The sequence below is a fragment of the Shinella kummerowiae genome, from assembly GCF_009827055.1.
GTDB lineage: Bacteria > Pseudomonadota > Alphaproteobacteria > Rhizobiales > Rhizobiaceae > Shinella > Shinella kummerowiae.
Genome location: NZ_WUMK01000005.1, coordinates 1 through 461373 on the forward strand (window position 1 = coordinate 1; position 461373 = coordinate 461373).

The 461373-nt window shown below is 63.2% G+C and carries 399 protein-coding genes, 6 pseudogenes and 1 riboswitch (1 of these 406 only partly in view); of the genes and pseudogenes, 255 read left to right on the forward strand and 150 right to left on the reverse strand.

Features of this window, described 5'->3' with window-relative positions; genetic code table 11:
- Window positions 1-123: 123 nt before the first annotated feature.
- A complete protein-coding gene (gene pdxR, locus GR138_RS13770) occupies window positions 124-1611 on the reverse strand; it encodes a MocR-like pyridoxine biosynthesis transcription factor PdxR (protein WP_160859824.1) in 1488 nt (495 codons plus the stop codon).
- 139 nt (window positions 1612-1750) lie between these two features.
- On the opposite strand from pdxR, the gene tauA (GR138_RS13775) reads away from it, so the two are divergent.
- The 9 genes from tauA (GR138_RS13775) to mcpU all read left to right on the forward strand — a co-directional run bounded on the left by tauA (GR138_RS13775) (window position 1751) and on the right by mcpU (window position 12619).
- Complete coding sequence (tauA, locus tag GR138_RS13775) at window positions 1751-2770, forward strand: taurine ABC transporter substrate-binding protein (RefSeq protein WP_160859825.1); 1020 nt, start codon at window positions 1751-1753, stop codon at window positions 2768-2770.
- Window positions 2771-2860: 90 nt separating this feature from the next.
- Window positions 2861-3673, forward strand: a complete 813-nt coding sequence (locus GR138_RS13780) for a taurine ABC transporter ATP-binding protein (RefSeq protein ID WP_160859826.1) — start codon at window positions 2861-2863, stop codon at window positions 3671-3673.
- Entirely contained in the window at window positions 3666-4493 is an 828-nt protein-coding gene (locus GR138_RS13785; protein ID WP_160859827.1) for an ABC transporter permease subunit, read from the forward strand. Before GR138_RS13780 ends, GR138_RS13785 begins: the two co-directional genes overlap by 8 nt.
- A gap of 113 nt (window positions 4494-4606) precedes the next feature.
- Window positions 4607-4987 carry a nuclear transport factor 2 family protein gene (locus tag GR138_RS13790; protein WP_202402668.1) on the forward strand — a complete coding sequence of 127 codons (381 nt, stop codon included), beginning with the start codon at window positions 4607-4609 and terminating at the stop codon, window positions 4985-4987.
- A gap of 15 nt (window positions 4988-5002) precedes the next feature.
- The gene (locus GR138_RS13795; RefSeq protein ID WP_160859829.1) at window positions 5003-6403 is read left to right on the forward strand and encodes an NAD(P)/FAD-dependent oxidoreductase; all 1401 of its coding nucleotides are present in this window, start codon (window positions 5003-5005) and stop codon (window positions 6401-6403) included.
- Between the two features lie 44 nt (window positions 6404-6447).
- Complete coding sequence (gene xsc, locus GR138_RS13800; protein ID WP_160859830.1) at window positions 6448-8223, forward strand: sulfoacetaldehyde acetyltransferase; 1776 nt, start codon at window positions 6448-6450, stop codon at window positions 8221-8223.
- Between the two features lie 76 nt (window positions 8224-8299).
- The gene (locus tag GR138_RS13805) at window positions 8300-9337 is read left to right on the forward strand and encodes a YeiH family protein (protein ID WP_160859831.1); all 1038 of its coding nucleotides are present in this window, start codon (window positions 8300-8302) and stop codon (window positions 9335-9337) included.
- Entirely contained in the window at window positions 9337-10335 is a 999-nt protein-coding gene (gene pta / locus GR138_RS13810) for a phosphate acetyltransferase (protein WP_160859832.1), read from the forward strand. Before GR138_RS13805 ends, pta begins: the two co-directional genes overlap by 1 nt.
- Before the next feature lie 184 nt (window positions 10336-10519).
- Window positions 10520-12619: a methyl-accepting chemotaxis protein McpU gene (gene mcpU, locus GR138_RS13815; RefSeq protein ID WP_276508789.1), complete on the forward strand. Its 2100-nt coding sequence runs from the start codon at window positions 10520-10522 to the stop codon at window positions 12617-12619.
- 118 nt (window positions 12620-12737) lie between these two features.
- On the opposite strand, the gene rfbA is transcribed toward mcpU, so the two are convergent.
- Genes rfbA through rfbC form a run of 4 tightly spaced genes read right to left on the reverse strand, consistent with a single transcriptional unit; the run spans window position 12738 to window position 16169 of the window.
- The gene (gene rfbA / locus GR138_RS13820; protein ID WP_160859833.1) at window positions 12738-13601 is read right to left on the reverse strand and encodes a glucose-1-phosphate thymidylyltransferase RfbA; all 864 of its coding nucleotides are present in this window, start codon (window positions 13599-13601) and stop codon (window positions 12738-12740) included.
- The gene (rfbD, locus tag GR138_RS13825) at window positions 13598-14521 is read right to left on the reverse strand and encodes a dTDP-4-dehydrorhamnose reductase (RefSeq protein WP_160860254.1); all 924 of its coding nucleotides are present in this window, start codon (window positions 14519-14521) and stop codon (window positions 13598-13600) included. Before rfbD ends, rfbA begins: the two co-directional genes overlap by 4 nt.
- 5 nt (window positions 14522-14526) lie before the next feature.
- Window positions 14527-15585: a dTDP-glucose 4,6-dehydratase gene (gene rfbB, locus GR138_RS13830; protein ID WP_160859834.1), complete on the reverse strand. Its 1059-nt coding sequence runs from the start codon at window positions 15583-15585 to the stop codon at window positions 14527-14529.
- Between the two features lie 2 nt (window positions 15586-15587).
- Complete coding sequence (gene rfbC / locus GR138_RS13835; protein WP_160859835.1) at window positions 15588-16169, reverse strand: dTDP-4-dehydrorhamnose 3,5-epimerase; 582 nt, start codon at window positions 16167-16169, stop codon at window positions 15588-15590.
- A gap of 1020 nt (window positions 16170-17189) precedes the next feature.
- Here rfbC and GR138_RS13840 point away from each other — a divergent pair.
- Window positions 17190-17948, forward strand: a complete 759-nt coding sequence (locus GR138_RS13840; RefSeq protein ID WP_160859836.1) for a helix-turn-helix transcriptional regulator — start codon at window positions 17190-17192, stop codon at window positions 17946-17948.
- Between the two features lie 95 nt (window positions 17949-18043).
- Here the strand turns inward: GR138_RS13840 and GR138_RS13845 are convergent, their stop codons facing one another.
- Window positions 18044-18712, reverse strand: a complete 669-nt coding sequence (locus GR138_RS13845; protein WP_246200460.1) for a sugar transferase — start codon at window positions 18710-18712, stop codon at window positions 18044-18046.
- A gap of 189 nt (window positions 18713-18901) precedes the next feature.
- The gene (locus GR138_RS13850; RefSeq protein WP_338091091.1) at window positions 18902-19867 is read right to left on the reverse strand and encodes a glycosyltransferase family 2 protein; all 966 of its coding nucleotides are present in this window, start codon (window positions 19865-19867) and stop codon (window positions 18902-18904) included.
- Window positions 19868-20279: 412 nt separating this feature from the next.
- On the opposite strand from GR138_RS13850, the gene GR138_RS13855 reads away from it, so the two are divergent.
- Genes GR138_RS13855 through wecB form a run of 3 tightly spaced genes read left to right on the forward strand, consistent with a single transcriptional unit; the run spans window position 20280 to window position 23914 of the window.
- Window positions 20280-21800, forward strand: coding sequence for a GumC family protein (locus GR138_RS13855; protein WP_160859837.1), 1521 nt, complete (start codon window positions 20280-20282; stop codon window positions 21798-21800).
- On the forward strand, window positions 21767-22600 hold the full coding sequence (locus GR138_RS13860) for a CpsD/CapB family tyrosine-protein kinase (protein WP_160859838.1): 834 nt from the start codon (window positions 21767-21769) through the stop codon (window positions 22598-22600). The genes GR138_RS13855 and GR138_RS13860 overlap by 34 nt, the downstream gene beginning before the upstream one ends.
- Before the next feature lie 30 nt (window positions 22601-22630).
- Window positions 22631-23914 carry a non-hydrolyzing UDP-N-acetylglucosamine 2-epimerase gene (gene wecB / locus GR138_RS13865; protein WP_276508790.1) on the forward strand — a complete coding sequence of 428 codons (1284 nt, stop codon included), beginning with the start codon at window positions 22631-22633 and terminating at the stop codon, window positions 23912-23914.
- A 183-nt stretch (window positions 23915-24097) separates the two neighbouring features.
- On the opposite strand, the gene wecC is transcribed toward wecB, so the two are convergent.
- From wecC to GR138_RS13880, 3 genes are read right to left on the reverse strand one after another with little or no spacing between them, the layout of a single operon-like run.
- Window positions 24098-25354: a UDP-N-acetyl-D-mannosamine dehydrogenase gene (gene wecC, locus GR138_RS13870; RefSeq protein WP_160859839.1), complete on the reverse strand. Its 1257-nt coding sequence runs from the start codon at window positions 25352-25354 to the stop codon at window positions 24098-24100.
- Window positions 25347-26171 carry a WecB/TagA/CpsF family glycosyltransferase gene (locus tag GR138_RS13875; RefSeq protein ID WP_160859840.1) on the reverse strand — a complete coding sequence of 275 codons (825 nt, stop codon included), beginning with the start codon at window positions 26169-26171 and terminating at the stop codon, window positions 25347-25349. The genes wecC and GR138_RS13875 overlap by 8 nt, the downstream gene beginning before the upstream one ends.
- 17 nt (window positions 26172-26188) lie before the next feature.
- On the reverse strand, window positions 26189-27457 hold the full coding sequence (locus GR138_RS13880; protein ID WP_246200462.1) for a hypothetical protein: 1269 nt from the start codon (window positions 27455-27457) through the stop codon (window positions 26189-26191).
- Between the two features lie 361 nt (window positions 27458-27818).
- Here GR138_RS13880 and GR138_RS13885 point away from each other — a divergent pair, with 361 nt between their 5' ends.
- The gene (locus GR138_RS13885; RefSeq protein WP_246200463.1) at window positions 27819-28751 is read left to right on the forward strand and encodes a glycosyltransferase; all 933 of its coding nucleotides are present in this window, start codon (window positions 27819-27821) and stop codon (window positions 28749-28751) included.
- Here the strand turns inward: GR138_RS13885 and GR138_RS13890 are convergent.
- Window positions 28742-29947, reverse strand: a complete 1206-nt coding sequence (locus GR138_RS13890) for a glycosyltransferase family 4 protein (protein ID WP_160859841.1) — start codon at window positions 29945-29947, stop codon at window positions 28742-28744. The genes GR138_RS13885 and GR138_RS13890 overlap by 10 nt on opposite strands.
- Window positions 29948-30201: 254 nt before the next feature.
- Here GR138_RS13890 and GR138_RS13895 point away from each other — a divergent pair, with 254 nt between their 5' ends.
- From GR138_RS13895 to GR138_RS13905, 3 genes are all read left to right on the forward strand, one after another.
- Complete coding sequence (locus GR138_RS13895; RefSeq protein ID WP_160859842.1) at window positions 30202-31140, forward strand: glycosyltransferase family 2 protein; 939 nt, start codon at window positions 30202-30204, stop codon at window positions 31138-31140.
- 1 nt (window position 31141) lies between these two features.
- Window positions 31142-31924, forward strand: coding sequence for a right-handed parallel beta-helix repeat-containing protein (locus GR138_RS13900; RefSeq protein ID WP_160859843.1), 783 nt, complete (start codon window positions 31142-31144; stop codon window positions 31922-31924).
- A 127-nt stretch (window positions 31925-32051) separates the two neighbouring features.
- Window positions 32052-33503: an O-antigen ligase family protein gene (locus GR138_RS13905; RefSeq protein WP_160859844.1), complete on the forward strand. Its 1452-nt coding sequence runs from the start codon at window positions 32052-32054 to the stop codon at window positions 33501-33503.
- Here GR138_RS13905 and GR138_RS13910 read toward each other — a convergent pair.
- Window positions 33441-34700, reverse strand: coding sequence for a glycosyltransferase family 4 protein (locus tag GR138_RS13910; RefSeq protein WP_160859845.1), 1260 nt, complete (start codon window positions 34698-34700; stop codon window positions 33441-33443). The genes GR138_RS13905 and GR138_RS13910 overlap by 63 nt on opposite strands.
- 289 nt (window positions 34701-34989) lie before the next feature.
- Between GR138_RS13910 and GR138_RS13915 the strand changes: the two genes are divergently transcribed.
- The 6 genes from GR138_RS13915 to GR138_RS13940 are packed head-to-tail and all read left to right on the forward strand — an operon-like array spanning window position 34990 to window position 40499.
- Window positions 34990-35496, forward strand: coding sequence for an acyltransferase (locus tag GR138_RS13915; RefSeq protein ID WP_160859846.1), 507 nt, complete (start codon window positions 34990-34992; stop codon window positions 35494-35496).
- On the forward strand, window positions 35493-36530 hold the full coding sequence (locus GR138_RS13920) for a Gfo/Idh/MocA family oxidoreductase (protein ID WP_160859847.1): 1038 nt from the start codon (window positions 35493-35495) through the stop codon (window positions 36528-36530). The genes GR138_RS13915 and GR138_RS13920 overlap by 4 nt, the downstream gene beginning before the upstream one ends.
- Window positions 36527-37633, forward strand: coding sequence for a DegT/DnrJ/EryC1/StrS family aminotransferase (locus GR138_RS13925; RefSeq protein ID WP_160859848.1), 1107 nt, complete (start codon window positions 36527-36529; stop codon window positions 37631-37633). The genes GR138_RS13920 and GR138_RS13925 overlap by 4 nt, the downstream gene beginning before the upstream one ends.
- A complete protein-coding gene (locus GR138_RS13930) occupies window positions 37623-38333 on the forward strand; it encodes an acyltransferase (RefSeq protein ID WP_160859849.1) in 711 nt (236 codons plus the stop codon). The genes GR138_RS13925 and GR138_RS13930 overlap by 11 nt, the downstream gene beginning before the upstream one ends.
- A 1-nt stretch (window position 38334) precedes the next feature.
- On the forward strand, window positions 38335-39306 hold the full coding sequence (locus GR138_RS13935; protein ID WP_160859850.1) for an NAD-dependent epimerase/dehydratase family protein: 972 nt from the start codon (window positions 38335-38337) through the stop codon (window positions 39304-39306).
- Window positions 39303-40499, forward strand: coding sequence for a DegT/DnrJ/EryC1/StrS family aminotransferase (locus GR138_RS13940; protein WP_160859851.1), 1197 nt, complete (start codon window positions 39303-39305; stop codon window positions 40497-40499). Before GR138_RS13935 ends, GR138_RS13940 begins: the two co-directional genes overlap by 4 nt.
- A 22-nt stretch (window positions 40500-40521) precedes the next feature.
- Here the strand turns inward: GR138_RS13940 and GR138_RS13945 are convergent, their stop codons facing one another.
- Both GR138_RS13945 and GR138_RS13950 read right to left on the reverse strand, forming a co-directional pair.
- Window positions 40522-42036: an O-antigen translocase gene (locus GR138_RS13945; protein ID WP_160859852.1), complete on the reverse strand. Its 1515-nt coding sequence runs from the start codon at window positions 42034-42036 to the stop codon at window positions 40522-40524.
- The gene (locus GR138_RS13950; protein ID WP_160859853.1) at window positions 42033-43334 is read right to left on the reverse strand and encodes a polysaccharide biosynthesis/export family protein; all 1302 of its coding nucleotides are present in this window, start codon (window positions 43332-43334) and stop codon (window positions 42033-42035) included. Before GR138_RS13950 ends, GR138_RS13945 begins: the two co-directional genes overlap by 4 nt.
- Window positions 43335-43682: 348 nt before the next feature.
- On the opposite strand from GR138_RS13950, the gene GR138_RS13955 reads away from it, so the two are divergent.
- A complete protein-coding gene (locus tag GR138_RS13955) occupies window positions 43683-44408 on the forward strand; it encodes a response regulator transcription factor (protein ID WP_160859854.1) in 726 nt (241 codons plus the stop codon).
- A gap of 38 nt (window positions 44409-44446) precedes the next feature.
- Here GR138_RS13955 and GR138_RS13960 read toward each other — a convergent pair whose 3' ends face one another.
- A complete protein-coding gene (locus tag GR138_RS13960) occupies window positions 44447-46774 on the reverse strand; it encodes a calcium-binding protein (protein ID WP_160859855.1) in 2328 nt (775 codons plus the stop codon).
- A gap of 680 nt (window positions 46775-47454) precedes the next feature.
- Here GR138_RS13960 and GR138_RS30285 point away from each other — a divergent pair.
- Window positions 47455-47622: a hypothetical protein gene (locus tag GR138_RS30285; RefSeq protein ID WP_202402650.1), complete on the forward strand. Its 168-nt coding sequence runs from the start codon at window positions 47455-47457 to the stop codon at window positions 47620-47622.
- A 56-nt stretch (window positions 47623-47678) separates the two neighbouring features.
- A complete protein-coding gene (locus tag GR138_RS13965) occupies window positions 47679-48119 on the forward strand; it encodes a PPC domain-containing DNA-binding protein (RefSeq protein ID WP_160859856.1) in 441 nt (146 codons plus the stop codon).
- On the opposite strand, the gene GR138_RS13970 is transcribed toward GR138_RS13965, so the two are convergent.
- Window positions 48116-48631 (reverse strand): cupin domain-containing protein, encoded by a 516-nt coding sequence (locus GR138_RS13970; RefSeq protein WP_160859857.1) that lies wholly within the window; start codon window positions 48629-48631, stop codon window positions 48116-48118. The two genes, GR138_RS13965 and GR138_RS13970, sit on opposite strands and share 4 nt — an antisense overlap.
- 166 nt (window positions 48632-48797) lie before the next feature.
- On the opposite strand from GR138_RS13970, the gene GR138_RS13975 reads away from it, so the two are divergent.
- The gene (locus tag GR138_RS13975) at window positions 48798-49019 is read left to right on the forward strand and encodes a hypothetical protein (protein ID WP_246200465.1); all 222 of its coding nucleotides are present in this window, start codon (window positions 48798-48800) and stop codon (window positions 49017-49019) included.
- Window positions 49019-49816: a non-homologous end joining protein Ku gene (gene ku / locus GR138_RS13980; RefSeq protein ID WP_160859858.1), complete on the forward strand. Its 798-nt coding sequence runs from the start codon at window positions 49019-49021 to the stop codon at window positions 49814-49816. Before GR138_RS13975 ends, ku (GR138_RS13980) begins: the two co-directional genes overlap by 1 nt.
- A 4-nt stretch (window positions 49817-49820) precedes the next feature.
- Here the strand turns inward: ku (GR138_RS13980) and ligD are convergent, their stop codons facing one another.
- Window positions 49821-52376 carry a DNA ligase D gene (gene ligD, locus GR138_RS13985; RefSeq protein WP_160859859.1) on the reverse strand — a complete coding sequence of 852 codons (2556 nt, stop codon included), beginning with the start codon at window positions 52374-52376 and terminating at the stop codon, window positions 49821-49823.
- Between the two features lies 1 nt (window position 52377).
- The gene (ku, locus tag GR138_RS13990; RefSeq protein WP_160859860.1) at window positions 52378-53232 is read right to left on the reverse strand and encodes a non-homologous end joining protein Ku; all 855 of its coding nucleotides are present in this window, start codon (window positions 53230-53232) and stop codon (window positions 52378-52380) included.
- Window positions 53233-53445: 213 nt separating this feature from the next.
- Here ku (GR138_RS13990) and GR138_RS13995 point away from each other — a divergent pair, with 213 nt between their 5' ends.
- Window positions 53446-54114, forward strand: coding sequence for a helix-turn-helix domain-containing protein (locus GR138_RS13995; protein WP_246200467.1), 669 nt, complete (start codon window positions 53446-53448; stop codon window positions 54112-54114).
- A 37-nt stretch (window positions 54115-54151) separates the two neighbouring features.
- Here GR138_RS13995 and GR138_RS14000 read toward each other — a convergent pair whose 3' ends face one another.
- The 4 genes from GR138_RS14000 to GR138_RS14015 are packed head-to-tail and all read right to left on the reverse strand — an operon-like array spanning window position 54152 to window position 59203.
- Window positions 54152-54724: a sarcosine oxidase subunit gamma family protein gene (locus tag GR138_RS14000; RefSeq protein ID WP_160859862.1), complete on the reverse strand. Its 573-nt coding sequence runs from the start codon at window positions 54722-54724 to the stop codon at window positions 54152-54154.
- A complete protein-coding gene (locus GR138_RS14005; RefSeq protein WP_160859863.1) occupies window positions 54717-57674 on the reverse strand; it encodes a sarcosine oxidase subunit alpha in 2958 nt (985 codons plus the stop codon). The genes GR138_RS14000 and GR138_RS14005 overlap by 8 nt, the downstream gene beginning before the upstream one ends.
- Window positions 57671-57943 (reverse strand): sarcosine oxidase subunit delta, encoded by a 273-nt coding sequence (locus GR138_RS14010; protein WP_160859864.1) that lies wholly within the window; start codon window positions 57941-57943, stop codon window positions 57671-57673. The genes GR138_RS14005 and GR138_RS14010 overlap by 4 nt, the downstream gene beginning before the upstream one ends.
- Before the next feature lie 9 nt (window positions 57944-57952).
- On the reverse strand, window positions 57953-59203 hold the full coding sequence (locus GR138_RS14015; protein WP_160859865.1) for a sarcosine oxidase subunit beta family protein: 1251 nt from the start codon (window positions 59201-59203) through the stop codon (window positions 57953-57955).
- Between the two features lie 89 nt (window positions 59204-59292).
- On the opposite strand from GR138_RS14015, the gene GR138_RS14020 reads away from it, so the two are divergent.
- The 13 genes from GR138_RS14020 to GR138_RS30805 all read left to right on the forward strand — a co-directional run bounded on the left by GR138_RS14020 (window position 59293) and on the right by GR138_RS30805 (window position 72578).
- On the forward strand, window positions 59293-60282 hold the full coding sequence (locus GR138_RS14020) for a GlxA family transcriptional regulator (RefSeq protein ID WP_160859866.1): 990 nt from the start codon (window positions 59293-59295) through the stop codon (window positions 60280-60282).
- Window positions 60283-60364: 82 nt separating this feature from the next.
- Window positions 60365-61270 (forward strand): class II glutamine amidotransferase, encoded by a 906-nt coding sequence (locus GR138_RS14025; protein WP_160859867.1) that lies wholly within the window; start codon window positions 60365-60367, stop codon window positions 61268-61270.
- Between the two features lie 38 nt (window positions 61271-61308).
- Entirely contained in the window at window positions 61309-61995 is a 687-nt protein-coding gene (locus tag GR138_RS14030) for a GltB/FmdC/FwdC-like GXGXG domain-containing protein (protein ID WP_160859868.1), read from the forward strand.
- Between the two features lie 15 nt (window positions 61996-62010).
- On the forward strand, window positions 62011-63339 hold the full coding sequence (locus tag GR138_RS14035) for an FMN-binding glutamate synthase family protein (protein WP_160859869.1): 1329 nt from the start codon (window positions 62011-62013) through the stop codon (window positions 63337-63339).
- 88 nt (window positions 63340-63427) lie between these two features.
- On the forward strand, window positions 63428-64735 hold the full coding sequence (gene glnT / locus GR138_RS14040; RefSeq protein ID WP_160859870.1) for a type III glutamate--ammonia ligase: 1308 nt from the start codon (window positions 63428-63430) through the stop codon (window positions 64733-64735).
- Between the two features lie 58 nt (window positions 64736-64793).
- On the forward strand, window positions 64794-65678 hold the full coding sequence (gene purU, locus GR138_RS14045) for a formyltetrahydrofolate deformylase (RefSeq protein ID WP_160859871.1): 885 nt from the start codon (window positions 64794-64796) through the stop codon (window positions 65676-65678).
- 3 nt (window positions 65679-65681) lie between these two features.
- Entirely contained in the window at window positions 65682-66587 is a 906-nt protein-coding gene (gene folD, locus GR138_RS14050) for a bifunctional methylenetetrahydrofolate dehydrogenase/methenyltetrahydrofolate cyclohydrolase FolD (protein WP_160859872.1), read from the forward strand.
- Window positions 66588-66696: 109 nt separating this feature from the next.
- On the forward strand, window positions 66697-67830 hold the full coding sequence (locus tag GR138_RS14055; RefSeq protein WP_160859873.1) for an aminomethyl transferase family protein: 1134 nt from the start codon (window positions 66697-66699) through the stop codon (window positions 67828-67830).
- Between the two features lie 10 nt (window positions 67831-67840).
- Window positions 67841-68446, forward strand: a complete 606-nt coding sequence (locus tag GR138_RS14060) for a dimethylamine monooxygenase subunit DmmA family protein (RefSeq protein WP_160859874.1) — start codon at window positions 67841-67843, stop codon at window positions 68444-68446.
- 14 nt (window positions 68447-68460) lie between these two features.
- Window positions 68461-69408, forward strand: coding sequence for a PDR/VanB family oxidoreductase (locus tag GR138_RS14065; protein WP_202402675.1), 948 nt, complete (start codon window positions 68461-68463; stop codon window positions 69406-69408).
- Between the two features lie 18 nt (window positions 69409-69426).
- Window positions 69427-70467, forward strand: a complete 1041-nt coding sequence (locus tag GR138_RS14070) for a heme-dependent oxidative N-demethylase family protein (RefSeq protein ID WP_160859876.1) — start codon at window positions 69427-69429, stop codon at window positions 70465-70467.
- A gap of 45 nt (window positions 70468-70512) precedes the next feature.
- A complete protein-coding gene (locus GR138_RS14075) occupies window positions 70513-71850 on the forward strand; it encodes an NAD(P)-binding domain-containing protein (protein WP_160859877.1) in 1338 nt (445 codons plus the stop codon).
- A gap of 128 nt (window positions 71851-71978) precedes the next feature.
- Window positions 71979-72578: a PAS domain-containing protein gene (locus GR138_RS30805; protein ID WP_160859878.1), complete on the forward strand. Its 600-nt coding sequence runs from the start codon at window positions 71979-71981 to the stop codon at window positions 72576-72578.
- 27 nt (window positions 72579-72605) lie between these two features.
- Here the strand turns inward: GR138_RS30805 and GR138_RS14085 are convergent, their stop codons facing one another.
- Window positions 72606-74975 (reverse strand): trimethylamine N-oxide demethylase, encoded by a 2370-nt coding sequence (locus GR138_RS14085; protein ID WP_160859879.1) that lies wholly within the window; start codon window positions 74973-74975, stop codon window positions 72606-72608.
- A gap of 291 nt (window positions 74976-75266) precedes the next feature.
- On the opposite strand from GR138_RS14085, the gene GR138_RS14090 reads away from it, so the two are divergent.
- Together GR138_RS14090 and gdhA are read left to right on the forward strand one after the other, a co-directional pair.
- Complete coding sequence (locus GR138_RS14090; protein WP_160859880.1) at window positions 75267-77051, forward strand: trimethylamine N-oxide permease; 1785 nt, start codon at window positions 75267-75269, stop codon at window positions 77049-77051.
- A gap of 158 nt (window positions 77052-77209) precedes the next feature.
- Window positions 77210-78559 (forward strand): NADP-specific glutamate dehydrogenase, encoded by a 1350-nt coding sequence (gdhA, locus tag GR138_RS14095; protein WP_160860261.1) that lies wholly within the window; start codon window positions 77210-77212, stop codon window positions 78557-78559.
- A gap of 178 nt (window positions 78560-78737) precedes the next feature.
- On the opposite strand, the gene GR138_RS14100 is transcribed toward gdhA, so the two are convergent.
- Together GR138_RS14100 and GR138_RS14105 are read right to left on the reverse strand one after the other, a co-directional pair.
- The gene (locus tag GR138_RS14100) at window positions 78738-79091 is read right to left on the reverse strand and encodes a DUF2200 domain-containing protein (RefSeq protein WP_160859881.1); all 354 of its coding nucleotides are present in this window, start codon (window positions 79089-79091) and stop codon (window positions 78738-78740) included.
- 107 nt (window positions 79092-79198) lie between these two features.
- A complete protein-coding gene (locus GR138_RS14105; protein WP_160860262.1) occupies window positions 79199-80206 on the reverse strand; it encodes an AraC family transcriptional regulator in 1008 nt (335 codons plus the stop codon).
- A 196-nt stretch (window positions 80207-80402) separates the two neighbouring features.
- Between GR138_RS14105 and GR138_RS14110 the strand changes: the two genes are divergently transcribed.
- From GR138_RS14110 to mmsB, 9 genes are all read left to right on the forward strand, one after another.
- Window positions 80403-81170, forward strand: coding sequence for a 3-hydroxyacyl-CoA dehydrogenase (locus GR138_RS14110; protein WP_160859882.1), 768 nt, complete (start codon window positions 80403-80405; stop codon window positions 81168-81170).
- A gap of 23 nt (window positions 81171-81193) precedes the next feature.
- Window positions 81194-82381 carry an acetyl-CoA C-acyltransferase gene (locus GR138_RS14115; RefSeq protein WP_160859883.1) on the forward strand — a complete coding sequence of 396 codons (1188 nt, stop codon included), beginning with the start codon at window positions 81194-81196 and terminating at the stop codon, window positions 82379-82381.
- A gap of 25 nt (window positions 82382-82406) precedes the next feature.
- Window positions 82407-83534 carry an acyl-CoA dehydrogenase family protein gene (locus tag GR138_RS14120; RefSeq protein WP_160859884.1) on the forward strand — a complete coding sequence of 376 codons (1128 nt, stop codon included), beginning with the start codon at window positions 82407-82409 and terminating at the stop codon, window positions 83532-83534.
- Window positions 83535-83597: 63 nt separating this feature from the next.
- Window positions 83598-84830: a 3-methyl-2-oxobutanoate dehydrogenase (2-methylpropanoyl-transferring) subunit alpha gene (locus GR138_RS14125; RefSeq protein WP_160859885.1), complete on the forward strand. Its 1233-nt coding sequence runs from the start codon at window positions 83598-83600 to the stop codon at window positions 84828-84830.
- Window position 84831: 1 nt separating this feature from the next.
- The gene (locus tag GR138_RS14130) at window positions 84832-85845 is read left to right on the forward strand and encodes an alpha-ketoacid dehydrogenase subunit beta (protein ID WP_160859886.1); all 1014 of its coding nucleotides are present in this window, start codon (window positions 84832-84834) and stop codon (window positions 85843-85845) included.
- A gap of 2 nt (window positions 85846-85847) precedes the next feature.
- Complete coding sequence (locus GR138_RS14135; RefSeq protein WP_160859887.1) at window positions 85848-87125, forward strand: dihydrolipoamide acetyltransferase family protein; 1278 nt, start codon at window positions 85848-85850, stop codon at window positions 87123-87125.
- Window positions 87126-87129: 4 nt separating this feature from the next.
- Window positions 87130-88518: a dihydrolipoyl dehydrogenase gene (gene lpdA / locus GR138_RS14140; protein WP_160859888.1), complete on the forward strand. Its 1389-nt coding sequence runs from the start codon at window positions 87130-87132 to the stop codon at window positions 88516-88518.
- Entirely contained in the window at window positions 88502-89620 is a 1119-nt protein-coding gene (locus tag GR138_RS14145; protein ID WP_160859889.1) for an enoyl-CoA hydratase/isomerase family protein, read from the forward strand. Before lpdA (GR138_RS14140) ends, GR138_RS14145 begins: the two co-directional genes overlap by 17 nt.
- Complete coding sequence (mmsB, locus tag GR138_RS14150; protein WP_160859890.1) at window positions 89617-90513, forward strand: 3-hydroxyisobutyrate dehydrogenase; 897 nt, start codon at window positions 89617-89619, stop codon at window positions 90511-90513. Before GR138_RS14145 ends, mmsB begins: the two co-directional genes overlap by 4 nt.
- Window positions 90514-90584: 71 nt before the next feature.
- Here mmsB and GR138_RS14155 read toward each other — a convergent pair whose 3' ends face one another.
- Window positions 90585-90965, reverse strand: a complete 381-nt coding sequence (locus tag GR138_RS14155; protein ID WP_160859891.1) for a hypothetical protein — start codon at window positions 90963-90965, stop codon at window positions 90585-90587.
- 90 nt (window positions 90966-91055) lie between these two features.
- Between GR138_RS14155 and GR138_RS14160 the strand changes: the two genes are divergently transcribed.
- The 6 genes from GR138_RS14160 (at window position 91056) to GR138_RS14185 (ending at window position 96203) form a co-directional block, all read left to right on the forward strand.
- Window positions 91056-91316, forward strand: a complete 261-nt coding sequence (locus GR138_RS14160) for a hypothetical protein (protein WP_160859892.1) — start codon at window positions 91056-91058, stop codon at window positions 91314-91316.
- Window positions 91317-91554: 238 nt separating this feature from the next.
- A complete protein-coding gene (locus tag GR138_RS14165; protein ID WP_160859893.1) occupies window positions 91555-91947 on the forward strand; it encodes a RidA family protein in 393 nt (130 codons plus the stop codon).
- A 133-nt stretch (window positions 91948-92080) separates the two neighbouring features.
- On the forward strand, window positions 92081-93079 hold the full coding sequence (locus GR138_RS14170; RefSeq protein ID WP_160859894.1) for a TRAP transporter substrate-binding protein: 999 nt from the start codon (window positions 92081-92083) through the stop codon (window positions 93077-93079).
- 89 nt (window positions 93080-93168) lie between these two features.
- A complete protein-coding gene (locus GR138_RS14175; RefSeq protein WP_160859895.1) occupies window positions 93169-93645 on the forward strand; it encodes a TRAP transporter small permease in 477 nt (158 codons plus the stop codon).
- Window positions 93642-94922 carry a TRAP transporter large permease gene (locus tag GR138_RS14180; RefSeq protein WP_160859896.1) on the forward strand — a complete coding sequence of 427 codons (1281 nt, stop codon included), beginning with the start codon at window positions 93642-93644 and terminating at the stop codon, window positions 94920-94922. Before GR138_RS14175 ends, GR138_RS14180 begins: the two co-directional genes overlap by 4 nt.
- Before the next feature lie 36 nt (window positions 94923-94958).
- Window positions 94959-96203: a Zn-dependent hydrolase gene (locus GR138_RS14185; protein WP_160859897.1), complete on the forward strand. Its 1245-nt coding sequence runs from the start codon at window positions 94959-94961 to the stop codon at window positions 96201-96203.
- A 27-nt stretch (window positions 96204-96230) separates the two neighbouring features.
- Here the strand turns inward: GR138_RS14185 and GR138_RS14190 are convergent, their stop codons facing one another.
- Window positions 96231-97151, reverse strand: a complete 921-nt coding sequence (locus GR138_RS14190) for a LysR family transcriptional regulator (protein WP_160859898.1) — start codon at window positions 97149-97151, stop codon at window positions 96231-96233.
- A 377-nt stretch (window positions 97152-97528) separates the two neighbouring features.
- Here GR138_RS14190 and GR138_RS14195 point away from each other — a divergent pair, with 377 nt between their 5' ends.
- The 7 genes from GR138_RS14195 (at window position 97529) to GR138_RS14225 (ending at window position 104556) form a co-directional block, all read left to right on the forward strand.
- Window positions 97529-97984 (forward strand): DUF2721 domain-containing protein, encoded by a 456-nt coding sequence (locus tag GR138_RS14195; protein WP_160859899.1) that lies wholly within the window; start codon window positions 97529-97531, stop codon window positions 97982-97984.
- 211 nt (window positions 97985-98195) lie between these two features.
- A complete protein-coding gene (mctS, locus tag GR138_RS14200; RefSeq protein WP_160859900.1) occupies window positions 98196-99587 on the forward strand; it encodes a two-component system sensor histidine kinase MctS in 1392 nt (463 codons plus the stop codon).
- Window positions 99584-100228, forward strand: coding sequence for a two-component system response regulator MctR (gene mctR / locus GR138_RS14205; RefSeq protein ID WP_160859901.1), 645 nt, complete (start codon window positions 99584-99586; stop codon window positions 100226-100228). The genes mctS and mctR overlap by 4 nt, the downstream gene beginning before the upstream one ends.
- A gap of 130 nt (window positions 100229-100358) precedes the next feature.
- Entirely contained in the window at window positions 100359-100907 is a 549-nt protein-coding gene (locus GR138_RS14210; RefSeq protein WP_160859902.1) for a TRAP transporter small permease subunit, read from the forward strand.
- Between the two features lie 18 nt (window positions 100908-100925).
- The gene (locus tag GR138_RS14215; RefSeq protein WP_160859903.1) at window positions 100926-102497 is read left to right on the forward strand and encodes a TRAP transporter large permease; all 1572 of its coding nucleotides are present in this window, start codon (window positions 100926-100928) and stop codon (window positions 102495-102497) included.
- Between the two features lie 66 nt (window positions 102498-102563).
- Complete coding sequence (locus GR138_RS14220) at window positions 102564-103679, forward strand: TRAP transporter substrate-binding protein (RefSeq protein WP_160859904.1); 1116 nt, start codon at window positions 102564-102566, stop codon at window positions 103677-103679.
- Between the two features lie 202 nt (window positions 103680-103881).
- On the forward strand, window positions 103882-104556 hold the full coding sequence (locus tag GR138_RS14225; protein ID WP_160859905.1) for a spermine/spermidine synthase domain-containing protein: 675 nt from the start codon (window positions 103882-103884) through the stop codon (window positions 104554-104556).
- An 83-nt stretch (window positions 104557-104639) separates the two neighbouring features.
- Here GR138_RS14225 and GR138_RS14230 read toward each other — a convergent pair whose 3' ends face one another.
- The 4 genes from GR138_RS14230 to GR138_RS14245 form a co-directional block, all read right to left on the reverse strand.
- Window positions 104640-105521 (reverse strand): aldose 1-epimerase, encoded by an 882-nt coding sequence (locus GR138_RS14230; RefSeq protein WP_160859906.1) that lies wholly within the window; start codon window positions 105519-105521, stop codon window positions 104640-104642.
- A 4-nt stretch (window positions 105522-105525) separates the two neighbouring features.
- Window positions 105526-106476 carry an L-arabinose ABC transporter permease AraH gene (araH, locus tag GR138_RS14235; RefSeq protein WP_160859907.1) on the reverse strand — a complete coding sequence of 317 codons (951 nt, stop codon included), beginning with the start codon at window positions 106474-106476 and terminating at the stop codon, window positions 105526-105528.
- Complete coding sequence (gene araG, locus GR138_RS14240; RefSeq protein ID WP_160859908.1) at window positions 106473-108005, reverse strand: L-arabinose ABC transporter ATP-binding protein AraG; 1533 nt, start codon at window positions 108003-108005, stop codon at window positions 106473-106475. The genes araH and araG overlap by 4 nt, the downstream gene beginning before the upstream one ends.
- Before the next feature lie 66 nt (window positions 108006-108071).
- Entirely contained in the window at window positions 108072-109055 is a 984-nt protein-coding gene (locus GR138_RS14245) for an arabinose ABC transporter substrate-binding protein (RefSeq protein ID WP_160859909.1), read from the reverse strand.
- A gap of 184 nt (window positions 109056-109239) precedes the next feature.
- Between GR138_RS14245 and GR138_RS14250 the strand changes: the two genes are divergently transcribed.
- From GR138_RS14250 to GR138_RS14270, 5 genes are all read left to right on the forward strand, one after another.
- Window positions 109240-110010, forward strand: a complete 771-nt coding sequence (locus GR138_RS14250; protein WP_160859910.1) for a FadR/GntR family transcriptional regulator — start codon at window positions 109240-109242, stop codon at window positions 110008-110010.
- Window positions 110011-110021: 11 nt separating this feature from the next.
- The gene (locus GR138_RS14255; RefSeq protein ID WP_160859911.1) at window positions 110022-110798 is read left to right on the forward strand and encodes an SDR family oxidoreductase; all 777 of its coding nucleotides are present in this window, start codon (window positions 110022-110024) and stop codon (window positions 110796-110798) included.
- A gap of 164 nt (window positions 110799-110962) precedes the next feature.
- Entirely contained in the window at window positions 110963-112678 is a 1716-nt protein-coding gene (gene araD, locus GR138_RS14260; protein ID WP_160859912.1) for an L-arabinonate dehydratase, read from the forward strand.
- A 10-nt stretch (window positions 112679-112688) separates the two neighbouring features.
- Entirely contained in the window at window positions 112689-113594 is a 906-nt protein-coding gene (locus GR138_RS14265) for a dihydrodipicolinate synthase family protein (RefSeq protein WP_160859913.1), read from the forward strand.
- A gap of 41 nt (window positions 113595-113635) precedes the next feature.
- Window positions 113636-114334 (forward strand): FadR/GntR family transcriptional regulator, encoded by a 699-nt coding sequence (locus GR138_RS14270; protein WP_160859914.1) that lies wholly within the window; start codon window positions 113636-113638, stop codon window positions 114332-114334.
- A 27-nt stretch (window positions 114335-114361) separates the two neighbouring features.
- On the opposite strand, the gene GR138_RS14275 is transcribed toward GR138_RS14270, so the two are convergent.
- Window positions 114362-115243: a LysR substrate-binding domain-containing protein gene (locus tag GR138_RS14275; RefSeq protein ID WP_160859915.1), complete on the reverse strand. Its 882-nt coding sequence runs from the start codon at window positions 115241-115243 to the stop codon at window positions 114362-114364.
- A 115-nt stretch (window positions 115244-115358) separates the two neighbouring features.
- Here GR138_RS14275 and GR138_RS14280 point away from each other — a divergent pair, with 115 nt between their 5' ends.
- The 8 genes from GR138_RS14280 to GR138_RS14315 all read left to right on the forward strand — a co-directional run bounded on the left by GR138_RS14280 (window position 115359) and on the right by GR138_RS14315 (window position 126621).
- Entirely contained in the window at window positions 115359-117011 is a 1653-nt protein-coding gene (locus tag GR138_RS14280) for a Na/Pi cotransporter family protein (protein ID WP_160859916.1), read from the forward strand.
- A gap of 102 nt (window positions 117012-117113) precedes the next feature.
- Window positions 117114-118316 (forward strand): 2-aminoethylphosphonate--pyruvate transaminase, encoded by a 1203-nt coding sequence (locus GR138_RS14285; RefSeq protein WP_160859917.1) that lies wholly within the window; start codon window positions 117114-117116, stop codon window positions 118314-118316.
- A gap of 18 nt (window positions 118317-118334) precedes the next feature.
- Window positions 118335-119597 (forward strand): phosphonoacetate hydrolase, encoded by a 1263-nt coding sequence (gene phnA, locus GR138_RS14290; protein WP_160859918.1) that lies wholly within the window; start codon window positions 118335-118337, stop codon window positions 119595-119597.
- A gap of 10 nt (window positions 119598-119607) precedes the next feature.
- Complete coding sequence (gene phnY / locus GR138_RS14295; protein ID WP_160859919.1) at window positions 119608-121062, forward strand: phosphonoacetaldehyde dehydrogenase; 1455 nt, start codon at window positions 119608-119610, stop codon at window positions 121060-121062.
- A 296-nt stretch (window positions 121063-121358) separates the two neighbouring features.
- Entirely contained in the window at window positions 121359-122381 is a 1023-nt protein-coding gene (locus tag GR138_RS14300; RefSeq protein WP_160859920.1) for a putative 2-aminoethylphosphonate ABC transporter substrate-binding protein, read from the forward strand.
- Between the two features lie 82 nt (window positions 122382-122463).
- Window positions 122464-123636, forward strand: coding sequence for a putative 2-aminoethylphosphonate ABC transporter ATP-binding protein (locus GR138_RS14305; RefSeq protein WP_160859921.1), 1173 nt, complete (start codon window positions 122464-122466; stop codon window positions 123634-123636).
- A 2-nt stretch (window positions 123637-123638) separates the two neighbouring features.
- On the forward strand, window positions 123639-125654 hold the full coding sequence (locus GR138_RS14310) for a putative 2-aminoethylphosphonate ABC transporter permease subunit (protein ID WP_160859922.1): 2016 nt from the start codon (window positions 123639-123641) through the stop codon (window positions 125652-125654).
- 100 nt (window positions 125655-125754) lie between these two features.
- Complete coding sequence (locus tag GR138_RS14315; RefSeq protein ID WP_160859923.1) at window positions 125755-126621, forward strand: LysR substrate-binding domain-containing protein; 867 nt, start codon at window positions 125755-125757, stop codon at window positions 126619-126621.
- A gap of 1 nt (window position 126622) precedes the next feature.
- Here the strand turns inward: GR138_RS14315 and GR138_RS14320 are convergent, their stop codons facing one another.
- On the reverse strand, window positions 126623-127507 hold the full coding sequence (locus tag GR138_RS14320) for a LysR substrate-binding domain-containing protein (RefSeq protein ID WP_160859924.1): 885 nt from the start codon (window positions 127505-127507) through the stop codon (window positions 126623-126625).
- A 121-nt stretch (window positions 127508-127628) separates the two neighbouring features.
- Between GR138_RS14320 and pbfA the strand changes: the two genes are divergently transcribed.
- Window positions 127629-128990: a (R)-1-hydroxy-2-aminoethylphosphonate ammonia-lyase gene (pbfA, locus tag GR138_RS14325; RefSeq protein ID WP_160859925.1), complete on the forward strand. Its 1362-nt coding sequence runs from the start codon at window positions 127629-127631 to the stop codon at window positions 128988-128990.
- A 34-nt stretch (window positions 128991-129024) separates the two neighbouring features.
- Window positions 129025-130035, forward strand: a complete 1011-nt coding sequence (locus tag GR138_RS14330; RefSeq protein WP_160859926.1) for a 2-hydroxyacid dehydrogenase — start codon at window positions 129025-129027, stop codon at window positions 130033-130035.
- A gap of 16 nt (window positions 130036-130051) precedes the next feature.
- Here GR138_RS14330 and GR138_RS14335 read toward each other — a convergent pair whose 3' ends face one another.
- Complete coding sequence (locus tag GR138_RS14335; protein ID WP_160859927.1) at window positions 130052-131104, reverse strand: GlxA family transcriptional regulator; 1053 nt, start codon at window positions 131102-131104, stop codon at window positions 130052-130054.
- 190 nt (window positions 131105-131294) lie between these two features.
- Between GR138_RS14335 and GR138_RS14340 the strand changes: the two genes are divergently transcribed.
- On the forward strand, window positions 131295-132077 hold the full coding sequence (locus GR138_RS14340; RefSeq protein WP_160859928.1) for a DeoR/GlpR family DNA-binding transcription regulator: 783 nt from the start codon (window positions 131295-131297) through the stop codon (window positions 132075-132077).
- An 87-nt stretch (window positions 132078-132164) separates the two neighbouring features.
- A complete protein-coding gene (locus GR138_RS14345; protein WP_160859929.1) occupies window positions 132165-134615 on the forward strand; it encodes a GcvT family protein in 2451 nt (816 codons plus the stop codon).
- Window positions 134616-134720: 105 nt separating this feature from the next.
- Here the strand turns inward: GR138_RS14345 and GR138_RS14350 are convergent, their stop codons facing one another.
- The 5 genes from GR138_RS14350 to GR138_RS14370 form a co-directional block, all read right to left on the reverse strand.
- Complete coding sequence (locus GR138_RS14350) at window positions 134721-137144, reverse strand: GcvT family protein (RefSeq protein WP_160859930.1); 2424 nt, start codon at window positions 137142-137144, stop codon at window positions 134721-134723.
- 144 nt (window positions 137145-137288) lie between these two features.
- Window positions 137289-138482, reverse strand: a complete 1194-nt coding sequence (locus GR138_RS14355) for an aromatic ring-hydroxylating oxygenase subunit alpha (protein WP_160859931.1) — start codon at window positions 138480-138482, stop codon at window positions 137289-137291.
- 189 nt (window positions 138483-138671) lie between these two features.
- Window positions 138672-140183 carry a multicopper oxidase family protein gene (locus tag GR138_RS14360; protein WP_160859932.1) on the reverse strand — a complete coding sequence of 504 codons (1512 nt, stop codon included), beginning with the start codon at window positions 140181-140183 and terminating at the stop codon, window positions 138672-138674.
- Between the two features lie 67 nt (window positions 140184-140250).
- Window positions 140251-140643: a CopM family metallochaperone gene (copM, locus tag GR138_RS14365; RefSeq protein ID WP_160859933.1), complete on the reverse strand. Its 393-nt coding sequence runs from the start codon at window positions 140641-140643 to the stop codon at window positions 140251-140253.
- A gap of 14 nt (window positions 140644-140657) precedes the next feature.
- On the reverse strand, window positions 140658-140852 hold the full coding sequence (locus GR138_RS14370) for a heavy-metal-associated domain-containing protein (protein ID WP_160859934.1): 195 nt from the start codon (window positions 140850-140852) through the stop codon (window positions 140658-140660).
- 163 nt (window positions 140853-141015) lie between these two features.
- On the opposite strand from GR138_RS14370, the gene GR138_RS14375 reads away from it, so the two are divergent.
- A complete protein-coding gene (locus GR138_RS14375) occupies window positions 141016-143520 on the forward strand; it encodes a heavy metal translocating P-type ATPase (protein WP_160859935.1) in 2505 nt (834 codons plus the stop codon).
- A 61-nt stretch (window positions 143521-143581) separates the two neighbouring features.
- Complete coding sequence (cueR, locus tag GR138_RS14380) at window positions 143582-144031, forward strand: Cu(I)-responsive transcriptional regulator (protein WP_160859936.1); 450 nt, start codon at window positions 143582-143584, stop codon at window positions 144029-144031.
- Between the two features lie 42 nt (window positions 144032-144073).
- Here the strand turns inward: cueR and GR138_RS14385 are convergent, their stop codons facing one another.
- A complete protein-coding gene (locus GR138_RS14385) occupies window positions 144074-144952 on the reverse strand; it encodes a GntR family transcriptional regulator (protein ID WP_160859937.1) in 879 nt (292 codons plus the stop codon).
- Window positions 144953-145116: 164 nt separating this feature from the next.
- Here GR138_RS14385 and GR138_RS14390 point away from each other — a divergent pair, with 164 nt between their 5' ends.
- The 13 genes from GR138_RS14390 (at window position 145117) to GR138_RS14450 (ending at window position 157110) form a co-directional block, all read left to right on the forward strand.
- A complete protein-coding gene (locus GR138_RS14390) occupies window positions 145117-146196 on the forward strand; it encodes an isocitrate/isopropylmalate family dehydrogenase (RefSeq protein ID WP_160859938.1) in 1080 nt (359 codons plus the stop codon).
- 55 nt (window positions 146197-146251) lie between these two features.
- Window positions 146252-147172: a GntR family transcriptional regulator gene (locus GR138_RS14395; RefSeq protein WP_160859939.1), complete on the forward strand. Its 921-nt coding sequence runs from the start codon at window positions 146252-146254 to the stop codon at window positions 147170-147172.
- Window positions 147169-148527: an acyclic terpene utilization AtuA family protein gene (locus GR138_RS14400; RefSeq protein ID WP_160859940.1), complete on the forward strand. Its 1359-nt coding sequence runs from the start codon at window positions 147169-147171 to the stop codon at window positions 148525-148527. Before GR138_RS14395 ends, GR138_RS14400 begins: the two co-directional genes overlap by 4 nt.
- Window positions 148520-148822 (forward strand): DUF4387 family protein, encoded by a 303-nt coding sequence (locus GR138_RS14405; protein ID WP_160859941.1) that lies wholly within the window; start codon window positions 148520-148522, stop codon window positions 148820-148822. Before GR138_RS14400 ends, GR138_RS14405 begins: the two co-directional genes overlap by 8 nt.
- 215 nt (window positions 148823-149037) lie before the next feature.
- Window positions 149038-149991 carry a tripartite tricarboxylate transporter substrate binding protein gene (locus GR138_RS14410; protein WP_160859942.1) on the forward strand — a complete coding sequence of 318 codons (954 nt, stop codon included), beginning with the start codon at window positions 149038-149040 and terminating at the stop codon, window positions 149989-149991.
- 30 nt (window positions 149992-150021) lie between these two features.
- Entirely contained in the window at window positions 150022-150495 is a 474-nt protein-coding gene (locus GR138_RS14415; RefSeq protein ID WP_160859943.1) for a tripartite tricarboxylate transporter TctB family protein, read from the forward strand.
- Between the two features lies 1 nt (window position 150496).
- On the forward strand, window positions 150497-152014 hold the full coding sequence (locus GR138_RS14420) for a tripartite tricarboxylate transporter permease (RefSeq protein ID WP_160859944.1): 1518 nt from the start codon (window positions 150497-150499) through the stop codon (window positions 152012-152014).
- Window positions 152015-152094: 80 nt separating this feature from the next.
- A complete protein-coding gene (locus GR138_RS14425; RefSeq protein WP_160859945.1) occupies window positions 152095-153174 on the forward strand; it encodes an Ldh family oxidoreductase in 1080 nt (359 codons plus the stop codon).
- Window positions 153174-153959, forward strand: a complete 786-nt coding sequence (locus tag GR138_RS14430; RefSeq protein ID WP_160859946.1) for a hydroxypyruvate isomerase family protein — start codon at window positions 153174-153176, stop codon at window positions 153957-153959. The genes GR138_RS14425 and GR138_RS14430 overlap by 1 nt, the downstream gene beginning before the upstream one ends.
- Entirely contained in the window at window positions 153956-155332 is a 1377-nt protein-coding gene (locus GR138_RS14435) for an NAD-dependent succinate-semialdehyde dehydrogenase (protein ID WP_160859947.1), read from the forward strand. Before GR138_RS14430 ends, GR138_RS14435 begins: the two co-directional genes overlap by 4 nt.
- 8 nt (window positions 155333-155340) lie before the next feature.
- Window positions 155341-155748, forward strand: coding sequence for a cupin domain-containing protein (locus GR138_RS14440; RefSeq protein ID WP_160859948.1), 408 nt, complete (start codon window positions 155341-155343; stop codon window positions 155746-155748).
- Between the two features lie 11 nt (window positions 155749-155759).
- A complete protein-coding gene (locus tag GR138_RS14445) occupies window positions 155760-156053 on the forward strand; it encodes an antibiotic biosynthesis monooxygenase family protein (protein ID WP_160859949.1) in 294 nt (97 codons plus the stop codon).
- Between the two features lie 10 nt (window positions 156054-156063).
- Window positions 156064-157110, forward strand: a complete 1047-nt coding sequence (locus GR138_RS14450) for an AbrB family transcriptional regulator (protein ID WP_160859950.1) — start codon at window positions 156064-156066, stop codon at window positions 157108-157110.
- Here the strand turns inward: GR138_RS14450 and GR138_RS14455 are convergent.
- Window positions 157095-158165, reverse strand: a complete 1071-nt coding sequence (locus GR138_RS14455; protein WP_246200470.1) for a threonine aldolase family protein — start codon at window positions 158163-158165, stop codon at window positions 157095-157097. The two genes, GR138_RS14450 and GR138_RS14455, sit on opposite strands and share 16 nt — an antisense overlap.
- Before the next feature lie 217 nt (window positions 158166-158382).
- Between GR138_RS14455 and GR138_RS30810 the strand changes: the two genes are divergently transcribed.
- From GR138_RS30810 to GR138_RS14470, 3 genes are all read left to right on the forward strand, one after another.
- A complete protein-coding gene (locus GR138_RS30810; RefSeq protein WP_160859952.1) occupies window positions 158383-158616 on the forward strand; it encodes a tautomerase family protein in 234 nt (77 codons plus the stop codon).
- 79 nt (window positions 158617-158695) lie between these two features.
- On the forward strand, window positions 158696-160510 hold the full coding sequence (locus GR138_RS14465) for a diguanylate cyclase (RefSeq protein WP_160859953.1): 1815 nt from the start codon (window positions 158696-158698) through the stop codon (window positions 160508-160510).
- Between the two features lie 243 nt (window positions 160511-160753).
- Window positions 160754-161410: a pentapeptide repeat-containing protein gene (locus GR138_RS14470; RefSeq protein ID WP_202402679.1), complete on the forward strand. Its 657-nt coding sequence runs from the start codon at window positions 160754-160756 to the stop codon at window positions 161408-161410.
- A gap of 10 nt (window positions 161411-161420) precedes the next feature.
- Here GR138_RS14470 and GR138_RS14475 read toward each other — a convergent pair whose 3' ends face one another.
- From GR138_RS14475 to GR138_RS14490, 4 genes are all read right to left on the reverse strand, one after another.
- Window positions 161421-162701 (reverse strand): ArgE/DapE family deacylase, encoded by a 1281-nt coding sequence (locus tag GR138_RS14475; protein WP_160859954.1) that lies wholly within the window; start codon window positions 162699-162701, stop codon window positions 161421-161423.
- A 73-nt stretch (window positions 162702-162774) separates the two neighbouring features.
- Entirely contained in the window at window positions 162775-164148 is a 1374-nt protein-coding gene (locus GR138_RS14480) for an aspartate aminotransferase family protein (RefSeq protein ID WP_160859955.1), read from the reverse strand.
- Window positions 164149-164182: 34 nt separating this feature from the next.
- Window positions 164183-165679, reverse strand: coding sequence for an NAD-dependent succinate-semialdehyde dehydrogenase (locus GR138_RS14485; protein WP_160859956.1), 1497 nt, complete (start codon window positions 165677-165679; stop codon window positions 164183-164185).
- A gap of 128 nt (window positions 165680-165807) precedes the next feature.
- Window positions 165808-166290 (reverse strand): Lrp/AsnC family transcriptional regulator, encoded by a 483-nt coding sequence (locus GR138_RS14490; protein WP_160859957.1) that lies wholly within the window; start codon window positions 166288-166290, stop codon window positions 165808-165810.
- Window positions 166291-166392: 102 nt separating this feature from the next.
- On the opposite strand from GR138_RS14490, the gene ehuR reads away from it, so the two are divergent.
- The 10 genes from ehuR (at window position 166393) to doeB (ending at window position 176138) form a co-directional block, all read left to right on the forward strand.
- Window positions 166393-167778, forward strand: coding sequence for a MocR-like ectoine utilization transcription factor EhuR (gene ehuR / locus GR138_RS14495; RefSeq protein ID WP_160859958.1), 1386 nt, complete (start codon window positions 166393-166395; stop codon window positions 167776-167778).
- Between the two features lie 122 nt (window positions 167779-167900).
- Complete coding sequence (gene ehuA, locus GR138_RS14500) at window positions 167901-168686, forward strand: ectoine/hydroxyectoine ABC transporter ATP-binding protein EhuA (RefSeq protein ID WP_160859959.1); 786 nt, start codon at window positions 167901-167903, stop codon at window positions 168684-168686.
- Window positions 168687-168749: 63 nt separating this feature from the next.
- The gene (ehuB, locus tag GR138_RS14505; protein WP_160859960.1) at window positions 168750-169601 is read left to right on the forward strand and encodes an ectoine/hydroxyectoine ABC transporter substrate-binding protein EhuB; all 852 of its coding nucleotides are present in this window, start codon (window positions 168750-168752) and stop codon (window positions 169599-169601) included.
- A gap of 209 nt (window positions 169602-169810) precedes the next feature.
- Complete coding sequence (gene ehuC / locus GR138_RS14510; protein ID WP_160859961.1) at window positions 169811-170470, forward strand: ectoine/hydroxyectoine ABC transporter permease subunit EhuC; 660 nt, start codon at window positions 169811-169813, stop codon at window positions 170468-170470.
- A 2-nt stretch (window positions 170471-170472) separates the two neighbouring features.
- Window positions 170473-171135 (forward strand): ectoine/hydroxyectoine ABC transporter permease subunit EhuD, encoded by a 663-nt coding sequence (gene ehuD / locus GR138_RS14515; RefSeq protein ID WP_160859962.1) that lies wholly within the window; start codon window positions 170473-170475, stop codon window positions 171133-171135.
- Window positions 171135-171911, forward strand: coding sequence for an ectoine utilization protein EutA (gene eutA, locus GR138_RS14520; RefSeq protein ID WP_420853648.1), 777 nt, complete (start codon window positions 171135-171137; stop codon window positions 171909-171911). Before ehuD ends, eutA begins: the two co-directional genes overlap by 1 nt.
- A gap of 3 nt (window positions 171912-171914) precedes the next feature.
- Window positions 171915-172922 (forward strand): hydroxyectoine utilization dehydratase EutB, encoded by a 1008-nt coding sequence (gene eutB, locus GR138_RS14525; RefSeq protein ID WP_160859963.1) that lies wholly within the window; start codon window positions 171915-171917, stop codon window positions 172920-172922.
- On the forward strand, window positions 172919-173911 hold the full coding sequence (gene eutC / locus GR138_RS14530; protein WP_160859964.1) for an ectoine utilization protein EutC: 993 nt from the start codon (window positions 172919-172921) through the stop codon (window positions 173909-173911). The genes eutB and eutC overlap by 4 nt, the downstream gene beginning before the upstream one ends.
- A 34-nt stretch (window positions 173912-173945) precedes the next feature.
- The gene (doeA, locus tag GR138_RS14535; protein ID WP_160859965.1) at window positions 173946-175127 is read left to right on the forward strand and encodes an ectoine hydrolase DoeA; all 1182 of its coding nucleotides are present in this window, start codon (window positions 173946-173948) and stop codon (window positions 175125-175127) included.
- Between the two features lie 3 nt (window positions 175128-175130).
- On the forward strand, window positions 175131-176138 hold the full coding sequence (gene doeB / locus GR138_RS14540; protein ID WP_160859966.1) for a N(2)-acetyl-L-2,4-diaminobutanoate deacetylase DoeB: 1008 nt from the start codon (window positions 175131-175133) through the stop codon (window positions 176136-176138).
- A 98-nt stretch (window positions 176139-176236) separates the two neighbouring features.
- Here doeB and GR138_RS14545 read toward each other — a convergent pair whose 3' ends face one another.
- Window positions 176237-177712, reverse strand: a complete 1476-nt coding sequence (locus tag GR138_RS14545; RefSeq protein ID WP_160859967.1) for an MFS transporter — start codon at window positions 177710-177712, stop codon at window positions 176237-176239.
- 101 nt (window positions 177713-177813) lie between these two features.
- Here GR138_RS14545 and GR138_RS14550 point away from each other — a divergent pair, with 101 nt between their 5' ends.
- On the forward strand, window positions 177814-178377 hold the full coding sequence (locus GR138_RS14550; protein ID WP_160859968.1) for a TetR/AcrR family transcriptional regulator: 564 nt from the start codon (window positions 177814-177816) through the stop codon (window positions 178375-178377).
- A gap of 12 nt (window positions 178378-178389) precedes the next feature.
- On the opposite strand, the gene GR138_RS14555 is transcribed toward GR138_RS14550, so the two are convergent.
- On the reverse strand, window positions 178390-179307 hold the full coding sequence (locus GR138_RS14555) for a GntR family transcriptional regulator (RefSeq protein ID WP_160859969.1): 918 nt from the start codon (window positions 179305-179307) through the stop codon (window positions 178390-178392).
- A gap of 133 nt (window positions 179308-179440) precedes the next feature.
- Here GR138_RS14555 and GR138_RS14560 point away from each other — a divergent pair, with 133 nt between their 5' ends.
- From GR138_RS14560 to GR138_RS14595, 8 genes are all read left to right on the forward strand, one after another.
- Window positions 179441-180625, forward strand: a complete 1185-nt coding sequence (locus GR138_RS14560) for a C45 family autoproteolytic acyltransferase/hydrolase (RefSeq protein WP_160859970.1) — start codon at window positions 179441-179443, stop codon at window positions 180623-180625.
- Window positions 180607-181548 carry an ABC transporter permease gene (locus GR138_RS14565; RefSeq protein ID WP_160859971.1) on the forward strand — a complete coding sequence of 314 codons (942 nt, stop codon included), beginning with the start codon at window positions 180607-180609 and terminating at the stop codon, window positions 181546-181548. Before GR138_RS14560 ends, GR138_RS14565 begins: the two co-directional genes overlap by 19 nt.
- Window positions 181545-182378 carry an ABC transporter permease gene (locus tag GR138_RS14570; RefSeq protein ID WP_160859972.1) on the forward strand — a complete coding sequence of 278 codons (834 nt, stop codon included), beginning with the start codon at window positions 181545-181547 and terminating at the stop codon, window positions 182376-182378. Before GR138_RS14565 ends, GR138_RS14570 begins: the two co-directional genes overlap by 4 nt.
- 4 nt (window positions 182379-182382) lie before the next feature.
- A complete protein-coding gene (locus GR138_RS14575) occupies window positions 182383-184065 on the forward strand; it encodes an ABC transporter ATP-binding protein (protein WP_160859973.1) in 1683 nt (560 codons plus the stop codon).
- A gap of 22 nt (window positions 184066-184087) precedes the next feature.
- Window positions 184088-184939 (forward strand): alpha/beta hydrolase, encoded by an 852-nt coding sequence (locus GR138_RS14580; RefSeq protein ID WP_160859974.1) that lies wholly within the window; start codon window positions 184088-184090, stop codon window positions 184937-184939.
- Between the two features lie 33 nt (window positions 184940-184972).
- Complete coding sequence (locus GR138_RS14585) at window positions 184973-186517, forward strand: ABC transporter substrate-binding protein (RefSeq protein ID WP_160859975.1); 1545 nt, start codon at window positions 184973-184975, stop codon at window positions 186515-186517.
- Between the two features lie 126 nt (window positions 186518-186643).
- Window positions 186644-187879: a cysteine desulfurase-like protein gene (locus GR138_RS14590; RefSeq protein WP_160859976.1), complete on the forward strand. Its 1236-nt coding sequence runs from the start codon at window positions 186644-186646 to the stop codon at window positions 187877-187879.
- Window positions 187880-188001: 122 nt separating this feature from the next.
- Window positions 188002-188823, forward strand: coding sequence for a helix-turn-helix transcriptional regulator (locus GR138_RS14595; protein ID WP_160859977.1), 822 nt, complete (start codon window positions 188002-188004; stop codon window positions 188821-188823).
- Between the two features lie 35 nt (window positions 188824-188858).
- On the opposite strand, the gene GR138_RS14600 is transcribed toward GR138_RS14595, so the two are convergent.
- Entirely contained in the window at window positions 188859-189971 is a 1113-nt protein-coding gene (locus tag GR138_RS14600; RefSeq protein ID WP_160859978.1) for an aminotransferase class I/II-fold pyridoxal phosphate-dependent enzyme, read from the reverse strand.
- Window positions 189972-190156: 185 nt separating this feature from the next.
- Between GR138_RS14600 and GR138_RS14605 the strand changes: the two genes are divergently transcribed.
- From GR138_RS14605 to GR138_RS14625, 5 genes are all read left to right on the forward strand, one after another.
- Window positions 190157-190969 (forward strand): transporter substrate-binding domain-containing protein, encoded by an 813-nt coding sequence (locus GR138_RS14605; protein WP_160859979.1) that lies wholly within the window; start codon window positions 190157-190159, stop codon window positions 190967-190969.
- A gap of 65 nt (window positions 190970-191034) precedes the next feature.
- Window positions 191035-191730: an ABC transporter permease gene (locus GR138_RS14610; protein ID WP_160859980.1), complete on the forward strand. Its 696-nt coding sequence runs from the start codon at window positions 191035-191037 to the stop codon at window positions 191728-191730.
- On the forward strand, window positions 191727-192419 hold the full coding sequence (locus GR138_RS14615) for an ABC transporter permease (protein ID WP_160859981.1): 693 nt from the start codon (window positions 191727-191729) through the stop codon (window positions 192417-192419). The genes GR138_RS14610 and GR138_RS14615 overlap by 4 nt, the downstream gene beginning before the upstream one ends.
- Window positions 192419-193156 (forward strand): amino acid ABC transporter ATP-binding protein, encoded by a 738-nt coding sequence (locus GR138_RS14620; protein ID WP_160859982.1) that lies wholly within the window; start codon window positions 192419-192421, stop codon window positions 193154-193156. Before GR138_RS14615 ends, GR138_RS14620 begins: the two co-directional genes overlap by 1 nt.
- Before the next feature lie 8 nt (window positions 193157-193164).
- Window positions 193165-193953, forward strand: coding sequence for an inositol monophosphatase family protein (locus GR138_RS14625; RefSeq protein ID WP_160859983.1), 789 nt, complete (start codon window positions 193165-193167; stop codon window positions 193951-193953).
- Between the two features lie 28 nt (window positions 193954-193981).
- Here GR138_RS14625 and GR138_RS14630 read toward each other — a convergent pair whose 3' ends face one another.
- The 4 genes from GR138_RS14630 to GR138_RS14645 all read right to left on the reverse strand — a co-directional run bounded on the left by GR138_RS14630 (window position 193982) and on the right by GR138_RS14645 (window position 198477).
- The gene (locus GR138_RS14630) at window positions 193982-195034 is read right to left on the reverse strand and encodes an SIS domain-containing protein (protein WP_160859984.1); all 1053 of its coding nucleotides are present in this window, start codon (window positions 195032-195034) and stop codon (window positions 193982-193984) included.
- Window positions 195035-195044: 10 nt separating this feature from the next.
- Window positions 195045-196013: an ROK family protein gene (locus GR138_RS14635; protein ID WP_160859985.1), complete on the reverse strand. Its 969-nt coding sequence runs from the start codon at window positions 196011-196013 to the stop codon at window positions 195045-195047.
- An 11-nt stretch (window positions 196014-196024) separates the two neighbouring features.
- Window positions 196025-196783, reverse strand: coding sequence for a GntR family transcriptional regulator (locus tag GR138_RS14640; RefSeq protein WP_160859986.1), 759 nt, complete (start codon window positions 196781-196783; stop codon window positions 196025-196027).
- 95 nt (window positions 196784-196878) lie between these two features.
- Window positions 196879-198477: a GMC family oxidoreductase gene (locus GR138_RS14645; protein ID WP_160859987.1), complete on the reverse strand. Its 1599-nt coding sequence runs from the start codon at window positions 198475-198477 to the stop codon at window positions 196879-196881.
- Between the two features lie 210 nt (window positions 198478-198687).
- Here GR138_RS14645 and GR138_RS14650 point away from each other — a divergent pair, with 210 nt between their 5' ends.
- From GR138_RS14650 to GR138_RS14665, 4 genes are all read left to right on the forward strand, one after another.
- A complete protein-coding gene (locus tag GR138_RS14650; RefSeq protein WP_160859988.1) occupies window positions 198688-200019 on the forward strand; it encodes an ABC transporter substrate-binding protein in 1332 nt (443 codons plus the stop codon).
- A gap of 61 nt (window positions 200020-200080) precedes the next feature.
- Window positions 200081-200944: a carbohydrate ABC transporter permease gene (locus tag GR138_RS14655; protein ID WP_160859989.1), complete on the forward strand. Its 864-nt coding sequence runs from the start codon at window positions 200081-200083 to the stop codon at window positions 200942-200944.
- Window positions 200941-201768, forward strand: a complete 828-nt coding sequence (locus GR138_RS14660; RefSeq protein ID WP_160859990.1) for a carbohydrate ABC transporter permease — start codon at window positions 200941-200943, stop codon at window positions 201766-201768. The genes GR138_RS14655 and GR138_RS14660 overlap by 4 nt, the downstream gene beginning before the upstream one ends.
- A gap of 35 nt (window positions 201769-201803) precedes the next feature.
- Window positions 201804-202880 (forward strand): ABC transporter ATP-binding protein, encoded by a 1077-nt coding sequence (locus GR138_RS14665; RefSeq protein WP_160859991.1) that lies wholly within the window; start codon window positions 201804-201806, stop codon window positions 202878-202880.
- Between the two features lie 4 nt (window positions 202881-202884).
- Here GR138_RS14665 and GR138_RS14670 read toward each other — a convergent pair whose 3' ends face one another.
- Together GR138_RS14670 and GR138_RS14675 are read right to left on the reverse strand one after the other, a co-directional pair.
- Window positions 202885-203769 (reverse strand): sugar phosphate isomerase/epimerase family protein, encoded by an 885-nt coding sequence (locus GR138_RS14670; protein ID WP_160859992.1) that lies wholly within the window; start codon window positions 203767-203769, stop codon window positions 202885-202887.
- Between the two features lie 30 nt (window positions 203770-203799).
- The gene (locus GR138_RS14675) at window positions 203800-204798 is read right to left on the reverse strand and encodes a Gfo/Idh/MocA family protein (RefSeq protein WP_338091094.1); all 999 of its coding nucleotides are present in this window, start codon (window positions 204796-204798) and stop codon (window positions 203800-203802) included.
- 130 nt (window positions 204799-204928) lie between these two features.
- Between GR138_RS14675 and GR138_RS14680 the strand changes: the two genes are divergently transcribed.
- Window positions 204929-205753 (forward strand): helix-turn-helix domain-containing protein, encoded by an 825-nt coding sequence (locus GR138_RS14680; protein WP_160859993.1) that lies wholly within the window; start codon window positions 204929-204931, stop codon window positions 205751-205753.
- 31 nt (window positions 205754-205784) lie between these two features.
- On the opposite strand, the gene GR138_RS14685 is transcribed toward GR138_RS14680, so the two are convergent.
- Entirely contained in the window at window positions 205785-206474 is a 690-nt protein-coding gene (locus GR138_RS14685) for a hypothetical protein (RefSeq protein WP_160859994.1), read from the reverse strand.
- A 401-nt stretch (window positions 206475-206875) separates the two neighbouring features.
- Here GR138_RS14685 and GR138_RS14690 point away from each other — a divergent pair, with 401 nt between their 5' ends.
- The 12 genes from GR138_RS14690 (at window position 206876) to GR138_RS14745 (ending at window position 221297) form a co-directional block, all read left to right on the forward strand.
- Window positions 206876-208678 (forward strand): thiamine pyrophosphate-binding protein, encoded by a 1803-nt coding sequence (locus GR138_RS14690; protein WP_160859995.1) that lies wholly within the window; start codon window positions 206876-206878, stop codon window positions 208676-208678.
- Window positions 208679-208771: 93 nt separating this feature from the next.
- Entirely contained in the window at window positions 208772-210085 is a 1314-nt protein-coding gene (gene hisD, locus GR138_RS14695; protein ID WP_160859996.1) for a histidinol dehydrogenase, read from the forward strand.
- Between the two features lie 63 nt (window positions 210086-210148).
- Window positions 210149-211396, forward strand: coding sequence for an ABC transporter substrate-binding protein (locus GR138_RS14700; RefSeq protein WP_160859997.1), 1248 nt, complete (start codon window positions 210149-210151; stop codon window positions 211394-211396).
- A 69-nt stretch (window positions 211397-211465) separates the two neighbouring features.
- The gene (locus GR138_RS14705; protein ID WP_160859998.1) at window positions 211466-212359 is read left to right on the forward strand and encodes a carbohydrate ABC transporter permease; all 894 of its coding nucleotides are present in this window, start codon (window positions 211466-211468) and stop codon (window positions 212357-212359) included.
- Window positions 212352-213227, forward strand: a complete 876-nt coding sequence (locus GR138_RS14710; protein ID WP_160859999.1) for a carbohydrate ABC transporter permease — start codon at window positions 212352-212354, stop codon at window positions 213225-213227. Before GR138_RS14705 ends, GR138_RS14710 begins: the two co-directional genes overlap by 8 nt.
- Window positions 213228-213231: 4 nt before the next feature.
- Entirely contained in the window at window positions 213232-214332 is a 1101-nt protein-coding gene (locus GR138_RS14715) for an ABC transporter ATP-binding protein (protein WP_160860000.1), read from the forward strand.
- 8 nt (window positions 214333-214340) lie between these two features.
- Complete coding sequence (locus GR138_RS14720; RefSeq protein ID WP_160860001.1) at window positions 214341-215840, forward strand: GMC oxidoreductase; 1500 nt, start codon at window positions 214341-214343, stop codon at window positions 215838-215840.
- A gap of 17 nt (window positions 215841-215857) precedes the next feature.
- A complete protein-coding gene (locus GR138_RS14725) occupies window positions 215858-217489 on the forward strand; it encodes a GMC family oxidoreductase (protein ID WP_476749641.1) in 1632 nt (543 codons plus the stop codon).
- Between the two features lie 108 nt (window positions 217490-217597).
- Window positions 217598-218227: an HAD family hydrolase gene (locus GR138_RS14730; protein WP_160860002.1), complete on the forward strand. Its 630-nt coding sequence runs from the start codon at window positions 217598-217600 to the stop codon at window positions 218225-218227.
- Window positions 218224-219006 (forward strand): DeoR/GlpR family DNA-binding transcription regulator, encoded by a 783-nt coding sequence (locus tag GR138_RS14735; protein ID WP_160860003.1) that lies wholly within the window; start codon window positions 218224-218226, stop codon window positions 219004-219006. Before GR138_RS14730 ends, GR138_RS14735 begins: the two co-directional genes overlap by 4 nt.
- A gap of 98 nt (window positions 219007-219104) precedes the next feature.
- Entirely contained in the window at window positions 219105-220043 is a 939-nt protein-coding gene (locus tag GR138_RS14740) for a glycoside hydrolase family 3 N-terminal domain-containing protein (protein WP_246200475.1), read from the forward strand.
- A 42-nt stretch (window positions 220044-220085) separates the two neighbouring features.
- Entirely contained in the window at window positions 220086-221297 is a 1212-nt protein-coding gene (locus GR138_RS14745; protein WP_160860005.1) for an MFS transporter, read from the forward strand.
- A gap of 25 nt (window positions 221298-221322) precedes the next feature.
- On the opposite strand, the gene GR138_RS14750 is transcribed toward GR138_RS14745, so the two are convergent.
- Together GR138_RS14750 and GR138_RS14755 are read right to left on the reverse strand one after the other, a co-directional pair.
- Window positions 221323-222384, reverse strand: a complete 1062-nt coding sequence (locus tag GR138_RS14750) for an aldo/keto reductase (protein ID WP_160860006.1) — start codon at window positions 222382-222384, stop codon at window positions 221323-221325.
- Between the two features lie 82 nt (window positions 222385-222466).
- Window positions 222467-223552: a LacI family DNA-binding transcriptional regulator gene (locus GR138_RS14755; RefSeq protein ID WP_160860007.1), complete on the reverse strand. Its 1086-nt coding sequence runs from the start codon at window positions 223550-223552 to the stop codon at window positions 222467-222469.
- Between the two features lie 195 nt (window positions 223553-223747).
- Between GR138_RS14755 and GR138_RS14760 the strand changes: the two genes are divergently transcribed.
- The 6 genes from GR138_RS14760 (at window position 223748) to GR138_RS14785 (ending at window position 230162) form a co-directional block, all read left to right on the forward strand.
- Window positions 223748-224770: an ABC transporter permease gene (locus tag GR138_RS14760; RefSeq protein WP_160860008.1), complete on the forward strand. Its 1023-nt coding sequence runs from the start codon at window positions 223748-223750 to the stop codon at window positions 224768-224770.
- A 30-nt stretch (window positions 224771-224800) separates the two neighbouring features.
- Complete coding sequence (locus tag GR138_RS14765; protein WP_160860009.1) at window positions 224801-225811, forward strand: substrate-binding domain-containing protein; 1011 nt, start codon at window positions 224801-224803, stop codon at window positions 225809-225811.
- Window positions 225812-225885: 74 nt separating this feature from the next.
- Window positions 225886-227454 (forward strand): sugar ABC transporter ATP-binding protein, encoded by a 1569-nt coding sequence (locus GR138_RS14770; protein WP_160860010.1) that lies wholly within the window; start codon window positions 225886-225888, stop codon window positions 227452-227454.
- Window positions 227451-228512, forward strand: a complete 1062-nt coding sequence (locus tag GR138_RS14775; protein ID WP_160860011.1) for an ABC transporter permease — start codon at window positions 227451-227453, stop codon at window positions 228510-228512. Before GR138_RS14770 ends, GR138_RS14775 begins: the two co-directional genes overlap by 4 nt.
- Complete coding sequence (locus tag GR138_RS14780; RefSeq protein ID WP_160860012.1) at window positions 228509-229510, forward strand: dihydroxyacetone kinase subunit DhaK; 1002 nt, start codon at window positions 228509-228511, stop codon at window positions 229508-229510. Before GR138_RS14775 ends, GR138_RS14780 begins: the two co-directional genes overlap by 4 nt.
- 4 nt (window positions 229511-229514) lie before the next feature.
- A complete protein-coding gene (locus GR138_RS14785; RefSeq protein WP_160860013.1) occupies window positions 229515-230162 on the forward strand; it encodes a dihydroxyacetone kinase family protein in 648 nt (215 codons plus the stop codon).
- Window positions 230163-230219: 57 nt separating this feature from the next.
- Here the strand turns inward: GR138_RS14785 and GR138_RS14790 are convergent, their stop codons facing one another.
- The gene (locus tag GR138_RS14790) at window positions 230220-231284 is read right to left on the reverse strand and encodes a GlxA family transcriptional regulator (RefSeq protein ID WP_160860014.1); all 1065 of its coding nucleotides are present in this window, start codon (window positions 231282-231284) and stop codon (window positions 230220-230222) included.
- A 172-nt stretch (window positions 231285-231456) separates the two neighbouring features.
- Here GR138_RS14790 and GR138_RS14795 point away from each other — a divergent pair, with 172 nt between their 5' ends.
- The 7 genes from GR138_RS14795 to GR138_RS14825 all read left to right on the forward strand — a co-directional run bounded on the left by GR138_RS14795 (window position 231457) and on the right by GR138_RS14825 (window position 237367).
- Window positions 231457-232338, forward strand: coding sequence for an ABC transporter substrate-binding protein (locus GR138_RS14795; protein WP_160860015.1), 882 nt, complete (start codon window positions 231457-231459; stop codon window positions 232336-232338).
- A gap of 66 nt (window positions 232339-232404) precedes the next feature.
- Window positions 232405-233157, forward strand: a complete 753-nt coding sequence (locus GR138_RS14800) for an amino acid ABC transporter ATP-binding protein (protein WP_160860016.1) — start codon at window positions 232405-232407, stop codon at window positions 233155-233157.
- Window positions 233158-233167: 10 nt separating this feature from the next.
- Window positions 233168-233827 carry an amino acid ABC transporter permease gene (locus GR138_RS14805; RefSeq protein ID WP_160860017.1) on the forward strand — a complete coding sequence of 220 codons (660 nt, stop codon included), beginning with the start codon at window positions 233168-233170 and terminating at the stop codon, window positions 233825-233827.
- Entirely contained in the window at window positions 233824-234486 is a 663-nt protein-coding gene (locus GR138_RS14810; RefSeq protein WP_160860018.1) for an amino acid ABC transporter permease, read from the forward strand. The genes GR138_RS14805 and GR138_RS14810 overlap by 4 nt, the downstream gene beginning before the upstream one ends.
- Window positions 234487-234507: 21 nt before the next feature.
- Window positions 234508-235707 (forward strand): Atu1372/SO_1960 family protein, encoded by a 1200-nt coding sequence (locus GR138_RS14815; protein ID WP_160860019.1) that lies wholly within the window; start codon window positions 234508-234510, stop codon window positions 235705-235707.
- A gap of 4 nt (window positions 235708-235711) precedes the next feature.
- Complete coding sequence (locus GR138_RS14820) at window positions 235712-236920, forward strand: FAD-dependent oxidoreductase (RefSeq protein WP_160860020.1); 1209 nt, start codon at window positions 235712-235714, stop codon at window positions 236918-236920.
- Window positions 236921-237079: 159 nt separating this feature from the next.
- Window positions 237080-237367 (forward strand): putative quinol monooxygenase, encoded by a 288-nt coding sequence (locus tag GR138_RS14825; protein WP_160860021.1) that lies wholly within the window; start codon window positions 237080-237082, stop codon window positions 237365-237367.
- A gap of 13 nt (window positions 237368-237380) precedes the next feature.
- On the opposite strand, the gene recX is transcribed toward GR138_RS14825, so the two are convergent.
- On the reverse strand, window positions 237381-237935 hold the full coding sequence (gene recX / locus GR138_RS14830; protein WP_160860267.1) for a recombination regulator RecX: 555 nt from the start codon (window positions 237933-237935) through the stop codon (window positions 237381-237383).
- 227 nt (window positions 237936-238162) lie between these two features.
- Here recX and GR138_RS14835 point away from each other — a divergent pair, with 227 nt between their 5' ends.
- On the forward strand, window positions 238163-239053 hold the full coding sequence (locus GR138_RS14835; protein WP_160860022.1) for a dihydrodipicolinate synthase family protein: 891 nt from the start codon (window positions 238163-238165) through the stop codon (window positions 239051-239053).
- Window positions 239054-239441: 388 nt separating this feature from the next.
- Window positions 239442-241460, forward strand: coding sequence for a methyl-accepting chemotaxis protein (locus GR138_RS14840; RefSeq protein WP_246200477.1), 2019 nt, complete (start codon window positions 239442-239444; stop codon window positions 241458-241460).
- 101 nt (window positions 241461-241561) lie between these two features.
- Here GR138_RS14840 and GR138_RS14845 read toward each other — a convergent pair whose 3' ends face one another.
- Window positions 241562-242467, reverse strand: coding sequence for a LysR family transcriptional regulator (locus tag GR138_RS14845; protein WP_160860023.1), 906 nt, complete (start codon window positions 242465-242467; stop codon window positions 241562-241564).
- Window positions 242468-242575: 108 nt separating this feature from the next.
- On the opposite strand from GR138_RS14845, the gene GR138_RS14850 reads away from it, so the two are divergent.
- Both GR138_RS14850 and GR138_RS14855 read left to right on the forward strand, forming a co-directional pair.
- On the forward strand, window positions 242576-243325 hold the full coding sequence (locus GR138_RS14850; RefSeq protein WP_160860024.1) for an SDR family oxidoreductase: 750 nt from the start codon (window positions 242576-242578) through the stop codon (window positions 243323-243325).
- Window positions 243326-243586: 261 nt separating this feature from the next.
- Complete coding sequence (locus tag GR138_RS14855) at window positions 243587-245905, forward strand: mechanosensitive ion channel family protein (RefSeq protein ID WP_160860025.1); 2319 nt, start codon at window positions 243587-243589, stop codon at window positions 245903-245905.
- Window positions 245906-246035: 130 nt separating this feature from the next.
- On the opposite strand, the gene GR138_RS14860 is transcribed toward GR138_RS14855, so the two are convergent.
- The 4 genes from GR138_RS14860 to GR138_RS14875 form a co-directional block, all read right to left on the reverse strand.
- Window positions 246036-246317 (reverse strand): amphi-Trp domain-containing protein, encoded by a 282-nt coding sequence (locus GR138_RS14860; protein ID WP_160860026.1) that lies wholly within the window; start codon window positions 246315-246317, stop codon window positions 246036-246038.
- Between the two features lie 129 nt (window positions 246318-246446).
- Window positions 246447-247619 carry a patatin-like phospholipase family protein gene (locus GR138_RS14865; RefSeq protein WP_160860027.1) on the reverse strand — a complete coding sequence of 391 codons (1173 nt, stop codon included), beginning with the start codon at window positions 247617-247619 and terminating at the stop codon, window positions 246447-246449.
- An 11-nt stretch (window positions 247620-247630) separates the two neighbouring features.
- Window positions 247631-248374, reverse strand: coding sequence for an acetoacetate decarboxylase (locus GR138_RS14870; protein ID WP_160860028.1), 744 nt, complete (start codon window positions 248372-248374; stop codon window positions 247631-247633).
- A 40-nt stretch (window positions 248375-248414) separates the two neighbouring features.
- Window positions 248415-249221: a 3-hydroxybutyrate dehydrogenase gene (locus GR138_RS14875; RefSeq protein ID WP_160860029.1), complete on the reverse strand. Its 807-nt coding sequence runs from the start codon at window positions 249219-249221 to the stop codon at window positions 248415-248417.
- A gap of 271 nt (window positions 249222-249492) precedes the next feature.
- Here GR138_RS14875 and pstS point away from each other — a divergent pair, with 271 nt between their 5' ends.
- The 4 genes from pstS (at window position 249493) to GR138_RS14895 (ending at window position 254913) form a co-directional block, all read left to right on the forward strand.
- The gene (pstS, locus tag GR138_RS14880) at window positions 249493-250569 is read left to right on the forward strand and encodes a phosphate ABC transporter substrate-binding protein PstS (protein WP_210253452.1); all 1077 of its coding nucleotides are present in this window, start codon (window positions 249493-249495) and stop codon (window positions 250567-250569) included.
- A 43-nt stretch (window positions 250570-250612) separates the two neighbouring features.
- On the forward strand, window positions 250613-252343 hold the full coding sequence (locus tag GR138_RS14885; protein ID WP_160860030.1) for a Na/Pi cotransporter family protein: 1731 nt from the start codon (window positions 250613-250615) through the stop codon (window positions 252341-252343).
- Between the two features lie 120 nt (window positions 252344-252463).
- Entirely contained in the window at window positions 252464-253921 is a 1458-nt protein-coding gene (locus GR138_RS14890) for a CYTH and CHAD domain-containing protein (RefSeq protein ID WP_160860031.1), read from the forward strand.
- Between the two features lie 26 nt (window positions 253922-253947).
- The gene (locus GR138_RS14895; RefSeq protein ID WP_160860032.1) at window positions 253948-254913 is read left to right on the forward strand and encodes a magnesium and cobalt transport protein CorA; all 966 of its coding nucleotides are present in this window, start codon (window positions 253948-253950) and stop codon (window positions 254911-254913) included.
- 12 nt (window positions 254914-254925) lie between these two features.
- On the opposite strand, the gene GR138_RS14900 is transcribed toward GR138_RS14895, so the two are convergent.
- The 13 genes and pseudogenes from GR138_RS14900 to GR138_RS14960 all read right to left on the reverse strand — a co-directional run bounded on the left by GR138_RS14900 (window position 254926) and on the right by GR138_RS14960 (window position 270037).
- Window positions 254926-256206 carry an ABC transporter permease gene (locus tag GR138_RS14900; protein WP_160860033.1) on the reverse strand — a complete coding sequence of 427 codons (1281 nt, stop codon included), beginning with the start codon at window positions 256204-256206 and terminating at the stop codon, window positions 254926-254928.
- Window positions 256203-256889 carry an ABC transporter ATP-binding protein gene (locus GR138_RS14905; protein WP_160860034.1) on the reverse strand — a complete coding sequence of 229 codons (687 nt, stop codon included), beginning with the start codon at window positions 256887-256889 and terminating at the stop codon, window positions 256203-256205. The genes GR138_RS14900 and GR138_RS14905 overlap by 4 nt, the downstream gene beginning before the upstream one ends.
- A 2-nt stretch (window positions 256890-256891) precedes the next feature.
- On the reverse strand, window positions 256892-257317 hold the full coding sequence (locus GR138_RS14910; protein WP_160860270.1) for a hypothetical protein: 426 nt from the start codon (window positions 257315-257317) through the stop codon (window positions 256892-256894).
- A 111-nt stretch (window positions 257318-257428) separates the two neighbouring features.
- Window positions 257429-259183, reverse strand: a complete 1755-nt coding sequence (locus GR138_RS14915) for an alkaline phosphatase (RefSeq protein WP_160860035.1) — start codon at window positions 259181-259183, stop codon at window positions 257429-257431.
- Between the two features lie 87 nt (window positions 259184-259270).
- Window positions 259271-260853: pseudogene (locus GR138_RS14920) on the reverse strand (Na+/H+ antiporter).
- Between the two features lie 121 nt (window positions 260854-260974).
- Entirely contained in the window at window positions 260975-261610 is a 636-nt protein-coding gene (dhaL, locus tag GR138_RS14925) for a dihydroxyacetone kinase subunit DhaL (RefSeq protein WP_160860036.1), read from the reverse strand.
- A gap of 28 nt (window positions 261611-261638) precedes the next feature.
- Window positions 261639-263756 carry a bifunctional sugar-binding transcriptional regulator/dihydroxyacetone kinase subunit DhaK gene (locus tag GR138_RS14930; RefSeq protein WP_160860037.1) on the reverse strand — a complete coding sequence of 706 codons (2118 nt, stop codon included), beginning with the start codon at window positions 263754-263756 and terminating at the stop codon, window positions 261639-261641.
- 150 nt (window positions 263757-263906) lie between these two features.
- Window positions 263907-264548 carry a dihydroxyacetone kinase subunit DhaL gene (gene dhaL / locus GR138_RS14935; RefSeq protein WP_160860038.1) on the reverse strand — a complete coding sequence of 214 codons (642 nt, stop codon included), beginning with the start codon at window positions 264546-264548 and terminating at the stop codon, window positions 263907-263909.
- Window positions 264549-264563: 15 nt separating this feature from the next.
- On the reverse strand, window positions 264564-265556 hold the full coding sequence (locus GR138_RS14940; RefSeq protein WP_160860039.1) for a dihydroxyacetone kinase subunit DhaK: 993 nt from the start codon (window positions 265554-265556) through the stop codon (window positions 264564-264566).
- A 35-nt stretch (window positions 265557-265591) separates the two neighbouring features.
- Window positions 265592-266365: an SDR family oxidoreductase gene (locus GR138_RS14945; protein ID WP_160860040.1), complete on the reverse strand. Its 774-nt coding sequence runs from the start codon at window positions 266363-266365 to the stop codon at window positions 265592-265594.
- A gap of 63 nt (window positions 266366-266428) precedes the next feature.
- A complete protein-coding gene (locus GR138_RS14950; protein ID WP_160860041.1) occupies window positions 266429-267415 on the reverse strand; it encodes a substrate-binding domain-containing protein in 987 nt (328 codons plus the stop codon).
- 82 nt (window positions 267416-267497) lie between these two features.
- Window positions 267498-268502: an ABC transporter permease subunit gene (locus tag GR138_RS14955; RefSeq protein WP_160860042.1), complete on the reverse strand. Its 1005-nt coding sequence runs from the start codon at window positions 268500-268502 to the stop codon at window positions 267498-267500.
- A 56-nt stretch (window positions 268503-268558) separates the two neighbouring features.
- Complete coding sequence (locus tag GR138_RS14960) at window positions 268559-270037, reverse strand: sugar ABC transporter ATP-binding protein (protein WP_160860043.1); 1479 nt, start codon at window positions 270035-270037, stop codon at window positions 268559-268561.
- A 359-nt stretch (window positions 270038-270396) separates the two neighbouring features.
- Here GR138_RS14960 and GR138_RS14965 point away from each other — a divergent pair, with 359 nt between their 5' ends.
- Window positions 270397-270957: a LysE family translocator gene (locus tag GR138_RS14965; protein ID WP_160860044.1), complete on the forward strand. Its 561-nt coding sequence runs from the start codon at window positions 270397-270399 to the stop codon at window positions 270955-270957.
- A 76-nt stretch (window positions 270958-271033) separates the two neighbouring features.
- Here GR138_RS14965 and GR138_RS14970 read toward each other — a convergent pair whose 3' ends face one another.
- Both GR138_RS14970 and GR138_RS14975 read right to left on the reverse strand, forming a co-directional pair.
- A complete protein-coding gene (locus GR138_RS14970) occupies window positions 271034-272227 on the reverse strand; it encodes an amidohydrolase (RefSeq protein ID WP_160860045.1) in 1194 nt (397 codons plus the stop codon).
- Entirely contained in the window at window positions 272224-273609 is a 1386-nt protein-coding gene (locus tag GR138_RS14975; RefSeq protein WP_160860046.1) for an amidohydrolase family protein, read from the reverse strand. The genes GR138_RS14970 and GR138_RS14975 overlap by 4 nt, the downstream gene beginning before the upstream one ends.
- Before the next feature lie 158 nt (window positions 273610-273767).
- Between GR138_RS14975 and GR138_RS14980 the strand changes: the two genes are divergently transcribed.
- The 5 genes from GR138_RS14980 to GR138_RS15000 all read left to right on the forward strand — a co-directional run bounded on the left by GR138_RS14980 (window position 273768) and on the right by GR138_RS15000 (window position 280622).
- Window positions 273768-275342, forward strand: coding sequence for an ABC transporter substrate-binding protein (locus GR138_RS14980; RefSeq protein ID WP_160860047.1), 1575 nt, complete (start codon window positions 273768-273770; stop codon window positions 275340-275342).
- A 233-nt stretch (window positions 275343-275575) separates the two neighbouring features.
- Complete coding sequence (locus GR138_RS14985; RefSeq protein ID WP_160860048.1) at window positions 275576-276541, forward strand: ABC transporter permease; 966 nt, start codon at window positions 275576-275578, stop codon at window positions 276539-276541.
- Window positions 276541-277437 (forward strand): ABC transporter permease, encoded by an 897-nt coding sequence (locus tag GR138_RS14990; protein WP_160860049.1) that lies wholly within the window; start codon window positions 276541-276543, stop codon window positions 277435-277437. The genes GR138_RS14985 and GR138_RS14990 overlap by 1 nt, the downstream gene beginning before the upstream one ends.
- A gap of 1 nt (window position 277438) precedes the next feature.
- Entirely contained in the window at window positions 277439-279157 is a 1719-nt protein-coding gene (locus GR138_RS14995; protein ID WP_160860050.1) for a dipeptide ABC transporter ATP-binding protein, read from the forward strand.
- A gap of 22 nt (window positions 279158-279179) precedes the next feature.
- Window positions 279180-280622 (forward strand): amidohydrolase family protein, encoded by a 1443-nt coding sequence (locus GR138_RS15000; protein WP_160860051.1) that lies wholly within the window; start codon window positions 279180-279182, stop codon window positions 280620-280622.
- An 18-nt stretch (window positions 280623-280640) separates the two neighbouring features.
- Here GR138_RS15000 and GR138_RS15005 read toward each other — a convergent pair whose 3' ends face one another.
- The 9 genes from GR138_RS15005 to GR138_RS15045 form a co-directional block, all read right to left on the reverse strand.
- Window positions 280641-282995 (reverse strand): polysaccharide biosynthesis tyrosine autokinase, encoded by a 2355-nt coding sequence (locus GR138_RS15005; RefSeq protein ID WP_160860052.1) that lies wholly within the window; start codon window positions 282993-282995, stop codon window positions 280641-280643.
- An 87-nt stretch (window positions 282996-283082) separates the two neighbouring features.
- A complete protein-coding gene (locus GR138_RS15010) occupies window positions 283083-283988 on the reverse strand; it encodes a UTP--glucose-1-phosphate uridylyltransferase (protein ID WP_160860053.1) in 906 nt (301 codons plus the stop codon).
- A 4-nt stretch (window positions 283989-283992) separates the two neighbouring features.
- The gene (locus tag GR138_RS15015) at window positions 283993-285012 is read right to left on the reverse strand and encodes a glycosyltransferase family 2 protein (RefSeq protein WP_160860054.1); all 1020 of its coding nucleotides are present in this window, start codon (window positions 285010-285012) and stop codon (window positions 283993-283995) included.
- Window positions 285009-285929, reverse strand: a complete 921-nt coding sequence (locus tag GR138_RS15020) for a glycosyltransferase family 2 protein (RefSeq protein ID WP_160860055.1) — start codon at window positions 285927-285929, stop codon at window positions 285009-285011. Before GR138_RS15020 ends, GR138_RS15015 begins: the two co-directional genes overlap by 4 nt.
- Window positions 285926-286924, reverse strand: coding sequence for a glycosyltransferase family 2 protein (locus tag GR138_RS15025; protein WP_160860056.1), 999 nt, complete (start codon window positions 286922-286924; stop codon window positions 285926-285928). Before GR138_RS15025 ends, GR138_RS15020 begins: the two co-directional genes overlap by 4 nt.
- Window positions 286914-288122: a glycosyltransferase family protein gene (locus tag GR138_RS15030; RefSeq protein ID WP_160860057.1), complete on the reverse strand. Its 1209-nt coding sequence runs from the start codon at window positions 288120-288122 to the stop codon at window positions 286914-286916. The genes GR138_RS15025 and GR138_RS15030 overlap by 11 nt, the downstream gene beginning before the upstream one ends.
- 19 nt (window positions 288123-288141) lie before the next feature.
- Window positions 288142-288936 carry an endo-1,3-1,4-beta-glycanase ExoK gene (exoK, locus tag GR138_RS15035; RefSeq protein ID WP_420853651.1) on the reverse strand — a complete coding sequence of 265 codons (795 nt, stop codon included), beginning with the start codon at window positions 288934-288936 and terminating at the stop codon, window positions 288142-288144.
- The gene (locus GR138_RS15040; RefSeq protein WP_338091096.1) at window positions 288933-290075 is read right to left on the reverse strand and encodes an acyltransferase family protein; all 1143 of its coding nucleotides are present in this window, start codon (window positions 290073-290075) and stop codon (window positions 288933-288935) included. The genes exoK and GR138_RS15040 overlap by 4 nt, the downstream gene beginning before the upstream one ends.
- A 353-nt stretch (window positions 290076-290428) precedes the next feature.
- Complete coding sequence (locus tag GR138_RS15045; RefSeq protein ID WP_160860059.1) at window positions 290429-291907, reverse strand: lipopolysaccharide biosynthesis protein; 1479 nt, start codon at window positions 291905-291907, stop codon at window positions 290429-290431.
- A 121-nt stretch (window positions 291908-292028) separates the two neighbouring features.
- Between GR138_RS15045 and GR138_RS15050 the strand changes: the two genes are divergently transcribed.
- Both GR138_RS15050 and GR138_RS15055 read left to right on the forward strand, forming a co-directional pair.
- Window positions 292029-292988 (forward strand): glycosyltransferase family 2 protein, encoded by a 960-nt coding sequence (locus GR138_RS15050; RefSeq protein ID WP_160860060.1) that lies wholly within the window; start codon window positions 292029-292031, stop codon window positions 292986-292988.
- A 60-nt stretch (window positions 292989-293048) separates the two neighbouring features.
- Entirely contained in the window at window positions 293049-293999 is a 951-nt protein-coding gene (locus GR138_RS15055) for a polysaccharide pyruvyl transferase family protein (RefSeq protein ID WP_160860061.1), read from the forward strand.
- Here GR138_RS15055 and GR138_RS15060 read toward each other — a convergent pair.
- From GR138_RS15060 to GR138_RS30290, 3 genes are all read right to left on the reverse strand, one after another.
- Window positions 293996-295000 (reverse strand): glycosyltransferase, encoded by a 1005-nt coding sequence (locus GR138_RS15060; RefSeq protein WP_160860062.1) that lies wholly within the window; start codon window positions 294998-295000, stop codon window positions 293996-293998. The two genes, GR138_RS15055 and GR138_RS15060, sit on opposite strands and share 4 nt — an antisense overlap.
- A gap of 110 nt (window positions 295001-295110) precedes the next feature.
- Window positions 295111-295434: an exopolysaccharide production repressor protein gene (locus GR138_RS15065; protein WP_160860063.1), complete on the reverse strand. Its 324-nt coding sequence runs from the start codon at window positions 295432-295434 to the stop codon at window positions 295111-295113.
- Between the two features lie 575 nt (window positions 295435-296009).
- Window positions 296010-296195, reverse strand: a complete 186-nt coding sequence (locus tag GR138_RS30290; RefSeq protein WP_202402693.1) for a hypothetical protein — start codon at window positions 296193-296195, stop codon at window positions 296010-296012.
- Between GR138_RS30290 and GR138_RS15070 the strand changes: the two genes are divergently transcribed.
- The 4 genes from GR138_RS15070 (at window position 296146) to GR138_RS15085 (ending at window position 300442) form a co-directional block, all read left to right on the forward strand.
- Complete coding sequence (locus GR138_RS15070; RefSeq protein ID WP_160860064.1) at window positions 296146-296823, forward strand: sugar transferase; 678 nt, start codon at window positions 296146-296148, stop codon at window positions 296821-296823. The two genes, GR138_RS30290 and GR138_RS15070, sit on opposite strands and share 50 nt — an antisense overlap.
- A 103-nt stretch (window positions 296824-296926) precedes the next feature.
- Window positions 296927-298144: a polysaccharide biosynthesis/export family protein gene (locus GR138_RS15075; RefSeq protein ID WP_276508794.1), complete on the forward strand. Its 1218-nt coding sequence runs from the start codon at window positions 296927-296929 to the stop codon at window positions 298142-298144.
- 7 nt (window positions 298145-298151) lie between these two features.
- Window positions 298152-299420, forward strand: coding sequence for an O-antigen ligase family protein (locus GR138_RS15080; protein ID WP_160860066.1), 1269 nt, complete (start codon window positions 298152-298154; stop codon window positions 299418-299420).
- The gene (locus GR138_RS15085) at window positions 299417-300442 is read left to right on the forward strand and encodes an acyltransferase family protein (RefSeq protein WP_160860067.1); all 1026 of its coding nucleotides are present in this window, start codon (window positions 299417-299419) and stop codon (window positions 300440-300442) included. The genes GR138_RS15080 and GR138_RS15085 overlap by 4 nt, the downstream gene beginning before the upstream one ends.
- Window positions 300443-300472: 30 nt before the next feature.
- Here GR138_RS15085 and lpdA (GR138_RS15090) read toward each other — a convergent pair.
- The 3 genes and pseudogenes from lpdA (GR138_RS15090) to GR138_RS15100 form a co-directional block, all read right to left on the reverse strand.
- Window positions 300473-301875: pseudogene (gene lpdA / locus GR138_RS15090) on the reverse strand (dihydrolipoyl dehydrogenase).
- A complete protein-coding gene (locus GR138_RS15095) occupies window positions 301872-303083 on the reverse strand; it encodes a dihydrolipoamide acetyltransferase family protein (protein WP_160860068.1) in 1212 nt (403 codons plus the stop codon). Before GR138_RS15095 ends, lpdA (GR138_RS15090) begins: the two are co-directional and overlap by 4 nt.
- Before the next feature lie 3 nt (window positions 303084-303086).
- Window positions 303087-305165, reverse strand: a complete 2079-nt coding sequence (locus GR138_RS15100; protein WP_160860069.1) for a transketolase C-terminal domain-containing protein — start codon at window positions 305163-305165, stop codon at window positions 303087-303089.
- Window positions 305166-305285: 120 nt separating this feature from the next.
- Here GR138_RS15100 and GR138_RS15105 point away from each other — a divergent pair, with 120 nt between their 5' ends.
- A complete protein-coding gene (locus GR138_RS15105; protein ID WP_160860070.1) occupies window positions 305286-305753 on the forward strand; it encodes an Lrp/AsnC family transcriptional regulator in 468 nt (155 codons plus the stop codon).
- Between the two features lie 6 nt (window positions 305754-305759).
- On the opposite strand, the gene GR138_RS15110 is transcribed toward GR138_RS15105, so the two are convergent.
- The 3 genes from GR138_RS15110 to GR138_RS15120 form a co-directional block, all read right to left on the reverse strand.
- Window positions 305760-306758 (reverse strand): DUF3616 domain-containing protein, encoded by a 999-nt coding sequence (locus tag GR138_RS15110; RefSeq protein WP_160860071.1) that lies wholly within the window; start codon window positions 306756-306758, stop codon window positions 305760-305762.
- 176 nt (window positions 306759-306934) lie between these two features.
- Window positions 306935-308527 carry an ABC transporter substrate-binding protein gene (locus tag GR138_RS15115; RefSeq protein ID WP_160860072.1) on the reverse strand — a complete coding sequence of 531 codons (1593 nt, stop codon included), beginning with the start codon at window positions 308525-308527 and terminating at the stop codon, window positions 306935-306937.
- On the reverse strand, window positions 308524-309387 hold the full coding sequence (locus GR138_RS15120) for a helix-turn-helix domain-containing protein (RefSeq protein WP_338091097.1): 864 nt from the start codon (window positions 309385-309387) through the stop codon (window positions 308524-308526). The genes GR138_RS15115 and GR138_RS15120 overlap by 4 nt, the downstream gene beginning before the upstream one ends.
- On the opposite strand from GR138_RS15120, the gene GR138_RS15125 reads away from it, so the two are divergent.
- From GR138_RS15125 to GR138_RS15150, 6 genes are all read left to right on the forward strand, one after another.
- Complete coding sequence (locus GR138_RS15125) at window positions 309386-310399, forward strand: ABC transporter permease (protein WP_202402660.1); 1014 nt, start codon at window positions 309386-309388, stop codon at window positions 310397-310399. The two genes, GR138_RS15120 and GR138_RS15125, sit on opposite strands and share 2 nt — an antisense overlap.
- 9 nt (window positions 310400-310408) lie before the next feature.
- Window positions 310409-311314: an ABC transporter permease gene (locus tag GR138_RS15130; RefSeq protein WP_160860075.1), complete on the forward strand. Its 906-nt coding sequence runs from the start codon at window positions 310409-310411 to the stop codon at window positions 311312-311314.
- The gene (locus tag GR138_RS15135; RefSeq protein WP_160860076.1) at window positions 311311-312144 is read left to right on the forward strand and encodes an ABC transporter ATP-binding protein; all 834 of its coding nucleotides are present in this window, start codon (window positions 311311-311313) and stop codon (window positions 312142-312144) included. The genes GR138_RS15130 and GR138_RS15135 overlap by 4 nt, the downstream gene beginning before the upstream one ends.
- A complete protein-coding gene (locus GR138_RS15140; protein ID WP_160860077.1) occupies window positions 312141-312890 on the forward strand; it encodes an ABC transporter ATP-binding protein in 750 nt (249 codons plus the stop codon). The genes GR138_RS15135 and GR138_RS15140 overlap by 4 nt, the downstream gene beginning before the upstream one ends.
- Window positions 312891-312914: 24 nt before the next feature.
- Window positions 312915-313412 (forward strand): GAF domain-containing protein, encoded by a 498-nt coding sequence (locus tag GR138_RS15145; RefSeq protein ID WP_160860078.1) that lies wholly within the window; start codon window positions 312915-312917, stop codon window positions 313410-313412.
- A gap of 207 nt (window positions 313413-313619) precedes the next feature.
- The gene (locus GR138_RS15150) at window positions 313620-315365 is read left to right on the forward strand and encodes a peptidoglycan D,D-transpeptidase FtsI family protein (RefSeq protein WP_160860079.1); all 1746 of its coding nucleotides are present in this window, start codon (window positions 313620-313622) and stop codon (window positions 315363-315365) included.
- A gap of 98 nt (window positions 315366-315463) precedes the next feature.
- On the opposite strand, the gene GR138_RS15155 is transcribed toward GR138_RS15150, so the two are convergent.
- Entirely contained in the window at window positions 315464-315988 is a 525-nt protein-coding gene (locus GR138_RS15155; protein ID WP_160860080.1) for a dihydrofolate reductase family protein, read from the reverse strand.
- 45 nt (window positions 315989-316033) lie between these two features.
- Here GR138_RS15155 and GR138_RS15160 point away from each other — a divergent pair, with 45 nt between their 5' ends.
- A complete protein-coding gene (locus tag GR138_RS15160; protein WP_160860081.1) occupies window positions 316034-316612 on the forward strand; it encodes a TetR/AcrR family transcriptional regulator in 579 nt (192 codons plus the stop codon).
- Between the two features lie 133 nt (window positions 316613-316745).
- Here GR138_RS15160 and ssuD read toward each other — a convergent pair whose 3' ends face one another.
- From ssuD to GR138_RS15185, 5 genes are all read right to left on the reverse strand, one after another.
- A complete protein-coding gene (gene ssuD / locus GR138_RS15165) occupies window positions 316746-317915 on the reverse strand; it encodes an FMNH2-dependent alkanesulfonate monooxygenase (RefSeq protein WP_160860082.1) in 1170 nt (389 codons plus the stop codon).
- Window positions 317916-318078: 163 nt separating this feature from the next.
- Window positions 318079-319128: an amino acid ABC transporter permease gene (locus GR138_RS15170; RefSeq protein ID WP_160860083.1), complete on the reverse strand. Its 1050-nt coding sequence runs from the start codon at window positions 319126-319128 to the stop codon at window positions 318079-318081.
- Window positions 319125-320309 (reverse strand): amino acid ABC transporter permease, encoded by a 1185-nt coding sequence (locus GR138_RS15175; protein WP_338091098.1) that lies wholly within the window; start codon window positions 320307-320309, stop codon window positions 319125-319127. Before GR138_RS15175 ends, GR138_RS15170 begins: the two co-directional genes overlap by 4 nt.
- A 14-nt stretch (window positions 320310-320323) precedes the next feature.
- Entirely contained in the window at window positions 320324-321286 is a 963-nt protein-coding gene (locus GR138_RS15180; protein WP_246200514.1) for an amino acid ABC transporter substrate-binding protein, read from the reverse strand.
- A gap of 434 nt (window positions 321287-321720) precedes the next feature.
- The gene (locus tag GR138_RS15185; RefSeq protein WP_160860086.1) at window positions 321721-322023 is read right to left on the reverse strand and encodes an XRE family transcriptional regulator; all 303 of its coding nucleotides are present in this window, start codon (window positions 322021-322023) and stop codon (window positions 321721-321723) included.
- Between the two features lie 252 nt (window positions 322024-322275).
- Here GR138_RS15185 and GR138_RS15190 point away from each other — a divergent pair, with 252 nt between their 5' ends.
- The 9 genes and pseudogenes from GR138_RS15190 to GR138_RS15230 all read left to right on the forward strand — a co-directional run bounded on the left by GR138_RS15190 (window position 322276) and on the right by GR138_RS15230 (window position 332540).
- On the forward strand, window positions 322276-323310 hold the full coding sequence (locus GR138_RS15190; RefSeq protein ID WP_160860087.1) for an ABC transporter substrate-binding protein: 1035 nt from the start codon (window positions 322276-322278) through the stop codon (window positions 323308-323310).
- Between the two features lie 4 nt (window positions 323311-323314).
- Window positions 323315-324316, forward strand: a complete 1002-nt coding sequence (locus GR138_RS15195; RefSeq protein ID WP_160860088.1) for an ABC transporter permease — start codon at window positions 323315-323317, stop codon at window positions 324314-324316.
- The gene (locus GR138_RS15200) at window positions 324317-325105 is read left to right on the forward strand and encodes an ABC transporter ATP-binding protein (protein ID WP_160860089.1); all 789 of its coding nucleotides are present in this window, start codon (window positions 324317-324319) and stop codon (window positions 325103-325105) included.
- Complete coding sequence (locus GR138_RS15205; protein ID WP_160860090.1) at window positions 325095-325394, forward strand: hypothetical protein; 300 nt, start codon at window positions 325095-325097, stop codon at window positions 325392-325394. Before GR138_RS15200 ends, GR138_RS15205 begins: the two co-directional genes overlap by 11 nt.
- A gap of 26 nt (window positions 325395-325420) precedes the next feature.
- Window positions 325421-326782 carry an O-acetylhomoserine aminocarboxypropyltransferase/cysteine synthase family protein gene (locus tag GR138_RS15210; protein WP_160860091.1) on the forward strand — a complete coding sequence of 454 codons (1362 nt, stop codon included), beginning with the start codon at window positions 325421-325423 and terminating at the stop codon, window positions 326780-326782.
- A 304-nt stretch (window positions 326783-327086) separates the two neighbouring features.
- Window positions 327087-328126 (forward strand): annotated as a pseudogene (locus GR138_RS15215) (isopenicillin N synthase family dioxygenase).
- A 22-nt stretch (window positions 328127-328148) separates the two neighbouring features.
- Window positions 328149-329363 (forward strand): SfnB family sulfur acquisition oxidoreductase, encoded by a 1215-nt coding sequence (locus tag GR138_RS15220; RefSeq protein ID WP_160860092.1) that lies wholly within the window; start codon window positions 328149-328151, stop codon window positions 329361-329363.
- 242 nt (window positions 329364-329605) lie between these two features.
- Entirely contained in the window at window positions 329606-331021 is a 1416-nt protein-coding gene (locus GR138_RS15225; RefSeq protein WP_160860272.1) for an LLM class flavin-dependent oxidoreductase, read from the forward strand.
- A gap of 25 nt (window positions 331022-331046) precedes the next feature.
- The gene (locus GR138_RS15230) at window positions 331047-332540 is read left to right on the forward strand and encodes an FAD/NAD(P)-binding protein (protein ID WP_246200479.1); all 1494 of its coding nucleotides are present in this window, start codon (window positions 331047-331049) and stop codon (window positions 332538-332540) included.
- On the opposite strand, the gene GR138_RS15235 is transcribed toward GR138_RS15230, so the two are convergent.
- Window positions 332537-333619, reverse strand: a complete 1083-nt coding sequence (locus tag GR138_RS15235) for an ROK family protein (RefSeq protein ID WP_160860093.1) — start codon at window positions 333617-333619, stop codon at window positions 332537-332539. The genes GR138_RS15230 and GR138_RS15235 overlap by 4 nt on opposite strands.
- A 105-nt stretch (window positions 333620-333724) precedes the next feature.
- Here GR138_RS15235 and otsB point away from each other — a divergent pair, with 105 nt between their 5' ends.
- The 5 genes and pseudogenes from otsB (at window position 333725) to GR138_RS15260 (ending at window position 340008) form a co-directional block, all read left to right on the forward strand.
- A complete protein-coding gene (otsB, locus tag GR138_RS15240; protein WP_160860094.1) occupies window positions 333725-334540 on the forward strand; it encodes a trehalose-phosphatase in 816 nt (271 codons plus the stop codon).
- Between the two features lie 98 nt (window positions 334541-334638).
- The gene (locus GR138_RS15245) at window positions 334639-335616 is read left to right on the forward strand and encodes an ABC transporter substrate-binding protein (protein WP_160860095.1); all 978 of its coding nucleotides are present in this window, start codon (window positions 334639-334641) and stop codon (window positions 335614-335616) included.
- Window positions 335617-335635: 19 nt separating this feature from the next.
- Window positions 335636-337322, forward strand: a pseudogene (locus GR138_RS15250) (ABC transporter permease).
- Window positions 337310-338341 carry an ATP-binding cassette domain-containing protein gene (locus tag GR138_RS15255; protein WP_160860096.1) on the forward strand — a complete coding sequence of 344 codons (1032 nt, stop codon included), beginning with the start codon at window positions 337310-337312 and terminating at the stop codon, window positions 338339-338341. Before GR138_RS15250 ends, GR138_RS15255 begins: the two are co-directional and overlap by 13 nt.
- Before the next feature lie 176 nt (window positions 338342-338517).
- Window positions 338518-340008, forward strand: a complete 1491-nt coding sequence (locus tag GR138_RS15260) for a phospholipase D-like domain-containing protein (protein ID WP_338091102.1) — start codon at window positions 338518-338520, stop codon at window positions 340006-340008.
- On the opposite strand, the gene GR138_RS15265 is transcribed toward GR138_RS15260, so the two are convergent.
- Window positions 339906-340838, reverse strand: coding sequence for a lysylphosphatidylglycerol synthase domain-containing protein (locus GR138_RS15265; RefSeq protein ID WP_160860097.1), 933 nt, complete (start codon window positions 340836-340838; stop codon window positions 339906-339908). The genes GR138_RS15260 and GR138_RS15265 overlap by 103 nt on opposite strands.
- A gap of 87 nt (window positions 340839-340925) precedes the next feature.
- Between GR138_RS15265 and GR138_RS15270 the strand changes: the two genes are divergently transcribed.
- From GR138_RS15270 to GR138_RS15280, 3 genes are all read left to right on the forward strand, one after another.
- Entirely contained in the window at window positions 340926-341651 is a 726-nt protein-coding gene (locus GR138_RS15270) for an endonuclease/exonuclease/phosphatase family protein (RefSeq protein WP_160860098.1), read from the forward strand.
- Between the two features lie 74 nt (window positions 341652-341725).
- On the forward strand, window positions 341726-341935 hold the full coding sequence (locus GR138_RS15275) for a hypothetical protein (protein ID WP_160860099.1): 210 nt from the start codon (window positions 341726-341728) through the stop codon (window positions 341933-341935).
- 50 nt (window positions 341936-341985) lie between these two features.
- Window positions 341986-342177 (forward strand): DUF3008 family protein, encoded by a 192-nt coding sequence (locus GR138_RS15280; protein WP_160860100.1) that lies wholly within the window; start codon window positions 341986-341988, stop codon window positions 342175-342177.
- A gap of 68 nt (window positions 342178-342245) precedes the next feature.
- Here GR138_RS15280 and GR138_RS15285 read toward each other — a convergent pair whose 3' ends face one another.
- The 5 genes from GR138_RS15285 to GR138_RS15305 form a co-directional block, all read right to left on the reverse strand.
- Entirely contained in the window at window positions 342246-343700 is a 1455-nt protein-coding gene (locus GR138_RS15285) for an NAD-dependent succinate-semialdehyde dehydrogenase (protein ID WP_160860275.1), read from the reverse strand.
- A 153-nt stretch (window positions 343701-343853) separates the two neighbouring features.
- Complete coding sequence (locus tag GR138_RS15290; protein ID WP_160860101.1) at window positions 343854-345143, reverse strand: tetratricopeptide repeat protein; 1290 nt, start codon at window positions 345141-345143, stop codon at window positions 343854-343856.
- 156 nt (window positions 345144-345299) lie between these two features.
- Window positions 345300-346970, reverse strand: coding sequence for a metallophosphoesterase family protein (locus GR138_RS15295; protein WP_160860102.1), 1671 nt, complete (start codon window positions 346968-346970; stop codon window positions 345300-345302).
- A gap of 5 nt (window positions 346971-346975) precedes the next feature.
- Window positions 346976-347461, reverse strand: coding sequence for a class I SAM-dependent methyltransferase (locus GR138_RS15300; RefSeq protein ID WP_160860103.1), 486 nt, complete (start codon window positions 347459-347461; stop codon window positions 346976-346978).
- A gap of 2 nt (window positions 347462-347463) precedes the next feature.
- Window positions 347464-348807, reverse strand: coding sequence for a nucleotide sugar dehydrogenase (locus tag GR138_RS15305; RefSeq protein ID WP_160860104.1), 1344 nt, complete (start codon window positions 348805-348807; stop codon window positions 347464-347466).
- 168 nt (window positions 348808-348975) lie between these two features.
- Between GR138_RS15305 and GR138_RS15310 the strand changes: the two genes are divergently transcribed.
- From GR138_RS15310 to GR138_RS15320, 3 genes are all read left to right on the forward strand, one after another.
- Complete coding sequence (locus tag GR138_RS15310; RefSeq protein ID WP_160860105.1) at window positions 348976-350076, forward strand: glycosyltransferase family 4 protein; 1101 nt, start codon at window positions 348976-348978, stop codon at window positions 350074-350076.
- A complete protein-coding gene (locus GR138_RS15315) occupies window positions 350073-350810 on the forward strand; it encodes a polysaccharide deacetylase family protein (protein WP_160860106.1) in 738 nt (245 codons plus the stop codon). The genes GR138_RS15310 and GR138_RS15315 overlap by 4 nt, the downstream gene beginning before the upstream one ends.
- 262 nt (window positions 350811-351072) lie before the next feature.
- Window positions 351073-353082, forward strand: a complete 2010-nt coding sequence (locus tag GR138_RS15320; protein ID WP_160860107.1) for a putative bifunctional diguanylate cyclase/phosphodiesterase — start codon at window positions 351073-351075, stop codon at window positions 353080-353082.
- Window positions 353083-353115: 33 nt separating this feature from the next.
- Here the strand turns inward: GR138_RS15320 and GR138_RS15325 are convergent, their stop codons facing one another.
- Window positions 353116-353778 (reverse strand): GntR family transcriptional regulator, encoded by a 663-nt coding sequence (locus GR138_RS15325; RefSeq protein WP_160860108.1) that lies wholly within the window; start codon window positions 353776-353778, stop codon window positions 353116-353118.
- A 245-nt stretch (window positions 353779-354023) separates the two neighbouring features.
- Between GR138_RS15325 and GR138_RS15330 the strand changes: the two genes are divergently transcribed.
- The 7 genes from GR138_RS15330 to GR138_RS15360 all read left to right on the forward strand — a co-directional run bounded on the left by GR138_RS15330 (window position 354024) and on the right by GR138_RS15360 (window position 362531).
- Window positions 354024-355289, forward strand: coding sequence for an NRAMP family divalent metal transporter (locus tag GR138_RS15330; protein ID WP_160860109.1), 1266 nt, complete (start codon window positions 354024-354026; stop codon window positions 355287-355289).
- A 17-nt stretch (window positions 355290-355306) separates the two neighbouring features.
- Window positions 355307-356074 carry a LamB/YcsF family protein gene (locus tag GR138_RS15335; protein ID WP_160860110.1) on the forward strand — a complete coding sequence of 256 codons (768 nt, stop codon included), beginning with the start codon at window positions 355307-355309 and terminating at the stop codon, window positions 356072-356074.
- A gap of 11 nt (window positions 356075-356085) precedes the next feature.
- Entirely contained in the window at window positions 356086-356892 is an 807-nt protein-coding gene (locus tag GR138_RS15340; protein WP_160860111.1) for a putative hydro-lyase, read from the forward strand.
- A 7-nt stretch (window positions 356893-356899) separates the two neighbouring features.
- A complete protein-coding gene (locus tag GR138_RS15345; RefSeq protein ID WP_160860112.1) occupies window positions 356900-358492 on the forward strand; it encodes a 5-oxoprolinase subunit B/C family protein in 1593 nt (530 codons plus the stop codon).
- Window positions 358493-358502: 10 nt separating this feature from the next.
- On the forward strand, window positions 358503-360227 hold the full coding sequence (locus tag GR138_RS15350; protein ID WP_160860113.1) for an acetyl/propionyl/methylcrotonyl-CoA carboxylase subunit alpha: 1725 nt from the start codon (window positions 358503-358505) through the stop codon (window positions 360225-360227).
- Between the two features lie 88 nt (window positions 360228-360315).
- Window positions 360316-361428 carry an agmatine deiminase gene (gene aguA / locus GR138_RS15355; protein WP_160860114.1) on the forward strand — a complete coding sequence of 371 codons (1113 nt, stop codon included), beginning with the start codon at window positions 360316-360318 and terminating at the stop codon, window positions 361426-361428.
- Between the two features lie 11 nt (window positions 361429-361439).
- Window positions 361440-362531 carry a polyamine ABC transporter substrate-binding protein gene (locus tag GR138_RS15360; protein ID WP_160860115.1) on the forward strand — a complete coding sequence of 364 codons (1092 nt, stop codon included), beginning with the start codon at window positions 361440-361442 and terminating at the stop codon, window positions 362529-362531.
- Here the strand turns inward: GR138_RS15360 and GR138_RS15365 are convergent.
- A complete protein-coding gene (locus tag GR138_RS15365; protein WP_160860116.1) occupies window positions 362520-363281 on the reverse strand; it encodes a helix-turn-helix transcriptional regulator in 762 nt (253 codons plus the stop codon). The genes GR138_RS15360 and GR138_RS15365 overlap by 12 nt on opposite strands.
- 263 nt (window positions 363282-363544) lie before the next feature.
- Between GR138_RS15365 and GR138_RS15370 the strand changes: the two genes are divergently transcribed.
- The 10 genes from GR138_RS15370 (at window position 363545) to hisN (ending at window position 375009) form a co-directional block, all read left to right on the forward strand.
- Window positions 363545-365014 (forward strand): amidase family protein, encoded by a 1470-nt coding sequence (locus tag GR138_RS15370; protein WP_202402661.1) that lies wholly within the window; start codon window positions 363545-363547, stop codon window positions 365012-365014.
- Window positions 364987-366552 (forward strand): ABC transporter substrate-binding protein, encoded by a 1566-nt coding sequence (locus tag GR138_RS15375; protein WP_160860118.1) that lies wholly within the window; start codon window positions 364987-364989, stop codon window positions 366550-366552. Before GR138_RS15370 ends, GR138_RS15375 begins: the two co-directional genes overlap by 28 nt.
- A gap of 64 nt (window positions 366553-366616) precedes the next feature.
- Window positions 366617-367597: an ABC transporter permease gene (locus GR138_RS15380; protein WP_160860119.1), complete on the forward strand. Its 981-nt coding sequence runs from the start codon at window positions 366617-366619 to the stop codon at window positions 367595-367597.
- 1 nt (window position 367598) lies between these two features.
- Complete coding sequence (locus GR138_RS15385) at window positions 367599-368516, forward strand: ABC transporter permease (RefSeq protein ID WP_160860120.1); 918 nt, start codon at window positions 367599-367601, stop codon at window positions 368514-368516.
- The gene (locus GR138_RS15390; protein ID WP_420853653.1) at window positions 368513-370339 is read left to right on the forward strand and encodes a dipeptide ABC transporter ATP-binding protein; all 1827 of its coding nucleotides are present in this window, start codon (window positions 368513-368515) and stop codon (window positions 370337-370339) included. The genes GR138_RS15385 and GR138_RS15390 overlap by 4 nt, the downstream gene beginning before the upstream one ends.
- On the forward strand, window positions 370329-371087 hold the full coding sequence (locus tag GR138_RS15395) for a DeoR/GlpR family DNA-binding transcription regulator (protein ID WP_160860122.1): 759 nt from the start codon (window positions 370329-370331) through the stop codon (window positions 371085-371087). The genes GR138_RS15390 and GR138_RS15395 overlap by 11 nt, the downstream gene beginning before the upstream one ends.
- Entirely contained in the window at window positions 371080-372345 is a 1266-nt protein-coding gene (locus GR138_RS15400) for a Zn-dependent hydrolase (protein WP_160860123.1), read from the forward strand. The genes GR138_RS15395 and GR138_RS15400 overlap by 8 nt, the downstream gene beginning before the upstream one ends.
- Complete coding sequence (locus GR138_RS15405; RefSeq protein ID WP_160860124.1) at window positions 372335-373264, forward strand: phosphotransferase; 930 nt, start codon at window positions 372335-372337, stop codon at window positions 373262-373264. The genes GR138_RS15400 and GR138_RS15405 overlap by 11 nt, the downstream gene beginning before the upstream one ends.
- 11 nt (window positions 373265-373275) lie before the next feature.
- Window positions 373276-374214 (forward strand): choline/ethanolamine kinase family protein, encoded by a 939-nt coding sequence (locus GR138_RS15410; protein WP_160860125.1) that lies wholly within the window; start codon window positions 373276-373278, stop codon window positions 374212-374214.
- Between the two features lie 18 nt (window positions 374215-374232).
- On the forward strand, window positions 374233-375009 hold the full coding sequence (gene hisN, locus GR138_RS15415) for a histidinol-phosphatase (RefSeq protein ID WP_160860126.1): 777 nt from the start codon (window positions 374233-374235) through the stop codon (window positions 375007-375009).
- A 41-nt stretch (window positions 375010-375050) separates the two neighbouring features.
- Here the strand turns inward: hisN and GR138_RS15420 are convergent, their stop codons facing one another.
- The 8 genes from GR138_RS15420 to GR138_RS15460 form a co-directional block, all read right to left on the reverse strand.
- Window positions 375051-376154, reverse strand: coding sequence for a M24 family metallopeptidase (locus GR138_RS15420; protein ID WP_160860127.1), 1104 nt, complete (start codon window positions 376152-376154; stop codon window positions 375051-375053).
- A gap of 301 nt (window positions 376155-376455) precedes the next feature.
- Window positions 376456-383178, reverse strand: a complete 6723-nt coding sequence (locus GR138_RS15430; protein WP_160860128.1) for a hypothetical protein — start codon at window positions 383176-383178, stop codon at window positions 376456-376458.
- Window positions 383179-383630: 452 nt separating this feature from the next.
- Window positions 383631-384353 (reverse strand): aspartate/glutamate racemase family protein, encoded by a 723-nt coding sequence (locus GR138_RS15435; protein WP_160860129.1) that lies wholly within the window; start codon window positions 384351-384353, stop codon window positions 383631-383633.
- 1 nt (window position 384354) lies between these two features.
- Window positions 384355-385077: an ABC transporter ATP-binding protein gene (locus GR138_RS15440; protein ID WP_160860130.1), complete on the reverse strand. Its 723-nt coding sequence runs from the start codon at window positions 385075-385077 to the stop codon at window positions 384355-384357.
- 3 nt (window positions 385078-385080) lie between these two features.
- Window positions 385081-385863: an ABC transporter ATP-binding protein gene (locus tag GR138_RS15445; protein ID WP_160860131.1), complete on the reverse strand. Its 783-nt coding sequence runs from the start codon at window positions 385861-385863 to the stop codon at window positions 385081-385083.
- Window positions 385860-386831 (reverse strand): branched-chain amino acid ABC transporter permease, encoded by a 972-nt coding sequence (locus tag GR138_RS15450; RefSeq protein ID WP_160860132.1) that lies wholly within the window; start codon window positions 386829-386831, stop codon window positions 385860-385862. The genes GR138_RS15445 and GR138_RS15450 overlap by 4 nt, the downstream gene beginning before the upstream one ends.
- A gap of 4 nt (window positions 386832-386835) precedes the next feature.
- Complete coding sequence (locus GR138_RS15455; RefSeq protein ID WP_160860133.1) at window positions 386836-387705, reverse strand: branched-chain amino acid ABC transporter permease; 870 nt, start codon at window positions 387703-387705, stop codon at window positions 386836-386838.
- 150 nt (window positions 387706-387855) lie between these two features.
- Window positions 387856-389043, reverse strand: coding sequence for an ABC transporter substrate-binding protein (locus GR138_RS15460; protein ID WP_160860134.1), 1188 nt, complete (start codon window positions 389041-389043; stop codon window positions 387856-387858).
- A gap of 224 nt (window positions 389044-389267) precedes the next feature.
- Between GR138_RS15460 and GR138_RS15465 the strand changes: the two genes are divergently transcribed.
- Window positions 389268-389972 carry an FCD domain-containing protein gene (locus GR138_RS15465; RefSeq protein WP_160860135.1) on the forward strand — a complete coding sequence of 235 codons (705 nt, stop codon included), beginning with the start codon at window positions 389268-389270 and terminating at the stop codon, window positions 389970-389972.
- A gap of 22 nt (window positions 389973-389994) precedes the next feature.
- Here the strand turns inward: GR138_RS15465 and nadE are convergent, their stop codons facing one another.
- The 6 genes from nadE to GR138_RS15495 all read right to left on the reverse strand — a co-directional run bounded on the left by nadE (window position 389995) and on the right by GR138_RS15495 (window position 396825).
- Window positions 389995-390978 (reverse strand): NAD(+) synthase, encoded by a 984-nt coding sequence (gene nadE / locus GR138_RS15470; protein ID WP_420853656.1) that lies wholly within the window; start codon window positions 390976-390978, stop codon window positions 389995-389997.
- A gap of 2 nt (window positions 390979-390980) precedes the next feature.
- Window positions 390981-392501 carry a class I adenylate-forming enzyme family protein gene (locus GR138_RS15475; RefSeq protein WP_160860137.1) on the reverse strand — a complete coding sequence of 507 codons (1521 nt, stop codon included), beginning with the start codon at window positions 392499-392501 and terminating at the stop codon, window positions 390981-390983.
- A gap of 14 nt (window positions 392502-392515) precedes the next feature.
- A complete protein-coding gene (locus tag GR138_RS15480; RefSeq protein WP_160860138.1) occupies window positions 392516-392770 on the reverse strand; it encodes an acyl carrier protein in 255 nt (84 codons plus the stop codon).
- Entirely contained in the window at window positions 392767-394728 is a 1962-nt protein-coding gene (gene asnB, locus GR138_RS15485; RefSeq protein ID WP_160860139.1) for an asparagine synthase (glutamine-hydrolyzing), read from the reverse strand. The genes GR138_RS15480 and asnB overlap by 4 nt, the downstream gene beginning before the upstream one ends.
- A gap of 7 nt (window positions 394729-394735) precedes the next feature.
- Complete coding sequence (locus GR138_RS15490) at window positions 394736-395845, reverse strand: hypothetical protein (RefSeq protein ID WP_160860140.1); 1110 nt, start codon at window positions 395843-395845, stop codon at window positions 394736-394738.
- 194 nt (window positions 395846-396039) lie between these two features.
- Entirely contained in the window at window positions 396040-396825 is a 786-nt protein-coding gene (locus GR138_RS15495; protein ID WP_160860141.1) for a MauE/DoxX family redox-associated membrane protein, read from the reverse strand.
- A 51-nt stretch (window positions 396826-396876) separates the two neighbouring features.
- On the opposite strand from GR138_RS15495, the gene GR138_RS15500 reads away from it, so the two are divergent.
- Window positions 396877-397281 (forward strand): MerR family transcriptional regulator, encoded by a 405-nt coding sequence (locus tag GR138_RS15500; RefSeq protein ID WP_160860142.1) that lies wholly within the window; start codon window positions 396877-396879, stop codon window positions 397279-397281.
- A 30-nt stretch (window positions 397282-397311) separates the two neighbouring features.
- Here GR138_RS15500 and GR138_RS15505 read toward each other — a convergent pair whose 3' ends face one another.
- From GR138_RS15505 to GR138_RS15550, 10 genes are all read right to left on the reverse strand, one after another.
- Window positions 397312-398403: a DUF2793 domain-containing protein gene (locus tag GR138_RS15505; RefSeq protein WP_160860143.1), complete on the reverse strand. Its 1092-nt coding sequence runs from the start codon at window positions 398401-398403 to the stop codon at window positions 397312-397314.
- Window positions 398404-398819: 416 nt separating this feature from the next.
- A complete protein-coding gene (locus tag GR138_RS15510; RefSeq protein ID WP_160860144.1) occupies window positions 398820-399239 on the reverse strand; it encodes a cyclic nucleotide-binding domain-containing protein in 420 nt (139 codons plus the stop codon).
- A 46-nt stretch (window positions 399240-399285) separates the two neighbouring features.
- Entirely contained in the window at window positions 399286-401997 is a 2712-nt protein-coding gene (locus tag GR138_RS15515) for an ABC transporter ATP-binding protein (RefSeq protein WP_160860145.1), read from the reverse strand.
- A gap of 72 nt (window positions 401998-402069) precedes the next feature.
- Complete coding sequence (locus GR138_RS15520; protein ID WP_160860146.1) at window positions 402070-403245, reverse strand: glycosyltransferase family protein; 1176 nt, start codon at window positions 403243-403245, stop codon at window positions 402070-402072.
- A complete protein-coding gene (locus GR138_RS15525) occupies window positions 403242-404492 on the reverse strand; it encodes a glycosyltransferase family 4 protein (protein WP_160860147.1) in 1251 nt (416 codons plus the stop codon). Before GR138_RS15525 ends, GR138_RS15520 begins: the two co-directional genes overlap by 4 nt.
- Window positions 404493-404509: 17 nt before the next feature.
- Window positions 404510-405709: a glycosyltransferase family protein gene (locus GR138_RS15530; RefSeq protein WP_160860148.1), complete on the reverse strand. Its 1200-nt coding sequence runs from the start codon at window positions 405707-405709 to the stop codon at window positions 404510-404512.
- Between the two features lie 73 nt (window positions 405710-405782).
- Window positions 405783-406958 carry an ABC transporter permease subunit gene (locus GR138_RS15535; RefSeq protein ID WP_160860149.1) on the reverse strand — a complete coding sequence of 392 codons (1176 nt, stop codon included), beginning with the start codon at window positions 406956-406958 and terminating at the stop codon, window positions 405783-405785.
- Complete coding sequence (locus GR138_RS15540) at window positions 406955-407953, reverse strand: ABC transporter permease (RefSeq protein WP_160860150.1); 999 nt, start codon at window positions 407951-407953, stop codon at window positions 406955-406957. The genes GR138_RS15535 and GR138_RS15540 overlap by 4 nt, the downstream gene beginning before the upstream one ends.
- Window positions 407953-409854 (reverse strand): ABC transporter substrate-binding protein, encoded by a 1902-nt coding sequence (locus GR138_RS15545; protein WP_160860151.1) that lies wholly within the window; start codon window positions 409852-409854, stop codon window positions 407953-407955. The genes GR138_RS15540 and GR138_RS15545 overlap by 1 nt, the downstream gene beginning before the upstream one ends.
- Window positions 409851-411761, reverse strand: a complete 1911-nt coding sequence (locus GR138_RS15550; protein ID WP_160860152.1) for a dipeptide ABC transporter ATP-binding protein — start codon at window positions 411759-411761, stop codon at window positions 409851-409853. The genes GR138_RS15545 and GR138_RS15550 overlap by 4 nt, the downstream gene beginning before the upstream one ends.
- 191 nt (window positions 411762-411952) lie before the next feature.
- Between GR138_RS15550 and GR138_RS15555 the strand changes: the two genes are divergently transcribed.
- The 4 genes from GR138_RS15555 to GR138_RS15570 all read left to right on the forward strand — a co-directional run bounded on the left by GR138_RS15555 (window position 411953) and on the right by GR138_RS15570 (window position 416245).
- On the forward strand, window positions 411953-412915 hold the full coding sequence (locus GR138_RS15555) for a glycosyltransferase family 32 protein (protein WP_160860153.1): 963 nt from the start codon (window positions 411953-411955) through the stop codon (window positions 412913-412915).
- A gap of 159 nt (window positions 412916-413074) precedes the next feature.
- Entirely contained in the window at window positions 413075-414418 is a 1344-nt protein-coding gene (locus GR138_RS15560; protein WP_160860154.1) for a UDP-glucose dehydrogenase family protein, read from the forward strand.
- The gene (locus GR138_RS15565) at window positions 414415-415458 is read left to right on the forward strand and encodes an NAD-dependent epimerase (RefSeq protein ID WP_160860155.1); all 1044 of its coding nucleotides are present in this window, start codon (window positions 414415-414417) and stop codon (window positions 415456-415458) included. The genes GR138_RS15560 and GR138_RS15565 overlap by 4 nt, the downstream gene beginning before the upstream one ends.
- A gap of 151 nt (window positions 415459-415609) precedes the next feature.
- Complete coding sequence (locus GR138_RS15570) at window positions 415610-416245, forward strand: RBBP9/YdeN family alpha/beta hydrolase (protein WP_160860156.1); 636 nt, start codon at window positions 415610-415612, stop codon at window positions 416243-416245.
- A 14-nt stretch (window positions 416246-416259) separates the two neighbouring features.
- Here the strand turns inward: GR138_RS15570 and GR138_RS15575 are convergent, their stop codons facing one another.
- The 3 genes from GR138_RS15575 to tauA (GR138_RS15585) form a co-directional block, all read right to left on the reverse strand.
- On the reverse strand, window positions 416260-417102 hold the full coding sequence (locus GR138_RS15575; protein WP_160860157.1) for an ABC transporter permease subunit: 843 nt from the start codon (window positions 417100-417102) through the stop codon (window positions 416260-416262).
- Window positions 417099-417905: a taurine ABC transporter ATP-binding protein gene (locus tag GR138_RS15580; protein ID WP_160860158.1), complete on the reverse strand. Its 807-nt coding sequence runs from the start codon at window positions 417903-417905 to the stop codon at window positions 417099-417101. Before GR138_RS15580 ends, GR138_RS15575 begins: the two co-directional genes overlap by 4 nt.
- 94 nt (window positions 417906-417999) lie before the next feature.
- Window positions 418000-419004, reverse strand: a complete 1005-nt coding sequence (gene tauA, locus GR138_RS15585; RefSeq protein WP_160860159.1) for a taurine ABC transporter substrate-binding protein — start codon at window positions 419002-419004, stop codon at window positions 418000-418002.
- Window positions 419005-419520: 516 nt separating this feature from the next.
- Between tauA (GR138_RS15585) and GR138_RS15590 the strand changes: the two genes are divergently transcribed.
- Window positions 419521-419985 (forward strand): RrF2 family transcriptional regulator, encoded by a 465-nt coding sequence (locus GR138_RS15590; protein WP_069062935.1) that lies wholly within the window; start codon window positions 419521-419523, stop codon window positions 419983-419985.
- 41 nt (window positions 419986-420026) lie between these two features.
- Here the strand turns inward: GR138_RS15590 and GR138_RS15595 are convergent, their stop codons facing one another.
- Window positions 420027-420632, reverse strand: coding sequence for a helix-turn-helix domain-containing protein (locus tag GR138_RS15595; RefSeq protein ID WP_160860160.1), 606 nt, complete (start codon window positions 420630-420632; stop codon window positions 420027-420029).
- Window positions 420633-420798: 166 nt separating this feature from the next.
- Between GR138_RS15595 and GR138_RS15600 the strand changes: the two genes are divergently transcribed.
- Window positions 420799-422757, forward strand: a complete 1959-nt coding sequence (locus GR138_RS15600) for an oxidoreductase (protein ID WP_160860161.1) — start codon at window positions 420799-420801, stop codon at window positions 422755-422757.
- A gap of 35 nt (window positions 422758-422792) precedes the next feature.
- Here the strand turns inward: GR138_RS15600 and GR138_RS15605 are convergent, their stop codons facing one another.
- Both GR138_RS15605 and GR138_RS15610 read right to left on the reverse strand, forming a co-directional pair.
- Complete coding sequence (locus GR138_RS15605) at window positions 422793-424109, reverse strand: aspartate aminotransferase family protein (protein ID WP_160860162.1); 1317 nt, start codon at window positions 424107-424109, stop codon at window positions 422793-422795.
- 2 nt (window positions 424110-424111) lie between these two features.
- Window positions 424112-425161: a phosphotransferase gene (locus tag GR138_RS15610; RefSeq protein ID WP_160860163.1), complete on the reverse strand. Its 1050-nt coding sequence runs from the start codon at window positions 425159-425161 to the stop codon at window positions 424112-424114.
- A 184-nt stretch (window positions 425162-425345) separates the two neighbouring features.
- Between GR138_RS15610 and GR138_RS15615 the strand changes: the two genes are divergently transcribed.
- The 6 genes from GR138_RS15615 (at window position 425346) to GR138_RS15640 (ending at window position 431238) form a co-directional block, all read left to right on the forward strand.
- Window positions 425346-426026 (forward strand): GntR family transcriptional regulator, encoded by a 681-nt coding sequence (locus GR138_RS15615; RefSeq protein WP_160860164.1) that lies wholly within the window; start codon window positions 425346-425348, stop codon window positions 426024-426026.
- A gap of 76 nt (window positions 426027-426102) precedes the next feature.
- Window positions 426103-426843 carry an SDR family NAD(P)-dependent oxidoreductase gene (locus GR138_RS15620; protein ID WP_160860165.1) on the forward strand — a complete coding sequence of 247 codons (741 nt, stop codon included), beginning with the start codon at window positions 426103-426105 and terminating at the stop codon, window positions 426841-426843.
- Between the two features lie 214 nt (window positions 426844-427057).
- Window positions 427058-428098, forward strand: coding sequence for an ABC transporter substrate-binding protein (locus GR138_RS15625; RefSeq protein WP_246200518.1), 1041 nt, complete (start codon window positions 427058-427060; stop codon window positions 428096-428098).
- Window positions 428099-428198: 100 nt separating this feature from the next.
- Window positions 428199-429278, forward strand: a complete 1080-nt coding sequence (locus tag GR138_RS15630; RefSeq protein WP_160860167.1) for an ABC transporter ATP-binding protein — start codon at window positions 428199-428201, stop codon at window positions 429276-429278.
- Window positions 429275-430453: an ABC transporter permease gene (locus tag GR138_RS15635; protein ID WP_160860168.1), complete on the forward strand. Its 1179-nt coding sequence runs from the start codon at window positions 429275-429277 to the stop codon at window positions 430451-430453. The genes GR138_RS15630 and GR138_RS15635 overlap by 4 nt, the downstream gene beginning before the upstream one ends.
- Before the next feature lie 2 nt (window positions 430454-430455).
- Window positions 430456-431238 (forward strand): ABC transporter permease, encoded by a 783-nt coding sequence (locus GR138_RS15640; RefSeq protein WP_160860169.1) that lies wholly within the window; start codon window positions 430456-430458, stop codon window positions 431236-431238.
- Here the strand turns inward: GR138_RS15640 and GR138_RS15645 are convergent.
- Complete coding sequence (locus GR138_RS15645; protein ID WP_246200481.1) at window positions 431235-432638, reverse strand: aminotransferase-like domain-containing protein; 1404 nt, start codon at window positions 432636-432638, stop codon at window positions 431235-431237. The genes GR138_RS15640 and GR138_RS15645 overlap by 4 nt on opposite strands.
- 114 nt (window positions 432639-432752) lie before the next feature.
- Here GR138_RS15645 and GR138_RS15650 point away from each other — a divergent pair, with 114 nt between their 5' ends.
- The 4 genes from GR138_RS15650 (at window position 432753) to GR138_RS15665 (ending at window position 436174) form a co-directional block, all read left to right on the forward strand.
- On the forward strand, window positions 432753-433616 hold the full coding sequence (locus GR138_RS15650; protein WP_160860170.1) for a DMT family transporter: 864 nt from the start codon (window positions 432753-432755) through the stop codon (window positions 433614-433616).
- Window positions 433617-433680: 64 nt separating this feature from the next.
- Window positions 433681-434583, forward strand: coding sequence for an SMP-30/gluconolactonase/LRE family protein (locus tag GR138_RS15655; RefSeq protein WP_160860171.1), 903 nt, complete (start codon window positions 433681-433683; stop codon window positions 434581-434583).
- A 112-nt stretch (window positions 434584-434695) separates the two neighbouring features.
- A complete protein-coding gene (locus tag GR138_RS15660; RefSeq protein ID WP_246200484.1) occupies window positions 434696-435715 on the forward strand; it encodes a GlxA family transcriptional regulator in 1020 nt (339 codons plus the stop codon).
- 135 nt (window positions 435716-435850) lie between these two features.
- Window positions 435851-436174 carry a hypothetical protein gene (locus GR138_RS15665; protein ID WP_160860172.1) on the forward strand — a complete coding sequence of 108 codons (324 nt, stop codon included), beginning with the start codon at window positions 435851-435853 and terminating at the stop codon, window positions 436172-436174.
- 72 nt (window positions 436175-436246) lie between these two features.
- Here GR138_RS15665 and GR138_RS15670 read toward each other — a convergent pair whose 3' ends face one another.
- Window positions 436247-436552, reverse strand: coding sequence for a hypothetical protein (locus GR138_RS15670; RefSeq protein WP_160860173.1), 306 nt, complete (start codon window positions 436550-436552; stop codon window positions 436247-436249).
- 174 nt (window positions 436553-436726) lie between these two features.
- Between GR138_RS15670 and GR138_RS15675 the strand changes: the two genes are divergently transcribed.
- Genes GR138_RS15675 through GR138_RS15685 form a run of 3 tightly spaced genes read left to right on the forward strand, consistent with a single transcriptional unit; the run spans window position 436727 to window position 442204 of the window.
- A complete protein-coding gene (locus tag GR138_RS15675) occupies window positions 436727-437488 on the forward strand; it encodes an ImuA family protein (RefSeq protein ID WP_160860174.1) in 762 nt (253 codons plus the stop codon).
- Window positions 437403-438926 carry a DUF6504 family protein gene (locus GR138_RS15680; protein WP_160860175.1) on the forward strand — a complete coding sequence of 508 codons (1524 nt, stop codon included), beginning with the start codon at window positions 437403-437405 and terminating at the stop codon, window positions 438924-438926. Before GR138_RS15675 ends, GR138_RS15680 begins: the two co-directional genes overlap by 86 nt.
- On the forward strand, window positions 438923-442204 hold the full coding sequence (locus tag GR138_RS15685) for an error-prone DNA polymerase (protein ID WP_160860176.1): 3282 nt from the start codon (window positions 438923-438925) through the stop codon (window positions 442202-442204). The genes GR138_RS15680 and GR138_RS15685 overlap by 4 nt, the downstream gene beginning before the upstream one ends.
- A 1-nt stretch (window position 442205) precedes the next feature.
- Here the strand turns inward: GR138_RS15685 and GR138_RS15690 are convergent, their stop codons facing one another.
- Window positions 442206-444206 carry a CocE/NonD family hydrolase gene (locus GR138_RS15690; protein ID WP_160860177.1) on the reverse strand — a complete coding sequence of 667 codons (2001 nt, stop codon included), beginning with the start codon at window positions 444204-444206 and terminating at the stop codon, window positions 442206-442208.
- A gap of 193 nt (window positions 444207-444399) precedes the next feature.
- Between GR138_RS15690 and GR138_RS15695 the strand changes: the two are divergent.
- A pseudogene (locus GR138_RS15695) lies at window positions 444400-445812 on the forward strand (NAD(P)-dependent oxidoreductase); the annotation flags it as partial.
- A gap of 63 nt (window positions 445813-445875) precedes the next feature.
- Window positions 445876-446247, forward strand: coding sequence for a hypothetical protein (locus tag GR138_RS15700; RefSeq protein ID WP_160860179.1), 372 nt, complete (start codon window positions 445876-445878; stop codon window positions 446245-446247).
- Between the two features lie 30 nt (window positions 446248-446277).
- On the opposite strand, the gene GR138_RS15705 is transcribed toward GR138_RS15700, so the two are convergent.
- From GR138_RS15705 to GR138_RS15720, 4 genes are read right to left on the reverse strand one after another with little or no spacing between them, the layout of a single operon-like run.
- Window positions 446278-447396 (reverse strand): DmpA family aminopeptidase, encoded by a 1119-nt coding sequence (locus tag GR138_RS15705; protein WP_420853655.1) that lies wholly within the window; start codon window positions 447394-447396, stop codon window positions 446278-446280.
- 2 nt (window positions 447397-447398) lie between these two features.
- Entirely contained in the window at window positions 447399-448229 is an 831-nt protein-coding gene (locus GR138_RS15710) for an ABC transporter permease (RefSeq protein ID WP_160860181.1), read from the reverse strand.
- Window positions 448230-448242: 13 nt separating this feature from the next.
- The gene (locus GR138_RS15715; protein WP_160860182.1) at window positions 448243-449145 is read right to left on the reverse strand and encodes an ABC transporter permease; all 903 of its coding nucleotides are present in this window, start codon (window positions 449143-449145) and stop codon (window positions 448243-448245) included.
- 1 nt (window position 449146) lies between these two features.
- A complete protein-coding gene (locus tag GR138_RS15720) occupies window positions 449147-450229 on the reverse strand; it encodes an ABC transporter ATP-binding protein (RefSeq protein ID WP_160860183.1) in 1083 nt (360 codons plus the stop codon).
- A 163-nt stretch (window positions 450230-450392) separates the two neighbouring features.
- On the opposite strand from GR138_RS15720, the gene GR138_RS15725 reads away from it, so the two are divergent.
- The 7 genes and pseudogenes from GR138_RS15725 to GR138_RS15755 all read left to right on the forward strand — a co-directional run bounded on the left by GR138_RS15725 (window position 450393) and on the right by GR138_RS15755 (window position 456922).
- Window positions 450393-451463, forward strand: a complete 1071-nt coding sequence (locus GR138_RS15725) for a polyamine ABC transporter substrate-binding protein (RefSeq protein WP_160860184.1) — start codon at window positions 450393-450395, stop codon at window positions 451461-451463.
- A 50-nt stretch (window positions 451464-451513) separates the two neighbouring features.
- Window positions 451514-452368, forward strand: a complete 855-nt coding sequence (locus GR138_RS15730) for a MurR/RpiR family transcriptional regulator (protein WP_160860185.1) — start codon at window positions 451514-451516, stop codon at window positions 452366-452368.
- A gap of 34 nt (window positions 452369-452402) precedes the next feature.
- Window positions 452403-452636: riboswitch (cobalamin riboswitch) on the forward strand.
- 279 nt (window positions 452637-452915) lie between these two features.
- A pseudogene (locus GR138_RS15735) lies at window positions 452916-453866 on the forward strand (ABC transporter substrate-binding protein); the annotation flags it as partial.
- The gene (locus tag GR138_RS15740) at window positions 453863-454891 is read left to right on the forward strand and encodes an iron chelate uptake ABC transporter family permease subunit (RefSeq protein ID WP_160860187.1); all 1029 of its coding nucleotides are present in this window, start codon (window positions 453863-453865) and stop codon (window positions 454889-454891) included. The pseudogene GR138_RS15735 and the gene GR138_RS15740, both read left to right, overlap by 4 nt.
- The gene (locus GR138_RS15745; RefSeq protein ID WP_160860188.1) at window positions 454888-455691 is read left to right on the forward strand and encodes an ABC transporter ATP-binding protein; all 804 of its coding nucleotides are present in this window, start codon (window positions 454888-454890) and stop codon (window positions 455689-455691) included. The genes GR138_RS15740 and GR138_RS15745 overlap by 4 nt, the downstream gene beginning before the upstream one ends.
- A complete protein-coding gene (locus GR138_RS15750) occupies window positions 455688-456140 on the forward strand; it encodes a pseudoazurin (protein ID WP_160860189.1) in 453 nt (150 codons plus the stop codon). The genes GR138_RS15745 and GR138_RS15750 overlap by 4 nt, the downstream gene beginning before the upstream one ends.
- Window positions 456140-456922 carry a class I SAM-dependent methyltransferase gene (locus GR138_RS15755; RefSeq protein WP_160860278.1) on the forward strand — a complete coding sequence of 261 codons (783 nt, stop codon included), beginning with the start codon at window positions 456140-456142 and terminating at the stop codon, window positions 456920-456922. The genes GR138_RS15750 and GR138_RS15755 overlap by 1 nt, the downstream gene beginning before the upstream one ends.
- Here the strand turns inward: GR138_RS15755 and phnF are convergent.
- The gene (gene phnF / locus GR138_RS15760; protein WP_160860190.1) at window positions 456919-457647 is read right to left on the reverse strand and encodes a phosphonate metabolism transcriptional regulator PhnF; all 729 of its coding nucleotides are present in this window, start codon (window positions 457645-457647) and stop codon (window positions 456919-456921) included. The genes GR138_RS15755 and phnF overlap by 4 nt on opposite strands.
- A gap of 106 nt (window positions 457648-457753) precedes the next feature.
- Here phnF and phnG point away from each other — a divergent pair, with 106 nt between their 5' ends.
- The 5 genes in view from phnG to phnK are tightly spaced (at most 3 nt apart) and all read left to right on the forward strand, a layout consistent with a single transcriptional unit that may run on beyond the window.
- Complete coding sequence (gene phnG / locus GR138_RS15765) at window positions 457754-458233, forward strand: phosphonate C-P lyase system protein PhnG (RefSeq protein WP_160860191.1); 480 nt, start codon at window positions 457754-457756, stop codon at window positions 458231-458233.
- Entirely contained in the window at window positions 458233-458841 is a 609-nt protein-coding gene (gene phnH, locus GR138_RS15770) for a phosphonate C-P lyase system protein PhnH (RefSeq protein ID WP_160860192.1), read from the forward strand. Before phnG ends, phnH begins: the two co-directional genes overlap by 1 nt.
- A 3-nt stretch (window positions 458842-458844) precedes the next feature.
- The gene (locus GR138_RS15775) at window positions 458845-459951 is read left to right on the forward strand and encodes a carbon-phosphorus lyase complex subunit (protein ID WP_160860193.1); all 1107 of its coding nucleotides are present in this window, start codon (window positions 458845-458847) and stop codon (window positions 459949-459951) included.
- Complete coding sequence (locus GR138_RS15780; RefSeq protein ID WP_160860194.1) at window positions 459948-460832, forward strand: alpha-D-ribose 1-methylphosphonate 5-phosphate C-P-lyase PhnJ; 885 nt, start codon at window positions 459948-459950, stop codon at window positions 460830-460832. The genes GR138_RS15775 and GR138_RS15780 overlap by 4 nt, the downstream gene beginning before the upstream one ends.
- Window positions 460829-461373: the 5' portion of a phosphonate C-P lyase system protein PhnK gene (gene phnK / locus GR138_RS15785; RefSeq protein WP_160860195.1), read on the forward strand. Its footprint extends 232 nt past the window's final position; the window shows 545 of its 777 coding nt (coding positions 1-545); its start codon is at window positions 460829-460831; the stop codon falls past the right edge of the window. Before GR138_RS15780 ends, phnK begins: the two co-directional genes overlap by 4 nt.

Sequence of the window (461373 nt, forward strand, 5' to 3'; positions counted from 1 at the left end):
CAAGGGCAAAAGTGCCCTGATCACCGGAGCAGCGCGCGGTATCGGACGCGCCTTCGGCTAAACAAGACGCAAGCGCCGTCGCTGCCGGAAATATAGGTTTTCCGAACATGGAGAGCCGAGGGCTCACTCCGTACGCGGCCGAAAATGCGCATCGATCGCGGCGCGTACGCGTGCCACGCCGGCCGCGATGTTGTCGCTCGGTATGGATGAATAGCCCATGCGAAAGAAGCGGCACGGGGCATCGCTGCGCGGGAAGAAGGGCGATCCGGATTCGACGAGCACGCCGTCCTGACGCAAATCCTGCACCAGCCGGTCGGCATCGAGACCCTGCGGCCCTTCCATCCAGAACGAGGTGCCGCCGAACGCCGACGCGCCGGCGACGGTGAGGCCCTCGCGCTGCAGGCTCTCGGCCATCAGCACGTGGCGCTTGTGGTATTCCGTGCGCATGCGGTGCAGCACGGCGTCGTAATGGCCGAGCGCCAGGAAATAGGCGACGGTGCGTTGCAGGTGGCCGGGTGGGTGGCGCAGCATCAGCGAGCGCAACGCGCGCGCCTCGCGGATGAACGGCGCGGGAGCCACGAGATAACCAAGGCGCAGGCCCGGAAACAGCGACTTCGAGAAACTGCCGATATAGAGCACGCGCCCGGTGGAATCGAAGGCCTTCAGGGCCGGCGAGGGTGGGGCGAGATAGCTGATTTCGAATTCGTAGTCGTCCTCGACGATGATGAAATCCTTTTCCGCCGCCGCCTGTAACAGCCGTGCGCGCCGGTCGATCGGCATGGTCGCGCCGGTCGGCGAGTGGTGGCTGGGCGTGACGAAGACGGCATCCGTATCGTCCGGCAACCCATCCGGCGGCAGGCCCTCGCCATCGACATCGACCGTCGTGACCCTGGCGCCGCTCAAAAGCAGCGAGGCGCTGGTATCGGGATGGCAGGGGTTTTCACACACGGCGCTGGAACCCTTGTCGAGGATCAACCGCGTGACCATCCACAGCGCATTCTGCGCGCCGACGGTGATAAGCACCTCGTCCGGGTTCGCATGAATGCCGCGCCGGGGCAGGGTGCGTGAGCAGATGTAATTGACCAGCCGGACATCATCGGCCGCCGCGAAGTCGCTCGCCATGAGGATGAAGTCCTCGCGCGCCAGCGCCCGGCGCGCGCAATCGCGCCAGGCATTGAGGTCGAAGAGCGAGGGATCCATCTGGCCATAGAGGAAAGGATAGGGATAACGTCGCCAGTCGAGCGGTTTCGAAACCTGGCGCACGACTTCGAAGCGCATCTTCATCTTGCCCGACCAGTCGACGGGATTGGAACCGGAGGCAGGGCGGTCGTTTTCGAGGCCCCGTCCGGGCGGATTGCTGGCGATGCGGTAGGAACTGCGGTTGGACGCTTCCAGATACCCCTGCGATACCAGTTCCTGATAGGCGAGCGTTGCCGTGATGCGGGAAATATTGAGATATTCCGCGAGCTTCCGGGTTGAGGGCAGGTGCGCGCCCGGCTGGACGCGGCCTGCCAGCACGGCCGACACGACCGTTTCCCGCAACTGGGCCTGCAAGCCCAATCCGCTCTCCCAGTCGATGAAGAAGATCGTCTCGGAAATGTTGGTCCGCATGCAATCTGTCCAGCGTGTCGCCAATCTGGATTTATTCAACTTCCAAACTGGATATAACGCAAGCGAGACGTGGCATTTATCACTTTCATCAAGAAGACCGGGACAATCCGGCTCGAACGATCATCAATGAGGAGGAACGATGATGCTTTTCAGACATTTCAATCGCATGGCAGCCACTGCCAGCATTCTGGCCGGCCTTTTTGCGTCCGGCGCGGCCTATGCGGAAACCAATCTCGTTGTCGGCTATCAGCAGATCGTCGGCCCGTTCGTGGCGGCGATTGCCGATGGCCGTTTCGACGCGGCTGCCAAGGAGGTCGGGTACACGATCGACTGGCGCCAGTTCTCGTCGGCCGGCGACATCACGACGGCGCTCGCCTCGGGCGACGTGCCGATCGGCGTGCTTGGCTCGACCGGCACGGCCGCGGCTGCGACGCGCGGCGTGGAAATGGAACTTTTCTGGATTCTTGACAATATCGGCAAGTCCGAGGCCTTGGTCGCCCGCGATGGTTCGGGCATCGAGACGCCTGCGGATCTCAAGGGCAAGAAGGTCGCCGTGCCCTTCGTCTCGACGTCGCATTTCCACCTTCTGGTCGGCATGAGCAAGGTGTGGAATGTCGATCCGCGCGAGGTCGAAATCCTCAACCTGAAGCCGCCGCAGATCGTTGCCGCCTGGCAGCGTGGCGATATCGACGCGGCCTATGTCTGGCCGCCGGCGCTGTCGGAAATCCTGAAGTCGGGCAAGGTGATCTCCGATTCCGAAGTCATCGGTGCGGCCAGCGTCCCCACCTTCGACGGTTTGGTCGTCGACAAGGCCTGGGCGGCGGAAAACCCGAAACTCATGGAGGCTTTCACCAAGGTTCTGGCCCAATCCTATGCCGACTATAATGCCAACAAGGCTGCGTGGACGGTGGATTCGCCGCAGGTGCAGGGCATCGTCAAGCTCATCGGCGGCGACGGTCCGAGCACCGTCGAGGCCCTGGGGCTGCTCTCCTTCCCGAATGCGGACGAGCAGGCATCCGATACCTGGCTTGGCGGCGGGGCGATCCGCGCCCTCAGTGAAAGCGCAAAATTCCTCGTGGAGCAGAAGCAGATCGGCAAGTCGCTCGACGACTATGCGCCGTTCGTGAATTCGAGCTTCGCCGGTGCGGCTGCCAAGTAGGGCCGCCGTCGATTGCGCACCGGCCGGTGGAGCGGTCGGTGCAGCCATCATCGTTTACCTACGTGACCGAGGTGCAGGGAGGCATTTCTCATGGAAACACTCAGCGTCAGGAATATCAGCCTGACCTATCCGGGCTTGTACTCGGATCAGGCGGTGATTGCCCTGAAGGGCGTCAACCTCACCATCAAGAGCGGAGACTTCGTCGTCGCCCTCGGTGCTTCGGGCTGCGGAAAGACGACGTTGCTCAACCTGATGGCAGGTTTCATGGCACCGTCGGAAGGCGACATCTCGCTTGGCAACCACCGGGTCAACGGGCCGGGCGCCGAACGCGGCGTGGTCTTCCAGAAACACGCGCTTCTGCCGTGGCTCAACGTGATTGAGAACACCGAATTCGGTCTGAAATTGCGGGGCGTCGACAAGGCGGCGCGGCGGGAAATCGCGACGAAAAACCTCGCCCTTGTCGGCCTGCAGGATTTTCACCGCCACATGATCTATCATCTTTCCGGCGGCATGCAGCAGCGCGTCGGCATTGCAAGAGCGTTAACCTGTGACCCAGCCATGCTGCTGATGGACGAGCCGATGGCGGCGCTCGATGCGCTGACGCGTGAGACCATCCAGGAACTGCTGCTGGAGGTCTGGCAGCTCACCAACAAGATGTTCTTCTTCATCACGCACAGCGTGGAAGAGGCGCTGTTCCTTGGCTCGCGGCTGATCGTCATGTCGCCGCGCCCCGGCCGCATCACCCACACCTACGAACTCGACTTCAACCGGCAATTCCTCGCCGAGGGCAATGCCCGCGCGATCAAGTCGAGCCCGGAATTCATCCGCATGCGCGAGGAAGTGCTCGGCATCATCTATGGCGACGAACGTGCGTCCGGCAACCCGGAGATGGCCCATGCTTGACAGAGTGACACGGGCCAAGCCCGCCAAGGTCGGCAAGATCTTCGGGGCTCCGGGTGACGGAAACAGCGCCCTCATCAGCTTCATGACCGCAGCCGTGCTCATCGCGCTCTGGTTCCTCGTGACCGAGTCCGGCTGGGTCAAGCCGCTCTTCCTGCCCTCACCGCTGGCCGTCTGGGACAAGTTCTGGCTGGCGATGACGGAGGGTGTTTCGAACTCGACACTGATGCAGCACACGCTGTCCAGTATCGGCCGCGTGTTCGGCGCCTTCCTGCTGGCGATGGTGACGGCGGTACCGATCGGTATTTTGATGGGCGTCAACCGCTTCGTGCGCGGCCTGTTCGATCCGATCATCGAATTCTACCGCCCGCTGCCGCCGCTCGCCTATCTGCCGCTGGTCATCATCTGGCTCGGTATCGGCGAATTCCCGAAGGTGTTCCTGATCTATCTGGCGATTTTCGCGCCGATGGCGATTGCCGCAAGGGCAGGCGTGCGCTCGGTTTCGACGGAGCAGATCCACGCGGCCTATGCGATGGGCGCTACCCGGGGCCAGGTCATCAGCCAGGTCATCATGAAGGCGGCGCTGCCGGAAATCTTCACCGGCATGCGCATCGGCATCGGCGTCGGCTGGACGACGCTCGTGGCAGCGGAAATGGTCGCCGCCAACCGTGGCCTCGGCTTCATGGTCCTCAACGCGGCCGAAAATCTCGAAAGCGACACCGTGATCATGGGTATCTTCGTCATCGGCATCTTCGCTTTCGCCTTCGACCTTCTGATCCGCTACCTCGAAAAGACACTGATCCCCTGGAAGGGCCGCGTCTAACCGGCGGACAACTTCGACACTCCATCTACCCGGCCGTGGCGGCCTTTGAAGACGGCGTTTCCCGTCTCCGGCGAAGCCATGCCCTGCGACAGCCAAAGGACAGGACGATGTCACTGACTGCAACCGATCTCAAAAGCGTGTTCGATGCCTTCAACCGACATGACATCGATGGGGTGATGCGCTTCTTTTCCGAGGACTGTGTGTTCAACGCGGTCGGTGGCCCGGAGGTCTACGGCACCCGCTTTGTCGGCACCGCGGCGATCGCAGACGCCTTCAGCGGTGTCTGGAAGGCGATGCCGGATGCCGAATGGGGCAACCACAGCCATTTCGTTGACGGGGATCGCGGCGTTTCCGAATGGACCTTCTCCGGCACGGCCGCCGATGGCAGCCGCATCGAGGCCGAGGGGTGCGATCTCTTCACCTTCAAGGGCGGCAAGATCGCCCGCAAGCAGGCGTTCCGCAAGAACCGCCCTGTCCTCCAGCCTCGCTACTAGCGCCGGAGCAAGGCCATGCAACAGCACACCAATCCCCAGAAGGCCGGCAGGACGCCATTCGATCCCGCCTATGACCCGGAACATGCCCCGAACCCGGGCATCGGCAAGGACTATGCGCCGACCTACTGGATCGGCACGGCCGGCCCCGAGCCGGAAGACGACGGCCCGATCACGCGCGACATCGATGTTGACGTCGCCATCATCGGTTCCGGCTATACCGGCCTCTCCTGCGCCATCCACCTGGCCCGCGAGCACGGCATCAAGGCGACGGTGCTTGAAGCCAATGGCGTTGCCTGGGGATGCAGCACCCGTAATGGCGGGCAGGCGCAGATTTCTGCCGGCCGCCTCAAGCGCTCGCAATGGATCGCCCGCTGGGGTGTCGATGTCGCAAGACGCATGCATGCGGAGATCACCGAGGGCTTCGACCTGTTTCGCGCGCTGGTGCGGGAACCGGAAATCGACTGCGATCCGCAGGACGGCGGGCATCTCTATATCGCGCATCGCGACAAGGTTCTTCCCGCGCTCGAAAGCGAGACCCGCGTTCTCAACGATGTCTTCGGCTACCGCGCCCGCATGGTTTCGCGCGAGGAGATCCACAGTGATTTCGTCAATGACGCGGAAGCGCGCGGCGCCATGTACGAGCCGGATGGCATGGGCATCCACGCTGCCAAGCTCGCCTTCGGTTATCTCCGGCTGGCACGGCGTCTTGGGGCGACGGTGCACACGTCGAGCCCCGTGCTCGACTGCACCGCCAAGGGCGGCGTGCATTACCTCCGCACGCCGGGCGGCACGGTGCGGGCCCGCGCCGTCTGCATCGCCACCGCTGGCTATACCTCGCCCGGCATGAATGCGCTGACGAAGCACCGCCTGATGCCGATCCTGTCGAACTCCATCGTCACGCGACCGCTGACGGCGGACGAGCAGCAGGCGCTGAACTTCAAGGCGCGCATTCCGCTGACCGATACGCGCACGCTGCGCCACTATTACCGCATGCTGCCGGATGGCCGGGTGCAGATCGGCAGCCGCAGCGCCATCACCGGGCGCGACGCCACCAACCCGAAACATCTCGCCCTGCTGCTCGAGGGGCTCCACCGCAAGTTCCCGATCCTGCGCGGCATCGAGATCGACTATTCCTGGTGGGGATGGGTGGATGTCAGCCATGACATGATGCCGCGCATCTTCCAACCGGATGCCAGCCAAAGGCTGTTCTACGCCATGGGCTATGGCGGCAACGGCGTCATGTATTCGGCCCAGGCCGGTCGCCGCATGGCGCAGATGGTCGCCGGCAAGGGCGCCGGCCTCGACCTTCCGATCTTCACCTCGCCACTGCCGAGCCACGGCCTTCTTACCCCGTTCCGCCGGCTCGGCCAGTGGGGAATGTACCGCTGGTACGCCCTGCGCGACGAAATCCTCTAACCGCCAGACATCTCGATCAATTCCGTCAGGGAAAGGACCCCGCCATGAAAATGACCACCGAAGAAGCCTTCGTCAAAGTTCTCCAGATGCATGGCCTCGAACATGCCTTCGGCATCATCGGCTCGGCCATGATGCCGGTGTCGGACCTGTTTCCCAAGGCCGGCATCCGCTTCTGGGACTGCGCGCACGAAACCAATGCCGGCATGATGGCGGACGGCTTTAGCCGCGCGACCGGCACGATGGCGATCGCCATCGGCCAGAACGGCCCGGGCGTCACCGGCTTCATCACCGCGATGAAGACCGCCTACTGGAACCACACGCCGCTCCTCATGGTCACGCCCCAGGCGGCCAACAAGACCATCGGCCAGGGCGGCTTCCAGGAAGTCGACCAGATGGCGATGTTCGAGGAAATGGTCTGCTACCAGGAAGAGGTGCGTGATCCCTCGCGCATTCCCGAAGTGCTCAACCGCGTCATCGAGAAGGCGATCCGCGGCTGCGCCCCGGCGCAGATCAACATCCCGCGCGACTACTGGACCCAGGTGATCGACGTCGACCTGCCCGCCATCGTGCGCTTCGAACGTCCGGCCGGCGGCCCGCAGGCGATCGCCGAGGCGGCAAGGCTGCTGTCGGAAGCAAAATTCCCGGTCATCCTCAACGGTGCCGGCGTCGTCATCGGCGGTGCGATCGGCGCGTCCATGAAGCTTGCCGAGCGGCTCGACGCCCCGGTCTGCTGCGGTTACCAGCACAATGATGCCTTTCCCGGCAGCCATCGCCTGTCGGTCGGCCCGCTCGGCTATAACGGCTCGAAGGCGGCGATGGAGCTGATCTCCAAGGCCGACGTCGTGCTGGCGCTTGGCACGCGGCTCAATCCGTTCTCGACCCTGCCGGGCTACGGCATCGACTACTGGCCGAAGAATGCCGCGATCATCCAGGTCGACATCAATGCCGATCGCATCGGCCTCACCAAGAAGGTTTCCGTCGGCATCTGCGGCGACGCCAGGCAGGTGGCGGGCCAGATCCTCGAGCAACTCTCGCCGTCCGCCGGAAATGCCGGCCGCGAGGAGCGCAAGGCAACCATCCACCAGACCCGCTCGGCCTGGCAGCAGCAGCTCTCCTCGATGGACCATGAGGATGACGATGTCGGCACGGAATGGAACGAAAGCGCGCGCAATCGCGAGCCGAACCGCATGTCGCCGCGCCAGGCCTGGCGAGCGATCCAGGCCGCTTTGCCGAAGGAAGCGATCATCTCGACCGACATTGGCAATAACTGCGCGATCGGCAACGCCTATCCGACGTTCGAGCAGGGCCGGAAATATCTTGCGCCCGGCATGTTCGGTCCCTGCGGTTACGGCTTCCCGTCGATCGTCGGCGCAAAGATCGGTTGCCCGGATGTACCGGTGGTCGGTTTTGCCGGCGACGGGGCCTTCGGCATCTCGATGAACGAGATGGGCGCCATCGGCCGCGAGGGCTGGCCGGCGATCACCATGGTGATCTTCCGCAACTATCAGTGGGGCGCGGAAAAGCGCAACACGACGCTCTGGTATGACAACAACTTCGTCGGCACCGAACTCAATCCCAATCTCAGCTACGCCAAGGTGGCCGAGGGTTGCGGGCTGAAGGGTGTTTCCGTCGATACGACGGCGGCCCTCACCGAGGCATTGTCGAACGCGATTGCCGACCAGGCGCGTGGCGTGACGACCTTCGTCGAGGTCATCCTCAACCAGGAACTCGGCGAACCCTTCCGCCGCGACGCGATGAAGAAGCCGGTGCCGATTGCCGGCATCGACCGCGCCGACATGCGCCCGCAGCCGCGGGCCTGATTGCACGCGCACGATCCATGTCCCGCCCGGTGCGTCCGGGCGGGCAAGCTTTCCCGCAAGCGACTGGACCGACATCATGACTTTCGCCGCCTCCGTCCAAGACCGTTTCCGGGGCATGCCCTCCGGATTTGCAGCCTACTGGCCGGGCTTTGCCGTCGCCGCCGCCGTGGCCGTCGCAGCCCAGTTCCTGTCCGATCATTATGGTGCGCCGGCCATGCTGATGGCCCTGCTGCTTGGCATTGCCTTCCACTTCCTGTCGGAAGAGGGACGCTGCGTGGCGGGCATCGATTTCTGTGCCAAGCATGTGCTCAGGATCGGTGTGGCGCTGCTCGGCATGCGCATCAGCGTCGATCTTCTGATCGGCCTCGGTGCCAGCACCATCCTGCTGCTCGTGTCGGCACTGGTCGCCACGATCGGCTTCGGCCTGCTCACGGCAAAACTGCTTGGCCGCGGTTGGCGGCTGGCACTGCTCACCAGCGGCTCTGTCGCGATCTGCGGCGCTTCTGCGGCGATGGCGATCGCCGCGGTGCTGCCGAAGAACGAGTTTTCCGAGCGCAACCTGATCTTTACCGTGCTCTCGGTCACGGTACTCTCGACGCTCGCCATGATCGCCTATCCGATCATTGCCCAGACCATGGGGCTGGACGCGCGTGCAACAGGCATCTTCTTCGGCGGCACCATCCACGACGTGGCGCAGGTCGTCGGCGCCGGCTTCTCCGTCTCTCCGGAAGCGGGAGAAACGGCGACGCTCGTCAAGCTGATCCGCGTCACCATGCTGGCACCGGTCGTGCTGATCTATTCGCTCTCGTTGCGCAACGTGCCGCAGCGGGAAGGCGAGACCGGCAAGCGCCCGCCGCTCATGCCCGGCTTCGTTATCGCCTTCCTGATCTTCGCCGCGCTCAACTCCTTCGGTCTGGTGCCGGAACTGGTGGCGAATGCCGGCATGGAAACCTCGCGCTGGGCGCTGCTTGCCGGCATCGTTGCCGTCGGCATGCGAACCTCGCTGCGCCGCGTGCTCGACGTCGGTGGCGACGCCGTCGCCCTCATCGTCGCCGAGACCGTCTTCATCGCTCTCTTCATTCTCGTCGGCATTCACTATCTGGGACACGCCTGATGAAACCGCTCGACCGCATTCTCGAAGCTGCGAAATCCGCGCCACGGCATATCGTGCTCGCCGAAGGGGAAGACCCGCGTATTGTCGAGGGGGCGGTGCAGGCTGTCCGCGCGGGCGTGGCCAGCATCACCCTCGTCGGTCGCCGAACAATCGTCGAAGAGCGACTTGCCGCGGTCGGCGCCGGGGCGGGCGAAATCCGCATCGAGGATCCGGCCTCGTCTCTCCTTACACCACGTCTGACCGCTGCCTATTACGCGCTTCGCAAGGCCAAGGGCATCGACGAGGCTGCGGCCGACGCGGCGGTCCGCTCGCCGCTCGTCTTTGCCGCCATGATGGTGCGCGCGGGCGAGGCGGACGGCACGGTGGGTGGGGCTGTGGCGACCACGGCCGACACGGTGCGCGCCGCGCTCCAGACCATCGGCCGCGCGCCCGGCGTCGGCCTGGTGTCGAGCTTCTTCCTGATGATGCTGTGCGAGGCGCATCATGTGAAGAAGGGCGCCTTCGTCTTTGCCGATTGCGGGCTGGTGGTTGATCCGGACGCGGCGGGGCTTGCCGATATCGCCGTGATGTCGGCGCGCTCCTTCGAGGCACTGGCCGGCAAGCCGGCAAAGGTGGCGATGCTGTCCTTCTCGACCGCCGGCAGCGCCGCGCACGAGCGGGTCTCAAAGGTGGTGGAGGCGACGCGGTTGGCGCATGCCGCGGAACCCTGCCTTGTCATCGATGGCGAGTTGCAGTTCGACACCGCCTTTGTCGAGGCCGTCAGCGCCGCCAAGGCGCCGCAGTCGGCACTGCATGGCGAGGCCAATGTCTTCGTTTTCCCCAATCTCGATGCCGCCAATATCGGCTACAAGATCGCCCAGCGCATCGGCGGCGCCACCGCCATCGGTCCTATCCTGCAGGGCCTCGCCAGGCCCGCCAATGATCTGTCTCGTGGCTGCAACGCCGCCGACGTCTTCCACATGATCGCCGTCACCGTGGTCCAGGCCGGCAATCGTTGAGGGATCCGAAAACCCAAACAAATCCAAACGGATATTAGGCGGGTTTTAACGATCTATATCAATTCTGCACTTCCGGGCGAGTTCGCTCGACGCTGCCATGACGGCAAGATTTCCCGCACATCATACGATCAGAAATCCTGCTTGTGCGCGGGCACGGCCGGGCATTGGAATTCGGGAGGCTTCCTTGAAAATACGTCTCAACCTCATGGCCAAGATCCTCTTGGCAGCGTCGCTGGCCGTCATCGCGGCCTTTTCCGGTTTTTCGGTCTATATCGACACGCTGCAACGCGGTACGGTCGCCAAGGGCGTGGCGGCGGAGATCGAATCGTCCGGCCAACTGGCCGCGACCGGCATTTCCAACTGGCTGAGCGCCCGCGTGATGCTGACCGAGCTGGTCGCCGATATCGCCGGGAAGTCGACCGGCAGAGAGGATATGCTCCAGCGTTTCGGTAATCCGCTTCTGTCGCGCGAATTTGCCATGGTCTATTACGGCAACGGGGCCGATGGCGCCTTTACGCGCCTCCCGCCCGCCGAGATGCCCAAGGATTTCGATCCGCGCAAACGCGCCTGGTACAAGGATGCCGTCAAGCTTGACGGACCACTCTTAACGGATCCCTATAACGACGCCGCCAGCAATGCGCTGGTGATCAGCGCCGTCGTTCCGGTCAAGCGCGACGGTGAACTCATTGGCGTCGCCGGTACCGATTTCCCGCTTGAAGGTCTCGTCGGTATGATCGGCAAGGTCGATCTCGGCGGCATGGGTTCGGCCTTCCTCGTCAACGGCGACGGCACGGTGCTGGTCCACCCGGACCCCGCTTTGGTCTCCAAATCCCTTGCCGACATGTTCCCGCAGGCGACCCCCGTCATCGACAGCAAGGGTCTCATGCAGACCGAACTTGGTGGCAAGCAGGTCTTGGTCAGCTTCCTGCCAATCGCTGGCCTGCCGGTCGGCAACTGGTATCTCGGCCTGATCGTCGATCGGGATATCGCCAATGCCAGCATCGGCGAGTTCCGCCTGGCCGCGTCGATCGGCACCGTCGTCGGTGTCGTTGCCATGATAGGGGTGCTGGCCCTGCTTCTGTCCCGCCTGGTCGTAAAACCCGTGGTCCGCATGACCGGCATGATGAGCCGGCTGGCGCGTGGCGACGTTTCAGAGGAAATTCCGGCGGCGGACCGCACGGACGAGATCGGCCGCATGGCGGCGGCCGTCGCCGTGTTCCGCGACAATGCCATCGAGCGCACCCGCCTCGAAAACGCCGCCGAGGAGGGCCGCGTGCTGTCCGAAGGCGAACGCCGCGAGCGTGAGGCGCTCAAGGCCCGCGAGGCGGCCGAAATCCACCACGCCGTCGAGGCGTTGGCGGATGGCCTCGGGCGGCTTGCCGAGGGGGACCTCGCCCACCGCATCGACACCCCCTTCGCCGGCCATCTCGATCGCCTGCGCACCGACTTCAACCACTCCGTCACCAAGTTGCACACGGCGATGACGACGGTCGGCCAGAACGCCCGCGCCATCGATGCCGGCGCCATGGAAATCCGCACGGCCGCCGACGACCTCGCCCGCCGCACGGAGCAGCAGGCCGCCTCCGTCGAGGAGACCGCCGCAGCACTTGAGGAGATCACGACGACCGTGAAGGACTCGACGCGTCGGGCGGAGGAGGTCGGCTCGCTGGTCTCGCGCACCCGCAGCGGTGCGGAAAAGTCGGGCGAGGTGGTGCGCCGCGCCGTCTCGGCCATGCAGGGCATCGAAAAGTCCTCGAGCGAGATCACCAACATCATCGGCGTGATCGACGACATCGCCTTCCAGACCAACCTGCTGGCGCTGAATGCGGGCGTCGAGGCGGCGCGTGCCGGTGAGGCTGGCAAGGGCTTTGCGGTCGTCGCCCAGGAGGTGCGCGAGCTTGCCCAGCGCTCGGCCAATGCGGCCAAGGAGATCAAGGCGCTGATCACCACCTCGGGCGAACAGGTGCGCTCCGGCGTGTCGCTGGTCGACGAGACGGGTGCGGCGCTGGAAGCGATCGTGCGCGAGGTGCAGGAGATCAACGGCCACGTCAACGCCATCGTCACCGCCGCCCGCGAGCAGTCGACGGGGCTGCAGGAGATCAACACCGCCGTCAACACGATGGACCAGGGTACACAGCAGAACGCCGCCATGGTTGAGGAACAGACCGCCGCCAGCCACGGCCTTGCGGCCGAAGCCGCAGCGCTCAACGCCTTGCTGGCGCAGTTCCGGCTCGGGCAGGGGGCTGCAACCTACGAGGCCCGCCCGGCGCGGCGCGCGGCCTGAGCGGCCTCTGGTTAAACGGGATTGGAGGTTGCTGCCTTACGGTTGCAGCCTCCAGTTCTGGTTCTGTCGCGATGCTCGCCGTATCCGGTGCTGTCTTCGTCCCGCTCTTGCGCCCTTCCTACTGAAGCAATCGTCTCAGATAGTTGCCGTAGTCGCTCTTGCCGTATCGCTCGGCCTGTTTCTCGAACTCGGTGCATGAAATGAAGCCCTGGCCGAGCGCGACTTCTTCCGGGCAGGCGATCTTGAAGCCCTGACGTTTTTCGAGTGTGCGCACGAAATCGCCCGCTTCGAGCAGGCTCTCCGGCGTGCCGGTGTCGAGCCAGGCATAGCCGCGTCCCATGATCGATACTCTGAGCGTGCCGCGTTCCAGATAGTGGCGGTTGACATCCGTGATCTCATATTCACCACGGTCCGAAGGCTTCAGGGTGGCCGCGACCTCCACCACGGAGGGGTCATAGAAATAGAGACCCGCGACAGCCCAGTTGGATTTCGGCGCCTTCGGTTTTTCCTCGATGGAGACCGCTTTCATTTCCCTGTCGAACTCGACCACGCCATAGCGCTCCGGATCGACGACATGATAGGCGAAGACCGTGCCACCCGCCGTGTTTGCGCTTGCATCCGCCAGGAGCTTGGGCAGGCCATGCCCGAAGAAGATGTTGTCGCCGAGGATAAGGCAGCAATTCGAGTGACCGATGAAATCGGCGCCGATCACAAAGGCCTGCGCAAGGCCCTCCGGCCTCGGCTGGATGGCATAGGAAAGCTGCAAGCCCCATTGCGCGCCGTCGCCCAGAAGCTTTTGGAAGTGCGGCATGTCGTGTGGTGTGGAAATGACCAGGATGTCGCGAATACCCGCCAGCATCAGGGTCGTCAGCGGATAATAGATCATCGGCTTGTCATAGATCGGCAGGATCTGCTTGCTGATCGCCATGGTCATCGGATGCAACCGCGTGCCGTTGCCGCCGGCCAGAATGATGCCTTTCATTGCCGTTCCCCAGAATGAGCGCTTCTTGCCTGCGTGAGCTTTCCACCGAGAAGCGTCTCAACAACCTTGCGGGTCGACGTCCGCCAGTCCGGCAGTGTGATGCCGTAGATGTGTGTGAGCTTGTCGCTCGAAAGTCTGGAATTTGCCGGCCGCTTGACCGGTGACGGATATTGGTCGGAGGCGATCGGGACGACCTCGACAGGGTTGCGCTCGTAGGCCTCCGCCGCGCAAAAGATCTCGTGCGCGAACTCCGCCCAGCTGGCTTCGCCGGCGCCGGTCAGGTGAAAGATACCGCGATACCGACCATCGCGGTCATCGACCATCCGCCGCGCCGCCAGGATCAGGGCGCGGGCGATATCCTCGGCCGAGGTTGGACAGCCCTGCTGGTCGGCGACGACGGGGAGCTTGTCGCGCGTTTCTCCGAGCCTGAGCATGATCTTGAGAAAGTTGACGCCATAGGGCGAATAGACCCAGGCCGTGCGAAAGATCGCGAGGTTGCTGGCGGCCGCCACTGCGCGGTGCTCGCCGTCCAGTTTCGACGCGCCATAGACGCAAATCGGCCCAACCGGATCAGTCTCGACATAGCGACCTGGTTTGCGGCCGTTGAACACATAGTCCGTGGACAGGTGGAGCAGCGGCACGTCGAGCCGGGCAGCCGCCTCGGCCACGGCGCCGGCGCCGAGGCCATTGACGGCAAAGGCGAGATCCCGCTCTGTCTCCGCTTTGTCGACCATGGTATAGGCGGCGGCCGAGACGATTGCATCCGGGCGTACCGCCGAGAGCGCAGACATGATGCTGGCCGGAACCGCGAGGTCCAGTTCCGGCCGGCCGGCCGTCACGATCTCGACATCCATGTGCGGGCCGAGGGCCGCGAGTGACCGCGCGATCTGACCTTCCTTGCCGGTGACGACGATCCGCATCGAACTCACGCCCGCCTTTCCAGCAGGCCGAGGCGCTCGCCGGGATAGACGGTTTTGCGCAACGGTCGCCACCACCACTCGTTCTCGAGAAACCAGGCAACGGTCTTCTCGATACCGCTCTCGAATTTCTCCTGCGCTTTCCAGCCGAGTTCGGTCTCCAGCCGTGTCGCATCGATGGCATAGCGCGCGTCGTGGCCTGGCCGGTCATCGACATAGGTGATCAGGTGTTCATGCGGGCCGTCTTTCGGCCGCATCGCATCCATGATCTGGCAGATGCGCCTGACCACATCGATGTTGCGCTGTTCGTTGCGGCCGCCGACATTGTACTTCTCGCCCGGCCGGCCCCTTTCGGCGATGAGGTGCAGCGCGCGGGCGTGATCCTCGACATAGAGCCAGTCCCGGATATTCGCGCCCTTGCCATAAACCGGCAGCGGCTTTCCCTCGAGGGCATTGAGAATAACGAGAGGGATGAGTTTTTCCGGAAAATGGTAAGGCCCGTAATTGTTCGAGCAGTTCGACACGATCACCGGAAGCCCGTAAGTCCGCTGCCAGGCGATGGCCAGATGGTCGCTTGCCGCCTTCGAAGCCGAGTAAGGCGAGGAGGGATCGTAGGGCGTGTCTTCATGGAAAAGGTCCTGATCGCCCAGAGAGCCGTAGACCTCGTCGGTCGAGACATGCACGAAGCGGAAATGTACCCGTGCGGAAGCGGACAGGCCGTTCCAGTACGCCCGCGCGGCCTCGAGCAGGGTGAACGTGCCCACCACATTGGTTTCGATGAAGGTGCCGGCTGCGTTGATCGAGCGGTCGACATGGCTTTCGGCGGCGAGATGCATCACGCGATCAGGCCGGAAGCTGTCGAATATATCGGTCATGATCGGTTTAGCGCAGATATCCGCCTTGAAGAAACGGTAGTTCGGCGCGTTTTCGACATCCTTCAGCGAGGCGAGGTTGCCGGCATAGGTCAGCTTGTCGACATTGAGCACCTCGACGCCGACCTCGCGCACCAGGTAACGGATGAGGGCCGAGCCGATGAAACCCGCGCCGCCGGTGACAAGAATACGCATTGTCAGGCCCTCTCCAGAAACGGGGAAAATGTGAAGGACGGCGGAAGATCTGCCAGCGACGGCTGTGCCGCGTCCTTTTCCGACAAAACGACCTCTGCCGCCTCGGCCGGCCATGCGATACCGATAGCGGGGTCGTTCCAGCGCAGACCACGGTCGTGCTGCGCGCTGTAGGGTGCCGTGACCTTGTAATGAACGATGGTGTGCGGCTCGAGCGTCAAGAAGCCGTGCGCGAAGCCGGTCGGGATCCAGAGTTGGGCGCCGTTCCCGCCGGAGAGTTCGGCGCCTGCCCATTGGCCGAAGGTCGGCGATCCCGCGCGTATATCGACGGCGACGTCGAAAACCGAGCCTCTGATGCACTGGATGAGCTTGCCCTGGGCGAAAGGGTCGAGCTGGAAGTGGAGCCCCCGTATCGTTCCCTTCGCTGCGGAGAGCGACTGGTTGTCCTGCACGAAGGTGACATCCGCGACATGTTCCCGGAACCAGGCGTCCTTGAACACCTCCGAGAAATAGCCCCTGTCGTCACCGTGCCGGGTCGGCACGATCTTCACAATGTCTGCAATGGCAAGCCGTTCAAGTTGTGTCATAGGCCCCCCGCGATGTTTTTATCACCGGAAAGGGCCGCAACTCATTCGAGACTAATGTTCACGGTTTTACAAATATTGCCGATACAAACCTCCAGACCAAGTACAAAAGGCGTAGTTATCGACGTTTCTACATAACGCTTGTACGTCCGAAGCCGTGAGAAAAACGCGCCCGGCTTTGGCGTCGCGTGCGATGGCCGTCTTTCGGCTCTTTTGGGGGCGGTGTTGCGGTGGTCCAAAGGTCGGCCAGCCGGATATACAAGGCTACCAATCGCTTTTTGACGCGGACGACGCGGCTGGCCGCCGCGCGCTCGGTCGAATCCTATGCAGCCCGCCCTCTGGTCACCATCGTGGTTGAACGCCGCGGGCCGTTTCACTGGCGTCAACACGGCTGCCAAGCCGCCATCGCCGCGTATCTATGCGGTCTAAGAGGGTTGAATTCTCACGAGAAAGATCGCGCCAAAGGCGTGGGAAGAGCCTGTGCGATCGTTAATTTCAAGCGCAAACTGCAATTATTTTGGACAAATTCGGAACAGAAAATTGTCCGGCATACTTATCTACAATATAGCTATCGTAACCTGCTAAATTTCATTTTCCTAAAATTAGGAAATATACACACAATTTCCAATTATTCTCTTGTTTAACTGCGAGAACTTTCAAGAACTTTTGGATTGTTTTTCGAGATGCATGGCGCGGATAAAAGAATTATGCGGTTCTTCGGAGGGATTTTTTTGGTGATTTATTTAATCGTAAGCTATGGAAACTAACTAAAAAACGCTACGGCGATTGGCTATTATCCTTTGCAATTAAGCATCGACATAGAGTCGTACAAAATAGCTATGCAGGTTGAAATATTTACGATATATTAGTCATACATTATTGGGCGACATCCTTAAAGATGCAGGTTATTTCGCTGCCAGGTTCGGCTGGGGGATCTCTGGGTGCGCACCAGTGAGATAAAAAAATCGTCGTTTTAGAGGTCAAAAGAGAAGACTAACCGTCTTGACATGGAGTATTGTGGTCATGGCATCGACACAGACGTACATGGGGGGAAAGGAATTTCCCGCTTCTAGCTTTGCAGATTTCTCGGATTCTAATGGACGGCAAATCTCGGTTGGCCCATCCGGCCGAGAAAAGACGATAATGGTACTGGATCGAAGGTCGCTGGATGGGCAATGTCTGGCAAAATGCCTCGGATCGCACAAGAGCGGATTGGAGTTTATCGCCGTCACTTCGGCGGAACACTGGAACTCGTTGAGGGACGAGGTTCCGCCGCTCGCTGCAATCCTCTTCAATATCGGCGGGGATAACGCCGACAATCCGGCCGTGGCCGAAAGTGTCAGGGCCCTTGCCGAGGAATTCCGGGTGCCGGTCATCCTTCTTGCGGATTCGGCGGACCTCCTGCAGATCATGAAGGCGCTCGAATTCGGCGCGAAGAGTTATATTCCATCATCCGTAACAATCGATGTTTGCCTGGAGGCCATCGCCTTGTCCTTGGCCGGCGGCGTTTTCCTGCCCGCAAGCAGCGTGCTCGCCGCGCGTCAAATGCTGGAGGCCGAGGCGCCACCAGCGCGGCTGCTCGACAGCATGTTCACGGCCCGGCAGATCGAGGTGGCAAATGCCGTGCGTCGCGGCAAGGCCAACAAAATCATCGCCTATGAGCTCAATCTTCGTGAGAGCACCGTCAAGGTGCATATACGCAACATCATGAAGAAGATGAACGCGACCAATCGCACCGAGGTTGCCTACAAGCTCAACGAACTGTTTCCGCTGGAAGCTTGAGTTAAACAGACGCGACAAAAAGACGGCCCGTTTTGCAACGGGCCGTCTCGCGTGTGAAGGAGCGTCAGTGCCTGAGCTTTTGGGGCAGGGGGCGATCAGACACCGGTACCCTTCAACACGACGATGGGGGTTTTAGAGAGAATCCGGATGTCCGTGAAAAGCGACATCCTGTTAAAATACTCGGTGTCTATGACCGCGCGCTCCGCAAACGTCGCTTCGTTGCGCTTGCCGATCTGCCAAAGACCTGTCAGGCCCGGGCGCAGCCGATAATAAGCCGTTCCATCATAGAGTTGGCGTTGTTCCGGCAGTATCGGCCTCGGGCCGACAAGGCTCATGTCGCCGAGCAAGACATTCAGCAATTGCGGGAGTTCGTCGAGCGAATATTTGCGCAGGTAGCGGCCTATGGCGGTGACCCTGGGATCGTCCCGCAGCTTCTGGCTCTGGTTCCACGCCAATCGAGCCTGCGGGTGAGCGGCCAGGTAGCTTTCCAGCTTGCGTTCTGCTTGTGGCACCATGGTCCGCAGCTTCCACAGCATGAATGTCCTGCCGCCCATGCCGATACGCGGCTGGCGATAGAATGCGCTGCTTCCGTCCAGACGGACAAGCAGGGCCAGAATGCCTATCGCAAGCAAGGCGGCTGGCGCGATCATCAGCACGGCTGAAAGATCGAATGCCCTCTTTATAAAGATATAGAGGCGGTGTTTCTCCCGATTTTTGGATAGTTCCGGCTCTCTATCAGAGCTGTATAGAAGTATGTTCGCCAATTTACGCCTCCAGCATCTCACGACGCGACTAATCAAAGTCGCGTGAAGCGAAAACTTACTTTCGGTTTTTGGATTTCGTATCTCGTTTATTCTTAATTAATTTCTTATATATTCTTGGTTTTTATTTTATATAGATAATTTGATCTATTATTATTTAGATATATACATGGCTGGCTGGGCCGTCTGCGATCATAAGCCTTCGCGGTTCCAGCTTTCCAAAAGCGCTGCCGCCTGATCGCGGCGGGCGACGTCAAACATGCGTCTGGCGCGGTACAGACGAACCCGGGTGAGGCAGGCGAGGGCAAGCAGGCGGTTTCGCAGGCCCGAGACCCTCTCGCTTGCGAAAATGCGAAAAGCCTCCAGCAGAGGGGAGCCTGCGACTGCCAGGCAGACCGCAAACCACCGCAACCGCGTAGACTGGCCGCGCCGCCAATCATCGAACTGGTGTGCCACATGACGATCCCACCGGCGTACAAGCTCGCCGAAAGACCTGCACGACGGCGTCAGCACCTTTGCTTGCGGCAGGAAAACGGTCTTGAAGGCCAATGCCGTCGCCCGCTGCCCCCACGCGGTGTCCTCCATCGTGGCGATCCCGCCGAAGGGGCCAACGTGCCGGAAGACCGAGGCCCGCACGGCCATGTTGCCGGTGGCGGCATATCCGTGCCGTTCGACATAGAGCCGCACCCGATAGCTGTAGATGCTCTCATAGGCCTCGATTGCGGTCGGGTGGGCGGGATCGGTCATGAGGATTCCGATGTCGCCACCGATGACATCGACCTCCGGGTGGCTGTTCATCGTGTGGACGATCGTCTGGGCCCAGCCCGGCTCGACCACACAATCGGCATCGACGAAGGCAAGCAGATCGGACTTAGCCAGCATAGCGCCGCGATTGCGGGCGGGGCCTGGGCCCGGCGTCGTCTCCCGTTCGAGAAGGACATCGGGAAAGTCGGCGCATGCCGCGGACGGAAGCTCCACGGAGCCGTTGTCGACAACGATGATCTGCAGCCTGAGATGAGGGGCGTTCTGGGCGTCCAACGCAAGAAGGCAGCGCCGGAGGTTGCCTTCCGGCTCGTTGAGATGCGGGATTATGACTGTGAGCTGCGGCTGCATCTGGGTCCCCATTCCTCGCGCCGCGGACGCGTTGACCGTCCGCACCACTCGTTCACGCGTTGCAGCATGCCGCCGCGTATCTGTGAGGGAAAGACATGCAAGGGGCTGAGTCTGGAACCAACGGGCAAGCGGCGCTCAGCGGAAAGGGGAGGGGCCGCCGGTGGCGGCGTATTGTCTCCGTCCGCCGATTTGACACCATCTGATTATCCGGTGTCGATTTTCGCCACGCGGGTTTAGTGCCGTGCCGTCCTTGAGCACCCGAAAGTGCATGCCATCGGTGCCTCGAACCATCCCTCGGGCGTAGGCTATGAGTTTACGCCCGTCGCATCGCTCACCGAAATCATGATGGAAGATCGTAAGCGGCAAAGTCGCAACGTCGAACGGCCATCTATCCCGCAAACAGCCGCCACTCGAAGATGCCATCAAACTCGCTTGGGTCATGGATAGGTTGTCTTCAATGCATAACCTGGATTTCGGCTTCTATTTCTCGATCATCAGGCGCAGATTGCCTCTCGTGCTGGTGGTCACCATCGTCGCTCTCGTGGCGGCGGTTATGGTCGTTCGGTTCAAGACGCCGGTTTACACCGCATCGGCCAAGCTGCTTGTCGAGGCGCCGCAGATCCCGACGGATCTTGCGAAATCCACGGTGCCGATGGGCGCAACCGCCCAACTCCTGATCCTGCAGCAGGAGATGACGACGCATGACGCGCTCGTCGCCCTTGCCTCCAGGCTCGACATCTACGCCGCGAGCCCGCAAACCCCGTCGGACGAAGACATCGTGGCCGACATGCGATCGCGGATCGATTTCCGGCAAGTACAGCTGGATGCTCAGGATCCGGCTCAGCGCGTGGCGATCTACGCCATCTCCTTCGACGCGGAAAACCCTCTTCTCGCGGCGAAAGTCACCAACGAACTCGTCGGGCTGGTGCTATCGAAGAACCAGCGGGAAAGAACCATCCGTGCGAGCAGCACGCTGGAATTCTTCGATCAGAAGGCGGTGGCGCTTGACCACACGCTCAAGCAACTCGAAGCCGAAATCCTTCAATTCAAGAACGACAACAGGGAATCGCTGCCCGAAAGCCTCGACTTCTATCGAAGCGAATTGCTGAGCCAGCAGGAACGCCAGGCGTCACTGGAACGCGAGGCATCCGAGCTGCGAAGCAAGCGTGGCGCCCTTGTTGCCGCCTATACCAGCACCGACCAGTTGCCTGGCATCGAGCAGCGCCTGACCCCTGACCAGCAATTGCTCGTTGATCTGAACAAGGCGATATCCGAGCAGCTCACCATGTTCAGTGATGACAGCCCGATCATCGTTGCCATGCGCACCCGCATCGCCGAACTCGAGAAGCGTATCCGGCTGGTGCGCAAGCCGGTTGTGGCTGATGGCAAGGCTCAGAACGTAAAAAGCGCACCCTTCGGGCTCGATCTGCAACTGTCGGAAATAGACCTGCGGCTGGAGACGATAGCCGGGGAGAAAGCGACGATCGACAAACGTATTGCCGCACTCCGCTTGTCGGTCGCGCAGGCGCCGATCAGCGAGGCGGGCTTGACGGCGCTTCTGCGAAATCGCGACAACGTGCAGAAGCAATATAATGCCGCAATCGCGCAAAAAGCCGAGGCATCGACCGGCGAGCAGCTTGAAATCCGTTCGGATAGCGAGCGCTTTTCGCTCCTCGAAGCCGCGATCGCGCCGACAAAGGCCGCCGGGCCCAAGCGCCGCCTGCTCGTGGCCGGCGGTGGCGCGGCCGGCATGGGACTTGGGATTGGGCTCGCCATTCTCCTGGAACTGCTCAACAGAACCGTGCGCAGGCCGCAAGACATTACCAACCTGCTTCAGGTCGAGCCGCTGGTCACAATTCCGGTCATCAGCATGTCAGCCGGCAAAAAGCGAAACAAACCGTCGATAGCATCGTCCACATGGCGCGCCGGCACCTGGCGCGAGAGTTGGCGGACGTATCTCACCATGCGGGGGATTTAGCCATGAGCATCGGGATTCGACCTGCCTTCCTGCATGAAGCCCTGGAAATCCGCAATTCGGATCGGGGCAGGGAGCAAGCGCCTGACGCGCGCCCCAGTTTTGCGAAAGACAATGCCTGGCCGTCCCTCAAGGAATTCCGGCTGTCGCCGCAGACACGGGCCGCCCATGGGATCGTCGCCGGGAACAAGTCCGATCCAGCCTGCGCGGCATTCGATCTGCTCAGGACGAAGCTCATGCAGACGCTGAAGCAGAACGGCTGGCGATCGGTGGCCATTACGTCTCCGATGCCGCGCTGCGGCAAATCCCTGGTGGCCGTGAACCTGGCGCTGAGCCTTGCCGAACTGGAAGACACGCGAACGGTCCTTCTCGATCTGGACCTCCGGAACCCCGGCCTGGCGACACTGCTCGAAATGGATGCGTCGCCATCGATGGAATTCTTTTTGCGGGGCGAATACGACGTTGCCGACGCGCTGCGTCTCTGCGGCAAGAATCTCGCCATCGGTGCGAACCTTTGGCCAGCGCGCCTCGCCTCTGAGATCCTGCAGGGCGAAGCGGCGGCGAAAGCGCTCAAGACAATGGTTCAGGACCTGAGTGCCGATGTGGTGCTCTACGACATGACGTCGATGCTGACCCACGACGACGTGCTGGCTTTCCTGCCCAATGTGGACTGCGTCATCCTCGTCGCGGCCGCCGAACAGAGCACCTTTGCAGAGATTGATGCCTGCGAGCGCATGCTCGCCGAAAGGACCAATGTCCTCGGCGTCGTGCTCAACAAATGTCGCCATGGCCCGGCCTATTGACGGCGACAACGGCCTTGCCCTGCGGGGATCATGATCAACACCATCGATGACGGGGAAATGCGCATGCTCAAAATACTGGTTGTGTATGGCACCCGCCCTGAAGCGGTGAAAATGGCCCCGTTGATCGATGCGTTGCGGCAGTCGCGATGCTGCCGGCCGGTGATCGCGGTGACCGGCCAGCATCGGGAGATGCTTGATCAGGTCAACCATCTGTTCGGGATAGAACCGGATTTCGACCTCAACATCATCACGCAGTCGCAGACGCTCGAGACCATCACGTCCCGCGTCCTGGCGGGGGTCTCCGCGGTGATCGAGCGGGAGAGCCCGGATGCGCTTGTGGTGCAGGGCGACACCACCACCTGCTTTGCTGCGGGGCTCGCGGCTTTCTATCACAAGGTTCCCCTCATTCATCTGGAGGCCGGCCTGCGAACCGGCAATCGCGACAATCCATTCCCCGAAGAGCTCAATCGCCGGCTGACGAGCCAACTCGCCATGCTGCATCTGGCGCCGACATCGACCGCCAAGGCCAACCTGCTGAGGGACGGCATCGCCGAAAGCGATATCGTCGTCACCGGCAACACCGTTATCGATGCGCTGTTGCATGTATCCGGGCGCAACAGCGTGTCGGACAATCCGGAACTCAACGGGGTTTTCGACAGGCCGACAGTGCTGATCACCGCGCACCGCCGGGAATCCTGGGGTGAGCCGATGGCGCGAACGGCGCGGGCCATCGCTCGGCTGGCGCGGGATTTCCCGCACATGAACTTCCTTCTTCCCGCCCATCTCAATCCGGCGGTGAGGGACGTGCTTCTGCCGCCGCTTGCAGGCCTTGAAAACGTCAGGATAACCCGGCCTCTTGATTACCGGGATTTCGTGAGCGCGATGCGGGATTGTATGCTGGTCCTGACCGACAGCGGCGGCGTGCAGGAGGAGGCGCCGACATTCGGCAAACCCGTGCTGGTGCTGCGCGAGACGACCGAGCGGCCCGAAGCGGTGACCGCGGGCACGGCGCGGCTGATCGGCACCGACGAGGATGCCGTCGTGAACGCCGTCACGGAACTGCTCCGCGATGGCGATGCCTATCGTCGAATGGCCCGCGCCGTGAACCCCTATGGCGACGGGCTGGCCGCGCGGCGGTCAACGCAGGCGATCGAGCACTTCTTTGGCCTTGCCGATCGTCCGGACGAGTTCACCGGCCTGGCGCCGGCCGCGCCGCTGCCGATCGTCCTCGATGTCAGATCCGTTCCCCAGACCGCCCATCCGGGCGCGTTTGTCCGCAACGGCAGCGCTCTCGACACCGCACATGTCGGATGAACGTGTCTAAGCCTGGGGGTGTCGCACAGGCACCTCTCCTCCGCCCGCCGGCATCGCTTCCGAAGGCCGGGCGGACCAGAGCCTGAATCTAGCAAATTGTTGACGTTGAGGGTGTTGCCGTACCTTGCGGGACGGGCAGAGCCTGCGGCCCTTTGCGATACACCCGGTTCTTCAGCGGCAAGATTACCGCCAGACACCGCGCGTATCATAGACGATCTTGCCGCCCAGCCGGGTGTGGCGGATCGCGCGGAAGGGGTCGTGCTCGACGAGCAGCACGACGATGTCGGCACGCTCGACGGCGTCATAGGCCTGTTCGAGCCGGATGTTGCCGTATTCGGCAAGCTGCCTCGGCATCTTCTCCACATAGGGATCGACCGCGAGCACCTCCACATCCGGCAGCGCACGGGCAATGAGGCCGACGACGTCGATCGCCGGGCTCTCGCGCACGTCGTCCACGTTCGCCTTGAACGTCAGGCCGAGGCAGGCGATCGTCGGGGCGTGGAAGCGCTTGGCCTTCATCACCACCTGTTCGGCGACATGGTGCGGCCGTCGGTCGTTGACCTCGCGCGCCGTCCTGATCAGTTTGGCAAGGCCGGGTGCAGCGGAGACGATGAACCATGGGTCGACCGGAATGCAATGCCCGCCCACGCCAGGGCCCGGGCTCAATATACTGACGCGCGGATGCCGGTTGGCGAGCCGGATGACCTCCCACACGTCGATATGCAGCGCCTCGCTGATCAGTGAAAGCTCGTTGGCAAAGGCAATGTTGACGTCGCGATAGGCGTTCTCGACCAGCTTGGCCAACTCCGCGCTCGCCGCGTCGGTGAGCAGGATTTCGCCCTGGGCGAAAAGACGGTAGATCGACGCGGCCTTCTCGGCGCATAGCGGCGTCAATCCGCCGACGACGCGGTCGTTGGTAATGATCTCGATCATGATCCGCCCGGGCAGGACGCGCTCGGGGCAATGGGCCACATAGATGTCCGCGCCGTTCTCCCCGTCCCGCGGCATCTTGAGATCGGGTCGCACGGCGGCGATCCAGCTACTGACCATCTCCGTCGTTCCGGGCGGTGACGTCGATTCGAGCACCACGATGTTGCCCGGTTTCAGGCGCGGTGCGATCTGCTCGGCGGCTGCCTTGACGTAGGACAGGTCCGCTGTGTGGTCTTCATTGAAGGGTGTCGGCACCGCGATGATGAAGGCGTCGGCCTCCGGCACCTCGCTCGTGGCGACCAACCGTCCCATCGCCACCGCGCCGCTGACGCCGACGGCCAGGTCAGGCTCGACGAATGGTACCTCGCCGCGGCAGATCGCGGCGACGATAGCAGGGTTGATGTCCACGCCGGTAACGTCAATGCCCCGCGTCGCGATCGCTACGGCCGTCGGAAGGCCAATGTACCCCAGGCCGAGAATTGCCAGCCTGCCCTTGAAGATCTCAGTCATGCACGACGCTCCCTGGCATCGTTTCCCGCCGTTCGAATTTCACCACGATCTGCCCGTCCTCGTGTTCGAACGCACGGGTCGGGCTGAGCATTTCCCGCGCGAGCAGGTGAAGAAAGCTGCTGTTGGTGGACAGGTAGCGCCACCACAGGCGGCGCGGCTCTTGCATGACCCGGTAGGCCCATTCCATCCCGAATTTTTGCCAGAGCGGCGGCGCGCGCCGCGTCAACCCCGCAAGGATGTCGAAGGAGCCTCCGACACCGTGCAGGACGGGAACGCCGAGCGACGGACCGTGCGTCGCGAGGAAGATCTCCTTTTTCGGGGAGACCATGCCGAGGAACAGCATGTCCGCGCCACAGTCACGGATGCGGGACGCGATGCCTTCCGCCTCTTCCGGCTTGAAGTAACCGTGATGGCTATAGGCAATCGTGAGATTGGGATAGCGCGCGCGGATCGCCGTCTCCATGGCCGCGAGGACGTCCGGCCGGGCGCCAAGGAGGGCCACGGAGCGGCGCTCGGCATTTGCAAGCGCAAGCAGCCGTACGAAGAGATCGATGCCGGCGATGCGTTCGGGAAGCGGTCGCCCGAGCAGCTTGCTCGCCCAGACGACGGCCTGGCCGTCGGCGATGATCATGTCGCATTCGATCAGGGAATTCCTCAACATGGAATTGCGCCGGAGATTGACGATCTTGGCGGCATTCAGCACGCCGACGAGCATGCGCTGGCGCGTTCCGATTGCCGTCCTGCACCGTTCGACGGCCTCTTCCATGCGTAAGGGATCCATATACATCCCGAACAGCAGTTGGCGCTCGCTTGTCATCCGAACCTCCCCCTCAATCAAAGGCGCGTCGTATTCGCGTCCCTGTTGTCCCCGAGCTTTGTCACCGTTCCGCCGCTGAGCCACGCGTAAAGCATCAGGCCGAATTCATACGGCCTGCATTCGCGGTCGATGCGCCGGGGCGGGAACAGGACGTTCGCGGCGGGCAGCTTGAAACTGGACCACAGCGCGGTTCCCGCCGCCGCTGCCTTGCGAACGAACTTGTTCGGCTCGCGCCGGGCGACCTTTCGCCAGACAACGCCCTTGTCCGGTACGATCAGCACGTCCCGTGTTTCCGGATGGTCGTCGAGCCAGCGAAGCCCGTTGGTGATGCAATTGAAAAAGTCCCGCCCGCCCGCTTCGCGTAGTTCCAGAAGCGCCATGGGCGCCATGGCATGCTGGTGGACGCTGTAGACCGGATACCCTTCGGCAACCGTGCCGTGGCGCACGTCGTAGTGCCACCACCATTGGCCGCTGCTGCCCTGCAGCGCGCAGATTCGTTCGGCACAGACTTCAGCCGCTGTGAGCGCCTCGACATCGCCGAGGCTGGCATGAAGGCGCGAGAGGGCCTGGATCGGATAGACCTGGTCGGCAAAACAACCGATATGGGAGCGCAGCCGACCACTCGCCGAAGCGGGTACCCAATGCCCGAACAGCGGTGAGCCGAGGCGCGCTGAGAAGAGGCCGGCCCGTGCGGCCTCAATCAGGCGCGAGGTGTCGGCAAGTCCGCGAGCCGCGAGGGCGGCGCTCAGGCACCAGGCGCATTCCACCGTGGAGATCGGTGTGCCCGATGCCAGGTGGCGGGACAGGGCCGTATAGAGCGGGGCGGCAAAGACGCCCGTCACTTCGGCGATCGCCCAGGCCGTCAAGGCGATCGCACCGATATCGGCGGATTGTTCGGCGGATGCGGCCGCCCGTTGCAGCAGCTCGGCAATCGTGCCGCCTTCCAGAGCGTGCATCTGTGTCGCCGTGTCGGTATGCGCCAGGCCAAGGGCGGTCATGGCGGTGTAACGAAGGCTGACGCCCTCGCGCCGCTCCGTCCAGCCGTCTTTCGTCTCGACCGCCCGCAGCGTATGGGCAAAGAGGTCGCCGTCATACATGCGTGGCAGGCCGTGCCCGGCAACCAGCAGCAACCTGTCGACCAGGGAGCGCGAAGACGGGGACACGGCGGCGAGCAGGGCAAGCCGATCCTTTGAGAGGGGCGCCGGCCCTTCAACCGACCGGGACGAGGTGGCGGCTTCGAAGGCCGCGCGAATCTGCAATTGCGATTTGGCGATGTCGATCGACATGGAGGCTTCCATCACCGGTGAAGGCACCGGCTTGCCGAGGTTCCTGATCGACGGAGGGCTCCACGCGATTGAAACGCGATGCCGATCTCCGTCCCGCTTGTCACCTAGGCTACGAACTCCAGGCGTTTAATCTACCGCTCTCAAAGGTTGACGCGCGATCGTTGGAGGGCAGGAAGCACGCCACGGACTATCCGAAGGGCTTAGGGCGGGGAGGCGGTGGCGTAATGCAATCCGACTAGGTGTCCGACGGCATCTCCTGCGCCTTACGTCTCTCGGCAGTCTTTCGGTGTGGTAGTATTCAGACAATTCTGGGCTCGATGAAACGAGCGGGCGCAGCGCAATGGATATGTCGTCGAAAGCCATGAAAGACAACACGCTGGCAAGCCTGCACGACGGGACACGCCTCGCGGTCGTGGTGGTCACCTACAACAGCGCCGACGTGATCGGCGGGCTGCTCGATTCCCTGCCCTCGGGGCTGGCGGGACTGGCCGATACGGAGATCGTCATCGTCGACAACAAGTCCAGGGATGCCTCGGTCGACATCGCTGCGTCCCATCCCGTCAATGTGCGCGTCATTCAGACAGGCAGAAATGCCGGCTATGCGGCGGCGATCAATGCCGCCGCCGCCTCAATCGACGATGAAAGGCACCTCCTCATCCTCAACCCCGATATTCGTCTCCAACCGGGCTGTGCGCGTACGCTTGTCAGCCGGCTGCACGATCCTTCGATCGGTCTGGTGGTGCCACAGTTGCTCCACGAGGATGGGAGCATCACGCATTCGCTGCGCAGGGAGCCGTCGCTGATCACGGCATGGTCGGACTCGCTGCTCGGAACCAGCTTCGCCGGCCGGCTGGGTCTTGGCGAGATCGTGAAGGACGAGAGACTGTACCGCGCGGGCGGCACGGTCGACTGGGCCAGCGGCGCGGCGCTGGCGATATCGGCCCGCACGCGCAAGGCGGTTGGCGCATGGGACGAAACGTTCTTCCTCTATAGCGAGGAGGTCGATTACATGGAGCGAGTCCGCCGCTGCGGCCTGAAAGTCGCTTACGAACCGGCCGCCCGCGCCGTTCACATCGGCGGCGAGTATCATGAAAATGTCGGCCTTTCCGCGCTGATGACGTCAAATCGTATCCACTACTACGGACGTCACCATGGTGCGGCAGCGACATTCCTGTTTCGCCTCGGCATCATCACCGGAGAGGTGATGCGGTTCGGGTTGGGGCCGGGCCATCGTGCCGCACTGTCGGCAGCCCTTCGTCCCTACAGCGAATATCGAGCGGCTCTTCAGCGTTGACCTGCCAGGTCGGCATAGATCGTGTCCACCCTGTCAAGTTTCGCGGACCAGAGGGCGGTTTTGCCGACATGGTCATAGGCGGCACGCCCCATGCGGTCGCGCAAACCGGCATCTGCCGCAAGCGTTGCGATGGCCGCGGCGAGATCGCTCGCCAGCTTTTCGGGTGTCGATACGGAGAGCTTCATCGCGCAGAGATCCGACGTCGCACTGCCCGGCCCGCCGCGATCGACGACGATCAGGGGGAGTGAATATCCCATCGCCTCCAGCGCCACATTGCCGCCGGGTTCCCGGTAGCTTGGAAACGTGAAGATATCGGCCGCGCGATAGAACGCGCCAACCTTCTCTTTCGATTGCCAACCATGCATGCGGACACGCGCCTCGAGACCGAGGGACGCAACCAGCGCTTCACATGGCGCACGCTCGGGGCCTTCGCCGACAATATCGAGTTCGACGGGCAGATCGCTGACAAGCGGCAGGGCGCGGATCAGGTCGCGCACGCCTTTGGTCCGCACAAGGCGCCCGACGAACAGCAGCCTCACAGGCCCCTGCCGGCCGGACCTGTCGATCCTCTCCGGGAGGGCGTCGAGACCGGTTTCGCTCATGACCTGGAAGTCCTTCAAGGGAACGCCCGCGAGGATTTCCTTCACGTAGTCGGCAATGCCAAGCACGCAATCCGCATTTCTGAAGGACGCCCGCAGCCACGGATCCCAGGTCAGGCGGTGACGATCCAGCGCTCGCAACCGCGTGAACCAAGGGCTCGACGTGTCGTCCGTCGTGAAGCCTTCCGGGGACGGGAGGCTTCCGCCGACGGGGCCGATCAACAAAGGCAGGGCGAAGCCGGCTGCCGGGGAGGGATAGCGCATCGCGACTGGCACGGGCTGATGCACCAGATCGAACCGCTCGCCGCGCGCCAGCGCCTGCCTGATCCATCGGCGTGCATGCAGATAGAACGGCAGGTATGCCGGCTTCATGAGGCTGTTGAGGCGTTCTGCCCGGCCGAGCAGCGGCGGCTCGCACCACTCGATCACCCGCATGGCTGGAAGCTGCTCGGCGGCGGGGCGTGCTCCGCGCTTGTGGTAGGTCAGCAAGGTGACGTCGTGCCGCTCGGCAAGACGGCGCGCCCATTGGAACGCCACCCACGCCTCGCCGACATCCTCGCCATTGCAGGTCGGTGCGATCAACAAGACCCTGGCCAAATCCAAACGCTCCAAAAACCTGTCGCGGTCCCCTTGCCCGCTCGGGGATTATCCCGGACCTGGATATCGCGGCAATGCCGCCTTTGGGTGGTGAGCGGCGGCGGGCATGGGGCGGATACAGGACGCCAGCCTCCCGCGAATAGGCCGGGCCTATCCAAAAGGATGGCCGCATACCCCGTTTTACCGGTCTTTCCTCCTTCGGAGCGATCTGCATAGATGAGAGGCAACAGGTGGCACGCCTCGCGGAGGCCTCGATGAACCCCGATATTTCAGTCATCCTACCGACCTATAACAGAACAAAGCCCCTCGTCGCCGCCATGGAGAGCGTGCTCGCCCAGTCCTACGGGGACCTGGAACTCATCGTCGTCGACGATGCCTCGAGCGACGACGTCGCAAGCGTGGTCAAAGGCTTTGCCGATGCGCGGGTGCGGTACATACGCCGCGGCAAGAACGGTGGTGCTGGTGCTGCCCGCAACACTGGGCTTGCGGCTGCCCGGGGGCGGCTCATCGCATTCCAGGACAGTGACGACCTCTGGCTACCCGGAAAGCTCGAAAGGCAGGTTGCCTTCTTCGATACGCTTTCCGACGACGTGCGCGTCGTCATCGGCGGCAAGATCGTCTACGGACGCGATCCGCAGTTCCGTTACGGGGCAGGCAAGGTCGCGCATGCTCCCCCGCCCAACAGCAGGCTGCGGCTCGACGAGGACCAGCTCGGCCACCTTCTGGCCGAAAACCGGATCAGCGTGCAGAATGCCCTGTTCCGGCGCGACTGCATGCCGGATCTCGGCTGGTTCGACGAATGCCTGCGGGCAAACGAGGACTGGGAATTCGCGGTACGGCTGGTCCAGCAGACGCGGGTTTTCGAAGACATCGAGCCGGTCGTTCTGGGGTTCATCTCGGCCGATAGCATATCGACCAATCGACGGCGGCAGTTGATGGGTGAATTCCGGATATTGCGCAAGAACGGTCGGGTGCTCGCCGCACGGCGGCTGGATCGGTCCCGGTTGCGCATCGGGATTGCGATCGGCCTCTATAATTCCGGCAAGAAACGGTCGGCAATGCGCTTCCTGCTCGCAGGACTGAGGGACCGCCCGGCCAATGTTGCCGCGGTCGTTCGCTCGCTCGCCCGGCGGCTCGCTCGCGTGCTCGTCAACGCCACCCTCGCCGCGCCCCAACCCCATTCAGAACGATAAGATGAGATACATCCGGGCACTGACGGTCCTTGGCCTCGTCCCGCTCTGCCTGACGACAGCAGCGATCACGCCGTCGCGCGCAGACCATTGGAACCTTGAAAGAACGGGACTGTCCGCCCCCTCGAGGCTCGTCAAATTCCGCGGCACCTACTATGCGACGGTCGAGAATGCGACGGTGCGCGACCTGGAGATCCACGGCAACGTCGTCATAGAGGCCAGCAACGTGACGATGGCAAATGTCAGGCTGGTCTCCGAAGCGCCCTGGCATGCGCTGCGCGTAATGGAGAGTGCGACGGGTTTCACGTTGCAGGAGAGCGAAATCGACGGTGCCGGCGGGACGGTCAACGGTGTCTATGGTTTCGGGACCTTTCTGCGAAACGACATCCACGGCGTCGACAATGGCATCAACGTCATCGCGCCGTCGACAATCCGCGACAACTACATCCACGATTTCCGCACCAGCACCGACGGTCACTACGACGGCATCGAGATCAATGGCGGCCATGACATTCAGATCGTTCACAACCTCATCGTCAACGAACACGACCAGACCTCGGCGGTGATGATGAACAACGAGTTCAGCGGATTGTCGAACATTTCCATCGAGAACAACCGCCTCGTCGGTGGCGGCTATACGATATATCTCGATGGCCGCAAGGGTGGTGGTGCCGTCGACGACGCCTCGATCCGCATCATCGGCAACGAGATCGGTGGTGGGCGGTGGGGAAATTTCGCGTTCTACGACAGCCAGCCGGTGGTGGAGGGCAACAACGCGCGCAAGTGATGCGCCTAATCCCTTGGGTGTATCCGCACGACGTCGACTGATCCGATTGATAAGTTATCTACCGCCACGCGCAGGGATAGGGTGTCGGGACGTCGCGTCATTCCGTATCATGAGGCAGTTGTTGGCCATGCGCGCCATCCTTACCAACGACGGCCGGCTGCGGGGGCCGGTGAAGACGCGTGCGCCCCGCCCAAGTCGGCTAGCCGGACAGAATGCAGACGCACCGATCCGGGCGTCCGGTTCTCTCGCCGAAGGCCATCCGGCGCGTGGAACGCGATCCCTGCCGATCACGTTGTTCCTCCTGTCGCTTTTCCTGCCCCTGACCTTCAACGCCGGAAGTCTGGCGCTGAGCCCCTTTCGCCTGGTGCTGCTCGCCACGATCCTGCCGTGCCTGTACAAATGGGCATCGGGCGGGGCAGGGCAACTGCGGCTGGCCGACTTCACGCTGCTTTTGTATTGCCTCTGGTGTTTCATCAGCCTGTGTGCGGTGCATGGCCTCGGCCAGGGTCTGCAGTCGGGCGGCATCCAGTTCATCGAGACGATGGGGCCTTACCTTCTCGCACGGTGTTACATTCGATCCGCCGATGACTACTATCGCGTGACGCTCCTGCTGTTTCGCGTCATTCTGTTTCTGATGCCGTTCGCATTCATCGAGGCGTTGACTGGCGAGAACATCCTGCTCGATCTGGTCCGCACAGTGTTCAAGACGCACCCGAACCTGCATGACACGCGATGGGGCTTGCGCCGCGTGCAAAGCGTTGTGGAGCACCCCATCCTTTTCGGCGTGATCTGCGGAGCCTTGCTCGGGCCGGTCTATTGCGTGCTCGGTTACGCCAAGACGGCCTCGGAACGTTATGCGAAGGCTGCGGTAATCGCTGTGACGACGGTCCTGTCGATGTCGTCAGGTCCACAGAGCGGGCTTTTTGCCCAGATCGTCCTGCTTGCGTGGGACAGGGTGCTTGCGCGCTTCAAGGCGCGGTGGAAATTGTTGTGGGCAAGCCTCGGCGCTGGCTATGTGCTGGTCGCGACAATGTCCAACCAGAGCGTGTTCGAGTTCTTCATCACCCATTTTTCATTCAGCCCCGAAAACGCCTACTATCGTGTGCTGATATGGAATTTCGGGACCGGCTCGGTGATGAACCATCCCCTTTTCGGAACGACCATGATCGGTTGGGACAGGCCGGATTGGATGCCGCCCAGCATCGATATGTTCTGGCTGTATCAAGCGATAATCTACGGCATTCCCGCCGCCGCGGCGATGCTCGCCACGTTCCTGGCGGTCTTCGTCACCGTCGCCATACGGAAAATCGGCGATGCGAAACTCAACGCGTATCGACTGGGATTTCTCGCCTCCCTGACGAGCTTTTTTCTCGTCGGCTGGACCGTCCACTTCTGGAACGCCACCTATGTCCTGTTCATCTTCTCCCTGGGTGCAGGGATTTGGCTGCTGGACGCGAAGGGCCAGGACGAAACGCAAGAGCGACCGACACGACGCCCTGCCTTTGGTGCCAGGGAGCTACCCTCTCGCGCCGGTATCGAGAGTGGGCGGCCATCTGCCCGATCTGGCGGCCGACAATAAAGCGAGGGCCTGAAGCCGTTTCCGGCGCTTTGCCAGGGGATTGTGGTTGTCGAGTTCGACCGCTACGGCCCGCAGGCCGGACTTGACCGCCTCCCTGACATGTTTTTCCGAGCGCATGGCGATGACTTCGCCGTAAATCTCGAGCTGAAGCGCCAGCGCCCTTTCGAGGCTGAAGCGTTGAATGACAACTTGGCGACCATATTCGGCGAGGTTCCGCCGAAGATCGGCATCCAGCACCAACCGCTCGATCTGCGCTGCGAGCCGGCCGGCGCCGGGCGCATCGTCCGCGAGCCCGTAGAACCCCTGATTGAGAAACATCGTCAGCGTCGCGGGCTCGAAGATTTCCGAAAAGGCCTGCTCCCCCTGCACGATCAACGGTCGGCCGATGGCAAGCGTCCGCAGGGCGGAACTGCCCATCGCGACCACCAGGTCGGCGGCGGCATAGGCACCCCTCGGATCGAGCTGCTGGCCGCACAGAATGATCGCGCGCCGTCCAAGACGCTGATTGACGCCGTCGGCCCGTTCCTCCAGCGCCGCGCGAGCCGGGCCGTCGCCGACCAGCGCCAGCACGACCCTGTGCTGTCCCCCGATCATTTCCACCGCATCGATGGCCCGCACGAGTGAATCCAGTTTCAGGTCGAGGGCATGGCGAGACACGCTGACGATCAGGAAATCCTCACCCGCAATGCCATGCGCGGTTCGAAACGGCTGCCCGTCGATGGATGGGTTGTCGCGGTCGACGTCGATTGGCGGTTCGATCACCCAGACCGGGCCGGCCATCCGTGCGCGCGCCTCCCGGCCGAGATCCTCGGTGCCCATGATCAGCGGCACCGAGGGCGGCACCTGCGCGCTGACGGACATGCTCAGCACGGTACAGAGCACGGGCACGCCGAAAATCAGAAAGGCACCGTAGTAGGCATCGAGGCACGGGGGCCATTCATAGGCGTGGATCAGGTCGATCCGCTCCCGCCGCGCGATCCGTGCGAGTTCGCTGATACGCGAAGGCGCGGGGCGGTACTTTGTTGTGCTTGCTGGCAGAAAGCGCAGGCCGCGCTCGGCAATATAGCCGGTGAGAGGCCCCGGAACGCCGTAAACGATGACCTCGTGGCCTGCAGCCTGCGCACCGGCGGCCAGGTCGATCGCGTTGATCTGGCTTCCGCCGACGGCGAGATCGTGGGGATAGACGAGGATGCGCAATGGCCGCTTTCCCGGTTTGACACCGCATGTTTGTCCAGCGGTTCAAACTGCGAGGAAGGGCAAAGCCGTGCAATCGCACCTTTCGGCGGGGTGGGCAAAACGGCGGGCACGATCCCTACGCTGAGGGCATCATGAAGGCTCAATCGGCAGCCTCGGCGTACACCCTAAGGTGTAGGTCGTGAATCCTATTGTTCCCTTTACTCGAACGGCAAAAGGAAATGTCCTCTAAGCAGTTTGGAGCACGTCCCGACGCCTGTTTTTGAACAGGAATGCGCTACGGAGTATTCGAATGATTTCTCTCGACGTCGCCAGGGAAGAGGGGGTGGTGATCCACCATCCCGATCTGGTCAATCTCTACGGCTGCACAATAGGAGCCGGCTCCCGCATCGGGACGTTCGTGGAGATCCAGAAGAACGCGCAGATCGGCCGCAACTGCAAGATTTCCAGCCATAGTTTCATTTGCGAAGGCGTGACGATAGAGGACGGCGTCTTCATCGGCCATGGCGTCATGTTCACCAACGACATGTATCCCCGCGCCGTCAATGCCGACGGCAGCCTCCAGTGCGACAACGACTGGTCGTTGCTGACGACCCGCGTGAAGTGCCGCGCCGCGATCGGCAGCAATGCCACCATCCTTCCGGGCGTGACCATCGGGGAGGGCGCGCAGATCGGCGCAGGCGCCGTCGTGGTCCGGGACGTTCCCGACTTCGCCATCGTGGCCGGCGTGCCGGCGCGGGTCATCGGCCGTGTCAGAGACGACCGTTCGAAAGCTGCAATCATGGAGGCGGCATCGTGATCGGGGTAGGGGTTGTCGGCTACGGCTATTGGGGACCGAACCTGGTTCGGAACCTGGCGGATATCGTGGATGCGAGGCTCGTTTCGGTCTGCGATCTGATGACGGAACGGCTTGCACCGGTGAAGGCCCGTTACCCGACCGTCGATATCACCTCCGATTTCGACGAGATGCTGCACGATCCCCGGATCGACGCCATCGCGATCGCGACACCGGTCTCCACGCATTTTCGGCTCGCCATGATGGCTCTTATGGCCGGCAAACACGTCTTCGTGGAAAAGCCGATGGCGGCGACCACCGAGGAGGCGCGGCGCATGGTGGAAGAGGCCGCCCGGCGCGGGCTGGTGCTCGCCGTCGACCACACCTTCGTCCATACCGGGGCGGTGCGGAAGATGCGGGAGATCGCGGAACGGGATCTCGGCGAAATCTACTATTACGACTCGGTGCGTGTGAACCTCGGCCTCTTCCAGCACGATGTCAGCGTCGTCTGGGATCTTGCCGTCCATGACCTCTCGATCATGGATTACGTGCTCGATGAAAAGCCTGTGGCCGTGTCGGCAACCGGCATGAGCCATGTGCCGGGGGAGCCCGAAAACATCGCCTATCTGACGCTGTTTTACGAAAGCAAGCTGATCGCGCATGTCCATGTGAACTGGCTGGCGCCCGTGAAGGTGCGCCGGACGCTAATCGGCGGCAGCAACAAGATGATCGTCTATGACGACCTCGAACCCAGCGAGAAGGTGAAGGTCTACGACAAGGGGATCACGCTGAACGGCAATCCGCAGAAGAACGGCGAGAAGGTCTACCAGATGCTGGTCGGTTACCGCACCGGCGATATGCATGCGCCCCAATTGGACATATCCGAGGCGCTCGGTCGGGAACTCAGGGAATTCCTGCACTGCGTCGAAACGGGTGCTCAGCCGACCGCCGACGGCAATGCGGGCCTCCGCGTGGTCCGGATTCTCGAAGCAGCCACCCAGTCCCTCGCCCAGCGCGGTCGCGTCATCGAACTGGAAAAGGCGAGGCTGATCGCATGATCCCGATGCTTGATCTGAAAGCCCAGTATGCATCCCTGAAGCCGGAGATCGATGCCGCAGTGTTGCGGGTGCTGGCATCCGCCCAATATGTGCTCGGCGACGAGGTGGAGCAGTTCGAACGCGAATTCGCGGATTACTGCGGCGTCAGGCATGCGATTGCCGTCAATTCGGGCACGAGCGCCCTCCATCTCGCGCTGCTCGCGCTGGGGTGCGGCCCGGGCGACGAGATCATCACGGTGCCCTTCACCTTCGTCGCGACCGTGTCGTCGATCTGCTACACCGGCGCGCGGCCGGTCTTCGTCGATGTGGAGCATTCGACATTGACGATGGACCCCGAAAGGCTGGAGGCCGCCATCACGCCGCGCACGAAGGCGATCGTGCCCGTGCACATCTACGGCCAGATGGCGAACATGGATGCCATCCAGACGATCGCCGCACGCCATGGCCTGCCAATCGTGGAAGATGCCTGCCAGGCGCACGGCGCTGAATTCCGGGGCAGCCGGGCCGGCAGCTTCGGTGCGGCGGGGTGTTTCAGCTTCTATCCCGGCAAGAATCTCGGCGCCTGTGGCGAGGGGGGCATCGCCGTCACAAACGACGACCGGCACGCGAAAACCCTGCGCATGCTGCGTGATTGGGGACAGGAGCAGCGTTATCACCACGTCCTGAAGGGCTACAATTATCGGATGGACGGCATTCAGGGCGCAATCCTGCGCGTCAAGCTGCGTCATCTGGAAGAGTGGACCGAGGCACGACGCGCCCATGCCGCGCGCTACACGTCGCTGCTTGGCGGCATGCGCCATATCCGGCTTCCCCATGCCGATGCGCTGCGCCGCCACGTCTATCATATCTATGCGATCCGCACCGGCGATCGCGATAGCTTGCAGCGAGCACTGCTCGCCGAAGGCGTCCAGACCGGCCTGCACTATCCCATCCCCGTCCACCTTCAGCCAGCGCATGCCGATCTCGGTTATGCGGTGGGCGATTTTCCGGTGTCCGAGACAGCCGCGCGGGAGGTGCTCTCCCTGCCGATCTACCCGGAAATGACCGGCCACCAGGTGGAACAGGTCGTCCGCGCCGTGGAAAGGGAAGCCTATGTCGCTTGAGGCCCGCCACAGCCCGCGGATCGTCAAGGCCGTGCACGGTCTGCGCGGCAAGCCCGCCGATCCCGCCTATCAGCTTGGCCTCTGCGAGGACTTGAAAAGCACATACGGACCCGCGGGTCTGGTCGAACTCTACGGGCGGTTTTCGAACGGCGACGGTTTCGTCGATGCGCTGATGCGTCGGGTGATCGTTCAGGCTTTGTCGCGGCGGTGTGGTACCGGGCTGCAGGTCGGTGCGAGCGCGGTCTTCAAACACCCGGAAACGTTCGAGATCGGCGACGGTGTCTTCATCGGAGCGCAGGCGAATATCCAGGGCCGTTTCGACGGGACCTGCCGGATCGGCAACAATGTCTGGATCGGCCCGCAGGCCTTCATCGATGCGCGCGACGTGGTCATCGGCGATGATGTCGGTTGGGGTCCCGGCGCGAAGATCCTCGGATCGACCCACAGCGGCATGCCGATCGATGTGCCGATCATCCGGACGGATCTGGAGATCAGGCCGGTCCGGATCGAGGCGGAGGCCGATATCGGCACGAACGCCACCATCCTGCCGGGCGTGACCATCGGCAGAGGCGCCATCGTTGGCGCCGGCGCGGTCGTGGTCTCGGATGTCGAGCCCTATTCGATCGTCGCGGGCGTGCCGGCACAGTTCCTGCGATGGCGGGAGGATATGCCGGTTCGGGCAAAAAACGTCGAGGTGTGACATGAAGGACAAGAGGATACTGATCACCGGCGGCGCCGGCCTCATCGGATCGCATATCGCCGACCTGCTTGCCGGGGAGCGGCCGCGCGAGATCGTCGTTCTGGACAATTTCGTGCGCGGGCGGCGCGAAAACCTCATGCAGGCCGCCAGCGCCGCACCGGTCACGATCATCGAAGGCGATATCCGCGACCGCGCCTTGCTGGAGAGGACATTCAAGGGGATCGACATCGTCTTTCATCAGGCGGCGATCCGCATCACCCAGTGCGCCGAGGAGCCGCGGCTCGCCTTCGACGTTCTCGCCGGCGGGACGTTCGACGTGCTCGAGGCGGCGGTGAAGTTCGGCGTTTCGAAGGTCGTGGCCGCGTCTTCGGCGTCGGTGCTGGGGCAGGCAGAGAGCTTTCCCACGACGGAAGACCATCATCCCTACAATAACCGCACCATCTACGGCGCCGCCAAGGCCTTCAACGAAGGGCTGCTCCGAAGCTTCGCGGACATGTACGACCTGAACTACGTGGCATTGCGCTATTTCAACGTCTACGGCCCGCGCATGGATGTGCACGGCGTCTATACCGAGGTGCTCATCCGGTGGATGGAACGCATCGCGTCCGGCCTTCCGCCGATCATTCTCGGCGACGGGCTGCAGACGATGGATTTCGTTCATGTCCACGATATTGCTCGTGCCAACATTCTGGCCGCCAAGGCGCCGGTAACGGACGAAGTCTTCAATGTCGCGAGCGGCAGGGAAACCAGTCTGAACGAACTGGCGGAAATGCTCCTGGCGGTGATGGGATCGACGCTGAAACCGGAATATGGGCCGGCGCGAAAGGTCAATCCCGTTGCCCGCCGCCTCGCATCGACCGCCAAGGCGCGCGATCTCATCGGCTTCTCGGCCGAGGTGGACATGGAGGCAGGCCTTCGCGACCTCGTCGCCTGGTGGCGCCGGGAAAGGGTTATGGGAGGGCAGGCCGCGTGAGTGCTTCCCTTTCTCCCATTCCCGTCGCCAAACCCGAACTCGACGAAGAAGAGGCCGATGCCGTCCGGCGGGTCATCCTGTCGGGCTGGATCACGCAAGGCCCGGAAGTGGCCGCTTTCGAAAGCGCGTTTGCCGCCTATGTCGATGCCCCCTTCGCCACGGCGGTTTCCAACTGCACGACGGCGCTGCATCTCGCGCTCAAGGTGGTCGGGGTCGGACGTGGCGACGAAGTGATTACCGTCAGCCATTCCTTCATCGCCACGGCCAACGCCATTCGCTACTGTGACGCGACGCCGGTCTTCGTCGACATCGAGGCGGATGGCTTCAACATCGATCCTTCGCGGATCGAGGCGGCGGTCACGCCGCGCACGAAAGCCATACTGGTCGTGCATCAACTGGGCATGCCGTGTGATCTCGCGGCGGTGATGGCGATTGCCGGCCCGCGGTCGATCCCCGTCATCGAGGATGCGGCCTGTGCATCGGGAAGCGAGATTTTGCTGCAGGGTCGTTGGGAAAAGATCGGGCGTCCCTATGGCGACATAGCTTGCTTCTCCTTCCATCCCCGCAAGGTCATCACCACGGGTGACGGCGGCATGCTGACGACTGCCAACGCGGAATACGACCGTAAATTCCGGCTCTGGCGCCAGCACAGCATGAGTGTTGCCGATACCGTGCGGCATGGATCGAAGTCGGTCATCTACGAGACCTATCCCGAACTCGGCTACAATTACCGGATGACCGATCTGCAAGCCGCGCTCGGCCGGGTGCAATTGCGACGGCTGCCGAGCCTCGTAGCGCGGCGTCGGCGGCTCGCTGACCTCTACGGCAAGTTGATTGCTGGCATCGCACCGGCATTCACGGCGCCTCGGGAGCCTTCATGGGCGCGCACGAACTGGCAGAGCTATTGCGTGCGCATCCCAGACGGCGGCGATCAGCGGGCGATCATGCAGGCGCTGCTCGACGAAGGGATCTCGACGCGGCGTGGCGTCATGAACATCGCGGCCGAGCAAGCCTATGCCGCGCAGGACACGCACCGCGTGGCCGGGGGCCTGGAGCGCAGCATGGCCGCACAGGAAAACTCCATCATCCTGCCGCTCTTCGCACAGCTTTCCGAAGAGGACGTCCATCGCGTCGTCGGCGCGCTGGCAAGGGTTTCCACACGAATGGAACGTACGCTCGAAACGGCGTTGTAAGCCCTTTGCCGGAATGGCGCCGTCAGGCGAACCGCGTGATGAGGGCTTTCAGCGGCGAGGGCAGGGACGAATGCGGAACCAGCCGCACCAGCTTGCGCATGGAATAGAGGCCGGTCAGCAGCAGCACCGCCGAGCCCGTGGCCGTCGATTGCCAAAGCGGCAGCGCCTGCGTCGCCAGAAAGACGAAGGCGCAAGCGAGGATGAAGAGGGGGGCGATCCCCGCATTCTCCCTGGACCAGCGAAACCCACTCATCCGCCGGACGAGGGCGTAGATCAGAATGCCGTGCCAGACATAGAGGCCGAGGAAGGCCACTCCAGCACCAGCGGCGCCGAAATACGGAACGAGAAGGAAGGCCAGGCCGACATGGACCACTGTCGCCGCAACCTCGGTCCAGAAGAAGATTGCCTCCGCCGCCTTCGCGATTACGATGTAGCCCATCGGCCAGGCGAGGATGCGCAGCATCATGCCCAGGCATATCCAGCGAAGCAGATCTGTCGCCCCGTCGAAGGCATGTGAGTAAAGGATTTGCAGCACGAAGGGGGCGAAAGTCAGCGTGGCGACAACGCCGGGGCCGGCAAGAAGCAGGCTCATCTGCACCTGCTCGTTCACAAGGCGGTTGCATTCGGCATTGTTGCCACTGACCGCCGTCAGGCGCGGATAGAAATCCGTGCCCATGGCCTGCAATACGATGCCGGCATAGAGCCCCCCGATGGCCCAGGCTGCCTGGTAGAAGCCGGCTGACGCGATCCCTGCGGCGTGCAGGACGATCAGGCGATTTGCATAGGCCGCGCCGAATGTCAGCAGTCCGCTTGCCATGAACACCAGCCCGAGCTTGAGCAGGCGCTTGCTCTCACGCCCGAACAGCGGCGGTGGCATTCCGGTCGATGGCAGCTGGACCCGGCGGCGAAAATGCCATGACGTCAGGCCCGTGACGATTGCGACGGCAATCAGCGATGGGACAATGCCGTTTAGGCCGAAAAAATAGATCAGGGGAATGGTGATCACCGTGCCGGAAAAGGCAGCGGCGACGTTGACGATCGCGATGTCCGAAATGCGGCGCAGCCCCTGAAGCAGCGCCATTTGCCCTCCGGACACGATGCGCAGGGCAACGGCAAGCGACAGCAATGCAACTCCACCCGCCTGCTGATGGGAGCCGAATGTCAGGCCGGAAAGTGGAACAGCCAGCAGGACGAGAAGCAGGGCGCCGACCGCGCCGAGCACAAACGCCGTCCGCGACAGCACCAGAGCGGTGCGCGCGATTGTCTCGTCATCGTTCGTGCCGGCAGCCTCGGCGATCTGCCGCACGCCGCTCGATTGCACGCCCATGCCGGCAAGATTCTGGGCCATGTCGGCAAGCGCGCTGTAAAGCCCCATCAGGCCGATGCCCTCCGGCCCCAGCATGAGGGCGACCGCTTTGTTGCGGATGATCGAAAAAGCAACGCCGACAACCGAAGACGCACCGACCAGGAGCGTGGATTTCAGGATTTGCGTATGCGTGGTCTGCTCGCTGGGAGAGGCGTCGCAGGGATGGCTCATTGGCTGTTTCCGGCGACCGCATCCGTCTGTGCGTTTTGCGCAAGCGTTTCCGACGCTGTGGTGCTCGGACTGCGGGTGACGCGAAGCACGTCCCCGGGCTGCAGGACGGTATCGCTGCTTGCCGTGATTTCCCGTGTGCGGCCGCCGACCAGCCTGTCGAGCGAGAAGACCAGCACCGTGGGGTCGCCCGCATCCGACACTTTGTCCTGTTTCGACAGGATCCTCAGCATCTGGTTCTGGGCTGCCTCGCGTTTCACAAGCATCTGGTCCAGGTTTGCCTGCTCCGTTTGCAGCTCGATGTTCACCTCGGTTCGTTGCCGATCATAGAGGCCTTCGAGGTTGCGCGATGCTTCGGAGATGTTCTGCTTTGCCCGCATCGCATCCGCGGACACGTCGAGGCGCGCGGCAGAATAGCTTCGAAGCATCCGTTCGAGGTCGCCCTGTCTCGCGGGAAGGGCGATGCCCTTGTCCACCATCGTTTTGAAAAGGTTCAGCTCCTTCGCGACGGATTTGATGTCGGCCTCGGCGCTGTCGGCTTTCTTGTCGAGCGTCTCGAGTTCCACGCGAAGGAGATCACGCAGTTCCGTGAAGGACTTCGCCTGTCTCTGCAGGAGGTTGAACCGCGCTGTCATGACAGCCTTCTCCTGCTCATAGACCGCCCGGGCCTCGCGGCTTTCCATTCCGGCCGGCAGGTCGAACTTCGGTTCCTTCCCGTCCGACAGTTCAGCGTGGAAACGCGCAATCTTGATGCGGGTGCGCATAATGGCGTTTTCCAGTCCGCGCAGATTTGCGACCAACTCCGTCCTGTCGGGCAGGGCAGGTCCGTCGCTGTCCGCGTTTTTCTCGCCGCCTCCCACGGCAAGGGCCTGCAATGCCGTCAGCCCCGGTCGGAACTCATAGGTGCCCGGCAGCTTCACGTCCCCGACGACGTAAATCGGCGGATATTTGATGACCGCCACCATCGCTTCCGGTGCGCGGACAAGGCCGATCTTGTCCTTCAGTTCCTCGGCAATCCTGGCGGCAAGATCGGCTTCATCCAGGCTCCCGACCGGGAGTCGACCGATCACCGGGAGAGATAGTGTCCCGTCCTGCGCGACGATAAACTCTCCGCTCAGGGCCTCCCATCGTTCATAAAGACCCTTCGTCGGCATCCACTGGACGATGTTCAGCCGGATGGTCGTATTCGGCCAGATCCGTGGCGCATCCGCAGAGGCGGGCGACCAGCAAAGGGCGGTCAAGATGGTTGCGGCGAAGAGTGTTTTCAGCGGGCGTGGTCGATCCTGCAAAATCTGGAACATGACTATGGAACTCGCCTGTCGAAGATCGGTGAGCGACTGGTGCCGCCGTGATGAAGTTCTTCTGCATTCTGCGGAGCGAGAGCGGTTTTCAGTAGTCGATCAGTCGTCGGCAGGCTTCATCAATTAGAAGTAAGCCGCACCGCTTACGCCAACCGACGGCAGGGGCGGCGTGCGGATATTACGCCGGATAATCCTTTTGTAGTGGGAACTGGGCACTTGTTCGATCACGAGGAAACCACAGGCGCGCAGGAGTAACCCTTAGGGAGCTATCGCGAAGATACGACACCGAAGATAGAGTGTGATGCCTTGGATGGCAGCCGTGTTCGTGTGGGGAGCGAGGAGGTCGGCATGGCGCCGGAACGACAGAGCAAGTGCGATGCTTTTTCGGCAACGCCCTCTCGAACGGATGTGGTGCGCACGATTCTGGTGGTGGGACCTTCAGAATGTACGTGCGAGAGGCTGGAGGCCTTTCCCGAAGAATTTCCGCAGACCGTGGTCCTGCATGTGCCGGACATCGAAGCGGCCTGCAAGCCGTTCGCCAATCCGGTCGGGCTGATCCTCATCGATTCCGCGCTTCTTCCCGCCGCCGAGGCGGCGGCGTTCGTCTTGCGCCGCATGCATCCCGATGCACAGATCGCGCTTACCCACCCGACCGTATCGGGGATCGGAAAATTGTCGAGAGCCGATGGCGGGCCGAGGGTCTACCGTAGCCTCCTGCCAATGGATCTGGCGATCCACATCTGGCTTGCGGTGGTGCGTCTGATGCTTTCGGGTGGCGAGTATTTTCCACTTTCGCCTGCGACCCTCACGACGACGCGCCATCGCGGCGTACGGGGAAAACAAGGCTTCTACAGTGCGGACGACAACCCCATCAAGCTTACGGCCCGTGAGATGGAGATCCTGGAGAAAGCGGCTCAGGGCATGCAGAACAAGCTGATCGCCGCGGAGTTCAATCTCTCCGAAAATACCGTGAAGGTGCATCTGCACAATATCATCAGCAAACTCGGCGTTCACAATCGCACGGAGGCGGCCGCCAAATATCATCAGCTGTTGAGTGCAAACCAGGAAAGATGAAAACCATGGGCGGCCGTGCCGCCCATGGTCATGGTGCATCAGATGAGCAGGAAGTCGCTCGCTGAAAGATTGTACCCATTGTCGAAAGTGGCAACCAGGACCTTCGTCGCTGCTCCGTTGCCATCGCTGTCGTAGTAGAGGGCATCGGTCTTCGTGTCATAGATGAAACGGTCGTTGCTATCGAGAGCGGCAGTGCCAAGGCGGAAAGCGCTGGCTGCGAGGCTGCCCGTCGGCCCTGAACTGACATCGAAGACAAGAACGTCGGAAGACGTGAAGTCGGTGATGTGGTCTGCGCCGGCAGTCTTCACCTCGCTCTGGCGGAAGACGAATTTGTCGGCACCCGCCCCACCGGTCAACGTGTCGGAGCCGGCCTGCCCTTCCAAAGTGTCATTGCCGGCACCCCCGATGAGGATATCGTTGCCGCTACCACCTTTCAGGCTGTTGTTACTGGCATTGCCTGTCAGGATATTGTTGCCGGAGTTGCCTGTTCCGTTGATGGCAGCCGTTCCGGTCAGGGTCAGTCTTTCGACATTGCTTGCCAGCGTGTGGCTGACGGATGCCTTGACGGTGTCCGTTCCGGCGTTGCTGCCTTCGGTGACGACATCGCCGGCATTGTCGACGATATAGGTGTCGTTGCCGGCGGCGCCGGCCATCTTGTCCGCACCGGCACCGCCGTTGAGGATGTTGTTGCCGGCGTTACCGGCCAGGGTGTTGGCGGCAGAATTGCCGGTGCCGTTGATGGTGGCTGTTCCGGTCAGGTACAGTCTTTCGACATTGGTCGCCAGCGTGTGGCTGACGGATGCCTTGACGGTGTCCGTTCCGGCATTGCTGCCTTCGGTGACGACATCGCCAGCATTGTCGACCATATACGTGTCGTTGCCAGCGCCACCGGCCATCTTGTCCGCACCGGCACGGCCGCTGAGGACGTTGTTAGCGGCGTTGCCGACCAGAACATCGTTGTAGCTGGAACCGATCAGGTTTTCGATGCTGACGAACTTGTCGCCGGCAGCATGACCACCAGAGGCAGTCCCTGTTTGGAGGTTGATCTTGACGGCCGCCGAACCTGCATAGGTGGCCGTGTCCGTGCCAGCACCGCCGTCCAGTACATCGGCGCCAGCGCCACCCTTCAGCAAATCGTTGCCGCCAAGACCCTTGTAGGTCTCATTTCCGGCATTTGCCTTGCCGCTGAGGGGAAGCGTGTCGTTGCCCTGCGTTCCCGAATAGACGGTTCCGACCGGTTTCACCGGTGTATCAAGATCGGTGTTGCCCGACAGGACGGGCTTGTTGTCGTAGAGCGAGAAATCGCCCCAATGGCCGCCGCCGATCTGGTTGTTGGTGATCTTGATCGTGCTGTCGACGACAGTGCCGCCGTTGAAACGGTCATCGAGGTAAACAGTGTAGCCACCGCCGACCAGACGGTTGCCGTCGATATTGATGTTGGAGAGGCCGCCGAAATCATTGTTCATCATGATTGCCGACGTCTGGTCGTGGTCATTGATGATTGTGTTGTGAATGATATCGATATCGTGACCACCATTGATTTCGATACCATCGTAGTGTGCATCGCTCCCACCACGCAGATTGTGGATGTAGTTGTCCTTGATCAGCGTGGGCGCGATGACATTGATGCCGTTGTCGACATCATGCAGATTGTTGCGCAGGAACGTGCCGAAGCCATAGATGGCATTGACCGTAATGCCGCTGCCATCGATTTCGCTGTCCTGCAGGGTGAAGCCGGTCGCGTCGTCCATCACGCGCAGCGCATGCCACTCGGTGTTGGAGATCAGCTTGACGTTTTTCAGGGTGACGTTCTTGGCCTCGATGACGATATCGCCATGGACCTCAAGATTGCTGATGACAGCATTGTCTTCGGTTACGTGATACGATCCCGTGTACTTGGTCATCTTCGTGCCAGTGGGAACGCCGGTGTTGGTGGCGTCCGGGTAGCCCGAAGCAGCGGCCGCGGCGTCGGTGCTGGACGCTGCAAGTGTTGTCTGGGCAGTTGCGTCCGCGGCCTTGCTGGAGGCGGTCTGTATGGCCTCCGCCTGTTTTGTCTCGACATCTGTCGGCGAGGTCACGGAGGCGTCCTTCAGAGACGCCGCGCCGTCAACCGCCGAAACTTTCAGAGCACGATCGTTGTGGTCGTGACTGTTGTCATCCGAACGACCCGTTCTCAGTCTCAGGCTGGATGTGCCGCCAATCTCGTCGTTGATTGAATTGCCGAAATTACGGAAGTGGAAGCTGTCCCGTGCGCTGCTGTTTTCGGCATACACGCTTGAATCGAAAATTGTGTCGATCTCGCTACGAATGAGCGATGTGTCCTCCAAAAGCTTGGAGACGGATACGTCGCGAAAGTCATTTCTCATGGTCTTGTCACCTTTCTCCCAACGGCCGTCTTCAGCGTGCATGCCTAGCTGATTTGACGGGCTGGATACTACTTTATAGGTAGGTCAGCGCTGCGGGCCGGAAGGTAGTCTGGCTCGATTTGAAAGGCAATGTAGCGAAATAGTACTAGATTACGCGTTAAAATCGCCTTAATGCGGCCATATTTGCTTTGTGCTTCAACGTAATTCTGAGGTCGCATCAGATTTTATTTTGACCTTATTTGATGAGGATTTTCATTTTGTGGGATTGAGTTGAATTACTTCGTCAACTTTGAGTTAAATTTAAATACTGAATTCATTTCCAAAATTGCACTGAGATCTAGATCGCGACGAGACGCAAGCCGAGGCGCCACATTGTCGCGCGTGCGCAGTGCCGCCGGTCTGCCGTCTCAAAAGTGATTCTCCCTGAAGAATGGTCCGTGAGCCGAAGAAGGACGCCGAAATTTTGCACTGCCGTGAAATCGGCAAAGCGATTTATCGAGACGGGATGTGTTTCAGGAAGCGGAGATGGGGAACAACTGCCCATCCTGAGCGGTTCGGTTTCGTAGGAGCAAATCGTGCCTGCCGAGAGCGTGGGCTTATCGAGGCCGAACCCGTGATGCCATGCGATGGAGCGTGACGGCGCAATGGAGCGGGCTGGCCCACCACAGCAAGGAGTTACAATGGCTATCATTCCGAGCGATCCCAATCCCGGCCCGAGCCCCGTGCCGGACCTTCCCCCGATCGACGTGCCGCCGATCCAGGAGCCCGAGCCGGATCTTCTGCCGGACGAGGAGCCCAATCCCAACCCGGATGAGAACGACAATCCGGACAAACAGGCGGTCTTCTGACAGCGCGGAACAGAAGTGCGGCCTGGAGCTTTCCCTTCCATCAACGGAGGCAGATGATGAAACAAAAACTTCTGGCCAGCGACGCGGGCGAGCGCACGTTCATTCTCGTTCTCGACGAGGGAGATGAGGCTTTCAGATGCATCACCGATTTCGCCGAAAGAGAGGACGTGACAGCGGCGTCGATCACCGCGATCGGAGCCTTTCGCTCGGCGACGATCGCCTTCTTCGAGTTCGAGACGAGGAACTACTTGAAGATACAAGTGGAGGTGCAGTCTGAAGTGCTGAGCTTGCTGGGTGATGTGGCCGTGGACGACGAGGGCAAGGCGAGCCTGCATCTGCATGTCGTGCTCGGCTTTTCGGATGGAAGCACGAAGGGCGGGCATTTTCTGCAAGGTCACGTCCGGCCCACGCTGGAGGTGGTGGTGCGCGAAACGCCTGCCGATCTGCGGCGCAGGCACCGTCCCGATCTCGGGATCGCGTTGATCGACGTCGACTAACCCTTGGTGCCTTCCTTCCAGAGGGGAACGAGCGGGCCGGCGACCCCGTAGATGGGATCGCTGTGCGGTATGGGCATGGTGGCGATGACCGTGAGTTCGCCGGGGGTGGCCGCCCCTGTTTTGATGTCGGCGTACTGGCCGGGCGGGTAACCGCCGACCACCAGGAAATCGTCGCTGGCCGACTCCCGCTTGTGGCCGGTCCCGGCGGGCAGCACCAGGCAATCGCCGGTGCGAACCTGGAGGGTTTCGCCATCCGGCCCGCCGATCAGCAACTCGGCGCTTCCTCGCGCAACACCGAGCACCTCATGCGCGCCCACGTGATAGTGCTGGTAGGAAAAGACGCCGTTGCGCCAGAGGCCCTGCCACCCCGCATCGTGAAACAGCCACTCGAAGGCGCGGGCCTGATCCCTTTCGTCCGCCGCAAGAACGTCCCGGTACACGAGCACCGGCAGGAATGGGTGGTTCGGCACCCACTCGCAGGCAGAAAAGAAAAGGGTTTCCGGTTGTTTCATAGCAGTCTCTTCGAAGTCTTGCCGAGATCCTTGCGGATCGTCCTTGGTTTTTCAGGGTCTGGCGCCGATTGCATGCCCAACCCACCCGCGCGCCAAATGTTCCGGGAACAGAAGTCGTGATGCCGCATTAGGCATGCGGATGCGTGTTTGTTGGAGGCGTTCACCCATGGATAACAAGGATAGATTGATCCTGGCGCTAGCGGCATTGCTGCGCGCCGAGCGCGAAACGCGCGGGGCCTTGATAAGCGCGCTCGAAGAGGATTCCATCTCGCGCGAAACGCTGCTCGCCATGCTGTCCGATCCCATTCCCATCGTCACACAGGAAGATATCAAATTCGCCGAGCGGTTCGCACTGTCGAAACACCTGCCGCTCGAAAGGAAGGGGTGATGGCGCCGCGGTCGTTCTGGAAGGGTTATCTAAAACTCTCACTCGTTACCTGTCCGGTGGCGATGACGCCGGCGGTTTCGGAGGAGGACAAGGTTCGCTTCCGCACGCTCAACGCAAAGACCGGCAATCCCGTGGTCAGCCGCTATGTCGATGGCGTAACGGGCAAGGCGGTGGGCGAGGATGATGAGGTGAAAGGCTATCCGCGCGGCGAAGACGATTATGTTATTTTGGAGGATGACGAGATCGAGGCCGTGGCGCTGGAAAGCACCCGAACCATCGATATCGAGACTTTCGTGCCACGCGAAACAATCGAATGGATCTGGTGCGACGCGCCACATTTTCTCGTGCCGAACGATACGGTGGGTGAAGAGGCTTTTTCCGTCATTCGCGAAGCGATGGCCTCGACCGGCACGGTCGGAATTTCCCGACTGGTCCTCTATCGCCGCGAACGCGCAGTGATGCTGGAGCCGCGCGGCAAGGGTATCGTCTTGTGGACGTTGCGCTATGGCGACGAGGTGCGCGAGGAGAAGGAGTATTTCGCCGGGCTGAATGAAGCGAAACCGGATGCCAAGGCGCTGACATTGGTGAAAACGCTCATCAAGGAGCGGACGAAACCGTGGAACCCGAAAATGGCGGACGACCCGGTGCAGAGCCGTCTTCTCGAAATCATCGCTGCGAAGAAGAAAGGCCGCAAGCGCCCGGCAAAGGCGAAGACGCCGCCGCCGACCTCCGGCAATGTCATCAACATCATGGATGCGTTGCGCAAGAGCATCAAGGCCGAGGGCAAGGGCAAGTAGCGCCTCAGCTTTTCGCCTTGCTCTTTCCCGTCTCCAGCGGTTCCGCCGCAGTCTTGAACTCGGCCCACGGATCGGCATCGAGTGCCTGCAGCCGCGCCGGCGTGTTTTCGACCGTGAAATAGGCGGGGCCGATATCGGGACTGAGCTCGCTCCAGGCAAGTGGCATGGAGACGGCAGCACCGGGACGCGCGCGTGTGGAGTAGGGGGCCACCGCCGTCATGCCGCGTTGGTTGCGCAAGTAGTCGATGAGGATCTTGCCGTGGCGCTTCGACTTGGTGATGGTCGAGACGTATTTGTCCGGGCTGTCTTTTGCCATGGCATCGGCGACATCGTTGCAGAAGGCCTTGACCGCCGGCCAGCGTGCGGAGGGTTTCAGCGGTGCAACGACATGCAGACCCTTGCCACCGGACGTCTTGACGAAAGTGTTGAGCCCGGCCGCTTCCAGCCGCTTGCGTGTCTCTTCCGCCGCCTCGATGATTGCCGGCCATTCGACGCCGTCGCCGGGGTCAAGGTCCATGATGATGCGGTCTGGTCGTTCCCAATCGGCGAGTGTCGACCCCCAGGGATGGATTTCCAGGGTAGCCGACTGCACCAGACCGATCAGCCCGTCGAGATCGTTGATCGCGACATAGGGCTCGTCGTCCTTCTCCGCCGGGTCCTGCACCTCGACGATATTCGCGTTGATGCCCTTCCAGGCATGTTTCTGGAAGAAGGTCTGGCCGTCGATGCCGCTCGGTGCACGCAGGAGTGCAAGCGGCCGACCGACGATATGCGGGGCGATGTAACGCCAGACCTCGGTGTAATAGTCCGCGAGACCCTCCTTGGTGACGCCTTCGGCAGGCCAGTAGACCCGGTCGGGATGGGTGAGGCGCACGGTACGGCGCGGCGGCTTTTCGGCTTTCGGGCTTGTTTTCGCTCTGGGCACTTCGGCGACAACCTCCGTTGCTGGTTTGTCTTCCCGCAATCCGCGGAAGGAAGCATGCCGCAAATGCCCATCGGCCGTCCAGGCGCGAAACTCCACTTCCGCCACCAGCTGCGGCCGTACATACCGCGCCTGCCGTGCTTCGTCCGCGGTGAGCTGTCGCCCAAAAGGGCTTTCGTCGGTCCGCATGCGGTTGAGTCGCTTGAAGAGATCGGCGGCAACCGAGGCACTGAACCCGGTGCCGACGCGACCAACCGGCTCGAGTTTTCCGTTCTTGTAGAGGCCGAGCACGAGGGAGCCGATCGCTTGGCGCGTCACGGTGGAGGGCACGAAACCGCCCACGACGAATTCCTGTCGGGCGGAGCACTTCGACTTGATCCAGCTCTTGCTGCGCCCGGCGCGATAGGGGGCGTCCCGCAGTTTCGAGACCACGCCCTCCAGGCTCAACCGGCAGGCATGACGCAGCACGAGCGCACCATTTTCGTCGAAATGGCCGCTGTAGCGCAGGGTGCCTTCTCCTTCTGGCACCAGTTTCGCCAGCAGGGATTTTCGCACTTCGAGCGGGACGCGCGTGAGGTCGTAGCCGTCGAGATGGAGCAGGTCGAAGACATAGAAGACGAAACGGTCATCCCGCCCATCGCTGAGATCGGCCTGGAGGGCGGAAAAATCGGAAGCGCCGGACCCGGTCTCGACGACGAGTTCGCCATCGATGATCGCCGTGCCGACCGGCAGGTCGCGTAGCGCCGACGGAACGTCCTTGCCGAACTTCTTCGTCCAGTCGAGGCCGCTGCGGGTCAGAAGCCTGACCCGTCCGGCCTCGATACGCGCTTCGAGCCGATAACCGTCGAACTTGATTTCGTGCAGCCATCGCTCGCCGGCAGGCGGGGTGGCGGCGAGCGTCGCCAGCGTCGGCGGCAGGAAATCCGACAGTTTTGCCTTGCGCGCACCTTTGAGTTCGGAGGGGTCAGGCACCTCAACCGCCCTGGACGCCGGCTTTGCTTTCGCCACCTTGGCCGGCTTCGCCTTTGCGGATTTGCGGATGCGCCCGGTCTTGGACGACCAACCCGGCGCCTCGCCGGCGACATCGTCGATCTCCCGCCCGGTTTTCACGGATTCCGTTCGCCGTTCGAGAAGATCGTCCGCGCCTTCCGGCACGGAAAATTCGTCGTCGCCCTTGATCAGCAGCCAGTTCTCGCGCTTCTCGCCGGGCTTGCCCTGCATGCGCACGAGATGCCAGCGACCGTGCAGCTTCTCGCCGTCGAGCTCGAACTCCAGATGGCCCTTGGCATAGGCTTTCCTGGTGTCGCCGAGCGGCTGCCAGGTGCCGCGATCCCAGACGATCACCGTGCCGCCGCCATATTCGCCCTTGGGGATCGTGCCTTCGAAATCGCCATAGGCGAGCGGGTGGTCTTCGACATGCACGGCGAGCCGTTTTTCGCTCGCAACGAGGCTCGGGCCGCGCGTCACCGCCCAACTCTTCAGCACACCGTCCATTTCGAGGCGGAAATCGTAGTGCAGGCGTGTGGCATCGTGTTTCTGGATGACGAAGCTGTTGCCGCTCTTGCGCCCTTTCCGGCCCTTGGGTTCGGCGGTGGTTTTGAAATCCCGCTTCTGCCGATAGACATCGAGCGCCGCCATGTCAGCCTGCCTTTCGCCGGCTGGCGGCCGGCTTTCGTGTCGCTGCGGCTTTCTTCGTGCTGGGCTTCGCTGTCTTCTTATCGCCCTCACCGGCGCTCTGCCGCAGCGCCTCCATCAGGTCGATGACCTTGCCCTCGGCCTTCGGCTTGTGCGGCTTGATCTTCCGCCCTTCGATTTTCGCCTTCACCATCTCGGCCAGCGCCGCATCGTAGCGGTCGTCGAATTTTTGCGGATCGAAGCGGCCGCTCTTCGTCTTGATGATGTGCTCGGCGAGTTCGAGCATTTCACCCTTGAGCGTGATGTCGGTGATTTCGGAAAAGTGCTCCTGCGCAGAGCGGACTTCATAGTCATAGTTGAGCGTGGTCGCGATGAGGCCTTCGCCGTGTGGGCGGATCAGCACGGTGCGCACCCGGCGAAACAGCACGGTCTCGGCCAACGCCACCACCTTCCTGTTTTTCATGCCCTCGCGGATCAGGATGAAAACCTCCTGAGCCTGTTTGCCGGCCGGCGCGAGGTAGTAGGGTTTGTCGAAGTAGAGGTCGTCGATCTCCTCGCGGGCGATGAAGGCCTGGACATCCATGGTCTTGTCGCTTTCCGGCACGGCGGCGGTGACTTCGTCCGGGTCGAGCACGATGTAATCGTCCTTGCCGGTCTCGTAGCCTTTCACCTGGTCATCGCGTTCGACCGGCTTGCCGGTTTCGCTGTCGACGAATTCGCGGCGCAGCCGGTGCCCCGTCGCGCGGTTCAGCATGTGAAAGGAGATGCGTTCATTCGTCGAGGCGGCTGTATAGAGGGCAACCGGACAGACAAGTTCGGCCACCTTCAAAAAACCCTTCCAGTTCGCTCTTGGCGCCACGCTGCCACACTCCGGTTTCGACGCGGATGCAATGCCTCCGGGCCTCGTTTGTTCCGGCTTTCAGCGCATTGGGGCGTGAGGTCGCTTTTCAAAGACCTCCGGCCCGAAAGGTACAGGATCCGCGTCGTGGCTGCGTCGAATTCACTCAGCAGAAAAATTTCCTCCGAATAACGATATTTTTCCTGTAAGGAACATAATTCGTAGGAGAGAATGATGACCGAGAAGAACGAGAAGGATGGGCAGAAGCTGGCCCTGTTGTCCCAGGATCCGCACCGGATTCGCGAGCCGCGGGAAAACAACCTGGAAATGGCAATCGGGCACGAGGTTCGCACCTATCGCAAAGCGCTCGGCATCACCGTTACGGACCTCGCAGCCGCGACAGGCATTTCCGTGGGCATGCTGTCGAAGATCGAGAACGGCAACATTTCGCCCTCATTGACCACTCTGCAAGCCCTGACAAGAGCGCTCGGCGTGCCGCTCACGGCATTCTTCCGCCGCTTCGAGGAGCCGCACAATGCGACATTCGTCAAGGCCGGTGAAGGCGTGAACATCGAACGACGCGGCACGCGCGCGGGGCATCAGTACAGCCTGCTCGGTCACATCGCCAACAATACAAGTGGCGTTACGGTCGAACCCTATCTCATAACCCTGACGACCGAGTCCGATGTCTTCCCGACGTTCCAGCATGAAGGCATGGAGTTTCTCCACATGCTGGAGGGCGAAGTGGTCTACCGCCACGGCGATCAGCTCTACACCATGCATCCGGGTGACAGCCTGTTCTTCGATGCCGATTCACCGCATGGGCCGCAGGAACTGGTTCGTCTTCCGGCCCGTTACCTGTCGATCATCAGCTATCCGCAGAAGCGGAGCCAGGCCAACTGATTTTGCTTTGAGGAAAAGCTAAAGCCGGGCGACCTGCCTACCGCACCGTTCTCGCGTCCACGCCGAATTCAAGGCTCATCTGGATCAGTTCGTCCCACAAGCTTTCGGCAAAGCCGCGCAACACCAGAATCTCGAAACTCTCCGTGCCGGTCCGGGTGACCAGTGCCGAAATATGGCCGATCAGCGTCATGGCGGACTGGCCGACGGGGAATTTGGTACGATCGAGGTCGACGGCCGTGCCTTTGGCAAGGACGATCTCGACAGCCCGGCCGCTGATGCCGATCCGGACGCGGCCGTGGCCTTGGTCGGCGATGGAGGCCCGACCGTCCAGCAGCGGCGTCTTGCCGAAAATTTCCGCAGCGGACAGGGCCGCATCGCCGACGACGAACCATTGTCCGGGACCATAGGGGCGCACCGCATTGGGGGTGCCGTCGCTGACGCGCAGGATCACGTCTTGCAGGTCGCCGCTTCCACGCGCGGCGAGAACCTGCAGCACATGGCCTTCCGGCAGAGCGGTGAGGGTGATCCGCGCGCCGGTTGAAGGCGCGCCGAACGAACCGGATTTCGCATCGGCAAGGGCGGGACGGTGGAGGGGCGCAAGATCAGCCATGGAGCTTTCCGTTTTCCGGATCGAAGAAGACCGGGCTGCACAGCACGGCCTTGGTGTATTCGTTTTTCAGGTCGTTCCAGACGGTGACATGCTCGCCGTGCCGCTTCGGACCGTGCTTGACGAGAGCGAGGCCGATGGTCGAACCGAGGTTGGGTGAATAGCAACTGGAGGAGACATAGCCCTGGTCGTTTTCGAGCGACGGAACAGCGCCGTCCGACAGGATATGCGAGCCCGTCTTGAAGGTCGTCGCCGGATCGAGCGGCTTGACGCCGACCAGCGAGAGCCGGTCCTCCGCCGTCAGGCCCTCGCGCGACAGCATGGCCTTGCCGATGAAGTCCGGCTTGGTGGTGGAGACCATCTTGGCAAAACCGAGGTCCGACGGGATGACCGTGCCATTGATCTCGGAATGGGTGACATGGCCTTTCTCGATGCGCATGACGCCAAGCGCCTCGACACCATAGGGACATATGCCATGCGGCTTGCCGGCCGCCATGATCGCGTCGGCGATCGCTTCGCCATAGCCGGCCGGAACCGCCAGTTCGTAGGCCAGTTCGCCGGAAAACGAGATGCGGAACAGTCGGCCGGTCAGCGTTCCGCCGCAGAGCGACACTTCCTTGGCGCCGAGGAATGGAAAGGCCGCGTCGGAAATATCCTCGTCCACCAATGCCTGCAGGATCGTGCGCGATTTCGGCCCGGCAACGGCAATCTGTGCCCATTGGTCGGTCGAGGAGGCAAACTGCACGTCGAGGTCGGGCCAGAGCGCCTGTGCGCAGAATTCCAGATGGTTCATGACGCCGGCCGCGTAAGCTGTGGTCGTCGTCATGAAGAAATGGTTTTCGCCAAGGCGGCTCGTCGTGCCGTCGTCGTAGATCATTCCGTCTTCGCGCAGCATCAGGCCGTATCGCGCCTTGCCGATCGGCAGCTTCAGGAAGGCGTTGCAATAGACCCGGTTGAGGAATTCGGCGGCATCCGTGCCGAAGATTTCGATCTTGCCAAGGGTCGAGACGTCGCAGATGCCGGCATTCTCGCGAACGTTGAGCACTTCGCGATCGACGCTTTCGCGCCAGGTCGTTTCGCCCGCCTTCGGGAACCAGGAGGAGCGGTACCAGAGGCCCGTTTCGACGAAGACCGCGCCATTCTTCTTCGCCCAGTCATGCAGCGGGGACTTGCGCACCGGCTGGAAGTGCTTGCCCTTGGAGGCGCCAGTCAGCGCGCCGAAGGAGAGCGGTGTGTAGAACGGGCGGAACGTCGTGGTGCCGACATCGGCCAGCGATATTTTGCGCGCCTCCGCCAGGATGCCGATGGCATTGATGTTCGACAGCTTGCCTTGGTCGGTTGCCATGCCGTTGGTGGTGTAGCGCTTCGCAAGCTCGACATGGCCGTAACCCTCGCTGACGGCGAGGCCGAGATCCTTGAGATGCACGTCGTTCTGGTAGTCGACGAAGGCCTTGCCCTTCGATCCGTGCACCCGCCAGAGCGGCTTGGAGACGGTTGTCGTGTCGGCTTTTTCCGCGAAAGCGGCGACGGAATTCGAAAAACCGAGCACCTTTAGAGCGGATGCAGCTTTTCCGGCGCCGTCTGCAAGGCAGGATTCGGTGCTGCCAATGCCCGCGGCGGCGCCGGCGACGGTCAGGCCTTCCTGGTTTTCCGGTGCAAGGAACGCAGCCTTGGCATCGGACCAGACCGGCTTTGCGCCGCGATGGCATGCCAGATGGATGATCGGGCTCCAGCCCCCGGCCATGCCGAGCGCATCCGCTGAGATGGTTTCCGTGCGGCCGTTGTTGAGGATCGTAACGCCCTTGAGGCTCTTGCCGCCATTGGCATCGACAACCACGGCGCCGGACAGGATGCGCGCCTTGCCGGACCAGGTGCGCGCGGCATCCGGGCGACTGTCGACGATGGCGGCGACCTCGAGACCGGCGGCTTCCAGATCGACGGCGGTCGCGTAGCCGGACGCGTCGTTGGTGAAGATGACCGTGCTCTTTCCCGGCGCGATCGCCTGCCGGTTGAGATAGGCGCGCATGGCACCGGCCATCATCACGCCGGGAATATCGTTGCCGCCGAAAACCAGCGGGCGCTCTTCCGCGCCGGAGGCGAGGATCGCCTGTCTGGCGGCGATGCGCCAGATGCGCTCGACCGGCCGGTTCGGGTCCACCGTGGCCGTGTTTTTTTGCACGCTTTCGACGGCGCCGAAGACATTGCCGTCATACCAGCCGAAGACCGTCGTGCGGGAGAACATGCGGACATTCGGCATATCTGCCAGCTCGGCCAGCGTCTGGGCCAGCAGGTCGCTTGCGGATTTTCCACCGACGGGTGCCGTTTCGGACAGCAATGATCCGCCGGGCTCAAAACCTTCGTCGGCAAGGATGACACGGGCCCCGGCGCGGCCCGCGGTTAGCGCGGCGGCGAGACCGGTGGGGCCTGCGCCAATCACCAGCAGGTCGCAATGTGCCCAGCATTTTTCGTACGAGTCGGGATCGGGCTCGTAGGTGGCGCGGCCGAGGCCGGCCGCCTTGCGGATGATCGGCTCGTAGACCTTTTCCCAGAAGGCCGCCGGCCACATGAAGGTCTTGTAGTAAAAGCCGGCGCCGAGGAAGGGCGAGAGCAGGCTGTTGACGGCGCCGAGGTCGAAATCGACCGAAGGCCAGCGGTTCTGGCTCTTTGCTGTGAGGCCGCTGTAGAGCTCGACCAGCGTGGCGCGGGTGTTGGCCTCGGTGCGTCCGCCTTCGCCGATTGTCACCAGGGCATTGGGTTCAGCAGCACCCGCCGTCAGGATGCCGCGCGGGCGGTGGTACTTGAAGCTGCGGCCGACGAGCTGGCGGCCGTTCGCCAGAAGCGCCGAGGCCAGCGTGTCGCCGGCAAGACCCTGCATCGGCTTGCCGTCGAAGGTGAAATCGAGCGGCTTGGCGCGATCGATGCGGCCGCCCCGGGAAAGACGATAGGACGTCATGCGGTCGCTCCCTCGGTGCTGGCATCCGATACGGCATGGATTGCATGGCTCATCGTATCGCGCTCGACCACCAGCCAGCGGCGGCAGCCGGATGTGTGGTGCCAATGTTCCTTGTGGCGTCCGCGCGGATTGTCGCGCAGGTAGACATAGGCGTGCCAGGCGTCCTCACCGGCATCCGGCGCCGGGCGGACTATGCCGGCATCGCCGCGAATGGTGAATTCTTCCTTGGGGCGCGGCCCGCAATGGGGGCAGGCGATCAGGCTGGCCATATGAAGTCCTCAATGCAGATTGGGTTGCGAGCCGACGCCCTTTTCATCGATCATCCGGCCGCGGGCGAAGCGGTCGAGCCGGAAGGCGCGACCGGTTTCGTGCGGCTCGTTTTTGGCGATCAGATGGGCGTAGCAGAAGCCGGAAGCGGGTGTGGCCTTGAAGCCGCCGTAACACCAGCCGGCATTCAGATAGAGATTGTCGATGTGGGTGCGGTCGATGATCGGCGAGCCGTCCATGCTCATGTCCATCACCCCGCCCCAGGAGCGCAGCACCCGGACACGCGACAGCGCCGGGATCATTGCGACCCCGGCTTCGGCGACATGCTCGACGGTCGCAAGATTGCCGCGCTGCGCATAGGAATTGTAGCCATCGATATCGCCACCGAAGACGAGGCCGCCCTTGTCGGACTGGGAGACGTAGAAGTGGCCGGCGCCGAAGGTGACGACATTGTCGATGAACGGCTTCAGACCCTCGGAGACGAACGCCTGCAGCACATGGCTTTCGATCGGCAGCTTCAGGTCGACCATGTCGGCAACCACGGTGGAATTGCCGGCCGCAGCGAGCGCCAGCTTGCCGCAACCGATGAAGCCCTGGCTGGTCTCGACACCGGTAACGCGGCCGTTTTCTCTGCGGATGCCGGTCACCTCGCAGTTCTGGATGATATCGACACCGCGACTGTCCGCACCACGGGCATAGCCCCAGGCAACGGCATCATGGCGTACGGTGCCGCCGCGCTTCTGCATCAGCGCGCCCTGGATCGGGAAGCGGGCATTGTCGAAATCGAGGAAGGGCAGCATCTGGCGCACGGCGTTGCGGTCGAGCAGGTCGGCATCGACGCCGTGCAGCCGCATCGCGTTGCCGCGCCGCGTATAGGCATCACGCTGAGCGTCGGAATGGTAGAGGTTGAGCACGCCGCGTTGGGAGACCATAGCGTTGAAGTTGAAATCCTGCTCCAGCCCTTCCCAAAGCTTCATCGACAGTTCGTAGAACGGGTTGTTGCCCTGCAACAGGTAGTTGGAGCGGATGATCGTGGTGTTGCGGCCGACATTGCCGGAACCGATATAGCCCTTTTCCAGTACCGCCACATTGGTGACGCCGAATTCCTTGGCGAGGTAGTAGGCCGTGGCCAGACCATGCCCGCCGCCGCCGATGATGATCACGTCATAGCGGTTCTTCGGAACCGGACTGCGCCACGCCGGCGCCCAGCCCTTGTTGCCGCGCAGGGCGTTCAGGAAAACGGAAAAGGCAGAGTAGCGCATGGCAAGGACATCCCGTGGAGCGTGACGATCATGACAGCATTGTGTTTCAGCACTTGCAGGAAAGAGACTATTTGAGCCATAATTGAGCCATGGCCGCAGATGATCTGAAAAACGTCCAGAAGATCGGCTTCATCCTCATTCCGGGATTTGCGCTGATGTCCTATGCCTCGGCAACGGAGCCGCTACGTGCCGCCAATCTTCTCGCTGGCCGGGATATCTATGCATTGTCGACGCATGTCGTCGAGGGAAACGCCGGGGTGACATCATCCGGTATTCCCGTTCCTGCCGTGCCCTTGCCGGCGCGTGGCTCCGGCTTCCACACCGTCTTCGTCTGCGCGGGCGGTACGCCGGTCGACTGGAACGTGCCGGCCGTCCTGGCATGCTTGCGCCAGCTTGCCCGCGACGGCGTGCGCATTGGCGGCATTTCCGGGGGGCCCTATCTGATGGCGGCGGCGGGATTGCTGGAGGATCGCGACTTCACCATCCACTGGGAGCATGCACCGGCCCTGGTGGAGGCCTTTCCCGGCCTTGCACCTCGCCAGGCACGCTACGTCCTCGACGGCAACCGACTCACCTGCGGCGGTGGCGTCGCCCCGCTCGACATGATGCACGCGCTGATTTCGCAGCGCATGGGCTCGGATTTCGCGCGCCGGGTGAGTGACTGGTATCTTCATACCCAGGTGGAAAGCTCCGGTGCACCGCAGCGGGCATCGCTGGCAGAGCGCTACGGGGTCAATCATCCCGGTTTGCTGATGGTGCTGGAGAAGATGGAGGCAACGATCGAAGCACCGCTCGACCGGCAGGCCATGGGTAAACTGGCGGGTGTTTCGCCGCGCCACCTCGATCGTCTTTTTTCCAGCCAGATGGGGTCCTCCTTCCTTCTCGAATATCGGAAACTGCGGCTGGATCACGCCCGGCGCCTGTTGCAGCAGAGCCCGCTTTCCATCTCCGAAATTGCCTTCGCCACCGGGTTTTCCAGCGCCGGGCATTTTGCACGAACCTACCGTGCGGCATTCGGGGAGCCGCCGCGCGCGCATCGGCAGTCCACAGCGCCGACAGCACAGACGGAATTGCTTTAAAAGAAAATAACTTTCCTCATAGTTGAAATCAAAAAACGCACCTGCTATCCATCTTTCATCAACGAAACGAAGGATTGTCCCCATGTGCGGAATTGTCGGATTGTTTTTGAAGGACAGAAGTCTGGAACCGCAATTGGGTGCCATGCTGTCCGATATGCTGGTCACCATGACCGACCGCGGGCCCGATAGCGCCGGCATCGCGATTTACGGAGCGCCCTCGGATGGCCGCGCGAAAATCACCGTGCAGTCGGCCGACCCCAAGCAGGATTTTGCCGGGCTCAAAGCGCTGCTGAAGCCAGCCGATTCGAGCGTTGCCGTGGAGCTGAAAAGCACCCACGCGGTTATCGAAGCCAGTGCCGACAAGGCTCAGGCGGTCCGTGATCTGCTGGTCCAGGAGCGGCCGGAGATTCGTGTCATGGGTTCCGGCGACAGCGTTGAGATCTACAAGGAAGTCGGCCTACCGAAGGACGTGGTTTCCCGCTTCGGCATTCGCCAGATGGCCGGCACACATGGTATCGGCCATACCCGTATGGCGACGGAATCGGCCGTCACCACGCTTGGCGCCCATCCGTTCTCGACCGGCGCCGACCAGTGCCTGGTGCACAACGGTTCGCTCTCCAACCACAACAACCTGCGCCGTGAGCTGGTGCGTGAAGGCATGACCTTCGAGACGCAGAACGATACCGAAGTCGCCGCCGCCTACCTGTCGGCCGAGATGGCCAAGGGCAAGGATCTGGGGCAGGCGCTGACCAGCGCGCTCGACGATCTCGACGGCTTCTTCACCTTCGTCGTCGGTACCAAGTCCGGCTTCGGTGTGGTGCGCGATCCGATCGCCTGCAAGCCGGCCGTAATGGCCGAAACGGATCAATATATCGCCTTCGGCTCGGAATACCGCGCGCTCGTCAACCTGCCGGGCATCGAAAATGCGCGGGTCTGGGAGCCGGAGCCGGCTACTGTCTATTTCTGGGATCATGAGAAGGCGGCCTAACCGTGGATGTCAGCGTCAAACGAGAAAGTCTGGAAGCGATGCGCGTATTCGACCTTGCCAAAATGCCGCTGCGCGAACTGAACAGCGCGCTGCACGCCATCGCCCCCGGCACCAATGATACGAATTTCGAGGTCGTCAATCCGCGTGGCAGTCATGCCGTCGCCGTCGGTATCGACCAGCCCGTCACCGTCGAGGTGCGTGGCAGCGTCGGTTATTATTGCGCCGGCATGAACGATGGCGGTACCGTGACGGTGCATGGTTCGGCAGGGCCTGGTGTCGCGGAAAACATGATGTCGGGAACGGTCGTCATCGAGGGCGATGCCAGCCAGTATGCCGGCGCGACGGGCCGCGGCGGACTCCTCGTCATCAAGGGCAATGCTGCCTCGCGCTGCGGCATCTCGATGAAGGGCATCGACATCGTCGTCCAGGGCAATATCGGCCACATGTCGGCCTTCATGGGCCAGTCGGGTCACCTTGTGGTGCTTGGCAATGCCGGTGATGCGCTCGGTGACTCCCTTTACGAGGCGAAGTTGTTTGTGCGCGGCGAAGTCAAGAGCCTCGGCGCCGACTGCATCCAGAAGGAAATGAAGCCAAAACATCTGAAGCTGCTTGCCGAGCTTCTGGAAAAGGCCGGCATCACGGGTGTCGCGCCGGAAGAATTCAAGCGCTACGGCTCGGCCCGCACGCTCTACAACTTCAACATCGATAACGCTGATGCGTACTAAGGCAGGGACCCGTTCATGAGCTATCACAACCCCTATACCCCGCCGCGCAAGTCAGCGACCTTCGACGATTACACGCTCGCCGAAATCCGCCGCGCCGCGGCGACCGGCATCTATGATATCAGAGGCGCCGGCACCAAGCGGAAGGTTCCGCATTTCGACGACCTGTTGTTCCTCGGCGCCTCGATCTCGCGTTATCCGCTCGAAGGTTACCGCGAGAAATGCGACACCTCCGTCGTGCTCGGCGCGCGCCACGCCAAGAAGCCGATCGTCCTGAAGACGCCGATCACCATCGCCGGCATGAGCTTTGGCGCGCTTTCCGGCAATGCCAAGGAAGCGCTCGGCCGCGGGGCCACCATCGCCGGAACATCGACAACCACCGGTGACGGTGGCATGACGGACGAAGAGCGCGGTCATTCACAGACGTTGGTCTATCAGTATCTTCCGTCGCGCTACGGCATGAACCCGCGGGACCTGCGCCGCGCCGATGCCATCGAGATCGTTGTCGGCCAGGGGGCCAAGCCCGGCGGTGGCGGCATGCTGCTCGGCCAGAAGATTTCCGACCGCGTCGCCAACATGCGCAACCTGCCCAAGGGCATCGACCAGCGCTCGGCCTGCCGTCATCCCGACTGGACCGGCCCGGACGATCTCGAAATCAAGATCATGGAGCTGCGCGAAATCACCGACTGGGAAAAGCCCATCTATGTGAAGGTCGGCGGCGCACGGCCCTATTACGACACGGCGCTCGCCGTGAAGGCAGGCGCCGACGTCGTCGTGCTCGATGGTATGCAGGGCGGCACCGCGGCGACACAGGACGTGTTCATCGAGAATGTCGGCATGCCGACGCTGGCTTGCATCCGCCCCGCCGTCCAGGCGCTGCAGGATCTCGGCATGCATCGCAAGGTGCAGCTGATCATCTCGGGCGGCATCCGGTCCGGCGCCGACGTGGCCAAGGCGCTTGCGCTCGGGGCCGACGCGGTTGCCATCGGCACCGCAGCGCTGGTCGCCATCGGTGATAACGATCCGCACTGGGAAGAGGAATACCAGAAGCTCGGAACGACGGCCGGCGCCTATGACGACTGGCACGAAGGCAAGGACCCGGCCGGTATTACCACGCAGGATCCGGAGCTTTCCCAACGTCTCGATCCGGTCACGGCCGGTCGCCGTCTTGCCAACTATCTCAAGGTGATGACGCTCGAAGCCCAGACCATCGCGCGCGCTTGCGGCAAGAACCATCTCCACAATCTGGAGCCGGAGGACCTCGTCGCCCTGACGATCGAGGCATCTGCCATGGCGCAGGTGCCGCTTGCCGGCACAAGCTGGATCCCCGGCAAGGGAGGCTTCTGACCCGCATAAAACTTCGGCCGCGTCTGATCTCCCAAGCCAGCGCGGCCATTTCTTGAAAAAGTGTCTGATAATCCAAAAGGGGAACACAGTGACACTCGATCTTGCTACCTTTGCCAAGGACCGTGGCATCAAATATTTCATGATCAGCTATACCGACCTGTTCGGCGGCCAGCGGGCAAAGCTTGTTCCGGCCGAGGCAATCGCCGATATGCAGAAGGACGGTGCGGGCTTTGCGGGCTTTGCCACCTGGCTCGATCTGACGCCCGCCCATCCCGATCTCTTTGCCCTCCCGGATGCGTCTTCGGTCATCCAGTTGCCGTGGAAGAAGGATGTCGCCTGGGTCGCCGCCGATTGCGTGATGGACGACCAGCCGGTGGACCAGGCGCCGCGCGTCATGCTGAAGCGATTGATCGCCGAAGCTGCCAAGGAAGGTCTTCGCGTCAAGACCGGCGTCGAGCCGGAATTCTTCCTGATCGCGCCGGATGGCGGCAAGATTTCCGATGAGTTCGATACCGCCGAAAAACCCTGCTACGACCAGCAGGCCGTGATGCGCCGCTATGACGTGATCGCCGAAATCTGCGATTACATGCTGGAACTGGGGTGGAAGCCCTACCAGAACGACCACGAGGACGCGAACGGTCAGTTCGAGATGAACTGGGAATATGACGACGCGCTGCAGACGGCCGACAAACATTCCTTCTTCAAGTTCATGGTGAAGACGGTCGCCGAGAAACACGGCCTTCGCGCCACCTTCATGCCCAAGCCCTTCAAGGGCCTGACCGGCAACGGTTGCCACGCGCATATCTCCGTCTGGGATGTGGAAGGCAAGACCAATGCCTTTGCCGACAAAAACATGCCGTTTGGCCTTTCCGCCAAGGGCAAGACCTTCCTCGGCGGCATCATGAAACATGCCTCGGCGCTTGCCGCGGTGACCAATCCGACGGTCAATTCCTACAAGCGCATCAACGCACCGCGCACCATCTCCGGCGCGACCTGGGCGCCGAATACGGTGACGTGGACCGGCAACAACCGCACGCACATGGTCCGCGTTCCGGGTCCGGGGCGGTTCGAACTGCGCCTGCCGGACGGCGCCGTCAATCCGTACCTGCTGCAGGCCATCATCATCGCAGCCGGTCTCAACGGCATCCGTACGAATGCCGATCCTGGCCGCCACTACGACATCGACATGTACAAGGAAGGCCACACCGTCACCGACGCACCGCGCCTGCCCCTGAACCTGCTCGATGCGCTCAGGGAATACGACAAGGACGAGGACCTGAAGGCCACGCTCGGCAAGAGTTTCTCCAGCGCCTACCTGAAGCTCAAACATCAGGAATGGAATGCTTACGCGTCGCATTTCACGGAATGGGAGCGGCAGACGACGCTCGATATCTGAGGGTGCCGTTTCGCAAAAGAGACGCCCCTTCGGCAATCGTTTGACCGGGAAAGAACCGATGAAAAGCCACGTCCTGACAGTATCGTGCCAATCGACCCGCGGCATCGTTGCCGCGATCACCGGCTACCTCGCCGAGAAGGGGTGTTACATCTCCGACAGTTCGCAGTTCGACGACCTGGAGACCGGCCTGTTCTTCATGCGCCTCACCTTCCTCAGCCAGGAAGGCGTTTCGGAGGAGGACATCAAGCAGGGCTTCACTCCGGTCGCCAAGCCCTTCGGCATGACCTATCGCTTCAACGACAGCGACGAGCGCATGAAGGTGCTGCTGATGGTGTCGCGCTTCGGCCATTGCCTGAACGACCTGCTCTACCGCTGGAAGATCGGCGCGTTGCCGATCGACATCGTCGGCGTCGTCTCCAACCACTTCGATTACCAGAAGGTCATCGTCAACCACGACATCCCCTTCCACCACATCAAGGTGACGAAGGAGAACAAGCCGCAGGCCGAGGCGCGGCTGATGGAGGTGGTGGAGCAGTCCGGTGCCGAACTGATCGTGCTCGCCCGCTACATGCAGGTGCTGTCGGATGCGGTGTGCAAGAAGATGTCGGGTCGGATCATCAACATCCACCACTCGTTCCTGCCGTCGTTCAAGGGCGCCAACCCGTACAAGCAGGCGTTCGAGCGCGGCGTGAAGCTGATTGGTGCTACGGCGCACTATGTCACGGAGGATCTCGACGAGGGTCCGATCATCGAGCAGGACGTGGCGCGGATCACGCATGCGCAGTCGGCGGAGGACTATGTGTCGATCGGCCGTGACGTGGAGAGCCAGGTGCTTGCCCGCGCGGTGCATGCGCATATCCACCATCGCACCTTCATGAACGGCAACAAGACCATCGTCTTCCCGCCGAGCCCCGGCTCCTACGCCTCCGAGCGCATGGGTTGAACCATGGCGGGTGCAACACGCGTTGACGGGAAGAAAGTCGCGGCGTCGATGATCGAGGCTGTGAAGGCTACGACCTCGGCACTCGAGGAGGAGGCAGGCGTAAAAACCGGCCTTGCGGTCGTCATCGTCGGCGACGATCCGGCGAGCCATACCTATGTCGGCGCCAAGGGTCGGCTGGCCAAGGAATGCGGCTTCAACTCCACCCAGCACACGTTGCCGGAGGAGACCACACAAGGTGATCTCGCACGCTTGGTGGCTTCGCTGAACGCGGATCCCGCCGTGCACGGCATCCTGGTGCAGCTGCCCCTGCCAAAACATCTCGACGCGGAGGCGATCATCCAGTCGATCCGGCCGGAGAAGGACGTCGATGGCCTGCATGTCGTCAATGCCGGCAAGCTTGCGACCGGCGACCTGGCAACGGGTCTGATCTCGTGCACGCCGGCGGGCGCCATGCGTCTCGTACGCTCCATCCATGGCGAGGACCTAGCGGGCCTCGCCGCCGTCGTCATCGGTCGCTCCAACCTGTTCGGCAAGCCGATGGGGCAATTGCTGCTCCATGCCAACGCGACGGTGACGATTGCGCATTCGCGCACAAAGGATCTCGCCGGTGTCTGCCGCAACGCGGATATCCTCGTTGCCGCCGTCGGTCGCGCGGAAATGGTGAAAGCCGGCTGGGTGAAGCCGGGCGCGACCGTCATCGATGTCGGCATCAACCGCGTCGATGTGGCGGGAGGCGGCGAGGGCAAGAGCCGTCTGGTAGGCGATGTCGCTTACGACGAGGTTTCGGAAGTCGCTGGTGCCATCACTCCGGTTCCGGGCGGAGTGGGGCCGATGACCATTGCCATGCTGATGGCCAATACGGTGACAGCGGCCTATCGCGCATGCGGTCGTGAACCGCTACGGTTCTAAACAGGGCTGGAGCGCAATGGTGATTACTGAGTTTAACACCTTGCGAGTTTGATCGGCGGCGATATACTCAGGAAATAAATATTCCGCAAAAGAAAATGGGAACGAGGATATGAGTCTTAGCTGGCGTTTTTCCGCCCTTGCAGACCGGCATCGGGCACTGGGATCGAACCTCGAGGACTGGAGCGGCATGGGAACCGCCTGGACCTATGACAAGGACATCTATGAAGAGCATATCGCCGTGCGCACCAAGGCCGGCATCATGGATGTGTCGGGCCTGAAAAAGGTTCATCTCGTCGGCCCGCATGCCATCGCCATTCTCGAATACATCACCACCCGCGACATGACGAAGGTCTATCCCGGTAAGTCGGTCTATGCCTGCATGCTCAACGAGCGCGGCCATTTCACCGATGATTGCATCGTCTATCGAACCGGCCCGAATTCCTGGATGCTGGTGCATGGCTCCGGCTCCGGCTTCGAGGAAATCGTCAAGCAGGCGCAGGGCCGCAATTGCGCGGTGCTGTTCGATGACGACCTGCACGACCTGTCGCTGCAGGGGCCGCTTGCCGTCGATTATCTCGAAAAATACGTGCCCGGCATCCGCGACCTCAAATATTTCCACCACATGCAGACGACGCTGTTCGGCGCCCCGGTGATGATCTCGCGCACCGGCTATACCGGCGAGCGCGGCTACGAAATCTTCGTGCGCGGCCAGGATGCCGGCATGGTCTGGGACCGGATCGTCGACGAAGGCAGGGCGATGGGTATCATCCCCGTCTGTTTCAGCGTTCTCGACATGCTGCGCGTCGAAAGCTACCTGCTGTTCTACCCCTACGACAATTCGCAGATGTACCCCTTCGCCAACGAGCAGCCCGGCGACAGCCTGTGGGAACTCGGCCTCGATTTCACCGTCAGCCCCGGCAAGACCGGTTTTCGCGGTGCCGAGGAACATGCGCGCCTCAAGGGCAAGGAACGCTTCAAGATCTTCGGCCTGCTGGTCGAGGCCGATGGACCGACCGACCTCGGCGACGAGGTCTGGGCCGGCGACAAGAAGGTGGGTGTCATCACCTGCCCGTCCTATTCGAAGCTGACCAACCGCTCGATGGCGATCATGCGCGTCGACGTCCCCTATGCCGTGCAAGGCACCAAGCTCGAAGTGAAGGGCAAGACGGTCAACGCGCCTGCCATCGCCCATACGATCACCTTCGACGATCCGAAGAAGACGAAACGGACGGCGCAAGGCTGAGGATATCGGCATGCTCGTACAAGGGATCAAAAGCAGGCCGGAATATAAGGGGCTCGACATTGATCCCCATGCCAAACGCCACCTCTTCGTCCTTGAGGGCGAAGGGGCGCAGGCACTGATCGACGAGGTCGGGGCCAAGGGCCGCGACTTCCTGGCAAAGTCGGAAATCCTCTATCTGGCGGCGGGCGCGGCCCCCAAGGCCTATGACGTAACGCTTTCGGCGCTCTCGCCGGATGTTTTCTGGCAGGCCTCAACACTTCAACCACTTCTGTTCCGCCTGCGTGCCTGTCTTGAGCAGGCCCGCATGGGAACGCGGCTCTCCATCGCCGGCACCGAGGGCTTCATCGGCCAGATCATGCAGGTGGCGATCGAATACGGCATCGACTACCATTCGATCCACACCGAACATCGCGGCTCGATGGCGCGCCGGGTGCAATGCGTGCACTGCAAGGGCATCACCGACAATGTGACGACCAGCCCCTTTCCCTGCAGTCATTGCGGACTGCCGCTTCTGGTGCGCGACCATTACTCCAGGCGGCTTGGCGCCTTCCAGGGCGTCAATATCGATGCAGAAGAACCGGGTACAGCCCCAGAACCTGAGGAGATGTTCCCGTGAGCCTCAATACCGACATGCCTGTCCGGGTTGCGGCGGTGACGCAGGTGACCGATCTCGTCAAGCGCTTTCGCTTCGAACGCCTGGACGGTCACCCCATGCCGTTTTTTTCCGGCGGCGCCCATGTCGTCGTCTCGATGAACGACAACGGCCTGTTGCGCCGCAATCCCTATTCGCTGATGTCCAACCCCGACGACAACAGCGCCTATGAAATCAGCGTGCTCCGGGTTCCGAATTCCCGCGGCGGCTCGATCTTCATGCACGAACAGGTCCGCCCCGGCGATCAGCTGACCGTCAGCCAGCCGGTCAACCTCTTCGCGCCGGATCATCGCGGCCGCAAGCACATCCTGATTGCCGGCGGCATCGGCATCACGCCGTTCATCGCCATGATGGAACAGTTCAGCCGCGACAACATCGCCTTCGAACTGCACTACGCCATCCGCTCGCGCTCGCACGGCGCCTACTGGCAGCAACTGCTCGATCGCTATGGTCCGCGGCGCATCAAGATCTATGTCGACGAGGAAAAGACATTCATCCCCGTCGCCGAGATTGCCGACAACCAGCCGCTCGGCACGCATCTTTATGTCTGTGGGCCGGCCGGCATGATCGATGGCGTGCTGATGACGGGGCTGAAAGCCGGCTGGCCGAAGGAAAACTTGCATTCGGAGCGGTTCCTTGCGCCGCCTGCCGGCCTGCCGTTCCAGGTCTTCCTCGAAAGATCCAACATCCACATGACCGTGGGCGAGCACCAGAGCATCCTGGAAGCGGCGGAGGCCCATGGCTGCGATGCCCCTTACATGTGTCGCGGCGGTGCCTGCGGCCAGTGCGAGACGGAAGTGCTCTCCTGTGATGGCACGCTGCAGCACAACGATATCTACCTGTCGGACGAGGAAAAGGCGTCCGGCAAGAAGGTCATGATCTGCGTGTCGCGGTTCAAGGGCCAGCAACTCGTTCTTCAATTGTAGTTTAAGGGGACCGGACAGATGACCATCACGTTCAGGAGCGAAACGTTCCGCGACGACTTCACCTTCCGCAACAGCCTCTACAACATCAAACGCTTTCCCTTCCCCTTCGATCGTGACGAATACATGTATTCGGTCAACATGGAGCCGCATATCCGCGGCAAGGCGGACAGCGTTTTCGAAAACCTGATCGATGTCGACGAGCACTATGTCGCCGAGATGCAGGACCGAGCGCTGGTGCTCAAGGAGGACCCGCTGCGCTGCCAGGCGCTGCCGCATATGATGACGGCGCAATGGGACGTGCTCGAGCTTCTGATGGAGCATCAGGCGCAGGACTATCCTGAGCACTTCACACTCGAAAAGAACGGCGACCGCTGGCGCTGGGTCAACCGGCCCATGGGCATCGACGACACCTTCACCTTCGGCGATGCGGCAACACTTCCCTATCCGCCGATGGAATATATTACCCGGCAGGCGCAGGGGGATTTCTGCATCGTCGACCAGCGCGACAACAATCTCTGGATGGATGCCGGCATGGTCACCACCCAGGCCGACTGGTCGTTGGATTTCGACATCGGCATGAATTTCATGGAATGGCATGGTCCCGTGCCGCTTGCCCACCAAATCGGCGTGTTCGACCGGGCGCTGAAATTCCTGCTCAACCTGCAGCAGGGCAAGCCGACCCGCCGCCTCAACTGGACAATGACGGTCAATCCGCGGCTCGATACATCTCCGGAAAACTATCACAAATGGGGACCGGATCGCACGACCGTCACGCCGGAGAATGTCGGTGACAAGATGCACCTGCGCGTCGAATTGCAGAGCCTATGGCGTCTGCCGCGGTCCAACGCCATCCTCTTCGTCATTCGCTGCTACCTGATCAGCCTGAGTGAACTGGTGACCGTCCCCAAATGGGGCCGCCGCCTGCCGCGCGTGCTGAAAAGCCTGCCGCCGGAGATCGCCGATTACAAAGGCCTGACCCGCAACCGCCCGATCATGATCGACTGGCTGGCGAAGTATGACGACGGGGCGCCGACGAGTGCGGGGATTTATCCGGATTGATGGTCTCCGCAAAGCTTACAACGACATAAAAGGGAACAGACAAATATGACCAGAGTAGCCGTCATCGGCGCGGGGCCTTCGGGTCTTGCCCAATTGAGAGCCTTCCAGTCCGCCGCCCAGAAGGGTGCGGAAATCCCCGAAGTGGTCTGCTTCGAAAAGCAGGCCGATTGGGGCGGGTTGTGGAACTACACCTGGCGCACCGGGCTCGATGAATATGGCGAGCCGGTCCATGGCAGCATGTACCGCTATCTCTGGTCGAACGGTCCCAAGGAATGCCTGGAATTTGCCGACTATTCCTTCGAGGAGCATTTTGGCAAGCCGATCGGCTCCTACCCACCCCGCGCCGTGCTGTGGGACTACATCAAGGGCCGTGTCGAAAAGGCCGATGTGCGCAAGTGGGTTCGCTTCTCGACCCCGGTCCGCATGGTGCGGTTCGACGAGGCGACCAAGAAATTTACGGTGACGGCGCACAATCGCGTCGAGGATCGGATGTATGACGAGGAATTCGACTATGTCGTCGTCGCCTCCGGCCACTTCTCGACGCCGAACGTTCCCTATTTCGAAGGCGTGAAAACCTTCGGCGGCCGCGTGCTGCACGCCCATGATTTCCGCGATGCGCTGGAGTTCAAGGACAAGGACGTATTGATCGTCGGCCGCAGCTATTCTGCCGAGGACATCGGTTCGCAGTGCTGGAAATACGGAGCGAAATCGGTGACCACGAGCTACCGCTCCAAGCCGATGGGCTTCAAGTGGCCGGAGCGTTTCGAGGAGCGGCCGCTGTTGCAAAAGCTCGTCAACAAGACGGCTCATTTCGCCGACGGATCGACCAAGGAGGTCGATGCGCTGATCCTCTGCACCGGCTATCTTCACCACTTCCCGTTCCTGCCGGACGACCTGCGCCTGAAGACCGCGAACCGCCTGTGGTCCGACAGCCTCTACAAGGGCGTCGTCTACGAGGACAATCCGCAGCTGATGTATATCGGCATGCAGGACCAGTTTTATACTTTCAACATGTTCGACGCCCAGGCCTGGTACGCCCGCGACGTCATCATGGGCCGCATCGGCCTGCCCTCGAAGGAGGAAATGAAGGCGCATTTCGACAAATGGCGCGCCCGCGAGGAAACGCTCGAGGATGCCGAGCAGATGATCTGGTTCCAGGGCGACTACGTCATCGAACTACTGGAGGATACCGACTATCCGAAGTTCGATGTCGAGGGCACCAACAAGACCTTCATGGAATGGGAGCACCACAAGGCCGAGAACATCATGGGCTTCCGCGACAACGCCTACAAATCGCTGATGACCGGCACGATGGCGCCCAAACATCATACGCCCTGGCTGGAGGCGATGGACGATACGCTCGAGGTCTATCTGAAAAACTGATCTCCGGCTCGCGACGACAAAGCCGAAGGCCACGTCCCTGGTCTTCGGCCCATACTTTTAAGTAACGGGATATCACCCAAGCCGATCAATATTCCTCTTCTCCGCACTCCAGCAATCGCCAGGTTTCCATGGATTTTCTGAGCAGCGTTCTCGGTCGCATGAATGGTTTTCTGTATCGATGCCGGGCGGACGAGCATTACACGATGCTGGAGATGACCGACGGCATCCAGCGGATCTTTGGCTATCCCGTCGACGAGATCGTCGGCAATCGTGTGCGCACCTTCACCTCCATCATGTGCGAGGAAGACGTGCCGGCGATGGACGAGGTGGTCGGCAAAGCGTTGGAAGGTCGCACCGACTGGACGCTGGAGTACCGCATCCGCCACAACAAGGGTCACTATCTCTGGGTCACGGAAACCGGCGGTGGTGTCTGGGGCGCTGATGGGGAACTGCTCTATCTCGAAGGCAGCATCGTCAACATCGAGTCCCTCTACCAGCGCATCGACGAACAGACCGCCGACATGCGCGCGACCGCGTCACGAACCGCCGAGATCCTGCATTCCCTGCGCTCCCTGAAACTGCTCGCCGTCAACGCCGGCATCGAGGCGGCGCGGGCCGGCACGGCCGGTGCCGGCTTCGCCGTCCTCGCCTCGGAAATGCGTGCGCTTGCCAATGATTCCGAAGCGGTCGCCCGGCAGATTGCGACGGCACGGGGCAAGTCGAGTTAATCCTCTGCGGCGACCAAACCCGCGAAGTCAGGATCGCGGCTTGAGCTTCTGCGGATCGTAGTGCGCAAACGGCACGATCTTCGCCGGCAGCCGCTTCTGCTGGCCGTCGAGTTTGCCGATTTCCACGTTGGTGCCGATCTCCGAATGCAGGGCATCCATCCGGGCCAGCGCGATCGTCTTCCTCAGGAGCGGCGACCGCGTCGAGCTCGTCACGACGCCAACCTGTGCGCGGCCGATATGCACCGTGTCGCCATGGCCGACGGCGTCGTTGGCGTCGATATCGAGGCCGACCAGCTTGTAGCGCGGGTTTTCCTTGCGCTTGATCAGCGCCTCGCGGCCGATGAAGTCCTCGGTCTTCGACTTCAGAGGGACGGTGAAGCCGATGCCGGCCTCGAAGGGATCGGTCTGGTCGGAGAAGTCGTAATGGGCAAATACCAGCCCCGCTTCGATGCGCACCATGTCGAGCGCTTCCAGCCCCATCGGCTTCAGTCCATGCTTCTGGCCGGCCTCCCAGACGGCATCGAACACCGCAAGGGCATCCTTGGGATGACAGAAGATCTCGTAGCCGAGTTCGCCCGTATAGCCGGTACGTGAGACGACGACCGGTGCGCCTTCAAAATGACCGATGCGGCCGACGGCGAAGCGGAACCATTCGAGTTCGCCGATCGACGGCTGCGCCGGTGCTGTCCAGATGATCTCCTTGATGATCTCGCGGCTCTTCGGCCCCTGGACGGCGAGGTTGTGCATCTGGTCGGTGGACGACCGCACCCAGGCCTTGTAGCCCATTTTCTCCGCCTGCTCGCGCAGCCAGATGCCGCTGACATCATCGCCACCGATCCAGCGGAAATTGTTCGCGCCCAGCCGGAACACCGTGCCGTCGTCGATCATGCCGCCATTCTCGTAGCACATGGCCGTGTAGACCACCTGCCCGGGCGAGAGCTTACGGATATCGCGGGTCACGCAATATTGCAGCAACGCCTCCGCATCCGGCCCCGTCACCTCGAATTTGCGCAGCGGGGAGAGATCCATCACCACGGCGTTTTCACGGCAGGCCCAGTACTCCTCGATCGGCCCCTCGTTGTTGAAGCGGTTGGGCAGCCAGTAGCCGCGATATTCCACATGGTTGCGGGTCAGGCCGGAGAAGCGTGGATGGAAGGCGGTTTCCTGGGTCATTTCGGGCTCTGCATCGGGGGTCATTCGGATGGCGACGGCGCGCGAGAATGTCTCTTTGTCCGAATAGGTGCGGACATGGATATCGGTCGGATCCCAGCCGTTCGCCGCATCGATATCGTCCGGGCAGGACGACGAGACGCAGACGAGATCGGTCAGCGCGCGCATCAACACATAATCGCCCGGCCGCGACCAGGGTTCGTCGAGATAGAGCTGGTTATGATGGTCGACATTGGTGTTGTAGAAATAGTTGAGCGCTTCCCAGCCCTTGCGCGGCGCAATGCCATAAGGGGCCAGCGCATGGTTGAAATTATCCGTGCAGTTGACATGCCCCGGATAACCCATGTCGTCGTAGTAGCGCGAATTGCAGGCGGTGGCGAAGGCATCGTGTCGCCCGACCGTATCCTGCACGATCTCCACCAGCGGCTCGAAATCCCGGTCGAACGCTTTCGATGGCAGCCCCGGCATCGGGTAACTGCGCCCGAGAAGCGTGCGTGTCACCGTCGCATCGAGCGCGAGATCCAGCCCCTTGTCGACCTTGCGGGCGGAAAAGGCCTGGAAATCCGTGCATTGCCGGCCTGAAACGTCGATGACCTGAATGAACTCGCCGGCCCGCACGAAATAGGCGGAGGCGCGGGCCGCTGGAATGCGCAGGTCCTGGATCGGATCGGCCATCGGTTCCGGCAGCATGTCCGCATAGGCCCGTTCGATTGTGGAGCGGGCGACGCGCAGTTCGAGCGCCGTTGCGGTGTTCTGTGCTTCCGCGTCCATCGGTGGCGCCGGAGCTGCGACGATCAGCATGCCGTCGAGTGCTATCGCCAACTCTGCCGAAGCCCCTGGCGACGAGCTTTCACCGAACAGCACCAGCGCCTGTGCGTTTGCGGGGTCGACATTGCGCCGCTTCAACGCGGCGAGTGTCCGCCGTGCGCTGTCTTCGTCCCGTCCGAGGATCTCCAGAAGCCCGTCCGCGGGCCGCGAAAAGGCTGCGCCCAAACCGGCTGCGTTGAACCGGCCGCTGGCATCGACGAAGCTCACTTCGCAGAGCTGCCCGCCTTCGACATCCTTGATGGTGACGCGGTCGCCGGCAGCGACCTTCACCACTGTGGTGCCCCGCCCCTTGACGCGGTAGCGCTCGACGCCGGCCGGTAGCGCCGGAATACCCGGCCGCAGAATGGTGCTTGCTCTTGGCGGCACCAGGGTGCCTGCAAAACGTCCGGACGTATCCATCTCAGCTCCCGCCCCGCGCACAATCGTTTCGATGCCCGGAAGGGCCGCGTTGTGCACCGGCAATATGGCAAAACTATCCTACGGGAGGCCCCGGAAAGTAAAGAGAGACTTGACCGAGAAGAAAAAAAATTCACTATGAGAATAAGTTGCGGCCGCGAAATGGACGACGGGAACAGGTGGTGACACTGCGAAAACGCAGGCGCCATCCAGCGAAGAAGCCGCAGCGAGAACCATCATAATGGGGACGCGCGCAAACGCGCTTCACGGCAAAACTGGTCGAGGAGACTGTTTATGGCATCTATCGTTGAAACCGAGGGATCGGCGGCCTCGGGCACGGGGCTGATTCGTGCGCTGGACTGGAAAGGGGCATTCTGGGTCGCCGCCGGCGTGCCCCCACTCGTGCTGTTTTCCATCGGCGGCATTGCAGGCACGACAGGCAAGCTCGCCTTCGTGGTCTGGATCATTTCCATGGTGATGGGCTTCCTGCAATCCTTCACCTACGCCGAAATCGCCGGCATGTTCGGCAACAAATCGGGTGGCGCCTCGATCTACGGCGCCACCGCCTGGTTGCGCTACTCGAAATTCATCGCGCCGCTCTCGGTGTGGTGCAACTGGTTCGCCTGGTCGCCGGTGCTGTCGCTCGGCTGCGCCATCGCGGCGGGTTACATCCTCAATGCCCTGTTTCCCATTCCCGGCGCCACGTCGCCTGCCGTCATGGAATGGGTCACGGCCAATATGGCAACGCTGACGGCCGAAAGCCCGCGCGTCGTCGAATGGCTCGCCGCCAATGCCGGCAAGACGCCGCAGGACGCTATCTCCGCCCTGCTGTCGGCCGATGCGGTTGCGGCCTTGACGCCTGCCATCCGCAACTGGTCGCTGGTCACCTTCGACATTCCCTTCCTCGCCACGGCAAACCTGAACGCCACTTTCGTCATCGGCGGCATCCTGATGCTGATCATCTTCGCGATCCAGCATCGCGGCATCCAGGGAACGGCGAACGTTCAGAAATGGCTCGCGCTCATCGTTCTGCTGCCGCTGCTGGTCATCGGCCTCTACCCGATCTTCTCCGGCCAGATCGACAGCGCCAACGTTACCAATCTTGTTCCCCCGACAGCCGGCTATTCCGGCATCGATGGCGTGTGGAGCAATGGCGGCTGGACGCTGTTCCTCGGTGGTCTCTATATCGCCGCCTGGTCGACCTACGGCTTTGAAACCGCCGTCTGCTATACCCGCGAATTGAAGAACCCCAAGACCGACACGTTCAAGGCGATCTTCTATTCCGGCCTTCTCTGCTGCCTATTCTTCTTCCTCATTCCCTTCACCTTCCAGGGCGTTCTCGGCCATGCGGGCATGCTCGCCCCCGGCATCGTCGATGGCACGGGTGTCGCGGAAGCCTTGGCCAGCCTCGTCCATGGCGGTCAGATCATCACGCAGATCCTCGTCCTCCTGATGATCATGGCGCTGTTCCTCGCCATCATGACCGCAATGGCCGGCTCTTCGCGCACCCTCTACCAGGGCTCGAAGGACGGCTGGCTGCCGAAGTACCTTGATCACGTCAACGAACACGGCGCGCCGACCCGCGCCATGTGGACCGATTTCGGCTTCAACCTTATCCTGCTTGCCATCGCCTCCGACGTGGCCGGCTACTTCTTCGTTTTGGCCGTCTCCAATGTCGGCTACATCATCTTCAACTTCCTCAACCTCAATGCCGGCTGGATCCACCGCATGGATTCCGGCCATATCCCGCGCCCCTGGAAAGCACCGACCTGGCTGATCGGCCTCAATACCGTGCTTGCCTTCGTCAACGCGCTGTTCCTCGGCGCCGGCGCGAAAGTCTGGGGCTATTCCAACGCGCTCTGGGTCGGCTTCATCTTCGCCGCCCTCATCCTGCCGGTCTTCGCCTATCGCCACTATGTGCGCGACGGCGGAAAATTCCCGGTGGGCGCCATGGAGGACCTCGGCCTCGTCGGCCAGGATCTGGGCGTCAAGAGAGCGGGCATCCTGCCCTATGCAGCGCTTGCCGCCGGCCTTGCCGTCGTTCTCGCCGCAAACGCCTACTTCCAGCTCCCGGCCTGACCGGATAGCTGCCACGCAAGATGAGGGCCGCGCACTGCAAGGTTGCGCGGCCCTCGTCTCTTGTCCGGGGATTTTTTATTCAATCAGCCCAGAAAATAGGCTATCCGACCTGCGTCGCCGCGGAATTATCCGGTTTCGGCAGTTGGAGTGATGAAAAATTGGTCAATGTGGACGAGAAGCTAGAGCCGATCTTGAATGAAGTGCTGAGACGAAATGCAGGTGAGCAGGAATTTCACCAGGCAGTGCGGGAGGTTCTCGAGAGCCTCGGCCGTGTCGTCGCAAAACATCCCAAATACGCCGACAACGCGCTCATCGAGCGCATTTGCGAGCCCGAGCGGCAGATTATTTTCCGTGTTCCCTGGGTCGATGACAAAGGACAGGTTCAGATCAACCGTGGCTTCCGCGTGCAGTTCAATTCGGCGCTCGGTCCTTACAAGGGCGGCATCCGCTTTCACCCCTCGGTCAATGTCGGCATCATCAAATTCCTTGGTTTCGAGCAGACGTTCAAGAACGCCCTGACCGGCATGCCGATCGGTGGCGGCAAGGGGGGATCTGATTTCAACCCGCGCGGCCGCTCGGACGGTGAAATCATGCGTTTCTGCCAATCGTTCATGACTGAGTTGCATCGTCATATCGGGGAATATACCGACGTTCCCGCTGGAGATATCGGTGTCGGCGGCCGGGAGATCGGCTACATGTTCGGCCAGTACAAGCGCCTGACCAACCGCTACGAAGCCGGTGTCCTCACCGGAAAAGCGCTGTTTTATGGTGGCTCGCGCGCACGCCGGGAGGCCACCGGCTATGGCGCCACCTATTTCGCCGAGCGCATGCTGGCGACGAAAGGCGAGGGCTTCGAGGGGAAACAAACCGTCGTTTCCGGTTCCGGCAATGTGGCGATCTATACGATCGAAAAGGTCATCGAATTCGGCGGGAAGGTCATCGCTTGCTCGGACTCCGGCGGATATGTGGTCGACGAGAACGGCATTGACCTGCAGCTCCTCAAGGAAATCAAGGAAGTCCGCCGCGAGCGCATCTCGGAATATGCGCGCAGAAAAGGAACCGGCTGCCATTACATCGAGGGTGGCTCCATCTGGGATGTGCCCTGCAGCGTCGCCATGCCCTCGGCGACCCAGAACGAACTCACCGGAAAAGACGCCAAAACGCTGATCAAAAATGGCGTGCTCGCCGTCGTCGAGGGGGCCAATATGCCGACGACACCCGAGGCGGTCCGCCAGTTCCAGGACGCGAACGTGCTGTTTGCGCCCGGCAAGGCGGCGAATGCCGGCGGGGTCGCGACATCGGCACTCGAGATGCAGCAAAACGCGTCTCGCGATAGCTGGACCTTCGAGCAGACGGAAAAGCGGCTGGCCACGATCATGCACAACATCCATGACGTGTGCGCCGAAACCGCCGAGGAATACGGCGCGTCGCGCGATTATGTTCTCGGCGCCAATATCGCGGGCTTCGTCCGGGTGGCGGAAGCGATGGACGCACTCGGCGTTATCTGACGTCGCATCCTCGAAAAGCACAAGACCGGCATGCGCCGGTCTTGTCGCGCTTATGTAGCGCTCACGCAGCATCGCTGCAGGTTTGTTTCCGGCTCAACGGTCTCGCGGCAGATCGGCGTCGCTCTCAATGCCGATGTCGGTCAGGGCCACCTTTCGAATGAAAGCTGGTCGTTAGAAATCACGCCTCTCGCAGAATTCTATCCATCGCCTTCCCCTTGGCCAATTCGTCGACGAGCTTATCCAGATAGCGGATTTCTCGCATGGTTGGCTCCTCGATATCTTCAACGCGGACGCCGCAAACCACACCCTTGATCAGGGCGCGCGAGGGGTTGAGCCTCGGCGCGTCCGAGAAGAAGGTCTCGAAGTCAACTTTTTGGTCGAGCTGTGCTTCCAGTCCCGCCTGATCGTGGCCCGTCAGCCAGCAGATGATCTGATCGACCTCCGCTTTTGTGCGTCCCTTTCTCTCTGCCTTTGCAACGTAGAGCGGGTAAACGCTCGCGAAGCTGGTCGTATAGATCCTGTGTTTTTCCATGGTGTCCTGTTCCTTGCCTGCTCGCGAACGGAGGCGGTCCCTAGCCGATTTGACACCGGAACCACCCGGCGATCAATCGAACGCTCTGTCTTTCAGCCGACACATGGTCACGCGCTTTGCGCCGTCGTTGCCCGGCGAAAGGCCGCCGGGCTCTTTGCCGTCCATTTCCGGAAGGCGCGATGGAAGGCGCTGGGTTCGGAGAAGCCGAGGCGTGTGGCGATCTCGCCGACCCCGAGCGCCGTCGTTTGCAGCATCTCGACTGCGAGGTCGCGGCGGATTTCATCGCGGATTGCCGCGTAGTTCTGGCCTTCCGCATGCAGGCGGTGCCTGAGGGTCGAAGGCGACAGGCGCATCTGCTCGGCCAGATCCTCGAATGTGCCCCAAGACGTGGGGGGCACCTGCCGCAGTCGCTTGCGGATGCTGGTGGCGAGGCCCGCGTCATAACGGTAACGCACGAGGATGTTGGCCGGCGCGTTGCGCAGGAACTGCTTCAGCGCCTGTTCGCTGCGCGCTACGGGAAGCTTCAGGAGCGAAGCATCGAATGCAAGCCGGCTGACCGGTTGCGAGAAGCGCACCGGCGCGCCGAAGAAAAGGCGGTAGTCTGTGCCGTGGTCGGGTTCTGCGCAGCGAAAGTCGACCATGCGAAGGGGAATGCGGCGCCCGATGAGCCAGCATGCGATGCCATGCAGCAGGATCCAATATGTTCGGTAGGCAAAGGCGGAGCGCGACTGTGCCCGGTCTGTCAGCACGATCTGGGCCAGCCCGTCGGTGACGTCGAGGTGTCCGGTCGGGTCCTCCAGCACGACGTTCAAAAACCGCAGCGCGCGCCGCAGCGCCTGGTCGAGGGTCCTGGCGTGCAGGACGCAGTGGCAGAGCAGGGTGAAACTGCCACGCCGCATTGGCCTGCCGCCCATGCCGAAGAATTCGTCGTCTATTTCCGCCGCGATCGCCAGCCACAACGCACCATAGCTTTCGGCGGAAACCGGCGCATCGATCCGGGCGGGCAGCCCGATATCCGCCAGCACCCGTTCCGGCGCCTTCCCGTGCCGTTTCAGGCAATCGGTGGCCTCTTCCACGAAGGAGGGGGATATCATCCGCCGTCCGGTTTCCGTCATCGTCATGTCCTGCAAGATGTGGTAAAACTGGCCGATCGTTCGAGACGATTTGGTCATCGCATGCAATATCGCGTCGTCATAGACTAAGGCAAGACGGACGGGGCAATCGCCCTGCCGGAGGAATGTAGCTCTGGGAGGACTGCATGACGCTTCGAGCCGACCCCGCCGAAATGCAATGTGCTGGAGGTGGGCGACCATGTTGATCCGCGGTAAGACGTTCGTCGTCACCGGTGGCGGTTCGGGCCTCGGCGCAGCGGTGGCGCGCATGCTGGCAGGCGAGGGCGCGAATGTCCTGATCGCCGACATCAACGCCGATGCCGGCGCCGGTATCGTCAGCGAGCTTGGAACGGGCGCAGCCTTCATCCAGACCGATGTGACTCAGGAGAAGGACGCTCAAGCGGCCATCGACATGGCGCTGGATCGCTTCGGCCATCTGCATGGCCTGGTCAATTGCGCCGGCGTCGCGCCCGGCGAAAAGGTGCTCGGGCGCGATGGGCCGCACCGGCTCGACAGCTTTGCCCGCACGATCGCCATCAATCTCGTCGGCACGTTCAACATGACCCGGCTCGCTGCCGCGGCAATCGAAAAGCAGGAACCGGGGGCGGATGGCGAGCGGGGCATTATTGTGAGCACGGCCTCGGTTGCGGCCTTCGACGGCCAGATCGGTCAGGCGGCCTATGCGGCCTCGAAGGGCGGCGTCGCAGCGATGACGCTGCCGATTGCCCGCGAACTGGCCCGCTTCGGCATTCGGGTGGTGACCATCGCGCCGGGGATTTTCCAGACGCCGATGATGGCCGGCATGCCGCAGGAAGTGCAGGATTCGCTGGGGCGGAGCGTGCCGTTTCCGCCGCGCCTCGGAAAGCCGGCGGAATTCGCCGCATTGGTGCGCCATATCTGTGAGAACGTCATGCTGAATGGTGAGATCATCCGCCTCGACGGTGCGTTGCGCATGGCGCCGCGCTGAAGGGGGCCGTTGGGAGGTTTGATGTGATGCTACAGGATCCCATCGTCATCGTCGGCTCGGCCCGCACCCCGATGGGTGGCTTCCAGGGCGACCTGAAGGATGCCACCGCACCGGAACTCGGTGCGAGCGCGATTCGTGCCGCGCTCGACCGCAGCGGCGTTGCTGCGGATGCCATCGAGGAGACGGTTTTTGGCTGCGTGCTGCCGGCCGGCCAGGGGCAGGCACCCGCCCGGCAGGCCGCGATCGGTGCCGGCCTGTCGTTCGCCGTCGGCGCCACAACCGTCAACAAGATGTGCGGCTCGGGCATGAAGGCCGTCATGCTGGCGCACGATCTCATCGCCGCCGGCAGCGCCTCGATCGCCGTCGCCGGCGGAATGGAGAGCATGACGAATGCGCCCTACCTGCTTGACCGGGCCCGTGGCGGCTACCGGCTCGGGCACGGCCGCGTCATCGATCACATGTTCCTGGATGGTCTGGAAGACGCCTATGACAAGGGGCGCCTGATGGGCACCTTTGCCGAGGATTGTGCCGAGGCCTATCAGTTCACCCGTTCCGCGCAGGACGACTACGCCGTCACATCCCTGACCCGCGCCCGCGCTGCGATCGAGACCGGCGCCTTCGATGCCGAGATCGTTCCCGTCACCGTGAAGGCAGGGCGGTCCGAGACGGTCGTCAATCGCGATGAGCAGCCGGGCAAAGCCAAGCCGGAGAAGATCCCGACGTTGAAGCCGGCCTTCCGCGAAGGGGGAACGGTGACCGCAGCGAACGCCTCCTCGATCTCCGATGGCGCTGCCGCACTGGTGTTGATGCGGCGTTCCCAGGCCGAGCGCGAGGGCGTTACGCCGCTTGCCACCATCGTTGGCCATGCCACGCACGCGCAGGCACCCAATCTCTTCGCGACCGCGCCGATCGGCGCGCTGCGCAGGCTCAGTGAGCGCACCGGCTGGACCCTGAAGGATGTCGACCTGTTCGAGATCAACGAGGCCTTTGCCGTTGTCGCCATGGCGGCGATGCGCGACCTCGATCTGCCGCATGACAAGGTCAATGTGCATGGCGGGGCCTGCGCCCTCGGCCATCCGATCGGTGCGTCCGGCGCTCGGGTGCTCGTCACCCTGCTGGCCGCCCTTGAGCGATACGGCATGAGGCGCGGCATGGCGACACTCTGCATCGGCGGCGGCGAGGCGACGGCGGTGGCGATCGAGCGACACTGAACGGTTTCGGGGAGGAGACCGGACGATGATCCTGACGGAACAGCAGACCCAGATCCGCGACATGGCGCGCGATTTCGCCCGCGAGCGGCTGGCGCCCGGTGCGGCTGAGCGCGACGCGGAGAGCCGCTTCCCTCGCGAGGAACTGAAGGAGATGGGCGAGCTCGGCTTCCTCGGCATGCTCGTGCCCGAAGCCTATGGCGGCTCGGAGACGGGCACGATCGCCTATGCCGTCGCGCTGGAGGAGATCGCTGCCGGGGACGGCCCTTGCTCGACCATCATGAGCGTGCACAGTTCCGTCGGCTGCGTGCCGATCCTGAAATATGGCACCGAGGAACAGAAGCAGCGCTTCCTGCCGAAGCTGGCATCCGGCGAATGCATCGGCGGCTTTGCCCTGACTGAGCCGCAGGCCGGGTCTGATGCATCTAACCTGAAGACCCGCGCTCGCCGCGATGGCGATCACTATGTCATCGACGGCGCGAAACAGTTCATCACATCGGGCAAGAACGGTAACGTCATCATCGTCTTCGCCGTGACCGATCCTGACGCCGGCAAGAAGGGTATCTCCGCCTTCATCGTGCCGACGGACACGCCCGGCTATGAAGTCGTGCGCGTGGAGCAGAAACTTGGCCTGCATGCGTCCGACACCTGCCAGATCGCCTTCAGCAATATGCGCATCCCTGCCGATCACCGGCTTGGCGCGGAGGGTGAGGGCTACAGGATTGCCCTGTCGAACCTCGAAGGCGGGCGCATCGGCATTGCCGCGCAATCCGTCGGCATGGCGCGTGCGGCATTCGAGGCGGCGCGCGACTATGCCCGCGAGCGCACGGCCTTCGGATCGCTGATCATCGAGCACCAGGCCGTGGCCTTCCGGCTCGCCGACATGGCGACGCAGATCGAGGTGGCGCGCCAGATGGTGCTGCATGCGGCGCAGTTGAAGGAGGAGGGCCAGCCCTGCCTCACGGAAGCGTCGATGGCCAAGCTGTTCGCCTCGGAAATGGCCGAGAAGGTCTGTTCCGATGCGATCCAGATCCATGGTGGGTATGGCTACATGGCGGATTATCCAGTTGAGCGCATCTACCGCGATGTCCGCATCTGCCAGATCTACGAGGGAACGAGCGACGTCCAGCGCATCGTCATCGCGCGCAATTTGTAATGTTTGGATCGCCTGCCGCGGGGAGCAACGGCTGAGGTGGTCGACAAGGGAGGAATGACAGGAATGAACGAGGTTCCACATCTGAGCCTGCACGTCCCCGAGCCGGCAGTCCGGCCCGGTGGCCAGCCGGATTTCTCCACCGTCAAGATCGCCAAGGCTGGTGCGGTGCCACGGCCTGCGGTGGATGTTGCGCCCGAAGATATTCGCGACCTTGCCTATTCCATCATCCGCGTTCTCAACCGGGATGGCGAGGCGGTCGGCCCATGGGCGGGGCTGCTCTCGGATGAGGAACTGCTGACGGGCCTGCGCAACATGATGAAGCTGCGTGCCTTCGATGCCCGCATGCTGATGGCGCAGCGGCAGGGCAAGACCTCGTTCTACATGCAGCATCTCGGCGAGGAGGCGGTCAGCTCCGCTTTCCGCAAGGCGCTGAACAAGGGCGACATGAACTTCCCGACCTACCGTCAGGCGGGGCTGCTGATCGCCGACGACTATCCGATGGTCGAGATGATGAACCAGATCTACTCGAACGAGGCCGATCCCCTGCGCGGCCGGCAATTGCCGATCATGTATTCCTCGAAAGAGCATGGTTTCTTCACCATCTCGGGCAACCTCGCCACGCAATATGTGCAGGCTGTCGGCTGGGCGATGGCGTCGGCCATCAAGAACGACACGAAGATCGCTGCCGCCTGGATCGGCGACGGATCGACCGCCGAGTCCGATTTCCACTCGGCGCTCGTCTTCGCTTCCACCTACAAGGCGCCGGTCATCCTCAACATCGTCAACAACCAGTGGGCCATTTCCACATTTCAAGGCATTGCCCGTGGCGGTTCCGGTACCTTCGCCGCCCGCGGCCTGGGCTTTGGTATCCCGGCGTTGCGGGTCGACGGCAACGACTATCTGGCGGTCTATGCGGTTGCCAAATGGGCTGCGGACCGGGCGCGACAAAACCTCGGCCCGACGCTCATCGAATACGTCACCTACCGTGTCGGGGCGCATTCGACCTCCGACGATCCCAGCGCCTACAGGCCCAAGACCGAATCCGAAGCCTGGCCGCTCGGTGACCCGGTGCTGCGGCTGAAAAAGCACCTGATCGTGCGCGGCGTCTGGTCGGAGGAGCGTCATGTCCAGGCCGAGGCCGAGATCCTCGACGAGGTGATCCAGGCGCAGAAGCAGGCCGAAAGCCATGGCACGCTGCATGCCGGTGGCAAACCGTCGGTGCGCGATCTCTTCGAGGGCGTCTATGCGGACATGCCCGCCCATATCCGCCGCCAGCGGCAGAAGGCAGGATTTTGACATGGCAAGAATGACGATGATCGAGGCCGTGCGCAGCGCCATGGACGTTTCGATGGGGCGTGACGACAATGTCGTCGTCTTCGGCGAGGACGTCGGCTATTTCGGCGGCGTTTTTCGTGCGACGCAGGGGCTTCAAGCAAAATACGGCAAGACCCGCTGCTTTGACGCGCCGATCAATGAATCGGGCATCCTCGGCACGGCGATCGGCATGGCGGCCTACGGCCTGAAGCCCTGCGTCGAAATCCAGTTCGCCGACTATATGTATCCGGCCTATGACCAGATCACCCAGGAGGCGGCGCGTATCCGCTATCGCTCCAACGGCGATTTCACCTGCCCGATCGTCGTGCGCATGCCGACCGGTGGCGGCATTTTTGGCGGACAGACGCACAGCCAGAGCCCCGAAGCGCTGTTCACCCACGTTTGCGGACTGAAGGTGATCGTGCCCTCCAACCCTTACGACGCCAAGGGCCTACTGATCGCGGCGATCGAGGATCCGGACCCGGTGATGTTCCTCGAACCCAAGCGGCTCTATAACGGCCCCTTCGACGGCCACCACGAGAAGCCGGTGACGCCCTGGTCGAAACACGATCTCGGCGAGGTGCCGGAGGGGCACTATACGATCCCCATCGGCAAGGCGGAAATCCGTAGACCCGGCGATGCGGTCACTGTCGTCGCTTATGGCACGATGGTGCATGTGGCGCTTGCCGCCGCCGAGGAAACGGGGATCGACGCCGAGGTGATCGACCTGCGCAGCCTCCTGCCGCTCGATCTCGATACCATCGTCCAATCGGTGAAGAAGACGGGCCGTTGCGTCGTGGTGCATGAAGCGACGCTCACCTCCGGCTTCGGCGGTGAGGTCGTTTCACTGGTTCAGGAGCACTGCTTCTACCATCTCGAAGCGCCGATGGTGCGCGTGACCGGTTGGGACACGCCCTATCCGCACGCGCAGGAATGGGACTATTTTCCAGGCCCCGCCCGCGTTGGCCGGGCGCTCAAAGAAGTGATGGAGGGCTGAGGATGGGCGAGTTCGTCATCAAGATGCCCGATGTGGGCGAAGGTGTCGCCGAGGCCGAACTGGTCGAATGGCACGTCAAGCCGGGCGATCCGGTGCGCGAGGACATGGTGCTGGCCGCCGTGATGACCGACAAGGCGACCGTGGAGATACCCTCTCCGGTCGACGGGGTCGTGCTCTGGCTCGGCGCCGACATCGGCGACATTGTCGCCGTCAAGGCGCCGTTGCTGCGCATCGCGGTCGCGGGAGAGGGCGAGGCGGCGGTCGAAGAGGTCTTGCCCGCGGCGACGGAGCCGCTTGCGAAGGCCGAACCGGTTGTCAGCAAGCCAGTCGAAGCGAAGCCGGTAGCCGAAGCAAAAGTCGTGGAACCGGAAAAGCCGGTCGGGCGTCCTGCGGTCCGTGAGCCGGTGGAGCGGCCGCTGGCGTCGCCTGCCGTCCGGTTGCGGGCCCAGGAGGCGGGTGTCGATCTTCGCCAGGTGTCGGCCACCGGCCCGGCTGGTCGCATTACCCATGACGACCTCGACCAGTTTGTTGCGCGCGGTGCGCAGCCCGTAGCCGTTCCGGCCGGCCTTGCCCGCAAGACCACCACGGAAGACATCAAAATCACGGGCCTGCGCCGCCGCATCGCGGAAAAAATGCGGCTTGCCAGCGCGCGCATTCCCCATATCACCTATGTCGAGGAGGTGGATGTCACCGATCTCGAGGACCTGCGCGCGACCATGAACGCAGGCCGCAAACCCGATCAGCCGAAGCTGACCATCCTGCCCTTCCTGATGCGGGCGCTGGTCAAGACGCTTGGGGAGCAGCCGGGTGTCAACGCCACCTTCGACGACGATGCCGGTGTCGTCACCCGGTACAGTGCTGTCCATATCGGCATTGCCACGCAGACGCCGTCTGGCCTGATGGTGCCCGTGGTGCGCCATGCCGAGGCCCGGTCGATCTGGGACAGTGCCGCCGAACTCACGCGCCTCTCCGATGCCGCCCGCAACGGCACGGCCGCGCGTGAAGAGCTGTCGGGATCCACGATCACCATCACCTCGCTTGGCGCTCTCGGCGGCATCGTCACGACGCCGATCATCAACCACCCGGAAGTGGCGATCGTTGGCGTCAACAAGATCCTGACGCGCCCCGTCTGGGACGGCACCCAGTTCATTCCGCGCAAGATCATGAACCTGTCGTCGAGCTTCGACCACCGGATCGTCGACGGCTGGGATGCGGCGGTCTTCGTTCAGCGGATCAAGGCGCTCATCGAAACCCCCGCACTGATCTTCATCGAAGGCTAATGGCATGAAAGAGATCGTCTGTAAGCTCCTCGTCATTGGCGCCGGTCCCGGCGGCTATATCTGCGCCATCCGCGCCGGACAGCTCGGCGTTGACACGGTGATCGTCGAAATGACCAAGGCCGGCGGCACTTGCCTGAACGTCGGCTGCATCCCCTCCAAGGCGCTGATCCATGCGGCCGAGGAGTTCGACAAGGTCCGTCATATGGCGAGCCACAATGCGCTCGGCATCACGGTCGAGGCACCGAAACTCGACCTCGCCCAGACTATCCGCTGGAAGGACGGTATCGTCGGGCGGTTGAACAGCGGCGTGCTCGGTCTGCTGCGCAAGGCCAAGGTCAAGATCGTGCATGGGCGGGCTCGGTTCCGCGATGGCAAGACCGTCGAGGTGGAGACCGAGACCGGGACCCAGGTCATCCGTGCCGAAACGGTTGTCATCGCGACCGGCTCCGAGCCGGTCGCGCTGCCGTCGCTGCCCTTCGGCGGCGCGGTCCTCTCGTCCACGGAGGCACTGTCGCTTGCCAGCGTTCCAAAAACGCTCGCCGTCGTGGGTGGCGGCTATATCGGTCTGGAACTCGGCACTGCCTTTGCCAAGATGGGTGCACAGGTGACGGTGGTCGAGGCAATGGCGCAGATCCTGCCGCAATATGACGCTGACCTCGTCAAGCCGGTCGCCAAGCGCCTGAACGACCTTGGCGTGCGCGTCATGACCGGGGCAAAGGCCAAGGGTTACGCCGGGGAGGCGCTGGAGATCGAGACATCTTCCGGCAAGGGGGAGCGGATTGCCGCGGACAAGGTGCTCGTCACCGTCGGGCGCAAGCCGCGCACCGAGGGGTGGGGCCTTGAGGAACTCGACCTCGATCGTGTCGGCCGCTTCATCCGCATCGATGAACGTTGCCGAACCTCCATGCGCGGTGTTTACGCGATCGGTGACGTCACCGGCGAGCCGATGCTGGCGCACCGCGCCATGGCGCAGGGCGAAATGGTGGCGGAGATCGTTGCCGGCCGCAAGCGCACCTGGGACAAACGCGCCATCCCGGCCGTCTGCTTTACCGATCCCGAGATCGTCACCGCGGGCCTCTCGCCCGATGAAGCCCGCGCCCAGGGTTATGAAGTCCGCGTCGGTCTGTTTCCCTTCAATGCCAATGGGCGCGCCATGACAACCCAGTCTGAAGATGGTTTCGTGCGCGCCGTGGCGCGTGCGGATACCAACCTCGTGCTCGGCCTGCAGGCCGTCGGCGCCGGAGTATCCGAACTCTCCAGCAGCTTCTCGCTGGCGCTTGAAATGGGTGCACGGCTGGAAGACATCGCCGGCACCATCCACGCGCATCCGACCCGCAGCGAAGGCCTGCAAGAAGCCGCATTGAAAGCCCTTGGCCATGCCCTCCACATCTGACGCCGCAAAACCGCTCGATGCTGCCCCTCAGCCGCAGACCCTCATCGGCCACACCGGCACACTTGGGCGGATCCGGCTCAATCGACCGAAGGCGCTCAACAGCCTGACCCTTTCCATGGTCCGGGATATCGAGAAGGCGCTGGACGTCTTCGAAGCCGATCCGGAGGTCGCCGCCGTGCTCATCTCCGGCGAGGGGGAGCGCGGATTGTGCGCCGGTGGCGACATCCGCATGATCTACGATGGCGGCAAGGCGGGTTCGCAGGAGCCCGTCGACTTCTGGCGTGAGGAGTACCGCATGAATGCGCGCCTCCGCTGGCTCGAAAAACCCTATATCGCCTTCATGGACGGCATCGTCATGGGGGGCGGCGTCGGGGTTTCGGTCTTTGGCAGCCATCGCGTGGTCACGGAAAGGACGCGGTTCGCCATGCCGGAAACCGGCATCGGTTTTTTCCCGGATGTCGGCGCCTCGTGGTTCCTTACGCGCCAGCAGAATGAGCTCGGCACCTTTGCCGCCTTGACCGGCGAACAGTTGACAGCGGGTGACGTCATTGCTTTCGGGCTTGCCGATAGTTACGTCCCTTCCGATAGCCTTCCGGCATTGGCCGAAAAGCTGTCCAGCCTGCCGGCACCCGCCTCGCGGGCCGATGTCTCGGCCACGATTGCCGCCTTCGCAAATCCGCCGCCACCAGCAGAGATGGCTGCGCAGCAGCCGCTGATCGATCGTCTTTTTGCCTTCGACACGGTTGAGGAAATCCTCGATGCACTCGCGCAGGATGGATCGAGCTTTGCGGAAAGGACACTGGGCGTCTTGCGGACGAAATCGCCGCTCAGCCTGAAGGTAACGTTGCGCCTGCTTCGCCTCGGGCGTCGGGAAAACACGCTCGAGGCGTGCCTGGAACGGGAGTTCGCCGCCACGGCGGCCGTGCTGCGCAGCCACGATTTCTATGAAGGTGTCCGGGCCGCGGTTGTCGACAAGGACCGCAATCCGCAATGGCGGCCGGTCCACGTTGGCGACGTGACCGACCAGGACGTCGCTGCCTTCTTCAAGCCATCGGCAAAGCCGCTCTTTGCGGGAGATGCAGGGAAAGGAGAACGCAGATGAACACCATCGCATTCATTGGCCTCGGTCACATGGGTGGTCCCATGGCCGCCAACCTTGCGAAAGCCGGTCATGCGGTGCGCGGTTTCGACCTGTCGCCCGCCTCGCTCGACCTCGCCCGGGCGAGCGGCGTCTCGACCGCAGGGTCGGTCGCCGAGGTGGTTTCCGGGGCCGACCTTGTGATCACGATGCTGCCGGCCGGTACGCATGTGCTTGCAGTCTGGCAGGAGCTGGTCGCCATCGTGCCGTCTGGCACGCTGCTCATCGATTGCTCCACCATCGACATGGACAGCGCCCGCAAGGCCCATGCGCTGGCCGAGGCGCATGCGTGCCCCGCGCTCGATGCACCGGTTTCCGGTGGCACGGGTGGCGCTTCGGCCGGCACGCTGACCTTCATGGTGGGGGGCGATGCGGCGGTGTTTGCTGGTGCAAGGCCGGTTTTCGAGGCGATGGGCAAGAAGATCATCCATTGCGGCGACGCATCTGCCGGCCAAGCGGCAAAGATCTGCAACAACATGATCCTCGGTATCAGCATGATCGCCGTGGGCGAAGCCTTCGTGCTCGGCGAACGGCTCGGCCTGTCGCATCAGGCGCTGTTCGACGTTGCCTCCGTCTCGTCGGGCCAGTGCTGGTCGCTGACCACCTATTGCCCGGTACCAGGCCCCGTCCCGACCTCGCCCGCCAATCACGCATACCAACCCGGCTTCGCAGCGGCATTGATGTTGAAGGACCTAAAGCTTTCGCAGGCGGCGGCGGAAGACACCGGTGCCCTGACGCCGCTCGGCGCCAAGGCCGCGCTGCTCTATCAGCTCTTTTCCGACGAGGGGTTTGGTGCACAGGATTTTTCAAGCATTATCAATATGTTGCGGGATAAATCGGTCGTAGTCGCTGAATAGAATCGTATCGTCGCCCGCGGCTGGGTCTATATCCTAGAGACATCAATGAAACGCTGCGGGCGATCCGCCCTCTAGCCGCGCTGAACCGTCAGGAAAAGAGCGACAATCAGCAGCACGAACAGTCCGGCCGCCGCAGCCACGATGCCCAGCAGAGCGAACCATGTCCGCACATTGCCCAGGCTTGGCCGCTGGCCGTCAGCATTCTTCGTGCCGAGAAACGCCAACGCTCCAAGGACGACCGGCGTCCCTCCACCAACAAACATCGCCATGGAGCCTTCAGGAGCGCTGGTTCGCCAGATCATGCCGAACAGGTAGATGCCGGCGATCGTTCCGACGATCAAAGAAGCCAATATGAGAAGAATGCGCATCGTGTGCCTTTCGCCAAGGCAGAAATTGTAAGCGATTCTCGGCCTGTCGCCCGGCTGTTCGACATCGACGCCGATGATCTCCACGGAATTCGCTTCAGCAGCGATGTGGAAGGGATGATATGGTGTATCGGACCGCTATCGAACAGATCGCGATGACCTGCCACGAGGGATGACGTGTCCGCACCAATTCACTGCTTCGAGATTCCCAAAGACACTTGGTACGCGACAATCGCCGCATTGAGGGACGACGGATGGCGTCTCGAAAAGGGTGGCGGTCTCGATCATGCGTGGGCGGTGCTTGAACGGGACGGCATGCGCGTCGAGATGGAATACGACATCTGGCAAGAGGGCGAGATGGTTGTCGCGGCAGCGGATGCCGCGAAATTGAAAGCCTGTTTGCCGGCGGCCATTCTCGTGAAACTGGGATTGTTTTGACCGGCGAGGCGCCTCGATTTAGCCTCGGATTCCAGCCGTCTTTTTTGACGCGATGCTGTGGTGCCGAGCAGAAGCACCGTTGGAATCGCCAGGTATCGTGATGAGCGACGGCCGGTGCGGCCTGTGCCGGCACGGCCAGCCCCTTGCACGGGGCTTGGGATGAAACGTATGCAACGATACCGTTGTCGCCGCCGAGGCGCGCAGGCGGCGTTTTACATATCCCCGCGAGGCCATAGTCATGAAACACGAAATCATTGAAATCCCTGTCATTTCTGATGCCATTCGCAAACTTGGCGCGCCGACTTCGGCTTTGACGCGGGTTGGCGGGTTGCTTTACACCTGCGGCATGCCGCCGATCGATCTCAAGACGGGTGCAATCGTCAAGGGAGACATGACCGCCCAGACGCGCGCCTGCATGGAAGCGCTCGCCTTCACGCTGCAGCACGCCGGTTCGTCGTTCGACAACGTCTTCAAATCACTGGTCTTTATCACCGACAACGATTTTGCCGCCGAGATGAATGCGGTCTATCGCGATTATTTTCCAAGCGGCTTTCCGGCCCGCAGTTGTGTGGCGATCAAGCCGTGGGCGCATTTCGATATCGAGATCGAGTGCATCGCGACCGTGGGCTGATGCGGTTTGCGCACAGGAAATCGCTGGCGCTCCCATAAGTGGACGCAATGTTTGCCATTGAGCCCGGCTATTTGCGTTGCGAGAACCATGGCCGCCTAATGTGCCCAGAATAAACGCAACGAATGAGGGTGCTATGAAACTGGGCATATCGAATTTTTCGCGCGGCCTGGCCGCAACGGTGATCGCTGGCGTGATCGGCCTTTCCGCGCCATCGGCCGCCTTGGCCGAGACGACGATCCGCCTCGGCCATGTGCTTGCCGACACGCATAGCTGGAACAAGGCCTCTGTGGATTTTGCGAAGGACGTTGCGGAAAAGACCGAAGGCCGCGTCAAGATCGAGATCTACCCTTCCGGCCAGCTCGGCACGGAGAAGGAAGTCATCGAAGGCATGCAGATCGGCACCATTCAGGGTGGCCTGATCGGCAGCGGTTCGTTCCAGTTCGTCGAACCGAAGTTCGGCGTCATCGAGATGCCCTATGCCTGGACCAGCCGCGAACAGGCTTTCGCCGCCCTCGATGGCAAGCTGGGCACGACGCTGGCCGATCTCCTGCGCCCGAAGGGCATCGAGGTTCTCGCCTGGTGGGAGAACGGCTTCCGCAACATCACCAACAACAAACATCCGATCGTCAAGCCGGCCGACCTTGCCGGCATCAAGATCCGCGTCACGCCGGACAAGGTGCGCCTCGCGACCTTCGAAGCGCTTGGCGCGCAGCCGGCGCCGCTGGCCTTCGGCGAGCTCTACTCGGCTCTGCAGCAGGGCGTGTTCGACGCGCAGGAAAACCCGCTGTCGATCATCGACGCCTCGTCTTTCTACGAAGTGCAGAAATACGTCTCGATGACCGGCCACATCTGGGGTGCCGCGTGCCTGACGGTGTCGAGCACGACTTGGGCGCAGATTTCGCCCGAGGATCAGGCCATCGTCAAGGAAGCCGCCGTCAAGTGGGGTAATGTGCAGCGCCAGATGGTCGCCGACAACGAGGTCGCGCTGATCGAGAAACTGAAGTCGAAGGGCATGCAGTTCAACGAGGTGGACAAGGCCGCCTTCGTTGAAGCGCTGAAGCCGATCTGGGAAAGCGAGAAGGACGTCTTCGGTCCTGAACTGCTCGAGGTCATGGACAGCTACCGCAAGTAACGTGTTCATCCCGTCCGCCAAACGCGGGCGGGATTTCTTTGCCCGCTCGGCGGGCAAATCACGTTCTCATCAACATCAGCGAGGCTGCCATGCAAAACGGGCCAATACCGCGTTCGCGGATTTCCAATGCCATCGACAGTGTAGCCGGCGTCCTCGGTGGCCTGGGCATCGCCACCTTCACCGCCATCATCGTCTACGTCGTCATCTGCCGCTACGCATTTTCCTTCACACCGCGCTGGTCGGAGGAAGTCCCGCGCCTGCTGCTCGTCTGGGTGACGTTCATCGGCGCGGTTTCCGCCTTCATCCGCAACACGCATCTTTGCGCCGGCCTGACGGATCTGATGGTCAAGCCCGGCCGGTTCCGGTCGTTCGTGGCCCTTCTCGCGCGGCTCGCGTCGCTCCTGTTCCTGATCGTCGTGTTCTGGTCCGGATGGCAGATCACCGCGTTGACTTGGTCGCATGAGACGACCGTTCTGAGCTGGCCTGCCGGGCTCTCCTATCTGGCGCTTCCAGTTACCGCTGTCGCCGCTTTTGTTGCTCTCGTTGCCGCGGAGTTGCGCAAATGAGTCTCGCACTCCTCGTTCTTTTTGCCGTTTTCGTCCTCCTGCTCTTGATCGATGCGCCGATCGTGATCGCGCTTGCGCTCTCGTCGGTCGCCTATCTGCTGGTCGGCGATGCGCTGCCGGTGATGGTGGTTGCGCAGCGCATGGTCGCGGGCATCGACAGCTTCACGCTGCTTGCCATCCCGCTGTTCCTGCTCGCCGGCCTGCTGATGGTTCATGGCGGCCTGGCGCCAAGGATCGTCAATCTCTGCGCGGCGGTTGTCGGGCAGCGCACGGGTGGTCTTGCCATCGTGATGATCGCCGCCTGCATGATGTTCGGCTCGCTCTCCGGATCCGGTGTCGCCGACGTGGTGGCCATTGGCTCCATGCTTCTGCCGGCCATGAAGGAGCGCGGCTACCATCCGGGCTTCTCGGCCGCCGGCCTTGGCTGCGCCGGTTCACTCGGCACGGTCATTCCGCCGTCGATCGTGCTCATCGTGTACGGTACGGCGACCGGCACCTCGATCGGTCAGCTCTTCATCCATTCCATCGGTCCCGGCATCCTGCTCGGCTTGGGCCTGATGGTCGTGGCATGGTGGATTTCCCGCAAGAACGGCTGGAAGGGCGGCGAGCCGTTCAGCTGGGGCCGTCTCGGCGAGGCCCTGCGCGAATCCGTGCTCGCCCTGCTTGCGCCCGTCATTATCGTCGGTGGCATTCGCTTCGGCATCTTCACACCGACGGAAGCGGCGGGTGTCGGCGTCGCCTACGCGTTGCTGGTTGGTCTCTTCGTCTATCGCAAGCTGACATTCTCCAAGGTTTTCAGCTTGTTGCGCGACACGACGGAAATGAGCGGTTCGATCCTCATCGTTATCGCGGCGGCCTCGGTTTTCGGCTGGATCCTGACGGTCGAGCAGGTCCCGCAGCTCGTGGTCAATGCCATCACCGGCGCGACCGAGAGCGCCACGATCGCGCTCATGTTGATGATGGTCGCCGTGCTCGTGCTCGGCACCTTCATGGAATCGATCGCCATCATTCTCATTCTGGCACCGGTCTTCCTGCCGGTCCTCCGGGTCTATGAGATCGACCCGGTCTATTTCGGCGTGCTGCTGACCATCAACCTGGCGATCGGCGCCAACACGCCGCCGCTCGGCATCGACCTGATGGCGGCATGCCGCACCGGCGGCATCCCGATGTCGGCCTCCTTCCGCTACCTGCTGCCGTTCATCGGCGTCATGACGTTCGTCATGTTCCTGTTCGTTCTCTTCCCGGGCCTGATGACGCTGATGTCCTTCGGCATGTGAAGCGCTTCGTCTGCAATCGCATTTGAAAGGTGAACCATGTCGTTCGCACAAGATACCCGCGTCAATATCGATCGTTTCTGGTCGACGATCGAAAGCTCCGCCGAGATCGGCAAGGGGCGGCCGGGCGGCCTCGCCCGTCTCACGCTGACGGATGACGATCGCCGGATGCGCGACATGTTCGTCAGCTGGTGCCGGGATGCCGGCCTCAGCGTCGAGATCGACGAACTCGGCAATATCTTCGGCCGGCGCGAGGGACTTGACCCCTCGCTCCCACCCATCCTGATCGGCAGCCATCTCGACACGCAGATCAATGGCGGCCGCTTCGATGGCATTGCCGGCGTGCTTGCCGGGCTCGAAGTGGTGCGTACGTTGAACGATGCCGGCCATGTCACCCGCCGGCCCATTGTCGTTGTCGACTGGACGAACGAAGAGGGGGCACGCTTCTCTCCGCCGATGGTCGCCTCCGGCTGTTTCGTCGGCGCCTATGACGTGGATTGGGTGAAGGACCTCATTTCCGACGACGGCGCGCGTTTCGGTGCCGAACTTGCGCGCATCGGCTACGATGGCAACAAGCCCTGCCGCGCCGGCGAGATCGATGCCTATTACGAGCTGCATATCGAGCAGGGCCCGATCCTCGACCTCGAAAAGCGCGATGTCGGTGTGGTGACGGGCGGTTACCCGAGCTACGGCATGCGGGTGCGCTTCACCGGCAAGACGGCTCATACCGGCCCGACGCCGATGGACCTGCGCCGCAATGCGCTGGTCGCCGGCGCCCGCTGGCTGACGGCCGTGGACGATATCGGCTGGGATTTCGCAGTCGGTGACGGCAAGGCGACGGGTGCGCGGCTTGCGGCCTGGCCGAACAAGCCGGGCATCCTGTCCGACACCGCCCAGGCGATCTGCGACGTTCGTCATCCCGATCCCGCGACGGCGCGGGTCATGGGCGAAAAAATGCGCCGCGCGGTCTTTGAGAGTGCGGCCCGCGCCGGCTGCGATGCGGTCATCGAGGACGAATGGTTCTGGGGCGGCGACATCTTCGACCATGCGATGGTGGATGGTATCCGCGCCCAGGCCGTGCGGATGGACTACGACTGGCGCGATATCCAGTCCCAGGCGGGACATGACGCCTATTTCCTTGCCCGGCATTGCCCGACGGCGATGATCTTCACGCCCTGCAAGGGCGGCATCACCCACAACAATGAGGAGGATTGCGATCCCGACGATCTCGCGCCCGGTCTCAATGTCCTGCTACACGCCGTCGTGGCGCGCGCCGACCGCTGATGGAGCGAGGGTGCCGAACTGGCACCCTCAATGCATGTCGGGATAGAGGGCGCGCAGTTCCTGCATCAGGTCGATGAAATGCTGCTCGGCGCGGGAATACGCGCAGTCGGGATGCGTCACCAGGAAGACGTCGGCGCCGAGCGGATAGCCTTTGATTTCCAGCGGCCAGAGTAGGCCGTTCGCCACCTCGTCATGCACCGCCGTCAGCGGCAGGATGCCGATGCCGAGCCCGGCGACGATCATGCGCCGCACTTCCTCGAGATTGGGGCTTTGCCCGCTGATCCGCTCGCCGAGGCCGAGGCTCTGGCTGAGCACCGACATGGGTTCTAGGCCCAATCCTTCGGTGGCGCAGGTGAAGGACACGAAGGATTCCTGGCGCAATTCCCGCTTTTCCACTTCCTTCCGGCCGAAGAAGGGATGTTCCGCGCCGCAATAGACGCTGAACTCCTCGCGAAACAGCAAGTCGCAGCTCAGGCTGAAGACGGGACGTGCAAGCAGGCAGAGGCCTATGCCGCACTTCTCCGTCTGGATCCGCTTGATCGTGTCCTGGCTGTTCTGGACCTCCATGATCCAGGTCACGGACGGATAGCGCTGGTGGTAGAGGCGCAGCGTCTCGTTGATGAGGGGCGATTCCAGATTGGAGATGATCTGGATGCGCACCTCGCCGAATTCTTCGACGGTCCTTTCCTGCGTGAGGTGGCCGATGCGTTCCACGGCGCGGAAAATCTCGCCGCACTCCTCGTAAACCTTCTGCCCCCGGGCCGTCAGCTCGAACTTCCGGCTGCCGCGAAGCACGAGCTGGCACGCCAGCTGTTCCTCCAGCCGTTGCAGCGCCTGGCTCACCGATGGTTGGCTCATGTTCAGCCGCGCCGCTGCACGCGTGAGGCTACGCTCCTCGGCGATCATGAAGAACGACCGCAGGAGATTGAGATTGAGATCCGTCAACATGGTGACTGTTTAACCGGGAAGCGCTCGTTCGACAATTCTTTGACTGGCCGGCGATCGTTCCGACGATCAAGGAGGCGAGTATGAGAAGCATGCGCATCGCGTGCCTTTCGCCGCGGCGGCATTTGTAAGCCATTCTTCGCCGGTCGCCCGGATGTTCGGCATTGACGTCAAGAATTTGGTATCGAGCCTTTTCGCGATTTTGTTAGCCCTGCCGCTCAGCTTGGTGGGGTGCACGAAGACCCACATCAGCGGCACCGTTGTCTGGTGATGCGAAGGCTCCTACTATAAACGCCAAAGTGACTGCTACCTCGTCCTCGTGGGCTTGATAGCTGGTCGGGAGACCTTCAACGCCTGCCGTGGCCGCCTAGGGGGCGCTTGTGAGCACACCGCCGATTATCAGCGACCTTGCGGTCATCGTCCAAACATCTCTTGCACCGGTCTTTTTGTTGGCCGGCACTGCAGGCTTTGTCAGCATCTATACCACTCGCCTCGGGAAAGTATCGGATCGGCTTAACGAGATCGCCGATCGCGGGCAGCCGCAAAGCCCTATGCTCCGGTTGCAGCTCGCCTATCTACGGCGAAGGGCACTTGCGCTTGAAGCAGCGGTAGCGCTTGGCGTGGTTGCTGGCATTTGCACGGGCGGCGCAATCTTAAACCTGCTCGCCGGCGCTCTTGCCGTCGAATTGCGCCAGGAAAACCTCTTCTGGTATTTTGGAGGGGCCATCGTCTCGCTCATTGGATCCCTCGGTGCATTTTTGTTTGAACTGGTGGTCGCCGGGCGAAACATGTTGCGGCAGATGCGAATGGACCAGGACACCGTTGACGAGGAGTGATCACTCGCGTTTCCCCTGAGCTGTCGATGACCCCTCCACAATACCACTCCTGTTTTCGAATGACGGCGAAAGCGGATTTTCTCTTTACGAGACCGGTGCAATCGCTCGATATACCAGCGAAGTGTTGGAGAGGCCGAGATTTCCAGCATCAAACGCCCTACACCGGCCCGCAGGCCGCCCGGATCGTGTGGCAACAATTTCGGGGAGTGCCGTGAACCTTCGCCATCAGATCGTCGCGCTTGCGATCGTCCCGCTCGTTATTGCAATCCTCACCATCACCGCCTTTATCACCTGGCAGGCGGCCAGCCTTGCCCAGAGCAGCATCGACACGTTCGAGCGCAACATGCTGAAGGCGAAGGAAACCGAGCTACTCAACCTCACCAATCTCGCCCGTTCGGCGATCGAAGAGGTCTATGCGTCGGCGGATGCCAATGACGAGGCCGCCAAGGATCGCGTTCGCAGCATCCTAACGTCGCTCGACTACGGCAAGGACGGCTACTTCTTCGTCTACGATTACGATGGCAACAACGTCGTCCACCCGCGCCAGACCTTCCGGCCGGGACACAACTGGCTCGACCTGACCGACCCCGACGGCAACCAGGTGATCGCCAATCTGATCCGCAAGGCGAAGGAAGGCGGCGGGCTGTACCAGTACAAATGGGAAAAGCCGTCGTCGGGAACGATGGCCGACAAGCTGTCCTTCGCCATGGGGCTCGACAAGTGGCAGTGGATGCTGGGAACCGGCGTCTATCTTGATGACGTCTTCGCCCAGACGGCGGCGGCGAAGGCGGACCTGCGCGAAAAGATCGGCCACACCTTCCTCGTCGTCGCGTTCATTGCCGTGCCCGCCGTCATGGTGGTCTTCGCCACCTGCATGCTGGTCACGCTACGCGAGCGGCGCATGGCCGACGGCAAGCTCAAGGCGTTGACGCAACGCATCATCGACACGCAGGAAGAAGAGCGCGCACGGCTCGCCCGCGAACTGCATGACGGCATATCGCAGAACCTTGTCGGCGTGCGTTATGCCATTGATCTTGCCGGCCGGAAGGTCCGAAACCACACCGATGATGCCTCCGGCGCCATCGACAAGGGGGTGGAGGCGCTGAACGGCGCGATCAAGGAGGTTCGCCGGCTGTCGCACGATCTGCGGCCGCCTGCGCTCGACGACCTCGGCCTGACCGCGGCCCTGACGGCGCTGAGCAACCATTTTTCCGAACGGACCGGGATCCGCACCGTGCTGGCCGCCGATGCCGGCAAGGACAGGCTGAAACCCGAGGCGAGCACCGCGCTTTATCGCGTGGCGCAGGAAGCGCTGAACAATATCGAGCGCCATTCCGGTGCCCGCGAGGTGCAGATAAAGCTCTGGAGCGCCCGCGGACGCATGCGCATGACGGTCGCCGACAACGGCAACGGTTTTGAAGAAAACGCTGGCGGAGCCCGGGATGGTCACCAAGGGGGGCTCGGCCTTCGTAACATGCAGGAGCGCATGGCGCATTTCGGCGGCCTTCTGATGGTCAAAAGTTCACCGGATGGAACGGTACTGACTGCGATGATGCCGCTTTCGGCCAATATCAGCGTGGAAAAACGGACGAAAGCCGCATGAACGAGGTCAAGCCGATCAAGGTTGTCCTCATCGACAACCACCCGCTGGTTCTCGACGGCCTTCGCGCCGTGCTTGAAACCTTCCCGCACATAGAGGTCGTCGGCACGGCGGGACTGGCGCTGACGGGGCTGGAGGTCGCGATCAAGACCAATCCTGCGGTGGTGCTGATCGATATCAACATGCCGAAACTCAGCGGCATCGAAGCCATCGAACTGTTCAAGGCGAAACTGCCGGACTGCCGCATCGTGATGCTGTCCATGCATGATAGCCGCGAGTACATATCGGCGTCGGTGCTGCACGGCGCGTCGGGCTATATCCTCAAGGATGTCTCGACCGACGAGATCGTCACGGCCATCGAGACCGTTGCCGCAGGGCGGACTTATTTCTCGTCCGGCGTTTCCGATGTTCTTCTCGAGCGCAGGCCGAACGAGCCGGCCAACCCGCTGACCACCCGCGAGCACGACGTGCTGACGCTATTGGCATCCGGCAAGAGCAACCGCGAGATCGCCCAGTCGCTTTCCCTTTCCGAGGCGACGGTCGAAACACATCGCAAGAACATCAAGAAGAAGCTCGGAATTTCCACGACCGCCGGCCTCATTCGCTACGCGATCGACAGCGGTTTTAGTGCCGCAGACAACTGAAACCGGCGCCTACCCACTACTGGGTAGGCGGTTTTATTTGACGATCCCGGCCATCTTGTTCCCCTCATAAGGACACCATACGACTTCCCGCGACGGCCGGCGGAGGGTGCCGGCTGGGGAGGAATTCATCATGTCCGGCCTATTGTCGCTGTCGCGCGCCATCGACGCGCTCAACACGTTTATTGGAAAATCGGTGTCGTGGCTGTTGCTGGTCGCGGTGCTGATCAGTGCCGTCAATGCGGTCACGCGCAAGCTGTTCAACCTGAGTTCCAACGCCTGGCTGGAAGCGCAGTGGTATCTGTTCTCCGCCGTCTTCCTGATCGCGGCCGCCTATACGCTGCTGAGCAGCGAGCATGTGAAGGTCGACCTGGTCTATGGCCACCTGCCGCGCAAGGCGCAGCTCTGGGTCGAGATCATCGGCACGCTCTTCTTCCTGTTCCCCTTCTGCCTGATCACGATCTACCTCTCCTGGCCCATCGTGATGTCCAAGTTCGCCAGCGGCGAGGTGTCGAACAACACTGGCGGTCTGCTTCTCTGGCCGGTCTGGGCGCTGATCCCCATCGGCTTTGGCCTGCTGACGCTGCAAGGCGCTTCCGAGCTGATCAAGCGCATCGCGATCCTGCGCGGCGACATGCCCGACGCGGTGGCCCTTGCCGACGCCGAAGCCCAGACGCTCTAACGCCAGGAACCCGATCCCATGTTTGCTTTCTTCGCGGAAAATCTCGCGCCCATCATGTTTCTGTCGCTGATCGTCGTGCTGTTGATGGGCTATCCCGTCGCCTTTGCACTGGCCTTCGTCGGCTTCGTCTTCGGCTTCATCGGCATCGAAATGGGCCTTCTGCCAATCAACCTTTTCGGCGCGGTGCCGGACCGAATCTTCGGTCAGATGTCGAACGAAACGTTGCTCGCCATTCCCTTCTTCACCTTCATGGGGCTTATCCTGGAGCGAAGTGGTATGGCGGAGGACCTTCTGGATACGATCGGCCAGCTGTTCGGCCCGATCCGTGGCGGGCTTGCCTTCGCGGTCATCTTCGTCGGCGCCATCCTTGCTGCCACCACCGGCGTTGTCGCCGCTTCGGTCATCTCGATGGGCCTGATCTCGCTGCCGATCATGCTGCGCTACGGCTATGACCGGCGCGTGGCAGCCGGTACGATCGCAGCGTCGGGGACGCTCGCGCAGATCATCCCGCCCAGCCTGGTGCTGATCATTCTTGCCGATCAGCTTGGCCGCTCGGTCGGTGACATGTACAAGGGCGCGCTGGTGCCTGGCCTGCTGCTCGTCGCGATCTATGCGGGCTATATCATCCTCATGTCCTACCTGCGGCCCGCGAGCGTTCCGGCGCTGCCGCCGGAGGCCCGCACGCTGCGCGGCTGGAAGCTTGCCCGCAAGGTGGTCACCTCGCTCGTGCCGCCGCTCGTGCTGATCTTCCTGGTGCTCGGCACCATCTTTATCGGCCTTGCGACACCCACCGAAGGCGGCGCCATGGGTGCGGTCGGCGCGCTCATTCTGGCTGCGGGCAACCGTCGTCTCGATCTCACCATGATCAAGTCGGCGCTCTACGCGACGGCAAAGCTCTCATCCTTCGTGATCTTCATCCTGCTCGGCGCGCGCGTCTTCTCGCTGACCTTCTACGGCGTCGACGGCCATATCTGGGTCGAGCACCTGATGACCTCGATCCCCGGCGGGGAAATAGGCTTCCTCATCGTCGCCAACCTGCTGGTCTTCTTCCTGGCCTTCTTCCTCGATTATTTCGAGCTGGCCTTCATCATCATCCCGCTTCTGGCGCCGGTCGCCGATGCGCTCGGCATCGATCTCATCTGGTTCGGCGTGATGCTGGCGATCAACATGCAGACCTCGTTCATGCATCCGCCCTTCGGCTTCTCACTGTTCTACCTCCGCTCCGTGGCACCCAACCGGGCCTACAAGGACAGGGTGACGGGCGCGACGATCCAGCCGGTGACCTCGGGCCAGATCTACATGGGCGCCCTGCCGTTCCTCGGAATCCAGCTGTTCATGGTCGCCGTCGTCGTGGCGTTCCCGGGCCTCGTCACCCACTACAAGTCCGGCCATGCAGCGGTCGATCCCGCGGCAATCAAGCTGAACGTGCCGATGCCCGGTGCGGAGGGTGAGAACCCGTTCGGAACGCCGACGCAGCCCTTCGGCGCCCCGGAATCGTCCGATGGCAATTCGACGCCGTCCTTCGGAACGGACACCCCGGAATTCGGTTCGCCGCAGCCAAGCTTCGGCCAGCCCGCACAGTCCAACTGACCCCAACCAACGGCCCGAGCGGGCATCCATACCCGCCGGGCCACGCAGCCACCTGAGGAGGAAACGATGACTGACATTTTGAACCGCCGCAACTTTTTGACCAAGGGCGCACTCGGCGGCGCCGCAGCGGTCGCCGGCGCATCGCTTGCCGCGCCCGCCATCGCCCAGGAACTGCCGACCCTGAAATGGCGTCTGACGTCGGGTTTCCCGAACAACCTCGACACCATCTATGGCGGCGCCGTCGTCATGGCCGAAGCGCTGTCGAAGATGACCGAGGGCAAGTTCCAGATCCAGGTCTTCCAGGCGGGCGAACTGGTGCCCGGCCCGCAGGCGATCGATGCGGTACAGAGCAACACCGTGGAAATCGCCCATACCTGCGGCTACTATTTCACCGGCAAGAACCCGACCTTCGCGATCGGTTCGACGATCCCCTTCGGTCTCAACGCCCGCCAGCAGAACGCCTGGCTCTACCATGGCGGCGGCAACGAGCTTTATGACGAGTTCCTGTCGGAATATGGCATTGTCGGCAAGCCGGGCGGTGGCACCGGCGCGCAGATGGGTGGCTGGTTCCGCAATGAAATCAAGTCGGTTGATGACCTCAAGGGCATCAAGATGCGCATTGCGGGCGTCGCCGGCGAGGTCATGTCGCGCCTCGGCGTGGTGCCACAGCAGCTTCCGGGCGGCGACATCTATCCGGCGCTGGAACGCGGCACGATCGATGCGGCCGAATGGGTCGGTCCCTATGACGACGAACGCCTCGGCTTCTACCAGATCGCCCCCTACTACTACTATCCGGCCTATTGGGAAGGCGGGCTGACGATCCACTTCTTCATCAACAAGGCGCAGTACGAGGCGTTGCCGGAAGCCTACAAGGTGGCGCTCGACACCGCCTGCAAGGCTGCCAACATCAACATGCAGGCGCTGTACGACGTGAAGAACACGGCGGCGATCCGCTCGCTGGTCGGCAAGGGCGTCAACCTGCGCCCGATGCCGCGCGACGTGATGGACGCCGCCTACAAGGCGACCTTCGAGCTATACGCCGAATACAGCGAGAAACATCCGGCCTGGGCGAAGATCTATCCGGCCTGGAAGAAGTTCCGGGATGAGTCCTTCGAATGGTTCCGCGTCGCCGAATACAGCTACGACAGCTACATGTATGCTGCGCAGGCCTCAGGCAAATAAAACCCTCGACGGCGCGAGGCGATACTGCCTTGCGCCGCCGAAACTGAACTTGCGCGGACCGCCGGGCGGCGCCGGCATGCGCCAGTAGGAACCTCCGGTACAGCCGGTGCGGTTCCTTGCCCTCCGGGTCATCGATAATGTGATGGGTTTGGACCTGCACTCATGGTACGAGGCGGTCTGAACAACACAATGAGATGTCCCAATGCTTCCTTGGATTGAGCTGGATCGTGCAACCATTCCCGGCGATGGCGGTGCGTTGCGTTTGAAGCGGCGGGGCAGCGAGTTCTCCATCATGCTCGGTGCGACGGAGCTGATGAACAGCCGGCTGAGCGGCTCGGAAGAGGCGCTGGCGACGCTTGGCTGCGAGCGCATTGCCGGTCGGAAAGGCGCCAGCGTCTTGATCGGCGGCCTCGGTATGGGGTTCACGCTGCGCGCCGCCCTCGGCGCGCTGGCCGACGACGCCCATGTCGTCGTCGCGGAACTCGTTCCGGCGATTGTCGATTGGGCGCGCGGACCTATGGCGGATCTCCACAATGGCACGCTCGATGATCCGCGCGTCAAGATCCATGTCGGCGATGTCGGCGCGTTGATCCGGTCGACGAAGGCCGCCTACGATGCCATCCTGCTGGATGTCGACAACGGTCCCGATGGCCTGACACGCGCCTCCAACGACAGCCTGTACGACCACAACGGCCTCCGCGCCGCCAAATCCGCCCTGCGCGCCGGCGGCGTACTGGGTGTCTGGTCATCCGCCCCGGACGATGCTTTCACACGCCGGCTGCGCGACGTCGGCTTCGCCACCGACGAGGTGAGAGTGCGCGCCAACGGCAAGCGCGGCGGTGCCCGCCATGTCCTGTGGATGGCGACCAAAGGCTAGCCTGTCCGAAGGGGGGGCGTCGCCCGCAAGCTGGCCACCATGACCGGCGCGGCGGCGGCCTGATACAAAAAGCGCTTTGTTGGCTAGGAAGAAACTTTCCGGCAGAGAAGGACAACCTTTCCTGCAAGCTGCTCCCCGCGGGCGAGGGTGGAAAGTCCACCACTTTTCTGTTGCTGGTGGGCATTGGGAAGGTGAGTCATCGGTTCAAAGCAAAAGAAGCTGCTTTCCGCCGATGGGGAATAGAGCACGAAATACTTGAAATTGCTGTCTGCGTCGATGGAAAGCGCCATTCCTGTTTCCGGCCATTCGATGGTGGCCCTGCCATTCCATCCGTCAAGCGCGTTGTTTATCCAGTCTGCCGGTAGCTGGGCGCCGGATGCAAAATTCATATCTGGCGGAACCGGTCCGGGACTGCCCGGCAGATGATGTTCTCGTTCGCTCCAATGGTTTGCAGCTTCTGCGAAAAGGCGCGTTTCCGGGGTGCGCGGGAAGTATGGGTGGAAGCCCAAGCCATAGGGAAGCGCGCGGCTCGCCCGATTGGTGACCGTCAGAGATAAACTCAGGCGGTCGTCGCCGAGGGCAATGGTCTGCGTCGTCTCATAGGCGAAAGGTGTGGTGTTGCTTGCCTCCTGCGCATAGCAAAACACGATCTCCCAGCGGGTCTGCCGGAGGATCGACCAGCGTTTAAGCCAGCCATCACCGTGCAAGACAAGCGGATCTGCTGTATTTGGCGCCAGCACATAGGTCTGCCCTTCGAAATGGAAGCTGTTGTTCTCGATGCGGTTGCCGAAAGGAATGAGAGGGAAGCAGGCTTCGGCGCCGAGAACATGTGACGCAAGACCCGGCGAAGGCGTTGGTGCAAGGATCGGGACGCCGTGCCAATGGGCCGAGAGGATGGCGCCGCCGAGCGGGCTCACATCGACGATGAGCCCGTTCCTTTCAAGGCGGATGACATCCTCCGGCATGGGATCAGGTGCGCCGGCCGGCGGCGGCGGAGCGCAGATTGTCGAGCAGCACGGCGAGCAGCAGGATCAGGCCGCGCACGACATATTGGTAGAAGGCCTGGATGTTGAGCAAGTTCATGACGTTTTCGGCAATGCCCATGATCAGCACGCCGACGATGACCCCTGTCATCGCCGCCCGGCCGCCGGCAAGCGACACGCCGCCGAGCACGCAGGCCGAGATAACCGAGAGCTCCAGGCCGGTCGCGGCATTCGGCTGGCCAGAGGTGATGCGCGAGGCGAGCAGCACGCCCGCGACGGCACAGACGAGGCCCTGCAGCGCGAAGATCCAGACGCGCATGTTGGAGACATTGACGCCGGCCAGACGCGAGGCTTCCGGATTGCCGCCGATCGCCAGCGTGTTCTTGCCGAAGACGGTGCGGTTCAAGATGAAACCGAAGACGATGAAGAAGGCGATCATGACCCAGATCGGCGTCGGGATGCCGAGGAATTTCGACAGTGCGAGCTGGTAGAAGCCGGGATCGTTGATGCCGACGGCGCGTCCGTCAGAGGCGATCAGGGCAAGGCCGCGCACGATCTGCATGGTGGCGAGCGTGGTGATCAGCGCGTTGATGCGGAAGCGGGCGATCACCACGCCGTTGACGAGGCCGACGCCGCCGCCGCAGATGAGCGCGGCGATCAGGCCGATGAGGATCGAGCCCGAGGCATTCGAGGCCATGACGGCGACCATCCCGGAAAAGGCAACGGTCGAGCCGACCGACAGGTCGAAATCACGCGAGGCGAGGCAGAACATCATCGTGCAGGCGACGATGCCGATGGTGACGACCGACTGCAGCAAGCCGAGCATGTTGCGCTCGGTCAGGAAGTTGGGGACCGTCAGCGCCACGATGGCAAAGGCGACGGCGAAGATGACAACGAGGCCTTGCTCGCCGAGGAGGAGTTTTTTCAAAGACGTCATCGCGACTGGACCTGCTGGTTGGGGAGTTCGCTGGCGTTGGATACATCCGGAAGGGCGGCGGCGAGGATGCGGCGCTCGTCGAAATCGGCACGCTCGATATCCGCCGCAACCCGGCCCTCGCACATCACCATGATGCGGTCGGTGATGCCCATCACCTCCGGCAGTTCGCTGGAGATGACGATGATTGCCATGCCTTGGCCGGCGAGCTCGTAGAGGATTTCGTAGATTTCCGACTTTGCGCCGACATCGATGCCGCGTGTCGGCTCGTCGATGATGAGGACTTTGACGCCCTGTTCTGAAAGCCAGCGGCCGAGGATGACCTTCTGCTGGTTGCCGCCGGAGAGGTTGATAATGTCCTGCTTGCGTGACGGCGTTCGAACGCGAAGTTTCGCGATGAAACGCTCAGCAAGCTCCGCCTCCTTCTTTGGCTGAAGAAGACCGAAGGGGGAGAAGTGGCGGCGCGAGGAGATCGCCATGTTCTCCTCGATATTGCGCCCCTGCACGATGCCATCGAATTTTCTGTCTTCCGGGCAAAGCACGATGCCAGAGCGAATGGATTGCGGTGGGCTGTCGGGCGTGACGGTCGCGCCATCGACCGTGACTGTGCCCTGCGCGCGGCTGTCCGCGCCATAGACCAGGCGCGCCATCTCGCTGCGACCGGCGCCGATCAGGCCGAAAAAGCCGAGGATTTCACCTTGGCGGACGTTAAAGCTGATCGGCGTGCGCAGCTTGCGGCCGGAAAGGTCCTTGACCTCCAGCCGTATGGCGCCGCGCTCGCGCGGGCGAAAACCCCAGATGTTGGAAATCTCGCGACCGACCATTTCGGCGATGATCTGGTCGCGCGTGACCTTGGCGATTTCCGGGTGATGCGCGGCAAGCTTGCCGTCGCGCAGCACGGTGAGGCTGTCGCACAGGCGGAAGATTTCGTCGAGACGGTGCGAGACGTAGAGGATGACCTTACCCTGTGCGCGCAGGCGGTCGATCAGGGTGAAAAGGATTTCGCTTTCGCGGGAGGAGAGCGAGGAGGTCGGCTCGTCGAGCGCGATGACGCGCGCATCGGCCATCACCGCCTTGGCGATCTCGACCATCTGGCGTTCGCCAATCGAAAGTGCCGCTACCTTGACGGTCGGGTCGATGTCGATGCCGATATCCGCAAGCTTTTCCTTCACCACGCCGACAAGACGGGTGCGGTCGATCACGCCGGCCTTGCCGGGAAAGCGGCCGAGCCAGAGGTTTTCGGCGACCGTCAGCTCGGGCACGAGCTGGAGTTCCTGGTGGATGACAATGACGCCGGCCTCGAAGGCATCGCGCACCGAGCGGTAGTGCTGCAAATGGCCGTCGATGCGGATTTCACCGGTATCGGCCGACTGGTCGCCGGACAGCACGCGGATGAGGGTCGATTTGCCTGCGCCGTTTTCGCCCATCAGGCCGTGGACGGCCCCCTTCTTCACGGAGAAGGAAACGTCGGCGAGCGCCTGCACGCCGGGATACCCCTTGGATATCGCCTTGAAGTCAAGAAAGTCCTGCATGTCACCACCCCCAAAAGAGGCCCGGCGGCAGCACGCCGCCGGGTTGAAATCATCTTGGGAGGATGATTATTCGATGCCGAGATCCTTGCGAACGGTCTCGTAGTTGTCGCGCAGCGCAACCTGGCCGGCGGTCAGGATCAGCTTTTCCGGTTCCTTGCCGTTGGCGACCCACTCATACATGTTGAGCGCGGTCTCATAGCCGTGGCGCTTCGGCGAGATGATCACGGTGCCGAAGAAGCCGGTGGCAGTGGGCTTCTTGAACTCGTTGATCGCCGAATCTGCGCCGCCAATGCCCACGCCGATCATGCTGTCGGCGGCAATGCCGACGCTTTCGGTCGCGCGAACGGCGCCGAGCACGGCTTCGTCATTGAGGCCGACGGCGACCCAATGCTTGATGCCGGCATTCTTGTTGAGCACGACGGTTGCGGCGTTCAGCGCTGCTTCCGTGTCGGTCTTGGCCTGCGGGGCGTCAAAAATGTTGGCTTCCGGGAAGCCAGCCGCCTTCAGCACAGAAAGCGCGCCATCGACGCGGTCGACGGCGGTCGGCAGCTGGTCGTAGGACACGCGGATCGCGCCGACGTCCTTCATGTCCCAGCCGCGCTTCTTGATCTCGTCGACGATCGTCTGGCCGACGGCCTCGCCGATCTTGGTGGCCGAGATGCCCATATGGGCGACGTCTTCGATCGGGGTTCCATCGGCATTGACCAGGCGGTCGTCGACGGTCATCAGCTTGAGGTCATTGGCGGCGGCCTTGGCGACGATGCCCGGCCCAAGCTTCACGTCCGGTGTGCAGATGATGAAGCCCTGGACGCCCTGTGCGCCAAGATTGTCAATGGCCGACTGAACCTTCTCGCCGTCTTCCGCGCCGATCTTGACGAGGGTGAAGCCCTTCTCCTTGGCGGCGACGTCGGCGAATTTCCACTCGTCCTGGAACCACGGCTCTTCCGGCTGCTTGACGATGAAGCCGATCTTTATGTCGGCGGCGAAAGCGGAGGTGGCCGCGAACACGGCGACGGTGCCAGCCAGGATGGCTGCTTTGATAAAGCGCATTGTCTCTCTCCCAAATTAACTGCGCGTGCAGTGTGCTTTGGTGTAATGTCTTTCATCATATTCGTCAATTGCGCTTGTATGATGAATTGAATATCAGTGTATGATAGAGCTGGAGCCGAAAGCGAATCCGCGTCGTGCCATCGGGTGCGAACTGGTTTATGGATCGCTGAGCGTGGGATGGAGAATGGTCGTGCAGGAACTGGGTGAAGGTTTGGGCGTGCCGGAAGGCGAGGGCGGCGTGCGCCGTCCGCGTGTGCAGAAGAACGTCACGCGGACGATCGCATCGGATATCTGCGCCGACATCTTCCCCGTCGGCGCCTTCCTGCCGACGGAAAACGAACTGGGCGCGCGCTACGGCGTCAGCCGCACGGTCATCCGGGAATCGCTGAAAATCCTCGAATCCAAGGGGCTCGTGCGGGGGCGGTCGCGTGTCGGCACCGTCGTCTGCGCCAAGGACGAGTGGAACATCCTGGATCAGCAGGTGCTGGAATGGATCGGTCCCCGCATTTTCGAACTTGACCTTTTGACCTGCGTGCTCGATGCGCGCCGCGCCATCGAGCCTTTTGCGGCGGAGTTCGCAGCCGCGCGGGCGACGGTGCAGGAGGTGGCGGAAATCGAGCGGGCCTGGGAGCGCATGCGCGACGCCGAGGGCGATCTCGAAGCGTTCACGCAGGCTGACGTCGCCTTCCATGCCGGCCTGCTGAAGGCCAGCCACAACCAGGTCTTCATGCAGCTTGCCAGCATCATCCAGGCGGCGCTGGAGTTTTCGTTGCACGCCTCGAATGAGGCGGCGGATGCGCGGGACGAAGCGTTGGAAATCCACAAGCGGCTCGTCGAAGCCCTGCGCATGCGCGACAAGGCGGCGGCGCGCGAATGCTCGCATCGCATGCTCGATCTTGCGGCGCGAGATCTCGCCATCGCGGTCCGCAAGCATCCCGCAACCGGTGAACGCTGAGGAGATCGCACATGGCTGGACGTCTTCATGGCAAGCGGGTCATGGTCACCGGCGCGGCGCAGGGCATCGGCCTCGCCATCGCGGAAGTCTTCCTGGCGGAAGGGGCGAGCCTCTTCCTGATCGACCGAGACGGCGATCTGCTCGCCACGGAAGTCGAACGGCTTCGCGCGACGGGTGGCAAGGTAGGGCATGCGACTGCTGACATCACGGATGCCGAGGCGATCAAACGGGCAGTCGCCGCGGCGACGCATGAAATCGGCCGGCTGAACGCGTTGGTCAACAATGCCGGTGCCAACGTCTTCTTCGAGCCGCTGAAACTCTCCGATGCCGATTGGGAGCGCTGCTTCGACATCAACCTCAAGGGTGCCTGGAACTGCAGCAAGGCCGTGCTGCCGGGCATGATCGAGGACGGCGGCGGCGTCATCCTCAACATCGCCTCGACGCACGCCTTCACCATCATCCCGCATACCTTCCCCTATCCGGTCGCCAAGCATGCGCTGCTCGGCATGACCAAGGCGCTCGGCCTCGAATATGCCGGGCAGGGCGTGCGTGTGAACGCGCTGGCACCCGGCTATGTGCGTACGCAGAAGGCCGTCGAATACTGGGAGAGTTTCCCGAATCCCGTCGCCGCGGAGGCGGCAACGATGAAACTCCATCCGGGCGGGCGCATCGCGATGCCGGAAGAGATCGCCAAGGCCGCGCTCTTCATGGTCTCGGACGAGTGCCCCTTCATGAATGCCACCTGCCTTACGGTCGATGGCGGCATGAGTGTCCTGCACCACCCCTGACCGTCTTCGGCAGGTCCTCTCTGCCCATCCGAAACCTCCGGCGATCCTTCGTCGGAGGTTTTTCTTTATCTGCACTGCCCATTCTGCCGCTTGACCGAAAATAACTCCGATTATATGAGAAAAATAAAGCCGGCTTGCTGGCATGCTTTGTTGGAGGAGTAAAAATGTCCCGGAAATTACGGTCTCAGCATTGGTTCGGCGGGCTGGACAAGGATGCGTTCATTCACCGGAGCTGGATGAAGAACAACGGCCTGCCGGACGATGTCTTCGACGGGCGCCCGGTCATCGGCATCTGCAACACCTTCTCCGAACTCACCCCCTGCAACGCGCATTTCCGCGGTCTCATCGAGCACATCAAGGCGGGCGTGCTGGAGGCGGGCGGCCTGCCCGTGGAGTTCCCGGTTTTCTCGTGTGGTGAATCGAACCTGCGCCCGACCGCCATGCTCTTCCGCAACCTGGCCTCCATGGATGTCGAGGAGGCGATCCGCGGCAACCCGATCGACGGCGTTGTGCTGATGGCCGGCTGCGACAAGACCACGCCGTCGCTCGTCATGGGGGCCGCGTCCTGCGATCTGCCCTCGATCGTCATTTCCGGCGGGCCAATGCTGAACGGCCGCTTCCGCGGCCGCACCATCGGTTCGGGCACGGATGTCTGGAAGTTCTCCGAGGATGTGCGCGCCGGCGTGATGTCGCAGAAGGATTTCCAGGCGGCCGAAAGCGCCATGTCGCGCTCACCGGGTCACTGTATGACCATGGGCACGGCGTCCACCATGGCCTCCATAGTCGAGGCGCTAGGGCTTGCCCTCCCGGGCAACGCCGCCGTTCCTGCAGTCGATGCCGAGCGGGCCCGGTTGGCGCGGCTGACGGGCCGGCGCATCGTGGGCATGGTCGCGGAAGACCTGCGCCTGTCGAAGATTCTTACGCGTGCGGCCTTCGCCAACGCCATCCGCGTCAACGGCGCGGTCGGCGGCTCCACCAATGCAGTGGTCCACCTCCTGGCGATCGCCGGCCGCACCGGCACGCCCTTGTCGCTCGATGATTGGGACCGGTTCGGCCGCGACGTGCCGACCATCCTCAATCTCATGCCCTCCGGCCGCTACCTGATGGAGGATTTCTACTATGCCGGCGGCCTGCCGGTCGTCATGAAGGAAATTGCCGATCTCCTCGACCTCGATGCTTTGACAGTCACTGGCAACAGCGTCGGCGCCAACATCGAGGGCGTCGAAAACTTCAACGATGACGTCATCCTGCCGCGTGACAGGCCCCTGACCGCAAGCGGGGGCATCGCCGTGCTGCGCGGCAATCTCGCGCCGAGTGGCGCCATCATCAAGCCATCGGCGGCAACGCCGGCCCTGATGCAGCACCGCGGCCGCGCCGTGGTCTTCGAGACCATCGATCACTACAAGGCGCGGGTTGATGATCCCGATCTCGATATCGACGAGACCTCGCTCATGGTTCTGAAGAACTGCGGCCCGAGGGGATATCCCGGCATGGCCGAGGTCGGCAACATGGCGCTGCCGCAAAAACTCCTGAAGAAGGGCGTGCGCGACATGGTGCGAATTTCCGATGCCCGCATGTCCGGCACGGCCTTCGGCACCGTTGTCCTGCACACGGCGCCGGAAGCGGCCGTCGGCGGCCCGCTGGCGCTGGTGCGCGATGGGGATTTTATCGAACTCGACGTCGCCGGCCGTCGGCTGCATCTCGATGTCGACGACGCTGAGCTTGCCTGCAGAAAGGCCGAATGGACGGCACCGGTGCCGGACATGACCCGTGGCTATCAGGGCCTCTATGTCGAGCGCGTCATGCAGGCCGATACGGGGGCAGATCTTGATTTTCTCGTTGGGGGCAGCGGTCATGCTGTCCCTCGCGAGAGCCATTGAGGAGGCGATGGTGAAGGATTTTCGCGTCGAAGACCTGCACGGCATCCATGCCATTCTCTACGCGCTGTTCGACGAGCAGGAGAAACTCAACCGCGCGGCGATGCGCCGGCAGACGGAAATCTGCCTGGCGAGCGGCGTGCACGGCATGGCCGCCCTTGGCCTCGCGACCGAGGCCTCCAAGCTCGACGAGGCCGAGCGCATGGCGATCATGGATTGGGTGGTCGAGGATACCGCCGGTCGCGTGCCCGTCGCGCTGACGATCTTCGGCGCGTCCGTCGAGGAACAGGTGCGTCAGGTGCGCCATGCGACGGCCGCCGGTGCCGACTGGCTGATCCTCCAGCCACCGATGGTCGGCCAATATTCTGCCGTCGAATATATCCGTTTCTTCGGCCGCGTCGCAGAAAGCACAGACCTGCCGCTCGCCATCCAGAACGCCCCGGCGCTGATGGGCCGGGGCCTCACGGCGACGGACATTCGCGATCTCGCGCACCAGCACCCAAACATCCGTCTTGTGAAGGGGGAGGGACCGGTCGTCGATATCGCCCACCTGATCGCGGTGACGGAGGGCCGGCTGCCGGTCTTCAACGGCCGGGCAGGGCTGGAGCTGCTGGAAAACCTGCGCATCGGCTGCATTGGCCTGATCCTGGCGCCGGATTCCATCGACTATGCCGTGCGCGCCTATGAATTCTTCTGCGACGGCTGGGATGCGCATGCCGAGGAGGAGTATCGCCGCATGCTGCCGGGCGTCGTCTTCTCCATGCAGGGCATCGAGACCCTCATGTGCTACGGCAAGCGCTTGTTCGGTGAGCGCGCGGGCATCGCAATCCACGACCGGGCGCCCGCCGCGCGACCCACGTCGGTCGGTCTGGAAATGACCCGGCGCTATGCGAGCGCCCTGGGCGGCTTTCCCGAATAGGACGAACCGTCTATGTACGAGGAAGACGAAGGGGAGGGTGCATGAAGCCAATCGCTCGGGAAGATCGCGGCTTGCCAGCCCGTATTGCAGGCGATATCGGCCGGCGCATCACGCTGGGCGACCTGAAGGTCGGCGAGACCCTGCCGCGCGAGGCCGACATGCTGGCAGCCCTCGGCGTCAGCCGCACGACGTTGCGCGAGGCGTTGAAAATCCTGTCGACCAAGGGCTTCATCGAGGCGAAGCCGCGGCTCGGCACGCGGGTGCGGGCAGCGGAACACTGGAACACGCTCGATCCGGTCGTGCTGTCCTGGCAGGGCGATGCCGAAGACCAGGACGCGCTGGCCGAGGAGCTTTTTGAAATCCGCCTTTCAATCGAACCGCTTGCGGCACGCCTTGCCGCCCGTCGTGGTTCGGCCGCGCACCATGCGGCGATCCGTGCGGCCTTCCTGCGCATGGCGGAGGAGCAGACCGGCATCGATGCGGCGATCGAGGCCGATATCGATTTCCACCTTCAGATATTCCAGGCCGCCCGCAACCGTTTCCTGTTGCCCGTTTCCTCGGTCATCAGGGCCGCGCTTTCGATCAGTATTCCGAAGACCATGGCTGCCTCCGGCGGTTTCGGCCAGTCGCTCGCCCAGCACCGGGCGATCCTCGAAGCCATCGAACAGCGCGACGAGGAGGCCGCCTTCGCCGCCGCCACCACGCTCATCGCATCGACCTACAAACGGAACTTCAGTTAAAGGGCACCACGTTCGTCACGGGGGAGGCTACGAACCGCCTTCCGCCCGCGAAAGCCGTCGTGCGACGTCGAAAAATGCGCTGACGAGTTTGCCGTTGCTGCGCTCGCGCAGGCAGATCATTGCCTCGTCCATCAGCATTTCCGGGGCCTTGATGTGGATCGGCACAAGGCGGTTGTCCTGGCCGAATTCGGCGGAAGAGACGAAGCCGACGCCGCCGCCGGCCGCGACGATCTCGCGAACCGCCTCGCGTCCCTCTGCCTCGATGAGCGGTGTCAGGGTGACGCCGCATTGTTCGGCCATGGCCTCCAGCTTCTGGCGGGTTTTCGAACCGCGCTCGCGCAGAACGAGCGGGTGTTTGGCGAGTTCGGCGAACGAGACTTCCTTCTGATCGCCCAGTGGGTAGCCGCGGCTTGCGAAGGCGATGATCGGCGTGGAGTTGAGCTTCAGGATCTCGAAATCGCTGGATTGCGGGATTTCGCCGAGAACACCGATATCCGCCTCGTAGGCGTGCAGGCTGGTGATGACGGTCTCCGTGTTGCCGGCATTAATCGAGACTTGCACGGACGGGTAGGCGCGGCGGAAGGCGGCGAGGATATGGAGCAGGTGATGGGCGGCGTCGGCGACGATCCGCAGTTTTCCAGCGCGCAGCGCCCGGGACTCCGAGAGCAGGTCAAGCGCCTGCTGCTCGACGTCGAACATGCGCCGGGTGATTTCCAGAAGCTGCTGGCCGGCCTGGGTCAGCGTTACCTGCTTCTTGTTGCGGTTGAAGAGGAGGACGTCATATTCCTCCTCGAGCTTGCGCACCTGATCGGAAACCGCGGGCTGTGTGAGGAAGAGCGCCTCCGCCGCGCGCGAAAAGCCGCCATGAATGGCCACGTTGTGGAAGGCGCGAAGCTGGACATAGCGCATGCCACCGTCCCCTTTCATAGGTTGAGATTATGAATTCATTAAAACGAACGATTTGATTTATGTAAAGCGGCGCTGGATAGTTTTCGGATTCCCATCCCTGTCGCGGAGCGCGTCCATGAACCTTCCGGCCGTCGCCCTTGAACTTGCCGCAGCCACTGTTCTGCTGCTCTATGCCGTCAGCCTTGTGAAAACGGGCGTCGAAACGGCCTGGGGAGACCTGGTCGCGCGCACGGTCGGGGGTGCCGGCGGCCGGCCGCGCGCGGCGATCTGCGGCTGCGTTGTGGCGATCGCCCTGCAAAGTTCGACGGCCGTCGCCATGCTAGCCGCCGGCTTTGCCATCAGCGGTGCGCTGGCGCTCGATGTTGGTCTGGCGGTGCTTCTCGGCGCCGATCTGGGCTCGGCGCTGGTCGTCAAGATCCTCTCCTTCGATCTGCATTGGCTGGGGCCGTTGCTGATTGCCGGCGGGGGGCTGCTGCATTTGAAGGCGCATACGCGCAAGGCCGTTGAAGCCGGGCGCGCCGTGCTCGGCATTGGCTTGCTGCTGCTGTCATTGCAGATGATTGGCCATGCGACACTGCCGTTGGCGCAAAGTCCGCTCCTGCCGTCCGCAATCGCTTTCATCGGCAAGGATGCGTTGACGGTGATGATCCTCGCGGCCCTCTTTACCTGGGCCTTGCATTCAAGCGTTGCGGCAATCCTGCTCATCCTTACTTTCGCTGCGAAAGGGCTTGTGCCGCTCGAAGTCGGCATTCCGCTTATCCTCGGCGTCAATCTCGGCGGTGGACTGATCGCGCTCTGGCTGACCCGCGGTCTGCCAGTGGAGGGCCGGCGCCTGCCATTGGGAAACCTTCTGTTCCGCGCCATGTTCAGTGCCATGATCTTTGCGGTGTTTTCGCTGCACGCGCCCTTCGACTGGCTTCCAGGCGGAACGGTCGCCGCCAGGTTGGTCAATCTGCATGTGCTCTTCAACGCTGCGCTGGTCCTCATTGGCCTGTTGTCATGCGGATTGATGGCACGTTTCGTCAGGCTTCTTGCACCGAAGGCGGCGGGAGAGAGCGACCTGACCGCTCATGCCAGCGCGCTGGACGGTTCGCTCATTGACAAGCCGGCGCAGGCGCTCGCCGCGGCGGCGCGCGAAGTGCTGCATATGGGCAATTTGACGACCCGCATGCTGGAACCCGTCATGACGGTCATCCAGTCTCCCACACCCGAAGCGGTGAAAGCGCTTCGGCGCATCGATGGCGACATCCACCGGGCGCATAGTGAGATCAAGCTTTACATTGCCGCCGTCAATCGCGGCGTGCTGACAGACGAGCAATCCCGGCGCGGCATCGAGCTTACCGAAGCGGCGATCCATCTGGAATATGCCGGCGACGTGGTGGCAAAGAGCCTTCTTCAGATCGCCGAGGAGCGGCTTGCCGGGGCCGGTGCCTTTTCGCTGGAGGGGTGGCGGGAACTGATGCTGCTGCATGCTGCGGTGTTCTCCAATGTCCGGCTCGCAGCCAACCTGCTGGTCTCGCCCGATCCGATCATCGCGCGCGAGATGGTTCGGCAGAAGGAGCATGTCCGCCGCCTCGTCGATGACAGCAGCAAGAGCCATCTGGAGCGATTGCGGCAGGGGATCGCCGCAAGCATCCAGTCCAGTGACATGCATCTGGAAATCGTGCGGGCGTTGAAGGAGGTCAATTCACTGGTCACGACCATGGCCTATCCGCGCCTGTGCGAGACCGGCGATCTTCTGGAAAGCCGGCTGATCCCGGCAGCCTAGGAATATAAATTAAATCTATCGTTCGATACAAAAGAACGATTTTACATATATGTATTTCAACCGCATTGTCGTCCCCGGATAAGCCAAACGTGAGGACGGACCATGCCGAACACCGCTTCTGACAAAACGATCGCGCCGCTGGAATCGCCCAGGCTCGGTGAACCCTATCTCCTGACTCCCGGCCCACTGACGACTGCTTACACCGTCAAGGAAGCGATGCTGAGGGACTGGGGGTCATGGGATGGTGATTTCCGGGCCATGACCAGCGACCTGCGCCATCAGCTCCTCGAGATTGCCGGTGACGCCAAGGGCGAGTTCGATTGTGTGCCGATGCAGGGCAGCGGTTCCTTCTCGGTCGAGGCGATGCTCGGCTCCTTCGTTCCGCGCGACGGCAAGGTTCTAGTGTTGAGCAACGGCGCCTATGGCAAGCGCATCGCCCAGACGCTGTCCTATCTCGGCCGCGACCACGTGACGATCGACAAGGGCGACTACATGCCGCCACGCGGCCCTGAAGTCGCCGCGGCACTCGATGCCGATCCGGCAATCACCCATGTCGTTGTCATCCATTGCGAAACCAGCTCCGGCATCCTCAACCCGCTGAAGGAAATTTCCGACACCGTCTATGCTCACGGCCGTAAATTGCTCGTCGATTCGATGAGTGCCTTCGGTGCCGTGCCGGCCGGCCTTGCCGATTTCCGCTACGAGGCCATCGTTTCCTCCGCCAACAAGTGCATCGAGGGTGTGCCGGGCTTCGGCTTCGTCATCGCCCGCAAGAGCGAGCTTGAAGCCGCCAAGGGCCGCAGCCATTCGCTCAGTCTCGATGTGCATGCCCAGTGGGACTACATGAACAAGACGGGCCAGTGGCGCTTCACGCCGCCGACCCATGTTGTTGCCGCCTTCCTGGAGGCCCTGCGCCTGCATCGCGAAGAGGGCGGCGTCGCCGCCCGCGGCGCGCGCTATGCCCGCAACCGCGATGTCATGGTGGCTGGCATGCGTGAAGCCGGGTTCGAAACGCTGCTTGCCGACCAGTGGCTATCGCCGATCATCGTCACCTTCTTCAGCCCGGCCCACCCGGCCTTCGCCTTCGATCGTTTCTACAGCCTGATGAAGGACAAGGGTTTCATCATCTACCCAGGCAAGCTGACGGTCGTCGACAGTTTCCGCGTCGGCTGCATCGGCCGCATGGACGAGCATGTCATGCGCCGCGTGGTTGAGGCTGCCCGCTCGTCGCTGGCCGAAATGGGCGTCGATAGCGCCGCTCCGCCAGCCATCGCCCTTGAAGAACGCAGCCGTCTCGCCGCTTAACGAAGAATGGAACTTCCGATGAACCAGATGTCCACGATCACCGTCACCGCCAACCGGCGCACCTATCCCTGGCCGAACGTCCCGGCGATTGCCATCTGCCTGGACGGCTGCGAGCCGGCCTATCTCGACGAGGCCATCAAGGCGGGCCTGATGCCGACACTCGCGCGCATCCGCAAGACGGGCACGGAAAGGACCGCGCTCAGCGTAATCCCGAGCTTTACCAACCCCAACAACCTCTCCATCGCCACCGGCCGGCCGCCTTCGATCCACGGCATCTGCGGCAACTATCTCTACGAGCCGGCGACCGGCAAGGAAGTGATGATGAACGACCCGCGGTTCCTCCGCGCGCCAACCGTCTTCAAGGCCTTTTATGATGCCGGCGCCCGCGTTGCCGTGGTGACGGCCAAGGACAAGCTGCGGGCGTTGCTCGGTCATGGCCTGAAATTCGACGAAGGCCGTGCGGTCTGCTTCTCCTCCGAAAAATCCGACACCTCGACCAAGGCGGAACACGGTATCGACAATGCGTCGGCCTGGCTCGGCCGCCCCGTGCCCGAAGTCTATTCCGCTGAGCTCTCGGAGTTCGTCTTTGCCGCGGGTGTCAAGCTCCTCAAGGAGTTCCGTCCGGACGTCATGTATCTGACGACCACCGATTATGTGCAGCACAAATATGCCCCGGGCGTGAAGCAGGCGAACGATTTCTACGAGATGTTCGACAAGTACCTGACCGAACTCGATGCCCTCGGTGCGGCGATCGTTGTCACCGCCGATCACGGCATGAAACCGAAGCACAAGGCGGACGGAACGCCCGACGTCATCTACGTGCAGGACCTGCTCGACCAATGGCTCGGCAAGGATGCGGCGCGTGTCATCCTGCCGATCACCGATCCCTATGTCGTGCACCACGGCGCGCTCGGCTCGTTTGCCACGGCGTACCTGCCTGAGGGCACCGACAAGGAGGAGATCATCGAGCGGCTGCAGGCAATCGAGGGCATCGACGTCGTCCTGTCCCGCCCGGAAGCCTGCATCCGTTTCGAGCTGCCCGATGACCGCATCGGCGACATCGTGCTTGTCTCGTCGGAGAACAAGACCCTCGGCACCAGCGAGCATCGGCATGACCTTGCCGCCTTGAACGAGCCGCTGCGCTCGCACGGCGGCCTCACGGAGCAGGAAGTGCCCTTCATAGCCAACCGCACGCTGCCGGAGCTTTTGTCAGCTGGCACATTGCGCAATTTCGATGCTTTCTACTACGCGCTCGTCGCAGCCGCGCAGCCGGCAAAATAGGGAGCGAACAATGACAAAGGTGGAAACGACATTCGCGATCCGTCACGAGCCGATGCGAATTGCCGGCAAAATGGTCGATACCGAAGGTGTGGTTGAGGTGCACTACCCCTGGAACGATGCCGTCATCGGCACCGTTCCAGCCGGCAATGCGGAACACGCCCGCAGGGCTTTCGAGATCGCTGCCGCCTACCAGCCGAAGCTGACGCGCTACGAGCGCCAGCGCATTCTCCTGAAGGCCGCCGAACTGCTGGTCGCCCGCAAGGAGGAGATTTCAGACCTCATCACGCTGGAGCTCGGTATTTCCAAGCAGGATTCCCTCTATGAGGTCGGGCGCGCCTTCGATGTGTTCACGCTGTCGGGCCAGATGTGCATCCATGACGATGGTGAAATCTTCTCCTGCGACCTCACGCCCCACGGCAAGCAGCGCAAGATCTTCACCACCCGCGAGCCGTTGACCGCCATCTCGGCGATTACCCCCTTCAACCACCCGCTCAACATGGTGGCGCACAAGGTGGCGCCGGCAATCGCCACCAACAATTGCGTGGTGCTGAAGCCGACCGAGTTGACGCCGATGACGGCTTTGGTCCTCGCCGACATTCTCTACGAGGCCGGCCTGCCGCCGGAAATGCTCTCCGTCGTCACGGGCTGGCCGAGCGATATCGGCATGGAAATGATCACCAACCCGAACTTCGATCTGATCACCTTCACCGGCAGCGTGCCGGTCGGCAAGCTGATCGCGACGCATGCGCATTACAAGCGCCAGATCCTTGAACTGGGCGGCAACGACCCGCTGATCATCCTCAACGACCTGTCGGATGATGATCTCGCGCGAGCGGCAGACCTTGCGGTCGCGGGTGCCACGAAAAATTCCGGCCAGCGCTGCACGGCGGTCAAGCGCATCCTCTGCCAGGAGCGTGTGGCTGACCGCTTCGTGCCGCTCGTGCTGGAACGGGCGAAGAAGCTCAGGTTCGGCGATCCCATGGACCGGACGACGGACCTCGGCACGGTCGTGCATGCCAAGGCTGCGGAAGTGTTCGAGCGCCGCGTGCACAAGGCGGCCGAGGAGGGCGCGCAGATTCTCTATGATCCCGGTCGGCGCGGTGCGCTGTTGCCACCTGTCGTCGTCGATCACGTTTCCCACGCGAGCGAGCTGGTGATGGAGGAGACCTTCGCGCCGATCATCCCGATCGTCCGCGCGCCGGATGATGACGACGCGCTGATCGCGCTTTCGAATTCGACGGCCTTCGGCCTGTCCTCTGGGGTCTGCACCAACGACTTCCGCCGCATGCAGAAATACATTGCCGGTCTGAAGGTGGGAACGGTCAACATCTGGGAGGTGCCGGGCTACCGCATCGAGATGAGCCCCTTCGGCGGGATCAAGGATTCCGGCAACGGTTACAAGGAAGGCGTGATCGAAGCCATGAAGAGCTTCACCAATGTGAAAACCTTCTCCCTGCCCTGGTGATCCGACGTCGTTCCCCCCGCGGGATCACCCATTCCGGGAGCCGCTTCGTGCGGCTCCTTTTTTATTGCCTGAGCGTGGGGCAGGCCATGCCGATTGCGGTGGCAGACATTGCGTGCCTGCCTGTTTTAGTGGCAAAAATCTATAGGTTTTATCTTTCGAATGATAAGAATAATAAATTTTACTTACTGAAAACCGATGCGCAGAATGCCTCCTGAAGCCGATCATACAAGGGCGACGCCTAGATCGCCCGCCGTGCTTCCCCGGTTTTTCCAGGCCTTCAGAGGAGATTTTCAATCATGAACAAACGCATGCTGTTTTTGCTGGCCGGCGCCATGTCCGCCGTGCTTCCCGCCATTGCTTTCGCTGAAACCCAACTCACCGTCTATACCGCGGTCGAAGCCGTCGACCTCGACCGCTACAAGGCGACCTTCGAGAAAGCCCACCCCGATATCAAGATCAACTGGGTGCGCGACTCCACCGGTATCATGACCGCCAAGCTGCTTGCCGAAAAGGACAACCCGCAGGCCGACGTCGTCTGGGGCCTTGCCGCGACATCGCTGCTTCTCCTCAAGACCGAAGGCATGCTGGAGGCCTATGAGCCGAAGGATGTTGCGGCGCTGGACAAGAAGTTCGTCGACAAGGATACGCCGCCGAGCTGGGTCGGCATGGACGCCTATGTCGCGGCGCTCTGCTACAACACCGTGGAAGGCGAGAAGCTCGGCCTCAAGGCGCCGACGAGCTGGGACGACCTGACCAAGCCGGAATACAAGGGCCATATCGTGATGCCGAACCCGGCCTCGTCAGGCACCGGTTTCCTCGACGTCTCGGGCTGGATGCAGATGTGGGGCGACGAGAAGGCCTGGTCCTTCATGGACAAGCTCCATGAGAACATTTCGGCCTACACGCATTCCGGCTCGAAACCCTGCAAGATGGCTGGTGCCGGCGAGGCCGTCATCGGCGTGTCGTTCGAGTTTCCGGGCGCCAAGGCCAAGAGCGCCGGTGCGCCGATTGACATCATCTTCCCGTCCGAAGGATCGGGCTGGGAAGCGGAGGCGACGGCCATCATCGCCGGAACGGCGAACCTCGATGCCGCCAAGACCCTGGTCGACTGGTCGGTCACCCGGGAAGCCAACGAGATGTACAATGCGGGCTATGCCGTCGTTGCCTATCCCGGCGTCGCCAAGCAGGTCGAGCATCTGCCATCCGACATCGCCTCTAAGATGATCGACAACGACTTCGAATGGGCCGCGAACAACCGTGGCGCCATCCTCAAGGAATGGCAGAAGCGCTACGACGCGAAGTCGGAACCCAAGAGCTGATTCTGATCGACCGGGCGGGGTGCGTTCGCACTCCGCCCTTCGCATTCTCGACCCATTGCCTGACAGCCAGCGGAGCTTGCAGATGAGACATGCCATGTCGATCGAACCGACACCCGTAAGCAATGCCCGCGGCGCCGAAGAGGCGCATACGCCGTCGCCCTATCTGGAAATCACCGATCTCTGGAAAAGCTACGGCGATTTCGTTGCATTGCGCGACATCTCGCTCACCATTGCGAAGGGCGAATTCATCTGTTTTCTCGGCCCGTCGGGCTGCGGCAAGACGACCCTGCTGCGGGCGATTGCCGGCCTTGATCTCCAGACGCACGGCACCATCCTGCAAGGTAATCGCAATATCTCGACCCTGCCGGCGTCCCGGCGTGACTACGGCATCGTCTTCCAGTCCTATGCGCTCTTCCCGAACCTGACCATCGAGCAGAACATTGCCTTTGGACTGGAAAATACGGGCCGCCCGAAACCGGAGATCGCCTCCCGCGTCGCCGAGCTTCTGGCAATGGTCGGTCTTTCGGCGCAGGGCAAGAAATATCCCGCCCAGCTTTCCGGCGGCCAGCAGCAGCGCATAGCACTTGCCCGCGCGATCGCGATTTCGCCTGGCCTGCTTCTGCTCGACGAGCCGCTTTCGGCGCTCGATGCAAAGGTGCGCGTGCACCTGCGCCACGAGATCAAGGCGCTGCAACGCAAGCTTGGCGTAACGACCATCATGGTGACGCACGACCAGGAGGAAGCGCTTGCCATGGCCGACCGGATCGTCGTCATGAACCACGGAGTAATCGAACAGGTCGGCTCACCGACGGAAATATACCGGCATCCCCGCACCCTGTTCGTTGCCGACTTCATCGGCGAGACCAACCAGTTTCCGGGCAAGGTGCTGCCGGATGGCCAGATCGAGATCGGTCATTCGGCCTTCTGTTGTGCGACGGAGGGCTTTGCGGCGGACGATATCGTGACAGCCGTTGTGCGTCCGGTCGATATCATCCCGCACGGCGCCGATGCGCATGCCGTCAACGCGGTCGACCGACCTGCGACGCCGCAGAACCTTATCGATGCCGAAGTGCGGGAGATGGAGTTCCTCGGCATGTTCTGGCGCACGCGACTGACCGCGCCACGGCTCGGTGAGCGTTCACTCGTCGCCGACTTCTCCGTCAATGCGGTCCGGCGCCTCAGCATCGAGACGGGTGCCGTCATCCAGGTGGAAATCCCCCGCGAACGCCTGCTGCTCTTTCCGAGAGGTGCGTGAGGATGAACATCGATCTTGAAGCACCCTACCTGCCGCTCGTCGGAAAGCGACTGCGGCAGGAATCGTCCCGCGACGACCGCATCAAGCTCGGCCTGATGGCCGTGATCGGGCTCTATCTGGTCGTCGCCCTCGGTGCGCCGCTCTTCATCATGCTTTCGAAATCCCTATCGACCTACCGCTTTGATCTCGCCGCCTTCGAATTCCAGGTGAGCGACGAAACGGGCACGAACTGGGGCCCCGTCGTCGCCGCTGATGCGCTCAACCAGAAGCTCGGCGTCGTAACGGACGAAGAGCTTGTCAGCAGTTCCGATGGGCGCCTCGCTGCGACCAAGTTCTTCCCGGATTTCAGCTTCCGCAGCCCCGTGCATTACCGCATTCGTGGCACGACCGCCGATGCTGCCTTTCTCGCCGGCCCGACGCTGGAGAAGGGGACGGAATGGCGGGATTACGATTCCGGCACGTTCCGGCGTGTCGTGTTGCGGCCGGCGAGCAGCCTTGGTCTTGAAAACTTCAAGACCTATTTCTCGACCCCCGCCCTGGCTCGCTCCATCTACAATTCCGTGCTGATGGCGGCGATCAGCACCGTGGTGACGATCTCCGTTGCCTTCGCGCTCGCCTATGGGCTGACACGCAGCTGCATGCCGCTGAAAGGGCTTTTTCGTGGCATCCTGACGATCCCGATCCTCGTGCCGTCACTGCTACCGGGTATCGCGCTGGTCTATCTTTTCGGCAATCAGGGTGTCTTCAAAGATTGGCTGATGGGCTACTCCATCTATGGTCCGATCGGCATCGTGATCGGCTCGGTCTTCTTCACGCTGCCGCATGCCTTCCTCATCATCCTGACGGCGCTGTCCATTGCCGATGCGCGACACTACGAGGCCGCGACATCGCTGAAGGCCAGTAAATGGCGCACCTTCACCACCGTCACGGTGCCGGGCGCGCGGTTTGGCATCGTCTCCGCCGCCTTCGTCGTCTTCACACTGGTGATCACCGATTTCGGCCTGCCAAAGGTGATCGGCGGGCAATACAGCATGCTCGCCGTCGATATCTACAAGCAGGTGATCGGCCAGCAGAATTTCGAAATGGGGGCGGTGGTTTCCGTCATCCTGCTCGTGCCGGCAATCCTAGCCTTCGCCGTCGACCGGCGCATGCAGAAGCGGCAGGTGGCGCTGCTATCGGCTCGCGCCGTGCCCTATGCGCCAAAACCCAACGCCGGCATGGACAGAATCTGCTTCGGCTTCGCGTGCCTGGTCAGCCTCTTCATCCTCGGCATGATTGCCATGTGCCAGATCGCGGCGCTCGTAAAATTCTGGCCCTATGACCTGACGCTGACGACGAAGAATTTTGCTTTCGACCTGATGGATGGCGGCGGCTGGGCGGCCTATGGCAACTCGATCAAGCTGGCATTGCTGACGGCACTCTTCGGTTCGCTCGTCGTCTTCGCCGGCGCCTACATGGTGGAGAAGACGGATGGCTTCCGCTTCGGCCGCAGCCTCTTCCACTTCCTGGCGATGATGCCCATGGCTGTGCCGGGCATGGTGCTCGGCCTCGCCTACATCTTCTTTTTCAACAATCCCGCCAACCCGCTGAACTCGATCTACGGAACGATGGCGATCCTCGTGATCTGTACCGTGACGCATTTCTACACGGTCGCGCATCTGACGGCACTGACCGCGCTGAAGCAGATGGATCCGGAGTTTGAATCCGTCGCGTCCTCGCTGAAGCAGCCGTTCCACAGGCTGTTCTTCCGGGTCACTGTGCCGGTCTGCCTGCCGGCGATCCTCAACATCGCGATCTATCTGTTCGTCAACGCGATGACGACGGTCTCGGCGGTGGTCTTTCTCTACTCCACCGATACCAAGCTTGCATCAGTCGCCGTGCTCAACATGGATGATGCAGGCGATATCGCACCGGCAGCGGCGATGGGCATGATGATCTTCTACACCAATGTCGCCGCCAAGCTTGTCCACGCGCTGATCGCTCGTGGCCTGTTGGCGCGCACCCAGGCGTGGCGATAGGAGTATCCCCACGATCCTGATCCGACCGCACGGCAGTCGTTCTTGCCACGCCGGGCAATCACGACTACCGTGGGGCAGGATTAGAAAAATTAAGGGCGACATGGCCTCCGCACACTTGCCGCTGAATTGGCTTCGGGCCTTCGAGGCCGCCGGGCGGCTCGGCACCTTCGCTGGCGCCGCCGCTGAGCTGAATGTCACGCCGTCCGCCGTCTCGCAGCACATCCGCGCGCTTGAAGGCAGGCTCGGCAAGGCGCTGTTCACACGGCATGCCAATGGCGTCAGGCTGACGGTTCCGGGGCGACGTTATGCCGAGGAGCTCGGCCTGGCCTTCGCGGCGATAGATGAAGCCAGCCGTCGTTTTGCCGGACACGGCACACGCGAAATGCTGGTTGTGCACGTGCCGACATCGTTTGCCAGTCAATGGATTGCGCCGCGGCTCGACCTGTTCCGCGCGCGCCAGCCTGAGATCGACCTCAGGCTGACGGCACTCGACCATGGTGAGGACAAGGTCGATGCAACGATCGCCTTCGGGCTGGGCAACTGGCCGAAGCACGAGGCCATGCTCCTGCTTCGCGACGAAGCCTTTCCGGTCTGTGGGCCGAAATATGCCGAGGCGCTCGCCTGTCCGCAGGATCTGAAGGGGCATGACCTCTTGCATGTGCCCGGATATGCAGAAGACTGGGACACATGGCTCACCCATGCCGGCGTCAAGGGCATCGATACGTCGTCCGGATCGTTCTTCGATCAGTCGATCATGGCAATTCGCGCCGCCGTGGAAGGCAAGGGCGTCTTGCTGGGGCGGGGAGTCCTTATCGAGCGCGAGCTTTCCAGTGGCCTGCTTGTGGAGCCTTTCCGCGTCCGCCTTCAGGCCGCCGGTTCATACTGGTTCCTGACCTCGGGGGCGAAGGAGAAACTGCCGAAAGTCGTGGCATTTCGTGACTGGCTGTCCGAGATGACCGCGGCCTAGATCACGGATCGCGTCGCGCCGCGCCCGATACGGATCGTGCGGTTGCGAAGAACGCCTGGATCGACTTGCTGTTGCGGCGATCCTTCAGGCAGATCAGTTTTTCATGCATCGAAAGCGGATGGCTCTCGATTGCGATTTTGACCAGTCTCGGATCGTTGTCGAACTCCGCGTCGGAGACGACCCCGACACCGAGGCCGGCGGCGACGATCCGTCGAACGGCCTCGCGGCCCTCGGCCTCGATTGCGCAACGAAGGGGCACACCTTGCGCCTCTGCGATTGTCTCCAGCATCTGCCGGGTGCGAGAACCCTGTTCCCGCATGACCAGCGGCCATGCGCTCAGCGCATCAAGCGGAAGGCTTGTCCGGGTCGCAAGCGGATGCGATTGGGAGACGAAGAGCACGACGGGTGAGACATTGAGCGAAAACACCTCGAACGGCCGCTCGTCGACGATGTCACCAAGGACCCCGATATCCACTTCATAGGCAAGCAGGTCCTCGACGATACTGTGCGAGTTTCCGCCGACAATTTTGATCTGAATACCGGGAAACCGGTTCTGGAAAACAGTGAGCACGTCGAGGACGTGATCCACCGAATCGGCGGCGATCCGGAGCATGCCCGCGCGGAGCGATCGCTCTTCCTGCAGAACCTCCAGCGCCTCGCCTTCCGCATCGAACAAGCGGCGCGTTGCCGCCAGCAGCCGTAACCCCACCGGGGTCAGTTCGATCTCGCGGCGCTTTCGCACGAACAGGGCTGCATCATACTCTTCTTCCAGCCAGCGCACCTGATCGGAAATAGCGGGTTGCGTGAGGTGCAAGGCGCGCGCGGCCCGCGAAAAACTGCCTGTAAGAGCCACGTGGTGGAAAGCCCGAAGCTGGACATAGCGCATGAAAGCCAAGACCTTAGGATATCGAGAAATTCTTAATTCAGGCCAAGAATATCGATTTTGTCAGTACTTCGATAGGTGCGATAGCTTCCGCAGCACGGTGTCGCGATGATCGGAGGAAAAGATGAAGGCCACAGCACCCGCCCTGGTCCACACGGAGGGCGAAGCCAACACGTCGGCGGAGCGCAGGGTCTGGAACGCCCGGATGGGCGATGAGCCTACACAGTCCCTCGTGGCGCGTGATGCCGCTGCATTCCTGCACCAGAGCCTGTCGAGCCCCTGCCTGACCGCCATCGCCAAGGCGGAGGGCATCTGGATCGAGGACATGGCCGGCCGGCGCTACATGGATTTCCACGGCAACAGCGTCCACCATATCGGTTATGGCCATCCGCGGCTGAAGCAGGCGATCAAGGACCAGATCGACGATTTGTGTTTTGCCCCGCGCCGTTTCACCTGCGAGCCCGCTGTCGAACTGGCGGAGATGCTCGGCCGGCTTGCGCCGGGCGATCTCGGCAAGGTGCTGTTCACGACGGGCGGCTCGGATGCGATCGAGGTCGCGCTGAAGCTGGCGCGCGCCGCCACCGGCCGTTTCAAGACGCTTTCCTTCTGGGACGCCTTCCACGGCGCCGGTTTCGGCGCATCGAGCGTCGGCGGCGAGGCGACCTTCCGCTCGGGCATTGCCGGTCCGCTCCTGCCCGGCGCCGAGCATGTCGCGCCCTGGGCCAGCCGCCACTGCGCCTATGGCCAGGACAATCTCGAGGGCTCGGCCCGCGCCTGCGCCAACATGATTTCCTATGTGCTGGCCCGCGAGGGCGACTTTGCAGCGCTTGTCGCCGAACCGATGCGGGCAACGCCCAACCCGCCGATGCCCGGCTTCTGGAAACAGGTGCGCGAAGCGTGCGACCGGCATGGGACCTTGCTGATCTTTGACGAAATCCCGACCGGCCTCGGCAAGACCGGCCGCTTCTTTGCGTGCGAGCACGACGACGTCGTTCCCGACATCCTCGTCCTCGGCAAATCGCTCGGCGGCGGTATCCTGCCGATCGCCGGCGTGGTCGCGCGGCGCGATCTCGACGTCGCGGGCGACTATGCCATCGGCCACTATACCCATGAAAAGAACCCGGTAACCACGCGTGCGGCACTGACGACAATCTCCATCATCCTTGAGGAGGGGCTTGCCGAGCGCGCCGCCGAACTCGGCGCCTACGCGATGGACCGGCTCGGCGCCTTCGGCGAACGCTGCGCGACGATCGGTGACGTGCGCGGCCGCGGCCTGCTCTTCGGCATCGAGATCGTTTCAAGCCGGACGGACTTCGCACCGGACAATGCATTGGCCGAACGCGCCTATTATCGCTGCCTCGACGCAGGTTTGAGCCTGAAGATCAGCCAGGGCAACGTCATGACACTCTCGCCGCCGCTGGTCATCTCGCGCGAGGAGCTCGACCAGGCGCTGACGATCGTCGAGCAGGCGATCCTAGCGGGCTGACGGAGCCGGTCTCGGATCATTGAGGAGCAACACCATGAAAGCCGTCCGCACGGACCAGGAAATCGAGTGCCCGGAGATCGATGCTGGCCTGCGTGCGCGCGGCGTCGAACTCGTCACGCTGCCGGACGGTATCCCGGAAGACAGGTTGATGCAGGAGGTGGCGGACGCCGACCTCCTTATGATGTGCTACACGCCGATCACGGCCCGCATCATCGCTGCGGCAAGGCGCCTGAGAGGCATTGTTAAATATGGTGTCGGCATTGATGCCATCGATATTCCCGCCGCCATGGCGCGCGGCATACCGGTCGTCAACGTGCCGGACTACGCGCAGGAGACGGTCGCCGAAGCGGCTTTTGCCCTGATGATCGCGCTTGCCAGGCGCCTCCCCGAGATTGGCCGGACCATGGAGCGCGATGGCTGGATCTGGCCAACCGAGCGCTGGCTGGGACGCGATATCGCGGGTGCGACGGTTGGGCTGGTGGGAACCGGAAAGATCGGCCGCAGCATGGCGCGCATGGCGGGCGCCGGCTTCCGGGCGCGGGTTCTCGGCTATGATCCTCATGTCGATGCCGCGACGATGGCGGCCGCCGGAATCGAGAAGGTCGATGATTTGCAGGCCATGCTGCGGCAATGTGATTTCGTGTCGCTGCATAGCATGCTGAACACCTCGACACGCCATCTGATCGGCCGGGCCGAACTCGCCTGCTTGAAACCGGCCGCGATCCTCGTCAATGTTTCGCGTGGAGCGCTGATCGATGAGGCGGCGCTGGTCGAAGCCGTGCTTGCGGGGCGTCTCGGCGGCGTCGGGCTGGATGTCTATGGCGAGGAGCCGTTGGCGAAGGAGGGCCATCCTCTCAGTGCCCTTTTCGGGCGCCCCGATGTCATTCTGTTTCCACACCTTGCGTTCTTCACCGGCGAGGCGATGCGCCGCCTGTCCGACGACACGCTGGCGCGCTGCTTCGAAGTGTTGGAAGGTCGCCCGGTCGAGATACGGTCGCATGATCCACGCTTGCGCGTGCAGCAGCATAATGTCCTCTTCCTGTGAGGTATTCTTGATGAGGCTATGCGACGCGACGTTCCTTGAGGACGGTCCGCCCTTCTTCTTTTCCACTCGCAAGGGCGAGACGGCGCCGGTCTGCTTCGGCCATTCGTGTCGCCTGTGGCGTGCAGCCATGGCGCTCCCGGTAGGTCCGGGAGAAATGTGATGCGCTGGAGAAGCCGCAGGCCATGGCGATGTCGATGACGGCTTGGGATGAGCTGAGCAGCAGCAGATGCGCCCGCTCCAGCCGCATATCGAGGTAGTAGCGCGCCGGCGAGCGTCCCATCTCGCGCTGAAACAGGCGCTCCATCTGCCGGCGCGAGAGCCCGCTTGCCGGCGTCATATCGGCAAGCTTCAGCGGTTCGGCGAGATTCGCCTCCATTTGATCGATGATGCGGATCAGGACGGGGTTGTCGATGCCGAGACGCGTCTGTAGCGGCAGGCGCTGGCGTTCGCCGGCTTCGCGCACACGTTCGGACAGCGAAAGCTCACAGACGCGGTTGACCACGTCCGGTCCCAAATCCTCTTCCACAATGCGCAGGAGCATGTCGAAAGGCGCGTTTCCGCCGGCGCAGGTATAGAGACCGCCATCGATCTCGTAGGCGCTCTGGCGTGTGTCGACCGCGAAAAACCGTTCGGAGAAATCCGGGAAATGCTCCCAGTGCACGCTACAGCGATGGTCGTCGGCCAAGCCCGTTCGTGCAAGGCAGTAAACCCCGCCGGCAATGCCTGCGAGGGCAATCCGGTTGCGCCGGGAGAGCCGGAGCCATGCTTCGAGCGCCCGGTCCTCCGGCGGTGCTGCTCGTCCTCCGCAAACGACGATGAGGCGCGACTGTACCGAGTGATGCAGCCACGTGCGCGCCTCGGCAAGGGCCGCGCCGCACGCGATGCGGGTTCCGCAGGCGCTCGAGACCGGTTGGCCATCCCCTGTCACGATGTGCCAGTCATAGACTGGGCGGCCTGCCACCGCATTGGCCAGGCGAAGGACCTCGACCGCCGCGGAAAAGGCATGCAGGGTGAAGCCATCGAGCAGGTAGAAAGTGAAGCGGCCGCCCCGCGCGCCTGTCTGCTGCATCGTGCTCTCCCATGATGAAGGCTGGTGACGCGCAATGTGCAAGAAATAATTACATTATGCAACATAAACGGACAAAATTCTTGGGGAACTTGGAAACAACTTGGCGGAATTGAGGGATGGAAGGCCCACCCAAATCCCGTGTTTTGCAGCGTTGCTTGCCAAAACAACAAAAATGACCGCAGATATCCGTATGACTGATCCACGAAGCACCCGCGCCCTTGCCCCCCGCCGTCACGGCGAAATTCTCCGCCGTCTGGCTGCGGACGGCACGGTCGGTATTACCGAGCTTGCCGATTTTTTCGACGTGTCGCGGCAGACGATCCGCCGGGATCTGAAGCTTCTTGCCGATCGCGGCCAGCTCGATCTCGTGCATGGCGGCGCGACCCTTTTCGAGCCGACGGAAGCCGCCTTTACCGCGCGGCGGGAAGAGAATGCCGATGCGAAGGCGGCGATCGGCCGGGCGGCGGCGGATCTGGTGCGGGACGGTATGGTGGTCTTTCTCGATTCGGGCACCACCACGCTTGCGGCGGCTCACGCGCTGCTGGAGTGTAAAAATCTAACGATTTGCACCACTTCGCTTTCGATTGCGCTTCTGATGTGCCGGCAATCGCTGACCCGCGTGCACATGCTCGGCGGCGAGATAGACCGAGACGAGGAGGCCTCGATCGGTGTCGATGCACTGGAGGCGATCAATCATTTCCGCGTCGATGTCGCCTTTCTGGGCGGCGGTGGTCTGTCGCCGGATGGCGAGGTGACGGACTTTACCCGCAACGGTGCCGAGCAGCGATCGCGCATGGTGGCGACGGCCGGCAAGGCCTATTTCCTGCTCGACAGCTCGAAGTTCGGCCGGCTGACGCCGCTCAGGATCCCGCGTTTCGAACTTGCTGCCGGCGTCGTCGTCGACCGGCGGCCGCCGGAGGCGATCTGTGAGGCGCTGGAGCGGAAGGGGCCGGCCTTGATCGTCGCTGCGTGACAAAATGTAATTATTTGTAACTTTTTGTCTTGTTCTTTCCCGCGGTTTTGTTACGGTGCGGCCTTCACAGCTTCGGGAGGTCGTTTTATGGCGCAGGAATTTCCAACGCAGGCACAGGTCGTCATCATTGGCGGTGGCATTATCGGCTGTTCGGTCGCCTATCATCTGACCAAGCTTGGCTGGTCGGATGTCGTCCTTCTGGAGCAAGGACAGCTCAGCGGCGGCACGACGTGGCATGCCGCCGGTCTCGTCGGCCAGTTGCGCAGTCATGCCAACATGACGAGCCTCATCAAATATTCGACGCAGCTCTACAGCGAGCTGGAGGCCGAGACGGGGCTTGCCACAGGCTGGAAGAACTGCGGCTCGCTTTCGGTGGCGCGCACGGCCGACCGCATGACGGTGCTGAAGCGGACCGCGGCCTCCGCGCGCGCGCAGGGTGTCGCGATCGAGGTGATCTCGCCGAAGGAGGCGCAGGACCTCTGGCCGGTCATGGCGATCGATGATCTCGTCGGCGCCGTCTGGCTGCCCGGTGATGGCAAGGCCAATCCGACCGATCTGACGCAGTCGCTCGCCAAGGGGGCTCGCAGCCGTGGGGCACGCATTGTCGAGCGGGTGCGGGTCACCGGCATTTCGACGGAAAATGGCACGGTCACCGGCGTCGAGACGGATCGTGGGGCGATCGCGGCGCAGATCGTGGTCAATTGCGCCGGCCAGTGGGCCCGCAAGGTCGGCCAGATGTGCGGCGTCTCCGTGCCGCTCCATTCGGCAGAGCACATGTATATCGTGACCGGCCGGATCGATGGCGTGCATCCCGACCTGCCGGTGATGCGCGATCCCGATGGTTACATCTACTTCAAGGAAGAGGTGGGCGGCCTAGTGATGGGCGGTTTCGAGCCCGAGGCCAAGCCTTGGGGCATGGCGGGCATTCCGGACGATTTTGAGTTCGCGTTGCTGCCGGATGACTGGGACCAGTTCGAAATCCTGATGCAGAATGCGTTGGAGCGCGTTCCGCAACTGGCGACGTCCGAGGTCAAGAAATTCTACAACGGCCCGGAGAGCTTTACGCCGGACAACAACTTCATTCTCGGTGAAGCCCCGGAACTGAAGAATTTCTATGTCGGCGCGGGCTTCAACTCCATGGGCATCGCCAGTGCCGGCGGGGCCGGGCGAGCGCTGGCGGAATGGATCGTCAACGGGGCTGCGACCATGGATCTCTGGCCCGTCGATATTCGCCGTTTTGCGAACTTCAACAACAATCCGCGCTGGCTGCATGACCGGGTCAAGGAAACGCTCGGCCTCCATTATGCCATGCCCTGGCCGAATCGGGAACTGGATACCGCACGCCCCTTCCGCCGCTCGCCGCTCTATGACCGGCTTGCTGCCAAACGCGCCTGCTTCGGCTCGAAAATGGGTTGGGAGCGCGCCAACTGGTTTGCCGCAGCGGGCGAAACGCCGGTGACAGCCTATTCATTCGGCCGGCAGAACTGGCACGAGGCCGTCCGGCGGGAAATGGCGGCGACGCGCAACGCCGCCGGCATCTTTGACCAGACGTCTTTCGCCAAATTGCTCGTCCAGGGGCGGGATGCCGCGGCCGCGCTCAACCGCATCTGCGCCGCCGAGGTTGATGTCGAGATCGGCCGTTCCGTCTATACGGGCCTGCTGAACGCGCGCGGTGGCTACGAGAGCGACCTGACGGTCATGCGTCTGGCAGCCGATCGCTTCCTTCTCGTCACCGGATCGGCGCAGGCCGTGCACGATGCGGACTGGATTCGCAAGAACATCGTGGCCGACGCCCACGTGACGCTCACCGACGTCACCTCCGCCTATGCGGTGCTGGCACTGATGGGGCCGAAGTCGCGCGATATCCTCGCCCGCGTCACCTCCGTCGATCTTTCGAACGACGGTTTTCCCTTCGCCACGATCCGCGAGATCGGCGTCGGTTATGCCACGGCCTACGCAAACCGCATGACCTATGTCGGCGAACTCGGCTGGGAACTGATCGTGCCGACGGAGTTCGCGGTGGGAGTCTACGAGGCGCTGCACGAGGCGGGCCGGGATTTCGGGCTTTTGGATTGCGGCTACTATGCGCTGGAAGCGCTCCGGCTGGAAAAGGGCTATCGTGCCTGGAGCCGCGAACTGACGCCGGACATCACCCCTTACGAGGCGGGTCTCGCTTTCGCGGTTGCCCTGGACAAGCCGGGCGGCTTCATCGGCCGGGAAGCGCTTGTTGCCGCAAAGGCCAAGGGGGTGCCGTCGCGGCGTATCGTGCAATTCACCGTGGACGACGCGACGCCCATGTTGTGGGGTGGCGAACTGATCCTCAGCGACGGCAAGCCGATCGGCGAGGTCCGCTCGGCGGCCTATGGCCATACGCTCGGCCGCTCGGTCGCTCTCGGCCTCATCGAACATCCGTCCGGTGTGGACAAGGATTTTCTTACCGGGAGCCGCTTCGAGGTGGAGCTAGCCGGCGAGCGTTTTGCGGTGACGGCCTGCCTTTCGGCGGCCTTTGACGCGAAAGGCCTGCGGGTGAAGACATAGGCGAGCCGCAGACATCATTGCCGACGCAGAATGATGATGCGAGCCTGCTGCGGCCACCACATGCAGGCTCGTGTTGCAATTTTCGGAGCAGGCCCAGTGTTCCACCTACATGCGGATGCGCTCGCCGGAAGGATCATAGGCGCAGCGCTCAACGAGCCGTGCCCTGCTGCGGCGGCCGAAGGCCTCGACGTCGATCTCGCGGAGCGCCATGTCCTCGCCCTTGAGATATCCGAAGACGATCGAAGCGCCGACGGTGTGGCCGAAATCGCCGCTGGTGGTCATGCCCACGATGCGGCCGTTCGAAGACATCGCTTCGCCGCCATAGACCGGCAGAGGCTCATCGAGCCGAAAGCAGGCGAGTTTACGGGCGATGCCACCCTCTTTCTGGGCCGCGATCGCATCGCGACCCTGGAAATCGCCCTTCTTCATCGACACGGCAAAACCAAGTCCGGCCTCCAGGGGCGTGTCGTCAGGCGTGATATCCGCGCCCCAATACAGGTAACGCTTTTCCATGCGCAGACTGGAGATCGCCTTGTAGCCGACGTCGATGATGCCGAACGCGGCTCCCGCTTGCTTCAGCTGCTCGTAGACGTAAGCCATGTATTCAGTGGGCACGTGCAGTTCCCAGCCGAGTTCACCGACATAGGTCACGCGTGCGGCCATGACCGGCGCCCAACCGATGCGGATATCTTGGCACGTCATGTAGGGGAAGGCGCTGTTGCCGACGTCTTTTTCACTCACCTTGGCAAGGACGTCGCGCGAAAGCGGGCCGCACAGATTGATGACACCATAGGCGCCCGTCACCTCCTGCACATAAACCGATCCATCGCGCGGCATGTGGCGGCGGATCCAGCCGCCGTCGCGCGTGCCGAAGGCCGAGCCGGTGACGACGTGGAATCGATCCTCGCGGCGCCGCATGATCGTGAGATCGGCCTCGATGCCGCCGCGCCTGTTGAGGAGCTGCGTGTAGATCACGGCGGCTTCACCGCGGTCGACATTGGCGGCCGCCAGCCATTGCAGGTAACGCAGCGCACCCGGACCGGTCACCTCGAACTTGGAAAAGGACGACTGGTCGATCAGTGCTACACCCTCGCGCACCGCCCGGTGCTCGCGGCCGATGACTTCGGCATAGGGCGCGCGCTCGAAGGTTTCGAGCGGCGGTTTCGGTTCGCCTGCCTTCAGGAAGTAATTGGGCCGCTCCCAACCGAACTTCACGCCGTTGACCGCCCCCTTGGCGGTGAGGGTCTCATATAGCGGCGAGCGACGTAACGGCCGGCAGGCCGAGCGTTCCTCTTCCGGCCAGGCGACGGCGTAGTATTTCGAATAGGCCTCAATGGCACTGTCACGCAGATAGGCAAGCCCGCCATGCGGCTGGCCGAAACGGCGCAGGTCGAAGGCCCAGAGATCCACGCCTGGGTCGCCCTCCAGAATCCAGTTTGCCATGGCGCGCCCCGCACCACCGGAGGCTGCGATTCCCGAAGTGAAGCCGCAGGCAACGAAGAAGTTGTCGAAGTCGCCGGCGAGGCCCATGACCGGCTCGCCGTCGGCTGAGATGGGTATCGGACCATTGACCACCGAGCGCACGCCGAGCTCGTTGAGGATCGGAATGCGGTTCGACGCCCCTTCGATCACTTCGGCGATCCGCTCGAGGTCGTCGGCGAACAGTTCCTGGCCAAAACTCATCGGCAATTTGCCGAGACCATAGGCGGCGCGCGTTTCCTTCTCCCAGCCGCCGATCACCATCGCGCCCGGCTCCGGCTTGACGTAGAAATTGGCGTCGGGGTCACGCAGTGTCGGCAGATTGTCCGGCACCAGCGGTGATTTTTCGGTAACGAAATATTCGTGCTCGACCACGGTGATCGGCAGGTCGATGCCGGCAAGCTCGCCAAGCTGGCGTGCCCAGAGGCCGGCGGCGTTGACCACCACCTCGCAGCCAATGTCACCCTCGGTGGTCTCTACGGTCGTGATGCGGCGGTCCTTGATGGCAAAGCCGGTTACGGTAACGCCTTCGACAAGGCGCGCGCCGCCAGCGCGCGCACCCTTGGCATAGGCATGGGTCAACGAATAGGGGTCGACATGGCCGTCCGAGGCGATCCAGGTTGCACCGCGCAGTCCCTTGATGTCGGCAAGCGGAAAAAGCCGCCTGATGTCGTCGGGGCCAATCAGCTCCATGTCGAAACCGTAACTTTTGGCGGCGGTGTGGGCTCGTTTCAATTCCTCCCAGCGGGCATCGGAGGCGGCAAGTCGGAGGCTGCCAACGTTCTTCCAGCCGACGTCCTGGCCCGTCTCCGCCCCGATCCGGGCACAGAGATCGGCGCTGTACTGCATCAGACGGGTGAGGTTCACCTTGCTGCGTAACTGTCCCATCAGCCCGGCAGCATGCCACGTGGAGCCCGCGGTCAAGGCGGTTTTCTCCAGGAGCAGCACGTCTTTTTCGCCCGCTTGGGCGAGGTGATAGGCGATGCTGGTGCCGATTGCGCCGCCGCCGACAATGACGATGCGGGCATGCGAGGGAACTTTGCTGGGCATGTTCGGCCTTTCCGGTTGGGGCTTTCGACAGCGAGAGATTGTTTGTTTGCCCGTTGAGGCGGCCTTTGGCCGGCGCAACGTGATTTTCTTAAAGGTCGAGGAAGCGGACCATGCCGGCGCCGCAGATCGCCCAATCTGGCAGGATCAGGCGCACATCCGCTGGGCATACCAGCGGATATAGCGATCGACGTTCTGTTCCTTGCTCGGTGAATAGGGGCCGGGTTCGAAGCCGGGCGAGGTGACGCCGATCCATTGCCGGCGACAGATTTCCCAGTCCTCCGACATGACCTGGTCGTGGAAAGCAGCGATCTTTTCGGGTTCGTAGTCGCGGCCCTCGACGGCCGCCTCATCGACAAGCCAGTAGCCGCGCACGATCGTCTTGGTCGGCGAGACGGGCGTGATACGCACGGTGTGCGCATAGTCGGCATTAGCGTGGCACCAGAAATTGATGTTCGTGTTGGCGCGGGCCGTTCCCATGTCGGGGTCGGTGAAACCGCCCATCAGCACGTCACATACCAACTGGCCGTGCGGGCTTTCGGTGACCATGCCCTTGCGCACCGGTGTGCGGTTGGCACGGAACCACTCGGCGGTGTTGTTCGACGACGTGTTGACGCGGGCGACGTCGAGGCCTGCCTTTTCCCAACGGATCGTGCAGTCGGCGAGACGTTCGGCGATCTCGTCCTTCAAGGCCGGATTGTCGTTTTCGGTGTCGTACTGAACCGAAACGTATCCGTGATGGTTGGCCGCGCAATGGTAGCACTCGCGATTGTTCTCGACGACAATTTTCCAGTTCACCTCGAGGTGATAGTCGCGGATGAGCGCCATTTTCGCGCGGGCGATACCCTGGGATTTCAGGATCGGCGAAAGGTGATCATATAGTTCGTGGAACGGCGAAGGCGTCTCGGCGAGATTGACGAAGATCAGCCCGTCCAGTTCCCCGACATGAACCGGCTTCAGCCTGTGGGCGGCCTTGTCGAAGTCGTCACCCATCATAGGCGCGCCGATCAGTGCGCCGTCATGGGTGTATGACCAGGAGTGATAAGGGCAGACAAGGCGCGCGGCCGAGCCCTTCTCCCTGGTGCAGATGATCGAGCCCCGGTGTCGACAGACATTGTGATGGGCGTGGATCCTTCCGTCACGGTCGCGCACCACGACGACCGGCGCGCCGCCGACATCAAGCGTGATGTAGTCTCCCGATTTCGGCACCTCGATCGTGTGTCCGGCAAAGAACCAGTTGTTCCGGAATATCTTTTGCTGCTCGGCCGCAAAGATCTCCTCACTCAGGTAGAACTGGCGTGGCAGGCCCTTGCCAGGGCTGTAGGTCGAAAACATATCCATTTCGGCAGATCCCAAACACAAGTTTGATCGACTGGCGACGAGGCTACTTGCATCTCGTTTGGTCGAGCAAACGCGAATACCTTCGGGTCTGCGCAAGAAAATATAAGGGTGCGATGCGGTCGTATGCTGATGACAAAGGCCCGCCGCGAACATCCTCGCGGCGGGCCTTTGTTGCGTGTACCGATCAGACTAGGCCTGGATGTCGATCGTTCCCATCATGCCCAGTTGCTCGTGCTCAAGGATGTGGCAGTGATACATGCGCGGTCCCGGCAGATCCTGGCGCAGCACGATCCGGACCGTCTCGCCGGCAGCGACATTCACGGTATCCTTCCACGCCCTGTAGGGCGGCGCGGAGACCGTCCCTTCCTTCTCGTGCTCAATGATCTGAAACTGTGTCCCGTGCACATGGAACGGATGATCCATATCCGCCTCGTTGGCGATTTCCCAAAGCTCGACCTGCCCGACTTTCGAGACTTCGTCTATCCGGTTCATGTCGAAGCTGGCGCCGTTGATCAGGAACTTCATCTCCATGTTGCCGGAAGACATGGACATGCTGCCGTCGTCCATTCCGCCCATGGATTCCGTCAGCACAAATCGTCGCGTGATGGCAGGCGCTCCAAGCGATTCGATGGAGCGAAGCGTCGCGGGCAGGGGTGGCATCGCGGCCATCATCTCGTCTGACACATTTGCCGTCAGCAGCGTCAACCCGGCCTCGTTGGGCTTGCCGGGTCCCATCCAGCCGCGTTCATAGTCGAGTGTCGTGAGCCTGGCCTCGCCCGGCTTGTCGAAAGACACGATCAATTCGACGCGTTCGGCGGGCGTGAGCAGCAACTCGTTGACGGCGACAGGCGCCTCGATCAGCCCGCCGTCCGTTCCGATCACGGTCATGTCGGCATTTTCGAACCTCAGCCGCAGGAATCGCGCATTCGTCGCGTTGTAGAGACGTAGCCGGCGCTTTTCGCCAAGAGCGACAGCCATCGCCGGGTTCTTCTGTCCATTGACGAGCACGTGATCGCCGACGCGGCCATTCATCAGATCCGCCATCGTGTTTTCCGGCATCGTCCCGTCGGGGGCGATCCGGAGGTCGGTGAGCATGAGGACCGTATCGCCATATTCCGGCGGAATGGGGTCGTTCTTCGGCTTGACCAGGAAGATACCGGCGAGCCCGCGATAGACCTGCTCGGCGGTCAGTCCATGGGGGTGGGGATGAAACCAGTAGGATGCCGCACTGCCTTCGGGCAGGCCGAACGCATAGAGGCGCTCGCCACCCGAGGCGACGGGGTCCATTGGATTGCCATCCTGATCGGCGGGAACCGGCATGCCATGCCAATGGATCGTCGTGGGTTCGCCCGGAATCCTGTTCTCGAAGTTGATCTCGACCTTGTCGCCCTCATTTGCTTCGATCACGGGGTTGGTGCCGTTGTAGAGCAGGACAGGCGTATCGAGCCCGTCAGCGAAGCGTACGAAACCCGGTTCTGCTGCCAGCTTTGCCTTGAATAAGCCGGGCACACTCGACTGGTTGGACAGACGCGGCAATTCCCTGAGCGGCAGCCCTTCCGGCAAAACAGGATTGGCGCCTGCCGCGGGCAGGGTCTGATTGCCATGGCCGCTCATGCCGCCCATATCGTGCTTCATCTGGGCCGCGGCAGGCCCGGCAATGACGAAACCCGCAAGGCTCGCCAGAAAAGTCCGTCGATGCATCGATCGTCTTCCTCTCGGTCGCGTGAATTCATGTGTCGAAGGCGGCTCCTGAGAGCCGCCCCGATTGTTACTTGCCGTGGTCGGAAAGCCACGTTTTCATCGTGGCGATCTCGCCTTCCTGCGCCTTGATCACCTCTTCGGCGAGTTTGCGCACCTGCGGGTCCTTGCCGTGCTCGAGCACGACTTTCGCCATGTCGATCGCACCCTGATGGTGCGGGATCATGCCGCGCATGAAGTCGATGTCGGCATCACCGCTGAACGCGATCGTCATGTCCTTGTGCATGCGGCCATTGGCGGCGACGAACGCCTCCGTCGCGGGATTGTCGGAAACCGGCATGGCGTGGTCCGACATGTTATGCCCTTGCATCGGATCGCCCCCGTTGCCCTGGTTTTCGGCGATCGCGAGGCCGCCGCTGATGGCGAGCGCACCGGCGATGAAGACAGGGGTGAGCTTGTGCATGATGTTGCTCCCGTTCACTCCGCGCTTGCCGGGTAACCGGCGTCTTCTAGTACCTGCTGGACCGCGGCCAGGGTGGCGGTCGTCTCGACCTCGACACTGCGTATCGCTGGATTGGTGTCGACCCTGGCGTTGGGATCGACCGACTGGATCGCCTTGGTGACGGACCTGGCGCAGCCGCCGCAGGTCATGTTTTCGATTGTGAGCTTCATGAGAAATTCTCCTTGTTTGGATCTCATGACACACAATCTGGGGCTTCCAACCATGGGAAGGTCAAGTGGCGCCGAAAGGAAAAGTTTGCTATTGACCTTCCCATGGTTGGAAGCCCCATCTTCTGTCCGAAGCTGAATTTCGGAATGAGAAAAGGAGGCGGCTATGAATGCCCCCGTTCGTGCAACAGACTTATCCAGAACGATATTGCTACCCATCGAGGGCATGACGTGCGCGTCCTGCGTAGGGCGTGTCGAAAGAGCCCTGAAGGCCGTCCCGGGCGTTGATGCCGCATCGGTCAACCTGGCGACGGAGCGTGCGAGCATCACGACCCGATCGACGATTGCCCGTGCCAAGCTCGTCGAGGCCATCGAAAACGCCGGCTATTCCGTGCCGGAGACGTCGGCAGGTTCGGCCGGCTCAACGGAACTGTCGATTGACGGCATGACATGCGCATCCTGCGTCGGCCGTGTCGAGCGCGCGCTGAAGGCGATACCAGGCGTAACAGACGCCGTCGTCAATTTGGCGACGGAGCGCGCGACTGTCCATGGGAGTGCAGCGGCAGCGACCCTGATCGCCGCGATCGAGGACGCTGGTTACGAGGCGAAGCTGATCGGCGCAGCCGCCTCCAACGGTGCGGAAGACCAGGCTGCCGAGCGGGCGGAGAAGAAGGACGCGGAGCGCCGCGAACTGGCGCGCGACTTCACCATTGCCGCGGTGCTCACCGCGCCTGTCTTCCTTCTGGAGATGGGATCTCACCTCATTCCGGGCGTGCATGGCCTCATCGAATCGACGATCGGCATGCAGTGGAGCTGGTACATCCAGTTCGCACTGACGACGCTCGTCCTGTTCATTCCGGGTATTCGTTTTTATGACAAGGGGCTCCCCGCGCTCTGGCGCCTTGCCCCTGATATGAACTCGCTCGTGGCGGTCGGTACGCTTGCGGCCTACGGCTATTCGCTGGTCGCAACCTTCGCACCACGTTTCCTGCCGTCCGGAACGATCAACGTCTATTATGAGGCGGCGGCCGTCATCGTGGCGCTCATTCTGCTCGGCCGCCTGCTCGAGGCCCGCGCCAAGGGCCGGACATCCGAAGCGATCAGGCGCCTGGCTGGCCTTCAAGCCAAGACGGCGCGCGTGCGCAGGGATGGCAAGACGGTTGACCTGCCGATTGGCTCGGTCGTTTCCGGCGATATTGTCGAAGTCCGTCCGGGTGAACGCCTGCCCGTCGATGGCGAGGTGGTCGAAGGCGCGAGCTATGTCGACGAGTCGATGATTACAGGCGAGCCGGTCCCGGTCTCCAAGTCGCCGGGCAGCGCGGTCGTCGGTGGCACGGTCAACCAGAAGGGTGCGTTCGTGTTCCGCGCGACGGCGGTCGGCGGCAACACGGTGCTTTCGCAGATCATCCGCATGGTCGAAGAGGCCCAGGGCTCCAAGCTGCCCATCCAGGCGCTGGTCGACAAGGTCACCATGTGGTTCGTGCCGGCAGTCTTCGCCGTCGCAGCGCTGACCTTCGCGGCCTGGCTCACCTTCGGTCCGTCACCCGCGCTCACCTTCGCACTGGTCAATGCCGTCGCCGTCCTGATCATCGCCTGCCCGTGCGCCATGGGTCTGGCGACGCCGACCTCCATCATGGTCGGTACCGGTCGCGGCGCCGAGCTTGGCGTGCTCTTCCGGAAGGGCGAAGCGCTCCAGTTGCTGAAGGACGCCAAGGTTGTGGCGCTCGACAAGACGGGTACCCTGACCGAGGGCAAGCCGACCCTGACCGATCTGGAACTGGCTGCCGGCTTCAACCGATCGACCGTCCTCGGTCTTGTCGCTGCCGTCGAGGCCAAGTCGGAACACCCGATTGCCAACGCGATCGTTGAGGCTGCCGCCGGTGAGGGCATCGCGCTGCCGGTCGTCTCGGACTTCGAATCGGTGACGGGTTTCGGCGTCAAGGCCATGGTCGAAGGCAAGCGCGTTGAAATCGGCGCCGATCGCTACATGACCGAACTCGGCCATGATGTGGCAACGTTTTCCGAGGTTGCCGCCCGACTGGGTGACGAGGGTAAGTCGCCGCTCTATGCCGCAATCGACGGAAAGCTCGCGGCGATCATCGCCGTCGCCGATCCGATCAAGGCTGCCACGCCTGCGGCAATCAAGGCTCTGCACGATCTCGGCCTCAAGGTCGCGATGATTACCGGTGACAATGCGCGTACGGCCAAGGCGATCGCGACTCGGCTGAGGATCGACAAGGTCGTGGCGGAAGTGCTGCCGGACGGCAAGGTCGATGCTGTGCGCGGTCTCAGGGCGAGGTACGGCAAGGTCGCCTTTGTCGGCGACGGCATCAATGATGCCCCGGCGCTGGCAGAGGCGGATGTCGGTCTTGCCATCGGCACAGGCACCGACATCGCAATCGAGGCGGCGGATGTCGTCCTGATGTCGGGCAGCCTGCAGGGCGTGCCGAAGGCGATCGCCCTGTCAAAGGCGACCATCGGCAACATCCGGCAGAACCTGTTCTGGGCGTTTGCCTACAACACGGCCCTGATCCCGGTCGCGACCGGCCTTCTCTATCCGGCCTATGGCATCTTGCTGTCGCCGGTCTTTGCCGCAGGCGCCATGGCCTTGTCGAGCGTGTTCGTGCTCGGCAATGCGCTGCGGTTGCGCACGATCAAGCTGGCGAACTGACCATTCGCGCGGCCGACCCCGGCATCCGGGTCGGCTGAGCGCCATTTTCGGGAGAATACTGATGAACATTGGACAGGCAGCAAAAGCATCGGGCGTTTCGGCCAAGATGATCCGGTACTACGAACAGAGCGGTCTCATCCCCGCCGCTGATCGGACGGCGTCCGGCTATCGAGATTACTCGGACACCGATGTCCATATGCTGCGCTTCATCCGCCGCGCGCGCGATCTCGGTTTTTCCGTTGCCGAGATCAGCGATCTCCTTGGCCTCTGGCGTGACGAGACCCGGCAGAGCGCTGAGGTCAAGCGCCTGGCGCAGGGCCACATCGATGAACTGGAAAAGAAGATCAAGGATCTGCAGGACATGGCGCGCACGCTCACCGTGCTCGTGAACGCCTGCCACGGCGACCACCGCCCGCATTGCCCGATCCTGCAAAGCCTCGAAACCGACATTGAGAACGAGGACCTGGCTATCCAGCCGCGCTCCGGCGCCGTCGCGCGCCCGGTGCAATGAGGAAAACGTTGCACCGGGAATGACGCGGCTGGGCGGAGGCGATCACGTCAAGGGTGACGGCGCCTTCAGTGGGCCGAGAGCACGCAGGTGCTTTCTCATCTCCTCGGCAGCGTCCGCGTTCCTTCCGTCGAACAGAAGCTCCAGAATGCGGATATGTTCGATGCAGCGGGCGCGGGCGAGTTCGCGGTCGACGTTTTGCTGGTATTCGATAAGCCGGCGGAGCCGGTCGACACGGCGCAGGCTTTCGATGAAGAAGGCGTTGCGGCTGCATTCGGCAATGGCCTCGTGCATTTCGCTGTTGATCTCGAACAGCCGGACGGCGGAGATTTCCAGGATCCCGCCGGCCACCAGCTGGCGCTGCTGCTCAAGGTGCCGTTCGAGGACTGGCCTGTCCAGTATGAAGCCCGGCTCCAGAAGTGCAGCGGGCTCGATGGCCTGGCGGAAGCTGTAGCTCTGCCGATAGGTCTCCATCGACGTCAGGATCGGCAGGAACCGCCAGCCATGCCCCGGCAGTCGCTCGGCCCACCCTTCTTCCGACATGCGCCGGAGCAAAGCCTGCAGGCGAGGGCGCGTGACGCCGTAGCGGCGCAGCAGTTCATTTTCGCTGATCCTGTCGGGGATCGCTCCGGCGAGACGATCGCGGGCGATTGCCAAATACGTCTCCTCGCTGCCGTCGGAGCCAGCCTCGCTCGCGGCAAAAGCTTCGGCCGCCGCCGGGTCCGCGACCGCGAAGCCGCCCCGCTCTGACGGCGACAATACGCCGGCCCGCTGCAACTCCCGGAGCGCCGTACGGATCGGTGAACGCGAGACGAGGAAGCGTTCGGCAAGGCTGCGCTCGGTCAGGGCGTCGCCAGGCGCCAGCCGCTCGGAATGCACGAACCGCGCAATCTGCTGGGCGAGGGTGCTGGCGATCTGGGTCATGTCTGCTCCTTCATGGCTGCGGTCTTCTCGCATTTTTTACAGGGTTCGCCAAGCTTTGGTTTTTTGTGCTTGCATAGTGCCAAGATTCGGATTAGTGGGATTTTGTAATTTCAAAACACCACGAGCTCCGCGTTTGGCGCCGGCTCGATCGAGGAGGGTGACGCGTGCGCATATTGGCCCTGCCAGGCGACGGGATCGGCCCTGAAATCACTGCGGCGACCATTGAGGTTCTCGAGGCCGCAGATCGGCGCTACGGTCTTGGCTTGCAGATCGAGGCAGCGGATATCGGCCTGAAGGCTCTGGCGGAGCGAGGCACGACCCTGCCGGATCCGGTCATGCAGCGCATCCCCCAGGTGGGCGGTGTCATCCTCGGCCCGGTTTCGCACTATGAATATCCGTCGGTCGACAAGGGCGGCATCAATCCTTCCGGCGAACTGCGGACCAAGTTCAACCTCTATGCCAATGTCCGCCCCTGCCGCTCGCGCCAGGAGCTGTCGATCCTCAAAAAGCCGATGGATCTGGTGATCGTGCGGGAAAACACTGAAGGGTTCTATTCCGACCGGAACATGTTTGCCGGTAACGGCGAGTTCATGCCGGATCCGGACCTTGCTTTGTCCGTGCGCAAGATTTCGGCGGCGGCCTGCCGACGAGTGGCCGAGGCGGCGTTCCGGTTGGCGACGACGCGGCGGCGCAAGGTGACGGCGGTGCACAAGGCCAATGTGCTGAAGCTGTCCGACGGGCTGTTCCTGCGCGAAGTGCGCAAAGTCGCAGCAGCCTTCCCGGATGTGGTTCTGGAGGAACTGATTGTCGATGCCGCGGCAGCGCTTCTGATCCGGCAGCCCGACCGGTTCGATGTTCTCGTCACGACCAACATGTTCGGCGATATCCTGTCGGACGAGGCGTCAGAACTGTCCGGCAGCCTCGGCCTCGGCGGTTCACTCAACCAGGGCGACGACATCTGCGTGGCGCAGGCCCAGCACGGTTCCGCACCGGATATCGCCGGCCAGGACAAAGCGAACCCGACGTCACTGATCCTCTCGGCGGCGATGCTGCTGGACTGGTTGGCCGAGCGTCATGCCGCACCGCAGTTCGCCACCGCCGCCCGGGGGATCGAAGCTGCGGTGGAAGCGGCGCTTGCCGACCCGGCCGGCCGTACCGCCGACCTCGCCGGACCGCTCGGAACAGCAGCGTTTGCAACACGCATCGCAGGCGCGGTCGCGCTTGGGGAGTGGAACGCGCAATAATTGCTTGATCCCGGATTGTCGTATATACGCGCTTAATACCATTCCGGGGTTGAAAATGAACGAACTTCATCGCTCGCTGGCGGACAAGATTGTCCGCCACATCAGGACATCGGCCATGGAACAGGGACAGCATCTGACCGAAGCCAGCCTCCAGACGCTGTTCGGCACCTCGCGTCCACCGATCCGTTCGGCGCTTGGGATGCTGGCCGACCAGGGCATCCTGGAGCGGGTGCCCAACAAGGGGTTCTATCTGCGCGATCCCAGCCGTATCGCAGCCGATCCGCTGCCGACCGCCGATGACACGTCGGATGAGGCGACTTATCTGAGGATCGCCGACGATCGCCTGTCGCGCCGCCTGCCCGACAGGGTCAGCGAGACGGATCTGATGCGGCGCTACGGCGTGTCGCGGCTGGGCCTGCGTCGCATCCTCACCCGCATTTCCGGTGAGGGCTGGATCGAGCGCAACGAGGGCCGGGGCTGGACATTCGCGGTGCTGATCGATTCCGTCGAGGCCTATCGCGAATGCTACGATCTGCGCCAGGTGATCGAGGTGCACGGCATACGTTCGCCCGAATTCCGGTCTGATCCGGCCGTGCTCGCGGACCTGCGCCGGCGTCAGGAGATCATCGCCGACGGGGGGTGGGAGCGCCTGAGCCAGATGGAACTGTTCGAGGCGAACTCGGCCTTTCATGAGGGGCTGGCGACCTTGTCCGGCAACCGGTTTCTGCTGACCACCGTGCAGAAACTCAACCAGCTCCGGCGGCTGATCGAATACCGGCAGACGCTGAACGCCGAACAGGTGCGCGGCCAGAATGCCGAGCACCTCGCCATCCTGGATGCGCTGGATGCCAGCGATTTCGACAGGGCGGCGGGGCTGATGCATGACCATCTCGGCAAGGCCAAGCTGCGCAAGGCCCGCGCCGAAATGTTTTCCGGTGGCTCCACTGGCGAGCCGAACCAAGGAGGTGACACATGACACGCGTTCTCGTACCCGCAGGTGCGCTGGGACTGGGCTATGACCGCGAGGCGCTGGAGCGCGGCGTGGCCAACCATCCCGACATCATCGCCATCGACGGCGGATCGACGGATAGCGGGCCGTCCTATCTCGGGCGGGGCGTCTCGAAATATTCGCGCGCCTCGACCAAGGTCGAATGGCGCGAGCTGATGCAGGCGCGTGCAAAGGCCGGGGTGCCTCTGGTCATCGGCACGGCCGGCACCTGCGGCGCCGATGCCGCGGTGGACTGGCTGTTCGACATCACCCGCGAGATCGCCCTCGAAGAGGGCATGAAGGTCAAGGTCGCGACGTTGAAATCCGGGCAGCCGAAAGAGCGGGTTAAGGCAGCGCTTGGAGGCGGCCGACTGCACGCCTTGCCGGCGGCGCCGGATATCTGTGAGGCCGTCGTCGACGATTGCACCAACATCGTCGCGCTTGCCGGCGTCGAACAGGTGGCGGCCGCCATCGCCACCGGGGCGGATATCGTGATTGCCGGGCGTACCACCGATACGGCGATCATCGCGGCCCTTCCCGTCGTGCGCGGCGATCACGCCGGAGCCGCCTGGCATGGCGCCAAGGTCGGCGAGTGCGGGGCGCTTGCCACCACGCAGCCGAATTCCGGCGTGATCCAGATCGACTTCGATGCCACGGGCTTTACCATCGAGCCGATGGCTGCGGATGCCGCCGCCACGCCCTATACCGTTTCGGCGCACATGCTGTACGAAAACTCTGACCCCTTCATCCTGCACGAACCGGGCGGCCATCTCGACGTGACGCGGTCCGATTACGAAGCGCTCGATGGTCGCCGGGTGCGCGTCGAGGGCTCGAAGTGGGTACCGGGGCGCTATACGGTGAAGCTCGAGGGCGCGCGCATCGTCGGCTACCAGACGGTTGGTCTCGCCGTCGTGCGCGAGCGCCGTTATGTCCAGCACGTCCGCGAATGGGCGGCGGATATCGAGGCGAAGGTGCGCGACAAGATCATCGCCCGCATGGGCCTTGCCGCCGATGCCTTCAATGTCGAGATCCGGCTGATCGGCATGGACGCCACGCTCGGCGCGCTGGAAAACCGGCACGACGTTCCGGTCGAGGTGGGGATTCTCGGTATCCTCACCTGCCCGACCGCCGAACAGGCGGCCGAGGCCGGGAAAATCCTCAACCCCTATCTCCTGCACCATCCGCTGACCGAGGACGAGCCGATGCCGACCTTCGCCTTTCCCTTCTCACCCGCCGAAATGCAGCGCGGCGCGCTTTACGAGTTCTGCCTCAACCATGTGATGGAACTGGACGATCCGCTGTCGGCCTTCGTGCTCGAAACCCATGAGGTGGGACATGCCTGAACTGGGAAGCCTCGTCAGCAAGGTGCGCTCCAAGAATGCCGGGCCGTTCTGGTTGACAATCGATGTCTTCTGCGACGATCCGACGACCTACACGCGGGTGCGCGAGGGGCTGAAGGACGCCACAGTGGCGCGGCTGTTCGGCGTCGAACAGCAATTGCTCAAGCGCTTCGACATTCCCGCGCTGAACGTGGTGAAGTTCTCGGTGCCGCGTCCTGTCGTGCAGGGCACGCGGGCCGACCGGGATATGCATGGAGCCGGTTGGGCCTGTCTCCTGGAGGAATTGCAGATCGATTGATCGTCTTGCCGCAAACCCTGGTTTTGCACCGCCCTCTGCCCCCGGCAGGGGGCGTTTGTTTGTGGGGATCTCTTCGCCCTGCCGGCAACAAGGATGTTGCGCAAAGGATTATATTGTCGTAAGTATCGTATTAAGACAACGGCAAGGAGGCCGGTGTCTGTGCCGCCGGACCGGCTGCACCAGGGCTTTCGGCCCGGACTTTTTGGGAGGAAATTATGATAAAAGCAGTTTTTGCCGCAGCATTGGCGTTTTCGCTTTCCGCCGCAGCGCCGGCTCTTGCCGATCCGGCCGTGGTCATGGCGCCGGGTGGAGCCGGCGGTGGTTATGACGCCATGGCGCGCCTGCCGTTCGAAGCCATGTCGAAGGAAGGCATCTTCACCGATGGTGCGACCTATACGAACAAGGGCGGCGCCGGCGGTACGATCGGCCTTGCGGAATTCGTCGGCGCCAACCGCGGCAATGACAATGCGGTCATGTCGATGGGCGTCATCATGGTGGGGGGCATCCTGCTCAATTCCTCGCCGGTCACGCTGGACGACGTGACGCCGCTGGTACGCCTCACCAACGATACGGGCGTGGTCGCCGTGGCGACGGATTCGCCGATCAAGACCGTGGACGATCTCGTCAAGGCGATGAAGGCTGACCTCGGCGCGGTGTCGATCGGCGGCGGCTCGGCCGGCGGCGTGGACCATATCGTCATGGCGCTGATCGCCAAGGAGAGCGGTCTGGAACCGGCCAAGCTGAACTACATTCCCTACGACAGCGGCGCGGAAGCCGTTACCGCCCTGGGCGGCGGTGCCGTGACGGTTGCCGTTTCGGGCGTCTCGGAATTCAAGCCGATGGCCGATGCCGGCCGCATCCGCATCATCGCGGTCACCTCCGAGGGCCGCGTCGATGGCATCGACGCGCCGAGCCTGAAGGAAGCCGGCCTCAACGTTGTCGTCGGCAACTGGCGCGGTATCGTCGGTGCGCCGGACATGTCGGCAGACGGCCGGAAGATGTGGCTGGACCGTTTCGCCAAGATGCATGAAAGCGCTGCCTGGAAGGATATTCTCGCCAAGCAGGGCTGGGAAGACGCCTATCTTGCAGGGGATGAATTCGTCGCCTTCCTGAACGACGAAAAGACCCGCATCGGCGCCATTCTGAAGGAAGCCGGCCTCGTCAAGTAAGCCGCCGCGCGTCTCGAAAGGATGACTGACATGACGGAACGCCCCTATTGGATTGCGGCGGGAACGGTCGGCTGGGGTGCCATCGTTCTCTGGAAAGCCGCGGAATTGCCCCAGTTCGACCAGTACGCCCATGTCGGCCCGGGGTTCATGCCCTCGGCCGTCGGACTCGGGCTGGTCCTGCTGGGCCTGATGCTGGCGCTGCAGATCCGCCGGGGCGTTTCGTTCGAGGAGCAGAGCGCCGAGGACGTGAGCGAGGACCATCACGTCTCCTACACGGCGCTTGGCCTCGTTGCCTTGGCCTGCGCGTTGCCGATGCTGACGATGAAGCCGCTTGGCTTCGTCATCACCTGCGCCGGCTGTTTCGTGCTGATTGCGGCGGCCTTCAAGTCGCGCCGCTGGTACCTGGATATCGTTATCGGCCTCGGCTTTGCGCTGCTGTGCTGGTGGCTCTTCCGCAAGCTGGGCGTCCAGCTCGGCGGTCTTCTTCCGATGATGGGGGTGTAGAATGGACGCGATTACCGGCTTGATGAACGGTTTTTCCGTCGCGCTGCAACCGCAAAACTTGATATGGTGCTTCGTCGGCACGTTCCTTGGCACCGCCATCGGCGTGCTGCCGGGCATCGGGCCGGCGCTGACCATCGCGCTGCTGCTGCCCGTCACCGTTTATATCGAACCGACGGCGGCCTTTATCATGTTCGCCGGCATTTTCTACGGCGCCATGTATGGCGGCTCCACAACCTCGATCCTGCTCAACACGCCCGGCGAAAGCGGATCGATGATGACCGCGCTCGAGGGCAACAAGATGGCCCGCAAGGGACGCGGCGCAGCCGCGCTCTGCACGGCGGCCATTGGCTCCTTCGTCGCCGGCACGATCGGCACGCTGGGCATCACCTTCCTTGCGCCGCCGATCGCCGAACTTGCCTTCATCTTCAAGCCGCAGGACTATTTCGCCCTGATGCTGCTCGCTTTCCTGTCCGTCTCGGTGGTGATGGGAACCTCCAAGGTGCGCGGCTTCATCGCGCTCTTCCTCGGCCTGTCGCTCGGTGTGATCGGCATTGACAAACAGACCGGCCTGCAGCGCCTGACCTTCGACGTGCCGGACCTGATGGACGGCGTCGAGATGACCGTCGTGCTCGTCTCGTTGTTCGCCATCGGCGAGACGCTCTATGTCGCCAGCCGCTTCGGCTTCCAAAAGCCCAATCTCAATCCGCTCGCCGGCGGCATCTGGATGACGAAGGAAGACTGGAAGCGCTCGTGGAAGCCATGGCTGCGTGGCACCCTGTTCGGCTTTCCCATCGGTGCGCTGCCGGCGGGCGGCGCGGAAATCCCGACCTTCTTGTCCTACACGGTCGAGCGTAACCTGACCAAACATCCTGAAGAGTTCGGCCATGGCGCCATCGAGGGCGTGGCCGGCCCCGAAGCGGCGAACAACGCCGCCGCCGCGGGGGTGCTGGTGCCGCTGCTGACGCTCGGCCTGCCGACGTCGGCCACCGCCGCGATCCTGCTTGCCGCTTTCCAGAACTACGGGCTGCAGCCGGGGCCGCTACTCTTCATTAACTCCGCCGATCTCGTCTGGGGTCTCATCGCCTCGCTCTATGTCGGCAACCTGATGCTGCTTATCCTCAACCTGCCGCTGGCGGGGCTGTGGGTGCGGCTCCTGTTCATCCCGCGTCCCTACCTTTATGCCGGCATCCTGATCTTCTCGCTGGTCGGCATTTGGGGCGTATCGAATTCCTGGGTGGACCTTGCCATGATGTTCGGCGTGGGCCTGCTCGGTTACGCAATGCGCGTCTACGATTTTCCGATCGCCCCCGTGCTGATCGGCCTCATCCTCGGGCCGATGGCCGAAGTGCAGATGCGCCGGGCGCTTGCCGTGGGGCAGGGGGATCCGTTGGTCTTCGTTTCCACCCCGCTCTCGGCGGTGCTGGTCGCCATCTCGGTGCTGATCGTGATCGTGCCGGCCATGCTGCACTGGCGACGCACGCGCAAGATCGACATGCCCGACGAAGCCGCCGGCGTCTGACGCCGCCAATCCATCCTGATGCCTGACCGGCCGCATCCCATGCGGCCGGGCGGGAGAACTCAACCCTCAGGGAGCCCAAAATGGCCGAAACGCTTTATTTCCGAGCCGAAGAGCTAACCAGATATGCGACCGCCATGTTCCTGTCGGTGGGCATGAGCGAGGCGGATGCGGCGCTGATTGCCGGCGATCTCGTCAAGGCCAACCTGCGTGGCGTCGACAGCCACGGCGTCAGCCGCATCCCGATGTATCTCGAGCGGCTGCGGCGCGGCCTCGTCAATCCGCGGCCCGACGTCAAGGTGACGAAGGTTGCAGGCGCTGTCGCCGCGGTCGATGGCGACAACGGTATGGGCTTCATCGCTTCGAACATCGCCATGAACGCCGCCTGCGACATTGCCGGCGAGATGGGCATCGGTCTTGCCGGCGTCAACCGCTCCACCCATTTCGGCATGGGCGCGTGTTACGCGCTGCGCGCCATCGAGCGCGGCTTCATCTCGATGATCTTCACGAACTCCTCGCCTGCCATTCCGATGTGGGGCGGGCGCACGACCTTCCTCGGCGCAAGCCCCATTGCCGCCGGCATTCCGGGCGGCAAACACCCGCCCTATGTGATGGACATGGCGATGACGGTGATCGCGCGCGGAAAAATCCGGCTGGCAGCGATGAAGGGCGATCCCATTGCCGAGGGGCTGGCGCTGGATATCGACGGCAACCCCACCACCGATGCCGCCAAGGCGTTCGAGGGTGTCTGCCTGCCCTTCGGCGGCGTCAAGGGTTCCGTGCTGGCGACGTTGATGGACCTGATGTCCGGCGTGCTGACCGGTGCGAATTTCGGCGGCGACGTGAAAAGCCTCTATTTCGACCATTCCGAACCGCAGAATGTCGGTCACCTGTTCTTCGCCATCAAGCCCGACCTCTTCCTCTCGCTGGACGACTTTGGCGCGCGCATGGATGAATTCTACGAGCGTATCAAGGTGCTGCCGCGGGCGGCGGGCGTCGATGAGATCATGATGCCGGGCGAGCCGGAACAGCGCCGCGAGGATGAGCGCCACCGCATCGGCATCCCCGTCACAGACAATGTCATCGCCGACCTTACAGCCGAAGGTGCGAGCGTTGGCATTGCCTTCCCTGACGGCCGCGCAACGCCGTTCGGGACGGCCTGATGAACCGCCTCTCCGCGCATATCGGCTATCTCTACACGGAGTTGCCGCTCGCCGAGCGGCCGGCCGCCGCCGCGCGCGACGGCTTTACCGCAATCGAGCATCCCGAGCCCTGGACCGTGCCCGCCGTTGACATGCGGGCCCGTCTTGCCGACCTCGGCCTGACCTTTTCGCAGGTCACCTCCGGCATGGGTGATGCGGCGAAGGGGGAAAAGGGGCTTGCCGCCCTCATGGGTCGGGAAGCGGAGTTCCGCGCCGGGTTCGACCGGGCGCTCGACTATGCGCATGCCATCGGCTGCCCCTTCGTCCACCCGATGGCGGGCGTGCCGAAGGGTGGCGTGCTGGATGCGGGCGAGACCTATCGGTTCAACCTTTCCTGGGCTTTGAACCGGGTGGAGGGAAGCGGTGTGCGCGTTCTCGTCGAGGCGATCACCATTCCAGGCTACCATATGGGTAGGCTTTCCCTCGCGACGGAGTTGCAGGACCAGTTCCACGGCCGTTTCGACCTTCTTTTCGATACCTACCATGCCGCCACGCTTGGCGAGGATCCCGTCCTCTGGGCGGCGCAGAATGCCCGCCGCATCGGCCATGTCCACATCGCCGATCACCCCGGCCGCCATGAGCCGGGAACCGGCACGCTGAATTTCGACCGTATTCTTTCCACCCTGACGGCGGGGGGATACGCGGGCGCCATCGGCTTCGAATATGTCCCATCCGCCGCAACGTCGGCCAGCGCGGCTTTCCTGCCCGGCTGGAAGCGGCTTCTTTCCGAAAAGGTTCTCCCATGACCGCGATCACCTCCGTCAATCCCGCCACCGGCCAACCCATTCGCAGCTTCGATTTGCAGGACGATGCCGCTGTCGAGGCCGCTCTGGAAGCCGCGAGCCTGGCGCAGCGCGCGTGGCGGCTGGTGCCGATGGCCGAAAGGGTGGCCCTGCTCACGCGCATGGCCGCGGCATTGCGTGCCGGCAAGGCGCGCTATGGCGAAATGATCGTGCGGGAAATGGGCAAGCCGCTCGCCGAGGCCGAGGCCGAAATCGAGAAGTGCGCCTATAATTGTGACTTCTACGCCGAACATGCGCCGCGCTATCTCGCTGATGAGCCCGTCCCCTCCAATGCCACGGAGAGCGTCATCGCCTTCGAGCCGCTCGGCGTCGTGCTGGCGATCATGCCCTGGAACTATCCGTTCTGGCAGTATTTCCGCTTCGCCGCCCCGGCGCTCGCCGCCGGCAATGGCGCTATCCTCAAACATGCCAACAACGTGCCGGAATGCGCGCTTGCCGTGCAGGAGGTGATGGAGGTGGCCGGCGCCCCGGCAGGGTTGACGGCGACGCTCATCATCGACACGTCCAAAGTCGCGGGCCTCATCGCCGACACGCGGATCGCCGCCGTCACGCTGACCGGCTCGACCGAGGTCGGCGCCATCGTCGCATCGCAGGCGGGCAAGGCGCTGAAGAAACAGGTGCTGGAACTCGGTGGCTCGGATCCCTTCATCGTGCTCGCCGATGCCGACCTGGAGGCTGCCGCCGAGACTGCCGTCAAGGCGCGCTACATCAATGTCGGCCAGTCCTGCGTCAACGCCAAGCGCTTTATCGTCGAAGAAGCCGTTGCCGATCGCTTCACCGCGCTCTTCGTAAAGAAGGCGGCCGCGCTGAAGATCGGCGACCCCATGGACCGCGACACGAAGATCGGCCCGATGGCCCGCGAAAACCTGCGCACCACCCTGCACGAACAGGTCCAGCGGTCGCTGGCCGAGGGCGCGGAGTTGAAGCTTGGCGGCCGGCCGATCGAGGGGGACGGCTACTACTATCCGCCCACCGTGCTCGACCATGTCCGGCCCGGCATGACCGCTTTCCGCGAGGAAACCTTCGGCCCGGTTGCCGCCATCATCCGGGCAAAGGATGCGGACGAGGCTATAGCCATGGCCAATGACAGCGAATACGGCCTCGGCGCTGCGCTGTGGACGGGTGACACCACCCGTGGCCGCGCGCTCGCCTCCCGCATCGACGCCGGCGCTGTCTTCATCAACGGCATGACCGCCTCCGATCCGCGCTACCCCTTCGGTGGCATAAAGCGCTCCGGCTATGGACGCGAACTCGGCGTCTACGGCATCCGCGAATTCGTCAACATCAAGACCGTCTGGATCGGTCCCGCCAAGTGAGGTCTCCCATGTCCGAACCTGCCATCCTGCGCCCGCACGAACTGAAGACCAACGACCGTGGCGGCGGCGCGCGCACCACGCCGCTCGTCACCCGCCGCTGCGGCTCGACCAGCATGATCAACGGCATCACGGCCTTCGATCCGGGGGCGGCCATCGGCGTGCATTTTCACAATTGCGAGGAAAGCGTCATGGTGATCGAGGGGGAAGCGATCGCCGAGATCGATGGCGTGCAGCATCATCTCGGCACCAATGACACGACGTGGATCCCCGCCAACGTGCCGCACCGGTTCATCAACGCCTCGGACAAGCCGATGCGTATCTTCTGGACCTATGCCACCATCGACGCCACCCGCACCATGGTCGCCACCGGCGAAAGCCGGTCGATCGATGCCGAACACGGCCACGCGCCGCAATGAGGGAGAACGCCATGTCCCCTGTCGTCGAGGTGGCGGAAATCAAGGTGAACGATCCCGCTGGCTTCGAAGCCGCCGTCGTGGCGGCACGACCCTGGTTCCTGGCGGCGGAAGGTTGCCTCGATCTGGCGCTGCACCGGGTTGTCGAGACGCCGGATACTTACCGGCTTCTGGTCAAATGGCGCCGCATCGAGGATCACATGGTGGCGTTTCGGGCCTCGGAAGGGTTTCAGAAATGGCGGGCATTGGCCTCGCCCTATTTCGCGTCCCCGCCGGTCGTGACCCATTCTGCGGCCATATGCTTGTGATGGACGACGCATGACACGCTCCTTGCTCCTGCGACGCTGCATGACTGTTCTGATCTCGGCAGCGGGCGTGGCTATCTTCCTGCTGCTCGATCTTCCCCTGCCGTTCCTGTTCGGCCCCATGGCGGCGTCGCTTGTCATCGCCCTGTGTGGCGCGCCGCTAGCCGGCCTGGGGCAGGTCTCGATCGCGGCGCGCTCGGTGCTCGGCGTGGCGATTGGAACCTCGGTCACGCCGGCACTGGTTGCCGAGCTTCCCTCGATGCTTGCCTCGGTGGCGCTGGTTCCCCTCTATATCGTGGTGATCGGCCTGATCGGCGTGCCCTTCTTCCGGAAGGTCTGCGGTTTCGATCTGGTCACCGCGTTCTACGCTGCCATGCCGGGCGGGGCGGCCGACATGACGATCTTCGGGCAGGAGGCGGGGGCGAATGTCCGGCAACTGTCGCTGGTGCATGTCACGCGGCTGATGGTCATCATGGTCGTGGCGCCGATCATCCTCGTCAACGTCTACGGCGTGGGCCTGACCCACCCGATCGGTCCACCCGCCTCCGACCTGCCGGTGTGGGAACTCGTGATCATGGCCGTTGCAGCCATTGTCGGCTGGAAGGGCGGCGAGCGGATCGGTCTTTTCGGGGCGGCGATCCTCGGGCCGCTTCTGGTTTCGGCGATCCTGTCACTTGCCGGCATCCTGCATCTGCGTCCGCCGCGCGAGGCGCTTCTTGCCGCGCAATTCCTCATCGGCATGGGCATCGGCGTCAGCTATGTCGGCGTCACCTTGCGGGAGCTGCGCAACACGGTCGCTGGCGGGGCCGCCTTCGTGGTGATCCTTGCGGCACTCGCGGGCGCGGTCACGGAATTCGTGACGTTGACCGGCCTTGCCCCGCCCGTCGAAGGTTTTCTCTCCTTCATTCCTGGCGGCCAGGCGGAAATGTCGATGTTGGCGCTCGTTTCCGGTGCAGACCTCAGCTTCGTCGTCGTGCACCACCTGACGCGTATCCTCGTGGTCATTCTCGGTGCGCCGGTGCTCTTCCGCTTGCTGCGGCGGGCTCAGCCGCCCGATTGATCGGGCCGCAGGCGCGCCAGCGCTGCGATGATTGCGCTGCCGGCGACTTCCACGTCGTCAGCCGAGACATCGAGGTGAGTGACCATGCGAATGCGGTTCTGCCCTTCGACGTTGACACGGATCGCCTCGCCGGCAAGCACCCCGGCCAGCGCGCTTGCCGAAACACCCGTCCCCGCAAGGTCGAGAAAGAGAATGTTGGTGACGACGCCCTCCGGCTGCACGTGCAGGCCGGGCACCGTTGCCAGCGCTGACGCAAGGCGCCTGGCATTGTCGTGGTCCTCCGCCAGTCGCTCGACATTGTGGTCCAGAGCATAGAGGCCCGCGGCCGCAAGGATACCGGATTGCCGCATCGCGCCGCCCAAACGGTGCTTCCAGACCAAAGCCTCCTCGATAAACCCGGCAGACCCCGCCAGGACCGCGCCGACCGGGCACCCCAACCCCTTGGACAGATCGATCCAGACGCTGTCGCAGGGGGCGGCGAAACGCGCCGCCGGCAGGCCCGTGACCACCGCCGCATTCAGCAGTCGCGCGCCATCCATATGCAGCGCGAGCCCCTTTTCCAGTGCCAGCCCCTTCAATGCGCCGATCGCCTCTTCCGACCATATCCGCCCGCCGCCGCGGTTGGTGGTCTGCTCGATGGCGATGACCCGGCTGTGGGGCGAGCGGTGTCGCGGCGCCCGCAGGCGGCTTGCGACATCCGCGACCGTAAAGATGCCGGTGGCCGTATCGATCGGCCGAAACTGCGCGCCGGCAAGCACGGCGGCTCCCGCCCCTTCCGAGCCGAAGACATGGGCGTTTTCCGCACAGACGATCTCGTCCCCCGGCCTGCAATGGACGAGAAAGGCGATCTGGTTCGCCATGGTGCCGGAGGGCAGGAACAGGGCCTTTTCCTGGCCGAGAAGGGCGGCCACGCGCTCCTCCAACGCCAGCGTCGTTGGATCCTCGCCCCGCTGCTCGTCGCCCACCGGCGCGGCGCAGATCGCCAGGCGCATGGCCTCGGATGGCCGGGTCGCGGTGTCGGCGCTCAGGTCGATAAGGCGAGGATGGTCTGGCATGGACATGTTCCTGAAAAGCGCCGCTGGAAAGCAATTGCGAAAGAATATCGGGTCTTGCCCGGATAGCCGAGGCAACGAGACCGGCAGCGCAAAGTCAACGGGTCCGGATTGAAAAAGCGCTTTCCTCGATGGCCGTTCCGTTTACGGTGCAGACCCGAAATCGGCGGGCAAAATGCTGCCGTAGAACGATAGCGGACACAGCCACGAGGAGACAGCAATGCCCCACGTAATACTCAAGATGGTCGAAGGGCGGACGGAAGAGCAGAAGAGGGCGCTTGCCGACGCGCTGACCAGGGCCGTCACGGCGACGTTGGGCTGCAGCGAAGACCTCGTATCGGTCGCGATCGAGGATTTTAAGGATGAGGAGTGGATGGCCAGGGTCTTCGCGCCGGACATCCAGCAGCGGTCCGATACGATCTACAGAATGCCGGGCTATGGACCCGAGGGCTGACCGGGAGGATTGCCGGACACCAGAATAGTAGGCGGCCTTCCTTAATTCTCCCGCAAGCAGCGGCTGGCACAGTGGAAGGATGAGAATCACCACAATCACCAATTGGGCCTATGGCATCACCGTTGTTTTGACCGCCCTTTCCGGCGCGTCGTTCATCATGTCGTCTCGCAGCGCCCTTCAGGAGCGCAGTGCCGTGGAGGAGCATCTCGTGCTCGACACGCTGGCCGAAGAGCTGGCGCTGGGCGCCGAGGTCATGAGCGATGAAGCGCGACTGTACGTCATGCGCGGTGAAGAACGCCATCTGCAGGCATTTCAAGCGGAAGAGGGGAAGGAGCGGCGGCGAGAGGAGGCCGCGACGAAGCTTGCCGCGCAGGCGCTTTTTCCGGCCGAGGTCGCGGCGCTGACGGAAATCGTCAGAGATGCGGAAGCGCTGGATAAAATCGAGGCGAGTGCCATCGAACGGTTCCAGCGCGGAGACAAGACCGCAGCGCAGGACATTCTCTTCGGTGCCGAGCACGAGCGGGTGCAAAACGCGCTTCTCCAGACGGTTGACCATTTTCGCGATCTGACCGCAACGCGGGCGGCATCTGAGCTTGAAGCGGCGCGCGCACGGAGCAACTGGTGGACCCGTGTCGCCGAGGTCATGCTTGCGGTGACAGGCGCACTGTTTGTCGCCGTGCTCTATTTCGTCTTGAGGCGACGGGTGGCGATGCCCCTGCTTCGGATGGCGGGGGCCGTGAACAGGCTGGCCAAGCAGGACTATACCGTTGAAGTGCCGATCGACCGCCGGGGAGACGAGATCGGAGAGATGAACGAGGCCATCGAGATATTCCGGACGAACCTGATCGAGCGCGAGAGGCTCGACGCCGAGCGGCGGACGGATCAGCACAGGAAAGATCTGATCCTGCAGATGATGCATCGCGTGCAGGCGTGCCAGAACCAGGAGGAAATGACCGACGTCGTCGTGCGTTTCGCCCCACAGATATTTCCTGGCCTAGCCGGCGGCTTGTACATTCTCAAAGAAGGCAACATGTCCCTGATGCGCGTCGGTGCATGGCTCGATCCCAAACAGTCGGCGGTGTATTTTCCGGCTGCCGAATGCTGGGGGATGCGTCGGGGCCGGTCGCATCACAGCGGCGTCAATGGCGCCGATGTTCCCTGCCAGCACCTTGACCATCTCGAAGCGACCTTATGCGTTCCCCTGACGGCGCAGGGCGACATGATCGGGCTGCTCTATCTCGAAGAGCAGGGCGAAGAAATACTCGGATTGACGGGCCCGCGGCTCTATCTGGAGCTGATCGCCGAGAATGTTGGCCTGGCGATCGCCAATCTCCAACTGCGGGAAAAGCTGACCACGCTCGCCGTGCACGATCCGCTCACCGGCCTTTTCAACCGCCGTTTCCTGGACGAGCGGCTGCAGCAGCATGTCAGGGAAGAGAGCGGGCAACCGCTCGTCTGCCTGATGATCGACATAGACTACTTCAAGCGTTTCAACGACCAGTTCGGACACGATGCGGGAGATCTGGTCATGCGGTTTGTCGGGCAGACGCTTCGCGAAACCTGTTCCTCCGTCGGCAGCGCGTTTCGCTTCGGCGGAGAGGAATTCACCGTCCTCTTGCCCTCCCTCGACGAGGGGGACGGGGTCGCGCTTGCCGACACTTTGCGCGAGAAAATCAGCAGTGCCGCCCTCTCCCATGCCGGTCAGCTCCTCGGCGCCATTTCCGTGTCGGTGGGGGTGGCGGCCTTCCCGACGGGCGGTTCGGTCGAAACGCTGATAACGCGCGCCGATGCCGCATTACTTGAAGCCAAGGCGAAGGGGCGTGACCGGACGATCGCCGCAAGCGGGATCAAAAGCAGCCGAAATTCCGTTTCACCCTCGTCTCGCAAGCCGTGACCGCAATCGGCCGACCGGTGAGATCGTAGCGCCTGCGGTGCGGGCCTGTGCCGGGCAACTTGCGGGGCAGGGCAGGTGAACGCCGTGATGTTTTCTGTGGCCGCGCGTTGGCTGATGACATTCGGCTCCTAATCGCCATATTTAAGGAGCTGGCATATTGGAAGCGGCATTGCAACGGGAGTGACATCGGTGAATGGACTGCAGAAAAGCACATTTCTTGGCTTCGTTGCGGCATTTCTGGTGATGGCCGTGAGCCTTCCTTTGCGTGATGCCAATGCCGCGGATTGCCGGGCCGACCCTGCGCCCGAAGTCGACTGGAGCGATTGCAACAAGAAGAACCTGATGCTGGGTGGAAATGACTTTTCCGGTGCGAATTTCCGGGATGCCGACCTCAGCTATACCGACATGCGCAATACCAACCTGACGGCCGCCGATCTGGAAAAGGCGACCCTGATCCGGACCTGGTTCACGGATGCGCGTTTGGACAAGGCGAATTTCGAAAGGGTCGAAGCCTATCGCGTGGGCTTCCAGAATGTCTCTGCGCAGGGAACCTCGTTTGCATCCGCCGAGCTTCAGCGCGCCGCGTTCAATGGTGCCGATCTGCGTTACGCAAGTTTCGAGAAGGCAGACGTCAGCCGTGCGACCTTCGCCGAGGCGATCCTTTCCGGCGCAAGCTTTGCCTATGCGAACCTCTCGCGCGCCGATCTGAGCAAGGCGAGCGTGCAGGGAACGCTCGGCTTTGAAAGGGCGTTCATGCTTTTGACCCGAATCGAGGGGCTGGACCTGTCCGGCGCCAAGGGTCTCGACCAGTCGCAGATTGACATTGCCTGCGGCGACGCCGACACCAAGCTTCCGAAAGGCCTTACGACACCGGCATCCTGGCCCTGCCCGCGGGACTGAGCCGTGCGTGTCAGGCTTCCCGGACCCCGCACCAATCTGCGGCGAAGAGCGCGAGTGTTTTGGTGACGCGCCGCAAAGAGGCGAGGCTGACGCGCTCGTCGATGCCGTGGATGTTTTCGGCAATGGGACCGTAGACCAGCGCGGGGATGTTGCCGTGCACCGAGAACACGGCAGCATCGAGATAGCAGGCCATGACATAGGCGCTCAGATCCTCGCCGGCATGGATGGCGGCATGGGCGGTGCGCAGGCTTGCCTCGGCCGGGGTGCCATCAGGAAGCTCGTAGCCGGCATGCATCACGCCGACCCAGGTGAGCGTCACGTGCTGTCCGCTGGCAAAGGCCGGGTCTTCAACTTGCACGCGCTGCACGAAGGCCTCGAATTCGGCCGCGCGGACCTTCGGGCTCTCACCCGGATAGAAGCCGATCCGGCCTTCGGCTGTGCAGTCGCTGGGGATCGAGGCGATCCAGTCGCCGCCAGCAATGGTTCCGATCGTCAGCGCGACGGGATTTGCAAGGTCCTTGAACCAGCGTTTTCCCTGCCGCTCGGCGATCCACTGCTTCTCCAGGGTTCTGAGATGGCCGATGAGGCGGATCATCAGGTCGATGGCGCTCTGGCCGGATTCCGGCTCGCGCGGATGTGCCGGGCGACCCCTCGTTTCCAGCCTGAATTTCAGCACGCCGGCATTGGCGCGCACGAGCTGCTCATCGGTCGGCTCGGGGCTGACGATCACGTCAGCGGTAAAGCCGAGGGCAAAGGCCGTTGCCGCACCGTTGCCGGTGATTTCCTCTTCCACGACCGACTGCACCTGAACGTCGCCGCAGAGCGACAGGCCGGCAACGGCGATGGCGTCGAGCGCGAAGATCGAGGCGACGAGGCCAGCCTTCATGTCGCCGGCTCCACGGCCGTAAAGCCAGTCGCCGTCGCGAACGGGTTCAAAGGGTGGAGAGGTCCAGCGCTGGTGGCTTCCGGCCGGAACGATATCGACATGGGAATTGAAGGCGAGGGATCGTCCGCCGCCGCCCTCAGAGGACTTGCTGCCAACGACGTTCCAACTCGCGTCGTAATCCACGGTGGCCGGTGAAAAGGCCGGGTGCCGGCCGATTCTCGCGGCATCGGTGCGGAACCGACTGGTGGTGAAGCCGCGCTGTTTCAGCGCCATCTCGATGAAATCCTGTATCGCCACCTCCTCATTGCGTAGGGACTTGAACCGCACCAGCCTTTCGAGGAAGCGGACCTGTTCGTCGAAATGCAGGTCGACGGCGTCGAGGATACGATCGTTGGCAGATGTCATGGCAATCTTGAGCTGGAGATTCGATGGAGGAGACGAGGCAGCCTAGCCGCTGCCCCGTCCATTTCAAGCGAGCTTAGCCGAGTACGGACTTTATGGCATCCGCCGCAGCCTTCACGACAATATCCGCTTCTTCCCTGGTGAGGCACAGCGGCGGCGCGAAGCCGAGGATATCGCCCTGCGGCATGGCGCGGCCGATGACGCCGCGTTCGAGAAGGGCGGCGGAAACCTGCGGGCCGATCTTTTTCGACGGATCGAAGAAAACACGGTCGTCTTTGTCCTCGACGAATTCGATGGCCGCCATCAGGCCATCGCCCCGCACGTCGCCGACATGTTTGTGATCGCCGACGGCCTTTGCCAGCTCGCTGCGGAAGTAGGCACCGGTGGAACCGGCATTTTCGACGAGGCCGAGTTCGTCGATGAGCTCCAGGTTGGCGACGCCGGCAGCGGCGCAGATCGGGTGGGAGGAATAGGTCCAGCCATGGCCGATAGCGCCGAGTTCATCCGAGCCCTTGACCAGGACGTCCCACATCTTGTCCGAGACGATGGTGCCGGAGAGTGGTGCATAGGCCGAGGTGAGGCCCTTGGCGATGGTGATGAGGGCGGGCTTCATGCCGTAGTGGTCCGAGCCGAACATCGTGCCGAGGCGGCCGAAGCCGGTGACGACTTCGTCGGCGACGAGCAGGATGTCATACTTGTCGAGCACGGCCTGGATCTTCTGCCAATAACCCTTCGGCGGCGGCACGATGCCGCCGGTGCCGAGGATCGGCTCGCCGATGAAGGCCGCGACGGTGTCCGGACCTTCGGCGAGGATCATCTCCTCCAGCTTGTCGGCGCAATATTGCGAGAACTGCTCCTCGTCCATCGCGCGGTCCGGGCGGCGGAAGAAGTAGGGGGCTTCCGTGTGCAGGATCGGCGCACGCGGCAGGTCGAAGGCATTGTGGAAGAGGGCAAGGCCGGTCAGCGAGCCGGTCATGACGCCGGAGCCGTGATAGCCGCGCCAGCGCGAAATGATCTTCTTCTTCTCCGGCCGGCCGAGAATGTTGTTGTAGTACCAGATAAGCTTGATGTTGGTCTCGTTGGCATCAGAACCAGAGAGGCCGAAATAGACCCGGCTCATGCCCTCCGGCGCGCGGTCGATGATCATCTTGGACAGCGTGATCGAGGCTTCCGTGCCGTGGCCGACATAGGCGTGGTAATAGGCGAGGTTCTTCGCCTGCTCGGCGATCGCATCGGCGATTTTCTGGCGGCCGTAGCCGACGTTGACGCAGTAAAGGCCGGCAAAGGCATCGAGGCTGGTCTTGCCGCTGGTGTCGGTAATATAGACGCCTTCACCTCCGCCGATGACGCGCGTCGGCGTTTCGCCGCGCGCGTGCATGCCCATATGGGTAGAGGGATGAAAAAAATGGTCGCGGTCCCAGGCGGTGAGTTCGTTGCGTCTGTCGGACATGGTCTTTCCTTTCATGTGTTTCTTGGCGCCGGGATCAGGCCGCCGTGTCGATGCAGAGATATTTGAGTTCGGTGAAAGCCTCCATGCCGTGGCGCGAGCCCTCGCGGCCGAGGCCGGATTGTTTCCAGCCGCCGAAGGGGATCGGCTCGCCCGTGATTTTTACACGGTTGACCGCCACCATGCCGTATTCCAGCGCCCGGGCAAGCCGCATCTGGCGGGCGCCGTTTTCGGTGACGACATAGGCAACGAGGCCATATTCGGTGTCGTTGGCGCGCTTGACAACCTCGGCCTCGCTGTCGAAGGCGGTGACGGCGGCGACCGGGCCGAAAGTTTCTTCCCGCATGATCAGCGTGTCGTCGGAGACGTCGGCCAGAAGTGTCGGCTCATAGAATAGCGGTCCGGCCTTGTGGCGTTTTCCGCCGGTCAGCACTATGGCGCCGTGTTTCAGCGCATCGGCAACCTGTTCCTCCACCTTAGCAATCGCCCGCTCATGCATCAGCGGGCCGATCTCGACATCGGCTTCGAGCCCGTCACCGACCTTCAGGGCTTCGATGCGGGCTTTGAAGGCCTGGGTGAAGGCTGCGAGTACGGGCCGTTCGACATAGATGCGGTTGGCGGCGAGGCAATCCTGGCCGGAGGTGGCGAACTTGGCATTGATCGCGATATCGGCGGCCTTGTCGATATCGGCATCGGCGAAGACGATCAGCGGTGCATGGCCGCCGAGTTCCATCACCAGCCGCTTCATGGTCGGCGCGCACTGGCCGGCAATCAGCTTGCCGATTTCCGTGGAACCGGTGAAGCTGAGCGCCCGCACGCGGGCTTCAGCGTTCATGCGACCGACGATGGTTGCGGCATCCCCCGTCACCACGTTGAAGACACCGGCAGGAAGGCCGGCGCGCTCGCCAAGTTCGGCCAGTGCGAGCGCAGACAGGGGCGTCTCGCTGGACGGATGGGCCACCACCGTGCAGCCGGCGGCAAGGGCGGCTGCGGCCTTGCGGGTGATCATGGCGCAAGGGAAGTTCCACGGCGTGACGATGCCGACGACGCCGAGCGCTTCGCGGCGCACGATCATCTCTGCGCCGGGCAGGTGGCTGGTCACACTTTCGGCGTTGAGGCGTTTGCCTTCCTCGGCATACCACTCGATGAAAGAGGCCGCATAATCGATCTCGCCGCGGGATTCCGCGAGCGGCTTGCCCTGTTCGAGCGTCATCAGCAGCGCGAGGTCTTCGCGCGCCGCGAGGATCAGCCCGTGCCACTTCCGCAGGATGGTCGCGCGTTGCTGCGGCAGCAGATCCCGCCAGGCTGGAAAGGCTTTGGCGGCGGCGGAAACCGCATCCGTCGTCTGATCGGCATCGAGGGACGCCACCCAGGCGAGCGGCGCGCCGGAGGCAGGGTCCGTCACGCCAAAACTGTGGCCGTCGCGGCCGGCCACCCAGCGGCCGCCGACATAGGCGAGTTCGCGCAACAGGTGAGGATCGGCGAGGCGGGCAAGCGCGTCGTGGAACGTCGTGCGGGCAAATACGGCAGTCATGGCGGCCTCCTCTGGCTGGTGAGAGGAGTCTGCCAGAGGCTGGACGGCAGATTGTCTATTGCCGGGGCGGGACGCAGAGACTTTGGCCAAATCCGCGACCGTCCGTAGACAATCTCTCTACGAGAGCCCTAGTCGGAGGCGGGGAGCAGTGTCGCCAGCGGCAGCGCGGTTTCCTCCTTCACCGTCTTGGTGACGATGTAGGTGAAGTAACGATCGATGCCGAGTTCGCGGTCGAGCAGGCTGTCGACGAGGCGCTGGTAGGCGTCGATATCCGCCGCCATGATCTTCAGGATGTAATCGACACCGCCGCCGACGGACCAGCAGGCGACGATCTCCGGCGTCGTCGCCACCGCGCGCTCGAAACGGTCGAAATCCGCCTGGCGATGGTTGGCCAGCGTTACCTCCATCATGACGCTGGCGACGGGCGCCACGCGGCGCACGGCGACCCGCGCATGATAGCCCGAGATGATGCCCGCCTTTTCCAGCTTGCGCAGGCGCAACCAGCAGGGGGTGGGGGAAAGGCCTGCTTTTTCCGCCAGCGCCAGTTTGGTGATGCGCCCGTTCTCCTGGATCGCCTCCAGGATGCGCAGGTCGATGGCGTCGAGTTTCATGCGGGCGCCCTCCGGGCGGAGATCATGTCAAAGCTGAGAAAAAGACAATGGAAAGGCATTTTGACGTTGTCAATTGAACTGAATTTGAGCACTGTCGAAATCATGACAAGTTGGCGTCCCGATATATCCCAATTGCGCCGGCCGGCCTATCTCTCCCTTGCCGAGCAGATCGCCCGCGCCATTCAGGAAGGGCTGCTGCCGAACGGTACACGCCTTCTGCCACACCGCAAGCTCGCCGACGACCTGAAACTCTCCGTCCAGACCGTCAGTCGTGCCTATGACGAGCTGATCCGTCGCGGCCTCATTTCCGGCGAGGTCGGCCGCGGCTCCTTCGTGCAGACCCGGCCGAAGGAGCCGGAGCCGCCCTATCTGCCGGAACGTCTTGGCGAACTAGTCGATCTGTCGATCCTGAAGCCCGTCTGCGAACAGCTCCATCTGGAGCGCATGCGTGAGGCCTTCGGCTGGCTTGCGGAAAACCTGCCGTCGAGTTCGGCGCTGTCCTTCCGGCCGAACATGGTGTTCCCACGACACCGCGCCGTCGCCGCCGAATGGCTTGCCCGCTGTGGTCTCGATATTTCACCGCTCAACATCAACCTCACCAATGGCGCGACCTCGGGCATGACCGTTGCGTTGATGAGCGTGGCGCCACCCGGTGCGACCGTTGCGACGGAGGCGATCAGCCACCACACGCTGGTGCCGCTCTCCACCTATCTCGGCCTGCATCTGGAAGGCCTGCCGATCGATCACGACGGCATGATCCCGGAGGCGCTGGACGATGCCTGCCGCAAAGGCGTGATCCGCGCAGTCTTCCTGCAGCCGTCCGTCATCAACCCCACGGCCACGCTGATGAGCGCGGAACGTCGCCAGACGCTGGCAGAGGTCGCGCGGCGTCACGATATCGCGATCATCGAAAACGACATTCTGGGGCCGCTGGTCGATGACCGGCCTCCGCCGCTTGCGGCCTATGCGCCGGAGCGCACGCTCTACATCACGAGTTTCACAAAGATCACCGTGCCGGGCTTGCGCATCGGCTATCTCGCAGCCCCCGACCGTTATATCGCCGCCGTCGCCAATCGCCACCTCGTCTCGAGCTGGATGGCGACGCCGTCGATTGCCGAGATCGCCACCCGCTGGGTCAGCGACGGTACGGCGATGGAATTGGTCAACTGGCAGCGTCGGGCGCTTGGCGCTCGTCATGCCATCGCCGAGGAGGCCTTTGTCGGCCTGCCCTATCACTCCCATCCGCAGAGCCTGCATGTCTGGCTGCCGCTGCCGGAGGGACACACCGAGGAAGGGTTCGTCTCCCAGGCCCGCTTGCGCGGCGTGGCGATTGCTCCCGGATCCTCCTTCCGCACCTGCGACCAGCACTGGCACCCGGCGGTGCGCATCTCGCTGGGCTCCACGACCGAGCAGGAACTTCGCACCGGCCTTGGCATTCTGGCATCACTGGCCAGCGGAAATCCGGAAGCCTTGCTGCTGGCGATTTGAGGCAAATGCCTGCCGATTAGGCGCCGAAACAATGATTGTCATGATATTATTATTCGGATTGACATGATTTGGATCGCCGCGCATCGTTAGGCCATCACTTGTCTCAACAGGGAGAGACATGCATGGCCGCACCCATTATCCGCATCGACAACATCACCAAGCGCTACGGTCCCTTGACCGTGCTCGACGGGTTGTCGATGGAGGTGCTGCCGGGCGAAAAGCTCGCGCTCATCGGCCCTTCCGGCTCCGGCAAGACGACGATCCTGCGCATCCTGATGACGCTGGAAACGATCAGCGGCGGACATATCGAGGTCGAGGGCGACCAGCTCTACCACATGCCGAAGAACGGCAGCCTCGTGCCAGCCGATGACCGTCATCTGCAGCGGATGCGCGAGAAGATCGGCATGGTCTTCCAGCATTTCAATCTGTTTCCGCACAAATGTGTTCTCGACAATGTCACGCTCGCGCCGATGTTGACGAAGGGCGTGGCGAAGGCCGCGGCGGAGAAGCGGGCGATGGAGCTTCTCGACATGGTGGGCCTCGCCGACAAGGCGAAGAACATGCCCGCGCAATTGTCCGGCGGACAGAAGCAGCGTGTTGCCATCGCCCGTGCCCTCGCGCTGTCGCCGAAGATCATGCTGTTCGACGAAGTCACTTCCGCGCTCGATCCCGAGCTCGTCGAAGAGGTGCTGAACGTCATGCGCAAGCTCGCCGCCGAGACCGACATGACCATGCTGCTCGTCACCCACGAGATGGGTTTTGCCCACGACTTTGCCGACCGCATTCTCTTCTTCGATCGCGGCAAGATCGTCGAGGAAGGCAAGCCGGACGAGATTTTCCGCAATCCCAGGCAGGAGCGCACGCAGACGTTCCTGCGCAAGATCATCGCGGCCGGGCACCGCGTCTGAAGGACATTCCTTCGGAGATATGCCCCAAGCAACAACCAAGGACAGCCAGAGGAGTTCGGAACGATGAAGATCAGGACGTTATTGACCATGGCCGCCGGCGCGAGTGCGCTGATGGCAATCGCCACCGCCATGCCGGCTTCGGCCGATGACGGCAAGCTCGCAGACCTGAAGGAGCAGGGTTTTGCCCGCGTCGCCATCGCCAACGAGCCGCCGTTCACGGCGGTCGCTGCCGACGGCAAGGTTTCGGGTGCTGCTCCCGATGTCGCCCGCGAAGTCTTCAAGCGGCTGGGCGTCGCCGACATCGTCGCGTCGATTTCGGAATATGGTGCCATGATCCCGGGCCTCCAGGCCGGCCGCCATGACGTCATCACCGCAGGCCTCTTCATGAAGCCGGAGCGCTGCGCGGCTGTCGCCTATTCCCAGCCGATCCTCTGTGATGCGGAAGCCTTCGCGCTGAAAAAGGGCAACCCGCTCAAGCTGAAGAGCTACAAGGACATCGCCGACAATCCGGATGCCAAGATCGGCGCGCCGGGCGGTGGCACGGAAGAAAAGCTGGCGCTCGAAGCCGGCGTGCCGCGCGACCGCGTCATCGTCGTTCCGGACGGCCAGAGCGGCCTGAAGATGCTGCAGGACGGTCGCATCGACGTGTATTCGCTGCCGGTGCTTTCGATCAACGATCTCGTTTCCAAGGCGAACGATCCGAATGTCGAGGTCGTGGCGCCGGTCGAAGGCGCGCCTGTTTACTGCGACGGTGCGGCCTTCAAGAAGGGCGATGAGGCGCTGCGCGACGCCTTCGACGTCGAATTGGCCAAACTGAAGGAGTCCGGCGAGTTCGCCAAGCTCATCGAACCCTACGGCTTCTCGGCCGCGGCGGCGATGTCGACCGATCGCGATAAGCTCTGCGCGGCGCAGTAAAGCATGGTGGATTTGCCCCTCATCCCGCTGCCGCGACCTTCTCCCCGTAAACGGGGAGAAGGGACTGGTGGTTTGGTTTTCTCCTTCCCGATGACTTTCAGGGGGAGGAAGCCGGTTCCTGTTTCTCCTTCGCCCCACTCGCGGAGAGAAGGTGCCGGCAGGCGGATGAGGGGCATGGCTCCACTGTCTTCAACGGGATTGCACGCATCATGACCGACTGGTCCGGCTATATAGGGCTGATCCTGCAAGGCGCGCTGGTGACGCTTCAGCTCACCGTCATGGGCTCGGCGCTCGCCGTCGTCATGGCGTTCCTTGCGGGGCTCGGCCGCGTCAGCCGCTTCATGGCCGTGCGGGTGCTGGCCACCACCTATATCGAATTCTTCCGCGGCACGTCGATCTTCGTCCAGCTCTTCTGGGTCTATTTCGTGTTGCCTTTTGCCGGCGTTACGCTCTCGCCGCTCCAGGCCGGTGTGCTGGCTTTGGGCCTGAATGTCGGTGCCTATGGTGCGGAGGTCGTGCGTGGTGCGGTCAAAGCGATCGGCCGCGAGCAGCGCGAGGCCTGCATTGCCCTCAACCTGACCCGCGGCCAGGCCATGCGGCATGTCATCCTGCCGCAGGCGCTGCCGCTGATGCTGCCGACCTTCTGCAACAATGCAATCGAGCTTCTGAAGGGCACGGCCGTGGTCTCGCTGATCTCTCTCACCGACATGACGTTCCAGGCGCAGGTGGTGCGTGCCCAGACCGGCAGTACGTTGATCCCCTTCGCGACGATCCTCGTGCTTTACTTCCTGATGGCGCTTGCCATCTCCACCAGCATGCGCTGGCTGGAACGGCGCGTTACCCGCGGCCTTGATGGCGTGAGGACCTGACGATGGAATGGGACTGGAACTTCGTCTGGGAAATCATGCCGACCCTGCTTGCAGGGTTGAAGATCACCATTCTCGCGACCGTGCTTGGTGCTGCCGTCGCCGCTGTTGTCGGCCTCATCTTCGCGATCCTGCGCATGACGGCACCAAAGCCGATCGCAAGGGCCACCGGCTTTATCGTCGAGTTCATCCGCGGCACGCCGCTGCTGGTGCAGCTCTACTTCATCTTCTTCGTTCTGCCGGATATCGGCATCCGCCTGCCGGCGCTGATGGCCGGCGTCATCGGCCTTGGCCTGCACTACGGCACCTACGCGGCCGAAGTCTACCGCGCCGGCATCGAGAACGTGCCGCGTGGTCAATGGGAGGCCGCGAAGGCGACGAACCTCACCGGCCGGCAGACCTGGATCCATGTCATCCTGCCGCAGGCGATCCCGCCGATGATCCCGGCACTCGCCAACTATCTGATCGCCATGTTCAAGGAGACGCCGCTGCTTTCCGCCATTACGGTGCTCGAGCTGATGAACCAGGCAAAAAGCGTTGCCAACAGTAGTTACCGCTATATCGAGCCGATGACGATGGTGGGTGTCTTCTTCCTGATCATGAGCCTGATCTCCGTCGTCTTCCTGCGCTGGCTGGAAGAACGCTACGCCCGGGTGGAGGAACGCTGATGCAAACGCTTGATCTCACGCTCGCCTCTCGCGCGCCAAAACTCGATGACCGCCCCCTGGCCAAGCGCGTCGGCCTGATCATCCTTGCGACCGACCACACGACGGAAGTGGATTTCCAGCGCATGGTCGCAAGCGACCGCATCGGCGTCTATTCGACCCGCATCCCCTATGCCAATCCGGTCACGCCGGAGAACCTGCGCGCCATGCAGCCATCGCTGACGGCGGGAGCAGCACTCATTCTGCCGGACGAGCCGCTCGACGTGGTGATGTACTCCTGCACCTCCGCCTCCGTCGCCATCGGCGATGCGCAGGTGCAGGCAGCGGTGCGGGCTGCCAAGCCGACAGCGACCGTCGTCACGCCCACTGCCGCCGCGGCATCCGGCCTCAAGGCGTTCGGCGCGAGGCGTATTTCCGTGCTCACGCCTTACACGCTCGAAACCAGCCGGCCGATGGCCGACTACTTCCTGGCGCTCGGCTTCGACATCGCCCGCTTCACCTGCCTGGGCCTCACCGACGATCGTGAGATGGCCCGGATTTCCCCCAGCGACATCGTCGCCTTCGCTAAGGAAGCGATGGCGCCCGATAGCGACGCGCTCTTCATTTCGTGCACCGCCGTGCGTGCGGCCGGCGTAGCGGCCGAGATCGAAGCCGCGACCGGCAAACCGGTTGTCACCAGCAACCTGGCCACAGCCTGGGCCTGCCTGCGCCTTTGTGGTGATGAAACCGCAAGACCGGCGCTTGGCCGGCTCATGACACTCTCCTATGCGGGCCGGTAAGTCATGGCACATGAAATCCATCCCGTGACCTTGGCGGATATCGAGCAAGCTTCCCGACGGATCGAGGGTCGCATCCTGCATACGCCCTTCGTCCCTTCGGCGTCGCTCACCGAGCTTTGCGGTGTACCGGTCGGCCTCAAGCTCGAACACCACCAGACGACGGGCAGCTTCAAGCTGCGCGGCGCGACGAACGCCGTGCTCTCACTTTCGCCGGACGCGCGGGCGAGGGGTGTCGTTGCCGCCTCGACGGGCAATCACGGCCGCGCGCTTGCCCATGCGGCCAAGGCGGAGGGGTCGGTCGCGACGATCTGCATGTCCCGACTGGTGCCGGACAACAAGGTGGCGGAAATCCGCAGGCTCGGCGCAACCGTGCGCATCATCGGTAGATCGCAGGACGAAGCGCAGCTCGAGGTGGAGCGTCTGGTCGCTGAAGATGGTCTTGTGATGGTGCCGCCTTTCGACAATCCAGCCGTGGTGGCGGGGCAGGGCACATTGGGGCTGGAGATCATCGAGGCCATGCCGGAGGCAGCGGTCGTGCTTGTGCCGCTGTCCGGCGGCGGGCTGGCTGCGGGTGTCGCCGCGGCGGTGAAGGGCCGGTCGGCGAAAACGCGCGTGATCGGCCTTACCATGGAACGCGGCGCGGCGATGAAGGCCAGCCTCGATGCGGGGCGGCCGGTGCAGGTCGAAGAGGTGGCGAGCCTTGCGGATTCGCTTGGCGGCGGCATCGGCCTCGACAATGCCGTGACCTTCGGCATGTGCCGCGCGCTGCTCGATGACGTGATCCTGCTCTCCGAAGCCGAGATCGCTGCCGGTATGCGGCATGCTTATGCCGAAGAGCGTGAGGTCGTTGAAGGAGCAGGGGCGGTCGGTATCGCGGCGCTGCTCTCCGGCCGGCTCGGCAGGCTGGAGGGGCCCGTTGCCGTCATTCTATCAGGCCGCAATGTGGATATGGGCCTGCACCATCGGGTCATCAGCGGCAAGGCTGATCCGTTTGCGGAGGAAGCGGCATGACGAAGATGAAGATACTCACCGAGGCGGAACTGCGCCGCATCGTTCCGCTCGATCTGGAGGCGATTTCCTGCGTGGAGGACGCCTTCCATGCGCTTGTCACCAAGGCCGTCGTCATGCCGCCGATCCTGCGGCTCGACATGCCGGAGCAGCGTGCGGAGGTCGACGTGAAGACCGCCTATGTGCCGGGTCTCGACGGTTTTGCCATCAAGATCAGCCCCGGCTTCTTCGACAATCCGAAGATCGGTCTGCCGAGCACCAACGGCCTCATGGTGCTGTTCTCGACCAGGACCGGCCTGGTGCAGGCCGTTCTGCTCGACAACGGTTATCTGACCGATGTGCGCACCGCCGCCGCCGGCGCCGTTGCCGCTCGATATCTGTCGCGCCCCGATGCCGCGGTCGCCGCCATTTTCGGCGCGGGCATGCAGGCCAAAATGCAACTCGAAGCCTTGAGCCTTGTCCGCCCGATCCGCGAGGCGCGCATCTGGGCTCGGGATGCGGCAAAGGCGGAGGCGGCTGCGGCGGACCTGACGTTGAAGCTTGGCTTCCCCGTGTGGGCGCAGACCGATGGCCGATCAGCGGTCGATGGTGCTGACATTGTCGTGACCACCACGCCCTCTGAGACGCCGATCCTTCAGGCGGAATGGCTGCAGCCCGGGCAACATGTCACGGCGATGGGCTCGGACGCAGAACACAAGAACGAGATCGCGCCAGCCATCATCACCGGCGCTGGCCTCTACGTCGCCGATAGCCTCAAACAGACGCGCCGCCTCGGCGAACTGCACCATGCCATAGAGGCCGGATTGGTGACGGAGGGCACGCTTTTCCCAGAACTCGGTGAGATCATCGCCGAGCGCAAACCGGGCCGCACGGCCCCCGAGCAGATCACCTTGGCGGACCTTACCGGCACGGGCATTCAGGACACGGCCATCGCAACCCTTGCTGCCGCTCGCGCCGCCGCAACGGATGCCGGCACGACCTTCGAGAGTTGAGACCGGCTTTTTGCCGGGTACAGAGGAAACACCGATGAAACAAGCGAACCTGAAGTTCTCACTTCCGGAGTATCAAACGCGCCTTGAGAAGACGCGAAAGGCCATGGAAGCCAAGGGTATCGACGTGCTGATCGCCAGCGACCCGTCGAACATGAACTGGCTGACGGGTTATGACGGCTGGTCCTTCTATGTGCACCAGTGCGTCATCGTGCCGCCGACCGGCGAGCCGATCTGGTATGGCCGCGGGCAGGATGCCACCGGCGCGAAATTCACTGCCTATCTGAAGCACGAAAACATCATCGGCTATCCGGACCACTATGTGCAGTCCACAGAGCGGCATCCGATGGATTATCTCGCGGCCAAACTTACCGAACGCGGCCTCGACAGGCTGACGATCGGCGTCGAGATGGACAATTACTGGTTTTCGGCCGCGGCCTTCGCCTCGTTGCAAAAACACCTGCCGAATGCCCGCTTCGTCGACGCCACGGCGCTCGTCAACTGGCAGCGTGCGGTGAAGAGCGAGACGGAAATCCGCTACATGCGCAACGCCGCGCGCATCGTCGAAACGATGCACCAGCGCATCTTCGACACGATCGAAGTCGGCATGCGCAAGTGCGATCTCGTCGCGGAAATCTATGACGCCGGCACGCGCGGCGTGGACGGCATCGGCGGCGACTACCCGGCGATCGTGCCGCTGCTTCCGTCTGGGGTGGAGGCGTCCGCGCCACATCTCACCTGGGACGACCGGCCGATGAAATCGGGTGAAGGCACCTTCTTCGAGATCGCCGGTTGCTACAACCGTTATCACGTGCCGCTTTCGCGAACAGTGTTCCTCGGCAAGCCGACGCAGGCGTTTCTCGATGCGGAAAAGGCGACGCTCGAAGGCATGGCGGCGGGGCTGGAAAAGGCGCGGCCCGGCAATACCTGCGAGGACATCGCGAATGCCTTCTTCGCCGTCCTCAAAAAGTACGGCATCGTCAAGGACAACCGCACGGGCTACGGCATCGGCGTGTCCTATCCGCCGGACTGGGGCGAGCGCACGATGAGCCTGCGCCCCGGTGACAGAAGCGAATTGAAGCCCGGCATGACCTTCCATTTCATGACAGGCCTCTGGCTCGAAGACATGGGTTTTGAGACCACGGAAAGCATTCTGATCACCGACACCGGTGTCGAGTGCCTGGCCAACGTGCCGCGCAAGCTTTTCGTGAAGGATTGAGCCATGTCGGAGCATGCTCTGCGTCCCTCGCCGATAAGCCCCACGGTCGATTTTGCGGCCGAGGGCGTGCAGCACGGCTTTCTGCGCCTGCCCTACAGCCGCGACGACTCCGCCTGGGGCTCGGTGATGATCCCGCTCACTGTCGTTAAGAACGGGGAGGGGCCGACGGCCCTTCTCACCGGCGGCAACCACGGCGATGAATATGAAGGGCCGATTGCGCTCTTCGATCTCGCCCGAACGCTGAAGGCGCAGGATGTAACGGGGCGCGTGATCATCGTGCCGGCGATGAACTATCCGGCCTTCCTTGCCGGCACGCGCACGTCGCCGATCGACAAGGGCAACATGAACCGCAGCTTTCCGGGTGCCCCGGACGGCAGCGTCACCCAGAAGATCGCCGACTACTTCCAGCGCACGCTGCTGCCGCTTGCCGATATCGTGCTCGACTATCATTCCGGCGGCAGGACACTCGATTTCCTGCCGTTCTGCGCGGCTCATGTTCTGCCCGACGAGATGCAGGAGGCCAAAGCCTTTGAGCTCGTCCGCGCCTTCGGCGCGCCCTGGTCGATGAAGATGCTGGAGATCGACGCCGTCGGCATGTACGACACGGCGGCCGAAGACATGGGCAAGATCTTCATCACCACCGAACTCGGTGGCGGCGGCACGGCGACGGCGAAAAGCGCCGCTATCGCCAGGAGGGGTGTTGCCAATGTGCTGAAGGCAGCCGGCATCCTCAAGGGCGCGCTCGAGACGGCGCAAACGACCTGGCTCGACATGCCGGACGGCAATTGTTTCTCCTTCGCCGAGGATGGCGGACTTATCGAACCGGTCTTCGATCTCGGCGACGACGTAAAGAGCGGCGATGTCGTTGCCCGGATCTATCCCATCGGCCGCACCGGCGCACAGCCGCTGGAGGTGAAGGCGAAAATGGACGGCATTCTCACGGCCCGCCATTTCCCCGGTCTCGTGAAGTCCGGTGACTGCGTCAGCGTTCTGGCGGCCGTCGTCGTCTGATACCCAGCGGCTTGCAAGGAGAGTGGGCCGCGCTCACGAAGCGCGCGTCGCCGGTTGTCGGCGACGCTGGGGATGTTTGCCGTCTTTTCTCCGGTTCACTAACGTGCCGAAGTCTTCCAGCGAACGGCGAAAGAGACGCTGACCAGTAGCAGCGCGGCGGCGATAATGACCCCGACAAAAGCGTAGTCGAATGCGCCGCGGGCAAGGGTGATGACCTGATCGGCCTGTGCGGGCGCGAGCCTGTCGGCGAGCATCAGGGCCTCGTCCAGACTGTCGCGCGCCTGCGTGGCGTGTTCGGTTCCCGCGGGCAGGATCATCGCGCGTGAATACAGGGCGGACATCAGGCTGCCGAGCAGCGCGATGCCGAGTGCGCCGCCGAGTTCGAAGGAGACTTCCTCCACGGAGGCGGCCATGCCCGCGCGTTCTTCGGGGGCGGAGAGCATGATCACGGTGGATGCAGCCGTCATGGACGCGCCGACGCCGAAGCCCATCACCGCCAGTGCCGAGAGCCAGAACACCGTCGGCCCGTCGTGTATGGCGAGGAACACCGCGAGCGCGAGGCCTGTGAGCAGGAGGGAGCCCCACAGCACGCGCTCGCCACCGAGGCGCGGCAGCGCCAGACCGGTCAGCGGGCCGGCGAAGAAGGATGCGATGGGGATCGGCAGAATGAGCAGGCCTGCCTCGAGCGGCGAATAGCTCAGAACCAGTTGCAGCCGCTGGCTGAAGACCAGCTCCACGCCGATCAGCGCTGCCGAGGCGACAAGCGCCGTTGCCACGCCAGCCGAGAAGCGCGGATTGGCAAACAGCGAAAAATCGATCAGCGGCGCGGCACTGCGGCGCTGGCGGCGGATGAACAGCACCATGGCGACAAGGCCGATCACAAGCGCTAGGCCTGCCATCTCCCAGGAGGGATCACGCCGCCCGGCTTCCTTGATGGCATAGGTCATGCCCACGAGGCCGACCATCACCTGGATCGAGCCGACAAGATCCCACGGGCGGCTCCTGTCGCCGGCGCGGCGGGTCAACAGCACGCCGCTCGCGGCGAGCGCAACCAGCACCACCGGCACGTTGATGAGGAAGACCGAGCCCCACCAGAAATATTCGAGCAGCAGCCCGCCGACGACGGGACCCAGTGCCGCGCCGCCCGAGGCGACGGCCGCCCAGATGCCGATCGCAAGCGCGCGTTCCCGTTCATCGGTGAAGGTCAGCCGGATGAGCGACAGGGTCGCAGGCATCATCATCGCGGCGCCGACGGCCAGGGCCGCCCGCGCCGCGATCAGCAACTCGGGCGACGGTGCAAAAGCGGCGGCGATGGAGGCCGCGCCGAACACCACGAGGCCCGCCATGAACATCTGCTTGTGGCCGAGCCTGTCGCCGAGCGTGCCGAGCCCCGGCAAAAGGCCGGCGACGACCAGGGGGTAGGCGTTGACGATCCAAAGCTTTTCGGATGCATTTGCCGATAGGGCCTGCGTCAGGACGGGCAGGGCCGTGTATAGCACCGTCATGTCGATGACGATCAGGAACAGGGCACTGGAGACGACGGCGAGAACGAGCCAGCGTTTACCGCGAGACATTGACATAATCCTTGAGTCTTGATCCTTCGCACGGCTTTTTACGGGTTGCCCTGCGTTCGGCAGCTATATAAATACGATCGTATTGAAATGGAAGAGGCAAAATGGCGGGACGACCGCGCAGCATAGATCGGGACAAGGTGCTGGATGCCGCCGAGGGCATCGTGGTGGAGAGCGGCGCTGCCGGGCTGTCCTTCGAGGCCTTGGCGCGAGCGGCCGGCATCACCAAGAGTGGCGTGCAATATTGCTTCGGCACGAAGGAAAACCTGATCCGGGCGATGATCGAGCGCTGGGGCAACGGTTTCGAGGCCGAGGTGACGGCCCATGCGGGCGCCGACCAGTCGCCGCGCGCGATCATCCGCGGGCATCTGGCGGCCAGCCGCGACAGCGACGAGGCGGAACATTCCCGCTCGGCAGCCATGATGACGGCGCTGCTGCAAAGCCCCGATCAGGTGGCCTCCACCCGGATCTGGTACACCCAGCGCCTGGCGGGGCTGGACATGGAGAACGAAGCCGACAGGAAAGCGGCGCTTGCCTTCCTTGCCGGCGAGGGGGCCTTTCTGCTGAAGGCCTTCGGTCTCATCGACCTGACGCAGGCGCAGTGGGCCGCGTTGTTTTCCGATATGCTCGCCCTCGCGGGCGAGGGCAAAGACAAGGCGCCGCTTTAGAGCCGCTGACCGTCAGTCGTTGTCATCACGCCCGCCCCCGTATTCCAAAGCTTGCTTGAGGTGCTGGCGGAGCAGGGCCTCTGCCCATTCAAGGTCGGCGTTTTCCACCGCGTCGAGGATGGCGAGGTGCTCGCGACAGGACTGCTCGATGCGCTCGGCGGGCAGCTCGAAGAAGGCGGCGGATTCCTGCATGCGGCGCAGGTTGTTCTGGTGGCGGACAGCATCGGTCAGGAAGCGGTTGCCGGAAAAACCCGCCAGATTTTCGTGGAAGAAGGCGTTGACGCGGAACCATTCATCGCTGCCCGAGCGGCTGGCCGGATCGCTGAGGATGCGTTCATGCGCGCGGCGAATCTGCCCGGCAATGTCCTTGTCCACCTTGAAATGTGGTGTGCGCAACGCCGAACATTCGACGATGGCGCGGAATTCGTAGCTTTCGCGATAGGCTTCCTCGCCGACCAGCGTATCGACGAAGCGCCAGCCGTGACCGGGCAGGCGTTGCGCCAGGCCCTCGGCGGCAAAGCGCATCAGGAGCTTGCGCACGATGCCGCGTGAGACGCCGTAGCGCGGCATGAGTTCGGCTTCCGACACATCCTGCGGCAACGCGCCCTGGGCCCGCTCGCGCAGCATTTGCCGGTAGAGATCTTCGATTGGCGAGTTCGGCAGGATTTCGCTCAGGTTGAGCGTCGAGACGTCGCGCGCAACGCGAAGCCCGCGCGTTTCCATCGGCTGGAGCACGCCCTTTTCCACGAGCAGATCGAGCGCGCCGGTGATCGGTGAGCGCGACACGCCGAAGATCCGCGCCAGCTCCGGCGCGGACACGCGGGTGCCGACGCTCAAGCCCGCGTCGCGGATCCTGTCGATGATCCGGCGGGCCAGATCGAGCTGCAAAGTGCTGGGTCCGTCCGAGGGGTCGGCGTCCGAATAGTCCATGTCGTCCTCATCTCTGTTCGCATTATAGCGATAACACAACGCAATGCGATCTCATAATTTTTCGAAATTAGTGCTTTTCATTTGTACAAAATGCATTACGCTGAAATCACAGACGGACATCGAGGCATGGCATATGGCAGAGATCACCCCCTTTCCCCTTATCGAGATCAGTGGTGCGCCGCGGGAGCGTGGCCGGATGTATGGCGAGAAAGCGCGGGAGCGTATCAGCCTCTCCGCACGCCTCTATACCGACCAGCTTCACCGCCTCGGCTTTGACGACGCCAATATCGAGCGGCTCGTTGCCCTCTTCCTGCCGCGTATCCGTGACTGGGCGCCGGATCTGGTGACGGAAATGGAAGGCATCGCCGAGGGGGCGGGCGTCAACCTGTCGGCGATCGTGCTGGTCAATGCGCGCACCGAGGTTTTGCAGCTTGCCCGGCTCGAGGCGGGCGTTGCCGACGATGAACCGGACGGCTGCACCGGCGCCGTGCTCCTGCCGGAGGTGACGCGCGACGGCACCGTCATCCACGGCCAGAACTGGGACTGGCGTGCGGAGTGTGCCGACACATCGGTCGTCCTGCGCATCCTGCGCGACGACGGTCCGGATATCCTGACCTTCACGGAAGCGGGCGGACTTGCGCGCAGCGGCTTCAATTCCGCCGGCATCACCATCACCGCCAACTACCTCGAAAGCGACCGCGACTACCGGGAGATGGGTATTCCGCTGCCGTTCATCCGCCGCCGGGCATTGGAGGCAAGGCATTTCGCCATGGCCCTGCGCGTCGTCGCCATCACGCCGAAATCCGGCTCGAACAACATGATGCTGAGCACCGCCGAAGGCTACGCGGTCGACCTCGAATGCGCGCCGGACGAAGCCTTCCCGATCCATCCTCAAGACGGAATGATCGTGCATGCCAACCATTGGCAGAGCGCCGTCGCGCTTTCGAAACTGAAGGAAACCGGCCTCGCCAACGTTCCGGACAGCCTCTACCGCGATCACCGCGTGCTGAAGGCCTTGCAGGACAGTGGTGGCAAGCTCGGCGCCGACGACCTGAAGCGCGCGTTCTTCGACGATTTCGGCGCGCCCTTCTGCGTCTGCCGCGCGCCGCTTGTCAAGGACGGCGGCAACCTCTCGGCGACGGTCGCGATGATCGTCTGTGAACCGGCGAAGGGTGTCATGGAAATCGCCCCGCTGCCGGCGATCAACCGCAATTTCACACGCTACGACCTGGCCATGGACGCGGACGCATTTGCGCGGGCGGCCGGTGCATCCGACGGGACGGTTGGGGGAGGGAAGAGATGGTCCGCTTCGTCCTGACCCGCATCGCCACGGCGATACCGACGCTGTTTCTCGTCTCCATCGCCGTTTTCGCACTCATGCGGATGATTCCTGGCGATCCGGCGGCGCTGATGCTGGGCGATCTCGCCCAGCCCGGCCAGTTGGAGGCCCTGCGACACGAGATGGGCCTCGACCGGCCGATCGCGCTGCAATATCTCTACTGGCTCGGCGACGTGCTGTCCGGCGATTTCGGCCAATCGATCTCGACGCGCCAGCCCGTCCTGCCACTGATGCTGGAGCGGTTCTCGGTTTCGGCGACCATCGTCGTCGTCGCCGTCTTCTTCGCGACGCTGATCGCCGTGCCGGCCGGCATGTTCGCCGCCTGGAGGCAGAACCGCGCCGGTGACATCGCGGTCATTGCGACCTCCACGCTGCTTCTTTCCATTCCCAGCTTCTGGCTCGGGTTGATGCTGCTCCTCATTTTCGGCCTGCAACTCGGCTGGCTTCCGGTGGTCGGTTACGTACCGTTCAGCCGTGATTTCGGCAGCGCGCTGCTGTTCATCATTCTGCCGGTGGTGACGCTGGTTCTGGTCGAATCCGGCTCAATCACCCGCATGGCGCGGGCGAGCACCATCGAGGTGGCGCGGCTGGAATACATCACCCATGCGCGGGCCAAGGGGCTGCCGGAATCGACCGTCATGTGGCGTCACGCCTTCAAGAACGCCTTTGCACCCACCATGACGCTGATCGGCCTCGTTCTCGGCAGCCTGCTTGCCAACATCGCCGTCATCGAGATGGTCTTCACCATTCCCGGCCTCGGCCGCCTGCTGGTGGATGGCATCTATGCCCGCGACTATCCCATCGTGCAGGGCTGCATGCTGTTCACCGCCTTCCTCTATGTGCTGGTCAACCTGCTGGTCGATCTGCTCTATCCGCTTCTCGATCCAAGGGTGACGGCATGATTGCGCGCGCACTCGGTATTCCTGCCATGCGGTTCAACGGCCTGATCGGTATTACCGTTGTCGGTCTCCTGTTGTTGGTCGCGATCTTTGGGCCGTGGCTTGCTCCCTATGATCCGCTGAAGCTCGACCTGCTTGCCCGGCTGAAAGGCCCTTCCGCCGCGCACCTGCTCGGTGCGGACGAGTTCGGTCGCGATATGCTGAGCCGGTTGATGTACGGCGCGCGGACCAGCGCCTGGATCGCCTTCGCCACCGTTCTCTTCGCCATCGTCTTCGGCACATTCTTCGGCATTCTCGCCGGCTTCCTGCGCGGCTGGACGGATCGCCTGCTGATGATGGTCAACGACGCGCTGCTCGCCTTTCCCGGCCTGTTGCTGGCGCTCGGTTTCATGGCCGTGTTCGGCGCCAGCCGCAACGGCATCATCATCGCGCTGGGCATTGCCTACATGCCGGTCGCGGTGCGCGTCGTGCGCGGCACGGTGCTGTCGATCCGCGAACGGGAATATGTCGAGGCGTCGCGGGTGATGGGCAACAGCGGCATCGTCACCATGCTGCGCCATGTGCTGCCCAATTGTCTGGCGCCGATCATGGTGCTGGCAACGACGATGTTCGGCTGGGTCGTGCTGTCGGAAAGCGCATTGTCTTTCCTTGGCCTCGGCGTGCCGCCGCCGGCGCCGAGTTGGGGCAACATGCTCTCCACCGGTCGCCCCTACATCAACCAGGCGCCGCACATCATCATTCTGCCCGGCCTCTGCATCTCGATCACGCTGCTTGGCGTGAACCTTCTCGGCGATGCGGTGCGCGACTGGCTCGACCCGAAGATGCAGGATTGAACCGATGGCTGGCACGAAGGAAACTGCGACCGTTCTCTCCGTCGAAAAGCTCTCCGTCCGGATGGGAGCGACCGGCCCGACCGTCGTCGACGGCCTGAATTTCACGCTGCCGGCCGGCGAAATGCTGGCACTGGTCGGCGAATCCGGCTCCGGCAAGACCATGGCGGCGCGCTCCATACTCGGCCTGCTGCCGCCGCCCTTTGCGGTGACGGCGGACAGCCGCATCCACTTTCACGGAACCGAGCTCACCACATTGCCGCCAGCCGGGCTGCGCGGCATTCGCGGGGCGAAGATCGGCATGGTGTTCCAGGAACCGATGGTCTCGCTCAACCCCGCCATGACCATCGGCCGGCAGATGGCCGAGGGGCTGGCACTGCACCATAAGCTCGGGAAGCATGAAATCCGCGACCGCAGCCTCGCCATGCTGGAGCGCATCCGCATCCAGGACCCGGCGCGCTGCCTCGCTGCCTACCCGCATGAATTTTCCGGCGGCATGCGCCAGCGCATCATGCTGGCCTCCGTCATGCTGCTGAAACCGGCGCTCCTGATCGCCGACGAGCCGACGACGGCGCTCGACACGCTGATCCAGCGGGATGTGCTCGACCTGATGGTGGAACTGACGCAGGAGAACGAAACGGCTGTTCTGCTGATCAGCCACGACCTTGGCATGGTCTCCCACTACGTGCGCAGCGTCGTCGTTATGCACAAGGGCAAAGCGGTGGAACAGGGCGAGGCGGCCGAGGTGCTGCATGCGCCCAAACACGACTATACACGGCGGCTCGTCGATGCCCTGCCGCGCCGCAGCGCCGGCGGTGGCCGTTCGGTGAGCGCGTCCGCCGAGCCGCTGATCACACTCAAGGACATCGTCATCGATTATCCGGGCCGGCCGAAGCTCTTCGGCAAGACGGCAGGCAAGCGTGCCGTGCATGGCGTCGACCTGACGATCAACCGGGGCGAGACGCTCGCGCTGGTCGGGGCCTCCGGTTCCGGCAAGACGACGCTTGGCCGGGCAATCGTCGGGCTCGTCACGCCATCCGAAGGCGCGATGGACTTTCGCGGCGCACCACTCGCCTATGGGCGGGATGCGGCAAGCCGCACCCTGCGCCAGCAGATTCAGATCGTCTTCCAGGATCCCTATTCCTCCCTTGATCCGCGTCAGCGCATCGCGGACCTCGTCGAGGAACCTTTGAAGCTCGATCCGGGAATGGACGGCGCGCAACGGCGGGCGCGGGTGAAAGAGGTTTTCGCCGAAGTCGGGCTTGCGCCGGAGCTTGCCGAACGTTTCCCCCATCAACTGTCCGGCGGCCAGCGCCAGCGCGTGGCGATCGCCCGGGCCATCGTCGGCCGCCCGGCCTTCGTGGTGGCCGATGAGCCGGTTTCGGCGCTCGACATGACGGTGCAGAAGCAGATCCTGAAACTCTTTCGCGACCTGCAGGCACGCTACGGCTTCGCCTGTCTGTTCGTCTCGCACGATCTCGGCGCGGTGGAGCAGGTGGCCGACCGTGTGGCGGTGATGGAAAACGGTCGCATCGTCGAGATTGGCACGCGCGACGATGTCTTCGACCGGCCGCAGCATGTTTACACCCGCCGCCTTCTCGATGCGGCGATGCTGCTCGACCGCACCTTTACGGGCGCGTCATCCCGCGTCCTTCAGCATCCCGTCCTGCCGAGCGCGGCAGCTTTGTGAATGATCGGAGAGGAGATTATCCATGCGTAATGTCAGCGGTCACGGCCAGAAACTGACCTACTATGATTTCGGCCATACGACCGTCTATGCCTCGCGGCTCGACCAGCGCTTTCCCTACTGCGCCTATGTTCCCGACGATTACGAGGAGGATGGCGACAAGACCTATCCGCTGGCCGTGATCGTGCACGGCACGGAGCGCGGCATGCAGGCCTATCGCGACGCCTTTGCCGATTTCGCGGAGGCCAATGGCGTCATCATCCTGTGCCCGCTGTTTCCGACGAACATCTGCTTTCCCGGTGATCTTTCGTCCTACAAAATGCTGCGGGCCGGTGATCTGCATTACGATGCGATCATGCTCGATATGATCGCCGAGATGCAGGAGAAATACCGCATCGAAGGCGACCGGGTGATGATGTACGGCTTTTCCGGCGGCGGGCATTTCACCCATCGGTTCCTCTACCTCCATCCCGAACGCCTGCTTGCCGCCTCGATCGGCGCGCCGGGCGTCGTGACGCTGCTCGATTTCGACCACGACTTCTGGGTCGGCGTGCGCGATTTCGAAAAGGTCTTCGGTAAGCCGGTCGATCTCGAGGCGATCCGCAAGGTTGCCGTGCAGATGGTGATCGGCGGAGATGATCTCGAAACCTGGGAAATCACCATCACCCCGGACGACGCCTGGTACATGCCGGGCGCCGACCGCGCCGGCGCCAACCGCAACGACCGCATGCGCTCGCTGAAGCACAGCTTCGAGCAGCACGGTGTGCAGGTGCGCCACGACATCGTACCGGGCATCACCCACGACGACCATGAGCTTATCGGCAAGGTGAAGGACTTTTTTGCAGAAACGCTGGGCGCAATCCGCGAGCGCTCCTGACGATAACAAAGCGGGGAACAATCGGAGACCACCATGAACCGCACATTCTTGATTTCGACGGCGCTGGCAGCAGGTCTGCTGTTTGGCGCGGCTGCGCAGGCGGCAACGCTGAACATTCGCATCAATGCCGATATTCGCGGCACGGAGGGCATCGACCGCGATGCCAACACCGATACCGTGCTGCACCACATCTTCGAAACGCTGGTGGGCTTTCGCGCCGACCTGAGCATCGGCCCGGCGCTTGCCGAAGCCTGGACCGTCTCGGAAGACGGCAAGACCTACACCTTCACGATCCGCGAAGGCGCCACCTTCCACAATGGCGATCCCGTGACCTCGGCGGACGTCAAATGGAACTGGGACCGCCGCGTCGCCACCGGCGTCGAATGGTTCTGCAATGCCTTCTTCGACGGCTCGCAGGGCCTGAAGGTGGAGACCGTGGAAACGCCCGATCCGCGTACCGTGGTCTTCCGCATCAACGAGCCGAGTGCGCTCTTCCTCGCCCAGCTTGCCAACATCCAGTGCAACGGCTGGGTCGCGAGCCCCAAGAATGCCGGCCCGGACGGCAAATGGATCGCCGATACCGCCATCGGCAGCGGCTCCTTCAAGCTGAAGGAATGGGTGAAGGGGCAGTACATCACGCTGGAGAAGTTTGACGGCTACGCGCCTTCGAAAGAGAAGGCGAGCGGTTATGCCGGCGACCGCACGGCGCTCGTGGACGAAGCCAAGTTCATGATCATTCCGGATACGTCCGCCGCCGAAACCGCGCTCTTTGCCGGTGAGATCGACGTACTGCCCAACTTCGAATCCCAGCGTATGGAGGACGCCAAGTCGCGCGGCCTCAAGGTGCTGACGACGGCCGGGCTGTCTCTGACCCCGATGCTGATCCAGACGACCGATCCCCTGATGTCGAACGTCAAGCTGCGCCAGGCGATCGCCCACGCGATCGATTTCGAGCAGATCGCGGCGGCGCGCACGGCCGGTCTCTCGGCGTTCAACCCCTCCGGCGTGCCGCAGGCGAGCGCCTATTTCGACGAGGACTTCCTGACGTGGCCGGAATACAATCCGGAGGCGGCCAAGACGCTGCTGGCAGAGGCCGGCTACAAGGGCGAGGTGATCAAGATCCAGACCAACACCCGCTACCAGGGCATGTATGAGAACAGCATCCTGGTGCAGGCGATGCTGGCGGCCGCCGGCATCAATGCGGAACTCGAAGTGCTGGACTGGGCGGCCCAGCTCGACAACTATCTGGCCGGGAAATTCCAGATGCAGTCCTTCGGCTATTCCGCCCGCCTCGATCCCTCGCAGTTCTATGGCGTCATCATGGGCGACAAGACGGTCGAGCCGACAGCGCAATGGGACAATCCAGAAGCCTGGCAGCTCTATATCAAGTCGACCAAGACCACGGATTTCGAGGCTCGCAAGGCGGTCTTCAAGGAAATCCACGCCCTGATGGCCAAGGACCTGCCGATCTTTGGGCTCTACTACGAACCGGTGGTCGCGGCTGTCGGCGCCAAGATCGAAGGCTTCGATGTCTGGGCTGCCGACAAGGAACGGGCCTGGGGAGTGAAGAAGAACTGAGTCCTGTCGTAGCGATTGGGAGGGGGACGGCTCCAGCGAGCTGTCCCCTCATCTTCTAGGAGGATAGCGACGCTTTGCAGAAAGCGGCACACAGATGCAACAACCGCATTCTGCAAAGAGGGCCCTATGACCGCCTATCCCATCGAGCTGATCCGCGCCTCCTTCCCCGCGTTGGAGAATTCCGGCACTGCCTTTCTCGACAATCCGGCCGGAACGCTGGTTTCCAGGGTGGTTATCGAGGCCGTGGCCGAGGCGATGGCGACGGCCTCGTCCAATCTCGGCGGGCGGTTTGCCGCCTCGCAGCGGGCGGATGCGGTCTGGCGCGCGGCGCATGAGGCGGCGGCGGAATTCGTCAATGCGACCTCCTGGCAGGAGATCGTCATCGGCCCGAACATGACGACGCTGGCCTTCCAGATGGCGCGGGTCATCGGCCAGACCTTCGCGCCCGGCGACGAGATCATCGTCACGCGCATGGACCATGAAGGCAATGTCTCGCCCTGGCTCTCGATGGCCGAAGCCTACGGCCTCGTGGTGAAGTGGTTGCCCTTCAACAAGGAAACGTGGCGCATCGAGCCGGAGGATCTCGCTGCTCTCCTGACGCCGCGGACAAAATTCCTCGCCCTCAACTATGCCTCGAACATGACCGGCAGCATCAACGACGTTGCCGCGCTGACGGCGCTGGCGCGGGCAGCGGGTGCGCTCGTCTGGATCGACGCGGTGCAACTCGCGCCGCACCGCCTGCCGGACGTGCAGGCGATCGGCTGCGATTTCCTCGTCTGCTCCTCCTATAAATTCTTCGGCCCACATCTCGGCGTGCTGTGGGGGCGTGCGGCACTGTTGCGCGACCTGCCGCCGCATCGTGTGCGCTGCCAGAGCGACGACATCCCGGACCGCTTCTGCACCGGTACCCCGCAGACTGAACTTCTCGCCGGCCTCACCGCGACGATCGACTATCTCGCCTGGGCGGGCGAGACGACGGGGAGTTCAGGCACGCGGCGTGAGCGCATGGCAGGGGCCTACCAGGCTTTCGATGCCTATGAGGCGGGCCTGACGCGGCGCCTCGTCGGTGGGCTCACGGCACTGCCGGGCGTCCGGTTGGCCGGTATCGCCAATCCCAACCTCTTCGCCCATCGCGTGCCGACGATCTCGTTTACGCATGACCGCATCTCGACCCATCGTTTCGCCGATGCGCTTGCGGCCGAGGACATCAATATCTGGTCCGGCCACAATTATGCGCTGGAGCCGGCCCGCCATCTTGGTCTCTCCGAGGAGGAAGGGGTGGTCCGTATCGGTATCGCGCACTACAACACCGCAGATGAGATCGAGCGCGCGCTTGCAGCGATCGGCAAGCTTGTCGCGTAAGGTTGGCTGCCGTAAGGGGGCGTGCAGCGCCACGCGTCATTCAGCATGCACGAAGGTCTCTGGAATGCTTTAAAGTTATGCAGTAACGAGCCGTTTCCCTTGGGAAATTCACAGATGGACTCATGACCGAAACTGCCGCAGCCAGTTGGATCGCGCCCTTTGCGCACGCGCTCGACCGCTACGACCAGCCTGACAGCGTTGCGGCGCTGCTGGCGGCCATCGGCTCGGTTACGCGCTTCCATCTGGCCCTGTCGGTGGTTCATCGCAAGAATGGCGGCCCGAGCTACGTCTTCGACACGTTTTCCGGCCCGCGGGCGAAGCGCGCGGTGCAACTCTTCATCGCCGGCACCTATCTGCTCAACCCGTTCTATAACGCCTATCTCTCCGGCTTGCCGGCGGGCATCTATCTGATGCGCGATCTGGCGCCCGACGACTATCTCGGGTCCGATCTCTATCGCGGCCTCGACATCCGCCGCCATGAGGACGAGGAACTGGGCTACCGCACGCATGGCTGGCCGGAGGGCATGGAGGAACTGCTCATCGCTATGGACCTGCCGGGCGGTGAAATGGCGGAGATCAGCCTGTCGCGCATCCGCAGTGAAGGTGGTTTCGACGCGGCGTCCGTTGCCCGGCTGCGCGAGGCACACCCGATGATTGCCGCGGTCTTCCGGCGGCTCTGGTGCCACCTTTCGCGGAGCGACACGCCGCCGCAAGCACGTCCGATCGACCATCTCTTCAGTGATTTCGGCCGCGGCCTGCTCAGCCCGCGTGAGCGGGAGGTCGCCCTGCTGATCCTGAAAGGCCATTCCAGCGAGTCGATCAGCTATCACCTCGGCATTTCCATCGCGACGGTGAAGACGCATCGCCAGAAGCTCTATGCCAAGCTCAACCTCTCCACGCAGCAGGAACTGTTTTCCACGTTCCTGCGCAGCCTCAATCTTTGAGGCGAGGGGCGAACCGGGTTCGCCCCTTCCGTCGTTCATCCCTTGAGGTTTTCGCGGATCGCGGCCGAGATGGCGGCGAGGCCCTTGCGCAGTTCGTCCTCCGTCGGCCAGGCATAGCCGATGCGGAAATGCCGATCGCTCTGCTCGAACCAGCTGCCGCGGCCGACATAGGCCTGGTGGCGGCTATAGAGACTTTCGTGAAAGCCGGCGAGGTCGACATTCGCCGACGGCACGATGCGCGGGAAACAGACGCAACCGCCCGACGGTTCGATCCATTCGACGAGCGGCTCGGAGGCGATCCAGTCCTTGACGATGGCGAAGGCGCTGGCGATGCGGGCATTGTTGAAGGCGAGCCATTCGTCACGCTGGCTGAGCGCGACATAGGCGATGTATTCGTCCACCATGCTGCCGGAAATGCCGATCTGTTCGCGGGCGGCGAGGAATGTTTCCATCAGCCCTGCATCACGCGTGATCAGCCAGCCGATACGGATGCCGGGAATGCCATAGGTCTTGGAGAGCGAGGAGACGCTGATCACCCGGTCAGACAGGCTGGCGGCGACCGACAGCATCGGGCCGGAAGTCATTTCGCGGTAGGTCTCGTCGAAGAGCAGGCGCGTGCCCTTCCGCTCGATGAGGGCCACCAGCGCCTTCAGCTCGTCCTCGGAGATCATCACGCCTGTCGGATTGTGCGGATAGGTCACCGAGACATATTTCGTCTCGGGGCGGATCGCCGCCTCGATTGCCGTAAGATCGAGCCGGTAGCCGGTCTCGAAGGTGAGATCGACGATGCTCATGTCGGCGCCGATGGTGCGCGGCGTTTCCAGATTCGTGGCATAGTTCGGCCGGACCACGACGATGTGGTCGCCTGCGTCGAGCATCGAGGTCGCTATGATGAACAGCGCGCCCGCCGCACCCGCGGTGACGAGCACGTCGTCGGCCGCGAGGCCATCGCCGGCGCCGGCGATCAGGCCGCGGAGATCCGGCGCGCCGCGATGGTCGCCGTAGCACAACAGGATGTCGTCCAGCTTGAGGTTGAGCTCGCCCAGACGCCGGTCGGCGACCGAGCTTTCCGACAGGTTGTAGCGGATCGTGTCGTAGCCAAGCTGTTCCGGTGATTCCAGCTCGATGGGCATGCGGGCGTATTTCATGGGGCTCTCCTCTGGCCTGTATGGCACAGGGCTAGATCAACCTGATGTCACATTCCATCCACCCCGAGGGTGATGCCGGCCATCATCCCTTGGGTGGATTTTCTCCCCCTCCTTGCCAGCGCATCGTTGCCCTTCGCCGGTGTGAGGACCGTCGCAAGGACTGACCTAACAAAAAGGGGAATGCCATGAAATTCATGATCGGTCTGCTGTCTGCCGCAATCGTCGGGCTTGCCGGGGCCATGCCCGCCCAAGCCGAAACGCTGCGCGTCGGCATGGAATGCACCTACGCACCCTTCAACTACCGCACGCCCGAGGGCGAGATGGCGGGCTACGACGTCGACGTCGCCAAGGGCATCGCCGAGCGCATCGGTGTGGAACTCGACTATGTCTGCCAGGAATGGGACGGCATGATTCCGGCGCTGCTTGCCAGCAAGTTCGACCTGATCGTCGCCTCCATGTCGATTACCGAGGAGCGCAAACAGAAGATCGATTTCTCGGTTCCCTATCGCGTCTCGCTCGGCCGCATCCTCGGTTCCAAGGACGCCGCGCTGAAACTGTTCGACGCGGACGGCAAGCCGATCCCGGATGCCTTCAATGGCCTGCGCTTCGGCGTGGAACGCGCCTCGACCTATGCGAAATGGGTGGAAGCCAAGCTGCCGGGTGCAGAAATTGCGCTCTACGACGGTGCACAGCCTATGCTGCTCGACCTGCAGAACGGCCGCATAGACATCGCCATCACCAATCCGATGAAGGCCTATCTCGACTTCCTCAGCAAGGAGAATGGTTCAGGCTTCGAGTTCGTCTCGCCGCCGATCGACGAGGTCGAATATTTCGGTCCAGGCGTCGGTGTCGGCCTGCGCAAGGGCAATGAGGCGCTGCTTGCCAAGATCGACACGGCGCTCGAGGCGATGATCAAGGACGGCTCGCTTGAAAAGTTCAGCCTGAAATACTTCCCCTTCTCCATCCAGCCGCAAAACTGGAAGGGCGTTGGCCAGTAACCATCACCTCCGGGCGTCGCTTAAGCCGCGGCGCCCGATCTGCATGAAGAGTATGGAGGTATGGCATGTCGATGCTCGACGGCTGGTGGGATGATTTCTTTTTCGGCCTGGTGACGGTGTTACAGGTCTTTTCGGTGTCGCTGGTGATCGCGGTCGTCTGCGGTCTCCTCGGCGCTTCGGCAAAACTCTCCAAAAGCCGCGTCCTTCGCGGCATCGCCCAAGCTTACACCATCGTGTTTCGCGGTGCGCCGGAGCTTCTGGTCCTGCTGCTCTTCTATTTCGGCATGGCGATTGCGCTCACCCAGGTGGTCCAGCTCTTCGATCCCTCGGTGAAGTTCATCGATCTTCCGCCGTTCTGGGCAGGATCCATCGCCATCGGCCTGATCGTCGGCGCCTATATGACGGAGACCTTTCGCGGCGCCTTTCTCGGCGTCGACCGCGGCCAGATCGAGGCGGCGCGGGCACTCAGCCTGAAACGGCATCAGATCTTCCGCTATGTGCGGTTTCCGCAGATGTGGCGGCTCGCTCTGCCGAATTTCGGCAACCACATGCTTTCCATCATGAAGGATACGGCGCTCGTTTCCATCATCGGCCTCGAGGAAATCCTCTTCGTCGCCAAGATGGCGAACTCCCTCATACACCGTCCCTTCCTGCTCTACATGACCGTGGCGCTGATCTATCTCGCGATAACGACGGTGATCACCCTCGCCGTGGGTTGGCTGGAGGTGCGCGCAAACCGCCATCTGAGAGGTGCCCGATGAGCTTCGACCTGTCGCTGATCGCCTCCAGCCTGCCGAAGATCCTGCAGGGATTGGGGTTGACGCTCAATCTTCTCGCGGTCTCCACCCTGTTCGGGCTGATCCTGGCCGTAGGCATCCTTCTGATGCGATTGTCTCGCCGCGCCTGGCTGGTCTGGCCGGCCAGGGCCTATATCTATTTCTTCCGCGGCACGCCGTTGCTCGTGCAGCTCTTCGTCATCTATCACGGCCTGCCGCAGTTCGGTTTCATCCGGCAGAGCGTCTTCTGGCCGATCCTGCGCGATCCCTATTGGTGCTCGGTGATCGCGCTCTCTCTCAACACGGCAGCCTATGTCTCGGAAATCCTGCGCGGCGGCGTGCTCGGCGTCGACAAGGGCTTCATCGAGGCGGGTAAGGCACTCGGCCTTAGCAAGTTCCAGAGGACGACGCGCATCACCGCGCCGCTCGCCGTGCGGCTGGCGCTTCCCGCCTACAGCAACGAAATCGTCTCGATGCTGAAGTCGACCGCGCTCGCCTCCACCGTCACGCTGATGGAAATGACGGGCGTTGCCCGCACCATCGTCGCCGACACCTTCGCCCCCTACGAGATATTCATCGCCGCGACGATCATCTATCTCGTGCTGGTCTGGATCATCCAGACGGCCTTCACGCTGATCGAAACCTATACAAACCGCCATGTGAGGAAGATCTGATGGCCGATATCATTGTCCTCGAAAAGATGAACAAGTTCTACGGAACCTATCACGCGCTGAAGGACGTCAATCTCACGATTGCCAAGGGCGAGAAGGTCGTGGTCTGCGGCCCCTCGGGTTCGGGCAAATCGACCATGATCCGCTGCATCAACCGGCTCGAGGAGCACGACAGCGGCCGTATCATCGTCGCCGGCGAGGAACTGACCGACGACGAGAAGAAGATCGACCGCGTGCGCCGCGAGGTCGGCATGGTGTTCCAGAGCTTCAATCTCTTCCCGCACATGACCGTGCTGGAGAACCTGACGCTGGCGCCGCGGCTGGTGCGGAAGACCGCGACGGCGGAGGCCGAAGCCATCGCCATGAAATATCTCACCCGCGTGCGCATCCCCGATCAGGCACACAAATATCCCTCGCAACTGTCCGGCGGCCAGCAACAGCGTGTCGCCATCGCCCGCGCGCTCTGCATGAACCCGGAAGTGATGCTGTTCGACGAGCCGACCTCCGCGCTCGACCCGGAAATGATCTCCGAAGTGCTCGACGTCATGACCGACCTTGCCCAGGAGGGCATGACGATGGTTTGTGTGACGCATGAAATGGGTTTTGCCCGCTCGGTCGCCGACCGCATCGTCTTCATGGACCACGGCGAAATCGTCGAGGTCGCCAAGCCGTACGACTTCTTCGCATCCCCCAAATCCGAGCGGGCCCGCACCTTCCTCGGCCAGATCCTTGCCCATTGAGAGCTGACATGACCGACCCTACCGAAACCTTCCTCGCCTTCTCCGAAAAACTTGCCGACAGCTCGCGCGCCCTGCTTCTGTCCGCCGCTGCTGAAGCGCCACGGGTCGATCTGAAACAGGATGCGAGTTTTGTCACAGCCACCGACCGCGCCGTCGAGGCGCGGCTGCGCGAACAGATCCGCGCCGCTTTTCCCGATCACGGCATCATGGGCGAGGAGCACGGCAGCGAGCGGCTCGACGCCGAATTCGTCTGGGTGCTCGACCCGATTGACGGAACGGCCGCTTGGGTGGCCGGCATTCCGGTCTATGGCACGTTGATTTCGCTGGCGCACGGCGGCAAGCCGTTGCTGGGCGTGATCGATCTTCCCGCGACCGCCGAGCGCCTGACCGGTATTTCCGGCCGTGGCGCGTGGCACAACGGAAAACCGATCCGCTGCCGCAAAGGCACCGCACTTTCCGATGCCTACATGACCTCCTCGAACCCCCGCTTCGTCCCCGAAGCGGACCGCGCGCCCTTTGCGCGCCTCGATGCGGCGGTGCAGTTCACCCAGTATGGCGGCAGTTGCTACAGCTATGCCTGCCTTGCCCGCGGCCGCACCGACCTCGCCGTCGATGCCGGTTTCGATGCCTACGACCTTTTCGCCCCCACGGCGATCATCGAAGGCGCCGGCGGCATCGTGACCGACTGGGAGGGCCAGCCGCTCGATCTCGGCTGGCAAGGCCGGGTGATTGCGGCTGGCGACAGAGCCCTGCATGCCGCAGCCCTCGAGCGTCTTGGCCCTCGAATATCCGGGTGAGGACGAGGGCCAAGGCAGGGTAGTGCCGTTATTCGACGATCGTGATTTTCGAGCCGTTGAGGAATTTTGCGGGCTCATATCCGCGCGCGATTGCCATCGGCACCATGAGGAGCTGGATGGGCAGAATCTCGAGAACGGGCAGGAGGCCGGTGGCGACGGCGGGAAGAGCGATGGCCATCTCTTCAACGCCCGAAACAGCGCTCGCCGGCGCGATCGTCAGGCAGCGTCCGCCGAAACTGGCGATATCCGCCACGGTCTTGGCGTTCAGTTCCTGCGTCGAGGCCTGGTCTCCTGTGAACATCACACTGCAAAATCCGTCGCGAACCAGTTCCAGCGGGCCGTGGCGGAACTGCCCGCCAGACAGCGCCTGCGTCGGCGCTTTGGCGGCTTCGGCGGTGACCAGCGCCGCCATCATCGCACTGCCGTAGCTGCCACCGCGGCCAATGAAGGTGAGGGGTTTGTCGTGGCCGAGGAAGGTCAGCATCTCGCCGGTTTGCGCCGGCAGGTCGGCAAGAAGGCTGGCGACCGCATCTGCGAGCGTTGCGATCTCGGCCCCAAGCGCTTCGCCGTTGCCGACAAGCAGTTGCTCGAAAATGTAGAGTGCAACGAGGCCGGCGGTGTAGGTCTTGGTGGAGACGGTCTGCTCCGGACCGACTTCCGTAGCGAGAGAGAGCGACGACCAGCGCGACAGGCTGTTGTCGGCTGTGTTGGTGATGGCGACCTTGATGCTGACGCCACCATCCAGCTCCGTCATGCGGCGCAGCTCGACGCTTTCGCCGGACTGGGAAATTGCCACGACAAGGGTACCCTTGCGCAGGACGCCCGGCGCTTGCTGAATGAGTTCGGAACTGTCCCACAGCGAGACGGGAACCGGCAGCGACTGGCTGAGCCGCAGCCATGTGCCGTAGGCGCTGAACAGGGAACCGCCCATGCCCGTGAGGATGACGTGGTTTACCTCACCCTTGTCGATGGCCGTGCGGATGGCCTGCACGTCGGCAATGAGCCACGGCGTTATGAGGCTGGCGAGCTTGCGAATGCCTGCGGGCTGTTCTGCGATTTCATCGAGGTAGGATTGGGACACGAAAACTCCATCACGGTTTGTTGGCAAGAAAGATCTGTGCGGCGGCGCCGATGATGCCGGCCTCGTTGCCGAGGGAAGCGAGCGAGAAGCGCACCGGCGCGAGATACATGTCGAGGCCGCAAGCACGCGCCTCCTTTTCCAGCGGCTCCAGCAGCATGTCGCCGGCGGCACTCAACCCACCCCCGAGAAGGATGACGTCCGGGGCGAAAATCTGCGCCCAGGTCGCGGCGCCGCGGCCGAGCCACCGTCCGACATCCGTCAGCATCGCTCTCGCAGCGGGGTCGCCCTCAAATGCGGTGACGATAACGTCCGAGGCATCGGCCTCCCGTCCGAGGTCGCGCGCCCGCGCGGCCAGCGCGCTGGCAGGGACTTCCGCGCAGTAGCGCCGGGCGATGCCGTTCAACGCATCGCCGGACGCCAGCGATTCCAGACAGCCAATGCAGCCCTGCCGGCAGGGTTGGCCTTCCGTGCCGTGAATGATGAGCTGTCCGGCATTGCCGAGGCCACCACCCGACGTGATGAAGGGTTTTCCGTCGATGGTGAGCGAAACGCCGATGCCGGTTCCTGCTGCGATCAACAGAAGGCGTTGGGCGTCCCTGTCCCTGCCGAACATCGCTTCCGCAAGCCCGGCCGCGGTCCCATCGTTTTCCATCTGGGCGGGGAGCGAGAACAATTCGCCGAGGCGCTCGGCCAGTGGAAAGTCGTCGAGCGCGGGGATGTTGCCGAGGTTGCCGGACAGGTTGTCCGGGTGGATGCGTCCCGGAAAACCGATGCCGATGCCCAGCGGTCTCTCCTGCGGATGGGCGGCCGTGATGTCGCGGATAGCCTCCGCATAGCGACCGACGATGGCGTCGGCGCCATCGCTGCTATCGACGACGATGCGACGCCGCGCGACGATGTCACCGCCAGCCGAGACCAGGCCGATCTTGGTGCTGCCGCCGCCGATATCGACGCCGATTGCGAAATCCTGCTGCGGCACGGCGTCTGCTCCTAGAGGCGATAACGGTTGACGTTGAGCATGAAGCCGTCGCCCTTGTAGACGGACTTCACATATTCGATGGCCTGATCGGTGTCGGTGACGGTCACGCGCCAGACGATAAGGATGGGTGCGCCGGGCTCGATCCGAAGATGGCCGGCTTCTTCCGCCGTCGCAGCCGCCGGTTCAAACAGCGCGTCCGTCCAGGTGGGAACGATGCCCCAGGTCGCCGTCATTTCCGTATAGAGCGAAGCGCCCTCGAACATGGCGCGGTTCGCCGACGGATAGAGCGCCATCGGCAGATAGGCGTCCTCCAGCGCGACCGGGTCGCCATCGATCGTGCGTACCCGGCGCAGAACGATGAAATCCGGCTTGCTCTCGCCCTCGGTCTGGAGGTGCTTGCGGAAGGCGGGCGGGAGCGGCTGTTTTTCGTCATAGGAGACGATGGTCGATCCCGGTTTGCCGCCGAGCTTTTGCACTTCCCTGGTAAAGCTGTGGAAACCCGAGACGCCGCGCATGCGCGAGGCGGTGCTGAAATAGCCGCGGCCATGTTCGCTGTAGATCACGCCGCGCGTTTCCAGTTGCTTGAGCGCCTGGCGGATGGTGACGCGCGAGACACCGAATTCCCGCGACAACTCCCCCTCGGACGGCAGGGCGAAATGCGCGCCGTTGCGCGACTTCACCTCCGTATCGAGGATCTCCGCCACCTGCGCATACATGGGCACGGCGCCGCTTTTGCGGATCGGTTTTTTCTTCAGCCAGGTTTCGGTCATCGATGTCCTCCTTTTCGACGGCACTCAGGTCCCTAGTCTCTAACATGTCGAGACAAGCGGGCAAGAATACCGCCTGTGGAGCGTACCTTTCCGGTTCAGCCTCGCGTCATGGCCGCAGCGATCTTTTCGGCGGCCATGATGATCGGGGCGTTGATATTGGCGGACGGAACGCGCGGCAGGATCGAACCATCGACGATGCGCAATTTCTCCAACCCGTGGACGCGTCCTGCCGAGTCGGTGACGGCGAGGTCATCCGAACCCATGCGGCAGGTGCTGGTGGGGTGATGTTCGGTGTTGGCGACGGTGCGAAGCCATGCCTCAATTTCGGCGTCGGACGCCGTGCGCTCCGGCGTATCGACCGCTGCACCCTTGTAGCGCAACCAGGCGGACTGGTTCGCCATGTCCAGCGTCTTGCGGACGCCGTCCACCATTTCGAGAGTGTCGCGCCGGTCGGTCAGATAATTGAAGCGGATGGACGGCTTTGCTGCGGGGTCGGCCGATTTAAGCGCGATCCGGCCGCGGCTATAGGGCCGCATCTGGCTGACGAAGTACTGAAAACCCTCCGAGATGGTCACCTTGCCGGACTGGAAGTCCGCCAGGAACGGCAGGAATTCGTGCTGCATGTTGAAATAGTCGATGGCGTCGCTGCTTTTGAAGAAGGCGCCGACCTCGAAAAAGTTGGTGGCGCCGAGGCCGCGCTTGAACAGCAGCCATTCGATGCCGAGCTTCAGCCGGCCGACCATATTCAGTTGCCGGCGGATGGAGACGCCGCCGGGCGAGGTGAAGCGCAAGGGGGCGACGACATGGTCCTGCAAGTCGGCGCCGACGCCCGGCAGGTGCGCGGTGCTGGCAATGCCGTGCTCGTTCAGTGCTGTACGGTCACCGATACCGGAGAGCATCAGGAGATGCGGCGAACCGACCGTTCCGGCCGACAGGATGGTTTCGCGCGCTGCACGGATCATCTTGCGTTCGCCACGTTGGGAAAGGGTGACCCCGCCGGCCGTGCGGCCATCGACAAGAATTTTTTCCACGAGGCATCCGGTCATCACCGTCAGGTTCGGGCGGCGACGTGCCGGTGCGAGATAGGCGAGGCTGGTGCTGCAGCGCACGCCGTCGCGGATGGTCGCCTGGGTAATATGGACGCCATCCTGTTCACCGCTGTTGTAGTCGCCGGCATCGCGAAGGCCGAACTCCTGGCCGGCCGAAAGGAAGGCGCGGTAGAGCGGATGATCGGCCTTGCTGCGCACCACGCTGATCGGGCCTGAACCGCCACGCATCGGATCACGGCCGCCCTCAAAGCTCTCCAACTTCTGGAAATAGGGCAGGCAATCGTCGAAATCCCAGCCTTCGACACCGAGACTGCGCCAGCTGTCGTAGTCCTGCCGTGCGCCACGCACATAGACCATGCCGTTGATGGAGGAACTGCCGCCAAGCCCGCGGCCGCGCGCTTGTCCTATGCTGCGGCCGTGCAGTTCCGGCTCGGGCTCGCTCTCGAATTTCCAGTTGTAGCGATCGCTTTCGATGGGGAATGTCAGCGCCGCCGGCATCTGGATGAAGATGCTGCGGTCGCTCGGGCCGGCTTCGAGCAGGCAGACGGAGACGGCCGGATCTTCCGATAGGCGATTGGCCAGCACGCAGCCCGCCGAGCCGGCGCCGACGATGACATAGTCGAATTCCTGGGTGCTCTTGATCATCTCGTTCCCTTCATGCCCGCGGTCTGCCGGATAGTCTGCCGCGTCCTTCGGTCCGGCGAAACATCCAGGCCGGCTTTCTTGTCGGTCGTCGTTTTGGCCCGGGCACTAGACAGCGCTACCGGCCTGTGTTAGCTGGTGTTTAACATGTAGTAACAAGTTGTCAAGCGAACAACTTGCTGCATGCCGCTAAAACCAACCGGGAGCAGAACAATGAAACGAAGGGGATTTCTCACGCTGACAGCCGCATGGTCGGCTTTAGCCCTCTCCACAAGCGCCTTTGCGATGGACTGGAAACAGCAGTCCGGCCAGGAAATCACGGTTCTCCTGAGCGAGCACCCGTGGACGGCCGAGCTGCGCAAACATGTCGGCGCGTTCGAAGCCGAGACCGGCATCAAGGTCAAAATCGACGCCTTCGCGGAAGATCTCTATTCCGACCGCATGAACCTCGCGGTCCGCTCGGCGGAATCCGTCGCGGACGTCTACATGGTCCAGATGGACTCCGCGCTCTATACGCAGTGGGAAGCTGGCGCCGTCGAGCCGCTGACGCCCTATCTCGACGACGCAGCCAAGACGGATGCGGCCTATGACCTCGCCGACTATCCGGAAGGTTTTCGCGCGGGTGCGTCGTTCCCTGTCGGTCAGCCTGATCCGCAGCTCTACGCGATCCCGATCTCCTTCGAGGCCTATACGCTGTTCTACAACAAGGAGTTGGTCGAAAAATATCTCGGCGGCAAAGTGCCGGCGACGATGGATGAGCTGATTGCAGCCGCGGGCGACATCAGCGCCAAGGGCGAGGGCAAGATTTTTGGCGCCTCGATGCGTGGCAAGCGCTCCGCCGAACTGGTCGATACCATGACCGGCATCGTGCTCGACGCCTGGGGCAGCGAGCCGGCAAGCCTTCCCTACAACATCTGGTTCGACGGTGACTGGTCGAAGCCGCGTTTCAACGATCCGCGCATTGCCAAGGGGCTTTCCTATTATGCCGGCCTGTTGAAAGCCGGGCCGCCGAGCGCATTGTCCTATGGCTGGGAAGATGCGAGCCGCTTCTTCTCGCAGGGCAATGCCGCCTTCTTCGTCGACGCTTCGGTCTTCGGTCCAGGCTTCGAGGATGCGAAGACCTCGGCGATTGCCGGCAAGGTCGGCTACGCGCCGCTGCCGGCGTCCACCGGGGACATCGGCTATAGCGGCCATTGGTCCTGGGGCATTTCGATCGCCAAGAATTCGGCGAAGAAGGATGCCGCCTGGCTGTTCGTGCAGTGGGCGACCAACAAGAAGATGACGGCAGCGCTGGGCGTGGCGACAGGCGGCGCACCGCGCGATTCCTCCTGGGCCGACGCTGATTACGTCAAGGCCCTCGATGCCGGTTATGTCGCGGCGGTGAAGACCCAGATGCAGCACACGCGGCCGACCTCGGTCTTCCGCCAGGGCTGGAGCGATGTGGTGCTCCTGGTCGTCGATGCGATCCACCAGATCTATCAGGGCACCGCGCCCGAAGACGCCGTGGCGGAGCTTCAGACGAACGTTCAGGACACGCTCGAATAGGCCGATTTCGCGGGGCCGGCATGCCCGGCCCCGTTTTTCCCAAAGCAGGACCCTACCGACCATGCACCGAGACAAACATATCCGTTGGCTGATCGCGCCGGCCTTGCTGCTGCTGGCCGCAGGAACGCTCTATCCGGTGATCTATGCCGGCTATCTCTCGCTCCTCCAGTGGAACTGGGGTTCCGAGGCCAAATTCGTCGGGTTCCGCAATTTCGTGCGCATCCTCTCGGGCACCGGTTTCCCGAAGGCTTTGTTCAATACCTTCTATTTCGCCGTCTTTGCCGTGGTTATCGAGACCCTGCTCGGTCTCGGCCTGGCGCTTGCCATCAACCGCATCCGCATCGGTGCCGGCCTGATCCGCACGCTGATGATCCTGCCGCTGATGGTCTCAGGCATCGCCGTCTCGCTGATCTGGAAGGTCATGCTCGATCCGACGCTCGGCATCGTCAACTATCTCTTGTCGCTTGTCGGCATTGTCGGCCCCGCCTGGCTCGGCACGGTGCCGACCGCCATGCCGTCGATCATCATGATCGATACCTGGTGGCAGACGGCCTTTACCTTCATCATCCTGTCGTCCGCGCTGAAAAGCCTGCCGACCGAGCCGTTCGAGGCCGCAAGGCTGGAGGGAGCGACGCCGTTCCAGACCTTTCGCCACGTCACCCTGCCGATGCTGAAGCCGGTGCTGATCACCGTCATCATCTTCCGCACCATCGATACGCTGAAGGTTTTCGACATCATCTTCGGCACAACCGGCGGTGGGCCGCTCAGAGCTACGGAAAGCGTGCAGACGCTCGCCTACCAGACGGCCTTCAAATCCTACAAGTTCGGCGAGTCCGCGGCGATTGCGGTGGTTTTCTCGCTGATCATCCTCACCCTGTGCATCATCTACCTGATGATCGATACCGACGACGGAGAAAAGGCATGAGCGCCTCCGCTTCCTTCCGCCGCAAGCTCTGGCCCTATGCGGTTGCTGTCGTGGCCGTTGCCGTGTCGGTCTTTCCGATCTTCTGGATCCTGACCATCGCGCTCAAGACGCGGGTCGATGCCTTCGCCATGCCGCCGGTCTGGTTCTTCTCGCCGGTCTGGGAGAATTTCGGCAAGGCCTGGTCGGCGACCGGTTTCTCCGGAGCCTTCTTCAACAGCCTGATCGTCTGTGCGCTCGGCAACATCCTCGCGCTCGCCGCCGGCATTCCCGCCGCCTATTATCTCAACAAGCGGCATGTGCCCGGGCGGCGGACGATCCTGATCTGGCTGCTCATCTCCTACATGCTGCCGGAATTCCTGTTCATCGTGCCGATGTACGTGTTGTTCCAGAGCATCGGCCTCTACGACACGGTGATCGGACTGGCGCTGATCTACCAGGTCTTCACGCTGCCCTTCACGATCTGGCTGCTGCGCGCCTTCTTCGCCGATATCCCGGAAGCGCTCGCCGAGGCGGCGCGGCTCGAAGGGGCGGGGACGTGGCGCATTGTCTGGACGATCTATGTGCCGATCGCCGCCCCCGGCATCGCCGCCACCGTCATCCTCAACAGCATCAAGATGTGGAACGAACTCACCATCGCGCTCGCGCTGACCTTCGACAAGGCGCAGACCGTGACGCTCGCCGTCGCCGGTTTCCGCGGCTATGCCTCCATCGACTGGGGCGCGATGTCGGCGGCGTCCATCATCATCATCCTGCCCATGGCGCTGTTCGCCATCCTGGCACAGCGGCGCATCGTCCAGGGGCTCAGCCTCGGCGCGGTGAAGTAAGCTGCATCCAGTAATCAGATCAAGGATCGCAAAACATGTCTGCCGTCTCCCTTCAAGGCATCGATATTTCCTATGGCTCCGTCGATGTCGTTCGCAATCTCGATCTCGATATCAAGTCGGGCGAGTTCGTCGTGTTCGTCGGACCGTCTGGCTGCGGCAAGTCGACGACGTTGCGGCTGATCGCGGGCCTCGAGGAAGGTCGCTCCGGCCGGGTTTCCATTGGCGACAAGGTCGTCAACGATGTCGACCCCGCCAAGCGCGATGTGGCCATGGTGTTCCAGAATTATGCGCTGTTCCCGCACATGTCGGTCGCCGACAATATTTCCTTCGGGATGCGGCTGCGTGGTGAGCCGAAGGAGAAGATCCGCGCGAATGTCGCGGATGTTGCGCGCATGGTGGGACTGAGCGACCATCTGCACAAGCGGCCGGGCGCGCTTTCCGGCGGCCAGCGCCAGCGCGTGGCGCTCGCCCGCGCGATCGTTCGCAAGCCGGCCGTCTTCCTGTTTGACGAGCCTCTGTCAAACCTTGATGCAGAGTTCCGTGCCGCCATGCGCTCCGAACTGAGCCGGCTGCATCGCGAGCTGGGCTCGACGATGATCTATGTCACCCACGATCAGGTGGAAGCGATGACGATGGGTGACCGCATCGCCGTGCTCGCGCCTCTCGCACAGACCGGGCATTCCAACCTCATGCAGTTCGGCACGCCGGAAGAGGTCTATCACCGTCCCGCCAATCTGTTCGTCGCGAAGTTCATCGGCTCGCCGCCGATGAACCTGTTCGACGGCCGCGCCGACGAGGGTGGTATCCGGTTCGGTGAGATCCGCCTGCCGATGGAAGGCCAGGTGCCGGCCGCGATTACTGTTGGCGTCAGGCCGGAACATGTTCTTCTCAACACAGGGGAAGGGCCCTTCATGACGGGAACGGTCGAGGGCACGGAAAATCTCGGCCATGAAAAGCTGTGGTTCTTCGCCACGGAGATCGGCCGCATCGTCGCCCGAACGCCCGATACCGGCAACTTCAGGCTGGGTGAGGCCGTAAACCTGCGTTTCCCAGCGGAGCGACTGCATCTGTTCGATGCGGCCACGGGCGGGCGTCGCGAAGCCCGCACCTAGCCCTTCACGCCGGTATCAAGCGCTCCATGAGCGCCTTCAGGTCGCTGGCGACGGCAAAGCTGTTGTCCTGATGCTGACGGTTGCAGAACAGTTCGCAGCTCCACCATCCGGCATATCCGGTCGACTTCACGGCACCCACCCAGCTTTGAAGGTCGAGAACGCCCCGTCCGGTGGGGACGTCGCGCAGCACCGGTTCGTTCGGAATGCCGCCGGTATAGAGCAGGGAGTCGCACAGATGCACGCCATAGATCAGCTCCTTGTCCAGGCGTGCGATGCGCTCCGGTGTGTCTCCGGACGTGTAGGCGTGCCAGAAGTCGACGACGATCCGCACATTGTCGCCTTTGCAGCGGTCGAGGACGCGCAGTTGCGCGTCCATGGTGTTGAGCGGGGTCCAGGACAGGGCCTCAAGGTAGACCAGCAATCCATGCGACGCAGCGATATCCGCGACCGCCTGGAGGTTGGCGGCCGTCAGCTCGCTCTGGGTGTCGGTCGGCAGATCGACAAGGCCCCGATACAGCTCGGGGTAGCGTGCGGCAGCGCCGGCCTCGTAGATCCGGATGTCCAACGGACCGGTGATGGCTTCGATGCCTTTCGCGCCGGCCGCGGACGCGAGAACGCAGAGCTCTTCGGCTTCGCGAAGCATCTGCCGGCGGGCATCACCCTGCCGTTCGAGGTCGATCAGGAAGCCGATGCCGGGGAGGAAAAGGTGACCAAGACGCGTCTTGAGATCCTGCGTCGTGAAGCCGGCATCGAGAAACGCCTTGATCTTGTTGCCGGAGGTTTCGAGGCCGTCGAAGCCGAGGCGTGTTGCAATCTCGATATCGATCGCCAGCGTGTTCGGCCTGGAGGCCATCGAATGGAAGATGAGCTGGTTCTGGGTGCGGGGCATGGCTTTGGGCCTCTCGTGTTCGGTCGTGCGTCACTGGCCGCCAACGGCGACAGGGCGTTTTTTTTGGGCGGCAGAGACCGCTTCTGCGGTGCGCAGGGCAATGACGTTGTCGTCGCCGAGCGACATCCATGTCGCGGGGGTCTGCGGCAGGGCGAGGAAGGCTTCGATCGTCGTGACGTGCGGATCGCGGTCGCGTACGGGAATGAGTTCGTTGCGGCCGTTCAACCGGCGCACCAGCGTGCCGGATCCCTTTCCGCTGAGGGTCCCGTGGGCGATGAGCGTTCCGCGATCGCCGGCGAGCATGACGATGCTCTCGAATTCCGCGGTGGTGAAACTTTCATAACATTGGAAGATCGCGCCACCGGACATACCGATCGCATAGGACGACTGGTCGGCCTCGGTACCCGGCGGTGCGGCCGAAAGGGCGGTCACCGTCGCCGGTTCCTGGCCGGTCACGAACCGCGCCAGGTCGACGCTGTCGACGGCCAATTCGAAAAGTGCATCGCTTCGGTCGGCACGCTCGTCGAGATGCCGGTTCGGCGGGGGCTGGTACGGCGCGCCGCGGGCGATGAGAAGCGACTGCACCGTGCCGATCTCGCCGTCCTGCGCCAAGCGGCGCATGGTCCGATGGGGCGCCATCGTGCGAAAGGGCTGGTTGAGCGCGAGAATGATGCCCGCCGCCTTGCATGCCTCGACGAGGGTGGCGGCCATGCGGCTCGTGCCGGCAATCGGGCCGTCGCAAAGAACGTGTTTGTGTTCCGCCGCAGCCGCGAGAATGTAGTGCTTGCGGCGGTCGCGAACCGCGCTGACATAGGCAAATCCGATGCGTGGGTCCCGCAGGGACCGCCGTGCGTCGACGGCGATGCCGGGGATCTGCATGTCCTGCGAAAAGTCCGTCGCATAGTGCCTGTTCCGGCTGACGACCCACAGGGGGTGATGTCCGGCCGAACGGATCGCCGCAACCATATGCTCGGTCGCGATGGTGCCGGTTCCCATGACCGACCATCCGGGTTCTTGCCTGGAATGCACGGCGCGTCCTCCTCTTGATCATCCGGAGATTGACCCGTCGCCGCGCGCTCTACAACTTCGCAGACGATTGAAGTCATTAGCGATATGAAGTAGATTGAGCGTCACAATGCGTCATATATCGGAAGTTGGGATGGATCAGTTGGGACGAGACGGCGCCGCGCTGGCGGCAAACCTAAAAACGCTTTGCGAGCAGCACGGCTCGGTCGCGGCCGTCTGCCGCAAGATCAACGTGAACCGGCAGCAGTTCAACAAGTACCTGTCCGGCGCTCATATTCCGTCGGCCACCAACCTGCGGATCATCGCGAACTATTTCGGCCTCAGCGTGCCCTTGCTCTTTACGGAGCCGGATGAGTTCCGCACGCTGGTGGAAGGCAATTTCTTTCACGCCATGGCGACGGCACGCCAGTTGCCGGAGTTTTCGCGTTTCGTCTCGGAGATGATCGTCGAGAACAATGCCGACCACAACGATATCGTCGGCATTTACGATCGCTACCAGTTTTCCTCGATCTACAAGGGGTTCGTGCTGCGGTCCGCGCTCTGCATCTACCGCAACAAGGAGTTTCTGCAGCACTATTATGTCGAGCGGTTCCCGAGCTTCGATGATCCGAAGAAGACGGAATATGTCTTCAAATATTACGGGTTCTGCTTTCCCCTGGCCGACCGCCTCTTCACGGCGGATTTCGAGGGCATCCAGTCGAACGAACTGACGTTCGGCGTCTATGCGCAGGTCAAGCGGAACTCCAAGAAGTTCATGTTCGGCATTTCCAGCGGCATTGCCGCGACGGTCTTTCGCCAGCCCTATTCCACGAAGGTCGCCTTGCACTATCGAGGTCCAGGCCTGCTGCGTCGAGAGCACCTCAAGGACCTGACAGTCCTTGATCGCAATGACCCGGCAATCCCGCGCGAGGCGCTGCAATATCTGGGCGACGGATCGGATATGATCCAGATGAGCTAGGCCGAAGCACCGGCATTGGCCGGCGCTGTCGTCAGGGGTGGAGTTCGACGGCGAGCCAGACGCTGTCCGTGTCCGCATAGTAGCGGTGCCATGGATAGGTCCACTGGTTTTCACCCGTCACCCGGCAGAACGGATCGTGCGAGTAGCCGATCGGCATCACGACATCCTCATAGAGGCTCGCCTCGTCGCGCTGCCTGAATTTCTGCATGCGGCCCAGCCCGTAAATCTGTGTGTGCGTTTCCAGGAAGGGGTGCTCGTTGTGAATGAAGCAATCGGTATCGCCGGGTGACCACCAAAGATTGAGCTTCATCGTGAAGGTTTGCGGCGCCTCGGCCGCGGCACGCTCATTGGTGAAAACCCGCGGGTCGATGGTGACCGTGCCGATTTCGTCCTGCGGCGAGATGTAGAGCGGGGTGTCGCGCGGGAAGCTGCGGATTCTGTTGCCCAGCCAGTCCCAGCCGCGGAACATGCAGCCGCCGAGATTGGTCGGCTTGACGACCTTGATGATCGCCACGCGCTCCGCCGAGCGAATGCGGCCACCTTTCAGCCAGGTGGATTTCCATGCCGGCACGATGGCGGGGTGCTCGTCGCCGGTAATCATCGGGGATGGGCTGATGTTGACCACGACGGCATCTGCCACGTCGTAGTCGGAAACGTTCTCAACCAGCTGAGCGGAAATGAACTCGTCCGCGAAGGCCAGGTCTCTGGTAAGGTTCTGCACGGTGGTGCCCCCCGAATTCTGCAAGTGTCCCAATGGAGCAAGCCACAGGGTGCGTCCCGGAGAAAGTGCGCGGCGCACTTTATTTATTCGCATCTTGGCGCGGTTGGTGCTTCATGCTGCGAATAGGCATCCGCTTGGCTTGGCATCCCGGCAGCAAACGCCGGCGGCGAATTGTTCCTATTTCACCTCCCGAAATCGGACAGCCGGGCAACGCCACGGCCCGGCTTCCGGCAAGCGGCGAAGCAGAACAACGCGTGTCCTGCGTCAGGTCGCGTCACCGTTTCGATGGATGCGAACTTGCGGCTCGCAGCGCCTCGTCGAACAATAAGCCCATCGCTGGAAGAGCTCCAATCGTTTGGTCTCCGGCACACAACGATAACGAGATTAAAGAGGGTCGATCCATGAAGTTGACAGGTGGCCAAGTCGTCGCGAAGGCGCTCAAGGAATACGGCGTCGAGTATGTTGCCGGCGTGCCGGGGCACGGCATCTGGTCGTTGTTCGACGCGTTCCTGCAGGAGGGATCCGAGATCCCGTTCATCCAGGTAATGCACGAGCAGAGCGCCGTCCACATGGCCGATGGCTACTATCGCGCTTCCGGCAAGCCGATGGCCTGCTCGACCTCCGTCGGTCCGGGCGCCGCCAACACGATCATCGGTCTGGCGACCGCCTATTGCGACTCCACCTCGCTCTTTTACGTCTCCGGCTCGCCACAGACCTACATGCATGGGCACGGCACCATGCAGGAGCTGGAACGCCAGCAGGACAACGCCTTTCCGCGCATTACAGAGCAGGTGACGAAGCGCGCCTGGCAAGCAAATTCGGTGCAGGTCCTCCCAAGCATTATGCACCGTGCCTTCAGCGAAATGCTGACGGGCCGTCCGGGTCCGGTCCATGTCGAAGTGCCGATGAACGTGCAGGTCGAGGCGGCGGATGTCACGATCCATCCGCTGCAGAAGCGGCTGCCGGTCGGTATCGCCTACCCGGACCCGAAGGCCATCGAGGCGGCGGTGAAGGTGCTGATGAGCGCCAAACGTCCGGTCATCGTCGCCGGTGGCGGCGCAATTACCGCGAATGCGTCCGCTGAACTCACGCGTCTCGCCGAAAAGCTCGGTGCCGCCGTCTCCATCACCTGGAATGGCAAGGGCGCCATCTCCGAGGATCACGCGCTGTTCATCGGCGCTGTCGGCCAGACCGGCACGACCTGCGGCAACACGATCACAGCTTCCGCCGACGTTGTTGTTTCCGTCGGCTGCCGCTTCACCGACTGGTCGGCCTCCTCCTATGCCAAGGGCGTCTCATTCTCGATCCCCTCGGCCAAGCTCATCCACATCGATCTCGACCCGCGCGAGATCGGCAAGAACTACGAGACGGAAGTCGGCATCGTCGCCGATGCGAAGGTGACGTTGGAGGCGATCCTGTCGCTAATTTCCGACGCGGACTCGCAGAAGATGCTGTCGCGCCGGGAGACATTTATCGCCGATGTGCAGAAGGCCAAGGCCGACTGGCGCGCGCTGGTCGAACCGCGCGAAAACAGCCAGGAAACACCGTTCACCTCGCAGCGCCCGCTGATGGCTTTGCGCAAGGTTTTGGATCGCGATGGCATCGTCGTCGTCGGCTCCGGTAACACGCAGGGCTCGGTCAAGCAGAGCTTCCCGATCTACGACCCGCGCACGCATCTCACCTCCGGCTCCTATTCGCCGATGGGCTGGGCAGTGCCGGCGGCACTCGGCGCGAAACTCGCCTGCCCGGATCGCCAGGTCGTCGCCATCGTCGGTGACGGCGACTTCATGATGTCGCTGCCGGAAATGGGCACGGCCGTCATGAACGGCATCAACGTGGTGTTCCTGGTGCTTAACAACCAGGGCTACATGTCGATCCGGGGTGGCCAGCGCAAGTTCATGGGCCGCCACATCGCCTCCGAGTTCAACCATCACGCCGGCAATGGCGCGCCTTACTCGGCCGACATTACCGCCTCTGCCCGTGCCTTCGGCCTCCAGGCGTGGAAGGTCGAGAAGAACGAGGATCTCGAAAGCAGCCTGAAGGCGGCGCTGGAGTGCGGCGGCCCGGCCCTCGTCGAAGTCATCGTCTCGCGCGATGCCGCAGGTCCCTTCGCCACCGGTTGGTGGGACTTCCCGTCGCCGGCCTACTACGAGAAGGAGCAGGCCGCATACGAAGACATGCGCGCCCGCGAACAGCACCTCTAAACATCCCGAGCAGGGGAGGCGCACGCTTCCCTTGCCCCCCAGGACCCTTGATAGCGCGGCGCCGACGGCGGCCGTGAACGAAGAGACTTTGTCATGATCCGGCACATCAAAACAGCCAAGGCTTCCATCGAACAGGGCGGTACCGACAGCGCAGTCACCAGGGCGGTCGAGGGCCTTCTTGCACAGATCCGGGACGGTGGCGACAAGGCGGTTCGCGCGCTGTCGGTGCAGTTCGACAAGTTCGATCGCGAATCCTACCGGCTGACGAAGCAGGAAATCGAGGCCTGCATCAACGCGCTGACGGCCCGGGAGCGCGAGGACCTTGATTTCGCGCAGGACCAGATCCGCCGCTTTGCCGAAGCGCAGAAGGCCGCGCTGAAGGATATCGAGATCGAGACGCTACCGGGTGTCGTGCTCGGCCACAAGAACGTGCCAATCCAGAATGTCGGCTGCTACGTGCCAGGCGGCAAATACCCGCTGCTCGCCTCCGCCCACATGACCGTGCTGACGGCGCGTGTTGCAGGCTGCGAGCGGGTGATCACCTGCGCGCCGCCCTTCCAGGGCAAGATTGCCGACAAGATCGTCGCGGCGCAGGCGCTTGCGGGCGCAGATGAAATCTACTGCCTCGGTGGTGTCCAGGCGATCGCCGCGATGGCGTATGGTACGGAAACGATCGCTCCCGTCGACATGCTGGCCGGCCCCGGCAACGCCTATGTCGCGGAGGCCAAGCGGCTGCTTTTCGGACGCGTCGGCATCGACCTTTTCGCCGGCCCGACGGAAACGCTGATCATTGCCGACGACAGCGTCGATGGCGAACTGGTGGCGACCGACCTGCTCGGGCAGGCCGAACACGGCATCAACTCGCCAGCGGTTCTCATCACCAATTCGGAGAAGCTGGCGCGCGATACGCTTTCGGAGATCGAGCGCCTGCTCGACATCCTCCCCACGGCGGCCGTCGCCGGCAAGGCCTGGGAAGACTTCGGCGAGATCATCCTTTGCGACACGATCGAGGAGATGCTGACGGAAGGCGACCGTGTGGCGTCGGAACATGTGCAGGTCATGACCCGTGACCCGGACTACTTCCTCGACAACATGAAGAATTATGGCGCGCTGTTCCTCGGCGCCCGCACGAACGTCGCCTTCGGCGATAAGGTGATTGGCACCAATCATACGCTGCCGACCAACAAGGCGGCCCGCTATACCGGTGGCCTCTGGGTCGGAAAATTCCTGAAGACCTGCACCTACCAGAAAATCCTGACCGACGAGGCGTCCGCGATGATCGGCGCCTACGGCTCGCGGCTTTGCCTGATGGAAGGCTTCGCCGGGCATGCCGAGCAGGCCAACATCCGCGTGCGCCGCTATGGCGGCCGGAACGTCGGCTACGCGATGCCCGCAGACCCCGTTTAACGAATGCGCACAAGAGCCCGCCAGGGGCCGCGATCAAAAAACCCAACCAGAGAGGACCAAGTCATGTCGAAATTTATTGCTACTGTTCTTGCGGCGACCATGCTCGTGCCCGTTGCGGCCCGGGCCGAGGGCGAGATCGAAGTTCTGCACCACTGGGTCTCGCAAAGCGAGGTCGATGCCCTCAACGTCATCCGCAAGGAGCTTGAGGCCAAGGGCTTCACATGGAAGGATTCCGCCGTCGGCGGCATGAGCGGCGCGAATGCACAGCAGGCGCTGCGCTCGCGTCTCACGGCGGGCAACCCGCCGGGCGCCATGCAGTTTCTCGGCTGGGAAGGCGTGCAATGGGCCGAGCAGGGCGTCGTTCGTGACCTGAACGACCTTGCCAAGACCGGCGGCTGGCGTGAAGCGCTCGCGCCTCAGCTTCTCCCGTTCGTGACGTCGGGCGACGCCTTCATTGCGGCCCCCATCAACATGCACCGGCAGAACTGGGTCTGGGCCAACAAGAAGATCTTCGACGATGCCGGTATCGCCGTTCCGAAGTCGTGGACGGAACTGATCGCGGCCGGCCAGAAGCTTCAGGAGAAGGGCATCGTTCCCATCGCCATGGGCGATGAGCCGTGGCAGATCGGGATCATCTTCGATGCCCTCCTGTCGGACGTCAACGGCCCGGAATTCTACCAGAAGACGGCGATCGACCTCGATCCGGAAGCGCTTGGCAGCCCGGAGATGGTCAAGGTGTTCGATACGCTGCGCGAAGTGCGCGGCCTCGTCGACAACAATTTCGTCGGCCGTGACTGGGCGGTTGCCACCGGCATGGTCATCAACGGCGAAGCCGCCATGCAGTTCATGGGCGACTGGGCGAAGGGCGAGTTCCTGGCGAAGGGGCTGAAGCCCAACCAGGACTTCTACTGCTTCGCGACGCCCGGACAGGTGACCTCCTTCCAGTACCTGATCGACAGCTTCGGCATGTTCACCGTCAAGGACGAGAACGTGCAGAATGCCCAGACGGCGCTTGCCGAGACCATCATGGACCCGAAGGTCCAGAAGGGCTTCAACCTGATCAAGGGCTCGATCCCGGCCCGTAGCGACGTGTCGGTCGATGACTTCGACGATTGCGCCAAGCTCGGCTACCAGGAGCGGGCAACGGCCATCGAGAAGGGCAGCATGCAGGGCGCCATGACGCACGGTTTTGCCGCCAAGCCGGAATTCGCCTCCGTCTTCAGCGACGTCGCCGCGCAGTTCTTCGTCGGCACCATGAGCTCGGAAGACGCGGTCAAGATGCTGGTCTCCGGCATCGATAACGCGCGTTAAAGCTCAACTGCCAACCGGAGGAGCCGCTTATATCGGCTCCTCCCCCATACCCGCCATCGGAGCTGACCCATGAGCGCCTCTACGCGCATGTCATCGCGATTGGCAGCCTGGCTTCCGCGCCTCGTCGTCGCTCCCAGCCTGCTCGTCGTCATCGTCGCCGTCTATCTGTTCATTCTGTGGACGGGACTGATTTCCGTCACCTCGTCGAAATTCGTACCCACCTACGATTTCGTCGGGCTCGAGCAATATGTCCGTCTCTGGGCCACGCCCCGGTGGCATACCGCCGTCGCCAACCTGTTCATCTTTTCCGCCCTCTTTCTCGCGTTGTCGACGGGGCTGGGTCTGCTCATGGCGATCCTTCTCGACCAGAACATCCGCGCTGAGGGAGCCTTGCGGGCGATCTACCTCTATCCGATGGCGCTGTCGTTCATCGTGACGGGAACCGCCTGGAAGTGGATCATGAATCCCGGCCTCGGTATCCAGCGCGTGGTGAACGATCTCGGCTGGACAGACTTCCGGTTCGACTGGATCACCAATCCCGACATGGCGATTTATACGGTCGTGGTGGCCGGCGTCTGGCAATCGTCGGGCTTTGCGATGGCGATCTTCCTCGCCGGTCTTCGCGGCATCGACAATTCCGTCATCAAGGCGGCACAGATCGAAGGCGCCACGCTGCCGCTGATTTATCGTCAGATCATCATTCCCATGCTGCGCCCGGCCATGCTGAGCGTGATCGTCCTGCTCAGCTATATCGCCATCAAGAGCTTCGATCTGGTTCTGGCGCTGACGAATGGCGGCCCCGGCACGGCGACCGAACTGCCCTCGACTTTCATGTTCTCCGCCACCTTCCGGCGAAACCAGATGGGTGTCGGCGCGGCAAGTGCGGTGATGATGCTCATGACCGTCGCGGCGATCATCATTCCCTACCTCTATTCCGAGCTTCGGGAGAAAAACGATGGCTGAAGCACTCTCCCAATCCAGCAAGATGCGGCTCGGCCGTCTCGCCATCTACGCCTGCCTTGTCATCGTCGCTGTACTCTACCTGATGCCGCTGTGGGTGATGGTCACGACCTCGCTGAAGCCGCTCGACGAGATCTATGGCGGCTCGTTCATCGGCCTGCCCAAGGTGGTGACGCTCGACGCGTGGCGGGCAGCGTGGTCGCAGGCCTGCATCGGCACCGAATGCACCGGGCTGAAACCCTATTTCGTCAACTCGCTGCTGATGGTGATCCCGGCCGTTGCGCTCTCGACGGGGATCGGCGCCATCAACGGCTACATCCTCACGAAATGGAAATTTCCCGGCGCCAACTTCGTGTTCGGCCTCATGCTGTTCGGCTGTTTCCTGCCGTACCAGGCGATCCTCATTCCCATGGCGCGCACGCTAGGGCTGCTGGGGCTCGCCGGGTCCATCCCCGGACTTGTCGCCGTGCATGTTTCCTACGGCATCTGCTTCACGACACTGTTCTTCCGCAACTATTTCGTGTCGCTGCCGGATGAACTGACGAAGGCGGCGATGGTGGATGGCGCGGGCTTCTTCCGCATCTTCTGGAGCGTTATCCTGCCGACCTCGATCCCGATCATCGTCGTGTCCTGCATCTGGCAGTTCACGCAGATCTGGAACGATTTCCTGTTCGGCGTGTCCTTCACCTCCGGCTCCAGCAGCCCCATCACGGTTGCGCTCAACAACATCGTCAACGTGACCACCGGTCGCAAGCAATACAACGTCGACATGGCTGCCGCCATGATCGCCGCCATCCCAACCTTGGTCGTCTACATCGTCGCAGGCCGATATTTCGTCCGCGGCTTGACGGCCGGCGCCGTGAAAGGCTGAGGCTATGTCCACTCTTGAAATCGATCGCGTCCGCAAGGCCTACGGCCATCTCGAGGTGCTGAAGGAGGTTTCGATCTCCATCGGCACCGGCGACTTCCTCGTGCTGCTCGGCCCTTCCGGCTGCGGCAAGTCCACGCTTCTCAACATGATCGCCGGCCTGGAAACGATCACAGGCGGCGAAATCCGCATTGCCGGGAAGGCCGTAAACGATCTCTCGCCGAAGGATCGGGACATCGCCATGGTGTTCCAGTCCTACGCGCTCTATCCAACGATGACCGTGCGGCAGAATATCGAATTCGGCATGAAGATCCGCAAGGTCGCCCAGGCCGATCGCGGCAGGGCCGTGAAAACCGCATCGGACCTGTTGCAGATCACCCATCTGCTTGATCGCAAGCCGTCGCAACTGTCCGGTGGCCAGCGCCAGCGCGTTGCCATGGGCCGGGCGATCGTGCGTGAGCCGAAACTGTTCCTGTTCGACGAGCCGCTGTCGAACCTCGATGCCAAGCTGCGTGTGGACATGCGCACCGAGATCAAGCGCCTCCACGCCCGCCTCGGCACGACGATCGTCTATGTCACGCATGACCAGATCGAAGCCATGACGCTCGCCACCCGCGTGGCGGTCATGAAGGACGGCGTCGTGCAGCAGTTGGACGAGCCCCAGGCCGTCTATGACCGGCCGGCCAATGTCTACGTCGCGCGTTTTGTCGGCTCTCCCGCCATGAACATCGTGCCGGCGGTTCTGGAGGCAGAGGGCGCGACGGTCACCGCCGTCATCGACATTGCCAACCGGCCGCCGGCCCGCATCGCTGGCATCACCCTCTCGCCGGAGGCCGTGCGACGCTACGCAGGCAAGAAAGTGCTTGTCGGAATACGGCCCGAGAATTTCTCAATCGCGAGTGGCGATATCCCTCCGTCGCTGACCATCGACTTCGACGTGGTCGAGCCGACGGGGCCAGACACGCTCGCCGTCTTCCAGCTTGGCGGCGTGGAAGTCACAGCCCGTCTTCCGCCCAAGCAGGCGCATGCCGGGCAGGAAGCCGCCCTGTCCGTCGATACGTCGAAAACCGTGCTGTTCGACATCGATACCGAAACGCGCATCGACTGAAAGACATCATGACCCAGACCGCAGACATCGTCATCATCGGCTCCGGCATCGGCGGTGCGTCGCTCGCCCACAGCCTGGCGCCCTCCGGCTTGCGGATCGTCATCCTCGAACGCGGCGATCACCTGAAGGACAGCCCGCAGGCGCGTGATGACCGCGCGATCTTCCAGAAGGGGTTTTATCGGTCGTCGGAGGAGTGGCTTGGCACGGACTGCGAGAGTTTCCTTCCCGGCAACTACTACTATGTCGGCGGCAATTCGAAGTTCTTCGGCGCCGTCATGTATCGCTACCGCCGCGAGGACTTTGCGCCGCGACCGCACATGGACGGTGCATCGCCGGGCTGGCCAATGTCCTACGAGGATTTGTCGCCCTGGTACGATGCGGCGGAGAGCATATTCCGGGTGCGTGGCTCCGTTGCCGGTGATCCGACTGAGCCGGCGCACGCCAAGCCCTATGCCTATCCGCCGGTGCCTGACGAGCCGGCGATCGCCGCAGTCCGCCGTAGGCTGGAGAAGGCGGGGATCCACCCGGCAGCGCTGCCGCTATCGATCGATATCGACGCCTGGCTGAAACGGGCGCCGACGGGCTGGGATGCGTTTCCGAACACCGGCGCCGGCAAGATCGATGCGGAGGTCGGCCCGCTTGCCAGTGCGCTTACGCATCCTAATGTCAGCCTCGTGACCGGCGCCAGCGTGACGCGCCTTGAAACGGACGAGGCGGGCCGCCGGGTCGTCGCCGCCATCTATGTGAAGGACGGGGCCGAGCAGCGCATTTCCGCGGATCGTTTTGCCGTGGCGGCGGGCGCGGTCCAGAGCGCAGCACTTCTCCTGCGCTCTCCCAGCAAGGCCCATCCGACCGGCCTCGCCAACAGCTCGGATCAACTGGGCCGTAATTTCATGAACCACAACACGACGGCGATGCTGACGATCGATCCCTTCGCCGCCAACACCTCAGTCTACCAGAAGACCATCGCCTTCAACGATTTCTACAACGCGGACAACGACGACGGCGCGCCGCTCGGCAACGTCCAGCTTCTCGGCCACATCACCGGCAACATCCTCAAGGCCAATCTTCCCTTTCCGGCGCCGACCTGGGTTGCAAGGCTGATCGCCCGCTACGCCTATGGTTGGTTCCTGACGAGCGAAGACCTGCCCAATCCGGAAAGCCGCGTGATGGTGCGCGACAACCGCATCGTCATGCACTGGATCCGCTCGAACATGCGCGCGCATGAGGCGCTGATCACCAAGACGCGTGCTGTCATGCGCAAGGCCGGTTTCCCGATCGTGCTGACGCACACCTTCGGCCGCAAGACAACGTCGCACCAATGCGGCACGGCGCGCATGGGCAGCGATCCGCAGACCTCGGTCGTCGATCTCGATTGCCGCAGCCACGATGTCGAAAACCTCTACATCACGGATGCGTCCGTGCTGCCGACATCGGCTGCCGTCAATCCGGCTCTGACCATTGCTGCCCTCGCGATCAAGGCCGGCAGCGCCATTTCAAGGGGGTGATGATGGGACTTCGAGACATGGGATCGGCGCGCCACGGCATCATGCCCAAGCATCCGGCAGAAATCTCGACATTCGACTATATCGTGGTCGGTGGCGGCTCGACCGGTTGTGTTGTCGCCTCGCGTCTTTCCGAGGACCCGGCCGTCAATGTCCTGCTGATCGAGGAGGGGCCACGCGACCGCAACCCCTACATCCACATTCCCGGTGCCTACTACAAGACCGCGCAGGGCGATCTCTTGAAGCGCATCCCCTGGGAGCCGATGGAAGAGCAGGAGCGCACGGAAACACCGACCATGGTGCAGGCCCGGGTTCTCGGCGGCGGCAGTTCGGTCAACGCGATGATCTACATCCGCGGCGTGCCGGCCGACTATGAGCAATGGGTCGGGCTTGGCGCCGAAGGCTGGGGCTACGTCGATGTCCTGCCCTTCTTCAAGCGTGCCGAGGACAACAACCGCTTCTGCAACGCGGCCCATGGCGTCGGCGGCCCGCTCGGTGTCTCCGACATCGACTACATCCACCCGCTGACCCGCGCCTGGCTACAGGCCTGCCAGCAGGCGGGCCTGCCCTATAACCCCGACTTCAACTCCGGTAATCCGGAAGGGTGCGGTCTCTATCAGATCACGGCCCGCAACGGCCGGCGCAGCTCGGCCGCTGTCGCCTATCTCAATCCCGCGCGCAGGCGGCGCAACCTCCGTATCGAGACCGGCACCATGGTCACGCGCATCCTTGTTGAGAACGGACGGGCAGTTGGTGTCGAATGCGTCAAGGGCAAACGCACCGTGGTCTACAGGGCGGACCAGGAAGTCGTGGTGTCAGCCGGGGCGATCGCCACGCCAAAACTCCTGATGCTGTCGGGCATCGGGCCTGCGGAGCAGATCCGTCGGCAGGGCATCGCGGTGCATGCCGATCTACCGGGCGTTGGCCAGAACCTGCAGGACCATATCGAGATTTCACTCGTCTACCAGCTCAACGGCCCGCACAGCTACGACAAGTACAAGAAGCCGCACTGGAAGGCGCTTGCCGGCTTGAACTATGCGCTGTTCCGCAATGGCCCCGCATCCTCCAATCTCATCGAGGGCGGCGCCTTCTGGTGGGGCGACAGGAACGAGGCGAGCCCGGACATCCAGTATTTCATGGTCGTCGGCGCCGGGATCGAGGAGGGCGTCGATGCGGTTCCGGGCGGCAACGGCTGCACGGTCAATCTTGGGCAGATCCGGCCGCGCTCCCGTGGGGAGGTTACGCTGCTGAGCGCCGATCCGGCGGCACATCCCCGTGTGGCGCCCCGCTATTTTTCCGATCCCTACGATCTCGAAGCCATGACCGATGGCGCAATGGCGGCAATCGATATCATGGCGCAACCGGCGATCGCAAAATTCGTGGCGGCACGGCACGCGCCCTCGCCATCCCTCACGACCCGCGAGGAGATCAGGGCCTTCTGCGTCAAGGATGCGCATGCAGCCCTTCATCCCGCCGGGACATGCCGGATGGGCGTCGATGACATGGCCGTGGTCGATCCGGAACTGCGCGTGCACGGCATCGAACGGCTGCGCGTTGCCGATGCGTCGGTCATGCCCACGCTGATTTCCGGCAACCCGAACTCCGTCTGCATCATGATCGGTGAGCGGGCCGCAGACTTTATGCGTTCCTAGGTCCTTAGGGGTGCCGCATAAATTCGCACACCCAATGTGCTTTTTATTGCCTATATGTGCGTTTTCATGCATTGTTAGAATCAATTCGCGCACAAAGAGGCAAGTTACATGAAACCAAATGTTGTGGTATTCGATATCGGCGGCGTCCTGATCGACTGGAATCCCGCCTATCTCTATCGCAAGCTGTTGCCGGACGAGGCGGCTGTGTCGGCCTTCCTGAGTGAGGTCTGCACGTCGGCGTGGAACGAGCAGTTTGACGCAGGCGTGCCGTTTGCGGACGGCATAGCCGACCTCGCCGGGCGTCACCCCGACCATGCGGCCCTCATCGAAGCCTACTGGCTGCGCTGGCACGAAATGCTGGGGGGGGAAGTGCCCGGGACGGCTGGTGTTCTCGGGCGCTTGAAGAACGCGGGCGTACCGGTGCACGCCATTTCGAACTGGTCAGCCGAGACGTTTCCGCGGGCAAAGGAGATTTATCCTTTCCTCGGTGCATTCGACGTTCTGATCGTCTCCGGCACGGAGAGGCTGGTGAAGCCGGATGCTGCGATCTTCGAGCGCTTCCTGGAGCGGGCAGGTGTCCGCGCCGAGGAGTGCATCTTCATCGATGACAACGCGGCAAACATTGCCGCTGCCGCCGCCCTCGGCTTCCACACCGAACACTTTAGCACGGCCGAGGCGCTGGAAGCGCGGCTGGCCGCGCTTGGACTTCTTGCGCAGGCAGAGAAGGCCAGCGCATGAGCGCGGACAAGGTGGAACTGGCGGCGCTTTCGCCGGAGGAACGGCAGGCTCTCATCCTCGACAAGGTCAATGCCGCAGGGCGAGTCCTTGCCGCCGGGCTCGCGCAGGAATTCGGCGTGTCGGAAGATTCGATCCGCCGCGATCTGCGCGACCTCTCTGATGCCGGCCTCGTGCAACGGTTTCACGGCGGCGCGGCGCGACTCGTGACACCGGCGCTCGATTTCCAGCGGCGCGAAGCATTGCATGCGGGAGAAAAGCAGCGGATCGGCCGCGCCGCTGCGGCATTGATCCCGGACGGCGCGACGCTGCTGGTCGATTCCAGCACGACGGTCGTGCAGTTCGTGCGCAGCCTGCCGCCGACGCTGTCGCTGCGCATCATCACGACCGCCGTCGATGTGGCCGCCGCGGCGCTCGACCATCCGCTTGCCGAGGTGATCATGCTGGGCGGCCGGCTGGGCAGGCTGACGCGCAGCGCGACGGGCGCCGGCGCGGTCGATGCCGTCCGGGCCCTGCGGGTCGATTATTGTGTTCTCGGCACCTGCGGCGTCGATCATGATCTGACGCTCCGCGCCGATGATTTCGAAGATGCCCATCTGAAGGCCACGATGATCCGGGCGGCAAACAAGACCCTGCTCCTGGCGACGGCCGACAAGCTTGGACAGGCCGCAACCTACGAAGTGGCGCCGATCACGAGCGTATCGACTCTTTTTACCAGCAGCACGGACGCGGCCATCCTCACGTCCATCCGCGAGGCGGGTGTCGATGTCGAAGCCGTCTGACAACGCCCAGTTTCTTATCTACGGAGACAATCATGAGCTTTTCACCGGATCAGGACGCCAGGGCGATCCTTCTGCCCGCCTTTGACACGTTCGATTTCATGGACGTCATGGCGCTCTTTCTTGAAAAGGGTGGTTGTTCCGTTCTGCTCGGGGAGAGCCGTTCGGAATATGTCGCGCGGTCCATGTCGGCGGAACGGCTTGCCGGCGAGACGGCGGATGTCTTTCGCGCGCCCATCGCACGCCTGAAAGCCATTTGCCCCCAGTTGATCGTCGCCGTGGATCAGGAACTCGGCGGTATCCAGAGGCTGCAGGGGTTGGTCCCAAATCTTCCATCGCTTGATGAAGCGCATGCTCTTTCCGATGAGGCCCTTGCGGAGCGATGCCGTGTGACGGCCATGGCGGCGCGCGAGCTCGGGGTGTCGATGTTCCTCGCGCCGATCGCCGATGTGATCGACGGCCAGAATCCCTGGCTGCGTGGCCGGACGATGGGGACTTATCCGGAGGCCGTGGCAAGGCTGGTTTCGGCCTTCGTGACGGGGGTCCAGAGCGCCGGGATCACGGCGGTGACCAAGCACTTCCCCGGTTTCAACGATCTGGAGCAAGATCCGGCACTGGTGGATGTCTCTTTGCACACGCCGCTGGATCGTCTTCTCCACAACGCGCTGCCATTCAAGGCGGCGATCGCTGCCGGAACCAGGGCGATCATGACAGGACCGGCGCCTGTTGCCGCTATCGACAGGGAGAATGCCGCCAGCACGTCGCCTGCGGTCATGACGATGCTGAGGGATGCGTTCGGGTTCAAGGGCCTGATCGTCAGCGACGATCTGGATGCCCCGGCCACCATGCGCGGTCGCTCGCTGCTTGAAACCGCCATTGCCGCGGTGAATGCGGGGGCGGATCTGCTGCTCGTGGGAGGAGGGCCGCACCTCGAGGCGCTGTGCGATGGTCTTGCCGCAGCGGCACAATCCGGGCAGATATCGCCGGATCGTCTGGCGGAAGCTGCGACGCGCGTAAGGCGCAATGCTGTCGGCCTGTAAGAGAGCAACCCGCAAAGATCAGCTACAGGAAACCGTCTCGAAATGGCGTCCAACCCCAGCACAATCAGCGGACGTCGCATGTCGAGCCGGCTGCACTGCAATTTCTTCTTCCTCGCCGCCGGCATCGGCATTGGCGCGTGGGCGTCCAGCCTTCCGCTTCTTGCTGCCGGCGTCGGGCTGAACAAGGGGCAGCTCGGAACGGTCCTTCTCTGCTTTGCCCTCGGCGCCATTGTCCTGATGATCAATGTCGGGCGCTATATCGACCGGGTGGTCAGCAACCAGGTGCTGAGCCTCTGCGGCAGCGTCATCTTCGGCGCTGCCTTTCTGGTCATTCCCTTCATCGAAAATCCGATCGCCCTCGGTGGATGCGTGTTCGTCGCCGGCGCGGCGTTCGGAACGCTCGATGTGGCGATGAACACCGAAGCATCGCAAATCGAACTGGAGACCGGCCGGCACCTGATGTCGTCGTTTCATGCGGTCTTCAGCATCGGCAACCTGGCCGGCGCATTCCTTGTGGGCCAACTGATCGGCCATGGCGGCGGCCTGCAGGTTTGCCTCGGGGCGGCCGGTCTCCTCGTCGTGGCCCTTGCGCTGTCAACCCGGATGATCGCGCCGAATGCCGCCCATCGATCAGGGGGCCTGCGTCCCGAAGGCATGCCGGCCGCCAACACGTCGCTCGATGCCGCGCAACGTACCCTTATTCTCGTGCTTGGAGGCATTGCGTTCCTGGCTTTGCTTGCAGAGGGGGGGATGATGGACTGGACGGCGATCTACATGATCGACATTCTCGGCGCCTCCGAGAGCCATGGCGCCTATGCGTTCGCCATCTTTGCCGGCGCCATGGCGGGTGGGCGTCTCGTCGGGGATGCGGTGACGCGGCGCGTGGGGCATGTGCCGTTGATCAGGATCGGTGGCGTGCTCTGCGCCGTGTCGGTCGCCATTCTTCTGTTTGCAAACAGTGCGGTATTGTCGCTGGCCGCTTTGGCGCTTTGCGGCCTCGGTGTCGCGAACATGGTGCCGGCCGTCTTTGCAAGTGCTGGCAATGTCGGCGGTGCGGCCGCGGGCAGGGCGATTTCCATCGTCACCACGATGGGTTACAGCGGGCTTTTGCTCGGCCCCGCTTTGCTCGGTTTCCTTGCGCAGGCAACGAGCCTTGTCGTCAGCTTCGTCCTGATCATGCTGGCATTCCTGCTCATCGCAGCCGTCACCTTCCAGCTGGGCCATCGATTGAAACAGCGCCAGGCGGGCCTTTGAGGCGCTGCTCGGCCGGTTCAGATCCTCAAACCAGGCCGAGATCGGAATAGCTGTCGTGCAAGGTCAGGTCGGCCGGGCTGAAACGGTCCTTGGCAAAATTGTGCTGGTGCCAGTAGGGGTAGAGATAGGCGGGACGGCTGACCTTGTTGAGAATATCCAGTTCCTCTGCGGTAAGCGTCAGGTCGACGGCGGCGATATTGTCGCGAAACTGCGCTTCGCTGAGGCCGCCGACGACGAGGCTTGCCACGGCGGGACGCGATAGCGTCCAGGCCAGCGACACCTGCGCGACGGAGACGCCACGGGCCCTGGCAATGACGTCCAGGGCATCGACGATCGTCCACAGGCGTTCTTCGTCCCGGATAGGCGGCTCGCTCCATCCGGCAGCCTGACGGGAACCCGCCGGTGACCTGTCCCGGCCGAAGGCGCCGGACAGCAGGCCGGCAGCCAAGGGGCTCCAGACCATGGCGCCGAGGCCTTGATCGATGGAGAGAGGCAGGAGTTCGTATTCGGCCTCCCGGGCTTCCAGCGTGTAGTGGATCTGCTGGGTGACGAAGCGCGGCAGGTTTTTCGCCTCGGCGACCCCGAGCGCCTTCATGATGTGCCAGCCGGAATAGTTCGAGCAGCCGATGTAGCGGATCTTTCCCTGCTGCCGCAGCGTATCGAGGGCAGACAATGTCTCCTCGACCGGAGTCACGCCATCCCATTCGTGCATGAAGTAGACGTCGATGTGATCGCGGCGCAGGCGCTTCAGGCTGCGCTCGCATTCGCGGATCAGGTGATACCGCGACAGGCCCTCATCGTTTGGGCCATCACCGATGCGCATGCGCGCCTTCGAGGAGATGAGCACCTGGTTGCGCTTGTCGCCAAGGGCCTCGCCGAGGATTTCTTCCGATCGGCCGAGCGAATACATGTTGGCGGTATCGAAGAGATTGATGCCACCATCGATGCAGCAATCGACGAGGCGGCGGGCCTCCTCGACGCCCTGATTTGCGACGCGCGCAAAAGCGCCGACGCCGCCGAAGGAGAAGGTGCCCATGGCGATGGCCGAAACCTTGAGCCCCGAACGGCCGAGTGTCCTGTATTCCATGTGCAAACTCCTGCGGGAAAGGATGGTCGAATTGGGCGTTCGTCAGGCGGCGCGCGGGTAGTGCCGGGCATGCGGGCAGAGGCTACTCCGCCGGCTGCCGGACAGTCTTCTGCAGCCGGCTCCGGGTCGGCTTCCACAGGCCGCGTTCATGGCTCGCGCGCAGGACGAGGTCGGCACCGACGAGAATCTTGACCGGCGGCTGCGGCTCGGCGGCAGCGATCAGGTCGTTGAGGATCGTCACCGCGAGATTGCCGATCTTGCGCTTCGACACGTCGATCGTCGTCAGGCCGGGCTCCATGGTGGCACTCTGCGGCAGGTTGTCGAAGCCGATGATCGAGACGTCGTCCGGTATGGCAACGCCGTGCTCGCGAAGCGCGCGGATGAAGCCGTAGGCGATGATGTCGTTCGTGCAGAAATAGCATTCGGCAAGGTCGAGACCGGTCGACAACAGGGCGCGCGTATCGAGATAGGCGCCGTCATAGGTCGATTCCACCGAAAGGATGTCGGCTTCGTTCACCGACAGGCCGAGCCGCGCCATGTTCTTGAAGAAGGCTTCGCGGCGCAGACGGAAGTTTGTCGTGTCGACGTGGGACGCGACGAAACCGATGCGCTGAAAACCCTGTTGCTGGAAGCGGGACAGGACCTTGTAGACGGCATCCTCGTTGTTCATGTCGACGAAATTGGCATCGAGGACATCGTAGAACGTGTCGATGAAGACGGTCGGCAGGCCGAGGCCCTGGATCAGCCGGATATCGGCCTCCGTCAGCTCCGTGCCGAGCGCGATGACGCCGGAAATGGGCGCACCCGCAAGCGATTCCGCAACGGTGCTGATCGGCTGGCCCTCGAAACTCACGACTTCGAGCGTGTAATTGCGCCGCGTCGCCTCCGCGGACATGCCGTCGATATAGTCGGAAATGAAGACGCTGTGGTCGCGGTTGACGGTGTGGCCGTGCTTGGCGATCTTCAGGAAACGCAGCGTTTCACCGGGCTCCGCGCTGCTTCTTGCCGCGCGTGGCACATAGTTCAGGCTTGCCACCGCCTCCAGCACGCGCGCCCGCGTCACGCCGGAAATTTCCCCCTTGCCGTTCAGGACAAGCGAAACGGTTGCCGGTGAGACGCCGGCGGCCTCCGCGATGTCCCTGATGGTCAGTTTTCCCGGTTTCTTCATGCGGAACTGCAGGCCCTTTTTGCTGCGACTGCGAACAAGTTTACTAAACGATTTAGGTCATCTTCGTGAGACCTAGGCCAATTCCATGGCGTTCGCAACCGATTTGCTCGGCAAACGGGGCTTGTCAGCGCAAATTTCCTTTGCTAGCGTTTTAGTGAAGTCAAGGTTTGTTTAGTAAACAAACGGGAGGGGAATATGCGAAACACCGGCGGACAGCTGGCGATGCTGGCTGTCATAAACGGCCTTTTGCTTGTTGCGGGAGCTTTGATCTCCGGCGGTTCCTTTCTGTCTATTTTCAATCTTCAGTCCATGGCGAGCCAGGTGCCGGAGATCGGTCTCCTGGCCATCGGTGTCATGCTGGCCATGTGCGCCGGCAATGGTGGCATCGATCTGTCAGGCATCGCGCTGGCCAATCTTTCCGGCGTGCTTTCCGCCGTTATCGTGTCGTCTTTCCTGTCAGCGAACGACAGCGGAACGGCTTTCAGCGTCGCCTTCATTGCAGGCGCCATCCTCACCGGCCTTGCGGGCGGGGTGATCAACGGCCTTCTCATTTCGCGGCTGAACATCACGCCCATTCTCTGCACGCTCGGCACGCAAATGGCCTTCATGGGGCTTGCCGTCGTGGTGTCGGGCGGCAAGGCCGTGATGGTCGGCAGTCCGGCGCTGCTCTCGAGCATCGGCAATGACATGCTGTTCCAGATCCCGATCAGTTTCCTGCTCTTCGTGGTCATTGCTGGCGTGGTCGCCGCGTTGCTGAAGTTCACGCCCTACGGCCTGTGGCTGATGCTGATGGGCACCAATCCCAAGGCCGCACTCTATGCGGGCTTCCCGAAGAATGGCGTGCTCGTCGCGACCTATGCGATCTCGGGCATGCTGTCCGGCCTTGTCGGCGTCATCATCGCGGCGCGCAACGTCAACGTGAAGTATGACTACGGCAGCACCTACCTGCTCATCGCGATCCTCATCGCCGTGATGGCCGGCGTGAAGCCGGAGGGTGGTTACGGCCGCGTCATCTGCGTCGTGCTCAGTGCGATTGCCCTGCAGCTCATGTCGAGCCTGCTCAATTTCGGCGGCCTCTCCAATTTCGTGCGCGATTTCGCCTGGGGTCTGCTGCTGCTCACCTTCCTGGCCGTCGGCCGGTACGACATCGCGGGCTTCCTGTCGCCGGGTCGCCGCTCTCAAAACCCTTCGGTGCCTGTCCCTCAAACGCCGAAGTGAAACAGCGAGGGAAAATTAGTGGAGGAAAACATGACGTCATTTTCGAAGAAGATGCTCGCGGGAACCGCGGTTGCCGCTGTTGCACTCGTTGGTTCCATCGGCACGCTGGTCGCGCAGGAAAAGCCGGTCATCGCCACCGTCGTCAAGATCAGCGGCATTCCGTGGTTCGACCGCATGAACACCGGCGTCGTCGCCTACCAGGAAGCCAACCCGGATGTGGTTGCCAGCCAGAGCGGCCCGGCGACGGCGGATTCCGCCCAGCAGCTCCAGATCGTCAACGACCTCGTCGCCAAGGGCGTTAACGCATTGGCCGTCGTGCCGATGGATCCGGCCGTTCTCGAAGGCACCTTCCAGCGCGCCATGGAGCGCGGGATCGTCGTCGTCACCCATGAGGCAGACAACCAGACGAACACGCATGCCGACGTCGAGGCCTTCGACAATGCCGATTACGGCGCGGCGCTGAATGAACGCCTGGCCGAGTGCATGAACAAGGAAGGCAAATGGACGACGTTCGTCGGTTCGCTCGGCAGCCGCACGCACATGCAGTGGGTCGGTGCCGGCGAGGAGAATGCCAAGAAGTATGCCGGCATGGAGCTCGTCGATCCGAACAACGAATCCTTCGACGACGCCAACGGTACCTATGAAAAGGCGAAGGAAATCCTGCGCAAGCATCCCGATCTGAAGGGCTTCCAGACGTCTGCTGGCAACGACGTGCTCGGCGTCGGCCGCGCGATCGACGAAGCGGGCCTCAGCGGCAAGGTTTGCCTCGTCGGCACCGGTCTTCCGAACCCGTCCGCCGATCTTCTCGAATCCGGTGCCATCACCGCGATCGGCTTCTGGGATCCGCAAAAGGCCGGCATGGCGATGAACGCCGTCGCCAAGCTGCTGCTGGAGAAGAAGGAAATCACCGACGGCATGGACCTCGGCGTCGAGGGCTACAACAAGGTCTCCGTCAAGCAGGGGCCTGGCAAGGGCCTGCTCATTCTCGGCAACGGCATGGTTCTCGCAGACAAGGCGACCTACAAGGAACACATGTTCTAATCCGACATCCGTCAGCCGGCCGGGGGTTTTGCCCTCCGGCCGGAACGATCCGGCGCGGCAGCGTCCCGGTCAGCATGAGGACAATTTCCGTGGCGGCACAAGACAATTCCGCGCAGCACTCGGCGGCGCTCCTTGAACTCAGAAACATCCAGAAATGGTTCGGCGGCGTCCATGCCCTGCGTGGCATCGACCTGACGCTCCAGCCGGGTGAGGCCTATCATCTGCTTGGCGAGAACGGCTGCGGCAAGAGTACCGTCATCAAGATTATGTCGGGCGCGCATGCGCCGACGTCCGGAGAAATCGTCCTTGGCGGCGAAACCTTCGCGTCGCTGACGCCGATCCAGTCACTGGCCGCCGGCATAGAGACCGTCTACCAGGATCTGTCGCTGCTGCCCAATCTGACCGTCGCCGAAAACGTCGCGCTGAATGAACAACTGGTCGGCGCCAATGGCCGGCTGGCGCGCCTCTTTGATCGCAAGAGGTTGAAGGAGACGGCGGAAAAGGCTCTTGCCGCCGTTGGACTTCCAACGGACCGCGCCTTTCTCAACACGATCGTGTCCGACCTGCCACTTGCCTCCCGCCAGCTCGTCGCCATCGCGCGGGCGATTGCGACACGCGCCAAGCTCGTCATCATGGACGAGCCGACCACGTCGCTGACGCGCCGCGAGGTCGATAATCTCATCCACGTCGTCGAGCGGCTGCGCTCCGAAAATGTCGCCGTGCTGTTCGTTACGCACAAGCTGGACGAATGTTACCGCATCGGCGGGCATGCGGTGGTCTTCCGCGACGGACAGTGCGTTGCCCAGGGACCGATCGAGACGTACAGCAAGAAAGAGCTCGCCGAGCTGATGACCGGCCGGTCCATCGATGCGCAGCGTTATCGCACCGGAAAACCGTCCGACACCGACCGCCTCAAGGTGGACCGCCTCGTCGCCCATGGCGTGCGGGAGACAAGCTTCTCCGTGAAGAAAGGCGAGATCCTCGGCATTACGGGCCTTGCCGATTCCGGCCGCAACGAACTTGCCATGGCCTTGACCGGCGTCGTCCCGGCAACCGGTGGTGCGCTGACGCTGGACGGCAAGGCTGTCTCCGTGCGCTCGCCTGCCGAAGCGATCCAGCAGGGCATTGGCTATGTGCCGGAGGACCGGCTCGCCGAAGGCCTCTTCCTCGACAAGTCGATCTTCGAAAACGAAATCGCGCTCATCGTCGCGCGCCTCAGCAATTCGTTCGGCGTCGTCGACCGGGAGGAGGGGCGCAGGATTGCTTCCCGCCTTTCCGAAGAGATGCGGTTGAACACCAGGGATATCGACCTTCCCGTCGGGGCGCTTTCCGGCGGCAACCAGCAGCGCGTGCTGATCGGCCGCTGGCTGAGCATCGCACCAAAACTGCTCGTGCTGCACGGCCCGACCGTGGGTGTCGACGTCGGATCCAAGGATACCATCTACCGCGTCATCCAGACGCTTGCCGAAGCGGGCATGGGCCTCGTCATCGTCAGCGACGACCTGCCCGAACTCCTTCAGAACGCAGACCGCATCCTCGTCATGAACAGCGGTCGGGTGGTTGCCGAAATGGATGCGGAGCAGGCGACCGAAGACCAGCTCTACAAGGCAATGCTGACGACCACGACGGAGACTGTGCAATGAGTGTTTCACGGACCGAAGACCTTTCCGGGACCGCCGCGCAGTCTCGTTCCTTCAGCCTCGGCGAACTCGTGCGCCGGCGCCCGGAAACCATCACCTTCACGCTTCTGGTCGCGATCTGCGTGATCGTGACGATCGTCAACCCGGCTTTCCTGCAGCCGTCGACACTTATCGATATCGGCCGCGCGAGCGTGGTCATGGGGCTTTTCGCACTCGGCGTCTTCGTCATCCTGGCAGCGGGCGGCATCGACGTCTCGTTCACGGCGATTGCAGCCTTCACCATGTATTCGATGACCGTGTTGGTGCAGACCTATCTGCCCAATCTGCCGATCGCCGTCGTCATTCTCATGGCGATGTTCGGAGGCGTGGCGCTCGGCGTCATAAACGGCCTGCTTGTCCATCACCTGAAAGTGCCGTCGCTGATCGTCACGATCGGCACGCAATATCTGTTCCGCGGCTTTCTGCTCTCCTTCATCGGCACCGTCTGGATCATGTCGCTGCCGCCGCAGATGGGCGCCTTCGGCCGCATGCCGCTGTTCCAGATCGAAGCCGCCAATGGCGCGCTCATCACACTGCCATTCTACTTCCTCGTCCTGCCGATTGCCGCGGGCGTGACCTGGTGGATCCTCAACCGCACGCTGATGGGGCGCGCCATCTTCGCCGTCGGCGGCAATGCCGATATTGCAAGCCGCCTCGGATACAGCCTGCGCACGGTGCATGTCTTCCTGTTCGGTTATGCTGGTGCGCTCGCCGGCCTGGCCGGTATCATCCATGTCTGCGCCAACCGTCAGGCCAATCCCTTCGATCTGGTCGGCACGGAAATCAACGTGATCGCCGCCGTCGTGCTTGGCGGGGCGCGCATCACCGGCGGCACGGGCACGGTTCTCGGCACCATTCTCGGCGTGCTGCTGATCGTCGTCATCAACAGCGTGCTCGTCATGGTCGGCATTCCCAGCACATGGCAGAGGCTCGTCGTCGGAAGCTTCATCCTGCTGGCCGCCGCCTTCTTCGTCACGCGTCAGCGCAAGAAACAACCATCCATTTCCGGAGAAAACCCATGAAGAAGTTCCTGAATGATCCCGCTAGCTTCGTCGATGAAATGCTGGAGGGCATCTACAAGGCGCACCCCGCCGTCACCTACACGGCCGATGACCTGCGCTGCCTCGTCACGGCGAAGACCAAGCCCGGCAAGGTCGGCATCGCGACCGGCGGCGGCTCCGGCCACCTGCCGACCTTCCTCGGCTTTGTCGGCGATGGCATGCTTGACGGTGCCGCTGTCGGCGGCGTCTTCCAGTCGCCCAGTGCCGAACAGATGTACCAGGTGACCAAGCATATCGATCAGGGTGCCGGCGTCCTGTACATCTACGGCAACTACACCGGCGACATCATCAATTTCGACATGGCGGCGGAACTGGCCGATCTCGATGGCATCGTGGTCAAGCAGGTCGTCGGCAATGACGACGTTGCCTCCTCGGTGGTCGGCGAAGAACACAAGCGCCGCGGCGTCGCCGGCATCTTCTTCATCTACAAGGCAGCCGGCGCAGCTGCCGCCGAAGGTCTTTCACTCGACGAGGTGACGCGCCTCGCCGACAAGGCGCGGCTGCGCACCCGCACCATGGGCGTTGCCCTTTCGAGCTGCGTCGTTCCGGAAATCGGCCACGCCACGTTCTCGATCGGCGCGGACGAGATGGAAATCGGCATGGGCATTCACGGCGAGCCCGGCATCAGCCGCAAGAAACTGGCACCGGCCGATGCGGTCGTCGACGAGATGATGGAGCGTATTTTTGCGGAAACGGACTACAAGCAGGGCGACACCGTTGCCGTGCTGATGAACGGGCTGGGCGGCACGCCGCTGGAAGAACTCTATATCTTCTTCCGCCGCGTCTCGCAGCTTCTCGAAGCGCGTGGCGTCACGGCCAAGCATGTCTGGATCGGCGAGTTCGCCACCTCGATGGAAATGGCCGGCGCCTCGATCTCGATCCTGCACCTCGACGAGGAACTCGACCGCCTCGTCGCTGCCCCGGCCAACACACCGTTCTTTCAGCACATTGCGGGGTGATGGCATGAGCAAGCAGACATTGAACGCCGCCGACCTGATCGACCTCTTCAAGAGCTGGAAGGCACTTTTTGCCGAACAGCGCGAATTCCTCATCGCGCTCGATGGCAAGGTGGGTGACAGCGACCTCGGCATCACCATGAGCAAGGCCTTCGCTGCCGCCGCCGAGGCGCTCGAGGCGGAAGGCGCGGAGGCGGGCATCGCCAAACTGCTGCGCACCGCCGGGGCGACCATGGCGCGCACCGCGCCCTCCACCATGGGCACGTTGACGGCGACGGGTTTCCTGCGGGCCAGCAAGGCGGTGGAGGGCAAGGACGACCTCGGGACGGCAGAGCTTGCCGCTTTCTGGCGCGCCTATCGCGATGGCGTGGCCGAGCGTGGCAAGGCTAAGGTGGGCGACAAGACATTGCTCGACGTTCTCGACCCCATTGCGGTAACGCTGGAGGCACAGGCGGCAAGCAATGCGGCCCTTTCCGACGCGCTGGCGGCAACGTCGCAGGCAGCCGAGCAGGCGCTGGAAGCCACGAAATCCATGCTTGCGCAACACGGCAAGGCGGCGGCATTCCAGCAAAAGACGGTCGGCCTGCAGGATGCCGGAGCAACGGTCGGCTATTTCCTCATCCGCCGCTTGGCCGAGTTTCAGGCCTCCCGGTAGAATGTTCGAACGTGGGTGGCGGCGTCAGGTCATAAGATGGCTTGCCCGCCGCCGTCTTCATCGACGTCTGTGTCGGAACTCGCTCGGTGAACTCTGGTATTTCTTCCGGAATGCCGTCGCCAGATGGGCTGAATCGGAAAAACCCGTTTCATGGGCGATCGCCGTGACGGGCAGCACGCTGTTGTCGAGCAGGAAGCGCACGTAGCGCAGCCGTGTCTCCAGAATGAAATGTTTCGGCGTCATGCCGATATGCGCCTGGAACAGGCGTATGAACTGGCGGGGCGACAGGCCGATCGTGCCGGCGATGCGCTCGGGCGAGACGTCCCGGCCCTTGCGGCTCTCGATCAACACGATGGCCCTTTGCACGCGGGCGTCCCCGACATGCCGGAATGCGGAGACGCGTTCGTGGTCGAAGGCGCTCATGGTCTTCTGGTCGGTCAGGGAAAGCTGGTAGACGGCCTTCGCCGCACGGTCCGGGCCGCAATGTTTGCGGATGAGTTCGGTCATCAGGGACAGCACCGATACGCCCCCCGGCACGGTGACGCGACCGTCTTCGATGAGAAAATCGTCCCGCGTGGAAAAGGGCTGTCGCGGAAACGCCACCCGGAAATCCTCCGCGTGGAAGGGGTGGATGGCGGCCTTACGCCCGACGAGCAATCCTTCCTGGGCAAGAACGAAGGCGCCGGTGCAGGCGCCGATGATGGGAACGCCGGCGGACGCGGCAACGCGGATGTAGTCGCGGTGCGAGGCCGGCGCGGCCTGGAGATGCGGAAGCAGGCCGCCGATGACGACGATATAGTCGAAGTCGGTGGGGTTGATATAGGGCGCGTCGGCGCAGACGCGGATACCGCAACTCGCCACGACCCCATCGCCGGGTCTGCCCATGATCGACCAGCGACAGTGGATCGGGCGGGAATTGTCGGCGAAATCCGCCGCATGGCGCAGCGGCTCCACGACACCGGTCAGCGACATCATCGGGAAGGTTGGCCACAGCAGGATGCCGACGGAAATATCGGGTTTGCGGTCGCGTGCGGCAAGCAGCCGTTCTGCCCAAAGACTATCCAGCCAACGGATGTAGTCCGCGTCGGTCTCATTGCGGGCAACATCGTCTTGTGCAGCCATGGGGGCGCTCCTTCCGGGCTCACTATGAAGGCCCCGTGTCATTTTTCAAAGAAAAAGTCTGTTTTTTAAAATCCATCCGATCGCATCGGTGGCAACATCCCTTGCGTTGAATGCAACACCGGCCCGCCAACGCGGCCGGTCAGGGGAACCAATAACTTCAAGGATCGAACAGATGACACTTTCTCTTTCGAGAAGGCTGGTGGTGTGCGCGCTGCTGGCAGGCGGGAGCTTTTCGCTATTTTCCTCCACGGCACAGGCTTTCGACCTCGCCGAGCAGGGTAAATTGACGGTCGCCTTCACCGGCGACATGCCGGGCTCCGGCTGGCAGGATGGCAAGCTGATCGGCTATGACGGCGAGATCATGCAGAAGGTGGCCGAAAAACTTGGTCTCCAGGTTCAGCCGGCTCTGATGGAGTGGTCTGGCACCATTGCCTCGGTCGAGGCGAGCCGCGTCGATGTGATGCTCGGCACGATGGGCTGGACGGAAAAGCGCACCCAGATCATGAGCCTTTCCGAACCGATCCACTACTTCAAGAACGGCATCATGCAGTCTTCGAAGACCAACTGGGACAAGCTCTCCGACCTGGAAGGCAAGAAGGTCGGCACCATCACCGGCTTTTCGTTCGTGCCCGAACTGAAGAAGATTTCAGGCCTGGAACTGTCGCTTTACGACACATCCGATGCCGCCGTGCGCGATCTCATCGCCGGCCGCATCGATGCCGTCATCGGCGATCCGCCGGTCGTTTCCTATGCGATCAAGCAGAATCCGGACTGGAACATGCATTTCCTCGCCTTCACCGACACAAGTCCCGACTTTCCCCTGCTGACGGGCCTCGGGCAGGTGGTCTACGGCTTCAACAAGAAGAACGACGACCTGCGCCAGAAGGTGGACGGCATCATCGCCGAGATGTGGAAGACCTGCGAGATGAAGGCGATCGGCGAGCGCTACGGCCTTTCCGCCGATGTCTGGTATACGCCTGCCGGTGAGAATTTCCGGGCCGGCGTCGACCGCGCCGCGGATTACAAGCTGCCATCCTGCGCAGCCGGTGGCTGACGCGATCCGGGCGGTGGCCGCACCATGGCCGCCGCCCGACGGTCTCTCAATCATAAGGGGAATGCCATGAACCCGCTGCTGAGCGTGACGGGCCTGACGAAGAGCTATGGTCCGGTCGAGGTGCTGAAGGGGATCGATTTCGACGTGGCGGCGGGCGAAAAGATCGCCCTGATCGGCCCCTCCGGGTCGGGCAAGTCGACCTGCCTGCGCTGCCTGAACTTTCTGGAAAAGCCAAGTGCCGGTGAAATCCATCTCGACGGTGAACGCATCGGCGTTCGCCTCGACCGGCCGATGAACGACCGGCAGCTTGCGCCGCAGCGCGCCGAAATGGGCATGGTCTTCCAGCTCTTCAATCTCTGGCCACACCTCTCGGTCACGGAAAACGTCGCGATTGCCGCACGCAAGGTGCGGGGCCTGTCGGCAAGGGAGGCACGCGAACTGGCGCTCGATATGCTGGCGAAGGTGCACATGACCCATCGCGCCGACGCGTCGCCGCTGGAGCTTTCCGGCGGTCAGCAGCAACGCGTCGCCATCGCCCGGGCGCTGGCCCAGAAGCCCAAGCTGATGCTGTTCGACGAGCCGACCTCGGCGCTCGACCCCGAACTGGTGCACGAAGTGCTGAAGGTGATGGAGGAACTCGCCGCAGAGGGGCGCACCATGCTGATCGTGACGCATGAGATCGCCTTTGCCCGCGATATCGCCGACCGGGTGCTGTTCCTGGATGGCGGCAGGATCGTCGAGCAGGGGCCGGCGCGCGATCTGATCCTGTCTCCACGCGAGCCGAGAACCCAGGCGTTTCTCCGCCAGATCCGGCATTGAGGGGCGTGGTATGATCGGGTCATCAACCTTCACCCTGATTTTGCAAGGACTGCTCACCGGGGCTGGCGTCACCGTCGTTGTCACGCTGGTGTCGTTGTTGCTGAGCCTATCCCTCGGCTTCGGTCTCGCTCTCGTCCGCCAGTTCGCAAAGCGCCGCGGGCTGCACGCCATGATCGACCTCTATTGTGAGATCATGCGCAACATTCCAGCGTTGACCCATCTGTTCATCCTCTATTTCGGGCTGGCCAGCATCGGATTCCGGCTCTCGTCCATGGCCGCCGCGATCCTCGGCCTGGGGCTGATCGGCGCCGCCGTCACCTGCGATCTTTTTCGCGCGGGTTTTGCGGCCCTGCCGAAAGGCCAGGCCGAGGCCGCGCTTGCGGTCGGCTTCACACCCTCCCAGACGATCCTCGATATCCTCACCCCGCAGGCCATGCGCCTCGCGCTGCCGTCGCTTGGAAACTATGCCGTGCAGCTTTTGAAAGACACATCCATCGTTTCCGCCATCGCCGCGCCGGAGATCATGTTCTACGCCCGCTCCCTGGTGACCTCGTCGTTCCAGACCACACTGATCTACACCATGGTCGCCGTGCTCTACCTCGCGCTCGCCCTGCCGCTGATGCAGGCGATCCGTGTTCTCGAAACCCGATACGGAAAGCTGAAGGCATGATCAGGTTCATCCAGCCCTACATCGACCATGCCGGCGAATGGTTGCCGCTGCTTCTGGAGGCGATGGGCAAGACGGCATTGCTTTCGGTCTCGGCCTTCGCCTTGTCGCTGGTGTTCGGACTTCTGCTGGCGCTCTGCCGCAACACGCGGTGGCGGGCGCTGGAGCGCGGCGTGGCGTTTTACGTCACGGCCGCGCGCGGGGTGCCGCTTCTCGCCATTCTTTTCCTGCTCTATTTCGGACTGCCGGGTATCGGCGTCACCTTCGACGCCTTCACCGCGGCCATCCTCGGGCTGGCGCTCGCCTTCGCCGCGCAGGTGGCGGAACTGTTTCGCGCCGGCCTGATGGCAATCCCCGCCGGCCAGCGTGAAGCCGCCCTTGCCGTCGGTTTCACGCCCTATCAGAGCTTTACGCTGATCGTGTTGCCGCAAGTGGTGCGCATCAGCATTGCCCCGCTCATTGTCACCTTCGTCTCGCTGCTGAAGGACTCTTCTCTCGCATCGCTGATCACGGTCGACGAACTGGTGCTGACAGGCCGGGCCATGGCGACGGAATACTTCCTGCCTTTGCAGATCTATGTCGCCGTGGGCGTCTGCTACTTCCTGATCGCCTGGCCCTTTTCGCTTCTCTCCAGGCGTCTCGCGCCTACCGCGGCCCGCTAACATCCATCGAAAGACAAGACAATGATACCTCCTTCCCCTGAAGGCCGCCCGACCCGGCGTGCCATCATCCTCCTGACGCCGGATATCGACGACCCGGTCGGCCCCTCCACCGAGAGGACCTATGCCGTGCGGGCCAACTATGCAGCGGCGATCAGCGAGGCGGGCGGTGTTCCGCTGATCCTTCCCTATGAAACGCAGGCGCTTGCCGCGGCGCTTGATCTCGCCGATGGCGTGCTGATAACGGGTACGATCCCCGGCACGGAAGGGGCGGCCGAGAGACGGTCGTTCGAATTGAAGCTCATCGAACATGCGATCACGGCCGGAAAACCGCTGCTTGGCATCTGCCATGGCATGCAGCTGATCGGCGAATGGCTGGGCGGCACCTTTACGAGGAGCCTGCCCGCGTCACACAGTAAAACCGTCGATCACATGCCGAGTGCGGTTGCGGATCGGATCGCCCACGACATAGCGGTGGAGCCGGGAAGCGTGCTTGCCGACATCTCCGGTGGCGGCACGGCCCAAGTGAACAGCCTGCATCGGCATGCCCTGACCGGTGTCGGCCGGTTCCGCGTCGCCGCCCGCGCCCGGGACGGGGTGATCGAGGCCTTCGAGGGGGAAACGCCGGGCTTTTGCCTCGGCATTCAGTGGCACCCCGAATATCGCCTGACGGATTTTGACCGCGCGATCTTCCGCATGTTCGTGGTGCGAAGCGCCGCGCGAGGGGCGAAGAGTGGGCCTGCGACACTGCATTGCTCGGTGCGGGGCCGTCTTGCCGCGCTCGGTCTTGCCCTGCCGGAAGTCTCCGAACCGCCTGGCGCCTTTGTCGGTGCGGTCAGGACTGGCGATATCGTGACGGTATCCGGCCAGGTGCCCTTGAAGGACAGGACCGTTCTTCGAACGGGCCATCTGGGAAACGGCGTGTCTCTCGAGGACGGGCGCGAATGCGCCCGCTGGGCATGTCTCAACGCGCTCGCGCAATTGGAGCGGATCGCCGGGCGGTTCGACCGGGTGAAGGGATTCGTCCGGCTTGCCGGCTATGTCGCCGCCACTGCCGATTTTACGCAGCACGGGGCGGTGGTTGATGGTGCCTCCGAATTGCTGCGCGAGATTTTCCCGGCCTGCTGGCCGCATGCCCGTCTCGCCGTGGGCGTCGGATCGCTGCCGCGCGGCGTGCCGGTGGAGATCGAGCTGACGGCGCTGCTTGGCGACGCGGAGGGCTGAGGCGATGCACATCGGCGTTATCGGGGCGGGCGTGGTCGGCGTTTCGTCGGCCTATCTGCTGGCGCGGGCCGGACACAGCGTCACCTTGATCGATGCGGAGATGGCACCGGGAAGGGGGGCGAGTGCGGCCAATGCGGGCCAATTGTCCTGGGCCTATGGCGATGCCATGGCCTCGCCCGCCTTGCTGCGGCATCTGCCGGCCATTGTCGCGCATCGCGATCCGGCATTTCACGTCCGCCTGCGGCTCGATGCGGATTTTCTGCGCTGGGGTCTCCGGTTTCTGGCCAACGCGCCGGCGCGGCGCTGGTGGAAGAACACCAGCGCCATTCTGCAACTCGCCAAGGAATCCCGACAGGAAATGGCAATGCTTCTGGCGGAGGCGGATCTGGCTTTCGACTACCGCGTTGCCGGCAAGCTGCATCTCTATCCGGATGCGTCGAGCCTTGCCGCGGCCCGCCCGACCGTCGAGCGCAAGCGGCAGATGGGCCTTGACCAGCGCATGCTGTCGAGGGCCGAAGCCGAAGTCGTGGAGCCGGCGCTGAGAACCTATCAGGGTGAGATAGCCGGCGCCGTCTACACCCCGGATGATGCGCTCGGCGATGCGGCGGCATTTTGCCGGCAACTAACGGACTTGATGGTGCGCCGTTCTGCCGTGTCGACGGCTTTCGGAAGGAGGGTCGTGGGGTTCGAGCAGCATGCCGGGCGCCTGTCTACCATCCGGTTTGCGGATTGCGAACCGCTGCCTGTCGATGCCGCCGTCGTGACAGCCGGCCCGCTGATCCGGACGCTAACTTCCGCCCTGCCGGAAGCACGGGCGATCCAACCCGTTGCCGGTTATTCCCTGACCGTGCCGTGGACACAAGGGGCGCCGCGCGTCAGCCTGACGGACGTGAAGCGCAAGCTCGCCTTCGCGGCGATCGGCGACCGGTTCCGCGTCGCGGGCCTTGCCGACATCGTGGCGCCCGGCTCGGGTTTTGCGCCGGATCGCTTCGCAATTCTGCGGGAAACCGCGTGCGCCGTGCTGCCCGATTGTTTCGGTCAGGCGGAATGGGCGCTGCGCTGGTCCGGTGAGCGCCCGGTGACACCAGCCTCCCACCCGACCATAGCCCCATCCCGAAAAATCCGCGGCGTCTACGTCAACGCGGGGCATGGCATGCTGGGCTGGACACTCGCGCTCGGATCCGCGAGGCGACTGGCCGAAATGCTCGCCTGAATGCTCTGGCACCATCGGCATGGGATGGGGGAGTGGAACTGCGGTTCAGCCTGGGACGGGCGTTGCGACTGTTGCGAAACCTCCTATCTATCGGGGGCGCGAAAACCGGGTGAAGAGCCATCGGTTTCGTCGGGAATTCGGGAATTGGAAAGCAACAGCATGCTCAAGGTCATCGCACAGGATTTCATACGAGCCGAGGCAATCGGCATCGTGACACCGCTCTATCGAGAGCTCGTGGAACTCACCCGCCGGGAGCCGCTGTGCATGGGCTATGACCTCTTCACGGACCAGAAGGACCCGGGCCACTTCATCTTCATCGAAACGTGGCCCGATCGTGCAGCGTTGGACCTTCATTGCGCCACCGAGCACTTTCGCCGGCTTGTACCGCAGATTGACGCCCACCTGCGGGAAAGGGGGACCTACATCCTGATGGACGTTTTTGCCTGAGCCGTCCTTGCCATCAGAAGAGGCGTCCCGCATCCAGGGCCTCTTCGGCATCCTCGATCGGCATGGACAGGATGGTTTTGCCGATGTCGAAGCCGAAGCCTGCCCTGGCAAAGGCGGAGAGCTCCTTGGCTTTCCGCTTGTCATCGAGCGCCACCTTCCGGAAGGGGCCAAACGCTCGTTTGCGGGCAAGGACGAGGGCTGCATAAAAATCGTCGATTGCGGCGACGGCCTCGGCTGCCGTATCCTTTGCAACGCCCTTTTGTGAGAGCTTCTGCGACACTGCGCGCCGGGATTTTCCGCTGCGCATGCCGGAGCGGCTGCTTGTCTCGGCATAGGCGCGGTCGTCGAGCGCGTTGATATCGTAGCCGAATGTCACCGCCGAGTCGGCGAGCGCCTTGACCTGCGCATCGGTGATGTCCTCGAACTTTTCGCGCGCCTTGCGCGCAACGGCGTCATACAGCTGCTTTTCCGTATGCATGCTGCGCCCGAGGCGGTAGATCGCCGAATTGCGCGCCCAGGACAGCATGCGCGGCGACGGCGTGTCGGGGGGTGTCGTATCGTCGTGTATGTCTGAATCAGGCTCGGCCATTCGTCACTGCGATCGCGTTTATCCGCGTTATGATTTGCCGCAATGGTATTCCGATCGTTCGGTGAAAGACAAGGTTCAGGCGACGACGTCCTTGTCTTGCCAATCTCGCGGCCTGCTGTGCACTGGAGGGACTTGTCGCGGTGACAAGTGGTTGATCGCCTTCAGGATCGCCCGCGGGCTATAGAATTTGCGGCAGGAGAACCACAATGACCCTTTTCAGCGGCCTTTCGGCCTTTTCCATCACCCCGACGGATACCGCAGGACGCGTCGATACGGCAGCACTCGCCCGTCTGCTCGAACGCATCTGCACAGCCGGCGCTCATTCGATCGGTCTTCTCGGCAGCACCGGCGGATATGCCTTCCTCTTGCGGGAAGAACGGCGTCGCGCGGTGGCCGCCGCCGTGGAGAGCGTCGAGGGCCGGATTCCGATCATCGTCGGCGTCGGCGCGCTGCGCACGGACGAAGCCGAATTGCTGGCGCAGGACGCCAGCAAGGCCGGGGCGACAGGGCTGCTGCTCGCACCCATGTCCTATACGCCGCTGACGGAGGAGGAGGTCTTCCAGCACATGTCCGCCGTCGCGAAGGCGGGCGACCTACCGCTCTGCATCTACAACAATCCGGGCACCACTCGGTTCGTCTTCAGCGACGACCTCATCGTGCGGCTCGCCGAGGTGCCAAACATCGCCGCCATCAAGATGCCTTTGCCGGCCGATGGCGATTTTCGCGGCAAACTCGGCCGTCTGCGCGCGCGGTTGCCGGCGGATTTTGCCATTGGCTACAGCGGCGATTGGGGTGCTGCCGGTTCGTTGCTAGCGGGCGGTGACGCCTGGTACAGCGTTGTCGCCGGCCTTCTGCCAGCCGAGGCATTGGCGCTCACCCATGCGGCGATGGCCGGCGACCGGGCACAAGCCGAGCGGCTCGACCAGGCATTCCAGCCGCTCTGGAACCTGTTCAAGGAATTCGGCAGTTTCCGCGTGATGTATGCCATCGCGGGCATCCTCGGCCTTTGCCAAGTCGATCCGCCGCGCCCCATCCTGCCCTTGCGCTCCGATGACGTGGCACGTGTGAGGGTTGCGGTTGATCACCTTCGAGCGTGATGGGCGCAAGTGTCGTTGCCGCTGGTGCGTTTCTGCCCGCAGTACTATGCAAAGGGTGAGGCAACAAAAACGAGCATTTTTTCTGAAGCAATAAACCAAGAGTATATCTATGATAGGCGCACTCGCCTTGGTGTAGATTCTGAAAATAAAAGTACTTGCGGTTGATATTTAGGAAAAGTATTGGATTTTTTAGGATTGTTGTCGGCGGATAACAGTAAAATTCAGTGATGATGTTGGAGTTATCAATTCGATAACTGCTTTAAAGTATTGATTCCCAGTATTCCGGCGATGCGGCCGGATATTGCACTCATGTGCGGCATGACTTCATGACGGCAGAAATGAGTTCGGCGCGGCAGAAGAGGCATGTCCACGCCAGGAAATGTCCATCATGAGAATCAAGACGCAATTCATCGTCCTCGCATCGGCCACGGGCGTCGCGATCGCGGGGCTTGTCGGCAGTCTGTGGGGTTATGCCGGCGCGGCCGGCGACGTTACCGGCGCCTATGACCAGAAATACAAATCCTATCTGCTGGCCGACGGTTTTCGTCAGTCTTCCGACGATTTGACCCGCCTTGTGCGAACCTACGCTGAGACGGGCGACCCGTCATTCAAGGACCAGTACAACGCCGTCATCGAGATCCGCAACGGAACGCGGCCGCGCCCACAGGACTATCATCGTATCTACTGGGATTTCGTCGCAGGTGGCGAAGCAAAACCGCGCCCTGACGACGCGGCCGTTTCCATGCACGACCTGATGAAGCAGGCCGGCTTCACCGACGAGGAGTTCGCCCTGCTGGACGAAGCCAGCAAGCGCTCCGATGCGCTCGTCAAGATCGAGACCGAGGCGATGGCCCTCGTGGACAATATCGCCGCGCTCGGTCCCGACGCCAAGGCAAAGGCCACGGCGATGTTGAATTCGCCCGACTATCACGCGTTCAAGGCACAGATCATGAAGCCCGTCGACGACTTCTTCGTGAAGTTGGAGCAACGCACCCAGGGCGCCGTCGACGAGGCGAACGTGCGCGCTTCGTTCTACTGGACCCTCATCACCATCGCCATGTCCGCGCTCGTTCTGATGCTCGGCATCGTCGGTATCGTCACTTTCAAGCGCATCATTGGCGGCATGGACACGCTGCGCAAGTCGATGGGGCTCGTCGCCGACGGCGAACTGGATACACAAATTGCCCTTGCGAAGAACAATGACGAAATCGGCGACATGGGCAAGGCGCTCGAGGTGTTCCGCCAGGGCGCCATCGCCAATCGACGGCTGGAACATGAAGCGGAAGAAGGCCGCAAACGGGCGGAAGCCGAGCGTATCGCCGTGCAGGAGAAAGCCGAAGCCGACGCGGCCGAGCGGCTGCGGGTCGCGACCTCCGGCCTAGCCGACGGCCTGAAGCGCCTGGCGGGCGGCGACCTTGCCTTCCAGCTCAACGATGTTTTCGCCCAGGATTTCGAGGCGCTGCGGCACGATTTCAACCGGTCGGTCGCCCAGCTCGGCACGACAATGGGGGAGATTTCCGGCTCTATTGCGACACTCGACAGCGGCACGCGCGAGATTGCCAGCGGCACGGACGACCTTTCCAGACGTACAGAACAACAGGCGGCCTCACTTGAGGAAACTGCGGCGGCGCTCGATGAAATCACCGTCAACGTGGCCAATTCCTCGAAGCGGACCGAGGAGGCGAAGAACGTCGCAAGCCGTGCGAACCATTCGGCCGCCGAATCCGCTGACGTGGTGTCCCACGCGGAGGAGGCGATGCGCAAGATCGAGGAAAGCTCGCAGCAGATTTCCAACATTATCGGCGTTATCGACGAAATCGCCTTCCAGACCAACCTGCTCGCACTGAATGCCGGCGTCGAAGCCGCGCGTGCGGGCGAAGCCGGCAAGGGCTTTGCCGTCGTTGCCCAGGAAGTGCGCGAGCTTGCCCAGCGCTCTGCCCAGGCGGCCAAGGAGATCAAGGGACTGATCCACAACTCTTCTACCGAAGTCGGGAACGGCGTGAAGTTGGTGCGGGATGCCGGTGCGGCGCTGAAGACCATCAGCGCCTTCATCGTCGAGATCAATGCACATATGGAATCGATCGCGACCTCGGCGAAGGAACAGTCGGTCGGGCTGGCCGAGGTCAACGTCGCTGTCAACGCAATGGACCAGACGACGCAGCAGAATGCCGCGATGGTGGAGCAGTCGAACGCAGCCTCCAACACGCTTGCCAACGAGGCGGTCCGCCTGCGGGAACTCGTCAGCCAGTTCCGCGTCGAGGGGGCTGCCGCGCCTCAGGCGGCCCGCTCTGCCCGGCCTGCTGATGTTGCCCACGCCTCTCCCGCCCGCGCCCTGGGTCGCAAGGTCGCTTCCGCCTTCAATGGCAATGCCGCGCTTGCCACCAGGAACGACTGGGAGGAGTTTTAAGACGAAATCCGCTCCATCGGGAGACGGCTAGTCCTTTGATAGGAACCCACCCGCGTATTCGCGGGTGGGTTTTGTTTTCCAGCTCCGAGCCGATGCGCGTTTCAGGCGATGCCTTCTTCCCAATAGGGCGGATCGCCGAAGGCCGTCTTGAGGTGGTCGGCGAGCGCGCGCAGCTTGACGGATGGTCGGCGGCCTTCCGGGTGAGCGAGGTAGATGAACTCCGGCGTGGGACGGACGCCGACATCGACGACCGTGAGGTTGCCTGCCCGAATGTCCGGCCCGGCGATGAAGAGCGGGAGCAGGGCGATGCCGAGGCCGGCAATCGCCGCATCCCGCAGCATGTCGCCGTTGTTGACCCGAAGTCCCACATGCGCGCGAATGATCTCAACTCCGGCGGGGGTGGCGAAACGCCAGTCCGCTATGCCTCTGTTCGTGTAGAAAATGCCCTTGTGGGCATCGAGTTCGGCTGTTGTTGCCGGCATGCCAAGGCGGGTGAGGTAGTCGTGCGAGGCAACGAGCACGCGGCGGCTGGGCGCAAGGCGCCATACCATCAGCCGGGAGTCTTCGATCACCCCGTGGCGCACGACCCCGTCATAGATGCCGGAGGCGATGTCGACCCGGCGGTCGTCGACGTCGAGCGCCATCTCGATCTTGGGATTGGCGGCCAGGAACGGATACAGCGCTGGACCCAGATGCAGCCGGCCGAAGGTGACGGGTGCGGAGATTCGCATGGGGCCGGCGAGGGTGCCGCGTCGCTCGGCGAGATCCGTGGCCGCTTCCGAGACTTCGCGCAGGATGCGCCGGGCGTGCTCGAGGAAGGCCGCGCCGTCCTCCGTCACCGACATTCGGCGGGTCGTTCGGTGGAGCAGCGTGGCGCCGAGGCTGCGTTCCAGTTCAGCCAGCCGCTCGCTCACCACCGACTTCGACAGCCGCAATGCCCGTGCCGCCTCGCTGATGGAGCCTGCTTCGGCAACCGCCACAAAACTTGTTATGCCGTCGAGTTTCATTGTTCGGTTTTTCCGGAAGATAGGTTCTTATTCGGCATTCTAGTGCGAACGTTCGGCCTGCGCCATAGTCCGTTTCACCAATCCAACCCCAGGAAAAGGAACATCATCATGGACAGGCTCAAAGGCAAACGCGCTCTCATCACCGGCGGCACCAGCGGCATCGGTCTGGAAACGGCGCGGCAATTTCTCGCTGAAGGTGCGCGCGTCGCCGTCACCGGCACCAATCCGGAGACATTGGAGGCCGCACGCAAGGAACTCGGCGAGGGCGTGCTGGTCATCCGCTCCGATGCCGCCGATGTGGCCGGCCAGAAACAGGTGGCGGCCGCCATCACCGAGGCCTTCGGTGGCCTCGACATCCTCTTCGTCAATGCCGGCATTGCGCTGCTGAAGCCCGTCGATGCCTGGGATGAAGCCGGCTTCGACCGTGTCTTCGACATCAATGTCAAAGGCCCTTATTTCCTGATCCAGGCGCTTCTCCCGATCCTCGCCAATCCGGCATCGATCGTGCTGAACACCTCGGTCAATGCCCATGTCGGCATGCCCAATTCCAGCGTCTATGGCGCCTCGAAGGCGGCGCTGCAATCGCTCATCCGCACGCTGTCGGGTGAGTTGATCAGCCGCGGTATCCGCATCAATGCGGTTTCGCCGGGACCGGTCTCGACGCCGCTCTACGGCAAGCTCGGCTTCAGCGAGACGGATTTGAAGGCCGTTGCCGAGAACATCAAGGGCCTCGTTCCCGCCGGCCGGTTCGGCACGCCGTCGGAAATCGCCAAAACGGTGGTGTTCCTCGCATCCGACGAGGCCGCCTATACCGTTGGCAGCGAAATCATGATCGACGGCGGCATGGGCACGCTCTAGGCGGGCAAACACGTGCATCGATGGCGAGCGGGGCATTCGCGCGCCATCGGTGCCAATGCAGCTTGCGCGTTCCGTCGACATGGTGAAATAATCGGATGGCGGTTACGCAGGGGAGGGGGAAAGGCTCGGAATTCCGCCCGGAAAGCCGAAAAGAAAACCTCTGCGCCAGCGTAACGTCGACGTCGCGTATCCATGACAGGTTCACGAAGCCCTCGGACTCTTTTCCGCTCGGCTTTGCAGGCTGCAGAGGTTTCGAAAGCCATGGCAACATTCCGCGCCGCGCTGCATTGCAAGGCCTTTTGCATGGCGGTCATCCTGCTTCTCACCGGCTTTGCCCTGCCCGCGCAAGCACAGGAGGCCGGAGCGCCGCCGGCCGACAAGCTGCGCGAGATTTCCCGGTTGCTTGCCGATCCCGCCGTGGCTGCGTGGCTCAACGGTGCGCAGGCGGGTGAAGCCAAGGCCGAGCAGACGCCGGCCCCTGACGCCGAGGCCGACATGCAGTCGGGCTATGTCGCGGAAAAACTCGGCCTGATCCGCGACAGGATCGACACTGCCATGCAAGGCGGCATGGAATTCGGCCCCGGCGCACATACCGCCATGACCAGGCTTGAGGCCGAAGTGATGCAGCGAGGCCCGCTGCGCTTCTTGCTGCTGCTGCTTCTCGTGCCCCTGTTGGCCATCGGGGCCGAGCGATTGTTCAACCGTCTTTCAGCCCGGCACTGGCGCCGTCAGGCAGTGGGTTCGGCGGCCGATCCGGTGGGCGTGGTGCCAATCGGCCTTCACGCCTGCGGCCAGGCCGTGAGCTTTGCACTCGGCGCGCTGCTTCCGCTCGCCCTCGTTGCCTGGCCACCGCTTTTGGAGCGCACCGCGCTCATTCTGGCCATAGCAGCCATTGTCATCCGCTTTTCCGGCCTTCTCGGCACCTATATCGTCTGGTTGCTCGAACAACCGGTCGATCGAGCACCGCCTGCCGCGGAGGCGCTGCCAGATGTGGCGCCTGTTCCGGTGGAAACCGCGGCGGCGATCGAGGTGCCGCCGTCCGATCTGGTCGTCCCCACTGAAGGTAACGCCGCGCCGGTCGGGCCCGAAGGAAACGCTTCAGCGCAGACGGCGATACCTGAGCCAGTCGGCAACAGCGACGCGCAACCGCGCGTGACGCCGGAGCGGGTCCGCTACTGGTTCTCCCGTTTCCAACGAGGCCTGCGTCTCTTCATCGTTGGCTGGACGGTGGTGGAACTCATGCGGTTGTTCGGCTTTTCTCAGGGCGCGTTGCTGCTCGTTATCTTCGCCTTCGATCTCGCGCTCTTCGCCATTGCCGTCGATGCGTTCTGGCGTCGCCCGTACCGCGCTGACCAGAGCGAAACCGCCCGCAAGATCTGGTCCTGGCTGGCGACGGTGGCCTTCATCCTGCTTCTGGTCGTGTGGATGGCGGGGCTACGCCTGCTGTTCTGGGTCGGCGTGCTCGCCCTGCTGCTGTCGCCTCTCTTACGGCTGACGACCGCCGTCGTCACCCGGCTGCATGGCGGGAGCGAGACCATGCGCCCGACCAGCATGGGCTTCGTCATCGGCGAACGGGGCGCACGCGCGCTTGTGATCATCCTCTCCGCGTGGTGGGTCGCGGCCGCTGCGGGCGTCGATGCCGCCGGCATGATGATGGGGGCCGGCGATACGGCAGTCAGCCGCATCGCCCATGCCGTCACCCAGGCGATCGCCGTTCTTCTGGTGGCCGACATTCTCTGGCAGTTCATCAAGTCCGAAATCACCGTGCGCATGGCCGACGAGCCGGTCGGCCGTCGCCTGAGCGACGAGGAGCGCAGCCGCAACGCCCGCATCCGCACATTGATGCCGATCCTGCGCAACATCCTTTCCATCACGCTCGCCATCGTGGCCGTCATGATGGCGTTGACCAGCCTCGGCGTCGATATCGGTCCGCTAATCGCCGGCGCCGGTGTAGCGGGCGTCGCTATCGGCTTCGGCGCGCAGACCATCGTCAAGGATCTGATCTCCGGCATCTTCTATCTTTGGGACGATGCTTTCCGGATCGGCGAATATATCGAGACCGGTAAATACAAGGGTGTGGTCGAAAGTTTCTCACTGCGATCGGTCAAGCTGCGCCACCATCGCGGGCCGCTCACCACCGTGCCCTTCGGCGAGCTTGGCGCGGTGCAGAACATGAGCCGCGACTGGTCGGTCACCAAATTCAACATCTCCGTTCCCTATGACACCGACCTTGAAAAATTGCGCAAGGTCATCAAGCGCATCGGCACGGAGATCGCCGAGAAGCCCGAATACAAGGAAAGCCTGCTGGAGCCGCTGAAGATGAAGGGCGTGGGGGAATTCGGCGAGTATGCCATCGTCGTGCGCGTCGGCTTCACCACAAAACCCGGCGAGCAGTTCATGATCCGCCGTGAGATCATGAATCGCATCAAGCTCGAGTTCAAGGCGAACGGCATCCAGTTCGCCTCGCCGACCGTCCAGGTTGGCGGGCATCATAGCGATGCCGATACCGACGCGGCTGTCGCCGAAGCCCACCGTCGGCGCCAGGAGGCGCTTGCTGCTGCCAACGGGACGAATGCCTAGCTGGTGATGCTGCCGGCGAGCCACGCCTGCGAGCCTCGGTCGCGATGGCGGCTCCGGACAGAAAACCCTGCGGCGGTGTCGCCGCAGGGCCCGTAACCTTCAGCGTTGCCCCAGTGGCGCGCGGGCGGCTTTAAGCCGCCGCCTCTTCGTTCTCGTCTTCGTCCTTGCCGTCATTCTCGGCATCGCCTTCGGCTTCACCGGCTTCCCAGGTCAGCTGGAATTCGATCTCGGCGCGGCCGTCTTCGATCTCGTAGGCGATCGAGGCGATGGCGTGCTCGGGAACCTGGATGTCTTCTTCATCGATCTGGATCGAGAAGCGCTCGTTCGATTCCAGCGTGTCTGCCAGACGGCGGAGCTCTGCAACAAATTCCGTCAGCGAATAGTCTTTTTCGATTTCGCGGTTGGCATCCATGTTCTCTCTCCTGTTTAAGAGTTGCAGTGCAATAGAAGCATGGATTTGTAATGCCGAGATGACCGTATAATTGTAAGTTCGTGACGGTTTATTCTGTGTAATGGCTCATACCGGGAATGTGTTTATAGTTTATCTTGGGTCATCTCGGTGAACATCGTGCACGGTCATGCCGATGCATTCCGGCGGCTTTTCCAGCCAGCGAGGATGTTTCAGGGTCTTGCGGGTGTCCTGGTAGCCGGAGTCCCAGTGCTCGCGCATCGACGTGCCGGAGAACTCGTAGTCCTTGGCGTCGCTTTCATAGATTTTCTGCTGGTAGATGAGGTGGACGATGTTGATCTGCGGCACGTCCTCCATGGCGGCGAGGAAGGCCCGGTCGTCGTCGGTCAAGGCTTCCGGAGGCACGCGCAGCAGGGCCTGATGCAACTTCAGGCGCAGGTTATGCATGCGGCGGAACGTGTCCGTGTTGTTGCGCGTGCGGCTGGAATAGAGGATGTCCTTGTGCCGGGCGAGCACGTCGGCCATGTCGCGGGGCAGGATGCCGCGCGCGCTGAAAAGATCGACCTGGAACACCAGCGTGTCGCGCACATCCTCCTGCTCCAGGAGATATTGCAGCGGCGTGTTCGAGACGATGCCGCCGTCCCAGTAATATTCGTTTTCGATCAGCACGGCCGGGAAGGCGGGCGGCAGGGCGCCGGACGCCATGACATGCTCCGGGCCGATCACCTCGATATGGCTGTCGAAATAGCGGTAATTGCCGGTCTGCACATTGACGGCGCCGACGCTGAGCCGCTGGCGGCGGTCATTCAGGACCTCCCAGTCGATCAGGCGATTCAACGTGGTTTTCAGTTCGGACGTGTCGTAGAAGCTGGTCGCGGTGGAAGCGCCCGGCGGCTGGAACCACGGATTGATCTGGTGGGGCGAAAAGAAACCGGGCAGGCCCGATGTCATCGTCATCAGGGCGCTCGCCTGGTTGCGCATCCTGCGGAAGACGTCACCTTCCGGCGTGAAGTGCCAGATCTTGCGGGCGGAAATCGTCTCCCAGAAGTCGCGCAGCCGGTCGAGCCGGTTGCCCTTGCTGTTGCCGGCGATGATTGCGGCATTGACCGCGCCGATCGAGACGCCGGACAACCAGTTCGCCTCGATACCGGCTTCATCCAGCGCCTGAAAGACGCCGGCCTGGTACGCGCCAAGCGCGCCGCCGCCCTGGAAGACGAGGCCCACTGCCGGATAGCCAGCGACGACATCGGCGATATCAGGCGTTTCGGATTTGCGTTTCGGCTGCAACCTGACTTGCTTGTCCATGATCTCGTCCTTCAATCCGGTTCGCCCATATAGTCGTGCACCACTTCACCGAGCCCCAGCGTGAGGTCGGCGACAAAATGGGCAGCCGAGACGACCTCCAGCACCGGCAGGCGGGCGACGTCGGCGATGACATGGCGGAAGAGCTGGAGGTCGGCCGGCCCCGTCCAGGCGCCCTTCACGGTGATGTCCTCGAGATGATAGCGCACCAGTTCGCAGATGCGAGGCGTCGCATCGACATGCGGGATGATCTTGACGAGGAAATTCGGCTTGGCAAGCGAATGGGCAACTTCGGCGACGTCGAGTGGACGATGCTTGTAGCCCATGGTGGCGCTGGCGCACAGCACGGAGCCGTAATGCAGCGTACCGACGATCACCTCGCCTTCATGCACCAGCTTGGGAAACGCGAGCTTCTTGGGAAAGCCCCAGATTTCCCGTCCGCCGGCGATGGGCGCGTCGTCGTCGAGATACATGGCGTGCACATAAACGCCCTCTTCGCCCTCGAAGCGGACCGGAATGACCTGGCCGGATTCCGTGTAATCGCCGAAACCGGTGGAATCCGGCATCTTGATGAATTCGTATTTGACGATGGGATCGATGATCTCCAGCGGCTCCGGTACAACGGCACGCAGCGCATCGGGATCCGTACGGTAGCTGATGATGACATATTCGCGATCGATGAAGCGGTAGGGACCCGGCGGATAGGCGGGGTTCGTGAGCGGCATGGCGTAGGCGTTGCGGACGTCGGTGGCCTTCATGTCAGTCGTTCCTGCAGGAGAAAAAGAGGGCGGGCGGCGCTCAGTGCGCCGTCCAGCCGCCGTCGAGCGAAAGGATCGCACCGGTCATCGAGGCCGCCTCCTCGCTGGCGAGGTAGAGGGCGAGGCCGGCGACCTGATCGACCGTCACGAACTGTTTCGTCGGCTGTGCCTCGAGCAGCACGTCATGGATGACCTGCTCCTTGGTCAGCCCGCGGGCGGCCATCGTGTCGGGGATCTGCTTTTCGACGAGCGGCGTCCAGACATAGCCAGGGCAGATGGCATTGACGGTGACACCATCTGTTGCGGCTTCGAGCGCTACGGTTTTTGTCAGGCCGGCAATGCCGTGCTTGGCCGCCACATAGGCGGATTTGTAGGGCGAAGCGACGAGCGCATGGGCGGAGGCGATATTGATGATGCGGCCGAAACCGTGCTCTTTCATCGCCGGCAGCGCAGCCTTGATGGTGTGGAACGCGGCGACGAGATTGATCTGGATGATCGCCTGCCATTTGTCATCCGGAAACTCCTCGATCGGCGCGACATGCTGGATACCCGCATTGTTGACGAGGATGTCGCAGCGTCCAAAAGTGTCGAGCGCGAGCTTCACCATTTCGCCGATTTCGCTTCCGGACAGCATGTTGGCCGGCGAATAGAGGCAGCGCACGCCATAGTCCGCCTCGATGCCGGCGCGCTCCGTCTCGATTGCGGCCGCATCGCCCAGCCCGTTGATGACGATGTTCGCCCCCGCGGCGGCAAAGCGGCGGGCGATGGAAAGCCCGATGCCGCTGGTGGAACCGGTGACGATGGCAGTTCGGTTGCTGAGGGTTTTCGGCTGGGAGGCGTCGTTCATCGGGAATCTCCATCGGACGTGGCGCGGGGCGCGTCGCTGGTTTGGAGCACGCCGACATTTCACGCAGATGACAGTCGACCCGCAGCGATTGTGGCGAGGCCGCCAATATTGTCATGTGCCCGTCAAGCAAACTTAATAGTAAAGAATGGCTGAAAACGCAGTTTGCTAATTTATGTCTTATGGTCATGCGCATTTTCGCGCCTGGCAGTCTGTGATGACTGTCGGGACGGCCTTCCGTTGTCTGAAGGTGCGCATCGACGAGGGGAGATTCATGATGAATGCATTCCAACCCCTTGCCCGCAATATGTGGAGCAGGTTTGCGCTGCTGCTTGGCGCAATCATTTTTTCCGCCGCCAGCACCCAAGCCGAGCCCATTCGTGGGGCCGGATCGACCTTTGCCGCGCCGATCATCCAGCTCTGGTCGCGTGACTATGAGGCGATGCGCACGGATGGCGGCGACTTCACGTCGCCGGATTGGCGCGTCGACTACGAGCCGGTCGGCTCGCTCGCCGGCGTGATGCGCCTCGGCCAGATCGAAACGGATTTCGCCGCGACGGATGCTCCGCTGCCGGCCGAGGAACTGAAGACCCGCAACCTTCTCCAGTTCCCTATCGTCATGGGCGGCATCGTCGTCGTCGCCAATGTCGATGGCATAGGGGCCGGGGCGTTGCGCCTGTCGGGTCCTGTTATCGCCGATATCTATCTCGGCAAGGTCACCAAATGGTCCGACCCGTCCATCAAGGCGTTGAACCCTGACCTGGCCCTGCCGGACATGACGATCGAGGTTTTGCATCGCGAGGACGGATCAGGCTCGACCCTGGCCTTCACCGGTTTCCTCTCCGCCAGCAGCCCGGAATGGGCGCAAAAGCCGGGCGCCGGCACGCTGATCAAATGGCCGCTCGGCAAGGGTGAGAAGGGCACCGGCGGGCTCGCGAACCTCACGGCCAGGACGAAGAACAGCATTTCCTATCTCGAATATGGCCAGGTCGTGCGCCTCGGCCTGCCCTTTGTCTCGCTGCAAAATCGAGCAGGCACCTTCATCCGGCCGAGCCCGGAAGCCTTCCAGGCGGGGCTGGAGACGGCCACCTGGGACGGCACGACGGGGTCTTCTGCCAATGCCAACGAGGCTGCCGGTGAAACGGCCTATCCCATGACCGTCGTCACCTATGTTGTCGTGCCGAAGGACCGTGGAGAAGGGCGCATCAACCGCGTGCTCGATCTCTTCCGCCTCGCCTTCAGTCGTGGCGGCGATGAAGCGAGCGCGCTCGGCTACGTCCCCGTGTCGCCGGCGCTGGCCGGCAAGATCGAAGCGTACTGGACGGCGAATCTGGGCTTCGCGAACAACTAGGCGCCAGAACGCTGCATTTGCTCCAATAGAAACGAGTTTTCCCATGGAAATAGATATCTTCAAGGACATCCTCGTGCCGGTCATCGGCGGTCTGGGCATCTTCATGCTCGGCCTCGAATTCATGGCCAACGGCATCCAGGCCCTCTCCGTCAACAAGATGCGCGCGTTCCTCGCAAGGGCCGCCGGTACGCCAATCAAGGGCGTGCTCGCCGGCACCTTCATCACGGGCGTCATCCAGTCCTCGACGGCGATGACCGTCATGGTGGTCGGCCTCGTCAATGCCGGCGTCGTCGGCCTCCGGCCGGCGATCAGCGTCATCATGGGCGCCAATATCGGCACGACGCTCGGCAACGGCCTCATAGCCCTGCCGCTCGGGCCGCTCGGCCTCATCCTCGGCGGTATCTTCGCGCTGATCTATTGCTTCGCGAAAAGCGAGAAGGTGCGCAACATCGCGCTCGCCTGCATGGGCTTCGCGCTGATCTTCTATGGCCTCAACCTGATGACCGGTGGTCTGCGTCCGCTGCGCAACCTGCCGGAAGTCATGGAGCTGCTCCAGACGCTGAAGGCTGACTCCTACTTCAACCTGATCAAATGCGTGCTGATCGCCGCCGGCGTCACTGCGATGATCCATTCGTCGTCGGCCACTATCGGCATCGTCATGGGCCTCGGCGCTGCCGGCATCCTCGACTGGACGACCGCCGTCGCCTTCTCGCTCGGCGCCGATCTCGGCACGACCATCACCTCGTGGATGGCCTCGCTCAACCTTTCCAAGAATGCCAAGCGTGCCGCCTACGCCCATATCTCCTTCAACATCATCGGCGTGTGCATCACCGTGCCACTGTTCTTCGTCTCCATCGGCGTGCTGGAATGGGCGATGCAGTGGTTTGGCGGCGATCCGGCCGTGGCGGTGATGGTTGATGGCAAGGAGACCTTCCCGCTGGTGCCGGTTGCCGTCGGTCTCTACTCGACCTTCTTCAACATCTTCAACACGCTGCTGCTCTTCCCCTTCATCGGTGTGTTCGAGCGCGTTCTGTCGCGCGTCGGCCGCACGGATGCCGAGGACATCGAGGATTATTCGACCCCGCGGTTCCTCGACGGCAAGCTCTCCAATGATTTTGCCCGCGCCGTGCCGGCGATCCAGCAGGAAACCCAGCGTCACCTTCAGGCCGGCGCCATGTTCCTCGATATCGCCCGCGGCGACAAGAAAGCGCCTTCGGACCCTGGCGAACACTATCTCGCGACCGATATTCTCAGCCGCGATATCCGCAACTATACCGCCAACCTGATGAAGGAAGACCTGCCGTATGATCAGCTCGACCTCATCGCCAGTCTGATCGAGGAAGCCGACTTCACCGCGGCGCTGACGGAATCGATGCACCAGGTCGCTCGCCGCGTGAAACGCGAAAAGTTCGGCAGCCAGGCCCAGCCGATCGTCGATACCGCGCTCAACAAGCTCGATGCGTCGCTCCGCGCCATCCTGCCGACCTATGGTCTTGCCGATCCGCAGATGCCGGCCGGCCACGCCAACTACCCGGAAGTCGAGGAACTGCGTGCCCGCACGCTGTCGCTCGGCCCGAATGCGGGTGCCGCAGAACGCGGCACGATCCTCGCTCTGCTCGGCTCCATCGAGCGCGCGGAAATCCTCATTCGCCGCATCGACGCCGAGCGCAAGTCGGTCAACCGCCAGAGCGTGCTCTCCCGCGCGGCCAGCCGCAAGGAAAACCGCGAGCAGCGGATGGATGAGGGCGGGTTTAGCCCGGTTCCTGCCGAATAGGATTTGCGACGAGGCGTCGCGGTTTGCCGCCGCGGCGCCTCTTGTATTCTGTGGCTTCCGGGTTGATCTTGTCTAACGGTGCGGTAGCTCTGGCGTGTCGGTAAGTCTGGAGAACGGCGTTTGGGACAGGAAATCGAACTGAAGCTCGACCTTGCGCCGCAGGCAGCAGCGGACTTTCTCGCTTCGGACCTTGCCGCAGGCGAACCCTTCGTCCTTGAGCGGCGTGCCACCTATTTTGACACGCCGGACGCGGATTTGCGCGCTGCCGGCTTTTCACTCAGAATTCGAGACGACGTGCAGGGGCGCGTCCAGATCGTCAAGGCCGTCGGCGCCAGTGCGGCGAGCCTCTTTGCCCGCCCGAAATGGGAGCAGAATGTCGAGGGTGACAGGCCCGTGCTCGATGACACGACGCCGATCAAGGCCTTTCTCGGCCGGCGCATCGACGCATTGGGGCCGCTTTTCGAGGTGGCCACCGAGCGGCGGCGTTGGTCGGTGGCTTGGGAGGGGGCACGGATTGAGGTGGCGCTCGACCGCGGTGATATCGTCATTGGTGAGCGGCGCACGCCGATCTGCGAAATCGAACTGGAACTGGTGGAAGGCACGCCGGCCGCGCTGTTTTCCTATGCCCGCACGCTGGACAGGGTCGCGCCAGCGCGGCTCGGCGTGCTGAGCAAGGCGGAGCGTGGCTACCGGCTGCTTGGCGCCGCCGTCCGTGCCGTCAAGGCCGAGCCGGTCGCGCTGACGGCCGATATGAGTGTGCCCGGCGCCTTCCGTATCATCGCCGACGGCTGTCTCAGACAATTCCGCCTCAACGAGATGCTGCTGGAAGGTGGCGGCGAGGAGGCGTTGCACCAGGCGCGTGTCGCGCTGCGCCGGTTGCGTTCTGCGCTTTGGGTCTTCAAGACGGTACTGGAAGACGACGCTTTCGGGCGGATGAAGGACGAGCTGAAATGGCTCGCCGGCGCGCTCGGCGAGGTACGCGACCTCGACGTACTGATCCGCCGTTGCCAGGATGAGGCGTTGCGCAAGGTGCTTGCAGATGCGCGCGCGACGGCCTTTCGGGCCGCGACAGCCGACCTTGACTCGCCTCGCGCCCGCGCCTTGATGCTGGACTTTGCCGACTGGCTCGCCTGCGGCGCCTGGCACGGCCTTGTGTCGACGCGGGAAATCCGCGAGAAGCCGGTCAGCGATTTCGCGGCCGCTGCCCTCGACCGGCTGCGCCGCAAGGTCAAGAAGGGCGGCCGCGATCTCGTCGACCTCGACGACGACGCCCGTCACGAGGTGCGCAAGGACGCCAAGAAGCTGCGATACACGGCAGAGTTCTTTGGTTCGCTCTTCGATCGCAAGCGGCAGAAGCGCCGCTATGGCCGGTTCCTTGCCGCATTAGAACCCTTGCAGGATCAGCTCGGCGCGCTGAATGACGCTGCGGCGATGCCGGAGCTTCTGGCGCGGCTCGGCCTTGAGGACGACGCGCGAAAGGCCTTTCCTTCGCATGCCATCGCCAGTAGACGGGATGTGATCAAGGTCGCCGCAGACGCGCATGACGCCTTGGTCGATACGAAACGCTTCTGGCGCTAGATCGCCTGTCTCCCGCAAGGATCTCCATGACCGTCGTCGCTTCCTACCTCTACCGTGACGGACGACGGTTCCAGGAGATTCCGCTCGAATCCATCGCGATGCCGACGGAAAAGACGGATTTCATCTGGATCGGCCTGCACGAACCGACCGCCGAGGAGCTTGCCGTCCTGAAGGCGCGCTTCAACCTGCACGAACTCTCCGTTACGGATGCGGCGAACCCGTTGCAGACGCCAAAGCTGAGCGCCTATGACGACCAGATTTTCGTGCTTGCCCAGACCGCAAAGCTCGACGGCGACCGCATCACCTATGGCCGCACCGCGATCTTCGTCGGTGAGCGCTACATCATCACCGTCCGCCACGGTTCCGAGCGCGGCCACGGCGAGTTGCGCGGCCGGCTGGAGACCTCACCGCACACGATGCGGCACGGCACCGACTATATCCTGCACGCCATCCTCGATTTCATCGTCGATGGCTACCTGCCGATCGTGCGCACGATCGAGGATTCCGTGCTCGACATGGAACGCAAGATGCTCGTTTCCTTCCTCGACCGCGCGCAGATCAAACGTATCTTCCGGCTGCGGCGTGAGGTCATCCTCTTCCAGCGCGTGCTGGATGCCATGCTGGACCTCTGCGGCAAGCTCGTGCATCTCGACCTGCCATGCCTCGATGTGGAGGCAAAACCCTACTTCCGCGATGCGCTTCAGCATATGCATCGCATCGAGCAGATGGTGGGTGGCTTGCGCGATGTCATCACATCGGTCTTCGAGGCGAGTAACCTGCTCGAACAGCAGCGTCAGGGCGTGATCACCCGCCAGCTCGCTTCCTGGGCCGCGATCCTTGCGGTGCCGACGGCGATTGCCGGCATCTACGGCATGAATTTCGAGAACATGCCGGAACTGAAGACCGAACACGGCTATTTCGTCGTGCTCGCCGTCATCATCGTTCTCTGCGGCGTGCTCTACTGGCGCTTCAAGCGCGCCAAATGGCTGTAACGCAGCGGGCGCTCAGGCGCGAAGCGCCCGCGCCGGGCTGAGGCGCAGCGCCGAGAGTGCCGGTATGATCGATATCACCACGGCGAGAATGCCGAACCAGACCGCCAGCGAGATATCCTCGCGGGCGAACTCCACGGGCATGCGCACGGCCGTCGTCGCGGTGAGCGAGGCGGAGATCAGGTGCGCGGCGGCATAGCCGAGCAGGATGCCCAGCCCGAAGCCGGCGAGGAACAGCAGGAAAAGCTCGCCCGAGACGATGGCGACGACGGCGCGCGCCGGTGCACCGAAGGCCCTCAGCGCGCCGATCTGCTTCTGGCGCGTGCCGATATGCATGATGGTGACGAGCAGGATGGCGGCGATGACGATGACCTGCGTGCCGATGGCAATGGCCAGAAGCAGGCTGCGCGCATCGCCCAGTGTCGCGTAGAGGCGCGTCAGCACTTCCGCCGGGAAGACGGCGAGCGTCGTCTCGCCGCGATATTCCTGGCGCAGGCGATAGGCATCGGCAACCGTCTTCGGCTTGACGAGAACGGCGGGGAGGCCAGGCGTCTCGGCGCCGAAATGCTCGTCAATCGCGGCGGCAGGATCGATATGCGCCTCGTGCTCCCGTTCTTCGGTGTGCTCATGCTCGGCTGCAGCAACCGTCGCGAGCCCCCCGGCGGCGTGGTCGTGATCATGCGCGGCCTCACCTTCCATGCCATGCAGCTGCCAGACGGCGCGGATCGGCACGAGGATGGCGCGGTCCCAGGCGGTACCCGTTGGGGCCATGCGACCGCTCACCGTGTAGATGAGCTCGGTGTGCGTATGACCACCCTCGTCAGCGCCGCCATGCATCGGCTTGATGTCCGCGCCGACGGGTTTTCGCACGTCCGCGCCGATCACCGCCTCGCCGAGACGGGCGAACATCGCTCCCTCCGCAAGCGTCGGCGAGAGCGCGGAAACAAGCTTGCTCGTTGTGCCGACGACCGGATGGCCATCCGCGGAATCGCCGAAGCCGACCGGGGCGGCGAATTCGACGCGGGAATCCTCGGAGAGTTTTGCCAGCACGCTGCCGGACATCAGCGGCAGCGGCGAGGGTTGCAGGAAGACGGCCGATAGCGCGAGTTGTGTTTCGCTGCCGGCTGCTCCGATGACAAGGTCGAATTTTTCCGCCGCGCGGGCACTGCCAAGCCGGACGGCGCGCTCCTGCAACGTGACGGTGACGCTGAGCGCAACGGAAAGCGCAATCAGCACGATGACAGCAAGTGCGCCGCCCTTGAAGCGGCGAAGATCGGCAAGGATGAAGCGTATCATGCCGCAAGCACCTCGCTGCTGTCTTCGACGATGCGTCCGCCATCGAGGCCGACACGTCGGTCGAGCCGTTCCATGAGCGCCGGATCGTGGGTAACGACGATAAGCGTTGTCCCCTCATCGCGTGCGAGCCGGACGATCAGCTCGGCCACTTCGCTGCCAGTACGACGGTCGAGGCTGGCGGTTGGTTCGTCGGCAACGATCACGCCGGGTTTTGACAACAGGGCCCGCGCCACGGCCACGCGCTGCATCTCGCCTCGCGACAGCGTCTCGATGGCCTGGTCAGGGCGGGCAATGCCCGTTGTTTCGAGGAGATGCAGCGCGCGTTCGCACTCGGCCGGCTTGAGGCGCCGGGAAAGGCGGACCGGCAAGACGACGTTCTCGAAAGCCGAAAGGCCGGGAAACAGATGGAAGTCCTGCATGACGAGGCCGATATTGGCTGCGCGGAACGCATCGCGTTTGCCGGCGGCAAGGGCGGCTATATCGGTGCCGCCCCAGCATACGGAACCGCTTGTCACGGTATCGAGCCCGGTCATCGCGTTGATCAGCGTGCTCTTGCCGGAACCCGATGCGCCGGTGATCGCGAGGCGTCCGCCGGCGGGAAGGTGAAGCCGGTCGATGGACAGCACCGGCGTGTCGAGGCCGGGAAAGCGCATGGTGAGACCGGAAATAGCGAGAGCCAGCATCGTCAGGCCGTGTCGAACGCGGCTTCGCGCAGGCGCAACTGGCTGACGAAACCGGTATCCGGATCGGTCCATGAGCCGTATTCGAGTATGCCCTGTGCCTCGATCGGCGCATTGAACTGCACGAAGGTCTGCTTGCGGGCGAGATAGACGACGAGAATGTTGTCGGGCCAGTCCGCATCCGAGGAGCAGAAGGGGCAGAGCGACATCGGGATTTCGGTGAGCACGAAGAAATTCGCCTCCGCCTTCAGCGGCGGCGCCATGAAGCCTTTGATGGTGATTTCCTGGCCTGTCAGCCGCTTCACCTTGTCGGAAAATTCCAGCCCCAGCACGCCAAAGCTCTTGTAGAGCTCGCCGAAGCCGAGCGTCTCCGCAGCCAGCGCCGGTCGGGCAAGAGGCAGGATCGGCAGGGCCGCCAGTGCGCAGAGCATTCGCCGCCTGTCGAAAAACATACGGGAATCGTCCGTCATGGCCATGCTTCCTTCTTCATCGACGAGAATACGGACAGGCGGCGCGGGTCGCCTGTCCGCTATTGGGGTGGCTCAGTCCTTCGCTACGCCGAGCGCGAAGGCATCGGCCAGCACGCGGTAGACGTCGCTCTGCTCCATGTAGCCACGGAAGCCTTCTGAGCCAGGACCGACCGCCTGAAGCACCACGTCGTCGACGGCGTGAACGCCGGTGTCGCCATCCTTCGGGATGTTACCCTGCACAAAGACGGCGCCGGGCACGTCCTTGTATTCTTCGTTGGCAACATATTCCTTCGCCTCATTCTGCACGGCCGGAACGAACGGGCCGTCGAGCTTCGGACGGAAGGTTTCATAGTGGTCCGGGCCATTGTTGGCGGCCAGGAACAGACGACGGGAAACGTCGATGCGGTCCGGATAACCGTCTCCATTCGCATCTTCGTAGTTCGGGAAGCCGGCGTCGTCATAGGTGCCGACCTTGGCGCGCATCTCGTCGCCCGGCTTCTCGTCGTCGATGGTGCCGATGATGCCGACGCCATGGGTGTGGTCGCCGGTGACGACGATCAGCGTATCGGGGTTCTTGTCGGCAAACTCGCGCGCGACGGCAACGGCCTTGTCGAACTCGATCGTCTCGACGAGGGCACGATCCCAGTCGAGCGGGTGGCTCATCTTGTCGACCGATGCGGCTTCGACCATCAGGAAGAAACCGTCCGGGTTCTTCGAGAGCTTGTCGAGGGCGGCCTTGGTCATGTCGACGAGGCCCGGCTGGTTCGGGAATTTTTCGACGGTGCCCTTCTTGAGGAATTCACGGTCGAGCGTCACGTCCAGGTTGCCGGTGTGGAACAGACCGAGCAGCTTGTCCTGGTTCGAGCCGGCAGCCGCGGCAAGTTCCGTCTTGTCGATCGCCAGCGCATAGCCGGCGTTCTTGAATTCGGCGATGTAATCCTTGTCGTCCTTGCGCTTCGAGCCCGGTACGTCCTTGCCGAGGAAGTAGGCCGAACCGCCACCCAGAAGCACATCCGGCTTGACGTCGAGGATCATGCCGACGATGTCGGCCTTGTCGGCGCGCTTGCGGGTGTGGGCAACCAGGGCTGCCGGCGTGGCGTCCTGGAGTTCCGAGGTGGAAACGATGCCGATCGACTTCTTTGTCGTGCGGCGGAGCGCCTCGGCAATGGTTTCGACCTTCGGATCGTCCAGGCTTGCCGGCGTACGGTCGGCGTAGACGCCGAGCGCGTTGACGCGCGACTTGTGGCCGGTCATGTAGGCCGACATGGTGTTGGCGCTGTCGGTGGCGATCGAATGCGTCGAAGACGTGCCGATGAAGGCGACCGGCGGGATATCGTCCATTGCGAGGCGGCCGTTGGCCTTACCCTCTGTCATGCCCTTGGACATGATGCGCGCACCGGTGCGGTGGGCGACGGACAGGCCGTCGGCAATCAGGAAGATGATGTTCTTGGCTTTCGGCTCGGCAACGGTCGGGTAGACATCCCAGTTGACCGACTTGGCTTCGCTGCCGGCTGAGACTTCGACCTTGTAGGCGCCGGCCGCGGCGATCGTCAGGCCACGCAGGATGAGGGCGGAACCGAGGACTTTGTCTTCGTCGCCCTTTTCTTCGGCGACAAATTCAGCCTTCTTGCCGAAAACGGCTTCGTAGTCCTGGCCGTTGACGGTGACCTTCACGTCTTCCGGCTTCACGACGGTGTCGAACTCGACCTTGAAATCGAACGGCGAGCCGACGAGGATCGTCGCGCGATCCAGCGGATAAACGGTTGCAGCATTTGCGGCGCCGGCGAGCATCGTTGCCGATGCCAGAGCGAGGATGAGTTTACGCATGGGGGTGCCTCTCTTGAGCGGTGCGTTACCCCCTTGCGATAGAAACTCAGCATGACAGGCGTATTACAGCCAGTGTCACAGGCGGCTTCACCCTTTGGCAGAAATCGCGCTCAGCTCCTCGAGGTCGAGGTCCCGTTCCAGCTCGTGTAGCGTCTCGTCGTCGATCTCACCGGCGCGGTGAAGCCGGATGAGTTCACGCCGTCCCGTCGCGACCGCCTCGAGAACGAGGTCGAAATGGGCGTGGAGCAGGGGCGTATAGTGCTGGGTGCGTTCGGCATAATCGACGATCGACACGGCTCTTCGTTGATATTTGTCCAGCAATTGCGGATGGATGAGTTTGCCTTCGCTATCGTAAGCCCGGTTTTGCACGTCACGAATTGCGCCTGGGCCATGGCGGCCTCGGCCTGGCTCATGGTGAGCCGGGCCTTGTCCGATTCCGGTTCGCTCAACCGCGCCCAGGCGATCACGCGTCCCAGCGTCGTGCCTTGCAGCAGCACGGTGCCGAGAATGATGGCGAACGACGTCACCAGGATGAAGTCGCGGCCGGGGAAGCTTTCCGGCACGCTCAGCGCCAGCGCGAGCGTGACCACGCCGCGAACACCGGCCCAGCTGAGCACGGTCGCTCCGCCGGCGCCGATTGGCGTGTATCGCTTGATCCCCAGCATATTGCAGAGCCGGATTGCGAGGTCGGAGCCGAACACCCAGGCGAAGCGGGCGACGGTGAGGGCCAGCAGGATCACGAGGATCGGCCATCCGAGATCGGCGATTACCACGCTGAAGCCGCCGCCGCGTTCGACGACGCCCCGCAGCGACAGGCCGATCAGGATGAAGACCGCCGCCTCCATGAGGAAGACGAGCACGGTCCAGAAGGAGGTGCCACGCATGCGCGTTGCGGCCGAAAAAGCGGTGTGCTGGTGCCAGCCGGCGATCAGGCCAGTGGTCACGGTGGCAATGACGCCCGACACGTGGATGAACTCGCCGAGCAGGTAGGACACCCAGGACAGCAGCGCCGTGGCGGCGATGATCAGATACTCGTCGCCAAGACGGCGCACCAGCAGAACCCATGCCATGCCGATGGCGATGCCGACGAGCGCGCCGCCGACCGCCAGCACAAAAAAGCTGCCCATAGCATCGACGGTGCTGAAGACGCCGGTGACGCCGGCGGCGATGGCGAAGCGGAAGAGGACCAGGCCGCTTGCATCATTGAACAGGCTTTCCCCTTCGAGCAGGATCTGCAAGCGCCGTGGCAGCTTCACCCGTTGCAGCACGGCGCGGGCGGAGACCGCATCGGGCGGCGAGACGATCGCCCCCAACGCCGCGCAGGCCGCCCAAGGAAGCGATGGGAACAGCAGATGCGTGACAACAGCCACGACGGCGCAGGTGAAGAACACCGCGCCAATGGCAAGCGAGGCGATGCCGATCATATGGCGGCGCAAGGGACCAAGCGCGATGAACCAGGCTCCATCCATGAGCAATGGCGGCAGGAAAATGACGAGCACCAGCGCCGGGTCGACTTCGATCGTGGGCAGGCCAGGCACGAAGGCCAGCAACGCGCCGCCCGCAAGCAGCGCCACCGATGGCGGCAGCCCGAGCCGGTGGGCCGCGTAATGCAGCGCGATGATCGCCACGAACATGCCGATCACCAGCTCGAACAAATGTGTTGGATCCATAGGGGCTGTATCCTGAAATGGCTTTATTACGACGCGCTTCATTACAAGGCGCGTTTTGCCAAAACGCAATCGCTCAAGGGATAACGACCGGATCGGCCCCCCGAAAAGTTTCTATCCGGTCCTACATCGTCTCTGCCATTGCCCGGACCAGAGCCGTTGCGGAGACGGCGCCGGGATCGAGGTGGCCGAGGGAGCGTTCCCGCAGGCGGGCGGCGCGGCCCTTGGCGGCAACCATCGTGGCAGTCGCCGCCGCACCGTTGTCGGCTGCGGCCGTAACCGCGCTCCAGAATTCCTGTTTCGAACGGCCTTCGGCAACCGCTGTGGTGGCGGCCTCCGCGGCGGGCAGCCAAACGTCCAGCATCGTCTTGTCGCCGCGCTGCGCCTTGCCGCGGTCGCGAATGCCCTCCGAAATCGCGACCAGCATGTCCCGATTGGCGGCGAGGTCGAGTTCGGAACGCGTGGCAAGTGCCTGGGCGGCGCGGCGAAAGCCCGTCGAATAGAGTGGACCCGTCGATGCGCCGACAGCGTCAAGGAAGCCGGCCGCTGCCGTCGACATCACCTCTGAAAGGGTTGCCGTGTCGAGATCCAGCTTTGCAAGCGCCGCATTCACCGCCTTGAAGCCGATCGACATGGTGATGCCGTGATCTCCATCGCCGATCGCGCCGTCGAGTTCAGACAGGCGGTCCTTTTCCGTCTCGATCACCTGGGACATCCTCTCGAACATCCTGGCGAGAGCCTGTGCCGCATTTTCCGACATTTCTTCCTCCCCTTGGGCGCACGCGGCCTCAGTTCCGAGCCGCCTCGTCCGGTTCCGGCGCGTTGATGGTCAGGATCGCCGACTGGCATGGATGGTGCAGCAGGTCGGTCAGTTGGCGGTCGAGATGCAGGATGGAGATGGAGGCGCCCGCCATATCCAGCGACGTGCAGTAGTGCCCCACCCAATTGGCCTCGATCGTGATGTTCTTGGCGGCAAGCCGCTGCTCCACCCGCCGAAACAGGATGTAGAGCTCCATTAACGGCGTCGCGCCGAAGGAATTGACCAGCACCGCCACGCGGTCGCCGGCCTCGGCCTTCATCTCCTTGAAGATGTTGTCCATGATCGTGTCGACGATCTCGTCGGCGGTGCGGACGCGCTCGCGCGACACACCGGGCTCGCCGTGGATACCCATGCCGAGTTCCATGTCGTCAGGGCCGATCTCGAAATTATGCCGCCGCGTCTGCGGCATAGAGCAGGATTCGAGCGCGACGCCGACCGTGAAGGTGCGATCGTTGGCTTTGCGGGTGATCGCCTCGCATTCATCGAGCGTCAGGCCGCGATCGCAGGCGGCGCCCGCCACCTTGAAGACGAAGAAGTTGCCCGCGACGCCGCGCCGGCCTTCCTTGTCCTCGACAGGCGACGACATGACGTCATCCGTCGTCAGGATCGTGCGAATCGGAATGCCCTGTTCCTCGACCAGTTCGGCCGCCATCTCGAAGTTCATGACATCGCCGGCATAGTTACCATAAACGAAGAGCACGCCGGCACCCCCCGAAGCGGCAACGGCGCATTTGGCGATCGGATCGGGCGGGGGCGAGGAAAAGATGTTGCCGACGGCGACCGCGTCGGCAAGCCCCTTGCCGACATAACCGACGAAGCAGGGCTCGTGTCCCGTGCCGCCGCCGATGACGAGGCCGACCTTGCCGGGGCGGGGGCCGTTTCGGGCGACGAGCGCGCGGCGCGAGCCGGGCACAGGCTGGAGGTAGGGCTTGTGCGCGGCAATCAGGCCGTCGAGCATTTCCTCGACCACGTCGTTGGGATTGTTGAGGAATTTCTTGACATGTGTGCGGTAGGCATTGGCGACAGGCGCGCTTTTCTGCCGTTGCGAAAGCTTGCCATCGAGGCTTGTCACACCATCGGCACGCAAGATGCCGGCGCCGGTCGCCGCATCCGTCACCAGGACATTGACATAGCCGCCGCGCAAGGCCGCCAGCAGTGCGGGGACCTTGTCGAAGCCGCCAGCGACGGCGACGCGCGTGCCGATGCCGCGCAGCATCTCCAGCGACATGCCGATCGTGCGGTCGTCGAGCGGACCGTCGACCGGGCGGCCGCGCTCGTCGATGAAGCGCCCGGCGAGCACGCCGGCCGCGCCCTTGGCGAGATAGTGCTGCAAGGGCACGGATTCGAAGAAACCGCTGGTGTGGATCGTCGAGTTGGGCCGGAGTGACGATATGCCGAAGACAATGCGGTTGGCCCGTGCGAGCGTGTCGAACTGCTCGCGGATGAGTGGTTCGGCAAGCAGCATGCGCTGCATTTCGGCGGAAGCGACGACGGCGGGTGCGGTGATGTTGACGCAGCGTGCCGAGATCGCGCGTGCGACGGCGGCGGTGGTCAGTTCCGGCGTATAGGTGAAGTTGGCCGTTGTACCGCCCGTTGCCTGCACGACCGTCACGTCCTGCAGCGGCCCCGTTTCCAGATGCTCGCCAACGGAGAGGACCGTGCGGCCCCAGGCGACGGCGAGTGTGTCGCCGGATTTGACCAGCTTGGCGAGCGCCTGCGCCCCCGCCGCACCCAGCCGGCCGATCAGCGGGCGGGTGTTGTCGTCATTGGGCACGACCAGGCAATCCGACAGGCCGAAATGGCGCTTCAGCTCCTGCGCGATGGTGAGTGAGGCAAGCCGCGCAGGTTCGATGGAGATGTTGACGATGCCCTTCTCGCGGGCATCGGCGAGATAGCTGTTGACGGTCGCGCGTGAGACACCCATCGCCTCGGCGATCTCGCCCTGCGTCATGCCGTCTTCGTAATAGAGCCAGCAGGCCCAGACATAGGGATCGTCGCCATAGCGCAGCGGTATCGAATCCACGCCTTCCGGCCCGTTCACCCGGCCGATGCCGCCCTTGCGCGGCGAGGAAGTCTTGATTGCCATCAGTTTCGCCGGTCCCCTTCTGGCGGCGAAGATGAAAGCAATGCCGCCGGTTTGCAACCTGCCTTCATCAAAAAAGCGGTGCGCGGCCCGTCACGATGGACAGGGCCGCGCGTCCGGGGAGGAACCTGTAAATTCCGGGTGTCACGACGATCAGGTCAGCCGCGCGCGCGCGCCGTCGGACAATTCCTTGAGAATGATGGCGCAGGAGGTTGCCCCCGCATCCAGCACGCCGAGCGACCGTTCGCCGAGACGGCTGGCGCGGCCGATTTTTGCCACCAGATTGATCGTCGAATCGCGGCCAGCTTCGGCAGCGGCAACGAGCGCTTCCAGCGCATCGCTGAACGATTTGCCCTCGGCCGCGGCCTTGTCGAACGCCTTGATAGCCGGAACGAGCGTGTCGATCAGCGTCTTGTCGCCGACCTTGGCCGAGCCGATCGACTGGATACCGGCAAGACCGGCATGCAGCATCTTGCTGTAGGTCGCGGCATCGATCGCCTCGACACCCTCGATCGTCTCGGCGAATTCGGTGAACATCACGCCGTAGAGCGGACCCATCGAGCCGCCGATCTCCGTCATCAGCACGGTGCCGAGCGTATCGAGGGATTCGGCGAGCGGGGCGTCCTTGCCCTTCAGTCGCTCCGCCGCCATGCCAAAGCCCTTGGCCATGTTCACGCCGTGGTCGCCGTCGCCGATCTTGCCGTCGATTTCGCTGAGATAGGCGCGGTTCTCGACGATCCGCTCCGCCATCGACAGAACGATGGCGCCGGAGGATGCATTGTCGAAAGTCTGCATGGGGTCGTCCTCCGGTTACAGGATGATCGTGCACCGCGTCTCGACGTCGAGCAGCGGCTTGAGGTCTTCGTCGAGCGCCATGACGGTCAGCGTCGCGCCAACCATTTCCAGCGAGGTGAAGTAGTTGCCGATCCACGTCTTGACGATCTTCAGGCCGCGGGCCGAAATCTCGCTCTCGATCGTGTCGTTGAGGATGTAGAGTTCGTTGAGCGGCGTGGCGCCGAGGCCCGAGACGAGCACGGCGACTTCGGCGCCTTCCGGCAGGTTGTGATCGTCGAGCACGATCTTCACCATGTCCTTTGCGACCTCGTCGGCCGTCTTCAGCTTTTCGACGCGCACACCCGGTTCACCGTGATGGCCGATGCCGACCTCCATCGTGCCGGGCTCGATCTGGAAGTTCGGATGGCCGACGGCTGGCAGCGTGCAGGGGCCGAGGCCGACGCCGATCGAGCGGCAATTGTCGATCGCCTTCTGGGCGGTGGCGCGCACCTCTTCGAGGCTGGCGCCGGTCGCGGCCTTGGCGCCGCCCATTTTCCACATGAAGATTTCACCGGCAACGCCACGGCGTTTCTCGCGCTCTTCGGGCGGGGCAGAGCAGACGTCGTCGTTGGCAACGACGGTTACGACCTCGATGCCCTCCTTGGCGGCGAGCTTCATAGCCATCTTCACGTTCATATTATCGCCGGCATAGTTGCCGTAGAGCACCACGACGCCCTTGCCGCCATTGGCTTCGCGGATCGCATCGTAAAAGCTCTTGGCGGTGGGCGAGGAGAAGAGTTCGCCGACGGCAACGGCGTCGAGCATGTTCTTGCCGGTATAGCCGATGAAGGCCGGCTCATGGCCGGAGCCGCCACCCGTCACCACGCCGACCTTGCCGGCAAAGGGGGCATCCTTGGCGACGATGACACGCGGGTTTTCCGCAAGACGCACGATGTCCGAATGCGCCTTCACGAACCCCTTGACGGTATCCTCGACCACCAGATTCGGATCGTTGATGAAACGCTGCATGGTAACTCCTCAAAACTGCGCGAGCCGGGGCGGGCTCAAAGAATGGTGTAACCGCCGTCGATCACGAGATCGGCGCCGTTGATCATGTCGGCACCCGGCGAGGCCAGGAACACCGCCGCGGCGGCGATCTCTTCCGGGAAGGCGAAACGGCCGGTCGGAATGCGCTTCTTGGCGTTTTCGCCCTTTTCGCCGGCCCAGGCCGCCTTGCCGAGTTCCGTCAGCACGATGGTGGGGGAAATGGTGTTGACCGTGATACCGTGTTTGCCCCATTCGGCGGCAAAGGTCTTGGACATGCCGATGACGCCGAACTTGGAGGCGCAATAGGCGACATGCTCTTCGATCGCCACGGAACCGGCCTGCGAGGCGAGGTTGACGATCTTGCCGCCCTTGCCGGCGGCAATCATCTTGCGGCCGACAGCCTGCGTGATGAGGAAGCTGCCCTTCAGGTTGATGTCGATCGTCCTGTCCCACTGGGTCAGCGTCAGGTCTTCCGCCGGTGCAAGCGCGACGATACCGGCGCTGTTGACCGCGATGTCGATGCCGCCGAAGGCCGCGACCACGTCATCGACCGCTTTCTGCACGGACGCGGCATCCGCCACGTCGCAAACGAAAGGCCTTGCCGCGTCACCGAGTTCATCCGCCTTCGTCTTGGCGATATCGGCATTGATGTCGAGCACGGCGATCTTCGCGCCCTTCGACGCAAAGGCAGCGGCGATCGCTGCGCCGATACCGGACGCGCCGCCGGTGACGAGCGCGACCTTGCCGTCGAGCGGGAAGTTGAGGTCGATATGCGGAGGGGTGTCGGTCATCGGTCTGGCTTTCAGAGTTCGGGGGAAGCGGGGCGGCGGCATCGCCGCCCCGCATGTCATTCGTTATTTGCGCAGTTCCAGGAGCTTATCGACATTCTCGGTGGTGACCGGCGTCCACGGAACATTGTATTCCTTGTCCTTGCCGTCGTTGAACGCCATGTCGGGATACTGCGCCCAGATGTCCGACTGCGGCTTGTAGTCACCCTTTTTAGCATGGAGGATGGCGAGGTCGAGGGCGCCCTGCGCCTGGGCACGGGCGTCCTGCAGGATCGAGGTCATCGTGCCCTCCTTGACGGCGCTGAGCGCATCCGTGATGCCGTCGATACCCGCGATGGCGAAGTCCTCAGGCTTGAGACCGGCGGCCTTGATTGCTTCGATCGCGCCGAGCGCCATCTCGTCGTTCTGGCCGATGACGCCGTTGATCTGGCCGGAGTGCGAGGTCAGCCAGTTTTCCATCAGCGTCTGGGCTTCGGCACGCGACCAGTTGGCCGTCTGTTGCTCGAGAACCTTCACGTCCGGGCACTCGGCGAGCGCCTTCTTGTTGCCTTCAAGGCGGGAGATCTGCGCCGACTGGCCGATCGGGCCTTCGATGATGACGACATTGCCCTTGCAGCCGATCTTGTCGAGCACGGTCTTGGCTTCCATGTAGCCGGAGATCGTGTCGTCGGAGCCGACATAGGCGGCGAGCAGGTCGGAGTTCACGCGGGTGTTGGAGCCGACGACCGGAATGCCGGCGTCGTTGGCGGCCTGAACAGCGGTGGCGCCGGCTTCGATGTCGATCGGCACGAAGATGATCGCGTTGAACTTCTGTGTGATCATCGTGTTGAACTGTTCCTGCTGGACCAGCGCGTCGTAGCGACCGTCGAAGACCGTCAGTTCGACTTCGCCGCTTTTTACGGCCGGATGTTCTTCGAGGGCGGCAGACCAGATCTGCATGAACTCCGCATTCAGGCCATAGGGTGCTGCGCCGATCTTCAGCTTTTCCTGCGCCATGGCGGACGAGGCGAGCAACACCGTCGCAGAGGCAAGGGCGATCATCAGTTTCTTCATGACATTCTCCTCCTTTGAGAATTCCGGCCGCCTTTTGGCAGGCCGTTTCGACGACGGGCGCGGGGCGCCCGTATTTCCGGGCTCAAGCGCCCTGATTGCGTTTCTGGTCGAGCATCACGGCGCCGACGATGAGCGCGCCCTTGAGGACCTGCTGGTAGTAGGACTGGATGCCCATCAGATCGAGGCCGTTGTTCATGACGCCGATGATGAGGGCGCCGATGAGTGTGCCGGTCACCCGGCCGACGCCGCCCGACAGGCTGGTGCCGCCGATGACGACCGCCGCGATGGCATCGAGTTCGTAGGCGATACCGGCCTGCGGCAAGGCGGAGCCCGTGCGCGCCGAGAGGATCATGCCGGCCAGGCCGGAGAGAGCACCCGAGATCACATAGACGAGGAAGCGGATGCGCGTGACGTTGAGGCCGGAGGTCTTGGCGGCATGCGGGTTGCCGCCGACGGCGTAGATGTAGCGGCCGAAGCGCGTGCGCGTCAGCACCCACCAGGAGACGAGGAAGACGACGGCGAGCAGGATGACCGGCATCGGAATGCCGAGGATGTTGCCTGTGCCGATCCAGCGGAATTCCGCGCTCAGCGCCGGAACGGGCCGTCCGCCGCCATAGATGAGTGTTGCGCCGCGCGCTGCCGACAACATGCCGAGCGTCGCGACGAAGGCGGGCACCGAGAAGCGCGAGACGATGAAGCCGACCAGGGCACCGCAGCAGACGCCGACGAGGATGCCGACCGCGAGCGCCACGACCATCGGGTAGGGCGCGCCGGCAATACCGGCGGTGGCCGAACTGGTGACGAAGCTGGCGCTGACCATGCCGGCAAGCGCCACGACCGAGCCGACCGACAGGTCGATGCCGCGGGTCAGGATGACGAAGGTCATGCCGATCGCGAGAACGCCGTTGATCGACGTCTGCAGCAGCACGTTGGAAATGTTGCCCGGCGTCAGGAAAAACTCGTTCGACAGGGCAAGAACACCGACCAGCAGCAGGAAGGCGAGAAAGATGCCGTATTCCTGCAGGATCAGCCGGCGGCGATCGGCGTTCAGCCAGGTGCTGGAGGTCTTGTTCTCTAAGCTGGACACGGTGTCACCTCTTGCCATGCGGGTTGGATGCTTGCGACGGTCGTCGGGTCTTCAGATCAGGTCGACAGGTGCACAAGCGACTGGGCGTCGGCGTCCTTCCGGCTGTAGATACCGGCGGAGCGGCCCTGTCGCATGACGAGGATGCGGTCGGACATGCCCAGGATTTCGTCGATTTCGGAGGAGATCATCACGACCGTCCCGCCCTCGGCGGCGAAGTCGCAGATGATGCGGTAGATCTCGCGCTTGGCGCCGACATCGACGCCGCGCGTCGGCTCGTCGAGCAGCAGGACGCGGGGGTCGCGCAAAAACCATTTGCCCAGCACGACCTTCTGCTGGTTGCCGCCGGAAAGACCGGAGACCGGCATCGTGTCGCGGGCGGCCTTGATGCCGAAGCGCGCGATCATGTCCGCGGCGGAGGCCTGTTCGCGCCGGCGCTGCATGACGAAAGCCGGGCTCATCTCCGGCAGACTGGCCAGGCAGATGTTGTTGCGCACACTGTCCGTCAGGTTGAGGCCGGTGAGCTTGCGATCTTCCGTCACGAAGGCCATGCCCTCCGCCATCGCGTCGGAGGGCTGACGGATGGCAACCGGCTGGCCGTCGAGGCGGATATCGCCGGCGGACGCGCGGTCCATACCGAACAGGCAGTTGAAGATTTCCGTGCGGCCGGAGCCCATCAGGCCATAGATGCCGAAGATCTCGCCCTTGTGAGCGGTGAAGGAGATGTCCTCGATCTTGCCGGATGCGGAAAGGCCGGTGACTTCCAGGCCGGCAATCTCGGTCGGCGTGTTCGTCTTGATGTATTCCTCGCCAAGCTCGCGCCCGACGATCATGCGGATGAGGCCGGGCCGGTCGATATCGGCGAGCTTGCCATCACCGACGAAGCCGCCGTCGCGGAAGACCGTGTAGCTGTCGGCGATCTGGAAGATTTCCGACAGCCGGTGCGAGACGTATACGATGCCCTTGCCCTCGGCCTTCAGGCGTTCGATCGCCTGGAACAGGTGCTGGGCCTCCTTCTCGCCGATTGCCGAGGTCGGCTCGTCCATGAAGATGACGTCCGCGTCGTGGCTCAGCGCCTTGGCGATCTCGACGAGCTGCATCTGCGCGACCGAAAGGTTCATCATGTACTGGGTTGCGGAAATGTTGAACTCAAGGCGGTCGAGCAGCGCCTGCGCATTGCGGTTCATCGTCTTGAAGTCGATGCCGCCGAAGCGGGTAGAGGGCTCGCGGCCGAGATAGATGTTCTCCGCCACCGTCATGTGCGGAACCGGGCTCAGTTCCTGCTCGATGATGGCGATGCCGGAGGCGAGGGCTTCCGCCGGGCTGTTGAATTCGACCGGCCTGCCGCGATGCAGGATCGTGCCGCCGTCGCGTTTGTGAATGCCCATGAGGATCGAGAGGAAGGTCGACTTGCCGGCGCCATTGCCGCCGCAGAGCGCATGCACCGAGCCGGCTTCCAGTGCGAAACGGCCGTCGCGAAGTGCGGCAACGCCGCCGAAGGACTTTTTCAGCCCCTCCACTTTCAACAGTGGCTGCATGCTTTCCTCCCGTCGCCAGCAGATGCTCTCCCATCCACTGTTTACAAAATACGCATCTGTTTCGACATGTGTCAATCTTGAGAATCGACAAAAGTTTACGATGATGTGTCATTTGTAAGGTGCTTACCGTGCAGCTTGCATTGGGAGGCTCTGCAGAAGCCTGAAATGATTGCGTTTTCCTCGACGAGCGTGGGTTTCGGCCACGGCGGCAATGGCGATGTTTTGGTGTCGATGGCGTGGGATTGACGGGACGACGGTCCCATGGCCTATGCGGAAACCGGTCTCGCTTGACATGCGTCAAAGGTGTCGGACCCTATCGGCAGTAAGGATATCGCCGTTCTCATCGATCGGATCTGTTCATGGTCACTCTCGCCTTCGTCCTGTCTTCCCTTCTGATCCTGGTGACCCCGGGGCCGACGAACACGGTGCTTGCGACCTGCGGCGCATCTTTGGGCCTGCGCCGGGCGGCGATCATGCCGCTCGCGGAAGCCATGGGATATGTTCTGGCGATATCGCTGTTCGTTGCTGTGGCGGATGCGTTACGAGGCAATGCGTTGGCCTTCGCGGCAATGAAGATGCTTGCGGCGAGCTGGCTGCTCTACTCGGCGGTCAATCTCTGGGGTATGCCGTTCAGGACCGATGCGCGGTCCGCGCGCGGTTCGTTCCTTCGCGTCTTCCTGACGACGCTGGTCAATCCGAAAGCCATGCTGGTCGGCACCGTACTGATCCCCTCGGCGGCGTCCGTCCATGCCCCTCTCTGGATTGCGACCTATGCGGCGCTTTCGACGCTTGCCGGTCTCGGCTGGGTCGTCTTCGGTGCGTGCCTGCCGCTGGGCGTGCGGCAACATTCCTACAAGCTGGCGTCTCTGGTGCTGGGCGGTTTTTCGATGGCTGCCGTGGCGAGCGCGCTGTCCGGCTGATCGTCAGGCTTCAAAAGCCGGATCGCCCCAAGGGGCGGGTAAAAAGGGGCGGCCGCCACCGCCCCGATGCGCGGCATCAATCGATGGAGGGCAGGTCTGTGGCTGCGACGCCATCGCGGACTAGAACGCGGCCACGGCGGATGACGGTGCGCGATTGGGGCGTCACCGCGACGGCTTCGGCCAGCGTGCGCGCCGGCACCAGCACGAGATCACCAAAATCCCCTTCGGACAAGCCGTAACCGGAAAGGCCGATGCCGCCCGCGCCACCGAAGGTGCAGATGCGGGCCGTTTCCGCCAGGTCCGCATCATTGGTCATGCCGTTGCGCTGGGCGAGATATTTTGCCCGCTCCAGCATGTCGCCATTGCCCCAGGGTTCCCACGTGCCCTGGATACCGTCCGAGCCGGAGGCGACTGCAACGCCGCTTTGCCGCATCAGGCGCAGCGGCAGGGCAGGGGCTGCAGGGCTGCCGACGGTCATGATCGCGATCTGCTCCGCCGCAAGCGCCGCAATCAGCGCCTGCTGGCGGGTGGGCTCCAGCATGCCGAGGCAATAGGCGTGGCTCACCATCACGCGACCCTGCATCGACAGCGCCCGGGTGCGCTCGATGATGAGCTCGAGGCAGAAGGCGCCCAGTTCCCCAAGCTCGTGTAGATGAATGTCGATGGGTTTCCCGTAAAGTTCCGCCAGCGCGAAAATGGCGTCGAGATGCCGGACGGGGTCGCGCTCGATGGTGGCGGGGTCGATGCCGCCGACGATGTCGGCGCCGGCCCGCATGGCGGCGTCCATCAGGTCGAGCGTGCCTTCGCGCGGCAGCATGCCGCTCTGCGGGAAGGCGACGACCTGTATGTCGACGAGATCGCGCAATGCCTCGCGGGTTTCGAGGACCCCTTCGATGTTGGCGATGCCGATCTCCGTATCGACGTCGACATGGCTGCGGATATGCAGGACGCCGTATTTCAGCGTCTGCAGCACCTGCCGGGCGGACTGGCGGCGCGCGTCGATGCCCAGATCACGCTTTGCCTTGCGATCGGCGAGAATGCGGTCGTTGCGGTTGGGGCCGACGCGGTTCTCGAACCAGTCCATGCCGATCAGCGTCTTGTCGAGATGGGTGTGCGCCTCGACGAGGCCGGGCAAGGCGACGTATCCCGTTGCGCCGATTTCCTGCGTGGGCCGCGCGCCGCCGCTGCTGAAGCGGCCGTCGCGGATGATGAGGTCCACGGGTTCCCCGCCCATGGGGCGCGCATTGCGGATGACGATGTCGGCGGTCACGGGCGGTTCTCCCCGCCAGCAAGCCCGGCGCGCTGCATCGCCAGCCGGAAGGCTTTTTCCGCGCGGTCGAGGATGGCGCCTTCATCGTGCTCGGTGAGCCTGCGGCCACGCATCAGCACGCGGCCGCCGACGATAGTGGTGTCGACATCCGCGCCGTTGGCAAAGCGGGCGAGGCGTTGCACCGGGTTGGTCGGCGGCCAGAGATGGGGCTGGCGCATGTTGACGAGCACGATATCGGCGCGTTTGCCGGGCTCGAGGGAGCCGATTTCCGCCTCCATCGACAATGCGCGGGCGCCTTCGATCGTTGCCATATCGAGAAGCTGGAGCGGCGGCAGGACGGCGTCGTCGCGAAAATGGCGGGCGTGGTAGCGGTGGGCCTGGAACATGTTGCGGAACATGTCGAAGGAGCGGTCGGGGGCTGCGGCGTCCGTGCCAAGCGAGACGGTGATCCCCTCGGCCATCAATTCCGGCGCCGGGCAGCGGCCGAAGACCGACATCAGCGCGCTCGGATTGTGCGCCACCTTGGCGCCGGTGCGCTTCAGCACCGCGCGGTCGGCATCGGTGAGGTCGACGCAATGGGCGAGCAGCGAGCAGGTATCGAAAAGGTCCAATTTGGCATCGTTGGCAGCAATCGACCCGTCACGGTGGCCGTCCTGCACCAGAAGCACGTTCTTCTCGCGCGCCAAATGCCGCGCCTTGCGCGACAGGTCGAGCACGGCGGCATCCTCCAGCTCCTCCGCGCTGAAGACGGGGAGGGAGATGGCGAGCCGCAGGCAGTCATTGCGGTTCGCCCAGGCGTCGATCAAGGCCGCACTGACGGCCAGTTGCGTATCGGGAACGACGGGGACTTCTTTGTATGAACCGTTCTCATATTCACGGTATACACTTTTAGCGGACGGTCGGTTGGGGCCGATGGCCAGTATTTCGCGCACGCCCATTTCGGCGATGGCGGCAAGGTGCGCTTCCGCCGCCTCCGGCGCCTCGGTGCGCATGATATCCGGTCCGCCGCCAAAGAGCAGGGCGGCGGTGGTCGTTCCGCATTTGATGCGTTCGGCAGCGGAGAGCGCTGCCTCGGCAGCCCAGAATTCCGGATCGGTCGCTTCGGCGTAGATTCGTCCGGTGATGGTCATCCAATCCTCGGAATCACCACCCAAACCCTTGGTCAGCATGTGGCCGGCATGGGCATGTGTGTCGATAAGGCCCGGCATCACCACCATGCCGCTCGCATCGATGCGTTCGACGTCCGCCGGGGCCGCCGGCACGCCGTCGCCGATGGCTGCAATATGCCCGTTCTCTACCAGCACATAGCCTTTGTCGAGGATGCGTCGGCCGGCATCCATCGTGATGATTGCACCGTTTTCGATCAGCAAGGCCTTTGTCATGGGCATTCTCCCGCCAGAATTGCATACATTTTATGCGCTTTGTGTGCGCAAATTCTAATTCTGGTATCTTGATATTGTCTGCGCATTATGTACAGTCTTATTGAGAATAATCGTATGCAATTTTTGGGAACATGCATACATATCCGGGAGAATTCGTCGTGAAGACCACTGTGAAGACCCTTTTGGCGGGGCTTGCCATCCTCGTGCCGCTTTCCGCACCCGCCTTTGCCGAAACATTGCGCTGGGCCGCATCCGGCGATGTCATTTCCTACGACCCGAATGCGCAGGTCGACAGCTTCACCCAGAGCGTCCAGCACGTCGTGTTCGACCCGCTGGTTCGCCGCAACAAGGAACTGAAGCTGGAGCCGGCGCTTGCCACGTCCTGGGAGGTGATCGAGCCGACCCGCTGGCGCTTCAAGCTGCGTCAGGGCGTGAAGTTCCATGAAGGCCAGGCCTTTAATGCCGACGACGTGGTGGCGACGATCCAGCGTCAGATCGATCCCGGCTCGCGCAACCGCGAAAACCTCTCCGCCGTCACCGGTGTCGAGAAGGTGGACGATTATACAGTCGACCTCATCCTGCGCGGCCCCTATCCGCTGCTCCTCAACGATCTTGCCGCCATCTACATCATGAGCAAGCCGTGGATGGAAGAACATGACGCGCTGAAGCCGGGCAACACGGCGACCGGCGTCGTCACCTATGCCAGCAACCACGCCAACGGCACCGGCGCCTTCAAGCTGAAGAGCTACGAGCCGGATTCGCGCTCGATCTTCGAGGTGAACAAGGAGTGGTGGGACAAGCCGCAGCACAATCTGACGGAAATCGAGTTCCGCCCGATCGCCTCTGACGCCACCCGCGTCGCGGCCCTGCTGTCCGGCGAAGTCGATATGGTCGTTCCCGTTCCGCTTCAGGACGTCAACCGCATCGCCTCCACCGAAGGGCTGAAGGTGGTGGAGAACCCGTCGCTGCGCACCATCATGCTGGCGCTCAGCTTCAGGAAGGAGCTGCATGCGGCGCCGGGCGTTGCCAACCCCATGCTGAACGTCAAGGTGCGGCAGGCTCTCTGGCAGGCCATCGACCTCAACACGATCCAGAAGCGCCTGATGCGCGGCAAGTCGCGTGTCGCCGCGATGCTGGTCGCTCCCGCCGTCACCGGCCACGATGATGCCATCGACGTCGCCCCCGAATACGATGTCGACAAGGCGAAGGCGCTGCTTGCCGAAGCCGGCTATCCGGATGGCTTCAAGACGGGGCTTTCCTGCTCGAACGACCGTTACATCGCAGACGAGCAGATCTGCCTGGCGATCTCCTCCATGTGGGCGAAGATCGGCGTACAGGTCGATCTCAGCGTCGAAAGCAAGACGACCTATTTCCCGCGCATGGATAATGGCGAACTCGACGTCTACATGCTCGGCTGGGCCTCGCTTCCGGCGATGGATGGCTACAGCGTGCTCCAGGCGCTGCTCGCCACCAATGACGGCACCTATGGCGGCTCGAACCCGAATGGCCTGTCCGATCCGCGCATCGATGCGCTCACCCGCTCGGCTTCGGTCGAACTCGACGAGACGAAGCGCATCGACATGCTGAAGGAAGCCTTCCGCATCACACATGACGACGCCCTGTTCATTCCGCTGCACCAGCAGCCGGTCGCCTGGGCGATGAGCGACAAGGTCGACATGCCGCAGTTCCCTGACGAATATGTTCGTCCGTGGTTCGCGCAGGTCAAGAAGTAACGGGGTTTCTCCCAGGATACGATCCCGGCAGGCGAAAGCAGGCCGGGATCGTCCCGCAAGAACCCTCGATGTCTCCGCAGGCCGAAGGTGGCGCGGAGAAGGCGGAGCGAAACGACCGGTTTCCGCCATGCTTCAACGCAGTGTTTTGATGCACTTCCGACCGCAAAACCGCTTTTGCACGTTTGCCGGAACTGCTCGCGGGGCTTGAGCGCTCCCTCCCAAGGACTATTCCGATGCTCAGACTTCTTTCGGTGAGGCTCCTTCAGGCCGCCCTCGTCATGCTGGCCGTGACGGCCATTGCCTTCGTCATGTTCCGTTTCGTCGGCGATCCCGTCGCCTCGATGGTGCGCGAAGGCGCCACCCAGGCGGAAAAGGATGCATTGCGCCTGGCGCTCGGCCTCGACAAGCCGATCCTGACACAGTTCTTCGATTTCGTCGGCCAGGTGTTGACGGGGAACCTCGGCACGAGCTTTCGCTACCAACAACCGGTGGTGAACCTGCTGCTGAGCCGGCTTCCCGCCACGTTGGAACTGGTGATCGTCGCCACCTTCCTGGCGCTTGCCATCGGCATTCCGCTTGGTGTGCTCTGCGCGCTGAAGCCGAATTCCTTCCTGTCGCGGTTGACCCAGGCGACGACGCTGGTCGGCATTTCCATGCCCACCTTCGTCACCGGCCTGCTTTTGATCCTCGTCTTCGCGGTGAACCTGCGCTGGCTGCCGTCGTCCGGGCGCGGCGATCTTGTTGACCTTGGCCTTTGGAAAACCGGTTTCCTCACCCTTTCGGGGCTGAAATCGCTGATCCTGCCGTCGATCACGCTCGCGCTGTTTCAGTTGACGCTGATCATGCGGCTGGTGCGCTCGGAGATGATCGACGTGCTGTCGTCGGACTATATCCGCTTCGCCTTCGCCCGCGGCCTGCCGCGCGCTTACATCTACGGACGGCTGGCGCTGCGCAATGCGCTGATGCCGGTTGTCACCGTCACCGGCCTGCAGATCGGCCAGCTTGTCGCCTTCGCCATCGTCACCGAGACGGTGTTCCAGTGGCCGGGCATGGGCCTGCTCTTCACCAATGCCGTCGGTTACCCCGACGTGCCGGTGCTTGCCGCCTACCTGCTCTTCGTCGGTTTCCTGTTCGTCATGATCAACATGGTCGTCGACATTCTCTACACCTTCATCGATCCGCGCCTGAGGACACGATAATGGCCACGCAATCCCTGATGCGCCGGCTGCCGCCGGTTTCCGTGATGATCGCCGGCCTTGTGCTCGCCATCATGCTCGTCCTCGTCGTCTTCGCGCCGTTGATCGCGCCGATGGATCCCCGCGACGTCTCCTCCTATTCGCTGATCGACATGGAAATCCCGCCTGCCTTCATGGACGGCGGCGACCCGCGCTTCCTGCTCGGCACGGACAACCAGGGCCGCGACCTCGTCTCGGTCATCCTGTTCGGCCTGCGTATCTCCGTGGTCATCGGCCTCGGCGCGGTGCTTTTTGCGGCCGCCCTCGGCGTCGTGCTCGGCCTCATCGCCGGCTTCTTCGGTGGCCTCGTCGATGGCATCGTGATGCGCATCGCCGACGTGCTGGTCAGCTTCCCGACCATCCTTGTCGCGCTGCTGATCAGCGGCATCGCCCGCGCACAGCTCAGCGCCGAGACGATGCTTACCTGGGCGCCGCTCGTGCTGATCTTCTCGATCGCCGTCAATGAATGGGTGCAATATGCCCGCACCGTGCGCGCCTCGACCATGGTGGAAGTCGCGCGCGATTATGTACGCGCCGCCAAGGTCATCGGCTTGCCGCCGGGCCGGATCATGGGTCGACACATCCTGCCGAACGTCATGAGTTCGGTGATGGTCATCGCCACCATCAACCTCGCCGGCGCCATCCTCACGGAAGCGACGCTCTCCTTCCTCGGCGCCGGCATGCCGCCGACCTATCCTTCGCTCGGCACGCTGATCCGTATCGGCAACCAGTTCCTGTTCTCCGGCCTGTGGTGGATCGCCGTGATGCCGGCGGCGGTGCTGGTCATCCTCGTGCTCGCCGTCAACGTGATCGGCGACTATCTGCGCGACCGCTTCAACCCGAAACTGATGGCCCGCTGAGATGACCGATAAAACGACACCCGTCCTCGACATCCGCAAGCTCCGCGTCGAATATCCGCTGGCCAACGGCGACACGCTTGTCGCCGTCAAGGACATCGATCTGCTGATCCGTCCTGGCGAAATCCACGCGCTTGTCGGCGAATCCGGTGCGGGAAAAACCACCGTCGGCAATGCGCTGATGGGCCTGTTGCAGGCGCCTGGAAAAATCGTCGCAGGCTCCATCGAGATTGCCGGCAAGCCGATCGACCTGCGCACCGGCCGCACCGAGGGCATCGTGCCCGGCCGCGATGTCGGCGCGATCTTCCAGGATCCGATGACCAGCCTTAATCCGCTGTTCACGGTGGAAAGCCAGCTCTGCGAGGGCATGCTCACCCATCTGAAACTCTCGCAGAAGCAGGCGAAGGCCCGGGCGCTGGAGCTGATGAAGGCGGTCGGCATTCCCGAGCCGGAACGTCGGCTCGGCAGCTATCCGCACCAGTTGTCCGGCGGTCAGCGCCAGCGCGTCGTCATCGCCACCGCACTTGCCTGCGGCCCGCAATTGATCGTCGCCGACGAACCGACGACGGCGCTCGACGTCTCGGTTCAGGCGCAGATCCTCAAGCTGATCCGCGACCTTGCAGATGAGCGTGGCGTCGGCGTGCTGCTCGTCACCCACAATATGGGCGTCGTCGCCGAGATCGCCGACCGCGTGACCATCATGCAGAACGGCGCTGTCGTCGAAAGCGGCTCGGCACGCGAGGTGCTGACGGCGCCGAAGGCTGCCTATGCCCGCACCCTGATCGCCGCCGTTCCGCCGATCGAGACCCGGCTGGAGCGGCTGCCGGTGCCGAGCGAGGAAACGCAGGTGACGCTCGATGCTCGTGCCAGCGTGCGCGCGAAGAGCACGAAGAGCGAGGTGGGCGGCAAGGACGACATGGTGCTTTCCGTGCGCGATCTGGCAGTGGAATATGGCGCCCGCTCGCTGATCCCCGGCCGCAAGTCATCCGTTTTCCGGGCCGTGAAGGGCGTTTCCTTCGATGTCCGTCGCGGCGAGATCTTCGGTCTCGTCGGCGAATCCGGCTGCGGCAAGACAACCGTCGCCAACACCATTGCCGGCCTCGTCACCCAGAGTTCCGGAACGATCGATTTCCAGGGAACGGCACTCGGCGCCAAGCGCGAAAAATCGGTGCGCAAGTCCTTGCAGATGGTGTTCCAGGATCCCTATTCAGCGCTCAACCCGCGCCTGCGCATCAATGCCGCCATCGCCGAGCCGATCCTGTTCTACAAGCTCGCCTCGAACGCCGAAGAGGCACGGCAGGACGCGAAGACGTTGCTCGAAGCGGTCGGCCTCCCGGCCGATGCGGGTTCGCGTTTCTCGCATGCCTTCTCCGGCGGCCAGCGCCAGCGCATCGCCATTGCCCGCGCGCTTGGCCCACGTCCGTCGCTGCTGATCTGCGACGAGCCGACTTCCGCGCTCGATGTTTCCGTGCAGGCGCAGCTTCTCAATCTGTTGAAAGACCTGCGCGATTTGGCCGGCCTGTCCATGCTGTTCATCAGCCATGATCTCGCGGTCATCCGCCAGATGTGCGACCGCATCGCGGTGATGAAGTCGGGCGAGATCGTCGAACTGGCCGAGACCGAGACGCTGTTCACCGCGCCGAAGCACGACTACACACGGGAGCTGTTGCGCCTTGCCCCCTCGCTCGACCGTATCCTGTCGCGGCAGACCGCGGCGGAGTGATCTGACAGACAGGAGACCCGCCATGGCCGATATCCTCATCAAGAACGGCACCGTCATCGCCATCGATCCGGAACGCCGGATCATTGCCGACGGAGCGGTCGCCATCACCGGTGACCGTATCGTCGCCGTCGGTACGACGGAGGAGGTGGAGCGCGACCACCCCGCCGGCGAGGTGATCGATGCGCGCGGCATGGCGATCATGCCGGGCTTCGTCGATGCACACGCGCACGCCGGCCACGGCCTGATCAAGACGCTCGGCGGTGGCAAGAGCGATCCGTGGTATCAGGCCTGCCGTGGCGCCTATACGGTGGGCTCGACGCCGGAGTTCTGGTTTGCCGAAGCGCAGCTTGCCGCGCTTGAACGCCTGCGCTTCGGCGTGACCACCGGCGTCTCGCTGCTCGGCGGCGGCGATTCCGTCATGCGCACCGACGAACCCGTCTATGGCGATGCGCATATGGACGGTGTGCTCGGCATCGGCACGCGCTCGGTGGTGGCCGTCGGCACCACGCGTCCGCCGCATCCGCTGACCTATGCCCGCTGGGAAGGGAATACGCGCACCGACTATCCCGTCTCGTTCGACCAGCAGTTCGCCACCTGCAAGACGCTCATTGATCGTTGGCACGGCAGCCATGACGGCCGTCTCCACGTTGCGTTGCTGACGCCGACGCTGCATCAGGGCTATCGAGACGCTGCCGGTGCGGATGAGGCCGTCGCCCAGTCGCGCATCGTCAAGCAATTTGCCGAGGATCACGGCCTCGTCTTCACGCAGGACGGCCACACGAAGGGCAGCGTACGCATCGCCAAGGAGGTCGGTATTCTCGGCCCGCGCACCTTGCTGTCACATGCGACGGGACTGGACGAGGAAGAGATCGCCATCTGCGCTGAGACCGGCACCACCATCGTGCACAATCCGAGCGCTGTCGCCGCCATCCTGGCGCGTTGCCCTGTGACGGAACTTCTCGATGCAGGCGTTACCGTCGCCATCGGCTCGGATGCGACGGCCCCGGACCGCTCGGCCGACATGTTCCGCCACATGCAGCAATGCATGCATTACCACCGCACCCACTTCCATGATCCGAGCTGGCTGCCGCCGGGCAAGGCACTGGAAATGTGCACCATCGATGCCGCGCGCGTACTCGGCCTCGATGCGGAGGTCGGTTCGCTGGAGCCGGACAAGAAGGCCGACGTCATCCTCGTCGATCTTCGTCGCCCGCATCTCTATCCGGCACACATGCCGGAATTCCGCGTCACCTATTTCGCCAATGGCAACGACGTGCACACCGTGCTCGTCGGCGGCAAGGTTTTGTTGCGCGATCGGCAGCCGGTCCACGTTGATCAGGACGCCGTCCTCGACGCCGCCCAGCGCGCGGCGGACAGGATGATCGATCGGCTCGGCCTGCGCGACGCGCTGGAGACGCCGCGCATGTTCTGGGGGCACAGCCGTGATCACGACCTGATCGAATAGTTCGATCGCAGCCCCGCATCAAACCTGGCGCGGGGCGTCCTGCAGCGATTCCGTATAATACTGGTCGTAGAGCTGACGGTATTTTTCCGCGGCGCCGAAATCGCTGTAGCGCGGAAGCGCTGCCATGTCGGTCTTGTTGAGGATGACGCCCAGCACCTTCGCCTCGATGCGGTTTTCCGCGTTGAGCAGGTCGCGCACCAGGGCCGAGGGGGTCTTGCCCCATTCCACGACGAAGACGAAACCATCGGCCAACGGTTCGAAGGCCTTGGCATCGACCACCGGACCGAGCGGCGCGAGATCGACGATCACATAGTCGAAGGCCTTGCGGACCTCGGCGATGAGCCGTTTCATGCCGGGGGAGGAGACCAGCTCGTTGGTGTGGTGCAGCGCGCCGCTGCCCGAGCGGAGTGCGATCGGCAGCACGGCGAGCTTGGTCTGGCGGTCGATCTTGATCGCCTGGTTCCAGGGGATGTCTCCCAGGATGGCCTCGACAAGGCCGGTCTCCGGCGTCGGCTTCAGCATGGCGCTGAGGCTCGGCTTGCGCAGGTCAGCGTCGATCAGCAGCGTGCGCTTGCCGCTGGCGGCGAGGAGCGCCGCGAAATTGGTCGCGACGGTGGATTTACCCTCGCCGGGCAGCGACGATACCACGCCGATCACCCGGCTTTCCTGGCCCTGCAGCATCACGTCGCTGGCAAGCTTGGCATTGCGCAGCGTTTCGGCGAAGGCCGAACGCGGGGCATCCAGCACGATGCGCGTCATGCGTTCGAGCGGAATGACGTCCTCTTCATCCGGATTGGCCTGTTCCGCCTTCATCGCCTTTGCACCGATCATCGCGGGGTTGCGCTTCTTCTGCCCGCCGACAAGCGGCAGGTAGCCGAGCGGCTTCAGGCCGAGCACGGTGCGGACGTCGCCTTCGACGCGGAAATAGCGCTCGCGCATTTCCTGCACGAAGGTGAGTGCGGCGCCCGCCATCAGGCCGAGCACCAGCGACAGGCCGATGACCATCGTCTTGCTGGGACTCGACGGCGAGACCGGCACGCCGGCATCGGAAATCACGCGCGCCTTGGCGATCGGGAAGGATTGCTGCTGCGAGGCCTGTTCGTAGCGGCTGAGATAGGATTCCGACAGCACCTTCAGTGCCGTCGCCTTCTGCTCCAGTTCGCGCAGATGCACCAGCGAGCGATTGGCCACGGCATTGTTGCCGGCAACCTTTTCGATGCTTTCGCGCAAGGAATCCTCCCGCGAGCGGGCGACCTCGTATTCGTTGCGGTAGCTCGCCGTCAGTTGCTGGAGTTCCTGATAGATCTGTCGGGTGAGGTCTTCCTTGTCGGTGCGCAGTGCCGCAGCCTGCGGGTGGTCCGCACCGAAATTCTGGGTGATCTCCTGCTCGCGCTTGACGACGGAGATGTAGCGGCCGCGCAGTTCCTGGATCAGCGAGTTATCGGTCTGCTTCGTCGGGATCGTCGCATTGTCGACGGCCTTTTCCGCGCCCTGGTCGATGATCGCCTTGAACTGGTTGTAGCGTGCCGAGGCGCTGGCCGTATCGGCCTGCGCGACGATAAGCTGGCTGTTCAAATCGGAAAGCTGTTGCTCCGACATCAGTTCGCCGCGCGCGGATGTCAGTCCGTTCTCGCTCTTGTAGCGCTCGACTTCGAGGGCAGTGGACTGGGCACGGCCCTGAAGGTCGGTCAGGCGCTCCTGCAACCAGATCGTCGCCTGTTCCGTCGCGTCGAAATTGGCGTTGAGCTGATCTTCGAGATAGGCGTCGGCATATTTCTTGGTGATGGCCGCGGCAAGCTGCGGATCGGACGAGCGGAAGGAAACCGCGACGACGGAGCTGCGCGCGACACGTTCGACATTCAGCGACTGCTGCAGGATCGCTGCCGCCTTCTGGCGCCGGCCGTTCAGCAGGTCGGCCTCCGACGGCCCGGGGCCGGTGGAAGCAAACGAGGTCAGTGACTTCATCCAGCCCTTGGCGATCGCCACGGGGGATTGCGGCGGGTTGAGGATGGTCTCGTTGTCCCCGAGCTTGAGGTCGTCAACCACCCGCAGCGCCATGCGGCCGGATTTCAGGATTTCGACGGCGCTTGATATGCGCATGTCGGCCTGCTGGCTGCTCTGCGCCGAAGGCTCGGTTTCCTCGGCATAACGCGACAGGTTCTCGTCGAGCAGCACCTGCGTCATCGAGGTATAGATCGGCGTCGCGAAGACGAGGTAGGAGACGCCCAGCGCGACCGCGAGGACGACCGTCATCGCAATCAGCCGCGTATGGCGCACGAGGATCGTGAGCAGGCGGTTGAGATCGATGAAGGAATCGGACGGGTCCGGTTCTCCGCGAAAAACGCGGCTGTGCGGTACGGTGCGTTGGTGCATGGGGCTCCGTTCTGCCTTTCGGCTCGGTGGGGGGCTTGCGTCCTCCCGCAGGCGGTGGTCCCGGGCCGCACCGGCCCGGGACCAGAATTATGCCGCGCGAATCCGGCTCTCGTGCGACATCACCATATCGCGCAGGGATTCGTAGACGGCGGCGCCGATATCCGGACGGTCGAGCGCGAAGGCGACATTGGCCTCGATGAAGCCATGCTTGGAGCCGCAATCATAGGTCCGTCCCTCGTAGACATGGGCGTGGAAAGCCTGTGTTTCCGACAGTTTCAGCATGCTGTCGGTGAGCTGGATCTCATTGCCGGCACCGCGCTTCTGATGGGCGAGATGGCCGAAGACTTGCGGCTGCAGAATATAACGGCCGTTAAGGAAGAAATTCGACGGCGCGTCGCCCATTTTCGGCTTTTCCACCATGTGCGTGACGGCGAAGCCGTGGCGCACGGCCTTGCCCTTGCCGACGATGCCATATTGGGAAGCGTCTTCGGGGGCGCATTGCTCGACGCCCACGACATTGCCGCCGACCTCGTTGTAGAGATCCATGAGACCGGCGAGGCAGCCGCGCGGACCGAAGGAAATCATGTCCGGCAGGAGGAGCGCGAAGGGCTCGTCGCCGATCACATCACGGGCACACCAGACCGCATGGCCAAGGCCGAGCGGCGCCTGCTGACGGGTGAAGCTCACCGAACCGGCGGTCGGCAGGAGCCGGCCAAGTTCGCTGACCTTGTCGTCCTTGCCGGATTTTTCCAGCGAGGAGATCAGTTCGGGCGTGTCGTCGAAGTGGTCTTCGATAACCTGCTTGTTGCGGCTCGTGACGAAGACGACATGTTCGATGCCGGCCTCACGCGCCTCGTCGAGGGCGTATTGCACGACCGGGCGATCGACGATGGTCAGCATTTCCTTGGGCATAGCCTTGGTGGCGGGCAGGAAGCGTGTGCCGTTTCCGGCAACGGGAATGACGGCCTTGCGGACAGTCTTGGTTCGCTCCATGGCATTATCCTTTGTTCTTGAGCGGCAAATCTTGCGCTGTCGATGGGGAGGCAGCCGCGCGTGGCGCGGCCGTTTTGCGATGGGACGACGCGGCCATGAGGCGGCGCCATCGGGCGGCGAGCGGCATCCTGAGATGCCGGAGCGCGACGGGATCGCCGAGCGCCACCTTGAGGGCAGGCCCGAACGAACGATTCTTGAGATGCTGGATCAGGGCCAGGAAGGCGTGGGTCTCTTCGAGGTTGCGCGTGCGCCGGCGTTGTGCTGCGGCGTCGGCTCCCTTCAGCGCAAAACGCGCGAGAAAACGCCGGTCGCCCGCCAGCATCGCCTCCACGTGATGGAGGTGAAGGATGCGTGAGATGGAGGTGTCGCGGATGTGGTAGTTGTAGCCCGCATCCGGCACCACGGCGCATTTCCCGCCGGCAGCAAGCACGGAGGCGAGCAACAGATAGTCCTCGCCGATCCTCAAATCTTCGTCGAAAGAGAGGTCGTTGTCTTCGATAAACGCCCGGCGAAAGACGGGTTTCATGTAGCCGAAATTGTGCGTGCTGCGGAAAATCCGGTTGGAGTCGATGAAATCGACAAGCGTCAGCACGGGGGTTCGGGCAAGCAGATCCTGCGGGAACATCCGTTCCACGCGGCCATCGAGATGCAGCACATCGAGATTGTCGACGGCCACGGCTGCGTTCTGACGTTCCGCAATGTCGATCAGGCGGCGCAGCCGGTCTGGCCGCATCGTATCGTCGGAATCGAGCACGGCAATCCACCGGCCCCGGGCGATAGCAAAACCGGCATTGCGCGCGCCGCCCGGTCCGCGATTTCGGCCTAGCGCAACGAGCTTCACATGGGGCTCGCCGATGGCGGAAACGACGTCGCGGGTTCCGTCCGTCGAGCAATCATCGACGACGATGACCTCCACCGTCGCGCCCTGCTGTGCGGCGGCGCTGAGGATCGCGCGCTCGATCGTGTCGGCCGCATTGTAGGCGGCGATCACCACGCTGACATCGGGGAGAGGGGCGTCGCTCATCGTGCTGCCTCCAGCTTTCCATAGGGTTCGATCGTGCGGCTGCCGAACAGGCCGGCGATGACGCCGGCATGCAGGAGGCCGCGCAGGAAAAAGCGATTGCGCCGTACAGGCAGCAAGGCGAGCCCGAGCGCTGCCATAAGGCACGCGGTGCATTTGGCCGTTGCCCCGATCGCCGCCGTCCAGCGCGCAACTCCCTCATGCCGTTCGGCCAGGATCCGGCCATGCGTCTGGCCCATGCGCAGACGCCGCTGCGCCAGCCAGGAAAAGCGCGCGCGGGAAGCCGGCACCGGTTCGCGCACCCAGGCGTCCCTGGCAAAGCCGATGCGCCCGCCGGCGGCATGCACCTGATCGAAGAAGGCCGTGTCTTCACCACCGCTTCGACCGAGTGCGAGATCAAAGCGCCGGTCGGTGATCGAAGGGGCGGCGAGGCGCATCAGGACGTTGCAGGTATAGCCGGTGCGGATTTCGCCCTTCACCCAGACGGGATGGGTGGAATGGAAGTCGCCGTGTTGCATCCAGCCGGGTGCCTCCGGTGCATAGACCGCCTGAACGGGGCCAAGTACCACATCGGCGCCGCTTGCTGCTGCTTCGGCAAGCAGGCGGTCGAGCCAGAGGGGCTCCACTGTCTCGTCGTCATCGACAAAGGCGAGGAAGTCGGCATCCGCCGCGTCCAGGCAGGCGTTGCGGGCAATGGAAATGTTGCCGGCCGGGCAATGCACATACACCAGATCGATCGGCATCCGTGTCCGGGCGGCCTCCACGCGCTCGCGAGCGCTGGGCTCGGCATCGTTGTCGGCAACGATGATCCGCAGGTGCACACCCTCGGGCACGGTCAGCCGGGCGAGCGATGTCAGGGTGTCGTCAAGCGCCTCCCGACGGAAGGTGCAGACGGCGATGTCGACGCGAAGCGGGGTCATGCCGCCACCCTCCTTTGGCGGAGATCCAGCACCTCGCGCCAGAAACCGGCCGACCAGGCAAAATGCATGATCATCGCGGAGACGGCGGCGAGCGGGCCATAGGGATTGCGTTGTCCCAGCGCCATCCAGGCGCCGTAGCCGAGGCAGGCCGCCGCCCACAGTACGAACGGCACTGCCGCAATCCAGGTGATGGCCGCCAGAAAGGCGCCGACCGCGACGGGGGCAACCATCAGCGGGATCATCTGGCGAAGGCTTGGTCGCGAGCGGTGTTTCAGGAAATTGCGGGCCCGCCCGCGGCCATAGCGGAAATACTGCTTGAACAGTAGCGGCGCGCTGGCGCGGGGATAGTAGATCATGCTGGTGCGTGCCGTCATCCAGATGCGATAACCGGCCTTGTTCAGGCGGTAGTCGCATTCGGCGTCCTCATTGGCGTTGAAACTCTCGTCATAGCCGCCGACCGCGCGAAAGGCCGAAATGCGCATCAGCGCGTGGTGGCCATGATCCACCCAGTGGCTTTCTGCCCCGGCGCGATGTTTGGCGCCGCCATTGCCGAGCACCGAATTCTGCGCGACGGCTGTCGCCTTCTGGAACAGGCCGAAACCGACGGTCTGCATGGCGACGACGACGGAATCCGCCTCGGTCGCCAGCGCCTCCTCGACCAGCACGCGGCAATAGTCGTGCGGATAGGTGCCGTGTGCGTCGATGCGGATCAGATAGTCGTGCTCCAGGCCGAAGGTCTCGACGGCGAGGTTGATCGCGGCCGCCTGGATGCGCCGCGGATTGTCGAGGACGTGCAGGTTCGGCAGGTTTTGCGCGAGGCGCTTGGCAATGTCGCGCGTCCCATCCGTGCTGCCGCCGTCCACAACCACGAGCGTGGCCGTTAGTTCTTTCAGTGTCGGCTCGAGCTGCTGGATCAGCGGCTCGAGATAGGACGCCTCGTTGAGGCATGGGATCACGATCAGGCAACGCACGGATTTTACAGCGTCAACGGTCATGGGCATCCACCTTGGTTGCGACGAGGGAGGGGAGAGGGTGCGGCGCCGCCGGTTGGGCGCCGGGTTGCCGAAGGGCTGCGAGACGCTGGACGAACGCTGCGCAATCCGCCCGGTCGATGATCCATGGTCGCGGTCCGAGTGCTACGAGATTGGCGTGAAGGTCGCGGTAGAGATCGCCGTCAAAGGCGGTGAACTGCGCAGTCAGCGTTTCGAGCCGCGCGTCTGCAAGTGAAATGCCGACGCCGCGCTGAACGGCGTGCCGCGCCGTTTCGGTTCCGGCGAGCACGATCGGCAGGGCGCCATGCCGGCAGCCCTCATAGAGCCGGTTGGGCAGTAGCCAGGCCGAATTCTGGCCCTCCTCGAAGAAGTCGATCGCCCAGGAGAAATCCACCCCGGCATAGATCGCGGCGAGATCCTCCGGGTTGCGGTAGGGCCCCTCGAAGCGGATGAAGGGTTCGCGTGCGATCAGGCCATCAAAATCGTCGAATTCGGAGCGTGCGGGCCGGCCACGCAGCACGACTTCGAACCGCCCATTCATGCGCCGGGTGAAATCCGAGAGAAGTGCCAGAGATTTGCGGCAGCGGATCGCCCCGAACCAGCCAATGCGCCAGGGCTCACCCTCCGGCTTCGTCCGTGCGGGCAGTTTGTCAGCGCTGCCATCCAGCTCCAGGACCTGGTTTTCCAGGAGATGTACGGGCGCGCGGATCTTGGAGAGCGGCTTGAAGTAGTTTTCGACGAAGGCCGGCGAACTGGTGACGAGCAGGCTGGCATTCCGGCCGAAACGGCTTTCTGCCGCGCGCAAGGCGCCACCGACCAAATCCTTGCGCAACAGCAGCCGATGGATATCCAGGCATTCGTAGGCGATCGGGATCGCGCCGCCGAAATGGGCCGCCGCCTTGTTGGCAAGCGCCAGCATTTCGAGATTGCGCGCAATGATGACGTCGGGTCGGGCGACAGTGTGCAGCCGGCTGCCGAGCGTCGCCGCCGCGCCAACCACCGCAAGAAGGCGCCGGGCAAAGCGAGCGTCCTCGGTTGCACCGAGTTCCAGCGGGGCGATGCCCTCGATGTCGGCAAGCCGGTTTTCGCCGCGCCGGAAGCCGGCGAGCGAGACCTCGGCACCACCGGCGCGCAGCATCATCACCCGCCGGCGCACGGCGGGATCGGACAGGTCATGGACGAGATACAGGACACGGAGCATCAGGCAGATCCGATCGGGTTCAATTCATCAGGCAGGCGACGGAGCCATCGAACTGGCAGGCCTCGCCCTCGGCGGTGAACGCGACGCGCTCGACCTCGAGCTTGGTCGGCCCGGCAAAGGCGAAGCGTCCCATCCAGTCGGAGAGCGTGTCGGTGCCCCACAGCGAGAGAAAAATCTTCTGGGCGTTGGTCGGGAGTTTTTGCGGGTCCGTCACCTCGTGCACCAGTGCGCCATTGAGGTAGTAGCGAAGGCGATCCTTTTCCCAGACGAAGGCATAGTCGTTGAAACCGCTGTCGGCACCGTCGGGCACGTCGATCAGCTTTTCATTGCCACCCTTGGCCGCAATATACTGGTTGAGCTGCACGCGTGACGTATCCTTGCCGAGCACCTCGAAGTCGATCTCGTCATGCGGTTTCTTGTCGGTGGGGCCGATATAGGTGAAGAAGGCCGAGTTGAGGCCGGGGCCGGTCGCGGACTTCATGCGCACCTCATAGGTGCCGTAGCCGTAGCGCTGGCGCGTCTGCACCTCGCCGCAGGCATATTGGCGCTCGCCGCCCGATGCAGCGTCGAAGGAGAGTTCCAGCTTGCCGTCACGCACCGCGACCTGCTCGGCCGACCAGGTGCAGTTCTGGTGGGGGCCGTTGTTCCAGCCGTCGGAGACATACCAGAGCTTCTTGTCGAGCTGGTCGAACTCTTCGACGAAGGAGGCGCCCTTTGCGCCTTCCTGGGCGGCGAGCGGATTGTTTGCAGCCATGGCGACAAGAAATGCTGTGGTGCACAGGATCGTTTTCGAGGGGGACGTCATTGTCGTCACCTCCTTTGAGCGAGGGGGTCTGAGGGCTTCATCGGCGTGTGTTGGGATCGTTCGGCCGATTGCCGTTTCTGGCCGCCGATGCGTCGACCGGTGAGGACGGCGTGCAGCGAAGGCAGGAAGCGTCGCGCCGCCGCATGTGTCGAAACGAGGATGGCAAGCGCCAGCACGGGGCTCGCCGCGTAGAACAGCGGATAGTCTGGAATATCCAGGCGGTTCCACACCATCCAGAACAGGATGAGCAGCGGATAATGCGCGCAGAAGATCCAGAAGCTGAGCCCGCCGAGCCGTGACAGGGCCTGGCCGGCACGGGTCTGGATGAGCAGCGCCGACAACGTCCAGGCACCGAAGATGCCGGCGATGGCCGCAAGGCTGCGCACCATGTCGAGCCAGGCGGGGAATTCAGGGCCATAGGCATAGAGGGCAAGCGACAACAGCACGGCCATGGCGAACACGGCCAGCACCACGGGGGCTGCAAATCGGTCCAGCCGCTTGATGTCGACACGGTGCAAGGCGGCGCAGACGCCAAAGCTGAAACCGAACAGGATCGCCTTCTTGAGGAAGATGCCGTTCGGCACCGGCAGTACCGCATAGGCGAGCATCAGGGCGAGCACGGTGCGCGGATAGCGCAGCACGGCGAGCGCGATGAGCGGTGACAACAGCAGGCAAAGCAGCAGGTCGCGCAGGAAATAGAGCGGGATGTTGATCGGCCAGGTCTCGATGGCGAGCGTGAGGTTCATCAGGTCGCGCGGCGCGGCGTTGACGACATCCGGCAGGTAGCCGAAGCCGATGCCCTGCGACTGCGCAACATAGACGAGGGCGAGAAAGGCCGTGTTCCACAGCAGGAACGGCACGAGGATCGTCGAGGCCTTGGTGCGCAACGTCTTGGCATAATCGAAGGCATCCCAGCCGCGCTGGAACAGCAGGTAGCCGGAAATGGCGCTGAGGCACGGCACGCCGATGCGGAAGAGGCTGTCGGCCAGGAACACGCGCATCCAGTCCAGCCCACCGAACTGGCCGAGATACGGGCTCGTCGCCGGATCGTAGGGAACATGCACGAAGATGATCCCCGAGATCAGCACGATGCGCATCACATTGATGCGCGCTGAAACGGTCGCGTCGATATCCACGATGTGGGTCACCCCTCTGGTGGACCGTTCCCCCCGGACGGTCGTTCAAACAAGAGCAGACTCGAGCCTACGAAGAGGAGTGTGCCGGATGGGGTCGCGGAAAATATGGCGGTGCAGCAAATTTTCGTGATCACTTGGTTGCAATGCAGCATGACGGCCTGTGCGGATGGCCGCCGAAAATAGTTCCGCGGAGATCGGCGAAGGACGATCGAGCGCTAGGGCAACAATACTTTGCAGTTTATTCGAATATACTGATTCAGTCGCAATTTGTGGCTGCAAACAGCGCGAAATTTTTTTCGCGCTGCTTAATTGTTTGAGGCGAACAAAACGGCAATTGCGGCGGCGCGATGCCGAATTGGGGCAGCTTACGGCAGGCTCGCAGCGGTTTGCGGCTTGGGGCGGCGAACGAGCTCGAGCAGTTTTCGAAGCAGCGGACGCTCGGTCAACAACACCAGGGCCGCATAGATCACACCGCCAAGCACGATGCCGAAACCGACCTGCAGAACCGTGTGAACGTGGAGGGCAAGGTAATTGTCCAGCGTGTAACGCACCACGATCGCCATCAGCGCCGCGGTGAGCATCGGCCGGATCGACGGGTAGAAGCCGACGAGGAACGGCGTACCATCCGCGCGGAACACCACCCAGGAATAGCCGACGAGAACCAGCGCATTGACGATGCAGAGCGCCACCATCGCCTCGACTAATGAGCCGTTATAGGCGCCATAGGCGACGGCGCCCGTGGTGACGACGGCACGGCCGACCGCCCACCAGAACAGCGCACCACCATGGCCGGAGCCCTTGAGATAGGGAATGAACGTGCTGCACGGTGTCAGCAGACCCTTGGAAAGGGCAAGCAGTCCGAGCACCGGCCATGCCGCGGCCCATTGCGGCCCGAAGAGCAGCAGCATAGAGGGCTCTGCCAGCGCCCATAGGCCGAACATCATCGGCGCGAGCAGCAGCGTCGTCACCTGCGTGCTCAGCATCAGCGCCTGCGACCGGCGCTCCCGGTCGTGCATCATGGCGCTGAAGGCCGGGAACAGCACGCCCATGACCGCCGACAGAACCACCTGGTTGGGAATGCTGGAAAAGCGATTGGCGGCGGAATAGGCGCCGGCATCCGCAAGGCCGAGAAACCGCGATATGACGACCATCGGCGACTGGAAGGTGATGAAATTGGCAATCTCCGAGCCCATCAGTCCGAGGCTGTAACGCGCGAGCCTGGCGACCGCGCGCGGGCGGAAACGCAGGCGCGGCAGATAGCGGGAGACGAAGAAGAGGCCGGCGAGCCGGATCACGCCTGAGACGAAAAGCTGGGTCACCAGCGCCCAGATGCCGAAGCCGGCAAGTGCCATGATCACCGCAGCGATCGCCGCGACCGATTCGGAGATCATGCTCCACAGCGCATCCTTGCTGAACTGCATGCGCCGGGCGACGAGCGCATAGGCCACGTCGCCGGCAAGCTGCAACGGAATGAGCAGGCACATGAGGTGCAAAAGATAGGCCGCATCGGCCGCGCCGAACCAGTCGGCGAGCGGTTCTGCCCAGATATAAAGCCCCGCAGCCATCAGGCAGGCGAGCGCCAGATTGGCCCAGAAAACCGAGTGGATCGTCTCCTCGTCTTCCTTCGGTTCGAGGATGAGCGCGGAGGCAAGACCGGCCCCGCCGATCATCGCCAGGAACTGCACGACGGCCAGCGCCACTGCCACCGCGCCGAACTCTTCCGGCGTCAGAAGCCTTGCCAGAATGGGCACCGTGACAAATTTAAGCCCGAATGTGCTTGTCTTGGATAGGACGCTCCAGCCGACGTTTCGTGTCACCGACGTCGCGTTGACCTGCTGGGACATAGCGGATTCCGATCGAAAGAGGAGCCTCGACGACGACGAAATGCCTGCGCCGGAAACGGCCGCGCCCCGGTGGGAGGAGACCATGCGAAACTCTTTCTAGAGAAACCACAGGGACGAAAAGATGGCGAAGCTGACAGTTATCATCCCCTTCTATCAGAAGGAGCCGGGCATTCTGCGACGTGCACTCACGTCGGTGTTTGCTCAAAGTTTCAACGACTTCGACGTCATTGTCGTCGACGATGAATCGCCGTATCCGGCCGATGGCGACATCGTGAATTTTTCGGAGGCGGAGCGTGCGCGGGTACGCATCATCCGTCAGGAGAATGCCGGGCCGGGCGGCGCACGTAATACCGGGCTCGATCATGTGCCGGCCGATTCGGCCTTTGTCGCCTTCCTTGATTCGGACGATGCCTGGACCCCCGATCACCTCGCCGTCGCCCATGCGGCGATGACGGCCTTCGAGGCCGACTGCTATTTTGCGTCGATTACCGGAGGCGATGCATTCTATTATCATTTCGGCGTCGCCGACCTTGAAAAGACCGAAGCGGTCGAGCGGTTGAGCGACGATCCGCTGCTCATCGAGATACCGGGGCTGACGCAGGTCATGCTGAAAAACTGGAGCTTCCTCCACCTCTCTTCGATGGTGATCGGGCGACCCCTGTTCGAAAAAGTGCGTTTCGATGCTGCCCTCCGGCTTGCGGCGGAGGACGTGCTGTTCTTCTGCGATTGCGTGCTCGCCGCCCGCCGCGTGGTGTTGAGTGGCGAAGCCGGCGCGGTGCGCGGCGAGGGGCTGAATATTTTCCACGGCGTCGACAACGACTCGCCGCAATTCCTGCGCCAGCAATTCAACACCTGGGTGGCGCTTGATCGGCTGGAGACGCGTTTTGCCGGCCGGCCGGCGGAAGCCGCTTCGCTGCGCTCCTACAAGCAGACGGCGCGGCGCCAGGCATTGTGGAGCCAGGCGCGGCTGGTCAAACGCCGCAAGCTTCCCCAGTTCGACATGCTGGCGCGCTGGGCCATGCGCGACCCTCGCATCATCACGAGCGCGTTTGGGCTCGCCGTCGGCAAATTCTCCCGCTGACCCTGCGGCGGGCCGCCTCCGGCCCGTCCTTTTGAGAAACGCCATTGCAAGGAGTGGGACATGAAGCCCTATTATTGGGAATCGGAACATGGCAATTTCGGTGACGACCTCAATCTCTGGCTATGGGATTTCCTGCTGCCCGGCTTCCGGGAGGTGCATTCGGATGTGCTTCTGGTCGGCGTTGGCACGGTGCTGAACCGTGCGCTGCTGCCGGAAGAGGGGCGAAAGCTCGTGCTCGGCAGCGGTTTCGGCTATGGAAGCCTGCCGGATATGCAAGACAGAAGCCTCTGGGATATTCGCTGCGTGCGCGGTCCGCTGACGGCGGAAAAGGTAGGCGTGCCGGTGGATCTGGGCGTCATCGATCCAGCGGTTCTCGTCGCCGACATGCCGGAATTTGCCAGCCTGCCCAAGCGTTACAAGCAGTCTTTCGTTCCGCATTGGGAATCGGCGGTGGCGGGCCTCTGGCCGGTCATCTGCGCCATGGCTGGCCTGCACTATATCGATCCGCGTGGCGAGGCGAAGGATGTGATCCGCCAGATCGCGCAGTCGGAGTTGATCGTCGCCGAATCCATGCACGGTGCCATCCTTGCGGACGCCTTCCGCGTGCCCTGGGTGGCGGTCAGCACATCCGACAGCATCAACAGCTTCAAATGGCGCGACTGGGCATCGACCGTCGGTGTCGAGCACAAACCAAGGCGCATCCCGATCTCGACGCGGGCAGAAGCGATCATCAAGGGCGCGCGATTCTGGGGCGTCGATTATGACAGGCAAGGGGTGGCAGCCGTTGCCGTGGCGCCTGAAAGGGTCGAGGAGGGGGACGTCGCCGTCGCACAGATGGCGCACAAACCCGGCTTACGCCTAGCGGCCAAACAGGTGCTGGCGGCACCGTCGACTTTGGCGCTGTGGCAGGCGAGCCGCGCGAGACCGCAACTCAGCACCGATGCGCGCCTCTCCGAGCGCAAGGCGCGGCTCTACGATGTGCTGGAGGGCGTGCGGCGCGACTATCTCTAGTCGCGTGCCGTGGAGGTCGCGGGTAGCAGATAGCGCAGCCCGCCATCCTGCGGGGCGGGCGTTTGCCGGTGGCTGCGGCGGCGCGCTGCATCCACCTTGTCGCGCAGGATGCCGCCGGCAATTGCCGGCATGGCCGTGGGGTTGCCGAAGGCATAGGCCAGCGCGGCGCCGGCCCCACGTTCCCGCCTGCTGTCGAGGAAATGGCGCAGCGCATACCGGTCGCCGATCTGCCGGCAGTGCCGGCGCATGACGCCGACAGCCTCCGCGGGCACGTCGCCGGCCGCAAGGATCGCGCGTTCCGCCTTGTGGAGCGCTTCGAGATCCTTCGTGCGATGTTGCCCGCTCAGGGAATTTGCGCGCACCACAGCGCCATAGCCGCAGCTCTCGATAACGGTGTACCGCGCGCCCTTCACAAGCGCGCGCACATAGAGTTCGTAATCCTCGCCAAGACGCATGTCCTCGCGATAGCGCAGGCCGTGCGCGTCGAGGAATGCCCGGCGCATCACCGGCTTGAGAAAGCCTAGTTCGCCGCGTGGCGCGCCGCGGCGGGAAATGTTGCCGAGGATGAAGGCCTTGAGGTCGAGCCCGCGTGGGCGGGGGGCAAAGCGTGCCGGCTGCTGGCCGAGATCGGGTGTCGCCATGAAGGCGATGTTGTCGGCAACGAAATCCCAGTCCTTGCAGGCGAGAAGCTGGCTGAAGCGGCCGGGAAAGAAGAAGTCGTCGGCGTCGAGGATGCTGATCAGTGGGGCGCGGGAAATGGCGATGGCGTGGTTGCGCGCCGCAGACGGCCCCCTGTTCACGCGGAACCGGATGATATCGAGCCGTCCGCTTCCGTCGTCAGCCTCGCCCGCCGCCGCCATCGTGCGGTCGTCCGAGCCGTCATCCACCACCACGACTTCCGCCACTTCCGGCTCTGCCAGGGCCGAGCGCACAGCGCGCCCGATGGTCTCCTGCGCATTCTTCGCGGCAATGATAACGCAGACCTTTTCTTGCTGGGTCACGATCCACCCCTCTCTCGCGTTGAATTGTCGAGGCGCAGGACAGGCCTACGCTGCAACGCAACATGAAAGGCAAAGGGGGCACAAAAACGGCCCGCCGCAAATTGTCCGGATCAGAACTTGGAGTGGCCGGGCTCGTTGATCGACACGGGGACCTTCGTCTTGGCGGCGTCGAGGTCCTGTTTGCCGCGCAAGCCCTTGTCCGTTTCCGCCTTGCGCTGCTTGGCAGTCCGCCAGACCAGAAAGAGCGTCATCAGGAAATAACCGACCTGAATGAGAACGGCACAGATCAGCGTCTGTATCGCCGTCGTCGTGATCGACCCCGTCGCGAAATAGGTCACGATGGCGAAAGCGACGAGCGCAACCACCATGCTCAAGAAGAAGCGCGGCGCATAGGCCGTGCTGTCTCGCCATTTCGTTTCCGGCGCGCGTTTCATCGGTGGGTCCGCCGTCTCCTCTGAGGCTCTATCGAACTATAGGGGGCCGCCGCCGCCTTCGCAATCATTGGTATTAACCAGTCCGCGACAGGCCCGGTTCCGACTTTCCCCGATTTGTCTTGTGGTTCGGTTAAGGCAGAATCGGTTTCGCTGCGAAAACGCACGCCTTCTTCCTGCCCAGATTCTGTCACGATTTTTCCGCGCTGACGGCCGGTTACGCCGATGACGCGAGTTTGTCCATGATGGGCGCACCCGATGGGTTGCGCACTCCGCAATGTGCGATCAACTTTTGTTACAAAGTCGGCGGCATGTCACGGAAAAATGTGCACCGCAATATAATATTGCAGCGCAAAAAAATGCGATGCAATGCAGTATATATGGATCAAAATATGAAGCCGATGTGTGGAATTTCCTATTTCTCGTGTTCTGCTTGGCAGAGAGTCAGCGTCAAAAGAATTGATAACAAGCTTAAACGCTCGAAATGAACCGGTTGTGCTGAGTTTTGGCGTCGCGGATCTGAGAATTTTGCGTGCCGATTCTTCAGATAAGCTTTAGTTTAGGATATCAAGATTCTCTTAAATACGCTGTGCCCTTTTTTTAATCGATAAATCACGCTTCAAAAAACAAACTGTGACCATACACTCCGCATTGGATGTCTGAACACGTCCGGGGGGACCCGACCAAATCGCAAGTTGAAATGGAGCCATCTCTATGAAGTCCGCGAGTCGATCGGCCAGTTCGCCGTTTTTCAGTTCGGCCATAACCGGCGCTCCGCCGATAGGGGGAATATCGAAACGGAGCTTTGACATTCTGGTGGCCTTTGCCGCCCTTGTCGTGCTCAGCCCGATCTTCGTGCTGATCATGGCGCTCGTAAAATATTCCGATGGCGGCAGTGTCTTCTATGGCCACCGCCGCATCGGCTACAACGGATCGATGTTCCGGTGCCTGAAGTTCCGGACCATGTCTGAAAACGGCGACACCGTTCTGCAGCAGTATTTCGAGCAGAACCCGGCCGCCTATGAGGAATGGCGCACGACGCGCAAGCTGCAGGACGATCCACGCGTGACCGTCGTCGGCACTGTCCTGCGCAAGCTCAGCCTCGATGAGCTGCCCCAGCTCATCAACATCCTCCGGGGCGAGATGAGCATCGTCGGCCCGCGTCCGGTCGTCGAGGACGAGCTGGAGCTCTATGAGGCCTCGGCGGTCTACTATCTCCAGACCCGTCCTGGCCTCACCGGCCTGTGGCAGGTGAGCGGCCGCAACGATGTGTCCTATTCGGCACGCATCGAATTCGACACGCATTATGTGCGCAACTGGTCGCTTGCCTCCGACCTCGTCATCGTCGCCCGCACCATTCCGGCCGTCTGCCTGTCACGCGGCAGCTATTGATCCGAAGCTCTCTCCCGCATTCCCTCGTGGCTGCGGGAGACCAGAGACAGAGGTTTCCATGAAGACGATTTTGCACGCGGCCCGCGCCGCGGCTTTTTTTCGCATGGCGGCGCTTGGCGGGCTTTGCCTGCTGTTGGCGCTCGCTGCCCAGCCCGTTTCCGCAGCCGAGTACCGGCTGGGTGTGATGGATAAACTGCGCATCCGTGTTGCGGAATGGCAGACCGCCGAAGGGGCTATCCGTGACTGGAGCGCGGTCAGCGGCGACTACAGCGTCGGGGCCGATGGTTCCGTCTCCCTGCCATTCATCGGGCAATTGCCGGCCGATGGCCGCACGTCCGGCGAACTTGCCGAGGAGATCGGCAAGAAGATGCAGATCCTCTTCGGCCTGCGCGACCGTCCATCCGCTTCGGTGGAGATTGCCGAGTACCGGCCGGTCTACCTCGCCGGCGAGGTGCAGACGCCGGGGGCCTATCCCTATGCGCCTGGCCTTACCGTTCTCAAGGCCGTCAGCTTCGGCGGCGGTCTGCGGCGCGCGGATGCCGGCCAGCGGTTCGCCCGCGACTTCCTGCGTTCCGAAGGCGAGGCCGCCGTCTACCTCGCCGAGCGCAATCGCTTGCTGATCCGCCGGGCACGCGTCACAGCCGAAATGCGGGGCGCCGAGGGCATCGAGATGCCGAAGGAACTCGCCACGTCGCAGGAGGCCGGCGCCATCCTGGAAAGCGAAAAAGCACTGAAGACGTCGCGGGAAAGGCGGCTGCGGGTGCAATTGACCGCGCTTGCCGACCTCAAGTCGCTGCTCACCAACGAAATCGAGGCGCTCGGCAAGAAATCGGAAACGCAGACCCGCCAGCTTGAACTTGTGCAGGGCGACCTGACGAAGGTGGATACGCTCGCCGAAAAGGGCCTTGCCATCAGTTCTCGCCGCCTGGCGCTGGAGCAACGCACTGCCGATCTTCAGGCCGCGCTGCTCGACATCGACACCGCGTCGCTCAAGGCCAAGCAGGACATCAACAAGGCGACGCAGGACGAAACAAACCTGCAGAACGACTGGGATTCGCAGCTGGCGCAGGAGTTGCAGAATACCGAACAGGAACTCGACACGCTCGCCCTGAAGCTCGGCACAAGCCGGGACCTGATGTCCGAGGCGCTGATGCAGTCGGCCGATGCCGCAGCCCTCAAGGGTGGGCTTTCCGCCGCCAACATTGTCTATTCCATCCAGCGCACGGTGGAGGGCAAGACCGAGCAGATCCGCGCCACCGAAACGACGCCGGTCCTGCCGGGTGACATCGTGAAGGTGGATGTCGCCGTCGGGACCCAGTGAGGCAGGCATGCGGATCGCGAAGACGCGCCTGATCGGACCTGTCGGCAACGAGGCCTATGCCGCGACCGCCGTTGCGCTGTCCTTCTTCGTCTTCGCCTATTCCTTCCGCTTCGGCCAGATATCGATCCTCGCCTATTATGCGCTGTGGCTGCCACTGGTCGCCGTTGACTACCGGCGCGTGCTCGGCAACTACACGCGCTATCTCTGGATCTTCGCCTTCGCCATTTTCGCCTGCCTGTCGGTCTTCTGGTCGCAGGCGTCCGGCGCCACCGCCCGCGCCGGGGTACAGTATCTTTCCCATGTGATCTGCGCGCTGATCGCCATGCGGGTCGTCGACACGCGCACTCTCGTGCGCGGCGGGTTGCTCGGGACCGGGCTGGTTCTGTTCTACTCCCTCGTTTTCGGCGTCTATCACCTGGATCCGCTGGACGGCACCTACAGCTTCGTCGGTGCCTTCGCCTCGAAAAACCAGCTTGGCTTTTATGCCTCGCTCGCTGTGCTGTTCGCGTTCGCGGCGCTGTTTCTCGGTGCCGAGCGGGGGCTCTGGCGGCTCGCGGCTGTCGGCTGCATCGTGATCGCGCTCTACTGCCTCAAGGCCTCGCAATCTGCGACATCGGTGCTGACGACGATCGCCATTGCCGGCCTGTGCCTTGCCCTGCGTGGGCTTGAACTGTTGGCGCCAGCCCATCGCAAGATGCTGTTTTTCGGTCTCGCGATTGCAACGGTTCTCACCCTCATCGCCGGCGCCTATGGCGGCGGTTACGAAATGGTGCTGGGCGCCTTCGGCAAGGACGCGACGCTGACCGGCCGCACCTATCTCTGGCAGCAGGGCATCGAGGCGGCCGGCGAGGCTCCGCTGATTGGCATTGGGTACCAGGCGTTCTGGGTGCAGGGTTTTGCCGAGGCCGAGCGGCTTTGGGCCGCCTTCTTCATCGGCACGCGGTCCGGCTTCCACTTCCACAACACCTTCATTGCCGCCACCGTCGAGACGGGGCTGATCGGCTGCCTGCTGTTGTCGATGGTGCTGATCGTGACGTTCGCCGGGCATCTGCGGCGCCTGCTTTCCGCGACGCATGACCTGGAGGCGCTGGTGCTGTGCACCGTGGCGGCGCTGCTTGCTGTGCGTACCTTCGTCGAAATCGACATCCTCAACCCCTATCATGTGGGGTCCTTCCTGCTCTATTTCGCGGCCGGGAAACTTGCCGATACGCAAAAAAACGTTGCCGTGGAAGACAGACGGCCCCTGCTTCGCCAGTCCGGGGCGGCGCTGACATGACGGGCGCGGAGCGGCCGGCGGGACAACACAACACGCTCTACGGCATCCAGTATCTGCGCGCCTTCGCCGCGCTCGCGGTCGTGGTCTTCCATGCGGCGGAACGCAGCGGTTTTGCTTTTGCCATCGGCGCGGCCGGCGTCGATGTCTTCTTCGTCATCAGCGGCTTCATCATGTGGGTCATCGTCGAGCGGCGCCCGGTCTCGCCCGGGCGCTTCCTGATCGACCGTATCCGCCGCATCGTGCCGATCTACTGGCTGGCGACCGCCCTGATGGTAGCGGGTGGGCTTGCCGGTCTCTTTCCCAATCTGGTGCTGACGGCAGGCCATGTGCTCGCATCGTTTTTCTTCGTGCCGCTGCCCTCGCCGAGCAGCGGCGGTCTCTGGCCGGTGCTCGTGCAGGGCTGGACGCTCAACTACGAAATGTTCTTCTACGTCGTCTTCGCCGCCTGCCTCGCCCTGCCGAGAAGCTTCCTGCTTCCCGCAATGGTCCTTGTCTTTGTCGGCCTCGTCGCGATCGGGTTTGCGGTGGAGAGCAGCAATCCCCTGATCGTCACCTATACGCGCCCGATCATCCTGGAATTCGTTGCCGGCATGCTGATCGGCCGGCTATGGCTGGCAGGCTGGGTCCCAAATGCATTCGCTTCACTGGTTCTGATTGTCGGTGCACTGGTCGGCTTTGCGCTCATCGGTATTCTGAGATTGCCGTTCGACGAATGGACCTGTGGCCCGCTCGCCTGCGCGCTCGTCTACGGTACCGCAGCACTGGAGACGAGGGGCCGCGTGCCGCGCCTGAGGCTCCCGGCTGTTCTCGGCGACGCGTCCTATTCGATCTACCTCTGGCACACCTTCGCCATCTCCGTCGTGGCGAAGGCCGGCATGATGCTCGGCCTTGCGTCATGGCTCGTTTTGCTGGCCTCGTTCCTGGTCGGCACGCTGGCGGGGCTATGTGGCTACTATCTGATCGAGCGTCCACTTTTGCGTGGCGCGGGCGGCATGCTCAAGTCGAGGAATATGCCCGCCTAAAAACGCGGAAGGCAGGACCCGGCCCCAGCATCAGATGTGAATGGCGCTGCCACTGAAGCCAAGGGCCGCTTCCTTGATTGCCTCGCTGTGCGTGGGATGCGCATGGCAGGTATAGGCTATGTCCTCAGCCGTCGCGCTGAACTCCATCGCCTGCGCGATCTGCGCAATCATCGTGCCTGCCATGTCACCGACGATATGCGCGCCGAGCACCACGCCGGAACCCGCGTGGCATAGCAGTTTGACGAACCCCTCGGTGCTGCCATTGGCTTTTGCCCGGCTGTTGGCGAGCATGGGAAACGTCGTGGCACGATAGGGCACGCCGTCTGCCTTGAGGGCCTGTTCGGTCCTGCCGACGGAGGCCGCCTCGGGACTGGTGTAGACAATCGCCGGGATGAGCGCATGGTTGACGATGCCGGGTTTGCCGGCGAGCCGCTCGGCGATGGCAATGCCCTCATCCTGCGCGCGATGCGCCAGCATGGGGCCGCGTGTCACGTCGCCGATGGCAAAAACGCCGCTCATGCCCGCCCGCCCGCGCCCGTCCACCGGGATAAAGCCGCCGTCATCCGGTGTGATGCCGACCGTTTCCAGCCCGAGATCGTGTGTGTTCGGCCGGCGTCCCGTGGCAACGAGCACGACATCCGCAGCCAGTTCCGAGGATTTTCCGTCTGCAACCGCCAGGGAGAGAAGCGCCACACCGTCCTCCACCCGGGCGGCGGAGACGGATGTCGCGCTCAGGATCGTCAGGCCCTGTTTTGTCAGCAGCTTCGTCATCGTCGCACGGATATCGTCATCCATGCCGGGAAGGATGCGGTCGGCATATTCGATGATCGTCACCTTCGCGCCGAGACGAGACCAGACCGAGCCAAGCTCGAGGCCGATGACACCACCGCCGATCACGACAAGTCGTTCCGGCACGCGCGGCAAGGACAGGGCGCCGGTCGAATCGACGATGATGTCGGCCGCATTGTCCACCGGCACGCCGGCCAGCGTTGCCGGTAGGGAGCCGGTGGCGATGACAACGGATCCGGCGCGGACCGTTTTTCCAGCAATGTCGACGCGGCCCTGCCCGGCGAGACGCGCGCGGCCGGTGAGGCGGGTCACGCCATGTTTGCGAAACAGGGAATCGATGCCCTTGGTCAGCGTGGCGACCGTCGTGTCCTTGCGCGCCATCAGCGTTGCAAGGTCGACGGAAACGGCGCCGGTGCGGATGCCGAAACCGGCCATGTGGCCATCGCGGGCAGTTTCGAGTAGGTGGGTTGCGTGCAGCAACGTCTTCGAGGGGATGCAGCCGACATTGAGGCAGGTGCCGCCGAGTGTCGGGCGCTCCTCCACGCAGGCGGTCTTCAGGCCAAGCTGGGCGGCGCGGATGGCGCAGGCATAACCGCCGGGCCGCCGCCGATGACCAAGAGGTCATAGTCGTGGGAGACGGTCATTGCGGCGGGCTTTCAAGCGCTTCGACGAAACGGGTGAGCCAGGCGTTCGTCTGGTGGCCGTCGAGTGCGCGGTGGTCGATGGTGAGCGAAACATAGGCCATCGGCCGGATCTGGATCGTATCGACACCGTCCACCTCGCGCACCACGACCCGTTTTTCCAGTTTGCCGACGCCGAGGATCGCCGATTGCGGCTGGTTGATGATGATCGGCGCGGCGACGAGCGACCCGGATACACCGTGGTTGGAGATGGTAAAAGTGCCGCCGCGCATGTCGGCCGGCGTCAGCGTGTTTGTGCGGGCGCGCGCGGTGAGATCCTGCAAGCGCGCGGCAATGCCGGCAAGCAAGAGGTTCTGCGCATCGCGGATGACCGGCACGACGATGCCGTCATTGCCGAGGGCCGTGCCGACGCCGATATTCACATCCTCGAAGATGTCCAGGCGGTCGCCATGCCAGCGGCTGTTGACCTCGGGCACCGCCTTCATGGCGGAAACACAGGCCGCGACGATATAGGCGGTGTAGGACAGCGATACGCCGGAGGCGGCCTTGCTCCTGTCGCGATGGCGGATCACGGCACTGAAATCGGCTTCGAACACGGTCGTGACATGCGGCGCCGTCGAGACGGACATCTTCATGTGCTCGGCAATGGCGAGCCGCATTGGCGAATGGGGAACGGAGTGCGCGCGCAGATCGCCCGACGGTTTGTCCGCCCGTGTCGAGGGCAGGGAAGGCGTCTTTGCAGACTGCGTTGCGGGAACGAGGTTGCGGGCAAGGGCCGCTTCGTGGGCGGCATCCATATCGCCGCGGGTGACCCGCCCGCCCTTGCCGGTACCTGTCACCGTTGCGGGGTCGATGCCGTATTCCTCGATCGCGCGCCGGACCGCCGGGGAATAATGGATGTCGTGGTCGATATGTGCAGGTTGCGGTGCCGCCGCCGCAGCGGGCGCAGTCACAGCCGCAGTCGATGCACCCTCCATTCTGATACGGCCAAGCACAGCGCCGGGTTCGGCGTTTTCGCCGCTCTGCATGAGGATTTCATGCAGGATGCCGGTGAGGGGGGCGGGGATCTCCTGGGTGACCTTGTCGGTCTCCAGTTCCACCAGCGGCTCATCGAGTGCGACCGGCTCGCCAACCGCCTTCAGCCAGTTGCGCACCACTGCCTTCGTGCCTTCCTGTTCATGAGGAGCGAGAACATCGATCACGTCTGCCATCGCTCAAAACTCCAGCAGCGCTTCGAGCTTGGCCCGGATCTGGCCGACCGAGGGCACGGCCCAGTCGAGCAGCACCGGATTGTGCGGGCTTGGTATGTCCGGCATGGTGAGGCGCGAGACGGGTGCATCGAGATCCATGAAGGCTTCGTCGGCGACGACGGCGGAAATTTCCGCGCCGAAGCCGGCGGTGCCGAGATCCTCGTGAACGATGAGGCAGCGCCGTGTGCGCCGCACGGAGGACAGCACGGCCTCCTTGTCCCAGGGCATCAGCGTGCGCAGGTCGATGACGTCTGCGGAGAGACCGTCGGCGGCTTCCTCGCAGCGATGCACCATGGCGCCCCAGGTGACGAGCGTGATCCTGTCGCCGCGCCGCGTGAATTCGGCCTTGCCGAAAGGCAGGGCATAGGCATCGCCGGGGTAGGGGCGCCTTGCCCAGGCGTGGTCGAGCATGGCGCGGTGCTCGAAGAAGATCACCGGATCATTGCCGCGCAGGCTGGTGCGCAGGAGGCCGACAGCATCCGCCGCATTGGAGGGCACAGCGACCTTCCAGCCCGGCTGGTGCACGAAGGCGACCTCGTTCGTCTGGCTGTGCCAGGGATCGCCGCATTTGAAATAGCCGCCCGGCATGCGCAGCACCATGGGCGCTGCAAAGCGGTTGTTGGTGCGCCAGCGGATTGTGCCGCAATCGTTGATCTGCTCGGTGGCGGGTTCCGCATATTTGCGGAACTGGATTTCCGGCACCGGCATCAGCCCCGCCAGCGCCATGCCGACCGCGCGGCCGACGATGCCCTCCTCGGACAGCGAGGTGTCGAACACCCGCTCGCGGCCGAACTTTTCCTGAAGGCCGAGCGTGACGGCATGCACGCCACCCTTCGGCCCGATATCCTCGCCGAACAGCACGACGCGTTCATTGATCGAAAGTTCGTGGTCCAGCGTGCGGCGGATGGCCGTCACCATGTTGATGCGCTGGCCGGTCGTCTCGGCGGTCTGCGTCATCTCGGGCGCCATATAGCCGTGGCGGAGCTGCCCGCCCATCACCTGCGCGTCGCCCTCGAAGAAGACATGCCGCGTCACCGTTTCCGGTACCGCCACGGGGCGCGCTTCCGCGGCAACCCGCGCGGCCTCCGCAGCCTGCCTGGCATCGTCGTTCGCGCCATCCCAATCCGATTCGCTGAGCACCGCCGGCACGATGTAGTCCTTGAGGCGTGGCAGGGGATCGCGCGCCCATTCGCTGCGAACCGTTTCCTCGCTCTTATAGGCCTGCGTGTCCTGGAAGCTGTGGCCTTGCAGGCGCGGCACGGTGAGGCGCAGAAGCACGGGGGCCCGCTTGTGGCGGACATGTTCCACCGCCGCGCCGGTCAGGCGGGCGGCAGCGGCCGGATCCGTGCCGTCTCCTTCGAGGACTGTCAGATTCTTCCAGCCGGACAGGTTGGCGGCGATGTTGCCGCCCGGCGTCTGGACGGTCGAGGGCACGGAGATGCCGTAGCCGTTGTCCTCGATGTAGAACAGCATCGGCAGGCTCTGGGTGGTGGCGATGGTCAACGCCGACCAGAAGCCGTTCGAGGCCACCGAACCGTCACCACCGAGTACGACGGCGATGCTTTCGGCATAGTCGGCCTTGCCCAGCACATCGGCATAATATTTCACGGCCTGTGCCCAGCCGGCCGTCGGCGTGTATTGTGTACCGACCCCACCGCACATCGGCAGCGCGGATGCGCCTTCAAGGTTCGGATAATTGAACACGACGCCGATGTCGCGGCCGTCGGAATAGCCGCCGGCGCGGCCCATCGCCGAACCCAACGCGTCGGCGGGATCGACGCCGAGTGACAGCAGCAGCGGGCGCGATCGGTAGTAGCCACAGGTCGCGTCGTGCCGGTTTGTCAGCAGGCTGCCGAGCATGATCTGCGCCATGTCGTGGCCACGGGCGGAGAACTGGTAGAGCACCTTCTTCTCAGGCACGAGACGGGTTTCCTCCATCTCGTCGAGCGCGCGGGACAGGTGCACGAGATAGGTGATGCGCCGCCAGTCGACGGAAGCGTCCGGCGCGTTCCGGATGATGGGTTTGAAAGCAGCCTGCGCCATGGTTTCCTCCCGCATGTGCATGGACGGAAAGTCTAGAACGCTGTGACCGAAAAAGCGTTTCAAACGGGTTGGCTTCTACGATACAAATGAAACGTCTGTATCATGCTTACGGAAAATTCGATGAATACAGTTCATCTTGACGCGATCGACAGAAAAATCCTGCAGGTTCTGCAACAGCGCGGCGACATCAGTCATGCGGCTCTGGCCGAGGAGGTGGGGGCCTCTAGTGCCTCCTGCTGGCGACGGATCAAGGCGCTGGAGGAGGCGGGTGTGCTCGGCCCGACCGTCCGCCTGCTCGATCCCGACCGTATCGGTCGCGGCCTCAACGTCTTCTGCCAGGTCCGCATGAAATCGCACGATCCCATCGCCCGGCGCGACTTCGAGCGTTTTGTGCAGCGGCACGAGGAGGTGCTGGAATGTTATTCGATGTCCGGTGAATGGGACTATCTCCTCCGCGTCGTCGTGCGGGATGTGAAGGATTACGAACAATTGCTGATGCAGGCGATCCTGACCCATGAGGCGGTCGCCAATTCCTCATCGCACTTTGCCTTGAAAAGCGTGAAGTACACGACGGAGCTGCCGCTTTAAGCGTCGTCAGGGCAGCGTTACGGCAAGGGCGCCACCTTCCTTTTCACCATCAAACTGGATCAGGAACTTTTTCTCGGCGAGAGGCAGGATGACCTCCGCCTTGCGATTGTCGCCGGCATCCGGAATGCCTGTCAGGGAGACGAGGGGCGCGACCGTGTCACCCGCGCCATCCCAGGAAAAGACCGTGTAGACCCCTGCAGTGTCCGGGCCGGGGCCGGCGAGCACCAGGATGCGGTCGCCATCCCATGCCAGGTCTCGAATGCCGATGCCTTCGCCGATCGGCAGCTTGAACATGTGGCTTTTCAGGTCGCCGCCCGTTGCCAATCCCTCCAGGGAGACCGCAAGCACGGCGGCGTGGCCGCCGGGAAACAAAGGACCGCGAAAGCCTGCGAAGAGCTGGTCGTCCTTGATGGCGATGCCTTCGATTGTCAGGCCGTTTTCCTCAAGCCGCTTGCCGGCAAAATCCTTGAGGTCTGGCTGATCCTGGATTGCTTTCGCCAGGGACAGGGTCGTTGTTTCGACCGTCGCCGTGCCGTTGGTGGCCACCGTCACCTTGGCGATCTGGCTTGCGGCCGCAATGTGTGCGGCGATCCGCGCCGCATCGTTTGTCGGGTCGAGTTCATGGTCCTTGTCACGCGGGTGGCCATGCGAGCCGATGACGTAGAAGGCACCATCCGCAAATGCGACGCCCTCGCCATCGAGTTCGAGCGCCTTGCCGTCGAAGGTGTTGCTGATCAGGGGAACCATCGCTCCCGCCAGCAGCTTGCCGTCCTCCAGGGTGATGATCTGTGCGGCTTGAATATTGTCGTCGATGAGAAGGCAGGTTCGGGGGAAGTCGGCGGTCGTCGAGCAGGACAATCCGCTGACGTCCTCCGCTTTCTTGTCCTTCTTGCCGATGATCTTTCCTTCGGCAAGCCAACGCTCCGCCTTTACCTCCGCAGAATAGGCCGGTCCTACGAAAACGGCGGCCAAGAGACATCCGGCAAGCACGTGCATCGATCGCATGGCACCCCCTGAGCAAACGCGCGGTGCAAGGAATTTACACTGAAGGCGCGCAGTTCGCCAAGGATTTTTCACCTTATGCGGGAGGTTGGGCCGATCTCCGTGTCCGGGAATTGCTTCCATTCGTCTCGAATGACGGAGGGGTACGGTGGCGACCGTTCAGCCGCCACCGCTGGCGTTTACTGCGCCTTCTTTACCAGACGGTAGTAGACGAAGTCGGAGTTGGCGCCGTTGACGTAGCCTTCGACCGACGGGCTCATCGCCACCTGCTTCTGGGCCTGGAACATCACGACGATCGGCGAATTCGCCTGCACCTTCTTCTGAAGGTCGACATATATCGCATCGCGCTTGGCCGGGTCCGCCTCGGCCAGCGCCGCCTTCGTTTCCTTGTTCAGCTCTTCCGGAACCGCCCAGGCATTCCGCCAGGTCGTGGTCGACTGGTATTTGTCGTCCGCATTGTCCTCGTTATAGGCGAAGGCCTTGGCGTTGGAATGCGGGTCCATGAAGTCCGGGCCCCAGTAGAGCAGCATGGCCTCATGCGTGCGGGCGCGGTACTTGGTGATCACCTGGCTGCCCGTGCCGGGCAGGATTTCGAAGTTGATGCCGGCCTGGCCGAAGGAGGCCTGCAGCGATTGCGCCATGTCGGTGAAGGGCGTTGAGTTGATCACGTCGAGCGTCACCTTGATCGGCGTCGTGACACCGGCATCGGCGAGGATCTTCTTGGCCTTCTCCGGATCGAAGCTGTAGGGGTTTTCATCGAGCGAGCCCGGGAAGCCCTTCGGCCAGAAGGCCTGGTGCGTCTCCATCTGGCCCTTCAGGAAGGAATCCGTCATGCCCTTGTAGTCGATGAGGTAGCGCGCGGCTTCCCACACGGCCGGCGACGTGAGGGTCTCGATCTTCTGGTTGAAGGACAGGAAGTGCACGGCGGCTTGCGGATAGGTTTCCACCTTCACGTCCTCGCCGAGACCACCCACCTGATCAGGCGTCAGGTTCTTCGCCATGTCGATATCGCCGGATTTCAGCATGAGCTGCTGGGTCGCCGCCTCCGCGACATGGCGGATGATGACCTGGCGCAGGGTGGGCGCGCCCTTGAAGTAATCCGGGTTGGCTTCCAGCGCCAGCATTTCGCCGGCGCGGTAGGTGCGCAGCTTGAACGGGCCGGTGCCGGCCGAGTTGGCGTTGAGCCAGGCATTGCCGAAGTCGCCATCCACCTCGTTGGCCTTGACGGTTTCGGCATCGATCACCGAGCCCGGGCGGGCGGCGAGCACATTCAGCACGAAGGCGGAGGAGAAGTCGCCTTCATACTTCACGACCACCTTGTTGGCGCCGTCGGCGGTGACCATCTGCTCGATGTTTTCCGGCGTCCAGCCGAGCTGGGTGAGAATGAAGGCCGGCGCCTTGTTGAGCGCGATGACGCGATTGAACGTATAGATGACGTCCTCGGGGCGCAGCGGATTGCCGGAGTGGAACTTTACGCCGTCGCGCAGCGTGAAGGTGATGGTCTTGGCGGCATCGTCGGCCACCCATTCGGACGCGACACCGCCAACCAGCTTCGTCGGGTCCTCGGCGTCGTACTGCACGAGGCGGTCATAGACCTGCGTGACATATTCGCCGGAGGAGAATTCATAGGCCTGCGCGGGGTCGATCGCGACGATGTCGTCGATGTTCTGTGCCACGACGAGCACGTCGGCGGGCGTTGCGGCGAGGCTCGCCGTCGATGCCATCGGCAGGGCGAGGGCGGTTGCGAGCAGGGCTGCCCGGAAGAAATTCATGTCGTGTTCCCTTTCTTGCTGGAGGTTCTGTTGCGCGCAGCAGGCTGCACGCTCTTGCCGCCGCCGAGATCCGGCAGCGGGGTGATTTCGCGGGAGCGGAACATGAAGAGCGTGCCGGTCCAGAGCATTTTTGCGGGCTTGCCGCTGTCATTCCACCAGGCATGCGGGCGGTTGCCGCGGAAATGCAGGCTGTCGCCCGCCGAGATCGTCATCTCGGCATCGTCCACGCGCTGGGTGATCGTGCCGTCGAGCATGAACAGGATCTCCTCGCCCTCGTGGCTCACCACCTCGGAGCGATAGCCCGGCGGAATGGTGAGTATGAAGGAGGAGAGTACGCTGCCGGGAAATTCCGCGCCGATGCGCTCGTAGACGATGGAAGAACCATCGACGGAAAAACGCTGCCGCTCGCCGTTGCGGGTCAGCGCATCCTCCGCGCTCGGAGCGGCGATGAAAAATTCGATGCCGACCTCCAGCGCCCGGCTGATCTGCGCCAACGTGCCGAGCGAGGGCGTGAAGTGATCGCGCTCGACCTGGCTCAAATAACCGACCGATATGCCGGAGGCATCACCGAGCTGCTGGAGCGTCATCTTCAATTGGCGGCGGCGGGCGCGGATAAGCGCACCGACCTTTGGCGTCCCATCCGTTTCCTGCTTCAAAGCCTGGCCGGCCATGCGCACCTCCACAATAATTTTTTTGATATAACCAAAATTATCTGTATGGTCGCAAGCGAAATCTTCCGCCGCGATGATCAACGCGGTCAGACAAAGAGGGGGCACTCCGCACGTGAGTTTGGACCAGCAGGCCGTCGCGGCATTGGACAGGATACCGAATCCGCCCTCATCTTCCGGCCCCGGCCGCATGTTGCCGTTCCTCCGCGGCCTCGGCGGTTTCGCCGCCACTGTCGCCTTCACCTTCCTCGGGCTTCTGGCGATCACATTCTTCATCGGCCGTGTCGTGCCGATCGATCCGGTGCTGGCGGTCGTCGGCGATCGTGCGCCGCAGGCCGTCTATGAACAGGCCAAGGTGGAGATGGGGCTGGACAGGCCGCTGCCGATGCAGTTCGTCTCCTATGTCGGCAAGGTGCTGTCGGGCGACCTCGGCAAGTCGGTCTCGACCAACAATCCCGTCGCGACCGATCTCGCCCGCGTCTTCCCGGCAACGCTGGAAATGGCGACACTCGGCATCATCATCGGCGTGCTGCTCGGCGTTCCGATGGGCGTCATGGCGGCAAGCCGGCAAGGTTCGCTCACCGATCAGGTGATCCGCGTCGTCGGACTGCTCGGCTATTCGGTGCCCGCCTTCTGGCTCGGCCTTGTCGGGCTTGCGGTGTTCTATGCGCATTTCGGCTGGGTCAGTGGTCCCGGCCGCGTGGAGATCTACCTCGACGGCATGGTGCCGACCGTCACTGGCCTGCTTCTGGTCGACAGTCTCGTCGCCGGCGACATGGAGGTGTTCCGCAGCGCGGTGTCGCACATCATCCTGCCCGCCGCCGTGCTCGGCTTCTTCAGCCTCGCCTATATCGGCCGCATGACGCGCTCCTTCATGCTGGACCAGCTAAACCAGGAGTTCGTCACCACCGCCCGCGTCAAGGGCGTGCCGGAGCGGGTGGTGCTCTGGCGCCATGCCTTCAAGCCGATCCGCGTGCCGCTGATCACGGTCATCGGCCTGTCCTATGCCGGCCTGCTTGAAGGTTCGGTGATGATCGAGACGATCTTCTCCTGGCCGGGCATCGGCAACTATCTCACCGTGGCGCTCCTGAATGCGGACATGAATGCCGTGCTGGGCTCCACCCTCGTCATCGGCGCGGTTTTCGTCGGCATCAACAAGCTGTCCGACCTGAGCTACCGCATCCTCGATCCCCGCGCGCGATAGGAGAGTCTCATGGCAAACGTCACCGACTGGCTGCTTGACGATTCTCCCGCCTCGCGCATGCAGGCGCGGCTCGGTCGAACCTATCGTATCGTTCTGGCCCTCGCGAAGAACCCGCTCGCCGTCGTCGGCGCGATCATCGTGGCGCTGCTGATCGTCACGGCGCTTGCTGCGCCGCTGATCGCCACGGCGGACCCGATCGCGCAGAACCTGTCGCAGCGCCTGCTGCCGCCGAGCGCCGACCATTGGATGGGCACGGACGAACTCGGCCGCGATATCTGGTCGCGTGTCGTCTTCGGTTCGCGCATCACGCTCACCATCGTGCTGCTCGTCGCAGTCATTGCCGCTCCCGTCGGGTTGGTGGTCGGCGCGGTTGCCGGTTATTTCGGCGGCTGGACCGACCGCATCCTGATGGGTATCACTGACATCTTCCTCTCGATGCCGAAGCTCATCCTGGCGCTCGCCTTCGTCGCCGCGCTTGGTCCGGGCATTCAGAACGCCATCATCGCCATCGCCATCGCCGCCTGGCCGAGCTATGCGCGCATCGCGCGGGCCGAAACGCTGACATTCCGCAATTCGGAATTCATCGCCGCCGTCCAGCTTCAGGGCGCGTCCGCGACGCGGGTCATCGGACGGCATATCCTTCCGCTCTGCACCTCCTCGATGATCATCCGCGTGACGCTCGACATGGCGGGCATTATCCTCACGGCGGCCGGTCTCGGCTTCATCGGGCTCGGCGCGCAGCCGCCGCTGCCGGAATGGGGCGCGATGATCTCGCGCGGTCGCACCTTCATTGTCGATCAATGGTGGGTCGCCACCATGCCGGGCTTTGCCATCATCCTCGTCAGCCTCGGCTTCTGCTTCCTTGGGGATGGATTACGCGATGTGCTCGATCCCAAGCAGGGAGAAAAGCAATGAGTGCACTCCTCGATGTGAAAAACCTGCGCGTCAGCTTCCCGACACCGAGGGGACCGGTGGAGGTGGTGCGCGGCGTTTCCTTTACGCTCGGCCGCGAACGGCTCGGCATCGTTGGCGAGAGCGGCTCGGGCAAGTCGATGACCGGCCGCTCGATCCTCAAGCTGGTGCGCGCGCCCGGCAAGGTCACGGCGGACCGGCTGTCCTTCGACGGTATCGAGCTGACGGCTCAGAGCGAGCGGCAGATGCGCGCCATCCGCGGCGCCCGCATCTCCATGGTCATGCAGGATCCGAAATTCTCGCTCAACCCGGTCATGACCATTGGCGAGCAGATCGCCGAGGCCCTGCTCACGCACCAGACGCTGCCGCGCAGCGAAATCCGCGCCCGTGTGTTCGCCATGCTGGAATCCGTGCGCATCAATGATCCGGAACGCGTCGCAAAGCTCTATCCGCACGAAGTGTCGGGCGGCATGGGCCAGCGCGTCATGATCGCCATGATGCTGATCCCCGAACCCGACCTGCTCATCGCCGACGAACCGACCTCGGCGCTCGACGTCTCGGTGCAGGCACAGGTGCTCGACATCATCAACGAGCAGATCGTCGGCAAGGGCATGGGGCTGATCCTGATAAGCCACGACCTCAACCTCGTCGCCTCCTATTGCGACCGCATCCTCGTCATGTATCGCGGCGAGGTGGTGGAGGCGTGCAAGGCCTCCGAACTCGGGCAGACGAAACACCCCTATACGCGCGGGCTGCTCGCCGCCATGCCGCGCATCGATGAAAACCGCGACGAGCTTCCCGTGCTCGACCGCAGCGCCTGGGCCACCGCATGACCGCCATCTCGCTGAAGAATCTCGATATTTCCTATGGTCATACGCAGATCACGCACGGCGTGACGCTGGACATTGCTGCGGGCGCGAGTTTTGCCCTTGTCGGGGAAAGCGGCTCCGGCAAATCCACCGTGCTGAAGGCCATTGCCGGTCTTGCCCCGCAATGGAAGGGCGACATCGCCGTCAACGGCAAACCGCGCAGCCACGGCATCGACCGCGGTTTCTCGAAAATGTGCCAGATGGTGTTTCAGGATCCCTATGGCTCGCTGCACCCGCGTAAGACCATCGATACGACCCTGTCCGAACCGCTGGACATCCACGGCATCGGCAACCAGGGCAAGCGTGTGGAGGAAACCATGGCAGCGGTCGGTCTCGACCGGCGCTTCCGTTTCCGCTTCCCGCACCAGCTTTCCGGCGGCCAGCGCCAGCGCGTGGCGATTGCCCGCGCCTTGATGCTGGAGCCGCGTATCCTTCTGCTGGACGAGCCGACATCGGCGCTCGATGTCTCCGTCCAGGCCGAAATCCTCAACCTCCTCAAGCGCCTGCGCCGCGAGCAGGGCCTCACCTATCTCATGGTGACGCACAACCTGCCCGTCGTCTCGTTCCTTTGTGACCGGCTCGCGGTCATGCGGGGCGGGCGCATCGTCGAGGTCGCGGATGTCGCGCAGCTCAAGGCGGGAACGCTTGTCGATCCCTATTCGCGCGAGCTGCTCGCCGCCAACAAAGGCCATGCGCTGGAGAGCGCATAAACCATACAGTCCAGGAAAATTGCCATGACGACCGACCACACCGCAGCCCTTGCCGCGTTCGACCACGCCATTGCCACCGGGAAAGGCCCCGGCGCCGCCTATGTTGCGCTTGAAAAGCTCACGCAGGCCGTCGTTGGTGTCAAACTCTTCACGGTCATGGAAGCGAACATGGCGGAAGGAATCTCCAGCCGCTCCTATTCGTCGGACCCTGAAAGCTATCCCGTCTCCGGCAGCAAGCCGATCAACCGCACGCACTGGTTCGATGCCGTCCATGTCGAGCGCCGGCCGTTCGTCGCCAACACGATCGCCGACATTGCCACGGTCTTCCCGGACCATGAGCAGATCTGGTCGCTCGGCTGCGGCTCGGTGGTCAACCTGCCGATCTTCATCGCCGATGACTTCATGGGCACGATGAACATTCTGCACGAAGAGCACTTCTACACGCCGGAGCGTGTGAAGCGGGTGATGGAGGTGCTTGCGATCCCCGCCAAGCTCGCCTTCCTGGCATCGCCGCGCATCTAAATGCGACTTGCAAAGGCCGGAGAGGAAGAGGTTAATTTTCCTCTCGCAGCATCAAGACAATTGTAATTGTATATTAACATCGATTTAACTCAAATTGCTCATGTGCCAATTTAACCATTGGCTTCCCGCACCATCGAATGCAGGCTCCAGCGTACGGGTACAGACAAAAGCCCGATTTTTACCCTGCCATTCATGGGTTGGTTCGGAATGATCGCACTCGTCATCCGGCTGAAAAGCCGTGCGCACTTTGCCGTGCAAAGCAAAAATGGCGCCTTCATCGGCAGCGGGCGCCGCCGGAAGGACGCACGGCAGCGGATCGGTATCCTGATTGCTATTTTTGCCGTTGCCTTCCTGGCAGTCGGTGGCCGTCTCATCCAGTACGGTCTTGACGAGGTCACGGCCACGGCATCGCTGCAGGGCGATCTCAGCGCCATGGCCTCCCGCCCGGACATCCTCGATCGCAACGGCCTGATGCTGGCGACCGATCTCGACATGGTGTCGCTTTATGCCGAGCCGCGCAGGATCATCGATCCGGACGAGGCCATCGAGAAGCTGGCGACCGTCATCCCGAACCTCGATTGGAGCGAGACGAACAGGAGGCTTCGCTCCGGCACGGCCTTCCAGTGGCTGCGACGTCACCTGACCCCGCGCCAGCAGGCGGACATCATGGCGCTTGGCATTCCCGGCCTCGGTTTCCGGCCGGAGAAACGGCGCTTCTATCCGGGCGGCGCCATAGCCTCCCACATCGTCGGCCACGTCAATATCGACAATATGGGCCTTGCCGGGATGGAACGCTATCTCGACCAGCAGGGTCTCATCGCCCTTCGCGAGGCCGGCCTGACGGGCGGGATGGCGCTTGAGCCCGTGCGCCTGTCGATCGATCTGCGCGTCCAGGCCATCGTGCGCGACGTGGTGGCGAAGGCGATGACGGATTATCAGGCCGAAGCGGCGGGCGCCGTGGTCCTGGATGTCGAGACCGGCGAGGTTCTCGCCATGGCGTCGGTACCGGATTACGACCCGAACGTGCCCTCGCGCCAGCTTGCAGACGGCAGCGTCGACAAGGAATACGAAAAGGGTTGGTTCAACCGGATGAGCAACGCGACATTCGAGATGGGGTCGACCTTCAAGGCCTTCACGCTTGCCATGGGGCTGGATGCCGGCAGCATCAACCTCAATTCGGTCATCGACGCAACGCGGCCGATCCGCATGGGCGGTTTCACCATCAAGGATTTCCGCGGAAAGAGACGGCCCCTCTCGATCCCGGAAGTGTTTCAGTATTCCTCCAACATCGGAACAGCGACCATTGCCGATATGGTGGGGATCGAGGGTCACCAGGCATTTTTGACGAAGCTCGGGCTTCTCACCCGGATGGATACGGAAATGCCTGGCATCGCGACACCCACGCAGCCGCGGACCTGGCGGAAGATCAACTCGGCGACGATTTCCTACGGTCACGGTGCCGCCACCACGCCGCTGCAAACCGCCGTCGCCGCGGCGGCCCTGCTCAATGGCGGGAGCCTGATTTCTCCGACATTCATGCCCCGCAGCCGTGAACAGGCAGCGGGCGGTGCCGTGCAGGTTCTCGCCGAAAAAACCAGCGCGGACATGCGCTATCTCTTCACCTGGAACGGCCTGAACGGATCTGGCCGCAGTGCCCAGGTTCCGGGCTTTCGCGTCGGCGGAAAGACCGGTACGGCCGACAAGGTGATCAATGGTCGTTATGCGACGAACATCAATTTCAACGCCTTCCTTGCCGGCTTCCCGATGGATAAGCCGCGTTACGTCGTGCTCTCCATTGTCGACGCGCCGCTGACGGGCGAGAGAGGCGGGCGGCTGGCCGCCTATACGGCCGGCCCTGTCGTTCGCGAGATCATTCGACGCAGCGGCGCAATGCTCGGTGTGCAATCCCGCTTCGGCACTGAGGACGATCCGCAATTGCTGATCGATTATTGAGTTTAGGTTCGCTGCATCGGGGAACCTGATGCTGCGAGCGAGGCGTCGCGACTATACCTTTTCGTGGACCTCGTTGCGTTTCGGCAAACTCCGGCAATCTAGAAACGGTAGTGGAGCCGCACACAGCCCTGATCCAGCGTTTGCGCACTGATAAGCGTCGGGCTGGCTGAAAATCCGGTCGTCGGGAAGAGCCGGGGGCCGTCTCCCAGCATTTCTGGAATGACATAGATTTCGATCTCGTCGAGCGCGTTGCGCTCGAGGAAGGCCATTTGCAACTGGCCGCCGCCCACCATCCACACGTCACCGTCGTCCAGTGCGCGAAGCTCTGCAATCAACGTGTCGACGTCGCCGCGCACCTTGAGCGGTCCCTTGGGCTCGTCAATGGGTCGCGAGGTTACGACGAACACCCGCTGTTCGCCGTAGGCCCAGGGGGATGGCTCGTTTGCAATGAAATCATAGGTGCCTCGCCCCATGACGATCGTGCGGATGCGCTTGATGAAGGTGCGGTAATCATGCTCACCCAGATCCATGCTGTCATATTTGAACAGCCAATCGAGATTGTCGTCTGCGGTGGCGATATAACCATCGAGACTGGTGGCGATGTATCCTAGGATCCGGGCCATGGAAGCCTCCTTGAATAATAAACGAATGTATATTTATATATAGCCATGGCAAGACGCAAGACAATCCCCGACGCGCAGGTTCTCGACGCGCTTCTCGACGCCTTGATGGAAACCGGTCCGGCCGGACTGACATTCGCCCGCGCCGCGCAAGCGGCAGGGCTTTCGGCGGCCACCCTGGTGCAGCGTTACGGCGACCGCGATGCATTGGTGCAGGCCATCCTGTTGCGGGCCTGGGACTGCCTGGACGTGGCGACGGCGGTTGCGGATGAGCAAGAGGCATCGACACCGGAAGGCGCGATTGCCCTCCTCCTGCGGCTCATGGCGCCGGAGAGCGCGGAACGCGACGCCACGGATGGCCTGTTGCTGCTGAGGGAAGATATTCGCAACCCGACGCTGCGCGCCCGCGGCGCGGCCTGGGGGCAGCAGCTTGCGGACGCTCTCGGCCGGCGCCTGTCGCCGGATCCGGAAGAGGGACGGCGCCTTGGCTGGCAGATGGCCAGCATCTGGCAGGGTGCCCATACCTGGTGGGCATTCACGCGTCAGGACACGGCGGAACGGGCAATACGAAAAGCGTTGGAGGAATGGGTGAGAGACGCGGTGGAGCCAAAGGACACGACAGCGTAGGCCAAGGCTACAGCGATCCGTCGGCGCCGGTGTGTACCAGCGCCACCATGGTCGTGCCTGCTGAACGCAGCGTGGCGACGTTCAGCATGGATTCCGGTGCGGCGGCAGCGCCAACCCGGCCCCTCGACCTGGGCTATGACGCCGATGTTAGCCTGACATTGCCGCCATGGCCGCCGCCGCCGAAAACCTGGTGTTCGCCGAAGGACGCGCGCAACTGGTTGCGCGGACCGGGCAGGCCGAGTTCCGGGAAAAGCAGTTCCGAGACGCGGTAGGCCTCTTCCACATGCGGATAGCCGGAGGCGATCACGGTGTCGATACCGAGCGCCTGATACTCGCGAAGCCGCGCGGCGACCGTCTTTGGCGATCCCACCAATGCAGTGCCGGCGCCCGAACGCACCAGCCCGATGCCGGCCCAGAGGTTCGGTGACACTTCCAGCTTGTCGCGGCGGCCGTTGTGCAGGGCCACCATGCGGGCCTGGCCGACGGAGTCCGAGCTCTTGGTCAGGACTTCCTGCGCCGAGGCGATGGCTTCGTCGGAGAGTTTCGAGATCAGCCGGTCGGCGGCATCCCAGGCTTCATCGTCCGTTTCGCGCACGATGAAATGCAGGCGGATGCCGAACGTCGCCTCGCGACCCTTCGCGGCTGCGGCCTTGCGGGCATGGGCAATCTTCTCCGCCACCTGTGCCGGCGGTTCTCCCCAGGTCAGGTACTTGTCGACGAGGCCGCCGGCAAAGTCGATCGCGGCATCCGATGAGCCACCGAAATAGATCGGCGGGCGCGGCTGCTGCACCGGCGGCAGGCCGAGGCGCGCGTCGATGGCCTTGATGTATTTGCCGTCCAGCGTCGATTGGCCGGTCTCGATCAGTTCGTTGAAAACGTGGAAGAATTCGGCGGCGTGGTCGTAGCGTTCATCATGCGGCAGGAAAATGCCGTCGCCGGCCAATTCCTGCGCGCTGCCGCCCACCACGATGTTCAGCAACAGCCGTCCATTGGAGACGCGATCGAGGGTGGAGGCCAGGCGGGCATAATAAGCCGGCGTCGCCGTACCGGGGCGGATGGCGACCAAAAATTTCAGCCTCTCCGTGCGGGCGGCAAGGTCAGCGGCAAGGACGAAGGATTCTTCGCACGCCGCGCCGACCGGGATGAGCACGCCCGAATAGCCGAGGCGGTCGACGGCAACGGCGATCTCGCGAAAATAGCCCGGATCCGGCGGACGGCTCAGCGCGTCCGAGCCGAGATAGGCGCCATCGCCGGAACTCGGGATGAACCACAGGAAGTCGAGGGGCTGGTCGGTTTTGCTCATGAATAGGGTCCTGCCGGTCGTCTGGAGAGGTCACGCATGCCCGGTAGACGTGCGGTTGGGTGCAGAATAATTAAGTCTATAGTTTCTGTAAGGAATATCATTCCATGGTGAGCGCTACCTTGGGATTATTCGTCGCCGTCTGGCATGTGCCGGCAGGTCTCGGTCACAGACGGCGACCGGCCGCAAGCCGCCGCTCAAGCCAGCGGCTGTAGCGCGAAGCGCCAAAGCAGATAGCGAAATAGACGACAGCCACCACGATGTAGGCCTCGTTGTAGAAGCCGAGCCATTGCGGATCCGCAGCGGAGGCGCGGGCGGCATTCAAGAGATCGAAGATGCCGATGACCGCAAGCAGAGAGGTTGCCAGCAGAAAGCCGATGGCGAGATTGACTAGCCCCGGGATGACGATGCGGAAGGCCTGCGGCAGGACGATGAGCTGCTGTGTGCGCCAGAAACCGAGGCCGAGGGCGGTGGCCGCTTCCGTCTGGCCCGCGGGCAGGGCCTGGAGGCCGGCGCGGATGACTTCGGCGATGTAGGCCGCCCAGAACAACGTGACCATCACGATGGCGCGCAGCATCTTGTCGAAGGAGAGCCCGTCCGGCAGCGCCATCGGCAGGATCAGCATGGCGACATAGAGGATGCCGACCATCGGTGTGCCGCGCATCAGCTCGATATAGAGAACGGAGAAAGTACGCAGGCCCCCGAGCGTCGAGCGGCGGGCGAGCGCCAGCAGAACCGCGATCGGCGTGGCGGCGGCAAAGCAGACCGCCCAGACGAAGAGCGTCACCGGCAGGCCGCCCCATTGGTTCGAGGGGATGGGCGTGCTGGTAAAAGCCCCCTGCATCAACAGCCAGCAGGCGAGGATCGTCAGTGGCCAGGCGAAAAGCAGCGGGCGACCCCAGAAACGCGGCACGGCACTTGCCGTCAGGATCGCGGCGAGCAGCAGGATGACGAGCACCGGCCGCCATTGCAGGTCCGGTGGATAAAAGGCGAAGAGGATGAAGCGCAGCTTGGCGGCGACAAAGGACCAGCAGGCGCCGGCCCGCGTGCAGGCTTCGGCATTGCCGGTAAACGTGGCGTCGAGCACCGCCCACCGGAAAAGCGGCGGCAGGATCTGCGACAGCAGCAACAGCGTTGCAGCGGTGACGAGCGTGTTGGTGCGCGTGCCGAACAGGCCGGTGCGCAGCGTTGCGAGGGTGCGGGTGGCGGCGGTCATCGTGTACTTCCCCGTAACGCAACGCGGGTGTTGTAGGCGTTCATCAAGGCAGAGAGGGACAGGTTGATCGTAAGGAACGTGCCGATCAGGATGATCAGGGCTTCCATGGATTGGCCGGTCGTATTGGCCGTCGTGTTGATGATGCTGACGAGATCGGGAAAGCCGATGGCGACGGCAAGACTCGAATCCTTGGTGAGGTCGAGATAGCTCGATGTCGTCAGGGGCGTGATGACGCGCAGCGCTTGCGGCAGCACGACGAGACGGATGATCTGGCCTTCATGCAGGCCCAGCGCCCGCGCCGCTTCCCATTGGCCGCCACCGACCGACTGGATGCCGGCGCGCACGATCTCGGCGATGAGGGCGGAGAATTTTATGACGAGGCCGGTGAGGAGTGCCGCGAATTCCGGCGAAAGATTGAGCCCGCCGCGGATGTTGAAGCCGGAAAGCGCGGGTAGCTCGGCAACGGGCCGCGCGCCGGACAGGAAGAGGGCGGCAAAGGTTGCAGCAAAAGCCAATGTTATCGCCACGGCGCCCGTGCGGCGCGTGAGAGACCGGCAGAGGCGCAGGATGAAGAGAAGTGCCACGGCGAGAATTGCGGTTGATGCGAGCGCAGCGGCGAGGCCGAATGGCCCGCCCTCCAGCGAAACTGAAGGGATGTAGACGCCGCGACTGGTGAGAAAGATTGTGCCGAACAGCGCGGAGGCCTGGCGCGGCGCGGGCAGGGCCTTTGCCAGCGACATCCAGAAGAAAAGCTGGAGCAGTAACGGCGTGTTGCGGGTGATCTCGATGAACCATCGCACGAGGCCGGAGAGCAGGAGATTGCGCGAGAGGCCGGCAATGCCGATGGCAACACCCAGGATCGTCGCAAGCAGGCAGCCGAGCAGCGAGACCTTCAGCGTGTTGAGAAGGCCCGAGAGGATCGCCCTCAGATACGTGTCGCCCGCGCGAAATGCGATGGCGCTCTCGCCGATCTCGAAATTGGCGGAACCCGACAGGAAGCCGAAGCCGGGCAGGATGCCGATGCGCGCCATCGTATCGAGCACGTTGTGCACGAACACGGCGCCGAGTGCGGCGATCACTGCGAGAAAGGCGAGCTGGCCAAGCGGCCAGCCGCCCCACCAGCCGCGCACCTTCTCGACGATGCCGGGCCTTGACGGGCCCGGCATGACGGTACGAAACACGCGTCTGTCCGACATCAACGGAACGGCGGAGAGTAGAGCAGGCCGCCATCGGTCCACAGGCTGTTATAGCCGCGTTCCCAACCGAGTGGCTTCAGGTTTCGATCGAAGATCTCGCCATAATTGCCGACGGTCTTGATGATGGTGTAGGCCCATTTCGGATCGAGCCCGAGCTCCGTTCCGAAGGACGGATCGACGCCGAGGAAACGCTGGATGGCGGGATCTTCCGATTCCAGGAACTGGTCGACATTGGCCGATGTGATCCCCCATTCCTCGGCCTGGATCGTGGCGTTCACGGTCCAGTTCACCAGTTCCAGCCAACGGTCGTCGCCACCGGCAATGGCGGGGGCGAGCGGTTCCTTGGAGAGGCGCTCGGGCAGGAGGATATAGTCGTCCGGCTTTTTCAGCTGCGTACGCTTGCCGACGAGATCGGAGGAATCCTGCGTGATCGCATCGACGCGGCCGGATTCGAGCGCATCGATGAACTGCCCGGTGTCCTCGATGGTGACCGGCGTGAACGTCTTTCCGGTCTTGCGGAAGAAGTCGGCGACGTTGAGTTCGCCCGTCGTGCCGCTCTGCGCGCCAATGGTCGCGCCGTCGAGATCGGCGGCCTTCGTCACGCCGAGATCCTTGCGCACCAGAATGCCCTGGCCGTCATAGAAGACCGTCGGGCCGAAATGGAAACCGAGCTTGAAGGCGCGGGTGGTGGTGACCGTCACGCCCGAAAGCAGGATGTCGAACTCACCGCTCTGGAGGGCGGGAAGGCGCTGCTGCGGCGAAGAGGAGGTGAACTCCACCTTGTCCGGCGTGCCGAAGACGGCGATGGACAGGGCGCGGCCGAAATCGATGAAGAAGCCTTGCCACTTTCCATTGCTGTCCGGCGCGAAGAAGCCGGGCGTGGTGCCGACGCCGACCTTGATGGCACCGCGCTGGTTGATCTTGTCGAGTGTCGGACCGGCATGGGCGAAGCCCGAAAGCATGGTGGTGGCAAGGAAGGTGGCGGCTGCCACCGACTGGATCGCTCGCCGGACGGTTTTGTGCGTCATCATACTGAAATGTCCCCATTTTCAAAAGAACTGAGCTTCCACCGCGAGGAGGCTTCGCCACACGTCGGAAGATATGTTTATATTATCTATAAAATTACTGTATTTAAGAAACCGGCGCCCAAATTTACCCGGTTCCGAAGAAAATTGCTTCTCGCCGGGGCTATCCCGTTTCGATCCGCGGGGTGCGGGTGGCCGGGAACGCGGCGTCTCCTCTGCCCGATGGAAAAGGCGACGCGCGAATCGTGTTTTGAGGAAGGGCGTCCAAGCAGGGGCTGCGTCTGCAAGCCACGCTCAAACGCCGATCAGGCGCCGCCAAGCCTGTGAAGGGAAGCCTTCAACAGGGATTTGGTGATGCCGATAGGCGCCGTTTACGGAACGTCGTCGTGCGCCACGAGGCCGCCTTCGCCTTCCAATGTTGCGATACGCCGCGTTTCGGAGCGGTTGAATTTCAGCCGCACGCCGATTCCGCCATGTTTTCCATCCGGCAGGAATGCGGCTCCGGCGGTCTCCAGCGTAGACTGCAATGTCGCGATGCTTGTGTCATCCGGCTTGCCGAGCTTGCTCTCGAAGCTCTCGATCGTTCCAATGTCGATACCAGAGGCCGTTGCAAGACGCTCCCGGCTGTATTCGACGAGTGCGCGCGCGGCCCGGCACTGAGCGCCTGTAATCATGGACGTCTCCCTTTGCGGCAAGAGGGTTCAACGGCTTTGGTGGATCAAGGTCGCCGGATTTGCCGCCCCTGACAAGTGCATCTGGCCGCGCATGCGCAAAGGCCTTGCAGCGGCGACGTGAGGAGGTCGATCCAATCGGCCGCTTCCCTATGAAAGAATATTCTCCACTTGCCGCAAGATATAATCCATAAAATCTATAAACAATATGCATTCCTGATAGGCTGATTGCATCAACTCGTCAGGGGACATTCGATGAGCCAGCAATCCGAAACCAAACGCGCCAGGGGCCTTTCGCGCCGTGGCCTCATCAAGGCAGCCGGTGTGACGGCTGCTGCCGCGGCCGCAGGGGTAATCGGCGCGCGGTCGACGCGCTATGCGATCGCCGGAAACCTCATTCCGATCAAACTGGAATGGACCGAGGTCGCGGCCTGCCATTCCCCCGTCGGCTTCGGCCTGTCCAAGGGGATTTATGCCAAACACGGGCTCGATGTCGAACTCTTCTATCAGGGCGCAAGCGGGCAGACGCTCATCCAGGCGCTTGCCACCCGCAAGGCGGAAGCCGGCCCCGGCCTCCTTTACGATTGGCTGAAGCCGATCGAGCAGGGCTTCGACGTGCGGCTCTTTGCCGGCTCGCATGGCGGTTGCCAGAGCGTGCTCGTTAAGCCGGACTCGGACATCAAGACGCTGACCGACCTGAAAGGCAAGACGATCGGCACCTTCGATGTCATGTCGCCGTCGCGTGTCGCCTTCTCGGTGGCGCTTGCCAAGGCGGGCCTCAACCCGGAAACCGACGTCACCTGGAAGGTTTTCCCGTTCGATCTCGTTGCCGAGGGCGTGCTGAAGGGCGAGGCGGATGCCGTCGCGCACATGGACCCCTGGGCCTATTCCTATGAGAAGCAACACGGTTTCCGTCGCGTCGCCGATACCCAGACCGGCACGTTCCAGGATCGCGTCTGCTGTGTGCTCGGCGTCAACGGCGATTATTACGAGGCCAACAAGGACGCCATCAAGCGCGTGGCGGCCGCCAACCTCGAAATCCATCAATACACCTCCAAGCATCCGGACGAGGTGGCGAAATGGTATTTCGACACGCTGAGGCCCGGCCTGCCGCTGGAAGACCTGACCGAGGTTCTCGCCTCCTTCACCTACCATGATCATTGGTTCGGCAAGGAGCTCCTGAAGGAAGTGCGGATCGGTTACGAGGATCTCAAGCTGACGGGGGTCATCGACGCCGCCACCGATCCCGAGGAGATCGCCAACCGCATCACCATCGACATCTTCGCGTGATCCGATGAGCGCGGCGATAGAAGAAACATTTAGCGGGACAGGGCGGCAATCCGTCACCCTGCCTCTGGCCGGGATCTGGCGAAACGGGTTGCTCGCAGCCGGCACCTGGCTTCTTGCCTCGGCGCTGACCTACGGGCTGCCCGATGTCATAACCTGGGGCGCGACGGGGCCTTTTGCGGCGGTCACCCTTGTCGGTGCGCTGATCTTTCTGGCGCTTTCGGTGACCGTCCATCGCCTCGGCAGCACCGGCCGCACGCTCGTACACTACGGACCCTGGTTCATCGTACTCGGCCTCTGGCTCGCCGCCTGGGAGGTGCTGACGGCCAAGCTTGGCTGGTTGCCAAAGCCCTTCTTTTCCCCGCCAGAGGGCTTGCTGCACGTCTACATGACGGATTGGGATCGGCTGCTGATCTGCATCGCCTATACCGGCCGGCTGTGGGGGCTCGGTTTCTTTTCAGGCATCTTCGTCGGTTTTGCCGGCGGCGTGGCGCTCGGCTGGTCGAAACGGTTCGCCTATTGGGGCATGCCGCTCCTGAAACTCATCGGCCCCGTGCCGGCGAGCGCCTGGATACCCTGCACCTTCTTCATCTTCCCGTCGACGTTCCACGCCTCGATCTTCCTCGTGGCGCTGGCCTCCGGCATCCCCGTGGCAATCCTCACCGCGGCCGGCGTCAGCCAGGTGAACCGTTCCTTCTACGATGTCGCCCGCACGCTCGGGGCGGACAACCGCTTCCTCATCTTCAAGGTGGCCATCCCGGCGGCACTGCCGAACGTTTTCGTCGGCATCTTCATGGGGCTCTACTACTCCTTCGCCGTTCTCGTCGTGGCGGAAATGCTCGGCGCAAAATTCGGCCTTGGCTGGTACCTGCAGTTCAACACGGCCTATTCGGCCTACGCCAATGTTTACGCTGCCCTGATCATCATGGCGCTGATCTGCGCCGGCCTCGTGCGCCTGCTCTTTGTGGCGCGCGATCGCCTGCTCGGCTGGCAGAAGGGAATCCTCTAGATGTCCGTTGCCTTCGCAGAAGCCAGTGTCGCTGGCAGTATCGCCCTTGATTTTGAAGGCGTTTCCCATCGCTACGATCTCGATGACAAAACACTCGAGGTCCTCGACAATGTGAGCCTCGCCATCGAGCCGGGTGAATTCGTCGCCCTGCTTGGCCCCTCGGGCTGCGGCAAGTCCACGCTGCTGCGCCTTGCTGCCGGGCTGGAGGCGCCGACCGCGGGAAGCGTGAGCGAGGACGGTCAGCCGATCCTTGGACCAAACCCCGACCGCATCCTCGTCTTCCAGGATGCGACGCTGTTTCCGTGGCGCACCGTGCGGGCCAATGTGGCGATCGGCCTTGAAGCCCGCGGGCTCATCTGCGAGCGGGAGTACCGTATCGACGAAGTGCTGAAGCTGGTGAAGCTCGACGGCTTTGCCGATTTCTATCCGCACCAGCTTTCGGGCGGCATGGCGCAGCGCGCAGCCCTTGCCCGCGCCCTCGTCAACGATCCGAAGCTGCTGCTGCTCGACGAGCCGTTCGGCAAGCTCGACTCGCTGACGCGGCTGAGAATGCAGAAGGAGCTTCTCGATCTCTGGAAAAGCGCCGGCTTTACCGCGCTGCTGGTGACGCACGATGTCGAGGAAGCGTTGCTACTCGCTGACCGGGTGATCGTTCTTTCGGATCGGCCAGCCTCGATCGTTGCGGAACTGCGTGTCGATCAGCCCCATCCGCGCCGGCGGGACGATGCCAAACTCATCGCGCTGCGCGCCTCCTTGCTGGAAACGCTGGGGATATCGCATGACGTCTAGCGTCCGCGCCAGCTACCCGGCGGTTGCCATCGCCGGCGCCGTCTCTGCCCTCATCGCGCTCGGCTGGTGGTGGCTGATCTTTAGCAAGGTCGTCGAGAACGACTACCTGACCGTCGGCCAGGCCGTCACGTGCATCGCGGGGGCAACCGACCTGTGTTCGCTCGCCCAGGCCCTCTGCACCAACGACCACCTCTACGGCATCCGCTGGTACGCGCCGGAAGCGTTCTGGGCAGCTGCCGCCATCCTCGTCGCGGGCGTGCTTCTGTCCGCCCGTCCCTCCCGCGCCTGAACACGCACCATTCAAGGAGAAACGTCATGACGATCCACCAATCCCCGGAGATTGCCGAGCAGGACACCGTGCATCCGCCGGTCGGCTCCGCCACGTTCAAGAGCCGGCATCCCGAGACAATCGCGTTGCACGGCGGAAGCTTCCGCTTCGATCCGACCAGCGGCGCGGTGGCCGTGCCGATCTATCAGACGAGTTCGTTCCAACTGCCCGGCACGGACGGTGCCGACAAGCTCTTTGCGCTCGAAGCCCCGGGCCATCTTTACACCCGTGTCTCGAACCCGACGCAGGATGCCTTCGAGCAGCGCCTCGCGGAACTTGAAGGCGGCGCGGCGGCTCTGGCGCTTGCTTCCGGCCAGGCGGCGTCCGCCTTCGCGATCCTCAACGTGGCCCGTACGGGCGACAACATCGTCAGCGCCGCCGGGCTCTATGGCGGCACCTGGGCACTCTTTGCCGCCACGCTGAAAAGCTTCGGTATCGAAACCCGCTTCGTCGACGCATCGGACCCGGACGCCTTCGAGAAGGCGACGGACGATCGGACCCGTGCCTATTACGCGGAATCGCTGCCGAATCCGAAGCTGGAGGTCTTCCCGATCGCCGAGGTTGCTGCCATCGGCCGGCGTCATGGCATTCCGCTGATCGTCGACAACACGGCAGCACCGCTGATCATTCGGCCGCTGGAACACGGCGCGGCAATCGTCGTCTACTCGACGACGAAATATATCGGCGGTCACGGCACCTCGATCGGCGGCGCGATCGTCGACAGTGGCACATTCCCCTGGGCAGACCATGCCGAGCGCCAGCCGAACCTCAACGAGCCGGACCCGAGCTATCAGGGCAAAACCTGGATCGAGAAGGCCGCCACGATCGCCTTCCATCCCTACATCCTGCGGGCGCGCGCGGTGCTGCTGCGCGACCTCGGTGCGGCAATCAGCCCGCAGAACGCATTCCAGTTCATCCAGGGCCTCGAGACGCTGCCGCTGCGCCTGCGCCAGCACAACGAGAATGCCGCGAAGGTCGCGGAATACCTGAAGGGCCAAGCCAAGGTGGAGCGGGTGATCTTCCCGAAATACCAGGATGGGAACGCCAAAGCGCGGGCGGAAAAATACCTCAAGCCCGGTTATTTCGGCGCGCTGGTCGGCTTCGAGCTGAAAGGTGGGCGCGAGGCGGGGCGCCGGTTCATCGATTCCCTCCAGCTCTTCTACCACCTCGCCAATATCGGCGACGCCCGCTCGCTGGCGATCCACCCCTCGACGACGACCCACTCGCAGCTCTCGCTGGAAGACCAGTTGGCGACGGGTGTCACGCCCGGTTACGTGCGGCTTTCCATCGGCCTGGAACATCCGGAAGACCTGATCGCCGATCTGGAGCGCGCAATCGCGCTGGCCTGAAAACGGCCAGGGCTTCGGTCGGCGTTTAACCCCGGCGCTCCCTCCCCGCGCCGGGGTTTTCTTCGGGAGGAGGGGCGTGCACGGGTCTCAAGCAAAAAGAAACACCATTCCGCCTTATAATCTATAAAAAAGATAGAATTTCTGTATTCCGTGCGGCCAAACGCTACTCTCGCCGCCAAATCCAAGCGCGAGGGTCCTTTGTCTTAAAGCGCCGACGATCGAGATTACCGGCTTCGACCGTGGCGCACGGGCAGCCGCAGACGGACAGGGCGCGGGCCCAAACTATGTATTCGAGGAGCATGACATGACCATCCACACCAAACCCACGCATCTTCCGACGATCGACTTTTCGCGTTTTTACGGCGACGCCGTGGAGCGTGACGGCTTCGTCAAAGAACTGACCCGCGTTCTGCACGATCACGGTTTCTTCTATCTCACCGGCCACGGCGTGCCGCAAAGCCTGATCGATGATGTGGTGGCGGCATCGAAGCGCTTCTTCGCCCTGCCGGAAGCCGACAAGCTTTCGATCGAGATGGTGAAGTCGCCGCATTTCCGTGGCTATAACCGTGCCGGTTACGAGCGCACCCGAGGCGAACAGGACTGGCGCGAGCAGCTCGACATCAACACGGAGGGGCGCCTTTCGACGCCGGGCCGGAGACGCCATGGAACCGGCTTTACGGCCCCAACCAGTGGCCCGAAGCCCTGCCGGAACTGAAGCCGCTGCTGCTTCGTTATCAGGCGGAAGTCACCCGCATCGGCATCGACGTCCTGAAAGCCATTGCGCTCGCGCTCGGTCAGCCGGAAAACGCCTTCGCCGATATTTACGAACCGTCGCCCTCGCAACTGCTGAAGATCATCCGCTACCCCGGCCGCGAAGCTGCCGGCAGCGATCAGGGCGTCGGCGCGCACAAGGATGGCGGTTTCGTCACCGTGCTCCTGCAGGATACGACCCCCGGCCTTCGCATCCGCACGGAAGACGGTGTCTGGATCGAGGCGCCGCCAGTGCCGGGCACTTTCATCATCAACAGCGGGGAGCTGCTGGAACTGGCGACGAACGGGTTTGTCCGCGCGGACGTTCATGACGTCGTCACCCCGCCGGCCGGGACGGAGCGCTTCTCCGTCGCCTTCTTCCTCGGCGCGCGCTACGACGCGACGATCCCGGTCATTCCTCTGCCGGAGGCGCTGAAGCGCGGCGAGCGTGGCGTGACGGTCGACCCGCTCAACCCGATCTTCCGCGAAGTCGGCATCAATCACCTCAAGAGCCGCCTGCGCTCCCATCCGGATGTCGCGGCGAAACACCACCCGGACCTGCTGCATCTTCTGGAAAAGCCGGCCAAGGCCTGATCCCTTCGCGAAAGGAAAGACCATGAGCAGCGTCACGACGCTCGTGCAACCACCAGAGACGGCCGGCCGCATCGCAAGCGAGGAAGAAGCGCTCGCCGTCGCCCGCCAACTCGCCGATGAGTTCGTCGGCGGCGCCAGCCGACGCGACTATGAGCGGGCGCTTCCCCATGCCGAGCTCGATCGCCTGTCTGCCTCCGGTCTGCTCGCCATCACGGTGCCCGCCGAATATGGCGGCATCGACGTGTCCAATGCGGTGCTGGCCGAGGTGACGGCGATCCTGTCCGAGGCCGACAGCTCGATTGGCCAGATCCCGCAGAACCATTTCTATATTCTGGAGGCGCTCCGTCACGACGGCAGCGAGGCGCAGAAGCGCTTCTATTTCGGCCGGGCGCTCGCCGGCGATCGGTTCGGCAACGCGCTGTCCGAGGTCGGAACGAAGACCGTCGGCGACTACAACACCCGCATCACGCCGGATGGCCCGGGCTTCCGCATCAACGGCCGAAAATTCTATTCGACAGGCGTGCTCTTTGCCCATTGGGTGGTGATTTTTGCGCTGGACGACGCGGGGCGGCTGACCATGTCCTTCTTGCCGCGCGAGACGGAAGGCATCGAGATCGTCGACGACTGGGACGGCTTCGGCCAGCGCACGACGGGCAGCGGCACGACCATTCTGACCGACGTCTATGTGCCGGCCGATGCGGTGGTCGCGCACCAGAAGGGTTTTGAGCGTCCCGGGACGATCGGTTCGGTCGGTCAGATCATCCATGCGGGCGTCGATCTCGGCATCGCGCGGGCGGCGCTGAGAGAGACCATCGGCTATGTGCGCGACAGGGCGCGCCCCTGGACGGATAGCGGCGTGGAGCGCGCGGCGGACGATCCGTTGACCATTGCCCGCATCGGAGAACTCGCCATCCGTATCGAGGCGGCGGAGGCGACGCTGGAGCGGGCAGGGCGCAAGGTCGATCTGGCGCAGGTCAATCTCAACGAGGAGAATTCGGTTGCCGCCACCTTGGCCGTCGCCGCCGCCAAGGTGTTGACGACGGAGCTTGCGATCGACGCCACCAACGTGCTCTTCGAGCTCGCGGGCACCTCGGCCACGAAACGCGGCCTCAATCTCGAACGCCACTGGCGCAACGCCCGCACCCATACGCTGCACGACCCGGTGCGCTGGAAATATCATGTGGTGGGCAATTATCACCTCAACGGCATCATTCCGCCGCGCAACGGCGCGCTCTGAAATCCAACCCTCGTGGTGGGGGTGGTCACCTGACCGCGATCCTTCGGGATCGCGGTCTTTTTTGTCCAAAAGAACGGCTGGATGGGCCGCCTTGGTTCCCGAGCCCCACCGACCGGCAACGAGAAAGCCTTTCCTGAAATTACTATATATAAAAGATAGAATTTCTGTATTTAGATGTCTGAAGCCTTATTCTCCATCAGGATTTGATGCCGCACGGCATCCTCAACACGCTGGAGATCGCCATGACGCGCCCTATCCGTTTCAACGCCTTCGACATGAATTGCGTGGGTCATCAGTCCCCCGGCCTCTGGGCGCATCCGCGCGACAAATCGTGGAAATACAAGGATCTGGATTATTGGCAGGATCTTGCCCGCACATTGGAGCGTGGCGTCTTCGACGGTATCTTCATTGCTGACGTCGTCGGGTACTACGATGTCTACAAGGGTTCGAACTACCATGCCATCCATCAGGCGGCGCAGCTTCCGGTGAACGATCCCTTGCAACTGGCGGCGCCCATCGCGCTCGCCACCGAACATCTCGGCATCGGCATTACCGCTTCCACCTCGTTCGAGCACCCCTATACCTTTGCCCGGCGTCTTGCGACCGCCGATCACCATTCAAAAGGCCGTGTCGGCTGGAACATCGTTACCTCCTATCTGGAGAGTGGCGCGAAGAATGTCGGGCAGGGCGGCCTTCGCGGGCACGACAACCGCTACGAGGTCGCCGCCGAATATGTCGAGGTGCTTTACAAGCTGCTGGAAGGCTCCTGGGAGGAGGGCGCCGTGGTCCGGGATGGCGAAAAACGCATCTTCACGCACCCGGAAAAAGTCCATGAGATCGCCCACAAGGGCAAATTCTTCGAGGTGCCGGGTTATGGTCTCACCGAGCCGTCGCCGCAGCGCACGCCGGTGCTCTATCAGGCCGGTGCGTCGGGCCCGGGCAAGGCTTTCGCTGCGGCTCATGCCGAGTGCATCTTCGTCGCGGCGCCGACGAAATCCGTCCTGAAGGCCTATGTCGCCGATATCCGCCAGCGCATCGCCGCGGCCGGGCGCGATCCGAAGAAGGTTTTCATCTACACCCTCGTCACCGTCATCACCGACGAGACGGAGGAAAAGGCGCAGAAGAAGTTCGAGGACTACAAGAGCTACGTCTCCTACGACGGCTCGCTCACCTTCATGTCCGGCTGGAGCGGTATCGACTTCGGGCAATATGCCCCGACCGATATCGTCGAAAAGATCGAGACCAATGCCATCCATTCCTTCGTCGAGCACATCGCCGGCGGTGACAAGTCCTGGACGATCGACGAACTCGCCCAGTTCGGTGGCATCGGCGGCATGGGACCGGTCTTCGTCGGCTCGCCGGAACGCATTGCCGATATCCTTCAGGAGTGGGTGGCGGATACGGATGTCGACGGCTTCAACCTCGCATATGCCGTGACGCCGGACAGTTTCGAGGATATTGTCGCACATATCGTGCCGGAATTGCAGAAGCGCGGCGCTTACCCCACCGCCTACAAGCCGGGCACCCTGCGTGAAAAACTCTTCGGCGAGGGGGCGTATCTTCCCAAGACCCACCCTGCCGATGGCTATCGCGATATCGAGGCCGTGAAGCGTCGCGAAGCTGAGGCCGTGCCGACCTTGAAATCGGTCGGCGCTTGATAGGCTCGCTGGAAGGAAGGATGCGTTGACCATCGCCACAGACGAGGTGACGCCCCCGCTGGGTTTGGTGGCTTCGAACGACAGTTTGGACCGCCCTGTCGTGGCAATTATCGGCGGTGGTTTTACCGGTGCGGCCCTTGCCTACCACCTCGCCGGGAGGCTTGCTGCCGATGCGGCGCGGATCGTCGTGTACGAGCCAAGGGCGACGCTCGGCGCCGGCCTCGCTTATGGCACGGACGATCCGGTCCACCGTATCAACGTGCCTGCCGCCCGCATGACGCTCGTGCCTGATGATGACGAGCATTTTCAGCGCTGGCTCGTGGAAACGGGAGCACTGGCGGACGATCCGCAGGCAAACACCACAGATGGCCATGTCTTCGCCCGCCGGTCGGCCTTCGGCCGCTACGTTGCCGCCCAGCTTCAGCCGTTCATCGCCGCAGGGAGGATCGAGCATCGCCGAATCCGGGCCGAGGCGGCGATCCCGGCCCGGGGCGGCGGCTGGCATATCGACGCCGATGACGGGTCCCGGCTCACGGCGGACGTGATGATTCTGGCGACAACGCATCCGAGCCCGGCCGCGCCGGCCGTCCTCGACCACGCGCTTGCCGGGCACCCGCGTTACATAGCGGACGCCACTGTGCCTGGCGCATTGTCAAAAATCCGGCCGCAGGATCGTGTTCTCGTGCTGGGCGCCGGCCTTACCGCCGCCGATGTCATCGCAGCCCTCGATGCGGCCGACCATCAGGGACCAATCACAGCCGTCTCGCGCCGTGGTCTGCGCTCGCGCGGGCACAACCTCGCCCCGCAGGATCCGTTCGGCGAGTTCGTCACTCCGCCAGCACGCTCTGCGCGCGTCCTGCTTCGACGTATCCGCAATACTCTTGCAGAGGCGCACGCCGCGGGCGTGACCTGGCATGCGGTCTTCGACCGGTTGCGGGCACAGGGCGGCGAAATCTGGCGCGCCCTGCCGCCCGTCGAACGCCGGCGCCTCGTTCGTTTTCTGCGCCCCTATTGGGATGTGCACCGGTTCCGCATCGCGCCGCAGGTCGAGGGCGCAATCGACCGGCGTGTGGCCGAGGGCACGCTCGCCTTTCACGCCGCGTCGGTCCGCGAGGTGCGTTGCGCGGTGGAGAATGATGAAATCGCCGCAACGTTCCGGCGGCGCCACGGTTTGGGAACCTTTGAAGGCCGATACGACGCGGTGGTCGTGACGACCGGGCCGGACCATCGCTCCATCCTCTCGAGCCAGCCGCTTTTTGCGGGGCTTGCCGCCGCTGGCCTGTTGCAAGCCGACCCTGCGGGCCTTGGAGTTGCGGTCGACCACAATAGTCGCGTCGTGCGGACCGATGGCGAGACCGCGCAAACGCTCTACGTGGCGGGGCCGCTGGCGCGCGGGACGTTCGGCGAACTCATGGGCCTGCCCCAGGTGACCGAACACGCGGTGTTCGTGGCCGAGAGGATTGCCCTGGCCGTGCGCGCCTTGAACGGCCATGTCGGCAGGGCGACTGGGATCGTCTAGCCGCCCGGCTTGTTGACGTAACTCGCATTGCCCAACCCCGTCCCGATCGTGACAGCGGCCCAGCCCGGCACGTCGGCCATGCGCGGGGCCTCCGACAATCCCTGCACGACGGCGTCGTTGTGCATGATGACGAAGGTCGGTTGATCGAGAATCCGCGGGATTGCCTTGCGAAGCGCTTCCGGCAGGTTGAAGTGCGTGCTTTCCCAGTTTCCCCCGGGAAGGTTCTGCCCGCCGCGTGCGATGGACCCGTCGGCTGCGATGATGCCGGGGCAGCCGATGCCGATCACCGGGGCGATCGCGAGCTTCGCCTTCTCGGCCTTGGCGATAAGGGCCTCGATCATCCTGACGAGGTGTTCGATGGTCGCTGTGCGCCGGGGCTCGTCGTCGGCATGGCGCCACAGCCGGGAACTCCAGACTTTTGCGCGCGAAAAGTCCGGCTTGTCGTCGAGGTTGAGCTTGACGACGCCGGCGCGGATATTGGTTCCGCCGATATCGACGGCGAGGATCGCGTCATGCCCCTTGAGCATCCAGGCGGGAATGAGGTGGACCGCGCCAACCAGCCCGGCTTCGTTGGGATGGTGCGAGATCGCCACCAGTTCGACCTTCAGGCCTTCCGCCTTGAGCTGCAGCCCCGCGCGGGCGATCGCCAATGCACCGGCCTTGCTGTCGCTAAAACCGCCTCCGACGACGATCCTGCGTGTTTCCTGCCACGTGTCCTCCTTGAGGTAGCGCATGAGAATGGCGGCCAATTCCTTTGCGAAATCATCGATTGCGGCACGCACGAGGGTTGCCGCTTCGCTCCCCTGCTCCTCAAGCAGCTTGTCGATTTCCTTCTTGGAAAGCTCGTCGGTCAAAACCGCACCCAGCGGATCGTCGCCGCCTTCACGGACGCGCTTTCTCCACGCCTGGATGGTGTCGCGGAAGGCGGATTTGTTGGCGCGGTCGCCGATAAATCCGTCCTTGTTGCGCAGTTCCAGATTGTAGCTTGTCACGGTCACGGTGGGCAGGTCATCGGCGCCGTGCGTGACGGGCGGGTCGTTGTCTTGTGTCGGTTTCGGCTTCGTTTTCTGCTTGCCCATGCCGGCTCCTTGCCCATGCGAGAAATGCGAGAACACAATGCAGCGGATAAAAAGTTGTTCCTGTTGGGGCTTGCCGGTCGGCGACAGCGATCTACTTGCTGGTCGATGAGCGAGCAGGAAAAGTTGCGGCCGTCGGATGCCGCAATCCGTCATCTTATCCGACGTCTCACCGACGAGCCGGACCGCTGGGCGCTTTTTCTGGACATAGACGGGACGCTGCTCGATCTGGCAGCGCGGCCGGATGACATTCAGGTTCCCCTGTCGCTGCCGCGCGATCTCAATGCGGTGTCCGCCCGGCTGGGTGGAGCCCTCGCGCTCGTCACGGGGCGCAGCCTGCCCTACGCCGACCGGTTGTTTGCGCCGTTCCGCTTTCCAATCGCCGGTTTGCATGGCGCGGAATTACGAAGCGCCGACGGCAAGACGGCCATAGTGTCCGCAACGCCCGCTTTCATGCGATTGAAGCAGCGTCTCGTCGATCAGACCGCCTGGATGGAGGGTGTGCTGATCGAGGACAAGGGCGCAGCGGTTGCGGCGCATTACCGGCTGGCGCCCGCCTACAATACAGCGCTCGAAAAGCTCATGCAGGATGTCGCGGAGGAGGCCGGGCCGGACTGGGTGCTTCAGCCGGGCAAGATGGTTTTCGAAATTCGTCCCGCCCGCGCGGACAAGGGCGAAGCTGTCGCCTCCTATCTGGAGGAGCCGGGCTTTGCCGGAAGATTGCCGATCGCCATCGGCGATGACCTGACGGATGAGTCGATGTTCGCCCTTGCCAATGCGCGCGGTGGGCAGTCGATCCGGGTCGGCTCCCTCAATCCGGCCACCTGCGCGCTTTCCAGAGCATCCTCGCCGTCGTCCGTCCGCTCGGCACTCGCAACAATAGCAGTCGCCGCCACCGGCGAGCAGCAGACGGCCGTCTCCTGAAACACCAGCTTGGCTCTCCACGACGCCGTGCAGGCGGATGTCACACGGGTGTCAAGTGGCAGGGATACGGAGCGGTTCTGTTTCGGAAGGATGCTCCCATGAAAACTCTCGTTTCTGCTGCTGCTCTCTTCACCGCCGGCCTCGTCGCGCTTCCGGCCTCTGCTGCAAACCTCGTCCTCTACACCAGCCAGCCCAACGAAGACGCGCAGGCGACCGTCGACGGCTTCATGGCCGCCAATCCGGACATCAAGGTGGATTGGGTCCGCGACGGCACGCCGAAGATCATGGCCAAGCTCCAGGCCGAAATCGCCGCCGGCAACCCGGTTGCCGACGTGCTGCTGATCGCCGACACCGTCACGCTCGAACGCCTGAAGCAGGACGGCAAGCTGCTTGCCTATGCGTCGCCGGAAGCCGCGAACTACGATGCCAGCCTGTACGACAAGGACGGCCACTACTATTCGACCAAACTGATCACCACCGGCATCGTCTACAACACCGCCGCCGGCATGAAACCCTCAAGCTGGCAGGACCTGGTAAAGCCCGAGGCCAAGGGCCTCGTGACCATGCCGAGCCCGCTCACCTCGGGCGCCGCCCTCATCCATGCCCAGACGCTGACGGGCGTCGAGAGCCTCGGCTGGGCCTATTACAAGGCGCTTGCCGAAAACGGTACGACGGCTGCCGGCGGCAACGGTGCCGTGCTGAAGGCCGTCGCCTCTGGTGAAAAGGCCTATGGCATGGTGGTCGACTACATGCCGATCCGTGAAAAGGCCAAGGGCGCACCGGTTGAGTTCGTCTTCCCGGCCGAAGGCGTCTCCGCTGTCACCGAGCCGGTCGGCATCCTCGCCTCGTCCAAGAATGTCGACGCTGCCAAGAAGTTCGTCGACTATGTCCTCTCGGTCGAGGGCCAGGAAGGTTTTGTGAAGCTCGGTTACATCCCGGCCCGCAATGGCATCGCCATGCCGGAAGGCTTCCCGGCGCGCGAGACCATCCGCGTCCTGCCGCTCGATGCCGCAACCGCACTCAAGAACACTGATGCCGACCTGAAGACCTTCTCCGATCACTTCGGCTCGAACTGAGGCTCGGCTGCGGCCTTCCATGCACGGATATGTTCGTCCGGGAAACAGCCAGCCGGCCTGGCTGTTTCCGCTTATCGTCGGCGTCGTCCTCGTCCTCAGCGTGCTGCCGCTTGCGCGGCTCGCCGTGACGGGTATCGGCGCCTTTGCGGGGGGCGGCGCGTTTGCCGTGCTCACCGACCGCACCCTCTGGTCGGCGACCTATTACACGCTGGTCACCGCCCTCTTCGGAACCATCATCTCGCTCGTGATCGGGGCGTTCTTTGCCTTCGTGCTGACGCTCACGGACGTGCCAGCGAGGGGGCCGTTCAGCTTTCTGTTCGTTCTGCCGATGATGATCCCGCCCCAGGTGACGGCACTTGCGTGGGTGCAGATGTCCGGCCCGTCTAGCCCGCTGCTCAAGGCGCTGCACATCGCCCCGCCGCTCGGCTCGCCGCAGCCGCTCTATTCGGTCGGCGGCATCGCGCTGCTTTATGGCGTGCAGCACGCGCCGCTCGTCTATCTCGCGCTGAGAGCCGGGCTGCTGGTCATCCCGCGCGATGGCATCGAGGCGGCGCGGCTGTCCGGGGCATCGGCGCTGCGCACCTTCCGCGATATCTTGCTGCCATTGGCGTTGCCCGGCATGATCGCGGGCGCGGCGGTGGCCTTCGTCTCGTGCATCGGCAATTTCGGCATTCCGGCGATCCTCGGCATACCGGCCTCGATCTATACGCTGGCGACGCTGATCTTCACCAAGTTCGCCGCCTTCACGAACCAGACCTTCGGCGAGGTCGCCGTGCTTTCCGGCGTCATCGCGCTGATTGCCGTGGCAGGGCTTAACGTGCAGGAACGGGCGTTGGGCGGCCGTGATTACCGCATCCTCGGCCAGTCCGGTGCCGCGACCTCCTTCCAGATCGGACCTTGGAAACTCGTCCTGGTCCCCCTGCTTCTGGTCGCGCTCTTCATGCTGGTCGCACCCTTCCTCGCGCTGGTCGCCGGCGCGCTGGTCCCGGCCTTCGCCGTTGACCTTCGAGACCCTGTCGTTCCATGCCTTCGAGGAGGTTCTGCTGCGGCAGGTCGTGACGCGCACCGCCTTCGCCAATTCGGTTTTCCTCGCCGCAGTCACGGCGGGTGGTTTGCTTTGCCTGTCGGTTCTTGCCGGCTATGTGCTGACGCGTCGTCGCGATGCCGCCGCGCGCCTCGTCGCAAGCCTGATCGAAATTCCCTATGCGCTGCCCGGCATCATCATCGCCGTCGCCTTCATCCTTGTTTTCGCCGCGCCGCTGCCGGTCATCAACGTCACGCTCTACGGCACGATCTGGATCATCCTTCTCGCCTATTTTGCGAGCTTCTTCGCCGTCAGCCTCAAGCCGGTCGTCAGCGCCTATCGGCAGCTCGATCCGGGGCTGGAAGAGGCGGCACGGCTTGCCGGCGCTAGTTTCCTCCGGCGCCTCATCGATGTTCTCCTGCCGCTTGTGGCGCCCGCTGCCGGTGCATCGGTCATTCTCGTTTTCCTCATCGCCTGCAACGAGTTGACGGTGTCGGCGCTGCTCTGGTCGGCCGGCACGCAGACGTTGGGTGTCGTCATCTACAATCTCGATGACAGCGGCAGCTCCGATCTTGCCTCGGCGCTGTCGGTGCTCGTGGTCGTCATGGTCGTTGTCATGATGCTGCTGCTCGAACTGATGGCGAAATACCTGCCGAGAGGGGTCGTGCCGTGGCGAAGCTGATCCTCAACAATGTCAGCAAGGATTTCGGCACGGGCCGGCCGGCGGTGAGCGGCCTTTCGCTGGAGGTGCGCGAGGGGGGCTTCCTGGCGCTGCTCGGTCCTTCCGGCTGCGGCAAGACCACCGTGCTGCGCATGATCGCCGGCTTCGAGGCGCCGAGCGACGGGGCGATCTATCTCGGCGAGCGGCTTCTTGCCGATTCCGAAAAATCCCTGCCGCCGGAACGGCGTAACATGGCCATGGTGTTCCAGTCCTATGCGCTCTGGCCGCATATGACCGTCGCTGAAAATGTCGGTTATCCGCTGAAGGTGCGCGGCGTGTCGAAAGACATCCACCGTGCGAGAATAGGCGAAGCACTCGATACCGTCCGGCTCGCGGACTACGCCGATCGACGACCGGCGGACCTGTCCGGCGGCCAGCGGCAGCGGGTGGCACTCGCCCGCTGCCTCGTCACCCAGCCGGACGTGGTGCTGCTCGATGAGCCGCTCGCCAATCTCGACCGGCATCTCCGGCAGGAAATGGAAGAGACCTTTCGCGACTTCCACCGGCGTTCAGGCGCGACGATGGTCTATGTCACGCACGATCAGAGCGAAGCCATGGCGCTCGCGACGGACATTGCCGTCATGTCGCATGGAAAGCTTCTGCAGGTTGCGCCGCCGGAAGAAATCTATGCCCGGCCGGAGGGCAGGCTCGTCGGTGGCCTCATCGGCCGTGGCGCCATTCTGTCGCTTGCCCTCCCGGATGGGGCGCCAAGAAAAATCGACTGGCAGGCTTTGCGTGAAGGCCTCGACAAGCCATCGCCCGCCGACAGACCGATGGCTGACGTTCTCGTTCGGCCGGAGGATGTCCATCTGTCGGGAGAGGGGCTTGCTGCGCGCATCCGCGCCTCGCTCTATGAGGGCGAGCGATACAGCCTGACCCTGGAACTCGACGACGGCCAGACCCTGCGCGCTTTCAGCCGTCATCGGCCGCAAATCGATGAACCGACGCGGGTGACGATCACCGGCGCCTGGCGGCTGTAGCAAACGCCTGCCATCTGTAAGGCCCACCGGAACCAAAGGCGTTCCCGGGAATTTCTGCGCGCAGTGATTGATCTTATCAGGCAAGGCGGCAGATCGTGCGAAATGAAGGCTATCCGTTACACGTCCAGGCAGATCCGCACTCTCCGATCATCCGGCCGGGACGGAACGCGTGGCGCGTGGCGAAAGCCGATCGCCTCAGCGTTCTTGTCGATGGCGAAGCCTATTTCCGGACACTGGAAGCTGTTCTGCAGCAGGCACGCAACGAGATCTGGATCGTCGGCTGGGACTTCAATCCGGATATCCCGGTCCGCCCTGGCGAACCGCAATCGCCAACGCTCGGCGCCTTCCTGCTCAGGCTTGTCGAAGAACGACCTGACCTGACCATTCGCGTGCTGGTCTGGGCGATGGGGCCGATCTATTCCGGCAAGTCGCTGAAGATGTTCCGCAAGCGGCGCTGGTCCTCTCATCCGCGCATCAGGCTCGCGTTCGATAGCCGCCACCCGATCCGTGGCTCCCACCACCAGAAGTTTGTCGTGGTCGACGACCGCGTTGCCTTTGTCGGCGGCATCGACCTGACGGCGAAGCGCTGGGACACCAGCGACCACACGGTTGACGACCCGCGCCGTACCATGCCCTCGGGTGAGCGTTACGAGCCCGTGCATGATATGCAGATGGCAATGGATGGCGAGGCGGCGCGGCTGGCCGGCGAGATCGCGCGCCGGCGTTGGCTGCAGGCCACGGACGAGACCGTGCCGGCTTGCGCGGGGCAGAGTGCCGCGAGCCTCGATGATCTTCCCGCCGACATGACGAATACCAGTATCGCCTTTGCCCGCACCGAGCCGGCTATCCGCGGGCGTCCAGCCGCGCGGGAGGCCATGAACCTCACCCTTGCCGCTCTCTCGGCGGCGCGGCGGCACATCTACATCGAAAGCCAGTATTTTGCCTCCAAGCGGATTTGCGACCTGCTGTGCGAAAAACTTGCCGACCCTGCCGGACCGGAGGTCGTCGTTATCTCGACACTCAGTTCGCACGGCACCATCGAGCGGCTCGTGCTCGGTGCTAACCGCGACCGCTTCATCCGACGGCTCAGCCAGTGTGACAAACATGGTCGCCTGCGTGCCTTCTATCCCGTCGTGCCCAAGCCGGATGGGACAGAGCAGGAGATCATCATCCACTCGAAAACCATCGTGGTGGACGACGTGTTCCTGCGTGTCGGCTCCTCCAATCTCAACCAGCGCAGCGAGGGGCTGGACACGGAACTCGACGTGGCGGTCGAGGCGCGGACGGATGCGGAGCGCGCGCGCATCGTCGCCTTGCGCGACCGGTTCGTGGCGGAACATCTCGATGTGGAACCCGGCGTATTCGCGGCCGCTGTCCGCGCGCAAGCATCTCTTGTGCAGGCGATCGATGCGTTCAATACGCGTGAGCGCGGCCTGAGGCCCTTCCGGCAGGCCGAGGGCGAAGGCGCCGTCGATCCGGTTTATGGGACCGGGCTGGTCGACCCGCTCGCACCCTGGTGGCCTCTCTTCGCATGGCCGCGCTCATTGCGCGCCTTCTTGCGGCGTCAGCTCGGACTATCGCGCAGGCCGGCTTCGTCCTTCGATCCGAGCAAGGCTTCGCTTGCCAGCAGCAAGACGAGCCCCAGCGGCAGCGGGATGAAGAAGTAGACGACACGAAAAGCGATCAGCGCGCCGATCGACGCGGAACTCCCGAGCAGAAAGGCGATCGCCGCCTCCAGGACGCCGATCCCGCCCGGTACGTGGCTGACAAGCGCCGTCAGATTGCCGACGACATAGGCTGCGGTGGTTTCCATATAACCCGCAGCACCACCAAGGAGCTGGTGCAGGCAGGCCGCGACGAAGGCAAAGTTGATGGTTCCCACACAAACCTGCAGGGCGGCGAGTTGCGGCTTCGGCAGGGCAAAGCGCCAGCCTCTGACTTTCACTTCGCCGCGCACGAAAGCGGCGAGCACCAGGTATCCGGCGCTCACGGCAAGGCAGCCGAGGCCGAGTGCGATGGACCCCACCGTTCCGAACCCGGCGACCTTGCCGGCGGTTCCCGGAAGCAGGAGCAGGCATAGCCCCGCAAGCGTGATCAGGCCCAGACCGACCGTGACGCCGCAGAAGACGATCAGCTTGGCGATCTCTTCGGCATTCAGCCCCCAGCGCGCATAGAAGCGGTAGCGCACCGCACCGCTGCTGAGGGCGGCAACGCCAACATTGTGGCCGATCGACAGGCCGGTGAAGGAGGCAAGTGCTGCGCGTGGATAGGAGAGCGGTTTGCCGACGTAACGCAATGCCAGGAAATCGAAGAGCGTCAGACAGAGATAGGAACAGGCCGCAAAGGCGAGTGCCAGGGCCATGTTCGTCCGGGGAATGGCGGCGATCGAAGCCTGGATATCCTGCCACGAATGCTGGCTCAACGCCCGATACACCAGATAGCCGGCAACAAGAACGGCGCAGGCGACGAAGGCGTGCAGCAGGTGCGTGCGTTTCATTCGGTCTCTCTTTCCTCGCTTGATGGGTCGGGAACGAAAATGAGGCTTTCCGTGTTCCACTGGCGGTAATCGATTGAAAGGAAAGGCATGGGCAAGCTCCTGAGGATCGCGACCTACAACGTACACAGCTGCTTCGGCACTGATCGCAAGCTCGACCCGGCGCGGATCGCTGCGGTGATCGCGGAATGCGAGGCGGACATCGTCGCGCTGCAGGAGGTCGACGTGTCGCGCGCCCGCAGCGGCGGCATCGACCAGGCGCAGACGATTGCCGGGCACCTGCAAATGATGTCGCATTTTCACCCCGCACTTCATCTGGAGGAGGAGCGCTATGGCGACGCGCTTCTGACCGCGCTTCCGACACGTCTCGTCAAGGCGGACGGTCTGCCGTCGCGCGGCGAGCCGCGCGGCGCGCTCTGGGTTGAGGTGCCGGTCGAGGCGGTAAAGCTGCAGATTTTCGTCACCCATCTCGGCCTCCTCGGTGCCGAGCGCGTGCGGCAGACCGAGGCCCTGATCGGGCCGGGTTGGCTCGGTGCCCCGATGCCGGAGGAGGCGCGTGTCGTGCTCGCGGGGGATATGAACGCCGTCGCGCGCTCGGCCTCCTACCGCATGGTGGCGCGCCGGCTGCGCGACGTGCAGGTCGAAGCGGGCGGCAGGCCGCGGCCGACATTCCCCTCCCGCCTGCCGCTCCTGCGGATCGATCACCTGTTCGTTGGCGAGGGGATCCGCGTGAACGGAGCCTTCGTGCATGACAGCCCGCTTGCCCGCCGCGCCTCCGATCACCTGCCGCTTTGCGCCGATCTGGAAATCGCCTAGCGGACAAATCGGGGCGGACAGGGAACTTCAGCCCGTCGACGCGATTTTATCATTTGCGTTGAAGGGAGGCGAAGATGGAAAGCCAATCGGATGTCCAGCTGCATTTCGATGTCTTGAGTTGCCGGGCGCTGCTGTGCTGCGCGGGCAAGGAATATATCCTGCCGGATACCTATCCGAGCCGGGAAGCGGCCCATGCTGCGGCACAGGCATTCGTCCGCGAAACGCTTGGGTTGACGGATGGCCGCGACCTCTCCAACGGCGATGTCGCGATCTGGCTGCGGTGAAGGCGCTCTCTCAGGAGCGGCACTTTCGGTCGTCAACAGGAGGTTCGGCTATGCCGGCAAAATCAAAAGCCCAGCAGAAGGCTGCGGGCGCTGCTCTGGCGGCAAAACGCGGTGACATGAAGAAGAGCGATTTTAAAGGTGCCTCGAAGGGCATGGAAAAATCCATGTCCGAAGATCAGCTTGAGGACTTGGCATCGACGAAACGCAAGGGCAAGCCCGAGCACGTATCGAAAACCGATTGACGCCTGCCGCAAAGCTGCGGCAGACGGCAAATGCTGGGCAGGTGCAGGGTGGTGGGTGGAAAGCCTGCTCAGATGCCGCCCATGCAGAGGTATTTCATTTCCAGATAGTCCTCCAGCCCGTGGCGAGAACCCTCGCGGCCGATGCCCGACTGTTTCATGCCGCCGAACGGAGCTGCTTCTGAGGACATACGACCGGTATTGATGCCAACCATGCCATATTCCAGCGCTTCCGCCACCCGCCAGACCCGGCTGAGATTCGACGCGTAAAAATAGGCGGCGAGACCATAGATCGTGTCATTCGCTTCACGCACGACCTGGTCGGCATCGTCAAAGCGGATGATCGGCGCCAGCGGACCGAACGTCTCTTCCTGCGCCACCCGCATCGTGTGGGATATGCCTGTCAGCACGGTCGGAGCATAGAAGGTGCCCACCCCGTCGATCCGCCGGCCACCGCAGCGAATGCTTCCGCCCTTCTCGACCGCGTCGGCGACATGCGCCTCGATCTTGGCGCGGGCCCGCGTGTCGATCAGCGGACCGATCGCGACGCCCGCCTCGAAACCATCGCCGACGGAAAGCGTTTCGACGCGTTCGGTGAATTTCCGCGCAAATTCGTCATGGACGCCGGACTGGACATAGAGCCGGTTGGCGGAGACGCAGGTCTGGCCGGCATTGCGGAACTTGGCCTGGATCGCGCCATCCACGGCGGCATCCACGTCCGCATCGTCGAAGACGATGAAAGGCGCATTGCCGCCGAGTTCCAGGCTGAGCTTCTTCACCTGGTCGGAACATTGGCGCATGAGAAGCCGCCCCACTTCCGTCGAGCCGGTGAAGCTGATCTTGCGAACCTTCGGGTGCGAGCAGAGTTCCCGTCCGACGACGTCGCCATCGGAGGCATAGATCAGGTTGACCACGCCGGGCGGAAAGCCCGCCCGCTCGGCGAGGGCGAACATGGCGCCCGCCACCAGCGGCGTCTGCTCGGCAGGCTTCAGCACGACCGTGCAGCCGGCCGCCAGCGCCGGCGAGATCTTGCGGGCCACCATCGATGCCGGGAAATTCCAAGGTGTGATCGCACCGACGACGCCGATCGGCTGCTTGATGACAAGCATGCGGCGATCGCGCGAGGGCGCGGGGATCGTTTCGCCATAGATGCGGTTTGCCTCTTCGGCATACCATTGCAGATAGGCGGCGGCGTGGGAGACCTCGGATTTCGCCTCCGCGAGCGGCTTGCCCATCTCGGCGGTCAGGATGGTGGCGAGATCATCGGTGTGGCGCACGATCAACTGGTGCCAGCGCCACAGCGTGTCCGAACGCTCGCGGGCGGTCTGCGCGGCCCATTCGGTCTGTGCTTCGGATGCCCGCTCGATCGCGGCGCGTGTTTCGTCCACGCCCATGTCCGGAAGTTCTGCCAGCAGTTCACCCGTTGCGGGGTTAAAGACCTCGAACGTTTCCCGGTTCGCGGGTCTGCCAAGCCAGGCGGCATCGGCGATGCGTTCGAACAGGCCCGGCTCGGCGAGCCGGCGCATAAGATTGTCTGACAGAGTCACGTCGTATCCTCCCGGCTGTCCGGCTCTTACCTTCGGGAGCTACAGCTGAATTCTTCGCCGGACAATGCCCGACGTTCATCTCGGCAGGGAAGGGGGCGAATTGTCACCGGCACAAATCACAGGCGGAAGCGTCTATTGCGCCGTCTTGCTTCTGATCTCCTGCAGCAGATCCCGTGCCTTGTAGAAGTTGGGACTGCGGCCAAGAACATGCTCCAGATCCGCCACGGCCTTGTCGATTTGCCCCGTTTCCCGCAAGGCGACGGCGCGGCCGTAATAGGTTTCCTCGTCGTCGAGCTTCAGGTCGATAACCGTATTGAAGTCTGCAATCGCCCGATCGTATTCCTTCATGGCGAGGAAAACGATGGCGCGATTCTGTTGGGCGCTTCTTTGTCTCGGGTCGAGTTGAAGGGCGCGGTCGAAATCTGTCAGCGCCTTCTCCAGCTTACCGTCCCGGCGATAGATTTCCCCGCGATTGTTGTAGTGGTCGGCATGGTTCGGGTTGAGTTCGATGGATTTGTCCAGATCGACAAACGCGCCGTCGAAGTCGCCGAGGCGATATCGCACGAAGCCGCGGCCGGAGAGGGCCACGTCATCCTTTGGGTTCAGGGCCAGAGCCTTGTCCAGATGCTCCAGCGCGGGCTTGTTGTCATCCAGTTCGGCATGGCTGACGCCGAGGTTGCGCTGGTATTCCGCGCTATCGGGGTCGAGCTCGACCGCCCTTTTGAAGTCGATGATCGCGCGGGCAAAATCACCCCTTGCGGCATGGGAGGTGCCGCGCAGGTTGTACCACGGCGCCTGCGTGCCATCGAGCTGGATCGCTTTGTCGAGATCGGCGATAGCACGATCGATCTCCCCTTTGCTGATCCATGCCGAGCCCCGGCTCTGCAAGCTCTCGGCGCGCTGCGGTTCAAGGCGCAGCGCTTCGTCGAAATCGGCAATCGCCCGGTCGAACTGCTTTTTCATCGCGTAGGCCGTGCCGCGTGATGTATAGGCGTTGGCCGTGGGCTTACGCCTGATCACGTCGTCAAAGTCGGCAATGCCCTTGTCGAGCACACCGAACCGGATGTGAGCGACCCCACGTCCCTGGTAGCTCTCCACCAGCCCGGGATCGAGCTTCAGCGACATGTCGAAATCAGCGATGGATCGGCCGAAATCACCCGCCTGGAGATAGGCCCTGGCGCGATTCTGGTAGGCGATTGCATTGTTGGGAAAAATCTCGATGACCGTGGTGAAATCGGCCGCCGCCTGCTCGGCTCGCCCCGCAAACAGATGAGCCAGGCCACGATTGTTGTAGGAAATGGGGTTGGTGGGGTCGAGTCGGATCGCTCTGTCGAGGTTCTCGATCGTTTCGATCGGCTTACTGCCACTCAGGCTGTCCTGCGCTCTAGCAGGGGTGAGGCAAGCCGCCATCAGAACGATCATCGCGCCAAACACAGCTTTCATCGTCAGACCCTGTCAACCAGTCGCCGGGGCGGCAAATCTAGACAGACAGAGTGTTGAGCGCGACCCCGTTTCGACGAAAGGGCTCGCACAGACGCTGAGCGGCAAAACCGAATGTGGACCGCTCGTCGCCGCGTTCTAGGACTTATGGGAAAACCCGTCTCGCGCGGCGCGCTCCAGACTGCGTCCCAGGACCCCGAGAAAGATCGCGAAGAATCCTTTTGGCTCGTGCGGTGCGGAGGCGTGCAGGTCGCCGTAAACCTGTGCAAGGAACCGGTAACATGCCAGCTTCCGGGCGGAAATATAGCCCGGTGCCTGCGCCGGGGATTGGCGAAGAGAATACCAATCGGCGACCAGATCCAGCATCGCGGAATCCCGTAGCAAGGCGGGATTGACGCCGAATGCCGATGCCTGTTCGTCGACAGTGCCTGCCGCGCCATCCGCCATCAGCAGACAAAAATCCCATAGCGACATGCCCTTCACACGCGCTGCCATTTCCGGAGGCCATTCTTTCGGCAGATAGCGCCGAACGGTCAGGGAATGCATGTGGCGATAGAGGAAATCTCCGTAAGTATTCGCCTCCAAGGCCGAATCCACCTCCGCATCGGAGTGGTGATGCTCTGCGCAATACAGCGAAACAAGGTCCGTATCGAGGGTCTCGCCGGAGAGCGACACGCTCTCGACCGTGGGTGTTGCGTCCGCTGTCTCGACGACAACGAAGCCGGCCGGAAAGGCAACGAGCGAGGGTACGGCGATGTTGGTGAACCTGCGGCCCGCCACATCAAGCCGGGAGCTGGCCTCGACATGCAGATGGCCGCTGAAATGCAACGCGATACCCGCCGTCGCGAGCGTTTCCGCGACCTGGCGATGGGGTGTGCGCTTTGCGACATTCGTCTCGCCGAACAGCGTCATTTCGCTTCCCGTATCATCCTCGAAGGGGTCGATCGCCGGGTAATGCGAGAAGGCGAGCAGTTGTTTGCCCTGCTTTTTCGCCCGCTGCGCGACATCCGCGATCCAGTCGAGAAGGTAGGGTTTGACGCGCAGCAGCGCGTTCCAGCCGGCATCGGAACTGTCGAGGAAAGCCTTCTTGCGGGCGATGTCGCGTCTGCCGTTGCGCGGCTCGAAGACGTTGGCGTCGATCATCAGCAGCCAGAGACCGTCTTCCGGTTCGACCAGATAGGAGGCGTCCATCAGCCGGCGTACGGTCTGCCCGTCGGCAGAGACAAGGTCGTGCTGGCGACGATCCGGGTCGTCGCTTTCGCCGAAGGGTGTTTCCCAGTGCAGATAGCCGGGCTGGCGGTAGTAGCCGAAATCCCGCATGGCCTCGAGGCCGGCAGGCACGCCATCGCAGTACATTTTTGGCGTGACGACCGGCCGACCGGGATCGGCTACCGCTTTTCCGGCATCGCTCGTGACCAGCGTCGTGCCACCGGAGGAATCGACGTAGCGGGTGTCGCGGTGTTTGCCGAGCGGCCCGAAGACGTCGTGGTTGCCCGGCGTGGCATAGAAGGATAGCCCATGCAGGGCGCGGTAGTGCGCCAGCAGGCGGACGAGGCTTGCCGTGGTCTCGCGCTGGCCGTCGTCGGTATAGTCGCCGAGCAGCACGACATGGCGGACACGCTTGGCGACCACCCGGTCGAGGGCAGCCTTGAGGGCCGCGAAACTCTCGTTGAAAACCCGCGTCGAGCCGGCCGTGTCCGCCCAGGTCCTGACCGTCAGTTTGCGGCCATTCACCGAAATCCCGGCGAAATCGTAGTCGCCCTCAATATCGTGGAAATGGGCGTCCGCGATGACGGCGACGGCCGGCATGGCCTTCAGGGCCTTCTGCGGTAGAGGAAGTAGCGGCGGCTGTCGACGGTGGCGGGAACCGGTAGCGGCTCCAGCGCCGCATGGTCGAGTGGCAGGCCGCTGATGGCGATGCCGCCCGTTGCGAGCGCCCGGCTGACGATATCCGGCAGCCAGGTCAGGGTGACGGCGTCCTTGTCGTCATAGCCCGTGCCGATATCGGCATGGGCGAGTGCTGCGGCACCATCAGCATAGGCTTCGGCGGTTTGCGCGATCTCGCCGAGGATCAGATCGCCCGGCTCCGGCATCGAGGACGAATGCGCTCCGAGCGCCCGGTCGAAGGCGATGATCCGCCGGCCCGGGAATTTTTCACGCAGGTGATCGAACGTGCGGCCATTGCCGAGACCGATCTCCAGAATGACCCCATCGGCCGGAAGCGGCAGCGTTTCGCTGACATGGTTGATGACGTCGCGCTGCGCCGACATGCGGCGGATGAAGCTTTCCAGGCGGCTCATGACTATGCCTTGATGATCGCGTCGCCGGCGATATCGCGGCGCGCGAAGACGTTGCGGGTGTCGATGATCAGGTCGCTCCATGCGGCGAGCGCCGCGTAGTCGACGCTGTCATGATCGGTGGCGATGAGCACGGCATCGAAGGACCGGACCGTTTCCTCGCTCCAGACAATCGAGGGGCGTCCCTTGAAGGCGCCATATTCGCGCGTCGGCGGTATTTCCGGCACATAGGGGTCGTAGTAGTCGACCGAGCCGCCCCGCTCCTCGATCAGTTCGATCAGCTTGAGTGACGGGCTTTCGCGGATGTCGGGCACGTTCTTCTTGTAGGCGAGGCCGATAACCAGCACTTTCGAGCGGCTCAGCGCCTTGCCCAGACGCCTGTCGAGCGCTTCGGCAAGCTTGCCGACCACATGACGAGGCATGGCCGAGTTGATCTCGCCAGCAAGCTCGATGAAGCGGGTTGGCAGTTCGTAGGCACGCGATGCCCAGGTCAGGTAGAAGGGGTCGATCGGAATGCAATGCCCGCCAAGGCCGGGTCCGGGATAAAACGGCATGTAGCCGAAGGGTTTCGAGCTTGCCGCATCGACCACCTCCCAGATGTCGATGCCCATCGCCTCGTAGATGACCTTGAGTTCGTTCACCAGCGCGATATTGACCGCACGAAAGACGTTTTCCGTCAGCTTCACAGCTTCGGCGGTGGCGGTGGACGAGACAGGCACGATGGTCTTGACGACCGCGCCGTAGAAGGCGGCCACGAGCGTCTGCGCTTCCGCACCGTCGCCGGCGATGACTTTCGGGATGGTCGAGGTCTGGAATTCCCGGTTGCCGGGGTCTTCCCGCTCCGGCGAGAAACCGAGGAAGAAGTCTTCGCCTGATTTCAGGCCGCCGGCCTCCAGCGTGCGGCGGACGAGGCCGTCGGTCGTGCCGGGATAGGTGGTCGATTCCAATACAATGAGCTGGCCGCGCCGCAGCGTGCGGGCGATGTCTTGGCACGTCTTCTCGACGAAGCTCATGTCGGGGTCGCGATGGTGGGTCAATGGCGTCGGCACGCAGATGGCGATGACGTCGCAATCGGCAAGCCTGCAAAAATCGGAGGTCGCGCCGAATCGACCGGCCCGGTGTTCTTCGGCGAGAATGTCGCTCGGAACCGCTTCGATATAGCTGCGGCCGGCGTCGATCGCGACGATCTTGCCGGGATCGATGTCGAAGCCACTCACTGTGAACCCGGCCCGCGCGACCGTAATGCCGAGCGGCAATCCGACATAGCCGAGGCCGATAACGCCGATATGTGCCTCACGCGACTGGATACGTGCAAGCAGCGTTTCATAAGCATGCAAGGCTGTTGGCATCCGTACTCCGCGCTCATATACAGGATCGGCGAGTTCAGATGGGAGAGTTTGCCCCGCCTGTCAAGCCTCGCAGGGATAGGTGATATTGCGTCTCGGCTGCGTGGCGCCAGCCGTGCGGGCGCCGATGGCGCTCCCTCGACGCACGCGAAAACAAGGCCGCCGGCATTCATGAAGATTGCGTTCTATGCCCCGTTGAAATCGCCGGAACACCCTGTTCCATCGGGGGATCGCCTGATGGCGCGGCAGATCATCGCCTGCTTGCGGCGCGCCGGTCATGAGGTCGAGCTGGCCTCGGAGCTTCGCGCTTTGCTGGCCGACAGCGCGGACGAGGCGGGTTATGCGGCCCTGCAAAGCCGTGCGGAGGGGGAAATCGTCCGGCTTTCAGCTCGTTGGCGGGACGAAGGCGTGCCGGATCTCTGGTTCTGCTACCACCTCTACTACAAGGCGCCCGACCTGCTCGGGCCAGCGCTCTGCAAGACCTTCGGCCTGCCCTACGTCACGGTCGAGGCGTCCTATTCGCATCGCCGGAACATCGGCATATGGCGCGACATGCAGGCGAGGGTGCTGGACGCGATACGCGGCGCCACCGTCAATATCGGTCTGACGGCCCGGGACATGCAGGGGATTTCCGAGGTGGCGCCGGACGCGGCGATAGCCCCGTTGAAGCCCTTCATCGATGACGGAATTTTTACCGGAAATGTGGCGAGCCCCGAGCCGTACCATCTCGTCACCGTCGCCATGATGCGCCCCGGCGACAAGATGGAGAGTTATCGTGCACTCGCGGCAAGCCTGCGGCAGATCACGGACCTGCCCTGGAGGCTGTCGGTGGTTGGAGACGGGCCGGCGCGGGGCGATGTCATGGCGCTGTTTGCGGGTTTTGCCGGGAGTCGCATCGAATGGCTTGGGCAGAAACAGCCCAGCGATGTGGCAAAAATCCTCGCGAGAGGCGCGCTCTATGTCTGGCCGGGATGTGGCGAGGCCTATGGGCTTGCCTATCTCGAAGCCCAGGCCGCCGGCCTTCCCGTCGTGGCCTGGGCGACGGCAGGCGTGCCTGAAGTCGTCGAGAACGGCGTCAGCGGCCTGTTGACGGCACACGGCGATCATGCGGCCTATGCCGCGGCGATCCGGGCGCTTCTCTGCGACGAACAGAAGCGTCGGCACATGGCCGAGGATGCGCGTGGCCGCGTCGTCAACGCGCACTCACTTTCTGCCGCGACCCAAACGCTCGACGCCATCCTTCGACGCCATATTGGAGAGCGCAAACAATGACGACAGCAGCCATCCGATCCCTGCGGGGCGAAATCGCGCGGCGCGCGGATATCGGCAAGCCACTGCGCCTCTGGCTGCGTGACGACGATGCAATCGAACCCACCGCGGCGCTTGACCGTCTGCTCGCCCTGACGGCTAAACATAGGGTGCCGGTGCTGTTCGCCGTCATTCCAGCGCTCACGGGCGAAGCGCTTTCGCGTCGGCTGGCGGATGAGGGCCATGTGTCCGTTGCCGTTCATGGCTGGTCGCATCAAAATCACGCGTCTTCCGGCGAGAAGAACCAGGAACTCGGCATTCACCGGCCCTCGGAACAGGTTCTCGCCGAACTTCGCGCGGGCCTCAAAATCCTGAGCACGCTTCATGCCGGGCGTTTTGTGCCGATGCTCGTCCCGCCATGGAACCGCATTGCCCCTGCCGTCGTCGCTGGCCTGCCTGATCTCGGCTTTGCGGCTCTGTCTGTCTTCGGCCCGGAGAAGCCAGCGCCGCTGAAGGTGCTGAATACGCATGTCGATATCATCGATTGGCGCGGCACGCGGGGCGGCCGGCCGGTCGCAGAGGTGATCGCCAATCTCATCGGCGTCTCGCAGTCACACGCGGGGCCGATCGGCGTGCTGACACATCACCTCGTGCATGACAGTGCTGCTTGGGACTCGATGGCGATGCTTTTCGAAACGACAGCGGAGCAAGCGGGGTGTGCATGGCACTCCGCCGGAGATCTGCTTGCACAGGAGTGAGTATTTTTGAACCGCTTCCAATGGAAAAACGGCGAACATGATGCATTCTTCTGGTTGTATTAGTATTTTTATTACCCTCTCGTGCTCCAATCATCGTGCAAGAGCGATGGTCCTGCAGCCGACGCCGCGGCCGCCATCGCAAGAATTGAATCGCAAGGCAGGTACGGACCTTGGACAGGACGACAGCGATTACCACCGGTGAGGGGCGCGCCATGAGAGTCAGGCTGTTTCGATGGCCGGCCAGCCAGGCGCCGTATCCCGGATGAAACACATTCCCAGAACACGTCTTCACCTGATCGCCGTCGCCTGGCCCTTCATCCTCATCGTTCTCCTTCAGACCGCACTTGCGACATTCAGCCTGCAGGTCACTTCATCGTTGCGCGCTTTCGTGACCGGGGAAAGCCTCTGGTCGAAGGGCCAGCATGACGCGCTCTACTATCTCAATCGTTATGCCGAATCCGGCAATCGTGCGTTTGTCACCCGCTTCCATCAGGCCATTGCGATCCCGCTCGGCGACCGCGAGGCGCGGCTGGCATTGGAGGCCGATCCGCCGGATACCAGGGCGGCCTTCGCCGGCTTCCTCAAGGGCGGCAATCATCCGGACGATATACCGAATGTGATCTGGCTGTTTCGCTATTTTCGCTGGCTGCCGGTCATGGCGGATTGCATCGATGACTGGCGCACGGCGGAAGGTGCGTTGATGCAACTTCTGCCGATCGGCGAGGCGGTGGACGCGGCCAGCCATATCAGCGAGGCCGACCGGCGCGACATCGTGCGGCAACTCGACGAGATCAATGTCCTCGTCACACCGCTCACCAAGCGGTTCTCGGACCGCCTCGGCGAGGGCACGCGACAGGTGCAGACCGTGCTGCTTGCCAGCAATCTGGCAATGGCGCTAGTGTTCATCCTGCTCACGGTCTGGCGCTTAAACAGCTTTCTCGTCCATCGGCGCGATATCGAGGCAAGGCTGTCCCACAGCGCCCACCATGATGATCTCACCGGCCTGCCGAACCGCCGGCTCTTCGAGGAAAGCCTCGGCCGCGCACTCGACGGATCGAGCACGCGCCATGCGCTGATGTTCATCGACCTCGACCAGTTCAAGGCGGTGAACGACAATGGCGGGCACGCGGCGGGTGACGAATTGCTGCGGCGCGTATCGCGCGACCTTGGCAAGGCAATCCGCGGCACGGACCTGCTTGCCCGGCTCGGCGGCGACGAGTTCGGTATCGTCTTGCCGCATTGCGCGCCGGAAGACGCCCTACGCATCGCCATGCGCCTGCGCGAAATCACAGAGGCGATCGACTTCGTCTGGAATGGGCACCGCTATGCGATCAGCGCCAGTGTCGGCGTGGTCCATCTCGGTGAGCACACCTACACACTGCAGGAGGCGCTCCGCGCCGCCGACATTGCCTGCTACATGGCCAAGGAGAAGGGCCGCAACCGCGTCCACGTCTATGAGACGACGGACGCCGCGCAGACCCAGTTTGCCGCCAATCTCAACTGGGTGCAGCGCCTGCATCGCGCGCTGGAGGAAGACCGCTTTCTGCTGTTCTCCCAGCCGATTGCCTCGCTTGACGCCGGCAAGGAGCGACAGGATCATTGCGAAATCCTGCTCCGGCTGGAGGAAGACGGCAAACTTCTGGCGCCCGGCGCCTTTATTCCCGCCGCCGAACGATTCGGCCTCATGCCGGCCATCGACCGCTGGGTCGTCAGCCACGCGCTCGACATCATCGGACGGCGCAAGGGAGCGGTTTCCGGCACCTATTCCGTCAATCTCAGCGGTCTGACGCTGAAGGACGAGACGTTCCTGCCGTTCCTGCGCGAGGTACTGAAGCGCAGCCATGTCCCGGCCGAGGTGCTCTGCTTCGAGATCACCGAGACCAGCGCCATCGAAAATCTCGACGAGGCGATCGCCTTCATGAACGCGATGCGTGCCGTGGGCTGCCGCTTCGCACTCGATGATTTCGGCGTCGGCATGTCCTCGCTCACCTACCTGAAACGCCTGCCGGTCGACTATGTGAAGATCGACGGCAGCTTCGTGCGCGACATGCTGACGGACAAGGCGGACTGGATGACCGTGGAGATGATCAACCAGATCTCGCATCTCGCCGGCCGCAAGACGATCGCCGAATTCGTCGAGAATGCGGAAATCCGCAAAGCGCTTTGCGTCATCGGCGTCGACTATGCGCAGGGCTACTTCATCGGCCGTCCTACGCCCTTCCAGGCGGATGAGGCGGTCGTCGTGCCGCTTCGCCGCGCCGATGTGGCTTAGCGGAAACACCGCCTTTCAAGAGGATAGCACGCGCTACGCCTGGTCGGATGCGCGCTCCAAAGCCTTCAGCATCGTCCGCTCGGCAAGGTTCAGATAGGTCTCCATCTGCGCGGCCGCCTCGTGCGGCTTGTCCTGTTCGAGCAGCGCCACGATGGCGCCGTTCATGTCGACGAAGGGGGAGTGCAGGTGCTCCGGATCGTTGAGCAGCCCGAAGCAGAGACGCAGTTCCGCTGAAACCCGTTCGTAGAATTCGTTGAGTCGCACGCTGTCGGACAGGTCGATGATGGCGGTGTGGAATGTCATGTTGGCGCTGCCGACACCGATCCAGTCACCCTGTTCGCGCTGGCGTTGCGCCCGATTGACAGCATCCCGCATCACCTTGATTGCCGGGTGCTGCTGCCAGGCCTGGCGCAGCGCACCGCATTCCAGCATGCGCCGCACGCGATAGATGTCGATGATGGAGGCCATGGTGGGCACGGCGACGAAGACGCCGCGATTGGCCTCGTGGCGCAACAGCCCATCCTTGGTCAGCAGGCGAAAAGCCTCGCGCAGCGAGTTGCGCGAGACGTCGAAACGCTCGCTGAATGCCGCCTCGGACAGTCGCTGGCCGGGAGCAAGCTCGCCCGAGATCAGGAGCGTGCGAATGCGCCGCGCCAACCGGTCCGCAAGGGGCAGGCCATCTCCGTCGTCGGTCATTCCGTTCTCCCCGGCTGCGGCGTGCTATTGTCGAACCGCCCGCTCTTCACGGTTGCCTTAGCACGGATGCGGGGACAATGGAGGTGAAATTTGCCGCCAATTCCACGCTATGTGATTGGTAATAAGGCAGGAATGAGGAACGATACAGAAATATTGTTGAACAATATTGACATTTTTGTGTAGCGGTTCATCATTCGGTCATGAAACACCCGCGAGGGGCGGGTGAGTGAGAGCGGAGAAATCTCATGCAACAGAATGCAGCAGCGCCTGCCGGCCAGGGTGTGGTCGCGCAGGGCCTTCACACCGTTAAATCCCGTCGTTCGGCGCTTATCGCCGCAATCTTCCTGATGGCGACCAGCGCCATCGGCCCCGGCTTCATCACGCAGACGGCGACCTTCACGACGAAGCTGGGTGCGGCCTTCGCCTTCGGCATTCTGGCCTCCATCCTCATCGATTTCGTCGTGCAGTTGAACATCTGGCGCATCGTCACGCTGACGCGCATGCGCGCCTCCGACGTCGCCAATGCCGCCATTCCCGGCTCCGGCTACTTGCTCGCCATCCTCGTCATCGTCGGCGGCCTGTTCTTCAACATCGGCAATATCGGCGGCACGGGTCTTGGCCTCAATGCGGTTTTCGGCCTCGATCCGAAGATCGGTGGCGCCCTCAGCGCTGTCTTCTCCATCGGCATCTTCCTGTCGAAGCGCGCCGGCCTCGCCGTCGACCGCTTCATCATTTTTGCCGGCATCCTGATGATCGTACTGACGCTGTACGTCGCCTTCATCTCTGGTCCGCCGGTCGGCGACGCCCTGTTCCAGACCGTGCTGCCCGCCACCATCGATTTTGCCGCGATCACTACCATCGTCGGCGGCACGGTCGGCGGTTACATCACCTATTCCGGCGCGCATCGCCTGCTTGACCGCGGCATGGTCGGCGTCGAGAACCTGCCCGCCGTCAACCGTGCTGCACTCACCGGCATCGCCGTCACCGGCTTGATGCGCTACGTGCTCTTCCTCGCCATCCTTGGTGTGGTCGCAAGCGGCGTCATCATCGACACCGCCAGCCAGGCCGCAAACCCGGCCGCCCAGGCCTTCCAGTCCGCCGCTGGCGATGTCGGCCTGCGCCTGTTCGGCATCATCTTCTGGGCCGCAGCCATCACCAGCGTTATCGGCGCCGCCTATACGTCTGTCTCCTTCATCACCGTGTTCAAGCAGGACATCAGCGACCACGCCCGCAACATGGCGACGGTGGTCTTCATCGCCATCTCGCTCGTCGCCTATCTGCTGATGACGACACCGCCGGCCGCCATGCTTGTCTTCGTCGGCGGCCTCAACGGTCTCATCCTGCCGATCGGCCTCAGCATCTTCCTCTTCGCCGCCTGGAAGCGCGAAGACCTGATGGGTGGTTACCACTACCCGCGCTGGCTGCTGGCGCTTGGTGTCCTGGTCTGCCTGCTCACGTGGTATATGGGTTACAAGTCGGCAGGCACGATCTTCGGCTTGCTCGGTCTCTAAGAAAGGGAGGGAGGACCATGGTAGCGATCGATCTCAACAGCGATCTCGGCGAAAGCTACGGTGCCTGGCGCATGGGCGACGACGCGGCGATGCTCGCCGTCGTCTCCTCCGCCAACATCGCCTGCGGTTTCCATGCGGGTGATCCGGCCGGCATCTACCGTACGGTGAAGGCCGCCGCCGGGAACGGTGTGGTCATCGGTGCCCATGTCTCCTATCCCGACCGCGTCGGCTTCGGTCGGCGCGCCCTGGATGCCACCGCCGAAGAGCTGATCGCCGACGTGATCTACCAGATCGGTGCCATCAAGGGCATCGCTGCCGCGGCCGGTACAACCGTGCGCTACGTCAAGCCGCACGGCGCGCTCTACAACCGCATCGCCCATGATGCCAAGCAGGGGCAGGCGGTGATCGACGGCATCAAGGCCGTCGATCCATCGCTGATCCTGATGGGCCTCGCGAACGCGCCGATCCTCGATCTTGCACGCAAATCGGGCCTCGCCGTCGTCGCGGAAGCCTTTGCCGACCGCGCCTACACGCCGAAGGGTGAACTGGTTTCCCGTCGGGAAGCCGGTGCGGTGCTGCACGACGAGGCGGTAATCGCCGACCGCATGGTGCAGCTTGCCCGGGACGGCACGCTGGAAGCCATCGATGGCAGCACGATCTGTGTCGAGGCGCAGTCGATCTGCGTGCATGGCGACAGCCCTGGCGCGGTTTCGATCGCCCAGGAAATCCGTCGCCGTTTCGAAGCGGAAGGCATCGCCATCCGTTCCTTCGCCGACAAGGCTTGAGGGCGGCGACGATGATCCCGACCGCTTATCTCGACCACACCGACGCCACGGCCGCCCGCGATGCGCGGGCGACCTATCGCAACGGTCTTGTCAGGCCGACCTCCGGTATCGCGCCGGGCTTCACGCAGGCCAACATGATTGTGCTGCCGCGCGACTGGGCTTTCGATTTCCTGCTTTACGCGCAGCGCAATCCGAAGCCGTGCCCGGTGCTGGATGTATCCGATCCCGGCTCACCGACGACGTTGCTGGCACCCGGCGCGGACCTGCGCACCGACCTGCCGCTCTACCGCATCTGGCGGGATGGCAAGCTCGCGGAGGAAACCTCGGACGCGACCGCTGCCTGGGCGGAGCGCGATGATCTTGTCGCCTTCCTGATCGGCTGTTCCTTCACCTTCGAGACGCCGATGGTGGACGCCGGCATCGAGATCCGGCACATGACGGACAACAGCAACGTGCCGATGTACCTGACGAACAAGGCCTGCCGTCCGGCCGGACGGCTGAAGGGCAATATGGTCGTCTCCATGCGACCGATCCCGGCGTCGCGTGTCGCTGACGCGGCGACCATTTCAGGCCGATTCCCGGCGGTGCATGGTTCCCCGGTGCATGTCGGCGCGCCCGAGGAAATCGGCATTACGGATCTCGCCAAACCGGATTTTGGCGATGCGGTGCGCATCGAGCCCGGCGAAGTTCCGGTGTTCTGGGCGTGCGGCGTGACACCACAGGCGGCCGTCATGGCCTCTGGCGTGCCCTTCGCCATCACCCATGCCCCCGGCTACATGTTCATCACGGACATTCCCGATTCCGCCTATCACGCATGAGGGTTCGATGCGCTTTCTTCCCGTAAGCCTGACCACCATCCTTGTCGAACTCGCCGATCTCGACGAGACGCTTGCCCTCTTCGCCTCGCTTCAGGCCACACCTGTCGACGGCATCGAGGAAATGGTGCCGGCCGCCCGCACGCTGATGATCCGCTTCAGATCGGACAAGGTTTCCTCCGCTGAACTCGCGGCGCAAATCAGCATCCGCGACCTCTCGGCAAAAATTGCACCGTCGGAGCATCTGGTCGAAATCCCGGTGCGCTACGACGGTGAGGATCTGAATGACGTCGCCGAGCTGACTGGCCTCAGTGTCGAAGAGGTTATCCGCTGCCACACCGAAAGCGAATTCACGGTAGCCTTCTGCGGCTTTGCGCCCGGCTTCGGCTATCTCGTCGGCGGTGATCCGGCCTTGCATGTGCCGCGGCGCAAAAGCCCGCGCACCCGCATCCCGGTCGGCTCCGTTGCGCTCGCCGGCGCTTTCAGCGGCGTTTACCCGCAGGCAAGCCCCGGCGGCTGGCAGATCATCGGCACGACACCGGTCAAGATGTGGGACATCGACCGCGATCCCGGCGCGTTGTTCCAGCCCGGTTATCGCGTGCGCTTCTTCGACATGGAAACGTCCGGCAAGACCATCAGCATCCCCGAGCCGCCCCCACGCGCAGAACGCAGCATTGCCGCGGAAGCGCCGCAGTTCAAGGTGCTTGCAGCACCAATGCCGGCCGTCTTTCAGGATCTCGGCCGCTTCGGCCAGACGGGGCAGGGGGTCTCGGCCTCCGGTGCGCTGGATCGCGGTGCCTTCCTCGCGGCAAACCGTGTCGTCGGCAATCCGACCAACACACCGGCGCTCGAACTCACCCTTGGTGGCTTCTCCTTCGAGAGCAATGTTCGTGCCGTGATCGGCATCGCCGGTGCGCCCTGTCCCGTAACGGTGCGCGATGCTGCCGGCCGCAGTCAGGATTTCCAGGCCTATCAGCCGATTTCGCTTGAGCCCGGCGACGTCGTGACCGTCGGTCATCCGAAGAAGGGCATGCGCGCCTACCTTTCCGTTCGCGGCGGCTTTGCTGTCGCACCGGTTCTCGGCAGCGCGGCCACCGATACGCTGGCGGTCGTCGGCCCCGAACCGGTCGTGGCCGGGAGCGTGCTGGTCCTGAAAAACGACAAGGCCGGACTGACCAGCGTCTCGACCGATGAAATCCCGGCCTTCGATCCGCCCTCTGCGGCAGATGCGGTGACGCTGGACGTCGTGCTCGGCCCGCGCACGGATTGGTTCACGCAAGAGGGTATCGAAACGCTGACGAGCCAGCTCTGGCAGGTCACGCCCCAATCGAGCCGCGTCGGCATTCGCCTCGCCGGCGACGTGCCGCTGGAGCGCAAGGACAGCGCGGAACTGCCAAGCGAAGGCACGGCGACGGGCGCAATCCAGGTGCCGCACAGCGGCCAGCCGGTGCTCTTCCTCGCCGATCATCCGCTGACCGGGGGGTATCCCGTTATCGGCGCGGTCGCCGAGTATCATCTGGATCTCGCCGGCCAGATACCCATCAATGCAAAGATTCGTTTCCGCCCGATCGGCCCTTTTGCCGACATCGCCGCGACCCGATAGGAGGAATGCCATGAAGAAAGTGCTGATTGCCAATCGTGGTGAAATCGCCGTGCGCATCGTGCGCGCCTGCCGTGACCATGGCCTCCAGTCGGTCGCCGTCTATGCCGACCCGGACGCGGACGCGCTGTTCGTGCGCCTTGCCGACGAGGCGTATGGCCTTGATGGCGTGCGTCCGGCGGAAACCTATCTCGATATCGACAAGCTGATCGCGATCGCAAAACGCTCTGGTGCCGACGCCGTGCATCCGGGCTACGGCTTCCTGTCGGAAAACGCCCGCTTCGCCAGGGCCGTGCAGGATGCCGGGTTGATCTGGATCGGCCCCGATCCGAAGGTGATCGAGGCGCTCGGCGACAAGGTCGAGGCGCGGCGCATTGCGCAGAGTGTCGGCGCGCCGCTCGTCGCGGGCAGCGATGGACCGGTTTCGTCCGCTGCCGAGGTGATCGCCTTTGCGGAACAGCACGGCCTGCCGGTTGCCATCAAGGCGGCCCATGGTGGTGGCGGTCGCGGCATCAAGGTCGCCTGGAAGATGGAGGAGGTCGCCGACCTCTACGAATCCGCCGTGCGCGAGGCGACCGTCGCCTTCGGCCGTGGCGAATGTTTCCTCGAACGTTTTCTCGACCGTCCGCGCCATATCGAGGCGCAGGTCATCGCCGACAAACACGGCAATGTCTTGGTGCTCGGCACCCGCGACTGCTCGGCACAGCGCCGCAACCAGAAGCTCATCGAGGAGGCCCCGGCGCCCTTCCTCTCGCCGGATCAGCGCGAAAGGATCCATGGTGCTGCCAAGGCGATCTGCGCCGCTGCCGGCTATTCCGGTGCGGGTACGGTCGAGTTCCTGCTCGGTGTCGATGGCACGATTTCCTTCCTGGAGGTGAACACGCGCCTTCAAGTGGAGCATCCCGTCACCGAAGAGACCACCGGCATCGACCTCGTCATCGAGCAGTTCCGCATTGCCGAAGGCCAGCGGCTGCATCTGCTGGAGACGCCGGCACCACGCGGCCATTCCATCGAATTCCGCATCAATGCGGAGGATCCCGGCCGCGGCTTCCTGCCGACACCGGGCACGATCACCGTCTTCGATCCGCCGTCCGGCCCGGGCGTGCGCCTCGACAGCGGCGTCGTCAGCGGCTCCAGCATCCCGGGCGTCTTCGATTCGCTGATGGCCAAGCTCATCGTCACCGGCGCGACGCGCGAAGAAGCGCTCCGCCGCGCCCGCCGGGCACTGAGGGAATTCCGCATCGAGGGCGTGGCGACAGTTCTGCCGTTCCACCGAGCCGCCATCGACACCGAAGACTTCATCGGCACGGACGGCTTCAAGGTGCATACCCGCTGGATCGAGACCGATTTCGCCGCCATGCCGGATGCGATGGCGCGGCCTGAAGCCGCGTCCGATCCCACGCTGATCCGCACCCATCTCGAGATCGACGGCAAGCGGGTGTCGCTTGCGCTGCCGAGCCTGCTGCTTGCCGGCCTTGGCACGACCGGGCAGGGCACGGCACCCGCCGGCGGCGGCAAACCGGCCGAGGACGGCATCGCCGCCCCGGTTTCCGGCACGCTGCAGGCCTTCAAGATCGCCGATGGCGCGACCGTTGCCGAAGGCGAGCTGGTCGCGGTGATGGAGGCGATGAAGATGGAAACGCAGGTTCTGGCGCCCAAAGCCGGGCGGCTGCGCCTGCGGGTGAAAGAGGGCGAATACCTTCAGGCCGGCGACACGCTGATGGTGTTCGAGGGCTGACCGGCCCCCGCTGCCTATCCCAACAGGGACATTGACCCGAACGGGGTGCGCTTGCCTAATTCAATCGGATTTTTCGATTGGAGAACACATGGTACGCACCCTTTCAAGCACCCCCAAGGCGGACGGTTTTCGTGCGCCCGGGGAATTCGAGCCGAAGGCCGGCTGCTGGCTGATCTGGCCGGAGCGGCCGGATACCTGGCGGCTTGGCGCAAAGCCCGCGCAGAAACTTTTTGCGCGCGTGGCCGCGGCCATTGCCGAAAGCGAACCGGTCACCATCGCCGTCTCGCGTCGCCAATGGCTGAATGCGCGGGCCATGCTGCCGGAGAGCGTGCGCCTCGTCGAAATGTCGACGGACGATTCCTGGCTGCGCGACAGCGGCCCGAACTTCGTCATCAACGACCGCGGCGACGTGCGCGGCGTGGACTGGACCTTCAACGCCTATGGCGGCCATGACGGCGGCCTCTACGCGCCCTGGAACCTCGACGATCTCGCCGCCCGCAAGGTGCTGGAAACCGAGCGTATGGATCGCTACCGCTCGCCATTGATCGCCGAAGGCGGCGGTCTGCAATGTGATGGCGAAGGCACGCTGATCACCACGGAACAGTGCCTGCTCAACCGCAATCGCAACGGCCATCTCGGCAAGGCGGCCGTGGAGCAGCAGCTTGGCGACTATCTCGGGCTGGAGCACGTCATCTGGCTGCCGCGCGGCTTCTGCTTCGACGAGACGGACGGCCATGTCGACGACGTCTGCTGCTTCGTGCGGCCGGGCGTGGTGGCGATGAGCTGGACGGAGGACCGCGACGATCCGCAATATGAGATCGTGCGCGAGGTGGAAGACGTGCTGCGTTCGGCGCGCGATGCACGTGGCCGGTCGCTGGAGGTTCACCGTATCGCCCATCCTCGCCCGATCGAGATGACGGCGGAGGAGGCGGAAAGCGTCGATCAGGTCGACTCCACCTGGGCGCGCCCGGCCGGCAACCGCATCGCTGCCACCTATATCAACTACTATCCCGGCAATTCCGTCGTCGTCGTGCCGCAGTTCGATGATGAGAAACTGGACCTTGCCGCCAAGGCCAAGCTTGCCGAACTCTTCCCGCAGCACCGCATCACCGGCATCGAAAACTCCCGCGAGATCCTGCTCGGCGGCGGTAATGTCGCCTGCATCACCCTGCCGGTCTATGCCGGCCAGACGAAAGCGTGAGAGGCAAGACCATGCGCGCAACACTCGTTTCCATCCTCGCTCTTTTGGCCGCTGTCAGCACCGCCCAGGCGCAAGAGGAGAAAATCGTCAACGTCTATAACTGGTCGGACTACATCGGGCCGGACACGGCCAAAAAATTCGAGAAGGAAACCGGCATTCGCGTCGTCTATGACGTCTATGACGGCAACGAGGTGCTGGAAACCAAGATGCTGACCGGTGGCTCGGGTTACGACGTCGTCTATCCCTCTGCCTACCCGTTTCTGAAGAACCAGGTGAAGGCCGGGGCGTTCCAGCCGCTCGACAAGGCGAAGCTCGGCAATGCCGGCAAGCTCGATCCGCAGGCGCTGTCGTTGATCGCCGGAGCCGATCCGGACAATGTCCACGCCGTGCCCTACATGGCCGTCACGGACGGCATCGGCTACAATATCGCGGCGGTGAAGCAGCGCATGGCGGATGCGCCGGTCGACAGTTTCGCCATGGTGTTCGATCCGGCCATCGTCGAAAAGTTCGCCGATTGCGGCGTGGCCATGCTCGATGCGCCGGCGGAAATCATCCCGATGGCGATGAACTATCTGGGCATCGATCCACACTCCACCAGTCCGGACGATATTGCCAAGGTCGAAGAGCTGTTGCTGAAGGTGCGCCCGCACATCCGCTACTTCCATTCCTCGCGCTATATCAACGACCTCGCCAATGGCGATATCTGCGTGGTGCTCGGCTGGTCGGGCGATATCCTGCAGGCCAAGGCGCGGGCGGCCGAAAGCGAGAAGAAGCTGGCGATTGCCTATGCCATTCCGAAGGAGGGCACACTGATCAACTTCGATACGATGGCTGTGCCGAAGGATGCGCCGCACCCCGAAAACGCGCTGGCCTGGATCGACTTCAACATGCGGCCGGATATCGCCGCGGCCAATTCCAGCTACGTCTCCTATGCCAATCCGATCCCGGAATCGCTGCCGCTGATGGATCAGGCTGTCGCGAAGGACCCCGGTGTCTTTCCGTCGGATGAGGTGAAGGCCAAGCTCTTCGTGATCGAATCGAGCGACGCGAAGCTCCTGCGCCTGCAAAACCGCATGTGGACGCGCATCGTCTCAGGCCAGTGATGGCGGGGACAGGTCGCCGCCCCGGGCGGCGGCCATCAGCTCGACCTGGGAGTGGATGCCGAGCTTGCGGTAGACGCTCTTGATGTGGTTGCGCACGGTTCCAGGCGAGATGGAGAGGCTGCGGGAAATGGTTTTTGCGCAGCCGCCATCGATCAGCAGGAGGGCGATCTGGCGTTCACGCCCGCTGAGGTCTGCAAGTGACGGCGGGGTCTCGCCCGGCGGGCGCCATTGCCGCCAGAGCCGCTCCAGCACGCGGCGGGTCGCATCGGCGGTCGCCTCCGCCATGGCCAGTTCCTCGACGCCGAAAGGGCGGGCACCGCGGCGGCGCAGATAGGTCACGAAACCGGCAGCGTTGCGATCGAAATTGAAGACGCCGGTGATTTCGTCGAAGCTGCCGGACGGCTCGTAGAAGTCGCGATAATAGGCGCTGGTGTGAAAATCACCCTGATCGAGCGCGGAAAGCGGCAGCAGGAAATCCTGCCGCGAGCCGGCAAAGAGCCGGAAGAACGGGTCCTGCCGGTATTTGCGCGTATCGTAGTTGCGGTTCCAGTCGTCCGGGTCGCGCTCGTAGATGGTGATCGACGCGCTGTCGCGCAGATAGAGGCCGATATAGACCTGGTCGGAGGCCGTGAGCTCACGCGCGCCGGCCGTGAAATGGGCGGAAATCTCCTCAGGCAATGAGGCGCTCACCGCAGCGGTGATGCCGCTGCTCCAGCGCTGGAGTTGCTCGAAGGTCAGATTCAATTGCATGAAGACAGGATAGACGGGGCGCTGGGGAATTCAAGCCGGACTCCATCGGTGGCCTGACGCCCGATTCTTCCGATTTCCACAAATCCAACGGAGCATCCATGGGGAATCTGGCGTTTTCGCCGCGGAACAGGCGGGGCCGCACGCTCTTTCCGCGCGCCTGATGCAGCCTTGGCGCGAGTTTGGTGCGTGAAATAATGCTGATTTGTGTGTATTGACAATTTCCACAAAAACAACATAAATCCACACAAGTGGAGATGAAGGTCGTGGATTTTTCGGTTCTTGCACTCAGGTCGGCAATTGCTTCCCGTAGCCTCTCGTCCGAGGCTCTGGTGCGCGAATGCCTGGCGCGCATCGAGCGCCTGAACCCGATCGTCAACGCCTTCAGCCAGGTTTTTGCAGAAGAGGCGCTGGAAGAGGCACGGGCCTGCGACCGGGAGGCTGCGGAAGGCTGTTTCCGCGGCCCGCTGCACGGCATTCCGATGGGTGTGAAGGACCTGTTCTTCGTCGCCGGCCATGTCTGCCAGCGCGGCTCAGCCGCCTACAAGGATTTCGCTCCCAAGGCGACGGCGCCGATCGTCCAGCGGATGATCGACGCCGGATCGATCATGATCGGCAAGACGACCACCACGGAGATGGGCTGGTCCGGCTCCGGTCACTCCGAGTTCTACGGCCCGACCCGCAATCCCTGGAACCCCGAACTGACGAGTGGCGGCTCGAGTTCGGGTTCCGGCGCGGCGCTCGCCGCCCGTATGGTCCCCTTCACCCTGGGGTCCGACGGCGGCGGGTCCGTGCGCATCCCGGCGGCCTTCTGTGGCGTCTTCGCCATGAAGGGCTCGCTGGGGCGCGTGCCGGCCTGGCCGTGGAGCGCGACGGAAATGCTGTCCCATGCCGGCCCGATGAGCCTTTCGGCCAGGGACAGCGCACTGCTGTTCGACATTGCCAAGGGACCGGACCCGCGCGACCATCTGGCACTGCCCGACGACGGTGTCCGTTACCTCGGCGCCGAATTGCCGAGGCGGCTGCGCATCGGTTTTGCGCCGAGCCTGTTCGGCTTTGATGTCGCGCCAGACATTGGCCGGGTCGTGCGCGGGGCGGTGGAGACGATCGCGCAGGAGCTGCGGCTCGACATTCATCCCGTCGCGCCCGACTGGGACGATCCGATCCGGATTTTCGAAACACTCTGGGTTGCCGGTCGCGGTGTCGCCTATGGCGCGCAGTCGGACAGGGCCAATTTCGGCAGCGGTTTTCGCGGTCTCATTGAGGCGTCCGCGCAGTATGATCTTGCCGATTATCTTTCGGCGATGAAAGCGCGGGCGGAGTTTGCTGGCAGCGTGCATGCGCTGTTCGAGGAGGTCGACCTTCTTCTCCTGCCGACCCTTCCCATCGAGCCGTTTGCGGCCGATCGCGAAACGCCCGAAGGGTTTTCGTCACCGTCCAAGGCCCTCGCCTGGACCGGTTGGACGCCCTTTACCTATCCCTTCAACCTGTCCGGCAACCCGGCGGCTTCGCTGCCCTGCGGCCTGACGGTGAACGGCCTTCCGGTCGGCCTGCAAGTCGTGGGCCGCCGTCATGCCGATGCGCTTGTCATGGCGTTCTGCCAGCAGGCTGAAGATCACGTTTTCAAAGAAAAAATACCTCCGCTTGTCAGTGCTGGCGACAAAGCGGGGTGGGGAACACCCAGCAACCCAACTGCGGAGATATCGTCATGGAATTCAACAGGAGAGCATTTCTAAAAAGCTCGGCGCTTGCTGGCGTTGCCGTCGGCCTGCCGGTGCTCAATACCGCCTTTTTCGTCGATCCGGCGCATGCTGCCGAGGGCAAGGCCCTCAACTTCATGTCGGCGGAAAACCTGACCGGCAACTGGGACCCGTCCTCCCACACGACGCTTGCCCAGATCAATCTGGAAAGCTTCGTGTTCGGCTATCTCACCCGCGCGCCGATGCGGCCGGACAAGCCGGACGAGCTGGTGATGGAACTGGCGACCGAGATGAAGCTCATCGACGAGCACACGCTGGAATTCACGCTGCGCGAAGGCGTGACCTTCCACGACGGCAAGCCATTCACGGCCGAAGACGTCAAGGCGACTTACGAATATGCCAGCCAGCCCGACCGACCGGCGGCCTGGTATCCCGGCATCTGCGAGGTCGAGGTGGTGAGCGACCACGTCGCCCGCATCAAGACCGACAAGGGTGGATACCCGGCGAGCCTCTTCTGGTTCCTCTCGGCCTTCCTGCCGATCATGTCGGCCAAGGACGTCGCGGACCCCAAGATGCTGTCGTCGCGCCCGAACGGCACCGGCGCCTTCAAGTTCGCGCGCCAGGAGGGCAACACGACGGTGCTCGAGGCCTTCGACGGCTTCTATCTCGGCAAACCCACCCTTCCGGGCATCAATTTCAGCTTCGTGGGTGACGCGACCACCCGCACGCTCGCCCTGCTGAACGGCGAGGCCGACCTCATCGAACGCCTCGAGGCCGAGCAGGTCCAGACGATCGAGGAGACCGGCGGCTTCAAGCTGAACAAGGCGGTATCCGTCGAGAACAAATATCTCTGGTTCCGTTGCTCCAAGCCGCCCTTCAACGATCCGCGCGTGCGCAAGGCGGCAGCCCATGCCATCGACCGCGCCGTGCTGCTCGACATTCTCGGCGTCTCGGGCCATGCCTCCAAGGCGTGGATCTCGCCGGTGAAGTTCGGCTATGTCGATACGCCGAACTATCCGGAATACAATCCGGAGGAAAGCCAGCGGCTGCTCGCCGAGGCCGGCTTCCCGAAGGGCGAGGGCCTGCCGGAACTCGAATATATCACCTCGGTTGGCTTCTATCCAAAGACCAAGGAATATGGCGAGGTCATCACGGCGATGCTCCAGGAACAGGGTTTCCCCGTGAAGCTCAACGTCATGGAGGTCGCGGCCTGGAACGAGCGGCTCTACGACCGGCCGGGCGGCGGACCGGGCCACATGATCGACTGCGGCTGGTCGACGGGCTCGCCGGAGCCGGACCTCGTGCTGCGCACGCACTTCCATTCGAGCTCGAAGCGTATCTGTGGCATCGACGACAAGGATCTGGACGCGGTGCTCGACAAGGAGCGCAATACACTCGACCCGGCGGCGCGCAAGGCGGTGATCCAGAACGAGGTCATGCCGATGCTGGCCGACAAGGTGCCGGCACTGTCGCTGTTCACCTCGGTCTTCATCCACGCCATGCGCGACGGGCTGGATGGCATGTACTTCTACCCGAACGGCATGATGGACGCGGCGAAGTCGACCCTCGCCTGATGGCAAGCTGCGGCCGCCATTGAAGGCGGCCGCTTCCATACCGATCAGTGTCAAGGGAAACCGCATGTTCGTCCTGTCGTTCCTGTTGAGACGGCTCCTGCAGGGAGCCCTCATCATTCTGCTTGTGACCTTCATCATCTTCACGCTCCTGCGTGTGGTGCCGGGCGATCCGGCACGCCTCATCGTCGGCGGCATGGCGCCCGACGAGGTGGTGGCGATGAAGGCCAAGGAACTCGGCCTCGACCGGCCCATTCCGATGCAGTTCGTGTCCTATCTCGGCGACATCGTCACCGGCGATCTCGGCACGTCCTTCGTCCGGCCGAAGAGTGGCGCCAGCCTCGGTGGCGCGTCCTTCGACGATGCGACCCGCGAGGAGCGTGCCAAGGTGCTGGACCTCATCCTCGGCACCTTGCCGATGACGCTCCAGCTTGCGGCCGTGGCGCTGGCGCTCGCCTTGCTCGTGGCCGTGCCGCTCGGCACGTTGGGTGGCCTCTACCCGGGGCGCTGGCCGGACAAACTGGCATTGGCGATCGGCTCCATCTGCGTATCGACGCCGAATTTCTGGCTCGGCATCGTGCTGACGCTGCTGCTGTCCGTGAAACTGAAACTGCTGCCGGCCATCGGCTATCGCGGTTTCAGCTACACGATCCTGCCGGCGATCGTGCTGGCGGTGGAGATCGTGCCGTTCATCCTGCGCACGCTCACCGTCTCGGTGGCGCAGGTGATGCGGGAGGATTTCATCCAGCTTGCGCCAATCCGGGGTTTGAGCCGCAGCCGCACGATCCTGCATCATGCGCTCGGCAATTCGGCGATCCCGCTGATCAACCTGCTCGGCGTGCAGCTCGGCATGTTGCTGGGCGGGGTTCTGGTCATCGAATTCATCTTCGACTATCCGGGCCTCGGCCTGCTGACGATCAACGCCGTGCTGCAACGCGACTTCCCGCTGATCCAGGGCATCGCGATCTTCATTTCCGTGATGTTCGTGATGATCAACGTGCTCGTCGACCTGATCGCGATGACCATCGATCCGAGACTGGAGTACTGACATGGCCGATATCGTCCAAGAGGCCGCCGTGCCACTCCCTGTCGCAAAACGCGGCGTTACCCCGACCCGTCGCATGCTTCAGATCGCCTCAGCGCGCACGGATTTCCGCATCGGCTTCATCGGCTTCGGCCTGCTGGTCATGCTGGCGATCTTCCTGCCGCTGGTCAGCTCGATCGACCCGACCAAGATCGCATACAGTTCCAAGCTGCTGCCGCCGTTCCCCGCAGAAGGCTGGAAATGGCCCTATCTGCTCGGCACGGACCAATTGGGGCGTGATGTCCTGCTGCGCTGTCTGGTCGGCCTTCGCTACTCGCTGATGATCGGCATCACCACGGTCGTCCTGATGTTCGTCGTCGGGTGCAGCCTCGGCCTCTATGCCGGCCTCCGCGGCGGCTGGGTCGATGCCGTCATCATGCGGCTCACCGATGCGCAGCTGTCGATCCCGATGATCATCCTCGCCATCACCATTCTCGGCGTCTCCCGCCCGACGGTGCCGGCGATCATTCTCGTGCTCGGCCTCTCTGGCTGGCCGCTTTATGCCCGCGTCGCCCGATCCGTAGCGCTCGGCGAACGCAATCGCGGTTATGTGCTCGGCGAACGGGTGCTTGGCGCATCGGATCTCCGCATCATGCTGCTCTTCGTCGCGCCCGTCGTGCTGCCGCCGATCGCCTTCGTCGCCGTGCTGGATATCGCCCGCATGATGATCTTCGAAGCGATCCTCGGCTTCCTCGGCCTCGGTGTGCAGCCCCCGACGCCGACCTTCGGCAACGTCATCGCCGATGCGCGCAAATACCTGCTCAATGCCTGGTGGATCGCCACCATGCCGGGCCTCTTCATGCTGGTCTCGCTCACCTGCCTCAACCTGATGGGCTCCGCGCTGGAGCGTGCCCGCAACGCTGTCCTGAGAGGAGAGGCATGATGACCGACCCCATTCTTGCCGTCTCCAACCTGAGCGTCGACCTGAAGCGCGAAGATCGCAAACGTCGGATCGTCGACAATGTGAGCTTTTCGCTGGCGCGCGGCGAGGTGCTCGGCCTCGTCGGCGAGGCAGGTTCCGGCAAGTCAGTGCTCGCCCGCGCCCTGGTCCGGGCCATCGCCCCGCCGCTCGACATTGCCGGCGGCAAGGTCGTCTTCGAGGGCAGGGATATCCTCACCCTCAATCCGCGCGGCCTTGCCTCGGTGCGCGGCAACCGGATCGGTTTCATTGGCGCGAACCCGATGGGCTCGCTCGATCCCCGCCTGCCGATCGGCAACCAGATCGTCGAAAAACTGCGTTGCGTGCAGCCGGGAATCGGGCGGACGGAGGCGCGGGAAAAGGTGCTCGACCTGCTCGGCCGCGTGCGCATCCCATCGCCAAGCGCCCGTTTTCACGAGGCGCCGTTCCAGTTCTCCGGCGGCATGATGCAGCGGGTGATGATCGTCGATGCGCTCGCCTCCGATCCGTCGCTGGTCATCGCCGATAACATCACGCAGCCGCTCGACGTAACGGTTGCAGCGCAGATCATCCGGCTGATCGACAATCTGCGACAGAGCCTCGACACGGCCTTCCTGTTCATCTCCTCGTCGCTACCGGTGGTGGCGCAGATTGCGGAACGCACGCTGGTCATGCAGCGCGGCCGCATCGTCGAAGAGGGGCGGACGGCGGACCTCGCCACGAACCCGCAGCAAACCTACACACAGACCCTGCTGTCCCGCATTCCGCCGATCTGGCGGGACGTGACGGCGCCGGTGGCAACCACGGGCGAGCCTGTCCTGACGGTCGACAATGTCCTGCGCACCTATCTTGTACGCCGGCGCGGTTCCTTCAACGCTTATAACGAAGTGAAGGCGGTGCGCGATGTCTCCTTCACGGTGAAGGCCGGCGAGAATTTCGGAATCGTCGGCGAAAGCGGCTGCGGCAAGTCGACCCTCACCCGCCTTCTCGCTTGGCTGGAGCAACCGGATGGCGGACGCATCGCCTTCCTCGGCAAGGACCTGTCGCATCTCTCCGCCCGCTCGCTGACGGAGATGCGCAAATCGTTCCAGCTTCTTCTGCAGGACCCCTATGGCTCGCTGCCGGCCGGCATGCCGCTCCGGCGCATGATCGAGGAGCCGCTGCTGATCCATGGCATCGACCGGACGGAGGCGGCGCGGCGGGCGCAGGAAGCGATGGCGGAAGTGGGCCTTGATGCCGAGCTTGCCGAACGGCTGCCGGTCGGCCTCAGCGCCGGCCAGCGCCAGCGCATCAACATCGCCCGCGCGCTCGTGCTGAAGCCGCGTCTGCTGATCCTCGACGAGACCCTGTCGGCGCTCGACCAGGTGGAGCAGGCCGAGCTCCTCGACCTGTTCACGCGGCTTCAGGCCACACACGGATTTTCCTATGTGTTCATCTCGCACGATCTCGCGCTCGTGCGCCGGATGTGCCACCGTATCGCAGTCATGTATCTCGGACGTATCGTGGAACTCGCCGACAACACCACCCTGTTCGAACACCCGCATCACCCCTATACGCGGGCGCTTTTGAGCGCCATGCCGACGCTGGAGGACAACCGTTTTCCGCGTCCTCGCTATCTGCTGGACGGCGAGCCGCCGAGCCCGATCGACCTGCCCCTCGGCTGTTCGTTCCGCTCGCGTTGCCCGCGTGCCGAGAGAGATTGTGAGAAAACCGACCCGCCGCTGCTTTCCCTAGCCGGCGACAACTACGCCGCCTGCCTGCACCGGCATATGGCACCGCATGAAGAGGAAGTCGCGAATGTCGAGTGAAGTCCGCAAGGAAGTGATCCTGGAACGGCTCGACCGCGACCAGCGGGTCAGTGTGCTCGAGCTTTCGGCGGAGTTCGGTGTTTCGGGCGAAACAATCCGCCGCGACCTGAAGGATCTGGAAGCCGAAGGCGCCGTGCGGCGCGTACATGGCGGCGCCATTCCGGCGGGCCGTACAGCCGACACGCCGATTACCGAACGCATCAAGCTGCATGCACTGGAGAAGGATGCGGTCGCCGGCCTGGCGCGCAATATCATCAGCGACGATTGCGTCATCTTCCTGGATACGGGTACGACGACGCTGGCGCTCGCCCGCCGGCTCGTCGGCTTCAAGAAGCTCCGGCTCTACACCAATTCGCTGCGCATCGCGCAGGCCGCCTGCGAGCATTTTGGCGTGCAGGTGCTGATGACGCCGGGGCATCTGCGCCCGGTGGAGCAGGATCTCGTGGGCTACGACACGATCGCCTATATCCAGCAGTTCCATTTCGACATGGTGTTCATGGGCGCTGCGGCGGTCAATGCCGACTACGGCTTCATGGATTTCGAGGAGGACGAAGCTCGCATCCGCCAGGTGCTGCTGAAACAGACGTCGCGAAGCGTGATGCTCGCCGACCACTCCAAGTTCGGCAAGGTCGGTAATGTCATCACGGCTCCCTTCGGCCGCGTCCATACGCTCGTGACCGAACGGCCGCCGCCGGAAGATATTGCCAGTGCGGTTCGCCGGGAAGAGCTGGAGGTCATCCATGGATAACACGGTGACTATGCCCGGCGCTGATCTGACGGCGATCTTCGATCGGATGTCCGCGATCGGCGCACGCCCCGGTGAAGGTGTGACGCGGCTTGCGGCCAGCGCGGAGGATGGCACGGCACGCGCCTTTTTCGCCACGTGGATGGCGCAAGGCGGCGCACGCATCGTGCAGGACGCCGTCGGCAATCAGTTCGCGTGTTTCGACTGGGCCGGCGAAGGTTCCCCCTGGATCTTCGCCGGCTCGCATCTTGACACGCAACCGCGCGGCGGCCGCTTCGACGGCACGCTCGGTGTGCTCGCTGCGGGTTGTGCGGCGCTTGATCTCGATGCCGAGGTGCGGGCCGGCCGCACGCGCCCGACCCACAATCTTGCGGTCGTCAACTGGACGAACGAGGAAGGCGCGCGCTACCAGCCGAGCCTGACCGGCAGCAGCGTCTTCTCCGGTGCCTTGCCGCTTGCCGATGCGCTCGCACTTGTCGATGGTGCCGGGATTCCGCTTGGCGATGCGCTCGCCGCAATTGGCGTGGACGGCAAGACGGGACACATTCCGCCACGCCCCGAAGCCTATGTCGAACTGCATGTCGAGCAAGGCCGAACGCTCACCGAAGCCAATCGCCGGATCGGTGTGATCGAAGGCACCTGGGCCGCGCGCAAGATGACGGTCACCTGGATCGGCCGTGCTGCCCATACCGGCCCAACGCCGATGGTCGACCGGCGCGATGCACTTCTGGCCGCTGCCCAGGGTATTGCCGCGTTTGAGGCGATCATTGCGGCAAACCACCCTCATCTTCATCGCTCCGCTGCGCGCCTTGTCGTCGAGCCGAACTCGCCGAATGTCGTGGTCGAGCGGGCGACCGTCTGGTTCGAGTTGCGCGGTCTTGACGTTGCCGAACTGGACAGGGCGGGAGACGCCGTGCTTGCAGCCTTCAGCACGGCCGCTGCCTGCACGGGGACAAGGCTGGAGATCGCAGCCGATGCACTGAGGCCCCCCGCGGGCATGGCGAGCCACCTCATGGCGGTCGTCGGCGAGACGGCGCGGTCCTGCGGTTTCGAGCCGCTCATCATGCGCTCGGTTGCCGGGCACGACGCCGTCGCCTTGCAAAACAGCGGGATTCCCTCGGCGCTGATCTTCATTCCAAGCGTAGGCGGGGTTGCGCATCATCCGGACGAGTTGACACATCCGGAGGATGTGCAGGCCGGTCTCGCGGTGCTGACGGCGGTGCTGCGGCGCCTTGTGCAAGGAGGGTTCCATGCAGCTTGACGAAGCGATGCACGCGGCACTCGCGGCGGCCGGCTTGCCCGGTGCGGCGCTCTCGCCCCCGATCGGCGGCGTTGTCTCGCCCATTCACCGAGCCGTTGAGAACCATTGCTGCCTCGCGACCGGAGAAGGTTCGGACCCGGTTTTCGTGAAACGCCGGCACGACGACATGGCCGCGTTCATCACGCCGGAACATGTGGCGGAGGCGAGCGGCAAGGCGGGCGAACTCGACATCGCGCCACGCCTTCTCCATGCGGATCTGGCAAGCGGAATCCTGGTCTTCGAGGCGCTGGGCGCGGAATGGGCGTGGGGGCATATCGATGTCCTGCGCCGCCCGGCGATCTTGGAAAACCTGCTCATGGCAAAGCGGGCCTTCAATAAAGCCGCACCTCTTTCGGAAACACGTAGCGTTTTCGACCTTGTTGCAGACTATCGCCGATTGGCCGATGCGCCGGACGTGATCCTGCCCGCACCCGTTCTCACCGTCGCGGCGGCTGCCGTGCAGATTGCTGCGGCCATTGCCGCCGCGGGTATCGATACGGTCCCCTGCCATTCGGACGGCGCCTCGTCCAACGTCATGGTAGGACCCGGCAATACGGTTCGGCTCGTCGATTTCGAATGGGCGCGTCAGGCCGATCCAGCGCACGATCTTGGTACGGTTCTGGCCGAATTGCTGCCCTTCGATGGCGAGGCGCTGCTGGCGATCGAGATCGCAACAGGCAAAGCGGATGCGCGGATGCTTGCGCGGGCGCGCCTTTATGGTGCGGCGGATGATCTGATGTGGGCGCTCTGGGGCTTCATCAGCGCCGCGCGCTCGCCGCGCAAGCATGTCGAGTTCTTCAAATATGCCGAGTGGCGGCTGTTGCGGGCGCGGACCGTCGTCGAGGGCCCGCACTTTGAGACGTGGCTCAGGAAAGTCTGATGGAGGGGGCGATGCGGCGCAGGTTGGGTGAAGGCGTATCTCTGGCGGAGCAGGCGATCGAGCGCGCCATCGCCGTCGTGACCGACTGGCAGGGACGGGAAATCGTCTACGAACCCGTGCCCGGCGGCATCAGCAATCCGAACTGGCGTGTCCATGTCGGCGGCGCGCCGCACAGTTTCTTCGTGAAGATCCCCGGTGAGGGCACGGAGATGTTCATCGATCGCCGGACGGCCAACGAGGCGGGCCGCAAGGCGCATGCCGCGGGTGTCGGCGCCCGCATCGTCGATTTCTTTCCGGAAACTGGGATCGAGGTCAGCGAATTCGTCGATGGGCTCAGAACCTCGACCAATGCCGATTTTCTCGACCCGGTCGTCCGCTTCAATGGCCTGCGCGCCCTCAAAGCCTTCAACGACAGTGCGCCCCTTTCCGAGCGCAAGACCACCTTCGACATGATCGACGAGCATTTCCAGCAGGTGCTGATGCTGGGCGGCGAATTCCCGACGGATTTCGGTTGGCTCAACGCCCGCTATCGGGAGGCGCGGGCTGCGCTGGAAGCGTCGGGGCTCGATCTCGCTCCCTGCATGAACGACACACTCGCCGGCAATTTCCTGCTTTATGCCGACAGCCGGGTTATGCTGGTCGATTTCGAATATGCCTCGACCAATGACCGCGCCGCCGAACTTGCCCTGTGGTTCAGCGAGATGTGCTTTTCACCAGCGGTCGAGGCGGAGCTGATCGAGGAATATTACGGCCGCGCCGACCAGGCCGTGCTGGCGCGGGTCTCCCTGTTCAAGGCACTCGTCGACCTGAAATGGTCGACCTGGGCCATGGTGCAGAACGAGGTTTCCCGCCTCGACTTCGATTTCTTCAAATATGGCTTCTGGAAGCACATGCGGGCGCGCTTCGTGATGAACGATCCGCGCTGGCCGGAATGGCTGAAGGCGGTTTAGGAATTGGGAGGAGATGCCGTGCTGATTTCGCCCGATTTCATGCGCCGAATTGCGGGCGTTGCCGCGCGGGAAGCGCTGCCGCGTTTCCGCTTGCCAGGCCTTGTCAGCAACAAGCTCGTCAGCGGCTTCGATCCCGTCACCGAGGCGGATCGCGAGACCGAAAAGGCGATCCGGGCGCTGATCCGGGCGGAGTTTCCCGAGCACGGCATTCTCGGCGAAGAGTTCGGTGCGGAAGGCGCCGACGCGCGCCATATCTGGGTCGTCGACCCGATCGACGGGACGCGTTCCTTCATTTCCGGCATTCCGCTCTGGGGCACGCTGGTCGGCTTGAAGCAGGATGGTGACGCCATCGCCGGCATGGTGGCTCAACCCTTCATCGGTGAACTGTTTTACGCGACGGGCGAGGGCACGCATTACGAAGGCCCGCACGGCAAGGCGCGGCTTTCAACGCGCGCGACCACGGACCTGTCTGAGGCGACGCTCTGCACCACGACGCCTTCGATCTTCGAGCCGGAACGACGAGCCGCCTTCGACCGCCTGGAGCGGCAAGTCCGCCTTTCGCGCTACGGCACGGATTGTTATGCCTATTGCATGCTCGCCGCTGGCCAGATCGACTTGGTGGTGGAGGCAGGCCTGCAACCGTATGACATTGTTGCCCTCATCCCGATCATCGAGCAGGCAGGCGGCATGGTGACGGATTGGGACGGCGGCCCTGCTGAAGGTGGTGGCGGCATCATCGCGGCGGCAAATTCGACACTGCACGCAAGGGCGCTCGCCGTTCTGCAAGGGGGATGAGGGAGCGGCACCGGATGGTGCCGCCCGCGTCTACCCATCATTCAAACCTGCACGACATGCACCGTGCGCGGCAGCGAGGAGAGGATTTCCGGGCCGTTCTCGCGCAGGATTACGATGTCTTCCAGGCGGATGCCGAAGCGGCCGGGCAGGTAGATGCCGGGCTCGATCGAGAAGACCATGCCTTCCTCGAGGACGGTATCGGAGGTCGCGGTAATGTAGGGCGGCTCATGGCCATCGATGCCCATGCCGTGGCCGGTGCGGTGCACGAAGTAGTCGCCATAGCCGGCATCCGTGATCACCTTGCGGGCGGCTGCATCGACGTCACACGCCGGCACGCCGGGCCGTGCGGCCTTGAGCGCCGCCTGCACGGCCTTCTCGACGATCGTGTGGATTTCTCCATAACCTTCCGGCGGCAGGCCGATCACGGCCATGCGAGTGATATCGGAGGGAAAACCCTGCTTGCGGCCGCCGATGTCGATGACCACGGCGTCACCCTCCTCGATCACCCGGTCGCTGGCCGAATGGTGCGGAAAAGCGCCATTGCCGCCGGCGCCGACGATCCAGAACTGCGGCGAGGCGCCTTCCGACGAGAAGTGTGCGCGGATCTCGGCGGCAAGGTCTTTCTCGGTCATGCCCGGTTTGACCGCCGAAAACGCCGCCTGCATGGCCCGGTCGGCAATGCCGGCATTCATTTTCAGCTTGGCATATTCCGCGCTGTCCTTGCGCATGCGCAGGCCGCCAAGCGTGGCGGGCGTGAAGTCGCGGCGGGTGCCTGTGGGCAGAGCGTCGAGAAGCAGCAGGGCAAAGTCGGCGCGCATGGTTTCGTCGAGGGTGACAAGGCCGGGGGCTTCCGCGCCGATCGCTGCAAGCGCCGCCCGCAGGGCCTCGACCGGGCCTTCGTCATCCGCCCACGTATGGAAGCCGATATCGGTGAACGCGCGCGTTCCCTCGGCATTCAGCGCCGGCATCAGGAAGGTTTCATTCTCCGGGGCGATCAGCAGCAGGCAGGGACGCTCATCGGGATGCGGATGGAAGCCCAGCACCCAGTCCATGTGCGAGCCTGGTGCTATGGCGACGAGGCCGGTGCCCGTGTCGTTCATGCGCTGGCGCAGGGCCATCAGGCGCGTCGCGGTCTGTTCGTTCATGTTCATGTCCTTGTTTCGATGCGGGAGTTTTAGCGTTCCGGCAGGTGGAAGGCCTGTTGGAAATAGGAGCGGAAGGCAAGCATGGGCTGTGTGAGCTCCATGTTACGGCGCCAAGCGAGGCCGACATCCATTGCCTTAGTCAGTCGGCGCCGGCATCGGGCTGTTCATCACAGGTGGCGTGCCGGTGCTCGCGGTCGTTATAGATCAGGCGCATTACCGAATGCTTGTCGGCAGCCGTTAAGGTGTCGCTTTAACGGTGCGATCCCGCCGGATGTGTTCCGGCGGGGTTATCTGTTTGGGATTACACCGTCAGCGAAGAGAGGAGATCCGAGAGGTCGTCATCTCCCGCTAAGGCCATGGCGGATGCGCCGCCGGCGCCGTTCAGCGGCAAGGCATTGACCTGCGACGACGTCATCGAGGCGAGCTGGCCCGGTGTAAAGGCCTGTGCCTGCTCGACGCTGAGGCCGGCGAGGGCTGCCGTGCTGAGGCCGGAGAGAGCGCCCGACGTCAGCGAGATGAGGTCTTCCACCGAGAAGCTCGCGAGATCGTCCGGACCGAGCGCCGCGGCCTGGGTTGCGGTGAGCGCGCCAACCTGCTCCGGCGAGAGTGCTGCGATCTGCGTTGCCCCGAATGCGGCCATCTGGCCGTAGGTGAGGGACGCGACCTGGCCGGTCGACAGCGAAGCGATCGCATCGGACGACAGCGTGCCGATGGCTGCCGACGACAGCCCCTTGATCGCCGAGGAGCTGATGACGCCGAGTTCCTCGATCGAAATGGTAGCCATATGCGCGGCCGTCAATCCGGCAATGCCGGATGGGCTGAGCGCTGCGATCTGGCCCGTGCTGAAGGCTTCGAGTTGCTGGACGGTGAGCGCTGCCACCTGATTGCTGCTCAGCCCTGCGATGCTGCCGGTGCCGAGTGCGCCGATTTCAGCCTCCGACAGGGTCGCCAGATAGCCTGCCGGCAGGCCTCGGATGGCGCTGGAGCTAATGGCCGCCAGTTTCTCGAAGGTGAAGGTGTCGAGCGCCTGCGTCGACAGGCCGGCAAGCGCGGACGAGCTCAGCGCGCCGACCTGTGCGGCCGAGAGCGCCTCGACCTGTTCGAGATTGAGGCCCGAGACCTGGCTGCTGGTGAGGCCGGCGACGCCGCTCGCACTCAGGGCCGCGATCTGCTGGGGCGTGAGGGCGGCGACGTCCTGCGCATCCAGAGCGGCAACCTGCCGCGAGCTGAGCGCACTGATCTGGGCCGTGGAGAGGGCGGCGACCTGCTGCGACGTCAGGGCCGCGACCTGTGCCGTCGTCAGGCCCGCGACGCTGCTGCCGCTGAGTGCTGCGATCTGATCCGGCGAAAGCCCGGCAACGACCGTGACGGAAAGGCCGGAGATCGCAAGCGAGCTGATGGCGGCGAGCTCGGGCAGCGAGAAGAGCGCGAAATCCTCCGCCGTTAGTGCCGCCAGTTGCTTGGCACTCATCGCGCCGATCTGCGTGCTGGTCAGCGCTTCGACCTGATCGGCATTGAGGGCCGCGATCTGATCGCTCGAAAGCCCCGATACGCCGTCGGCGCTGAGGGCGGCAATCTGTGCCGTCGTCAATGTGGCGATCGTCGCGGCCGACAGGCCCGCAATTCCGCGGGAGCTGATCGCCGCGAGATCGGCGGTGGAGAACCGTTCGAGATCATCTACGCCGAAGGCCGCGATCTGCCGCGAACCCAGGGCGCCGACCTGCGTGCTGGTCAGGGCCTCCGCCTGATCGGGGCTGAGCGCTGCGATCTGGTCGGTGCTGAGGGCCGCAATGGCGCCCGAGCCCAGGGCCGCGATCTGGCCGAGCGAGAGGGCCGCGATGTCGGCCGTGCTGAGTGCACCGATCTGCGTGGAGCCGAAGGCGGCGAGCTGTGCTGTCGTCAATGCTTCCAGCTGGGTGGTGCTGAGGGCGTCCACCTGCGCGCTTGTCATCCCGGCGACATTGATCGCGGCGATCTGCGCCGTGGTGAGGGAGGCGATGGTCGCCGTCGAAAGACCGGCGACTGCGCCCGACGTGATGGCGCCCATTTCACGGGCGGTGAAGGTTTCCAGATTGGCGACGCTGAAGGCGGAAATCTGCGACGAATTCAGCGCCGCGACCTGCGTGCTGGTCAGTGCTTCGGCCTGCGACAGCGACAGGGCGGCGATCTGGGTCGAGGTGAGGCCCGCGACGCCGGTCGCGCTCATGGCGGCGATCTGGTTCGGCGAGAGCGCTGCAATGTCCTCCGTTCCGAGCGCTGCGATCTGCCGCGATCCGAGCGCTGCGATCTGCGCCGTCGTCAGGGCCGAGACCTGATCGGTGGTGAGGGCCGCGATCTGGCTGCTCGTCATGCCGGAAAGCCCGGCAGGGCCGATCGCCGCGATCTGGCTGGTGGTGAGCGAGGCGAGCGTGGCGGTGGACAGGCCGGCCATGGCGCTGGCGCTGATCGCTCCCATGTCGGAGACCGAGAAGGTGTCGATCTGGTCCGAATTGAGGGCCGATATCTGCCGGGAGCTGAGGGCGGCGATCTGGCTGCTGGTGAGGGCTTCGGCCTGCGCGGTGCTGAGCGCGACGATTTGGTCCGTCGTCAAGCCGGATATCGCGGCCGTGCTGAGGGCGGCAATCTGCGCGGTCGTGAGCGAGGCGATATAGGACGGCCCGAGGATGGCGATCTGCCGGGCATCGAGCGCACGGACCTGTGCCGGCGTCAGCGCGTCGAGCTGGTCGCTGGTCAGCGCCTTGATCTGCTTCGTCTCGAGCGCACCGATGGCCGATGTGCTTAGCGCTGCCACCTGTGTGCTGGAGAGCGAGGCGATGGCCGCTGTGGAGAGGCCACCAATCGCGCCGGCGTTGATGGACGCGATTTCCCTGGTCGAGAACGTCGCGATATCGTCGGCGCCGAAGGCCGCAAGCTGATCGGAATTGAGAGCAGCGATCTGGGTGCTGCTCAGTGCTTCGGCCTGTGCTGTTCCGAGCGCTGCGATTTGCCGGGTGGTGAGCCCGCTGATGCCGCCAGCGCTGAGGGAGGCGATCTGCGCCGTTGAGAGTGCCGCGATCGCACTTGTGGACAGGCCGCCGATCGCGTCGGAGGAGATAGCCGCAAGGTCCTTTGTGGAGAAGGTCGCGATGTCCTCCGGGGTGAGGGCGGCGAGCTGTGTCGAATTGAGGGCGGCGACCTGGTTGGAGGTCAGGGCTTCGGCCTGCGCGGTGCTCAAAGCCTGCAACTGCCGGGCCGTCATGGCGGCGATGGCGGAACCGCTGAGGGCCGCGATCTGGGCGGTCGAGAGCGAGGCGATGGTCGCCGTCGAAAGGCCGGCGATCGCGCTGGCGCTGATCATCGCGATATCCTTCGTGGAGAAGGTCGCAATGTCGTCCGTACCCAGTTCGTGCAGCTGTTCGGAGGTGAGGGAGCCGACCTGGGCGCTGGTCAGCGCTTCCGCCTGGCTGGTGCTGAGCACCGCCAGTTGCTGGGAGGTGAGGCCAGCGATGCTGGCTGCGTTGAGGGCTGCGATCTGAGCGGTGGAAAGGGCTGCTATCTTGTCCGTTCCGAAGGCCTCGATTTGCCCCGAGGTGAGCGCGGACATCTGCCGGCTGGTCAACGCGCCGATCTGGTTGAGGTTGAGCGCCTCGATCTGGTCGTCGGTCAGGCCGGAAATGCCGGATGCGCTGAGGGCGGCAATCTGCGCCGTCGAGAACGAGGCGAGATCGCTTTCGCTGAGAGCCGCGACCTGACCGGCACCCAAGGCCCCGAGCTGGGCCGTCGTGAAGGCGGAAATCTGCTCGGCGGTAAGGGCCCGGACCTGGCTGGTGCTGAGGCCACCGATGGTGGCGGAGCTGAGGCTGGCGATCTGCGCTGTGGAGAGAGCCTGGATATCGTCTTCCAGCGCGGCGATCTGCGTCGGCGTCAGGGCCTTCAACTGGCTGGTGGAAAGCTGGCTGACCTGTGCGGAGCTCAGGGCCTCGATCTGGGCGGTCGTGAAGCCGGAAAGTGCGCTGCTGCTGATGGCGGCGAGTTGCGCCGACGATAGCGACGTCACGGTTTCGAGCCCAAGCCCGGCGATGGCCCTGTTGGTGAGTGCCGCGATCTGGGCGGAAGAGAGTGCGGCAATGTCGCCCGGCTCGAGTGCTGCAACCTGCGTGGCGGTGAGCGCGCTGACCTGGGCCGTGGTCAAGGCGGCGATCTGCGCGGTCGACAGGGCCTCGATCTGGTCGGCGGTCATGCCGGCGAGTGCATTGCGGCTGAGTGCAGCCGCTTGGTCCGTGGACAGTCGAGATACGGCGGCTTCGTCGAGGCCCGCAATGGCCTTGTTGGTGATCGCGGCGATATCCGCGGTCGAGAAGGTGGCGATGTCGTTTGCGTCGAACGCGGCAAGCTGCGTCGAGCTGAGAGCCTTGACCTGAGCGGGTGTCAGGGCCTCGATCTGAGCTGTGCTCAACGCATCGATCTGGTCAATAGTCAGCCCGGCAATCGCACCGCTGCTGAGGGCCGCGATCTGGTCGGTGGTGAGGGACGCAAAGAAGTCCGGATCCATGCTGGCCAGTTGCTTGGTCTGCAGGGCACCGATTTGCAGGGGAGAGAGCGCGGCGATCTGTGCGCTCGTCAGGGATGCGAAAGCATCGCTGCTGAGGCCAGGAATTGCCTTGTGGCTGATGGCCGCGATATCCGCGGTGGAGAAGGTGGCGAGGCCCGCAACCCCGATCGCGCCGAGTTGAGCGGAGCTCAGGACCTTCACCTGGGCCGGCGACAGCGCCTCGATCTGGTCCGCATCGAGCGCTGCGAACTGCTTGGTCGTGAGGCTGGCGATGGCGCTGGTGCTGAGCGCTGCGATCTGATCGGTGGACAGTGCGGCAATGGCTGCGGTGCCGAGAGCGGCCAGGGCCTTGCCGTCGATCGCGGCGATCTGTGTCGGCGTCAGCGCGGCGAGGCCGTCCTCGTCCAGCGACGAGATCTGCGCCGCGCTCATGACGCGGATTTGCATCGGCGTGAAGGCTTCGATCTGGTCGGCATCGAAGACGGCCATCTGCGTGATGGTGAGGCTGGCAATGGCGCTGGTGCTGAAGGCCGCGACCTGGTCGGCGGACAGCGCTGCGATCGCACTCGTGCTGAGGCCTGCGACCGCCCGGTTGCTGAGCGCGGCAATGTCGGCGGTGGAGAAGGTGGCAAGGCTGTCCGGTTCGATGGCGGAAAGCTGCGAGATGGTCATGTAGCGGATCTGTGCCGGCGTAAGCGCCTCGACCTGCTCCACGCTGAGCGCTGCGATATGCCAGGGCTTGAGAACGCCGATCTGGCTTGGCGTCAGGGCGGCGATCTGCTCTGTGGTGAAGGCGGCGATGGAGGCGGAATTCAGGCCCGAAATGGCGCTGACCGGAATTGCGGCAATCTCGTCGCCCGAAAACGCTTCGAAGGCATAGGGATCGAAGGCGGCAACCTGGGTTTCGCTGAATGCCTTGATCTGCGTGATCGTGAAGGCTTCGACCTGGTCGGCATTGAGGATGCCGATCTGGGTGGCCGAGAGTCCGGGGATCGCCCTGGCATTGAGCGCCGTGATCTGGGCGGGTGTGAGCCCGGCAATGGCGCTGGTGCTGAGGCCGGCAACGGCACTGGCGCTCAGCGCTGCGATATCCAACGTGGAGAATGTCGAGATGGTGTCGCCGTCAAGCACCGCGAGTTGCGCGCCACTCAGCGCCTTGACCTGCAAAGGCGAGAACGCCTCGACCTGATCCATGCTCATGGCGGCGATCTGCGCCGTTGTCAGGCCCGCGACCGCGGCGCTGCTGAGAGCCACGACCTGCTGGGTCGACAGGGAGCTGATGCCACCAGTACCGAGGGCGGCGACCTGCCATGGCTCCAGCGCATTGATCTGGCTGCTGTTCAGGGCCTCGATCTGGCCGGGCAGAAGCGCCGCCATGGCGCCGGTGCCGAAGCCCTTGAGCGCCTTGGCGGTGATGGCGGCGATATTCTCCTCGGAAAATGCGGCGATGTCCCGGGAATCCATGACGGCGAACTGCGCCGCAGTCATCGCGCGGATCTGCGCGGTGGTAAGTCCCTCGATCTGCCCCGGGCCAAAGGCCGTGATCTGGGCGGTCGTCAGGGCCGCGATCGTCTTCGGGCTGAGAGCGGTGATCTGTTCGGCCGAGAGTGCAGCGATTGCCGCCGTGCCGAGGCCCGGCAGGGCCTTGCCGCTGATCGCGGCAATGTCGCCCGTCGAGAAGGTGGCGACGTCATCGGCGCCCATCGCCGCAAGCTGCTGCGCGGTGACGACCTTGATCTGGTTGGACGACATCGCCTCGATCTGGTCGGTGCTCATCGCGCTGATCTGGGTCGCCGTCAGGCCGGTGATCGCGCTGGTGGTGAGTGCGGGAATCTGCACCGTGGAGAAGGCGGCGATCGCATCCGTGCTGAGTGCTGCTATCTGCGCCGGCTTGAGCATGGCAATCTGCGCCGTCGTCATGCCGGCGATCTGTTCCGGTGTCAGCGCGGTGGTCTGCGGCAGCGTGAAACCGGCAATGGCGAGGCTGTTCAGCGATCCGATCTGCTCGGGCGACAGCGCCTTGATGGCTGCCGTGCTCAGAGCCTGAACGGCCTTGTAGCTGATCGCGGCCATATCCTCGGTCGAAAACGTGGCCAGTTCGTCCGGAGAGATGGCGGCAAGCTGGGCGACGCTCAAAACCTTGACCTGGGAAGAGGTGAACGCTTCCACCTGCTCCTCGTTCAAGGCGCCGATCTGCCCGGCGGTGAGGGCGCCGACCTGGTTCTGGGTCAGGCTTTCGATGGCGAACTTGTCGAGGGCGCCGAGCTGGTCGAGCGACAGGCCGATGATGGCTGTCTGCGAAATGGCGCTCAGCTGTTTCGTGCTGAGCGTCTCGATATCTTCCACTTCCAGTGCCGCGACCTGCTTGGAGGAGAAGGCAGCGAGCTGACCGGTGGAAAGGGCGGCGACATCTTTTGTCGTCCAGTCTGCGATCGCCGCCGTGGAAAGCTGCTTGATCTGGCTGATGCTCAAGGAGGAAACGACAGACGTCATATGGCAAATCCCTAATGAAAGATCGCAATGCTTCCCGAAAAATCCGGCTGTGTTCGGCAGCCGCGCGCAGGGCACTGGCCGGATGTCTCCACAATCCGGCAATGCATCGATACGAAAGGGGGCTTGCCTGAAGCTGAATTTTGGGGTGCGGAAGGGGCGCTGGACGGCCTCGAAATCCCGGTTTTCCAGAGTTTTCCGTGCCGCAGGCGACAGGCCGCCTGGTCTTCGCCCCAACGGGACATCACACCCCGGAAGCTGGTCGGGATAGAATCGCTGACATGCCCCGAATCGACGGGGCCGGCTTCGAGATGGGCGCCGTCCATGATGATCGGGCCGCCCGCCGTGCACTCGATGGACGTCGGGTGTGGCGGGCTATGGCCAAGAATGGCCGAAGCGGTGCGACCAGATACCTGCCGGCACTGGTCGCTTGTCCTGTTGTTTCGGCTGGTCCCTCAAACTCCGGTGCGGAAAGCGCCATCGAGCTTGTTGGCGGGCGGCGGCGCATAGCCGCCGAGACGGGAGGTGCGGATGCTGAGGCCTGCCATGGCTTCGGCAAGTTTTACCGCACAGGATACGCCGTCGAGCACGGGCAGGCCGTGTTCCGTGGCCAGGTCGGCGGCGAGGCTTGCCATGCCGGCGCAGCCGAGCACGATCGCCTCGGCCCGGTCCTCGCTGATGGCAAGGCCGATCTCGGCGCTGATCTTGTGGCGGGCGTTGGAGCCCGGCAGTTCCAGTTCCAGCACCGCCACCTCGGAGGAGCGGACGCGCGCACAGCGGGTGTCGAGGCCGTAGCGGGAGAGGTTGTGCTCCAGCGCCGGAACCGAACGGGCAAGCGTGGTCACGACGGAAAACTTGTTCGAGATCATCGAGGCGAAGTGATAGGCGGCCTCGCCGATGCCGATCACCGGCTTGTCGGTGAGGCAGCGCGCAGCGTCGAGGCCCGTATCGTCGAAACAGGCGATGACGACGGCGTCGCAATCCGGGTTGCGGCGGATCGTGTCGAGAAGGCCGGCGAGGCTCATCGCCTCGTCGAAATAGCCCTCGATGGAGACCGGACCATGGACCGGATTGACGGCGGTGATTTCGGTTCCGGCAGAGGCGGCGGCGCGCGCCGCCTTGCCGATGTGTTCCGTCATCGATGCGGTGGTGTTGGGATTGATGACGAGGATTTTCATGTCAGAGTTCGCCTCCGAGGTAGGCAGCCTTGATGCGGTCGTCGTTCATCAGGTCCTTGGAATTGCCTGACAATGCGATCGACCCGGTGGAAAGCGCGTAAGCGCGGTTGGAGATGGAGAGCGCCATGCGGCTGTTTTGCTCGACGAGGAGGATGGACACCTTCTCGTCGCGGCTGATGGCGACGATGGCGCGGGCAATGTCCTGCACCAGTTTCGGCGCGATGCCGAGGGACGGTTCGTCCAGAAGCAGGAGCTTGGGCTTGGCCATCAGTGCGCGGCCGATCACCATCATCTGCTGCTCGCCGCCGGACATGGTGTTCGCCTGCTGGTTATAGCGCTCGCGCAACCGTGGAAAGCGCGTCAGCACGTTTTCCAGCGTCTGCTCGATTTCCGCCTTGTCGGTGCGGGTGAACGCCCCCATCAGCAGGTTGTCCTTCACCGACATCAGTGGGAAGGCGCGCCGGCCCTCCGGCACCATGGAGATGCCCTTGCGCACCACCTCGGCGGCGGACGTTCCGTCGAGCCGCTGGCCCTCATAGTTGATCTGGCCGGACTTGATGGGCCGAAGCCCGGTGATCGCCCTGAGGATCGAGGACTTGCCCGCCCCGTTCGCGCCGATCAGCGCGACGGTTTCGCCCTCCGCGACGTCGATCGAAACGCCTTTCAGCGCGTAGATGTGGTCGTAGTAGAGCTCGACATTTTCAACGCTCAATATCTTGGTCATGGCTTACATCCCGATCGCAGCATCTTCGGAACCGAGATAGGCTTCGATCACCTTCTCGTTCTCGCGGATTTCCTGGGGTGTGCCCTCGGCCAGCTTCTGGCCGAAATTGATGCACACGATGCGGTCGCTGATCTTCATCACCGCAGGCATGTCGTGTTCCACGAGCAGCACGGTGACGCCACGCTCGTCGCGAAGCCGGCGGACGAGGCCCACCATCTTCATCGTCTCGTCGTGGTTCATGCCGGCAAAGGGTTCGTCGAGCAGGATGACCTTGGGATCGGTGGCAAGGCCGATGGCCATGCCCAGTGCACGCAGATGTCCCTGTGGCAGGTTGGAGGCAAGTTCGTTGCGGATCGCCTGAAGCCCGAGGAAATCGACGATGTCATCGGCGGAGGCCGCGAATGCCGCCTCGTCTTCCTTGGCCTGCTTCGAGCCAAGGAAGAAGCCGAAGAGACTCGCCTTGGAGCGCAGGTGATGGGAAACGATGATGTTTTCGCGCACCGTCATGGAGCGGAAGATCGTCGTTTCCTGGAAGGTGCGCACGACACCCATGCGCGCCACCTTGTGCGGCGCGAGGCTGGAAATACGCTCGCCGTTGAACAGCACTTCCCCGCTCGTGGCCGGCACGAAGGAGGAGATCAGCCTGAACAGCGTCGACTTGCCGGCGCCGTTCGGGCCGATCACCGATAGGATTTCGCCGGCATTCACGTCGAAGGAGACATCGTTGACCGCGGTGAGGCCGCCGTAACGCTTGGTGATGTTCTTGATCTGCAGGATGGGGCTCATTTGCTGCCCTCCTTCTTGTCGAGAAGGCTCAGGACACCGTTCGGCAGGACCAGCATGAGCAGGATCATGACGCCGGAGTAGATGAGGAGCTGATATTCCTTGGCGATCGACAGCAGGTCCCAGCCGAAATAGAGCAGGAACGTGCCGAGCATCGGGCCGAAGACGTAACCGAGGCCGCCGAGGAAGCAGTAGAGCATGAAGTTCACGCTATCCGCGACCACGAAGGAGGACGGGTAGATCGACTGCGCGATGGAGGCGAACATGGCGCCCGCAATGCCGCCGAAGAACGAGGAGATCGCATAGGCGAGCAGCCGCAGATAGGCGGTGTTGACGCCGATCGATGCCGACAGTTCCTCGTTCTGCTGGAGGCTGCGGCAGAGATGCCCGAGCCGCGAGTTCACGATGCGCCAGAGCACCAGGTAGGTGATCACCATCAGCAGTACGGCCATGATGTAGAAGCCGAAGCGCGGATTGGAAAGCGATCCGAAGGCCGGGATGATCGTCAGGCCGAAGATCGACAATTCACCCGGCAGCGGGATGGAGGTGATGCCTTTCGCCCCGTTGGTGATCGGCAAGGCGAGGGCGGTAAGGCGCGCCACCTCGGTCAATACCAGTGTCACCATGGCGAAATAGACGCCGCGGAGACGAAGGATCGGAAAGCCGATCAGGGCCGAGACGAAGGCACAGAACAGACCTGCCAGCGGCAGCGTCAGCCAGAACGACATGCCGACCTGGGTGACGAGGATCGTCGAGACGTAGCCGCCGACCAACGCATAGGCGCCCTGGCCGATATTGATGCGGCCGATGTAGAAGGTGAGCCAGACACCGGCAGCGCCCACGGAGAGCAGTGCGACCGAGGTGAGGGTGTAGAAGAAGTCCCAGCGTCCGGTGGCGCTGATGAACAGCGGAACAAGCACGAAGACGGCAATCAGGAAAGCGGCAAAGCCGAGAAGTTTTTTCGTGTTCATGATCTCAACCCCACGGCTTGCCCATCAGCCCCTGCGGGCGGACGGCCAGGAACACCATCAACGAGGCGAAGATGACGAGATAGGTGATGTCGCCATAGGCCGAGAGCACGGTGAGACCGACGCTCTCCATCATGCCGAGGATGAAACCACCGGCAATCGCGCCCGAAATCACGCCAGCGCCGCCGATCATGATCATCAGGAAGGCCTTGACCGAGGTCGGGCCACCCATGCCGAGATTGACGCCGGTGATGGTGACGAGCAACCCGCCGACGAGGCCGGCCAGCATCGCGCCGAGCGCAAAACCGATCATCGAGTAGCGGGAGACGTTCACGCCCATCAACTGGGCGGCCATCTTGTCCTGGGCCAGCGCTCGCATGGCGCGGCCGGTCCGGGAATAGTTCATGAAGGCGATGAAGGCGACGATCAGCAGGATGGCGAGGACGCCGATCAGGATGCGGTCGTAGGGCATGATGATGCGCATATCGAGGTTGAGCACGCCGTTGACGATCTTCGGCACGCCGCGCTGCTTTTCACCGAAGAACAGCAGGATGACGGCATCGAGGAAGAAGGCGACGCCCGCCGCAAGCAGCATGGTCGATTCATCCCGTTTCGACCGGCGCACGACCGGCGCGAAGAGGAATTTTTCGATGGCCGCACCCATGATCGCAAGGACCACCGCCGAGGCGAAGAGGCCGACGATGAAGGGTAGGCCGAGCTGGACGACGACCGTGTAAGTGACGAAGCCGCCGAAGACATACATCTGCCCGTGGGCGAAGTTCAGAACGTTCATCAGCGAGAAGATCAGCGTCAGCCCGAGGGCGATCAACGCATATTGCGCGCCGAGGTAGAGACCGTTGGCGATTATCTGTTCCATCGTGAGCCTCCAATGGAAGGTTCAGGCAAAGAGGAACCCGGCCGGAGCTGCAAACGCGGTCCGGGTCCCGTTTCCTAAGTGGTTGCGCAATTCCGGAGGAAAACCGCTTCACACTTTTCCTGGAATTGCGTCCAGGTGCCTAAGCTCGGATCAGTCGACGGTGCCGACGAACAGCGTCTCGAACTTGCCGCCCTTGTACTCGTTCACCACCAGCGGAACGGAGACCTGCCGCTTCTGGCCGAAGGAGGTCATGCCGACATATTTCAGCTTGGCGTCGCCCTTCATGAAGGGGTTGGCGGCCTCGAACGTATCCATCGTCTTCTTGAATTCATCGACATTGTCGATGGCGGCGGGGTTCGCCTTCAGCGTTTCGAGGATGTATTCGAGCGCATAGACCTTGGTGTTCGACTCGTCGTTATATTCGCCGAACATCTTTGTGTAGCGGTCGACGAATTCCGTCATCGTGTCGCTGGCAAGTTCCGGCGTGGAGGCGCCGCCGACGGAGATGAAGCCGTCCGCGAGTTCGCCCGCACCTTCCAGAAGGACGCTCGCATCCTGGCCGGTTTCCGTCGAGATGAGGCCGGTATAACCGAGTTCGCGTGCCGAGCGGATGAGCTGCGGCGCATTGGCCGGCGAGACGCCGGAGAGCACCAGCAGATCCGGCGACGCCTGGATGACGGGCAGCAAGACCGGCGTGAAGTCGGTCGTGTCGACCTGGTAGGTCACGTTGCCGGAGACGACTTCCAGCTCGAGCGCCTGGGCTGCGGCAATGCCGGATTCACGCTGGCTGAGCGGGTCGGATTCGTTGGCGGCAACGAAAGCGACCTTCTTCACGCCCTTGTTTTCCTTGAGGAACTTGTAGATCGCCGGGCCGGACTGGTAGTTCGCCACCATGCCGAGGATCGCGTTCGATGCCGGCGCCGTGAAGAGTTCCTTCGGGAAGGCATAGGGGAAATACATGATGCCGTTCTGCTCGGCGACCGGGCGCACGGCTGCGGCACCGTCATCAACGTTCGGGCCGACGACGTAGTGCACGCCGTCCTGCGCCATTTTTTCCATGCCGGCGATGGCGCGCTTCGGGTCTTTCTGGTCGTCGAAGGGCACGATCTCGATATTGTAGGTCTTGTCGCCGATCTTGACGCCGCCGAGCTCGTTCAGCCAAGCTGCGCGCGTTTCCATCGAGCGCTGGTTCGAGACGCCCCAGGATGCGGCCGGGCCGGAGGTCACGCCGACGAAGCCAACCTTCAGCGTCGCGTTCTGCGCGTACGCCATCAGCGGCATGGACAGCATGGTGGCTGCGGCGAGGGCGGAAATTTTCAGGAATGTGCGCTTGTGCATGTTGTTCTTCCTCTGGGCCATTGATCTATTTTCTATGGGCGAGCGGGTCGCGAGGGCGGCACGTTCGGCCTTGGCCAGAGTATTGAGCGTATTGTTAACAATCTTGTCAAGTGGTCGTAAACAAGGCATCGTAATTTTCGTCGACGAAATCTGCGCTTGTTGGTCAACCAAATCAGACATATTTAGAAGACGGTGCAATAGAATGCGCATGTCGAGGAGATGCGGTGGTTGATTTGAGCAGAGGCAACGTCGTGGAGGCGGACGAGGTCGATGAAAGCGATATCGTCGAGCGCATTTTCGATGCCGTGATCGAACAGAGATTGCCGCCGGGCACGAAACTTTCCGAGTCGGCGCTGTGCGACGCTTTCGGGGTCGGGCGCATGCGCATCCGTCGCAGCCTGCTGCTGCTCGCCAGCCGGGAAGTTGTTGAGTTGCACGCCAATCGTGGTGCGTTTGTCGCGTCGCCCACGCCCGAACAGGCCCGCGAGGTTTTCGAAGCCCGCCTGGCGTTGGAACCGAACATCGCCCGCCTAGCCGTCCAGCGCGCCTCTGCCGAGGACATAACGGCGCTGACCCGTCACCTGGAAATGGAATATGTGGCGCACAAGGAACGCCGCAGGCACGATGCGATCCGCCTTTCCGGGCAGTTCCACACCCTGCTCGCGCAGGTCGCCGGCAACGCCATCCTCATTCGCACGATGAAGGAACTGGTGACGCGCACGTCGCTGATCATCGGCCTATTCGGCGCGGGTGTCAGCAACTGTCGCGACGATGACCACGCGGCGATCGTCGGGGCCTTTCATACGCGCGATGCGGAGAAGGCCGCCTGGATGATGACGCTGCACCTGCGGCACATCCAGGACCATCTCGAACTGGGGACGAAGTCCACGGATTCCGTGGACCTCATGGAGCTTTTCCGCAAGCCGTGAAACGGCTTGCCTTCTCGGCTGACTAGGACGCGTTCGCCATCACGAGCGGCGGGCAATGCAGGTAGCGGGCGACCTTGCGCTTGGCGGCGATATCGGCCCAGACCAGGTCAACGTCACCCTCCTTGAGCCCGGTTGCCGCCGCAACCTCTGCCGCCGGGAGAGCATGCTCAAGCCCATAGAGGCAGGCATCCATCTTGTCGTAGGGCAGGGCGAAATAGAATTCCTCCTGCGTCTGCGGCAGCGAATAGGTATCGGTGGTCGGCGGGCGGGAAAGGATTTCGGCCGGCACGCCGAGATGGGCGGCCAGTTGATAGACCTGCGACTTGTAGAGATGGGCGATCGGCTTGATGTCGGCGGCACCGTCGCCGTTCTTCACGAAGAAGCCCTGGTCGTATTCCAACAGGTTCGGGGTGCCGATGACGGCGAAGTTCAACCGGTCGGCATGGTAGTATTCGAGCTGCTTTCGGGTGCGCTGCTTCATGTTCGTCGCAGCGACGATGCCGAGATAGGCGCTCGCCGACAGCCGCACCTTGCGCATCTCGCCGTCCGGTGCACGCACCACGAGCGAGGAAATGTTGTATCCACCTGTTGTCATCGGGTTGTCGAAGACGATTTTGGAGCCCCAGCCCGGGCCGAACTCCGGCACAGCCTCGCGGATGAAGGCGTCGCGGCGCTCATAGCAGCCCATGGCGGCAAGCGACGGACCGATATCCTCGACGACGCTCTCGATGCCGAAGGTTTCCGCGACGCTGCGCCCTAGACGCAGGCTTTCCGGGTCGGAATCATTCTCCGGCATGAAAAGAGCGAAGACGTTTTTCGCGCCGAGCGCCCGTACGGCGAGCGCCGCGCAAAGGCTGGAATCGATGCCGCCAGAAATGCCGAGCACCAGGCCGCGCTTGCGCAGGCCGCTGCGCAATTCCTCGCGCATCCAGCGGGTGATCCGGTCCACTTCCGCGGCAGCATCGAGCACGAGCGGGGCGAAGGCGGGCGTGTGGGACTTCGGCATGGTCATGCGATGGATCCTGTGGTGTTGGCGGGTTCGGCGGCAAGGCGGCGGCTGGCCTTGCCGGAATCGGTCTTGGGCAGGGCGTCCCGGAACTCCACGAGTTTCGGTACCATGTGGTCTTCGAGGTTCTTGGCACAGAAGCGCATGACATCCCGCTCGGTCAGCGCCGCGTCGGTGGCGACGACGACCGCCTTCACGACCTGTCCGAGCACATCATCCGGCACGCCGACGACGAGCGCTTCCGCGATGCCCGGCATGCGGCAGAGCACGTCCTCCACGGCCTTCGGCGCGACCTTCTCGCCGCGCGACTTGATGATGTCGTCCATCCGGGCAACGAAAGTGAAATACCCTTCCGCATCTGCCGTGAAGAGATCACCCGTGTGCAGCCGCAGGGCGCCGGAATGGGGAGCAGGCCGCAGTGCCTGGCGCGTCGCAGCCTCGTTTTGCCAATAGCCACGCATAACATGCGGCCCGCTGATGACGAGTTCGCCAACCGCCCCGGCAGGCAGCGGCTCGCCGGCTTCGTCGATCACTTCGGCATATGTTCCCGGAATGGCGATGCCGACGGAGCCGCGCCGGAGGTCGGTCACACTTGGTGGCAACCAGGTGGCGCGGGTGCATTCGGTCTGGCCGTACATGATGTAGAGGCGGGCCTGCGGCAGGAAGGCGCGCAAGCCGTCGACATGGGCGAGCGGAAGTGGTGCGGCAGCGCTTGTCATGTAGCGCAGGCTGGCAAAATACGCGGCATCGAGATCACGAGCCTGCAGCATCATGGCGGCCATGGTCGGGACCAGCGGAAACCCCGTCACCTGCTCGTCGCGGATTTTCTCGAAGATGACTTGCGGGAAGGCGAACGATTTTTCGATGACAAGTGTCGCACCCACCAGCATCGCGGTCACCAGTTGGCTGAGCCCGTAGCCGAAGGACAGCGGAAGCACGACGAGAATGATGTCCGAGGCGGTGTTTTCGAGATAGGTGGTGATCGAGCGCGCCGCCGCGTCCATGTTCTCGTGCGCAAGCATCACGCCCTTGGGCTCGCCCGTCGATCCCGACGTGTATATCAGCGCGGCAAGGTCCGTACCCGGCAGCGCCTCGGAGACAAGCGGCTCCGCTTCGATTGCCGCATCAAAACTGCCCGCATCGCCTGTTACGAGGCGCGGTATGTCTGCCAGTTCCGCGGTGTTTTGAACAAGGTGGGCAAGCCGCGCCTCGGCGACCACCATGGCAGGACGGCAGTCCTGTGCGATTTGCGCGAGGCGGGCATTCTTGCTGGACGGATTGACCGGGCAGATCACGGCGCCGGCGATCCATGTCGCGAAGATCGTGACGGCCGCCTGCCAGCCATTGTCGAGCAGGATGAGCACGCGGTCGCCGGGGCAGATGCCGTTTACGCGGAGTGTCGATGCCATGCGGGCGGAAAGATCGAGAAAACGGGCGTAGCTCAGCCGCGTCTCTCCCGCAACGATCGCCGTCCTGGCGCCATCACGGGCTGCGCTGTCCTGAAGATACCGCTCGATCCGCATGGTCGTTTCCGCCGTCAGGTCGCCTGCTTGCGGCTGATGAAACCGGCAATCCGGTCGATCGTATCGAGGTTGGCCGGTACGATGTCGGCATCAGCCACCTGGATGGCAAACCGCTCTTCGAGGAAGCTGACAAGCTCGAGGATTCCTGTCGAGTCGATGAGGTCGTTGTCGATCAGCGACAGGTCGGCCGGCAGCGGATGGCTGTCGTCTCCGAACAGGAAATTCTCCACCACGAAGGCGCGGATGGCGGTTCTGGTTTCGTCGGTCATTCTTGGTTTATCCCGATCCTCGGTGCGATTTGCGATGATTGCGCAGTATCCAGACCGCGCAGCAGTTCGGTCGACAGCACGCCGATGAAGGCCGCATTGTCGCGAAATCCGGTGACGTGTCCCTTGAGGACCTTTTCCTTGAGCTTGCCCACCGCCGGAACGTTGAACAACCCGCTTTGCGCCAGCCGCGCCGGCGACAGCACGGTGTCCAGATAGGCCGGCGCGTGGGGGGCGGCAAAACTCTCGCTGTCGGGCGCGCGATAGGGCTGTTTCGGGCGGTCGATGATCTCAGTGGGTACGAGACCGCGGGCCGCTTGCTTGAGGATGTGTTTTTCCTTCAGGCCAAGCAGTTTGGTCTCCGGGGAGACGCTGGCGGCAAAGCCGACGACGCGATGATCGAGGAAGGGGAACCGCCCCTCCACCGCATTCGCCATCATCACCCGGTCACCCTGGCTGGACAGGATATAGCCGGGCAGCAGGAAGGCCGTTTCGAGATATTGCGCCTGGTGCAGGGGATGCCAGCGGCCAAAATCGGCCGGCAGCTGCGCAGCAAGATCCGCGGCCGCATCGTAGTCGCCGATCTCCTGCTTGAGATCGACGGAGAAGAAGAGCTTAGCGGCCGACGTCGAGCGGAAGCGCGGGCGGTGCGAGTAGAGCGGATCGTCCAACGTCTCGGATCCGAAGGAAAAGAAGCGCGCGAGATAGTCCGGCGACTGTTGCTTGAGGCCGGGAAGATAGGGGTAAAGCCGCTGGAAGAGGCGGGGGCGCCGGGCGGAGTCCGGTTGCCGGGCGCAGAAGCGCCGCACCCGCGCCTCGCGGAACAGGTCATAGCCGGCGAAAATCTCGTCTGCGCCCTCGCCGGTCAGCACGACCTTCATGCCATGCTCGCGCACGCGCCCGGCAAGCACGTGAAGCGGCACGGGGGCCGTGCGCAGGATTGGCCGCTCGATGTGGCGCATCACCTCCGGCAAACGCGTCACGATTGCCTCGGTAGAGCATTCGACGCTGTCGGAAGCAGCGCCGAGCGTCGCCGCCATTTGGCGTTGCCACGCGCTTTCATCATGCTCCGCGCTATGGAACGTCAGCGAAAAGGTCCTGAGCCCCCGGGTGACGGTGCGGGCCGCGAGCGCCGAGATCAGCGAGGAGTCGAGCCCACCGGAGAGATAGGCGCCAACGGGAACGTCGGCGCGCAGGCGGATGCGGGTGGCGTCCGTGAGGAGCGCGCGCAGTTCTTCTGCCTGCGCCTCCGGCGGGGCGGATGCCGGCGCGTCGCCACGATCGGGGAAGGAGAGTTGCCACCACGGGCGGATCGTCCGCCGGTCGCCGCACAAGGTCATCACATGGCCGGGCGGAAGCTCGTGGATGCCGCGGAAGGCCGTACGCGGCGGGATCGGGCACCAGAGCGTAAAAATCTGGTCGAGCGCCAGCGGATCAATTTCGGCCGCGATGCCGGGCAAGGCCAGCAGCGCCCTAATCTCCGAGGCGAAGAAGAGCGCACCCTCGTGCTCCGTGTAGAAGAGCGGACGCACCCCCATCCGGTCGCGGGCAAGCACAAGCGTGCGGTGTCGCGCATCGTGGAGCGCGAAGGCGAAATCGCCGTTGAAATCCTCAAGGCAGTCGAGGCCCTTCCGCTCGTAGGCGGCGAGCAGCACTTCCGTATCCGAGGCCGTGTGGAACCGATGGCCACGACTCTTCAGGTCGTCGCGCAGTTCGACATAGTTGAAGATTTCGCCGTTGAAGGAGACGGCGAGCGCATCGTCCGTCGTCGTCATCGGCTGGGCGCCGTCGGCAAGCCCGACGATGGAGAGGCGGGTATGGGCAAGGCCGGCATCGTCGCGGATCAGGATGCCTTCGCCATCTGGGCCGCGATGCCGCAGCGCCGCGACCATAAGACGGAGGTATTCAGCCGCCCGGTCCGGCGCGATGTTTCCTCCATGGTAACCCGCTATGCCGCACATGATGGACCTATCCGAACCGGTCGCCGATGAGGCGGGTCCAGCCTTCGCCGGCAAGGCCGTTGAGGAAGGCGTGCCCGTTCGTCATGGCGGCGAGGAGATCAGGGTTTCGCGAATGCACTACGGTCGAGGACGCGTGCAGGAAGGTGCATTTCTTGCCGATCATGGCGTTAAGCAGGATCGGCTGCGTGCGACCGCGCATCGCCACGAGGCCGCGCTCACGGGCATTGCGCAGCAGGCAGTCGATAACGACTGATTCCTGTCCGGGCGCAGCGAGGATCTGTACCGTCCGGCCGATGCCACCGGGATTGCCATAGTAGAGATAGAGGCCGATCGCTTTGCCGGTCCGAGATTTGACGGCGTGCTGGACGCGCTCGCCATGCAGGGCCTTGCGCTTGGCGTGCTGCAGCATCGCTACCAGTGTCGCGTTATCCCAGGCAGGGTGGAGGGGGTACTGTGCCAGGAAGCTCTGGCTGAGGGTAGCAAATTCCTCGTCGTCCACCGCAACGTCCGCGAACGCATCCGCCTTGCCGGCAAGCGGTGTATAGGAGATCCACGATGATTTTCCCCCGCGCCGCGCGATCAGCGCGTCGGCCGCTTTGACCACTGGCGTAAACAGCCTGAGAGCGGACATCCGTCCAGCCGCAGCCTCCAGCGCGAAGGCGGCCGGTCGCAGCACGCGCAGCCATTCGAGACTGTAGGGACCAAGCACGGTGGCGCGCATGCTGCGCCACATGTCGGTCGAAACATCGTTCGACGTTTCGGTAAAGGAAAAATCCTGCGGCCCGGACAGCACGTCGCGCAGCAGGCGCGCACCGGCAAAGGGATCGCTCTCGCGGTCGTCGCAGGCGAAGGTGCCGCAGTTCGCAGCCCGCACCGGGCGCCCCTCGAATTCCATCTGCACCGGCAAAACGCCGATAAAACCGGAAACGCTGCCGTCATCGCGCACGTGGACGCGCGAGCGTATGTCAGGGTCGCGATCGGTAAGGTCCAAGAACAGCGCGCGCAGGTAGGTTTTCAGGTCGTCGCCCGCCGGCTGCGCGCTTTTGCGCAGAAGTCGCTGGAAGAGATCCGCGACCGCGTCGACATCCCCGACCTCAAATGAACGTACGCTCGGCATCGCGACCTACTCGGACCCTGTCCCCATTGCGGTTCTCCGGCAAGCCACAGCCGCCCAGACTTGCTTACGCGACGAGCATGAAAAAAAGGTCAAGAAATAGCCGTGCCGGGTGGAACGGGTTTCGCGTCTCGATGGAAATCCGCAACCACAGCATGAGGCGCGCGGCATTATGGTGCCGCGCGCGTTATCTCGTGCTACATCGCGTGGGGGGCCGTGTATCCCAGCGCTGCCGCGGCCATCCAGATCGCCATGGCGATCATCATGAGGTTCTCCGTCAGCGAAATGAAACCGAGCGGAACATTGCTCGACCCACCCACGCAGGCGCATTTCAGTTCGCGCTTGTCGATATAGACCGCCTTGAACACCGAGACGGCTCCGATGGTGCCGATGAAGAGGGCCGTGGGGATCGACAGCCAGTTGAGTGCACCGGCCACCATCAGCACCCCGGCAAGACCCTCGGCATAGGGGTAGATGTAACTGTAGGGCACCCAGCGCTTCGCAAGCAGGTCATAGTTCAGGAACATGGTCGCGAAGCTCTCGACGTTCTGCAGCTTCAGCATGGCAAGCGCGACCATGGAGAAGGCGATGAACCACTCCGCGGCCTTCAGCGTGAAGGGCGTGCCGCTCACCGCATAACTTGCCGCCATGGCCGTTAGCGCCGTCAGCGTGAAGAGCACGACGACCGGCCGATAGGTGGTCGCCTTCGGGTCGGCGACGGGTTTGCCGAGAAAGCGGCGCAGGTCGTCATAGCCGCCGATGCGCTCACCGTCGATGAAGACCTGGGGCGTGGTCGCAACCGCATGCTTCGCCTTGAAAGCATCGGTCTCCTCACGCGTCGTCAGGTGGTGGTCATCGACCGCATAGCCGGAACGGCGCAGAAGATCTTTCGCCTTGAGGCCGTAGGGGCAGGTGTGGCCCGGCATCACCATACGGTAGAGGATGGCCTTGCGGTCTGCACCCGGATTGGTCCTGTCCAACATCTCACATCTCCTGTCTTGTGAAAGCATTGGCAGGACTATAGGTTCCGTACCATGGTACGGAGTCAACACCCTCAAGACCTCACGATCGGAAAACTTGCCGCTGCGGCCAATGTCGGTGTCGAGACGGTGCGCTTCTACCAGCGCCGCGGCCTGCTTTCGACGCCGAAGCGCCTGGACGGCTTCCGTCATTACGGTGAGGCGGATGTCAGTCGCCTCCGCTTCATCCGCCAGGCGCAGACGGCCGGCTTCACGCTGGAGGAAATCCGGCAGTTGCTGACGCTTGATTCCGGCGAGGATCGCGCCGCCGTGCGCGAGATGGCAAACAAGCGCCTTGCCGAGCTGGATGCCCGGATGAATGAACTCGAGCGCGCCCGGGCTTCGCTCCAGATGCTTGTTTCGGAATGCGCGGTTGGCAAGACCGGGCCTTGCCCGATCTTGAAGTCCTTTACCTCGTAGGGACAGGAACCCGCACGCCGGCACAGAATGTCAGGCGCCCGCAATGCCCATCCACGCCGTGCCATTCCAGAATTGCAGCTGGTGCAGCGTCATATTGTAGACGACCAGCCCCTCCGCCGGCGAGGAGATGGTGTTGCGTTGCGTCGTCGTCATGCGGGGCGGCAGGAAACCGCGGGTCGTGCTGGTCATGTCGACCAATGCGGACGCGTTCGGGGCCGTGATGCCAATGCCGATCTGGCCGGTGGTGGCCATTCGCAGGGCCTCGACGGTATCATTGACCTTGAAGACCAGCGGATGATTGCTCTTCGACGCCAGCATCACATTGTTCGTGAAGGTGCCCATCACGAAGCGGACATTGTTCGTCGTGTCCTGCCCGCGGAAATAGGCGGCACCCGCACCGGACACGCCGATCGTCTTGTCGTAGTTGAGAAGGCTGTCCGTCGCGCCGGGCTGGCCGACGGTCAGGAGGTAGCGGATGTCCGTCGCGTTGACCCCGACAAAACCATCGGCTGCCTTCAGGTAGAGCGGGGTTTTCCAGGTGCTGCCGTCGGCGGAGACCTTTACGGCGAAATCGTCGTTGCCTGCGAGGCCCATTTCCGCCCGGCCGGACCAGTTGGTCTGGAACAACAGGGAGGCCGTGTTTGCCGCCCCCGCCTTGTTGACCTTGATCTGGTGCCCGGCGCCGGCATGGGTGAACAGGCTCGCCGCTGCGGCAACGGCGAGGCGATTGACGGTATCGGCATCCGTGTCGATGCCGAGCAGGGTGAGCCGCTCCGGCGGCGGCGCTGCCTTGATCCAGTTGCCATCGTGGAAAACATAGATGGCCTCACCGGTGGCGTCCCAAAGGGGCCAGCCCGGTTGCGGCGTAAAAAACACCCAGACACCATCCTGAAAGGCGGCAATCTTGTTGGTCTGGGCGGCGAAAACACCGGTTGGTGCGCTGCCGACAACATGGCGCTCGCCCTCCACCGGCGTGCCGGGTGGCGTGTTGCTGCCGACGCCGTTCACGCGAATATGGAGCACTGCATCAAGGATGCTCAGGGCCTCGTTGTGGGTGACGTGCTTCTGCGCCTGCGCGGGCATGATGTAGGGGAGTTTGAGAAGGTCGGTCTGTTCGCTCACGGTCGGGCTCCTGTCCGGATGGAAGCCCAGTATGAGGCGGGTACGCGGAGTGGGGACGAAACAGGCGGTCGTCAGCGGAGAATCAGGCGATCTCGTCGAAAGTCGTTCACGGTACAAGCAATTGGGCGACCTGCCGGCACTCCATTAATTTCGTCGGCGCGGCCCAAGGCACCCGAGATATCCGGCCGTTGGCAACAGGCCATCACAGGCCCGTGATGATTTCCTGATTCCAGTTGAACGGCAGCAGGGCCTTATTCCCTTGTTTCTGCCGTATTTTGCCAGCAAATGATTCTGCGTCGCTGCACGGTGCTTCGCTGATTTGAGGCGAAGGACACAAATGCAGAAAGCCTCGCATGCGTACACATCCGAGGCCGGTAGAATGACGGAAGTCCCGTCGGAAAAACGGCAGAAGAGGCCTAGTGGGCCATCGCAAGGCGTTGACCGACGACACGCATGGTTTCAGCCATGCTGTGGGGGCAGGTCGACAGGACCTTCAGGAAGCAGTCTTTGCTGATGCGAAGGGCTTCGACGGCAGTGGAAGCCTTGACGGTCGCGTTGCGCTGCGTGCCGCAGAGAATGGCGATTTCGCCGACGACAGAACAGCAGCCTTCGGAGGCGATCTTCTGTTCGCCGGTGGGGCTGGCCTTGTATATGTCAACGACGCCGGAAAGCACGACATAGGCGGCATCGCCTTCATCGCCTTCGTGGAAGAGTTCCTGGCCTTCGCGGTAGCTGACCCGGTTCGAGGCAAAGGCGAGCAATTTCAGCTTGCCCGCATCGATCCCTGAGAAGAGCGGAACACGTCGTAACATCTGTACTTCGTCGTTCAAGATCATAACAGTCAACCGCCTCGATTTCGGCTATCTGATCACTTCACACTAGTCATGCTATCAACTGCTTGTATACCGTACCGCTTTCGACAATCGTCTCGTAGGTGCCGTCTTCCACCAAACTTCCGCCATCAAAAGCAAGCACCCTTTTAAAGTGTCTTGCAAGCGGGGTATTTGATAAAACCCAGACTACAGCAGGATTATCACCGCTCTTGGCCAGGAACGCAAGTGCCGCCTCCACGATATGCTCCTGGAGGTGGTGGTCCACGCCTGAAAACGCGCGGTTGAAGATGTAGTAGTCCGACCTGCGGATCAGCGCGCGCGCAAGGCCCAGCTTCAGGCGTTGCAGGTTGTTCATTCGCCGCCCGCCGGCGCCAATGTTCGACTCAAGCCCCAGCACCATCAACGCCCGGTAGAGTTCCGGTCGATTGGCGAGCAATTCGCCACCAATCTCCCTGAGCTTCGAAATGGCATCGCTGAAGCGATGATTGAGCTTGCCGAACACGATATTGTCCACCAGCGTTCCTGATGTCAGATAGGCATTCGGATTGTAACGTTCAATATACCCAAGGAGTTCCGTCGGCAGGTTCGCGTGGAACTGGTGACGCACCTCGACAATCTTGCGCATCAGCTTTTCGTCGAGCACACCGAAGCGATGGCGTGGCTCGATATAGAAGAAGCTGAGACGGATGAACGCAATCCTGTCTTCTTCGCTCGGTGTGGCATTGTGCCGCAGTTTCTGCAGCAGATGTTGATAGGTCGGAATCTCGTCCGCCCGCATGAAGGTGAGCTGCTCGAAGAACGGATGGTCGGGCGGCAGGTCGCTGAAGAGCTCCACCGTGCTCTCGGCAATTCCCTTGCCCATCTCGAAGAGTGCTTTGCCAAGGCCGCTTTCGCGCATGATGTTGCGGAAATAGGCCGTCTTGACGATCGCCTTGGTTGAGGCTTTCGGGTCGGGCATCATGCCGAAGAACAGGTTTTCGGCGACCGGCGCCTCGGTATTGTACTCGTTGTCCTCAAAGGGCACTACGAGATTGTTGAGGTCGCGGCGGCTCAGCTCTTCGCGCAGGTCACGGCGCATCTCGACGATCTGGGCGGCCAGTTCGGGATCGTGATCGTCGCCCAGCGATGAATGAAGCGCAAGCTGCAACACGTCGTCGGAAAGCTCGACGACATCCAGCACCGCCGTCATGGCGCCGTACAGTCCGTCCTTGCCGTTGGCGTGCAGTGTGCGCTCATCGATCCAGTTGCTGTTGAAGTCGAAATCCGGGTTGCCGGAGCGGCGGGCTTCGGTCACGTCCCATTTGCGCTGGTCGGCGGCGGAGCCGTTGTACTTCGCCGGCTCGATCGGCGCGTGCTTGAGGCCGTAGAGCAGGTTATCCTTGAGGCTGCCGTGGAAGAAGTAGGCCTCTGGCGAGGCATAGGAAATCCGCCGGCCGGTGATGGATTCCGGCAGGGCAAAGAGATCATCCTCCCCGGCCGTGACCTTGCCGCCAGCAGGCCAGGTGACGCGGGCAAGTGCCTCGGCAAGCCGGTCGCCGCCACTGGCTGCAGCACCGATGATGGCGACCGTTTCGCCGGGGGCGATCTTTACCGTCACGTGCTCCAGCACCCGGCCCCCGATGTCGTCGTCAATCAGCAGGTTCGTGGTGCTGAGCGGGCAGTCCAGAACGGCTTCGTTCGCCGCGTTGATGGCCTGGATTTCCGGGTCGATCAGGCTGTCGGATTCGAATTGCTCGACCACCTGCTCGTATTTCACCTGCACGTCCTGGCGCACGAGCTCCCAGTCGATCAATTCCTTCAGCGGTCCGGGCAGTTCCTTGTAGGCATTGATGACCGCCACGAGCTGGCCGACATCGAGCTTGCCGACAATCGTAAGATAGCCGCCGATGCAATAGAAAAGGAAAGGCGTGAGCTGGGCCAGGAAGTTGTTCAGGAATTTGACCAGGAACTTCCACTGGTAGATGTCGTAGCGGATGCGGAAGATGCGCCCGAGGCGCTGGGCGATGTCGGCGCGTTCGTAGTTCGAGGTGTCGTAGGCGTGGATGGTGTCGATGCCGTCGACGATCTCGGCGACGCGGCCGGCGAGCTGGCGGGCGGTGATCTGCCGCTCGCGGCCGAGCTCGATCAGCCGCCGGCGCATGCGCGGGATGATGCCGACCTGGACTGCCGCCATGGCAAACGCGATGAAGCCCAGCCAGAAATGCTGGATGAAGATGAAGATCAGCGCGGTCAATGCCTGACCGCCGAGAAGGGCGGGCTGCACGAAGGCGTCCGCGGTGAAACCACCGAGCGGTTCCACCTCGTCTTTGATCATCGAGGAGACTTCGCCGGCCTTGACGTGCTTGAAATATTTGGGCGGGAACCGGAGGATCCGGTCGACGAGTTCATACCGGATGCGCCGCAGGAGCCGCTCACCAAGCCGGCCCTTGTAGGTGTTGATGAAATACTTGAACAGCCCGTTGATGATAACCAGCACGAGGAACATCAGGCTGAGCGCCAGGAGCGACGGCATGCGCTCCAGCGGCAGGCCGGAATAGAGCTCGACATGTCCCCAGAACGGCAGGTCGAAGCTGATCGGCATGAAGAGCTGGGTATCACCCGGCGTTTCGAACCCGCTTCCCTGGATTGGACCGTTGACGATCTGCTTGGGCAGGTCGAACGCAAGGTAATAGGGAATCATCGACAAGCCGACGATCAGCAGGATCCAGAGCTGCTGCGGCCTTGTGTGATCCCAAATATACCGGGCGAGACTTTTTTCCATCGACGACTTCTATGCGCGAGAAAGGCCGCTGTCCTGTGTGAAGATTATAAGACAGGGGCAATACCGCAAGAACTAGGAAGTCGTGCGCTGTTTTAGTAGGGCCCTCACGATTTCGGCGGTGCGATTGGCGCCATCTAGTTGCAAAACAGGCACATTTTTCTTTGTTTCAGCCGCAAGCGCGTCGGAAATTGCGCTGGCCAGCGTTTCCGCAGAAAGCGCGGATTCCGTCACGATGACCGCCTGGCCGAGTCGTTCCAGCCGTTGCGCCCGGGCCGTCTGCTCGGTCTCGCCACCCGACGCGAAGGGCACGAGTACCGACGCGCAGCCGGCCTGCAGCACATCGCAGACGGTATTGTAGCCCGCCTGCGATACCGACAGCCGGGCCGTGCTCAGCAGGCTGCGGAAATCGGTCCTGAAGCGTGCGAGCTCGACATTGTCAGCCGACTGCGCGGCGAAGCGTTCGAAATCGGTTTGCGGCATGTTGGGGCCGGCAATGACCAGCCAGCGCCCAATGTTGCGGATGCGATGGGACGCCTGGAGCGCTGCCTCGACCAGTCCTGCGCCGACCGCGCCACCACCGGCAGAGACGACGATGTCGTAGCGTTCGGCCGACGGATCCGCAGGCGCTGCGCCGACAAGGCCGGTATAGAGGACGCGATCCGCGATCTGGCTTGCCAGCGGAAAGGTATCTTCAAGCCGAACGAAGCCGGGGTCGCCATGCACGAGGACATGGTCGAAATGGCGAAGCACGAGGTCGATCGTCTCCTCGTCGCGGCCCGGTTTGGCGCGCTCCTGGAGAATGTCGCGCAGCGACGTCATAAGCAGCGGTCGCCGCTCGCTTTTCTCGATTGCGTCGATCAGCGGCAAAAGCTCGAAACGCACCTGCCGGCGGCCGAAGGGAAAGGCTTCGAGGATGACGACATCCGGCCGGCACGCATGGTAGGAGGCCAGAAGCTTGTCGCGCCGATCCGCCTTGAAGGCATCGTCGACGACGTTGCCGTTCGCATCGACGAGCGCCGAAAAACCACCGTCTCCGACTGCTATGGCAGGCAGGGCGACATGGTCGATGCCGGGGCCGGGGAATCCGTCGACCGGCATGCCGCCTGTCACGAGCGTGACGTCGAACCCGTTTTCCCCGAGCGCCCGCGCGATGCGGCTGGCGCGCGCCAGATGCCCGATGCCGAGCAGGTGTTGCACATAGAAGAAGACGCGCGGCCGGGCGCCGTTTGCCGCAGCAGGAACCGTCATGCGGCTTCTCGCGCTCCGGCTTCGAAAAGCCCCTTCAATTGCGAGATGCTGGCGTGGTGATCGAAGCTGCCGCGCACCTTGGCTTCCGCCGCCTGGCCGAGCCGCTCCCGCAAGGCTGGGTCACGGATTGCCCTTTCGAGCGCGCCGGCGAGGGCGGCCGCGTCTTCGGAGGGCACCAACAGTCCGTTGACGTCATCCTCGAACAGTTCGGGAATGCCGGAAATATCCGTGGCGACGCAGGTCAAACGCTGGCTGGCCGCTTCCACCAGCACGTTGGGCAGACCGTCCCGGTCGCCGTCGGCGGTGATACGGCAGGCGAGCGCAAAGATGTCGGCCTTGCGATAGGCCTCCAGCACATCCTTCTGATCGACGGCACCGAGCCAGGTGGTCCTGTCCGCAATGCCGAGTTCGTCCGCAAGCTTTTGCAGCTTCGGTCGCTCGCCGCCGTCGCCGGCATGGACGAAACGCCAGTGGAGCTCGGCGGGAAGCTTGGCGAATGCCCGCAGCAGCACGTCATAGCCCTTTTTCGGCACGGCTCGCCCGACACTGATGATGGTGACAGGGGCGGCGGCATCGGAGCCGTCGCGCGGTGGCCGGGCATGCTCGAAGCGCGGAAAACGATCGAGGTCGAGGCCATGGTAGCTGAGATGCACCCGGTTGCGGTTCTGCGCGGCGAGGGTTTGCAGGTGCGCGTGGCCGCTCTTCGTGCAGGTCACGGCCCAATGGGCGGTCGCAAGCTTGCCGGCAAGCTCCCAATCCTCGGAGGTCCAGATGTCCTTGGCGTGGGCGGAGACCGTCCAGGGAATACCGAGCATCTGGCTCGCATAGCTGGCGACGGAAGCCGGCGTGTGGATGAAATGCGCATGCAGCCAATCGGCACTTTCCGGCCATTCGCGCACGAGGACGGCGGCCTGACCGAAGCGGCGAAAACGGTTGCGGCTGAAATCCCGCCGCAGGTCCTTCAGGAACCGGCTAAACGCGGTGGCAAAACCGGGCGCGCGAAAACTTGTAAACAAGCCGCGCAGAACCCGGATCGGCTCCTCGTGCAGGTATTCCGGCAGATAATGCACCGGCGCCTTGATCTCGTCATGCACGGGGTGACGCTTGCGATCGGTCGGACGGCGGAGCGAAACGAGGACGAGGTCGAGCCCGGCGCGTTCAAGACCGAGCAATTCCTGCGCGATGAAGGTTTCCGACAAGCGCGGATAGCCCTTCAGGAGAACGACGATTTTTCGCGGCTGCGACAACGCGGCTTCGCCTCCCATCAGGCAACGGGTGGCGTGAGGTCACGCGCGGCAAGCTCGTCGCCGACAATGCGGGCGATGTTGCGAAGCCCTTCGAGCCGCAGCTCGGGGTTGCCGCCCGAGGGGGGCGGGCGTTTCGGCAGGGCTTTCAGGGCGGCGGCAAGCCGCAGCGGGTCGCTCGATTCGTCCGGCAGCAGCATGTCGATCAGGCCAAGCTCTGCGGCGCGGGTGGCGCGTATCAGTTGCTCTTCACGCGGCTGCACGCGCGGCACGATCAATGCCGGCTTGTCGAAGGAGAGAATTTCGCAATAGGTGTTGTAGCCGCCCATGGCCACGACGGCCTGGGCACCGGCAACCAGGTCCTCCATGCGTGAATCGAACTCGATCACCTCGACATAGGGGATTTTCGCGGCTTCCTGCGTGAGCTTCGTGCGCTGTTCCTGCGGCATGTAGGGGCCAAGCACGATGAGCGCCCTGTGGGTCAACTCGGGATCCTGCTGGTAGGCCCGAAGGACGTCCTGCACCAGTTCCGCCCCATCGCCGCCGCCACCCGTGGTTACGAGCAGGTAGTCGCCGGACGGCTGATACTGGGCGCGGTCCATCTGAAGCGCGTTGCGTTGCAGGAAACCGACGAAATTCAATTTTTCCCGCACACCCTTCGGCACGTCGAGGCCGACGAGGGGGTCGTAGAAGTCCGGCGGACCATACACCCAGATATCGTCGTACAAGCGGTCGATCTTGTGCATGACGTCCTTGCGCTTCCACTCGGCTTCGAGCAGGTGCGGCGAGTCCATCACTTCGCGCAGGCCGAGAATGAGGCGTTTGCCACGGCTCTTGAGGTAGCTGAGCGTCTCTTCCACCTCGCCGCCGAGACCCATCGGCTCCTTGTCGATGATGAAGATGTCCGGATTGAAGGTTTCCGCGGTATGGCGGATGATCGACCGGCGCATGGTCAAAGTGTCTTCAAGATCGATATGTCGCTCCAGCGACGTGTACTCGCCGTTGCGCAGCTTGATGACGCTCGGGATCTTCACGAAGTCGACGCGGGCGCGATAATCGAAGGCGCCGGCGATCGTCGCGCCGGAAATGATCAGAACGTTGAGGCCGCGATACTCCTCCACCAGCGCATGGGCGATCGTGCGACACCGGCGCAGATGACCGAGGCCGAACGTGTCGTGGCTGTACATGAGGATGCGGGCGTGTTCGAAGCTCCGGCTCATGGTGTAAGCCTCCGGGCTCCTGCCCAGTTCGCCTTCAAGCAACGGCGATTGTTCTGCATTCGTTATCCCAATTTCACTTATAGGGGTCAGCCGCATCGCGTAGTCCATCGCCAAGGAAGTTGAAAGCAAGAATTACTAGTACGACTGGCACCACCGGATACAGCAGCCAAGGGTATAGGGCGATAATGTTGATGCTGCGGGCTTCCGTCAGGAGAATGCCCCAGCTGGTGATGGGCGGGCGAAGACCGAGCCCGAGGAAACTCAATGCCGTCTCCCCGAGGATCATGCCCGGGATGGTCAGCGTTGCGCTGGCGATCAGATGAGACATGAAGCCGGGAATGAGATGGCGGCGAATGATGCGGGTGCTGCCGGCACCCATGACTTGCGCCGCCAATACATAATCTTCCTCGCGTAAGGCAAGAAGTTTCGAGCGTACGGCACGCGCCAGCCCGGTCCAGTCGAGCATGCCGAGAATGATTGTAATGCCGATATAGACGAAAATCGGGCTCCAGGTGACGGGGATGATGGCGGCAAGCGCCATCCATAGCGGAATGCTGGGAATGGACTGCAAAACCTCGATCACGCGCTGCACGATGAGGTCGAACCAGCCGCCATGGTAGCCGGCGAGCCCGCCGATCACGATCCCGAGAACAAAGCTCATCATCACGCCGAGTGCGCCGATGGTGAGCGAAATGCGGGCGCCGTAGAGGATGCGCGAGAGCATGTCCCGGCCCAGCCGGTCGGTGCCGAGGAAGAAGAACTGTCCCCCTTCCGCCGGGCAGACGAGATGGACGTCCGACTTGAAAAGGCCCCAGAACTTGTAAGCATCACCGCGGCAGAAGAAACGCAGCTTCTGCACGTCCGACGTATCGTCCGTATAGACGCGCTTCAGATTGTCCATGTTGAGCGTCATGCGCTGGCCGTAGACGAAGGGGCCGACGAAGGCGCCCTCGTGCATGAAGCGCAATGTCTGCGGCGGGGAATAGATGAAGTCGATGTTGCGCGTGTGCAGATTGTAGGGCGACAGGAACTCGCTGATGATGATCATCAAGTAGATCAGGATCAGGAAGATGCCGGAGGCGAGCGCCATCCTGTGACGGCGGAACTGCCACCACATCAATTGGAACTGCGAGGCCTGGGCGACCGCCTGCAACTCTTCCGTCTTGCGTTCGGCCGCATAGGGATCGAACGGCGCGTCGGAAACGAAATGGCCGAGGGGCGCGCCGGGTTCAGGGAGCGAGGTCTTCACTTGCGGCTTCCTCCGCCGAGCCGGATGCGCGGATCGAGGATCGCGAGCGCGATGTCGGAGACCAGCACGCCGATGACCGTCAGGAAGGCGAGGAACATCAGAAAGGAACCGGCGAGATACATATCCTGCGTCTGAAGGGCCTTGATCAGCATCGGGCCGGTGGTCTCCAGGGAGAGCACGATGGCGGTGACTTCCGCGCCGGAAATGATCGAGGGCAGGATCGAGCCGATGTCGGATATGAAGAAGTTCAAGGACATGCGAAGCGGATACTTGGTCAGAACGCGCATCGGATGCAGGCCTTTGGAGCGCGCGGTCACGACATATTGCTTGTTAAGTTCATCGAGCAGGTTGGCGCGCAGGCGCCGCACCATGCCTGCCGTGCCAGCCGTACCGATGATGATGACCGGAATCCAGATATGCGAAAGGATGGAGCGGAATTTCTCCCAACTCATCGGCGCACCCAGGAACTGGCGGTCCATCAGCCCGCCGATCGACACGCCGAACCAGATATTGGCGAAATACATGACGATGAGCGCCAGCATGAAGTTCGGCACGGCGATGCCGATCAGGCCGGCAAGCGTCAGGCCGTAATCGCCCCAGCTATACTGATGCGTGGCCGAATAGATGCCGATCGGGAAGGCAAGCAGCCAGGTGAAGAGGATGGTGACGGTGGAGACGAGGACCGTCAGCCACAATCGGTCGCCGACCACCTCGGAAACCGGAAGGCGATATTCGAATGAATAGCCGAAATCGCCGATCAGCATGCCGCCGACCCAATGCAGGTAGCGCAACGGCGCCGGTTTGTCGAAGCCGTAGCGCTCGCGCAGTTCCTCGATTTCGGCCATGTCGGTGGCTTCGCCCATGGCGCGCAACTCCGCGACATAGCTTTCGAAATAGTCGCCGGGCGGAAGCTCGATGATGGTGAAGACCAGCATCGAGATGAGGATGAGCGTCGGCACCATGACCGTGATGCGCCCGAGAATGTAGCGAACCATCACGCGCCTCCTTCGTACCAGAACGTATCCGGCATGTAGACGCCGAGGAAACTGGTCGGGTTGAAGCCGCAGAGCGCCTTGTCGGGCACGTTGCGCATCCGGCGGGCGCGTACGACCGGCTGGGAAATGCCGTTGACGGTGCCGATGGTGAAGACCTGATCGGCGTGGTGCGCCAGCATCTCATGCCAGATTGCCGTTCGCTCGTCGTCGGTCGTGGTCATCTGCCAGGCATCGTATTTGTCGACGAGATATTGCACTTCCGGCATGTCCGGCGGTTCGCCCTTGGTTTTGACGGTCGCAAAGTACATGCCCCAGACAGGCCATTGGTACTGGTCGTCGGAGGTCGGCGCGAGTTCGGAGGGCGACATTTCCGGTGTCGGCACGCCGTTGTCGAGCCCATACCATACGGACATGATGACCTCGCCGCCGATGGCGCGGCTGCGGAAGATGTCGCGCTGCGACGTGCGCACGAATAGCCCCAGGCCGACCGTGCGGAAATGATCGGTGATCAGTTCGAGCACGTCTGTCTCCAGCGTGCTTTCACCGGCGCTTTCGACGACGAGATGGGCGGAGCGACCGTCCGGAAGGAGGCGCAGGCCTTCATCGTCGCGTTTGTCGAGACCGGCCTCATCGAGCAGGCGGTTGGCCTGGTCCGGATCATAGGACGCCCAGGCCTTGGCATAGTCCTGCTTGAAAAGCGGGCTGTCCGGCAACACCGTATTGGCGCTCTCCTGGCCGAGACCATAGAACACCGCCTTGTTGATTTCCGTGCGGTTGATGGCAAGCGACATCGCCCGGCGCACCCGCACGTCCCGCAGAACCTTCTGCCAGCCTTTGTCGCCGCAGTTGAGGTTGGGGATCAGCGCGACCCGCGAGCCGAGCGTGCGCTTCCACAGCACCACATTCAGCGGATAGATCGTTTCGGCTTCCTTGAGGAGGGTGTAGTCGGCAAAATCGAGATTGGCGATCTGCAGGTCGCTTTCCCCGGTCGCCGTCTTGGCGGAAATGAGATCGGGCGAGGAGACATTCATCACGACGCGGTCGATATAGGGGAGCTGTACCCCGTTCTCGTCCACCCGGTGGAAGAAGGGATTGCGATCGAAGATGAACTGCTCGGCCGGCGGGGCCGTGCGCGGGCGCCAGGCTTCCAGCGTCGGCAGATCCGGATTTTCTGGCCGGTTCTGTCGCGACATCTTGATGTGCAGCCCGCGCCAGTCGTCGACGCGTTGCTTCTGGATATGCTTTTCCAGAACGTCGGCGGCCTGAAACTTCTTGTGGAACTGCCGCATGTAAGCGGATGGCAGCGCCAGCACCAGCGGGATGGGGGCGGCGAGTTTCGGCAGGAAATCCGGGATCGGCTTTTCCCAGCGGTAGCGCACCGTCAGCGGATCGATCATCTCGAAAGTCGGCGGCTTGCCCTCGACGAGCAGATCCACCGGCGGCCCGCCCTTGAAGAGTTCGCGATTGAGAATGACCTCTTCCCAGCAATAGCGGAAATCATCGGCGGTGAAGGGCTCGCCGCTCGACCATTTGTGCCCTTCGCGCAGGCGGAAGGTGAAGATACGCTCCTCCTCCACGGTGAAGGATTCGAGAATGTCCGCCTGCAGCTTCAAATCCCGATCGTAACCGACAAGCCGTGAATAGCTGTTGATCGGCATCAGGCGCACGTCCCGCTGCCCACCGATCAGCATGCGGGCGGTGCCGCCCTGGACGCCGGGCACGCCCCCCAGCGCCGCGGTGTTTATGATGCGGGGTGTCTTCGGCATCCGTTCGGCAACGGCGGGCAGTTCTCCCGCCTCCACCTTGGGCTTCAGGTAGTCGGATTCCGCGAAGGCCGTGCGGGCAAGGCCCGGAACGAAGGCGGTGGCGAGCAGGCCGAGTGCGGTGCGACGCGTGATCATGGCGCCAACTCCCGCATATCGGCATTCCTGCGGGCGAGAACGAAATGACCGCCGCCGAGATCGGCAGGCGCCATGCCGTCGCCGCCGTCTTCATCGCGGAAGACGCGGGCCCAGTTGGCACGCGACACGGCACTGGTCTGGCCGGCCGTTTCGAAATTCAAGGGTCGGTCGAGGTCCGGAAAGGCGACAGCGTCGAGCAGTGCCCTCGTATAGGGATGCACCGGTGCGGTCATGATGATCTCGCGTGGAGCGATCTCGACAATCCTGCCGGCCCACATCACGGCAACCCGGTCGGCCATGTAGTCGACCACGGCGAGATTGTGCGAGATGAACAGGTAGGTGAGCCCGAGATCCTTCTGCAGGTCCTTGAGCAAGTTGAGGATCTGCGCCTGCACCGACACGTCGAGTGCGGAAACCGGCTCGTCGCAGATGATGAGGCTCGGCCCCAGGGCAAGTGCGCGGGCAATGCCGATGCGCTGACGCTGGCCGCCGGAAAAGCTGTGCGGATAGCGCTTCAGCGAGGCCTCGTCGAGGCCGATCGCGCGGATCAGCGCCTTGATGGCCATCTTGCGCTTTGCGGTGTCGCCATGATCGTGGATGTCGAGCGGTTCACGCAGGATGTCGCCGATCGTCATGCGCGGCGAGAGCGAGGACAGCGGGTCCTGGAAGACCATCTGCATCCGGGTGCGCAGGCTTTGCAACTCCGCGCCCTTGGCTTTCAGGACGTCGATCGGCCCCTTTCCATCGTCAAAGAGGACGGAGCCGGCATCCGGCTCGATGGCACGCATCAGGATCTTGCTGACGGTGGTCTTGCCGCAGCCGCTTTCACCGACGAGGCCGAGGCATTCGCCGCGCTTGATGTCGAAGCTGACGTCATCGACGGCGGGTCGGTTCTTTTCCTTGGGGCGGCCTGGCATCTGCCAGTTGTCCTTGCGGATCGCAAACGTCTTGCTGAGATTGCGCACCGAGAGGATCGTTTCCGGCCCGGTGCGCGCCTGGTATTTCTTGCTGAGCAGGCTGTCCTGATTGACCTCGATTTCACGGAGCGGCTTCAGGCGGTCGCCGCGCTGCATGCCGAAATGCGGGATCGCTGCCATCAGGCCTTTGAGATAGGGGTGGGTGGGCTTGCGGAAGATCGTCTCGACCGGCCCGGCCTCCATGATCTCGCCCTGGTAGATCACCACCACCTCGTCGGCGATGTTGGCGACGACGCCAAGGTCGTGCGTGACGAGCAGCACGGCCATGTCCATCTGCAATTGCAGGTCCTTCAGGAGTTTCAGGATCTGCGCCTGGATCGTCACGTCGAGCGCCGTGGTCGGCTCGTCGGCAATCAGCAGCGCGGGGCCGCAGACCAGCGCCATCGCGATCATCGCGCGCTGGCGCATGCCGCCCGACAACTCGAAGGAATACATGTCATAGACTTTTTTCGGATTGTTGAATCCGACGCGCGACAGCATATCCTCGCAGCGTTCTCGCATTTCCGCGCCGGTCAGGCCGGTATGGATGCGCAGCGTCTCGCTGATCTGATCGCCGATCGTGTGCAGCGGCGAGAAGGACGTCATCGGCTCCTGGAAGATCATGCCCATGCGACCGCCACGGATCGAGCGGATCTTGCGCCCGTCATGCGGCAGCGGCAGGATGTCGATCGGGCCTTCGCCCGAGAGCGGATCGTCGAAGAAGATTTTTCCTGAGACCCGCGCCGTCGTGGTCTGAAGTCCCATCGCGGTCTGGCTGATAACGGATTTGCCTGAGCCGGACTCCCCCACCAAGGCCGTCACCTTGCCGGGCAACACCCTGAGATTCGCGCCCCTGACGGCGGTGATCCTTGCGCCCATCAACGAAAAGGAGACGTGTAGGTTCTCAATCCGCAGCAGGTCCCTCGGCCGGCGCGTCGCATTCACGTTCATATGTACTTTCTCGCCTGTCGGACGTGCATCCACACGGCATTTTGTTGTATTCCCCGTCCTGAGACTAGCGTGCGCATTTTTTTCTGTCCACGCCTTACTTTAAAGACAGGTTGAGGGTTGTTCTCACTCTGGCGGGAACCGATTATGACAGTTCTTTCCATGGCGTCGGAGCCCTCCATTAGGATAGATTGATGTCAGCCAAGCAACGATTGAACGCGGAACTCGAAAAAGCTGCGCGGCACCGGGACGCCGGCGCGTTCGACGAAGCCCGCAAGGTGCTGGAGGCCGTCGCGGTCGATCCGGAGAGGAACGCGTTGGGGCCGGATACGACGCTCGGCCTGCCGCGTCGGCTGCACTCCGCCCTGTTGAAGCTTGCCAAGGCCGAACAGGACCCCGTCAAGCGCATCGGCTACCAGTACCACCTCGTCCCCGACCCGGACATCCTGGCCATCCACGGCCAGTTTACCCTTGCCGAGAAGCGGGCGATCGCCGAGATCAACCGACTGGTGGTGCCGCCGATCATCCACCAGATCTGGATCGGAAGCGCGGACCTGCCGCCATCGACGAAAGCCTGGGAACGCCATGCCAAGGCACATGGCTACGGTTATTTCCTCTGGCGGGAAACCGATCTTGCGGAGGCCGGAATCTACGAGAACAAGGCCTTTCAGGCGATGCTGGCGCGGGAGGATTATCCCGGTGCGGTCGATGTCGCGCGCTATCTTCTGGTCGAGCAGGAGGGCGGCATCTATCTCGATTGCGACTGGTATCCGGCCCGTATGGACATCAGCTTCCACGACCTCCTGCCGATGACCGGGCTGATCGCCATGGCGGAGGATATCCCGCGCAAGACCGGCCGTGGCGGCCTCCTGCTGGCCAATTCGTTCGTTGCCACCCCCGCGCATCACCCGGTCCTGACCCGGCTCAACGCCGTTTTGCCTTCGGTTGTCGCGGCAATGCCGGAGGCGCCCGCCTGGTGGTCTACCGGGCCGCTGCTCTTCACCGTCATCGCGCGCGGTGGCAGCCTGACGCTCGCGGATGCTTCTTTCGTCGCGGGGGAGTTGCCCCGAAGGGCGCCGTTTTCGGAGGTCGAGGCGGCATGCAGGGCTTGCGAAACCAAGGATTCAGGCCTGCTGCTGGCCTGGAAGTCGTGGTAGCCGCTGGTCCGGCGTGATAGCGCACCGTATTCTATTTGTGACAAATTGCGTGCTAGAGCACTTCCATAGAACGTGCGAACCGGTTTGATGGACCGCGTTACGCAGCAACAGACAGACTAGAGTGTCCGCCACCGCGGACCTGCTTGGAGACATTGCACCATGAAGATCGCCATGATTGGTTCCGGCTATGTAGGGCTGGTGTCTGGCGCCTGTTTCGCCGATTTCGGCCATACCGTCGTCTGCATCGACAAGGCAGAGGGCAAGATCGAGGCCCTGAACCGGGGGGAGATTCCGATCTTCGAACCGGGTCTCGATGCGCTCGTCGCCGAGAACGTCAAGGCCGGCCGCCTGTCCTTCACCACGGAGTTTTCCGGCCCGGTGAGCGAGGCCGACGTCGTCTTCATCGCCGTCGGCACGCCGTCGCGGCGGGGTGATGGCCATGCCGACCTTTCCTATGTCTATGCCGCCGCCCGCGAGATCGCCGAGTCGGTCAAGGGCTTTACCATCGTCGTGACGAAATCGACGGTTCCCGTCGGCACGGGCGACGAGGTGGAGCGCATCATGCGCGAAACCCGCCCCGATGCGGACATTGCCGTCGTTTCCAATCCGGAGTTCCTGCGCGAGGGCGCGGCAATCAGTGACTTCAAGCGGCCGGACCGCATCGTCGTCGGCATCGAGGATGAACGGGCGCGCGAGGTGATGACGGAGGTCTACCGGCCGCTCTATCTCAACCAGTTGCCGCTGCTCTTCACCACCCGCCGTACCTCCGAGCTCATAAAATACGCCGCCAATGCGTTTCTCGCGATGAAGATCACCTTCATCAACGAAATCGCCGATCTCTGCGAAAAAGTCGGCGCCGACGTGCAGCAGATTTCGCGTGGCATCGGGCTCGACGGCCGTATCGGCTCGAAGTTCCTGCATGCCGGTCCCGGCTATGGCGGTTCCTGCTTCCCGAAGGATACGCTGGCGCTTGTCAAGACCGCACAGGACAATGACAGCCCGGTGCGCCTGATCGAAACGACGATCGCCATCAACGATACGCGCAAGCGCGCCATGGCCCGCAAGGTGATCAATGCGTTGAACGGTGACGTGCGCGGCAAGAAGATCGCCATCCTCGGCCTTACCTTCAAGCCCGAAACAGACGACATGCGCGACGCGCCGTCGATCTCGATCATCCAGGCTTTGCAGGATGGTGGTGCCCGGATCTTCGCCTATGATCCGGAGGGTATGGAAGCCTCCAAGGCCATCCTGGACAATGTGACCTACGGCAACTCGCCCTATGACATTGCCGAGGGTGCGGAGGCGGTGGTGATCGTCACGGAATGGAACCAGTTCCGCGCACTGGATTTCCAGCGCTTGAAGTCCGTGATGGCCAAGCCCCTGCTAGTCGACCTGCGCAATGTCTATACTCCGGATGAGGTCAAGCGCCACGGCCTTGCCTATGCCAGCATCGGCCGCGGCACGTCCGCCATGGTCGTGCCGGTCTCTGAGGCGGCGGAATGACGCATTTCCTCGTCACGGGTACGGCTGGCTTCATCGGTTTCCACCTGGCAAAACGCCTGCTCGACGACGGCCATTCCGTCGTCGGCTTCGATGCCATGACGCCATACTACGACGTGACGCTGAAGGAGCAGCGCCTTGCGATCCTCGAGCCCTATGCCGAATTCCAACAGGTCACCGGCAGGCTGGAAGACAAGGCAGCGCTCGAGGCTGCCGCCGCAATCCGCAAGCCGGATGTGATACTCCACCTCGCCGCGCAGGCCGGCGTGCGCTACAGCCTCGAAAATCCCGGGGCCTATGTGGAGTCCAATCTCGTTGGCTCATGGAACGTGCTGGAGCTGGCGAAAACACTCCAGCCGCGCCATCTGCTGCTCGCTTCCACCTCGTCGATCTATGGCGCCAACGAGAAGATCCCGTTCGCCGAGGCAGACCGCGCCGACGAACCGATGACGCTCTATGCCGCGTCCAAGAAATCCATGGAGTTGATGGCGCATTCCTATGCCCATCTCTACAAGGTGCCGACGACGGCTTTCCGTTTCTTCACTGTGTATGGTCCCTGGGGCCGGCCGGACATGGCGCCGATCAAGTTCACCGACGCCATCCTCAACGATCGCCCGATCGACGTTTACGGCGAGGGCAACATGAGCCGCGACTTCACCTATATCGACGACCTCGTCGAAGCCATCGTCCGCCTCGTCGATGTGGTGCCCTCGGAAGACAACCGTGCGGTGGCGCCGAATGTCGTCGATACGCTGTCTGCGCATGCGCCCTTCCGGGTCGTCAACATCGGCGGCGGGCGCCCAATCGAACTGATGGCTTTCATCGAGACGATCGAGAAGGCCCTGGAACGACCATCGAAGCGCAACTACATGCCGATGCAGCAAGGCGATGTGCCGCGCACCTTCGCGTCCACCGATCTCCTGCATCATCTCACCGGCTTTGTTCCGCGTGTCACGCTTGAAGAGGGAATCGCTGCCTTCACGCGGTGGTATCTGGATTGGCGCAAGCGCAATAGCGGGCGGCAAGATTCCCAGCGCAGCTAAGCTTGACGTGCGGGTGTCGTTCGCTTCGGCTGCCGCACTGCGTGCAAAGAAATTCTATGGTTTTTGCCAGCAATAGGTGTGGCTTTCTTACCTTTCCGGCTTCCGTCACGCATCATCGCAAACAATCCGGTTTGCGAAGGAAGGCCGCCTCATGCCGTCAATCGATATCCCCATCGACACGCTCATCCTGCCCGGCCTGAATGGCTCGCCCCAGGGGCACTGGCAGCGCCATTGGGCGCGTGACAATCCCGAAAGCCGCGTGGTCGAGCAGTTTGACTGGGCCTGTCCTGATCGGCAAAGCTGGCTCCAGCAAGTGGAGCAGCAGGTCGAGATGGTCGGCAACGACGTCTGGCTGGTCGGTCACAGCCTCGGCTGCGTGCTGGCGGCGCATTTTGCGCAAAGCCGGCTAGCGTCGCGGGTTCGCGGCGCGCTGCTCGTCGCCCCCTGCGATCTCGATACGACCGAAACGCTGCATCCCTGTATCATCAGGTTCGGTGCCATGCCGCAAGCGCGCTTGCCGTTTCCCTCGCTGGTGGTCGGTAGCCTGAACGACCCCTATATGCCGGTCGACCGCCTGCGCCAGACAGCACGTGCCTGGGGCAGTGATCTCGTCGATATCGGCGATGCTGGCCATATCAACATTGCCAGTGGTTTTGGCCGCTGGACCGCTGGTTACGATTTCCTCGATCTCCTCAAGGCACGGGCAGGGCGCTCGACCTACCCCGTAACGCAAGACGGCCGCCTGTTCACGGCGGCCGTCGCTAACGTGGGGCTGGCGCTCAACTGAGCGCCAACATTGTCTCAGCGGTGTGAGGCCCAGGGCACCAGGCGCCGTTCGATCAGCCGGGCGATGTATTCCAGCAGTATGGCAATCAACGCGATGACGATGATGCCGGCGATGACGATGTCGGTGACGAGGAACTGTGCTGCTGACTGGATCATGAAGCCGATGCCGCTCGTCGCCGCCACCAGTTCGGCAGCCACCAGCGTCGTCCAGCCTGCACCAAGCGCGATGCGGATGCCGGTGAGGATAGACGGCACGGAGCTCGGCAGGACGACTTCCGCCAGAACCTGCCATCTGCTCGCGCCGAGTGAACGCGCCGCATTGACGTGATCCTTGGAGACCGCGCGCACGCCGGCGGAGGTCGACAGGATGATCGAGGGCAGCATGGAAAGCGCAATCACCGTGATCTTCGAAGCCTCGCCGATGCCCACCCAGATGATGATGAGCGGCAGATAGGCAAGCGGCGGCAGCGGCCGCAGGAACTCGACGATCGGATCGAGAATGCCGCGGCCGACCCGGCTCGTGCCGATCGCGATGCCGGCAGGGATGCCGATGACAATCGATGCAATCAGCGCGCCAAAAATACGGGTAAGGCTGGCGCCGACATGCTCCGCGAGCGTCGCATCGACAAAACCCTTCGCGACGAGATTGTAGAGGGCGAGAACGACCTGTCGCGGTGACGGCAGGAAGACCGGCGAGACCAGCGCATAAGCCGAGGCAAGCCCCCACGCGCCGATGATCAGGACAACGGTGATCGCCGAAATGACGGCGACCGGCAGGGGACGCGCCGTACGCGGACGGGCGGTTTCCTCAGCCTCGGTCCGTTGCGGCAGGGCGCCGATTTCGGTGGAGAGCGTCATGCGGCCATCTCCTCGTCACTGGTGGCATGGATGAGGCCGGTGAGACCCGCATGCATGCGCTTGAAGAGCGGCGAGGCTTTCACGGCGGCCACCGAGGCGCCGTTCAGCACCTCCGCGTTGAAGCCTGCCTCGATCTCCGCCGTCAGCCGACCAGGATTGGGCGAGAGCACGACGACGCGCGTGCCGAGCAGCAGGGCCTCCTCTATGCTGTGGGTGATGAGCAAGGCCCCGGCGCCGCTCTCGGCCTTGATACGCAGCAGGAACTCCTGCATGCGCGTGCGGGTCAGCGCATCGAGCGCACCGAGCGGTTCGTCGAGCAGCAGGAAACGTGGTTCAGCGGCGAGCGCCCGGGCGATGCCGACACGCTGGCGCATGCCGCCGGACAGTTCCCAGATGCGCCGGTCGCCGGCATTTGCAAGGCCGACGCGGTCGAGAAGCGTGTCGGCACGCGCACGCCGTTCGGCAAGTGGTACGCCCTTCAGCTTGAAGGGAAAGGCGATGTTGTCGCGTGCGTCAAGCCAGGGATAAAGCGCATCGTCCTGGAAGACGACCGCCCTGTCGGCGTCGGGGCCGCGAACGGGTTCGCCGTCGACGGTGATCGTGCCGGCCGAGGGATCCAGAAAGCCGGCGGCGAGATTGAGCAGGCTCGTCTTGCCCGAGCCGGACCGGCCGATGACGGCGACCAGTTCGTTCGAGGCGATTTGTAGGTTGATCGTGTCGAGCACAAGTTTCTCGCCGGCGCTGCCGCGGCCGGGCCTTGCCGGGTAGCGCAGCGAAACGTTGCGGAATGTCAGGACGCTCATGGGGCCTCCGGAAATGAGCTGGCATTTTGCTTGGCGATGGCCCGGCGGCGCTTTCGCGCGACCGGGCCATCTCCGCCGCAGGATTTTTGCTGGATCAGTAGGCGAGCTTCGTTGCGTCGCTTACCCAGCGGGTCGAGACGTAGGGCTTGTAGTCGGAGAGTGCCGCCGGGATCTTGCCCTGTTCCAAAAGGAAGGCCGAGGTATCGGCAACCGCCTTCACCGTACCGCCGCCAAGCAATGCCTCGCCGGCCTGCTCTTCGAGCGTCGGGAAGATGTAGCCCTTGAGAAGGGCCGGGACCTCGTCCTGCTTGGCGCCCGTCAGGCGGGCGATCTTTTCAGCTTCCGGCGAGGTCGCGTTCCAGGCATCGGGGTTGGCGCGGTAGGCGGCGGTCGCATCGCCGGTCACCTTCACGAAGGCGGTGACGACGTCCGGATGCTCTTCGGCGAACTTCTTACTGACGATCCAAGCGTCGAAGGTCGGGCCGCCCCAGTCCGCGACGTCCGCAGAGGTGGCCAGAACCTTACCGCTCTTTTTCAGCTGCGCCAGAACCGGATCCCAGACATAGGCGCCATCGATATCGCCGCGCTCCCAGGCCGCCGCGATTTCCGGCGGTCTCAGGTTGAGGATCTCGACGGACTTGGGATCGACCTTCCAGTGCTTCAACGCGGTCAGCAGGCTGTAATGGGCTGTGGAAACGAAGGGTGTCGCGATCTTCTTGCCGGCCAGGTCTTCCGGCTTGTCGATAGACTTGACCGCCAGCGCTTCCGCCTCGCTGATCAGGCCAACGACGAAGATCGTCTCGATCGGCAGTTCGCGGCTTGACGCGGCCGCCAGCGGGGAGGAGCCGACATAGCCGATATCGAGCGAGCCGGAGGCGATCGCCGCAATCACGTCGGCGCCGCCGTCGAATTTCTGCCAGTTGATCTTGGCGCCGGTCACCTTCTCGTAAGTGCCGTCGGCCTGCGGTACGCGCGAGGGCTCGACAATCGGCTGGTAGCCGATGTTGAGCGTCACCTCTTCGGCAAAGGCGGTGCCGAACGACGCGGCCATGGCAAGGGCGGCGGTCGCGGCAAGCAGGGTTCTGCGGGTAATGGTCATGGTCCTCTCCTCAAGTTGCCGTTGCCCGAGGTTGGTGCGGGCCGGTTTCTAAAAATTATATAATCAATAAATTTAGTAGAGAAATTTTTGCCTCAATTTGACGGCGCTTCGGCGATTGCTTTTGCGTTTTGCGAAAGCAATCGCCGAAAACGGCTGGCGTCTATATCCTGCGATGCCGGAGGTGCGATGGAGGCGCTGAAAAGGGCGAAAAGAACAATTTGCCGGCAAAACCGATGCAGATTGGGCACGTCGCGCTGAAACCTACATAAGAGCTTGACAAAAGACGCCAATTTCCTTGCGGCAACCCACGCAAATAAATTATACCGTTTTTATATGTTTTTTGCACTTCGGTGCCAAGAATGAGCCAGAATCACCCGGCATGGGTGAGCCGATCGATCTTCCCGAAGACGACGGCCGGAAAGACGGCGGATAGACCCCCTGGGACGCGGGATGCACGCGTCCGCGCTCCCGGGCGTATCCGGACGATGCCCCAGTGCTGATGGAAAGCAGACCGACATGCTGACGAAAAAAGGAAAATACGGACTGAAGGCGCTGGTGGACCTGGCGCGCCTGGGGCCTGGCGAAACGGCGTTCGTGGCCGAAATTGCGCTGCGCAACAATATTCCGAAGAAGTTCCTCGATACGATCCTGCTCGAACTGCGCAATGCCGGCATGCTGCGGTCGAAGAAGGGTCCGGGCGGCGGTTACTCGCTGTCCCATCCGGCTTCCGAAATCCGCATCGGCCATGCCATCCGCGTGCTCGACGGACCGCTCGCACCCATTCGCTGCGCCAGCCGCACGGCTTTTGAAGCCTGCGAAGACTGCGCCGATCCGGAAACCTGTCAGGTCCGTCGCGCAATGACGGATGTGCGCGACGCCATTGCCTCCATCCTCGACACGATGACGCTGGAACAGTTCGTAGCTGTTCCAGGTGCTGCTGCCATCATCGACGAGGAAGAACTGGAAAAGCGCGTCGGCTGACCCCCTGGGCGGCCTTTGCACGGCCGCCTTTCAGTACTGCTCTAAAAATTCGGCGGGCTGATCGCCCACAGCACCACGGCGTCCCGTTGTCCGGGGTTTCGGTAGCGGTGCGGCTCGCCGGCCGAATAGGAGCAACTATCTCCCTCGTGGAGATGGAAGCGCCGCTCCCCGACCCAGATTTCCAATTCCCCGGACAGCACGAAGCCGACGCCGTCGCCGGTATGGCTGTAGCTTTCCGCGCTCTCGCTGCCGGGCGGCAGGTTGGTGTAGATCAGCTCAACCTGCAGGCTCATTTTCGGCGTCAGCAACTCGTCGACGATGCCCTGCTCATACTGGATCTTCAGCCGGTTGCCGCGCCGGACCACATAGCCATGCTCGTCCTGCGGCACGCGTGAGGCGCCGGCGAAGAACCATTGAACGGTCACGCCGAGACTGCGGGCAATCCCCACCAGCGCGGGGATCGACGGATAGGCGAGGTTGCGCTCGATCTGGCTGATATAGCCGGTCGAAAGCCCGGCGCTGTCGGCCAGTTGCGCCAGCGTCATCTTGCGCCGCTTGCGCAGGTCGCGAATACGTTCGCCGAGAACCGCATCGCCATCGGCCGGATCGGCCGACGGGTTGATGCCGGCATGGTCGTCAGAGGCCATTGCTGCCTTTTCCTTCGCTGCGCAAACATGGAGGACAGTGCATGCACACCTCTGCGTGAATGACAACAAATTTTGCCCAAAGTAAAAATCATGTATGTATTTTTTACTGAGGATAAAATATGCATGGAAAAGCTTTCGCAGTCACGGCAGGAGGAGGCCGGGTTTCATGACGGCAGACGCATTCCCCCATCTGTTTCAGCCGCTGCAGATCCGCAGCGTGCGCCTGAAGAATCGCATCATGTCGTCCGGCCACGATACGACACTGCCGACCGACGGACTGATCAACGATGCACTGATTGCCTATCACGCCGCGCGGGCGCAGGGCGGGGCGGGGCTGATCGTCAGCCAGGTGGCTGGCGTGCATGAGACGGCACGCTATACCTCGCACATGCTCATGGCGGTCAGCGACGACTGTATCGAGGGCTATCGACGGCTTGCGGAGATCTGTCACGCCGAGGGATGTGCGCTGTTCTCGCAGCTTTTCCATCCCGGGCGCGAGATCATGGAGGGCGGTGACGGGCTTTTGACCGTTGCCTACGCGCCGTCCGTCTCGCCGAACGAGCGTTTTCGCGTGATGCCGCGCCAGCTCGATCAAAGCATGATCGACGAGATCGTCGCCGGTTATGCCGCCGCGGCGCGCCGCATGCATGCGGCCGGTATCGACGGCGTCGAATTCGTCGCAAGCCATGGCTACCTGCCTGCCCAGTTCTTCAATCCCCGGGTCAACCGGCGCAGTGACGCCTATGGCGGCGCGCTGGAAAACCGGCTGCGTTTTGCCGTGGACGCACTCAAGGCCATGCGTGCCGAGACGTCGGAGGATTTCGTCATCGGCATGCGCATCAGCACCAGCGAGCGTGACGAACAGGGGCTGACGGGCGACGAGGCGCTCGACATCTGTCGCCGGCTCGAGCCCCTGCTGGACTATGTGAGCCTGACGGCCGGAACCTCCGCCTCGCTCGGCGGCGCCGTACACATCGTGCCGCCCATGGCCTATCGCAATGCCTATCTCGCCGGCGATGCCGCGCGGTTTCGCCAGGCGCTTGCCATTCCCGTCTTCGTCACCGGCCGTATCAACCAGCCGCAGGAGGCTGAGGCGGTTGTTGCGAGTGGCTCCGCCGATGTCTGCGGCATGACGCGGGCGATGATCTGCGATCCGGCCATGCCGGGCAAAGCCGAGGCGGGACAGACCGACAATATCCGCGCCTGCATCGCCTGCAACCAGGCTTGTATCGGCCACTTTCATCGCGGCGTGCCGATTTCCTGCATCCAGCACCCCGAAACCGGGCGCGAGCTGAAATTCGGTACACTCGCGCCGGCCGCGCGGCCGAAATCCGTCATGGTGATCGGCGGCGGGCCGGCAGGCCTCAAGGCCGCGGCGGTTGCCGGCAGTCGCGGGCATCGCGTGACGCTTTATGAAGCCGCGCCACAACTCGGCGGCCAGGCGCTGCTTGCCCAGCAGCTTCCCAGACGCGCCGAATTCGGCGGCATCGTCACCAACCTTGCCCGCGAGGTGGAGCGGGCCAATGTCCGCGTCGTCCGCGGCACGCGGGTCGACCGCGCGCTGGTGGAGACGGAAAAACCGGATGCCGTGATCCTTGCCACCGGCGCGAAACCCTATCGGCCCGACATCGAGCAGGATGGCAGTATCCAGATCGTCGATGCATGGCAGGTGTTGCGCCGTGAGGTGAAAACCGGCAGCCGCGTCGTCGTCGCGGACTGGCGCTGCGACTGGATCGGCCCGGGCATTGCCGAACTGCTGACGGGCGAGGGGTGCAGCGTCGAGCTCGCCGTCAACGGCACCCATGCGGCCGAACTCCTGCCGCTCTATGTGCGCGACAACATCGTCGCCGAACTGCACCGCATCGGCGTGCGCACCACGCCCTATGCCCGCCTCTACGGCTGTGATGGAGGGACTGTCTACATGCAGCACACGGTGAGCGAGTTGCCGATCCTGTTCGAGGACGTGGAGACGCTGGTGCTCTGTCTTGGCCATGAGCCGGTGGACGAACTCGGGGAGATGCTGCGGAGCCTGGTGCCGGAAGTCCACATCATCGGCGACAGCCTCGCCCCCCGCACCGCCGAAGAGGCGGTTTACGAGGGACTAAAGGTCGGTGCCTTCCTATAGAGATCGCGAGGCGCTTGGCGTGCGCCCTTTAATCGTCAAAGCGTCTTCAACACATCGCCCAGCGCATCCACCAGCATGTCGGCATTCTCGCGGGAGAAGACGAGCGGCGGGCGGATCTTGAGGACGTTGGCCCGCGGGCCGGAGGCACTGATGAGGATGCGCCGTTCGCGCAGGCCATTGACGATGCGGGTGGTGAGCGCGGCGTCGGGGCTCTTGGCCGCCGGGTCGGCGACGATTTCGACGCCAATGAACAGGCCGGAGCCGCGCACGTCGCCGATGGCGTGATAGCGGTCGGCAAGGCTGTTCAGGCCGTCCATCAGGTGACGCCCGACCTCCAGCGCATTCTGCTGCAAGCCCTCCGCCCGGATCGTGTCGAGCACGGCCTTGCCGGCTGCGGCAGCGATGGGATTGCCGCCGAACGTATTGAAATAGCGTGCGCGCGGGCCGAATTCGGCAATCACGTCCGGCCGCAGCACGATACCCGCCATCGGGTAACCGTTGCCCATCGGCTTGCCGATTGTCACCATGTCGGGTGAAACGCCGTGGCGCTCGAAACCCCACATGGCTTCGCCGGTGCGGCCGAAACCCGGTTGTACCTCGTCGGCAACGAAGAGGCCGCCCGCCGCATGGATCGCATCGACCGCCGACTTCAAAAAGCCCTTCGGTCCGGCGAAAATGCCGTCGCTGGAAAAGATCGTGTCGGTAATCAGCATGGCCGGCTTGATGCCGTGGCGTTGGAGATCAGCGATGGCGGCGCGCACGTCGCGGCCGAATTTCTCCATCATCTCTTCCGGCGAATGGCGATAGCTGTCCGGCGCGGGTACGGTGCGCACATGCGGCCCGAGCGTCACCGATTCACCAAGCGACGGCGAGAATTCGGCGACCGCGCTCGTCAGGCCATGATAGGCGAGTTCCGTCGCGATGATCCCCGTTCCGCCCGTGACATAACGGGCGATGCGCACGGCGAGGTCATTTGCCTCGCTGCCCGTGCAGGTGAACATGGCCTGGCTGAGCGCTTCGGGAAAGCTTGCCGTCAGCGCCTCGGCATAGTCGATGATGCCTTCGTGCAGGTAGCGCGTATGGGTGTTGAGCACCGCCGTCTGCTTGGTGATCGCCTCCACCACGCGGGGATGGCAATGGCCGAGCGAGGCGACGTTGTTATAGGCGTCGAGATATTTTTCGCCCGAGGCGTCGTAGAGGAAGACGCCTTCGCCGCGCACCAGATGCAGCGGCTTTTCGTAGAACAGGCGGTAGGCAGGGCCGAGCACCTTTTCCCGTCGGGCAATCAGCGCCCGTTCGGTCTCGTTCAGCCGCTCGAAATCGTCCTGCGAAAATGCATTCACCATTGACATGGTCAGGCCTCGGAAAGGTTGGGCACGAGCCGTTTCAGCCCGGCGGGTGTCAGATCGGATATGTTTTGCAGGCCCCGCCAGGCGGTGGCGTGGTTGCGCATGATGTAGTCGCGGTTCTCCGGGAAGCGCGCGGAGCGCCATTCGGCGATGATGATGGACATCGCCAGCCGGCAACGGCAAAGCAGCGGCAGAAGCGCGATCTCGGCGGGCTCAAGCGGGCGTGCCGACAGGAAGCCTTCGAGAAGGGCACGTGTGCGCGCCTGCCAGTTGTCTGTTGCGAGATGATAGGACAGCCCGACGGCGAGATCGTTGATTAGCGGCGCATGCACCATGTCGCCGAAATCGATGATGCCGACCACGTGGGTGGGCGATGCGGGATCGAGCAGGATGTTGTGCGGATTGAAATCGTTGTGGATGATCTGCCGCCGCTTCAGCGCGGCGATCGCCGGCAGGGCGTGCTCGAATTCCGCAATCACGCCCGCTGCCTGCGTCCGGCGCTCTGGCGCGACATGATCGACGACGGCGGCCAGATCGAGCGTATGGGAGATGTCCCACATCAGCTTTCCGGCAGGCGGGCGGCCGTCATAGGCCTCAAGCCCAAGACCGAGCTCCGCCAGCGCCCGGCCGACGTTGCGGCTCTGGGCTTCGGTCGTGGGTGTGCGATATTGCAGTTCTCCCGGCAGGAAGGTGAGGAGGCGCATGATGCGCGGGCCGTCGGCGGTGGCCAGCGTGCGGCTCTGTTCGCCGTCCTTCGTGCGCACCAGCCGCGGCACGGGCACCGTAGGGGCAGCGGCTTCAAGATGCAGCAGCGCGCCGTCCTGGAATTCCAGCGCGGCAGGATCCTCGGCAGGATTGGCGAGCTTGAGGACAAAATCCGTGCCGTCCGCGCGGGTGAAGAGGAAAGTTTCGTCCCGCTCGCTCGAAAGCCGTTTGACGGTGCCGGAAAGGCCGTACACATCCTCGACCGCCAGTCTCGCGTCGTCGAGCGACGTCACGCTCCATGTCGCCGACATGGAATCCGGTTTCTTGGCGGCGGGCGATCGCTCCGTCATGTTTGCTCCGTTGATGCGGCGGTCCGCATGGGTCTTGCCTGTTTTGTCCCGCTGTTGAAGATACTCACGGCGGGACTATGGGTCGTCCGGTAGAGAAAGATACCATCTGGCAGAGGCTCATACTTGAAACACGTCAAAAAAGATGCATCAAGTATCTTATTATTTTATTTTTCGGACGAGTTCCATGGCTGAATTTACGACACTGGAACATGAGAACCTGAATAGCGTCGTCTACGCGGCGCTTTGTGATGCCCTGATGCAGGGCCGGTTCCAGCCCGGCGACCGGCTGAAGATCCGCGATCTCGCCGAACAGTTCGGCACCAGCGTCACGCCGATCCGCGACGCCATCCTGCGTCTTGCCAATGACGAGGCGATCACCTTCCGCTCGCCGCGCGACATTCGCATTCCCGGCATGGCGGAAAGCCGCTATCGGGAAATCCGGGCCATCCGCATCCGGCTGGAGGGCTTGGCCGCGGAGACAGCCGCACAGGTGGCGACCAGTGCCAATATCCGTGCTCTTGAGGCTATTCTACGGGAAAACGAGCAGGCAATCGATGCTGGCGATCGCCTGAAGGGCACACAGCTCAACCAGGCTTTTCATTTCATGCTGCCGCAGATTGCTGGTCTTCCGGTGTTGAACAACATCCTGCGGCGGCTTTGGTTGCAGATGGGGCCGCATATTTCGGATGCCTATATCGAAGGCGGGCGGGCGATGATCGATCATCATTACCCGGTCATCGAGGCGCTGAAGCGGCATGATCCTGCCGCCGCCTCGATGGCGATCGTCGATGACATCCTGCTCGGCGGCAAGCCGATCCTTGAGCGGATCGTCCATGGCGAGGAACGGCCTGCCCGCCGGGCGTGATCTGCTTGTAAACAAGAGGCTTGCATTTCGCGAGCTGCCGATTACGATGCATCAAGCATCAATGGAGAATGCGTCCATGACCGAAGAACGCCGCTACATGTTGCTGACGGGAGCGAGCCGCGGCATCGGCCATGCGACGGTCAAGCTCTTCCAGTCGAAGGGCTGGCGCATTCTCACCGTGTCCCGTCAGGCATTTTCCGAGGAATGCGCCTGGCCGTCCGCCCGCGAAAGCCATATCCAGGCGGACCTTGCTGATCTGAACCAGATCGAGCGTCTCGCCGCGACCGTGCGCGAACGGCTGCCGAACGGCCGCCTGCATGCGCTGGTCAACAATGCCGGTATCTCGCCGAAGGGGCCGGGCCGCTCGCGCCTCGGCGTGCTGGAAACGGAGGCGGATGTCTGGACGCAGGTGTTGAATGTCAATCTCATCTCGACCGCGCTGATCGCCCGCGCGCTGATGCCGGAGTTGGAGGCCGCGAAGGGGTCGATCGTCAACGTCACCTCGATTGCCGGTTCGCGTGTGCACCCCTTCGCAGGCGTCGCCTATGCGGCCTCGAAGGCGGCGCTTGCCTCGCTGACCCGGGAGATGGCGCACGAGTTCGGCCGGCGCGGTGTGAGGGCGAATGCCATCGCACCGGGCGAGATCGAAACGTCGATCCTTTCGCCGGGAACCGACGAGCTGGTGGCGGCGGAAGTGCCGATGCGGAGACTGGGCGAACCGCGCGAAGTCGCGGAAACCATTTATTTCCTCTGCACCGAACCCTCGTCCTACATTAACGGCGCGGAAATCCACATCAACGGAGGGCAGCACGTCTGACAACGGTCAAAACGGCGACGAATCCCGTTGACCGGCAAGGACCGGAATGCATCAATCGGCCGACACGCCCCGGGGAAAGGGCGCAGCGACCGGAAAGGCTGCAATGCCGTCGATACGCCAAAGGCGAGGGCGGGCGCAGCCACTGAGTTCGTCATCGGAGCCGGCCCGCCGGTTCCTTCATCAATGAGAAAAGGGGAGTGCCATGAAGACCATCATGAAATCCGGAATCCTGACGGCTGCGGCCGTTGTGCTGTCCGCAAGCCTGGCCCTGCCGGCCCTGGCGCGCGACCTCACCGTCGTCTCCTGGGGCGGCAATTATCAGGACGCGCAGCGCAACATCTATTTCAAGCCATTCTCCGAAAAGCTTGGCAAGCCCGTGCTGGACGAAGCCTGGGACGGCGGCATCGGCGTGATCCAGTCGAAGGTCAAGGCCGGCGCGCCGAACTGGGACGCCGTGCAGGTGGAAGCCGAGGAACTGGCGCTCGGCTGTGCCGACGGCCTCTATGAGAAGATCGACTGGGACAAGATGGGTGGCAAGGACAAGTTCCTCGACAGCGCGGTCAATGACTGCGGCGTCGGCGCCATCGTCTGGTCCACGGCGATTGCCTATGACGGTGCCAAGCTGAAGGAGGGCCCGACCTCCTGGGCGGATTTCTGGAATGTCGAGAAATTCCCGGGCAAACGCTCGCTGCGCAAGGGGCCGAAATACACGCTGGAATTCGCGCTGCTCGCCGATGGCGTTTCGAAGGACGAACTCTATGACGTGCTGGGCACGGACGAGGGCGTCGAGCGCGCCTTCAAGAAGCTCGACGAGTTGAAGTCGAACATCGTCTGGTGGGAATCCGGCGCGCAGCCGCTGCAGTTCCTCGCTTCCGGAGAAGTCGCGATGACGTCTGCCTATAATGGCCGCATCACTGGCATCAACCGCACGGAAGGCAAGAACTTCAAGGTCGTCTTCCCCGGCAGTATCTACGCCGTTGACAGCTGGGTCGTGCTGAAGGACGCAGAAAACAAGGACGCGGCGCAGGACTTCATCGCCTTTGCGAGCCTGCCGGACAATCAGGCAAAGCTGCCGGAATTCGTCGCCTACGGCCTGCCGAACAAGGAAGCCGCGTCCAAGGTCCCGGCGGAATTCGCCAAGGACTTGCCGACCGATCCCGCCAACATGACGGACTCGATCCCGCTGAATGTCGATTTCTGGATCGACAATGCGGAATCGCTGACGCAGCGCTTCAACGCCTGGCTGGCCCAGTAAGCACATCCGCGATGGAGGGCGCTCGAAACGGGCGCCCTTCCTGTCCGGCTGGATGCATCCTGGCGGGGTTTCCCGCTTGATGTATCCTTCGCCTTTAGCGATGGAGTCTTCCTTGGCCGAATTCATTCGATTTGACCGCATCACCAAATTCTACGGCCCGCTCTGCGTGGTCGAAAATCTTGACCTCGGCATCGCGAAGGGAGAGTTCGTTAGCCTGCTCGGCCCTTCCGGCTCCGGCAAGACGACACTGCTGATGATGCTCGCCGGCTTCGAGCAGCCGACCTCCGGTGATATTCTTCTCGATGGCACAGCCATCAACGCCGTGCCGACCCACAAGCGGGACATGGGCGTGGTCTTCCAGAGTTATGCGCTCTTTCCCCACATGTCCGTCGGCGACAACATCGCTTTCCCGTTGCAGATGCGCGGACTGAACAAGGCGGAGACCAACCAGCGCGTGACGCGCGCCCTCGACATGGTACAGCTTTCGGCGCTCGTCGATCGACGCCCCTCCCAACTGTCCGGCGGCCAGCAGCAGCGCGTGGCGCTTGCCCGGGCCCTCGTCTTCGAACCGCGCGTCGTGCTGATGGACGAACCGCTCGGCGCGCTCGACAAGCAGCTGCGCGAGCAGATGCAGCTCGACATTCGCGACCTGCATCGCCGCCTCGGCCTCACCATCGTCTTCGTCACCCACGACCAGTCCGAAGCGCTCACCATGTCGGACCGCGTGGCGGTCTTCAACAAGGGCAAGATCGAGCAGATCGGCACGCCGCGGCAGGTCTATGACGAGCCGGCCACGCGCTTCGTCGCCGAGTTCATCGGCGAGACCAACCTGGTCGAGGGCGTCGTCGAGGCGGTGCAGGGGGCGGAAGCCAATGTGCGGCTGACCTCCGGCGCCCAGATCGTTTCGGCCGTTTCAGGCGCGGTGGCGCCGGGCCAGACCGTCTATCTGTCGATCCGTCCCGAGCGGGTCGATCTGACCGAGACCCGCAACGATGCCCGCAACTGCCTGGAAACGGAGGTGACCGACAGCGTCTATCAGGGCGATCATCTTCGGGTGCAGTTGCAGAATGCGGCGCATCCGCTGATCGCCAAGCTTGGCCGCCGGTCACGCGAGTTTGCGCCGGGCACCAGGGTCTATGCGGCCTTCGCGGCCGGCGACTGCCGGGTCATTGCGCCATGAGCGGGGGCTCGTCGCGCACCGGCCGGTCGCTGCTTCTGCTGGCGCCGCTGCTTGTCTTCCTGATCGGCTTTTTCGTCTGGCCGCTGTTCAGCATGATGTCGCAGGCGATATCGGATCCAGCCGTGCTGCGCCTGCTTCCGCGCAGCGCCGAGGTGATCGGCGACTGGGACCGAAAATCGCCGCCGACCATGCCCATGCAGGCCGCGCTGGTGGAAGATCTCAAGGCCGTCGACGATGACCAGGCGCTCGGCGACATGGTACGCCGCCTGAACAGCGCCCGCTCGGGCTTCCGCACGCTAATGAGCAAGACCACGAGCGCGCTGGCGGATCCTGCCAATCCGCCCGCCGATCTCGTCTCGATCGACAAGCGCTGGGAAAAGCCGGAATTCTGGATTGCCATCGCCGATGCGCTTTCTCCCTATACCGACCGCAACCTGCTCGCCGCCGTCGATCTCGGCCGCAATGCCGCCGGTAACATCGAGCACCTGCCCGCCGACCAGTCCGTCAATCGCGTGATCCTCGTGCGCACCTTCTGGATCGCCGCACTCGTCACCTTCTTCTGCGCCTGTATCGGCTTCCCCTATGCCATCATCGCCGCGTCGCTTGACGGCTGGAAGCGCGACCTGATGCTTGGCGCGGTGCTGCTGCCGCTGTGGACATCGCTTCTCGTGCGCACCGCCGCCTGGTTCATCCTGTTGCAGGAACAGGGCCTCATCAATGATCTGCTGCGCGGCATCGGCCTGATCGATGCGCCACTGGCGCTGATCTTCAACCGCACCGGCGTCATCATCGCCATGACGCATGTGCTCCTGCCCTTCATGGTGCTGCCGATCTATTCGGTGCTGATCACCATCCCGAAGAACCTCATGCCGGCTGCCGCCTCGCTCGGTGCGCCGCCGCTGCGGGCATTCCTGCGCGTGCTCCTGCCGCTCAGCCTGCGCGGCGTCGCCTCCGGCTGCCTGCTCGTCTTCATCTCGGCCATCGGCTACTACATCACGCCGGCGCTGATCGGCGGGCCGGGCGATCAGATGATCTCGTCGATCATCGCCTTCTACGCGACGGGTTCGGCGAACTGGGGCATGGCCGGCGCGCTCGGCATGGTGCTGCTTGTCGCAACGCTCGTGCTCTACAGCGTCTATGCGCGTCTCTCCAACGACGAATCGGGGAGGCGCTGACCATGCCGCTGAAAATCGCCAAGGCCACCTTCGCCACGCTGACGGTTCTCTTCCTCGTTGCCCCGCTGATTGCCATCCTGCCGCTCGCCTTTACCTCGAGCGTCATCCTCACCTATCCGATCCCGTCCTGGTCGCTGCGCTGGTTCGAAGAGCTGTTCTTCGCCGATGCCTGGCGGCGCGCGATCGTCAACAGCCTGATCATCGGCGCGGGCACGACATTGCTTGCCACCATTCTCGGCACGGCCGCATCGCTTGGCCTGCGCAACCGGCTCATCTTCTTCCGTGGCTCGATCCGCACGCTCTTCCTGCTGCCGATGGTGGTGCCCGCCGTGGTGCTCGGCGTCGGCATGCAGGTGTTGCTGGCGGGCTTCGGCCTGACGAACAGCTATCTCGGCGTCATCATCGCCCACACGGTCGTCGCCGTGCCCTTCGTGATCGTCAGTGTCACCGGGGCGCTTTCCGGCATCGATGAGCGGGTGGAACTGGCAGCGCAGAGCCTCGGCGCCTCGCCGACGACGGTGTTTCGGCGCGTGACTTTGCCGCTCGCCATGCCAGGCGTGCTGTCCGGCGCAGTGCTCGCCTTCGCCACCTCGCTGGACGAGGTGGTGCTCACTCTCTTCGTCGCCGGCCCCAATCAGCGTACGCTGGCGCGGCAGATGTTCTCCAGCATCCGCGAGAATATCAGCCCGGCCATCGCCGCTGCCGCCTTCCTCTTCATCGTCGCGACCGTGATCATCGGCCTCGTCGTGGTGATCTCGCGTTCCATGCTGGCCAAGCGCCGCTAGGCGGCGGCGCGCTTCAGCGCCTCGCCAAGCACCTGGTACACACGCGGCTCCAGCATATGCGCGACGTTGAAGCGCATGAAGCGGGCGGCCGTCTGCGACACGCTGAAGACGTTGCCGGGCGCGAGCACGATACCCTCGGCCACGGCGGCCTGTGCGACATCACCGGAATCCAGCCCTTCCGGCAGCCGGCACCAAAGATAGAAGCCGCCGCGCGGCGTGAGCCATGGCTCTACGCCGAGCCGGGCGAGCCGGTCCGCCGTTTCGCGCCGGGCGCGCACGAGCTTTCGGCGCAGCTCTTCCATATGCTTGCGATAGCCGCCGCCGGCGAGCATCTGGGCGATGATCTCGCTGGACATCGGGCTCGGGCCGCCGAAATTGGTGGCGATCTGCAAATCCACCAGCCCTTCGATCCAGTCCGGCCGCGCGGCGATATAGCCGCAGCGCGCGGAGGCGGAGAGCGTTTTGGAAAAACTGCCGATGCGGATGACGCGGTCGAGTCCATCGAGTGCCGCCAGCCGCGTCGAGGGCTCGGGCTCGAAGTCGGCAAAGATATCGTCCTCGACGATGGTCATCTCGCTGTTGGCGGCCGCATTCAACACGCGGTACGCCGTTTGCGGAGAAAGGGTCGCGCCTGTCGGATTATGGATCGCGGAATTGGTGATGTAGAGCCGCGGCCGTTCGGTGGCGAGTACGGCTTCAAAGCTTGCGACATCCGGACCAAATGGCGTGTAGGGCACGCCAAAGACCTCCACCTGATGCGCTTTCAGAAGGGCCTGAAAATTGAAGTAGCAGGGGTCGTCGATGAGCACCTTGTCACCGGGGCGCAGCAGGAAGCGGCAGATCAGATCCAACGCCTGCGTGCCCGTACTGGTCAGCATCAGATGATCCCGCCCGGCCTCGATGCCTTCCTCCGCCAGCCGACCGAGCAGCAAACGGCGCAACGCAAGTGAACCCTGCGTGCTGCCGTAATAGGAGAGCAAGTCGCTGTCGCCGCGGGCCAGGCCGCGAATGGCCCGGCGCAACGCTGCATCCGGCATCCAGTCCGCCGGCAGCCAGCCGCAACCCGGCTTGAGCACGGCCGCATCGGTGTCCAGCGATTGTCGCGACACCCAGAACGGATCGACCGCGCGCGCCTTCGGCGTTTCCGCTTCGGCCAGTTTTAGCGGCGGCAGGCCGGCGCCAGCGACATAAAAACCGGATCCCCGCTGCGCACGGATCAAACCCTCCGCCGCCAGCCGGTCATAGGCCTCCACCACGGTGGACGGCGAGACGCCCGCCGTGGTGGCAAAGCGGCGGATCGAGGGAAGACGGTCGCCGGGGGCGAGCGCACGGCTGGCGATGCGTTTGCGGACCGCTGCCATGACATCCGAAATCCGGTTTCGGGAGAGGGGTTCGGCCATGCTCGCTTCCACTGTATTGATCTATGAACCGGTACACTTCTTGAAAATTGTATTGCTTTGTTCCTGTCTTTGCCAGCCCCCGGACCTGTATCGTCCCGTAGAATGCGAGGTACGATGAAAACATCCATGGACGGTTGGGGCAGCGGGCTTGCCGGGGTCATCATTTTCAGTGGTTCGCTACCGGCGACACGCGTCGCGGTATCGGACTTCTCACCACTTTTCCTGACATCGGCGCGCGCCGTCATCGCCGCGTTGCTTGGTGCGGCCCTGCTCTTTGCGCTGCGGCAGACAAAACCATCGCGCGACGATCTCCTGTCGCTGCTGATCGTCGCGCTCGGCGTGGTCGTCGGTTTTCCGCTGCTGACGGCGATTGCGCTGCAATACATCACATCCGCCCATTCCATCGTCTTCATTGGCCTCCTGCCGCTTGCAACGGCGGTCTTCGGCGTGCTCAGGGGTGGGGAGCGCCCAAAACCGCTGTTCTGGCTGTTTTCCGTCATCGGCAGTGCCACGGTGGTGGGCTTTGCATTGAGCGCTGGCGCGGAGGTCTCGCTCGTCGGCGACCTGCTGATGGTCGCGGCGGTCATCGCCTGCGGCCTCGGCTACGCAGAGGGTGCCAAACTCTCGCGCACGCTCGGCGGATGGCAGGTCATCTCCTGGGCGCTCATCCTTGCGCTCCCCTTGATGGCGGTCATCGCGCTCATTTCCTTGCCGGAGAGCTGGGCCGGCATCGGCGGCGGCGCCTGGATGGGGCTCGCCTATGTCTCCGTCTTCAGCATGCTGATCGGTTTTGTCTTCTGGTATCGCGGACTGGCAATCGGGGGCATCGCGGCCGTGGGCCAGTTGCAATTGCTTCAGCCTTTCTTCGGCCTGCTGCTCGCCGCCGGCCTGCTGCATGAAAAGGTCAGCCCCCTGATGATCGTCACGACGCTTGCCATCGTGCTCTGCGTTGCCGGCGCGCGGAAGTTCGCGCGCTGACACCCTTGCCCGGTGCGGCGGGATCGTTATCCTGCCGCCGTCTAACGCGGAGGGAGCAGGGCTGATGTCGTTTTTCGAGGCCGAGGAGAAGACATTTTCCCGTTTCATCCTGGGAAATGCCCCCCTCAAAAAACTCGCCGACGGTTTCGACTGGGCCGAAGGGCCTGTCTGGTTCGGCGACCACGACTGTCTGCTGTTCTCCGACATTCCCAACAACCGCATGCTGCGCTGGAGCCCGGTTTCGGGCCTGACGACTTTCCGCGCGCCCGCGAACTTTTCCAACGGCAACACCCGCGACAGGGAAGGCAGGCTCGTGACCTGCGAACACGGCGCACGCCGCGTCACCCGCACCGAATATGACGGCGCGATCACCGTGATCGCCGATCGATACGAGGGCAAGCCGCTGAATTCGCCGAACGACGTGATCGTCGCCTCGGATGGTGCGATCTGGTTTACCGATCCGCATTACGGCATCGCTACCGACTATGAGGGCACCCGCTCGAAGCAGGAGCTGCCGTGCAACGTCTACCGCGTCGAACCGCTTTCCGGCACGGTCCGCGCCGTGCTCACGGATTTCCAATGCCCGAACGGTCTTGCCTTCAGCCCGGACGAAAGACGGCTCTATGTCGCCGATACCGGGCGCATCCACAGCGATGATCCGCGTCATATCCGTGCTTTCGACGTCGGCGCGGATTGGCATCTCACCGGTGGCGACGTCTTCCACACCATCGCGCCGGGCTGCGCGGATGGGATGCGGGTCGATGAGAACGGCAATCTCTGGTCCTCGGCGGGCGATGGCGTGCATTGCATCGCGTCGGACGGCCGCCGCCTTGGGAAAATCCTCGTGCCGGAGACCGTTTCCAATGTCTGTTTCGGCGGACGGAATGGCCACCGCCTTTTCATCACAGCCACCACGTCGCTTTATGCCGTGTCACTGGCTGTGCGTGGCGCTCGCCGGCGCGAATGAGGAGACAAACATCGGCCAGGGAATGGAGGGAGCCCGTAAAATCTGATAGGACTCCTGTCAACGGTGTTGGTCCGAGACAAAAATGTCCGGCGGAACGGTCTGGGAGATCTGGATGGCGGTGGGTGTTCGGACGGGGAAGGAGATGAGCGCGACGGCGGCGCCGAAGGCGTTGCGTGTCGGTTTCATCCTGTCGAAGAGCTTTACACTCTCTGCCTTCGCCCTGTTCGTGGACACGCTACGGCTCGCCAGCGACAGCGAAGACCGCTCCCGTCGTGTCAATTGCGATTGGGACGTTCTGAGCAGCACGCGCAACTTCATCTCGTCGTCGAGCGGCATACAGGTCGCGCCGACAGCACCCTTCGCCGACCCCTCGTGTTTCGACTATATCGCCGTCGTCGGCGGGCTGCTGAAGGACGATGAGCCAATCGACAGCTACGCGCAGGCCTATCTGCGCAAGGCGGCCAAGGCGGGCGTCGGGCTGATCGGCCTGTGCACCGGCAGCTTCATTCTTGCCGAGGCCGGACTGCTCAAGGGGCATACGGCCTGTGTAAGCTGGCTACATCATCGTGAATTCCGCGGGCGCTTCCCCGATATCGAGGCGACATCCGAACAGATTTTCCGCTTCGACGGCAAGGTCGCGACCTGTGCCGGTGGCAGCAGCGTAGCCGATCTGGCGGCGACGCTGGTCCGCCACCATGTCGGTGAGGCAGCGGAGCGTAACGCCCTGGAAATCCTGCAGATCCGCCACCGGCGCGACGCAACCGATCTCCAGCCGCGCAACCCGCTCGGCCTTGAGGCGCGCGACCGCCGCGTGCACCTCGCCATCATGATGATGGAGCAGCACACGGAAGACCTGCTGTCGATCGACAGCATCGCCACCATGACGAACGTCTCCCGCCGCCAGCTCGAGCGGTTGTTCGAGAGCGACATGGGCGCCTCGCCAAGCGCGATCTACATGAAGATCCGCATGGCGGCAGCCCTCAACATGGTGGTGCGCACCAATAAGCCGTTGATCGAGATCGCCCTCGAAACCGGCTTCGAAAGCCTGTCGCATTTCACGCGTCGTTTCCGAGCGGCCTTCGGCGACACGCCGTCGCAGATCCGCCGCGATGGTCGTCGCCAGGCAAGCTGACGGCCAATCCTCCATCTCCTATTCTGCGCACTTCCGGTCACAGAACCGCTGCGCAGTTTTGCGGGAATTGCGCTGGCGTTTGGAACCAAGCCACGCGCCAGCCGTTCGGTTTCCATTGCAGACAAGGAGACCGCAATGGCAAGCAATGACGTCCAAACCCAGATTTCCGCTCTTCGCGCAGAAATCGCCGCGCTTCATAAGGATCTCGGCGAGCGGGGTACCGAAGCCTATGAGACGATCCGCGATCGCGCCGGCAATGCCGTCGAGGCCGCCCGTCCCGCTGTCCGTTCGGCAACGAAATATGTCCGCAACGAAGGGGCCGCCGTTGCCCAGACCGCGCGAGAGCACCCTGCAGCCCTTTCGACCGTCGTGCTGACGGCGGGCCTTGCCGGTGTCGTCATCGGTTATCTGCTGGGTTCCCTGGAAAGCGAACCGCCACGCCGCCAGCGCTGGTTCTGAACAGACAAGAAAGCCCGGCAATGCCGGGCTTTTCGTTGGACAGAAGAAGGAAGCGGTTGCTTCCCCTGTTCGTTACCGGTGGCGCAGACCGAACAGGTAGCCGATGAAGGCGGCGCCGGCGAGGGCTGCCAGCGGATTGGCCTGGATGGTGGTGCGCACTTCATCACGCAGCGATTCCGCCTTGGCGACCGCAAGCTGGCCGGTGCCTTCGGCAATCAGGCCGGCGGATTCCTTCAGTCGGCTGATTTCGGTCTTAAGCGCTTCGATCTGCTCGTTGACCGTTGCTTCCGCAGCCGCAGCGCGGGCGTCTTCCGAAATGCTGTCGCGACCTTCAACGACGCCGAGCGTACGTTTGCCGGTGCTCTTTTCGTCAGCCATGAACATGTCTCCTGGATTTGATGGAATGGCCAGGGAAGAACTACCGTCATGCCAGTTGGTTCCACAGCTGATTCAAACTGTGATCGCGGCAAGGCCGTTTGGCGATTGACTCTCGTGCAGCAAATGGAACAAATAGAGAACATAACTCTTTCCAGTCCGGGAGCCGCCACGCCGATGTCCGTCTTCGCCGCCCGTGCCGTTGTCGCTGATCTGCGCGACCGCATCCGGCAGTTCGATGGCCGTACGGCGCGCGACCGGGCGGTGTTGCCCTTCGGCGTGCCGGAGATCGACGACCGGTTGCCGGGCGGCGGGCTGGCGCTGGCCAGCCTGCACGAGGTGTGCGGCGGCGGCAACGATGCGGTGGAGGGCGCAGCGGCCATGCTCTTTGCGGCCGGCATCGCAGCGCGCACCAAGGGGCAGGTGCTGTGGTGCCTGACACGGTCCGACCTCTTCGCGCCGGCACTGGCACAGGCGGGGCTTGCACCGGGCCGGGTGATCTATGTGGAGGCGGGCGACGAAAAGAGCCTGCTCCTCTGTTTCGAGGAAGGGCTGCGCCATGGTGGGCTCGGCGCGGTGGTGGCGGAGGTGGCGCGGCTGTCGATGACCGCTTCGCGCCGCCTGCAACTGGCGGCCGAGGCCGGCGGCACGCTCGCCATTGCGCTACGGCGTTTGCGCCACCGGGCGGAGGCGGATGCCTTTGCCCAACCGTCCGCCGCGGTGACGCGCTGGCGGGTTTGTGTCCGTCCGTCCGCCGCCCTGCCTGTGCCCGGTGTCGGCCGGGCGCAGTGGCATTTGCAACTTGTGCGCTGCCGGGCTGGCGCCGCGGCAGATTTTGACGTGGAGGCCTCCGATGCCGAGGGTCGTATCGCTTTTTCTTCCCGGCTGGCCGATCGACCGCCTGAGGCGCAGCTTGGGCGCGTTGGCGCCTCCGCCTGACGATCGTCTCGTGCTTGTCGGCCGCGAGGGCTCGCGCCGTATCGTCACCGCCGTGAGCCGGCCTGCCGAGCAGGCGGGCCTGCGCGTCGGCATGCCGCTCACCAAGGCCCATGCGCTCTTGCCTGACGTGCTGACCATGCCGGCCGATCCCGTAGCGGATGCGGCAGCGCTCAACCGCCTGGCACTGTGGGCCTTGCAACACTATGCGCCCATCGTCGCACCCGATCCGCCGGATGGCCTGGTCATCGATACAACGGGGGCCGACCATTTGCACGGCGGCGAGGAACGCATGCTGACCGGTCTCGTCAACCGGCTCGGCGCCTCCGGCATTTTCGCCCGCGCGGCGGTTGCCGATACCTGGGGCGCGGCTCACGCCGCCGCCCGTTTCTGCGCCGATCCCGTCTGCATCATAGCCCCGGGTACGACGAGCGACAGGGTGGCGCCGCTACCGATCCTCGGGCTCAGGATCCCGCCGGACATCGTGACCGGCCTGCATGTGCTGGGGTTTGCCACGATCGGCGACGTGCTCGCCGTACCACGCGCGCCGCTCGTATTACGCTTCGGCCCGCTTCTCGGTCGCCGCCTTGACCAATTGCAAGGCATCCTTTCCGAACCCGTCGATCCGCTCCGCGATCCCGAACTCGCCAGCGTGCGAAAGGTCTTCGGCGAGCCGATCGGTGCACCCGAAACCATCGCCCGCTATACGACCGCTCTCGTCCACGACCTCTGCCTGGCGCTGGAAAAACGCGGCCTTGGCGCCCGAAGGCTCGATCTTCTTTTCCACCGCGTCGACAATTCGCTCCAGGCGATCCGCGTTGGCACGGCGCAGCCCGTTCGGGATGAAAAACGGCTCACCCGGCTCCTCTCGGACCGGATCGAGACGATCGATCCGGGTTTCGGCATCGAGATCATGGACCTGACGGCGACACTTGCCGAACCGCTCCTCCTGCAACAGGCAGTCTCTTCGCTGATCGAGGAGGAGCAGGCGGACATTGCCGGTCTCGTCGATGTGATCGCCAACCGTATCGGCGCCCGGCGGCTTTACCGCATGGCCCCCGTCGAAAGCGACGTGCCCGAGCGGTCCGTCCATCGGGTCGCCCCGCTTGCCCCGGATGATGGTGCAACCTGGCAGGGTCGCTGGCCGCGCCCGGCGCGCCTGCTCGCCCGGCCCGAGCCGATCGAGGTCATGGCGCTCCTGCCGGACCACCCGCCGGGTGCCTTCACCTGGCGTGGCGTACGCCGGTTGGTAAAGCGCGCCGACGGCCCCGAACGCATCTTCGGCGAATGGTGGAAGCGCGATGCCGAACTTGCTGCCGTGCGGGACTATTTTCAGGTCGAGGATGCTTCCGGCGAACGCTTCTGGCTCTTCCGTTCGGGAAATGAACAACAGGCGGCAAGCGGGGCGGGCCGCTGGTTCCTGCACGGGATTTTCGCATGAGCACCCGTTATGCCGAGCTTCAGGTGGCGTCCCACTTCTCGTTCCTGCGCGGCGCGAGCAGTTGCGCGGAGCTGTTTGCCCAGGCCAGCGCCCTCGGGATAGAGGCACTCGCCATCGTCGACCGCAACAGCCTTGCCGGCGTGGTACAGGCACACAGGGCGGCGAAGGAATTGCCCCCTGATGTCAACATGGTGCGCCTTGTCATCGGCTGCCGGCTGGATCTTGTCGACGGCATGTCACTGCTCGTCTACCCGACCGACCGGGAGGCTTATGCGCGCCTCTGCCGCCTGCTCACCATCGGCAAGAAGAAGGCCGGCAAGGGGAAGTGCCATCTCGATTGGGCCGATGTCGTGGAATGGAACGAGGGCCTGCTCGCCGTGCTGCTGCCCGACGCGGCAGACGAGACCGTAGCCTTTCATCTACGCCGTTTACGCGAGACATTCCGTGGTCGCTGCTACCTTGCGCTGACGCTGCGCCGTCGCCCGAATGACCAGCTACGGCTCTTCGAACTCTCCAATCTCGCCACCCAGCACCGCGTGCCCACCATCGTCACCAACGACGTGCTCTACCATGAGCCCGGCCGCCGCATGTTGCAGGACATCGTCACCTGCATCCGCCATAACGTCGTCATCGACAATGCCGGCTTCCTGCGCGAACGCCACGCCGACCGCTACCTGAAGCCGCCGCAGGAAATGCATCGGCTCTTCCCGCACTATCCGCAAGCGCTCGCCCGCACGCTGGAGATCGTCGACCGCTGCAAATTCTCGCTGGACGAGCTGCAATACCAATATCCGGACGAGAAGGAGTATGCGCATCTCACGCCCCAGGAAGCGCTGGAGAAATATACGTGGGAGGGGGCGGCGGTCCGCTATCCTGAGGGCCTGCCGGAGGACGTGCAGGCGCAACTCGTTCACGAACTGGGCCTGATTGCAAGAATGCACTATGCGCCGTATTTCCTGACTGTGAACGCCATTGTGCGGCAGGCGAGAGCGATGAAAATTCTCTGCCAAGGCAGGGGGTCCGCGGCCAACAGCGCCGTTTGCTACATGCTCGGCATCACCGCCGTGGACCCGAGGGGAAACGGCCTGCTCTTTGAGCGCTTCGTATCGGAACAGCGTGGCGAGCCGCCCGACATCGACGTGGATTTCGAGCACGAGCGGCGCGAGGAGATCATCCAGTGGGTTTATGAGACCTATGGGCGAAGTCGCGCCGCACTTTGCGCGACTGTCATCCGCTATCGCTCCCGTGGTGCCATGCGCGATGTCGGACGTGCGCTGGGCATGCCGGAGGATGTGTTGAAGGCGATATCGTCCCAGGTCTGGGGCTGGTCCGAGGACATACCGAAGTCGGAGGCCAAGGACATTGGCCTCAATGTGGATGACAGGCGCGTGCGATTGCTGATGGAACTCTCCCGTCAGCTCATGGGCGTGCCGCGCCATCTCTCACAACATCCGGGTGGTTTCGTGCTGACGCGTGACCGGCTGGACGATCTTGTGCCTATCGAGCCGGCGGCAATGGACGATCGGCAGGTAATCGAATGGGACAAGGACGACATCGAATCCCTCAACTTCATGAAGGTGGATGTCCTGGCGCTCGGCATGCTCTCCTGCATGCGCAGGGCCTTCGAATATCTGGAAGATCTCAAGGGAATCCGGAAGGGGCTGTGGAACATCGAGCTGGATGACGAGCCGACCTATGCCATGATTTCGAAGGCGGACACGCTGGGCACATTCCAGATCGAGAGCCGGGCGCAGATGTCGATGCTGCCGCGGCTTAAACCCAAAGAATTCTATGACATCGTCATTCAGGTGGCGATCGTACGGCCCGGACCGATCCAGGGGGATATGGTGCATCCCTATTTGCGGCGGCGGCAGGGACTGGAAAAACCGGATTATCCCAATGATGCGAAGTTAAGGAAGGTCCTCCAAAAAACCCTCGGCGTGCCACTTTTTCAGGAGCAGGCCATGCAGGTGGCCATTGTCGGGGCCGACTTTTCGCCCGGCCGCGCCGACCAGTTACGACGTGCCATGGCAACCTTCAAGCATACGGGTGGCGTCGATAAATTCCGGCAGGAACTGATCGATGGCATGACCGGGAAGGGCTATCCTTTGGAGTTCGCCGAGCGCATGTGCCGTCAGCTCGAGGGTTTCGGTTCCTATGGTTTCCCGGAAAGCCATGCCTACAGTTTTGCCATCATCGCCTATGCCTCCGCCTGGATGAAGTGTCATCATCCGGATGTCTTCTGCGCCGCGCTTCTCAATTCCCAACCCATGGGTTTTTATGCACCGGCCCAGATCGTGCGGGACGCGCAGCAGCATGGGGTGGAGGTGCGACCTGTCTGCATCAATGAAAGCCGGTGGGATTGTACGCTGGAGCCGACAAAGGACAAAAAGCGCTTTGCTGTTCGTCTCGGCCTCAAGATGGTCAAGGGGCTGAGCAATCAGGAAGGCGGTAGGCTCATTCAAGAACGGGCGGACGAGCCCTTCGTTTCCGTGGATGATCTATGGCGCCGTTCCGGCCTGCCGGTCGCCGCACTTGTCGAAATTGCGGAGGCGGATGCATTCCTGCCATCGCTTGGCCTTGCCCGGCGCGAGGCGCTGTGGGCGATCCGGGCGCTGCGTGATGAGCCGTTGCCGCTTTTTGCCGCTGCTGCACAGCGCGAGGAAGCGGTGATTGCGGAACTCGATGAACCCGTTGTTTCCCTTCGCCCCATGACGGCGGGAAACGAGGTGGTCGAGGATTATGGCCATGTCGGGCTGACGCTGCGCGCCCACCCCGTCAGCTTCCTGCGGGAGGATTTGCAGCGGCAAAAAATCCTCTCCTGCCACATCGCCGCAAACCTGCGCGACCGGCAACGGGTCGAGACGGCGGGTGTCGTTCTCGTGCGCCAGCGGCCGGGTTCCGCCAAGGGCGTCATCTTCGTGACGATCGAAGACGAGACCGGCATTGCCAACCTCGTCGTCTGGAAAAAGGTCTTTACCGCTTATCGCAAGGTGGTGATGGGGGCCTCCATGCTCGGCGTGAAAGGCTATGTCCAGCGAGAAGGGGAGGTGGTGCATGTCGTCGCGCAGCACCTGACGGATCTTTCCGGCATGCTTTCGAGCGTCGGGCGCCGCGACGGACCGTTTCCCCTGCCGCACGGGCGGGGCGACGAATTCCACCACGGCAGCCCGCCGCACGATCCACGCGGCGCGCCAAAGCTCGTCAAGGCGCGCAATCTCGTTGATGGCTACGGCCATATCGACGAAATCCGCGTCAAATCCCGCGACTTCCACTAGCCTACATGAAGTCGCGCGGCACCGCCTTCTCGAACGTCTTCTCGAAAATCTGCGCGTCACCCTCGAAAGCCCGGACGGAGGCCGAGATCAGCCAGTCCGTCGCCGTGCAGGCGATGGTTGCCGTCGAAACCGTGCGGACGAACCAGCCGGGACGCTGCATGTCGCAGGTCCAGACGGAGGTGCCGGTCATCGACAGCGGGTCGTCTTGCGCGATCGACCAGAGTTCGTCGCGCACCTGCCGCGTGGCCAACCCCGTGCCCGGATGTTCGAAGAGGCCGGTATCCTCGTAGATCGAATATTCCGTCAGGCCGTTCGTGAGATCGCGTTCCACGCCACGGGCGGTCTCGCCGGGGGCGAGTTCGGTATATTTCGGCAGCGGATCGGGATTTGTCGGTTCCGGGATCGCAACGACCTGATGCGCGCCGAGCTTCGGCAGGGCGAGGCCGAGCGATGCGAGATCGATCGTCACGCCGGCATCCGTCGGCGGTGGCAGCACCATTGGCCAATAGGCGGTCGAGAGCGACAGGCGGATGCGATGGCCGGCGCGGAAACGGTAGCCCATCGCGTCGAGCACCAGGCGGATGCGCGTCTTCTCGCCTCTCGGCATGGCTTTAGGATCGGCATTGCCATCGCGGTGCGCAAGGTTGACGACGCCGAAGGTCACGCGCGTCGCGGTGCCGTCCGGGTGCACATCGACGAGGCGGGCGCAGAGGTTGCCGATTTCCGCCTCCGTCGAAAGATCGACTTCCAGCACTGGCTGACCGAGGAAGTCCTGGGGCTCGGTGAGCGGCGGCGTCTCGATGACGAGTGAGCCGGCATCGTCGAGGCGTTGGTCGAGCGCCATCTCGGCATCCGGCTTCAGCGTGAACCACTCGCCGGCCATGATGCCGGTATCGAGCGGCGATTTCAGGTAGCGGTCATGACCGCACGCGCCGGCAATCGGCATTCCGGGCGTAAGCGTGCCGTACTGCTCCACGTAGAAGGTCGCCATGTCCGGCGCCGCCCATCTGTCCTTGGCGATCCAGAAACCGGGATCGACTGCGCGCCGTAGAGCGGGACGGGCGGCGTCCTGGATATAGGCGCGCACCTGTGGGATGTTCTCTGCCCCGTTTTGCTCGCCGCGCAGCCAGCGGTTCCACCAGGCGATGGCCTGGCCATGAAAATCCATGCGCGGCTTCGGCCAGGCAAAATGCGGATATTTATGGACCCATGGCCCGATCAGCGCCTTGGCCTTGTCGCCAAGCCCCTCGACCGCCTTCAGCGGCGTGCTGCGATACCCGTCCGCCCAGCCGGCGATGACAAGGGCGGGCACGGGGAAACCCGCGAAATCCTCACAAATGGAACCGTGTTTCCAGAAGGCGTCGCGTCGCTGGTGTTGCAACCATTCCTCCAGGAAGAAGGGTTCGTTTTCCAACCGCTCCAGCCACATGTCCTTCCAGCGGTCGCCGACGATCTCCGGATCGGGCGAACGGGATTGATAGGCGAGCATCGTCGCCGCCCAGGAAAGCTGCGCGGAAAGGTGTGTGCCGTTTTTGTAATGGATATCGTCGTTGTAGCGGTCGACGGTGGAGGCGATAGAGATGACGGCCTTCAGGGCGGGAGGCTTGAGCGCCGCGACTTGCAGGCAGTTGAAGCCACCCCAGGAGATGCCCATCATGCCCACCGAACCGTTCGACCAGGGTTGCGCCGCGATCCAGGCAATGAGCTCGCAGGCATTGGCGAGCTCCAGCGGCGTATATTCGCCATCGATGACGCCGTCGGACTCGCCCGAACCGCGGATGTCGACGCGCACGCCGGCAATGCCCGCGGCGGCGAAGACCGGATAGGTCGATTCATCGCGTGGGCTCGTTCCGTCGCGCTTGCGGTAGGGCAGGAATTCGAAGACGGCGGGCACGGGATCCTGTTCCGCGCCGTGCGGCATCCAGATGCGTGCGGCAAGCCGCGTTCCATCGGCAAGCGTGATCCACTGGTTTTCGATGACGGTGAAGGTGCGAGATGTCATGGGCAATCCTCTTCAGGCACCTCTTTATGGAGGGCGCGTAACGGGCGGGCAATACGATGGTTTTGACGTGCCGTGTCGCTTTTGCGTGGCGTCGCCGCCGCTTGCCCGGTCCGAAAAACTCGCTTACGAAAATGAGGGACGAGCAGGGAGGGGTGCCATGCAGGATCAACAAGCGGATTCAAACGACGGCGGGCGGTCGGATGAGCCGCAGCGTGCCTATCGGATCCTGATCGCAGATCTCGTCGGTCTGCGCTTCGATGCGGAGGGCAAGCCCGATCCCAGCGAGGTTAAGGCCCATGTCGAGGCGCGGGGCGGCGTCTTCCATGACGGCGGCTATCAGCGCGAAACGCTGCCGCCGGGCATCCACTTCTTCTACGCTCCCGATCTCAGCGCCGAGGTCGAGATCATCGCACAGACGGCCGATGGCCGGTACGATGCGCTGATCGCCGCCGCGACCTTCATTCCCAAACAGGCGATCTTCCCGCTTGGCGGCGTGCGTATCGGTGCCGGTACCGGCAATATGGGCTCGGCCTCCTGGGGTGGTGGCGACGGCGAAGGCGGTGCTGCGCCGTTGATGAACACGCCCGGCATCAACAGTCGCGCGACGGCGCAGATGGTGATGAAAGCTATTTTGAAGGTCACGCCCGATCTCCCGGTCGATCTCCTGCATCAGCGCGTTGCTGCGGGTGATTTCGATACCGGCCGCGACCTCAAGTCTTACCCGACCGCCAAGCTCGAAGGTCGCCGCATGGCGGTGCTGGGGTACGGCAATATCGGCCGCGAAGTGGCGAAACTCGGCCGCGCCTTCGGCATGGACGTCGTGGTCTATGCCCGTGCCAAACACCGGCAATGGATCGAGGCCGAGGGTTTTGGCTATGCGCAGACGCCGGTGGAGGCAGCAACGGGTGCCGACGTGCTCTCCGCCCATGTCGGCCTCGGCCGGCTCGATGCGGAGAGCCACACCTACGCCAATGCGGGCATCGTCGGCGAGGCGGTGCTGTCGGCGATGAACCGGGGCGCTGTCGTGGTGAACTACGATCGCGGCGAGGTGGTGGATGTGAGCGCCCTCGACCGGGCGATCGCCTCGGGACAGGTGCGCCACGCCGCCATCGACGCCGACCTCTTCAAGAACACGACGAGCGGCGTCCTGAGCGGCCCCATGCAGCCCTATCTCAAACTCGCCGAGCGCCATCCCGGCAAGCTCGAATTGCTGCCGCATGCGGCGGCCGATACGGATCATCCGTCGCGGGTGGCGGGTGCCTGCCAGGCCGTCGACCAGATGATCGACGCCATCCGCCATCGTCGCGTCACCAATCTGAAGGGCGCTCTGCCTGAAGGCTATGTTGATGCAGGCGCAAAGGTGCCGCATGGCATCGGGCGTCTCACGACCGCCACGCTGGCGGCAGCGGCCGTTGATCCGCGTTTTGCGGAACTGCACGACATTTCCCGCGAGATCGCCGATACGCTCGAGGCCATCGTGGAAGCGGTGGATGAGGGCATGACGCATCAGCCGGCCGATGGCGACGTGGCCGCGCTCACCCATTTGCTGCTGCGTCAGCGCCGCCTGATCGACGCGCTTGGTCTGGATGGGCCGGCGGGCGGCTAGGGCGAGGAACTTTCGCGCGCACCACAAGTTCCTTCCCTGACGCGATATCAGGGAGTGCACGCCATGACCCATCAGCAAGACGAACGCGGCGACCCGCTGAGCCGCACCCATGATCCCGCCCGCAAGCACTATGCAGCGCAGGAAAGCCGTCAGGGCGGTCTGGGCCGGCCAGTGCTGAAGGTGCTCGGCATCAGCCTTGCGCTCGCGCTCCTCGTCTGGGGTGGTGTCGAGATCTGGGGTGAGCAGAGCGATCCCGCCGACCCGGTCGATGCGTCTCAGACCTCTTCCACATCAGGCGGCACGCCGACGCAGGATACGATCGACAATACGGTTCCAGGCGGCAACGAAGTCGTTCCGACGGATCGCGATCCGACCGCGCAGTCCGGTTCGGGCGGTGACAGCCAGAGCGTCACGCCGGACGGAACGGCCAACTAAACGACTGAAACGCGAGCGACGGTCGGCCTCTTAGAGAGGCCGGCCGTATTGCTGCATGACGGCCATCAGCTGATCGTGTTTGATCGCATCGATGCGGAAGCGGTCATGCGGCGTGCCGCCACTATCCTCCGCCGCCAGCATGGCATTGACCACCGCCTCTTCCACGCTCTCCACCGCCGCCAGATAGACCGGGTCGAGATGTTCGTCGTTGATAATGTCGAGGCTGAGCATGGCCGGGGCCTTGTGCGTCATAGGCTGCGGATTGGCCGTCGAGAAGGCGAGGAAGATATCGCCGGAATTGTTGCCGCCGGGCGTGCCGTTGCGGCCGATACCAATGGCGGCGCGGCGGGCGAGGCGCTTCAACTGATGCGGCGCCATCGGCAGATCCGTGGCGATGACAACGATGATCGAGCCGCGCTCCTTAAGCTGGCTTTGTGGTGTGTTGTCCTGAAGATGTTTTCCGACGGGCACGCCGCAGATCGTCAGCCAGTCGCGCTGGCCGTGGTTGGCCTGAACGAGCGTGCCGATCGTATAGTCCTTGCCGCCCAAGGAAACGACGCGCGATGTCGTGCCGGTGCCACCCTTGAAGCCATAGGTGATCATGCCCGTGCCGCCACCGCAATTGCCCTCCGAGACGGGGCCGCGCGATAGGTTTTCCAGCGCGGTACGCACATCCGCTTCCGTGACCGGCAGGCCATTGATGTCGTTCAGCACGCCGTCATAGGTCTCGGCGATGACAGGCATGAGCCAGAGAAAATCGCCGACCTCGTAGGTCGAGGCATAGCGCTCCAGCATCCAGCGGGTCGTCGTATGATGGGTGATACCGACGCCGTGGGTGTTGGTGATCATCACCGGGCCGAGAAAGGTGCCGCCGTCCTCGATCCAGTGCGTGCCGGTCATCTCGCCATTGCCGTTGAAACGGTGCACGCCCGCATAGACAGGGACCGGCGTCTCGCTGTCGGCATGTGGAAGGATGGCGGTGACGCCGGTGCGCACCGGCAGCTTGCGGCCCGGTCGCGGTGTCTCTTCCTGAATGGTGCGGAAACCGACGGCGAGGCCATCGACATCGGTGATGGCGTTGAGGGGGCCGGTGCGGCCGGTGAAGGGCAGGCCGAGGGCCCGGGCGCGGGGTTTCGTCGTCTGGGTCATGGTCATTTCTGCCGGGAGCGAAGGTAGAGGCCGAGCGAGGCGATGACGAAGGAGAAGGTCAGCATCATCACCGCGATGGCGTTGATCTCCGGCTTGATGCCGCGCCGGAGCATGGCGAAGATGAACATCGGCAGGGTCGTCACATCGACGCCGGCGATGAAGTAGGTGATGACCAGGTCGTCCATCGAGATGATGAAGGCGAGCAGCGCACCGCCGACGATGCCGGGCAGGAGCTGCGGAAACACCACCCTGCGAAAGGTTGTCCACTCATTGGCGCCGAGGTCGGCCGAGGCGTGTTCCAGCGTGCGATCCATGCCGGCGAGCCGGGCGGAGACGACGATGAAGACATAGGAGATCAGGAAGGTGCACTGGCCGATGATGATCGTCGTCAGCCCGAGATTGACGCCGGCATTGACGAAGAAGATCAGCAGCGCGATGCCGAGCACGATATCCGGCATCAGCATCGGCATGAACATGACGACGCGGTAGAAGCGCCGGCCGAAGAAATCGAAGCGATAGAGCGCGATGGCGATTGCCGTGCCGAGCACGGTGGCGATGGTCGTCGTGGAGGTGGCGATCATCAGGCTGTTCCAGACGGCCTGCACGAGCTGGTCGGTCGATTCGATATAAAGCGCGCTTTCCGAAATCGCCGTCTTGAAGCCGAGGACCTGGGCGTACCAATCGGTGGTGAAACCCGTCCAGGTCATCATGTTGATCGGGTTGGAATTGAACGAATAGACCGCGATCAGCACCAGCGGGATGTAGATGAAGGCGAAGAACAGCGCGGTGTAGCCGATGAGGCTGCCGCGGGCGAGGGAGGCCAAAATCTTCATGGACAGTCCTCCCTCAGCGCCCGGTCGCGGCATCGATGCCGCGGCGGCCGGACACGATGACATAGACGAAAAGCAGAACCAGCATGACGGCCATCACCATCATGGCGAGCGCCGAACCGAACGGCCAGTTACGCGCGGCGAGGAACTGCTGCTCGATGAGGTTGCCGAGCATCATCACCTTGGCGCCGCCAAGGATGGCTGGCACGACGAAATTGCCGAGCGCCGGGATGAAGACGATCACCGCGCCACCGGCAATGCCGGGTGCGGTCAGCGGCAGAATGATGCGCAGAAAGGTTCGGATTGGCCCGGCGCCGAGATCGAGCGAGGCGCGCACCAGCGTCCAGTCGAGCTTTTCGACGCTGGCATAGACCGGCATGAACATGAACGGGATGAAGATATAGACCATGCCGAGGATGATCGCCCCGTCGGTATAGATCAGTTCCAGCGGCCGGGCGATGACGCCGGTGTTCAGCAGCACCGAATTCACGAGACCGGTCTGGCGCAGGATCAGCACCCAGATGAACAGCCGCACGATGAGGCTGGTGAAGAAGGGCAGTGTGATGAGGAAGAGGCAAAAGTTCTTCCAGCGCTCGGAAAGCCGGCTTATGCAGAAGGCGGCCGGATAGCAGACGATGAGCGTGGCGATGACGGTCAGTGCAGCGATCTTCAGCGAACGTAAAAAAATCGCGATATAGACCGGGTCGAAATCCTCGAACATCGGATCGGCGAAGCCGAGGATGCGACCGTAATTGTGCGGATACCAGGTCCATTCCACGCCGCCATAAAGGCCGGGTGCCAGAAAGCTCGTCACGATCATGATGGCGAGCGGGCCGAGGAAGAAGACGGCGAGGAACAGCGAGACCGGCCCGAGCAGCAGGCCGAGCTGGGCGCGGCGGCGAAGCGCAATCGATGACATGTCAGGCCGCCTCCGCCGGAATGAGGTGCACGGCTGCCGGATCATAGGCGAGGCGCGCGCGGCGCGACTGCTCGATCTCGCCGACGAGATTGCGGCGGGTCGCCGGGATTTCCGCGATGACGCGGCGGCCTGCGGCGGTGCGGCCGAACAGTTCGAAGGTGGAGCCGACAAAGACGATCTGTTCGAGGTCGACATCGAGGCTCGGCGCGGCATCGTCCGGCTGGGCGATAAAGAACTGCTCCGGGCGGATGAGGGCTGTTGCGGTGCCCGTCGTTTGCACCTTGGCATGCGTGATGGAGAGACCGTCGGCCGTGAGCAACTGCCCGCCGATCGCTTCGCCCTCGAAGAGGTTGCTCGCTCCGACGAAGGTGGCGACGAAACTGTTCTTCGGCTGGTCGTAGATGGCGCGCGGCGTGTCGAGCTGCTGGATGCGGCCGCCGGAGAGCACGGCGACACGATCCGACATGGTCAGCGCCTCCTGCTGGTCGTGCGTGACGAAGATGAAGGAGATGCCGAGCTCGTGCTGGAGCGTCTTCAGCTCGATTTGCATGGCCTGGCGCAGGTTCTTGTCCAGCGCGGATAACGGCTCGTCGAGCAGCAGCAGTTTCGGGCGCGCGATGATCGCACGGGCGAGCGCCACGCGCTGTTGCTGGCCGCCGGACAGTTGCCGCGGCTTGCGGCCCTCCATGCCTTGGAGGCCGACCATGCGCAACGCGTCGGCGACGCGTTTGGTGCGCTCCGCCTTCGCGACACCGGCAACTTCCAAGGCATAGGCAGTGTTTTCGCCGACCGTCATATGCGGGAACAGAGCGTAGTTCTGGAAGACGGTATTGACCGGGCGGCGATAGGGCGGCCGGTCGGTGATGTCTTCGCCGTCGATCAGGATGCGACCGGCATCGAGCTCGACGAAGCCGCTGATCGCCTGGAGCAACGTGGTCTTGCCGCAGCCGGACGGCCCGAGCAGCGTCAGGAATTCGTTGCGCGAGACATCGAGGTCGATCGCGTCGAGCGCCGTGACGGTATGGCCTTCGGGCGTGGCAAAGGCTTTCGCCGCCTTCTCCAGGCGGACTATGGAATCTCGCATCGTCGTTCCCCATTATGTTATAAAAATAACGCTTGTGCGATTTGGATATCTGGATACCATTTACGCATCCAAGTCAACGGCCGACAGAAGCCGGGACGGGAACAGGCGGCGCAAAGGAAAGCGCCGGGGCCTCGACGGGCCAAACCACCAGAGGAGACTATCGATGACAAAATTTGATCGTGCCGGTGCATCCGGTCTTCGCGCTCTGGCGTGCAGTACCGCTCTCTCGCTTGCCGCCCTCGTGGCAGGTGCAAGCATGGCGGGTGCCGCCGAACTCAACGTTTACAACTGGGGCGAATACATCAATCCGGAGGTCCTGAAGAAGTTCGAGGAGGAGACCCAGATCAAGGTCAATCTCTCGACCTATTCCTCCAACGAGGAAATGCTGGCGAAAATCCAGGGCGGCGCCACGGGCTATGACGTCGTCTTTCCGTCGGTGCACATGCAGGACATCATGGCCAAGCTCGACCTGCTCGAGAAGACAGACATCAACACCTATGAAGGCTTCAAGAACATCGATCCCGCCTTCCTGCGCGCGAAAAGCGATCCGAAGGGCGAATATTGCCTGCCCTATGCGTGGGGTTCGGTCGGCATCTTCTACAATCGCACGATCCTCGGCAAGGATATCACCGGATGGAAGGACCTGATCGAAACGGTCAAGGCGAAGGGGCTGAAGTTCACGCTGCTCGACGACATGCGCGAGGTGCTGGCCGTCGGCCTCATGCTGAACGGCCACAAGATCAACTCGACCGATCCGGCCGAATTGCAGCAGGCGGCGGATACGATCATCGCCATGAAGCCCGACGTCGCGGCCTTCACCTATGACACGCGCCCGATGGTGCAGTCGGGTGACGTGGCGGCCGGCCATTTCTTCGTCGGCGCCATGGTCGATGTCTTCGGCAATGAGAAGGATCTCGGCTACGTGATCCCGGAAGAGGGCGCGACGATGTACCAGGAGGATGCCTGCGTGCTGAAGAGCGCGCCGAACAAGGAAAACGCCATAAAATTCCTCCAGTTCTACACGCGCCCCGAGATCGTCGCGCTCAACGTCTCGCAGCAGACAAACGGCACGGCCAACGTTCCGGCACGGGAATTGACCCCGGAAAAGATCAAGAATAGCAAGGAGATCAATCCGCCGGCGGAAACGATGGCGCGTCTCCAGATCTTCGAGGACCTGGGGCCCGCGCTGCGCCAGCTGGATCGTGTCTGGACGAAGGTGAAGACTGCGCAGTAGAGGCGCTGGCCCGCCTGTCTCCGGATGGGCGGGCTTCGAGGAGGGGCGACGTGTCGAAACACATTCTGAAACTCGTTCAGTCCGATGACCTCCGGCGGTCCAAGTCCGACAAGCTGATCGCCAACTACATCGAGCGCAATATCGCCGATCTGCCTTTCGAGACGGCGCGGTCCATCGCCCAGCGACTCGAACTCTCGCCGATGACCGTCGGTCGCTATCTGCGCCGCATGGGCTTCGACGGTCTCGACGAGCTGAAGGGTGAACTGCGGCGCGGCAGTTCCAATCCGGCCTGGCAGGTCAAGGGTCAGGTCGACCGGCTGGAGCAGGACCGCAAGGAAGGCAAGCTGCTTGCCGGCCTTATCCAGCAGCAGATCGACAATCTCGGCCAGATCTACGAAATCACCACCGCGCCGGAATGGCAGCAGACGATCGAGGCGCTCGTCGGCGCAAGCGAGGTCTATGTCGCCGCCTACCAGAATGTGCGCGGCATCGCCCAGTATTTCGCAAGCCAGCTTTCCTATACCCGTCCGCGTGTGCAGTTCGTCGATGGCGTCAATGGCACCTATGCCGAAGTGCTCGACGGTTCCGTTGAGGGGCGACTGCTTTTCCTGCACGACGTGCGCCGCTTCGCCGCCAAGGCGCGGCCGCTGGCGCTGGAGGCGCGGCGCGCGGGCGTCAAGGTCGTGCTGCTGACCGATGAGTTCTGCCCCTGGGGACCGGAGGTCTCGGATATCTGCCTCGTCGTGCCCGGCTCCCATGGCCCGCTCTGGGATGGTGCCGCCACCATGACGGCCGTTATGGACCTCATGCTCAGCAATATCATCGTCGTGATGGGCGAGGCGGTGAGCGAGCGCGTCGATACGCTGACCCGCCTGCAGGATGTCTTCGGGGATTTCGAGACTTGATGACCGTCGCGCCTTGACGCTGCCGAGTGCTCCGGACTAAGGAGGACATGACGGTTCCCTGACGGATGACTCCCAGGGGATTAATAGGGAACACGGTGCGGACGACCCAACAGGGACCCATTCCGTGGCTGCCCCCGCAACTGTAGGCGGATTGCCGCCTGTCCCCGGACGCGTTTACGCGTCATGCCACTGCGGCTTTACCCGCGGGAAGGCAGACAGGCAGCAGATATCCGTGAGCCAGGAGACCTGCCGTCATAGCAACAATCCAAGTCACGGGCGGGGATGCCCGGAACGGAGACGCCATGACGATTCTCACTGCCGCACCCGGCAGACATCCGCTCGTTTTCTCCCAACCGAATGCGGCCCGCTCCTGTTGTTGGTGCGCCGGCTAGGCTTCGCCTGCTGTCGTGTCGTCGCGCGCCCTGCGGGCGCTTCTATCATTCGGGAGACATCCATGACCCTCTTCACTGCGGCCCCGCGCGCCGCAACCCTGCTTTCGCTCGTCGCCGGCACGGCCGCGCTGGTCTTGTCCTCCACGACGGCCGAGGCCGCCGAAACCCAATATCCGCTGACTTTTGAAAATTGCGGCCGTCAGGTCACGTTCGAGAAAGCGCCGGAGCGTGCCGTTTCGCTCGGCCAGAGCTCCACCGAAATCCTCTATCTGCTCGGCGTTGGCGACCGCATGGTCGGCACGGCCGTGTGGATCGGCCCGGTTCTTGCCGGCTATGAGGAGGCCAACGCCAAGGTCGAGCGCCTTGCCGACAACGATCCGAGCTTCGAGAATGTTGTCGCCAAGAAGCCGGATCTCGTGACCGCGCAGTTCCAGTGGCACGTCGGCCCGGAAGGCATCGTCGCAACGCCGGAGCAATTCGAGGAACTGAAGATTCCCGTCTACACCTCGCCAGCCGATTGCATCGGCAAGGACAACTCCGGTGGCGGTGACGGTGTGCGCAAGACGGTCTTCACCATGGACCTGATATACAAGGAAATCAGCGAATTGGCGCAGATCTTCAATGTACAGGATCAGGGCGAGAAGGTCGTCGCCGAACTCAAGGCGCGCGAGGATGCGGCCCGCAAGAAGATCGCGTCGGCCGATGGCAAGCTCTCCGCCGTCTTCTGGTTCTCCAGCGCCGAACTCGACATCGACCCCTACGTCGCCGGCCGTAACGGCGCACCCGGATACATCATGTCCGCCCTCGGCATCAGAAACGTCATCGAGAGTGACGAGGAATGGCCGACGGTCGGCTGGGAAACGGTCGCCAAGGCTGATCCGACGATCATCGTCGCCGGCAAGATGGAACGCCGTCGCTTCCCGGCGGACGACGTCGCCGTCAAGCACACCTTCCTCAAGGAGGACCCGGTCGCCAGCCTGATGCCGGCCGTCAAGAACGGTTATGTCGTCGACATGGATGCGCAGGCAATGAACCCGACGATCCGCACCATCGAGGGCATCGAAGTGCTCGCGGATGCGGTCGAAAAGGCTGGTCTCGCCAAGTGACGGCGGACCGCCCCCTCTTGCTCCGAACGGGCGCCGCTCTCGCGGCGCTCGTGCTGTTGCTCGTCGCGCTCGGCGTGGGCGCGGCGGTCGGCGAGACCGCGATCCCGCTCGATGTCGTGGCAAAGACCGTGGCGAACCGCCTCTGGCAGGCGGGTTATGCGCTGGAACCGATCGACGAGGGCATCATCTGGAACTACCGACTGAGCCGCGCCGTGGTCGCCGCCTGCTGCGGCTCGGCGCTGGCGCTGTCCGGCGTCATCCTGCAATCGCTGCTGCGCAATGCGCTCGCCGACCCGTACATTCTCGGCATCTCGGCTGGCGCCTCCACGGGTGCCGTCGCCGTCGCGATCCTGGGCATCGGTGCTGGCATGCTGACGCTGCCGATCGGTGCCTTCATCGGTGCGCTCGTCGCTTTCGGTCTGGTGAGTGTGCTGGCCGTGCGCGCCGGCCGCGGCACCAGCGCGATCATTCTGGCCGGTGTCGCCGGCTCGCAACTCTTCAACGCGCTCACCTCCTTCATCGTCACCAAGGCGGCCAATGCCGAACAGGCGCGCGGCATCATGTTCTGGCTGCTCGGCAATCTTTCCGGTGTGCGCTGGCCGGATGTCTGGCTGGCGCTGCCGGTAGCGATCCTCGGTCTGCTCGTCTGCCTCTTGCATGCCCGTGCGCTCGATGCCTTCACCTTCGGCACGGAATCGGCCGCGTCCCTCGGTATTCCGGTGCGCCGCGTCTATGTCGTATTGATCGCCATCTCCGCGCTGATGACCGCCGTCATGGTCTCCATCGTCGGCTCGATCGGCTTCGTCGGCCTCGTCATTCCCCATGCTGCGCGCATGGTCGTCGGCGTGCGTCACGGTCTGCTGCTGCCGGCCTCGGCGCTGATCGGCGCCATCTTCATGATCGCGGCCGATGTGCTGTCGCGCGTGATCATCCCCGGCCAGGTGCTGCCCATCGGCGTCATCACGGCACTGTTCGGCGCACCCGCCTTTGCGCTCATCCTAAGCCAGAGGAGATCGGCGCTATGACATTGGCAGCGAACGGAATTTACTGGTCGGTTGGGGGCGCAGCCATCCTGTCTGATGTTTCGCTCGATGTGCGCCCCGGCGAGTTCCTCGGCATCATCGGCCCGAACGGGTCCGGCAAGACCAGCCTGATGGCGCTGCTTGCCGGTATCCGCAAGCCGCAACGCGGTGAGGTGATGCTGGATGACAAACCGTTGCTGGCACACGGCCGGCAGGCGATCGCCCGCCGTATCGCCTTCGTCGAGCAGCAGGCGGAAACCACGGAACGCATCACGGCAAGGCAGGCCGTCGAACTCGGCCGCACGCCGCATCTCGGTGCGCTGACGCCCTGGTCTAAGGCGGATGACGCCGTTGTCGACCGGGCGCTGGAAGAGGTCGACATGACGCATTTCGCCGGCCGGCTCTGGCACACGCTGTCCGGCGGCGAGCGGCAACGGCTGCATATCGGCCGCGCGCTTGCCCAGCAGTCGCCAATCCTGCTGCTCGACGAGCCGACCAACCATCTCGACATCGGCCACCAGATCGGCCTGCTCCAGCTGGTCCGCGAACAGGAATTGACCGTGGTCGCAGCGCTTCACGATCTCAACCACGCTGCCATGTTCTGCGACCGCATCGCCGTCATGCAGGGAGGCCACATCGTCGCCCTCGGCACGCCCGCCAAGGTGCTGGAGCCGCAGCGCCTGGCCGACGTCTTCGGCATCACCGTCGATGTCGAGCGCGACAGCGCCGGCGGCTGCTTCATCCGCTATCGCCGCCCCGATCCACGGCCGGCCAAACTCAAGCTCGTTGCAGAGGCAAGATGAAAACGCTTTCCATGATCGCCGTTGCCCTTGTGGTTTCTCTCCTCGCCGGTGCGTCCGCTGCGGCAGAGACGTTCAAGGTCGAGATGCGCAACCGTGGTGAAAGGGGCTCGATGGTGTTCGAGCCGGATTTCCTAGCGCTCAAGCCCGGTGACAGCATCAAGTTCATCGCCACCCACAAAAGCCACAACGCCGCGAGCATCGACGGCATGGTTCCGGAAGGTTATGCGGGTTTCAAGGGCAAGATCAACGAGGAGATCGAGGTCACTTTCGACCAGCCCGGCTACTACGGCATCAAGTGCTCGCCGCATTTCGGCATGGGCATGGTCATGCTGGTGAAGGTGGGCGAGGCAGCGTTGACGGACGCGATCCGTACAGTTGACGTGCCGGCCCGCGCCCGGCCGCGTTTCGACGACATCTTTGCCCGCATCGATGCGGGTGAGGGCAAATGATGCACGGTACGCTTCCCAACACCGATCTCAAGGAAGACATCCGGGATTACTGGTCGCGCCGCTCGGAAACCTTCGACCTTGCCTTCGGGCACCGCATTCCGCAGGGACCGGAATTCGACGCCTGGGCGGCGGCGATCCGCGAACGGCTCGGCCCGGAGCCACGTCGCGTGCTGGAGTTGGCCTGCGGCACGGGGGAGGTGACGCGCCTGTTGCTCTCGCTCGGCCACGAGGTGACGGCGCTCGATTTTTCCGAGGCGATGCTGGCGGTTGCGCGCAAGAAACACGCGGACGCAAAAGGGCTGCGTTTCCTGCTTGCCGATGCGGAAAACCCGATGGAACCGGATGAGAGCTATGACGCGATTGTCTGCCGTCATCTCGTCTGGACGCTGACGACACCAGCGCAAGCCTTTGCCGAATGGTACCGCATGCTGAAGCCCGGCGGCACGCTGCTGTTCTTCGATGGCGACTGGGCGGCACCCACCCCGCTCGGCCGGCTGGCCAGCCGGGCTATCGCGGTTCTCGATCGCCTCGTTGGCACGGATCCCCACTATGACGGCGCAATGAGCGACCGGCATGCCAACATCATGGCGCGGCTGCCCTTCGGCGACGGGCTGACGGTCGACCGGGTCTTGCCGCTGCTCGAAACGGCCGGCTTCCGCGATATGACGATCGGCTCGCATGCTTCGATCGCCAAGGCTCAGCGGCGCACGGCCGACCTGCGCAACAGGCTGCGAACGCTGCTCTATCGCCGCTTCATCCTCTGCTGCCGAAAGCCGGCCTAAGCCTCCGGCTCCACTGTCAGCTTGACGCGGTCGGCGGCAAAGCGGGTGCGGGAGAACTGGATCGGTGTTCCGGCAAGGTCCGTATTGACCGCCGTCGCGACGAGGATGATTGCGCCGGGCGAAAGCTTGAGGTGACGGATGTCATCGCCCTCCGCGTGGATCGCCGATATTTCTGTCGAGCGGCGCACATAGTCGGGGACACCGAGTTCGCGAAAGGCGGCGGTGACGGAGCGCGTCCGATCGTAGGTGCCTCCCATATCGGCAAATCGCTCGGCCGGAAAATAATGTGTCGCCCGCGAGATCGGGCGCTTATCCGCACTGTTGACGGTTTCCATGCGCACGCAAAGGGTGCCTGTCGGCAGTCCCAGGGCTTGCGCGACGGCTGTCGGCGCGACCTCCGTCATCGCCTCCAGCATCCTGCCTTCGATATCACGCGTCTGGTTGCCGAGGCCCTGCGAAAAGCGCGTGCGCCGCGAGATTGGAAAACGCAGCCGGTCACGCCGCTCGATGCGTGTGCCGATGCCTTGGATCGCTCGGACGATGCCTTCTTCCGAGAGAGCCGCCATGGCACTGCGCACCGTATGACGGTTCACGCCGAAGCGGGCTGCCAGCACCGTTTCCGGCGGCATCATGCCGGTCTCGTCGAAATCGCCATTGTTGATTGCAAGGCGCATGCGATCCGCGATCTGCCGCCACAGTGCCACGCCCGATTGCCGTTCCACCATTTTCGCCCCCGCGAGAATACGCTGTCACACCCTTGTCATTCGCCCCCGTTAAGACAAGACTTAGATGTTCGGTTGTCTAGATTAATAGACATTTGGAGAAATGACAATGGCATCAATTCAGAAAACTGCCGATGCGGCCGCGAAGGGCGCGGCTGCGGACAGGCAGACGGCGATGGGCGTGCTCGCCAAGGCGAGCCGGGTCGAGTTGCAGGCGGCGTTCGACGCGCTCGACAACAAGCCGGCCGTGCAGCCGGTGCGCGGACCGGAAACGGGCCTCGTCATGGTGCGCGGCCGTATCGGCGGCGGCGGCGCGCCGTTCAATCTCGGCGAGACGACGGTGAGCCGCGCCAGCATCCGCCTCGACGACGGCACGGTCGGTCATGGCCAGGCGCTCGGTACGGATGGTGCCAAGGCGCGCCTTGCGGCGATCTTCGATGCCCTGTTCCAGCAGCCGGCGCACAAGGCCGCCGCCGCGACATTGCTCGATGCCGTCACGGCCCGCGTTGCCAAAGAAGACGCTGAAAAGGCCCGCCAGACGGCGGCGACCCGCGTCGATTTCTTCACCATGGTTCGGGGAGAAGACTGATGTCACTCGATACGCTCGCCTTTGCTGGCGGTTTTCAGAAGCCGGTGTTCGAGGCGCAGGCCGTCTTCCGGACGCTGATGGATTGCATGGCCCGCCCCGGCACGATTGGCGATATCGCTGCGACCGTGACGCCGCCCAGGCCGCTGACACCGGCAGCCGGCGCCGTTGCGCTGACGCTCTGCGATCACGATACGTCGATCTGGCTCACGCCCGCCCTTGCCGCCTCCGCGCTGCCCGGCTGGCTCGCCTTCAATGCAGGCGCTGCCATTGCGGATGAGCGCCAGAACGCCCGCTTCGCCTTTATCGAAAAGGGCGCAATGCTGCCGAATTTCTGCCTCTTCGCACAGGGCACGCAAGAATATCCCGATCGCTCGACAACGCTCGTCGTCGAGATCGAATCCTTCGAAGGCGGCCGGCCGCTTGCCCTGACGGGACCGGGTATCCGCACCGAGGAGGGGATCGCGCCAGTTGGCCTGCCGGATATGTTCCCGCAGTTCTGGGCGGAGAACCGGCAGAAATTTCCGCGTGGCGTCGATCTGATCCTCGTGGCCGGCGACAGGGTTCTCTGCCTGCCGCGCACCACCATCATCAGCGTGAAGGAGGCGTAAGTTATGTACGTTGCCGTCAAGGGTGGCGAAGCCGCCATCTCCAACGCCCACCGCCTTCTCGCGGACCGCCGCCGGGGTGATCGTTCGCTGCCGGCCATCGGCATCGAGCAGATCGTCGCCCAGCTCGGCCTTGCCGTCGATCGCGTGATGGCGGAAGCCTCGCTCTATGATCGCGCGCTCGCGGCCCTCGCTATCCGGCAGTCGCGCGGCGACATGATCGAGGCGATCTTCATTCTGCGCGCCTACCGTACGACGCTGCCGCGTTTTGGTTATTCGCTACCGGTCGAGACGGGCGCGATGCTGATCGAACGCCGCGTCTCGGCGACCTACAAGGACCTGCCGGGCGGCCAGCTTCTCGGCCCGACCTTCGACTATACCCACCGCCTTCTCGACCCGTCGCTTCTGGGCGACGAGGCGATCGATGCGGGCCTGGAGCGGGAAGAGGGCGGAGAGCCGATCATGCGCGTCTCCGACATCCTCGCCGGCGAAGGCCTAGTCGAGGACGATGGCAGCCTGCCGGACGGCCATGTCGCTGGCGACATCACGCGCGAGCCGCTGGAATTCCCCATGGCCCGCGATCTGCGCCTGCAGGCGCTCGCCCGCGGGGACGAAGGTTTTCTGCTGGCGCTCGGCTATTCCACCCAACGCGGCTATGCCCGCACCCACCCCTTTGTCGGTGAAGTGCGTATCGGCGAGGTCGAGGTGGAACTCGACATGCCGGAGCTCGGCTTCGCCGTCTCGCTCGGCCGCATCCAGGTAACCGAATGCCAGATGATCGCCCAGTTCAAGGGCTCGGCGAAGAACCCACCGCAGTTCACCCGCGGCTATGGCTTGGTCTTCGGCCAGAGCGAGCGCAAGGCCATGGCCATGTCGTTGGTCGACCGTGCATTGCGCGCGGAAGAGTTCGGCGAGGATATCGTGGCGCCTGCGCAGGACGAGGAATTCGTCATCTCCCATTCCGATAACGTGCAGGCGACCGGCTTCGTCGAGCACCTGAAACTGCCGCACTACGTGGATTTCCAGGCGGAACTCGATCTCGTGCGCCGCATGCGACGCGAATACGAAGCCGCACAGAACGTGGGCACTGAACTTCCGGAGGCCGCAGAATGAACACGACCGATCTGGCGACCTACAACTTCGCCTATCTCGACGAGCAGACCAAGCGCATGATCCGCCGCGCGATCCTAAAAGCGATCGCCATTCCCGGTTATCAGGTGCCCTTCGCAAGTCGTGAAATGCCGATGCCCTATGGTTGGGGCACTGGCGGCGTGCAGGTGACGGCGGCGATCCTCGGACCGGACGACGTGCTGAAGGTCATCGACCAGGGCGCCGACGACACGACCAATGCCGTCTCCATCCGCGCCTTCTTCCAGAAGGTGGCGAATGTCGCGGTGACGACGAAGACCCGCGAGGCGACGATCATCCAGACGCGTCACCGCATTCCCGAAGAGAAGCTGACAGCCGGCCAGACGCTCGTCTATCAGGTGCCGATCCCGGAACCCCTGCGCTTCCTCGAGCCGCGCGAGACCGAGACGCGCAAGATGCATGCGCTGGAAGAATACGGCCTGATGCATGTCAAGCTCTACGAAGACATCGCCAAGAACGGCCATATCGCGACGACCTATGCCTATCCGGTGAAGGTCGAGGGCCGTTACGTCATGGACCCGTCGCCGACGCCGAAATTCGACAATCCGAAGATGCACCGCTCGGAAGCACTCCAGCTTTTCGGCGCCGGCCGTGAAAAGCGCATCTACGCCGTACCGCCCTATACCGACGTCGTCAGCCTCGATTTCGAGGATCATCCCTTCGAGATCCAGACCTTCGACAAACCCTGCGCGCTGTGCGGCGCGAAGAATGTCTATCTCGACGAAGTGGTGCTCGATGACAGGGGCGGGCGGATGTTCGTCTGCTCGGATACCGACCATTGCGAAGACCGCTGCGCGAACGGCCACCGTGGCCATCTCGCCTATAACAAGGAGGCTGCCGAATGACCGACACGCCGCTTCTCAAAGTCCGCGACATCTCCAAATTCTACGGCGCGCGCATCGGCTGCCAGAATGTCTCCTTCGATCTCTGGCCCGGCGAAGTGCTGGCGATCGTCGGCGAATCCGGCTCCGGCAAGACGACACTGCTCAACTGCCTCGCCACGCGCCTGATGCCAACATCGGGCGCCGTCGAATACCGCATGCGCGACGGGCAGATGCGCGATCTCTCCCGCATGAGCGAGGCGGAGCGCCGCTTCCTGATGCGCACCGACTGGGGTTTCGTGCACCAAAACCCGGCAGACGGCCTGCGCATGGCGGTCTCCGCCGGCGCCAATGTCGGCGAGCGGCTGATGGCCGTCGGCGAGCGGCACTACGGCAACATTCGCGAGACGGCCGGCTCCTGGCTCGGCCGCGTCGAGATCAGCGTCGATCGCATCGATGACCAGCCGCGCGACTTTTCCGGCGGTATGCGGCAGCGCCTGCAGATCGCCCGCAATCTCGTGACCTCGCCGCGCCTGATCTTCATGGACGAGCCGACCGGCGGCCT

Bases quoted from the DNA above. Each gene is read 5' to 3' on its own strand.
- pdxR (WP_160859824.1), bottom strand. From the start codon at position 1,611: ATGCGGACCAACATTTCCGAGACGATCTTCTTCATCGACTGGGAGAGC.
- tauA (WP_160859825.1), top strand. From the start codon at position 1,751: ATGATGCTTTTCAGACATTTCAATCGCATGGCAGCCACTGCCAGCATT.
- GR138_RS13780 (WP_160859826.1), top strand. From the start codon at position 2,861: ATGGAAACACTCAGCGTCAGGAATATCAGCCTGACCTATCCGGGCTTG.
- GR138_RS13785 (WP_160859827.1), top strand. From the start codon at position 3,666: ATGCTTGACAGAGTGACACGGGCCAAGCCCGCCAAGGTCGGCAAGATC.
- GR138_RS13795 (WP_160859829.1), top strand. From the start codon at position 5,003: ATGCAACAGCACACCAATCCCCAGAAGGCCGGCAGGACGCCATTCGAT.
- xsc (WP_160859830.1), top strand. From the start codon at position 6,448: ATGAAAATGACCACCGAAGAAGCCTTCGTCAAAGTTCTCCAGATGCAT.
- GR138_RS13805 (WP_160859831.1), top strand. From the start codon at position 8,300: ATGACTTTCGCCGCCTCCGTCCAAGACCGTTTCCGGGGCATGCCCTCC.
- pta (WP_160859832.1), top strand. From the start codon at position 9,337: ATGAAACCGCTCGACCGCATTCTCGAAGCTGCGAAATCCGCGCCACGG.
- rfbA (WP_160859833.1), bottom strand. From the start codon at position 13,601: ATGAAAGGCATCATTCTGGCCGGCGGCAACGGCACGCGGTTGCATCCG.
- rfbD (WP_160860254.1), bottom strand. From the start codon at position 14,521: ATGCGGATCGTCGTCACCGGCAAGGAAGGTCAGATCGCGCGGTCACTC.
- rfbB (WP_160859834.1), bottom strand. From the start codon at position 15,585: ATGCGTATTCTTGTCACCGGCGGCGCGGGTTTCATCGGCTCGGCCCTC.
- rfbC (WP_160859835.1), bottom strand. From the start codon at position 16,169: ATGACACAACTTGAACGGCTTGCCATTGCAGACATTGTGAAGATCGTG.
- GR138_RS13840 (WP_160859836.1), top strand. From the start codon at position 17,190: ATGGCATCGACACAGACGTACATGGGGGGAAAGGAATTTCCCGCTTCT.
- GR138_RS13855 (WP_160859837.1), top strand. From the start codon at position 20,280: ATGCATAACCTGGATTTCGGCTTCTATTTCTCGATCATCAGGCGCAGA.
- wecB (WP_276508790.1), top strand. From the start codon at position 22,631: ATGATCAACACCATCGATGACGGGGAAATGCGCATGCTCAAAATACTG.
- wecC (WP_160859839.1), bottom strand. From the start codon at position 25,354: ATGACTGAGATCTTCAAGGGCAGGCTGGCAATTCTCGGCCTGGGGTAC.
- GR138_RS13875 (WP_160859840.1), bottom strand. From the start codon at position 26,171: ATGACAAGCGAGCGCCAACTGCTGTTCGGGATGTATATGGATCCCTTA.
- GR138_RS13880 (WP_246200462.1), bottom strand. From the start codon at position 27,457: ATGTCGATCGACATCGCCAAATCGCAATTGCAGATTCGCGCGGCCTTC.
- GR138_RS13885 (WP_246200463.1), top strand. From the start codon at position 27,819: ATGAAAGACAACACGCTGGCAAGCCTGCACGACGGGACACGCCTCGCG.
- GR138_RS13895 (WP_160859842.1), top strand. From the start codon at position 30,202: ATGAACCCCGATATTTCAGTCATCCTACCGACCTATAACAGAACAAAG.
- GR138_RS13900 (WP_160859843.1), top strand. From the start codon at position 31,142: ATGAGATACATCCGGGCACTGACGGTCCTTGGCCTCGTCCCGCTCTGC.
- GR138_RS13905 (WP_160859844.1), top strand. From the start codon at position 32,052: ATGCGCGCCATCCTTACCAACGACGGCCGGCTGCGGGGGCCGGTGAAG.
- GR138_RS13915 (WP_160859846.1), top strand. From the start codon at position 34,990: ATGATTTCTCTCGACGTCGCCAGGGAAGAGGGGGTGGTGATCCACCAT.
- GR138_RS13925 (WP_160859848.1), top strand. From the start codon at position 36,527: ATGATCCCGATGCTTGATCTGAAAGCCCAGTATGCATCCCTGAAGCCG.
- GR138_RS13930 (WP_160859849.1), top strand. From the start codon at position 37,623: ATGTCGCTTGAGGCCCGCCACAGCCCGCGGATCGTCAAGGCCGTGCAC.
- GR138_RS13935 (WP_160859850.1), top strand. From the start codon at position 38,335: ATGAAGGACAAGAGGATACTGATCACCGGCGGCGCCGGCCTCATCGGA.
- GR138_RS13945 (WP_160859852.1), bottom strand. From the start codon at position 42,036: ATGAGCCATCCCTGCGACGCCTCTCCCAGCGAGCAGACCACGCATACG.
- GR138_RS13950 (WP_160859853.1), bottom strand. From the start codon at position 43,334: ATGTTCCAGATTTTGCAGGATCGACCACGCCCGCTGAAAACACTCTTC.
- GR138_RS13955 (WP_160859854.1), top strand. From the start codon at position 43,683: ATGGCGCCGGAACGACAGAGCAAGTGCGATGCTTTTTCGGCAACGCCC.
- GR138_RS13960 (WP_160859855.1), bottom strand. From the start codon at position 46,774: ATGAGAAATGACTTTCGCGACGTATCCGTCTCCAAGCTTTTGGAGGAC.
- GR138_RS30285 (WP_202402650.1), top strand. From the start codon at position 47,455: ATGGCTATCATTCCGAGCGATCCCAATCCCGGCCCGAGCCCCGTGCCG.
- GR138_RS13965 (WP_160859856.1), top strand. From the start codon at position 47,679: ATGAAACAAAAACTTCTGGCCAGCGACGCGGGCGAGCGCACGTTCATT.
- GR138_RS13970 (WP_160859857.1), bottom strand. From the start codon at position 48,631: ATGAAACAACCGGAAACCCTTTTCTTTTCTGCCTGCGAGTGGGTGCCG.
- GR138_RS13975 (WP_246200465.1), top strand. From the start codon at position 48,798: ATGGATAACAAGGATAGATTGATCCTGGCGCTAGCGGCATTGCTGCGC.
- ku (WP_160859858.1), top strand. From the start codon at position 49,019: ATGGCGCCGCGGTCGTTCTGGAAGGGTTATCTAAAACTCTCACTCGTT.
- ligD (WP_160859859.1), bottom strand. From the start codon at position 52,376: ATGGCGGCGCTCGATGTCTATCGGCAGAAGCGGGATTTCAAAACCACC.
- GR138_RS13995 (WP_246200467.1), top strand. From the start codon at position 53,446: ATGACCGAGAAGAACGAGAAGGATGGGCAGAAGCTGGCCCTGTTGTCC.
- GR138_RS14000 (WP_160859862.1), bottom strand. From the start codon at position 54,724: ATGGCTGATCTTGCGCCCCTCCACCGTCCCGCCCTTGCCGATGCGAAA.
- GR138_RS14005 (WP_160859863.1), bottom strand. From the start codon at position 57,674: ATGACGTCCTATCGTCTTTCCCGGGGCGGCCGCATCGATCGCGCCAAG.
- GR138_RS14010 (WP_160859864.1), bottom strand. From the start codon at position 57,943: ATGGCCAGCCTGATCGCCTGCCCCCATTGCGGGCCGCGCCCCAAGGAA.
- GR138_RS14015 (WP_160859865.1), bottom strand. From the start codon at position 59,203: ATGCGCTACTCTGCCTTTTCCGTTTTCCTGAACGCCCTGCGCGGCAAC.
- GR138_RS14020 (WP_160859866.1), top strand. From the start codon at position 59,293: ATGGCCGCAGATGATCTGAAAAACGTCCAGAAGATCGGCTTCATCCTC.
- GR138_RS14025 (WP_160859867.1), top strand. From the start codon at position 60,365: ATGTGCGGAATTGTCGGATTGTTTTTGAAGGACAGAAGTCTGGAACCG.
- GR138_RS14030 (WP_160859868.1), top strand. From the start codon at position 61,309: ATGCGCGTATTCGACCTTGCCAAAATGCCGCTGCGCGAACTGAACAGC.
- GR138_RS14035 (WP_160859869.1), top strand. From the start codon at position 62,011: ATGAGCTATCACAACCCCTATACCCCGCCGCGCAAGTCAGCGACCTTC.
- purU (WP_160859871.1), top strand. From the start codon at position 64,794: ATGAAAAGCCACGTCCTGACAGTATCGTGCCAATCGACCCGCGGCATC.
- folD (WP_160859872.1), top strand. From the start codon at position 65,682: ATGGCGGGTGCAACACGCGTTGACGGGAAGAAAGTCGCGGCGTCGATG.
- GR138_RS14055 (WP_160859873.1), top strand. From the start codon at position 66,697: ATGAGTCTTAGCTGGCGTTTTTCCGCCCTTGCAGACCGGCATCGGGCA.
- GR138_RS14060 (WP_160859874.1), top strand. From the start codon at position 67,841: ATGCTCGTACAAGGGATCAAAAGCAGGCCGGAATATAAGGGGCTCGAC.
- GR138_RS14065 (WP_202402675.1), top strand. From the start codon at position 68,461: ATGCCTGTCCGGGTTGCGGCGGTGACGCAGGTGACCGATCTCGTCAAG.
- GR138_RS14070 (WP_160859876.1), top strand. From the start codon at position 69,427: ATGACCATCACGTTCAGGAGCGAAACGTTCCGCGACGACTTCACCTTC.
- GR138_RS14075 (WP_160859877.1), top strand. From the start codon at position 70,513: ATGACCAGAGTAGCCGTCATCGGCGCGGGGCCTTCGGGTCTTGCCCAA.
- GR138_RS30805 (WP_160859878.1), top strand. From the start codon at position 71,979: ATGGATTTTCTGAGCAGCGTTCTCGGTCGCATGAATGGTTTTCTGTAT.
- GR138_RS14085 (WP_160859879.1), bottom strand. From the start codon at position 74,975: ATGGATACGTCCGGACGTTTTGCAGGCACCCTGGTGCCGCCAAGAGCA.
- GR138_RS14090 (WP_160859880.1), top strand. From the start codon at position 75,267: ATGGCATCTATCGTTGAAACCGAGGGATCGGCGGCCTCGGGCACGGGG.
- GR138_RS14100 (WP_160859881.1), bottom strand. From the start codon at position 79,091: ATGGAAAAACACAGGATCTATACGACCAGCTTCGCGAGCGTTTACCCG.
- GR138_RS14105 (WP_160860262.1), bottom strand. From the start codon at position 80,206: ATGACGGAAACCGGACGGCGGATGATATCCCCCTCCTTCGTGGAAGAG.
- GR138_RS14110 (WP_160859882.1), top strand. From the start codon at position 80,403: ATGTTGATCCGCGGTAAGACGTTCGTCGTCACCGGTGGCGGTTCGGGC.
- GR138_RS14120 (WP_160859884.1), top strand. From the start codon at position 82,407: ATGATCCTGACGGAACAGCAGACCCAGATCCGCGACATGGCGCGCGAT.
- GR138_RS14125 (WP_160859885.1), top strand. From the start codon at position 83,598: ATGAACGAGGTTCCACATCTGAGCCTGCACGTCCCCGAGCCGGCAGTC.
- GR138_RS14130 (WP_160859886.1), top strand. From the start codon at position 84,832: ATGGCAAGAATGACGATGATCGAGGCCGTGCGCAGCGCCATGGACGTT.
- GR138_RS14135 (WP_160859887.1), top strand. From the start codon at position 85,848: ATGGGCGAGTTCGTCATCAAGATGCCCGATGTGGGCGAAGGTGTCGCC.
- lpdA (WP_160859888.1), top strand. From the start codon at position 87,130: ATGAAAGAGATCGTCTGTAAGCTCCTCGTCATTGGCGCCGGTCCCGGC.
- GR138_RS14145 (WP_160859889.1), top strand. From the start codon at position 88,502: ATGCCCTCCACATCTGACGCCGCAAAACCGCTCGATGCTGCCCCTCAG.
- mmsB (WP_160859890.1), top strand. From the start codon at position 89,617: ATGAACACCATCGCATTCATTGGCCTCGGTCACATGGGTGGTCCCATG.
- GR138_RS14165 (WP_160859893.1), top strand. From the start codon at position 91,555: ATGAAACACGAAATCATTGAAATCCCTGTCATTTCTGATGCCATTCGC.
- GR138_RS14170 (WP_160859894.1), top strand. From the start codon at position 92,081: ATGAAACTGGGCATATCGAATTTTTCGCGCGGCCTGGCCGCAACGGTG.
- GR138_RS14175 (WP_160859895.1), top strand. From the start codon at position 93,169: ATGCAAAACGGGCCAATACCGCGTTCGCGGATTTCCAATGCCATCGAC.
- GR138_RS14180 (WP_160859896.1), top strand. From the start codon at position 93,642: ATGAGTCTCGCACTCCTCGTTCTTTTTGCCGTTTTCGTCCTCCTGCTC.
- GR138_RS14185 (WP_160859897.1), top strand. From the start codon at position 94,959: ATGTCGTTCGCACAAGATACCCGCGTCAATATCGATCGTTTCTGGTCG.
- GR138_RS14190 (WP_160859898.1), bottom strand. From the start codon at position 97,151: ATGTTGACGGATCTCAATCTCAATCTCCTGCGGTCGTTCTTCATGATC.
- mctR (WP_160859901.1), top strand. From the start codon at position 99,584: ATGAACGAGGTCAAGCCGATCAAGGTTGTCCTCATCGACAACCACCCG.
- GR138_RS14210 (WP_160859902.1), top strand. From the start codon at position 100,359: ATGTCCGGCCTATTGTCGCTGTCGCGCGCCATCGACGCGCTCAACACG.
- GR138_RS14215 (WP_160859903.1), top strand. From the start codon at position 100,926: ATGTTTGCTTTCTTCGCGGAAAATCTCGCGCCCATCATGTTTCTGTCG.
- GR138_RS14220 (WP_160859904.1), top strand. From the start codon at position 102,564: ATGACTGACATTTTGAACCGCCGCAACTTTTTGACCAAGGGCGCACTC.
- GR138_RS14225 (WP_160859905.1), top strand. From the start codon at position 103,882: ATGCTTCCTTGGATTGAGCTGGATCGTGCAACCATTCCCGGCGATGGC.
- GR138_RS14230 (WP_160859906.1), bottom strand. From the start codon at position 105,521: ATGCCGGAGGATGTCATCCGCCTTGAAAGGAACGGGCTCATCGTCGAT.
- araH (WP_160859907.1), bottom strand. From the start codon at position 106,476: ATGACGTCTTTGAAAAAACTCCTCCTCGGCGAGCAAGGCCTCGTTGTC.
- araG (WP_160859908.1), bottom strand. From the start codon at position 108,005: ATGCAGGACTTTCTTGACTTCAAGGCGATATCCAAGGGGTATCCCGGC.
- GR138_RS14245 (WP_160859909.1), bottom strand. From the start codon at position 109,055: ATGCGCTTTATCAAAGCAGCCATCCTGGCTGGCACCGTCGCCGTGTTC.
- GR138_RS14250 (WP_160859910.1), top strand. From the start codon at position 109,240: ATGGTCGTGCAGGAACTGGGTGAAGGTTTGGGCGTGCCGGAAGGCGAG.
- GR138_RS14255 (WP_160859911.1), top strand. From the start codon at position 110,022: ATGGCTGGACGTCTTCATGGCAAGCGGGTCATGGTCACCGGCGCGGCG.
- araD (WP_160859912.1), top strand. From the start codon at position 110,963: ATGTCCCGGAAATTACGGTCTCAGCATTGGTTCGGCGGGCTGGACAAG.
- GR138_RS14270 (WP_160859914.1), top strand. From the start codon at position 113,636: ATGAAGCCAATCGCTCGGGAAGATCGCGGCTTGCCAGCCCGTATTGCA.
- GR138_RS14275 (WP_160859915.1), bottom strand. From the start codon at position 115,243: ATGCGCTATGTCCAGCTTCGCGCCTTCCACAACGTGGCCATTCATGGC.
- GR138_RS14280 (WP_160859916.1), top strand. From the start codon at position 115,359: ATGAACCTTCCGGCCGTCGCCCTTGAACTTGCCGCAGCCACTGTTCTG.
- GR138_RS14285 (WP_160859917.1), top strand. From the start codon at position 117,114: ATGCCGAACACCGCTTCTGACAAAACGATCGCGCCGCTGGAATCGCCC.
- phnA (WP_160859918.1), top strand. From the start codon at position 118,335: ATGAACCAGATGTCCACGATCACCGTCACCGCCAACCGGCGCACCTAT.
- phnY (WP_160859919.1), top strand. From the start codon at position 119,608: ATGACAAAGGTGGAAACGACATTCGCGATCCGTCACGAGCCGATGCGA.
- GR138_RS14300 (WP_160859920.1), top strand. From the start codon at position 121,359: ATGAACAAACGCATGCTGTTTTTGCTGGCCGGCGCCATGTCCGCCGTG.
- GR138_RS14305 (WP_160859921.1), top strand. From the start codon at position 122,464: ATGAGACATGCCATGTCGATCGAACCGACACCCGTAAGCAATGCCCGC.
- GR138_RS14310 (WP_160859922.1), top strand. From the start codon at position 123,639: ATGAACATCGATCTTGAAGCACCCTACCTGCCGCTCGTCGGAAAGCGA.
- GR138_RS14315 (WP_160859923.1), top strand. From the start codon at position 125,755: ATGGCCTCCGCACACTTGCCGCTGAATTGGCTTCGGGCCTTCGAGGCC.
- GR138_RS14320 (WP_160859924.1), bottom strand. From the start codon at position 127,507: ATGCGCTATGTCCAGCTTCGGGCTTTCCACCACGTGGCTCTTACAGGC.
- pbfA (WP_160859925.1), top strand. From the start codon at position 127,629: ATGAAGGCCACAGCACCCGCCCTGGTCCACACGGAGGGCGAAGCCAAC.
- GR138_RS14330 (WP_160859926.1), top strand. From the start codon at position 129,025: ATGAAAGCCGTCCGCACGGACCAGGAAATCGAGTGCCCGGAGATCGAT.
- GR138_RS14335 (WP_160859927.1), bottom strand. From the start codon at position 131,104: ATGCAGCAGACAGGCGCGCGGGGCGGCCGCTTCACTTTCTACCTGCTC.
- GR138_RS14340 (WP_160859928.1), top strand. From the start codon at position 131,295: ATGACTGATCCACGAAGCACCCGCGCCCTTGCCCCCCGCCGTCACGGC.
- GR138_RS14345 (WP_160859929.1), top strand. From the start codon at position 132,165: ATGGCGCAGGAATTTCCAACGCAGGCACAGGTCGTCATCATTGGCGGT.
- GR138_RS14350 (WP_160859930.1), bottom strand. From the start codon at position 137,144: ATGCCCAGCAAAGTTCCCTCGCATGCCCGCATCGTCATTGTCGGCGGC.
- GR138_RS14355 (WP_160859931.1), bottom strand. From the start codon at position 138,482: ATGGATATGTTTTCGACCTACAGCCCTGGCAAGGGCCTGCCACGCCAG.
- GR138_RS14360 (WP_160859932.1), bottom strand. From the start codon at position 140,183: ATGCATCGACGGACTTTTCTGGCGAGCCTTGCGGGTTTCGTCATTGCC.
- copM (WP_160859933.1), bottom strand. From the start codon at position 140,643: ATGCACAAGCTCACCCCTGTCTTCATCGCCGGTGCGCTCGCCATCAGC.
- GR138_RS14370 (WP_160859934.1), bottom strand. From the start codon at position 140,852: ATGAAGCTCACAATCGAAAACATGACCTGCGGCGGCTGCGCCAGGTCC.
- GR138_RS14375 (WP_160859935.1), top strand. From the start codon at position 141,016: ATGAATGCCCCCGTTCGTGCAACAGACTTATCCAGAACGATATTGCTA.
- cueR (WP_160859936.1), top strand. From the start codon at position 143,582: ATGAACATTGGACAGGCAGCAAAAGCATCGGGCGTTTCGGCCAAGATG.
- GR138_RS14385 (WP_160859937.1), bottom strand. From the start codon at position 144,952: ATGACCCAGATCGCCAGCACCCTCGCCCAGCAGATTGCGCGGTTCGTG.
- GR138_RS14395 (WP_160859939.1), top strand. From the start codon at position 146,252: ATGAACGAACTTCATCGCTCGCTGGCGGACAAGATTGTCCGCCACATC.
- GR138_RS14400 (WP_160859940.1), top strand. From the start codon at position 147,169: ATGACACGCGTTCTCGTACCCGCAGGTGCGCTGGGACTGGGCTATGAC.
- GR138_RS14405 (WP_160859941.1), top strand. From the start codon at position 148,520: ATGCCTGAACTGGGAAGCCTCGTCAGCAAGGTGCGCTCCAAGAATGCC.
- GR138_RS14410 (WP_160859942.1), top strand. From the start codon at position 149,038: ATGATAAAAGCAGTTTTTGCCGCAGCATTGGCGTTTTCGCTTTCCGCC.
- GR138_RS14415 (WP_160859943.1), top strand. From the start codon at position 150,022: ATGACGGAACGCCCCTATTGGATTGCGGCGGGAACGGTCGGCTGGGGT.
- GR138_RS14420 (WP_160859944.1), top strand. From the start codon at position 150,497: ATGGACGCGATTACCGGCTTGATGAACGGTTTTTCCGTCGCGCTGCAA.
- GR138_RS14425 (WP_160859945.1), top strand. From the start codon at position 152,095: ATGGCCGAAACGCTTTATTTCCGAGCCGAAGAGCTAACCAGATATGCG.
- GR138_RS14430 (WP_160859946.1), top strand. From the start codon at position 153,174: ATGAACCGCCTCTCCGCGCATATCGGCTATCTCTACACGGAGTTGCCG.
- GR138_RS14435 (WP_160859947.1), top strand. From the start codon at position 153,956: ATGACCGCGATCACCTCCGTCAATCCCGCCACCGGCCAACCCATTCGC.
- GR138_RS14440 (WP_160859948.1), top strand. From the start codon at position 155,341: ATGTCCGAACCTGCCATCCTGCGCCCGCACGAACTGAAGACCAACGAC.
- GR138_RS14445 (WP_160859949.1), top strand. From the start codon at position 155,760: ATGTCCCCTGTCGTCGAGGTGGCGGAAATCAAGGTGAACGATCCCGCT.
- GR138_RS14450 (WP_160859950.1), top strand. From the start codon at position 156,064: ATGACACGCTCCTTGCTCCTGCGACGCTGCATGACTGTTCTGATCTCG.
- GR138_RS14455 (WP_246200470.1), bottom strand. From the start codon at position 158,165: ATGCCAGACCATCCTCGCCTTATCGACCTGAGCGCCGACACCGCGACC.
- GR138_RS30810 (WP_160859952.1), top strand. From the start codon at position 158,383: ATGCCCCACGTAATACTCAAGATGGTCGAAGGGCGGACGGAAGAGCAG.
- GR138_RS14465 (WP_160859953.1), top strand. From the start codon at position 158,696: ATGAGAATCACCACAATCACCAATTGGGCCTATGGCATCACCGTTGTT.
- GR138_RS14470 (WP_202402679.1), top strand. From the start codon at position 160,754: ATGGCCGTGAGCCTTCCTTTGCGTGATGCCAATGCCGCGGATTGCCGG.
- GR138_RS14475 (WP_160859954.1), bottom strand. From the start codon at position 162,701: ATGACATCTGCCAACGATCGTATCCTCGACGCCGTCGACCTGCATTTC.
- GR138_RS14480 (WP_160859955.1), bottom strand. From the start codon at position 164,148: ATGTCCGACAGACGCAACGAACTCACCGCCTGGGACCGCGACCATTTT.
- GR138_RS14485 (WP_160859956.1), bottom strand. From the start codon at position 165,679: ATGACTGCCGTATTTGCCCGCACGACGTTCCACGACGCGCTTGCCCGC.
- GR138_RS14490 (WP_160859957.1), bottom strand. From the start codon at position 166,290: ATGAAACTCGACGCCATCGACCTGCGCATCCTGGAGGCGATCCAGGAG.
- ehuR (WP_160859958.1), top strand. From the start codon at position 166,393: ATGACAAGTTGGCGTCCCGATATATCCCAATTGCGCCGGCCGGCCTAT.
- ehuA (WP_160859959.1), top strand. From the start codon at position 167,901: ATGGCCGCACCCATTATCCGCATCGACAACATCACCAAGCGCTACGGT.
- ehuB (WP_160859960.1), top strand. From the start codon at position 168,750: ATGAAGATCAGGACGTTATTGACCATGGCCGCCGGCGCGAGTGCGCTG.
- ehuC (WP_160859961.1), top strand. From the start codon at position 169,811: ATGACCGACTGGTCCGGCTATATAGGGCTGATCCTGCAAGGCGCGCTG.
- ehuD (WP_160859962.1), top strand. From the start codon at position 170,473: ATGGAATGGGACTGGAACTTCGTCTGGGAAATCATGCCGACCCTGCTT.
- eutA (WP_420853648.1), top strand. From the start codon at position 171,135: ATGCAAACGCTTGATCTCACGCTCGCCTCTCGCGCGCCAAAACTCGAT.
- eutB (WP_160859963.1), top strand. From the start codon at position 171,915: ATGGCACATGAAATCCATCCCGTGACCTTGGCGGATATCGAGCAAGCT.
- eutC (WP_160859964.1), top strand. From the start codon at position 172,919: ATGACGAAGATGAAGATACTCACCGAGGCGGAACTGCGCCGCATCGTT.
- doeA (WP_160859965.1), top strand. From the start codon at position 173,946: ATGAAACAAGCGAACCTGAAGTTCTCACTTCCGGAGTATCAAACGCGC.
- doeB (WP_160859966.1), top strand. From the start codon at position 175,131: ATGTCGGAGCATGCTCTGCGTCCCTCGCCGATAAGCCCCACGGTCGAT.
- GR138_RS14545 (WP_160859967.1), bottom strand. From the start codon at position 177,712: ATGTCTCGCGGTAAACGCTGGCTCGTTCTCGCCGTCGTCTCCAGTGCC.
- GR138_RS14550 (WP_160859968.1), top strand. From the start codon at position 177,814: ATGGCGGGACGACCGCGCAGCATAGATCGGGACAAGGTGCTGGATGCC.
- GR138_RS14555 (WP_160859969.1), bottom strand. From the start codon at position 179,307: ATGGACTATTCGGACGCCGACCCCTCGGACGGACCCAGCACTTTGCAG.
- GR138_RS14560 (WP_160859970.1), top strand. From the start codon at position 179,441: ATGGCAGAGATCACCCCCTTTCCCCTTATCGAGATCAGTGGTGCGCCG.
- GR138_RS14565 (WP_160859971.1), top strand. From the start codon at position 180,607: ATGGTCCGCTTCGTCCTGACCCGCATCGCCACGGCGATACCGACGCTG.
- GR138_RS14570 (WP_160859972.1), top strand. From the start codon at position 181,545: ATGATTGCGCGCGCACTCGGTATTCCTGCCATGCGGTTCAACGGCCTG.
- GR138_RS14575 (WP_160859973.1), top strand. From the start codon at position 182,383: ATGGCTGGCACGAAGGAAACTGCGACCGTTCTCTCCGTCGAAAAGCTC.
- GR138_RS14580 (WP_160859974.1), top strand. From the start codon at position 184,088: ATGCGTAATGTCAGCGGTCACGGCCAGAAACTGACCTACTATGATTTC.
- GR138_RS14585 (WP_160859975.1), top strand. From the start codon at position 184,973: ATGAACCGCACATTCTTGATTTCGACGGCGCTGGCAGCAGGTCTGCTG.
- GR138_RS14590 (WP_160859976.1), top strand. From the start codon at position 186,644: ATGACCGCCTATCCCATCGAGCTGATCCGCGCCTCCTTCCCCGCGTTG.
- GR138_RS14595 (WP_160859977.1), top strand. From the start codon at position 188,002: ATGACCGAAACTGCCGCAGCCAGTTGGATCGCGCCCTTTGCGCACGCG.
- GR138_RS14600 (WP_160859978.1), bottom strand. From the start codon at position 189,971: ATGAAATACGCCCGCATGCCCATCGAGCTGGAATCACCGGAACAGCTT.
- GR138_RS14605 (WP_160859979.1), top strand. From the start codon at position 190,157: ATGAAATTCATGATCGGTCTGCTGTCTGCCGCAATCGTCGGGCTTGCC.
- GR138_RS14610 (WP_160859980.1), top strand. From the start codon at position 191,035: ATGTCGATGCTCGACGGCTGGTGGGATGATTTCTTTTTCGGCCTGGTG.
- GR138_RS14615 (WP_160859981.1), top strand. From the start codon at position 191,727: ATGAGCTTCGACCTGTCGCTGATCGCCTCCAGCCTGCCGAAGATCCTG.
- GR138_RS14620 (WP_160859982.1), top strand. From the start codon at position 192,419: ATGGCCGATATCATTGTCCTCGAAAAGATGAACAAGTTCTACGGAACC.
- GR138_RS14625 (WP_160859983.1), top strand. From the start codon at position 193,165: ATGACCGACCCTACCGAAACCTTCCTCGCCTTCTCCGAAAAACTTGCC.
- GR138_RS14640 (WP_160859986.1), bottom strand. From the start codon at position 196,783: ATGACCGAAACCTGGCTGAAGAAAAAACCGATCCGCAAAAGCGGCGCC.
- GR138_RS14645 (WP_160859987.1), bottom strand. From the start codon at position 198,477: ATGATCAAGAGCACCCAGGAATTCGACTATGTCATCGTCGGCGCCGGC.
- GR138_RS14650 (WP_160859988.1), top strand. From the start codon at position 198,688: ATGAAACGAAGGGGATTTCTCACGCTGACAGCCGCATGGTCGGCTTTA.
- GR138_RS14655 (WP_160859989.1), top strand. From the start codon at position 200,081: ATGCACCGAGACAAACATATCCGTTGGCTGATCGCGCCGGCCTTGCTG.
- GR138_RS14660 (WP_160859990.1), top strand. From the start codon at position 200,941: ATGAGCGCCTCCGCTTCCTTCCGCCGCAAGCTCTGGCCCTATGCGGTT.
- GR138_RS14665 (WP_160859991.1), top strand. From the start codon at position 201,804: ATGTCTGCCGTCTCCCTTCAAGGCATCGATATTTCCTATGGCTCCGTC.
- GR138_RS14670 (WP_160859992.1), bottom strand. From the start codon at position 203,769: ATGCCCCGCACCCAGAACCAGCTCATCTTCCATTCGATGGCCTCCAGG.
- GR138_RS14680 (WP_160859993.1), top strand. From the start codon at position 204,929: ATGGATCAGTTGGGACGAGACGGCGCCGCGCTGGCGGCAAACCTAAAA.
- GR138_RS14690 (WP_160859995.1), top strand. From the start codon at position 206,876: ATGAAGTTGACAGGTGGCCAAGTCGTCGCGAAGGCGCTCAAGGAATAC.
- hisD (WP_160859996.1), top strand. From the start codon at position 208,772: ATGATCCGGCACATCAAAACAGCCAAGGCTTCCATCGAACAGGGCGGT.
- GR138_RS14700 (WP_160859997.1), top strand. From the start codon at position 210,149: ATGTCGAAATTTATTGCTACTGTTCTTGCGGCGACCATGCTCGTGCCC.
- GR138_RS14705 (WP_160859998.1), top strand. From the start codon at position 211,466: ATGAGCGCCTCTACGCGCATGTCATCGCGATTGGCAGCCTGGCTTCCG.
- GR138_RS14710 (WP_160859999.1), top strand. From the start codon at position 212,352: ATGGCTGAAGCACTCTCCCAATCCAGCAAGATGCGGCTCGGCCGTCTC.
- GR138_RS14715 (WP_160860000.1), top strand. From the start codon at position 213,232: ATGTCCACTCTTGAAATCGATCGCGTCCGCAAGGCCTACGGCCATCTC.
- GR138_RS14720 (WP_160860001.1), top strand. From the start codon at position 214,341: ATGACCCAGACCGCAGACATCGTCATCATCGGCTCCGGCATCGGCGGT.
- GR138_RS14725 (WP_476749641.1), top strand. From the start codon at position 215,858: ATGGGATCGGCGCGCCACGGCATCATGCCCAAGCATCCGGCAGAAATC.
- GR138_RS14730 (WP_160860002.1), top strand. From the start codon at position 217,598: ATGAAACCAAATGTTGTGGTATTCGATATCGGCGGCGTCCTGATCGAC.
- GR138_RS14735 (WP_160860003.1), top strand. From the start codon at position 218,224: ATGAGCGCGGACAAGGTGGAACTGGCGGCGCTTTCGCCGGAGGAACGG.
- GR138_RS14740 (WP_246200475.1), top strand. From the start codon at position 219,105: ATGGACGTCATGGCGCTCTTTCTTGAAAAGGGTGGTTGTTCCGTTCTG.
- GR138_RS14745 (WP_160860005.1), top strand. From the start codon at position 220,086: ATGGCGTCCAACCCCAGCACAATCAGCGGACGTCGCATGTCGAGCCGG.
- GR138_RS14750 (WP_160860006.1), bottom strand. From the start codon at position 222,384: ATGGAATACAGGACACTCGGCCGTTCGGGGCTCAAGGTTTCGGCCATC.
- GR138_RS14755 (WP_160860007.1), bottom strand. From the start codon at position 223,552: ATGAAGAAACCGGGAAAACTGACCATCAGGGACATCGCGGAGGCCGCC.
- GR138_RS14760 (WP_160860008.1), top strand. From the start codon at position 223,748: ATGCGAAACACCGGCGGACAGCTGGCGATGCTGGCTGTCATAAACGGC.
- GR138_RS14765 (WP_160860009.1), top strand. From the start codon at position 224,801: ATGACGTCATTTTCGAAGAAGATGCTCGCGGGAACCGCGGTTGCCGCT.
- GR138_RS14770 (WP_160860010.1), top strand. From the start codon at position 225,886: ATGAGGACAATTTCCGTGGCGGCACAAGACAATTCCGCGCAGCACTCG.
- GR138_RS14775 (WP_160860011.1), top strand. From the start codon at position 227,451: ATGAGTGTTTCACGGACCGAAGACCTTTCCGGGACCGCCGCGCAGTCT.
- GR138_RS14780 (WP_160860012.1), top strand. From the start codon at position 228,509: ATGAAGAAGTTCCTGAATGATCCCGCTAGCTTCGTCGATGAAATGCTG.
- GR138_RS14785 (WP_160860013.1), top strand. From the start codon at position 229,515: ATGAGCAAGCAGACATTGAACGCCGCCGACCTGATCGACCTCTTCAAG.
- GR138_RS14790 (WP_160860014.1), bottom strand. From the start codon at position 231,284: ATGGCTGCACAAGACGATGTTGCCCGCAATGAGACCGACGCGGACTAC.
- GR138_RS14795 (WP_160860015.1), top strand. From the start codon at position 231,457: ATGACACTTTCTCTTTCGAGAAGGCTGGTGGTGTGCGCGCTGCTGGCA.
- GR138_RS14800 (WP_160860016.1), top strand. From the start codon at position 232,405: ATGAACCCGCTGCTGAGCGTGACGGGCCTGACGAAGAGCTATGGTCCG.
- GR138_RS14805 (WP_160860017.1), top strand. From the start codon at position 233,168: ATGATCGGGTCATCAACCTTCACCCTGATTTTGCAAGGACTGCTCACC.
- GR138_RS14810 (WP_160860018.1), top strand. From the start codon at position 233,824: ATGATCAGGTTCATCCAGCCCTACATCGACCATGCCGGCGAATGGTTG.
- GR138_RS14815 (WP_160860019.1), top strand. From the start codon at position 234,508: ATGATACCTCCTTCCCCTGAAGGCCGCCCGACCCGGCGTGCCATCATC.
- GR138_RS14820 (WP_160860020.1), top strand. From the start codon at position 235,712: ATGCACATCGGCGTTATCGGGGCGGGCGTGGTCGGCGTTTCGTCGGCC.
- GR138_RS14825 (WP_160860021.1), top strand. From the start codon at position 237,080: ATGCTCAAGGTCATCGCACAGGATTTCATACGAGCCGAGGCAATCGGC.
- GR138_RS14835 (WP_160860022.1), top strand. From the start codon at position 238,163: ATGACCCTTTTCAGCGGCCTTTCGGCCTTTTCCATCACCCCGACGGAT.
- GR138_RS14840 (WP_246200477.1), top strand. From the start codon at position 239,442: ATGAGAATCAAGACGCAATTCATCGTCCTCGCATCGGCCACGGGCGTC.
- GR138_RS14845 (WP_160860023.1), bottom strand. From the start codon at position 242,467: ATGAAACTCGACGGCATAACAAGTTTTGTGGCGGTTGCCGAAGCAGGC.
- GR138_RS14850 (WP_160860024.1), top strand. From the start codon at position 242,576: ATGGACAGGCTCAAAGGCAAACGCGCTCTCATCACCGGCGGCACCAGC.
- GR138_RS14855 (WP_160860025.1), top strand. From the start codon at position 243,587: ATGGCAACATTCCGCGCCGCGCTGCATTGCAAGGCCTTTTGCATGGCG.
- GR138_RS14860 (WP_160860026.1), bottom strand. From the start codon at position 246,317: ATGGATGCCAACCGCGAAATCGAAAAAGACTATTCGCTGACGGAATTT.
- GR138_RS14865 (WP_160860027.1), bottom strand. From the start codon at position 247,619: ATGGACAAGCAAGTCAGGTTGCAGCCGAAACGCAAATCCGAAACGCCT.
- GR138_RS14870 (WP_160860028.1), bottom strand. From the start codon at position 248,374: ATGAAGGCCACCGACGTCCGCAACGCCTACGCCATGCCGCTCACGAAC.
- GR138_RS14875 (WP_160860029.1), bottom strand. From the start codon at position 249,221: ATGAACGACGCCTCCCAGCCGAAAACCCTCAGCAACCGAACTGCCATC.
- pstS (WP_210253452.1), top strand. From the start codon at position 249,493: ATGATGAATGCATTCCAACCCCTTGCCCGCAATATGTGGAGCAGGTTT.
- GR138_RS14885 (WP_160860030.1), top strand. From the start codon at position 250,613: ATGGAAATAGATATCTTCAAGGACATCCTCGTGCCGGTCATCGGCGGT.
- GR138_RS14895 (WP_160860032.1), top strand. From the start codon at position 253,948: ATGACCGTCGTCGCTTCCTACCTCTACCGTGACGGACGACGGTTCCAG.
- GR138_RS14900 (WP_160860033.1), bottom strand. From the start codon at position 256,206: ATGATACGCTTCATCCTTGCCGATCTTCGCCGCTTCAAGGGCGGCGCA.
- GR138_RS14905 (WP_160860034.1), bottom strand. From the start codon at position 256,889: ATGCTGGCTCTCGCTATTTCCGGTCTCACCATGCGCTTTCCCGGCCTC.
- GR138_RS14910 (WP_160860270.1), bottom strand. From the start codon at position 257,317: ATGCTCTGCGCACTGGCGGCCCTGCCGATCCTGCCTCTTGCCCGACCG.
- GR138_RS14915 (WP_160860035.1), bottom strand. From the start codon at position 259,183: ATGCGTAAACTCATCCTCGCTCTGGCATCGGCAACGATGCTCGCCGGC.
- dhaL (WP_160860036.1), bottom strand. From the start codon at position 261,610: ATGTCGGAAAATGCGGCACAGGCTCTCGCCAGGATGTTCGAGAGGATG.
- GR138_RS14930 (WP_160860037.1), bottom strand. From the start codon at position 263,756: ATGGCAATCAAGACTTCCTCGCCGCGCAAGGGCGGCATCGGCCGGGTG.
- dhaL (WP_160860038.1), bottom strand. From the start codon at position 264,548: ATGCAGACTTTCGACAATGCATCCTCCGGCGCCATCGTTCTGTCGATG.
- GR138_RS14940 (WP_160860039.1), bottom strand. From the start codon at position 265,556: ATGCAGCGTTTCATCAACGATCCGAATCTGGTGGTCGAGGATACCGTC.
- GR138_RS14945 (WP_160860040.1), bottom strand. From the start codon at position 266,365: ATGACCGACACCCCTCCGCATATCGACCTCAACTTCCCGCTCGACGGC.
- GR138_RS14950 (WP_160860041.1), bottom strand. From the start codon at position 267,415: ATGAAGAAACTGATGATCGCCCTTGCCTCTGCGACGGTGTTGCTCGCC.
- GR138_RS14960 (WP_160860043.1), bottom strand. From the start codon at position 270,037: ATGCAGCCACTGTTGAAAGTGGAGGGGCTGAAAAAGTCCTTCGGCGGC.
- GR138_RS14965 (WP_160860044.1), top strand. From the start codon at position 270,397: ATGGTCACTCTCGCCTTCGTCCTGTCTTCCCTTCTGATCCTGGTGACC.
- GR138_RS14975 (WP_160860046.1), bottom strand. From the start codon at position 273,609: ATGACAAAGGCCTTGCTGATCGAAAACGGTGCAATCATCACGATGGAT.
- GR138_RS14985 (WP_160860048.1), top strand. From the start codon at position 275,576: ATGCTCAGACTTCTTTCGGTGAGGCTCCTTCAGGCCGCCCTCGTCATG.
- GR138_RS14990 (WP_160860049.1), top strand. From the start codon at position 276,541: ATGGCCACGCAATCCCTGATGCGCCGGCTGCCGCCGGTTTCCGTGATG.
- GR138_RS14995 (WP_160860050.1), top strand. From the start codon at position 277,439: ATGACCGATAAAACGACACCCGTCCTCGACATCCGCAAGCTCCGCGTC.
- GR138_RS15000 (WP_160860051.1), top strand. From the start codon at position 279,180: ATGGCCGATATCCTCATCAAGAACGGCACCGTCATCGCCATCGATCCG.
- GR138_RS15005 (WP_160860052.1), bottom strand. From the start codon at position 282,995: ATGCACCAACGCACCGTACCGCACAGCCGCGTTTTTCGCGGAGAACCG.
- GR138_RS15010 (WP_160860053.1), bottom strand. From the start codon at position 283,988: ATGGAGCGAACCAAGACTGTCCGCAAGGCCGTCATTCCCGTTGCCGGA.
- GR138_RS15015 (WP_160860054.1), bottom strand. From the start codon at position 285,012: ATGAGCGACGCCCCTCTCCCCGATGTCAGCGTGGTGATCGCCGCCTAC.
- GR138_RS15020 (WP_160860055.1), bottom strand. From the start codon at position 285,929: ATGACCCCGCTTCGCGTCGACATCGCCGTCTGCACCTTCCGTCGGGAG.
- GR138_RS15025 (WP_160860056.1), bottom strand. From the start codon at position 286,924: ATGACCGTTGACGCTGTAAAATCCGTGCGTTGCCTGATCGTGATCCCA.
- GR138_RS15030 (WP_160860057.1), bottom strand. From the start codon at position 288,122: ATGCTCCGTGTCCTGTATCTCGTCCATGACCTGTCCGATCCCGCCGTG.
- GR138_RS15045 (WP_160860059.1), bottom strand. From the start codon at position 291,907: ATGTCCCAGCAGGTCAACGCGACGTCGGTGACACGAAACGTCGGCTGG.
- GR138_RS15050 (WP_160860060.1), top strand. From the start codon at position 292,029: ATGGCGAAGCTGACAGTTATCATCCCCTTCTATCAGAAGGAGCCGGGC.
- GR138_RS15055 (WP_160860061.1), top strand. From the start codon at position 293,049: ATGAAGCCCTATTATTGGGAATCGGAACATGGCAATTTCGGTGACGAC.
- GR138_RS15065 (WP_160860063.1), bottom strand. From the start codon at position 295,434: ATGAAACGCGCGCCGGAAACGAAATGGCGAGACAGCACGGCCTATGCG.
- GR138_RS15070 (WP_160860064.1), top strand. From the start codon at position 296,146: ATGAAGTCCGCGAGTCGATCGGCCAGTTCGCCGTTTTTCAGTTCGGCC.
- GR138_RS30290 (WP_202402693.1), bottom strand. From the start codon at position 296,195: ATGGCCGAACTGAAAAACGGCGAACTGGCCGATCGACTCGCGGACTTC.
- GR138_RS15075 (WP_276508794.1), top strand. From the start codon at position 296,927: ATGGCGGCGCTTGGCGGGCTTTGCCTGCTGTTGGCGCTCGCTGCCCAG.
- GR138_RS15080 (WP_160860066.1), top strand. From the start codon at position 298,152: ATGCGGATCGCGAAGACGCGCCTGATCGGACCTGTCGGCAACGAGGCC.
- GR138_RS15085 (WP_160860067.1), top strand. From the start codon at position 299,417: ATGACGGGCGCGGAGCGGCCGGCGGGACAACACAACACGCTCTACGGC.
- GR138_RS15095 (WP_160860068.1), bottom strand. From the start codon at position 303,083: ATGGCAGACGTGATCGATGTTCTCGCTCCTCATGAACAGGAAGGCACG.
- GR138_RS15100 (WP_160860069.1), bottom strand. From the start codon at position 305,165: ATGGCGCAGGCTGCTTTCAAACCCATCATCCGGAACGCGCCGGACGCT.
- GR138_RS15105 (WP_160860070.1), top strand. From the start codon at position 305,286: ATGAATACAGTTCATCTTGACGCGATCGACAGAAAAATCCTGCAGGTT.
- GR138_RS15110 (WP_160860071.1), bottom strand. From the start codon at position 306,758: ATGCGATCGATGCACGTGCTTGCCGGATGTCTCTTGGCCGCCGTTTTC.
- GR138_RS15115 (WP_160860072.1), bottom strand. From the start codon at position 308,527: ATGAATTTCTTCCGGGCAGCCCTGCTCGCAACCGCCCTCGCCCTGCCG.
- GR138_RS15125 (WP_202402660.1), top strand. From the start codon at position 309,386: ATGTTGCCGTTCCTCCGCGGCCTCGGCGGTTTCGCCGCCACTGTCGCC.
- GR138_RS15120 (WP_338091097.1), bottom strand. From the start codon at position 309,387: ATGCGGCCGGGGCCGGAAGATGAGGGCGGATTCGGTATCCTGTCCAAT.
- GR138_RS15130 (WP_160860075.1), top strand. From the start codon at position 310,409: ATGGCAAACGTCACCGACTGGCTGCTTGACGATTCTCCCGCCTCGCGC.
- GR138_RS15135 (WP_160860076.1), top strand. From the start codon at position 311,311: ATGAGTGCACTCCTCGATGTGAAAAACCTGCGCGTCAGCTTCCCGACA.
- GR138_RS15140 (WP_160860077.1), top strand. From the start codon at position 312,141: ATGACCGCCATCTCGCTGAAGAATCTCGATATTTCCTATGGTCATACG.
- GR138_RS15145 (WP_160860078.1), top strand. From the start codon at position 312,915: ATGACGACCGACCACACCGCAGCCCTTGCCGCGTTCGACCACGCCATT.
- GR138_RS15150 (WP_160860079.1), top strand. From the start codon at position 313,620: ATGATCGCACTCGTCATCCGGCTGAAAAGCCGTGCGCACTTTGCCGTG.
- GR138_RS15155 (WP_160860080.1), bottom strand. From the start codon at position 315,988: ATGGCCCGGATCCTAGGATACATCGCCACCAGTCTCGATGGTTATATC.
- GR138_RS15160 (WP_160860081.1), top strand. From the start codon at position 316,034: ATGGCAAGACGCAAGACAATCCCCGACGCGCAGGTTCTCGACGCGCTT.
- ssuD (WP_160860082.1), bottom strand. From the start codon at position 317,915: ATGAGCAAAACCGACCAGCCCCTCGACTTCCTGTGGTTCATCCCGAGT.
- GR138_RS15170 (WP_160860083.1), bottom strand. From the start codon at position 319,128: ATGACCGCCGCCACCCGCACCCTCGCAACGCTGCGCACCGGCCTGTTC.
- GR138_RS15180 (WP_246200514.1), bottom strand. From the start codon at position 321,286: ATGCTTTCGGGCTTCGCCCATGCCGGTCCGACACTCGACAAGATCAAC.
- GR138_RS15185 (WP_160860086.1), bottom strand. From the start codon at position 322,023: ATGATTACAGGCGCTCAGTGCCGGGCCGCGCGCGCACTCGTCGAATAC.
- GR138_RS15190 (WP_160860087.1), top strand. From the start codon at position 322,276: ATGAGCCAGCAATCCGAAACCAAACGCGCCAGGGGCCTTTCGCGCCGT.
- GR138_RS15195 (WP_160860088.1), top strand. From the start codon at position 323,315: ATGAGCGCGGCGATAGAAGAAACATTTAGCGGGACAGGGCGGCAATCC.
- GR138_RS15200 (WP_160860089.1), top strand. From the start codon at position 324,317: ATGTCCGTTGCCTTCGCAGAAGCCAGTGTCGCTGGCAGTATCGCCCTT.
- GR138_RS15205 (WP_160860090.1), top strand. From the start codon at position 325,095: ATGACGTCTAGCGTCCGCGCCAGCTACCCGGCGGTTGCCATCGCCGGC.
- GR138_RS15210 (WP_160860091.1), top strand. From the start codon at position 325,421: ATGACGATCCACCAATCCCCGGAGATTGCCGAGCAGGACACCGTGCAT.
- GR138_RS15220 (WP_160860092.1), top strand. From the start codon at position 328,149: ATGAGCAGCGTCACGACGCTCGTGCAACCACCAGAGACGGCCGGCCGC.
- GR138_RS15225 (WP_160860272.1), top strand. From the start codon at position 329,606: ATGACGCGCCCTATCCGTTTCAACGCCTTCGACATGAATTGCGTGGGT.
- GR138_RS15235 (WP_160860093.1), bottom strand. From the start codon at position 333,619: ATGGGCAAGCAGAAAACGAAGCCGAAACCGACACAAGACAACGACCCG.
- otsB (WP_160860094.1), top strand. From the start codon at position 333,725: ATGAGCGAGCAGGAAAAGTTGCGGCCGTCGGATGCCGCAATCCGTCAT.
- GR138_RS15245 (WP_160860095.1), top strand. From the start codon at position 334,639: ATGAAAACTCTCGTTTCTGCTGCTGCTCTCTTCACCGCCGGCCTCGTC.
- GR138_RS15265 (WP_160860097.1), bottom strand. From the start codon at position 340,838: ATGAAACGCACGCACCTGCTGCACGCCTTCGTCGCCTGCGCCGTTCTT.
- GR138_RS15270 (WP_160860098.1), top strand. From the start codon at position 340,926: ATGGGCAAGCTCCTGAGGATCGCGACCTACAACGTACACAGCTGCTTC.
- GR138_RS15275 (WP_160860099.1), top strand. From the start codon at position 341,726: ATGGAAAGCCAATCGGATGTCCAGCTGCATTTCGATGTCTTGAGTTGC.
- GR138_RS15280 (WP_160860100.1), top strand. From the start codon at position 341,986: ATGCCGGCAAAATCAAAAGCCCAGCAGAAGGCTGCGGGCGCTGCTCTG.
- GR138_RS15285 (WP_160860275.1), bottom strand. From the start codon at position 343,700: ATGCGCCGGCTCGCCGAGCCGGGCCTGTTCGAACGCATCGCCGATGCC.
- GR138_RS15290 (WP_160860101.1), bottom strand. From the start codon at position 345,143: ATGATCGTTCTGATGGCGGCTTGCCTCACCCCTGCTAGAGCGCAGGAC.
- GR138_RS15295 (WP_160860102.1), bottom strand. From the start codon at position 346,970: ATGCCGGCCGTCGCCGTCATCGCGGACGCCCATTTCCACGATATTGAG.
- GR138_RS15300 (WP_160860103.1), bottom strand. From the start codon at position 347,461: ATGAGCCGCCTGGAAAGCTTCATCCGCCGCATGTCGGCGCAGCGCGAC.
- GR138_RS15305 (WP_160860104.1), bottom strand. From the start codon at position 348,807: ATGCCAACAGCCTTGCATGCTTATGAAACGCTGCTTGCACGTATCCAG.
- GR138_RS15310 (WP_160860105.1), top strand. From the start codon at position 348,976: ATGAAGATTGCGTTCTATGCCCCGTTGAAATCGCCGGAACACCCTGTT.
- GR138_RS15315 (WP_160860106.1), top strand. From the start codon at position 350,073: ATGACGACAGCAGCCATCCGATCCCTGCGGGGCGAAATCGCGCGGCGC.
- GR138_RS15320 (WP_160860107.1), top strand. From the start codon at position 351,073: ATGAAACACATTCCCAGAACACGTCTTCACCTGATCGCCGTCGCCTGG.
- GR138_RS15325 (WP_160860108.1), bottom strand. From the start codon at position 353,778: ATGACCGACGACGGAGATGGCCTGCCCCTTGCGGACCGGTTGGCGCGG.
- GR138_RS15330 (WP_160860109.1), top strand. From the start codon at position 354,024: ATGCAACAGAATGCAGCAGCGCCTGCCGGCCAGGGTGTGGTCGCGCAG.
- GR138_RS15335 (WP_160860110.1), top strand. From the start codon at position 355,307: ATGGTAGCGATCGATCTCAACAGCGATCTCGGCGAAAGCTACGGTGCC.
- GR138_RS15340 (WP_160860111.1), top strand. From the start codon at position 356,086: ATGATCCCGACCGCTTATCTCGACCACACCGACGCCACGGCCGCCCGC.
- GR138_RS15345 (WP_160860112.1), top strand. From the start codon at position 356,900: ATGCGCTTTCTTCCCGTAAGCCTGACCACCATCCTTGTCGAACTCGCC.
- GR138_RS15350 (WP_160860113.1), top strand. From the start codon at position 358,503: ATGAAGAAAGTGCTGATTGCCAATCGTGGTGAAATCGCCGTGCGCATC.
- aguA (WP_160860114.1), top strand. From the start codon at position 360,316: ATGGTACGCACCCTTTCAAGCACCCCCAAGGCGGACGGTTTTCGTGCG.
- GR138_RS15360 (WP_160860115.1), top strand. From the start codon at position 361,440: ATGCGCGCAACACTCGTTTCCATCCTCGCTCTTTTGGCCGCTGTCAGC.
- GR138_RS15365 (WP_160860116.1), bottom strand. From the start codon at position 363,281: ATGCAATTGAATCTGACCTTCGAGCAACTCCAGCGCTGGAGCAGCGGC.
- GR138_RS15375 (WP_160860118.1), top strand. From the start codon at position 364,987: ATGGAATTCAACAGGAGAGCATTTCTAAAAAGCTCGGCGCTTGCTGGC.
- GR138_RS15380 (WP_160860119.1), top strand. From the start codon at position 366,617: ATGTTCGTCCTGTCGTTCCTGTTGAGACGGCTCCTGCAGGGAGCCCTC.
- GR138_RS15385 (WP_160860120.1), top strand. From the start codon at position 367,599: ATGGCCGATATCGTCCAAGAGGCCGCCGTGCCACTCCCTGTCGCAAAA.
- GR138_RS15390 (WP_420853653.1), top strand. From the start codon at position 368,513: ATGATGACCGACCCCATTCTTGCCGTCTCCAACCTGAGCGTCGACCTG.
- GR138_RS15395 (WP_160860122.1), top strand. From the start codon at position 370,329: ATGTCGAGTGAAGTCCGCAAGGAAGTGATCCTGGAACGGCTCGACCGC.
- GR138_RS15400 (WP_160860123.1), top strand. From the start codon at position 371,080: ATGGATAACACGGTGACTATGCCCGGCGCTGATCTGACGGCGATCTTC.
- GR138_RS15405 (WP_160860124.1), top strand. From the start codon at position 372,335: ATGCAGCTTGACGAAGCGATGCACGCGGCACTCGCGGCGGCCGGCTTG.
- GR138_RS15410 (WP_160860125.1), top strand. From the start codon at position 373,276: ATGCGGCGCAGGTTGGGTGAAGGCGTATCTCTGGCGGAGCAGGCGATC.
- GR138_RS15420 (WP_160860127.1), bottom strand. From the start codon at position 376,154: ATGAACGAACAGACCGCGACGCGCCTGATGGCCCTGCGCCAGCGCATG.
- GR138_RS15430 (WP_160860128.1), bottom strand. From the start codon at position 383,178: ATGACGTCTGTCGTTTCCTCCTTGAGCATCAGCCAGATCAAGCAGCTT.
- GR138_RS15435 (WP_160860129.1), bottom strand. From the start codon at position 384,353: ATGAAAATCCTCGTCATCAATCCCAACACCACCGCATCGATGACGGAA.
- GR138_RS15440 (WP_160860130.1), bottom strand. From the start codon at position 385,077: ATGACCAAGATATTGAGCGTTGAAAATGTCGAGCTCTACTACGACCAC.
- GR138_RS15445 (WP_160860131.1), bottom strand. From the start codon at position 385,863: ATGAGCCCCATCCTGCAGATCAAGAACATCACCAAGCGTTACGGCGGC.
- GR138_RS15450 (WP_160860132.1), bottom strand. From the start codon at position 386,831: ATGAACACGAAAAAACTTCTCGGCTTTGCCGCTTTCCTGATTGCCGTC.
- GR138_RS15455 (WP_160860133.1), bottom strand. From the start codon at position 387,705: ATGGAACAGATAATCGCCAACGGTCTCTACCTCGGCGCGCAATATGCG.
- GR138_RS15460 (WP_160860134.1), bottom strand. From the start codon at position 389,043: ATGCACAAGCGCACATTCCTGAAAATTTCCGCCCTCGCCGCAGCCACC.
- nadE (WP_420853656.1), bottom strand. From the start codon at position 390,978: ATGCCGAAGTCCCACACGCCCGCCTTCGCCCCGCTCGTGCTCGATGCT.
- GR138_RS15475 (WP_160860137.1), bottom strand. From the start codon at position 392,501: ATGCGGATCGAGCGGTATCTTCAGGACAGCGCAGCCCGTGATGGCGCC.
- GR138_RS15480 (WP_160860138.1), bottom strand. From the start codon at position 392,770: ATGACCGACGAAACCAGAACCGCCATCCGCGCCTTCGTGGTGGAGAAT.
- asnB (WP_160860139.1), bottom strand. From the start codon at position 394,728: ATGTGCGGCATAGCGGGTTACCATGGAGGAAACATCGCGCCGGACCGG.
- GR138_RS15490 (WP_160860140.1), bottom strand. From the start codon at position 395,845: ATGCCGAGCGTACGTTCATTTGAGGTCGGGGATGTCGACGCGGTCGCG.
- GR138_RS15495 (WP_160860141.1), bottom strand. From the start codon at position 396,825: ATGTTGGACAGGACCAATCCGGGTGCAGACCGCAAGGCCATCCTCTAC.
- GR138_RS15500 (WP_160860142.1), top strand. From the start codon at position 396,877: ATGGTACGGAGTCAACACCCTCAAGACCTCACGATCGGAAAACTTGCC.
- GR138_RS15510 (WP_160860144.1), bottom strand. From the start codon at position 399,239: ATGATCTTGAACGACGAAGTACAGATGTTACGACGTGTTCCGCTCTTC.
- GR138_RS15515 (WP_160860145.1), bottom strand. From the start codon at position 401,997: ATGGAAAAAAGTCTCGCCCGGTATATTTGGGATCACACAAGGCCGCAG.
- GR138_RS15520 (WP_160860146.1), bottom strand. From the start codon at position 403,245: ATGACGGTTCCTGCTGCGGCAAACGGCGCCCGGCCGCGCGTCTTCTTC.
- GR138_RS15530 (WP_160860148.1), bottom strand. From the start codon at position 405,709: ATGAGCCGGAGCTTCGAACACGCCCGCATCCTCATGTACAGCCACGAC.
- GR138_RS15540 (WP_160860150.1), bottom strand. From the start codon at position 407,953: ATGGTTCGCTACATTCTCGGGCGCATCACGGTCATGGTGCCGACGCTC.
- GR138_RS15545 (WP_160860151.1), bottom strand. From the start codon at position 409,854: ATGATCACGCGTCGCACCGCACTCGGCCTGCTCGCCACCGCCTTCGTT.
- GR138_RS15550 (WP_160860152.1), bottom strand. From the start codon at position 411,761: ATGAACGTGAATGCGACGCGCCGGCCGAGGGACCTGCTGCGGATTGAG.
- GR138_RS15555 (WP_160860153.1), top strand. From the start codon at position 411,953: ATGTCAGCCAAGCAACGATTGAACGCGGAACTCGAAAAAGCTGCGCGG.
- GR138_RS15560 (WP_160860154.1), top strand. From the start codon at position 413,075: ATGAAGATCGCCATGATTGGTTCCGGCTATGTAGGGCTGGTGTCTGGC.
- GR138_RS15565 (WP_160860155.1), top strand. From the start codon at position 414,415: ATGACGCATTTCCTCGTCACGGGTACGGCTGGCTTCATCGGTTTCCAC.
- GR138_RS15570 (WP_160860156.1), top strand. From the start codon at position 415,610: ATGCCGTCAATCGATATCCCCATCGACACGCTCATCCTGCCCGGCCTG.
- GR138_RS15575 (WP_160860157.1), bottom strand. From the start codon at position 417,102: ATGACGCTCTCCACCGAAATCGGCGCCCTGCCGCAACGGACCGAGGCT.
- GR138_RS15580 (WP_160860158.1), bottom strand. From the start codon at position 417,905: ATGAGCGTCCTGACATTCCGCAACGTTTCGCTGCGCTACCCGGCAAGG.
- tauA (WP_160860159.1), bottom strand. From the start codon at position 419,004: ATGACCATTACCCGCAGAACCCTGCTTGCCGCGACCGCCGCCCTTGCC.
- GR138_RS15590 (WP_069062935.1), top strand. From the start codon at position 419,521: ATGCTGACGAAAAAAGGAAAATACGGACTGAAGGCGCTGGTGGACCTG.
- GR138_RS15595 (WP_160860160.1), bottom strand. From the start codon at position 420,632: ATGGCCTCTGACGACCATGCCGGCATCAACCCGTCGGCCGATCCGGCC.
- GR138_RS15600 (WP_160860161.1), top strand. From the start codon at position 420,799: ATGACGGCAGACGCATTCCCCCATCTGTTTCAGCCGCTGCAGATCCGC.
- GR138_RS15605 (WP_160860162.1), bottom strand. From the start codon at position 424,109: ATGTCAATGGTGAATGCATTTTCGCAGGACGATTTCGAGCGGCTGAAC.
- GR138_RS15610 (WP_160860163.1), bottom strand. From the start codon at position 425,161: ATGACGGAGCGATCGCCCGCCGCCAAGAAACCGGATTCCATGTCGGCG.
- GR138_RS15615 (WP_160860164.1), top strand. From the start codon at position 425,346: ATGGCTGAATTTACGACACTGGAACATGAGAACCTGAATAGCGTCGTC.
- GR138_RS15620 (WP_160860165.1), top strand. From the start codon at position 426,103: ATGACCGAAGAACGCCGCTACATGTTGCTGACGGGAGCGAGCCGCGGC.
- GR138_RS15625 (WP_246200518.1), top strand. From the start codon at position 427,058: ATGAAATCCGGAATCCTGACGGCTGCGGCCGTTGTGCTGTCCGCAAGC.
- GR138_RS15630 (WP_160860167.1), top strand. From the start codon at position 428,199: ATGGAGTCTTCCTTGGCCGAATTCATTCGATTTGACCGCATCACCAAA.
- GR138_RS15635 (WP_160860168.1), top strand. From the start codon at position 429,275: ATGAGCGGGGGCTCGTCGCGCACCGGCCGGTCGCTGCTTCTGCTGGCG.
- GR138_RS15640 (WP_160860169.1), top strand. From the start codon at position 430,456: ATGCCGCTGAAAATCGCCAAGGCCACCTTCGCCACGCTGACGGTTCTC.
- GR138_RS15645 (WP_246200481.1), bottom strand. From the start codon at position 432,638: ATGGCCGAACCCCTCTCCCGAAACCGGATTTCGGATGTCATGGCAGCG.
- GR138_RS15650 (WP_160860170.1), top strand. From the start codon at position 432,753: ATGAAAACATCCATGGACGGTTGGGGCAGCGGGCTTGCCGGGGTCATC.
- GR138_RS15655 (WP_160860171.1), top strand. From the start codon at position 433,681: ATGTCGTTTTTCGAGGCCGAGGAGAAGACATTTTCCCGTTTCATCCTG.
- GR138_RS15660 (WP_246200484.1), top strand. From the start codon at position 434,696: ATGGCGGTGGGTGTTCGGACGGGGAAGGAGATGAGCGCGACGGCGGCG.
- GR138_RS15665 (WP_160860172.1), top strand. From the start codon at position 435,851: ATGGCAAGCAATGACGTCCAAACCCAGATTTCCGCTCTTCGCGCAGAA.
- GR138_RS15670 (WP_160860173.1), bottom strand. From the start codon at position 436,552: ATGGCTGACGAAAAGAGCACCGGCAAACGTACGCTCGGCGTCGTTGAA.
- GR138_RS15675 (WP_160860174.1), top strand. From the start codon at position 436,727: ATGTCCGTCTTCGCCGCCCGTGCCGTTGTCGCTGATCTGCGCGACCGC.
- GR138_RS15680 (WP_160860175.1), top strand. From the start codon at position 437,403: ATGCCGAGGGTCGTATCGCTTTTTCTTCCCGGCTGGCCGATCGACCGC.
- GR138_RS15685 (WP_160860176.1), top strand. From the start codon at position 438,923: ATGAGCACCCGTTATGCCGAGCTTCAGGTGGCGTCCCACTTCTCGTTC.
- GR138_RS15690 (WP_160860177.1), bottom strand. From the start codon at position 444,206: ATGACATCTCGCACCTTCACCGTCATCGAAAACCAGTGGATCACGCTT.
- GR138_RS15700 (WP_160860179.1), top strand. From the start codon at position 445,876: ATGACCCATCAGCAAGACGAACGCGGCGACCCGCTGAGCCGCACCCAT.
- GR138_RS15705 (WP_420853655.1), bottom strand. From the start codon at position 447,396: ATGACCCAGACGACGAAACCCCGCGCCCGGGCCCTCGGCCTGCCCTTC.
- GR138_RS15710 (WP_160860181.1), bottom strand. From the start codon at position 448,229: ATGAAGATTTTGGCCTCCCTCGCCCGCGGCAGCCTCATCGGCTACACC.
- GR138_RS15715 (WP_160860182.1), bottom strand. From the start codon at position 449,145: ATGTCATCGATTGCGCTTCGCCGCCGCGCCCAGCTCGGCCTGCTGCTC.
- GR138_RS15720 (WP_160860183.1), bottom strand. From the start codon at position 450,229: ATGCGAGATTCCATAGTCCGCCTGGAGAAGGCGGCGAAAGCCTTTGCC.
- GR138_RS15725 (WP_160860184.1), top strand. From the start codon at position 450,393: ATGACAAAATTTGATCGTGCCGGTGCATCCGGTCTTCGCGCTCTGGCG.
- GR138_RS15745 (WP_160860188.1), top strand. From the start codon at position 454,888: ATGACATTGGCAGCGAACGGAATTTACTGGTCGGTTGGGGGCGCAGCC.
- GR138_RS15750 (WP_160860189.1), top strand. From the start codon at position 455,688: ATGAAAACGCTTTCCATGATCGCCGTTGCCCTTGTGGTTTCTCTCCTC.
- GR138_RS15755 (WP_160860278.1), top strand. From the start codon at position 456,140: ATGCACGGTACGCTTCCCAACACCGATCTCAAGGAAGACATCCGGGAT.
- phnF (WP_160860190.1), bottom strand. From the start codon at position 457,647: ATGGTGGAACGGCAATCGGGCGTGGCACTGTGGCGGCAGATCGCGGAT.
- phnG (WP_160860191.1), top strand. From the start codon at position 457,754: ATGGCATCAATTCAGAAAACTGCCGATGCGGCCGCGAAGGGCGCGGCT.
- phnH (WP_160860192.1), top strand. From the start codon at position 458,233: ATGTCACTCGATACGCTCGCCTTTGCTGGCGGTTTTCAGAAGCCGGTG.
- GR138_RS15775 (WP_160860193.1), top strand. From the start codon at position 458,845: ATGTACGTTGCCGTCAAGGGTGGCGAAGCCGCCATCTCCAACGCCCAC.
- GR138_RS15780 (WP_160860194.1), top strand. From the start codon at position 459,948: ATGAACACGACCGATCTGGCGACCTACAACTTCGCCTATCTCGACGAG.